This is a genomic window from Serratia sp. Ae19-1, from assembly GCF_059801225.1.
Map to the genome: position 1 here is coordinate 109,559 of NZ_JBCHWD010000001.1, position 450,921 is coordinate 560,479.

Here is a 450,921-nt window from a genome sequence, read left to right on the forward strand (position 1 = left end):
TAGAGGGGCAGCATGCGCAGATCGATGGCCAGGCGTCCGAGGACAGCGGCAATATCGGCCGTCTGGGGCGCCAGATCCTGGAGCTGAAACTGCGGGCGATCCAGCGTCGGGAAGAGTATCAGAAAGAGGTCAGCAGCCAGCTGGCCGAGGTGCGGATGAAGCTGGACGAGCTGGATAACCGCCTGGCCAAGGCGGAGGCCGATTTGGGGCATACGCAGGTGAAAGCGCCGGTGGCGGGCTCCGTGGTGGGGTTGAGCGTGTTCACCGAAGGCGGCGTGATCGGCGCCGGTCAGCAGCTGATGGAGATCGTGCCCAGCGATCGCGGGCTGCAGGTAGAAGCGCGCATCCCGGTCGAGTTGATCGATAAAGTGCAGGTGGGGTTGCCGGTCGAGCTGTTGTTCTCGGCGTTCAACCAAAGCACCACGCCGCGCGTCGAAGGCGAAGTGACGCTGGTCGGGGCCGATCGCCTGACCGACGAGAAAAGCGGCGCGCCTTATTACAGCGTGCGCGCCAAGGTCAGCGAAGAAGGATTGCGACGCTTGAGCGGGTTGGAGATCCGCCCAGGGATGCCGGTCGAAGGCTTCATCCGCACCGGTGAGCGTTCGATGATGAACTATCTGTTCAAGCCGCTGACCGATCGCCTCCATTTGGCGCTGACGGAAGAGTGAGCATGTCGGTTTCGCCGCTGCCTTTCGCCGCGCCCGGTGCCACCATGCCCTGGCGCCGTTGTCTGGTGTTGGTGCTGGCGCTGCATCTGCTGGTTGCGGCGCTGCTTTGGCCCTGGCGAGACAAGGCCGAGCCACCGTGGGTACCGCCACCGGCGGTGATGGTGCTGATGGCCGCCACACCGCAGGCCCCGGCCGAGGCGAAACAACCGCCGGGACAAAGGACGCCGCCGCCTCAGGTTGAACCGCCGGCGCCACCGGAGCCGTTACCGCTAGTGAAAGTGCCCGACGCCGCGCAGCCGAACATCGCCGTGCCGCCGAAACAGAAAAAACCGCCTAAGCCGGTGAAAAAAAACAATCTGCCCCGCACGCCGCCGCAGGAGAGAACCATCGCGCCGCCGAGGGTTCAGGATCACAACGCCGGCGCGCCGCCGCCGGGCCGCGCGGATAAAACGGCCGCGCCGCAAACTCGCCTGACGCCCTATGCTCAGGCGGGGGAGGACAACTGGCGCAGCCGCATCAGCGGCCGCCTGAATCGCTTTAAGCGTTATCCTAAAGACGCATTGCGGCTGAAGCGCCAGGGCGTCGGGCAGGTGCGTTTCACGCTGGACAGACAGGGCCACGTGCTGGCGGTGACGCTGGTCAGCAGCGCCGGGCTGCCGTCGCTGGATCGCGAAATCCAGGCGCTGGTCAAACGCGCTTCGCCGCTGCCCACGCCGCCGTCGGACGCCTACGTCAACGGCACGGTGGAATTGACGCTGCCGATCGATTTCAGTTTGCGCGGCGCGAGTTTTTGAGTCGCGACAAGATATCCCCCGAACAAAACCATTTTTCAGCAGCTTGTCCTGCTATTCATTATTTTCAAAGCGTATCGTTATTTTAATCAACGTGACGAAGCTGGCGTTCTGCGCGATATTTTAATTTAAAAAGCACGAATGCCTTTTATTTTTCTGCTGATAAAAAATAAACAGCTTGACGCTGTGGAGTTCGGGTTTTAGTTTTTAATTATAAAACAGGAACTGAGTTCCATATAGTGGAACAAGGCGGATCATGACAACGCTGGAAAATGCCGCTGCGGTATTAAAACTCTTTTCTCAACAACGCGTGATGCATGGTCAGCCGGGTATAGCATTCAGCGACGTGGTGGATCAATTGGCGCTGCCGAAAAGCACGGTGTCGCGCCTGCTGCAGACCATGGAAAATCAGGGCATGCTGGAGCGCGATCCCGATAGCCGGCGTTACCGCATCGGCGCGCTGTTGCTGGCGGTATCCAGCCACTATCTGTCGATGCCGCTGGTGGACAGCCTGGCGACCAGTATGGCGAAGTTGTGTCGCCAGACGGCGTGTACAGGCTACCTTTCGGTATTGGAGGGGCAGGAGATCATGGTGATGCGCATGTTTCCCGGCCGCCACTTTTTGCAGGTGGTCACTCCGGCGGGTTACCGTTCACCGGCGGCGGAAACCTCGGTCGGCCGAGCGATACTGGCGCGTGAAAGCGACGAGCAGATTCAGGTGCGTTACGCCGGCGGTTACCGGGCGACTTCGCCCAATGCGCCGCAAACGTTGGATGCGCTGTTGCAGAAGTTGCAGCAGGTGAGGCATCAGGGATGGTCGTTGGCACGCAATGAAACTTTGAACAGCATCAGCTCGCTGGCGACCGCGCTGGTGAACAAGCACGGCAGCGAGACGGTGGGGCTGTGTCTGTCCTTCCCTTCGCAGGGCGAGGAACAGCCGTTCGTACCGGAAGTTCTGGCCGAATTAACCGCAGTCACCCGCCAACTGGCGGAAAAATATGGCGATGATTATTGGCAGCAGATCAAATAACGCGTCAGAGCTGTAGCATTCCATCATAATTAACGAGTGCCGACACCAGGGAACTCATTGGTTATATTCCACCGTATTTTATTGGTGGGAATAGATAGGCTGAGTAAGAAAATAATAACGTTATGACGCCAGCAGTTCCAAATAATGGAACTGCTGCGGCGATCTATCGCCTGGCGTTATTTCCGTCATGCGGCAGGGAATATTCAGGGAAACCAAGCATGAAATCAAATAATCCGCTAAAAGCGGCCGGCACGCTGTTGGTCATGGCGCTACTTTCGGTGATGGGGGCGATCATCGGCGTTCAACTGATCACCACGCTGGGCGTGACGCCTAACACTTCGATCATCGGCGCGCTGATCGCCATGCTGTTGGCGCGCATCCCGCTACAGATGTTCCAACGCTATCGTTCGGTGCACACCCAGAACCTGGCGCAAACGGTGATCTCCTCCGCCACTTTCGGTGCAGCCAACTGTCTGCTGATGCCGATTGCGGTGCCTTACGTGATGGGGCAACCACAGCTTATTCTGCCGATGTTCTGCGGCGTGGCGGCGGCGATGCTGCTCGACGCCTATCTGCTTTATCGTCTGTTCGATACCAAAGTGTTCCCCGCCGCCAATGCCTGGCCGCCGGGCGTCGCCGCCGCGGAGGCGATTAAAGCCGGCGATCGCGGCGGCAAGCAGGCCTGGCTCCTGGTGGTGGGCGTAGTGGTGGGCATCGCTGGATCAATGCTCAAGATCCCTATGGCGGCTTTCGGCACCGCCTTTATCGGCAATATTTGGGCGCTGAGCATGTTCGGTGTCGGGCTATTGCTGCGGGCCTACGCCGAGCCGGTGGCCGGATTCGATATTAACGCCCATTTTATTCCGCATGGCGTGATGGTCGGCGCAGGCCTGGTGGCGCTGATCCAGGTCGCGCAGGTGATCCGCAGCCGCCGCGCCGATAGCGCCGGTTATACCCAACCCGACAGCGCCGTAAGCAAAGCGCTCGGTCTGGGCGCGGTCGGCTATATCGTCATCGCCGCTTTTTTGGCCCTGGTCGGCGGGCTGTTTAGCGAGATGTCGCTGCCGATGTTGGCGCTGTTCGTGATTTACGCGGCGTTTGCCGCTTTCGTTCATGAGTTGATCGTCGGTATCGCTGCCATGCACTCCGGCTGGTTTCCCGCGTTCGCGGTGGCGTTGATCACCCTGATAGTCGGTATCCTGATCGGTTTCCCACCGCTGGCGCTATGCATCCTGACCGGTTTTACCGCTGCCACCGGGCCGGCCTTCGCCGACATGGGCTTTGATTTGAAAGCCGGCTTCATCCTGCGCGGCTACGGCGAGGATCTGCAGCAAGAGCTGCTGGGGCGTCGCATCCAGTTGTTTGCGGCGTTGATCGCTTTCATCATCGCCATTCCGGTGGTTTACCTCTCTTACCACAGCTATTTCCTGCAGGATCTGATCCCTCCGGTCGCGCGCGTTTACGCCAAAACCATCGAGGCCGGCGCGCAGCCGGGCATCGCTTGGAGTCTGTTGATCTGGGCGATCCCCGGCGCCGTGGTGCAGCTGATCGGCGGCCCTAAGCGCCAGCTCGGCGTGCTGCTGGCAACCGGCCTGCTGATCAACAACGCCTTGGCCGGATGGGCGGTGCTGGTCGGCATCGTGCTGCGCGTGGCGATCCTGCGCCGTTGGGGGGATCGTGGCCGCACGCCGATGGAGATTATGGCGGCCGGATTTATCGCCGGCGATGCGCTCTACAACTTCTTCAGCTCGATTTTTTCCAGCAAGGGCAAATAGCTCCTGCCGATGACATTGGTGAGGTAAAACGACCATGAGTTTGCAACAAACGCTGCAGGTTTTTGAATTGATTGATAGCGCATTCGTCAGCGGCCAAGACGTCGTCGACCTGTTTGCGTCTTACCCGGCGATCAGGGCCAGCACCTTGCGCGCCGAGGGGCCGAAGGGCGGCACCGATTTCGTGCGTATCGAGATCCCCGGCAGTGCAGGAAAATTCGGCGGTGGTGCGGCGCCGACGCTGGGCATTATCGGCCGCCTGGGCGGCATTGGCGCGCGGCCGACGCGAATCGGGCTGGTGTCCGACGGCGACGGCGCGATCGCCGCCATTGCCGCCGCGCTGAAGTTGGCGGAGATGCAGCGCAAGGGCGACATGCTGCCGGGCGATGTGATCGTCACTACCCATATTTGCCCGAACGCGCCGACCCGGCCGCACGATCCGGTCGATTTTATGGATTCACCGATCGATGACGTGACGATGAACGATAACGAAGTGGTGCCGGAGGCTGACGCCATCTTGTCGATCGACACAACCAAAGGCAACCGCATCATCAATCATAAAGGCTATGCGCTGTCGCCGACGGTGAAAGAGGGGTACATCCTGCGGGTGGCGGAAGATCTGCTGCGCATCATGGAGATGACCAGCGGCCGGCCGGCGGTGACTTTCCCGATCACCACGCAGGACATCACCCCTTACGGCAACGGTGTACATCACCTCAACAGCATCCTGCAGCCCTCGACCGCTACTGCAGCGCCGGTGGTCGGCGTGGCGATCTGCAGCGAATCAGTGGTGCCGGGCTGCGGTACCGGTGCCAGCCACGAAACGGACATCGCGTTGGCGGCCAAATTCGCGGTGGAAGTCGCCAAAGAATTCGGCCGCGGTACCTGCCGGTTCTATGATGCCGCCGAATACGGCCAGCTGCTGGCGCTGTACGGCAGTCTGAGCCACCTGCAAAAAAGGAGATAGACCCATGACGGCTTCATTCGCCACGCTGACCATCGGTCAGGCGCCGCGCAGCGATATCATGCCGCTGCTGTCTGCTTATCTGCCGGCGGAACGAGTGAGGCACGTCGGTTTGCTGGACGGCCTGGATATCTGGCAGATCGCCGAGCGTTATGCACCGCAACAGGGCGACAAGCTGCTGGTGTCGCGTCTTTTGGACGGTACGCAGGTGACACTCGGCGCCGCTCGCATCGAAAGCGGGTTGCAGGAGAAGATCCGCGAACTGGAAGCGACGGGATGCGAGGTGATTCTGTTGCTATGCACCGGCGAATTCGGTCGATTGCAGGCGGAACGGGTACTGTTGCTGGAACCGGATCGCATTATCCCGCCGTTGATCTCCGCGATCGTCGGCACACACCGTGTCGGCATCGTGGTGCCGGTGGCTGAACAGGTTGGGCAGCAGGCGCGCAAATGGCGGCAGCTGGCGGCGCCGCCGAGTTATGCCGTCGCCAGCCCCTATCTGGCGGATGACGCTGCGCTGGAGCAGGCGGCTTGCACCCTGCTGCGGCAGGGGGCGGAGGTGGTGGTGCTCGATTGTATCGGTTATCACCAGCGTCACCGCGCTTTTCTGCAGGCGCGTCTGTCGGTGCCGGTGCTGCTGTCGAACGTACTGGTCGCCAAGTTGGCCGCAGAGTTAATCGACTGATTCAAATAGCCATAAATCTGCGCTCGACGCGACCACGGGCGTTTTGCGCCCGTGAGGCGCCCCGGGCTTCAGCAGCCCTGACTGTCGGCGAGAGGGCCTGTAGCGTTTTACTCTGCGCCGCGATCGCATTTCGCGCGAAAAACCAGTGACAGATCAACCGCAATCCCCCAATATGGATTTTCCATCAAGATGATTACGCGGGTGCCAGTCTATGCTGAAAGTGAATGAGTATTTTGCCGGAAAAGTGAAGTCTATCGGTTTTGACAGTAGCAGCATCGGTCTTACCAGCGTGGGTGTGATGGAAGAGGGCGAATACACCTTCTCCACCGCGCAGCCGGAAGAAATGACAGTGATCACCGGGGCGCTGAAAGTGCTGCTGCCGGGAGCGCCGGACTGGCAAGTGTTTACGCCGGGCGAGAAGTTCTTCGTGCCGGGGCACAGCGAGTTCAACCTGCAGGTGGCCGACGCCACCGCCTATCTGTGCCGCTACCTGAGCAAATAAATTTTGTTCGCTAGGGGAACGCAGGGCTCAGCGGATGCTGGGCCCTGGTCATTTCTGAGGCGAGATTAACGCTGGGCTTCGCCGCCGAGCGCTTCGATGGTGTTTTTGATCAACGCCGCCAGCTCGCTGGTCATCAGGATAAAGTCGGCGTCAAAGCGCTGGGCGAAGTCGTCGCGATCGATGTCGTCGTTCTGTTCGCGCAGCGTGTCGGCGAACTTCAGGCGCTTGAGCGAGCCGTCGTCCGACAGCATCAGCTGGATGCGCTCTTGCCAGTCCACCGCCAGCTTGGTCACCAGCTTGCCGGCTTCGATGTGCACCGCGATTTCGTCGCTGATCAGATTCTGCTTCTTGCAGCGGATTACGCCGCCTTCTTCCAGAATCGCTTTCAATTCCGCTTCATCCTGAATGGCGAAGCCAGCCGGCATCTCACCGGAACGCACCCATTCGGTCAGCGTCAGTTCGATCGGGCTTTCCATGGTCAATGGCACCACCGGCAGCGAGCCGAGGCTCTTGCGCAGCAGCGCCAGCGTGTCTTCGGCGCGTTTGGCGCTGGCGGCGTCGACCATGATCAGATCGTTGACGGTGTCTATCCACATGAAGGTCTGGTTGAAGCGGCTGAACGCGCGCGGCAGCAGGCTGTGCAGCACTTCATCCTTCAGCGCGTCCTTCTCGGTTTTCTTCAGTTTGCGGTGTTGCTCCGCTTCCAGGCGCTCAATCTTGGCCTGCAGCTCTTGCTTGATCACCGGCGACGGCAGGATTTTCTCTTCCTTGCGCGCGCAGATGACGATCTGGCCGTTGACCGCGTGCGTCAGCGCATCGCTGTGCGAGCCCATCGGGGAGACCCAGCCGGTCTTCGCCATGTCCTGGCTGCCGCACGGCGTGAAGGCGAACGCGCTGAGTTGTTTTTCCATTTCATCCGCGTTTAACGCCACTTCGCGGCTCAAACGGTAAACCATCAAATTCTTAAACCACAGCATAATGTTATCCCTGGCTGGGCGTGCGTTCGGCACGCTGATTCGTCAAAAGCAGGGCGGCATGATAACGAATTGACGCTGAAAAATCGCCCCATTCTCTCCGAATTGCGTCGCTTTGCGCATCGGGAAAGGACGGGACGGAGAATGGGAAACAGGTGATTCATTCGCGCGCTTACATTAGGCTGTGACAACGCTGCGCGGCATCGAGGAGAAAAAATACGTGCGCATTGGCATCGACTTGGGTGGAACGAAAATTGAAGTGATCGCGTTGGCGAATGACGGGCGGGAGCTGTTTCGCCATCGCATCGCCACGCCGCGCCATGACTACCGGCAAACCCTGGCGGCGATCGCCGGACTGGTGAAACTGGCGGAGGATCATACCGGCGAACGAGGATCGGTCGGGATCGGCATTCCCGGCACGCTGTCGCCGTTTACCGGGCGAGTAAAGAACGCCAACTCGGTGTGGCTCAACGGCCAGCCGCTGGATAAGGATCTGTCGGCGCTGTTGGCGCGCGAGGTGCGTATCGCCAACGACGCCAACTGCCTGGCGGTGTCGGAAGCCACCGACGGCGCCGGCGCCGGCGCGAAAACCGTGTTTGCGGTCATCATCGGCACCGGCTGTGGCGCCGGCGTGGCGCTGAACGGCCAGGCGCATTCCGGCGGCAATGGCATCGCCGGCGAATGGGGCCACAATCCGCTGCCGTGGCAGGATGACGATGAGCTGCGCTACGCCCGTGAAGTGCCGTGCTACTGCGGCAAGCCGGGCTGCATCGAAACCTTTATTTCCGGCACAGGTTTCGCCACCGACTATGCGCGCCTGAGCGGCAACGCGCTGCAAGGGCATGAGATCATGGCGCTGAGCGAGCGGGGCGATGCGCTGGCGGTGCAGGCGATCGAACGTTACGAAATGCGCTTGGCGAAATCGCTGGCGCACGTGATCAACATTCTGGATCCGGACGTGGTGGTGCTCGGCGGCGGCATGAGCAACGTGGATCGTTTGTACCGCACGGTGCCCGCGTTGGTGAAAAGTTGGGTGTTCGGCGGCGAGTGTGAAACGCCGATCCGCAAGGCGGTCCACGGCGACTCCAGCGGCGTGCGCGGCGCGGCCTGGCTGTGGCCGCAACAGCAGCGCTAAGCGTTGCAACAAAGCGCGAGCAAGCTCGCGCTTTAAACCCTTCCCTGTACAAAAACTGGACGGCGCTTTATGCTTTAGCTAACTTAGCTAAGGAGGACGCGTATGGCAATTCAGGCCAATATGCACGAAGCAAAATCCAATCTGAGCCAGCTGGCGGACAGAGCCGCGGAGGGAGAAACCGTGATTATCGCAAAAGCAGGGAAGCCGTATGTACAGCTGGTCGCCATCAAGGGAGAAGCGCGCCGCCCTGGCGCCGCCAAGGGCAAGTTCACCGTGCCGGCGGATTTCAACGCGGGGGACGCGGCCATTGCGGCGCTGTTTGAGGGCGATGAATGAAGCGCTTGCTGCTGGATACCCACGTATTGCTGTGGTGGCTGATTGATGACGCCTGCCTGGGCGCGAACGCCAAAAGGCAGATCGCCGATCCGGGCAATGCGGTGTACGTCAGCGCGGCCAGCATTTGGGAGATCTCGATCAAGCAGGCGCTGGGTAAACTGGCGCTGCCGGAAGATATCTTTGCGATCATCGAGGCCGAAGATTTTCTGTCGCTGCCGATGGACGCCTTTCACTGCCAACAGGCCGGGCAGTTGCCGCCCTATCATCAGGATCCTTTCGATCGCATGCTGATCGCACAGGCGCAGGCCGAAGGGCTGACGCTGATCTCCGCCGATGCGGTGTTTCCGCAGTACGGCGTGCGGGTGGCGGACGCCCGCCGTTAAGCCGGCTTTTCCTCACTTTCGCTGCGCACCCGTTCGATATGAATGGTCAGGAACATCATCTCTTCCGTGGTGAGCTGATGCTGATAGTGCTTTTCGATGTGGCGGTTGATCTTGCCGGCGCAGGCGAAAGACTCGCGGTATTTCTCTTTCACCACCTGATACAGCGAGTCGTCGTCGCTGTCGACATAGTTTTTCCCCAGCAGGCGCTGAGCGAAGAACTTCAAATGGGTGACGAAACGGTGGTAGCTCAGGGCTTCCTCGTTGTAATCAAAGCGGAAGTGGTATTTGACCAGGTTGAGGATCTCTTGCATCACGCGGGTGATGTGCAGCGTGTTGTGCATCTCGTCGTTAAGCTGGGCGTTGACCAAGTGCAGGGCGATAAATCCAGCTTCGTCTTCCGGCAGCGCGGTATCCAGCCGTTGGGCGATCAGGGCCAGCGCCTCCAGCCCGACGGCGAACTCGGCCGGGTAGAGCTTTTTAATCTCCCACAGCAGCGCATTTTTGATATCCAGCCCTTGCGCATGGCGCTGCAGGGCGAAGTGGATGTGATCGGTCAGCGTGATGTAGACGATGTTATGCAATTTGCCCGGCAGGCGTTCGCGGGCGAGAGTGATAATCCTGTCGGCAGTGGTAACGCAGGCCAGCGGGATCTCGGCGAGCAGCTCTTTATAGCGCTCGGCGATTTCACCGCCGTTATGGGTGAATACCTTTTCGATCAGGCTTTCGTCCAGCGTATCGCCGGGCTTCTTTTTAAAGCCGATTCCTTTTCCCATCACCACCGTCTCTTCCTGACGGTCGTCCAGCGTAATCACCACGTTATTATTGAGTATTTTAGCGATTTTCATGGTTTTTCCCGGTGTTTCAGCATCCTGAAAACGAAAAAACCTGACGCCCGGAAGCGATCCCGGGCGTCAGGTTTTGCCTGTATTTTATGTTTCTGCCCTGCGGCCCTGAGCGGCGGAGGGGATACAGTAACAATCCTATTATGTTGGCATAATAACCCGTGCCCGCTGCGGCTCAACGCTTTTCACCGCGGAGTGCCGCCGCGGTCACACTTCTGCGCCGCGCGCCGCGGGATCATTCCAGCCTGAAGTGCGCTTCCAGCCGGCTGACGCCAAGCCCGTTAACCTTCTTCACCTTGATCTGCACCGGAATACGCTCTTTCATCGCCTCGACGTGACTGATCACGCCGATGGTTTTGCCGGAGGCGTTCAGGCTGTCCAGCGCATCCAGCGCGGTATCGAGGGTTTCGGCGTCCAGCGTGCCGAAGCCTTCGTCGAGGAACAGCGAGTCGATGCTGGTTTTATGGCTGACCAGATCGGACAACGCCAGCGCCAGCGCCAGGCTGACCAGGAAGCTCTCGCCGCCGGACAGGGTGCGGGTATCGCGCAGCGCATCCGCCTGCCAGGTGTCGACCACCTGCAGTTCCAGCGCATCGCTGGTCTTGCGCTGCAGCAGATAACGTCCGTGCAGCCGGCCGAGCTGGTTGTTGGCCAGGTAAACCAGATGATCGAGCGTCAGCCCCTGAGCAAAGCGGCGGAACTTGTCGCCTTCTTTTGAGCCGATCAGCTGGTTGAGGTAGCTCCAGTCATCGTAGTCTTGCTGGCTGCGGGCGATCTGCTCGAACAGCGCCTGCTGATTGAGGCGGCGGGCGGCGTCGCTTTCCAACTGATTGCGCAGTTCGCCCTGGCGCAGCTGCAGCACCTTCAACTGCTGCGCCAGCTCGGCCAGCGATTGGGTGAGCGCATCGATATCCGCGTTGGCTTCATCCAGCCCTTCAGGGCGATTCTGCCGATGCTGCTCCAGCGTTTGCGTCGCCTGTGTCAGCAGGGCGGTGGCCTCTACCTGCCGCTGTTGCAACTGCTCTTTGCGCTGCTGCAATTCGCGGCGCAGGGCGTCGTCCAGCAGCGCGGCGGCGAAGGCGGTTTCATCGACGAATTCGCTGTCGGCCAGCGCCTGCTGCCACTGCTGCTGCGCCTGCTGCAGCCGTTCCTGCATTTGGGCGTGTTGCTGTTGTAGCCCGGCCTGTTGGCCTGCCAGGCGTTCGCGCAGTTCCTGCGCCTTTTGCCACTGCTCGGCAGCCTGAACACTGGCCTGTTCGCAGGCGGTTTGTTTGGCGCGCAGCTGTTCGCGCACCTCGGCGATCCGCTGTTCGCCGAACAGCGCCAGCCGCTGCGCACGCCGTTCGGCGAGGATTTTCTCGCCTTCTTGCCAGCGTTGTTGCAGGTCTTGTTGCTGTTGCAGGCTATCGGCGTGGTTTTTTTGCAGCAGCGTAAAGCGCTCTTCGAGCAACGCCAGCTGTTGCTGCGCCTGCTGCTGCTGCGTTTGCAACGCCGCGAGCGCGTCTTTCGCCTGCTGTACCGCCTGCGCCGATTGTTCATGCTGCTGCAGCGCCTGTTGCCCGCGCCGCTCTTCATCGTCGCAGCCACTCAACCAGGCGCTGAGCGGTTCGTCATCCACCAGCGTAAAGTCGAACGCCAGCGGCGCGCTGAGCTGCTGCCACTGCTGCTGTTGGCCGGCCAGCTGCTGTTCATCCTGCGCGATGGTTTGCTGCTGGCGCTGCTGCTGTTCCAGCAGGCTTTCGCAGCGGGTGCGCAGTTCAGTACCCTGGGTTTGCAGTTTCTCGGCCAGGGTGCGCATCTCAACCAACCGCCGCTCCGTCGCCGAAGGCTGCACCGCCTGATATTGCTCCACCGCCGGGTGGGTGGTCGAGCCACACAGCGGGCAGGGGGCGCCACTTTGCAGCAGGGCACGCTCCGCTTCCAGGCTGACGATGCGTTTTTCCAGCTCGTGGATCCGCTCTACTTCCTGCAGCTGCGTCTTGTGTTGTTTGAATTGCTGGCGTGCGCTCTCCAGCTGTTGTTGCAGCTCGGCGAGTTGCGTTTGTCGTCCGGCGTGCTCCGCTTGCTGCCGGGTCAGCCGCTCGCGGGTCTGACGGTGGAGGGTGGCGAGCGTGGACAACTGCTGACGCGTTGGACGCAGATCCGCCAGGGTACTCAGGCGCTGGCGCAACGGGGCCAGCGGCGTTTGCGCCTCCAGCGCTTGCTGCTGCTGCTGTTGAACGGCCAGCGCTTGGGTCAGCGCGTTCAATTGCTGCTGATGCTGTGCGCCCTGCGTCGTCAGTTGATTGCGTTGAACGGTGAGCTGCTCCAGCGCCGCCTGCTGTTGGGCGCACTGCTGCGCGGCAGCATCGCCGGCCTGTCGCCGTTCGGCCTGTGTCGATTGCAGTTGGGCGATCTGATGATCGAGCGGGGCGACCTGCTCATCGATCAGCTGTTGCTGTTGCCGCATGTGCTCGGCATGGGCTTGCTGCGCCAGGCGGGTCTTTTCTACCGCCTGCTGCAGCGGCGCCAGCTGCGCCGACTGCTGTTCCTGCTGCTGCGTCAGCAGGGCCGCTTGCTGCTGTATCGTCTGCAGCTCGGCGCGGCAGCGATCGCGTTCGCCGCGCAGCGGCCGCAATTTTTCGGCCGGTTCGCTGAGCGCCAGCCGCTGGAGCTGCGGGGCGGCCTCGGCCTGCTCGCGTTGGGCGTTTTCCAGCCGTTGCCGCCCCTCGTTTTGCTGTTGCCGGAATCGCTGCCATTGTTGTAACCAGCTCAGCGCCTGTTGCTGTTGCCGGGTTTGCTCGCCGAGAGCGCTTTCCTGCCCGCTCAGCGCCGTCAGCTGTTCGACCAGGGAGTGGCGCTGTTCGTCGTTCAGCAGCTCGATACCGCTGGCGCGCTGATGCAGCCCATCCAGATCGGTTTTGGCCTGTTTGTGGGATTCGAACACCTGTTCGGACAATCGCCCGTAGATTTCGGTGCCGGTCAGTTCTTCCAACAGCTCGGCGCGATCGTTGGCGTCGGCGTTGAGGAAGGCGGCGAACTGCCCCTGAGACAGCATCATCGACTTGGTGAAGCGGCCGAAGTCCAGCCCGGTGATGGCGGCGGTGATCTCCAGCTTGTCGCGCACTTTGTCCGCCAGGATCTTGCCGTCTTCGCGGCGCGCCAGTTCGACTTTCGGCGCCTGCAGGTTGCCGTCCGGCGCGTTTTTGGCGCGGCGCTGACTCCAGAAGGCGCGATAGCCGACGCCCTTGACCTCGAACTCGACTTCCGCCAACGATTCGGCGGTATGGCGGGTCATCAGTTCATTCTGGCTTGGCGTGACGTTGAGGCGCGGCGTCTGGTGGTATAGCGCCAGGCAGATGGCGTCCAGCAGGGTGGTTTTGCCCGCGCCGGTCGGGCCGGTAATGGCGAACAGACCGTTGCTGGCGAACGGCTCGGCGGTGAAGTCAATCTTCCATTCGCCCTGCAGCGAGTTGAGGTTTTTTAAGCGCAGGCTGAGGATTTTCATGGGTTGTTCTCCTCGGCGTTGTGCTGCACCGCATCGACCACCTGGCGGAACATTTGGCGCATCCGCTGTTGGCGCGTTTCGGGCAGCTCAGTCTCCTGCGCCAGGCGCCGCTCGAACACTTCATTGACGCTCAGTTCGTTGAGCGTTTCCTTATCCTGCTGTGCGATCGCCTGGCGGCGCTGTTCTTTGCTGCGCCGCAGCAGCACCACTTCCACCGGTAGCTCGTCTGCCAGCAGCTGAATGCGGCGCTGGATGTCGCTGAGGTAGTCCTGCGTCGCCACTTCGATATCCAGCCACACCGGCAGCTCACCGTCATAATCGGCAAACTGCCGCAGCTGCCGTTCGATCTCGGCCAGATCGCCTTTGATCAGCTGCATGGGCTGAAACTGCGGGATCGTTAACGCTTCCACCTGCTGCAAAGCGCCGTCGGCGAAATCGACCATAAAGACGCTTTTGGCTTTGCCCAGTTCATCGAAGCTGAGCGGGATCGGCGAGCCGCTATAGCGAATGTGCTCCGATTTGGCGACGTTCTGCGCGCGGTGGATGTGGCCCAACGCGATATAGTCGGCGGGAGGAAAGGCCTGCGCCGGAAAGGCGTCGAGGGTGCCGATATAGATGTCGCGCACCGAGTCGGAGGTGGTGACGCCGACGGTGGTCAGGTGGCCGGTGGCGACGATCGGCAGCGGCAGGCCCAATTGGTCGCGGTGCTCGCAGGCCGCCTGATACAGCGTTTGGTAATGTTCGGCGATGGCTTCCTGTAACGCCTGCTGTTTCTGCGCGCCGGATTCGCCGGCGCGGCTGGTGAGCAGATCGCGTGGCCGCAAGAACGGGATGGCGCACAGCACCGCGCCCGGCTGGCCGTCGCGCCGGTTCAGCACCAGGATCTGCTGTTCGGGGGCGCTTTGCGCGCTCGCGATCACCGTGGTGTTCAGGCAGGAGAGCAGTTCACGCGATTCGTTCAGCGTCGCCACCGAATCGTGGTTGCCGCCCAGCACCACCAGTTGGCAGCCGGTGCGCTGCAGTTCCACCACGAAGCGGTTGTACAGTTCGCGGGCGTAGCTGGGCGGCGAGCCGGTATCGAATAGATCCCCGGCGACGATCAGCGCATCCACCTGCTGCTGCTCTACCTGTTTGATCAGCCAGTTCAGAAAAGCCTGGTGCTCGGCGGCGCGGCTTTTGGTGAAAAAGTACTGGCCAAGGTGCCAGTCAGAGGTGTGGATCAGGCGCATGACACTCCCGGGTGCAAAGGTAATGGCGATGATTATAAAGGCCGCGGCGCCGGCTGTCCCGGCGCAATGGCGAGGGCAGCGGAATGATTTTTCTTTACTATGGGAAATAATCGCTATGCTTACTGCCTATAACAGCCGCTTTTTTTCATAAAAGTGTCACAAAACTGACGCATAATGGCGCCCGCAAAGTCGCTAACACATTGGCAGGATTGACGATGGCAAGACGCATACTGGTGGTGGAAGACGAAGCGCCGATCCGTGAGATGGTGTGCTTTGTGTTGGAACAGAATGGTTACCAACCGTTGGAAGCCGAGGATTATGACAGCGCCGTGACGCGCCTGTCTGAGCCGTTCCCTGATTTGGTGTTGCTCGATTGGATGCTGCCCGGCGGTTCCGGCATTCAGTTTATCAAGCATATGAAGCGCGAAGCGCTGACCCGCGATATCCCGGTGATGATGTTGACCGCGCGCGGCGAAGAGGAAGACCGGGTGCGCGGCCTGGAAGTGGGGGCGGATGATTACATCACCAAGCCGTTCTCGCCCAAGGAGCTGGTGGCACGCATCAAAGCGGTCATGCGCCGTATTTCACCGATGGCGGTGGAAGAAGTGATTGAAATGCAAGGACTGAGCCTGGATCCGTCCTCCCACCGCGTGATGGCGAACGATCAGGCGCTGGACATGGGGCCGACCGAGTTCAAGCTGCTGCACTTCTTTATGACCCACCCGGAGCGGGTTTATAGCCGCGAGCAGTTGCTTAATCACGTCTGGGGCACTAACGTTTATGTGGAAGACCGTACCGTTGACGTGCATATCCGTCGGCTCCGCAAGGCGTTAGAAACCAGTGGGCATGATAAAATGGTTCAAACCGTTCGGGGCACCGGCTACCGGTTCTCAACGCGCTACTGATCGCGCCGCGCTGGAGAATATGCCGTGTTAGAACGTCTGTCGTGGAAGAGGCTGGCTCTGGAGCTGGCTCTTTTTTGTCTGCCCGCCTTACTGCTGGGGCTGATTTTCGGTTATCTGCCCTGGTTCCTGCTGGCCTCAGCGCTGGCTGCGCTGGTGTGGAATTTCTACAACCAGCTCAAACTCTCCCATTGGCTGTGGATCGACCGCAGCATGACGCCGCCGCCCGGCCGCTGGAGCTGGGAGCCGTTGTTCTATGGCCTGTATCAGATGCAGCAGCGCAACCGCCGCCGCCGCCGCGAGCTGGCGCTGCTGATCAAGCGCTTTCGCAGCGGGGCCGAATCGCTGCCTGACGCGGTGGTGATGACCACCGTCGAAGGCAATATCTTCTGGTGCAACGGCCTGGCGCAGCATCTGCTCGGCTTCCGCTGGCCGGAAGACAACGGCCAGCACATCCTCAACCTGCTGCGTTATCCGGAGTTCAGCCACTATTTGCAACAGCAGGAGTTTTCGCGCCCGCTGACGCTGCAGTTGAACAACGAACATTACGTCGAATTCCGCGTGATGCCCTATTCCGAAGGGCAACTGCTGATGGTGGCGCGCGACGTCACCCAGATGCGCCAGCTGGAAGGGGCGCGGCGCAACTTCTTCGCCAACGTCAGCCATGAGCTGCGCACGCCGTTGACGGTGCTGCAGGGCTACCTGGAAATGATGGGCGACGAAGAGCAGGACGGCTCGCTGCGTAGCAAGGCGCTGAGCACCATGCAAGAGCAGACCCGCCGGATGGACGGGCTGGTCAAACAGCTGCTGACGCTGTCGCGCATCGAGGCGGCGCCCAATGTCGACATGAACGAACGGGTGGATATCCCGCTGATGCTGCGGGTGTTGCAGCGCGAGGCGCAATCGCTGAGCGGCGGCAATCACGAGATCGCTTTCCGGGTGAACGAACAGCTCAAAGTGTTCGGCAATGAAGACCAGTTGCGCAGCGCGGTGTCTAACCTGGTGTACAACGCGGTCAACCACACGCCGAAGGGCACCCATATCGAAGTCAGCTGGCAGCAGACGGCACATGGTGCGCAGTTCCAGGTCAGCGACAACGGGCCGGGCATCGCCGCCGAGCACCTTCCGCGCCTGACCGAGCGTTTTTATCGCGTCGACAAGGCCCGTTCGCGCCAGACCGGCGGCAGTGGGCTGGGGCTGGCGATCGTCAAACACGCGCTCAGCCATCACGACGCGCGGCTGGAGATCCTCAGCGAACCGGGGATCGGCACCCGCTTTATCTTTACCTTACCCAACCGGTTGATTGTTCCGGCCGCTTTATCAGAGAATGCGGTGAAAAATTAACGCGAGACACCGGTATGACCCGAATTACCCGAGGGCTGTTGCTTTGCCTGGCGCTGCTGGCCGGACGTGGCGCACTGGCGCAGCCCGACGGCATGCTGGCGGGCAATCTGTCCAGCGTCGGCTCCGACACCCTGGCGAACCTGATGGCGCTGTGGGCGCAGGACTTCAGCCAGCATTACCCCAACGTTAATCTGCAGATCCAGGCCGCCGGTTCGTCGACCGCGCCGACCGCGTTGGCGGCGGGCGCCGCGCAGCTGGGCCCGATGAGCCGGCCGATGAAGGCGGCCGAGGTTTCGGCGTTCGAACACCGTTACGGCTATGCGCCGCTGGCGGTGCCGGTGGCGGTGGATGCGCTGGTGGTGTTGGTGCATCAGGACAATCCGCTGCGCGGCCTCAATTTGCAGCAGCTCGATCGTATTTTCTCCGCCACCCGGCGCTGCGGTGAAAGCCAGCCGCTGACGCGCTGGGGCGAACTGGGTCTGAGCGGCGACTGGGCGACGCGCTCGCTGCAACGCTTTGGCCGCAACTCGGCTTCCGGCACCTACGGCTATTTCAAACTGCGCGCGCTGTGCGGCGGCGATTTTATGCCGCGCGTCAATGAGTTGCCCGGTTCGGCCTCGGTGGTGCAGGCGGTGGCCGGTTCGCTCAACGGCATCGGCTACGCCAGCATCGGTTTTCGCGCCAGCGGCGTGCGGCTGCTGCCGTTGGCGGAGTCGGGGGAGGATTATGTCGCGCCTACCGCCGCCAACGTGCGCAACGATCGCTACCCGCTGTCGCGCTACCTGTATATCTACATCAACAAAGCCCCCAATCAACCGCTGGAGCCGCTGACCGCGGCGTTCCTCGATCGTGTGCTGTCGACCGCAGGACAGAGCCTGGTCAACCACGACGGCTATCTGCCTCTGCCGCCGGCCGCTCTGCAGAAGACCCGCCAGGCGCTCGGGCTGCAGCCGCTTGCGCCGGCCATGATGCAATAAGCGACAAAAAGCGACGTAATTTTCGCCTTTTCTCACGCCGAAATGGAGCTTATGCCACGCGAAAACCGGGCTTTTATTGGCGTTTTCGCGCGGTAAAGTGATATATGCTTCACGTTTCGTGAATTGGCTGTTCAAAAATGATACAAATCATGTAGTGTATATTTATTGATAGCCAATATGATCGACTGGTGGCTAAAGTTTATATGGTCGATAGCTCTGCTTTTCGCCGTGCGTCTTGCCTTGAAGCGCTATAAACGTTTACCTTAGCCCTCGTTGTCGGATTAAACCTCCATTTTATAACTCCTAAAACTTTGCCCATCTTCATGAGCGGCCACTTTCGAATAGGGACATAAACGCCGGAACGATTGCGTTTAGGGTGCTTATTTGGCGCTGCGATGGTCGGGCATGCCGGCAACCGGGTGGGGCGTCACGCCACCACGCTATCGGACAATTTTTTTCATTTGAACAGGCAACACGACATCGTATGAGTCATCGTTTAACGTCAAAAGATATCCTGGCATTGGGCTTTATGACCTTTGCCTTATTCGTCGGGGCCGGGAACATCATCTTCCCGCCGATGGTCGGTTTACAGTCCGGTGAACATGTCTGGACTGCGGCGCTGGGCTTCCTGATCACCGCCGTCGGCCTACCGGTCATCACCGTCATCGCGCTGGCGCGCGTCGGCGGCGGCATCGACGCCCTCAGTTCGCCGATTGGCCGCGGCGCCGGCCTGCTGCTGGCGACCGTCTGCTACCTGGCCGTCGGCCCGCTGTTCGCGACGCCGCGCACCGCCACCGTCTCCTTTGAAGTGGGCATCGCCCCGCTGACCGGCGACGGCGCCATGCCGCTGTTCATCTACAGCCTGGTGTATTTCGCGCTGGTGATTGGCATCTCCCTGTATCCGGGCCGCCTGCTCGATACCGTCGGCCACGTGCTGGCGCCGCTGAAGATCGTCGCGTTAGCCGTACTGGGCATCGCCGCGTTGCTGTGGCCTGCCGGCGCGCCGATTCCGGCGACGGCGGCTTACCAGAGCGTGCCTTTCTCCTCCGGTTTCGTTAACGGCTATCTGACCATGGATACGCTGGGCGCGCTGGTATTCGGCATCGTTATCGTCAACGCGGCGCGCTCGCGCGGCGTGAAAGACGCCGGTCTGTTGACCCGTTACACCATTCTGGCCGGTTTGATCGCCGGCGTGGGCCTGACGCTGGTTTATCTGAGCTTGTTCAAGCTGGGTTCCGGCAGCGGCGCGCTGGTGCCGGACGCTACCAACGGCGCGGTGATCCTGCACGCTTACGTTCAGAACACCTTCGGCGGCCTGGGCAGCTTCTTCCTGGCGGCGCTGATCTTCATCGCCTGCATGGTGACTGCGGTAGGCCTGACCTGCGCCTGCGCCGAGTTCTTCGCGCAATACCTGCCGTTCTCCTACAAGACGCTGGTGTTTATTCTGGGCCTGTTCTCGATGGTGGTGTCCAACCTCGGTCTGAGCCACCTGATCCAGATCTCCATTCCGGTGCTGACCGCGATTTACCCGCCGTGCATCGTGCTGGTGGTGCTGAGCTTCACCCTGCGTTGGTGGCACAGCGCACCGCGCATCATCGCGCCGGTGATGCTTGTCAGCCTGTTGTTTGGTATCCTTGACGCAGTGAAAGCGTCCAGCTTCCAGCAGCTGCTGCCGGCCTGGACCACTCACCTGCCGCTGGCGGAGCAGGGGTTGGCATGGTTGCCGCCTTCGCTGCTGATGCTGGTGCTGGTCGCGATTTATGATCGGGTGTGCACGCGTTCTCAAGTGACCGCGCACTGATAATCCCCCGGCTTAATCTAGGGCCACGGACATGTCCGTGGCTTTTTTACGTTTAAAACTATGGGTCATCTTCATGCAACAACAGTCACCCACCACTGCCCCCGACAATAAGCTGAAACGCGGCCTCAGCACGCGTCACATCCGCTTTATGGCGCTGGGGTCGGCCATCGGCACCGGGTTGTTCTACGGCTCGGCGGACGCCATCAAAATGGCCGGCCCGAGCGTGCTGCTGGCTTACCTGATCGGCGGCATCGTGGCCTTTATCATCATGCGCGCGCTGGGGGAGATGTCGGTCAACAACCCGCAGGCCAGCTCGTTTTCCCGTTACGCGCAGGATTACCTCGGCCCGATGGCGGGCTACATCACCGGCTGGACTTACTGCTTTGAAATCCTGATTGTCGCCATCGCCGACGTGACTGCTTTCGGCATCTATATGGGCGTCTGGTTCCCGGAAGTGCCGCATTGGATCTGGGTGCTGAGCGTGGTGCTGATCATCGGCGCCATCAACCTGATGAGCGTCAAGGTGTTCGGCGAGCTGGAGTTCTGGTTCTCGTTTTTCAAGGTCGCCACCATCATCATCATGATCGCGGCCGGCATCGGCATCATCATCTGGGGTATCGGCAACGGCGGGCAACCGACAGGCATTCATAACCTGTGGTCGAACGGCGGCTTCTTCAGCAACGGTTTTATCGGCATGATCCTGTCGCTGCAGCTGGTGATGTTCGCTTACGGCGGCATTGAAATTATCGGCATCACCGCCGGCGAAGCCAAAGATCCGAAAAAATCGATTCCGAAGGCCATCAACTCGGTGCCATGGCGCATTCTGGTGTTCTACGTCGGCACGCTGTTCGTCATCATGTCGATCTACCCGTGGAACCAGGTGGGCACCAACGGCAGCCCGTTCGTGCTGACCTTCCAGCATATGGGCATCACCGTGGCGGCGGGCATCCTCAACTTCGTGGTGATCACCGCTTCGCTGTCGGCGATCAACAGCGACGTGTTCGGCGTCGGCCGCATGCTGCACGGCATGGCCGAACAGGGGCACGCGCCGAAGATGTTCAGCAAGGTATCGAAACGCGGCATTCCTTGGGTGACGGTAGTGGTGATGATGCTGGCGCTGTTGCTGGCGGTGTACCTCAACTACATCATGCCGGAGAGCGTGTTCCTGGTGATCGCTTCCCTGGCGACTTTCGCCACCGTGTGGGTGTGGATCATGATCCTGTTCTCCCAAATCGCCTTCCGCCGCAGCCTGAGCAAAGAGCAAGTGAAGCAGCTGGCGTTCCCGCTGCGCGGCGGGGTGTTCACCTCGGTGGTGGCGATCGTGTTCCTGGTGTTCATAATCGGCCTGATCGGCTACTTCCCGACCACCCGCGTCTCGCTGTACGCCGGCCTGGTCTGGGTGGTATTGCTGCTGGCGGGATACTGGTTCAAGGTCAACCATCAGAAAAAACGCGCGCCGTTGGCGACGCAGCAAGACTAAATGGAAAACACCGGCTAAGGCCGGTGTTTTTTTAGGGGCTGGCGTCAAGCGAAGTCCAGCTTGCGCAGTTTCGATACGTCGATGGATTGCCTGGCCTGCCACAGATCGTAAGCATCCTGCATGCCCATCCACACCTGTTCGGAACTGCCTATCACGATGGACAGGCGGATGGCCATTTCCGGCGAGATATCGGACTTTCCGCTGATCAGGCGTTGAACCGTGGAGGGTGCGACGTCCAGCGCTTTAGCCAGCGCGCGCGCGCTGAGATTCAGCGTTTCCATGGTTTCTTTGATCAACTCGCCAGGATGAGGGGGGTTATGCATGCGGTTCATTAGTGATAGTCCTCATAATTCACGATATAAACATCACCCTCGACCAGTTCAAACGTGATACGCCAGTTGCCGGTGACGGTGACGGACCATTGCCCGCTGCGAGCGCCCGTTAACGGGTGCAAGAAGAAGCCGGGCAGATCTACGTCATCAATCACTTTCGCCAGATCCAGCACGCTCAGCCGCAGCGCGATTTTCTTCGCCTGCTTGGCGTCGATACCCGCCGTTGAACCGGTTTCGAAAAACTTTTTGAGTCCCTTATGCTTGAAGCTTCTTATCATCCTGACGGCTCCATGGGTGTTGCGCTATACGCATCATAGCCAGGTGTTGCGTATGGCGCAACAAGGTGGGGTGTTTTTTGACCATCACGTCAGGCGTTTATCTTCCACTTCATCCTCCCCGGCGGCGCGCGCTTCGATACGCATGTCGCCGTCGTTCAGGCGTTCTTCCTCTTCCTCGCCGGCGCAGCGCGCCAGCACTTCGCGAATGTCCTGCAGGTTGCTGCTCAGAGCGCTCAACGAAGGTTGCAGGTTGCGGGGCATGCGGCTTTCATCCAGCGAAGCGCTGTGCAGGCAGCCGATAAACAGCAGGGTGGCCATCAGGGTGAACAGCCGATGACGTAACCGTTTCAGCAAGGGCTTTCCCTCTCGGTGGTGAAGGTGATGGCGCATTAATGCCGTTTTCGCTGGGGAAAAGAAGGGGATGGAGATATCTGCTGGCAATTGAAAGAACATCATTACCAGCAGACATCTTTACGTCAGCCGATGTCAGGAAGCGTTCGCGCTTTGTAGCAGCATGCCGCGCAGATCGTTACCGGTTGGCGTCTGGTGCACGCGCAGGCCGAATTCGTCGATCACCGCCAGGATATGGTCGAAAATATCCGCCTGAATGCTTTCATACTCCGCCCAGACCGTGGTGTTGGTGAAGGCGTAGATTTCCAGCGGCAGCCCTTCCGGCGTCGGCGCCAGCTGGCGCACCATCAGCGTCATGTTCTGGTGAATGCGCGGGTGAGCGCGCAGGTAGGCTTCCAGATAGGCGCGCAGCGTGCCGAGGTTGGTGAGGCGGCGGCCGTTGAGCGGCGAGGCCAGATCGATGGCGATCTCCTGGTTGTGCTGGCTCAGCTCCTGGGTTTTGTTATCCAGATAGCTGTGCAGCAGCGGGTTGCGCTGCAGACGGCGCTGCTCTTCTTCCGACAGGAAGTGCACGCTGCCGGTGTCGATATTCAGGCTGCGCTTGATGCGGCGCCCGCCGGATTCCGACATCGACCGCCAGTTTTTGAACGAGTCGGAGATCAGCGCGTAGGTGGGGATGGTGGTGACGGTGTTGTCCCAGTTACGCACTTTGACCGTGGTCAGGCCGATGTCGGTGACCGCGCCGTCGGCGCCGTATTTCGGCATTTCCAGCCAGTCGCCGATCTTGAGCATATCGTTGGCGGAAAGCTGAATGCCGGCCACCAGCCCGAGGATCGGATCCTTGAACACCAACATCAAGACCGCGGTCATGGCGCCCAGTCCGCTGAGCAGCAGCAGCGGCGATTTGCCCATCAGCAGCGAGACGATCATGATGCCGATCAGGATCGCCGCCACCAGTTTCAGGCCCTGGAAAATGCCGCGCAGCGGCAGCTGATTGGAAATCGGGCTTTGGCGCAGCAGCGCCAGCAGCGTATCCAGCAGCGAGAACAGCGACAGCAGGGTGAAGGCGAGGATCCACACCTGCGCGGCGGTGACGATCACCGCCTGGGTCTGGCTGCCGCTCTGCAGCCACAGCGTCGCCTGGATGCTGATGATCACCCCTTGCAGCAGCAGCGCCACGCGCTGGAACAGTTTGTATTGGGTGATGGCCTGTTGCCAGACGCGCTGCGATTGCTGGCCACGGCGCTGAAGGGCAGCCAACACCACCCGATGCAGCACCAGGTGGATCGCCACCGAGATCAGAACAATCAACCCCAATACCATCAACAGCGACATCACTCCGCCGAATTCCAAACCAAATTGTTCCAGCCAGCGCGTTATCTGTTGTTGCATTACCGCTCCTTAAAAAATGCGCAAAAAATATCCTGTAAACTTAAAACGCGTTAGCCTAAGGGGTAACGTGCAGGATTTGTGCCTGTTTACCTTTTTTTACATCAAGTTAGCGTTATTTTTCAGTCTCCGCCCCCCGGCTCATCCCCGGGTTTTGCGGCCAGAGAGGAGGGGGAGTTGCACTTAACGTGGCATTGTTCGCTTCTTGAAGAACGCCGTCGATTTCGTTTGGTACAGCAGGAGAACAGTATGCTTAACGCCTGGCATCAACCGGTCCCGCCTTTTGTCGTGAAACAAGGGCAACGTTTGGATATCACGCTGTGGTTACAAGGGGATGAACTGCCGGAACGGGTATTTTTGCGCGCCGAACCGGACAACGAAGAGTGGCTACTGGCGATGAAAGCGCAGCGCCACGAGGGGATGCGGCGCTACCAGGCCAGCCTGACGCTGAATGAGGGCGAGCCGACGCGGCGTTACTGTTTCAAGCTGCTGTGGGCCGATCGCCAACAGTGGTTCGGGCCGCAGGGCTGGTCGCCAACGCCGCCGGGCCAGCTGGCGCAGTTCGCCGTCGACGAGCCTGACGGCGGTCCCGAATGGGTGGCGGATCAGCTGTTCTATCAAATTTTCCCCGATCGCTTCGCCAGCAGCGGCGGCGAGCACGGCATCCAGAGCGGCAGCTACCGCCATCACGCGGCCGGCGCCGAGGTGATTCGGCGCGACTGGCAGCATCCGCTGGAGGATCGCCACGCCGCCTCGACCTTTTACGGCGGCGATCTGGACGGCATTTGCACCAAACTGCCATACCTGCAGCAGCTGGGCGTGACGGCGCTGTATCTGAACCCGATTTTTACCGCGCCGAGCGTGCACAAGTACGATACCGAGGATTACTACCAGGTCGATCCGCACTTCGGCGGCAACGCGGCGCTGCAGCGTTTGCGAGTGAGTACTAACAAGGTAGGCATGAAACTGGTGCTGGACGGGGTATTCAATCATACCGGCGACTCGCATCCGTGGTTCGACCGCCATCGTCAGGGTGAAAATGGCGCCTGCCACCATCCCGATTCGCCGTATCGCGGCTGGTTCAACTTCTACCCGGACGGCCGCGCGCTCGACTGGAAGGGCAACGCCAGCCTGCCGAAGCTCAACTTCGCCGAGCCGCAGGTGGCGGAAGCGATTTATCAGGGCGAAGGCAGCGTGGTGCGCCACTGGCTGCGCCCGCCGTACAGCATCGACGGCTGGCGGCTGGACGTGGTGCACATGCTGGGGGAGAACGGCGGCGCCGCCGGCAACCTGCGCCATCTGGCGGGCATCTATCAGGCGGTGAAACAGGAGAATCCGCAGGCCTACGTGTTGGGCGAGCACTTCGGCGACGCGCGTCGCTGGCTGCATGCCGGCGTGGAGGATGCGGCGATGAACTACATGGGATTCGCGCTGCCGGTGCGGGCATTTTTAGCGGGGCTGGACGTGGCCTATCACCCGGTGCGGCTGGACGCCGCCGGATGCGCACAGTGGATGGACGGCTACCGCGCCGGGTTGCCGCATGGCCGCCAGCTGATTCAGTTCAACCAGTTGGACAGTCACGATACCGCGCGTTTCCTCACGCTGTTGCAGGGGAACGCGGCGCGCATGCAGATGGCGGCGGTGTGGCTGCTGAGCTGGATCGGCGTGCCTTGCCTCTATTATGGCGATGAGATTGGGTTGGACGGCGGCAACGATCCGTTCTGCCGCAAGCCGTTCCCGTGGGACGTCGCCGACTGGGACCGGCCGCTGCTGGCGCTGTTCCAGCGCATGGCGGCGCTGCGTAAACAGAGCCTGGCCTTGCGCCGTGGCGGCTGCCAGGTGTTGTACGCCAGCGGCGAAACGCTGGTGTTCGTGCGCCTGTATCAGCAGGAGCAGGTGCTGGTGGCGCTGCAGCGCGACGGCAGCGGCCAGGCGCAGCTGCCGCATAACCCGCTGCTGGCGCGCGGCCCGTGGCGGCGTGTGGAAGGGCGGGGAGAGTTGAGCGAAACGGCGGGCGGGTTGCGCCTGCAGTTGGCAGAAGAGTCGGCCACCGTATGGCGCTGCGAAGGTTAAAGAAACTGCGGGGGCCAAAGGGCCCCCGCGATTAAGGTAAGTGGGCGTTTACATCAGTAACCGACCGCGGAGCCTGCCGGGCGACGCACGTCGTTGGCGCCGTACAGATAGCCTTCGCGCACTTTGCCGGAAACCGCCGAATCGTTGCCGGAGTTGGCCGGTGTGACGCCCGCCGCGCCCGGCAAGCCGACCAGAATCAGTTCGGCGGCGCCCCACGGCGTTTGCTCGACCATCTTATAGCCCATGCCGCTCAGCAGCTTCAGCGTATCGGCGGAAACGCCACGCTGTTCGTAGTACACCTCATCCGGCAACCATTGGTGATGGATGCGCGGCGCATCCACCGCTTCCTGCGGCGCCATGCCGTGGTCGATCACGTTCAACGCGGTCTGCAGGGTGATGGTGATGATGCGCGAACCGCCCGGCGAACCCAGCACCATAAAGATCTTGTTGTCCTTGGTCACCAGCGTCGGGCTCATCGACGATAGTGGGCGCTTACCGGGGGCAATGCTGTTGGCGGTGCCTTGCACCAGCCCGTACAGGTTTTTCTCACCCACTTTGACCGTAAAATCGTCCATCTCGTCGTTGAGGAAGAAGCCGGTGCCCGGTGCGATCACCACGGCGCCGAAGCGGCCGTTGACGGTATAGGTGGTGGAGACCGCGTTGCCGTCATGGTCGACAATCGAATAATGGGTGGTTTCCGGTTTCTCATGCGGCTCCATGCCGGGCTGCACGTTTTCCGACGGCGTGGCTTTGTCCGCGACGATTTTCTTGCGGATCTGCTCGGCGTAGCTCTTGCTCACCAGCCGATCGATCGGGTTCTTGATGAATGCCGGGTCGCCGAGATAGGTGTTGCGGTCCATGTAGGCATGGCGCATCGCCTCGGTCATGGTGTGAATGGCCGCCGCCGAGTTGAAGCCCATGCTTTTCAGGTCGTAGCCTTCCACCACGTTGAGGATTTCGCACAGCGTCACGCCGCCGGAGCTGGGAGGCGGCGCCGACACGAACTTGTAGCCGCGATAGCTGCAGGTGATCGGCGGGGTTTCGGTGACTTTGTAGTTGGCGAAGTCGGCCGCCGTCAGAATGCCGCCGCCCTGTTTGGCCGCCGCCTCCACCGCCTGAGGGATCTTGCCTTTGTAGAAAGCGTCGGTTCCCCCTTTGGCGATGGCTTCCAGCGTGTTGGCCAGATCGGTTTGTACCAGCTTATCCCCTGGCTGCAGCGGGCTGCCATCCGGGCGCAGGAAGATTTTGGCCGACTCGGGATCCTGTTTGAAGCGCGCGATGGTGGTGTCGAGGATATCGGTATCGGCGCGGGTCAGCACAAAGCCTTCCCGCGCCAGCTTGATCGCCGGTGCCAGCACCTGTTCGCGGCTCAGTTTGCCGTATTTCTCGCGCGCGGTTTCCATCCCCAGCACGGTGCCCGGCACGCCCGCCGCCAGATAGCCGTACAGGCTGGCGTCTTTCTTCACCTTGCCGTCGGCATCCAGATACATGTTGGCGCTGGCCGCGGCCGGCGCAGTTTCGCGGAAGTTGATGAAGGTGTCGGTGCCGTCCGCCAGGTGGACGGTCATAAAGCCGCCGCCGCCGATGTTGCCGCAGCAGGGGTTAACCACCGCCTGCGCATAGCCGACCGCCACGGCGGCGTCGATGGCGTTGCCGCCCATTTTCAGGATATCCACACCGACCTGCGAGGCCAAGTGCTGCGAGGTGACCACCATGCCGTTTTTGGCTTCCACCGCCGGGTTAGACGCCGCATACAGGCTGCCGCTGACCAGCAGCGCCGCCATGGTCAGGGGTTTGCTCCATTTCTGTAAAAACATAGTTATTCCTACCCTGTCAGTTTTTTATTGTGTTGTGTTTGCTTGCCGTTACTCGCTTGCAAAGCGCGAGCCAGCGTTATTGATAGTAGCCGCAGATGGGCGCACGCGCGGCGATCGGGGTAGGAAATGTGAGCGGAAACAGGGAAATAAAGCACAGAAGGTGGGCATGTTGCCCCAAAAAGGGGCACAAAAAAACCGGCCCGTGGGCCGGTTGATTCACTATCAGGCTGAAATTACAGCTTGGCAGCGTTTTCAGACAGGTATTTTGCTACGCCGTCTGGGGAAGCGCCCATACCTGCTTTGCCTTTTTCCCACTGAGCCGGGCACACTTCACCGTGCTCTTCGTGGAATTGCAGCGCGTCAACGGTACGGATCATTTCGTCGATGTTACGGCCGATTGGCAGGTCGTTAACAACCTGAGCACGCACGATGCCGTCTTTGTCGATCAGGAAGGAGCCGCGCAGCGCAACGCCGGCTTCCGGGTGTTCGATGCCGTAAGCTTTCTGAATTTCACGCTTGATGTCAGCAACCATTGCGTATTTCACTTCACCGATGCCGCCTTTGTCGACAGGGGTTTTACGCCATGCGTTGTGAACGAATTCTGAGTCGAAGGAAACGCCAACCACTTCAACGCCACGCTTCTGGAACTCTTCATAGCGGTGATCGAAAGCGATCAGCTCGGAAGGGCATACGAAGGTGAAGTCCATTGGCCAGAAGAACAGGACGGCTGGTTTGCCGTTCAGGTGCTTCTTCAGGTTGAAGTTTTCAACGATTTCGCCGCTACCCAGTACGGCAGCTGCAGTGAAGTCAGGGGCTTGACGAGTTACCAGGACCATAATTACTCCTGTAATAGGTGTTAAAGGGTGGATGTAAAAACAAGGGCCAGTATAGGGGCCGTGACTTGGTGAATAAAGGGTAAAAGACCAATCGATGAGATAGCTTTCACCTATCAAAGTCGTTGATATAATTTATCGAGCTTTAAAAATAACCTTTTCCCACAAAAGGGCAAGCGGCAAAACGTAAATTCTTGCAAGGCGCTGCAATTTCAAACGCTTGGGCTTGACCTCAGAGCGTTTTATCCTTCGCCTGCCGCATCATTTGCGGGTAAAACTGCCAGAACTGTGTTTCAAGCTGATGATAATGTTGCTCGACGTCGGCGAACGAGCCGGCCAGCGCCTCAAGACGCGGGCGGCGGCTGGCCATGCCCTGCAGCACTCGGGCGATGAACGGCAATTCGGCGTAGCGTTCCAGCCAGCGCTCTGGCCACAGATAGCCGTTCAGGTTCTGAAAACGCGGCGGCGTGAGCGGCAGGTAAGGTTCGATCTGGCTGCGGGCTTCCTGGGTGAACTGGTGCAGATCGCGCGAGGGCTCCAGCTGCTGCCAGTGGCGCGCCAAAAAATGGTCCCACACCACGTCGAGGGTGATCGGCGCCACGCGGCGGTAAGGGGCGCTGAAATAGTCGCGGCAGGCTTTGACCTGAGGCAGGCTGTCGGTCAACACGTCGACGCGGCGATGCATCATGATGCCGGCCACCACGTCGGGCTGGTAGTCGGCGGCGGGGTTGCCGCGCACGAAATCGGCCAGCAGGTTGCCCAGCAGCGAGCTGTCCGCCAGCATGGCCAGATGGAGATGAGCGAGAAAATTCATCCCTCAACTATACCCGAAGTCAGGCAAATCCTCCTTATTTCTTGCCGCTGACCGCCCCCGGCTTTAGACTAGGCCGCCTGTTTTTTACCAACCAGCCCTAAACTGAAGAAGTGAATACCCATGCGCGTCGCTGATTTTTCGTTTGAACTTCCCGAATCCCTGATTGCCCACTATCCCCAGGCCGAGCGCAGCGCATGCCGCCTGCTGCAGCTGGACGGGCCGAGCGGGGCGCTGACGCACGGCGTATTCACCGATCTGCTGGACAAGCTGGAGGCCGGCGATCTGCTGGTGTTCAACAATACCCGCGTGATCCCGGCGCGCATGTTCGGCCGCAAGGTCAGCGGCGGCAAGATTGAAGTGCTGGTGGAGCGCGTGCTGGACGACCATCGTGTGCTGGCGCACGTGCGCGCGTCGAAAGCGCCGAAGCCGGGCGCCGAGCTGCTGCTGGGGGATGACGAGAGTATCGCCGCCACCATGGTGGCGCGCCATGAGACGCTGTTCGAGCTGCGTTTCAACGACGAGCGCGACGTATTCACCATTCTCAACGCGGCCGGCCATATGCCGCTGCCGCCGTATATCGCTCGCCCGGATGAAGACGCCGACCGCGAGCTGTATCAGACGGTCTACAGCGAGAAGCCGGGCGCGGTCGCCGCGCCGACCGCCGGCCTGCATTTCGACGAACCGCTGCTGGCGGCGCTGCGCGCCAAGGGCGTGGAAATGGCGTTCGTGACGCTGCACGTCGGCGCCGGCACCTTCCAGCCGGTGCGCGTGGAAACCATCGAAGATCACGTGATGCACGCCGAATACGCCGAAGTGCCGCAGGAGGTGGTCGATGCGGTGCTGGCCTGCAAAGCGCGCGGCAAGCGCGTGGTGGCGGTGGGCACCACCTCGGTGCGCTCGCTGGAGAGCGCCGCGGCGGCCAGCAAAGAGGCGCTGATTGCGCCGTTCTTCGGCGACACCAGCATCTTTATCTATCCGGGTTACCACTACCAGGTGATCGACGCGCTGGTGACCAATTTCCACCTGCCTGAGTCGACCCTGATCATGCTGGTGTCGGCCTTCGCCGGCTATAAAAATACCATGAACGCCTATCAGCAGGCGGTAGCCGAGCAGTATCGCTTTTTCAGCTACGGCGATGCGATGTTCATCAGCCGTAACCCGCAGGCGGAAAACGAATCCGTCGGCGGCTAAATTCCCGGGCTGCGCGCATGGCGCGGCCCCGTTTCAACGACATCAGACTGTTTCTCTGATGCTGGAGGCTTTGTGAAGTACGAATTACAAACTACCGATGGCCGCGCGCGTCGCGGCCGCCTGATCTTCGACCGCGGCGTGGTGGAAACCCCGGCCTTTATGCCGGTCGGCACCTACGGTACGGTCAAGGGCATGACGCCGGAAGAAGTGAAAGAGACCGGCGCGCAGATCCTGCTGGGCAACACCTTCCACCTGTGGCTGCGCCCGGGTCAGGAGATCATGAAACTGCACGGCGATCTGCACGACTTCATGCAGTGGCCGGGCCCGATCCTCACCGACTCCGGCGGTTTCCAGGTGTTCAGCCTGGGGGCGATGCGCAAGATCAAAGAGGAAGGCGTGTACTTCCGCAATCCGATCAACGGCGACAAGGTGTTCCTGAGCCCGGAAAAATCGATGGAAATCCAGTATGACCTGGGTTCCGACATCGTGATGATCTTCGACGAATGCACGCCGTACCCGGCCGACTGGGACTACGCCAAGCGTTCGATGGAAATGTCGCTGCGTTGGGCACAGCGCAGCCGCCAGCGTTTCGACGAGCTGGAAAATAAAAATGCGCTGTTCGGCATCATTCAGGGCGGCGTTTACGAAGATTTACGTGATGTTTCAGTAAAAGGGCTGGTGGATATCGGCTTTGATGGGTACGCTGTGGGCGGCTTGGCTGTAGGCGAGCCGAAAGAGGATATGCATCGCATTCTTGAACACGTTTGCCCGCAAATTCCGGAAGATAAGCCACGCTATTTGATGGGCGTCGGCAAGCCGGAAGATTTGGTGGAAGGCGTGCGCCGCGGCATCGACATGTTCGACTGCGTCATGCCGACCCGCAACGCCCGCAACGGCCATCTGTTCGTGACTGACGGTGTGGTAAAAATCCGTAATGCCAAGCACAAGGATGATACTTCTCCGCTGGATAAGGACTGTGATTGCTACACGTGTCGCCATTACAGCCGTGCCTACTTGCACCATCTCGACCGTTGCAACGAAATATTGGGTGCTCGACTGAACACAATTCATAACCTGCGTCACTACCAGCGCCTGATGGCGGGTTTACGCCAGGCTATCGAAGAGGGTAAATTAGAGCAGTTTGTTGCGGATTTCTATGGTCGGATCGGCAAGCCGATTCCGCCTTTAAACGCTTGATCTAATAATTGATAACTTAATGAGGGAATTTCAATGAGCTTTTTCATTTCTGACGCCGTCGCATCCGCAGGGGCTCCGGCTCAGGGAAGCCCGTACTCTCTGATCATTATGCTGGTGGTGTTCGGCCTGATCTTCTACTTCATGATCCTGCGCCCACAGCAGAAACGCGCGAAAGATCACAAGAAGCTGATGGACTCCATCGGTAAAGGCGACGAAGTGCTGACCACCGGCGGCCTGATCGGTCGCGTGACCAAAGTGGCCGACACCGGCATCATCGCCATCGCGCTGAACGACACCACGGAAGTGATGATCAAGCGTGACTTCGTGGCGGCCGTTCTGCCGAAAGGTACCATGAAGGCCCTGTAATCTTTTTTCCCGAAGGGAATTGCCGTGCTAAACCGTTATCCTTTGTGGAAGTATCTGATGTTGATCGTCGTGATCCTCGTCGGTCTGCTTTATGCGCTTCCCAACATCTACGGTGAGGATCCGGCCGTACAAATCACTGGCGCGCGCGGCGTCGCCGCCAGTGAAACTACGCTGGACCAGGTCCGTACCGTATTAGAAAAAGACAACATCGCGAGCAAGTCGATTGCGCTGGAAAACGGCGCCATCCTGGCTCGCTTTAAAGATTCCGACGTTCAGCTGCGCGCCCGTGAAGCGCTGATGACCGAGCTGGGTGACAAATTCGTCGTGGCGCTGAACCTGGCGCCGGCCACGCCGACCTGGCTGGCCATGCTGGGCGCTGAGCCGATGAAACTCGGCCTGGACCTGCGCGGCGGCGTGCACTTCCTGATGGAAGTGGACATGGACACCGCGCTGAGCAAGCTGCAGGAACAGACCATGGATACCCTGCGCAGCGAGCTGCGTGAGAAGGGCATTCCTTACGCGTCTATCCGCAAGCTGGACAACAACGGCGTGGAAGTTCGTTTCCGCGACGATGCGGCCCGCGACCAGGCCATCAGCTACATCGGCCCGCGTCAGCGCGATCTGGTGCTGTCCGCCAACGGCGCCAACACCATGAAAGCCAGCCTGACGGACGCCCGTCTGAGCGAAGCGCGCGAATACGCCGTCCAGCAGAACATCACTATCCTGCGTAACCGCGTCAACCAGCTCGGCGTCGCCGAACCGCTGGTGCAGCGCCAGGGCTCCGACCGCATCGTGGTCGAGCTGCCGGGCATTCAGGACACCGCGCGCGCCAAAGAAATTCTGGGCGCCACCGCGACCCTGGAATTCCGTCTGGTGAACACCAATGCGGACGCCACTGCGGCGGCCAACGGCCGCGTGCCGGGCGATTCCGAGGTGAAGTACACCCGTGACGGCCAGCCGATCGTGCTGTACAAGCGCGTGATCCTGACCGGTGACCACATCACCGACTCCACCTCGAGCACCGACGAATACAACCAGCCGCAGGTTAACATCTCGCTGGACAGCGCCGGCGGCACGTCCATGTCCAACTTCACCAAGGACAACATCGGCAAGCCGATGGCGACCCTGTTCGTGGAGTATAAGGATAGCGGCAAGAAAGACGCCAACGGTCGCGCGGTGCTGGTGAAACAGGAAGAAGTGATCAACGTGGCGAACATTCAGTCGCGTCTGGGCAACAGCTTCCGTATCACCGGTATCGGCAACCCGAACGAAGCGCGTCAGCTTTCGCTGCTGCTGCGCGCGGGTGCACTGATCGCGCCGATTCAGATCGTTGAAGAGCGCACCATCGGTCCAACCCTGGGTCAGCAGAACATTACCCAAGGCCTGGAAGCCTGTCTGTGGGGCCTGGTGGCGTCCATCGTCTTCATGGTGGTCTGGTACCGTAAATTCGGCGTGATCGCCACCACGGCGCTGGTCGCCAACCTGGTGCTGATCGTCGGCGTGATGTCCCTGTTGCCGGGGGCGACGCTGACCATGCCGGGTATTGCCGGGATCGTGTTGACGCTGGCGGTGGCGGTCGACGCCAACGTACTGATTAACGAACGTATCAAGGAAGAGCTGAAGAACGGCAGGTCCGTTCAGCAGGCGATCCATGAGGGCTATAAAGGCGCGTTCTCCAGTATCGTCGACGCCAACATCACCACCCTGATCACCGCGGTCATCCTGTACGCAGTCGGCACCGGTTCGATCAAGGGCTTTGCGATCACCACCGCTATCGGTGTGGCGACGTCCATGTTCACCGCGATTGTCGGTACCCGTGCCATCGTCAACCTGCTTTACGGCGGCAAACGCATTAACAAGCTGTCTATCTGAGGAGTGCGTTGTGGCACAGGATTATACTGTTGAGCAACTCAACTACGGCCGTAAAGTCTACGACTTTATGCGCTGGGACTACGTGGCCTTCGGCATCTCGTTGGTGCTGTTGGTCGCGTCGATCGCCACCATGTCGGTGCGCGGCTTTAACTGGGGTCTGGATTTCACCGGCGGTACGGTGATTGAAATCAACCTGGAGAAGCCGGCTAACCTTGACCTGATGCGCGATACGCTGGAGAAGGCCGGGTTCCAGGATCCGATCATCCAGAACTTCGGCAGCAGCCGCGACGTGATGGTGCGCATGCCACCGGCGACCGGCACCGCAGGCCAGGAGCTGGGTAACAAGGTGATCGGCGTGATCAACGACTCGGTGGATAAGAACGCCACCGTGAAGCGCATCGAGTTCGTCGGCCCGAGCGTGGGCAGCGAACTGGCGCAAACCGGCGGCATGGCGCTGCTGGTGGCGTTGATCTGTATCCTGATCTACGTCGGTTTCCGCTTCGAATGGCGCCTGGCGCTGGGGGCGGTTATCGCGCTGGCGCACGACGTGATCATCACGCTGGGCGTGCTGTCGCTGTTCCACATCGAGATTGACCTGACCATCGTCGCTTCCCTGATGTCGGTTATCGGTTACTCGCTGAACGACAGCATCGTGGTATCTGACCGTATTCGTGAGAACTTCCGCAAGATCCGCCGCGGCACGCCTTACGAGATCATGAACGTGTCGTTGACCCAGACGCTGAGCCGTACGCTGATGACCTCCGGGACCACCCTGATGGTGGTGCTGATGCTGTACATCTTCGGCGGCGCGATGCTGCAAGGCTTCTCGCTGGCGATGCTGATCGGTGTGTCGATCGGTACCGTTTCCTCTATCTACGTCGCGTCCGCGCTGGCGTTGAAACTGGGGATGAAACGCGAACACATGCTGCAGCAAAAAGTGGAAAAAGAGGGCGCCGATCAGCCTTCGATTCTGCCTTAACCGCCGCAGTATTCAGCGAAATGAGAAGGAGCGCCGATGGGCGCTCCTTTTTTTTGCCTCGGTTTCAGCGCGGCTGCACCACCGCCGGCTGGGCGGTCGAAACCAGGCTGTGCAGACGGATGTAGCCCAATTGTTCCGGCGTCAGGCCACTGAAGCGCAGCTCGAAGTCCTGGCCGGGTTTCGGCAGCAGCGAGTCGGCGCTGGCGATCGGTTGCGACAGCGCCTCGGCGGTCAACGGCCGGCCGGTGGCTTCATCCAGTGGGCCCCATTCCACCACCGCTTTGAACGGCGGTAGCGCGGCCTGTGAGAGGATGCGCACATGCAGTTGCGCCTGCGTGCCGTTGGCTTCGCTCTTGATGTGGCTCAGTGAAACGCTCAGCTCGCCGATGCCGCTTTGCAAACGGGCGGCGCTGCGGGCCGCCGGCAGCAGGTAGACGCCGTTGTCGGAGTGCTGATTGAGCAGATTCTGTTGCTCCAGCGCGGTGGTTTGGTCGGTCAGCACGCTTACTTTCTGGTTCAGTGCGGCGACCTGATGGCGCAGCTGTGGCACGGCGGGATTGTGCGCGCAGCCCGCCAACAACATGGCGGTGGCGAGCAGGCCGATTTTGGGGTAACGGGTTGTCATGAGGGCGATGTCCTATGCTGAATCTCCTGCTATCAAGCTTAGCCCGCATGGCGGTGAAAGTCATATCGACGCCGCCTTCCAGCCGGCTGTCGCAACAAATGGCCGCCGCCCTTTGTTGTGGCTGCACTTCGGGTTAAACTGCATTTATCTATAAAAAAAGTTTATCAGGACGTGTTATGCATTGCCCTTTCTGCGCCGCCGTTGATACCAAAGTCATTGATTCCCGCCTGGTGGGGGACGGTTCGCAAGTGCGCCGCCGCCGCCAGTGTCTGGTGTGCAATGAACGCTTCACCACCTTCGAGGTGGCCGAGTTGGTGATGCCGCGAGTGATTAAAAGCGATGAGGTGCGCGAGCCGTTCAACGAAGACAAGCTGCGTCGCGGCATGCTGAAAGCGCTGGAGAAGCGCCCGGTAAGCTCGGACGACGTGGAAAACGCCCTTAACCATATCAAATCCCAACTGCGCGCCACCGGCGAACGCGAAGTGCCGACCAAATTAGTCGGCAATCTGGTGATGGACGCGTTGAAAAAGCTGGATAAGGTGGCCTACATTCGCTTTGCGTCGGTATACCGCAGCTTCGAAGACGTGCGCGAGTTCGGCGAAGAGATCGCCCGCCTGCAAGACTAAAGGATCTTTCATGCATCACGACGAATTTTACATGGCGCGCGCCTTCGAGCTGGCGCGGCTGGGGCGTTTCACCACTGCGCCCAATCCGAACGTCGGCTGCGTTATCGTGCGCGACGGCGAAATTGTCGGTGAAGGCTATCATCTGCGCGCCGGCGAGCCGCACGCGGAAGTGCATGCGCTGCGCATGGCGGGCGACAAGGCGCGCGGCGCCACCGCCTATGTCACGCTCGAACCGTGCAGCCATCACGGCCGCACGCCGCCCTGCGCCGATGCGCTGGTGGCCGCCGGCGTGACGCGGGTGGTCGCGGCGATGCAAGATCCCAATCCGCAGGTGGCGGGGCGCGGGCTGTACAAGCTGCAGCAGGCCGGCGTCGAGGTGCGTCATGGCCTGATGCTGGCCGAAGCCGAAGCGGTCAACCTGGGCTTCCTCAAACGCATGCGCACCGGTTTCCCCTATGTACAGCTGAAGCTGGGCGCGTCGCTGGATGGCCGCACGGCGATGGCCTCCGGCGAAAGCCAGTGGATCACTTCACCCGAAGCGCGTCAGGACGTGCAGCGCCTGCGCGCGCAAAGTGCCGCGATTCTCAGCACCAGCGCCACCGTGCTGGCGGACGATCCGTCGCTGACGGTGCGTTGGGATGAGCTGGACGCCGAAACCCAGCGCCTCTATCCGCGCGAAAATCTGCGTCAGCCGCTGCGCATCCTGCTGGACAGCCAAAATCGCATTACCCCGCAACACCGCGTGGTGCAGCAGCCTGGCGCCACCTGGCTGGCGCGCCTGCAGGCGGATGAACAGGCCTGGCCGCAAGACGTCGAGCAGTTCATCTGCCCGGCGCACGGTGGCGGGGTCGATCTGGTGGTGATGATGATGCTGTTGGCCAAGCGCCAGGTGAATTCAATCTGGGTGGAGGCGGGGGCGGCGCTGGCCGGTGCGCTGCTGCAGGCCGGCCTGGTGGATGAGCTCATTTTGTACATCGCGCCAAAACTGTTGGGCGATAATGGCCGCGGCCTGTGTCATTTGCCGGGCCTGGAGCATTTGGCCGACGCGCCGGAATTCGTCTTTAGCGACGTGCGGCAGGTTGGCCCCGATCTGCGTTTGCGCCTGCGGGCGAAACACTGAATCTCGCGCCCGCGCGCCGGTTTTACAAAAGCGCCGCGCAGGCGATGAAAGAATATGATAGAATCCGCCCCCCTGCGGGGTATTGAACCCATTTTTAAGGAAAGCCCATGAAAGTTATCGAAGGTGTTGTTGCTACTCCAAATGCCCGTGTGGCGATCGCAATTGCACGTTTTAACAATTTCATCAACGACAGCCTGCTGGAAGGTGCCATCGACGCGCTGAAACGCATTGGTCAGGTTGCTGACGACAACATCACCGTTGTCTGGGTCCCGGGCGCTTACGAGCTGCCGTTGACGGCGAGCGTATTGGCCAAAACCGGCAAATACGACGCGGTTATCGCGCTGGGCACCGTTATCCGTGGGGGCACCGCGCACTTCGAATATGTGGCGGGCGAAGCCAGCTCCGGCATCGGCAACGTTGCGATGAATGCCGAAATCCCGGTTGCCTTTGGCGTGCTGACCACCGAAAGCATCGAACAGGCGATCGAACGCGCCGGCACCAAAGCGGGCAACAAAGGCGCTGAAGCCGCGCTGACCGCACTTGAAATGATTAATGTTATCAAAGCTATTAAAGCCTGAATTTAGTTAAGGGGAATTCCGTGAAACCTGCTGCTCGTCGCCGCGCTCGTGAGTGCGCTGTTCAAGCGCTTTACTCTTGGCAGTTGTCTAAAAACGACCTTGCCGATGTTGAACACCAGTTCCTGACGGAGCAGGATGTCAAAGATGTTGACGTCGCCTATTTTCGCGAGTTGCTGTCCGGCGCGGCAGTGAATGCAGGTATGCTGGACGAACTGATGGCGCCATACCTGTCGCGTCAGCTCGAAGAGCTGGGCCAGGTGGAGCGCGCAGTGCTGCGCGTCGCGCTGTTTGAACTGAAAATGCGCGAGGATGTCCCTTACAAGGTGGCGATCAACGAAGCGATCGAACTGGCGAAAACCTTCGGCGCGGAAGACAGCCACAAGTTTGTGAACGGGGTGCTGGATAAAGTGGCGCCAACCCTTCGCAAGAAAAAGTAAAACATTAAGGCCGGTATCCCCGGCCTTAATTTCTTCTAGTGGAATATCGATATGGCATGCGGCGAATTTGACCTCATTGCCCGCTATTTTGACCGGTTTAAGCGCGTGCGCCGGGATGTACAGTTGGGCATTGGAGATGACTGCGCACTGCTGGCAGTGCCGGAAAAACAGCTGGTGGCCGTCAGTACCGATACGCTGGTGGCGGGCATTCACTTCCTGCCGGACATCGATCCGGCCGATCTTGGTTACAAAGCACTGGCGGTCAATCTCAGCGATCTGGCGGCGATGGGCGCCGATCCTGCGTGGCTTTCGCTGGCCCTGACGCTGCCGGAGGTGGACGAACCCTGGCTGAAGGCCTTCAGCGACAGCCTGTTCGATCAGCTCAACTATTACGGCATGCAGCTGATCGGCGGTGATACCACGCGCGGCCCGCTGAGCATGACCTTGACCATTCAGGGGCTGATCCCGGCCGGCCGGGCGCTGACCCGCAGCGGTGCGCGCATCGGCGACTGGATCTACGTGACCGGCACGCTGGGCGACAGTGCCGCCGGTTTGGCGATCCTGCAGGATCGTCTGGCGGTGACGGATACGGCGGCGCGCGATTACCTGATCGCTCGCCATCTGCGCCCGCAGCCGCGGGTGTTGCAGGGGCAGGCGCTGCGCGATCTGGCCAGCTCAGCGATCGACATCTCCGACGGCCTGATCTCCGATCTGAAACACATCCTGAAGGCCAGCGACTGTGGCGCACGCATCGTGCTGGACGAGCTGCCGATGTCGCAGGCGCTGAGCAGCCACGCGGATGCCGAGCAGGCGCTGCGTTGGGCGCTGGCGGGCGGCGAAGATTACGAGCTGTGCTTCACCGTGCCGGAAATCAACCGCGGCGCGTTGGAAGTGGCGCTGAGCCACCTCGGGGCCGACTACACCTGTATCGGCCAGATTGGCCCGCTGTCTGAAGGCATTCGCTATTATCGCAACGACGAGGCGGTGGAGCTGGACTGGGTCGGGTTCGACCATTTCAATGCGGAGCCGGGCAACCATGGATGAAGCCAAGCGTCGGCTGCGGATGAGCAATCCGTGGCACCTGCTGGCCACCGGCTTCGGCAGCGGTTTGTCGCCGATCATGCCGGGCACCATGGGATCGCTGGCGGCGATCCCGTTCTGGCTGTTGCTGATCCAACTGCCGTGGCAGCTCTACTCGCTGGCGGTGATGTTCAGCATCTGCATCGGCGTCTATATTTGCCATCGCACGGCGAAAGACATGAAGGTGCACGATCACGGCAGCATCGTCTGGGATGAGTTCGTCGGCATGTGGATCACGCTGATGGCGCTGCCGGTCAACGACTGGCGCTGGGTCGCCGCCGGTTTCGTCATCTTCCGCATTTTGGACATGTGGAAACCGTGGCCGATCCGCTGGTTCGATCGCAACGTGCATGGCGGCATGGGCATCATGGTCGACGATATCATCGCCGGCGTGTTGTCCGCCGGCATCATCTACCTGATTGGGCACCACTGGCCGATCGGGCTGTTCTGACAGACGGGCGCGGTGTTTCGCGCCCGCTACTCTTTATTCAAACCCCGTCACCCGATGCGGCACGTAAGCCGTCTCCAGTTCTGCCACCTCTTGCGGCGACAAACTCAAATCGACCGCGGCGATGGCGTCGTCCAGCTGTTCGCTGCGCGAGGCGCCGACGATCGGCGCGCTGACCGCCGGTTTGTTCAGCAGCCAGGCCAGTGCGATCTGCGCCCGCGAGACGCCGCGTTCTTCGGCGAGGCTGGCGACGCGTTCGGCGATGATGGCGTCGATGCCTTCGGTTTCCTCATACAGGCTCTTGCCGAACTGGTCGGAAACCAGCCGCGCGGTGGTTTCGCCCCAGGGGCGGGTCAGGCGGCCGCGCGCCAGCGGGCTCCACGGCAGCACGGCGATGCCTTCGGCGGCGCACAGCGGGTGCATTTCGCGCTCTTCTTCGCGCTGGATAAGGTTGTATTGATCCTGCATGCTGACGAAGCGCGTCCAGCCGTGCAGATCGGCGGTGTACAGCGCCTTGGCGAACTGCCAGGCGTACATCGAGGAGGCGCCGATGTAACGCGCCTTACCGGCTTTCACCACCTCGTGCAGCGCTTCCAGCGTCTCTTCCAGCGGCGTTTCGTAATCCCAGCGATGGATTTGCAGCAAATCGACATAGTCGGTGCCGAGACGGCGCAGGCTGTCGTCGATGGACTGCATGATGTTGGCGCGCGATAAACCGCGCTTCAGATTGCTCAGCGGGAAATAGACCTTGGTGGCGACCACCACGTCTTCGCGCCGGGCATAGTCGCGAAGCGCCCGGCCGAGGATCTCCTCGCTGCTGCCGTCGGAATAGCTGTTGGCGGTGTCGAAAAAGTTGATGCCGGCTTCCAGCGCCTGTTTCAGCAGCGGGCGGCTGCTCTCTTCCGGCAGCGTCCAGGCGTGATTGCCGCGGCTCGGTTCGCCGTAGGTCATGCAACCCAGGCAGATGCGCGAGACGTTCAGATCGGTGTTGCCCAGTTTGAGATACTTCATGCTTGCCTCCCATGCACAGCTCAGATAGTAACTGTAGCGCGGATCCCGGAGGGCGGAAATGAAAACGCCCCCGGGAGCGGAGGCGTTTTTTCAGGCGCGGGCGGCGATTACTGCGCCAGCCAGGTTTCGATTTGGCGCTGAATGCCGGCTGCGTCCAGCCCCAGATCGGCGCGCAGCTCTTCCTGGGTGCCCTGCGAGACGAAGCTGTCCGGCAGGCCGAGGTTCAGCACTGGCACCGGACGGCGTTTGGCCATCAGCAGTTCGTTGACGCCGCTGCCGGCGCCGCCCATGATGGCGTTCTCTTCCAGCGTGACCAGCGCGTCATGGCTGGCGGCCAGTTCGAGCACCAGCTCCTCGTCCAGCGGTTTGACGAAGCGCATGTCGACCAGCGTGGCGTTGAGCGCTTCCGCCGCTTGCGCGGCCTCCGGCAGCAGGGTGCCGAAGTTGAGAATGGCGATCTTTTCCCCCTGGCGGCGCACCACGCCTTTGCCGATCGGCAGCAGGCTGAGCGGCTCCAGCGCCGCGCCGGTACCGGTGCCGCGCGGATAACGCACGGCGCTCGGGCCGGCATTGTAGTGATAGCCGGTATACAGCATCTGGCGGCATTCGTTCTCGTCGCTCGGCGTCATGATCACCATGGTCGGGATGCAGCGCATGAACGACAGATCGAACGCCCCCTGGTGGGTCTGGCCGTCGGCACCGACGATGCCGCCGCGATCGATGGCGAACATCACCGGTAGGTTTTGGATCGCCACGTCGTGGATCAGCTGATCGTAGGCGCGCTGCAGGAAGGTGGAGTAGATCGCCACCACCGGCTTGTAGCCGCCGATCGCCAGCCCGGCGGCGAAGGTGACCGCGTGCTGCTCGGCGATCGCCACGTCGAAGTACTGCTGCGGATAGTCGCGGGAGAACTGCACCATGCCGGAGCCTTCGCGCATCGCCGGGGTGATCGCCATCAGCGAGCTGTCTTTGGCGGCGGTTTCACACAGCCAGTCGCCGAAGATTTTCGAATAGGTCGGCAGACCGCCGGCGCTTTTCGGCAGCGTGCCGCTGGCGGGATCGAACTTCGGCACCGCGTGGAAGCTGATTGGGTCCTTCTCCGCCGGCGCGTAACCACGGCCTTTCTTGGTCATGATGTGCAACAGCTGCGGGCCTTTCAGATCGCGCATGTTTTTCAACGTGGCGACCAGCCCCTGCACGTCGTGCCCGTCTACCGGGCCGATGTAGTTGAAGCCCAGCTCTTCGAACAGCGTGCCAGGCACCACCATGCCTTTCAGGTGCTCTTCGGTGCGTTTCACCAGCTCCTTGATCGGCGGCACGCCGGCCAGCACTTTCTTGCCGCCTTCGCGCAGGGTGGAGTAAAGTTTGCCGGACAGCAGCTGCGCCAGATGGTTGTTCAGCGCGCCGACGTTTTCCGAGATCGACATCTCGTTGTCGTTCAGCACTACCAGCATGTCCGGATTGATATCACCGGCGTGGTTCATCGCTTCGAACGCCATGCCGGCGGTGATGGCACCGTCGCCGATCACGCACACCGTGCGGCGGCCTTTGCCCTCACGCTCCGCCGCCACCGCCATGCCGAGGCCGGCGCTGATCGAGGTCGATGAATGGCCGACCGACAGCACGTCGTATTCGCTTTCGGCGCGCCACGGGAAGGGGTGCAGGCCGTTCTTTTGCCGGATAGTGGCGATGCGGTCGCGGCGACCGGTCAGAATTTTGTGCGGGTAGGCCTGGTGGCCGACGTCCCACACCAGATGATCGAACGGCGTGTTGTAGACGAAATGCAACGCCACCGTCAGTTCGACGGTACCCAGCCCGGAGGCAAAGTGGCCGCTGGAACGACTGACGCTGTTCAGCAGGTATTGCCGCAGCTCATCGCACAGCTTCGGCAAGCTCTCTTTGGGCAGCGAACGGAGTTCCTCGGGGTTTTCCGCTAGCGCCAGGGTTGGGTATTTGGCTATATCAAGACTCATTCGATACTCATATCAGAGGAGTTAACGTCACACGTTAATTGTCGCGTTCAATAATGAAGCTGGCTAACGCTCGCAATGGCGCTGTGTTATAAGATTGCGCTGCCAAAGTGTCTAATGCAGCTAATGCTTCCTGATAGAGATCCCACGCTTTTGCTTTCGCGCTGTCAAGCCCGAGTAACGCCGGGTAGGTACTCTTTCCGTGTTGTTGGTCCGCTCCCTGGCGCTTACCGATTTTCTCAGTTTCGCCGACAACGTCCAAAATGTCATCCTGCACCTGGAACGCCAGGCCGACCGCAGCGGCGTAACGATCCAACTGCGGTAGCGCCGCTCGTCCGGCTTCGCCGGCGCTCAGCGCGCCCAGTCGCACCGCCGCGCGGATCAACGCGCCGGTTTTGTGGCGGTGGATCTGCTCCAGCGCCTGCAGGTCGACGTGCTTGCCTTCGGCTTCCAGATCCAACGATTGGCCGCCGCACATGCCGGCTACGCCGCTGGCGCTCGCCAGTTCGGAGACCATCGCCAGCCGATCGCGCAGCGCCACGTCGGGCATCTCGGCATCGGCCAGGATTGAAAATGCCAGAGTTTGCAGCGCATCGCCGGCCAGGATAGCGTTGGCTTCGCCGAATTTAATGTGACAGGTCGGCTGGCCGCGGCGCAGATCGTCATCGTCCATCGCCGGCAGATCGTCGTGGATCAGCGAGTAGGCGTGAATGCATTCCACCGCCGCCGCCGGCGCGTCCAGGTTGGTCAGCGACACGCCGAACATCTGGCCGGTGGTGTACACCAGGAACGGGCGCAGGCGCTTGCCGCCCAGTAAGGCGCCGTGACGCATCGCCGCCACCATGTTGCCGTCATTGAACGGCAGCGGGGCGATGAAATCCAGCAGCGCGCGATCGGCGCGCTGGCGGAACATCTGCAATTGATCGGCAAAAGCGGCCGATGGGGCGATCTCAGACATGTCGGTTACTCGGCATCCGGTGTGAAAGGCGCCAGCGCCGCATCATCGGCGCTGTCGTTAAGGAGTATCTGCACACGCTGTTCCGCCTGCTGCAGTTTTTGCTGGCCTTGACGCGCCAGCTGCACGCCGCGTTCGAATTCGTTCAGCGCGTCTTCCAGCGGCAGTTCGCCTGACTCCAGACGCGTAACGATGCTTTCCAGCTCGCCGAGGGCGCTTTCAAAGCTGGCAGTTTGCTCTGTACTGGCTGATTGTGCTGGTTTTTTCGGCATAATTTTCTTTTTACGTCATCATGTGAACCGTGGCGCCAGAGCCTATCCTAGCGGATCTTGATTAGCAAATCATGGCGCTCATGTGTGGTTTTGTGCGCAGAGCACGGCGATATGGTGATATACTCCGCGCCGTAATTCTTATCTGACAACAAAGACCGCCATGAAGTTTATCATTAAATTGTTCCCGGAAATCACCATCAAGAGCCAATCTGTGCGCTTGCGCTTTATCAAGATTCTCTCGACCAATATTCGCAACGTCCTGAAGCAGTATGATGAAACGCTGGCGGTCGTCCGTCACTGGGATCATATAGAAGTTCGCGCCAAAGATGAAAACCAGCGGCCGATCATTGCCGACGCGCTGACGCGCATTCCCGGCATCCACCATATTCTGGAAGTGGAAGATCGCGCTTATACCGATATCCACCACATCTTCGAGCAGACGCTGGAAGCCTACCGCGCCCAGCTGGAAGGCAAAACCTTCTGCGTGCGCGTCAAGCGCCGCGGCAAGCAGGCGTTCAACTCGCAGGACGTGGAGCGCTACGTCGGCGGCGGTTTGAATCAGCATATCGAGAGCGCGCGCGTTAACCTGACCCGCCCGCAGGTCACGGTAAACCTGGAGATCGAAGACGACAAGCTGATGCTGGTCAAACGCCGTCTCGAAGGCATCGGCGGTTACCCGGTCGGCACCCAGGAAGACGTGATGTCGCTGATTTCCGGCGGTTTCGACTCGGGCGTGTCCAGCTATATGCTGATGCGTCGCGGTTGCCGCGTGCACTTCTGCTTCTTCAACCTGGGCGGCGCCGCGCACGAGATCGGCGTGAAGCAGGTGGCGCACTATCTGTGGAATCGCTTCGCCAGTTCGCACAAGGTGCGCTTCGTCGCCATCGACTTCGAGCCGGTGGTGGGTGAGATCCTGGAGAAAGTCGACGACGGTCAGATGGGCGTGGTGCTCAAGCGCATGATGGTGCGTGCCGCTTCGCAAGTGGCCGAACGCTACGGTGTGCAGGCGCTGGTGACCGGTGAGGCGCTGGGGCAGGTCTCCAGCCAGACGCTGACCAACCTGCGTCTGATCGATAACGCGTCCGACACCCTGATCCTGCGTCCGCTGATTTCGCACGATAAAGAGCACATCATCAAGCTGGCGCGCGAAATCGGCACCGAAGACTTCGCCAAAACCATGCCGGAATATTGCGGCGTGATTTCGAAGAGCCCGACGGTGAAAGCCGTCAAGGCCAAGATTGAAGAGGAAGAGAGCCACTTCGATTTCAGCATTCTCGATCGGGTGGTGAGCGAGGCCAAGAACGTCGATATTCGCTCTATCGCCGAGCAGGCGCAGGAGCAGGTGACCGAGGTGGAAACCGTCGCGGCCTTCGGTGCCGACGAGGTGATCCTGGATATCCGTTCCAACGACGAACAGGAAGAGAAGCCGCTGCAGCTGGAACAGGTTGAAGTGAAAGCGCTGCCGTTCTACAAGCTGAGCACCCAGTTCGGCGATCTGGATCAGAGCAAAACCTATCTGCTGTACTGCGAGCGCGGCGTGATGAGCCGTCTGCAGGCGCTGTACCTGCTGGAGCAGGGTTTCAGCAACGTGAAGGTTTATCGCCCGTAACGCGCGGAGCGCCATAAACGATAAGGGCTGAACCGGTGTTCAGCCCTTTTTTTATCGGCAAATCGTTCAGTCGCGGAAATCGTACATCCCGGGGATCAACACCAGCTGCGCGGCGATCTCCGCCGCCTTGGCCTTACCAAGCAGCAGATCGATCAGTTTCAGCGCAAACTCCATTGCGGTGCCCGGCCCCTGGCTGGTGAGCAGGTTAACGCGAGCGTCGTACACCACGCGGCGTTCCATCCATTTATCCGCCGGTATCTGGTCTTTCAGGCCCGGGAAGCCGGTCATGTTGCCGACCGGGAACAGATCGTGGTGCTGCAGCACCAGCGCAGGCGCTGCGCAGATGGCGGCGACGATGTTGCCCTGCAGGTGCATTTGCCGCACCTTTTCCACCAGCAGCGGGCTGTCGCGGAAGCATTCCGCCCCCTTCAGGCCGCCGGGCAGCACGATGGCGTCGAAAGGCTCATCGACGATCGCCACCAGCGGCGCATCGGCCAGCAGTTTGACGCCGCGCGAACAGACGATAGTCAACTCGCCGTCGCCGGCAACGCTGGCGGTGGTGACTTTTACGCCCGCCCGCACCAGCAGATCGATGGCGGTGACGGCTTCGGTTTCTTCACTACCAGGTGCCAGGCAGACCAGCGCCGATACGCTCATATTCATTTTCCTTTCGTTTAATCAGTTCAAACAGCCGCGCATTCTCCGGCAGCGTGAGGCCGTGGCTGCGCGCGCGGCGCAGCAGGTAGCCGGTGATGTAGTCGATCTCGGTGTGCCGCTGGCTGCGGATATCCTGCAGCATCGACGAAACGTTGTCGGCGGTGCTGTGGATCACGTCCATGACATATTGCATCAGGCCTTCGCAGGAGGTGTGGTAACCCTCCATCGCCATCACGCTGGCGACTTCACGACACAGCGTTTCGATCTGCTCCGGGTAGCGCTGCAGATCGCCGTTGCGGCAGCCGTACAGCGCCGTCAGCGGGTTGATCACGCAGTTGACCGCCAGCTTGCGCCAGTTGGCCGAGGCGATGTTGTTGTGCCAGGCGACGTCGGGCAGCGCCTGATGCAGCACTTCCGCCAGGTGGCTGAGGCGTTGGGCGGCCGGCGAGGTCGGCCCGATGTGGGTGATGCCGGTGGCGACGTGAATAATGGTGCTGCCTTCGTGGCGCGCGGCGTGGGTGGTGGTGCCCTGCAGAATGGGCTGGCCGTTCGGCGGCAGCTCCTCCTGAGTGCCCATGCCGTTGTGCAGCAGCAAGATGGCGCACTGGGGGTTAAGCTTCGGCAGCAGCGCGCTGACCGCGCTGGACACTTGCCAGGCTTTCAGCGTCACCAGCAGCAGCTCGCTTTGCGCCAGATGCTCCGGATCGTTGGTGGGCAGATTGCGATTGAACGAGACGCCTTCCGGCTCTATCACGTTCACGGCGCAAAAAGGCTGAGGCACTCTTAGCCATCCCTGTACATCGTGGCCCTGCTGATACAGCCGGGAGAGCCACAGTTGTCCGAGCGCGCCGCAACCAAGAATGGTTATTTTCATTCAGTCTCCTTGGAAACACGGGAATACCGCTCAATTACCGTGAATTAACTATAGGCTTTATGGCAGCCCGAAGCGCTATCCCTGCGTGCGTTCAGCAGATTTTGTCTGAGGCGGCAAAGCGGTTATCATGCTCGGCATCAAAATCGCCTAAGCTATTAGGCACTCATTCAGGAGGAAGAAGTATGCCATCTTTCGACATCGTTTCCGAAATTGATATGCAGGAAGTGCGTAACGCCGTTGAGAACGCCACCCGCGATCTCGGCACCCGCTGGGATTTTCGCAACGTGCCGGCCAGCTTTGAGCTAAACGAGAAAGACCAAAGCATCAAGGTTGCCACCGAGTCTGATTTCCAGGTGCAGCAGCTGCTCGACATTCTGCGCGAAAAGCTGAGCAAGCGCAGCATCGACGGCGCCGCGCTGGAGATCCCGGAAGAATTTACCCACAGCGGTAAAACCTACAGCGTGGAAGCCAAGCTGAAGCAGGGGATTGAAACCACCGTGGCGAAGAAAATCGTCAAGCTGATCAAAGACAGCAAGCTGAAGGTGCAGGCGCAGATCCAGGGCGAAGAAGTGCGGGTGACCGGCAAGTCGCGCGACGATTTGCAGAGCGTGATGGCGCTGGTGCGCGGCGGCGATCTGGGGCAGCCGTTCCAGTTCAAGAACTTCCGCGATTAATCTCTACAGGGCCGGCATTGCCGGCCCTGATTCTTTACAGCGAATTGACCAGCGCTTCCAGCTGACCGCGATTGGTCTGCTTGGTATCCACCTTGACGTAGGCGCTGCGCTCCTCCGGCACCACGATCGCCTCGGCCACGCCGGGCTGCGCCTTCAGGCGGCTTTCCAGCGCCGAATCCTTCACCGCCAGTTCCGACAGCGTAATGCGCAGGCTGCTGACATACGGCGGCTCTTTCATCGTGCTGCTGACCAGGAACCAGACTGCAGCCAATACGGCGCCGGCGATAAACACCAAGCCTGCCCCCTGCAAACCGTAAAGCCAGCCGCCAAGGCTGCCGCCGATCGCCACGCCGATAAACTGGCTGGTGGAGTAGACCCCCATCGCCGTGCCTTTGTAGCCGGCCGGTGATTCTTTGCTGATCAGCGAAGGCAGAATGGCTTCCATCACGTTGAAGGCCATAAAGAACAGCTGCACGCCGGCGATGATGCCCCACAGGTGCATGCCGGAGAGCCACAGCAGCACTTCGGCACAGAACAGCACCGCCACGCAGCCCATAAATACCTGCTTCATGCGGCGATATTTTTCGGCATAGATGATGAAAGGCACCACGGCAGCGAACGACACCAGCATGGTCACCAGGTAGACGATCCAGTGCTCGCTGGCCGCCAGCCCGGCTTTTTCCATCGCCAGCGGCAGCGCCACGAAGCTGGACATCAGCAGGATATGCAAACACATGATGCCAAAGTTGAGCTTCAGCAGGCGCGAATTGCTCAGCACTTTGCGGAAGCTGCCGCGCACGATGCTGGACTCGCGATTCAACAGATGGGTGTCGGCGGAAGGCACCACCGTCAAGGTGATGACAATGCCGGCCAGCGCCAGCACGGCGATCATCCAGAACAGCGCGTGCAGGCCGAAAGCGTGGGTGATGACAGGCCCCACGACCATGGCGATGGCGAAGGTGATGCCGAAGCTGACGCCGATAAACGCCATCGCCTTGGTACGGTTCTGCTCGCGGGTCAGATCGGAGAGCAGCGCCATCACCGCGGCGGCGATGGCGCCGGAGCCCTGCAACGCGCGGCCGAGGATCACGCCCCAGATAGAGTCGGTGACGGCGGCAATCACGCTGCCGAGGGCAAAGATCAGCAGGCCGCCGACGATCAGCGGCTTGCGGCCGATGCGATCGGACACCAGGCCGAATGGGATCTGAAACACCGCCTGCGCCAGGCCGTAGATGCCGATGGCGATGCCGATCAGCGCTTCGCTGGCGCCGTTGAGCGCCATGCCGTAGGTAGTCAGCACCGGCAATACCATAAACATGCCGAGCATGCGCAGGGAAAATACGGTGCCCAATCCCCAGGTGGCGCGGCGCTCCTGCGGGGTCATTGAATTATCGTTCACATCAAACCTCGGTAAAAACCATGCCATCAGACGTTGAGACAGCGCCTGATGGCATGATTTCTGTAAAGCTGCGTCATTTTAGTGTGCAGGGCAGGGGGGGTAAATCGAATGTTGTTTAACAGATATTACAGTTCGAGTGCTTTTCGGCGTGACAAATAAAATGGGCCGCATACGCGGCCCATTCATAGATGATTTGGCTTACCAAACGTAGGTCACCAGCGCTTCAGGCGCCGCCGTGGCGCTGAAGTCGATCGACATCATCACGCTCAGCGAGGTGATGGCGACGATGGAGAACACGAACAGTTTACGCGCCCAGACGCTGTCGTTTTCGGTTTTGTAACCGCGCAGCGCCATGCCGAGCCACCATACGCTCACCGCCGCAGCGACGATCAGGTATTTGTAGCCGGCATAACCCACCAGAGTCAGCATCAGCGTGGCGATCATAAACGCCAGGATGTAGACCGTGATGTGGTTCTTGGCGACGGAAATGCCTTTCACCACCGGCAGCACCGGAATGTTGGCCGCCTGGTAATCTTTAAAGCGGAAGATAGCGATCGCATAAGAATGCGGCATCTGCCACAGGCTAAAGATAGCCAGCAGGATCAACGCGCCGGCGTCGAACTCGTTGGTCACTGCGCAGTAGCCGATAACCGGCGGCGCAGCGCCCGACAAGCTGCCGATCAGCGTGCCGTAGACCGAGTGGCGTTTCATGTACAGGCTGTAAACGCCGACATAAACCACGAAGCCCATCACCGCCAGCCACATGGCCAGCGGGTTGGCCGCGATATACAGCAACGCGAAGCCCACAATACCCAACACGGTCGCATAAACCAGGGTGACACTCGGCGCGATCAGGCCTTTTACCAGCACCCGATTCTTCGTTCTCTCCATTTTCTTGTCGATGTCGCGGTCGATGTAGTTGTTAAACACACAGCCCGACGCGACCACCAACGAGACACCCACCAGGGTGGCGAGAAACAGGGGATAGTCGATGCTCCCTTTGGAAGCGAGCAGGAATCCCCCAACGACAGAAATTAAATTGCCGAAAATAATTCCTGGTTTAGTGACTTGCAGGTATTGCTTAATCATCACGTGCAGCTCAGCTCTTAATCGACCATCATATTGATGTTGAGGTTGTACATAATCCAGAGTGAACCTACAACAACGATACCGATGATCATAGCGGTGAACAGCAATGCCACCAGGTTCCAGCGCTCTTCCGATGAGGTGTTCATGTGCAGGAAGTAAACCAGGTGAACAATCACCTGGATAACCGCCATACCGACAACAACCGCCAGGATGGTGGAATGAGAGGCTGTGCCGTTCATTACCATCGCAAATGGAATTACCGTCAGGATGATCGACAGGATAAAGCCGACCAGGTATGACTTCACGCTGCCGTGGCTTGCGCCGCCGTGAGAGGTTTCATGGGATGAATGGCTCATTACATAACCCCCAGCAGGTAGACAACGGTAAATACGCAGATCCAGACCACGTCCAGGAAGTGCCAGAACAGGCTTAGGCACATCAGGCGGGTTTTGTTGGTCGCGGTCAGGCCGAACTTGCTCACCTGAATCATCATCACGATGATCCAAATCAGGCCGGAAGTTACGTGCAGACCGTGGGTGCCGACCAGCGCGAAGAAGCTGGACAGGAACGCGCTGCGATCCGGACCGAAGCCTTCGGCGATCAGGTGATGGAATTCATAGATTTCCATCGCCACGAAGCCCAGACCAAACAGGAAGGTCAGGAACAACCAGGTGTTTACACCGCCAACTTTACCCTTGTTCATGGCGATCATCGCCATGCCGTAGGTGATGGAGCTGAACAACAGCAGGAAAGTTTCGACCAGGACAAACTTCAGGTCGAAGATGTCTTTGCCGGAGGGACCGCCCGCGGTCCCGTTCACCAGGACTGCATAAGTCGCGAACAAGCTCGCAAACAAAATACAGTCGCTCATCAGGTAGATCCAGAATCCGAAGACCTTGGTCTCACCCGCGTCGTGGTGCCCATGCTCTGCATGGGCTGCGTTATGATTGGTCAGAGTTTCAGTTGACATGGTTCACGCCTGCTTTACGGATTTGTTCGTAGTGTTGGTTCTCAATGCGCTCGATTTCATCAACCTGCACATAGTAGTCAACATCGTGATCGAAGCTCTTGCCGATCCAGACAACGATCATACCGATGAAGCCAGCCAGAGCCATCCACCAGATTTCCCAAATCATTGCGAAACCGAATACCAGGCTGAAGAAGGCGATGATAACGCCGGCGCCGGTGTTCTTAGGCATATGAATCGGTTCGTATTTAGCCGGTTTCTTATAGGCTTCGCCTTTTTCTTTCATGTCCCAGAACTCGTCACGGTCATGAATCTGAGGCACTACGGCAAAGTTATAGAACGGCGGTGGAGACGAAGTTGACCACTCCAGAGTACGAGCACCCCATGGGTCACCGGTCAGATCGCGGTTCTGTTCGCGGTCACGGATACTGACGAAGATCTGGGTCAGCTGGCACAGGATGCCGCAGGCGATCAGCGCCGCACCGCCGGCTGCAACCAGCAGCAGAGGGTGGAACTCAGGGTTGATGTTCTGGCTGATACGACGGGTCATGCCCATAAAGCCCAATGCGTACAGCGGCATGAAGGCGGTGAAGAAGCCGATGATCCAGAACCAGAACGCGCGGATGCCCCATTTTTCGTTCAGCGTGAAGCCGAAGGATTTCGGGAACCAGTAGGTCAGGCCCGCGAAGCAACCGAACACCACGCCGCCGATGATGACGTTGTGGAAGTGAGCGATCAGGAACAGGCTGTTGTGCAGCACGAAGTTCGCGCCCGGCACCGCCAGCAGAACGCCGGTCATACCACCCACGGAGAAGGTGATGATGAAGCCAACGGTCCACAGCATCGCGGAGTTGAGCTTGATACGGCCCTGATACATGGTGAACAGCCAGTTGAAGATTTTCACCCCGGTCGGGATGGAAATGATCATGGTGGCGATACCGAAGAAGGCGTTAACGTTCGCGCCGGACCCCATGGTGAAGAAGTGGTGCAGCCAGACGATGAACGACAGAACGGTGATCGCGATGGTTGCCCATACCAGTGAGGTATAGCCGAACAGGCGTTTTCTGGAGAAGGTCGCGGTGACTTCGGAGAATACGCCGAACACCGGCAGAACCAGGATATACACCTCTGGGTGACCCCAGGCCCAAATCAGGTTGATGTACATCATCATGTTGCCGCCCATATCATTGGTGAAGAAATGGGTGCCCAGATAGCGATCCAGGGTCAGCAACGCGATGGTGACGGTCAGAATTGGGAAAGAAACGATGATCAGGACGTTAGTACACAGCGCCGCCCAGGTGAACACCGGCATCTTCATCATAGGCATGCCAGGGGCACGCATCTTCAGAATGGTGGCGAAGAAGTTCACGCCGGTCAGCAGGGTACCCAGACCGGAAATCTGCAGACTCCAGATCCAGTAATCGACCCCGACGCCAGGACTGTACTCTTTACCCGACAGCGGCGGATACGCCAGCCAACCGGTCTGAGCGAACTCACCGACCCCCAGGGAGATGTTGATCAGCACAACGCCCACCACGAAGAACCAGAAGCTCAGGGAGTTCAGGAACGGGAAGGCGACGTCGCGCGCACCGATTTGCAGCGGCACCACGACGTTCATCAGGCCGACCACGAAAGGCATCGCCATGAAGAAGATCATGATAACGCCGTGCGCGGTGAAGATCTGGTCGTAGTGGTGCGGCGGCAGGAACCCGGCTTCGCCGGCGGACGCCAACGCCTGCTGGCTACGCATCATGATGGCGTCGGCGAAGCCGCGCAGCAGCATGACCATCGCCACGATGATGTACATGATACCAATTTTTTTATGGTCGACCGAAGTCAGCCATTCGCTCCACAACCACTTCCATTTGCCGAAATACGTCAGCAGCGCCAGCACTGCCAGGCCCCCGACGATAATTGCGGCTACGGTGACCATGATGATCGGTTCGTGGTACGGAACCGCATCAAGTGTTAATTTTCCCAACATCAGTTATTCCTCGGCTCCGGCGTGAGCAGCATGTTCACCCATGTCCATACCTTGGCTCATGTCCATGCCTTCGTGCGCGCCAGCGCCCTTGTGCATATCCATGTCGCCCATGAATTTGGCAATTGTTTCTTTGAACAAATTCGGTTTGACAGCGGCAAAGTACTCAACCGGGTTGTTTTCACTCGGCTCTGCCAGTTTGTTAAAGTCGTCGGTGGTGTTCAGGTTTTTAGACGATGCCTTCACCTTGGCCACCCACTGATCGAAGTCGCCTTCGGTCGGGGTAACAATCGCGGTGAATTTCATACCGGAGAAGCCTGCGCCGCTGTAGCTGCTCGAGATGCCCTTGTAGGCACCGGCTTCGTTGCCGATCAGGTGCAGTTTGGTCTGCATGCCGGCCATCGCATAAATCTGTCCACCCAACTGCGGGATAAAGAACGAGTTCATTACCGAGTTAGAGGTGATCTTGAATTCGACTGGAACATCTTTCGGGAAAGCCAGCTCATTAACAGTCGCAATGCCTTGTTCCGGGTAGATGAACAGCCATTTCCAGTCGAGCGACACCACTTCGATCGTCATCGGCTTCTTGTCGGTGACAATCGGCTTGAACGGGTCGAGTTCGTGGGTGGTCTTCCAGGTAATGGTGCCAAGGATGGCGATGATAATGATAGGAATGGTCCAGACGACCGCTTCGATCTTGTTGGAGTGGGCCCAGTTCGGACTGTACTTGGCGTCTTTGTTGGAAGCGCGATACTTCCAGGCAAAGGCGAACGCCATGAAGATAACTGGCACCACCACGATCAACATCAACGCGATTGCAGTGATAATCAGTGTCCGTTGCTCAACACCAATTGCTCCTTTGGGATTCATCAAAACCATATCGCAGCCACTGAGCAATACAGTGCCTGCGATTAATGACAGCATCCCAATACTTTTATTGTATTTCTTAAGTCTCATCTAACGACCTCAATAACAAAGGCTCAATTGTCGTTTCATGTGTGCGGGCATTTTACGGGAAGGTTGCAGTACTGTAAACATGCTTAAGGGAGTGTCAGCGGCTTGTTGACACTTTCTGTTAAGGGGGTCACAGATGTAACCTTGCGTGACAATTTACCAATGACAACAACGCGTTGGCACGCTGAATCGTGACGAGCAGCCCGTATGTTAAGGAAAACTAAAGGTATGATGAATTTGGCGAAGAAATGCACGGCGGGGAAATACGCAGAAAAGGTTTATTTAATGTAAAATAATTGTGTCTTAAAGGTGAATTTAATTTTATTTCCGAGTGTGGCAGTCGGATAAAAAAATAATTTCCGCGCCGATTATCTTTTTTTACCAAAATAAATATACCCGCGGATCGCTTTTTTTTCGGCCGGCGCAATCGCCGGCCGGTCAGATTATGCCAAACGGGTGCGGCGCAGCGCCAGGTAATCCAACGTACTGCCCATCGCGACGCCGAGCAGGCTCAGCGCGGCGCCGGCCTGCAGCAGCCGATCGGCCAACTGTGGGGCCTGGGTCCAGTCCAGCGCATTGGCGATCAGCAGCAGCAGCCACAGGCCCAGCAGCGAACAGCCCAGCGTCAGCAGGCGCAGCGCCCAGCGGTAAGACCCTGAAAACTCGGTGCGCGGCATAAAGTCGCCATGCTGCTGGGTGTGCTCCAGCGTTTGGCGGCAGACGCCGAGCAGCAGCAAGCCGGGCAGGGCGGCGGCGATCGAGAACAGGTAGAACAGCGGCCAGCCGTGAGCTTCGACGAACCAGCCGGCGATTGGGCCGACATAAACGCGGCCCACGGCGGACAGCGCCGACAGCAGCGCGAACTGGGTGGCGGAGAACGACCGGTTGCACAGCGTCATCAGCAGCGCGACGAAGGCCGCGGTGCCCATGCCGCCGCACAGGTTTTCGAGGAAAATGGCGCTGCCCATGGTGAGCAGGCTCTTGTCGGTCACCGCCAGGATCCAATACCCGAGGTTGGACACCGCCTGCAGGATGCCGAACAGCATCAGGGCGCGGAACAGGGTAAGGCGCTGCATCAGCACGCCGCCGAACAGGGCGCCGACGATGGTGGCGAACAGGCCGAGGGTCTTGTTCACCAGCCCCACTTCACCGGCGTCGAACCCCACGCCGCGGATCAGGAAGGTGGTACTCAGGCTGCCGGCGAAGGCGTCGCCCATTTTGTACATCACGATCAGCAGCAGGATCAGCCACGCGTTGTTGCGGCCAAAGAAATCGCGCAGCGGCGCGACGACCGCCTGTTCCATGGTGCGCGGCGCCGGGATGCTTTCATCCGGCTCCGGCGCCAGCAGCGTGGCGGCTACGCCGATCAGCATCAATCCGGCCATCAGCCAGTAGGTGGTTTGCCAGCCGAAATAGCGATCCGCCAGCCACAGTGCCAAGCCGCCGGAAACCAGCATCGCCAGCCGGTAACCCAGCACCGAGATCGCCGCGCCCGCGCCGCGTTCTTCGGCTTTCAACAGATCGGTTTTATAGGCGTCGAACACGATATCCTGCGAGGCGGAGCAGAACGCCACCAGCACCGCCAACGCCGCCAGCCACCACAGATGCTGCGCGGGCTGCATAAAGCCCATCGCCACGATCGCCGCCACCAGCAGCAGCTGGCTGATCAGCAGCCAACCGCGCCTCCGCCCAAGGAACGGGGGGGTATAGCGGTCCATGAAGGGTGACCAGAGGAATTTGAAGACGTAGGCCTGGCCCACCAGCGAGAAGATGCCGATGGTTTTCAGATCGATGTTTTCGACGGTCATCCAGGCTTGCAGCGTGCCGGAGGTCAATGCCAGCGGCAGACCCGACGCGAAGCCCAGCAGCAGCAGAATGGCGGAGTTACGCTGGGTGAAGATGTTCAGATAGTGTTTCGACATGAGTTCCCTGTCTGCGCCGCCCGATCCGCCGGGCGGCGCAAGGCGCGTCGATTAACGCGCGTTTTGCTTGATAAAGTCGTTGACGCTGGTGTCCTGCGCCATGTCGGCGATCACGTCGCCCAGCACGGAGTTGACGGCGTCGGTGATCTTCTCATTGGTGGCCGTGAAGGCGCCCTGCACGTTATAGGTGGAGCGGTAATTTTTCACCTGCTTGTTGCCGTTCTTCGCCTGGGCGATGATCGAGATGTCGGCTTTGGTGGTGATGTTGTAGCGCAGGTTGCCTTCGGAGACGTCCGCGTACAGGTTATTGACGACGATCTGCAGCGCGACCGGGCCGTCGGCGCCGATCATGTAACCGCGAGCGCCCATCTGTTTCTCCAGCACTTCCTGCAGCAGGAAGCGCAGATCGCGCGATGGCGTCAGCGTGACCAGTTGGCCGTCGCGATTCACCTTGGCCAGCGCCTGATCGGTACGCTGATCCGCGCCGTTGATGCTGATGGTGATGCCCTGCAGGGTTGGATCCTGCTGCGGCAGAACGATTTTCGGCGTGACGTTCAGGGTGTTGCTGCTGGTCGCGCAGCCGGCCAGCAGCAGGGCGGCCAGCAAAGGAAGACAAAGTTTCTTTAACATGTTTTCTGTCTCATTCTCGATGGATTTAGCAATAATCAGAGCGGGATAGCCGACAACAAATTGCCGACATCATAGCATCGCCGCCGTGCGGTGGAAGTGCGGAAGGCGCCTGAGTGACAAATTTTTACCTGCCGTTGATAAAAACACGCTTTTTTGGCCCGCTCAATCGGATAATCCCCCAAGCGGCGGGGATGGCGCTCATCCTCTGACCGCAGAAAAGAGAAATTTGTCCAGGTGATGGTCTAAACGGGGGAAAACCGGCTAATATTGAACTAGATGGGCACGGTCCTCTGCCGGTGTTGTAAGGAGATCCTATGATTCGCGAGCAAATAGAAGCAAAGTTAAGGGCGGCGTTTGAGCCCGCGTATCTGGAAGTCGTTGATGAAAGCTATCGTCATAACGTTCCGGCGGGTTCAGAAAGTCATTTCAAAGTGGTATTGGTCAGCGATCGCTTCGTCGGCGAACGCTTTCTGACGCGTCACCGCTCCATCTACGGCGTACTGTCGGAAGAGCTGGCCGATGGCGTACACGCGCTGGCGCTGCACACCTATACGCTCAAAGAGTGGGAAGGATTGCAGGATACCGTGCCGGCCTCGCCGCCGTGCCGCGGCGCCGGGACGCTGGCCTGAGGGGGAAATTTTCAGGTATCAGTGGAACTTTGCCCTCGAATTAGGGTATTACTACTGACGAATTTTGAAACGGCCTGCGGGCCGTTTCTGTTTTTGACGACGACGCGGCCGATGCGCAATATGGCCAACGTTCGGTCTGTTTTGGCGGCCTTTTGGCGATTGAATCGACAAAAGTGTGAGTTTTAGCGCGCCTGCGCCGCCTAGCTTTCCTCGACTCGCCATGCATGCGCCGCTATAATGTCGCGTCTTATTTTTCCGGAATGGTTTCGGGACGCTTCTGTCATCAGGGAACTCGGTTCTTATTTGTAGCCGTCCTGGTTCTTGGAACGGAGTTGACCGAGCACTGTGATTTTTTTGAGGTAACAAGATGCAAGTTTCAGTAGAAACCACTCAAGGCCTTGGGCGCCGTCTCTCTATTACTGTACCGGCTGATACTATCAAGCAGGCGGTGAAGAAAGAGCTGATCAACGCAGCGAAAAGCGTGCGTATCGACGGCTTCCGCAAAGGCAAAGTGCCGATGAACATCGTGGAACAGCGTTACGGCGCCTCTGTTCGTCAGGACGTGCTGGGCGAAGCGATGCAGCGCAGCTTCGTTGACGCGATCATCAAAGAAAAGATTAATCCGGCCGGCGCACCAAACTACGTGCCGGGCGAGTACAAAGAAGGTGAAGACTTCACTTTCGCCGTTGAATTCGAAGTGTATCCAGAAGTTGAGCTGAAAGGCCTGGAAAACATCGAAGTTGAAAAACCAGTGGTTGAAGTGAACGACGAAGACGTCGACGCGATGCTGGACACTCTGCGCAAGCAGCAGGCGACCTGGAAAGAAACCGATCGCGCAGCGGAAGCTGAAGATCGCGTGACCGTTGACTTCACCGGTTCTATCGACGGTGAAGAGTTCGAAGGCGGCAAAGCGTCCGACTTCGTGCTGGCAATGGGCCAGGGCCGCATGATCCCAGGCTTCGAAGAAGGTCTGGTCGGCCACAAAGCGGGCGAAGAGTTCTCCATCGACGTGAACTTCCCGGAAGATTACCACGCGGAAAACCTGAAGGGCAAAGCGGCCAAATTCGCTATCGTGCTGAAGAAAGTTGAAGAGCGCGAGCTGCCGGAACTGACCGAAGAGTTCATCAAGCGTTTCGGCGTGGCGGACGGTTCCGTTGCCGGCCTGCGCACCGAAGTTCGCAAGAACATGGAGCGCGAGCTGAAAGGCGCCGTGCGTAACCGCATCAAGTCTCAGGCGATCGAAGGCCTGGTGAGCGCGAACGAAATCGACGTGCCTGCTGCACTGATCGACGGCGAAATCGACGTGCTGCGCCGTCAGGCTGCACAGCGTTTCGGCGGCAACGAGAAGCAAGCGCTGGAACTGCCACGCGAGCTGTTCGAAGAGCAAGCGAAACGCCGCGTAGTGGTTGGCCTGCTGCTGGGCGAAGTGATCAGCACCAATGAGCTGAAAGCTGACGAAGACCGCGTGAAGACGCTGATCGAAGAAATGGCTTCCGCCTACGAAGATCCGAGCGAAGTCATCGAGTTCTACAGCAAAAACAAAGAGCTGATGAACAACATGCGCAACGTGGCTCTGGAAGAGCAAGCGGTTGAAGCCCTGCTGGCCAAAGCGAAAGTGACTGAAAAAGCCACTACCTTCAGCGAGCTGATGAACCAGACCCAACAGGCGTAATGCCTGCGTGACGGGCGCGATGAACGGCGCCCCCGGTTTCGCCTGGCGAACCGGCGCGCGATGAAAAAGCCCGCAACCCCAGGTTGCGGGCTTTTCTTTTGGCCACGTTGCTGATTAATCTCAGGTTAAGCGGGGCAATATGCACTATATTTACCCTGTTGCCTGGGGAACTGGCTGGCATGATAAAGGTCAGAATAACGGCATCGTTTCCGGCGCGCGGAGAAAATCGGCCTCTGGGCTTGAAATCGCGCCGGGCTCCCCCCATCTGTAAAGAATAATTCTGGGGCTGTTTGCCAAAGTGCACGGGATGAAATAACCGTCGGGTACGTGTGGCGCGGGTCGAATGCTTGAGCATAGTCATCATGGCCGTTCTCAAGTAGAATCGGCGTATTAGGGTGACACCCTGGCCGCCAAGGCAATTTCTATTAGGAGACGGTAATGTCATACAGTGGCGAACGAGATCAATTTGCACCGAACATGGCGCTGGTGCCGATGGTGGTAGAGCAGACTTCACGCGGGGAGCGTTCTTACGACATCTATTCCCGCCTGCTGAAAGAGCGCATCATTTTCCTGACCGGCCAGGTGGAAGATCACATGGCCAACCTGATCGTGGCGCAAATGCTGTTCCTCGAGGCGGAAAGCCCGGAAAAAGACATTTTCCTCTATATCAACTCGCCGGGCGGGGTGATCACCGCGGGCATGTCGATTTACGACACCATGAAGTTCATCAAGCCGGACGTCAGCACCATCTGTATGGGCCAGGCGTGCTCGATGGGTTCCTTCCTGCTGACCGCAGGCGCCAAAGGCAAACGTTTCTGTCTGCCGAATTCGCGCGTGATGATTCACCAGCCGCTGGGCGGCTACCAGGGCCAGGCGACGGACATCGAAATCCACGCGCGCGAAATCCTCAAGGTGAAAGCGCGCATGAATGAACTGATGGCCGAGCATACCGGCCAGCCGCTGGAGCAGATCGAGCGCGACACCGAGCGCGATCGCTTTATGACCGCGGAAGAAGCCGTGGAATACGGCCTGGTTGACGGCATTCTGACACACCGCAGCTAGAACCACGCGGCGCCGATGGACTATAGTAATCAGAGTGGGCGGGGGCTCGCTCTGTTGTGGCCCCTCGGCGTTCCCGATATGAGTTTGGGCGCACTGCCGCCGTGATTTTCCTGCGGGACAAGACTAAAGAAGAGGTTTGACTGATGACAGATAAGCGCAAAGACGGTTCAGGAAAGCTGCTGTACTGCTCTTTTTGCGGCAAAAGCCAGCATGAAGTGCGTAAGCTGATTGCCGGGCCGTCAGTGTATATCTGCGATGAATGTGTCGATCTGTGTAACGACATTATTCGCGAAGAGATTAAAGAAGTTGCCCCGCATCGTGAGCGCAGTGCGCTGCCGACGCCGCACGAGATCCGCCACCACCTGGATGACTACGTCATCGGCCAGGAGCAGGCGAAGAAAGTGCTGGCGGTTGCGGTGTACAACCACTACAAACGCCTGCGCAACGGCGATACCAGCAACGGTATCGAGTTGGGCAAGAGCAACATCTTGCTGATCGGCCCGACCGGCAGCGGCAAGACCCTGCTGGCGGAAACGCTGGCGCGCTTCCTGGACGTGCCGTTCACCATGGCCGACGCCACCACGCTGACCGAAGCCGGTTACGTGGGCGAGGACGTGGAAAATATTATCCAGAAGCTGCTGCAAAAATGTGACTATGACGTGCAGAAAGCGCAGCGCGGCATCGTTTATATCGATGAAATCGATAAGATTTCCCGCAAGTCCGACAACCCGTCGATCACGCGTGACGTTTCGGGTGAAGGCGTGCAGCAGGCGCTGCTGAAGCTGATTGAAGGCACCATCGCCGCGGTTCCGCCGCAGGGTGGGCGCAAGCATCCGCAGCAGGAGTTCCTGCAGGTCGACACCTCCAAGATCCTGTTTATCTGCGGCGGCGCATTCGCCGGCCTGGATAAGGTGATCGGCCAGCGTGTCAACACCGGTTCCGGCATCGGTTTCGGCGCGACCGTCAAGGGCGAATCAGAGAAGGCCACCGAAGGCGAACTGTTGCTGCAGGCCGAGCCGGAAGACCTGATCAAGTTCGGTCTGATCCCTGAGTTCATCGGCCGTCTGCCGGTGGTGGCGACACTGAGCGAGCTGAGCGAAGACGCGCTGATTCAGATCCTGAAAGAGCCGAAGAACGCCCTGACCAAGCAGTATCAGGCGCTGTTCAACCTGGAAGGCGTGGAGCTGGAGTTCCGCGACGAAGCGCTGAACGCCATCGCCAAGAAAGCCATGGCGCGCAAAACCGGCGCCCGCGGCCTGCGTTCCATCGTGGAAGGCGCGCTGCTCGATACCATGTACGATCTGCCGTCGATGGACAGCGTAGACAAAGTGGTGATCGACGAGTCGGTCATCGCCGGCCAATCCAAGCCGCTGCTGATTTACGGCAAGCCGGAAGCGCAGGCTTCTGGCGAATAATTAGCCAGTTAAACCAGAGCGTTATCAGCAAAATGGGGGATTTCATCCCCCATTTCTTTTTCCTGCATTCTTGCCGTTGAATGTAAGAGATTCATCCCCATATACTCATTAACCAGATTTTATGAAACGTTAGATGCTTGCGTCTCATGAGATTCCCCCTCAACCTGGCGGAAATTAAACTAAGAGAGAGCTCTATGAACCCTGAGCGTTCCGAACGCATTGAAATCCCCGTCTTGCCATTGCGCGACGTGGTGGTTTATCCGCACATGGTGATCCCGTTATTTGTTGGCCGGGAAAAATCGATTCGGTGCCTCGAAGCCGCAATGGATCACGATAAGAAGATCATGCTGGTGGCACAGAAAGAGGCCTCAACGGATGAACCTGGCATTAACGACTTGTTCTCGGTTGGCACCGTAGCGTCGATCCTGCAGATGCTGAAGCTGCCGGACGGCACGGTAAAAGTGCTGGTCGAGGGGCTGCAGCGCGCACGCATTACTACGCTGTCCGACAGCGGTGAGCATTTCGCCGCGCAGGCGGAATACCTCGAGTCGCCGGCGATTGACGAGCGCGAGCAGGAAGTGCTGGTGCGCACCGCGATCAATCAGTTTGAAGGCTATATCAAACTGAACAAGAAAATCCCGCCGGAGGTGCTGACTTCACTGAACAGCATCGACGACGCCGCGCGCCTGGCGGACACCATCGCCGCCCACATGCCGCTGAAACTCAGCGACAAGCAGTCGGTGCTCGAGATGTCCGATATCACCGAGCGTCTGGAATACTTGATGGCGATGATGGAGTCGGAGATCGACCTGCTGCAGGTTGAGAAACGCATCCGCAACCGCGTCAAGAAGCAGATGGAGAAGAGCCAGCGCGAGTACTATCTGAATGAGCAGATGAAGGCGATTCAGAAAGAACTGGGCGAGATGGACGACGCGCCGGACGAGCACGAAGCGCTGAAGCGCAAGATCGATGCGGCGAAGATGCCGAAAGAGGCGCGCGAGAAAACCGAAGCGGAACTGCAAAAGCTGAAGATGATGTCGCCGATGTCGGCGGAAGCGACCGTGGTGCGCGGCTACATCGATTGGATGCTGCAGGTGCCGTGGAACGCGCGCAGCAAGGTGAAAAAAGACCTGGTCAAGGCGCAGGAAGTGCTCGATACCGATCACTACGGCCTGGAGCGGGTCAAGGATCGCATCCTCGAGTACCTCGCGGTGCAGAGCCGCGTCAGCAAAATCAAAGGGCCTATCCTGTGTCTGGTAGGGCCGCCGGGCGTGGGTAAAACCTCGCTGGGGCAGTCGATCGCCAAAGCGACCGGGCGCCAGTACGTGCGCATGGCGTTGGGCGGCGTGCGTGACGAAGCGGAAATCCGCGGCCACCGCCGTACCTACATCGGATCGATGCCGGGCAAACTGATCCAGAAAATGGCCAAGGTGGGGGTGAAGAACCCGCTGTTCCTGCTGGATGAGATCGATAAGATGTCTTCCGACATGCGCGGCGATCCGGCTTCCGCTCTGCTGGAGGTGCTGGATCCGGAACAGAACGTGGCGTTCAACGACCACTACCTGGAAGTGGATTACGATCTGTCCGACGTGATGTTCGTCGCCACCTCGAACTCGATGAACATTCCTGCGCCGCTGCTGGACCGTATGGAAGTGATCCGCCTGTCGGGTTACACCGAGGACGAGAAGCTCAATATCGCCAAGCAGCACCTGCTGCCGAAGCAGCTTGAGCGCAATGCGCTGAAAAAAGGCGAACTGACGGTCGACGACAGCGCCATTATCGGCATCATTCGCTTCTACACCCGCGAAGCCGGGGTGCGCAGCCTGGAGCGCGAAATCTCCAAACTGTGCCGTAAAGCGGTGAAAACGCTGCTGATGGACAAAAAGCGCAAGCATATCGAGATCAACGGCGACAACCTGAAGGATTACCTGGGCGTGCAGCGCGTCGATTACGGCCGTGCGGATACCGAAAACCGCGTGGGCGAAGTCACCGGGCTGGCGTGGACGGAAGTGGGCGGCGATCTGCTGACCATCGAAACCGCCTGCGTGCCGGGCAAAGGCAAGCTGACCTACACCGGTTCTCTGGGTGAAGTGATGCAGGAATCGATTCAGGCTGCGCTGACCGTGGTGCGCGCGCGCGCGGAGAAACTGGGCATCAACGCCGATTTCTACGAGAAGCGCGACATCCACGTGCACGTGCCGGAAGGGGCGACGCCGAAAGACGGCCCGAGCGCCGGTATTGCGATGTGCACCGCGCTGGTCTCCTGCCTGACCGGCAACCCGGTACGCGCCGATGTGGCGATGACCGGCGAGATCACGCTGCGCGGCCAGGTGTTGCCGATCGGCGGCCTGAAAGAGAAGCTGTTGGCGGCGCATCGCGGCGGCATTAAAACCGTGCTGATCCCTTACGAGAACAAGCGCGATCTGGAAGAGATTCCGGACAATGTTATCGCCGATCTGGAGATTCATCCGGTGCAGCGAATCGATGAAGTTTTGAACATTGCGTTGCAAAACCCGGCCTTCGGCGCACTGCCGGTAGCGGCAAAATAGTGACGAATCGCAAAAACCATTGATAAAACTTATACTGGCAAGCCATTTCGGACTTGCCAGTATTTTTTTGTACCGCTAAGTTAGATCTCTGTCGGCCCGCGTTTTGCCACCCAGTCGGTGGCTTGCCAAGGTTCGATGGGATTGATATAACAGCTGCGCTGTCGCAACCGTAGGGATTTTTCGGTGCGACGATAGAATTCTAGAGGGGATGATAGAGTGAATAAGTCACAACTGATCGACAAGATTGCCGCAGGTGCTGATATTTCCAAAGCGGCAGCTGGACGTGCTTTAGACGCAGTAATCGCTTCCGTTACCGACTCTCTGAAAGCAGGGGATGACGTGGCTCTGGTAGGTTTCGGTTCCTTCACCGTGCGTGAACGTTCGGCTCGTACCGGCCGTAACCCGCAGACCGGTAAAGAAATCAAGATCGCGGCAGCCAAAGTACCGGCCTTCCGTGCAGGGAAAGCGCTGAAAGACGCTGTAAACTGATTTGGCGTCTAACCGTTTAGCGTAACAGGGTTTTGTAATAAACAATCACCTGACGCAGCGGTGCTGGTAAGGTAAGATACAAGGCGCATCGGACTGATGCGCTTTTTTTATTTTTGTCGCAGGGAACGCGCCTGCACAAGGGTTGTTAATCCACATCACAGCGGAGTGTTGTCACACTATGATGGACAATTTACGCGCGGCTGCTAATCACGTCGTGCTCAAAATCATCCTGGCCCTGATCATCCTGTCATTCGTTCTGACCGGGGTGGGTAACTACCTGATCGGCGGCTCCGGCGATTATGCTGCGAAAGTAAATGGTCAGACGATCGAACGCGCTCAGCTGGAACAGGCTTTCCAGAGCGAACGCAGCCGCATGCAGCAGCAGTTGGGTGACCAGTTCTCCGCGCTGGCCGGCAACGAAGGCTACATGCAGCAGATGCGCCGTCAGGTGTTGTCCCAGTTGATCGACAACATGCTGCTCGACCAGTACGCCAAGAAGCTGGGCCTGGCGGTCAGCGACGATCAGATCAAGGACGCCATCCGCAAGGCGCCATACTTCCAGACCAACGGCCAGTTCGATAACGCCAAATACCTCGACCTGATCGGCCGCATGGGCTATACCGCCGACAACTTCGCGCAGTCGATGCGCCAGCAGTTGGTCAATCAGCAGCTGATCCAGGCCTTCGGCGAATCCGGCTTCGTGCTGCCGTCCGAATCGCAAGCCATGGCGGCGCTGGTGCTGCAGGAGCGCGACGTGCGCCTGGCGACCATCGATCTGAAGGCGCTGCAGGCGAAACAGAGCGCCGGCGACGACGAACTGAAGGCGTATTACGATCAGAACAAAAACAGCTTCATCGCACCGGAGCAGGTGAAGGTGAGCTATATCCCGCTGGACGCCGCGTCCATGCAGGACAAGGTGAAAGTGAGCGAAGAGGACATCAGCGCTTACTACGACCAGCACAAGAGCAGCTACGGCCAGCCGGAGCGTAAAAACTACAGCGTGATCCAGCTGAAAACCGAGGCGGAAGCCAACGCGGCGCTGGATGAACTGAAGAAGGGCGCTGATTTCGCCACCCTGGCGAAAGAAAAATCCACCGACATCATCTCACGCCGCACCGGCGGCGAGCTGGGTTGGCTGGAGCCGGAAACCACCGCAGACGAGCTGAAGCAGGCCAACCTGACCGAGAAAGGGCAGTTGTCTGGCGTAGTGAAATCCTCCGTCGGTTACCTGATCGTGCGTTTGAACGACATCGAACCTGAGAAACTGAAGCCGCTGAGCGAAGTGCACGACGCTATCGCCAAGCAGGTGCAGCAGGAGAAAGCGGTAGACGCCTATTATGCGCTGCAGCAGAAGGTGAGCGAAGCGGCGACCAGTGATAACGAATCTCTGGCCTCGGCCGAAGAAGCGGCCGGCGTGAAAGCGGCGCAAAGCGACTGGTTCACCCGCGACAACATCCCTACCGCGCTGAACTTCAAGCCGGTGGTGCAGGCGATCTTCGACGGCTCGCTGATCGGCGAGAACGGCGCGCCGGGCAGCAACTCCGACGTGATCACCGTAGACGGCGACCGCGCCTTCGTGGTGCGCGTGAGCGGCCACAAGCCGGAAGGCATTGAGCCGTTCGACCAGGTGAAAGATCGCGTAGCGGATCTGGTGAAACGCAACAAGGCGCTGCAGGCAGCGAAGCTGCAGGGCGAGAAGCTGCTGGTTGAGCTGAAGCAGGGCAAGGGCGACGAAGCGATGAAAGCCGCCGGCCTGAGCTTTGGCGCCGTGCAGAAGATGGCGCGCGCGCCGGAAGACAGCCAGCTGGTGGAGAGCGTGTTCGCGCTGCCACACCCGCAGGACGGTAAGCCGGTTTACGGCATGTCGCAGGATCGTCAGGACAACGTGGTGCTGATTGCGCTTGATGCGGTGAAGCCAGGCACGCTGCCGGAAGACGAAATGAAAACCTTCGTCGGCAAGATGGAAGAGGGCGCGACCGGCGTTTCCTTCGATTCGCTGCTGGCGAGCCTGCGTAAAGAAGCCAAGATCAAAATGGGCGCCGCTGAGCAACAGCCTCAGTAATCGCCGCATTTTTCTGCAACGCAGTGCAACAAACAAAGGCCGCTTTCGCGGCCTTTTCCATATCTGACATCCGTCGATTGCTGAATATTCGCCGCCGCGGCAAGGTAGCCGTGCTGTCACACACAAGGAGGATACAGCATGCAATATTCAGAGAAAAAAGCGTTTTTCGGTTACCGTCGTCACGTTAACGCCGCGCTGACCGCGCTGTTGTTATGCCTGGCCGGGCCGGCCGCCGCGGTGGAAAAAAACGAGGCGCCGATGCTCTCAACACCGGCGAGCCATGGCGGACAATCGGTGATGACCAAGGCAACCGAAGAGGCGGCGGTCAGCATCAATCAGGCCACTGCCGAACAACTGGCCGCCGCCTTGAGCGGCGTCGGCCTGAAGAAGGCGGAAGGCATCGTGCGCTATCGCGAACAGAACGGGCCGTTCACCCAGGTTGAGCAGTTGCAGGAGGTGCCGGGCATCGGGCCGGCGCTGTTTGAGAAGAACCGCACCCGGCTGAAAATGTGATCCCGGTCGCGGCTGCGTGGCAAAATGGCGCTGAGGCCGTGACTCCTCTGCTACATTTTACAGGTCTTACCAGTTTGGCGCGTTGACCAAACGGGCGAGGGAGCCAGCGCGGCTCCCTCTTTCTGTAATCACCAGGCAGGAGCGATCGTTCCCTATGCAAACCTTTATCAAAGTTCGCGGTTATCACCTTGATGTTTACCAGCACGTTAACAACGCCCGCTATTTGGAGTTTCTGGAAGAGGCGCGTTGGGAGTGGTTGGAGAACGAAGCCGGGTTCCGCTGGATGACGGAAAACAACATCGCTTTCATCGTGGTGAACATCAACATCAATTACCGCAGCCCGGCGGTATTGGGGGACAAGCTGCGTATCGACAGCCAGATGGTGCAGCTCAACGGCAAGAGCGGGGTACTGAGCCAAAAGGTGACGCAGGATCCGGCGGGGACGCCGGTGGCAGACGCGCTGCTGACTTTCGTGTGCGTCGATCTGAAAACGCAGCGTGCGCTGCCGATCGAAGGAGAATTGCGCGAGCACCTGGAGGCGCTCACGCTGAAGGATAATCCGCAGTAAGCTCACGGGCGGCATAGGCTGCCGCCGTCACTGCCCTCAGGCCAGGCCGGCTTTCTGTTTCAACGCCGCCATCACTTCCGCCTGGTTGGCGCGATACTGCGTCAGGCCATTGGCGCGCAGGTTGCAGGCGGCGCACTCGCCGCAGCCGTCACCCTTGATGCCGTTGTAGCAGGTCAGCGTATCCTGGCGCACGCGATCCAGCTGGTGGTAATAATCCGCCAACGCCCAGGTTTCAGCCTTGTTCAGCCACATCAGTGGCGTTTCGAAGCGGATATCGCGGGCGATGCCCAGCACTACCGCCTGGTTCAGCGCTTTGACGAACTCGTCGCGACAGTCCGGGTAGCCGGAGAAATCGGTTTCACACACGCCGGTGATCACCGCTTCCGCTTCCACCTGGTAAGCGTAGATCGCTGCCAGCGTCAGGAACAGGATGTTGCGGCCCGGCACGAAGGTGCTCGGCAGCGCGTTTTTCTGGTTGGGATCGTAGGCGGGAACCGGGATATTGTCGCGCGTCAGGCTGCTGACGGCCAGCTCATTGAGCAGCGTGACGTCCAGCACCTTATGCGCTTTGGCGCCGAGAGCCACCGACAGCTCTTGAGCCACTTCAATTTCGGCGCGATGACGCTGGCCGTAATCGAACGTGACGCAGTGAACTTCGTCATATTGTTGCAATGCCTGGATCAGGCAGGTCGTAGAGTCTTGTCCACCGCTGAAAACGACAACCGCGCGCTTCATAAAATCACCTTTTTGGGCTTTGGCCATTCCCGATACACATTCGGGCGGCAGAATAAAAATTGCGTTGCGGCGACAATAGTAGCAGAAAGGGCCGCCAGACGCAGGGCGGTTCGGTTCAGGCCGCTCCGTCGTCCACCGGCGGCGGCAGCCACGCCTGGCAAAAATCGAACCAGCCGTGGGCGGTCAGCGTCACGCCATGCATGCGCGGCGGCGCGCTGATCTGATACTGGTAGTGAAACAGCGGCGTGATGATGGCGGCGGCCATCAGCTGTTGATAATAGGCCTGCAGCCGCTCGAAGCGCGGTTGCTGCGCCTGCAACTGCTGGATCTGCCGCAACGTATCCTGTTGCTGCTGCCAGCGGCTTTCCGTCAGGATGCCGCGCCACAGCGTATCCTGCCGCAGCCAGCTCTCCAGCGTCGCCTCCGGCGCCTCGCCGATCAGGTTGTCCGCCAGCAGCAGGTCGGCCTGGGCGATCTGCGCCTCGCTTTGCCAGCGCTTGCCGGCATAGTAGCGCACCTCCAGCTCGCAGCCGTGCTGCGCCAGCAGCCGTTGCAGCGCGACCGTCACCGTTTCCAGCTCGACCGGCGGCCGATACAGCAGCGTCAGCCGCGCGGGCAGAGGGACGTCCTCCTCGATCCGTTGGCTGGGAATACGCCAGCCGGGCAGCATTTCATGGCTTGGGATGATCACGCTGTTGGGAATCGGCAAATGGCTCAGCAGGCCGGACTGCTGGATCAGCATCAGCAGTTTTTGCCCTTGGGCTTCGCTCAGCACGCCGTGGCGCAGGTTCAGCGCCAGGTAACACCAGCCCAGGCTCATGCTGCGCTGCACCGGCCGGGCCTGCGCCAAATCCTCTTGTTGGCCGATGGTGATGCGCACCGGATGCTGGCAGCTGGTGCCGGAACCGGCGGTGGGCAAATCGGGGGTGATCCAGTATTCGATGGTGTCCAGATACGGATGCTGCAGATGGTAACCGGCGTGCTGCTCCAGCCGCACCAGCTGCGGTTCATTCAATGCCAGTTTGAACGGACCGGCGCCGATGGCAGGCAGTTCCGGGTGCGTCATCAGACAAGGCAGTTCCGCCAGCCGGTGGGCCAGCCAATAGTCCGGCAGGCGAAGATCGAACTGAAGGCACAGCGGATGCGGCAAACTGATGTTGGCGACGTTGGCCAGGCTGGGTTGGCTGCGCGGGTGGTGCTGCAGTTTTTCCAGCGTTTGCAGCAGCTGTTGGCCGGTTAACGGTTCGCCGTTGTGCCAGCGCAGCTGGCTGCGCAAAAAGAAGCGCCAGCGCAGGCCGTGCTCGCCAATCTGCCAGTGGTGCGCCAGATCGGGCTGTGGTTCCGGGTTGCCGGTCATCAGGCGCGTCAGCCCGGCGTGCAGGGTCGACACCAGATGTTGTTCGGCGCGGCCGGTCAGCGTGAGTGGGTCGAGCGCTTCCAGCGTGCGGTAATAGGGAATGCGCAGCGTCGGGCTGCCGGCCTGCCATTGCCCGCCGAGGTGCGGGCTGAGCAGATCCTGCAGGTGCTGCGGATCGAGCTGCGCCATCTCCAGCGCCCCCTGATGGTTGCCCTGTTGCAGCAGCTGTTGCAGCAGCTGCGCGCGCAGTTCATCCGGGGTTTTCAGGCAGTGCAGGCTGGCGCGTTTGCCGCGGCCCGGCTGCGAATGCCAGCTCAGCCAGCCCTGATCCTGCAACTGCTGCACCAGCGTGCGGGCGTGGCGTTCGCTGCAGTAGAACATTGCCGCCAGCTCGCCGATGGTCACGGCGACCGGCGCGCTGCCGAGCTGTTGGTACAGACGTTGATATTGGCTGAGACGGTGAACCAGGCGCATGAGCAGAAATCCGGAACAGTTTTCTCAAATTGTTCACTATTACTTCCGCAAATACCATCCCATACTGCACGGATTGTAATCGCGTTCACATCCAAGAGGTCTTTATGTATCGCCTGGCAGCTTTCGACATGGACGGCACGCTGTTGATGCCGGATCACCGGGTTGGCCCGGAAACGCTGGCGGTATTGAACCAGCTGGTGGAGCGGGAGATGGTGGTGACGTTCGCCACCGGGCGCCACTACCTCGATGCGCAACCGATCATGGCGCAGCTGGGGTTGCAGGGCTATCTGATCACCGGCAACGGCACGCGGGTGTACGACAATCGAGGTCAACAGCTGCACGCCACCGATCTGCCGGCGGCGGTCGCCGAAGAGGTATTGCATCACCATTGGCGCACCAGCGCCAGTATGCACGTGTTTCGCGACGAAGGTTGGCTGACCGAATTTCCCGTGCCGGAAGAGATGCTGCGGGCGCATCACCTGAGCGGCTTTCGTTTTCAGCTGGCTGAGGTGCGCCGCCTGCCGGCGTTCGGCAACAGCAAGGTGTGCTTTGTTGCGCCGCACGAGGAATTGCTGGCGTTACAGCTGCAGCTGCGGGCGCAGCTGGGCGGCGAGGCTGACCTGTGCTTCTCCGCCTACGACTGCCTGGAAGTGTTGCCGCTCGGCTGCAACAAGGGCGCGGCGCTGGAGCGGCTGAGCCGCCATCTGGGGCTGACGATGGCCGACTGCATGGCGTTCGGCGACGCGATGAACGACAAAGAGATGCTGGGGGCGGTGGGGCATGGCGTGGTGATGGGCAACGCCCTGCCGCAGCTGAAATCCCTGTTGCCGCAGCTGCCGGTTATCGGCCATTGCCAACAGCAGGCGGTGGCCCACTATTTACAACATTGGCTGCGTTCACCTTGCCTCACCTATTCCCCCGAAGAATGAGGTTCTCCTTACAGCCGGCCGGGTATGACTACCCGGCTTTTTTTTTATCCGGAGCCTGGCGTTATAAATCCGCCAGCTGCGCCAGATAGGGTTGCAGGTCGCCGATGTTGTTGCTGACCCACTCCGGGTTGTAGTAGGTATCCAGGTAACGTTCGCCGCTGTCGCACAGCAGGGTGACGATCGCCCCTTGCTCGCCGTTTTCCCGCATCTGTTTCGCCAGCTGCAGCGCACCCCAGACGTTGGTGCCGGTGGAAGCGCCAACCTTGCGGCCGAGCACGCCTTCCAGCCAGTGAATGGTGGCGACGCTGGCGGCGTCCGGCACCCGCAGCATGTTGTCGACCACCGATGGGATGAACGACGGCTCGGCGCGCGGGCGTCCGATGCCTTCGATACGGCTGCCGCAGCTGCCGATCAGGGTGCGATCGCCGTGGTGGAAGCAGTCATAGAACACCGAGTTTTCCGGATCGACCACCGTCAATTGAGTGTCGTGCCCCTGATAGCGGATGTAGCGCCCCAGCGTGGCGGAGGTGCCGCCAGTGCCGGCGCTCATCACGATGTGCTTCGGCACCGGGAAGGGCTCGCGCGCCATCTGGCGGAAAATGCTGTCGGCGATATTGTTGTTGCCGCGCCAGTCGGTGGCGCGTTCGGCGTAGGTGAACTGATCCATATAGTGGCCGTTCAGCTCTTTCGCCAACTGTTCGGAGGCGGCGTAGATCTGGGCGGCGTGATCGACGAAGTGACAGCGGCCGCCATAGAAGGCGATCTGCTCTACCTTGCGGCGCGCGGTGCAGGACGGCATCACCGCGATGAATGGCAGGCCGATCAGCCGCGCGAAGTAGGCTTCGGACACCGCCGTACTGCCGGAAGAGGCCTCGATGATGGTGGTGTTCTCGGTGATCCAGCCGTTGCACAGGCCATAAAGGAATAGCGAGCGGGCCAGGCGGTGTTTCAGGCTGCCTGTCGGGTGAGTGCTCTCATCTTTCAGGTACAGACAGATGCCGGGAAACGCCGGCAGATTCAGGCGGATCAGGTGCGTATCGGCGGAGCGCTGAAAATCCGCTTCTATTTCGCCGATAGCATATTTTACCCAAGAGTTTGTCATGATTTGGCCTCAGAATAGGGGGCAGGTTTATGGCGTAGCATAGCCTTTCGGCAGGAAAAAAGGATTGCCATTTTTCCTGTTTAATCGCCTAATGGGAGAAAAATTTTCTCCTGGTGGCCGCTATGTTAGATAAAACAGACCGTAAGCTGCTGTGCATGCTGCAGCAAGATTGCACCCAGTCGCTGCAGGCGTTGGCCGATGCGGTCAATTTGACCTCCACGCCGTGCTGGAAGCGTCTGAAGCGCCTGGAAGACGAAGGCTATATTCGCGGCCGGGTGGCCTTGCTGGATAACGAAAAGCTCGGGCTGGGGCTGACGGCGTTCGTGCTGATCAAGACCCAGCAGCACAGCAGCGAGTGGTATCAGGCGTTTGTACAGCTGACCAGCCAGATGCCCGAGGTGCTGGCGTTCTACCGTATGGCGGGAGAGTACGATTACCTGATGCAGGTCGAAGTGGCGGACATGAAAAGCTACGACGGCTTTTATAAGCGCCTGGTGAACGGCGTACCGGGCCTCATCGATGTCACCTCGAGCTTTGCCATGGAAAAAATCAAATACACCACCGCGCTGCCGGTGCCGGAGTGAAAAGTTCACCGGACGGGCGGGGCAACGGTGGTATCCTGCTCCGCTAAAGCAGAAAAAGAGACAAATCCCATAAAACCCTGGAATCAAACTGCGTGAGATTATTTGCACAAATCGGCTGGTACTTCCGCCGGGAGTGGCGCCGCTACCTGGGCGCGGTGGTATTGCTGATCGTCATCGCCATCCTGCAACTGCTGCCGCCTAAGCTGGTCGGCATTATCGTGGACGGCGTCACCGGAAAACAGATGTCTACCGGCGTGCTGATGGCCTGGCTTGGGCTGATGATTGGCACCGCGATCGTCGTTTACCTGCTGCGCTATGTGTGGCGGGTGCTGCTGTTCGGCGCCTCCTACCAGCTGGCGGTCGAGCTGCGGGAAAACTTTTACCGTCAGCTCAGCCGGCAAAACCCGGCGTTTTACCTGCGCCACCGCACCGGCGATCTGATGGCGCGCGCCACCAACGACGTGGACCGCGTGGTGTTCGCCGCCGGTGAAGGCGTGCTGACGCTGGTGGATTCGCTGGTGATGGGATTGGTGGTGCTGGTGGTGATGAGCACCCAAATCAGCTGGCAGCTGACGCTGCTGGCATTGATCCCGATGCCGCTGATGGCGATCGCCATCAAATATTACGGCGACCAGCTGCACCAGCGTTTTAAATCGGCGCAGGCGGCGTTTTCCAGCCTGAACGATCAGGCGCAGGAAAGCATGACCAGCATCCGCATGATCAAGGCCTTCGGGCTGGAAGATCACCAATCCAACCGTTTCGCCGAGGTGGCGGCGCAGACCGGTGCCAAAAACATGCACGTGGCGCGGGTGGATGCGCGCTTCGATCCGACCATTTATATCGCCATCGGCGCCTCCAATCTGCTGGCCATCGGCGGCGGCAGCTGGATGGTGGTGAACGGTTCGCTGACGCTCGGGCAACTGACCAGCTTTGTGATGTACCTCGGCCTGATGATCTGGCCGATGTTGGCGCTGGCCTGGATGTTCAACATTGTCGAGCGCGGCAGCGCGGCCTACGGCCGTATCCGCAGCCTGCTCGACGAGGCGCCGGCGGTGCAGGACGGCCCGCAGGCGTTGCCGGCCGGGCGCGGCGTGCTGGAGGTGGATATCCGCGCGTTCCACTATTCGGAAAATCTGCACCCGGCGCTGCATGACGTGGCGCTGACGCTGAAACCGGGGCAGATGCTGGGGCTGTGCGGGCCGACCGGGGCCGGCAAGTCGACGCTGCTGTCGCTGATCCAGCGTCAGTTCGACGTCGATGAAGGGCAGATCCGCTATCACGGTCTGCCGCTGCCGCAGGTCAAACTCGACGATTGGCGTTCACGGCTGTCGGTAGTGAGCCAGACGCCGTTCCTGTTCTCCGATACCGTGGCGAACAATATCGCGCTGGGCCAGCCGGGGGCGACGCAGGCGCAGATCGAACAGGCGGCGCGGCTGGCCAGCGTCCATGAGGACATTCTGCGGTTGCCGCAGGGCTATGACACCGAAGTTGGCGAACGCGGCGTGATGCTGTCGGGCGGGCAGAAACAGCGCATCTCCATCGCGCGCGCGCTGCTGCTGGATGCGGAAATCCTGATCCTCGACGATGCGCTGTCGGCGGTGGACGGCCGTACCGAACATCAGATCCTGCACAACCTGCGCAGCTGGGGACAGGATCGCACGGTGATCATCAGTGCGCACCGGCTGTCGGCATTGACCGAAGCCAGCGAGATCCTGGTGATGCAGCACGGTGGCGTGGCGCAGCGCGGCGATCCGGCGTCGCTGGCTGCGCAGCCGGGCTGGTATCGCGATATGTACCGTTATCAGCAGTTGGAAGCGGCGCTGGACGAAGCGCCGGAAAACGGTGAGGAGGCGTTGGCCGATGAATAAAGTGCAAAAGCTGTGGCCGACGCTGAAGCGGCTGCTGGCCTATGGCTCGCCGTACCGCAAACCGCTGGGGCTGGCGGTGCTGATGCTGTGGGTGGCGGCGGCGGCGGAAGTCGCCGGGCCGATCCTGGTGAGTTATTTTATCGATAACTACGTTGCCAAAGGGCAACTGCCGATGATGATCGTCGGCGGTCTGGCGGCGGCTTATATTCTCCTGGAGCTGTTGGCGGCGGCGCTGCACTACTTTCAGGCGCTGCTGTTCAACCGGGCGGCGGTGGGCGTGGTGCAACGGCTGCGCACCGACGTGATGGACGCTGCGCTGCGCCAGCCGCTCAGCGCTTTCGACACGCAACCGGTCGGTCAATTGATCTCGCGCGTTACCAACGACACCGAAGTGATCAAGGATCTGTACGTGATGGTGGTCTCCACCGTGCTGAAAAGCGCCGCGTTGATCGGCACCATGCTGGTGGCGATGTTCAGTCTCGACTGGCGCATGGCGCTGGTGGCCATCTGCATCTTCCCTGCGGTGTTTGTGGTGATGGGCATCTATCAATACTACAGCACGCCGATCGTGCGCCGGGTACGCAGTTATCTGGCGGACATCAACGATGGCTTCAACGAAGTGATCAACGGCATGGGCGTGATTCAGCAGTTCCGCCAGCAGGTGCGCTTCGGTGAGCGCATGAGCGCCGCCAGCCAGTCGCACTACCTCGCGCGCATGCAGACTCTGCGGCTCGACGGTTTCCTGTTGCGGCCGCTGCTCAGCCTGTTTTCGGCGCTGGTGCTGTGCGGCTTGCTGATGTTGTTCGGCTTCAGCGGTGAAGGCGTGATTGGCGTCGGCGTACTCTACGCTTTCATCAACTACCTGGGGCGCTTGAACGAACCGCTGATCGAGCTGACGTCACAGCAGTCGATTCTGCAGCAAGCGGTGGTGGCCGGCGAACGTATTTTCGAACTGATGGATCGCAGCCAACAGAGTTACGGCGTCGACGATCGCCCGTTGGCCGGCGGACGCATCGACATCACCGACCTGAGCTTCGCCTACCGTGCGGACAAAAAGGTGCTGCAGCATATTTCGCTGGCGGTGCCTTCGCGCGGCTTTGTGGCGCTGGTCGGTCACACCGGCAGCGGCAAGAGCACGCTGGCCAACCTGCTGATGGGTTATTACCCGGTCAGCGAGGGGGAAGTGCGCCTCGACGGTCGCCCGCTTGCCAGCCTGTCGCATCGTACGCTGCGCCAGGGCGTGGCGATGGTGCAACAGGATCCGGTGGTGATCGCCGATTCGGTGCTGGCCAACGTGACGCTGGGGCGCAACATCGATGAAGAGGCCGTTTGGCGGGCGCTGGAAACGGTGCAGCTGGCGGATCTGGTGCGCGGCTTCCCGCAGGGGATCCATACCCGACTGGGGGAACAGGGCAATAACCTGTCGGTCGGGCAGAAACAGCTGCTGGCGATGGCGCGAGTATTGGTGCAGGCGCCGCAGATCCTGATCCTCGATGAGGCGACCGCCAATATTGACTCGGGCACTGAACAGGCGATTCAGCGGGCGCTGCGCGTGATCCGCGAGCACACTACGCTGGTGGTGATCGCCCACCGGCTGTCGACCATCGTCGACGCCGATTCCATTCTGGTGCTGCATCGCGGCCAGGCGGTGGAGCAGGGCAACCATCAGCAGCTGCTGGCGCAACAGGGACGCTACTACCAGATGTACCAACTGCAGCTGGCGGGCGAGCAGCTGGCGGAAGCGGTGCGTGAGGAGAGCCAACCCGCCTGAACATGGGCCGCGATCGCGGCCCATCTTTCTTCCTAACGCACCACCAGCAGGCAACTCGCCAGCGCCATGCCCTCTTTCTGCACTTTTTCGACGCGATGCGCACCAAATCAGTGCGCATTATTTAACCCATTCAAGGTATCGGTGCCGCGCTGCGTCGCGGCGGCACCCGCCTGCCCGCTAATCTGCTGAATCGCCATGGAAAATTAAATTTGGCACAGCCCTTGCTACATATGACGCGTACCAGGGGTGAGTTTGGGCTTAATTCGTGGAGGGGCAATATGAAGCTGGTGACCGTGGTAATCAAACCGTTCAAGTTGGAGGACGTGCGCGAGGCCCTGTCCTCCGTGGGCATTCAAGGGTTGACCGTAACCGAAGTGAAGGGCTTTGGCCGCCAGAAGGGGCATGCCGAGCTGTATCGCGGCGCCGAATATAACGTCAACTTCCTGCCCAAGGTCAAAATCGATATCGCCATCGCCGACGATCAGTTGGATGAAGTGGTTGATGTGATTAGCAAAGCCGCCTACACCGGCAAAATCGGCGACGGCAAAATTTTCGTTGCCGAGTTGCAACGCGTGATCCGCATTCGCACTGGCGAAACCGACGAATCGGCACTGTAACCGCGAACTCAGTTAAGTAATGGGGATGGATTGATAATGAAAAGACTGTTATCCATGTTGGGCCTGAGTTCGGTAACCCTGGTTCCTTCTTTGGCTCTGGCCGCCCCGGCGGTCGCCGATAAGGCCGACAACGCCTTTATGATGATCTGCACCGCTTTGGTGCTGTTCATGACGCTGCCGGGCATCGCGCTGTTTTACGGCGGCCTGCTGCGCGGCAAAAACGTGCTGTCGATGCTGACGCAGGTCACCGTTACCTTTGCGCTGGTCTGCGTGCTGTGGGTACTGTATGGCTACAGCCTGGCGTTCAGCGAGGGCAATGCGGTGTTCGGCGGGTTCGAAACCGCGATGCTGAAAGGCATCGGCATCGACAGCGTTACCGGCAGCATCAGCCAGATGATCCACGTCGCCTTCCAGGCCTCCTTCGCCTGCATTACCGTGGCGCTGGTGGTGGGGGGCTTCGCCGAGCGCATTCGCTTCTCGGCGGTGCTGATCTTCGCGATTGTGTGGTTCACCCTGTCTTATCTGCCGATCGCGCACATGGTGTGGGGCGGCGGCTACCTGGCCACCGACGGCGCATTGGACTTCGCCGGCGGCACCGTGGTGCACATTAACGCCGCCAGCGCCGGGCTGATCGGTGCCTACCTGATCGGCAAACGCGCCGGCTTCGGTAAAGAGGCGTTCAAACCGCACAACCTGCCGATGGTGTTTACCGGGGCGTCCATCCTGTATATCGGCTGGTTCGGCTTCAACGCCGGCTCCGCCAGCGCGGCTAACGGCATTGCGGCGCTGGCGTTCCTCAACACCGTCGTCGCCACCGCAGGCGCCATTCTGTCCTGGACCTTCGCCGAGTGGGTGTTGCGCGGCAAGCCTTCGCTGCTGGGCGCCTGCTCCGGCATGATCGCCGGACTGGTTGCGGTGACGCCGGCGGCGGGCACCGTGGGCGTGGGCGGGGCGTTGATCATCGGCCTGGTGGGCGGCGTCGCCGGCCTGTGGGGCGTGGTGACGCTGAAGAAATGGCTGAAGGTGGACGACACCTGCGACGTGTTCGGCGTGCACGGGGTGTGCGGAATCGTCGGCTGCCTGTTGACCGGCGTGTTCACCGCCTCTTCGCTGGGCGGCACCGGCTATGCCGAAGGGGTGACGATGGGCCATCAGGTCTGGATCCAGCTGGTGAGCGTGCTGATAACGTTGGTGTGGTCGAGCGTCGCCGCCTTTATCGCCTTCAAGATAGCGGGCGCCATGGTGGGGTTGAGAGTACCGGAAGAGCAGGAACGCGAAGGACTGGACGTCAACAGCCACGGCGAGAGCGCCTACAACCAGTAAGACTCGAAGCAGGGCGGTGCGCTAAACAGTAAAATAATGATGAAGCAAAAAGGGGCGATGGAAACATCGCCCCTTTCTTTATGTCATGCCGCGGTTCAAGCGTCGCGCTGGCGAATCACCCCTTCCTGCACGGTAGTGGCGACCAGCACGCCGTCGCGGGTGTAGATCTGGCCGCGCACGAAACCGCGTGCGCCGGAAGCGGAAGAGCTCTCCACCGCGTACAGCAGCCAGTCATCCATGCGGAACGGACGGTGGAACCACATCGAGTGATCGATGGTAGCAACCTGCATCCCCGGCTCGAGGAAGCCGACGCCGTGCGGCTGCAGCGCCGTCGGCAGGAAGTTAAAGTCCGACGCGTAGCCCAGCAGATATTGGTGGATGCATTGATCGTCCGGCATGCTGCCGTTGGCGCGGAACCACACGTAGCGATGCGGTTCCTCCACGCTGCCTTTCAACGGGTTGTGGAATTTTACCGGGCGCATTTCAAGCGGCTTCTGGCCGATAAATTTATCGCGCACTTTTTCCGGCAGCATATGCGCCAGCTTCTGGGCGATCTCTGATTCGGACAGCAGCCCTTCCGGCGGCGGCACGTCCGGCATCTGGTTCTGGTGTTCGAAACCTTCTTCCGGGCTCTGGAAGGAGGCGGTCATATAGAAGATGGGTTTGCCGTGCTGAATGGCGCTGACGCGGCGTGCGCTGAAGCTGTTGCCGTCGCGCAGGGTTTCCACATCGTAGACGATCGGCCTGCTGCTGTCGCCCGGACGCAGGAAGTAGCTGTGGAACGAATGCACGCTGCGCTCATCCGGCACCGTCTGTTTGGCGGCGTAGAGCGCCTGGCCAACCACCTGCCCGCCGAACACCTGGCGCAACCCCAGATCTTCACTCTGGCCGCGGAACAGCCCTTCTTCGATTTTCTCCAGATCCAGCAGATCGAGGAGGTTTTGCAATGCCTGGCTCATAAAATTGTTACCTTTCTAATAATCATTTTGTTCAGTGTGCGGAATATCACGGCGCGGCGTCAACATCCGGCGTTAAAGCGGTGATGAGAATGCTCTTAATAGTGAGCGTTTTCGGCGGGCTAAGTGATTAATAGGTGGGGCAAAGTGGATTTATCAGTGTTTTGTGCTAAGTTTAATGGGTGCGGTGGTTAAAGCCACCAACATGTTGATAATAAAAAAGGAGACCGATCCATGAAACTCTGGCAAATCGTAGGCGGTGCCGCGGCACTGACGATCACGCTGGCAGGATGCGCGCAAAAGAGTGCTGATGTGCCTACACAGACGGCCGGCAACCCGGCGGCTGCGCAAACGCAGATTCAGGGCCCGGCGGTGACAGGTTCGGTTAATATACGTCAGCGCATTGCGCTGCCGCCGGACGCCGTACTGACGGTCACCCTCTCTGACGCCTCGCTGGCGGATGCGCCGTCTAAAGTGATTGCACAGCGCGCGGTACGCACTGAAGGGCAACAGGCGCCGTTCAGCTTTACGCTGCCGTATAACCCGTCCGACATTCAACCGAATGCGCGCATCATTTTGAGCGCGGCGGTGACGGTCAACGGGCGACTGATGTTTATTACCGACACCATCCAGGAAGTGGTCAATCGCAACGGCACCCGTGCCGATCTGTTGCTGGTTCCGGTTCAGGGCGTGCCGATTCAGGCTGCGCCAACCGCCATGCAGTAATCTTACTGCAGTACAGCAAGATGAAATCAACAGCCTTTGCGCTTCGGCCAAAGGCTGTTTTGTTTTACCAGCGCCAGCCGTAGCGATCGAAATCGACCGTGCTGTGCGGGCCGAAAATGATGCCCTCCGCCAGCAAGGCCTGCCGCTGCCGTTGAAAATCCTCCCCCTGCTGCGAGATCTGGCCGTGCCGATTGATCACCCGGTGCCAGGGCAGGGTGCTGCCTTCCGGCAAACGGCGCAGTACGCCGCCGACCTGACGCGCGGCGCGCGGTGAACCGGCCAGCCGGGCGACTTCGCCGTAGGTGGTGACTTTGCCGTAAGGAATGGCGGCCACGACATGGAATACCCGCTGGCTGAAAGAAGCGTCTTCTGGTTGCATGTTGCTGTTCCTGCGCGAATCAAAATCCAGGCGAAGAGTGTGCCACAATGCAGGTGGGCAAGAAAACAGCGGTTGGCCCCGGTTGGCTTGCTATTTGGTGGGGCATCGCCGATAATGCCCACCGCTTCGGAGTACAGAAGCCGTCAATGGGGGCCCTGTTGGTTCTCCCGCAACACTAACTTGTGAACTCGGTCAGGTCCGGAAGGAAGCAGCCGCAGCAGGTGACGTGTGTGCCGGGATGTAGCTGGCAGGGCCCCCACCCATTTGAGCTTCTGCTCGTTGTCTGTTCCTCGTGAATCGCTTCATTTCTCCATGCCCTTTTCCGCCTGGCAGTGAGCGTGCGTTACTTTCCGCCGTTGCCTCCGGCACTTTCCAGATAATGAATGAGTGGCTATTAGGCGAGAGCATATTGGGGCACAGTGACATAACACGCCCTATTTAAAAGAAAATTGTTTCTATTCATTATTACTGGCGAGCGGGAACGTAAATGACATTTTGTTGTCAATAGGAAAAATACGTATTCAGTTTTGACATTGAGGCCGATAAAGGCATCGGCTCAACGCGTTGGGGGCTGATTATCTGACATATTTCCAAACGGAGGTGGGGATTTTGTCATACAGTTTGTTCATGGTGAGCTCTGCCAGACGGTGATCGGCGGCTGAGTAAAACAGCTCCAGTTCATCATCGGAAAGCTCGTACTTATTTTTCTCGATAACACGTTCGAGAGTATCAATCGTGGTGCATTTACGTAAACGCATCAGATAGTCGGTTTTAGTCATGATGGCCTTTTAGTTTAATAACCGTAAAATAGCTCGGGAATAATTATCCCCTAAGTTTTCATTGTCGTACAGATGTCCTCTCCTGAGAACATTCTGAATAATCTCGCCTTGGTTTTTTGCCAACGGCGCAGGTCGGAATCATTGATGCCGTAGCTGCTGAACAACGTATAGGTATCGTCGAGATATTCTTCGACTAACTCCGACAGATCGGATTCGTCCATGTATTTAATTTTATAGCTCATCACAAACGAAGCGATATGTTCAATCAACTCATTCAGCTGCAGGTTGACGGAAGATGTCGGATCGTTGACCCAGCCATGGTGACTGTCTCCCAGGGTGGCGATACCTTCATCATACAAATTTTCGCACAAGAATTTGAGCTGAGCAATATCGTGTCGCTTAGGCGAATACTCATCCATATCATCCCCTCCGTAAGTCTTAATTGCGGTGTGATAACACTATGTGAGTAAGCTGATTTACATCATGAACGGAGGCAGCTTAACGGTGGTTAAATAAACTTCCCGTAAAATTAATATAAATCATTTTTTCGCGTTTGGCCTGCAGTTATTACGTAAACTTACAATTCATCCGCAGTTGATGGCCGTGAGTTATCAATGATGTCGAAGATTAAACCCCGCTCTGTCACACTGAACCGGACGCTATCGCTGAGAGTGTCTTCGCTGTTGATATCCAGGCAGGCATTAAAAATTCCCCACTTATAGCGATAACGCATTGAATAATCGCTCTCGCTTTGTCGCACTATATCAAGTATTTCTAATGAATCTTCGGCGTAACGTGCGCTTTCGGAATAAAAATCGAGTCCGCTGGTCAGCGCAGGTACTAACTCCGCAATATTGTCATTAATCACTTTCTTTAATTCTTTAACAGAAAGTGCGTTGACGTCCAGGTTACAGGCAAGGGTAACACGCATTAATCTTGGCCAACAGCAATGTTATCCGCTTATCTTACTCCTTTTCTGCTCTCGTCGGTAAAATTTTCGATTTACTTCGGTTTTTTACCTTAAAACAACATTTGCACAGAATGGGAATATCCCTGTTTTTGATATGGATGACAGTGGCGGAGGGCGGTGTCTCGTCGGTTGTTACGTTCCGTTGCATTAATGGGCACGGTAGGACTTGAGGTGTCACGGTGATTGTGATGTTATATTATAACTATTAACTCACCTTGCTGGCCACGACATTGACCCCCACTTCGCAAGATGACGCCGCGCCGTCACTGAATTCACTGTTTACCACTTCCGCTGCTGTGCGTTGTGCGGGTGCCGCTGTTTTATTGGCTCTGTTGTGGCTCGGCATTTTTTGGGCGGTATCGCTGCCATGATCACATTACGCCAACTGGCGATAGGTTATGGCACTACGCCGCTTTTCCCGCCGCTGAACGGGCAGTTTAGCGCCGGTTCGTTAACCGCGGTGGTGGGCGTCAACGGGGCCGGGAAGTCGACGTTGCTGAAAACCCTCGCCGGTTTGTTACCGCCGTTGGCGGGCTGCCTGAGTTTTAACGACGCAAAGCCGCCGCGCAGGGCTTATTTACCGCAGCAGGCGGAACTGGATCGGCAATTCCCGATCGCGGTGAGCGATCTGGTGGCGATGGGCTGTTGGTCGCAAAGCGGCATGTTCGGCGGCATGAACAAGCGCGCCGCGAGTCTGGTTAATGAGGCGTTGGCGAACGTCGGCATGAGTGCGCTGGCGCACAGCCCGGTGGGCGAGCTGTCTGGCGGCCAGTTGCAGCGGGTGCTGTTTGCGCGTCTGCTGGTGCAGCAGGCGCCGTTGATCCTGCTGGATGAGCCTTTTACCGGCATCGACAGCGCCACCACGCAGATCCTGCTGCAGGCGATTGCGCAATTGCACCGGCAGGGGAGAACGGTAATCGCCGTTCTGCACGATATGTCGATGGTTGCCGAGCATTTTCCGCAGGTGCTGTTGCTGACCCCGCAGGCGTGCCATTGGGGCGCGGCCGAGCGCGTGCTGGAACAGGTGCCGCGCTATCAGGCCGCCGAACGGCAGCCGGGTCTGCGGGCGGTGGCGCCATGATGCTGTTGCATGGGCTTATCGATCCTTTCCTCTCTTTCGGTTTTATGCGCCGCGCGCTGATGGCGTGCCTGGCGCTGTCGCTCAGCGCAGCCCCGCTGGGGGTGTTTCTGCTGTTGCGCCGCATGAGCCTGGTGGGGGATGCGTTGTCCCACGCGGTGTTGCCTGGCGCGGCGATCGGTTATCTGATTTCCGGCATGTCGCTGGTGGCGATGGGCGTGGGCGGTTTTATCGCCGGGCTGGCGGTGGCGATGCTGTCCGGCCTGGTGAGCCGCCGCACGCCGCTGAAAGAGGACGCCAGTTTCGCCGGGTTCTATTTGGGGTCGCTGGCGCTCGGGGTCACGCTGGTCTCGCTGCGCGGTTCCAGCGTGGATCTGCTGCACGTGTTGTTTGGTTCGATCCTGGCGGTGGATGCGCAGGCGATGCTGATGGTCGGCGCGATCGCCACGGTTTCGCTGCTGGCGTTGGCGGCGCTGTACCGCGCGTTGGTGATCGAATCTTTTGACGTCACCTTTCTGCGCGTCAACGCGCCGCGCCGGTTAGCGTTGATCCACGGCCTGTTTTTGGCGCTGGTGGTGGTCAATCTGGTGGCGGGGTTCCAGATCCTCGGTACCCTGATGTCGGTCGGTCTGATGATGCTGCCCGCCGCCAGCGCGCGCTTCTGGGCGCGCAACCTGCCGCAGACGCTGGCAGCGGCGATGGGCATCGGCGCGCTTTCCAGCCTGATTGGGCTGGTGTGGTCCTATTACGCTTCGCTGCCCGCCGGCCCGGCGATCGTGCTCAGCGCCAGCGTCATCTTTTTCGTTTCGATCCTGTTTGGAACGCGCGGCGGCATTTACGCCTTCGCGCGCCGTTGAGAAGTGCCATTTGCAAGGAGAAAGTATGAAACGTTTACCTATATCGCTGGCGGTCGCTGCTCTGCTGGCCAGCCCATGGGCGATGGCGAAGACCGTTGACGCCGTCGCCAGCTTTTCCATTTTAGGGGATATCGTCAAACAGGTGGGAGGCGATCACGTCAAGGTTAGCACGCTGGTGGGGCCGGATGGCGATCCGCACAGCTTCGAGCCTTCGCCGCAGGACGGCAAAAAGCTGGCGCAGGCCGATGTGGTGTTCGTCAGCGGCCTGGGGCTGGAAGGGTGGATCGATCGTCTGGTCGGGGCATCGGGCTATAAAGGGCAGGTGATCACCGCTTCACAGGGCATCAATACCCGCCAGATGGAGGAGGACGGCAAACCGATTACCGATCCCCATGCCTGGAACAGCATGAAAAACGGCGTGCAGTACGCCACCAATGTGATGAACGCCCTGATTGCCGCCGATCCCGAGGACGCCAACTATTTCCGCCAGCGCGGCGCGGAATACATTCAGCAGTTGCAAAAGCTCGACCTGTGGGCCAAAAACCAGTTCGCCGCAGTGCCGCCGCAGAAACGCAAGGTGCTGACCAGCCATGATGCCTTTGGCTACTTTGGACAAGAGTATGGCGTCACCTTCCTCGCCCCGGTCGGATTTTCCACCGAAGCGGAAGCCAGCGCCAGCGACGTGGCGAGCCTGATTAAGCAGATTAAACAGGAGAAGGTTAACGCTTACTTTATCGAAAACCAGACCGATCCGCGGCTGGTAAAACAGATCGCTGCCGCGACCGGTGCCAAGGCGGGCGGTGAGCTGTACCCGGAAGCGCTCTCCCGCGCCGGCGGCCCGGCGGCCACCTATGAGCAGGCGTTCAAACACAATGTCGACACGCTGCTGAGCAGCATGAAGTAATCACTGCCCCCGCCCGCGGGTGGGGGACAGCTTGCAGGCACTTTCTCGTCATAAAAAAAGCCCCGTTGAGCAGCAACGGGGCTTTGCGACAGATGACACTTTGGAGTTAACGCTTTTTCTTACGTCCCTGTACCGCTTTGAATCGCGGATTGCTTTTACAGATCACATAGATGCGGCCACGACGACGCACGACTTTGCAATCCGGGTGGCGGTTTTTCGCCGAACGCAATGAACTCAATACCTGCATGGGGTTTCCTTGTTACTTATTGCCGATAAAGCGGCCAAAGCGCTGCTGGAAGCGCGCCGTGCTGCCTTCTTTTGAGTAGTCTTTCTGCTTGCCGGTGTAATACGGATGCGAAGCGGAAGAGACGTCGAGGGTGACATACGGCCAGCTTTCACCGTCCAGTTCGATGGTGCGATCGGTTTTGATGGTCGATCCCACTTTGAAGTAGGCGTTGGCGCTGACGTCGTGGAATACCACGGTGCGGTAATCGGGATGGATGCCGGGTTTCATGATGGCCCTCTCTTGTGATGTTATACTATAACAATAATTATGCGCCGACCTGACATCACGATCAAGCGTAAATTGCACTCACGAGTGAATTAATGAGAACGGTTTGCATTAAGCAACTGAAGCAAAAGAAAAAGGCCGCATGCGCGGCCTTTTCGATTATCGGGTGGAGCTCACATCACTGAGCGATCAGTGGTGCTCTACCGGATGGCTGTGTTCCAGATCTTCGCTCTTCTTGCTGAAGCGGCGGCGAACCACCACGAAGAACACCGGTACGAAGAAGATCGCCAAGACGGTAGCGGTGATCATCCCGCCCATTACGCCGGTACCCACCGCGTTCTGTGCGCCGGAGCCCGCACCGCTGCTGATAACCAGCGGCAGAACCCCGAGGATGAAGGCCAGAGACGTCATCAGGATTGGACGCAGACGCATACGCACCGCTTCCAACGTCGCTTCGATCAGGCCTTTGCCTTCTTTCTCCATCAGATCCTTGGCGAATTCCACGATCAGGATGGCGTTCTTCGCCGATAGACCTATGGTGGTCAGCAGCCCCACCTGGAAGTACACGTCGTTGTTCATGCCGCGCATCGTCGCGGCCAACAAGGCACCGATAACCCCCAGCGGCAATACCAGCATGACCGAGAACGGCACCGACCAGCTTTCATACAGCGCCGCCAGACACAGGAACACCACCAGAATCGAGATGGCGTACAGCGCCGGCGCCTGGTTGCCCGACAGACGTTCCTGATAGGACATGCCGGTCCAGTCGTAACCGATGCCGCTTGGCAGTTTGGACGCCAGCTGTTCCATCAGGTTCATCGCTTCACCGGTACTCTTGCCCGGTGCAGCTTGGCCGAGAATTTCCATCGACGGCAAGCCGTTATAGCGTTCCAGACGCGGTGAGCCGTATTCCCATTTCGCCGAAGAGAAGGCGGAGAATGGTACCATCTGGCCGCTGGTTCCGCGCACGTACCACTTGTTGATGTCTTCCGGCAGCATGCGGAACGGCGCCTCGGCCTGTACGTACACCTTCTTCACACGACCGCGGTCGATGAAGTCGTTGACGTACGAACCACCCAGCGCGGTGCTCAGCGTGCTGTTGATGGTGGTGATGCTGACGCCCAGCGCCTTGGCTTTCTCCTGATCGACGATCAGTTTGAACTGCGGCGTATCTTCCAGGCCGTTCGGGCGCACACCCACCAGCACGTCCGGATGCTGAGCAACCATGCCCAACAGCTGGTTACGCGCTTCGGTCAGTTTTTCGTGCCCCAGGCCGCCCTGGTCGATCAGTTCGAAGTCGAAGCCGGTTGCGGTACCGAGTTCGATGATCGCCGGCAGGTTGAACGGGAACACCAGGCCTTCTTTAATCTGCGAGAACGCACCCATTGCGCGACCCGCGATCGCTTCGACCTTGTTTCCGGCCCCTGGGCGCTCGCCCCAGTCTTTCAGGCTGACGAACGCCAGACCGTTGTTCTGGCCGTTACCGTTGAAGCCGAAGCCCGCGACGGTAAACACCGAGACCACGTTGTCCTTTTCCTTGTTCAGGAAGTAGTCGGAGACTTCTTCCAGCACTTTGTTGGTGCGGGATTCGGTGGCGCCGGCAGGCAGCTGCACCATGGTCAACAGGATGCCCTGGTCTTCATCCGGCAGGAACGAGGAAGGCAGGCGCAGGAACAGCAGGCCCATGCCAACCACGATCAGCAGGTAGATGATCAGGTAGCGACCGGTGCTGCGCAGGATGTTGCCCACGCTGTCGGTGTAGTGATGCGTGCTCTTCTCGAACATGCGGTTAAACCAGCCGAAGAAGCCTGTTTTAACCCCGTGATCGCCTTTCGGGATCGGTTTGAGCATGGTGGCGCACAGCGCCGGCGTCAGGATCAAGGCCACCAGCACTGACAGCGCCATCGCGGACACGATGGTGATCGAGAACTGGCGATAGATGGCGCCGGTTGAACCGCCGAAGAACGCCATCGGCACGAATACCGCCGACAGCACCATGGCGATACCCACCAACGCGCCCTGGATCTGGCCCATCGATTTACGGGTGGCTTCTTTCGGCGGCAGCCCCTCTTCGGACATCACGCGCTCGACGTTTTCCACCACCACGATGGCGTCATCCACCAGCAGGCCGATCGCCAACACCATACCGAACATCGTCAGGGTGTTTATCGAGAAGCCGAACGCCGCGAGTATCGCAAAGGTCCCCAGCAGTACTACCGGCACCGCGATGGTTGGGATCAACGTCGCGCGGAAGTTCTGCAGGAACAGATACATCACCAGGAACACCAGGATGATGGCTTCGATCAGCGTTTTCACCACTTCGTTGATGGAGATTTTAACGAACGGGGTGGTGTCGTACGGATAAACCACTTTCATCCCTTGCGGGAAGAATGGCGCCATCTTGGCCAGCTCGTCTTTCACACCTTTGGCGGTGTTCAAGGCGTTGGCACCGGTAGCCAGTTTGATACCCAGACCGGCGGCAGGCTTGCCGTTATAGCGAGCGGTAACGGCGTAGCTTTCCGCGCCGCGCTCGATGTGAGCGACGTCGCGCAGGCGCACCTGGGAACCGTCGGTATTGACCTTCAGCAGGATCTTGCCGAACTCTTCCGGCGAAGTCAGACGGGTCTGCGCGATGATCGAGGCGTTCAACTGCTGCCCCGGCACCGGCGGCAGGCCGCCCAGCTGCCCTGCGGCGATCTGGTTGTTCTGCTCGGTGATGGCGGAAGTCACGTCCGTGGTCGTCAGCTGGTAGTTGTTCAGCTTGTTCGGGTCCAGCCAGATACGCATCGCGTACTGGGCACCGAACAGCTGCACTTCACCCACGCCGGACGAACGGCTGATCGGGTCCTTGATGTTGGACGCCACGTAGTCCGCAATATCGTCCTGAGTCATGTTCGGATCGTCGGAAACGAAGCCGGCCACCATCAGGAAGCTGCTGCTGGATTTTTCTACTTTCAGGCCCTGCTGCTGAACTTCTTGCGGCAGCAGCGGGGTGGCCAACGACAGTTTGTTCTGGACCTGAACCTGCGCGATGTCAGGATCGGTGCCGGATTCAAACGTCAGGGTAATGGTGACGCTACCAGAGGAATCACTGGTGGAGGACATGTACATCAGGTTATCGATACCGTTCATGTTCTGTTCGATAATCTGCGTGACGGTATCCTGCACCGTTTTGGCATCTGCGCCCGGGTAGTTGGCGGAAATGCTCACCGCCGGCGGTGCAATAGTGGGATACTGCGCAATTGGCAGTTTCATTATTGCAAGCACCCCCGCCAACATGACGATGATGGCGATAACCCAGGCGAAAATTGGGCGATCTATAAAGAACTTAGCCATGTATTACCGGCTCCTTTTTATGACTTCTGCGCTTCAGACTGCGGCTGTTTTTGCGCCTGAGTGTCAACTTCCTGCACTTTTACCTGCGCGCCCGGATGCACTTTCATCAGGCCGGTGACGATCACGCGATCGCCGGCTTTCAGGCCATCGGTAACCAGCCATTTGTCGCCAATCGCCTGGTCTGCCTTCAGCGTGCGCAGTTCAACTTTGTCGTCTGCCCCTACCACCAGCGCCGTCGCGTCGCCGCGCGGGTTGCGGGTTACGCCTTGCTGAGGCACCAGCAGCGCATCGCTGCGCACGCCTTCGTCCAGACGAGCGCGCACGAACATGCCCGGCAGCAGCGTATCGTTCGGGTTAGGGAACAGAGCGCGAATGGTGATGGAACCGGTGGTCTCATCGACGGTGACGTCAGAGAACTCCAGCGTGCCTTCCTGCGCGTATTCGGCGCCGTTTTCCAGCATCAGTTTCACTTTAGCCTTGCCGTTTTCCTGCTTCAGCGCGCCGCTGGCCAATTCTTGCTTCAGGCGCAGGAAGTCGGTGCTCGACTGGGTGACGTCGACATACATCGGATCCAGCTGCTGCACGGTGGACAGGGCGGTCGCCTGGCCGTTGCTGACCAGCGCGCCTTCGGTCACGGCGGATTTGCCGATGCGGCCGGAGATCGGAGAGGTCACCTTGGTGTACGCCAGGTTGATGCGCGCGGTTTCCACGGCGGCCTTGGCGGCCACGACGGCGGCATCCGCCTGCTGCAGCGTGGAGACGGCGTTGTCGTAGTCCTGCTTACTGATATAGCTGGTACCCAGCAATGGTTTGTAGCGGTTTACCGTCACGCGCGCGATCGAAGCGCTGGCCTGCGCTTTGGCCAAATCGCCTTTTGCGCTGTCGTAGCTGGCCTGATAGGTGGCGGGATCGATTTGGTACAGGGACGTCCCGGCCTTGATATCGCTGCCTTCAACGAAGTTGCGCTTCAGGATGATGCCGCTGACCTGAGGGCGAACTTCGGCGATACGATACGCAGCGGTGCGGCCAGGAAGATCGGTAGTGATGTTGAGAGGCTCGGCTTTCAAGGTCACTACGCCCACTTCAGGTGCCTGTTGATGAGCGCCTTGCTGTTGGGTTTCTTTATCGTTACATCCTGTTAGCACTAAGCTGCCTGAAAGCATCAGAACGGCCGCCAGAGGCGTTAACCCTCTGTTTTTGTTCATAGAAAAACCTCAAGTGTCCGATTTCAAAATGATCAATGGATCACAAGCTTTAAAACCCATTGCTGCGTTAATTATATGTGCGTGCTATGGTACATACATTCGCGAATGTATGTAAATCACACTCCCCCTAAATAACAATGCCATGGCACGAAAAACCAAACAGCAGGCACAAGAAACCCGACAGCAAATCCTTGATGCTGCGGTGAGAGAGTTCTCTGAACGTGGCGTTGCTGCAACGTCACTGACAGATATTGCCACCGCTGCTGGGGTTACGCGTGGAGCTATTTACTGGCACTTCAAGAATAAGGTAGACCTGTTTAATGAAGTTTGGGAATCTACCGAGCCGAAAATTGACCAGCTCGAGACAGAGTATCAGGCAAAGTTTCCCGATAATCCACTGCGGGTTATCCGAGAAATTCTGATTTACATTCTGACGTCTACGGTGGAAGACTGCCGCAGGCGGGCGTTGATGGAAATTATATTCCACAAATGCGAGTTTGTCGGTGAAATGATGCCGTTGCTGGATTCGCGCAAAGTGCTGTATCTCGCCGGTTATGACCGCATCGAGGCCGTGCTGTATAACTGCATACATCACGGGCAATTGCCCAGCGATCTGCACACTCGCCGGGCGGCGATCATCCTGCGCGGTTATATCACCGGCCTGATGGAAAACTGGCTGTTTATGCCGGAAAGTTTTGATCTGCGGGCCGAAGCCGAAGCGTTGGTGGACGCGTTCCTGGACATGCTGCAGTTTTGCCCCACCCTGCGCCTCAAACCCGATGCGCCGACGCCAACAGCGCCAGACGCCGGCCGCCTTCCTTTATAAATAAGTCTTGATAAGTATAAGGAGAGACTTCATGTCATCAGTCGTTCTTATCGCCAACGGCGCCGCCTATGGCCATGAATCCTTGTTCAATGCGCTACGGTTGGCTATCGCGATGAAAGAGCAGCAGAGCAGCCTCGACCTGCGGCTGTTTCTGATGTCCGATGCGGTGGTGGCCGGGCTGGCCGGGCAGCAGCCGCACGAAGGGTACCATCTGCAGCAGATGCTGGAGATCCTTACCGCGCAGCAGGTGCCGGTCAAGCTGTGCAAGACCTGCGCCGACGCGCGCGGCGTCAGCCGCCTGCCGCTGGCGGACGGCGTGGCGATCGGCACGCTGGTCGAGCTGGCGCAGTGGACGCTGGCGGCGGAGAAAGTGCTGACTTTCTGATTTCGCGACAACGGGACATCACCGGCAACGTTTTTGTTGTTCGTTGCCCGCCGGCGATCGTGATAATCTTCAGGCTTCTTTACCGATCCGAAGCTAAATCATGCATCGCTGGTTGACTCTGCCTTCTCTGGCGCCGCTCTCGTTTGTCGGCGCATGCCGGCGGCGCATCGCCGCCGCGACACTCCTTTTCCTGATTTGCGCGTTCATCTTTCCGGCGCAGGCGGCGCTGAACGGCGATCTGCCGCAGCGTAGCGAAGTGCAAAGCCAGTTGGAAGCGCTGAACAAACAGAAAGCCCTGACGCCGGTCGAAAAGCTCTCCCAACAGGATTTGACCCGTACGCTGGAGCTGCTGGACGCCATCGAGCGCAACCGGCAGGACGCTGCGCAGCTCAAGCAGCAGGTGCAGCAGGCGCCGGCGAAGCTTAATCAGGTCACCGCCGAGCTGGATGCGCTGAAACGGCCTGAAGACAGCGCTGCGGCGCGCGCCGCCCTATTGCCGCTGTCGCTGCGCCAGTTGGAAAGCCGGCTGTATCAAACGCTTGATGAACTGCAAAGCGCGCAGGAGAGCCTCTCCACTTACAACAGCCAACTGGTGTCGCTGCAAACTCAGCCTGAACGGGTGCAGAGCACCATGTATGCCGCTTCGCAGCGTCTGCAGGAGATCCGCAGCCAACTCAGCGGCCAGACGCCGGGGCAAGATTCGCTGCGCAACAGCCAACAGGTCATGCTGGCCACCGAACAGGCGCTGCTCAACGCGCAGCTGGAGCTGCAGCGCAAAAGCCTGGAGGCCAATACCACTTTGCAGGATCTGCTGCAAAAGCAGCGCGACTACACGACGGCGCATATCGACGCGCTGGATCGCTCGGTGCAGCTGCTGCAGGAGATCGTCAACAGCAAGCGGTTGACGCTGTCTGAAAAGACCGCCAAAGAGGCGCAGAACCCGGAAGACGCCACCGATATCCAGCACGATCAGCTGGTCAGCAAGCAGCTGGACGTCAACCGTCAACTGAGCCAGCGGCTGATCGCCGCTACCGAAGAGAGCAACACGCTATTCCAGCAGAACATTCGGGTCAAAAACTGGCTCGATCGCGGGCTGCAGGCGGAGCGCAACCTGAAAGAGCAGATCCAGGTGCTGAAGGGCAGCCTGGTGTTGTCGCGCATTTTGTATCAGCAGCAGCAAAGTTTGCCGCAGGGCACGCTGTTGGCGGACATGGACACGCGCATCGCCGATCTGCGGCTGGAGCAGTTCGACATCAATCAGCAGCGCGACGATCTGTTCAAGGGCGAGGATTACATCAACCAACTGGTGACCGAGAGCAAGGAAAAGGCCGGCCCGGAGGTGATCGACGCGCTGAACGAAATTATCGATATGCGCCGCGAGCTGCTGGATCAGCTGAATAAGCAGCTCAGCAACCAGCTGTCGCTGTCGATCAATCTGCAGATCAACCAGCAGCAGCTGACCAGCGTCTACGGTTCGTTGCAGGATACGCTGACCCAGCAGATTTTCTGGGTCAACAGCAACAAACCGGTCGATCTGGCGTGGCTCAAGGCGATGCCCGAGGCGGTGCGCGATCAGCTCGCCGGGCTCGATATCAAATTTGACGGCGGCAAGCTGGTGCAGGGCGGGTTGAATGCGCTGGTGTTCCTGATCCCGCTGCTGTTGGCGATCGGCGTGTTGCGCTGGCGCTACCGGCTGATCGACAACCATTTGCAAAAGCTGGCCAACGACGTGGGGCAACTGAAGCGCGACAGCCAACTGCACACGCCGAAGGCCATCGCGCTGACCTTGTTGAAGGTACTGCCAGGCGCCGCGCTGCTGCTCGGCATCGGTTTCTGGATGTATCGCGCCGATTTCGGCATCAGCGACTTTATCTGGGCGCTGTCGCAGCAGCTGGCGCTGTCGTGGCTGGTGTTCGGCTTCAGCTATCGGATGCTGAAACCGGGCGGTATCGCCGAGCGGCATTTCAACTTCGGGGCCAATCTGTGCGCGCATTACCGCCGTCAGACGCTGCGTCTGGGGCTGGCGCTGCAGCCGTTGATCTTCTGGTCGGTATTGGGCGAGAAGGCGCCGCTGCGCCTGGTGGAAGACGTCATCGGCCAGATCGTGGTGATGCTGACGCTGGCGCTGCTCGCGGTGCTGGTGTTCCCGCTGTGTCGCGACAGCTGGCGCGAAAAGGGCTCGCACGCCGTGCGGCTGGTGGTGGTTACCGCCATCGCCGCCACGCCGCTGATCCTGCTGGGGCTGATGTTCGCCGGTTACTTCTATACCACGCTGCGATTGGCCAGCCGTTGGATAGACAGCCTGTACCTGTTCTTCCTGTGGAATATCGTGTATCTGACCGCGCTGCGCGGCCTGAGCGTGGCGGCGCGGCGCCTGGCCTACCGGCGCGCGTTGGCGCGGCGGCAAAACGTGGCGAAAGAGGGGGCTGAAGGTGGCGAACCGGTGGTGGAAGAGCCGCCGCTGGCGCTCGATCAGATCAACCAGCAATCGCTGCGCCTGACCACCCTGGTGCTGTTCGCCATCTTCGCCAGCGCCTTCTACGCCATTTGGTCGGATTTGGTGACGGTTATCGCTTACCTGGACAGCATCACGCTGTGGCATTACACCAGCACCATGGCGGGCAGCAGCGTGGCGCAGGCGGTGACGCTGGGCAATATGATGGTGGCGATCGCCGCGGTGATCGTCGCTTATGTTCTCACCCGCAACCTGCCCGGTCTGCTGGAAGTGGTGGTGCTGTCGCGGCTGCAGCTGCGGCAGGGGACTTCCTACGCCATCACCACCGTGCTCACCTACCTGATTACCGCCGTGGGGGCGGTGGTCGCTCTGGGATCGCTCGGCGTAGCCTGGGACAAACTGCAGTGGCTGGCCGCCGGTTTGACGGTCGGGTTAGGCTTTGGGCTGCAGGAGATCTTCGCCAACTTCGTCTCCGGTCTGATCATTCTGTTCGAACGCCCGATCCGTATCGGCGATACCATCACTATCGGCACTTTCTCCGGTTCGGTCAGCCGGATCCGCATTCGCGCCACCACCATTACCGACTTCGATCGCAAAGAGGTGATCATCCCGAACAAGGCGTTCGTCACCGAGCGGCTGATCAACTGGTCGCTGTCCGACACCATCACTCGCGTGCTGATCAAGGTGGGGGTGGCTTACGGCTCCGATCTCGATAAGGTGAAAAAGGTGTTGCTGCAGGCGGCGCACGACAATCCGCGGGTGATGACCGATCCCGAACCGCAGGTGTTCTTCCTCAACTTCGGTGCCAGCACGCTGGATCACGAACTGCGGCTGTATGTGCGCGAACTGCGCGATCGCAGCTATACCGTGGACGAATTGAACCGCTCAATCGATCGCTTGTGCCGGGAAAACGGCATCGACATTGCCTTCAATCAGCTGGAGGTGTATCTGCATAACCAGCAGGGCAATGAAGTGCAGGAAGTGAAGAGAACGCTGTCGCCGGATGAAGGCGGCCAGACGGCGGGCTGATGAAGAAAGAAGAGGCGAAAGGGACAGCGGCGCTGTCCCTTATTACTGTCCGACGGGCAGATAGGGGGAGGTGACGCCGGCGCGCTGCAGCTTTTCCTGATAATCCCGTTTGACGATATCCAGCGCCGCCAGTGCGGTAGCCGGATCGATTTCGTTGCATTCCAACAGGTAGATCAAGTCTACCGCCAGCTGCAGTTCGGGTGAGGCGTTTTCCAGAGACATGGCACCTGCGCTTATTGATTAATGAGATGAAAAATTCACGTATCGGCAAAGTATAGTGAACCCGGCGCGCAACCGGGAATAATCATTAAAATATTGTGATAAATCTTCAAAAACCGTTTTCTTTGCGTTCGATATTGCGCTCGATGCGCGCCAGTGCCTGACGACAGCGCATCAGCCGCCCCTCCAGCGCCGCCAGCTCGTGCTGCAGCTTTTGCTGCGCCGCCAGCGTGGTCTGGCGCCCCAGCAGGCTTTCCCGATCCTGAATCATGGCGATCAGCCGGCGTTCGTAGTCCTGATGCTCGGCCAGCTTGTGGTACAGATCGGCCTCGGGGGCTTCTTTCGACTGGTTCTTGCGCCGCAGCGCCTGGGTCGCCAGTTCGCGCTGCAGGGCGGCGATCTGGGCTACCAGCTTTTCGGCCAGAAAGGCCACCTGACTGGCGCGGCTGTCGTTGGCGGCGTGTTGCAACTGGGCGAAGTTTTTCTCCACCTCGGCCAGATAGTCGCGCAGTCGCGTGCCGCGGTTGGCGAACAGGGCGGCGTCGAAGCGCGCCTGCGGGATCGGAACATCGCCGCGCGGGGTGACCTCGGCCGCCAGCGCTGCGATCTGCTGTGCCAACACCTGTAATAGACGCTGAGTGCTCACATAAGCTCCCTCTTGATTTCAACAGGCGTAAGCTTGCCCGCGATCCTGCCGTGAAACAAGCGCCGCACGCATATTCCGCCGGCGCGGCGCCGATGCTACAGTAGGCGCCAACCGATTGAGGAGCGAAGAGCCGCATGACGCGTGGGTTATTGATCATTTTAGGCTGGCTGGCGGTGGTGCTGGCGACGTTGGGCGTGGTGCTGCCGCTGCTGCCGACCACGCCGTTCCTGCTGTTGGCCGCCTGGTGCTTCGCCCGCTCTTCGCCGCGCTTTCATCACTGGCTGCTGCACCGCTCCTGGTTCGGTCCTTACCTGCGCCACTGGCAGCAGCATCGCGCGCTGCCGCCGGGGGCGAAGTGGAAGGCGGTGCTGGTGATCGTGCTCACCTTCGCCTGTTCGCTGTGGCTGGTGAAAATCTGGTGGGTGCGCGGGCTGTTGCTGCTGATGCTGGCTATTTTGCTGACCTTTATGCTGCGCCTGCCGGTTATTGACCTGTCGCAACAAAAACAGCGCTGATTGTGCGCCGCCGGTTGCATTTGTCCGCCAGTTTGCATAGATTTGGGCGTTTTCGTGCGCGGATCGCCTGCCATTTTTTCTCCGGTGTGTTTCTCCCGGGGGCGGTGGGTGAGCGGCGCGCCGGTTTTCAGGCAGTTTTATCAGGCAACAATTATGACCGCTACTGCGCAGCAGCTTCAGTTTATTAAAGACAGTATCAAAACCATCCCGGATTATCCGAAGCCGGGCATCCTGTTCCGCGACGTGACCAGCCTGCTGGAAAACCCGTTGGCCTACGCCGCCAGCATCGAGCTGCTGGTTGAGCGCTATCGCGAAGCGGGCGTGACCAAGGTGGTGGGTACCGAAGCGCGTGGTTTCCTGTTCGGCGCGCCCGTCGCGCTGGCATTGGGCGTCGGTTTCGTGCCGGTGCGCAAACCGGGCAAACTGCCGCGCGCCACGCTCAGCGAAAGCTATGAGCTGGAATACGGCACCGACAAGCTGGAGATCCATACCGACGCCATCACCGCGGGTGACAAAGTGCTGGTGGTGGACGATCTGCTGGCGACCGGCGGCACCATCGAAGCGACCACCAAACTGATCCGCCGCCTGGGCGGTGAAGTAAAAGACGCCGCGTTCATCATTAACCTGCCGGATCTGGGCGGGGAAGCGCGTCTGAACAAGCTGGGCATCGATTGCTACTGCCTGGTGGATTTCGCCGGTCATTGATGCGGCATCGCCCCTCGGGCACAACGGCCTCGCGGATCGCCGCGGGGCTGTGTTAGCATGACCCTCCAGATTACTCGACTTCTCCGGTATTAATGAGCTATCAGGTTCTCGCCCGTAAGTGGCGCCCTCAAACGTTCGCAGACGTGGTCGGCCAGGAACATGTCCTGACCGCGCTGGCCAACGGCCTCTCGCTGGGGCGGATCCATCACGCCTATCTGTTCTCGGGCACGCGCGGCGTGGGGAAAACCACCATCGCGCGCTTGCTGGCCAAAGGCCTGAACTGTGAAACCGGCATCACCGCCACGCCGTGCGGCCAATGCGACAACTGCCGCGAGATCGAGCAGGGCCGCTTCGTCGATCTGATCGAGATCGACGCCGCTTCACGAACCAAGGTGGAAGATACCCGCGATCTGCTGGACAACGTCCAGTACGCGCCGGCGCGCGGCCGCTTCAAGGTCTATCTGATCGATGAAGTGCACATGCTCTCGCGCCACAGCTTCAACGCCTTGCTGAAGACGCTGGAGGAGCCGCCAGCACACGTCAAATTCCTGTTGGCCACCACCGATCCGCAAAAATTGCCGGTGACCATTCTTTCCCGCTGCCTGCAGTTTCACCTCAAAGCGCTGGACGTCGATCAGATCCGTCAGCAGCTGGAAACGGTGCTGACGGCGGAACAGATCACCAGCGACGCCCGCGCGCTGCAGCTGCTGGCGCGCGCCGCCGACGGCAGCATGCGCGATGCGTTGAGCCTGACCGATCAGGCGATCGCCATGGGGCAGGGGCAGGTGACCGCCGCCACCGTCAGCCAGATGCTCGGCACGCTCGATGACGAGCAGCCGCTGGCGATCCTCGAAGCGCTGGTCAGCGCCGACGGCGAAAAGGTGATGGCGCAGGTCGCGCAGGCCGCTTCGCGCGGCGTGGACTGGGAAAATCTGCTGGTGGAGACGCTGGCGCTATTGCACCGCATTGCGATGGTGCAGCTACTGCCTTCGATGCTCGACAACCACTACGCCACCGTGGAACAACGGCTGCGTGAGCTGGCGCGCACCCTGCCGCCGGCCGATGTGCAGCTCTATTACCAGACGCTGTTGGTGGGCCGCAAAGAGCTGGCCTATGCGCCGGATCGCCGCATGGGGGTTGAGATGACCCTGCTGCGTGCGCTGGCGTTTCATCCGAAAGCGGTGATCCCGGAGCCGGTGGCGTTGGTGCAGACCGCGCCGGCGCCGATGGCGCAGCCGCAGGCCGCCGCATCGCAACAGCCGCCGCAGTTTCAGGACGCACCGCCGCCGCTAGGGCAGCCGGCCGCGCCACAGCGACAATCATCGACTCCGTTACCGGATGCCACCGCCCAGCTGTTGAAAGCGCGGTCCCAGCTGCAACGGCAGCAGGGAGCATCCACACCAAAAAAGAATGAGCCGGCGGCGCCAGGAATAGCGCGGCCGGCAAACTCGGCGCTGGGGCGTTTGGCTTCCGTGACCGAGCGTAGCCAGCAGCGCCTGGCGGAGAAGAAGGTGCCGGAAAAACCGGCGAAGCCGGAAGCCTATCGCTGGCGCGCGCAGACCGAGCCGGAAGCGGCGCCGGAACCGCTGGCGACGCCGAAAGCGCTGCGCACGGCGTTGGAACACGAGAAAACGCCGGAGCTGGCCGCCAAGCTGGTGGTGGAGTCGCTGGAGCGCGATGCCTGGGCGGCGGAAATCGATAAGTTGAAGATCCCGAAACTGGTGCAGCAGCTGGCGTTAAACGCCTTCAAGCAGCAGCCGGAGCCGGGCAAAATTAGCCTCCATCTGCGGTCTTCGCAGCGCCATCTGAATTCGCCTTCGGCGCAGAAGACGCTGGCCGACGCGCTCGGGGAGCTGTATGGCAACCCGGTTGAGCTGACCGTGGTGGAGGACGATAATCCGGCGGAGCGCACTCCGCTGGAATGGCGACAAGCCATCTATGAAGAAAAACTGGCGCAGGCGCGCCAGTCCATCGATGCGGATACCAACATTCAGACGTTGCGCCGGTTCTTCGACGCGGACCTGGATGAAGAGAGTATTCGCCCCCTTTAAACGCTGCGCAACGTGCGCGGCCCTAGCGACGAGAGACGACTATGTTTGGTAAAGGCGGTCTGGGCAACCTGATGAAGCAAGCCCAGCAAATGCAAGAAAAAATGCAGCAGATGCAGGAAGAAGTCGCCAAATTGGAAGTGACCGGCGAGTCTGGCGCGGGCCTGGTGAAAGTGACCATCAACGGTGCGCACAACTGCCGCCGTGTGGAGATCGATCCAAGCCTGTTGGAAGACGACAAAGAGATGCTGGAAGATCTGATCGCCGCTGCGTTTAACGACGCCGCGCGCCGCATCGAAGAGACTCAGAAAGAGAAAATGGCCTCCGTTTCCAGCGGCATGCAGTTGCCGCCTGGCTTCAAGATGCCGTTCTGATGCAAACCAGCCCGCTCCTTGAATCCCTGATGGAGGCGCTGCGCTGCCTGCCGGGCGTCGGCCCGAAATCGGCGCAGCGCATGGCGTTCCAACTGCTGCAGCGCGATCGCAGCGGCGGCATGCGCCTGGCGCAGGCGTTGACGCGCGCGATGTCGGAGATCGGCCACTGTGCCGACTGCCGCACCTTCACCGAACAGGACGTCTGCACTATCTGCGCCAATCCGCGCCGTCAGCAAAACGGCCAGATTTGCGTGGTGGAAAGCCCGGCGGATATCCACGCCATCGAGCAGACCGGCCAGTTCGCCGGGCGCTACTTTGTGCTGATGGGGCATCTGTCGCCGCTGGACGGCATCGGGCCGGGCGATATCGGTCTGGATCGCCTGGAGCAACGGCTGGAAAAGGAAAGCATCACCGAAGTGATCCTCGCCACCAACCCGACGGTGGAAGGGGAGGCGACCGCCAACTACATCGCCGAGATGTGCGGCCAGTATGGCGTGCTCGCCAGCCGCATCGCCCACGGCGTGCCGGTGGGCGGCGAGCTGGAGATGGTCGACGGCACTACGCTGTCGCATTCCCTGGCCGGGCGCCACGCCATCAAGTTCTGATGTTTTCCCGGGTGGGGCCATTCGGCCCCGTCCTATCGCGAACAAAGGAGGAAAAACGTGGTTTTTCCTCCTTTGTTGTTATCAGCCGAAAATCAATAATTGGGCGCGGCCGTTCGGTCCCAGCGGTTTTTGCCAAAAATTTCCCACCGTCCGCTTGAAAAACAATACCCTGACCCTCATCTGATCCTCATTGTTCGATTTTGGTAGCCATTGTCTTTTGAGGTAATCAATGAGTATGAAAGGTCAAGAAACCCGCGGGTTCCAGTCTGAAGTAAAACAGCTGCTTCATTTGATGATCCATTCGCTGTACTCCAACAAAGAAATTTTTCTGCGCGAGCTGATTTCCAACGCCTCTGACGCCGCCGACAAGCTGCGCTTCCGCGCCCTGTCTGCGCCAGAGCTGTACGCCGGCGACGGCGAGCTGCGCGTACGCTTGTCCTTCGATAAAAAGCAGCGCACCCTGACCATCGCCGACAACGGCATCGGCATGCGCCGCGAAGAAGTGATCGAGAACCTCGGCACCATCGCCAAGTCAGGCACCAAAGCATTCCTGGAATCCATCGGTTCCGACCAGGCGAAAGACAGCCAGCTGATCGGCCAGTTCGGCGTCGGTTTCTACTCGGCGTTCATCGTGGCGGACAAAGTGACCGTGCGCACCCGCGCCGCCGGTGCCGCCGATGACGAAGGCGTGTTCTGGGAGTCCGCCGGCGAAGGCGACTACACCATCGCCGACATCACTAAAGAGACCCGCGGCACCGAAATCACCCTGCATCTGCGCGAAGGCGAAGATGAGTACCTCGACGCCTGGCGCCTGCGCTCGGTGATCGGCAAATATTCCGATCACATCGCTTTGCCGGTGGAGATCGAAAGCAAGAACGAAGAAGACGATACCGTCACCTGGGAGAAGATCAACAAGGCGCAGGCCCTGTGGACCCGCAGCAAGGCTGACGTGACCGACGAAGAGTACAAAGAGTTCTACAAACACATCGCTCACGACTTCACCGATCCGCTGAGCTGGAGCCACAACCGGGTGGAAGGCAAGCAGGAGTACACCAGCCTGCTGTATATTCCGGCCCAGGCGCCGTGGGACATGTGGAACCGCGATCACAAGCACGGCCTGAAGCTGTACGTGCAGCGCGTGTTCATCATGGACGACGCCGAGCAGTTCATGCCGAACTACCTGCGCTTCGTGCGCGGCCTGATCGATTCCAACGATCTGCCGCTGAACGTGTCGCGCGAGATCCTGCAAGACAGCCGCGTGACGCAAAACCTGCGCGGCGCGCTGACCAAGCGCGTGCTGCAGATGCTGGATAAACTGGCCAAAGACGACGCCGAAGGCTACCAGAAATTCTGGCAGCAATTCGGTCTGGTGCTGAAAGAGGGGCCGGCGGAAGACAACGGCAATCAGGAAGCGATCGCCAAACTGCTGCGCTTCGCCACCACTCACGGCGACAGCTCGGCGCAGACCGTGTCGCTGGAAGAGTACGTCGGCCGCATGGCGGAAGGGCAGGAGAAGATTTACTACATCACCGCCGACAGCTACGCCGCCGCCAAGAGCAGCCCGCACCTGGAGTTGTTCCGCAAGAAAGGCATCGAAGTGCTGCTGCTGTCCGATCGCATCGACGAGTGGATGATGAGCTACCTGACCGAGTTTGACGGCAAGGCGTTCCAGTCGGTCAGCAAAGCGGATGAAGCGCTGGACAAACTGGCGGATGAAACCGAAGAGCAGAAAGCCGCCGAGAAGCAGCTGGAACCGTTCGTCGAACGCGTGAAAACCCTGCTGGGCGAGCGCGTGAAGGATGTGCGCCTGACGCACCGCCTGACCGATACGCCGGCGATCGTGGTGACCGACGCCGACGAAATGAGCACCCAGATGGCCAAGCTGTTCGCCGCCGCTGGTCAACAGGCGCCGGAAGTGAAGTACATTTTCGAGCTTAATCCCGAGCATGCGTTGGTCAAACGAGCATCCGACGTGGGCGATAACGAACATTTCGCCGAATGGATCGACCTGTTATTGGATCAGGCGCTGCTGGCTGAACGCGGTACGCTGGAGGATCCGAACCTGTTCATCCGTCGCATGAATAAGTTGCTGTCCGCCTAAAGTTGAAGATATGCGCCCTTAACGGCACAGTTAGGGGCGCGTTTTCGTTTTTTCCCCGCATTTTCTCGCCTTTTGTTCGTCTGTTTTTTTGCACATTCCGCAATCGATTTCCTTCGCGCGCCTTGAGCCTGCCCCCCCTGAAATGGTATCGTTGAGCGTTTTCGCAATTTTATAAAAACTACATAGCAAGGGGATTTACGCAATGCGTATCATTCTGCTGGGCGCTCCGGGCGCTGGTAAAGGTACTCAGGCTCAATTCATCATGGAGAAATACGGCATTCCGCAAATCTCCACCGGTGATATGTTGCGCGCAGCCGTGAAGGCCGGCAGTGAACTGGGCAAGCAGGCGAAAGAGATCATGGACGCCGGCAAGCTGGTGACCGATGAGCTGGTGATCGCGCTGGTCAAAGAGCGCATCGCTCAGGAAGATTGCCGCAAGGGCTTCCTGCTGGACGGTTTCCCACGCACTATTCCGCAGGCTGACGCGATGAAAGAAGCCGGCATCAACGTGGACTTCGTGCTGGAGTTCGACGTGCCGGACGAGCTGATCGTTGACCGCATCGTTGGCCGCCGCGTGCACGCGCCGTCCGGCCGCGTATACCACGTGAAGTTCAATCCGCCGCAGGTGGAAGGCAAAGACGACGTGACCGGCGAAGAGCTGACCACGCGCAAGGACGATCAGGAAGAGACCGTGCGCAAGCGCCTGGTGGAATACCATCAGATGACCGCGCCGCTGATCTCTTACTACAGCAAAGAAGCGGCGGCGGGCAACACCCAATACCGCAAAATCGACGGCACCCGCAAGGTTGCCGAAGTGAGCGCAGAGCTGGCGACCATCCTCGGTTGATCGCAAGCGGGTTGTGCATGACGCCGGGCCAGTGGCCCGGCGTTTTTTTTGGCCGTTTTCCCGCCAAACTGTGATCGCGGCGGCTTGTTGCGGCCGTGCCCATTAATCGCCCGTGCCAAATGGCGTATAACAAGCCTGCGTTTTCACCACCAGCAGGGAGCCGGCCATGCTCAGACAAACCAATCTTCTGGCGGAAGCCACCGCGCGCCAGATCGTCCAGCGGGCGATGGGCATCATCAGCCATTCCGTCAACGTGATGGACAGCAACGGTGTGATCATCGCCTCCGGCAATCCGCAGCGTCTGTTTCAGCGCCATGAGGGCGCGGTGCTGGCGTTGGCGGAGAATCGGGTGGTGGAGATCGATCGCGCCACCGCCGAGCATCTGAAAGGGGTGCGGCCCGGCATCAACCTGCCGTTCAGCTTTCGCAATCAGCGGGTGGGAGTGATCGGCATTTCCGGTGAGCCGGCCGAGGTGCGCGCTTACGCCGAGCTGGTCAAGATGGCGGCGGAGATGATGGTGGAGCAGGCGGCGCTGCTGGATCAGCATCAGTGGGAAAAACGCTACCGGGAAGAGCTGGCGAATCAGCTGCTGCAGCCACAGCCGAACACCGCGTCGTTGGAAGCGATGGCGGCGTATCTGGGGTTGGATCTGCGCCAGGCGCGCATGGTGTGGATCGTCGAGCTGCAAGAAGCGCAGCCGCACCTGCTGCGTGAGCTGCTGGCGGAGCTGGAAGCCACCCAGCGCGATGCGTTGATCGCCATTACCGGCTTCAATGAGATGACCCTGCTGCGCCCGGCCTGTATGGCGCAGGGCGAATGGAGCCTGAAGCTGGAACGTCAACAAGCGCAGCGTTTGCAAAACCAGCTTAAACACCGTTTTCGGGTGCGGCTGATCGTCGGCGGTTTTTATGACGATCCGCAAAGCGCCTACCGCTCCAGCCTGACGGCGCGCGCCACCCAGGCGATGGCGCAGCGCCTGAAACTGCGCCATGCCACGCTGTTCTACCACGACTATCCGTTGCCGTCGCTGTTGTGCGATCTGGGGGAGGACTGGCGTGCTCAGGAGCTGGGGCGCCCCTGGCGAGCGCTGGGCGAACAGGACGAAAAAGGCGTGCTGCGCGCTACGCTGCGCCACTATTTTTCGCAGAATTGTGATCAGACGCAGACCGCCGCGCAGCTGCATATTCACGTCAATACCCTGCGTTATCGCCTGCAGCGCATCGAGGCGATAACCGGCATGAAAATCAATCAATTAACCGATGCTCTGCGGCTGTATATCGGCATGCTGATGCACGACTGAATTGTGCCAACCCACAAATTCCGCGCCGTTCCGCCGGCGATTTTTTGTTGTTTTCCCTCAGGTCTGAGCCGGGCGCGCGCGATATGTTGACCTGCACATCAACCACGGAGAAAACAACAATGACAACCGTATCCACTCTGGGGGCGCTGGTGGCGTTAGCCGTCGCCATCGTCCTGATTCTACGCAAGGTTCCGCCGGCTTACGGCATGATTGCCGGCGCGCTGGCGGGCGGGCTGTGCGGCGGCGCCGATCTGGTGCAGACCGTGACGCTGATGATTGGCGGGGCGCAGGGCATCACCAACGCCGTGATGCGCATTCTGGCGGCGGGGGTGCTGGCCGGGGTGCTGATCGAATCCGGCGCGGCGCACACCATCGCCGAAACCATCGTGCGCAAGGTGGGCGAAACCCGCGCGCTGTTGGCGCTGGCGGTGGCTACACTGATCCTGACGGCGGTGGGGGTGTTTATCGACGTGGCGGTGATCACCGTCGCGCCGATCGCGCTGTCGATCGCCCAGAAGGCCGGCATTTCACGCGCGGCGATCCTGCTGGCGATGATCGGCGGCGGCAAGGCTGGCAACGTGATGTCGCCCAACCCGAACACCATCGCGGCAGCGGACAATTTCCACGTGCCGCTCACCTCGGTGATGATGGCCGGCATCGTGCCGGGGCTGTGCGGCCTGGTGGTGGCCTATCTGCTGGCGCGCCGCCTGAGCGATAAAGGCAGCAGGGTGATGGCCGAAGAGTTGACTCAGCATGCCGAAGGGGCGCGGCCGGGCTTTGCCGCGGCGATCAGCGCGCCGCTGGTGGCGATCCTGCTGCTGTCGCTACGGCCGATCGCCGGGATCGCCGTCGATCCGCTGATCGCGTTGCCGGCCGGCGGTTTGGCGGGCGCGCTGTTGATGGGGCGCATTCGCCAGTGCAATCAGTTTATGGTCTCCGGCCTGTCGCGCATGGCGCCGGTGGCGATCATGCTGCTCGGCACCGGCACGCTGGCGGGCATCATCGCCAACTCGGCGCTGAAGGATGTCCTGATTAACGGCTTAACGCATACCGGGCTGCCGGCCTGGTTGCTGGCGCCGCTGTCCGGCGCGCTGATGTCGATGGCAACCGCGTCGACCACCGCCGGCACCGCCGTAGCGTCCGGGGTATTCAGCTCCACGCTGCTGGAACTGGGGGTGAGCGGGTTGGCCGGCGCGGCGATGATCCATGCGGGCGCAACGGTGCTGGATCACCTGCCGCACGGCAGCTTCTTCCACGCCACCGGCGGCAGCGTCAATATGGCGGTGCACGAGCGGCTGAAACTGCTGCCGTATGAGACGCTGGTGGGGTTCACCATCGCGGCAATCTCGGCGCTGATGTTTGGCGTATTTAACCTGGCGGGATAAGGAACAGTGATGAAAACGCTGAAAAAAGTGGTTATTGCCCCGGATTCTTTCAAAGAGAGCCTGAGCGCGCTCGGCGTCGCCGACGCTATCGAGCGGGGATTCCGCCAAATCTACCCGCAGGCGCACTACGTGAAGTTGCCGATGGCGGATGGCGGTGAAGGGACGGTGGAGTCGATGGTGGCGGCCACCGGCGGCGAAATCGTCCAGGTGACGGTCACCGGGCCGCTGGGCGAGTCGGTGCAGGGATTTTATGGCCTGCTGGGCGACGGTGAAACCGCGGTGATTGAAATGGCCGCCGCTTCCGGGCTGCATCTGGCGCCGCCTAATCGGCGCGATCCGCGCATCACCACCAGTTACGGCACCGGTGAACTGATGTTGGCGGCGTTGGAGCGCGGCGTGAAGGCGATCATTCTCGGCATTGGCGGGAGCGCCACCAACGACGGCGGCGCCGGGATGATGCAGGCGCTGGGCGTCAAACTGCTGGATCGGGATCGCCGGCCGTTGCCGGTGGGCGGGGCGGCCCTGGCGCAGCTGGCGCATCTCGATCTCGCCGGGCTGGATGCGCGTTGGCAACGGGTGAGCGTGACCGCCGCCTGCGACGTCGATAATCCGCTGTGCGGCGAAAAGGGCGCGTCGGCGGTGTTCGGGCCGCAGAAGGGGGCGACGCCGGAGATGGTGGCGCAGCTCGATGCGGCGTTGCATCACTATGGCGAACTGCTGGAGCGGGAAACCGGCCGCGCCGTGCTCACCCAGCCGGGCGCGGGGGCGGCGGGCGGCATGGGGGCGGCGCTGCTCGGCATGCTCGATGCGTGCTTGCGGCCGGGCATCGAGATCGTCACCGAAACCCTGCGCCTGGATGAGGCGGTGCGCGATGCCGACTTGGTGATCACCGGCGAAGGGCGGTTGGATAGCCAGTCGATCCACGGCAAAACGCCGATTGGCGTGGCGCGGGTGGCCAAGCGTCACGGCGTGCCGGTGATCGCCATCGCCGGTAGCCTGACGCCGGATTATCAGGTGGTGCATCAGCACGGCATCGATGCGGCGTTTTCGGTGCTCGATCGCATCGTGACGCTGGAAGAGGCGTTGGCGGATGCCGATCGCAATCTGCAGGTGACGGCGCGCAACGTGGCGGCGGTATGGCAGCTGGCGCAAGGGAGAGGCTCACAGGCATAGCCTGTTGCTGTTATCGGTTTCGACGCAGGACTTTTCCGTTACAATAGCCGGCATTAATGGCTGCTGACATCCCGACCCAGAACGGAATGCCGGCCGGAAAGGAAATGAGGGGAACTGAGATGAAGCAAGAGAAACACGGCGTATTGCTGGTGAACCTGGGCACGCCAGATGCGCCGACCTCGTCGGCGGTCAAACGCTATCTGAAGGAATTCCTCAGTGACGATCGCGTGGTCGACACGGCGCCGCTGATCTGGTGGCCGATCCTCAACGGCGCGATCCTGCCGATCCGTTCGCCGCGCGTGGCGAAGCTCTACCAATCGGTGTGGATGGCAGAAGGCTCACCGCTGCTGGTGTACAGCCGCCGCCAACAGCGGGCGCTGGCGGCGCGCATGCCGAATACGCCGGTGGAGCTGGGCATGAGCTACGGCTCGCCGAGCCTGGCGGAAGCCATCGACAAGCTGCTGGCGCAAGGCGTGACTAATCTGGTGGTGTTGCCGCTCTATCCGCAATATTCCTGCTCCACCAGTGCGGCGGTATGGGATGGCGTAGCGCGGGTGCTGAAAGGCTATCGCCGTTTGCCGTCGGTGGCTTTCATTCGCGATTATGCCGAACACCCGGCCTATATCGCCGCGCTGCAGCAAAGCGTGGAACGTTCATTCGCCGAACACGGCCAGCCGGATCGTTTGGTGCTGTCATTCCATGGCATCCCCAAACGCTATGCGCGTCTGGGCGACGACTACCCGCAGCGCTGCGAGGATACGCTGCGTGCGCTGAGCGCCACGCTGCCGCTGGCGCCGGAGCGAGTGATGATGACCTACCAGTCGCGCTTCGGCCGCGAGCCGTGGCTGACGCCGTACACCGATGAAACCCTGAAGGGGTTGCCGGCTCAGGGCGTGAAGCACATTCAGCTGATCTGCCCCGGTTTTTCGGCGGACTGCCTGGAGACGCTGGAAGAGATCAAAGAGCAGAACCGCGAGATCTTCCTCAAGGCCGGCGGCGAAAAGTTTGAGTACATCTCTGCGCTGAACGATGAACCGGCGCATATCGATATGATGCAGCAGTTGGTGGCGCAGCGTCTGTAACCATTCATAATCTGTATATTAGGTGCATCATGATCGGGCGGGGATGTGTTAACATTCTCCGCTTGTTAAACCGTCACCACCGCCAATCACATGAAATTTCCTGGTAAACGCAAGTCCAAACACTATTTTCCGGTGAGCGCCCGCGATCCGCTTCTGCAGCAGGCCCAGCCCGAAAGTGAAATCAGCACCTCGTATATCGTCGGCATCGACCAGACGCTGGTGGATATCGAGGCGAAAGTGGACGACGCTTTTGTCCAGCGCTACGGCCTGAGTCTGGGCCACTCTCTGGTGATCGAAGACGACGTCGCCGAGGCGCTGTATCAGGAACTGAACGAAAATAATCTGGTCACCCATCAGTTCGCCGGCGGCACCATCGGCAATACCATGCACAACTATTCGGTGCTGGCGGACGACCGTTCGGTGCTGCTCGGCGTGATGTGCAGCAACGTGAAAATCGGCAGCTACGCCTACCGTTACCTGTGCAATACCTCCAGCCGCACCGATCTTAACTATCTGCAGGGCGTAGACGGCGCCATCGGCCGCTGCTTCACGCTGATCGGTGAAAGCGGCGAGCGCACCTTCGCCATCAACCCCGGCCAGATGAATCAGCTGCGCCCGGAAAGCATTCCGGAAGAGGTGATCGCCGGCGCGTCGGCGCTGGTGTTGAGCTCTTATCTGGTGCGCTGCAAGGAGGGCGAGCCGATGAAGGCCGCCACCCTGCAGGCGATCGAATACGCCAAAAAACACGATGTGCCGGTAGTGCTGACCCTGGGCACCAAGTACGTGATCGCCGACAACCCGCAGTGGTGGCGCGACTTCCTGAAGGAAAACGTGTCGATTCTGGCGATGAACGAAGACGAAGCGCTGGAGCTGACTGGGCTGAGCGATCCGCTCACCGCCTCGGACATGGCGCTGGACTGGGTGGATCTGGTGTTGTGCACTGCCGGGCCGAGTGGCCTGTATATGGCGGGCTATACCGAAGAAGCCAACAAACGCCAGACGCAGCACCCGTTGCTGCCGGGGCATATCGCCGAGTTCAACCGCTACGAGTTCAGCCGCGCCATGCGCCGCGAGCACTGTGAAAATCCGCTGCGCGTTTATTCGCACATCGCGCCGTATATGGGCGGGCCGGAGAGGATCATGAACACCAACGGCGCCGGCGACGGCGCGCTGTCGGCGTTGCTGCACGATATCGCCGCCAACGGCTACCACCGTCACAACGTGCCGAACTCCAGCAAGCATGTGCGCAGTTACCTGACCTATTCCTCATTGGCGCAGGTGTGCAAATATGCCAACCGCGTCAGCTACCAGGTGCTGAACCAGCATTCGCCGCGCCTCACGCGCGGCCTGCCGGAGCGCGAAGACAGCCTGGAAGAGTCCTACTGGGAACGTTAACCCATTGAAAAGAAAAGGTCCGGCATGCCGGACCTTTTTTTATGCGCGCGCGGCGCTTCAGATCGGGCAGCCGCCCATTTTTTCTTCTTCGCTCAGGGTATCCAGCTGCAGGATGTTCAGCATGCTGTTGGCGATCTCGCGTTCGCCCATCACCACCTGATTGGCGCCGCGATCGGTGATGTAGGCCACCTCGTCGTCGTAGTGGGCGCGGGCGATGATCTCGATGTTCGGCCGCTTGGCGCGCGCCGAGGCGACGATCTCGCCGGCCTCATAGCCGTTTGGGATGGTCAGCAGCAGCCAGCGCGCACAGTCGAGCCGCGCCAGATCCATCACTTCCGGATTGGCGGCGTTGCCCAACACCGTCTTTATGCCCTGCTCGCGCAGCGCTTCCACCCGCGGGCGGGAGTTCTCGATCACCACCAGCGGGATGCCCGCCTCGGCCAGTTTTCCGCCCAGCAGACTGCCGACGCGGCCATAGCCGACCACCAGCGCATGGTTGCACATGTCCACTGGGATCTGCTTCTCTTCTTCCACCGCCTCTTCGAGGATTTGCTCTTCGATGGTTTCGGTCTTGGCCAGATAGCGCTCCAGCAGCGTGAACAACAGCGGGTTGAGCATGATGGACAGGATCGCGCCGGCCAGCACCAGGTTGCGGCCGTGTTCCGACATCATGCCCAGCGCGATGCCGAGGCCCGCCAGAATAAAGGCGAACTCGCCGATCTGCGCCAGGCTGGCGGAAATGGTCAGCGCGGTGCGCTTGGAGTGGCCGAACATTTTCACCAGCAGGAACGCGGCGGCGGATTTGCCGAACACGATAATCGCCAGCGTCGCCAGCACCGCCAGCGGCTCGTTAATCACGATCATCGGATCGAACAGCATGCCGACCGAGACGAAGAACAGCACTGCGAACGCGTCGCGCAGCGGCAGGGTGTCGTGCGCTGCGCGGTGGCTCAGTTCGGACTCGTTCAGCACCATGCCGGCGAAGAAGGCGCCCAGCGCGAAGGAAACGTCGAACAGCTTCACCGCGCCATAGGCGATGCCGAGCGCCAGCGCCAATACCGCCAGGGTAAACAGCTCGCGTGAGCCGGTGCTGGCGGTTTTCGACAGGATCCACGGCACCAGGCGGCGGCCGACCACGATCATCAGCGCGATGAAGGCGATGACCTTACCGATGGTCAGCGCCAGCTCCATCAGCAGCTGACCGCTGCTGGCGTTGTCGTTGCCCAGCATGTTGCCGAAGGCCGGCAGCAACACCAGCGTCAGCACCATCGCCAAATCTTCGACGATCAGCCAGCCGATGGCGATTTGCCCGCGTTGGCTGTCGATCAGTTGCCGTTCCTCCAACGCGCGCAGCAATACCACGGTACTGGCGGTAGAGAGGCAGAGGCCAAACACCAGACCGGAGATCAGATCCCAGCCGAGCAGCTTGGACAGCCCCATGCCGAGCAGCGTGGCGACGGCTATCTGCGCTACGGCGCCGGGAATGGCGATAGATTTTACTGCGAGAAGGTCTTTCAGGGAGAAGTGCAGGCCAACACCGAACATCAACAGGATAACGCCGATTTCCGCCAGTTCCGGCGCCAGTGAGGTATCGGCGACGAAACCGGGGGTGAACGGGCCGGCGAGCACCCCTGCGGCCAGATATCCCACCAGAGGGGAGATGCGCAGGCGGTTCGCCAGCATACCGAGGAGGAAGGCGAGTACTAACCCTCCGACGATGGTGGTGATGAGCGGTGTTGAATTATGCATCCATACTCCTTCTGGCTATGCATCGCGGCACGGGAGAAACGCAACAAAGTTACGAAAAGATACATTTAGTTTATTGCATTTGTTCGCGGCTTGCTTGGCTAATTTGGCCTTTTTTGTAAAAAAGCAGAGGATTTCGCTTAAGGTACGGCAATGAGGGGATTTTGTGCCAGATAAACCAAATAACATTGATTTATCCGTAGGATAAACCCGGATGAATAAATGGTTTCATCCGGGCCGTTCGCGGGGTTATTGCGTTTTATGCTCCATATTGGGCAGTAACGCGGTGATAATGCCGATCAGCGGCAGGAAAGCACAGATTTGGTAGACCAGTTCAATACTGGTCAAATCAGCAACATAACCAAGAACTGCCGCGCCTAATCCGCCCATACCGAAAGCAAAACCGAAGAATAACCCGGAAACCATACCGACTTTTCCGGGGATCAGCTCCTGCGCGTAAACCAGAATGGCGGAGAACGCCGAGGCGAGAATTACCCCGATAATTACCGTCAAAATGCCGGTCCAGTACAGTGATGCATAGGGTAAAACAAGCGTAAATGGCGCCGCGCCGAGGATGGAGCCCCAAATAACATATTTACGCCCTATCTTGTCACCGAGGGGCCCGCCGATAATGGTGCCGGCCGCCACCGCAAACAAGAAGGCGAACAGATGAATTTGCGCGTTCTGCACCGAAACGCCGAACTTATGTATCAAATAAAAGGTGTAATAGCTGCTGATACTGGCCAGATAGAAATATTTAGAGAAAATCAGCACCAGCAAAATGCCCATCGAGTAGGCGACGGTACGTTTTGGCAGCGGTTTCAGCATTGACGGGCTTTTGGGTTGCCCTTTAGCCGCCCGATGCTGATGTTGGTACCATTTGCTGACCTGCAGCAACACCACGATCGCCAGCAGGGCCGCCAGCGAAAACCAGGCGACGTTGCCTTTGCCGTAAGGTGCGATGATCAGCGCGGCCAGCAGCGGGCCAAGTGAGCTGCCGAAGTTGCCGCCGACCTGGAACAGCGACTGCGCCAGACCGTGCCGCCCGCCGGAAGCCATGCGCGCCACGCGCGAGGACTCCGGGTGGAACACCGATGAACCGGTGCCCACCAACGCCGCCGCCAGCAGCACCAGCGGGAAGGTGTTCGCCACCGACAGCAGCAGCAGGCCGGTCAGGGTAAAGCCCATGCCGATCGGCAGAGAATAAGGCTGCGGGTGTTTATCGGTGTAATACCCAATCAGCGGTTGCAGCAGGGAGGCCGTCAGCTGATAGGTCAGGGTGATCATGCCGATCTGCACGAAGCTGAGGTGGAAATCGGCTTGCAGGATCGGGTAAATCGCCAGGATCAGCGACTGGATCATATCGTTGAGCAGGTGAGACACGCTGATGGCGCCGAGGATGGAGAAAGCGGTCCCCTTTACCGTACTGCCCTTGGCGGGCGGCATCGCGCTTTGGCTACTGTCGGTCATATTATTATTAGCCTGATAAGGTGTTGAGCACAGAGATGACATCTTAGGCAGCCCGCTCGGTTTTTACCATATCTGAAATAATCAGACTCACCTCGCAAAAATTTGAAATCAACTGTCATTGATTCGCGCTACAATTTCGCCCTCATCATAAAAGCCATTTAATACACGGAGATCCGCCATGCGTTTTTCGCTGAAGACCACCGCATGCGCGTTGGCCGTTTCCCTGACCTTGCTGTCGGGGGCCGCCAGTGCCTGGGAAAAGGATAAGACCTACGCCATCACCATTCTGCATACCAACGACCATCACGGTCACTTCTGGCAGAACGATCACGGCGAATACGGCCTGGGCGCGCAGAAAACGCTGGTGGACGGTATCCGTCAGGAAGTGGCGGCGCAGGGCGGCAGCCTGCTGCTGCTGTCCGGCGGCGATATCAATACCGGCGTGCCGGAATCGGATCTGCAGGACGCCGAGCCGGACTTCCGCGGCATGAACCTGGTGGGTTACGACGCGATGGCGATCGGCAACCACGAATTCGACAACCCGCTGAGCGTGCTGCGCCAGCAGGAGAAATGGGCGACCTTCCCGCTGCTCTCCGCCAACATCTACCAGAAAAGCACCGGCCAGCGGCTGTTCAAGCCTTACGCCTTGTTCGACAAGCAGGGCATCAAGATTGCGGTCATTGGCCTGACGACCGACGACACGGCCAAAATGGGCAACCCGGAGTACTTTACCGACATTGAATTCCGCGTGCCGGCGCCGGAAGCGAAGCGGGTGGTGGAGCAATTGCGCCAGGACGAGAAGCCGGACGTGATCATCGCCGCCACCCACATGGGGCACTACGATAACGGCCAGCACGGCTCCAACGCGCCGGGCGATGTGGAGATGGCGCGCAGCCTGCCGGCCGGGTATCTCGATATGATCGTCGGCGGCCACTCGCAGGATCCGGTGTGCATGGCCAGCGACAACCGTAAACAGGTGGATTACGTGCCGGGCACGCCATGCGCGCCGGATCGCCAGAACGGCACCTGGATTGTGCAGGCGCACGAATGGGGCAAATACGTGGGTCGCGCCGATTTTGAATTCCGCAACGGTGAGCTGAAGCTGGTGCATTATCAGCTGATCCCGGTGAACCTGAAGAAAAAGGTGGAGAAGGCGGACGGCACCAGCGAGCGGGTGTACTACACCCAGCAGATCGCCGAAGATCCGACCATGATGAAATTACTGACGCCGTTCCAGGAGAAGGGCAAAGAACAGCTGAGCGTGAAAATCGGCAGCGTTAACGGCAAGCTGGAGGGCGATCGCAGCAAAGTGCGCTTCGTGCAGACCAACCTGGCGCGGGTGATGCTGGCCGCGCAGATGGAGCGCGCCGATGCCGATTTCGCCGTGATGAGCGGCGGCGGGGTGCGTGATTCCATTGAGAGCGGCGATATCACCTACAAGAACGTGCTCAAGGTCCAGCCGTTCGGCAACACCCTGGTGCATGTCGATATGAAAGGCAGCGAGATTGAGCAGTACCTGGCGGTAGTGGCCAACATGCAGCCGGATTCCGGCGCCTACGCCCAGTTCGCCAACGTCAGCCTGGTCGCGGACGGCAAGGGCGTCAGCGAGGTGAAGATCAACGGCCAGCCGCTGCAGGCGGATAAAACCTACCGCATGGCGACGCTGAACTTCAACGCGCTGGGCGGTGACGGCTATCCGAAGCTGGATGGGCTGCCGAGCTACGTCAACACCGGCTTTATCGACGCCGAGGTGCTGAAGCAGTACATCGAGAAACACTCGCCGCTGGATGCGGCAGCCTATGAGCCAAAGGGTGAGATCGTGTATCAATAACGGCGTATCGACGCGGCGCTTCCCACGGCAAACGGGAAGCGCCGTTCGCCACGCTCCGCATCAAACCTTCTCACCGATTTATTTTCTTCTCTCCATATACGCCCTCGGCGGGCAGCCCACCCTATTCTTGAAGAAAGTGGCGAAGGCGCTATCGCTGGAAAACGCCAGCCGACTGGCGACGTCGGATTGACTCAGCCCTGCGGCCAGCATCTCGATAGCCTTGATCAATCGCCATTGCTGGCGCCACTGCTGGTAACCGAGGCCGGTTTCACGGCGGAAGATCCGGCTGATGGTTTTCTCTGAAGCGCCGCTATAGCGCGCCAGCTGATGCAACGGCGGAAGCATGTCCCGATCGGCGAGGTGGCGCAGGCGCCGGTCGCAAGGCAGCGGCAGCAACGTCAACTCGCGCGGCGCGGCGGCGATTTCATCCAGACAGACCGCCAGAATATTGGCGTAGGGTCCATGTTGCCAGTCGGTGTCGAAGGCGGCGAACGCGATGCGTTCCAACACCTCGCGCAGCAGCGGTGAGGCTGTCAGTACGGCAAGCTGTGCGGGCAGGCAGGGGTAGCGACCGGCGTCGAGATAAAGCGAACGGTAACCGACCACGCCATTGACCTGAACGCGATGCGCCACCCGCGGCGGGATCCAGGCAACTCTGGCCGGCGGCAGCATGCAGATGCTTTGGTTGAGCGTGATGCGCATGCTGCCTTGCTGGCAAAACAGCAACTGCCCCTTCTCATGCCAATGTGTGCCCGAGTCGTGCTGCGCCAGTTCGGCGGCGATCCCGAGCACGCTATTGTCGAGCGCATCCGGATTAAAGCTGTCCTGCGCCTGAAGCCACGCCATAGGATGTCCGATTTTGTAAATTTATTGTCTTTTATATTGTAATCGTCGCCGGGGAGCAGATGCTACCTTGTGCAGCTTATTCTTGGCTGCGGGATCTGTTATGCAACGTAAACTGACTCTGACCTTGGCGACGTCGATGATGATGTTTCCCCTGGTGGTGGAGACCATCTACAGCCCGGCATTGACGCACATTGCTCACGGTTTCCGGGTCAGTGCGGAGATGGCGGCGCAAACGCTCTCTTGTTACTTTTTCGCCTTTGCGCTCGGCGTGGTGGTATGGGGACGGATGTGCGACGTCATCGGACGCCGTCCCGCCATTTTGGCCGGGCTGATGCTCTATCTGCTGGCTTCGATCGTCGCGCTGTTCAGCGGCAGTTTCAGCGTGCTGCTGGCGGCACGGGGGCTGGCCGCCTTTGGCGCGGCGGTCGGTTCGGTCGGGACGCAAACGGCGATTCGCGATCGCTTCGACGGTTATGAATTGGCGCGAGTGTTCTCGGTGATGGGGATCGCCATGGCGATCGGCCCAGCGGTTGGCGTGTTGAGCGGCGCCGTGCTGACTCACTATTGGGGCTATCAAGGCGTGTTTGGCGGTTTGGCGCTGCTGGCGGCGCTGTTGCTGGGCTATGCCGGTTGGCAACTGCCGGAAACGCGTCCGCAACAGGTGGTGAAGAATTCATTTTTCGGCACGCTGGGGCGGATGATCAAGGACGGGGATATTTGGCTCAGTGCGCTGTTGGTGGCGTTGTTCAATATTTGCATGTTCAGCTATTACCAGCTGGCACCATTCCACTTCTCGGCGTTGGCACTGCCGGCGCAGTGGTTCGGTTATACCGGTTTGGTGTTGGCGGCCGGGGTCGGCATCGGCGCGGCGATCAACAAGTTTTTGATCGGCAAGCACTGGCTGTTCCCCACGCTGTTGATGCTGGCCTGCGCGCTGTCGCTGACCGGCGGCTTGCTGGTACTGCTGCTGGAAGGGACCTTGTGGTTCGTTCTGCCGATGATGCTGGTGGTGATGGCGTACGGCATCGCCATTCCCAATATTCTGGCGCGCGCGTTGCGCCATTATAAAGACTGCATGGGCACCGCCGGCGCCATCCTTGGCCTGATGTATTATCTGATGCTGGGCGGTGGCCTGGTGCTGGCCGGGTTGTCGCAGCACTTGGGCGCCGTGCTGTCGCTCTGCAGCCTTGGCGCGCTGCTGTTGGCATGGCGGGTGGCGTACAGCGAGCGGCGTCTGGCGTTGCCGAGCGTATCTGAGCGATAAGCACGTCGGACATTCTCGCCACCGCCGCCTTCCAATGATAGCCTGAGCGACAATTTGGTTTTGATAACGCAAACGGGAAGATGACATGTTGAAAACCGCAGGCTGGCTGCTGCCCGCCATCGTGGCGCTGGCGGGGTGTTCGTCATCCGGCGAACGCCATGGACAAACCCTCGGCCAGGCGCTGGCGGCCATCGGCCAGGACAAGGCGTTGGTCGGGGCGTCGAGCGGCGTGATGGTGCGCGACGTCGATAGCGGCAAGGTGCTGTATCAGGCGCACGCGGATCAGCGTCTGGCGCCGGCGTCCAACATGAAGATGTTCACCTCTCTGGCGGCGTTCGGCGTGCTGGGCGCCGATTACCGCTTTGAAACCCGGCTGCTGACCAACGGCAAACAGCGCGGCGATACGTTGCACGGGGATCTCTATCTGCAGGGTAGCGGTGACCCTACGCTGCACCCGGACGATCTCGATACCTTCGCCGCCACCTTGGCGCAGCGCGGCATTCGTCATATCCAGGGGCGGCTGATCCTGGACGCCGGCGCCTTCGATCAGACACCATTCGGCCCCGGCTGGAGCTGGGACGATGAACCCTTTGCCTTCGCCGCGCCGATTTCGGCGCTGAACTACGCCTTTACACCCGGCGGCGATATCAACGTGGTACAGGTGGAGGTGCGGCCGGGCGCCCGCGCCGGTGCGCCGGGGCAGGTGAGCTTCTATCCCGCCAATGACGCGGTGACGCTGGTCAATCGCACCACCACCGGCGGTGATACCGCGCTGACGTTCGATCGCCAGCCTGGCGGCAACCGGATCGTGGTCAGCGGCACCATCGCCGCGCAGGCGGAGGCCAGCTCGCGATTGATCACCGTCGATCAACCGGCCATCGTCGTCGGCGCCTTGTTGCAAAATGCCCTGCGCGCGCACGGCATCACCCTGCGCGGCGCCGCTGAAGAGGGCGTGACGCCGGCCGAGGCACGGTTGCTGGCCGAAAAAACCTCGCCGCCGCTTTCCCGTCTGGTCGTCACCTTCCTGAAAGTGTCCAACAACGGCTACGGCGAGATATTGACCAAAGCGATGGGCCGCAAGACGCAGGGTAAAGGGGATTGGGCCGCCGGCCTGCAGGCGATAAGCCGGTTTGTGCAAAGCCAGGGCATCGAGGCCGGCGCGTACCGCCAGGTGGACGGTTCCGGGCTGTCGCGCATGAACCAGATCACGCCGCAGCAGCTGACGACGCTGTTGCTGGCGGCCAGAAAACAGCCGTGGTTCGCCGATTGGTATCACGCCTTGCCCGTCGCGGGCGAGCCGGGGTTGCTGGTGGGTGGCACGCTGCGAAGCCGCATGGTGAAAAGCCCGGCGGCGGGGCGCGCCCACGCCAAGAGCGGTTCCATGACCGGGGTATCGTCGCTCAGCGGCTATGTCGACTCGGCGACCGGGCGGCCGCTGGCGTTCGCCATCATCAGCAATAACTATCTGGTGCCCGGCGCGCAGGTGAAGGCGCTGGAGGACCGCCTGGTGGAGACGCTGGCGGCCTGTGACGCCACGGTGGTGTGCCGCTAGGAACGCGGCGTCAGTCGCGTTTGGCGATGTCGGCGAAGCTGCCGGCCAGCAGGCGGCACAGATCGGCGGCGGCCAGCTCGATGTCCAGCCCGCGTTTTCCGCCGGAAACGTAGATGGTGGCGAACGCCTGCGCCGGGCTGTCGATCACCGTCGGCAGCCGTTTTTTCTGCCCTAATGGGCTGATGCCACCCACCAGATAACCGGTAACGCGCTGCGCCAGCTGCGGATCGGCCATTTCGGCTTTTTTGGCGCCGAGGGCGCGGGCGACCTTTTTCAGATCCAGCTGGGTGGCGACCGGCGTGACCGCCACCGCCAGGTGTTTGGCGTCGCCGTTCAGCGCCACCAGCAGCGTTTTGTAAACCCGATCGGCATCCAGCCCCAGCTTTTTCACCGCTTCGTCGCCGAAGTTGGTTTCGTCGCTGTCGTGGTGGTACGGATGAAGGGTAAAGGCGACCTTTTGTTTCTCAAGCAGAACGACTGCGGGCGTCATGATATGTTGTCCAAAATGTCCCCAGCGGGGAAAGGGTGATAATCAGCTTTAAAAATACAAAAATCCAACCTGCCCGGCAACCTGAGCGGCTGTTACATAAAGCGGGTTGCCAAGATATTCACCGGGTTGCTACCCTGTTTACTGTAACCGTTAACACGGTTGCTATGCGTATAACTAGAATACAAGAAATTCCTCTTTGACTGGCCAATAGCGATATTGGCCTCTTTTTTAACCCTGAGGCTGCAGCATCGCCGGCAGGTTATCCTCGCCATACAGGTGCAACGCGCCGACCGCCACCACATAGTCACCGGCCGGCAGCGCCTCCAGCTGACGCCGCCAGTCGCGATTGCGCTGATGCATCAGCACGTCGTACAGCCCGGCGCTGAAGGTGGCGGGCAGGGTGTCCAGCGCGCCGCGCGGTTTGGCGTTCAGCCACCAGCTCACCATGGTTTGCAGCAGCCGCGCGTTGGTATGCCAGTGCTCCAGGGTATCGCGCAGCAGCGCGATGCCGCCTTCCGGCAATTGTTCCAGCATCGCCAGCTGCTGCTGCGCTCCTTCCAGTTCGATCACCGGTTTGGCCTGTGCCCGGGCGGCCTGCAGCAGCTGATAGTCCACGCCATATTCCGCGCGCAGCCCCAAACGCTGGGCCTGGCGCGCCTGCATCATCAGCGCCACCTGCCAGCCGGGTAGAGTGGTGAAGGTGTGCGGGTCGGCGCCCAGCTCATGGCACAGCGCCAACAACTGTTGATATTCTTCGGCGGACAGGCGCTGTTCCAGCTCCGGTTGCAGTTCGGCGTGGTCGAAGGGCGAGGCGGCGCCGGTGATATCGGCTTCGACGATCAGCGCGTCGGCCTGTTGCAGCCGGGCGGCCAACCGCGCCGGCAACGGCGACATATCGACGGTACCCATATGGATGCTGCCCACCAGATGCAGCCGACGATCGCCCGGCAGGGTGATGTCCAGCGCCGGATAAGCGTAACTCTGGGGCGAGATCAGGCCGAGAAAGGCGGCGAGGCGGCGTAACAATTGACCCATACGGCGTGGCTCCTGAATAACGGGTGCGCGTTTTGCGTGAAAGGCGAGGGAAATCGCCATTCATGCTAAACGCTATCCGTCGCGCAGGAAAGCCCGGAAAACAGCGGGGCGCCATGACGGCGCCCCGGCGATCACTTCCTGAGTTTAAAACGCAGCAGCCGGTTGGCGTTGCTGACCACGGTAATGGACGACAGCGCCATCGCCGCGCCCGCCACCACCGGGCTGAGCAGCGTGCCGGTCAGCGGGTAGAGCACGCCGGCGGCGATCGGAATACCCAGCGTATTGTAGATAAAGGCGCCGAACAGGTTCTGCTTCATGTTGCGCAGCGTGGCCTTCGACAGCTCCACCGCATCCGCCACGCCGTGCAGGCTGTGGCGCATCAGGGTGATGGCGGCGGTCTCGATGGCGATATCGCTGCCGCCGCCCATCGCGATGCCCACGTCGGCCTGCGCCAGCGCCGGGGCGTCGTTGATGCCGTCGCCGACCATCGCCACGCGTTGGCCCTGTGCCTGCAGCTGCTTGATCGCTGCCGCTTTGCCGTCCGGCAGCACCCCGGCAATCACCCGATCGATACCGGCCTCTTTGGCGATGGCGTTGGCGGTCACCGGGTTGTCGCCGGTCAGCATTACCAACTGATACCCCTGCTGGTGCAGGCGCTGCAGCGCCGCAACGCTGTCCTCGCGCAGCGGATCGCGAATGGCGAACAGCGCGGCCGGTTTCCCGTTAACGGCCAGCAGCACCGGCGTCACGCCGCGCTCGGCCTGGGCGCGCATCGGCGCTTCCAGTTCGGCGGTCGCAACCTGATGCTGCTCCAGCAGCGCGGCATTGCCCAGCAGCACCTGCACGCCGTCGATCTCTCCGCTGACGCCGGCGCCGCGCAGGGTGCGGAACTGCGCGACCTGCGGCAACGTTTGCCCGGCGGCGCGTTCCATGATGGCGCGCGCCAGCGGGTGGTTGGAGCCTTGTTCCAGCGCGGCGGCCCAGCCGATCGCCTGCTGTTCGCTGACCTGATTGAAGGTCAGGATCTCCACCACCTGTGGTTTCCCTTCGGTCAGGGTGCCGGTTTTGTCGAATACCAGGGTGTCCAACTGGCTGGCTTGCTGCAGGGCGTCGGCGTCGCGCACCAGCACGCCGAACTCCGCCGCGCGGCCGACGCCGGAGATGATCGACATCGGCGTCGCCAGGCCCAGGGCGCAGGGACAGGCGATGATCAGTACCGTGGTGGCGATCACCAGCGTATAGACCAGCTGCGGCTGCGGGCCAAAGAAGTACCATATCGCTGCGCTGAACAGGGCGATCGCCACTACCGCCGGCACGAACACCGCCGAGACGCGGTCAGCCAGCTGGCCAATCGCCGGTTTGCTGCTCTGCGCCTGACGCACCAGTTTGATGATGCGCGCCAGCGTGGTTTGGCTGCCGATGGCGGCGGCGCGGAACAGCACGCTACCGTCATCGACCACCGTCCCGGCATGCACCGTGTCGCCGGCGCTTTTCTGCTGCGGCACCGCTTCGCCGGTCAGCATCGCTTCATCAAGCCAGACTTCACCCTGTACGATTTCGCCGTCGACCGGCACGCGATCGCCGGTAGTCAGCCGCAGCGTCATGCCGAGCTGCACCTCCGCTAGCGGGATATCGCGTTCGCCGTCGTCAGTCACCAGCCGGGCGGTGGGCGGCGTTAGATCCAACAGGCGCTCCAGCGCCTGTGAAGAACGCTGGCGAGCGCGCTGCTCCAGCGCATGGCCGAGGTTGATCAAACCGATGATCATCGCGCTGGCCTCGTAATAGAGGTGGCGCGCTTCCATCGGGAAGAAATCGGGCCAAATGTTGACGGCGATCGAGTAGAGCCAGGCGGCGCCGGTACCGAGCGCCACCAGAGTATCCATGGTGGCGCTGCCGTTCATCAGCGCGCGCCAGGCGTTGCGGTAGAAGTGCCCGCCGGCGAATACCATCACCGCCAGGGTGATGACGCCGACCAGCAGCCAGGGGCGCTGGGTTTCCGGCGTCAGCGTCATGCTGCCGCCGAACAGCCCCCAGGCCATCAGCGGTATCCCCAGCGCCAGACCGAGCGCCGCCTGCCAGCTAAAGCGCTTCATGTTGGCGCGAGCGGTCTGCTGTTGCCGTTCGCGACGTTCGGTTTCGTCTTGGATCATCTCGGCGCCGTAGCCGGCTTTTTCCACCGCCGCCACCAGCGCCTGCGCATCGGCGGCGCCGGTCACCAGCGCGCTGCGCTCCGCCAGATTGACACGGGCGTGCTCCACGCCGGGGACGCTTTGCAGGGCCTGCTGCACTTTATTGACGCAGCTGGCGCAGGTCATGCCGCTGAGCAGCAGCTGTACGCTGTCGTCCGCGCTGTCGGTTGCCGGAAGGGAAGGTTGCGCCGCTGGCTGAACGTCCGGCAACGAAGGTGTTGCGTCAGTCAACGGCTCAGTTTTTGGGACGACGGTACCCGCCACGCTGGCGTGATAACCGGCGTGTTCTACTGCGGCGATCAGCGCCTGTGGATCGGCATCGCCGTACACTTTCGCGCTGTCGATCTCGACCTCGGCGGCGAACACGCCCGGTACCGCTTCCAGCGCCTTGCGGGTGCTGCCGACGCAGTGCATGCAGCTCAAGCCGCTCAGCTGCAGTTCGGTATCGGCGCGCGGCGCGACTTTGGCCTGATAACCGGCGGCGATCACGCTGTCGATCAGCGCGCTGTCCGGCGCTTCACCGGTCACTTTGGCGTATTGGACGTTAACCTCGGCCTGTTCGACATCGCTGCGGCTTTCCAGGGCTTTTTTCACCCGCTGCGCGCAGTTCATGCAGGACAACCCCTGTAATGCCAGCATAGTGGTGTGTGACATGATTGGACTCCTTGCTTAAGGGCGGTGTTTAAAGGTTGACCGCCTGACCTGTTTTCACTAAGAAGGGAGCTTAAACCTTCCAGCAAGGGTAAGGTCAAGGCGGTTTTTACTTGCGCGGGCGTGGCGGTCGTTTTGTGTTGTATAACAAGGTGTTTTATCGGCGGCAGCGCGGTCGGCTTGCCCGAACCGCGCTGCCGCGTTGGGGTTACAGCACGAAAGGAATGAAACATTTAACCTGACGTTTATAGTTGCGCCAAACCTCGCCGTAGCGCTTCTCGGCCATTTTCTCGCTTTTGGGAATGGCGTCGGCGAAATACTGCGCCAGGTTAGTCAGCGGTGCGATCAGGCCAAACAGGTTGCCGGCAAGCAGCCCGAAGCTGACGAAAATAAGAAAGTCGCCGAAATAATTCGGATGGCGCGCCAACCCCCAAAAGCCACTGTTCAGCAGCCGGCCTTTATTGTTCGGATCCTGTTTGAAGCGCCGTTTTTGATAATCGCTGCCGAAGTGGAACAGCGTGCCTATCAGGTAGACCCCAATGGCCAGCCATTGCAGCGCGCCCCACGGCCCCTGCAGTCGGCTGGCCCAGTAGAAGGGCAGGCAGTACAGGCCGCCGAAGATCATGACCATCATCACCGCCAGCCATGGCACCTGCTGCGTGGGCATCACGTCCTTGAGTTTGGCCGCGGCGGTGTTGCCGTACCAACGTGTCAGCACGATGTTCATGCGCAGCAGGTACAGGCCGACCATGACAAGGATCAGGGCTTTGTGGCTCAGATCGCCCTCGCCGAAATAGCAATAGACCAGGGTAACCGGCCCCATGGCGTTGAACCCCCACAGAAACATCGGGCGAGTGTCCTGAGCGCCGCGGCTGGTAATAAACGCCAGCAGGGCAAGGATCAACAAAACAGCGGCCAAAGCAATCCATACGTTCATTGTGTTCTCCTCAGCGGATTAAGGGGAATCGTTCCCCGGGGGCGCGCATTCGCCGGATGGCGGCGCGGTCAAAATGCTTTGCCAGCTGCGTCTGGGTGCTGCGCTGCCCCATTGTTGCAGGTGGCCGAAGCGGGCAAAAAATACCGGGGGAGCACTGAGCGCCAGGGTTGCTGCGAGCTCGCGACGCGCCTCGGCGTGTTGCACCAGAACGCTGATCGGATGCAATCCCCAACCCCAGTGTTGCAGTGTGAGCCACAGACGTCCAAGCCGCATGCCGGTGGCGAACAGGTGCTCGGCACTTTCGTCGTTCAGACACAGCGCCAGGTATTGCGGGCCTTCCGCGACGCGTTGCGCCAGCCCTTGCGCCATATAAGCCGGCAAGCGCAGCCCGGTCGCCAGCCGGCTTAAGCGAGGATGAAACGCCACTTGGAAGAAGCGCTTGAATGCTGGGGATACCGGGCCAAACAGGTGGTGCAGGTGAAAACCGTCGTCGGTAGGCTGCCGTTCGTTGAAGCGGATGTATTGATAGGTTTCGCGCCAGGCTTGGCGATCCGAGAAATCGAGCGCGGCGTGACGAGCGGTGAGCTGCGCGACCCGACGGCGAGCGCGTTCGTCACCTGCGATACTGAGCGAACTCGCCGTTCCGTCGAACAAGGTCTGCAGCTGCATCCGTTGCGCTTCATTGATTGGCGTAGGCTGATAGGCCGCCCGTGCGGTATGCCGCTCGCCGATCAGCTGCGCCAATTGGCGATGGGTGGCTCGATCGGGCGCGGCAGGCGCGGCGGGGGCAAAGCTCAGTAAATGCGTGGGGCCATGCTCCCAACGCCAGGCGAGAGGCGAGCCTGCACAGTAGAGCAGCGCGCTGAGGTACTCGAAGAAAATCCCGCAGCTCATCAGCATCTCGCGTTCCAGCGAAGGCAGGCTCTGCAAGGCGCGACGGCGGTCGATAGCCAATCGGCCACATCGGGCGTCGGTGTCATAGTGGAGAGACCAGGGTTGGCAGTTGTGTGAAGAGGGCGCCTGCCGCGCGATGTCCACGGCCTGTTGCAGCGCCGCGGCGAAAAGGTCTTGGGTCATGATAAGGCTCCGAAAGCGGAAGGGGCGGGCAGGGAAAATACGGTAACGTTCGCTCTGAACGACATGCTTTCCTCCGCAGGAAAGCAGAGTGCGCATGCCCAGTCCAGGCTGCGCCACAGCCAGAAGCGTCTGCTCGCCAAACTGCCGTCGGCGCTTGAGACCAACCCGGTGTGCCAGTCGATGCCGATCGTCCGCAATTCGTAGGGCAGGCCGCGGCCGTGGCTTTTTAAAAATGCTTCGCGAATGGCCCAGACGGCGCAGGCCTGTATGCGTCCCAATCGCTGCTCCGCCTCGCCAAAGGCCCAGCGCAGCGCCGCGCCGGAGAAGGGGCGATAATGCTGCAGATCGATGCCGAGCGGGATATCGCCGGTGGCGCTGGCGTACCAGGCATGCGAATGGCTGAGAGAAACGTGGCGGCGTCCCAGCAGGAGGTGTTCGCCGAACGGTTGTCCACTCGCCTCATGGCGCAGCGTAAAGCCGGTCGCGTCCCGCCGGCACCATGTCCGGTTCAGCAGCGCGACGGCCTGCGCCCGCGCGTGTTTTTTCACCGCCGACAGATGCCGCAATCCCCGAACGGCGGCGCAGCGGTGGGGGCCGCCCAACGCGATGACGATACGCGGCGCCACGCTAAGCTCGATAACCATCGGCGATGCGTTCTCCGCTGATTTCGTCAACGACTTCCGCCAACTGATTAAAGCGTTCAACCAGGCTTTGAAACAGCGGGGTTTGCATCTCGCGCTCGAACATTTTCAGCGAGTTCAGCTGAATGATTTCGATAAAGTGAAACGGCGCCTCCGCCGAAGGGCTGACTTCGATAACATCGAAGGCGCGTACCGCGTCGAGGTGGCGGCAAGCCTGGTAATCGGTCGTCTCCACCCAGTCGCGAAACGCGGCGCGGTGGGCGATGTCTTTTAGCCGAATCTTATGGACGATAATGTGCATCTGGGCGGCCTTTTTAAATGGGTTGATGGATAAGCAAATGGTAATTGATGCCACCGGTGCCAAAGCCGTTGATCGCCGCCCGACGCCCGTCTTCACCCCGTGGCCAGTCGAGCGCGATTTGCGGGATTTCGGCCGGGATCGCCACCAGCGGCAGTTCGGCATTCAATGTCGCCACCGGCGTGGGCGGGATTTGACCGTGTTCGAAAGCGCTCAGCACTTTGCACAGGCTGAGCGCGCCGGCGCCGGCGAAACAGTGGCCGAAGTTGTACTTCACCGAACCGATGTACAAAGGGGCGCGCGCGGCGCGGCGATACCCCTGATGCAATGACGCGACTTCTGCCCGATCGCCCAGTTCGGTGCCGGTGCCGTGCGCTTCGAGATACTGTATCTGGCGCGCTTCGACGGCGCTCAGGCTCTGGGTTTTTTCGATTGCCAACGCCTGGCCCTTGGGATCGGGCGCGGTCATGGAATAGCTGTCGCAAGATCCCGATATCGCTTCGATGGTGGCGATGGCCCGTGATGTCGCCTGGCCGGTCAGAATGAAGAAGCCGCCACCGTCGCCGGGAGTAAAACCGTCGGCTTGTCGGGCGAAAGGTCGCATACGCGAAGCGGAAAGCATCATTTGCGCGCTGCACAGCACCATATCGCGTTCGAGCGTCGCCGTTTCTATGCCGCCGACGAGCACCGCATCGTAGCGGCCGGCCTGTAACGCCCTGACCGCATTGTGCAAGGCGGCCAGCGAACTGGCGCAGGCCGCCTCGACCGCGTAGCAGTCCGCCTCGACGCCGAGCTGTTGCGCCAACAGCTGTGCGGTGCCGAGGCCGCAGGCGCCATGCCAGCTCCAGCGGTTGATCGCGGGTTGGGGCGGTGGCGAAAGGGGGACGCCGGCGGAAGGCAATGCCGGCCACAGCGCGCTCATGGCCTGCTGTCGATCGGCGCTCAAAGACAGGTTGCTGGCGACGATAATGGCGATGCGTTCAAAGCGTCGCAGGCTGTCGGGCCACGCCGCGCAGCCGTTGAGGGCGTGCAGTTGTGTGACGTCGAGGCGCTGCTTTTTGGCCGGCATCATAGGCCGCGTCAGCTCAAGCCGCACCGGATCGTGCGTTGGAAAGCACATGGCATGAGCGGTGTAGGCGCTGAGCTTTTGCGGCGTGGGTCGCACGAAGGCGCCGGGGTGCAACTGCTCGGGGCTGTGATCGCGCAGGGCGTCCTCACCGTTGCGCAAGGCCTGCCAGAAACGCGCTTTATCCAGCCCCTGCGCGGTGATGGGCTGATAGTCGATGATGCTGATGCGTGGCGAAGCCGTCGGTTTTAATGAGGGGGGAGACGCCGCGTCAATCCGCCAGCGATAGCCGGTGAACGAGTGGCCGGCGCACGTCTGTTGCCGTTGCAACAGCATGTCGAGGAGATGGCAGAAAACCTGATTGGCGCCGGCAAAATAGCCGGCGCTCGGCGCGGCATCCTGTCGTTCGGCGATCAGGGTCGACAATTGCGCGATCGCTGGCCATCTCTGTTCCTTAGCGACGTCCAGCGGGCAAACGACCAGGCTGATCGCCCCCTCCAGCCAACAGGCCGAAGAGGAAACGCCCTGCGCCAACAGCATGTCCGCCTGGGGTTGATGGTGGAAGCATTGTACGGCGGTCAGTACCGCCATGCGGCTGTCGGCATGGCGAAAACAGTCTTGCGCCAACTGCAGCAAGCGCAGGCCGCCCAGATCGGCGCCGTCGAGGGTTTGGCATTTACCGCGCGTGCGGGCGAAATGGGCGATGCGCGCGGGAATACTGGAGGCCATTTCCCCTACGCGATCGTGGGATGAACTGCCGAATGCCTGGGCCAGCGGCTGTTTGTAATCGTCAATCCGGCGCATGACCGCCGCCGGTGAGAGCCCCTGAGCGTCAAGCCGTTCGGCCAGCCTGCGCAGCGCGCCGATTTTGGTGGCGTTGCGATAGGCCGCATCACTGCCCAAATGGGTGGCGCAAAATTGATCGCAGCGGTCGCGTAACGCGTCGGATAACGTCAGATGCTGCATGGCGGCGGAGGCGGCCTGCAGCGCCAGGCGGGTCTCGCGGCTGACCGCCAGTCGAAACAGCGGCGGGATGGCGAATTTTTTGAAATCAAACGCGGCGTCGTCGATCTGGCGACCGCGGATCGGCGCGGCCGCATCGCTCCACGGCATGGGCGGCGGGGCGTCGAACAGCGCCGACCAGGCGGCGCCGTTGGACAGATCGATACGATCGATGCCGGGCAGTGCGCAGCCGATGCCGACCAGCGCCAGCGGCGCGGCATGAATTTCCTGGTTCATCGCGCGTTCACCTCGGACAAACGTCCTCTGTCCACCTTGCCGTTCGCGTTGGTGGGCAGGCTGTCGGCGACCACCAGTTGGCTGGGGAGCATATAGGCGGGCAGCCTGGGCTGCAGGAACTGCTTGAGCTCCAGCAGGTTGGGGCGGAGCGCGCCGGGATGGAGGGTGATCACGGCGATCAGTTTTTGCTTCAGCTCGCCTAGCTCGACATACAGTGCGGCCTGGCTGACCGAGGGATGGTGATGAAGGATCGATTCAATCTCACCCAATTCCACCCGGTAGCCGTTGATTTTCACCATGTCGTCCAGCCGGCCGCGGTAGACCAGCCCATTCGCCGTCGTCTCCACCCAGTCGCCGGTCGCGTGGCATTGGCGCGGATGCCATTCCGCTTGCCGCGATGAGGCGACGTTGCTGTAGCCGGGGGTAACGCACGGCCCGCCGATCAGCAATTCTCCGCGTCGGCCCGGCGTACCGTCAATCGGCTGCAGGCGCCCCTGTTCATCGACCAACTGCGCCGTCAAGCCGGGCAACGGATGGCCGATGGGGATCTGCTCCAGCGTCGCCAACTGCGTTCGATCCAGCGCGTAGGCGGTGCAGACATTGGTTTCCGTCGGGCCATACCAGTTGCTGATGCGGCACCGGGCCGGCAGATGCGCAACCAGACGCCTCAGCGCGGCGGCCGGATAAGGCTCCCCGGCGAATGTGACCTGGCGCAGCGTTCTCACCGTCGACGGCGCCAGCAACGCGCTCTTTTCCAGCATGGCTAAAATCGAAGGCACGCTGTACCACAGGGTGACGCCGTGCGTTTGCAATCCGCGAACGAGAGCCTGGCAATCTTTCTGTTCATCTTCGCGCACGATCCAGGTCGCGGCGCCGGCGCAAACGCCGGCGAACAGATCGAAGGTGCTCAGATCAAAGGCGAAACTGGCATGGTTGGCCAGCACGTCTCGCGCCGTCAGTTGTGTATCGCTGACGGCCCAGCCGATGAAAAACCTCAGCATGTCATGGGTGATTTGCACTCCTTTCGGGGTGCCTGTGGAGCCTGAAGTATAGAGAATGGCGGCGAGGGGAGAGCCGATCGCGGCGATCGCTTCCGGCCAGGCGCCATTGAGATCGGTGCGGCCATCGAGCGCGCTCAACCAGTCCTCATCGACGATCAGCGCGGGTGAGGCGGCGGCGATAATGCGTTCGATGCGCGCCGTCGGTTGGCTGAAATCGATAGGGACATAGTGGTTGCCGCTCAGCCAACACGCGTACATGGCGGCGACGGCGTCGGGCCCTTTCTGCAGGTTGAGCAGCACGGCCTGCTGCTTCAACCCGGCATGTCGCAGCGCCGCCGCCATCATGCAGGCGCGATCGGCCAGGCGACGATAGCTCCAGCGCCGATCGCCGCACAGCAGAGCGGTGCTTTCCGGCGCTTGGCGGGCGTGCCGGAACAGGGCTTCCAGTATCGGTGAAATGAAGGTTGCCATGATGTCAGGCCTCGGTGGCGCGCGCGCGCTCTTCCCGTCGGACATCGCCGTTGACCGGCACGCCGGTCTCCAGCGCCGCCGCCACCAAAATGGCGTAGGCTTCATCCAGATCTTCACGCGTGTGTTCACTGGTCACGCTGATGCGTAAGCGGGCGTCACCCACGCTGACGCCCGGGAAGACCACGGTCTGGCAGAATAGCCCACGCGCCCGGACGGCGCGGCCGAACAGCAGCGTTTTGGCGTCGTCGCCCACCACCACCGGAATGATGGCCGAGTCGGAATGCTCAAGGTCAAAACCGGCGTTAAGCAGCAGCGTGCGGAAGTAGTAGATGTTGTCCCACAGCTTGGCCAGTCGCTCGGGTTCACGCAGCATCACGTCGATGGAGGCGATCACGCCGGCGGCGACTGCGGCGGGGATGGTGGCGGCGAAAACATAGGAGTTGGAGTAGAAACGCAGATATTCGACCACTTCGCCATCGGCGCAAACGAAGCCGCCTAACCCCGACAGCGCCTTGCTCATGGTGCCCAGCTCGAGATCCACCTGGCCTTTCATATTGAAGTGTTCCGCCGTGCCCGAGCCGGTTTTGCCCAAGACGCCGGTCGCGTGCGCGTCGTCGACCAAGACGCGTGCGCCGTAGCGTTCGGCCAGCTTCATCAGGCGCGGCAGATCGACGATATCGCCGTGCATGCTGAAAACGCCATCGGTGACGATCAGCTTGCCGCCGGGGTGATCGGCGTATTTGGCCAGCGATTTCTCAAGGCTGGTCAAAGAGTGGTCATAAATTTTCCGCTGCGCGCCCGCCAATTTGCAGCCGTCCTGGATGCTCATGTGGTTGATGGCGTCGGTGAACACCAGGTCGTGTCGGCTGGTCAGAGCCGAGATGCATCCCAGGTTGGCCGAGTAGCCGGACGGATAGACGATGCAGTCTTCGCGCCCTTTGAGCTTGGCCAGTTTGCGCTCCAATTCCAGATGCAGCACGTTGCTGCCGGCGATGATGCGGCACCCGGTATTGGTGGCGCCGTATAGGCCAGCAGCATCCTGGATGGCGTGGATCACTTCCGGATGGTTCGACAATCCCAGATAGCTGTTGGAGCCGAACATCAGAAATTCGCGGCTTTTGCCGGTGACCTCGTCGAACATGACCGCGCGGTTTTTGCACGGCGTTTCAAGCGGCATGCCGTACCAGTAAAGCTGACGCTGTTTTTTATCGCGATAAAAAGCGCCGAATTCACGCGTTTTATGGAACAAATCCGGGTGCTCAATGCCGACGAAGTCCCGCATGGTGCGCGGATCGCCGAGCTCATCGCGCGCGTCCGGCGACGCGGGCGCCTTGGTGGGCTGCGGCGCGGCGGACGCGGCGGTGTGCTGGCCAAAGCGGCTGAACCACGCTGCGCCCTGTTCCTGAACCAGCCGCGCCGCCAGGTTGTGCTCCAGTTCAGCCAACGTGCGGCACTCCGCCAGCGCTGCGCTATCGTCCAGGCCCAGCGTTTTGAGCAGCTCGTTGCGCGCCATCACCACCGCTACGGAGTCGATGCCCAGGTCGCCTTCGATGGCGGCGTCGGGGGACAGATCACGCACTTCATATCCGCTGTGGGTGGCGAACACCTGGCGCACGAGAGCGCTCAACCAGGCCTGAGGCGTCTCGGGGGCAGGTTGCGCGGCGGCGTTCGACGTCGGCAGCGTGAAACCGCGCTGCAAAATACCGTCGAGCGCATCCTGAATGGTTTTGATCTCCTGGATCTCCAGCGGCGTATTTAATTGAAACTGACGATTCAGCACCATGGCAATTTCCGCCAGCGCGATGGAGTCGACGCCCAAATCGTTTTCCAGATGGCTGGTCAGGGCCAGTGCCGACGGTTCATACTCGGTCAGCCGGGCGAAGGTGTGCAGCACCGACTGCCGGACGGCTTCATGCGCGTTTGCGGCGCTATCGACGGCGTGAACGCTCATGCGACACCCCCTGCGGCGACTTGCGCTTGCAACCGTTGCACCAGCGCGACCATCGCCTGTACCGAGGCGAAGTTCGCCGGATGGATCTCATGCATGCCGATGGCGACATGAGACTCCTGACGCAGAAAATCCACCAGATCGAAAATGGAGGCGGAATCGACGACGTTCAGTTCAAACAGCGGGGTTTGAGCGTTCAGGCCGTCGTGATCGCCATCCAGATACTGGGTGGCGATATGCTGGATCAATTTGCTTTCTAACATTGCGAGCTCCCGTTGCTAACTGGTTATTTTTCGCCGACGATCAGGGTGCGTGGGCCGGCTATTTTCATGATGCGCGCGTTGCTGAACCCCGCCAGACGGAACCTGTCCAGGTATTCCTGCGCGCTGCTCTCTATGCCACCGTCGGTGGAGACCAGCATGTTCAGCGACAGCAGGGCGGTAAATTCCGGCCCTGATTTGTCTTCGTTCAGCGGCGTTTCGGAAGCGATGAAGCGGCTGCCGGCCGGCATCGCCCGATAGATGTTGCGCAGGATGGTCAGTTGGGTTTCCGGGGCGTAGTCGTGCAGCATCCATCCCAGGTGGATCAGGTCATAGCCGCCGATCGGCAGATCGCCGCTGATGACATCGCCCTCCACGACGTCAATGCGTTCGCCATAGCCTTGCAGCGTCAGCTTGTCGCGCAAAAACGCCGAGGCCTGCGGCAGTTCGCAGATCGCCAGTGCGATCCCCGGATAAGCGTCGGCGATCGCCATCGGCAGGCTGCCGATCCCGCTGCCGATATCCAAAAACGCACGGTGTTGCGAGAAGTCGTAATCGCGAACAAAGCCGGCGATAAAGGGCGCGGCGAATTTACCGAGAAACTCCTGGAAGTCCGCCACGTCGTCCGGATTTTGGTACAGGATGTCGAACCAACTGCGGTCATCGCCGAATACCGTGCGGCGCTGGTGGGCATCGTTTCGCACCGCCGTTTTCAGCTCGCCCCACAGCGGATACAGGAAGGTATCGATGTGGCGGCCCAGCCATCCCAGCCACTGCGGTTCGTCGCTCAACAGAAAAGCCCGGTGGGCGGCGGGCAGATGATAAAGGCCGTCTCGTTGGTCGAGATACCCCATGGCCCGCAGCGCGATGAGCAACTGCTCGGTCGAACGCGCCGGGCAGTCAAGCCGCGCGGCAATGTGCGCCGCGTCGGCGTCCCGATCGCGCAGCTGATCGAACAGCTTCAGCGCCAGCGCGGCGGTCAGCGCCTTGGCCTGGAAAAAGCCCATCATCTGATTGACGGCATCTTGCTTGGTTAAAGGCATTGCTGGCTCCCTAGTCTAAAAAGGTGGAGAGTTCCTCGCACACCGTGGCAAAGGCGCCGACGAAACGGTCGATCTCGGCTTTGCTGATGCTGAGCGGGGGTTGAATACGGATCACCGTCGAGCTGTTGGCGGTAATGAAGGTCAGGATCTTGTGGTCCTGGCACAGCTTGGTGACGAATTTCATGCAGAACATTTCGCCGAGCGCCTGTTCCATGCGATCCATCGCCGCCCGCAGATGGGCTTGCACCGGATCGGGCAAGAATTTCCAGGTGGTGTGCCAATCGCCCGGCAGCCGGGTGGCGAATTCGCGGGCGGAGGCGTTGACCGCGCCGGTGAACGCCTGGTCGAACTGGATCCCCAGCATCAGGCCGCGGCCGCGCACCTCGCTGACGAACGGATAGCGGGCGGCGATCTCGCTCAGCGCCTGCTTAAAGTAGGCGCCCATCCGTTCGGCATGGCCGACCAAATCCTGCGCCAGGATCTCGCGCAGCGCGCTGAGGGCGACAACTGAGGCGAGGTTGCCGCCGCCGTAGGTGGAGCTGTGCACCAGGAAGCGATCCGCCGTGCCATAGGCTTTTTGCCAAAGATCGGCTCGGCACAGCGTGGCGCCGATGGGGATCAGGCCGCCGGACAGGGATTTCGACAGCATCAGCACGTCCGGCTCGATACCGTCCCATTCGCAGGCGAAAAGTTTGCCGGTGCGCCCAAGCCCGGTTTGCACTTCGTCCACCATCAGCAGCACACCGGTCTCGCGGCAGAGCTGCTGCACCGCCTGCAGGTAACCGGCGGGCGGGATATGCACGCCGCCTTCGCCCTGGATCGGTTCGATCATCAGCGCGCCGACGTCTTCACGGTTCAGCGCTTCCCGCAGCGCGGCGAGATCGCCGAACGGCACTTCCACCATTGCGTCCAGCAGCGGTGTGAAATAGCGGCGGTGTTTGTCTCGTCCGGTGATGGACAACGCGCCCAGCGTTTTACCGTGGTAACTGTTGCGCAGATAGGCGATGCCCGGCTTGCCCGTCGAGGCCTTGGCGATCTTCATCGCGGCTTCGACGGCTTCGGTGCCGGAGTTGCTGAAGAACACCCGGCCCATATTGCCCGGCGCCAGACGACAGAGCACTTCGGCCAGCTTGGCGGTCTGTTCGGGAATGGAAATGTATTGAATGAAGTTGGGGCCTTGAGCGTCGAGGTAGTTTTTCAGCGCGTTGACCACTGGCTGCGGGTTGTGGCCCAGGTTTAGGCACCCGTAGCCCGCCACCATGTCCAGGAAAGCCTCGCCCGCATCGTCATACAACTGGGTGCCGGCGGCGCGGCGGAAAACGTTGTCGCAGCGCTGCAACTTAAGGAAGTCCACCATCATGGGGTTGATGTATTGATGATAGCGGTCGAGGGTGTCTTCCCTGGCGGGCGTTTGGGCGATGACCGCGTCGATAAACGCCAGGCGCGATGCGGGCAGCGCCGCATCAGCCGATTCCCCGGCATAGATGTCATGGTGGTAGTAGCGCTTGAGATTGGTCACGCTCTGCCGATCGATGCGCTCGCCGTACGAGGCCAGCGGATAGGCGAAGAACCCGTGGCGCTCGGCGATTTCACCGATCTCCAGCACTTTTTCCGGCGCCAGATAGCGGCCCAGCGAAAAGTTTTCCCGCCGGTTTTCCAGCGCCAGCACAATGGTTTCCGCCATGCAGCCGTTCAATTGTTGCTTGATGGTGACGTTGAGCGATTCTCCACCCAACTTGACCGCATCGGTGGCGGTGACGCAGCCGCCGTCGATGATCAGAATGTCATCCCGCGCCGGGCGCGTTTCCGAAGCGATATCGCGCGGCAGCGCCACGTCGATGAAGATCGAGCCGGGTTGCAGTCTGGCGGGGTCGATCACGCCGCCGGCGGAGGTCGCGGCGGCAAACAGTTTGCAGCGCGGGTAGAGATCTTCGGGATCGCTGGTCAGGGTGACGCGCGAGTGATACTCCTCGGGCAAATGGCTGAGCAGTTCGCTGCGATCATGGTTGCCGGCGCGGTGCAGCAAATGGAGAGAGAAACCGTGCGCCAGCAGCAGACGGCTTAGCGCCAGGCAGATCGATCCCGGATAGCCGACGATGGCGACGGGTTCCTCCTCCGGGCGGATTTCCAGCCAGGACTGGATCTGCATCAAGGCCTTGTAGCCGGCGTAGGTGGTCAGAGAGTTGCCGGAGGTGACCGGCACCGGCGACTTTTCCGCAGTGGCTTCGCCGCGTCGCCCAACGATAGAGGTAAAACCGCCGAGACCGACCAGTTCGGCGCCATCGCCGGCCAGCTCTTCGATGCCTTGGACCACCCTGGCGGCGATACCGCGTGCGTCGGCCAGCATTTCATCCGCCACCAGCGGCATGTATTTGATCACCCCTTCGCAAGCGGCGCCGGTCGCCGAGGTGATCCTGGCGAAGTTCATAAAGGGAACCAGGTTTTGTCGTTCCCACAGTTCACGCGTATAGCCGCTGTGCTGCTCGGTCGAGTTGCGTTGCAGCAGATCGAGCATTTTGACGTAACGTTTCAACCCCAGCGAGGTGGGATGAGCGATGAATCCGAATTTCATGAGGTGGCTTCCTGTGTAGGATCTTGGTCGAAGGCGGTGCTGGTCGATTCGGGCTGTTGGGCCGCCCAGGCTTTGCGCTCCTGCAGGGCGTCGTGGTCGCTCGGATCGCGCTGCCAGCCTTTGGCAGTGGCCAGCGAGATACCGTCGCCTTCATTGTTGTGCCCCAGCACCACGGAGAACAGATTGAGTCGGTGCGGCGTGGTCAGCGCCTGGCGAATGACGTCTTCGTCGAAATGCGTAAGCGTTTTGCTCTGGATATGGAAGTTATTGACCGTTTGTTCGACGTCCGGCTGTTCGACGTTCACCAACCGCATTTGCCGCGAGGTGCGATTGAACAGAATGCGTTCCTGATAGGTATTGATGACGGACAGCCCGCCGTTGCATAAATAGAAGACGGTGATGCTTTTATTCAGCAACTGCGGATGGGTGAGAATGTTGTCGATAAAAGCCGGCAGGATGTCCGGTACGATCCCTTTAGCACCGTCGCCGATAAACGCCATCACGTGGCTTGGGCTGGTGTAAGCCAGGTAGCCGGTGGCCAGCAGAGCGTCGCCCATCAGGGCGCGGCCATACCAGCCGGAAAAGCCGCGGCGCGTTTTAGCGACGTTGCGCGCGGCGGAGATGCCGCACCGGCCGACGTCATATACGCCGGTAAAATCGAACCCCTCCGTTTCGATCAGTTCTTCAATCACTCGGTTCAACTGGCAGAAGAAGTAGTTGGCCGACATGGGCAGACTGGGAAGCTGGCTGACCACGTCGGAAGGCGAATCGAGATAGGCGGCGATCAACGCGCGGCGTCTTTCCCGCAATGCCGGATCGACGTCGAGATGCGCTTTCACCGTGCGCAGGAACGCCAGACAGTTCATATGCAGGTGCAGATCGGCATAGGGCGACAGATGGCGCTCATCGTGCGTGACCTGCACCAGGTGAACCTTGCGTTCCAGCCTGCCGTCGGAGAAGGGGGTGGTGATCTGAGCGACGCGGCTTTTGATCATAAACAGGCTCTGCTCGCTCATGGCGTTGAGCTTGTCGTTGGTGTGCAGGAAGTTGTAGACGCGCGGGCTGTAGCCGTAAATCGCCAGGGTGCCCAGGTAGTGGGGATTGCGCCGACCCTGATAATATTTCGGCGCCGAGCCTGGATGGGCCAACGAGTCCACCAGGGCGATGCCGGCGGCGTCGGCGATGTCATGGATCAGGGCGTATTCGTCGTCGCTGACCGGGCCCAGCTGCCACACCAGCCGCTCCGGCCCGCGGTTGATCAGCGCTATCGCCTGTGCCAGGCTTTCGCTCATCGGCAGCGGATCGTCCGCCGACAGAACCGGGATCGGCGAGGGATCGCAGACGGCGCCCTCCAGCGACAGGGTCGACTCAAGCACGTTTTGCGTCGCTAGAATCACCACCGGCCCCTGGCCTTGATGATAAAGGCGGAAGGCTTCCGTCAAACCGGTGCCGATCGTTTCGACGTCATCGATATAAACGAACGGGATGCGGCGGGCGACAAGCACTTCACGCATGTCTTCCGTCGGCGTCAGCGTTCCCTGGAAGCTGTACCATTGATTGTCGCGGTTTTCCGCCGCGACGATGATGCCCTGGGCGGCGGTTTCCTTGAGGTTGGCCAGCGTACCCTTGAATTCATCCATCATCCCGGAGGTCACTACGCCGAGGAACGGCATGCGATACAGCTGCCAGTTGGCCATGGCGCCGCAGGCGATGGCGTGTTCGTTAGGTCCGCGCAGGATCAGCGCGCCGCGCGCCTCCGCATGCCGATCCAGATAGCCGATCAGATTGGAGATGATCGACCCGGTGTAATAGGACACCAGCCAGCGTTCGGCGGCGGTACGCTCGAAAAATTGAATCAGCTGCTCACCCAACGTGTTGTGCAGCGCCAGCGCGCCGATCGGCTTGACCCGGCGGTTGGTGTAGTTCATCTCGAAGAAGTCCATCCACAGGCACAACAGCTCGGTTTGGAAGATCGCCGGATCTTCGCTGCGCACGATTTCGCGGTATTGCTGCGGCAGGTAGCGGAAGGGCGATCGCAGCTGGCGAATGAACGCAACGGTGGAGAAGGTGGTGTAAAACGCGGGAATGCCGCTGCGCTGCAAGGCGCTGTAAAAGGCGTCCAGATCGCGATCGATCTGTTCGATGCTGTCATCGACGCCGGCCGGCGTGGTCTGATCGTAGAACAGCATGCCCAAATGAAATTCGGGACGCTGTTCCAGCGCATGGGTATAGATGATCTTGCCGGTGGCCTCGGCCAGGCTGGCGCATTGGATGATGCGAACGTTGATAGCCTTGTTTTGGCCTTTGAGAAAGTGCAACGCCTTTTCGCGCGCGGCCAGATAAAGCGAGTCCGCCGCCAGATCCAACAGTTTCAGCGGCATCTCGGACTGGATATGCACGCGGTTGAAAACATAATCGCGGATATCGTTCAGTACGCTGAGTCCGGTTTGGAAAAACGCCGGGTTGCGCGTCACCACCACCACGCCGACCGTCAGGGTATCGGGATCTGCGTCGGTGCGGCAGGCCTGGCGCTCCGCTTGCCACACTTGCTCGTAGGCGGTGGAGTTGGTGAGTCTTGCTTGTCCTGTCAGGGTCGTCATGATGAGTTCCTTGTGCAGCCAAAATAGAGTGACGGCTTCAGCCAGGCGGGCAAATTCGGCACGACAAAGCCCGCGACGGTCTCTGCAGGCGGCGGTTGCCGCGCGCATCACCTTCGTTGAATTGTGCTGTTTTCAGGCGGATGGTTTACCTTCGCCGGATGTGGTGCTGACTAGCCATCGGCACGTTCTCCGCGTTGAATAATGACCGTCCCGCTGTCGCCGTCGAGAATCAAGGTGTCGCCGCTGTTGATCAACTGGGTGGCGTTCTTGAGATTGACCGCCGCGGGGATGCCGAATTCGCGTGCGACGATGCAGCTGTGGGACAGCGCAGAGCCGATATCGGTGACGATGCCCGCCGCCAGCGCGAAGAGCGGGGTCCAGCTGGCGTCGGTAAAGCGCGCCACCAGGATTTCGTTGGGCTGCAGCTCGCCGGCCTGCGCCAGCAGATCGGTGATGACGCGCGCTTTCGCCACCACTTTGCCGGGGCTGGCCGCCAGGCCGGACAGCATGCCGGCGGCGTTTTCCGCCGTGGGGGCTTTCATCCTGGGCTGATACCCCCCGATGATCGCCATCGGCGGCTCTTCCGCATGCAGGTTCAGCAGATGCTGGTGGCGATTGCGCTCGATCAGATCGGCGGCGAACGCCTCCTGTGCCGACTGTTCCCCCGCCATAAACGCGCGGAAGCGCTCGAAGTCCACATAGGGCAGATCGGCCTGTTTGACCAGGCCTTGTGCCTCCAGGCGCCGCAGCACTTCCAACATGATGCGGCGGTAGAACCAGGTTTCGGTGACGAAGGTTGGCCGGGTCGCTTCGCGGCGTTCGGCCATCACGCCATACAGTTTGGTGATGAACTTCAGCTTCATCCGGCCAAACCAGGGCATCGCTTTAAGCAGCGTCGCGCTGTCTTCATGGCGCAGCCGCTCTGTTTCCCGCAGTTTCGTGTGCAGATCCACCGGATGTTGCAGATACATTTTCATCACTTGCAGCAGGTAGCTGGGATCGTCGTTCCAGCGCGGAAGACTCAATTCGAACTCCTGACGGCCACGGGCGCCGAACTCGAACAGGAAGGCGCTGAAATCGCTTTGCCAGAAGGCGCGCGATTCGGGATCGGTGGGCAGGACGGTGACCAGTTCCTGTGCGCTGTGTCGCTCGAACAGGGCCTTCAACGCCGGTTGACGATTGACCGTCTCCACCAGGCTGAGAATGCCCAGCGTGACTTCGATGGTGCGCAGGTTGTTCATCGACGCTTTGATGCGATTTTGCAATCCGTTGCCGCGGCCTTTGAGGTAACGTTCGCAGGTCAGCGCCAGCGCATCGTAGAGCGCGAACGACTGAAGGAAGAAGGGCATATAGGCGGCGCAGCTGTCGAGGAAGTAACCGTCGATGCGGCTGAGTTCCCGCTCCAGCTCCTGATGCGTCATGGTGGTCAGATCCAGCGCCAGAAAGCGGCGCGTCTCGCGCTGGCGCAGGGCGATCATGGCATCGACGGTCGCGCCGGCGCTGCGCAGGTTATGCTTCTGCTGTTTCAGCCAATGCCAGGCGCTCTTGAGATAAGCCCATCCCTGTACGCCGGGGCCATAGGGGTTTTTGTACCCGCTGAAATCGATATCGGTGGTGGCGTAGCGGGTCGTGAACTTCATTTCGTCGCGGGTGGGCGGGCATTGGCGGAGCATGTAGGCCGATCCGGAGATATTCAGATAGACGTAGCCTTGCAAATACCCCATATAAATCTGCCAATTGCCGATATCCGCCAGCCCCATGGTTTTGATCGCCGGGCCATGAATATGCTTTTGGTAGAACTGGCAAAACGACAGCCCCAGCGGCGTCATCAAGCCGGTGACGATCTCGCCGGTGTCCATTCGGGAGAAAAAGGCCCGTTCCTTGATCGTCGGATCGCTTTCCCACGGGTTGGCGTAAAGCATCTGAACCGGTTTGGCCTGCGAGGTGATCGGCCGCGCCTGCAGGAGCCACACGCGATCGTCTTTCACCGCCCATTCGATATCCAGTTCCGCGCCGTAAATCATCCGCGTTTGTCTGGCCAGCCTGGCAAGCTGTTGCAGCTGTTCCGGGGTTAGGCTGGGGGCGTCTCGCCTGGCTTCGGGCGTTTGCAGCAGCGTAACCTGTCCCTGAGGATCGCGTTGGCAATAGTGCGGTTTGTGACGAATTTGCCGCTCGCGGATCTCGCCGCTCGCCTTATCCAAAATGAAGCTGTCGGTGGTGACCTGTCCGGAGACCACGCCTTCCCCCAGCCCCCAACAGCTGTCGATGACGATGTGGTTGGCATCGCCTGTCAGCGGATCTTGGGTAAACATGACGCCGGCGGCGTCTGCATCCACCATGATTTGCAAGACGACGGCGATATCGCTCTGCGCCGCCGATGTCCGGCTATACTGGGCGGCGCGTTCCGCCCAGAGCGACGCCCAGCAGGATTGCACCTTGCGCACCACCTCGTCATCCCCGCGCACGTGCAGGTAAGTGTCGTATTGCCCGGCGAAAGAGTGGGTCAGGCCGTCTTCTTCCAGCGCCGAAGAGCGCACGGCGAGCGAGGCGCCGTCGCCCAACTGTTTGCAGGCGTGACGGATCGCCAGATCGAGCGGGGCGGGGATGGCGGCGCTCAAAATCATATCGCGCACGTTGCCCGGCGCACCCGTGTCGAGCAGCGCTCCCGGCACGGCGAACTCGATAAACTGCCGGTAAGCCTGCGCGGTGATGCAAAACGCCGGCGGTACCGGCAAGCCCGCCTGAATCAAATGATTCAACGAATGGGCTTTGCCGCCCAGGCGATGGGGTTCCAGCGTTTTATCGCCGGAAAGTTCAACCACCAGGGTAGGATTCATGACATCACCTCCGCAGGCGTAACGGGCATTGCGAGGCGTTCTCTCACCGCTTTGGCGGCGTTCAGCCCGGCTAACACCGCGCTTTCGATATTACCGATGCCCACGCTGTCCTGATTGGCGAAGTGAATATTCTCAAACGGCCTGCTGGCCTGGTGAAACACGCCCTGAGCCTGTTGTCCGGCGACCGAGGTCACCAGACCCGCGGGCCAGAACCAGATTTGAATGTCTTCAATGATGTCGGCGTCAATGCCCATGTTGCCCAGCACTTTGGCGATTTCGACATAGGTCTGTTGCTGCAGCGCCGGGAACTCGTTCTGCGCGGTGCGACCTTGCCGCTCTGGGCGAGTGGTCGGTTTGAGCAGGGTTAATACCCCGGCTTCCGCGCTGAGGTGATTGTCCATCCAATTGGCGATCAGGCAGGTGCCGGCTTTGCTCCAATAGTAAGGTGTGCGGGTGTTTGCCGGCTCGATCAGATAGCCGCCGAACGAGTGTTCGAGGATCGGTTTTTTCAACAGCACGTTCGCCAGGTAGTAATCTTCATGGCGGATCTGACGGATCGCCGCCAATTGCTCTTTGGGCAGCGTGGGCAACCAGGTGGGCAAATGCGTTTTGGGGGCAGCCCAGATCACTTGTTTGGCTCTGATTTCGCTGGCCGCGCCATTGACGCTGAACCGGATCACCGTTTCGTCGCCGCCGGGTGTGATGCTTTGAAGCTGTACGCGGCTTTGCAGCCTGACGTTGTTTTGCTCCTCAAGATAGTCGAGCAGCCCGGCGCTGATGCTGCCGTTACCGCCCGGCAGCGTGACCAGATTGCCGCGCAAATACCCCACCAGGAAGTGCAATCCGACATAGGCGGAGACTTCGCGAATATCGAGACATTCCACGCGCAGCGTGGTGCTGACGGCATTCTCTACCAGCTTGCCGAATTTTCTCGGCGGCCGCAGATCCGCCGGGATCTGATCCAGTTTGTGCGGTTCGAACAGATAAGTGTACAGTGGGATAGTGTCGAGCAGCGCCATATTCGCTTTGCTCCAGGCGCTCTGCGGCGTCCAGGGCAGGCTGGGGTACCGCTCGCCGCGCGGCGAGAAGGTATCGAGGAAGGCGTACAGATCGGCAAAGATCGGATCGCCCAGCTGTTTTGCCGCGATAACATAAGGTTTACCGATCAAGGCATGCAGGAATAGTTGTCCCGTCAGGCGCCAGACGGCGGGTTTCAGCAGGTAGACCGGCTGTTTGAAAAAACCAACGACGACTTCACCCAGGCATCGGAGCAGCAAGAAGGTGTCGAAAAACACCAGCGTGTCCTTTTCATTGGACTTGTAGGCGCCGCTCAGACCGATTTTCTTCAGCAGTTGCAACATGAACGAACCCGGCAATGGCTCCTGGAAGCAGACGCCGGCGATGGGAAACTTCAGACGATTCACCGCGCGGTAGCGCGCGTTGCCGCCAAAGGAAGCGCTTTTTTCCAGCACCAGAACCCGGCGTTCGGTCAGTTCGCTGGCCGCGGCCAAACCGGAGACGCCGCCGCCGATGATCACCACGTCATACTCGCCGTCCAGCGTGGGGGTTACCGAGCCGCCTGACGCCGGCGTGGAAAAGTCGCGCGTGGGGAACGTGCGCGGCTTGGGTTTGCGGTGGTGTTGTTGCCGCAGCATGTACAGCGCCGCCATCGCGAAAATCGCATCGAGCAATATGACCTGCGGCTGGGCGCGGTGCAGGATCGTGACAAATCCCGCCATCATCAGCAGCTGGCAGTAGATGATCAATGTCGTCCAACGCGGGTTGAACATCAAGACCGTACCGGAGACAAACAGCGCCACGCCGATCAGCGCGTTAACCGCTGTACCCTGCGCCGCCAGCCAAGCCGTCACCCCGGCGTACCAGGTGCCCTGGTTCGCCACGGCCGCCTGCTGCAGAATATCGGCGACGTTTTCCAACTGAGGGAAGGCTTTCGCCAGGCCGGCCAACATATAGAGCACGGCAAAAACGCGTTGAACGATCATCATGCGACTCCCCGCAGACCCAGCTTGCGGGCGACAATTTCTTTTTGTATCTCGTTGGTGCCGGAGAAGATCCGGCTGGGGATCACGTTCAGCAAGTGGCGCACCAGACCGAGTTCTTGATCCATGCCGGCTCCGCCGAAGATTTGAATCGCGTCCAGCGCGGACTGCACGGCATATTCGGAAATCAACAGTTTGCTCATGGCGATGTCGATCTCGGCGTCCTGGCCCCGATCGTGTTTCCAACAGGCGCGGTAGAGCATTAGCCGACACTGTTCCAGACGCAGTTTCATCTCGATGATGCGGTTGGAGACGGACTGAAATTGGCCGATCGCTTTGCCGAATTGTCGGCGTTGTTTGGCGTAGTCCAGCGCGCTGTCGAGCACGCGCTCCATTGCGCCGATAAACAGAGCCGACAGGCAGCCCTTTTCCCAGATCATTGAATCGTGGAAGATGGCGCCGCCGGCGCCCGGCATGCCGAGCCGTTGGGCCTCTGGAATGAAGACGTCGTTGAAGGTCAGTTCGCTCCACGGGCAGTTGGAGAGGCAATCTTTCGGGCTGACGGCGCCTACATTTAAGCCTGGCATCCCTTTCTCGAGCACAAATGCGGACACGCCCATAAAGCCATGTTCGGGATGGGTTTTCGCATAGACGATGAAGATGTCGGCAATCGGCGCGTTGGTGATGAAAATTTTGTTTCCGTTGAGCCGGTAGCCGCCTTCACAGGGTTGAGCGGTTGATTTCATGGCATAAATATCGGAACCGGCGTCCGGCTCCGTCGCCGCATTCGCCGCGATCAGTTTTCCGGCCGCCAACGCTTCGAGATACTGCGCTTTTAATGCTTCGGAACCGAAGCGGGAAAGCGGGATCACGCAGGCGCACAGATGAGCGCAGAGCGAAAAGGACATGCCGATGTCGCGGCTGCCTTTACCCAGCGCCTCAATCATCAGCGCAGTATCGAGCGCGCTAATGCCCAATCCGCCGAACGCGGTCGCCACGGGGGCTCGGGTAAAGCCATAGGCGGCGGCTTGTCGCCACAAATCCAGGCTTAATATCTGCCGTGAAAGCCGATCATGCGCATCCTGATCCAGCACCTCGCGGGCAAAACGCTGAGCGGATTCGCTTAGAGCCTGCTGCTCGCTTGATAAGTTAAAATCCATGACGAACTCCGCCATCGGGTTGAGAGATTAAATTAGCTAATATTTCTAGTTTGGAGGTGGCCAAAACTCAAACAGGCGAAGTAATGGTAAATGTAAATAAATGTTTATTTATGTGGTTTATTATTACAATTTTGTTAATTTGTGTTTTTATTTTGTTGTTTTAATTATGTTTTATTTTGTGTTATTTATACACAAAAATTTACATATAATAAAAATCTTAATTTGATCAAATTTCAATAGGTTAGATTATCTATTGTTTTTTGATGAATACTTTGCAAGTGAAGTATCTATCTTTTGGCTGTGGCTATCGGTTTCTCATCGCTATCGACGGTAGGGCGTTGAGGCTTGGTGAGTGGCGTAAAGCGGCTTAAGATAGGAGGTGAGCAGGAGCATTCCGGAGGAAAAAATGAATATTAGCGACGTCGCGAAAAAAACCGGTTTAACCAGCAAGACGATTCGTTTTTACGAAGAGAAAGCGCTGATTACCGCCCCGATTCGCAGCGACAACGGTTACCGCCACTATTCCGCCAGGCATGTCGAAGAGCTGACGCTGCTGCGCCAGGCGCGGCAGGTGGGCTTCAACCTGGACGAGTGCCGCGAGCTGGTGGCGTTATTCAACGATCCGGCTCGCCACAGCGCCGACGTGAAGGCGCGCACGCTGCAGAAGGTGGCGGAGATCGAAAAGCACATCAGCGAACTGGGTGAAATGCGCCAGCGTCTGCTTACGCTGGCGGAACAATGCCCGGGTGACGAGGGAGCCGAGTGCCCCATCATCAATAATCTGGCGGGGTGTTGCCGTTCGAATTAACGGTTGATGGCGCGGATCACCAGCGTGACGCCTTCCACTGCCACCACTTCCACCTCGGTGCCGGCGGGCAGATCTTCCGCCGCCTGCGCGCGCCAGCTGCTGTCGCCGATATTGATGCGCCCCATGCCGTTGTGCATCGCCTCCGTCAGCGTGGCGCGGGTGCCGATCAACTGCCGGTTGCGCTGGTTGAGCACCGGCGAACCGCCGGATGCGGCCGCCGGGCGCCGGCGCAGCCAGTACCACCACAGGTAGGCGACGACGACGGTCAGGACGGCGAAGATCACGCCCTGCCATTCCCAGGCGAGCGCCGGTAGCAGCCAGATCAGGGCGCCGACCAACAGCGCCGCCACGCCGCTCCACAGCAGGTAGCCGCCGGCGCCGAGCATTTCCGCCGCCAGCAACACGCCCCCGAGGGAGAGCCAAAACCACAGCGGATTCGCCGCGATCAGTTCGAGCATGATTATTTGCCTTTGCTTTCTTTCAGCAGTTCGGTAATGCCGCCGATCGAGCCGAGCAGGCTGCTGGCGTCCAGCGGCATCATCACCACCTTGCTGTTGTTGGAGGAACCGATCTTCTGCAGCGCGTCGGTGTATTTCTGCGCCACGAAGTAGTTCACCGCCTGAATGTTGCCGCTGGCGATGGCGTCGGACACCAGCTGGGTAGCGCGCGCCTCGGCCTCGGCGGCGCGTTCACGCGCTTCCGCCTGCAGGAATGCCGATTGGCGCTCGCCTTCGGCCTTCAGGATCTGCGATTGTTTCTCCCCTTCGGCGCGCAGAATGGCCGCCTGACGCACCCCTTCTGCCTCCAGGATGTCGGCGCGCTTGGTACGCTCAGCCTTCATCTGGGCGTTCATCGAGGCGATCAGTTCCGCCGGTGGGCGCACGTCGCGGATCTCGATGCGGGTGATTTTCACCCCCCACGGATTGGTCGCTTCATCGACGATATGCAGCAGACGGCTGTTGATGCTGTCGCGCTGCGACAGCATTTCGTCCAGTTCCATTGAGCCGAGCACGGTGCGGAAGTTGGTCATGGTCAGGTTGACGATCGCCTGTTCGAGGTTGCTGACCTCGTAGGCGGCGCGCGCCGGGTCGACCACCTGGATAAAGCACACCGCATCGATGGCCACGTTGGCGTTATCGCGGGAAATCACTTCCTGCGAAGGGATGTCCAGTACCTGCTCCATCATATTGATTTTACGGCCGATGCGGTCCATGAACGGCACTACCAGGTTCAGGCCCGGCATCAGCGTTTTGGTGTAGCGGCCGAAGCGTTCTACCGTCCATTGGAACCCCTGCGGCACAATTTTGACGCCGGCGAACACCACAATCAGTGCGACGACGATCACGATGGGAATAAAAGTAAGCATGCAAACCTCCTGTCAGACATATGTAAACAGATATTACGTCAGCGCCGGAAAAATGCCTACTGATACCGCGACTTAATCCAGGGCGCCGACCAAACCCGCGATCAGCGGATCCCGCGTCTGGAACAGGCTGATAAGGGTGCGCACCGCTTCGCCGCAGCGAGCATCGGACCAGGCCAGCGACAGGGGAGAGGGCTGGCGCGGATATCTGAGCTGCTTGGCCACCAACTCGCCGCTATCAAGATAAGTTTGGCACAGTTGGCGCGGAAGGAAACCGATCCCGAGACCGCGCAGATGGCACTCCAGCTTGGTGCGCAGATCCGGCACCTTGATCTCCTGCTGGCCCGACAGCAGCCAGGCGGTGCGCTTGGCTAAATGGCGGGCGGTATCTTCGACGTTGATTGCGGCGTAAGGGCGCAGCTGCGTTTCGCTCAGCGGATCGGCGGCAGCGGCCAGCGGATGCGTCGGCGAAATGGCGAACACCCAATCGATCTTGCCGAGCGGCAGCACCTTGATGCTGTTTTCCAGCGATTCATTGCCCGCCGCGCCGATCGCCAGATGGCAATCCTCATTCAGCAGTGCGTCCCACACGCCCATGTACACCTGGCGGGAAATGTGGAATTGGGTGAACGGGTATTTGTCGTGCAGGTGAGTCAGCAGCCTGGCCACGGCGGCGGCGTCGTACAGCAGGTTGTTGATCACGATATTCACCTGATGCTCTACGCCGTCGTTGATTTGCCGCAGTTCGCCCGGCATGGCGTCCAGCCAGGTGTGCCATTGGCGGCAGCGCTCCAGCAAATACTCCCCGGCCGGCGTCAGGTTGACGGTGCGGGTGGTGCGGATAAATAGCTGCGTGCCGATGCTCTCTTCCAGCGTTTTAATGCGGTAGCTGATGGTGGCGGTGGTTTTATGCAGCAACTCTGCCGCGCGCGAGAAGCTTTGGCACTCGGCAACTTTGATAAACGAACGAATGGTTTCGTGATCCAGCATGTGGGGTCCTTGGCTGACACCGCCTTTTCGGTTATCGGTGAGAAGAATCTACTTGATGTTACGGCGCGATAGGCAGTGGCAAAGCCCAACCCCACGATCCCGGTCACAGAATCACCGGATAGCGATGAACATACGCAGCCCTATTATTGTCGATAGTGGATCAGGTGGTTTTTTAATTCATTGATTTCAAGCAATTAATATGGTCTGCCGATCGTGAAATGTGCGGGTGATCTTGTTATGGAAAAATTTTCCAAAAAATTGCTGTCAAATTTGCCATGCGCTGTCTAGAGTGAAGGCGTTGGGTGAAATATCGCCGTTTAATCGTCGTCTGGGTCATGCGCTTTGGAGAATCACATGGATTTAGTCATCGAAGAATTAACGCCGGCGGCCTTTGCGCCTTATGGCGACGTATTGCAGATAGAGGGCTCGCGTTTCTTTCATATCAATGACGGGAAAACCGAGCGTTATCACGATCTCGCCAAGATTGAGGTGTCGGACGGCAACCGGGTGCTGGCCAGCATCAACCGGGCAGAACCCTGCGAGCTGCCGATGACCTTTTCCCTGTTGGAAAAGCATCCTCTCTCGTCGCAGGCCTTTGTGCCGATGAACGGCGAACGCTTCGTGGTGATCGTCGCCGAACCGGGCGAAACCATCCCCGTCGGCACGCTGCGCGCCTTTATCACCAACGGCAAGCAGGGGATCAACTATCATCGCAACGTCTGGCATCACCCGCTGTTCGCCTATGCGAAAGTCACCGACTTTTTCACCATCGATCGTGCAGGCGCCGACAACTGCGTGGTCAGCCGCTTGCCGGAGCCGTATCGCATAGTTTTGGCATAGCGCTGGCCGCACGCCGCGCAGGGCGTTTATCATAGCGTCAACCATGCCGTCACTGACAAAGGAAGCTTGAATGACCGAATTACGCAGGAAAGGACGACCCGCCACCGAAGCCGGCGCTACCAAAGGGGCACAGGCGTTGGATCGCGGGCTGGAGATCCTCCAGTACCTGGCCAACGCCGGGGGAAGCTCGTCGGTTTCCGTGCTGTCCGAGAAGCTGGAGTTGCCGCTGTCCACCACCTTCAGATTGTTGAAAGTGTTGGAGAAATCGGAATTCGTCTTTCAGGATCCTCAGCTGGGCTGGTGGCATATCGGCATTCAGTCGTTCACCGTCGGCTCCGCCTATATGAACGATCGCGACGTGGTATCGGTGGCTGGGCCGTTCATGCGGCGGCTGATGCTGCTGTCCGGCGAGACTGCCAACCTGGCGATCCGCAACAATTTCGATGCGGTGCTGATTCGCCAATGCGAATGCCAGGCGATGGTGCGCATGTGCGCGCCGCTGGGCAGCCGCTTGCCGCTGCACGCATCGGGCGCCGGCAAGGCGTTGCTGTACCCGCTGGCGGAAGAGGAGATGCTGGATCTGATCGTGCGTTCGGGGCTGCAATCCTACACGCCGAAGACGCTGACCAGCGTGAACCTGCTGCGCAAGGATCTGCATCAGTCGCTGGAGCAGGGCTACACCATCGACGATGAAGAGCACGCGCTGGGCCTGAACTGCCTGGCTTCGGCGATTTTTGATCGCAACAACAACGTGATCGCCGCCATTTCCATTTCCGGGCCCAGTTCGCGGGTCGGCAAGGAGCGGTTCAAAGAGCTGGGTGAACTGGTGGGGGAAGTGGCCAGAGATATCAGCGCCGCGCTGGGTGAATCGCGCAGCAAGGCGTAATCGTCACGCGCCGGGGTGAGCCGGCGCGGAACAAGACTCCCCGTTTGATGAGCAGACGGGTTTTTTTGACGGTATTTTAAAGTTGGAAAAATTTTCCAATAAATTAAGGAGAGCATCACATGGCAATTATGCGAGCGGTAGACGCGGCAATGCACGTGCTGGAAAAAGAAGGGATCACCACCGCGTTCGGCGTGCCCGGCGCGGCGATTAACCCGTTCTACGATGCGATGCGGCGACACGGCGGCATCAAACATTATCTGGCGCGGCACGTGGAAGGGGCCTCGCACATGGCGGAAGGCTATACCCGCGCCGCTGCCGGCAATATCGGCGTGTGCATCGGCACCTCCGGCCCGGCGGGCACCGACATGATCACCGGCCTTTATTCCGCCTCCGCCGATTCGATTCCGATCCTGTGTATCACCGGCCAGGCGCCGCGCGCGCGTTTGCACAAGGAAGATTTTCAGGCGGTGGACATCGAATCGATCGCCAAGCCGGTGACCAAGATGGCGGTCACCGTGCAGGAACCGGCGCTGGTGCCGCGGGTGCTGCAGCAGGCGTTTCACCTAATGCGCTCCGGCCGGCCGGGCCCGGTGCTGATCGACCTGCCTTTCGACGTGCAGATGGCGGAGATCGAGTTCGATCCGGATACCTACTCGTCGCTGCCCGCCTATAAGCCGGCGGCCACCCAGGCGCAGATCGACAAAGCGCTGGATCTGTTGTGCGCGGCGAAAAAGCCGCTGATCATCGCCGGCGGCGGCATTCACAACGCCGATGCGGCGGATCTGCTGCAACGGCTGGCGGAGATCTGCAATGTGCCGGTGATCCCGACGCTGATGGGCTGGGGCGCCATTCCGGACGATCACCCGCTGATGGCGGGCATGGCGGGCCTGCAAACCTCGCACCGCTACGGCAATGCCAACCTGCTGGACTCGGATCTGGTGTTCGGCATCGGCAACCGCTGGGCCAACCGCCACACCGGTTCGGTGGACAAGTACACCGCCGGGCGCAAGGTGGTGCATATCGATATCGAGCCGACGCAGATTGGTCGGGTGATCTGCCCGGATCTGGGCATCGTTTCCGACGCGCGCATCGCGCTGCAAATGCTGGTGGACACGGCACAGCGCCGTTTCGAACGCGGCGAGTTGCCGAATCGCGACGCCTGGTGCGCCGCCTGCCTGCAGCGCAAGCAAACGCTGCTGCGCAAGACCCACTTCGACAACGTGCCGGTCAAGCCGCAGCGGGTGTATGAAGAGATGAACCGCGCCTTCGGCCGCGACGCCTGCTATGTCACCACCATCGGGCTGTCGCAGATCGCCGCCGCGCAAATGCTGCACGTTTTCGAACCGCGTCACTGGATCAATGCCGGTCAGGCCGGCCCGCTGGGTTGGACGCTGCCTGCGGCGCTGGGCGTTTGCGCCGCCGATCCGCAGCGCAAGGTGGTCGCGCTGTCGGGCGACTATGATTTCCAGTTCATGATCGAAGAACTGGCGGTCGGCGCGCAGTTCAAGCTGCCGTATATCCATGTGCTGGTGAACAACGCCTATCTGGGGCTGATCCGTCAGGCGCAGCGCGGGTTCGATATGGATTACTGCGTGCAGCTGTCGTTTGAAAACATCAACAACGCGGAGATTGGCGAGTACGGTGTCGATCACGTCAAGGTGGCGGAAGGCCTGGGTTGCAAGGCGCTGCGAGTGTTCAAACCGGAAGAGATCGCGCCGGCGTTCCGTCAGGCCCAGGAACTGATGCAGCAGCACCGGGTGCCGGTGGTGGTGGAAATCATCCTGGAGCGCGTCACCAATATTTCCATGGGCACTGAGCTGGATAACGTCAACGAGTTCGAACCGGTGGCGGCAACGCCGGAAGACGCCCCGACCTCGGTCAACTTCTTTGATTACCGTTGAGGAACCTTACCATGCCGAAATTTTCAGCCAACCTGTCGATGCTGTTCACTGAAGTCGATTTTATGCAGCGTTTCCGCCGGGCGAAGGAGCAGGGCTTCAGCGCGGTGGAATACATGTTCCCTTACGACTATCCGATCGCGGCGCTGCGCAGCGAACTGGAGGCACACCGTCTGAGCCAGGTGCTGTTCAACCTGCCGGCCGGCGACTGGGCGGCCGGCGAACGGGGCATCGCCTGCTTGCCGGGGCGCGAAGCGGAGTTCCGCGACGGCGTCGGGCGCGCGATCGAGTATGCGCAAGCGCTGGGCTGCGATCGCATCAACTGCCTGATAGGCAATCCGGATCCTGCCGTCAGCCGCTACACCACTGACGAACGGGTGAAGGAGAACCTGAGCTACGCCGCCGATACCCTGGCGCGGCAAAATATCCGCCTGCTGATCGAACCGATCAACCGCTACGACATGCCGCAGTTCTACCTGCAAACCTCCCGGCAGGCGATCGAACTGATCGAGGCGATCGGCAGCCCCAACCTGTATCTGCAGTACGACCTCTACCACATGCAGCGCATGGAAGGAGAGCTGACGCAGACCCTCGAGCGCCTGCTGGTGAAGATCGACCACATCCAGGTCGCCGACAACCCGGGGCGGCATGAGCCGGGCACCGGCGAAATCAACTGCGAGTTTATCTTCGCGCAGCTGGATCGCATGGGGTATCGCGGCTGGATCGGCTGTGAATACAAACCGCTTACCACCACGGAAAGCGGCCTGTCATGGATTAAAAAATACCTGTCTTGAGGAGATGAAAATGAACGTGGGATTTATCGGTCTGGGCATCATGGGCGCGCCGATGGCGGAAAAGCTGCTGGCGGGCGGGCACACGCTTTACGCCCACACCCGGCACGAGGTGCCGGCAACGTTACTGCAACAGGGGGCCATCGCCTGCCGCGATCCGCAGCAGGTGGCAGATGAGACGGACGTGATCTTCATCATGGTGCCGGATACGCCGCAGGTGGAGGAGGTGCTGTTCGGTGAACGCGGCTGCGCCGCCGGCAAGCTGAACGGCAAAGTGGTGGTGGACATGAGCTCCATTTCACCGCTGGAGACCAAAGTATTCGCGCAGCGCATCAACCAGCTGGGCGCCCAGTACCTGGACGCGCCGGTTTCCGGCGGCGAAGTGGGCGCCAAACAGGGCACGCTGACCATCATGGTGGGCGGCGAGGAAGCGACCTTCGAACGGGTGAAGCCGCTGCTGGCGCTGATGGGCAAGAACATCACGCTGATCGGCGGCAACGGCGACGGGCAAACCTGTAAGGTCGCCAATCAGATCATCGTGGCGCTGACCATTGAAGCGGTCAGTGAAGCGTTGGTGTTCGCCTCGCGCGCCGGCGCCGATCCGGCCCGGGTACGTGAAGCCCTGATGGGCGGCTTCGCCTCGTCGCGTATCCTCGAGGTGCACGGCGAGCGGATGATCAAGCGGGCGTTCGCGCCGGGGTTCCGCATCTCGCTGCACCAGAAGGATCTCAACCTGGCGCTGCAGGGCGCGAAGGCGCTGGCGCTCAGCCTGCCGAACACCGCCACCTGCCAGGAGCTGTTCAACGTCTGCGCCGCCAATGGCGACGGCGAACTGGATCACTCCGCGCTGGTGCGGGCGCTGGAAATCATGGGCAACCACCGGGTAGCCGGCTAAGGCGCCCGCCGGCATTTAATTTGCCGGCTTATCATTAGAATCAGAGATGTTCGACATTAATAACGCCCTCTTTATGATAAATAAAGAGGGTCCCCGCCAATCCAATAAAAATGATTCAGCACAATAAAAAGTAAAAAGCAGGATGCCAACCCAAGGAGACACTGAATATGGCAACCGATAATGCTGTTATTGATAAAGATATTCTTACCGCCCCTGACAAAAGTCGCTTATATCGAAAAATCGCCTGGCGCATTATGCCCATTCTATTAGTGAGCTATATCGTCGGTTATCTCGATCGGGTGGGGATTTCGTTTTCGAAATTCCAAATGATGCCCGATATTCTGAACGGCAACGTCTCGATGGCCGAAGCCGTTTACGGACTGGGGGCCGGGGTATTTTTCATCGGCTACATCATCGCCGGGGTGCCCAGCAATATTCTGCTGAGCCGCTACGGCGCCAGAAAGATTATCGCGCTGCTGATGGTGGTGTGGGGGGCGATATCGATGCTGAGCATCTTCATCACCAACCCCTGGCAATTCTACCTGGCGCGTTTTCTGCTGGGGCTGGCGGAAGCCGGCTTTTACCCCGGCGTGATCCTCTACCTGACGCTGTGGTTCCCCTCCAGCCAGCGGGCCAAGATGACGGCGCTGTTCGTGTGCGGCATCCCGGTCAGCAACATCATCGGTGGCCCGCTGTGCGGCTGGATCATCGAACACATGAACGGCCTGATGAACCTCTCCGGCTGGCAGTGGCTGTTCTTTATCAGCGGCCCGCGCGCGCTGTTGATCGCCATCGTCATTTTTTGCTTCCTGGATAATACCTATCAGAGCGCCAAGTGGCTCAGCCCGCAGGAGAAGGCGCTGATCAAGGAGGATATGGCGCAGAGCGCGCCGCGTCAGGGCGCCGCCGGCGGGCAGGAGTGGACGATGAAAAGCATGCTGAGGTCGTCCGCGTTCACCAAAATGTGGCTGATTTGCTTCTGTACGGTGATGGGGCAAGGCGGGCTGGCGTTTTGGGTGCCCACCATCATTCGCGACACCGGCGTGACCTCGGTGATGGATATCGGGCTGCTGACCATGCTGCCGTACATGCTGGCGGTGGTGGCGATGCTGGTGGCCGCGCGCAGTTCGGACAAGCATCGCGAGCGGCGCTGGCACATTATCGTGCCGTTCTGCATCGCGGCGGTGTCGCTGATCTTTATCGGCTTGTTCCCGGACAACAAGCATGTGGTGATGGCGGCGCTGTGCGTGGCGGTGGCCTCGAGCCTGGTGCCGTCGCCGCTGTTCTGGAGCTTGCCGAATGCCATCTTTACCGGCACCTGCGCCGCAGCGGGCATTGCGCTCATCAATTCCATCGCCAATATCGGCGGATTTATTTCGCCTTACATCATCGGCTATTTCAAACAGCTGACCCACAGCAATTTGGCGGCGATGTGCGTTTTGTCGGCGATGATGATCGTGGGCGCATTATTAACCTACAGCGTGCCGGCGAAATGGGTCAACAAATAACACTTTCCTTCATCTTAATTAAATAGTCGGCAACAGTTTTATTTTATTTCGCCATGCGTTTCTCCTCTGATTAATTCAGCGGGGGAAGGCATGGCCGTTTTTATTTCTGTTCGAATAAAGGATGCGTCATGAAAATTGTTATTGCACCGGATTCATTTAAAGAAAGCGTCAGCGCGGAATTGGCGGCGCGGGCGATCGCGCGCGGCTTTCACGAGGTTTATCCCGATGCCGAGTGCGTTTGCCTGCCGATTGCCGATGGCGGCGAAGGCACGGTGGACGCGCTGGTGGCCGCCACCGGCGGGCGCAAGGTGAGCGTGACTGCCACGGGCCCGCTGGGGGAACGGGTGGCGGCGTTTTACGGCGTCAGCGGCGACGGCAAGACGGCGGTGATCGAGATGGCGGCGGCCAGCGGATTGATGCTGACGCCGGCGGAACGCCGTAACCCGCTGCTGGCCACCAGCTACGGCACCGGCGAACTGATCCTGCATGCGCTGGATCAGGGCATTCGCCACCTGATCCTCGGCATCGGCGGCAGCGCCACGGTGGATGGCGGCGTCGGCATGGTGCAGGCGCTGGGCGGCCGCTTTTATCGTCCGGACGGCAGGGCGCTGCCGTGGGGCGGCGGCGAGCTGGCGACGCTGAGCGGAATCGATCTCGGCGCGCTGGATGCGCGCCTGCGGCAGTGCCGGATAGAGGTCGCCTGCGACGTAGACAATCCGCTGGTGGGGCCGCGCGGCGCGGCGGCGGTGTTCGGGCCGCAGAAGGGCGCGACGGCAGCGATGGTGGCGCAGTTGGAACAGGGCCTGACGCAGTATGCCGAGGTGATCCGCCAGAGCACCGGCCGCGACGTGCGACAGGTCGCCGGCGGCGGGGCGGCGGGCGGCATGGGGATCGCCTGCCAGGTGTTTCTCGGCGCAACGCTGAAGCCGGGTATCGAGATCGTGATGGCGGCGCTGGGCCTGGAGCAGGCTCTGGAGGAGGCCGATTTGCTGATCACCGGTGAAGGACGCATCGACAGCCAAACGCTGGGCGGCAAGGCGCTGTCCGGCGTCGCTCGTCTGGCGCGGGCGCGCGGCCTGCCGGTCATCGCGTTGGCCGGCGTGGTGGAGGACGGGGCGGAAGCGTTGCACGCGCAGGGAATAGACGCGATGTTCAGCATTCTGCCGCGCCTGAGCACGCTGGCGGTCGCGCTGTCGCAAGGGGAACTCAACCTGCAGCGCAGCGCCACCAACGTCGCCCGCGCGATGCGTATCGGCCGGCAATTGAGATAAAAAAGAAGGCCACGCTGCGCGAGCAGGTGGCCTTGGTTTTGGCGGCGAAGCGCTTACGGCTCGACGTCGCGGTTGCAGTCCTTGGAGTAGATGTAGCTGAAGGTTTCCTGGCCCACCGCATAGCCTGCCTGCTGCACATAGGCGCCCATGAAGATGTAGTCGCCTTGCTTCACCGGCATCCATTCATTGTCCAGGTTGTACACGCCGGCGCCGCTGAGAATGTAGGCGCCATGCTCCTGCACGTGGGTCTCGATATAGCCGTGGCTGGCGCCGGGGGCGAAGGAGAGGATGTGCATATTCATGTCGAAGCCCAGATCTTTCGGCAGCAGATCCTGCAGGATCACCTCGCTCATGCCCTCGTAGTGGATCTGCTCCAGGTTGGCGACGTTGTTGCTGACCACGTGCGCCTCGTAGCCCTTGATGCGCTGGTAGCGGCGCTTGTAGAGGAACAGGCGGCTGGATTGGCCGCCGTTGGCGTTTTCCAGCCGCATGGTGACGCCCGCCGGGCAGTAAAGGTAGCCGCCGGCGGTCAGCGGGTAGTCGGTGGCGTCGGCGGAAGCGGTGATGGCGCCGTCGATGACGTACACGAAGGTTTCGATCTCTTCGCCGCCAAAGCCTTTGGTGTTGCGGCCGCAGTCGTGCAGCGTCACCAGATAGTCGACGAAGGTGGCGCCCAGTTTCGGCGTCGACAAGATGGTGACGTCGCAGTTTTCAAAACCGGGAATGACGTTGCGCACCAGGCCGTTCGGCGGGATCAGCGCATAGTTGCCGCGTTTGATGATGGCGCGCGTTGACAGAATGTCGGTTGGATAACCGGTTTGATTGTTGAAGTAACCCACGTTGATTCTCCTGATCGTTGAAAGGGCGCCGCGGCGGCGCCCGGTAAAAAAGCGCCGTCAGGCCTCGGTGGCCGTTCGGGTTGGCGTAGTGCGTTTCATCAAGACGTTGACGGTGAAGAAGATGGCGGTGCCCACCAGCAGGATGGCGGCGGAGATGTAAAAGCCCATCACCTTGGAGCCGGTGCTGTCGGAGATCACGCCGGTCAGGAAGGGGGCGATTACCGACGAGGACATACCAAAGAAGTTGAACACGCCGAAGCTGGTGCCATAGCCTTTCTTCGGCGCGTTGTCGGCGACGAAGGAGATCATGATCGGATCGACCGCCAGCTTACCCAGCAGCCCGTACAGGATCAGGCTTATCAGCAGCATGGTGGAGTCCGGCGAAATGACGGTGCAGACCAGCATTACCGCCGCGCACAGCTCGAGGAAAATGATCAGCTGCACTTTCTTGTTGCGGAAACGGTCGGACATGCGGCTGAAGAACAGCGCACCCGGCACCGACGCGAAGGCCACCAGGGCGGAGGAGAAGCCGATGGCCACCCCTTCAAAGCCGCGCTCTTGCTGCAGGAACGAGGGCAGCCAGGTGACTATCATGTAGTAGCCGTAGCAGGTGGCGAAGTACATCGCGTAGGCGGAGATCATGCGCAGGCTGAACAGGCCGCTGGCCTGACCGTCCTCTTCGGGCTCGAGCGCCGCCGGCGCAACGGTCTGGCTGACGGCTGCCGGCGCTTGAGGCTGCGAGCTTTTGATGACCACGGCGAACACCAGCGTCATCACTACCAGCAGGCCGGTGATGATGAACAGCATGATCTGCCAGTTCATGTTAAAGCTTTTCACCAGCAGGCTGGAGGCGATCAGGCCGATGGCCATGCCGAGCGCCGAGCCGCTGTTGATCACCGCGGTCGCCAGGCCACGGCGCTCCAGCGGGATATTCTCCGACGACAGGGAGTAAGCCGAGCCGTAATAAGAGCCGCAGCCCATGCCCGCAAGCAGGCTGCCGGCATAGACCATGGTCAGGCTGGTGGCGTTGCCGATCAGCAAGGTGGCGATGATGAACAGGCAGAAGCCCGGGATCAACACCACCTTCTTGCCGAATTTGTCCACCAGGATGCCCGCCGGGATCTGCATGCCGGTATAGGCGAAGAAGTAGAAGCTGGCGATCAGTCCCATTTCCGCATTGGAGTGCGCGCCGATGGTCTGTTGGATCTCGGGGAAGATCGGCGTCAGAACGGTGCGATAGATCCAGATCACCGCCCAGCCCAGACAGAGCACGACGACGATTTTTTTCCAGTAGCGCGGGTCGATGTCGTTGCTCATGCCTCGGCCCCCTGTTCGGTGTAGGCCAGCTGATACAGCGTCTGCGCCAGGATTTTCACCCCTTCGTTCAGATCGGCGACGGCGGTTTTTTCCGCCGGGTTATGGCTGATGCCGGCGATGCTCGGCACGAACATCATCACCGTCGGCACGCGCGGGGCGAAAATTTGCGAGTCGTGCCCGGCGCCGCTGTGCATCATGCGGTAATTCAGCCGCTGCGTTTCACACAGGCGGCTGACGCAGGCCACCAGCTGTTCGTTCATCGGGATCGGCGCTTCGTCCATCCACAGATCGATCTCGGCCTCGATGCCCATCTCGGCGCAGATGCGCTGGATATCCTGCTCGATCTCCTGCGTGAAGCGCAGCAGCGCGGCCTGATCGGTATGGCGGCAGTCGAGGGTGAAGTGGGTGAAGCCCGGCACCACGTTGACGGTGTTCGGCTTCGGCTCCACCTTGCCGAAGGTCAGCACCAGCGGATCGCCCTCGGCGCGCGCCTTGGCGATCGATTCGCAGCAGATGCGGCTGAAGGCGTGCACGGTATCCCGGCGGTAGCTCATCGGGGTGGTGCCGGCGTGGTTGGCTTCGCCCTGCAGCCGCACGTCATAGCGCCGTTGGCCGACGATGCTGGTCACTACACCGAGGGTTTTGCCTTCGGTTTCCAGCACTTTGCCCTGTTCGATATGGATCTCGACGAAGGCCGCGATATCGCTGCGCAGCGGCTGATGCGGCGGCGGGAAATCGAAACCGGCGTCGCGCATGGCGTTGACGAAGCCGACGCCCTTGGCGTCCGTAATGTGCTGCACGTCCTCCCGCCGGGCCAGGCCGACGATGTTTTTGCTGCCCCAGAACACATAGGGGAAGCGGCTGCCTTCTTCTTCCGCCAGCGCGATGACTTCCAGGCTGCGCAGCGGCGGGCCGTAGGTATCCTTGAGGTATTTGATCGCCATAAAGGCGGCTTCGATACCGAACTGGCCGTCGAGGTTGCCGCCGTTGACCACCGTGTCGATGTGCGAACCGGAGAGAATCACCTGGTCGGGGTATTTGCTGCCCTCCAGCCGCCCGAACAGGTTGCCGACCGCATCAAAATGGGTGCTCAGCCCGGCGGCGTCGAAGGCGTTTTTCAACGCGTGCTGCGCCTCGATCCATTCCGGGGTATAAAGCAGACGCGTCATGCCGCCGCTGGGGTCGGCGCCGATTTTCGATAACCAGCCGGAAATATCACGGATTTCTTGTTGGAAGTCTTTCATGTTTACCTGCCCGCATGTTGTGTCTCAGCGGCGATGCGGCCAGGGCGGATGATATTCGCCGCCGGCCGACCTATTGCGCTGAGCGCGCTGATGAAGGTTTTCTTTTTTCTCCCCGGCTCTGCAATATCAACCGCGAGCCGCGGCGGAAAAAGCCCACGATAATAAGATTGCGTTAACTGGCGAAGGGGTCTTTGTGGTCGTAAGAACGCTGGTAAATATCATTTGAAATTAAGTATTGATAAATGTCGTCGACGATTTCGATACCGTTTTTCTCGCTTTCCATTTCACGCGCATGGCTGTTCTGTCCCGGGTAAAGCACTTTACTGACACCCGGCGCCGGTTTAACGGCGTTCAACTCTTTCATGACCTGGCTGATATTTTTACGGAACGCCGACTCGTTGGTGAAATAACCTGGATTCAGCACGATATGCAATTGGCCCAATTCCCGGCCGGCGCTGAGATCGTGATACATCGAGCTGACGTGTTTGCCGAACGGCAGGCCGAGCAAAATGCCCGACAGCACGTCGACCATCATCATCAGGCCGTAGCCTTTCGGCCCGGCGATCGGCAGCAGGCCGCTGACGGCGAACGGATCGGTGGTGTGCTTGCCCTCGGCGTCCACCGCCCAGGTGTCGGGAATGACGGCGTTGCGCGAGCGGGCGTCCAGCACTTTGCCCCAGGCCTGCACGGTGGTGGCCATGTCGAAGGTAATCAGCTCGTCGCCTTCACCCGGAGCGGAGAAGGCGATAGGGTTGGTGCCGTAATAGACTTCGGCGCCGCCGTACGGCACCACCATCGGATCGGATTGGCACAGCGAGATGCCGACCATGCCGGCGCGCGCCGCCTGCTGCACGAAGTACGACAGCGCGCCGCTGTGGCCGATGCGGCGAACGCCCACCACCGCAACGCCGCTCTCTTTCGCCATCTCGATGGTGCGATCCATGCTCAGCTTGGCCGCCACGTGCCCGGCGCCGTTGTCGCCGTCGAAAATGGCACTGCAGGGGCCGGTTTTTTCAAAGGTGAAATGCGGGTGATTGTTGGTGCCGCCTTTACTGATACGTTCGGAATAGTATTCGACCCTGACCGCGCCGTGGGAGTGGATGCCGCGCGCATCGGCATGAACCAGCACGTCGGCGACGATGCCGGCGTGCTCCTGGCTCAGGCCGGCGGCGTGAATTTTTTGCTGGATAAGCTGGTGTAATTGTTGTTTAGAGACCTTCATATACAGTCCTTTTATCACTACGGTTTATTTAATTCGCCTCTGCGTTGTAATGTATAAATACCGGGGGGGAATAATGTGATCCAGATGCGTTTTATTCGATTGGATTAAAAATTCGTTGAATTAAATCGTCATTGTTAGAAGTTTTTTATAAATGAATTCCTCGCGTCTGGATTAACTAATATTCAAGGGATTAAGTTATTTTTTCTAACAATGAATAAAGTGTGACCGCACTCACCTCTGGGCGTGATTTTAATTTGTAGCTTGATAATTAACCTTTTCGCTGGATTCAATGCATCGCCGTGCTGCCGGTACGGGAAATATTGCCGATATTATTAAATGCTGTCTTAAGGATATCACCATGATCCATGCTTTTATTAAAAAGGGGAGCTTTCAGGATTCCGTCAGCCTGATGTTGATCTCCCGCAAACTCAGTGAGTCTCCCAAGGTCGAGGAAATATCCGTCATGATGGGGACACCGGCCAATAAATCCTTATTGGAGGTGACCGGTTTCTGGCACCCGCAGTTTAGCGAAGCGACGCCGAACGATATTTGCGTGGCGATCAAAGCGGAGTCCGCCGACGAGTCGATCGCCGAGGAGATCGGCGCGGCGCTGGAGGCGGCGCTCAAGGCGATTGCGCAGGGCAGCCAGGGCGGCAAAAAGCTGCTGCGGGCGCGCAGCTGGCGCACCGCCCGGCAGAAGCTGCCGGCCGCCAATCTGGCGCTGATCTCGATCGCCGGCGAATACGCGGCAGAGTTGGCGGATCGGGCGCTGGAAGACGGCTGCAACGTGATGATGTTCTCCGACAACGTCAGCCCGGCGCAGGAAGTGGCGCTGAAAACCAAGGCGCGCGAGCGTGGGCTGATCGTGATGGGGCCGGACTGCGGCACCGCCTGCATCGCCGGCGCGCCGCTGGCGTTTGCCAACGTGGCGCCCGCCGGATCCATCGGCGTGGTCGGCGCCTCCGGTACCGGCATTCAGGAGCTGATCTCGCAAATTACCCTGGCGGGACAGGGCATCTCGCACGCTATCGGCCTGGGCGGGCGGGATCTGACGGCGGAGATCGGCGGTATCAGCGCCATCAGCGCGCTGCGCATGCTGGCGGCGGACCCGCAGAGCCAGGTGCTGGCGTTCGTGTCCAAACCGCCGGCACCCGAGGTGCGTCAGCGGGTGATCGACGAAATGAAAGCGCTCGGCAAGCCGGTGGTGGCGCTGTTCCTCGGCGCGCAGTCCGCCGTGCGTCAGGATGGCAACATCACGTTCGCCGCCACGCTGGATGAAGCGGCGCGCCTGGCGGCGATGCTGGGCTGCGTGCAGCAACAGGCGGCGCAACAGCCCGCGGTGCCCGGCGGCAAAATCGCCGGACTGTACGCCGGCGGCACGCTGGCAGCCGAATGCGCGATGTTGCTGGCGGAAAAACTGCGCTTGCCGGTGGATAGCGAGCACCCGCGCGGCGCCATGCTGGTGGCCGATGGCCATCGCATCATCGACATGGGCGATGACTTTTATACCCAGGGGCGCCCGCACCCGATGATTGACCCGACCGCCCGTAATCAAGAAATCGCCCGCCTGGCGCAGCAGCCGCAGACCGGCGTGTTGCTGCTGGACGTGGTGATCGGCTTCGGCGCCCAGGACGATCCGGCGGCGTCGCTGGCGGACGAGGTGGCCAAGGTGCGCGCGGCGCGCGGCGCGGCCCAGCCGCTGGCGGCGATCGCTACCGTCACCGGCACCGAACAGGATCCGCAGCAGCGCTCGCGGCAAATCGCCACCCTGCAGGAGGCCGGCATCGCGGTGATGCCGTCGCTGCCGGCGGCGGTCGCGCTGGCGCATCAGCTGATTACCCCCGTCTTACCCGCACCTGAACGCGAACGGCCGGCCTTGCTGGACGGCGTCGCGGTGATCAACGCCGGGCTGCGCAGCTTCGCCGATGACCTGCAAACCAGCGATATTCCGGTGGTGCATTACCAGTGGGCGCCGGTGGCCGGTGGCGATCAACGATTAGCCAACATCTTGAAAAAATTAAAGTAAGGAACCGCTATGTACGCAACGATTGAGCAAGCAAACGCCGCCGTTATCGCCCGTATCCGCGAGGCGCGCCCGCACTGGCAGGATGTGGATCTGGCGCATCGGTTGATCCCGCAGCTGGCTGAAGGACGCAAGCTGTTGCACGCCGGGCCGCCGGTCACCTGGCAAGAGATGAGTGGTCCGGTACGCGGTGCCTGCATCGGCGCCTGCCTGTTCGAAGGCTGGGCGCAGGATGAGCAGCAGGCACTGGCGCTGCTGGAGCAAGGGGAAATCGAGTTTATCCCATGCCATAGCGTGAGCGCGGTGGGGCCGATGGGTGGCATTACTTCGGCCCACATGCCGATGGTGGTGGTCAGGAACACTGTCCACGGCAACTACGCCTACTGCAACATGAACGAAGGCATCGGTAAGGTGATGCGCTTCGGCGCCTATGGCGAGGATGTGCAGCAGCGCCTGCGCTGGATGCGCGACTCTTTGGCCCCGGTGCTGAAAGCGGTGCTGGCGACGCTGGAGGAGGGGATCGATCTGACCGCGCTGATGGCGCAGGCGATCAGCATGGGGGATGAGTTCCACCAGCGCAATATCGCGGCCTCGGCGCTATTGATGCGCAGGTTGGCGCCGGAGATTAGCCTGCTGCCTCGCGATAAGGCGGAGCTGGCGCAGGTGATGCAGTTCCTCAGTATCACCGATCAGTTCTTCCTCAATCTGGCGATGGCTTACTGCAAGGCGGCGATGGATGCGGGAGCTGAGATTGAGCAGGGCACCATCGTCACGGTGATGACCCGCAACGGCAAGAACTTCGGCATCAAGATCAGTGGCATGGGCGATCGTTGGTTCACCGCGCCGGTGAACACGCCGGAGGGGCTGTTCTTCTCCGGCTTCAGCCAGGCGCACGCCAACCCGGACATCGGCGACAGCGCGATCACCGAAACCTTCGGCATCGGCGGGGCGGCGATGGTGGCGGCCCCGGGCGTGACGCGATTCGTCGGGGCTTCCGGCGGCATGAGCGCCGCCACCGACATCTCCGAGGAAATGGCGGAGATCTATCTTGAGCGCAACATGATGCTGCAGATCCCGACCTGGGACTTCCAGGGCGCCTGCCTGGGGCTGGATGCACGCCGGGTAGTGGAAACCGGCATCACGCCGCTGATCAACACCGGCATAGCCCACCGCGAAGCCGGGGTCGGGCAGATCGGCGCCGGCACGGTGCGCGCGCCGCTCGGTTGTTTCGAGAAGGCGATCGAAGCGCTGGCCGATAAGCTCGGCATCACGGCGTAAGCGAACGGAGGGGCGTATGGACATTGTCGCGCTGGCCGGCAGCCGCCATGTGACGCAGGACTATGGCGCGCTGCGCTGCGTCGGCAGCTTCAACAACGCGATCAATTTCCTGACGGAAAATGCGCGGTTGCTGACGCTGCACCGCGCCGGCAGCGGCCTGAGCCCGATGGGGTGGCAGCTTGGCGCGCGGGATTTCGACCGCGTGCGTCATGCGATACCGTCCGTACGGCACTGCGCTTTCTCCACCACTGGCATCTTGCTGGATGCGCTTCTTGTCCGGCCCGCCGCGATGGCGCGGGATCTGGCGCTGGCGCAGCGGGCGGCCATTGCCGATCGGCCGCTGACGGCGGTGTTACAGCACAGCACCGCACTGTGCGGATTGCACGGCGAAATCGGTCGGCTGATGAAGCGGCCGTTAACGCCGGAGCCGGCCGGGCTGGCGCGGGATTTCTCTCGTTGGCTGCGGGGCGGCGCGGTCGACTGGCGTCATACGCTGGGCAAAGGGCCGGGGCTGACGCCGAGCAACGACGACACCTTGCTCGGTCTGTTGCTGAGCGCGCACCTCGACAGCCGCATCCAGGTCGCCAGGCTGAAGCCGTTTTTCGCCCAGACGCCACCGCTGGACGCGCTGACCACGCTGGTGAGCGCGCATTACCTGCTTTACGCCGAGCAGGGCGTGTTCGCCACGCCGCTGCATACGCTGGCGCAGGGGCTGCAGGTGCCTGAGGACGTATCGGCGGCGGTGGCGACGGTGCTGAGCCTGGGGCATTTCTCGGGGGCGGACACGCTGCTGGGCGTGTGGCTGGGGGTGACGACGATTAACGCACTGTGCGGCGCGCGGTGTGAACACGAGGGCCGGATCGCGGATTCGGCCGGGACGGTATGATTTCAACTACGGGTGCAAACCATGAAAACCTTGGTCATTGCGTTGGGCGGCAACGCCCTGTTGCAGCGCGGAGCCGTGCTCTCTGCGGAAAATCAGTATAAGAGCATCGCCCTCATCGCCGACGCCATCGGCAAGCTGGCGCAGAAGTACCGCATCGCCATCGTGCACGGCAACGGTCCGCAGGTGGGGCTGCTGGCGTTGCAAAACCTGGCGTACCGCGATGTGCCGCCCTATCCGCTGGATATTCTGGTGGCGGAAAGCCAGGGCATGATCGGCTATATGCTGACGCAACAGCTGAACGCCAGCCATCCGCAGCAGCCGGTGTCCACGCTGCTGACGCGGGTGCTGGTGGATGCGCAGGATGCGGATTACCAGGCGCCGAGCAAGTTCATCGGGCCGGTGTATGCGCCGGAACAGCGGCAGGCGCTGGAGGCCAGGTTCGGCTGGACGCTGAAGGCGGATGGTAACTACATTCGCCGGGTGGTGCCTTCGCCGGCGCCGCAGAAGATCCTCGACATCGAGGCGATCACCTTGCTGCTGTCGCAGCGGCATATCGTGATCTGCAACGGCGGCGGCGGCATCCCGATGATTGCCGGCGAGCATGGGCTGACGGGCAGCGAAGCGGTGATCGACAAAGATCTGGCGGCGGCGCTGTTGGCGGAACAGGTGGGGGCCGATCATCTGGTGATCCTCACCGACGCCGACGCGGTGTACCAGGAGTGGGGCACGCCACGTCAGCGCGCCATTCGTCGCGCCACCACGCAGGAGCTGGCGCCGATGGCGGTGGCGGACGGCGCCATGGGGCCGAAGATCATGGCGGTCAGCCGCTTCGTCGATCGCACCGGACGGACGGCGCATATCGGTGGCCTGCAGGACATCGACGCGGTGCTGGCGGGCCAGGCCGGCACCGCCATTTTGCCTTAGTTGCCGTCGGTTTATCCGCGCCCGCGTTGGCGCGGATAAGTATGCCAAAACGGCATGATTTCAATAATTTTTATTCATTTCATGATGTTGCTCACCTTGGCTAGAGTAAAAACACCCCCTGTGTTTAACGTCAAAAATTTGTCATTTTTATTTGCGACTATGCTTTTTGAAATGACATTTCGGCCAAGGATTGTTATGGATTCGCTCAGTGTTGATGAACTCGCCCAGAAGAACGACCGCTGGTATCGCATTGTAGAGGAGATGCTGGCCGAAGCCGGCGTCGCCATCAATGGCCCGCGCGCCTGGGATATTCGGGTGCACAACCCGGCGCTGTTCAAACGCATTTTGCAGGAAGGCTCGCTCGGCTTCGGCGAAGGTTATATGGACGGTTGGTGGGAGTGCGAACGGCTGGACGTGTTGTTTACCCGCATTTTGCAGGCCGGCGTCGACGAGCGGCTGCCGAAAAGCCTGAGCGACATCGCGCGCATCGCCTATGCCCGGCTGTTCAACCGCCAATCGCGCAAGCGCGCCTGGCAGGTGGGCAAAGAGCACTACGACATCGGCAACGATCTGTTCCGGGCGATGCTCGATCCTTACATGCAATACTCCTGCGGCTACTGGAAAGAGGCGCAGACGCTGGAGCAGGCGCAGCAGGCCAAGCTCAGGATGATCTGCGAAAAGCTGCAGCTGAAACCGGGCATGACGCTGCTGGATATCGGCTGCGGCTGGGGCGGGTTGGCGCAGTTTGCGGCGCAAAACTACGGCGTCTCGGTGCACGGCGTGACCATTTCTGCCGAGCAGCAGAAGCTGGCGCAGGAACGTTGCGCCGGGCTGGACGTCGAGATTTTACTGCAGGACTATCGCGATCTGGACCGCCAGTTCGACCGAATCGTGTCGGTCGGCATGTTCGAGCACGTCGGGCCGAAGAACTACGATACCTATTTCAGCGTCGCGGCGCGCAACCTGAAGCCGGACGGCCTGTTTTTGCTGCACACTATCGGTTCCAATCAAACCGACCTTAACGTCGACGCCTGGATAGACAAATACATCTTCCCCAACGGCTGCCTGCCTTCGGTGCGGCATATCGCCGAGGCCAGCGAAGGGCGTTTCGTGATGGAGGATTGGCACAACTTCGGTGCCGATTACGATCGCACGCTGATGGCCTGGCTGGAGAATTTCAAACGGGCGTGGCCGGAATTGGCGGGCGGTTATTCCGAGCGCTTCGAACGGATGTTCACTTATTACCTGAACGCCTGCGCCGGCGCGTTTCGTTCGCGCAACATTCAGCTGTGGCAGGTGTTGTTCAGCCCGGCGGGCGTAGAGGGTGGGGTGCGGGTCTATCGCTAATCCCCGTCATATTTCAAGCTGACTGCACGTTCGAGCCCTGGTCGCTTAGTTATCTAAGCTCCCAGGGCTTCACGTTTGCCACCTGGATGCAGCTTCAGGGATGACGGATATCAGTACAGCAGGGAGTACAGCTGGCGGCGATATTTAGCGGCCAGCGCGTCGCCGGTGCCGAGCGCGGCCAGAATATCCATCAGAGTCTTGCGCGCGTTGCCGTTGGCGGCGGCCAGATCTTTCTTCAGATGCCCCATCAGCAGTTCCAGCGCTTCTTCGTTACGCCCGACCTGATGCAGCTGCAGCGCCAGCTGCACCGCCAGCTCGACGTTGTCCGGCTGCTGCTGCACCTGCTGTTGCAGCTGTTGGATCTCCGGCGTGTCCGCTGCCTGCTTCAACAATTCAATCTGCGCCACCAGGCCTTGATAGCGAGTATCGCGATCCTGCAGCGGGATGGTCGCCAGCACCGCTTCGGCGTCTTCACTGCGGCTGAGCGCGATCTGGGTTTCAGCCAGCGTCAGGCCGATGTCACTTCGCTGCTGGCTGCTCTGCCAGGCGTCTTTCAGCAGCGGCAGCGCTTCGGCGGCGTTGCCGGCGGCCAGCAGTTCCTGCGCCTGCGCCAGTTTCAGATCTTCTTCCTTCGGCAGGAAACGCTGCAGCAGGTCGCGGATCGCTTCTTCCGGCTGCGGGCCCTGGAAGCCGTCGACCGGCTGGCCGTCTTTGAACAGATAAACCGTCGGGATAGAACGCAGCCCGAACTGGGAGGCGATCATCTGCTCGGCGTCGCAGTCCACCTTGGCCAGAATGAACTGACCGGCGTATTCCGCCGCCAGCTTGTCCAGCACCGGCGTGAGCTGCAGGCAGTGTTGGCTGCGCTCGGACCAGAAGTAGAACAGCACCGGAATGGACATCGACTGTTCCAGCGTCTGGTGCAGGTTAGTTTCGTTAATATCAACAACAGCTTGAGCTAGCATCTCTTTTTCTCTCTGATCGTGCGGAGCCATGGGGTGTAGATGGGGGCGCGCCGCCATTCTTCAACCCCGACGGGCGAATTAAGCGTTGCTGCGCAGCAGCCAATCCAGGCAGCGGCCCGGCAAAATGCGGCGCAGCACGCTCATCGCGTGCGCCAGCAGGGTGACCGGGTAGCGCAATTTAGCGCGCGGGCTTTCCAGCGCGTGGCGCAATTTGGGCAGAATGGCCTCCGGCGTCAGCGTCAGGCGTTTGGCGATACCGGGGTTATGCACCGGCTTGTCGCTCTGCGCCTGGTTGACGTTCTGGCTAAAGTGGGTGGATATCGGCCCCGGCTCGATCAGGCTGACCTGAATGCCGCTGCCGTGCAGCTCCATGCGCAGCGCGTCCGACCAGGCTTCCAGCGCGAACTTGCTGGCGGCATAGGCGCCGCGTCCGGCGCTGGAGACCAGGCCCATCACCGAACTGGTCTGAATGATGCGCCCTTCACCGTGCGGCAACATCGCCGGCAACAGCAGCTGGGTCAGTTGGTGGGTGCCGAACAGGTTGGTGGAGAACTGCTGCTCCAGCTGGCTGCGCGAAATGCGGCTGAGCGGGCCGTAAACGCCGAACCCGCCATTGTTGAACAAGCCGTACAGGCGGCCGCCGGTCAGCGCGATCACTTCGGCGGCGGCGCGCTCGACGCTGGCGCTGTCGTCCAGATCCAGCTCGATGCCTTCCAGCCCGAGCTGGCGCATGTTTTCCACGTCCTGCGGCTTGCGGCAGGCGGCCAGCACCCGATAGCCGCGGTTGCGCAGATCCTGCGCCGCAATCAACCCAATCCCGCTGGAACAGCCGGTTATCAATACCGCTTTTTGCATAACTTTACCTAGTGTACGACCCTAATTTAGTTAGACTCATGTTTTACTAGCGGTTCCAGACGCTCCGCCATCCAGGTGGCGATAAACGACTGGGCGTCCCCATTGGGGTGCAATCCGTCATCCTGCATCCATTCCGGCTTCACCACCACCTGTTCCATATAGAACGGCAGCAGCGGAATGTTGAACTGTTTGGCCAACGCCGGATAGACGGCGCTGAACGCCTCAGTATAGCGGCGGCCGTAGTTCGGCGGGATGCGGATCTGCATCAGCAGCGGCTGTGCGCCGGCCTGCTGCACCCGCGTGATGATTTGGCCGAGATCGCGCTGTACGTCCTGCGCCGGGAACCCGCGCAGGCCGTCGTTGGCGCCCAGCTCGATCAGCACCCAGCGCGGCCGATGTTGTTTCAGCAGCGCGGGCAGGCGTGCCAGCCCCTGCGCGGCGGTGTCACCGCTGATGCTGGCGTTGACCAGCTGTGGCGCGCCCGGCTTTTTTTGCCACTGTTCGGCCAACAGCGTCGGCCAGGCCCGCTCGATCGGCAGGCGGTAGCCGGCGCTTAAACTGTCGCCCAAAATCAACAAGGTATCGGCGGCGGCAGCGCGTAAACTGAATAATCCCAACAGCAAAAGGAAGGGAAGATGCCAGCGGAAAACGTTCTTGAAGTTCATCATCTTAGTAAACACGTTGGTCAGGGTGAGCATCAGCTCACCATCCTTACCGGAGTCGAGCTGCTTGTCAAACCCGCGCAGACGATCGCCCTGATCGGGGAATCCGGCTCGGGCAAGTCGACCTTACTGGGCATATTGGCCGGGCTGGATGACGGCAGCGAAGGCGAAGTGCGTTTGCTGGGCGAGTCGCTGACCGCGCTGGACGAAGAGGGGCGTGCCGCGTTGCGCGCCAGAAATGTCGGCTTCGTGTTTCAGTCGTTCATGCTGGTGCCGACGCTGAACGCGCTGGAGAACGTGCAGCTGCCGGCGCTGCTGCGCGGCGAGAGCGACAGGCAGAGCCGCGAGCAGGCGGTGCAGCTGCTCGAGCAGTTGGGGCTGGGCAAGCGGCTCGATCACCTGCCGGCGCAGCTGTCCGGTGGCGAGCAGCAGCGCGTGGCGCTGGCGCGCGCCTTCAGCGGCCGGCCGCGGGTGCTGTTCGCCGATGAGCCGACCGGCAACCTCGATCGTCAGACCGGCGATCGCATCGCCGATTTGCTGTTCTCTCTCAACCGCGATTTCGACACCACCCTGATCCTGGTGACCCACGACGAAACCCTGGCGGCGCGCTGCCAGCGGCGGCTGCGGCTGCGCGAAGGCAAGCTGTGGGAGGAAGCATGATCTGGCGCTGGTTCTGGCGCGAATGGCGCTCGCCGTCGCTGCTGATCGTTTGGCTGGCGTTGACGCTCTCCGTGGCCTGCGTGCTGGCGCTGGGCAGCATCAGCGATCGCATGGACAAAGGGCTCAGCCAGCAGAGCCGCGACTTTATCGCCGGCGATCGGGTGCTGCGCAGCGCGCATCCGGTGCCGGAAGGCTGGTTGCTGGACGCGCAGCAGCAGGGGCTGAAGGTGAGCCGCCAGCTGTCGTTCACCACCATGACCTATGCCGGCGATCGGCCGCAGCTGGCGGACGTGAAAGCCACCGATCTGGTCTATCCGCTGTACGGCAAGCTGGAAACGCGCCCGGCCAACATCAAGCCTGAACCGGGCAGCGTGCTGGTGGCGCCGCGCTTGCTGGCGCTGCTGAACGTGAAAGTCGGGGATTCGCTCGAGGTGGGCGACACCACGCTGCGCATCGCCGGTGAAATCATTCAGGAGCCGGACGCCGGCTTCAATCCGTTCCAGACCGCGCCGCGCATCATGATCAACCTGGCTGACGTCGATAAGACCGGCGCGGTGCAGCCGGGCAGTCGCCTGACCTACCGTTATATGTTCGCCGGCGCGGAGCCGGATATTCAGCGTTACGAAGCGCGGCTGACGCCGCAGTTGACGCCGGACCAGCGCTGGTTCGGGCTGCAGGAATCCGGCAGCGCGCTCGGCAAGTCGTTGCAGCGATCTCAACAGTTCCTGCTGCTGTCGGCCCTGTTGACGCTGCTGTTGTCGATCGCCGCCGTGGCGGTGGCGATGAGCCACTATTGCCGCAGCCGTTACGATCTGATCGCGGTGCTGAAAACCCTCGGCGCCGGGCGCGGCGCGCTGCGTAAGCTGATCGTCGGCCAGTGGCTGGCAGTGATGGCGCTGGCGGCGGTATGTGGCGGGGCGATCGGGCTGGCGTTCGAAGCGCTGCTGATCCGCCTGCTGAAGCCGGTGTTGCCGGCCGCGTTGCCCGCCGCCGGCGCCTGGCCGTGGCTGTGGGCGCTCGGCGCGCTGGTGCTGATTTCGCTGCTGGTCGGGCTGCGGCCGTATCGCCAGCTGCTGGCGACCCAGCCGCTGCGGGTGCTGCGCCGCGACGTGACGGCCAACGTCTGGCCACTGCGCTACTTCCTGCCGGTGACGGCGGCGATCGTGGTGGCGCTGTTGGTGGCGCTGATGGGGGCCAGTACGCTGCTGTGGGCGATTTTGGCCGGTATGGCGGTGCTGGCGTTGCTGTTGGGCGGCATCGGTTGGGGCAGCCTGCTGCTGCTGCGCCGCATCACGCTCAAGAGCCTGGCGCTGCGGCTGGCGGTCAATCGCCTGCTGCATCAGCCGTGGGTGACCATCAGCCAGCTGGCGGCGTTCTCGCTGTCGTTCATGCTGTTGGCGCTGTTGCTGGTGCTGCGCGGCGATCTGCTCGAACGCTGGCAGCAACAGCTGCCGCCGGACAGCCCGAACTTTTTCCTGCTCAATATGACCGAGGCGCAGGTGCCGCAGGTGAAAACCTTCCTGCAGCAGCACCAGATCAAGCCGGAAACCTATTACCCGATCGTTCGGGTGCGTCTGACCGAGATAAACCAGCAGGTGGCGACAGAACGGGTGCATGAAGACGATCCGGGCGGCGAGGCGGTGAACCGCGAACTGAACCTGACCTGGCTGGCAGCGCTGCCGGATCACAATCCGCTGGTGGCGGGCAGCTGGCCGCCGAAAACCGGCGAGGTTTCGATGGATGAAGGCATCGCCGGGCGGCTGAAGATCAAGCTGGGCGACACGCTGACCTTCAGCGGCGATACCCAGGCGTTCAGCGCCAAAGTCACCAGCCTGCGCCAGGTGGATTGGGAGAGCCTGAAGCCGAACTTTTACTTTATCTTCCCGCCGGGCGCATTGGACGGCCAGCCGCAGACCTGGCTCACCAGCTTCCGCTACGACGGCGACGGCCAGATGCTGACCCAACTCAACCGTCAGTTCCCGACGCTCAGTCTGCTGGACATCGGCGCGATCCTGAAACAGGTCGGCGGCGTGCTGCAGCAGGTCAGCCGCGCGCTGGAGGTGATGGTGGTGCTGGTGGTGCTGTGTGGCGGCCTATTGCTGCTGGCACAGGTGCAGGTCGGCATGCGTCAACGCCGCCAGGAGCTGGTGGTGTACCGTACGCTGGGGGCCGGCAAACGGCTGCTGCGCCGAACGTTGTGGTGCGAGTTCGCCCTGCTGGGGCTGGTGGCGGGCATCGCGGCGGCGGTGGGCGCCGAGGCGGCGCTGTGGCTGTTGCAGAGCCGGGTGTTCGACTTCCCGTGGACGCCGACGCCGGTGCTGTGGTGGGCGCTGCCGCTGGCCAGCGCGCTGCTGTTGTCGCTGTGCGGCGGCTGGCTGGGTGTGCGCCTGCTGCGCGGCCGGGCGCTGTTCCGCAGTTATGAGGGGTAATGTTGACTTAGCGGGATGAAAAAAAGGGGTTAGCCTAAGGCTAACCCCTTTTACTTTCGGCGGCGGTGCCTTAGGCCAGCTTCTGCTGTGCCCAGGCCAGCCCGCTTTGGTATTCGCCCGGCAGCAGCGGCGCCAGCGCCTGCAGCGCCTGGCGCAGATCGGCGGCGCTCGGGTCGTTCAGATTGAGGTGGCCGACCTTGCGGCCAGGGCGCACCTCTTTCTCATACCAGTGCAGGTGCACCAGCGGCAGCGACAGCCACTGTTCGTTGACGGCGGTGCCGATCAGGTTGACCATCACCGACGGCGTGCTCACCACTGGCTGCGGCAGCGGCAGGCCGAGGATGGCGCGCAGGTGCAGCTCGAACTGGCTGATGGACGCGCCGTTTTGCGTCCAGTGGCCGCTGTTGTGCACGCGCGGTGCCAGTTCGTTGATCAGCAGCCGATCGCCGACGATAAAGCACTCCATCGCCATTACGCCGACGTAGTTCAGTTCGTTCAGGATCGCCGCCAGCATCCGCTCGGCCTGTTGCTGCAGCGCCGGGTTGGGCTGCGGCAGCGCCACGCTGGTGCGCAGGATGCCGTCTTCATGCAGGTTGTGGGTCAGCGGGTAGAAGACCGAACGGCCGTCGTGGCCGCGCGCGCCCACCAGCGACACTTCGCCGGAGAAATTGATGCCTTGCTCGACGATGCACTCGCCATAGGCGTCGGCCGGCAGTTCGGCTTCCTGGCCCGGACGCAAGCGCCATTGGCCGCGGCCGTCATAGCCACCGACCCGGCGTTTGACGATCGCCAGCTCGCCCAGTGAAGCGAACACCTGCGGCCATTCGGCGGCGCTCGCCAGCAGCTGCCACGGCGCGGTCGCCAGGCCGAGCTGGTCGAGCAGCTGTTTTTGCGTCAGGCGATCCGCCAGACGCGGGAAGATGTCGCGGTTGACGAAGGCGCTGTGGGTCGCCAGTTCGCGCGTCAGCGCGGTTTCCGGCCAGCGTTCGATCTCGGCGGTAATGACGCTGTTCTGATACGGCACCGCCTCGGGCTCGGCATCGATGCCGACGGGGTAAACGGCGATGCCCAGCGGTTCGCCGGCCTGGCGCAGCATGCGCCCCAGCTGGCCGTTGCCCAGTATGCAAACCGGCTTCATGCGTCCTCCCGCGGATCGGGGTGGTTCAAGACGTCGTCGGTCTGCGCCTGACGCCAGTTCGCCAAACGCTGCGCCAGCGCGGCGTCGTGCAGCGCCAGGATCTGCATCGCCAGCAGCCCGGCGTTGGCGGCGCCGGCTTTGCCGATCGCCAACGTGCCGACCGGGATGCCGCGCGGCATTTGCACGATGGAGTAGAGGCTGTCCACGCCGCTCAGCGCGGCGCTTTGCACCGGCACGCCCAGCACCGGCACCAGGGTTTTCGCCGCCAGCATGCCCGGCAGGTGCGCCGCACCGCCGGCGCCGGCGATGATCACGTCAAAGCCGTTGGCGGTAGCCTGCTCGGCGAAGCTGAACAGCTTGTCCGGCGTGCGGTGAGCGGAAACGACTTCGACATGGAAGGGGACATCGAGCTGGGTCAGGACTTCTGCGGCGAACTGCATGGTGGCCCAGTCACTTTTCGATCCCATTACAATTGCGATTTTAGCCCCGGCATTGGCGGCTGAAGCGGCGTTGGCTCCCATGGGTGTAAGGCTCCTGTGGTTTGTCTGGCGTCGGCTGAGGACCGAATGAGGGCGTAGAGCATACCATGAGCGCACGGCGAGGAAAACGGTTGCGTCGCCGGTTTTCACCGGCGAAAGCGCGAATTTTCACTCGCGCGCCAGTCCGGAACTCAGAATGGGAATTGAATCAGCTCGACGGCGTCGGCGCTGACTTTGATCATCGATCCTTCGACGTGCCAGGCGCCCAGCACCGCGCGATGGGCTTCGCCGTTGCTCAACGCCAGCCGGTGCACCGCCGGGCGATGGGTATGGCCGTGGATCATCCAGTGCACGTCGTGGCGCAGCATCGTTTGCTCGACCGCCTGCGGGTTGACGTCCATGATGGCTTCCGACTTGTACTGGTTGGATTGTTGGCTGCGGGCGCGCATTTTAGCGGCGATCTTCAGTCGCCAGCGCAGCGGCAGCGCCAGGAACAGTTTTTGAATCAGCGGGTTGTGCACCTTGCGGCGGAATTGCTGATAGGCCTGATCGTCGGTGCACAGCGTGTCGCCGTGCAGGATCAGGATCCTGCGGCCGTACAGTTCCAGCACTTTTTCTTCCGGCAGCAGCTGCATGCCGCTGGCGCGGGCAAAGCGTTTGCCGAGCAGAAAATCACGGTTGCCGTGGATGAAATAGCAGGGCACGCCGGCCTGTTGCAGCGCCTTCAGCGCCGCGGCGATCTCCGCGTGCAGCGGCTCGGGATCGTCGTCGCCGATCCAGGCTTCAAACAGGTCGCCGAGGATGTACAGCGCGTCGGCGTGAATCGCTTCGCGCCGTAAAAAACGCAGAAAACCGGCAGTGATTGCCGGTTCCTGTGCGCACAAGTGCAGATCTGCGATGAACAGCGTACTCATGCAGCCGCGATTACTCGCTGACGGTCACGCTGTTGATCACAACGTCTTCTACCGGTACGTCTTGGTGCATGCCGCTGCGGCCGGTTTTCACGCCTTTGATCTTGTTGACCACGTCCATGCCTTCAACCACTTCAGCAAACACGCAGTAGCCCCAGCCCTGCACGTTTTCGCCGCGGAAGTTCAGGAAGTCGTTGTCGGCTACGTTGATGAAGAACTGTGCGGTGGCGGAGTGCGGATCGTTGGTGCGCGCCATTGCCAGGGTGCCGATGGTGTTTTTCAGACCGTTGTTGGCTTCGTTCTTGATGGTCGCGTTGGTCGCTTTCTGGTTCATGCCGGGTTCAAAGCCGCCGCCCTGGATCATAAAGCCGTTGATCACACGGTGGAAGATGGTGTTGTCGTAGAAACCGGCGCGGCAGTAGTTCAGGAAGTTTTCAACGGTAACCGGCGCTTTGTCAGCAAAGGTCTTGATAACGATATCGCCGTGATTGGTGTGGAAAGTAACCATAGTTTTAATCCTAACAAGGTGAAGTGAGACGTCACGTAAAGCGAGTGAACATTCAGACCGCCCTTATAACATATCCACCCCAGCGAGTCAGCAGCGGCTCAACCGCGCACTGTCTGTGGTAATTGCATTTGTGTTATATTATAACAATTATGCCGACCGCCGAATTTTGCGCATTTTATTCGCGTGAAGTCAGCAAAGCATGGCCTTAACCTTGCAATAGATCAGGCTTCAGGTTTCAATACGCTACCGGGCGGAAAACCTGAGGCCCGGTTATCTTTTTTGTTATCACGCACACCACGGAATCTCCCGATGCTAAAGATTTTTAATACCCTGAGTCGTCAAAAAGAGGAATTCAAACCCATTCATGCCGGGAAAGTGGGCATGTACGTGTGCGGGGTAACCATCTATGACCTGTGTCACATCGGCCACGGTCGTACCTTTGTCGCTTTCGACGTGGTGGCGCGTTACCTGCGCTATCTCGGCTATTCGCTGAACTACGTGCGCAACGTCACCGACGTGGACGACAAAATCATTCGCCGCGCGGCGGAAAATCATGAGACCTGCGACCAGCTGACCGAACGCATGCTGGCGGAAATGCACGCCGACTTTGACGCGCTGCTGATCGACCGCCCGGACAGTGAACCGCGCGCGACCCAGCATATCGCCGAGATCATCGAGATCACCCAGCGCCTGATCGATCGCGATCACGCCTACGTGGCCAGCAACGGCGACGTGATGTTCTCCATCGACAGCGATCCGCAATACGGGCTGCTGTCGCGCCAGGATCTGGATCAACTGCAGGCCGGTGCGCGTGTGGAGATCGACGACGTGAAGCGCAACCCGATGGACTTCGTGCTGTGGAAGATGTCCAAGCCGGGCGAGCCGAGCTGGCAGTCGCCGTGGGGGCCGGGCCGCCCAGGCTGGCATATCGAATGCTCCGCCATGAACTGCAAGCAGCTGGGCACCCACTTCGATATCCACGGCGGCGGTTCCGATCTGATGTTCCCGCACCACGAGAACGAGATCGCGCAGTCGAGCTGCGCCCACGATGGCCCGTACGTCAATTACTGGATGCACTCCGGCATGGTGATGATCGACAAAGAGAAGATGTCCAAATCGCTGGATAACTTCTTCACCATCCGCGACGTGCTCGGGCATTACGATGCGGAGACGGTGCGTTACTTCCTGATGTCCGGCCACTATCGCAGCCAGCTGAACTACAGCGAAGAGAACCTCAAGCAGGCGCGTACTGCGCTGGAGCGTCTCTATACCGCGCTGCGCGGCACCGACGCCAATGCCGCGCCGGCCGGCGGCGAAGCGTTGGAAGCCCGCTTCCGCGAAGCGATGGACGACGACTTCAACACCCCGGAAGCCTACTCGGCGCTGTTCGATCTGGCGCGCGAAGTGAACCGCCTGAAAGGGGAAGACATGGCGGCGGCCAACGGCATGGCGGCGGAATTGCGCAAGCTGGCGAACGTACTCGGCCTGCTGCAGCAGGAGCCAGAGCAGTTCCTGCAAGGGGGCGCTCAGGTTGACGACGGCGAAGTGGCGGAGATCGAAGCGCTGATCAAGCAGCGTAACGAAGCGCGTGCCGCCAAGGACTGGGCGCTGGCGGATGCCGCTCGCGATCGCTTGAACGAGATGAACATTGTGCTGGAAGACGGCCCGCAGGGCACCACCTGGCGTCGCAAGTAATCCGGCCGCAGGAAAAACAAAAAAGGCGCTGAATTCAGCGCCTTTTTCTATTGCGACAACCGAGGGTTATGGCTTGACCACGACCTTGCCGCCGTCGAACTCCACCACCTGATCGGCGACGATCTTGCAGCGTTTGCGGGTTTCGACCTTGCCGTCGACTTTCACCCGCCCTTCGGCGATGACTTCTTTGGCGGCGCCGCCGCTTTCACACCAGCCCTGGAACTTCAGCAGATCGCACAGTTCGACGTGGGGATGATTGTCCAGATTGAAAATTTCCATACTGCCTTACTTATTTAGGTTGAACGTCGTGATATTCCTCGCAGGCCTGCAAGGTATTTTGGATCAGTGTAGCAACGGTCATCGGGCCAACGCCACCCGGCACCGGGGTGATGTAGGCGGCGCGCTCGCTGGCGGCGTCGAAGTCGACATCGCCCACCACTTTACCGCTTTCCAGGCGGTTGATGCCGACGTCCACCACGATGGCGCCCGGCTTAATCCAGTCGCCCGGAATGAAGCCCGGCTTGCCGACCGCCACCACCAGCAGATCGGCGTTCTCGACGTGATGACGCAGATTTTTGGTGAAGCGGTGGGTGACGGTAGTGGTGCAGCCGGCCAGCAGCAGTTCCATGCTCATCGGGCGGCCGACGATGTTGGACGCGCCGACCACCACGGCATTCAGGCCGTAGGTATCGATGTTATAACGCTCCAGCAGGGTAACGATGCCGCGCGGGGTGCACGGGCGCAGCTTAGGCGCGCGCTGGCACAGGCGGCCGACGTTGTACGGATGGAAGCCGTCGACGTCTTTGTCCGGATGAATGCGTTCCAGCACCTTGACGTTATCAATGCCGGCCGGCAGCGGCAGCTGCACCAGAATGCCGTCGATTTCCTCATCGGCGTTCAGCTGGTCGATCAGCGCCAGCAGTTCGGCCTCACTGGTGGCAGCGGGCAGATCGTAGGAGCGGGAAAGGAAGCCGACTTCATCGCAGGCGCGGCGCTTGCTGGCGACGTAAATTTGCGAAGCCGGGTTCTCGCCGACCAGCACAACCGCCAGCCCTGGGGCGCGTTTGCCGGCCGCCAGACGTTGTTTCACTTGCTCAGCCACTTCGTTTCTAACCTGCTGCGCAATCGTTTTACCATCAATAATCTTTGCTGACATCAGTGTGGAAATCCATCAATTAAGAAAAGCGGGGGATGCCGCTATTCTGGCAGAAGCTGAGCGCGCTGTCAGGCGCAGAATCACCCTCGCCGCCGTTGCCGAGGCCGATTTACGCTTTTTTTATGCCGGCTTCAGGAACCTCTACGCCATTTTTACCTGCATTTGGATACGCTGAGGCCGTTTACAGGGCGAAAGAGGGCAGGATCATGAGAGCGATAACCCGGCTTTATCCGTTGCATCACCAGCCTGACCAGCAACCGGCGGAGCTTAAACACGTAGGGGAAACGGTGTTCGATTCTTCGCTGCATCCGGCGGACAGCGCGCAGCTGATTGCGCTGCATCAGCTTGGCCAACACCCGCTGGCGCCGTCGTGGCGGGCGCGCCTGAGCGCGCTGTGGCGGAAGCTGTGCACATGAACGGCAATACGTTGATGATCTGCGTCTTGCTGCTTGGCTGGGCGCCGTGGAGTCAGGCCTCTTTGAACAGCACGCCCCCCGACGCCGCGCTGGCGGCGAGACTGGCGGCGACCTGCAACACGCAGGCGGTTGAGCATGCCGACTGGAGCGATATCACGGCGGTCGTTCAGTCCGCACGCGTTTGCCTGCAGCGAGACACCGCGCGGCAGCATTCTGAACGCTCGCCGGGCGACACCGCGGTCGGCCTGGTTCAACGCAGCGTTGCCAGGGCCGCCGTGCGGGTGCTGGCGGAAAAAACGCCATAAAGCACGGCCGCCGCCGTAACGTCATGAAAAGGCATTGACTCGCTAACCTCTGACCGTATAATCCCAACCCGCAGCCGCAGGTTGCCGCATCTCAATGCGCCCTTAGCTCAGTTGGATAGAGCAACGGCCTTCTAAGCCGTAGGTCATAGGTTCGAATCCTATAGGGCGTGCCATTAATTATCCCTGATTTTCTCCCCATATTCTTTCCCGCGAAAATTCGATCGCGTAACCCATACTCTCGTTGGCTCGCCGCTGAGCGACATGTTATGTTCGTTCGCTAACTTTCCGTCAGTGGCAGAGTAAAAAATGCAAAGCTTATTCGTTTACGGCACCCTGGGGCCGGGCAGACCCAACGCGCACGTGATGGAGGCTATCGGCGGCAGCTGGGAAGAGGGCAGCGTTGGCGGATCGTTGCTTAACCAAGGCTGGGGCGCCGAGATGGGGTACCCGGGCATCGTGCTGGATAACAGCGGCAATCGGGTGAACGGTTTTCTGTTCCGCTCTGCCAACCTCGTCAATCATTGGCCTGCCCTCGACGCCTTCGAAGGTGACGGTTATGAACGGGTGGCGGTCAGCGTCACCACCGCCGGCGGTGAAACCGTCGATTCGTTTATCTACATGCTGAAAAAATGACCTTTAGCCGCTTCGCCGGCAATTGAACCTTCGTTTAGTTTGTCGCGTTACAATAGGCGAAAATTTCCCCATGGAGCCTATCGTGCGCAAATCCAGATTCTTTCTCGTGACCTTGCTGTGTCTGTGTGCCGCCGCCGTGCTGTACGTCATGGCATACCGGGCGCTGGGGCATTACCTCAGCGACGGCGAGAAGGCCTACCCGGATATCAGCGTTGAAATTCGCTGAGGGCCGGTCGGCGCGGTGGTGATCGCGCCGACTTTTTTGCACTGATTTACCCGCCATTTACCCGCCGTCGGCAATGATGACGCAGCGTCTCCACATTGTGTGGTTCTCTTGGGCGGAATGCGGTTATGTCACTGCAACAGGTTTCGAATGTCTCGTTGAGCAACAACGGCTTAAAGGGCATCGGCTATAAACATTACGCGTTGGCGATCGTGGCGTTTGCGGCGGTCGTGCGGTTTATTTCCTTAACGGACAGGTATTTTTGGTGCGATGAGGCCTCCAGCGTGCTGACCAGCCGCTATGACGTGGGCGCTTTGCTGTACCACGCTTCCTTCGATGTTCACCCGCCGCTGTATTACCTGTTGCTGCATGGCTGGATGGTGCTGTTTGGCGACAGCATCATGGCGGCCCGTTCGCTGAGCCTGGTGCTCGGCGTGGCGACAGTGGCGCTGGCGATGCGCTTTACGCGTTGGCTGGCCAACGAGCGGGCGGCGCTGATAGCGGGCTGGCTGATGGCGATCATGCCGATGGCGGTGCGTTACAGCCAGGAGGCGCGCATGTATGCGCTGATGGGGCTGCTGGCGATCGCCGCCGCCATGGCGTTGGCGAAGTGGCTGAAAACGCCGGATAACCGCCGCTATCTGGCGCTGTATGCGCTGTTGATGACGCTGAGCTTTTATACCCATTACTTCACGATTTTTACCCTGATCGCGCATTGGCTGGTGGTGTTGGCGCTGTCGTGCCGCCGCGAAGGCGAGTGTTATATCAAGCAACCGGCGTGGTGGCTGGCCAATGCGGCGATCGGGGTGGCCTACATTCCCTGGCTGCTGGTGCTGTTCAATCTGCTGGCGCATATCGCCGAGCTGCGGGTCGGCGGCGACGTCGGTTGGATCCCTCAGGTTTCCTGGAGCGATCTGCCGGCGATGTTCTGGCGTTTTCTCACGGGCCATGATGGCAGCAACTATCCCACGATCATTCTCTGGCTGTTGCCGGCGATGTTTGTCGCTTTATGTTCACTGTTGCTGTGGCGGCGCCAGATGCCGAGAAAATACGCTCTGCTGCTGCTCGGCGGCATGCTGATTCCGGTAATGTTGGTATTCGCCATTTCCTGGCGCTCGCCGCTGTTTGTCGATCGCTATCTCTATTCCGCCGCGCTCGGCATTCCGCTGGTGTTGGGTGTGCTGATCGCCGGAACGAAAAACCGGGTGCGCGGGATCTCTTTGCTGCTGTTCTTCAGCCTGCTGTTCGGCTGCGGCGTGCGCAATGATTACCCGGTCGAGAAAGATGAGTTCAAGGTGATGGTGCACTATATCAACAGCCACTATCAGCCTAACGATGCGGTGGTGGTCAGCAACATGTTTAACTACCTGAGCTATGTGTATTACAACAAACAGGGCTATCGCGCCTTGCTGTATACCCCCGCCAGGCCCAACGGCATTTCGGGCAAGCCCAACGCCTATGGCTTCGGCACCTTTTTCCACGATCGGGCGGCGCAGACCTACGTCGATAAGCTCAGCGTTTTATCGAAAACCCACCGCCGAGTCTGGCTGGTCAGCGGCGGGGATTTCAATCAGGACTTCGGCCGTTCGCCGCCGGGGTGGGTCAATACCGGCACCTTCAAGAGCGGCGGTTTCGAATCGCGCCTGTTCGTGGTGCATTGAGCGAAATGTCATATTTCCCATTCGGCGTTACATCTGGCCGAGCAAACTTACGCGGGGATGACAGTTCTATACATTGGGATTGGTACTGTAGCTCTACCCGATGATGTTGTGTGTTATCCATTCCCTGTAGTGTATTACCCCATCCCTGTTAAGTTTATCCCGCCTTGCGCGGGATTTTTTTTATCTGCGCCGGGCGAGATGCAGGCCGCCGCTCATGATGCTGCGGGTGGTCGGCAGGGCGAGAAAATCGTGCGGGAATCCGAGCTCGATGGCGCTGAGATCGTCCAACCGCCGCCAATGTTCTTGCGCCAATGTCACGTTCAATGCACCGAGGTTATCTTCCAGTTGCGCCAGAGTGCGGGCGCCGACGATCGGCGCGGTGACCGTCGGGTGGCGCAGCGTCCAGGCCAGCGCGATTTGCGCTGGGGTATATCCCGTTCCTTGAGCTATCTGGTTGACGGCGTCGGCGATATCGAGATTGCGCGTGTTCAGCATCCCCTTGGCGCGCACGGTTTCACGCCGAGTGCCCGCTTCATCGGGCGACGGCTGCAGATCCTGCCGCCGATATTTGCCGCTGAGTACGCCGCCGGCCAGCGGCGACCATGGGATCACGCCCAGCCCCAATTCTTGCGCCATCGGCATCAGTTCGCGCTCGACGGTGCGTTCCAGCAGGCTGTATTCGATTTGCAGCGCGATCAGCGGCGACCAGCCGCGCAATTCCGCCAGCATTTGCATTCTCGACGCCTGCCAGGCGGGGAGGTCCGATACCGCCACATACAGCACTTTCCCGGCGCGCACCAGGTCGTCCATGGCGCGCATGATCTCTTCCACCGGCGTGGTGAAATCCCAGGCGTGTAAATAGAGCAGGTCGATGTAATCGGTATTGAGCCGTTGCAGGCTGGCTTCAACCGATCGCAGCATGCTTTTGCGATGATTGCCGCCGGAATTGGGGTCGTCCGGCTGCATCGGCAGGGTGTACTTGGTGGCGATCACCAGCCGATCGCGGCGCCCGGCGGCGAATTCCCCGACGAAACGTTCGGCGCTGCCTTCGGTATAGCGGTTGGCGGTATCGATAAAATTGCCGCCGCGTTCGACGTAGACGTCGAACAGCCGGCGGGCTTCAGCCAGCTCGGCTCCCCAACCCCAGTCGGCGCCGAAGGTCATGGTGCCGAGCGCCAGCGGTGAAACGCGCAGGCCGGAGCGGCCCAGCAGGCGATAGTGATCCAGCGACAGTGATGTGTTCATAGGCATTCTCCCGTGTAGATGGCGTTTACGATAGCGCCCGCAGGCTGTTTAAAGAATGCACTATAATCTTCATGGATTATTAAGGAGGATGAGCATAATGAGAGGCAGTGATTTTGCCGAGTTGCGCGCCTTTGCCGCCATCGTCGAACACGGCGGTTTCGCGCGCGCCGCCGCGCATTTGGGCATGTCCGCTTCGGCGCTCAGCCAAACGCTGCGCAACCTGGAGACGCGGCTGGGCGTGCGTTTATTGAATCGCACGACGCGCAGCGTGGCGCCCACCGAAGCCGGCGCGCAGATGCTGGCGCGTTTGTTACCGGCCATGGAGGAGATCGACGCGGCGGTGGCGCAGGCGGTCGCGCGGCGACAAAATCCGTCAGGTCGGTTGCGATTAAACGTTACGCGCGTGGCGGCGCTGCATTATTTGGCGCCATTGATCGCGCCGTTTCATCGGCAATACCCGGATATCGTTCTCGATCTCAGCATTGAAGAGAGGCTGGTGGATATTGTCGCCGGCGGCTTCGATGCCGGTGTGCGGCTGCATGAGAAGCTGGCGAAAGATATGGTGGCGGTCAAGCTGGGCGGGGAGGTGCGGATGCGCGTGGTCGCCTCGCCGGCGTATTTGGCTCGCTACGGCCGACCGCTGACCCCGGAGGATCTGCGGCAGCATCGCTGCTTGAACTACCGCTGGCCGACCAACGGCAATCTGTATCGCTGGGAGTTTGAACGTGACGGTGTGAAGCGGGACATCGCCGTGGAAGGGCCGGTGATCGTCGATGAACCGGAAGTGTTGGTGCGGGCGGCGTTGGATGGCGCCGGCATCGCCTATCTGTTCGAGCAGCAGATCGCCACCGGCTTGGCCGACGGCAGGCTATTGCCGTTGCTCGATGCCTGGACGCTGCCGTTTCCCGGTTTTTATCTGTACTATCCGGCGAACCGCCAAACGCCGCGCCCGCTGCGTGCTTTTATCGATTTTGCCCGTCAATGGGCGGAACAAGGCGCGTAGCGCGATTTTTTTGAATAACACCGTCAGTTTTATTCAGTATTCAGCCGTGGCGCGCTTGATTAGATTGAACGCGAGAGGGGCGCCGCCGGCGCCTCTGAGCAATGAGTGGAGAATTTCTATGGCGAAGACAGTAGTGGTGTTTCATTCCGGCTACGGCCATACCGAGCGTTTGGCGAAAGTGGTGGCGGAAGGGGCCGGGGCGGAACTGATCGCCATCGATCAGGAAGGCGATATCAGCGATGAGGCCTGGCAGGCGCTGGATGAGGCGGACGCCATCATCTTTGGTTCGCCGACCTATATGGGCGGCCCGTCCTGGCAGTTCAAAAAATTCGCCGACGCCAGCTCCAAGGCCTGGTTCGGCCGCAAGTGGCAGGACAAAGTGTTCGGTGGCTTTACCAACAGCGCCAGCCTGAACGGCGACAAGCAGGTGACGCTGATCGCGCTGCAGACGCTGGCTTCGCAACATGGCGGCCTGTGGGTCAGCCTGGGGCTGCTGCCGGCCAACACCAAATCGGCGCAGCGCACCGACGTCAACAACCTGGGCGGTTCGGTGGGGCTGCTGGTGCAAACGCCGGCGGATGCCAGCGTGGATGAGATGCTGTCGGGCGATCTGGCGACCGCCAAGCTCTATGGCCAGCGCGTGGCGGGTTTTGCCGCCAAACTGGCGTAAGGCCTGACCTCGTTCAGAAGGGATTGGGGCGAGGCGAAATCCGCGTCGCGTTCATTTTCTCTGCACAATTGGCGCGTAAGCTGCGAAATGTTATTAGCCTGCTTGGGCTAACACTGCATTTCGTACAAATATTCCCGGTTCCTAGGCCGGGTTTTTTGTTGCTAAGGTCGGCTTAAGCTTTCACCGCTATACTGCGCGACGGCACAGGCAGGCAATGCATGGCTGTGTCGTAACTGTCGATTTGCTGTTGTTCAAGCAAGCCCGCTTCACGCGGGCTTTTTTTGGCTTGTTATTGCACGGGCGGCTCAGTTGCAGGAAAATAACCGCGCAGTTATTCCAATATTATTCAACGACCAATAACCACAGACTTATTAATGTCATTAACGCCTTCACGGGTATATTGCGGTTTTGCGCTATGCTGACAGTTGGGATGGGTATAATTTCCCGGCGGTTTACCGTGGCTGCAACCGATGCCGCATTAGGTTAAGAAAAGTCTGTTAATTAAATGTTAATGTTTTTCATTGTTGATTTGTCTGGCTTTTTTGGTTGAAATCCGGGTTGACTATCCCTCATTGGCCGGGCGAGAGCGTATGCACATTATTATTCTGGTTATTAGCAATATACGGGCGAGGCGATGAACGCCAGAATAAACGCCAGGCATGGCCTGCCGCTTACGGTTCAGCTGATCAATCTTTTCATGCTGGCCTTTTTACTTTCCCTGGTGGGTATTCTTAGCCGGCCGATTGGCTCGCTTTCTTTATTTTGGCCGGTCAACGCGATTCTGCTCGGGCTGCTGCTGCGCAAACCCGTTTACGCTACGCCGCTCGGCTGGCTCACCACTTATCTGGGCATGGTCGCCGCCGATCTCAGTACCGGTGAGGGCTGGTCCCTGGCGCTGTGGCTGAACGCCTGCAACATGTCGCTGATCGCCGTCGGTTACGGCATCATGCTGATGCTGCCGCAATCTCAACGGCGCATGGGCAAACCCCAGGCGATACTCTATATGTTCAGCGCCAGTCTGGCCGGATCGGCAGTGGCGTCGACGCTGTCGGTGCTGCGCAACGACAGCCTGTACAACAATACGGTGGTCGTCGCCTGGTTGGCCTGGTTCAGTGAGCAGTTCTCGACGACGTTGCTGCTGTTGCCGGTGCTGATGGCGGCGCCGCGGTTGAAACAGCTGTTTCGCATGCAGGTGCGTTGGCGCCTGAAAGGCTGCCTGCCGCTATTGGCGCTGCTGCTGTCGCTGGCGTTCAGCGTCTATATCGGCGGGCCGGGCGCCATCGCTTTCCCGATCCCGGCGCTGCTGTGGTGCGCCGTGCGCTATCAGTTGTTCCCCGTGACGCTGCTGACGTTGTTGACCGGCATGACCGAGATCAGCAACATTTCAGCCAACCTGGTGCTGTATGAAACGCCGAACAATCACAACGCCTTCCTCGACACCCTGATGTCCGCCCGCTTGGGCATCGCCATGCTGGTGATGGGGCCGCTGATCCTCGCCAGCTCTATCGCCGCCAATCGCAAGCTGATGCGGCGTCTGGAGCACAGCGCCAACCACGATTTCCTGACCGGGGTGCTGGCGCGCAGCGCGATGACGCGCAAAGCGGGCGAGCTGCTGGAGCACAAGCACCGTTCCAAGGAGGCGGTGTCGTTACTGCTGATCGACATCGACCATTTCAAACAGATCAACGATACGCATGGCCACAGCGCCGGCGATCAGGTGTTGGCGTCGTTCGCGCACATCGTGCGGCGCGAGCTGCGGCACGATCAGCTGTTCGGCCGTTTGGGCGGGGAAGAGTTCGCCATCATGCTGCCGCGCGCGCTGGCGGCGCAGGGCGTGGCGCTGGGGGAACATCTTCGTCGGCTGGTGGAGCAGACGGAGCTGCAGGCGGATGGCAAGCAGACCTTGAAAATCACCATCAGCGTCGGCGTCGCCAGCCTGGCGATGAACGAGGTGAAATCGCTGGAGCAGCTGATGAATATGGCGGATATCGCGCTGTATCGCGCCAAATCGCAGGGGCGGAATCGGGTGGAGTCGTTCAACGTGGTGAACGGCAACAGCGTCGAGCATATTCTGTTCCGTTAAGCTCGACGCTGGGTGAGCAGCGTTTACAGGCTTTTCAGCGCCTTGATGGTCTCATCCATATCGATCTCGTGCTCGGAGAAGGTATGGGTGGTGTTCTGGAAGGTGGTGATGGTCAACATGCGCAGCGTTTGCATGGCCTGCGCTTGATCTTCCGACTGCGGGCGAATGCGGTTCATCAACAAACCGACCGACAGCACGGTGTTCTCCTTATCCACGTCGGCTTTGACCGGTACGTCCTTGGTGAAGGTGTTGAAAGACTTGATGCTGGTGATCTTGATTCTTTCATTGGCGATGATGATGTATTTGCTGGGTGCCAACACTTTGACCGCATAAGCCGACGGACCTTTGGTGTTGTTGGTCGGCTCGAAGGTCACCGCCGCGTTTTTCTTAATCAGCTCCGGGTTTTGCACTTTAATCACGTGAAAATAACGATTTTCTCCGTTCTCGTCGGTAATAAAGCCGAAGCCTTTGTCTTCAAAAAAAGTCGTTATCTTGCCGTTCATCGCTATTCTCACAAAAGGGTTCTATACAGCGCTTATGATAGCGCGGAATGCCTGGCAGCGACAGATTGCGCGCGCGGCATTTAGTCATGCGATAACGGCATTTAGCGGCTTTCCGCCCACATGCTATGTTCATGCTGACTTCATTCACTGCGAAAAGGAATATCGATGGGTATCAAACGTCTCAATCACGCCGTACTGTATGTGAGCGACGTGCGGCAGAGCGCCGACTTTTATCATCAGGTGTTGGGCTTCAAGCTCAAGCCGTCCGACAGCCCCGATAGGGCGGTATTCACCCAGGCCGCCGATTCGGACAACGATCACGATTTGGCGCTGTTCAGCAAGAACCTGGGCCAGCAGCGCGCTGGGGTGTTTCGCGCCAACGGCGAGCCGCCGGCGGAGCATGAGCCAGCGGCCGGGCTGTACCATCTGGCCTGGGAAGTGGACAGCCTGGAAGAGCTGGAGCGTATTCGTCACCAGTTGGCCGAACGCGGTATTCTCGGGTTGGAAGAGGATCACGGCGTGCACAAAAGCATTTACGGCCACGATCCGGACGGGCTGCTGTTCGAGGTGACTTGGTTTATTCCCCCGGCGTTGCTGACCGAAGAGGACAAAAACCAGCAGGATATTCGTCCGCTGGATTTCGCCGCCGAGAAGCGACGTTTCGCCGGCCGGTAAGCGGCCATGCGGGGCGCTGCGGCGCCCCGACCATCACAATACCTTGTTGAGGAAATTGACGGTGCGCGGATGCTGCGGCTGGGCCAGCACCTGCCTGGCGTCGCCTTGCTCGACGATCTGGCCGTCGACCATAAACACCACCCGATCCGCCGCTTCGCGCGCAAAGCCGATTTCATGCGTCACCACCACCAGCGTGACCCCCAGATCGGCCAACCCCTTAATCACATCCAGCACTTCGCCGACCAATTCGGGATCGAGCGCGGAGGTCGGCTCATCGAACAGGATCACCCTCGGGTTCAGCGCCAGCGCGCGGGCGATGGCGATGCGCTGCTGTTGGCCGCCGGAGAGGTGGCGCGGGTAGGCGTCCGCCTTGTGACGCAGCCCGACGGTGTCCAAAAGCTCATAGGCCACCGCCTTCGCCCGCTCGCGGGAATGGATCTTGTGCACCACCGGCGCTTCGATGATGTTTTCCAGCACCGTCAGATGCGGGAACAGATTGAAGTTTTGGAACACATAGCCGACGTTGATGCGTTGCCGCAGAATGGCCTTTTCCTTCAGCTCGTACAGCCGGTTGCCCTTGCGGCGGTAGCCGACGTAGTCGCCGTCGATGCGGATAAAGCCCTCATCGACGCGCTCCAGGTGGTTGATTGCCCGCAACAGCGTCGATTTGCCGGAGCCGGAAGGGCCGAGGATCACGGTCACGGTGCCCGGTTGCAGCGTCAGGCTGACGTCGTCCAGCGCCTTGTGCTTGCCGAAGAACTTGCTGACGTTGCTGATTTCGATCAGGCCGCGTGCCGGCACCGGGGTGAGGTTACGTGTCGGCTGCTCGGACAAGGCGTAATAATCAATAGCTTCAGACATGCGGGGCTCCTAACGTTTTAACCAGCCGGCCAGTTTCTGCCAGGGTGTCGGCGGCAGTTCGCGCACCGCGCCGCGGGCGAAATAGCGCTCGATGTAGTATTGGATCACCGACAGCGCGGTGGTGATGAACAGATACCAGACGGTGGCGACCATCAGCAGCGGTATCACCTGCTGGGTGCGGTTATAGATCACCTGAATGGTGTAAAACAGCTCCGGCAGCGCCAGCACATAAACGATAGAAGTACCTTTCGCCAGGCTGATGATCTCGTTGAAGCCGGTCGGAATAATGGAGCGCAGCGCCTGCGGCAGAATGATGCGGAAGGTGCGGCGGTAACCCGGCAGGCCCAGCGCTGCCGCCGCTTCGTGCTGGCCGTAATCCACGCCCAAAATGCCGCCGCGGATGATCTCGGCGGTGTAGGCGGACTGCACCAGCGTCAGGCCCAGCACCGCCACGGCGAACTGGCCGAGAATGTCGATGGTGGGGAAGCTGGCGAACACCACGGAGGTGAAGGGGATGCCCAGCGAGATGGCGTCGTACAGGTAGGAAAAGTTGTACAGGATGATCAGTACCAGGATCAGCGGCAGCGAGCGAAACAGCCAGATATAGCCCCAGGCCAGCGACGCCAGCAGGTAAGAGCGCGACAGCCGCGCCAGCGCCAGCAAGGTGCCGAACAGAATGCTGAACAGGGTACCGAGCAGCGTCAGCAGCAGAGTTTGCCCCAGCCCGGCCAGCACCGCCGGCGCGAAGAACCACTCGGCGAATACGCCCCATTCCCAGCGCGCGTTGCCCGCCACCGATTGCACGATGGCGGCCAGAATGAACAGCGAAAACAGCGCGCCGATCAGCCGCAGCGGATAGCGGGCGGGCACCACTTTCAAGACTTCTTGTTTGGACATGTCATGTCTCCTGCTACAGATAAAAAAGGGTTAGGCGATTTTCCTTTCCGACGCGCAACAACACGCGTCCTCTGCAATCAGGCTCTTGCGGAACGGCAGGCGGCCGTCGTAGGGAGGGCGGCTGTAAACCTCGCTGTCGACGGCCGGATCGAACTGCGGCTGATAGCCGTTGTTCAGATACAGGCCCACCGCTTCAGGCTGGCGAAAGCCGGTGGTCAGATAGAGCCGGCGATATCCCTGCGCCAGCGCCAGCGCTTCCAATTGCTGCAACACCCGCTGCGCCAGGCCTTGACGGCGCAGATCGCTCCGCGTCCAGATCCGTTTCAGTTCGGCGGTTTGCGCGTCGTAGCGCTTGAAGGCGCCCATGGCGATCGGTGCACCGGCGCGCAGCAGCACGATAAAGGCGCCCTGCGGCGGCGCGTACAGATCCAGCGGTTCCGGTTCCTGGTCACCAAAATAATCGCCGTAACGCTGGCGATATTCACCGAACAGTCCCTCGATCACCGGGGCGATCAGCGGGTCGGTCGGCAGCGTCTGAATGAAGGTGTCTGCTGTCATCGCACGCTCCTAGTCGCCCAGGCCGGGCGGGTTGATTTCCGACTGTGCAAGGCGTTCGACGCTCTCGCCCCAGCGGTTGAGCACCCGATCGTATTGCCCGCCGCGGATCGCGCCGTTCAGCGCTTCGTTCACCGCCTGTACCAGGCCGTTGCCTTTGCGGGTGGTGACGGCGATGTGCGCCGCCTTCGGCCAGCCGCCTTCCACCGTGCCCGCCAGCCGAGTACGGCCATTCAGCGCCGCTTTATAGGCGCCGAGCACGTTCGGCCCAAAGTAGGCGTCGGCCCGGCCGGACTGGATCGCCAGCGTGGCGGCCGCATCATCGGTCACGTAGATCGGTTGGAAGGGTTTGAGCCCCTGCTGCAGGTTCTGTTTATCCCACGCCAGCAGGATCGCTTCCTGATTGGTGCCGGAGCCGACGATGATCTTTAATCCGGCGATATCGGCAGGCTGTTTGATCGTCGCGATCTTGCCGCCGGTTTTGACGTAAAAGCCGAGCGAATCGATGCGGTAGGTGGCGAAATCGAAGCGGGTTTTGCGCTCTTTAGTGACGGTAACGTTGGTGATGGCCGCGTCATACTTGCCGGAGACCACCCCCAGCGGCCAGTCTTCCCACGAGGTTTGCACCACGTTAAGCGTTAGGCCCAGGCTGTCGGCCACCAGCTGCGCGATATCCACTTCGCTGCCGATAAGCCGCCGGTTGTCGGCGGCGAACAGCGCCAGAGGCGGCGTGTTGAGCGCGGCGATCGCGACGGTGAACTGTCCCGGGTTTACGAAGTGGAAATCGGCCGGCAGTTTGGCGATCGCCTGCGGGTTTTTCGGCACGTGGATTGGGGTTTCATTGGCCTGCAAATCGATGCCGGTGCCCGCCTGCGCGGCGCCGGTCAGGCTCAACAAGGCCGCCACGAGGGCGGCGGTAACGGTTTTCTGCATAGCGGGTATCCCTGAAAGCGATCTTATTATTGGGTGAATCTGTTCAATGGGCGTTTCAGGCCCAGGTGTTCGCGCAGCGTGTCGCCGCGGTACGCTTGGCGGAACAGGCCGCGCCGCTGCAGGACGGGCACCACCCGATCGACGAAGTGACCGAAAGCGTTGGGCGTACCGCCGCTGATGATGAAGCCATCGGCGGCTTCGCTGTCGAACCAGCGCTGCAGACCGTCGGCCACCGCTTCCGGCGTGCCGCTGAACACCGGGCGCGGCGAGGCGGCTTCCAGCGCCACCTGGCGCAGCGTGAGGTTACGCTCACGGGCGTTGCGCTTGATCGCGTCGGTGGTGCTGCGGAAGCTGTTTTGCCCCAAATCGCCGATGTCCGGGAACGGGGCATCCAGCGGATGGCGAGCGAAGTCGTAATGTTCGAAGTAGCGGCCAAGATAGTTGAGGGCGTTTTCGATGCTGACCAGGCGAGCGGTCTCCTGATACTGGCGCTCGACGTCCGCGTCGTCGTCGCCGACGATCACGCTGACGCCCTGGAAGATACGCAGATCGTCCGGTTCGCGCCCTTGTTCCACCAGTTGCCGTTTCACGTCCTGATAGAAATCCTGCGCCTGTTCCAGCGTGTCGTGATGGGTGAAAATCGCATCGGCGTGCCTGGCCGCCAGGCGTTTGCCGTCTTCAGAAGCGCCGGCCTGGAACAGAATCGGGCGGCCTTGCGGCGTGCGGCCGATGTTCAGCGGCCCTTGTACCGAGAAGAACTCACCCTGGTGGTTGAGGGTGTGCAGTTTCCCGGCGCGAAAGAATTCGCCGCTGGCTTTGTTGCGCACGAAGGCGTCCTCTTCCCAGGAGTCCCACAGTCCTTTGGCGACGTCAAGAAACTCATCGGCGATGCGGTAACGCAGGCTGTGTTCCGGGTGTTCGGCGCGCGAGAAGTTTTTGGCTGAGCCTTCCAACGGCGAGGTCACCACGTTCCAGCCGGCGCGGCCGTTGCTCAGGTGATCGAGGCTGGCGAACTGACGGGCGACGGTGAACGGATCGCTGTAGGAGGTGGAGAGGGTGCCCACCAGGCCAATTTTGTCGGTGGCGGCGGACAGCGCGGCCAATAGGGTCAACGGTTCGAAGCGATTAAGAAAATGCGGAATGGATTTTTCGTTGATATATAAGCCATCGGCGACAAACACGAAATCGAATTTTCCCTGCTCGGCTTTTTTCGCCGTGGCGATATTAAATTCGAGGTTGATGCTGGCGTCGGCGGTGGCGTCCGGGTGGCGCCAGGCGGACATATTTCCCGACGCGCCATGCAGAATGGCGCCCAGCCGTAATTGTCGTTGATTATTCGCGCTGTTGCTCATCGTGATTATCCCATCATGCGCCGCAGAGGCGCGCAGTGTCTGATGGAACCACTATTGATGAGCAGCGGCGGGATGTAAAACAACAAAACAGCATATTCAAATGTTGAAAACGGCAAATATCACGGTAGGCGAAAATAATAATCCCCGGCGCGGCATCAGCAGCGTCGGGGAAATAATATTTGTTGTTATTCAGGCGTTGCTGAGGGCTTTTTCCGGCGCGGTGGTTAATTGTTGCAGCGTGCGTTCCGCCAGCAGCGTGAAATATTGCGCCGCCGGGAACAGAGCGCGTTCATCGGGATTGAAACGCGGATGATGCAAGCCGAACTCGCTGGCGGATCCGATGCTGACAAACACGCCTGGAACATGGTGCAGATAAAGCGCGAAATCTTCGCCGCCCATCTGCAGTTCCGCCTCTTCAACCCGGTAACCGGCCTCGGCGGCGACGGTTTTGCTGAATGCCGCCCAATGCGCGTCGTTGATCACCGCCGGCGGCCCCGGCTGCCAGTGCAGTTCAGCCTGGGCACCCAGCGCGGCGGCGACGCCGTCGATCACCTGACGAATCTTGTCCGGCACCTGGCGGCGCACCGCGTCGCTGTGGGTGCGCACCGTGCCTTCCAGCTCCACGGTTTGCGGCAGTACGTTCCAGGTATTGCCGCCTTCGATGCGCGTCACGCTCACCACCAGCGATTCCAGCGAGCTGAAGCTGCGGCTGGGCAGCGTCTGCAGCGCGCCGACGATCTGGCTGGCGGTGACGATGGTGTCGACGCCCTGTTCCGGTTTGGCGGCGTGGGCGCCTTTGCCGGTAATCTGGATCTGGAAACGATCGACGTTGGCGTAAAACGGCCCGGCGCGGGTGGCGAAGGTGCCGGTGGGCAGTTCCGGCGCATTGTGCAGGCCAAACACCGCCGCGACGTTATCCAGCGCGCCGGCGTCGATCAGGTGCCGGGCGCCGTTGAAGGTCTCTTCCGCCGGCTGGAAGAAGATGCGCACCGTGCCGGGTAGCTCGGCCTCGCGCGCTTTCAGCAGGTGTGCGGCGCCGAGCATCACCGAAGTGTGAAAGTCGTGGCCGCAGGCGTGCATCACGCCGCGGTTTTGCGAACTGAAGGGCACATCGGCGATCTCGTCGATCGGCAGCGCGTCAATGTCGCCGCGCAGCGCGATGATCGGCCCTTTGCCGCTGCCGATCTCCGCCACGACGCCGGTTTTCAGCGCCAACGGCAGCAGGCGAATGCCCGCCTCTTGCAGCCAGCGAGTCAGCCGGGCGGTGGTGGCGAATTCGTGATTGGAAAGCTCGGGGTTTTGGTGCAGCTCACGCCGATAGGCGATAATTTTGTCTGCCAACTGGCTGGTCATAGGCTTGGCTCACAGTGGGAAATAAACCTTAACCCTAGTGCAGCGGGCGCCGAAGCAAAAAGACCATCTGGTTATATTTCATAGCGATTGCGTCTGCACGGGGGCGTCAACGATGGCGAAATGGGCAAGTTTGGGCGTTCGCTCGTTGTTTGCCGGCGCCTGAAGAGGATTGACCTGAAACGGTAACTTATCGCAACCGGTGCAATCAATTTACACCGGGCAACACGGATTTTTTCACTCTTTATCGGATTTCTGTGATCGCGGTGGTGGACAAAATCCTGCCTGCTTGCTGTACTGTGATCGACACAGGTTTTGTGTCTTTCATTCACGTTAAAGGTAAGTTTGATGTCTAAGATTAAAGGTAGCGTTAAGTGGTTTAATGAATCCAAAGGCTTCGGTTTCATTACTCCGGAAGATGGTAGCAAGGACGTTTTCGTTCACTTCTCTGCCATCGTTAGCAACGGTTTCAAAACGCTTGCTGAAGGCCAGCGTGTAGAATTTGAAATCACGAACGGTGCCAAAGGCCCATCTGCCGCTAACGTTACTGCTATCTAAGCTGCGTAGCTGAATTTCTTAAAACCCGCTCATTGAGCGGGTTTTTTATTGGACGCATTATGCTTCGCTGCGGCGGGCCAACAGGCTGAACAGCAGGATGGCGACGGCGTAGCAGCCGACGATGGTCAGCGCCATCGACAGGCTCGAGGTGCCGCCCAGCCCGGTGAGCGGCACGGCGCAGGCGCCGAGCGCGAACATGCACACGCCGATCAAGGCTGAGGCGCTGCCCGCTTTGTCACCCTGGCTTTGCATCGCCAGCGAAGAGGCGGTCGGGCCGACGATGCCGATCACCGCCACCGAGAAGAACAGCGGCACCAGCAGCAATACCAGCGGCGCGTGCAGCGCGGCGGCCAACAGCAGCAACAGCGACGCGACGGCTGCCAGCGTCAGCCCGCTCTTCAACACCCGGCGCTCACCCCAACGAGAACTGAGGCGGCTGGCCAGCTGCGCCGCAATGATCAGCCCGACGCCGTTAATGGCGAAGCACAGGCTGAACATCTGCGGGCTGAGGCCGTAGATCTGCTGCAAGACGAAAGGCGAGGCGCCGATATAGGCGAACATGCCGGCCATCACGAAGCCCTGCGTCAGGCACAGCCCCATGAAATAGCGCTGGGTCAACAGACTGCCCAGCGACATCAGCATCGCCAGGATGCCGCCCTGGCTGCGGCGCTCGACCGGCAGGGATTCGCGTAGCTTCAGCGCCGACAGGCTGAACAGCAGCACCGCGATGGCCGCCAGCACGCCGAAGATGCCGCGCCAGTTCATCACCTGCAGCATGACGCCGCCCAGCACCGGCGCGACGATCGGCGCCAGGCCGTTGACCAGCATCAGCAAGGCGAAGAAGCGGGTCAGCTCATGCCCGGCATACAGATCGCGGGCGATGGCGCGGGAAATCACCGCCCCACCGGCGCCGGCGATGCCCTGCAGCAGACGGGCGATCAGCAACTGGTCGATGGTGGGCGCCAGCGCACACCACAGCGAAGCGCCCAGCAGCAGGATCAGCGACAGCAGCAGCGGGCGCATGCGGCCCAGTTTGTCGCTGTAAGGGCCGAAAATCAGCTGGCCGACGCCCAGACCGAGCAGCCCGGTGGTCAGACTGAGCTGCGCGGCGGCGGTGGAGGTATTCAGCTCGCCTGCCATCTCCGGCAGGGCGGGCAGGTAGAGATCGGTGCACAGCGGCCCCAGCGCGGCCAACAGGCCAAGCACGACGGCGTACACCAGACGTTGTCTGGCTAAGTGTTTGGTCATGAGAGATTAGGATTTCCTGAACAGATGAGAAATGGCCTGCTGATACAGATCGCGCAGCAGGGACGCATCGGCTTTTTGCGTGGTAAGGATCCGGTAACCGGTGCCTTCGCTCATGACGGCGATAAACTCCACCCGCGCGGCGATCTCTTCCGCGCTGAAATGGGGATACAGCCGCTGCAGGTTGTGGCACACGTGGCGAAACAGCCGCGCTTCAGCGTCGCTGAGCATTTTGGCCACCACCGGATTGCGCGTGGCCTCGGCGGTCACTTCCAGCATCAGCATGTGGTCGGTTTCGCTCTCGCCCGGTTGCTGGAACAGCGTGCGCGCCGCCAGCACGCCGGCGATCAGATTGATGTGATCGCCAAGGTTTTCCAAGCGCTGCATCTTGTTGGCGATGATGCGGTTGACGATCTCCTCGATAATCGCGTCTTTATTGGCGAAATAGCGATAGATTTGGCCGACGCTGAGCTGTGAGCCCTGGGCGATTTCCGCCATGCTGGCGGCGTGGAAACCGTGGCGGCGGAAGCTGATTTTCGCCGCTTCGACGATCTGATCGCGGCGCGCCTGCACCTTGGCCTGTTTAGTGTCGTTGGGGGAGAGCATCTGCCCGATCCTTTGCTACGCGTGAGCCGGGTTCACATTTTTGGGTGTGAACGTTCATTCTCAATTGTAGTGCAACCGACGGGAAGGGTGCAAGATGAACGCGTGCTGCGGGAAAAGGCGTTTAAGCGAACAGGTAAGATTTGATAAAGGCGGCGACGATCAGCAGGCACAGCGCAACGGCGATCGCTTCGGCGGCGGTTTTCGGCAGGCTAAACATAGCGGTTTCTCATCCAGTCAGGGGTACTGGATGAGATTATGCGCATGCAAGATTAAGGAAACATTAAGGACTTAGCGCCCGTTGACCCACATGACCAGCATGAAAGCCAGCAGCGTCATCGCCAGCGAACCGGCCAGATTGAGCAGCATATTGGCCAATGCCCAGCCGAAGCGGCCATCCTGCATCAGGTACACCACCTCCAGCGAAAAGGTAGAGAAGGTGGTCAAGCCGCCGCAAAACCCGGTGGTGATCAGCAATTTCCAGGTGGGATCAAGGTGCGTCATGCGGGTGAAAATCGCCATCGCCAGGCCGATGATAAAACCGCCGACCAGATTGACCATCAGCGTACCGAGCGGAATGTGGGCGTTCAACGGATTCATTTTCATGCTTACCGCCCAGCGCAGTACGCTGCCGACGCCGCCGCCGATAAATACGGCCAGTAAAGAGCTCAACATGGGGCAACTACCTTTCAATCAGAGAAATTCACGGGACTCGGAAAGGGACAGGCGTAACGCTACTCGCCTCTCTCCGAGAGGTTACGTAGACATCATCAGCCTGTGAAGGCGGTTAGGGAGGAATGTCATCTCCAGCGTGCCGCACGGCCTTTTTTGCCGTACCCGTTGGATGTTACACCTAAAGCCGCCTATTTTGTAGTATCGACACTCTGCGAGGTAAAACGGATGGAAATCAGAACGGCGCGTCTGAGCGACCGACATGCTATCGCCGAATTAATGACGGCGCTGGATTATCCCGGCACCGAGGCGTTTCTGACGCAGCGAATGCAGCAACTGTTGGCGCATCCGGATGAGGCGCTGCTGGTGGCGGTGGAGGAGGAGCAAGTGCTGGGCGTGTTGTCGCTGCATTTTCTGCCTCAGCTGGCGTTGGCCGGCGATATTGCCCGCATCAGCTATTTTTGCGTCGACGATCGGGCGCGCGGCACGGGCGTAGGGCGGTTGCTGTTGGCGGAGGGCGAGGCGCTGGCGCACCGTCGCGGCTGCGATCGGTTGGAAGTTCATTGCCACAGCCGCCGCGAGCGGGCCCATGCGTTTTATCGGCGCGAAGGCTTTGTCGAAGCGCCAAAGTATTTTGCCAAGCTATTAAGTCAGTAAGCTAGCCACCCGTCGGCGTCGCCGTTTCCAGCCGGTTGCGGCCGTTTTGCTTCGCCCGGTAGAGCGCGCCGTCGGCGGCTTTCAGCCAGTCCAGATAACCGCCCAACTCAGGGTGGTAGTTGGCGATGCCTGCGCTGATCTGCAGCCGTAGCTGCGGCGCCTCTTTGAAGCTGACGGCGTCCAGCCGTTGCTGAATGCGCTGCAGGACGGTTGTCGCCTGTTCGGCGTTGGTGTTCGGCAGTACCGCGCCAAATTCGTCCCCGCCGTAACGCCCGACGATATCCACGTTGCGTAAGCCGATCAGCAGCTCTTCCGCCAGCGCCGCCAGGGCTTCGTCCCCCAGCGCATGGCCGAAGGTGTCGTTGATGGTTTTGAAGCGATCGATGTCCATCAGAATCAGCGTGGCGCTGTCCTGATAGCGGCGGCAGCTGTCAAACTGGCGATGCAGCAGATGCTCCCAGTGGCGGCGATTGTACAAACCGGTCAGCCCATCGCGGGTGCTGATGCGCTGCAGCTCCTGTTTCTTTTCCGCCAGCCGCTTGGCGGTGCGGTAGGTCACCAATCCAAGCAGCGTCGGATACAGATAGATCATTGGCAGGCACAGATAGATTTGCAGCGGGGTGCTTTGCGGGTGAAACGGGAAACCGAGCAGCGCGCCGGCGATCGCCGCGGCGGCCAGCTGAATCATCAATCCTTTCACAAACAGCGTTTTGCCGGCCGAGGCGATGTTGTTCATGCTCATCATCGACAGGATGACAATCGCAGGCAGCGCATTGAACGCCATCATCGCCGCCCAGACGCCGCCGAAGGCGGAGTCGATCAACAGGTTACGAATTTCGGCTTTGAACGGATCTTTGGCGCGGCAGGCCAGGCGGTAGGCGAGATGCGGCCAGAGAAAGCCGTGAAAGGCCAGCAAGAGCCAGACTGCCGTTGGCGGAGCCAGCGGGTAGAGCGCGGCGCAGACGCAGATAAAGCCAAGTCCCAAACCGGCCACGCGGGGCAGATAGGTGCGTTTGGCGAAGCTGAGGCCGGATTTTCGGGCATCGAAAATGGGTGGGGCAATATACATCCGGCATCTCCCTGATGAGTATCACAGCAGCGTATCATGCGGGTGATAAACTAAGAATAGTCTGGTATTCACGCCGTGAAGCCGTGTGGCATTCCTGCGATGGATCTCACTCTGTTACATGTTGCGGTTGTGCGAGCCGGGGGAAAGTCGCTAAATATTCGCAGGCAAGGTCAGTTTTTCTCGCTGTTCACGCAGCGCTCTATGATAAGAAGGTGAGTATGGAAGGTATCAGCATTACCAAACTTCTGGTGATTGCGGTGTTGGTGATTTTACTGTTTGGCACCAGCAAACTGCGCACGCTCGGCGCCGATCTTGGCGCGGCGCTGAAAGGCTTTAAAAAAGCCGTGGGCGACGACAGCACGCCACCGCCGGCCGCCGGCAACAACGCCGCCGAGAGCCAATCCGCTCAGCAGAGCGTCGAAAAGAAAGACGTTTAATCCCGTCTGATGGCGCACAATAAAAAAACGGATGCCTTGCGGACATCCGTTTTTTGGCGTTTCCGCCGTCTTTAGCGTAACAAACTATTACGCGTTATTTCACTTCCATCCCTTTGGCCTGCAGATCGGCGTGGTAAGACGAACGCACGAACGGACCGCAGGCGGCGTGGGTGAAGCCCATCGCCATCGCTTCTTCTTTCATCTCGTCAAACTCGGCCGGGCTAACGTAGCGCTGCACCGGCAGGTGGTGACGGCTTGGCTGCAGGTATTGACCCAGCGTCAGCATGGTCACGCCGTGGCGACGCAGATCGCGCATCACTTCGACGATTTCCGCGTTGGTTTCCCCAAGGCCGACCATCAGGCCGGACTTGGTCGGGATATCCGGGTGCGCTTCTTTAAAGCGTTCGAGCAGCTTCAGCGACCACTCGTAGTTGGCGCCCGGGCGCACCTGGCGGTATACGCGCGGCACGTTTTCCAGGTTGTGGTTGAACACGTCCGGCGGCGTGGCGGTGAGGATTTCCAGCGCGCGGTCCATACGGCCGCGGAAGTCCGGCACCAGCGTTTCGATTTTGATGTTCGGGCTCTTGGCGCGGATGGCCGAGATGCAGTCGGCAAAGTGCTGAGCACCGCCGTCGCGCAGATCGTCGCGGTCGACCGAGGTGATCACCACGTAACGCAGCGCCATGTCGGCGATGGTTTGCGCCAACTTTTCCGGCTCGTTGGCGTCAGGCGCGATCGGGCGGCCGTGGGCCACGTCGCAGAACGGACAGCGGCGGGTACAGATGGCACCGAGGATCATAAAGGTGGCGGTGCCGTGGTTGAAGCACTCGGACAGGTTAGGGCACGAGGCTTCCTCACAGACGGAGTGCAGGCCGTTCTTGCGCATCGCGGCTTTGATGCCCTGAATGCGCGTTGAGTCGGCAGGCAGTTTGATCTTCATCCACTCGGGTTTACGCAACAGCTCCTGCCGTTCGGTGACCACCGTTTTGACCGGGATCAGCGCCATTTTGTCAGCATCGCGGTATTTGACGCCGCGTTCCATCTGAATTGGTTTACTCATAATCGTGCAGGTTCCAGTTACGAAGCTCGACCGTCTGGTAGCCGAGTAAATGAACAAATTCCTGTACCAGGATTGGGTGTATGTCTTCAATGCCAACGCCGGGCGCCAGCGCGCTGACCTGCGTCATCTGCATGCCGGCGTAACCGCAAGGGTTGATGCGTTGGAAAGGGCTGAGATCCATCGCCACATTCAGGGCCAGGCCGTGGAATGAGCTGCCTTTGCGGATCCGCAAACCCAACGAACAGATTTTCTGCTCCCCCACGTACACGCCCGGCGCATCCGGGCGGGCGCGCGATTCGAGACGGAAGTGGGCGAGGGTGTTGATAACCGTATCTTCTATCGCCGTGACCAATTGGCGTACGCCGACCTTGCTGCGTTTCAGATCGACCATCACGTACATCACTTGCTGGCCCGGCCCGTGATAGGTCACCTGGCCGCCGCGATCGCTCTGGACAACCGGGATATCGCCGGGCATCAGCACGTGCTCGGCTTTGCCGGCCTGGCCCTGGGTGAACACAGGGTGATGCTGCACCAGCCACAGTTCGTCCGGCGTGCTCTCGGTACGACCGTCGGTGAAGTTATGCATGGCTTGGGATACAGGCGCGTAGGGCTGCAACCCCAGCTGACGCAAAATGATCTTGTCTGGTTGCAAAAGAGTCATCGTCAGGTTACAGAAGTGGTAAAGCCATTATACCGGGCGCTCCGGCCTGCGACCAGCCTTTCGCTGACCAAAAATGCGCAACCCGGGAAGACGCTGCGCCATCCCGGGTTGATAAGCAGGGGTTTATGCTGGAATTACAGCACCATGCGAACAATTTCAATGTTGCCCAACTCTTCGTACAGGGTTTCGACCTGCTCGATGTGAGTGGCGTTGATGGTGATGGAGACGGAGTGGTAGTTGCCTTTGCTGCTTGGCTTAACCTGCGGGTTGTAATCGCCAGGTGCATGGCGCTGCACCACTTCAACTACCTGGTCAACCAGCTCAGGCTGCGCCAGGCCCATCACCTTGTAGGTAAACGAGCAAGGGAATTCGAGCAGTTCGTTCAGTTTAGTTTTTTGCATGTGCGTGCGCTCCAGAGTGCTAGCTAATCTATAAATTATAACTCCCGCCGGGGCGGGAGTTAATGTTATTCAGTATATGGGGGCAATTTCGCCCGTTTCAACCGTTAACCGAACCAGTGGTGGAACATCAGTTTGATGTAGTCCACGATGCGGCTGAAGAAACCGCCTTCTTTCACTTCGTTCATCACCACCAGCGGACGCTGATCGATGGTTTTGCCGTCCAGCTGGAAGTTGATGGTGCCGACCACCTGATTTTTCGCCAGCGGCGCGTGAATTTCCGGCGTGTTCAGCACATAGCTGGCTTTCAGATCTTTCATGCGGCCGCGCGGGATGGTCAGGTAGACGTCTTTGTCTACGCCCAGCTCAACGCGATCGGCGTCGCCGAACCAGACCGGCTCGGAGGCGAACTCTTTACCGACTTTCAGTGGCGCTACGGTTTCAAAGAAGCGGAAGCCCCAGGTCAGCAGTTTCTTGCTCTCGGTTTCACGGCCTTTGTAGGTGCGGCCGCCCAGCACGGCGGAGATCAGACGCATCTGGCCTTCGGTCGCCGAAGCCACCAGATTGTAACCCGCCGCGTCGGTGTGGCCGGTTTTGATGCCGTCGACGTTCAGGCTGGTGTCCCACAGCAGACCATTGCGGTTCATCTGGCGGATATTGTTGAAGGTGAACTCTTTCTCTTTATAAATCGCGTATTCGTCCGGCACGTCGCGGATCAGCGCCTGGCCGATCAACGCCATGTCGCGCGCCGAGCTGTATTGCCCTTGGGCATCCAGGCCGTGCACCGTCTGGAAGTGGGTATTCTGCAGGCCCAGCTTGTTGACGTAGGTGTTCATCAGGTTGACGAACGCGTCCTGGCTGCCGGCAACGTAGTCGGCCATCGCCACGCAGGCGTCGTTACCGGACTGCAGGTTGATGCCGCGGGTCAGTTTGGAGACCGGCACGCGATCGCCTGGCTTCAGGAACATCAGCGAGGAGCCTTTGAACACCGGGTTGCCGGTCGCCCAGGCGTCCTGGCCGACGGTCACCATGTCGTCCTGGCCGATTTTGCCGGCTTTCAGCGCCTGGCCGATGACGTAGCTGGTCATCATTTTGGTCAGGCTGGCCGGATCGCGACGTGCGTCGGCGTTCATCTCGGCCAGCACTTTGCCGGAGTTGTAATCAATCAGGATGTACGCTTCCGCATCGATCTGCGGGACACCTGGGATCATGGTTTTGAGGTTAACGTCATCGGCATGCGCGACGGAGGCTGCGCCCATTGCGATAACGGTGCCGAATGCGATGCTCTTGATTAAGCGAAAAGAAGTTACTTGTTTCATGATCGGGACTACAACATCCGTGAAAGTAAAGTTAAAAAACGAGCCACACTATAGCAGATGCGATCCCGGCAGGCATTACCCATTCATCTGCCTAATTGCGGTTAGTGCACTTTTAGCTGCAAGAAAATGTTTCAGCTAAATAACCGCTTATCGGCCGTGAATGCCCGCCGGGTTTAATGCTCAGGGTGCAGCAGTAACGAAAGACTGTTGTTGCGCTTCGCTGGCCAGGCGTTGTTGCAGCTGGGCCGCCTGCTGACGGCTGCTGAACGGGCCGAGCTGAACGCGATAAACGTTGCCGTTGGCCGCCACTTTGCCCGGGACGCCAAACTGCTGGCTCAGGCTTTGCTGCCAGCTTTGGGCGCGCTCGGCGCTGCTCAGCGCGCCGACCTGCACCACGTAACCGCCTGAGGAAGAAGCGGCAGCCATGCCGGCAGCGGCGGTGGCGCCGGCCGCAACCGGTGCGGCCACCGAAGCGGCTTCAGGCTCGGAGCCTTCCAGCACGCCGGCCGGCACTGCGCTTGGCGCGCCGAGGAAACCGCCGCGGCCGTTTGCGGCGTTGCCGCCGGCGGCTGGGGCATTGTCGTCGGTGCGCAGAGTGCTGTTATCGATCGGGCGCACCGCCGCGCCGCTGGCGACCGGCACGTCCTGCTGGATAGGGGTGCCCATGCCGCTGGAGCCGAGATCCGGGCGCGCCGGCAGGGCGTAGCTCTGTTTCGCCACGATGGTGCCGATGGTGCCAGGGCCGCTCAGCGTGCCATCCGGCGCCACGTTGATGAAATCTACCTTGACCTTGGTGTTGTTGGACAGGTTGAGGCGGTCGGCGGCGGCTTTCGACAGATCGATGATGCGGCCTTTGGTATAAGGCCCGCGATCGTTGACGCGTACCACCAGCTGACGGCCGTTGGCCAGGTTGGTGACGCGCACATAGCTAGGGATCGGCAGGGTCGGGTGCGCCGCGGTCAGGCCGTTAGGATCGAACTGCTCGCCCAGCGCCGTGGTGTTGCCGTTGGCTTCTTCGCCGTACCAGGCCGCCAGGCCGGTCTGCGAGAAGTTCTGCGGATCTTTTACGATGCGGTAAGTATCGCCATTAACCTTATAATCCTGCATGTTATTAGGGTTATAGGGTTCATATTGAGGCTCGACGCCACCGATTTCCACCACCGGGCCGTTGTACGGCTGCTGTGGCGCCTGCTGTTCCGTGGTCGGGGCGGTACAGGCGGAGAGCAACACCGCCGCGACGCCGATCCAAAGCCATTCCTTACGCATTACTCACCTCTTATAAACTTTTAGACAGCATTTTCCGATGCGTGTGGATCGACATGATGATGCCGAAACCGGCCATCAACACTATCAGCGCCGAACCCCCGTAACTGACCAGAGGCAAAGGTACGCCAACTACCGGCAAAATGCCACTGACCATACCGATGTTAACAAAGACATAAACGAACAAAATCAGCATCAAGCCGCCGACCATCACGCGGCCGAAGGTGGTTTGCGCCTTGGCGGCGATCATCAGCCCGCGAATGATCACCAGCAGGTAGAGCGCCAGCAGCACCAACACCCCGATCAACCCCAGCTCTTCGGCCAGAACGGCGAAGATAAAGTCGGTATGGCGCTCCGGCAGGAACTCCAGCTGCGACTGGGTGCCGTGCAGCCAACCCTTGCCGGACAGGCCGCCGGAGCCGATGGCGATCTTCGATTGAATAATGTGGTATCCGGCGCCGAGCGGGTCGCTCTCCGGATCGAGCAGCATCATTACGCGGTCGCGTTGATAGCCGTGCATCAGGAAGAACCACAGCACCGGGATAAAGGCCGCCAGCGCGACGGCGGCGACGGCGATCAGCTTCCAGCTCATGCCGGACAGGAACAACACGAACAGGCCGGAGGCGGCGATCAGGATAGACGTGCCCAGATCCGGCTGCGCGGCCACCAGCAGCGTCGGCAGGAAGATCAGCACCAGCGCGATGGCGGTGTTTTTCAGTGAAGGCGGGCAGACGTCGCGGTTCATAAAGCGCGCCACCATCAGCGGCACGGCAATCTTGGCGATTTCCGACGGCTGGAAGCGCACCACGCCGAGATCCAGCCAGCGCTGGGCGCCTTTACTGATCTGCCCGAAGGCGTCCACCAGGATCAGCAAAATCACGCAGAAGATATACAGATAGGGCGCCCAGCTTTCGTAGACGCGCGGCGGGATCTGCGCCATGACGGCCATCACGATCAGCCCCATGACGATCTGCCCGATCTTGCGCTCCATCATGCCGATGTCCTGGCCGCTGGCGCTCCACATCACGAAGGCGCTGTAGACCAGTAGGGCCAGGATCAGCAGCAGGAACGTCGGGTCGATGTGGATTTTGGTCCAGATCGAGCCTTTTTGTTGGCTTTCAGTCATGTTCTACCTTAGTCACCTTCTACGCCAGGCGGCAGCGGAGCCTCGCTTGGCAATTGCGTATTGTTGTCGCCCAGCATGATGTGGTCGAGGATCTGGCGGGTGATGGTGCCCACCGCCGGACCGGAGCCGCCGTTTTCCAGGATGATGGCGACCGACACCGTCGGGTTGTTGAACGGCGCGAAGGCGGTCATCAGCTTGTGATCGCGCAGGTGTTCCGCCAGTTTGTGGGCGTTGTAGGTTTCGTAACCGAAGACCTGTGCGGTGCCCGATTTCGCCGCGGCTTTATAAGGTGCGTCCGCAAAGTATTTGCGCGCCGTCCCGTTCGGACGGTTGGCCACACCGTACATGCCGTCTTTGGCGATTTCCCAGAAGCCGGAGTGAATATCGCCGATCTGCGTGTCTTCTTCCTGTTTGAACGGCACCAGCGCGCCGTTGACGCGGGTACTCTGCAGCAGGTGCGGCGTTTTGACCGTGCCATCGTTGATCAGGGTGTTCAGCGCCTTGGCCATCTGGATCGGCGTGGCGGTCCAGTAACCCTGGCCGATGCCCACCGGAATGGTGTCGCCCTGATACCACGGTTTCTTATAGCGTTTCAGCTTCCATTCGCGCGTCGGCATCAGGCCGGAGCGCTCTTCGGCCAGATCGATGCCGGTGTACTGGCCGTAACCGAATTTGGTCAGCCAGCTCGACAGCCGATCGATCCCCATGTCATAGGCGACCTGATAGAAGTAGGTATCTGCGGATTCTTCCAGCGCCTTGGTGACGTTCAGGCGGCCGTGGCCCCATTTTTTCCAGTCGCGGAAGCGTTTTTCCGAGCCGGGCAGCTGCCACCAGCCGGGATCGAACACCACGGTATTCTTGGTGATCACTCCGGCGCTCAGCGCCGACACCGCGATGTAAGGTTTCACCGTCGAGGCGGGTGGGTAGACCCCTTGCGTGGCGCGGTTGATCAGCGGGCGATTCGGATCGTTCAGCAGCCCCTGATAGTCCTTGCTGGAAATGCCGTCGACGAACAGGTTCGGATCGTAGCTCGGGTTAGACACCATCGCCAGGATGGCGCCGGTGCGCGGATCGCTCACCACCACGGCGGCGCGGCTGCCGACCAGCAGCTGTTCGATATAGCGCTGCAGGTTGAGATCGAGCGTCAGGTAAACGTCCTGACCGGCGGAAGGCGGCTGCTCGTGCAGCTGGCGGATCACCCGGCCGCGGTTGTTGACCTCGACCTCTTCATAGCCGGTTTTGCCGTGCAGCGTGTCTTCGTAGTAGCGTTCGATGCCCAGCTTGCCGATATCGTGGGTGGCGGCGTAGTTGGCCAGCTTGCCGTCTTTGTCCAGGCGCTCGACGTCACGGTCGTTGATCTTCGACACGTAGCCGGTAACGTGGGTGAGGGCGGAACCGTAAGGGTAGTAGCGGCGCTGGTAGCCTTTCACTTCCACGCCGGGAAAGCGGAATTGATTGACCGCAAAGCGGGCGACCTGTACTTCGGTCAGCGCGGTTTTCACCGGAATCGAGACGAAACGGCGCGAGCGCTTGCGCTCTTTTTCGAAATTGGTGATGTCGTCGTCGGTCAGATCGACCACCGGGCGCAGCGCCTGCAGCGTGGCTTTGAGATCGTCGACTTTTTCAGGCATCAGCTCCAGCTGGTAAATGGTGCGGTTGAGCGCCAGTGGGGTGCCGTTGCGATCGTAGATAATGCCGCGGCTGGGCGCGATGGGCACCAGCTTGATGCGGTTTTCGTTGGAGCGGGTGCGGTAATCCTCGACGCGGACCACTTGCAGATTATACAGGTTGGCGATCAGGATGCCGGACAGCACCAGGATGACCAAGAACGCCACCAGGGCGCGGCGTACAAACAGGGCGGATTCAGCCGTATAGTCGCGAAAAGGGTTACGTTCTATTTTCATCCCGCTGCTTTATTTCACTCTGTCACGGTCACCACCGGCTATTCCCGGTGGTAAGGATGATTTGTAGTAATACTCCAGGCGCGGTAGAGGCTTTCGGCCACCAGAACGCGCACCAAAGGATGCGGCAGTGTCAACGGAGAAAGTGACCAGCTCTGCTCGGCAGCGGCTTTGCAGGCGGGCGCCAGCCCTTCCGGGCCACCGATCAGCAAGCTGACGTTGCGGCCATCCTGCTTCCAGCGTTCAAGCTGCTGCGCCAGCTGCGGCGTTTCCCACGGCGTGCCCGGGATATCCAGCGTAACGATGCGGTTGCCTTTGCCCACCGCCGCCAGCATCTGTTCGCCTTCCTTGTCCAGAATGCGTTTGATGTCGGCGTTTTTGCCGCGTTTGCCCGCCGGGATCTCGGTCAGCTCAAACGGCATATCTTTGGGAAAGCGGTGCAGGTAATCCATAAAGCCGGTTTGCACCCAGTCTGGCATTTTGGTGCCGACCGCCACCAATTGCAGTTTCACCGCTTAGCTCCAGAGTTTTTCCAGCTCGTACAGGCGACGGCTCTCTTCTTGCATCACGTGCACGATCACTTCGCCCAGATCGACCACGATCCAGTCGGAGGCTTCCTGGCCTTTCATGCCGTACAGTTCCATGCCTGCGGCGCGGGATTCCTGCACCACGTGGCTGGCGATCGACATTACGTGACGCGTCGAGGTGCCGGTGCAGATGATCATGCAATCGGTGATGCTGGATTTGCCCTGTACGTCCAGAGCGATAATGTCTTGGCCTTTCAGGTCATCGATTTTATCGATGACGAAATCTTGGAGCGCTTTACCTTGCAAAGGTTCCCCCTCGGGTGTGTTCTGTTCAGTCGGCTGCGGCGGGCAAAATGCGCGCGCTGCGGCGTAACCGGATAATGGTTTCGGCAGGCTGCCGCTGAAAGCCAGCTAACTGGTGACTGCCCGGCCAGCTAAGGTTTCCGGGGTTTTCAGCGGATACCTGAAAAATAGCGGCGCAGTATATCACGCACCTTTCGCTAGCGATATAAACCCTGCAACTCGATATAGCGCTGCACCGAGCGGGGCAGCAGGTCGTCGCAGTTGAGGCCCTGATGGCGGCGCTGGCGGATCTCGGTGGCGGAAATTTCCAGCTCCGGCGTATCGGCCAGGTAGATATGGCCGTGCGGGCGGCGGCTGAGCAGCGCCGGGTCGGCGGTGCGGTGGCGTTCCAGCCACTGCTGCAGCTCCGGCGTGTCCATGCGATCGTTATAGCCTGGGCGCGCCAGCACCAGCAAATGACAGACGTCCAGCAGCGCCTGCCAGCGGTGCCATTTATGCAGCGTCAGCAGCGAGTCCTGGCCAATAATAAACGCCAGCGGCTGGGCGGCGCCACGCTCTTTACGAATCGTTTCCAACGTCTCGATGGTGTAGGAGGGGGTGGTGCGGTGCAGTTCGCGATCGTCGACCGCAAACAGCGGATTGCCGGCGATCGCCAACTCGACCATCTTCAGGCGCTGCTGCGCATTGGCCTCCGGCTGCGGGCGGTGCGGCGGCACGTGGTTAGGCAGCAGCGTGACGCGATTCAGGCCCACTTCGGCGGCCAGCGCCTCAACCGGCCGCAGATGGCCATAGTGGATCGGGTCAAAGGTGCCGCCGAACAGCGCGTGCAATACGGTGGGGTGTTCCGGATTAGTGGGCATCGGTAAAACTCGTGGCCAGGGGTTTGCCGCACAGCAGCATCGACAGGGTTTCCAGTTCCGGCCAGACCGACTGGCCATAGTCCTGCTTGAGCGTCAGCTCGATTTGCGTCAGCAGCTGTACCGCCTGCTGCAACTGGGGACCGGATAGGCGTTGCAATGCCTGGGTCACCAGCGGGCGGCGGTTCTGCCAGACCTTGTGCTGATCGAACAGCGTGCGCAGCGGCGCAGACGCCATGCGGCGCTGCAGCGTCAGCAACAGCAGCAGTTCGCGCTGCAGAGTGCGTAGCAGGATCACCGGCTCCACGTCCTCTTGCTGCAGCTGCTGCAGAATATGCCAGGCGCGCTTGCTCTTGCCGGCCAGCAGGGCGTCCAGCCAGTGGAACGGCGTGAAGTGGGCGGCGTCGTTCACCGCCTGTTCGACGCGCGGCAGCGTGAGCTTGCCGTCCGGGTGCAGCAGCGACAGCCGCTCCAACGCCTGCGACAGCGCCAGCAGGTTGCCTTCGTAGCAGTAACACAGCAGCTGATTGGCGGCGTCGTCCAACTCCAGCTTCATCGCTTTGGCGCGTGCGGCGACCCAGCGCGGCAGCTGCGCCTGTTCCGGCGTCTGGCAACTGACGAGGGCGCCGTGCGGGCTGAGCGCCTTGAACCAGGCACTGTTTTCCTGCGCTTTGGTGAGGCGCGGGCCGCGCAGGATCAACAGAATATCGTCGTGCAGCAGCGTGGCGAGTTTGCTCAACTGCTCGCCGATCGGCGCCGTTGGGCCGTTTTCCGGGAAGATCAGCAGCAGCGTCTGGCGGCTGGCAAACAGGCTCATCGCCTGGCAGATGCCGAAGATGGCGTCCCAGTCGGTATGGGCGTCGAGGGAAATGCTGTAGTGCTCGCTGAACTGCTGCTGTTGCGCGGCCTGCCGGAGTAAATCCTGGCTTTCCTGCAGCAGCAGCGGTTCATTGCCGCTCAATAAATAACAAGCGCGCAGCCCCTCTCGGAGCTGCGCGGCAAGTTGTTCCGGGTAAATGCGGATCATTGTGCGGTTTGGCTTGCCGCTCGTTCGCCGACGGCAGCGGCTTTCTGCCGGTTCTCTTCTTCCGCCGCATGCACGGTCAGCAGTTTGCGCACCAGTTGTTGCGCCGCCTGCTCACGCATTTCCTGGCGAATGATCTCCTGTTCGGAGTCCTTGGCCAGCGCGGTCAGCGGGTTGTCGAAGAACGAACGGAACACTTTCACCGACAGCGGATACAGGTCATGCCCCGGGATCAGCACCTGGGCCTGTACGGTCAGCACCAGCTGGTACTCGGCGGTTTTACCGTCCTGGAAGATCGAGGCGGTATCCTGGCTTTCCGTCGCGCCGAGGATGCGCAGGGAAGGCACGTCTTTACGCTTCGGATCGCTGACGATAGTCACGTCGTTCAGGCGCAGCTGCTCACGCACTGCACGCGTCAACGGGCCGTAAGGGTCGGCGCTGTCCAGGATCAGCGTTTTCATTTCATTAGGCACCTGCGTGGTGCCACGCAGGTGAAAACCGCAGCCGGCGGTGACCAGCACCGCCAACCCCAGCAACAGCGTCAGAATACGTTGTCGCACAACTCCTCCTTGTGTTAACCCACAACCAGGTTAAGCAGTTTGCCCGGAACGTAGATCACTTTGCGAATCGTGACGCCGTCCAGATATTTAGCCACCAGATGCTCTTCGGCAGCGCGCGCGCGCACTTGCTCTTCGGTCGCATCGGCAGATACGGTGATTTTAGCGCGAACCTTGCCGTTCACCTGCACCACCACCAGCTTGGAGTCTTCGACCATCGCCTGCTCGTCGGCAACCGGCCATGGCGCGGTGTCCACGTCGCCTTCGCCGCCCAGCGCCTGCCACAGGGTGAAGCACACGTGTGGGGTGAACGGATACAGCATGCGAACTACGGCCAGCAGCGCTTCCTGCAGCAGCGCGCGATCCTGCTCGCTCTCCTGCGGCGCGCGGGCCAGTTTGTTCATCAGCTCCATCACGGCGGCGATCGCGGTGTTGAAGGTCTGACGGCGGCCGATATCGTCGGTCACCTTGGCGATGGTTTTGTGCAGATCGCGGCGCAGCGCTTTCTGATCTTCGTTCAGCGCCGCCACGTCCAGCGGCTGTACCGCGCCTTTTTCCACGTGATCGTAGGCAAGTTTCCACACGCGTTTCAGGAAGCGGTTCGCCCCTTCCACGCCGGATTCCTGCCACTCCAGCGTCATTTCTGCCGGTGAAGCGAACATCATGAACAGACGCACGGTGTCCGCGCCGTATTTTTCCACCATCTCCTGCGGGTCGATGCCGTTGTTCTTCGACTTCGACATTTTGCTCATGCCAGCATAGACCAGTTCACGGCCTTGCGGATCGGTGGCCTTGGTGATGCGGCCCTTGTCGTCGCGCTCGACGGTGGCGTCAACCGGGGATACCCAGACGCGCTCGCCGCTGTTGCCGGTGTAGTAGAAGGCGTCGGCCAGCACCATGCCCTGACACAGCAGACGTTTGGCCGGCTCGTCCGAATCCACCAGGCCCGCATCGCGCATCAGCTTGTGGAAGAAACGGAAGTACATCAGGTGCATGATGGCGTGTTCGATACCGCCGATATATTGATCGACCGGCAGCCAGTAGTTGGCGGCGGCCGGATCCAGCATGCCCTGGTCATACTGCGGGCAGGTGTAGCGCGCGTAGTACCAGGAGGACTCCATAAAGGTGTCGAAGGTGTCGGTTTCGCGCAGCGCCGGCTGGCCGTTGACGGTGGTTTTCGCCCACTCAGGGTCGGCCTTGATCGGGCTGGTGATGCCGTCCATGACCACGTCTTCCGGCAGGATCACCGGCAGCTGGTCTTCCGGCGTCGGCATTACGGTGCCGTCTTCCAGCGTCACCATCGGGATTGGCGCACCCCAGTAACGCTGACGGGAAACGCCCCAGTCGCGCAGACGGTAGTTGACCTTACGCTGGCCCACGCCCTTGGCGACCAGTTTGTCGGCGATGGCGTTGAAGCCCGCTTCATTATCCAGGCCGTCGAACTCGCCGGAATTGAACAGCGCGCCTTTGTCGGTCATCGCTTCGGCGCTCACGTCAGGCTGGCTGCCGTCGAGGTTCAGGATCACCGGCTTGATCGGCAGATCGTATTTGGTGGCGAATTCCCAGTCGCGCTGGTCGTGCGCCGGTACCGCCATCACGGCGCCGGTGCCGTATTCCATCAGCACGAAGTTGGCGACCCACACCGGCAGCTTCTCGCCGCTCAGCGGATGGACAACGAACAGGCCGGTCGGCATGCCTTTCTTCTCCATCGTCGCCATTTCGGCTTCGGCGACTTTGGTGTTGCGGCATTCGTCGATGAACTCGGTCAGCGCCGGGTTGTTGCGCGCGCCCTGTTGCGCCAGCGGGTGGCCCGCGGCGACCGCCACGTAGGTGGCGCCCATGAAGGTGTCCGGGCGGGTGGTGTAAACCGTCAGCTTCTCTTCGCTGTCCGCCACGTCGAAGGTGATTTCCACGCCTTCGGAGCGGCCAATCCAGTTGCGCTGCATGGTTTTCACCTGCTCCGGCCAGCTTTCCAGCGTGTCCAGATCGTTCAGCAGCTGATCGGCGTAGGCGGTGATTTTGATGAACCACTGCGGGATCTCTTTACGCTCGACCTTGGTGTCGCAGCGCCAGCAGCAGCCGTCGATAACCTGTTCGTTGGCCAGCACGGTCAGATCGTGCGGGCACCAGTTCACTGCCGAGGTCTTCTTGTAGACCAGGCCTTTTTCATACAGCTTGGTGAAGAACCACTGTTCCCAGCGGTAGTATTCCGGCTGGCAGGTGGCGATTTCGCGATCCCAGTCGTAGCCGAAGCCCAGCAGTTTCAGCTGGTTCTTCATGTATTCGATGTTGTCGTAGGTCCACGGGGCCGGCGCGGTGTTGTTTTTCACCGCTGCGCCTTCCGCCGGCAGGCCGAACGCATCCCAGCCGATCGGCTGCAGTACGTTTTTGCCCAGCATGCGCTGATAGCGCGAGATCACGTCGCCGATAGTGTAGTTACGAACGTGGCCCATGTGCAGTCGGCCGGACGGGTAAGGCAGCATGGATAGGCAGTAGTACTTTTCCTTGCTGTCGTCTTCGGTAACTTTGAAAGTCTGCTTCTCTTGCCAGTGAAGCTGTACGTTCGATTCTATGTCTTCTGGACGGTATTGCTCTTGCATGGCGGCCGGTGGTCCTGTAGGTGTAAACCGTTGCCCCGGTCAGAGGCAACGCAATGAACATTTAGTATTCGTAGATCCGCATAGCATAGCTGATAAGACCTCCCGGCAACAACTCCAAGCGCCTGACTCGGCGCATTTAAAAAAAACGCCGCCATGACGCGGCTCACAACCTGCGGATCCCGCGTCTTGCCAAGTGACATCAGTCATTTACGGCTAAAATAAGAACAAGTAGCTTAGGGGTATCCCTACAGCCAAGTCCGGCGCAGCGTTTATCGAGGAGAGTCTATGAACAAGGTTGCTCAGTATTACCGCGAATTGGTGGCATCGCTGACCGAACGCCTGAAAAACGGTGAACGCGATATCGACGCCCTGGTGGCCAGCGCGGAGCGGCGGTTGAACGAGGCCGAAGATCTGACCCGCGACGAGGTGCGGCAGGTGACGCAGGCAGTGCGGCGCGATCTGGAAGAGTTCGCCCGCAGCTACCAGGAGAGCCGGGACGAATTTACCGACAGCGTATTTATGCGGGTGATCAAAGAGAGTCTGTGGCAGGAGTTGGCGGATATCACCGACAAAACCCAGCTGGAGTGGCGCGAGGTGTTCAAGGACGTCAGCCACCACGGCGTTTACCACAGCGGTGAAGTGGTGGGGCTGGGCAATCTGGTGTGCGAGCAATGCCACTATCATCTGGCCTTTTACACCCCGGAAGTGCTGCCGCTGTGCCCGAAATGCGGCCACGACCAGTTCCAGCGCCGGCCGTTTGAACCTTGATGACGTTCCCCGTCAGGGCGGGGAACGCTAAGGCCGGCGTTTAACGGAACAGTTTCTTCAGCAGGTTGCTCAGGAAACCGCCGCTGACGGTTGCCGGGGCAGCTTCCGCCTGCGCCGGCGCGCTGGCCGCTACGGCGACGCCGGCCGGGATTTTCTGCGCGACCGCGATGCGGCTGTCCTGAGCGGCTTTTTCCGCCGCTTCCGGGCCGTAGGCAAAGCCTTCTGCCAGCACGAATTCAACGTCGGTGATGCCGATAAAGCCCAGGAACAGCTTCACGTACGGCGTGATCAGATCCGTCGGCGTGTCGGCGTGGATGCCGCCGCGGCTGGAGATGACGATCGCTTTCTTGCCCGTCACCAGCCCTTCGGCGCCGGCGGAGGTATAGCGGAACGTCTGACCAGCGCGGGCGATCAGATCGAAGTAGATCTTCAGCTGCGTCGGGATATTGAAGTTGTACATCGGCGCGCTGATGATCAGCGTGTCGTGTGATTTCAGTTCGGCAATCAGCTCGTCGGACAGCGCCAGGGTGCTTTGCTGGTGCGGCGTCAGCGGTTTGTCGCCGGCGGTAAAACCGGCCATCACTTCGCCATCCAGCTCCGGCAGCGTCGGGTTGGCCAGATCGCGCACGGTAAAGGTGTCTTCAGGGTGAGTTTCACGCCATTGTTCAACAAAAAAATCGACTAATTTTCCAGACTGGGAATATTCACCCAGAATGCTTGATTTCAGGACCAGTACGCGGCTCATTGGCTTATCTCCAGGCGAAGTCTAATCGGTAACGATGTCAGTCGGTGTAAACGCATGGTAGAGGCAAGCCATGAACAGTGATAGCGCAAAAATTCGCTGAGTTAAATCAAAAAAGTTGAATGAGGGGCACGGGCGCGCCCCGATGGGATCAATAACGCGCTACGCGCTCGGCCAGCAGATCGATAAAGCCTTCGCGGTTAATGCCGGTCAGCACTTCCACGTTGGCCGCTTTGCCGGTTTGCTGGAAATAGTCCACCACCGTCATGCCGACGGTGTATTCCCCTTTGGTTTCCACCCCCACCCAGCGTTCTACGCCGGTAAACAGCTGCGGCGCCAGCAGCCAGGCGATGGTGCAGGGATCGTGCATCGCCGCGCCGGGCAGGCCGCGCGGATGGCTGAGGTACAGCGGCAGATAAAAATCGAGCATCTCCGCCACCGCCTGGGCGACCGGATTGTCTATCTGACGAATGCGCTCGATATCCTGCGGCAGCACCAGCGCCTGATGGGTGACGTTCAGCCCGGCCATGGTCAGCGGCACGCCGGATTTCAGCACCATTTCGGCGGCTTCGGGATCGACGAAGATATTGAATTCCGCCACCGGCGTGGTATTGCCGGCGTTCATGCCGCCGCCCATAAATACGATGCGTTCGATGCGGCTTTTCAGCTCGGCATGCTGGGCCAACAGCAGGGCGATGTTGGTCATCGGGCCGGTCACCACCAGGGTGATCGGCTGCGGGCTGGCGCGCAGCAGGTCGGCGATCAGTTCAACGGCGCCTCGGGGGTCGGGCTTGAGGGTCGGTGTCGGCAGGTGGGTGTTGCCCATGCCGGTTTTGCCGTGGACATAGTCGGCGATCACCAGTTCGCGCATCAGCGGGCCGTTGGCGCCGGCGGCGACCGGAATGTCTTCGCGCTGCATCAGGGTCAACAGACCCAGCGCGTTATGCAGGGTTTTCTCCGGCGTCTGGTTGCCGGCGGAGGTGGTGATGGCTTTGACGTCCAGCTCCGGCGAACGCAGCGCCATGGCCAGCGCGATGGCGTCGTCGAGGCCGGGATCGCAATCGATGATAATAGGGCGGGGCATGTTCTTTCTCCTCTGTTTGTTATCCTGCGAGCATCGGATCAAAACCGGGGAGAAACAAGCGCTTTTAGTGCCGGGAGAAAAGATGCGCCCCTGGCGGGGCGCATAGAGAGAACTTAGTGCAGGATCTTGGCCAGGAAGTCCTTGGCGCGCTCGGATTCGGGATTGTTGAAGAAATCGTCTTTGTTGCGGTCTTCGACGATTTTGCCTTCGTCCATAAAGATCACCCGGTTCGCCACTTTGCGGGCGAAGCCCATTTCGTGGGTCACCACCATCATGGTCATGCCTTCGTTCGCCAGCTCGACCATCACGTCCAGCACTTCATTGATCATTTCCGGATCGAGCGCCGAGGTCGGTTCATCGAACAGCATGGCGATCGGATCCATGCACAGCGCGCGGGCGATGGCGACGCGCTGCTGCTGGCCGCCGGACAGCTGACCGGGGAACTTGTTGGCGTGGGCGGAAAGGCCGACGCGTTCCAGCAGCTTCAGCCCCTTCTCGCGTGAGGCGGTTTTGTCGCGCTTGAGCACTTTCACCTGCGCCAGCGTCAGGTTGTCGATGATCGACAGATGCGGGAACAGCTCAAAGTGTTGGAACACCATGCCGACCTTGGCGCGCAGCTGCGCCAGATTGGTTTTCTTGTCGTTGACCGGCGTGCCGTTCACCAGGATATCGCCCTGCTGGATCGGCTCAAGGCCGTTGACGGTTTTGATCAGGGTGGACTTGCCGGAACCTGAAGGACCGCAGACGACGACCACTTCGCCTTTTTTCACTTCGGTGGTGCAATCGGTCAACACCTGAAAGTGACCGTACCACTTAGAAACATTTTTCAGGGATATCATCAAACAGTCCTTTTCTTCAAATAGCTTACCAGCGCCGAGGCGGCGAGGCTGATAACAAAATAGACAAAGCCGGCGAACAGGATCATTTCAACCTGGGTGCCGTCGCGTTCGCCGATGGTCGATGCGGTGCGGAAGAAGTCGGCCAGGCTCAGAACGTAAACCAGCGACGTATCCTGGAACAGCACGATGCCCTGAGTCAGCAGCAGCGGCACCATGGCGCGAAACGCCTGCGGCAGGATCACCAGCCGCATGGATTGCCAGTGGGTCATGCCCAGCGCCAGCGCGGCGGAGGATTGGCCGCGCGAGATGCTGATAATGCCGGCGCGGATGATTTCCGAGTAATAGGCCGCTTCAAACAGGGAAAAGGCTACCATAGCCGAGATCAGGCGAATATCGGTTTTCGGCGACAACCCTAGAACCTGTTGTAATAAGCTTGGAACCACCAGATAGAACCACAGCAGCACCATCACCAGCGGCACCGAGCGGAACAGGTTGACGTACAGGGTGGCGAACCAGCTGATCGGCTTGAACGGCGACAGACGCATCACCGCCAGCACGGTGCCCCACAGGATGCCGACCACGATGGCGGTCACGGTGATCTTCAGCGTGATCGCCATGCCCTGCAGCAGGAAAGGGAAGCTTGGGACGATCGACGCCCAGTCAAATTCGTACATTATTTACTCCCCAGGTTGCCAGGCAACTGCACTTTCTTTTCGACCAGACGCATAAACAGCATGATAACGGCGTTGATGCCGATATAAGCCAGCGTGATGGCAGTAAAGGATTCATAGGCGTGTGCGGAGTAATCCAACAGCTTGCCGGCCTGTGCGGCCATGTCCACCAGCCCGATGGTTGAGGCGATGGCAGAGTTTTTGACCAGGTTGAGCATCTCCGAGGTCATCGGCGGCACGATCACCCGATAGGCGTTCGGCAGCAGCACGTATCGGTAGGTTTGCGGCAGCGTCAGGCCCATCGCCAGCCCGGCCGCTTTCTGGCCGCGCGGCAGGGATTGAATGGCGGCGCGCACCTGCTCGCAAACGCGGGCGGCGGTAAACAGCCCCAGGCAGAGCATGGAGGAGACGAAGAACTGCACGTTGGGATCCAGCTCGCTTTTAAACCAGGTGCCGATATTGGCCGGCAACAGTTCGGGGATCACCAGATACCAGGTAAAGAATTGCACGATCAGCGGCACGTTGCGGAACAGTTCGACGTAACAGGTGCCGAGGGCGGAAAGAAAGCGGTTGGGTACGGTACGTAAGATACCGAACAGCGAACCGACGAAGAAAGCGATAATCCATGCACAGACGGAGAGGGCCACCGTGACCTGAAAGCCGGACCAGATCCAGCCGAGGTATGTGGTGTTCCCAAACGGGGCCTGCTGCAGGAAGATACCCCAGTTCCAATCTATTGACATAACAAACTCCGGTAAACGGGCGCAGAGCGCCGAAGATTGATGACTTGATGAGCGCCGATCGCCGCGCGGCCAGTCTGGCTGGCTTATTGTGTGCGGAGGTCGGTGATGCGCCTTGGGGAAAATGAGGGAGGGGAACGGCCCCCCTCATACCTGTCTGTCCCAGTCATCAACTGGGCCGGTTTGGCCTGGCGGCCGCTCCGGCTGTCATTCTATTTAGTTCAATGCCTTGTCGTTAGGTTCTTTGAACAGCTGCTTCATGTCGTCCGACAGTTCGAAGTTCATGTTGAGGTTTTTCGGTGGTATAGGCTGCTTGAACCATTTATCAAACCACTTGGCCGCTTCGCCGGAGGTTTGCGCCTGGACGATGGTGTCATCGACCAGTTTCTTGAACGCAGGATCGTCTTTACGCAGCATGCAGCCGTAAGCTTCTTTCGACTGCGGCGTGCCGATGATTTCCCACTGATCCGGCTTCTTGGCCTTGGCGCGCTCACCCGCCAGCAGGGCGTCATCCATCATAAAGGCCACCGCGCGGCCGCTTTCCAGGGTGCGGAAGGAGTCGCCGTGGTCTTTGGCGCTGATGATGCGCATGTTCATTTTGTCGCTGTCGTTCAGCTTGTTCAGCAGCACTTCGGAGGTGGTGCCGGAGGTAACGACCACCGGTTTGCCGGCCAGGTCTTTAAAGTCTTTGATGTCGGAGCCTTTCTTCACCAGCAAGCGGGTGCCGACCACGAAAATGGTGTCGGAGAAGGCGGCCTGTTTCTGGCGCTCGAGGTTATTGGTGGTGGAGCCGCACTCGAAGTCATAGGTGCCGTTTTGCAGCAGCGGAATGCGGTTCTGTGAGGTAATCGGCAGCATTTTCACCTGCAGATTCGGTGCATTAAGCTTTTTCTTAACAGCTTCAACGATTTGGTTGGAGTAGTCCTGAGAGTAGCCCACAACTTTTTGTTGGTTGTCGTAGTAGGAAAAGGGCACTGACGATTCGCGGTGGCCGACAACGATCACGCCATTGTCTTTGATTTTCTTCAGCGTACCGGTCAGGTCTTCCGCGTGCGCCACGCTACCTGCCGCACCGAGCAGCAGTAACGATAACGCCAATTTACGCATTTGCATGGTCCAACTCCTTTGCTGTTGTGGTGGCTCTGACTAAAGAGCGTCAGGTTAAATCGACTATTTATTGCTCAAATTATAAAGATAGTCTTAGAACAGATAGCCGTTAAAAAATAACCGATTGTGAATACCTTGAAACTAAAATGTTTCATTTTTTGAGACGCCGCGCGCACCAAATCAATGCAACAAAACCCTGAAGCACCCGTGCGGTGCGTCAGATGCACCCAAAATGTGCACGGGTGCGACAAAACGTCAGCAAAAGTAAACCGGCGCGCGAGGTCGCCATAGATAAAGCAAGGAGTGTGCCAGCCGCGTTGATTTAACGGCGTTTTCTAACCGGGGAGGAATATTGACGGGAACGCGGGGCGCGGCGGGCGCGCCCCGGCGAAGAGGACTATTTGCGGCGTAGGCCCAGCATCAACGCCCAACCGCCCAGCAGCAGGGTGATCACCCACAGCGGCGTGCCGCCGAAACGCGCGTAAGGCGTGACGCCGGTGGTCGGCGTGACCTTCACTTCGAGCACCTTGCGGGTGAACTGCGGGATTTCGGCGATCACCTCGCCGTTGGCGTCCACCGCGGCGGTAACGCCGTTATTGGTGCTGCGCAGCAGCGGCCGGCCGAGCTCCAGCGCGCGCATGCGCGCCATCTGGAAGTGTTGCCACGGACCGATGGAGTGGCCGAACCAGGCGTCGTTGGAGATGGTCAGCAGGAAGTTGGTGTCCGGGCGGAAGTTATCGCGCACCTGCTGGCCCAGCACGATCTCGTAGCAGATCGCCGCCGTAAGGTTGTAACCGCGCACGCTGAGCTGCGGCTGCACATAGTCGCCGCGGCTGAAACCGGACATCGGCAGATTGAAGAACGGTGCGATAGGGCGCAGCAGATCACCCAGCGGCACGAATTCGCCAAACGGCACCAGGTGGTGTTTGTTGTAGCGATCTTTGGCCGGGTAGCTGTACGGCGTCGGTTCGCCGAGCACGATGGCGCTGTTGTATTCCTGCACGCCCTGCGGGGTGGCGCGCGCATCGACAATCCCCGTGATCAGGCTGCTGTTCTTCGCCCGCATCAGGTCATCCATCATGGTCAGGAAGCCGTTCTGACGCGGCTCGAAGTCAGGGATGGCGGATTCCGGCCAGATGATGATCGGCGCTTTGCCCATATAAGGGCGCGTTTCATCCAGATAGGTTTGCAGCGTGCTGAGCAGAATGCTCGGATCCCACTTCATCGACTGGGGAATGTTGCCCTGCACCATGGCGACGTTCACCGCTTTATCCGGCTGCGGAGTAAACCAATGCAGCTGGCGCAGCGGCCACGGCAACAGCAGCAGCGCGGCGGCGATCACCGCAGCCGAGAGGCGGCGCTGATTGACGGCGTACACCAGTAGGCCGGCGATGGACATCAGCATAAAGGTGATGGCGTCGACGCCCAGCAGCGGCGCGATGCCCTTCAGCGGGCCGTTGATCTGGCTGTAGCCGAACTGCAGCCAGGGGAAGCCGGTCAGCACCCAGCCGCGCAGGAATTCGGTTACCTGCCACAGCGCCGGTGCGGCGATGGCCAGCCGCCACCAGCGGGTAGCCGGCCACAGGCGCGTCAGCAGCCCGGCGAACAGCCCGGTATACAGCGACAGGTAAGCGGCGAGCAGCACCACCAGGAAGACGTTGACGGCGAACGGCATGCCGCCGAAATCGGCGATGCTGACATACACCCAGTTGATGCCGCTGCCGAACAGCCCGAAGCCCCAGATAAAGCCGAGCAGGGCGGACTGTTTGGTGGTGCGATTGAGGGTAACGGCCAGCAGGCCGAACAGGGAGACGATGGCCGCAGGCCAGAAATCGTAGGGGGAGAACGCCAGCGTCCCGCCGGCGCCTGACAACAGCGCCAGCAGGGCGCGAACCCGCTGGCGTTCAAGCAATGAGGCTTTAGCCATGTTGGATTTAATCTTCCAGTTTCGGTGGTGGAGAATCGTCCGGAATTTTTACATGAACCTGGATGATACGTCGACTGTCGGCCATCGCAACTTTAAATAGGTAACCTTCGATTTCAATGGTTTCCCCGCGCGCCGGCAGGTGACCGAAGGCCTGCATCACCAAACCGCCGATGGTATCGACCTCGTCGTCGCTGAAATGGGTGCCGAAGGCTTCGTTGAAGTCTTCGATCGGCGCCAGCGCCCGCACGGTATACATGTGGCGGCTGAGCTGGCGGATATCCAGATCGTCTTCGTCGTCGTATTCGTCTTCGATCTCGCCGACGATCAGTTCCAGAATGTCTTCGATGGTGACCAGGCCGGACACGCCGCCGAATTCGTCAATGACAATCGCCATGTGGTAGCGCTGGGAGCGGAACTCTTTCAGCATGCGGTCGACGCGCTTGCTTTCCGGCACCACCACCGCGGTGCGCAGCACCTTGTCGATGCTGAACGGCTCGGAGTCTGCGCGCATGAACGGCAGCAGATCCTTGGCCATCAGGATGCCTTCGATGTGATCTTTGTCTTCGCTGATCACCGGGAAGCGCGAGTGGGCGGAGTCGATAATCACGTCCAGGCACTCTTCCAGCGTTTGGTTACGCTTGAGCGTCACCATCTGGGAGCGGGGGATCATGATGTCGCGCACGCGCTGCTCGGCGATATCCATCACGCCTTCCAGCATGTCGCGGGTATCGGGATCGATCAGGTCGTTTTGTTCGGAATCACGGATCAGCTCGACCAGATCGCCACGGTTTTTGGGCTCGCCGTGGAACAGCTGGTTAAGGATAAGAGTAAAGAACCCCTTCTTGGGACTGGGGCTGTCATTGCTTTGTGAATGGTCGTCGCTCATGGCGTTTTCGTTACTGTCACTCATGTCAGAGTTAAGGGGCGTCAGCGACAGCCCCGCAGGGGGCTGTGGGATACACGGCTGACGTCAGACGGGGTCTTTTTCCGCCAGGTACGGATCAGGATAGCCCAGTCCGTGCATGATTTCGGTTTCCAAAGACTCCATTTCTTCGGCTTCATCGTCTTCGATGTGGTCATACCCTAGCAGATGAAGGCTGCCGTGGACAACCATATGCGCCCAGTGGGCCTCCAGCGCTTTGCCTTGCTCAATCGCTTCCTGTTCAACCACCTGGCGGCAGATGATCAGATCGCCGAGCAGCGGCAGCTCGATGCCCGGCGGGGCCTCGAACGGGAAAGAGAGCACGTTGGTCGGCTTGTCTTTGCCGCGGTAGGTCAGGTTCAGCTCGTGGCTTTCCGCTTCGTCCACCAGACGCACGGTCACCTCGGCTTCTTCCTGAAATTGCGGCAGCACGCCTTCCAGCCAGCGCTGGAAAGTGGCTTCATCCGGCAGGCCGTCGCTGCTTTCACAGGCAATCTGCAGATCCAAAATCACCTGACTCATGGTGTCTCCTGCTCGGAGGCGGCGAGCGCCTCGCGCTTACGTTGTTCGGCAATCGCGTCTTTGCGTTTCTGTTCGGCCGCTTCCCAGGCCTCGTAGGCGATGACCACGCGGGCCACCACCGGGTGGCGCACCACGTCTTCGCTGTGGAAGAAGTTGAAGCTCAGCTCTTCCACGTCCGACAGCACTTCCACCGCGTGGCGCAGGCCGGATTTCTGGTTGCGCGGCAGGTCGATCTGGGTGACGTCGCCGGTGATGACCGCCTTCGAGTTGAAGCCGATGCGCGTCAGGAACATCTTCATCTGTTCGATGGTGGTGTTCTGGCTCTCATCCAGAATGATAAAGGCGTCGTTCAGCGTGCGGCCGCGCATGTAGGCCAGCGGCGCGACTTCGATCACGTTGCGCTCGATGAGCTTCTCCACGCGCTCGAAGCCCAGCATTTCGAACAGGGCATCGTACAGCGGGCGTAGGTAAGGATCGACCTTCTGGCTCAGATCGCCCGGTAGGAAGCCCAGCTTTTCGCCGGCTTCGACCGCAGGGCGGGTCAGCAGAATGCGGCGAATTTCCTGACGCTCCAGCGCATCCACCGCAGCGGCGACCGCCAGGTAGGTTTTGCCGGTACCCGCCGGGCCGATGCCGAAGGTGATGTCGTGATCGAGAATGTTGGCGATGTATTGCGCCTGGTTAGGCGTGCGCGGTTTCACCATGCCGCGCTTGGTTTTGATGGTGACCGCCTTGCCGTAATCCGGCACGCTGTCGGCGACCTGTTCCAGCACCCGGCTCTCTTTGATAGCCAGATGGATTTGCTCCGGATCGATATCCGGGATCACGCCGCGAATCGGCGCGGTATCCACGTACAGATGGCGCAGGATATCGGCGGCGGCGACTACGCACAGGTTCTTGCCGACCAGCTTGAAACGGTTGTCGCGGCGATTGATTTCGATGCCCAATCGGCGCTCGAGCTGCTTGATGTTGTCATCAAACGGGCCGCACAGGCTGAGCAAACGCTGGTTGTCTGCGGGCTCTAACAAAATTTCTTGTGTTGCGACGTTCAAACTATTCCTCTAGGTCACATCGGGCCTGGTTGATGTCACATAGCGCGTCCGGGACGCGCGCGTTCAGGACGAGCCTGAATACTCTCTTTCTTGAATTATTCATGGTGCGCCGCAACGGCGCAAGTTTACCGCTGATCTATCTGTGCGCCGCCGGCGGAATTCAAGGGAAGATAAGGAAAAAACGCGGCGGGGCGCAAAGCCCGCCGCGTCATCACAGAACAAGGCCGGCGGAAATCAGTTCTTTTTCACGAACTCGGATTTCAGCTTCATCGGGCCGAAGCCGTCGATTTTGCAGTCGATGTTGTGATCGCCTTCCACCAGGCGAATGTTTTTCACCTTGGTGCCGATCTTCAGCATCGAGGAGCTGCCTTTAACCTTCAGGTCCTTGATCACGGTGACCGCGTCGCCATCCGCCAGCAGGTTGCCGTTGGCGTCTTTGACGATCAGCGCGTCCTGGTCTTCCGCCGGGGCGCTGTCGCTCCACTCGTGGGCGCACTCAGGGCAGATGAACAGGGCATTGTCCTGGTAGGTGTATTCGGAGTTGCACTTCGGGCAGTGTGGGAGTTGCATGTTATGTCGCCTCTTCAACAATAAAAAAAAAAAGAAAATCACCGGGCGCGGGCGCCCGGCGGAGAAACGGTAAGGAGTAGCGCGAATGGGCGGCGATAAGGCGAGCCGCCGCGGCGTCAGGGCTGGTAAATGCCGACGCCCAGCGCGTTTTCTTTGCGGGTACGGGCGATCACCGACTGCGGGGATTCATGTACGCGCAGATCCATCTGCTGCTCGGTGCGCACCACTGCGCCACGCAGGGTGTTGGTCAGCACCTCGGTAATTTCCACGTCGACAAACTGGCCGATCATGTCGGGCGTGCCTTCGAAGTTTACCACACGGTTGCATTCGGTGCGCCCGGCCAGCTCCATCACGCTTTTGCGCGAGGTGCCTTCCACCAGAATGCGCTGCACAGTGCCGAGCATGCGGCGGCTGAACTGCAGCGCTTGTTGGTTGATGCGATCCTGCAGAATGTACAGCCGCTGTTTTTTCTCTTCTTCGCTGACGTCGTCGACCATGTCCGCCGCCGGGGTGCCCGGGCGCGACGAATAGATGAAGCTGAAGCTGACGTCGAAGTTGACGTCGGCGATCAGATTCATGGTCTGTTCGAAGTCGGCCTGGCTCTCGCCCGGGAAACCGACGATGAAATCGGAGCTGAGCTGAATGGCCGGCCGCGCCTTGCGCAGCTTGCGGATAATCGCCTTGTACTCCAGCGCGGTGTGGGCGCGTTTCATCATGGTCAGGATGCGATCCGAACCGCTCTGCACCGGCAGGTGCAGGAAGCTGACCAGCTCCGGCGTGTCTTCGTACACCGCGATGATGTCGTCGGTGAACTCGATCGGGTGGCTGGTGGTGAAGCGAATGCGATCGATGCCGTCGATGGCCGCCACCAGGCGCAGCAGTTCGGCGAACGAGCAGATCTCGCCGTCATGCGTGGCGCCGCGGTAAGCGTTGACGTTTTGGCCGAGCAGGTTGACTTCGCGTACGCCCTGCGCCGCCAGCTGGGCGATTTCGAACAGCACGTCGTCGCTCGGGCGGCTCACTTCCTCGCCGCGGGTGTAAGGCACCACGCAGAAGGTACAGTATTTGTTGCAGCCTTCCATGATAGACACGAAGGCGGTCGGGCCTTCGGCGCGCGGTTCCGGCAGACGGTCGAATTTTTCGATCTCCGGGAAGCTGATGTCGACCACCGGGCTGCGGGTGCCCTGGACGTGGTTGATCATTTCCGGCAGGCGGTGCAGGGTCTGCGGGCCGAATACCACGTCGACGCAAGGCGCGCGGCTGCGGATAAGTTCGCCTTCTTGCGAGGCCACGCAACCGCCGACGCCGATGATCACCGACGGGTTCTTCTCTTTCAGCAAGCGCCAGCGCCCCAGCATGGCGAAAACTTTCTCCTGCGCTTTTTCGCGGATCGAGCAGGTGTTCAGCAACAGCACGTCCGCTTCTTCGGCGTTTTCGGTCCACTCGAAGCCGTGCGTGCTGTTCAACAGGTCGGCCATTTTCGATGAATCGTACTCATTCATCTGGCAGCCCCAGGTTTTGATATGTAGTTTTTTCGTCATTGACTTGCCATTACTCAGTGCGGAGCGAAAGTTGCGTTACGCGACATGCAGGGCGCGTATTGTAATCATTTGCCGCCGTTGTGACCAGCGCGGGGGAAAATGGCACGCAACCTGAAGCCGAAGCGAAAATCCGGTACACTGCGCAAAACGCCATGCCGGGTGGGATGGCGAGCATTCACACAGAAAACATAGCCAATATGAAGACATCTCAAAATCGGTATGACGCGGTGGTGGTGGGCGGCGGCATGGTCGGCGCGGCGGCGGCTCTCGGGCTGGCGCAGGCGGGCTGGTCGGTGGCGTTGCTGGAACATCAGGCGCCGCAGGCGTTCGAGGCGCAAAGCCCGCCGGACCTGCGCATTTCCGCTATCGGCTGCACCTCGGTGGGGCTGCTGAAACAGCTTGGCGCCTGGCCCGCAGTGACGGCGATGCGCACGGCGCCGTATCGCCGGCTGGAGACCTGGGAATGGGAATCGTCGCGGGTGGCGTTCGATGCGCTGTCACTGGGGCTGCCGGAGCTGGGCTTCATGGTGGAAAACCGCATTCTGCAGTTGGCGCTGTGGCAGCAGTTCGCGCAGTGCGCCAATTTGACGCTGCTGTGCCCCGCCAGGCTGCAATCGTTGCAGCGGGCGGACAAGGCGTGGCAGCTGACGCTGGACAGCGGTGAAACGCTGCAGGCGCGCCTGGTTGTCGGCGCCGACGGCGCCAACTCGCAGGTGCGCAAGCTGGCGGCGATCGGCACCAACGGCTGGCAGTATCGCCAGGCGTGCATGTTGATCACCGTCGATACCGGCGCGCCGCAGCAGGATGTGACCTGGCAGCGCTTCTTCCCGTCCGGGCCGCGCGCCTTCCTGCCGCTGTACGACAGCTGGGCGTCGCTGGTGTGGTATGACAGCCCGCAGCGCATTCGCCAACTGCAGGCGATGCCGCCGGCGCAGCTGGAGCGTGAGATCGCCACCGCCTTCCCGCCGCGGCTGGGGCCGGTCAAGGTGCACGCCGCCGGATCGTTCCCGCTGACGCGCCGCCATGCGCAGCGTTACGTGCTGCCGGGGCTGGCGTTGTTGGGGGATGCGGCGCATACCATCAATCCGCTGGCGGGGCAGGGCGTCAATCTGGGGTATCGCGACGTGGATGCCTTGCTGAACGTATTGAGCGAGGCGCGGGAGCAGGGAGAGGACTGGAGCAGCGAGGCGGTACTGCTGCGCTATCAGCGCCGCCGCCGTACCGACAATCTGCTGATGCAGAGCGGCATGGATCTGTTTTATACCGCCTTCAGCAATAACCTGGCGCCGCTGAACGTGGCGCGCAATTTGGCGCTGATGGCCGCGCAGCGGGCGGGCAAGCTGAAAGAGCATGCGTTGAAATACGCCTTGGGATTGTAACCGGCAGGGCTCAGCGGCGGCTGAGCCCGTTAGGCTTGGCTGAACGCCAGACAGCAAAAAGCCCGCCGAAGCGGGCTTTTCTAAATATGGCTGGGGTGCCAGGATTCGAACCTGGGTATGCTGGTATCAGAAACCAGAGCCTTACCGCTTGGCGACACCCCAATTATGGTGGCTACGACGGGATTTGAACCTGTGACCCCATCATTATGAGTGATGTGCTCTAACCAGCTGAGCTACGTAGCCGATGTTACTTTTTACTTCTTTGATTTGCAAGCAGTTTGTTATGGCTGGGGTACCTGGATTCGAACCAGGGAATGCCGGTATCAAAAACCGGTGCCTTACCGCTTGGCGATACCCCATCAACATACTGCGCCGACGATGAAGAGAAATGGTGCGGGAGGCGAGACTTGAACTCGCACACCTTGCGGCGCCAGAACCTAAATCTGGTGCGTCTACCAATTTCGCCACTCCCGCAAATGCAAAAAAGAGATGGTGGCTACGACGGGATTCGAACCTGTGACCCCATCATTATGAGTGATGTGCTCTAACCAGCTGAGCTACGTAGCCCTCTTTTTTGCTTTGCCTTCATCGGCGTTGCGGGGCGCATTATGCGTATATGACCGATTTGCGTCAACAAGTTTTTTCCCGAAAAAGCGCCCGGAAGCGCCGTTTGTCTGGGTTGTGAACATTATGGCGATAAAATCGGCAATTCAGGCAGTTGGCGGGCGGAAAAGGCAACAAAAAGGCGGGCCAAAAGGCCCGCCCCGGGGAGAATGCCGCGCGATTATTTATAGGCGGCCTGGTGCACGCCGACGGCGCGGCCGGAAGGATCGTCCATCTTCTTGAACGATTCATCCCACTCGATGGCCTTGGCGGACGAGCAGGCGACGGATGGGCCGCCCGGCACGCATTCGGCGGCGCTCGGCAGCGGGAACAGCTCCTCGAAGATTTCGCGGTACAGGTAGCCTTCTTTCGAGGTCGGCGTGTTGTACGGGAAGCGGAAACGCGCGGTTTCGAGCTGTTGATCGCTAATTTGCTGCGCAGCGACCTCTTTTAGCGTGTCGATCCAGCTGTAGCCGACGCCGTCGGAGAACTGCTCTTTCTGGCGCCAGGCCACGCTGGCCGGCAAATAGGACTCGAAACATTCGCGGACGATGTGCTTTTCCATTTTGCCGTTGCCGCACATTTTATCTTTCGGGTTAATGCGCATCGCCACGTCGAGGAATTTCTTGTCCAGGAATGGCACGCGGGCTTCAACGCCCCAGGCGGACATCGCCTTGTTGGCACGCGCACAGTCGAACATATGCAGCGCCAGCAGTTTGCGCACGGTTTCTTCGTGGAATTCGCGGGCGTCCGGCGCCTTATGGAAGTAAAGGTAGCCGCCGAACACTTCGTCCGCGCCTTCGCCGGACAGCACCATCTTGATGCCCATCGCCTTGATTTTGCGCGACATCAGGTACATTGGCGTCGATGCGCGAATGGTGGTGACGTCGTAGGTTTCGATGTGATAAATCACGTCGCGGATGGCATCCAGGCCTTCCTGCACGGTGAAGTGGATTTCATGGTGCACGGTGCCCAGATGGTTGGCCACCTCCTGCGCGGCGCGCAGATCCGGCGAGCCCTCCAGGCCGACGGCGAAGGAGTGCAGCTGCGGCCACCAGGCCTCGCTGCGTTCCTGATCTTCCACGCGGCGCGCGGCGTACTTCTTGGTGATCGCCGAGATGACCGAGGAATCCAGCCCGCCCGACAGTAGCACGCCGTAAGGCACGTCGGACATCAGGTGGCTTTTCACCGACTCTTCCAGCGCGGTGCGCAGGGCGGCGGCGTCGGTCACATTGTCCTTGACGCTGTCGTAATCGAACCAGTCGCGGCGATAGTATTCACGAATCTCCCCGTCCTGGCTCCACAGGTAGCTGCCGGCCGGGAATTCCTTGATGGTGCGGCATACCGGCACCAGCGCTTTCATTTCCGAGGCGACGTACAGGTTGCCGTGCTCGTCGTGGCCCATGTACAGCGGGATGATGCCCAGATGATCGCGGCCGATCAGGTAGGCGTCTTTCTCGGTGTCATACAGGGCGAAGGCGAACATGCCTTGCAGATCGTCGAGGAAGTCCGGGCCCTTCTCCTGATACAGCGCCAGGATCACTTCACAGTCGGAGCCGGTCTGGAAAGCATAGCGCTCGCTCAGCTGCTGGCGCAGCACCTGATGGTTGTAAATTTCGCCGTTGACCGCCAAAACGTGGGTGTGCGCAGCGTTGTACAGCGGTTGAGCGCCGTTGTTGACGTCGACGATCGACAGGCGTTCGTGAGCCAGAATGGCTTTATCGCTGGCGTAAACGCCGGACCAATCCGGGCCGCGATGGCGCATCAGGCGCGACAGTTCCAGCGCTTTCTTGCGCAGTTCAACGGGATCGGACTTCAGATCGAGCACACCGAAAATAGAACACATACAACTCTCCTAACGGGCTTTTATGACTGTGATGTTGTTTTTTACTGTTATGGGCAGCATTGCCGATTCATCAGCGATAACGCGGTTTTGCTGCGCTGTGGTTATGAAAATGCGCCTAAAGCTGCAGGAGATGCAAGCGTTTTAGCCCTACGCTGAGAAATAGTTGTTTGTGTGGTGATGGTTTTTGACGGATTTTCAGTTATCGGCGTTAAAAATTATCGATTATGCAATTTTTAACGCGATAGCAGGATTGCCGGCCAGTGCGACCGGCAATCGATTAGCGATTAGGCGATGAGTTGCCACAGGGTGAAGGCGACGTCCGGCGTCCAGGCGACGTTTGAGGTGTGCGCCTGAATGCAGGTGTATTTCTTGCCTTTATAGCTCACCACATCGCCGGCTTTATAGCTGTGGCTGTTCTGCCACTCGGGCGCGCCCGGATCGGGCGGCGTTCCGTCGTTGGCGGTTTTGACCGCCAACGCGCTGCTGGGCAGCGAGGTATTGCCCTGGGTATCGGTGGCGGTAACGAAGTAGCTGTATTGGGTGGCCGGGGTCAGGCCGCTGTCGGCCAGCGACAGGCCGGCGGTCTGGCCGATCGGGTTGCCGTTGCGATAGACGGTGTAGCTGGCGATCGGGAAAGCGCCGGTGGCGGCGGCCCAGCTCAGTTTCAGCGAAGTGGCGCCCAGTTCGGAGACCGTCAGCGCCGTCGGCGCATTAGGCTTTCCCGGCGGCGGGGTAACGCCACCCTGAATCAGCGGCGCATAGCGGGTTTTGAACTCCCAATTGTAGGCTACGCCGGCTTTGCTCTTGCCGTTGTCCCAGTTGATTGACCAGGTCATCAGACCCTTGATCGACAGGTTTTTGGCGTCGAGACGCGAGAAGGCGTTATACACCGCCTGTTTGTTGACCACGTAGCCGGTGGCGGCAGCGTCGTTGTTGCTCGGCAGGCCGATGACGAATTTCGCCGCCGGGATCTTCGCATAGCCGCGGGTGCCGGTGACCAGGCTTTCCGTCAGATAGTAGAGGAAGTCCTCTTTCATGGCGTCGTTATTCTGCGTGATCCAGGCGTTGAGTTCATCGACCCAAATACCGTCGCCGCCCTGGTTGTAATATTGCGGCGCGATAAAGTCGTAATAGTCTTCAAGGGCGTTGATATAATCCAGATAGGTGCCGTTGGTGCGTAAATACGGGAATTCCGGCGCCATGCTGATAATAAAGTTTTTTCCCTGCGCGGCGTAATAGTCTTTTACTTTTTTCAACGCCGCAGGCAAGACGATTTTATTATTGGCGGCACCGATCGCCGCCTGTTCCAGATCGATATCCAGACCGTCGAAGCCATAGACTTCCACCAGGCGAATAATCTCGTCTTTCAGCTTGTCTTCGTCGCCGGCCTTCAGCTCGATGTGCGCGTCTGCACCGCCGAGGGAGATCAGCACCGCGCGGCCCTGGCTGTTCAACACGCCCACCTGGCGACGAAACTCGGCGTCGGACAGGTTGTAAGGCTTGAAGGTCGGGATGCCCTGGCCTTTCATAAAGGCGACGGCCACCACGTTGTACTCGGCGGGAATGTCGGTCAGGTTCATATTGGCGAACTGGCCCTGCTGATAGCCGTCACTGGCGCCGGCGGCCCAGTTGTGCCAGAAACCCATCAGGATTTTTTTATTGGCGATCGTCGGCATAGTGGCCGCGTCATCGGCGGCGAGGGCATTAATACTGTTATTTGTGCTCATGGTGGCCTCATTAATCAGGGGTAAGGGTTTTCCGCTCGCCGGCAATATCCTTTATTGGCGGGGCGTAAAGTTATAATGAGGATTTTTAACGCAGGCAGGCTGAAACCTTTTACGGGCATGCGCGAATTAAATTCACGCTGGCGATAAAGAGAGGGAAATAATGGCGGCCGGGCAGCCGCCATGGCCGTATCAGAAAAGGGTGATATCGGCGACGGAAGGGTAGACGTAGCTCGGGCGGAACGGCATGGTTTCGATGTCGCTCAGCGTGGAGACGCCGGACAACACCAGAACGGTTTCCAGGCCGGCCTGGAAGCCTGCCAGAATATCGGTGCGCAGGTTGTCGCCGACGATCACCGTCTCTTCCGAGTGCGCCTGCATTTTGTTCAATGCGGCGCGAATGATCCACGGGCTGGGCTTGCCGACGTAAAACGGTTTGCGGCCGGTGATCTTCTCGATGGGGGCGCACAGCGCGCCGCAGGCCGGCGAGAAGCCGTGGCCGTGGCTATCCGGGTTGGTGGCGATAAAGCGCGCGCCGTTGCTGACGAAGTAGGCGGCTTTGTGCATCATTTCCCAGTTGTAAGAGCGGGTTTCCCCGACGATCACGAAGTCCGGGTTGATATCGGTGATGGTGAAGCCGGCTTTGTACAGCTCATGGATCAGGGCGCCTTCGCCGACTACGTAGGCCTTTTTGCCTTCCTGACGGCGCAGGAAATCGGCGGTGGCCATCGCCGAGGTGTAGAACGCGCTCTCCGGCACTTCCAGCCCGGCGGAGGCGAAGCGGTTCGCCAGATCCTGCGCGGTTTGCGACGGATAGTTGGTCAGCACCACCAGCGGCATGCCTTGTTCCTGGATGCGCGCCAGGAACAGGTCGGCGCCGGGTACCGGCGTATTGTCATGCAGCAGCACGCCGTCGATATCGCATATAACGTTTTTGATTTTCATTTGTCGCTGTTTCTCATGATTACGGCAGGCAAGGGGTGACGATAACACACCTGCCAGAAGCGGCGGATCAGCTTTCCAGCAATCGCTGCAAGAGCACGCCGTTGAGCATCGCGCGTTTGGCCAGGGCGAAAGCGCCGATCGCCGAGCGATGATTGAGTTCGGAGGTCACGACCGGCAAGTTTTTGCGGAAGTCCTTCAGCACCTGGGTATTGATGCAGCTCTGGATGGCCGGCAGCAGCACCTTGTCCGCTTCGGTGATCTCACCGGCGATCACCACCTTCTGCGGATTGAACAGGTTGATGGCGATGGCCACCGCCTTGCCCAGATAGCGGCCGACGTGCTCGATCACTTCGCTGGCCAGCAGATCGCCGCGGTTGGCGGCCTTGCAGATGGCATTGATGCCGCAGTCTTCCAGCGTCAGTTTGCTCGGGTAGCCCTGGCTCAGCAGCTGGCGCACGCGCTGTTCGATCGCCGCGTTGGCGGCCACCGTTTCCAGGCAGCCGAAGTTGCCGCAGTGGCAGCGTTCACCCAGCGGATCGATTTGGATATGGCCGATCTCGCCGACGTTGCCGTTGTTGCCGAGAAAAATCTGCCCGTTGACGATGATGCCGGCGCCGGTGCCGCGGTGCAGGCGCACCAGAATCGAGTCTTCGCAGTCGCGGGTGGCACCGAAGTAGTGCTCCGCCAGCGCCAGGCTGCGGATGTCGTGGCCGACGAAGCTGGTGACGTTGAAGCGCTGCTGCAGATTATCCACCAGTGCCCAGTTGCTGACGCTGATGTGCGGCATGTAGCGCACCACGCCCAGCGCCGGATCCACCAGGCCAGGCAGGATCACCGCGATGGCGATCAGCTCGCGCAGGCGGCGCTGGTTAGCGTCGATGAATTGGGCGATGGCAGCGAACAGCGCATTCTCCAGCGTTTCCTGGGTGCGTTCCGGCAGCGGATAGTGTTCTTCGCTGAGCGATTTACCGCTCATGTCATACAGGGTGATGGTGGCATCGTGACGGCCGAGACGCACCGCGACGGTATGGAAATGACGGGTTTCCGACACGATGGAGATCGCGCGGCGGCCGCCGGTGGAGGCTTGCTGATCGACTTCTTTGATCAGCCCGCGCTCCAGCAGCTGGCGAGTAATTTTGGTGACGCTGGCGGGGGCAAGCTGGCTGAGTTCGGCAATTTGAATGCGCGAGATCGGGCCCTGCTGGTCGATCAGGCGGTAAACTGCCGCGCCGTTAAGTTGTTTGACTAAGTCAACGTTCCCTATTTGTGCTTGTCCGCCAGTGCTCATCAATAATGTTACTCGCTGTTCATTGAATTAAACCTCGTTACCGTTAACGAGCGTTTTGGTGATCTTGAAATCACGGGTGAAGGCGGTCAGGTTAGCCACCTTGCCGGCTTCGATGGTGCCCAGACGGTGCTCGACGCCGATGGCGCGCGCCGGGTACAGCGTCGCCATGCGCAGCGCTTCGTCCAGCGCGATGCCGATATGCTCGACGCTGTTTTGCACCGCTTCGATCATGGTCAGTGCGGAACCGCTCAGGGTACCGTTCTCATCCACGCACAGCCCGTCCCGATAGTATATTGTTTTACCGGCGAAAATAAATTGGTCAATATCTGCACCCGCCGGCGCGGTCGCGTCGGTGACCAGCACCAATTTATCACCTTTCAGGCGTTTGGCGTTACGGATACTCGCCCAAGCCACGTGATGGCCGTCGGCGATGATGCCGGTATAGACCTCCGGCGTATCGAAGATCGCGCCCATCAGCCCCGGTTCGCGGCCGGTGATATACGGCATGGCGTTGTACAGGTGGGTGGCGAAGCTGATGCCGGCGGCGAAGCCGGTGCGCGCCTGATCGTAGGTGGCGTTAGAGTGGCCGGCGGAGACCACGATGCCGGCCTCGGTCAGCTGCTTGATAAAGTGCGGCTCAACCATTTCCGGCGCCAGCGTCACCTTGGTGATCACGTCGGCGTTGGCACACAGGTAATCGATCATTTCCTGAGTTGGCTTGCGAATGAACGCCGGGTTATGGGTGCCTTTTTTCACCGGGCTGAGATACGGCCCTTCCAGGTGCAGGCCCAGCGCCTGGTTTTGGTGCTTTTTCAGATAAGCGCGCATCACGTCGACGCTGTGCTTCATGAATTCGTCGCTGCTGGTGATCAGCGTCGGCAGATAGCTGGTGCAGCCGGATTTCTCGTTGGCGCGCTGCATGATCTCCAGCGTTTCCTCCGAAATCGCTTCCAGCGAATCGTTGAACTGTACGCCGCCGCAGCCGTTCAGCTGCACGTCGATAAGCCCGGGGGCCAGGATGGCGCCACCCAGGTCGCGCGTTTCGATGCCGGCGGGCAATTCAGCCGCCGGGCAGACTCTCTCGATCAGCCCATCAGCGATAATGACTGCATGGTCATCAAGTACGTCGTGGCCGGTATAGATTCGGCCGTGGGTTAAAGCGAACATCGTAGCCCCCTGCAAAGATTAAAGACTTTTAACGCTTTCCGCTTCTAACTCGCGGAAGTATTTGACGGTTTTGACTTTCAGCTCCATGGTGGCCGGTTCGTCGCACACCACCACTGCTTTGGCGTGCAGCTGCAGGCAACTGATGGTCCACATGTGGTTGATGTTGCCTTCCACTGCGGCTTCCAGTGCCTGCGCCTTGGCGTGGCCGGTCACCAGGATCATCACTTCTTCCGCGTCCAGCAGCGTGCCCACGCCGACGGTCAGCGCATATTTCGGCACCAGGCTGACGTCGCCGCCGAAGAAGCGCGAGTTGGCGATGCGGGTGTCTTCGGTCAGCGTTTTGATGCGGGTGCGCGAAGCCAGGGACGAAGCCGGTTCGTTGAACGCGATGTGGCCGTCGATGCCCACGCCGCCCATGAACAGGTTAATTTTGCCGTAAGACTTGATCTTCTCTTCGTACTGGCGGCACTCGGCGTCGACATCCGCGGCGTTGCCGTTCAGCAGGTTGATGTTTTCACGAGGAATATCAACGTGGTCAAAGAAGTTGCGGTACATGAAGGTGTGGTAGCTTTCCGGGTGTTCCTGCGGCAGGCCAACGTACTCGTCCATGTTGAAAGTCACAACATGCTTAAAGCTTACTTCACCTGCTTTGTGCATCGCAATCAGATGTTTGTAGGCTTCCAGCGGCGTGCCGCCGGTAGGCAGGCCGAGCACAAACGGGCGCTCTGCGGTTGGCTTGAATGCGTTGATGCGTTGAACGATATGACGCGCGGCCCATTTGCCGACTTGTGCGGTATCTTTCAGTGGGATAAGTCTCATCTAACACCTCTTGGGATAAGTAAACTAAAGCTATACTGTACGGGCCTGCGGAGTCGTAAGCGTAACCCAGCTTTATGATTCTCGCGTGAATCGTCCGTCCGGTTGATTTTTTGAATGATAAAATAAGTTTTGTGTGATGGCCAGCAATCTGGGAGGTAAAGACTACTTTTTGGTGATATTTATCACAAAAAGGGAGGTTTTAATTTGCGATACAAAATAAATTTTTTACACTCGGCATGAGTGATACGTGCCATGCGTTGTTTCTAAAAAGGTAGTGAGAGCTCCAAATAAACTACTAATAGGGTCCGTCCGCGGACAACATAGGGGGAAAAGGTGAACATTCTTAGTTATTTGCAAAAGGTGGGACGGGCGCTGATGGTGCCGGTCGCCACGCTGCCCGCCGCCGCCATCTTGATGGGCGTCGGGTACTGGATTGACCCTGTTGGTTGGGGCGGCGACAACGCGCTCGCCGCTTTCTTCATTAAATCCGGCTCCGCTATCATCGACAACATGTCGGTGCTGTTCGCTATCGGCGTGGCCTACGGCATGTCCAAAGACAAGGACGGCGCCGCCGCGTTGACCGGTTTCGTCGGCTTCCTGGTGCTGACCACCCTCTGTTCGCCGGCCGCCGTGTCGATGATTCAGAAGATCCCGCTGGATCAGGTGCCTGCCGCGTTCGGCAAAATCCAGAACCAGTTCGTCGGTATTCTGGTGGGTATCATCTCCGCCGAAGTGTACAACCGCTTCAGCGGCGTCGAGCTGCCTAAGGCGCTGTCGTTCTTCAGCGGCCGCCGCCTGGTGCCGATCCTCATCTCCTTCCTGATGATCCTGGTCGCTTTCATTCTGATGTACATCTGGCCGGTGATCTTCAACGGTCTGGTGAACTTCGGTGAACACATCCAGAAAATGGGCTCGGTCGGCGCGGGCATCTATGCCTTCTTCAACCGCCTGCTGATTCCGGTTGGCCTGCACCACGCGCTGAACTCGGTGTTCTGGTTCGACGTGGCCGGCATCAACGATATCCCTAACTTCCTCGGCGGCCAGCAGTCGATCGAAGCCGGTAAAGCGGTTGTCGGCATCACCGGCCGTTATCAGGCGGGCTTCTTCCCAATCATGATGTTCGGTCTGCCGGGTGCGGCGCTGGCCATTTATCACTGCGCGCGTCCTGAGAACAAAGCCAAAGTGGCGGGCATCATGCTGGCGGCCGCTTTCGCCGCCTTCTTTACCGGTATCACCGAACCGCTGGAATTCTCCTTCATGTTCGTGGCGCCGGTGCTGTATGTAATCCACGCCGTGCTGACCGGTATCTCGGTGTTCATCGCTGCCAGCATGCACTGGATCGCCGGTTTCGGCTTCAGCGCCGGGCTGGTGGATATGGTGTTGTCGTCCCGCAACCCGCTGGCGACCCACTGGTACATGCTGATCCCGCAAGGCCTGGTGTTCTTCGTTATCTACTATGTGGTGTTCCGCTTCACCATCAATAAGTTCAACCTGATGACCCCGGGCCGCGAACTGGCGGTTGCCGGTGACGAAACCGACGGCTACGACGTCAACGTCGACAGCAACGCCGGTAAAGACGAGAACGAAACCACCACGCTGGCTCGCCGTTACGTCGGCGCGATCGGCGGTTCCGACAACCTGACCGGCATCGATGCCTGCATCACCCGTCTGCGCCTGAACGTGAAAGACTCCGCGCTGGTGAATGACGCATTGGCGAAACGCCTCGGCGCATCCGGCGTTATCCGCCTGAACAAGCAAAGCGTGCAAGTGATCGTCGGCACGCGTGCCGAACTTATCGCCAGCGCGATGCGCAACGTGATCGCGGCCGGCCCGGTAGCGGCAGCGGCGGCTCCGGCGGCTGCGCCTGCAGCGGAAGCCAAACCGCAGGCGGTGCCGAACGCGCCGAAAGCCGCGTTTGAAACGCTGGTGGCACCGGTAACCGGTGAAGTGGTGGCGCTCGATCAGGTGCCGGACGAAGCCTTCGCCAGCAAGGCGGTGGGCGACGGCCTGGCGATTCGCCCGACCGATAGCATCGTCGTGGCGCCGGCTGACGGCACCGTGGTGAAAATCTTCAACACCAACCACGCATTCTGCCTGGAAACCGACAAGGGCGCCGAGATCGTGGTGCACATGGGGATCGACACCGTCGCGCTGGAAGGCCAGGGCTTCAAACGCCTGGTGGAAGAGGGCGCGGAAGTGAAAGCCGGTCAACCGATTCTGGAACTGGATCTGGATTATCTGAACGCCAACGCACGTTCGATGATAAGCCCGGTGGTGGTCAGCAACTCTGACGACTACGCCGGCCTGGCTGCACTGGCCAGCGGCTCGGTGGTCGCCGGCCAGACCAAGCTGTACGAGATCCAGAAATAAGGCTGTTTTTACCTGAGTAGTACCTGGGGCCGGTCACGCATCATGGCGGAGTTTGCCCCGACTTGGCGGGAAGAGAGCGATCTCTTCCCGCTTTTTTTATCCCGTTTCGCCCCACTGCGGTGCGCTGCGCGTCGATGGTGCAATGCGCCGCATTTTTCGTGAAACAAACGGTTGTTTCCAGACGTGGCTTGTTGGATCATAGGCGGTTATGTGTAGCGCTTTGCATTGAGGAACAGTGAAATGAGTGAGGCTGAAGCCCGCCCAACCAATTTTATCCGTCAGATCGTCGATGAAGATCTGGCGTCGGGGAAACACACGTCGGTTCATACCCGCTTCCCGCCGGAGCCTAACGGCTACCTGCATATCGGCCACGCCAAGTCCATCTGCCTGAACTTCGGCATCGCCAAGGACTATCAGGGCCAGTGCAATCTGCGCTTCGATGACACCAACCCGGTGAAAGAAGACATCGAGTTCGTGGAGTCAATCAAGCATGACGTGGAGTGGCTGGGCTTTGAGTGGAGCGGCAACGTTCGTTACTCCTCAGACTATTTCGATCAGCTGCATCAATATGCGGTTGAGCTGATCACCAAGGGTCTGGCTTACGTCGACGAACTGTCGCCGGAGCAGATCCGTGAATATCGCGGCACCCTGACCGCGCCGGGCAAAGACAGCCCGTACCGCGGCCGCAGCGTGGAAGAGAACCTGGCGCTGTTCGAGAAGATGCGCAACGGCGAGTTCGCCGAGGGCGCCGCCTGCCTGCGCGCCAAGATCGATATGGCTTCGCCGTTTATCGTGATGCGCGATCCGGTGCTGTACCGCATCAAGTTCGCCGAACACCACCAGACCGGCAACAAATGGTGCATCTACCCGATGTACGATTTCACCCACTGCATTTCCGATGCGCTGGAAGGGATCACCCATTCGCTGTGCACCCTGGAGTTCCAGGATAACCGCCGTCTGTATGACTGGGTGCTGGATAACATCACCATTCCTTGCCACCCGCGTCAGTACGAGTTTTCGCGTCTGAACCTCGAATACGCCATCATGTCGAAGCGCAAGCTGCACCAGCTGGTGGCCGAGAAGATCGTCGAAGGCTGGGATGACCCGCGCATGCCGACCGTTTCCGGGCTGCGTCGTCGCGGTTATACCGCCGCTTCGATTCGCGAGTTCTGCCTGCGCATCGGCGTGACCAAGCAAGATAACAACGTTGAAATGATGGCGCTGGAATCCTGCATTCGCGACGATCTGAACGAAAACGCGCCGCGCGCCATGGCGGTGCTGGATCCGGTGAAAATCGTTATCGAGAACATGGGCGACGCGGTGGAAATGGTCACCATGCCAAACCATCCGAACAAGCCGGAAATGGGCAGCCGTGATGTGCCGTTCAGCCGCGAGATCTATATCGATCGCGCCGACTTCCGCGAAGAAGCCAACAAGCAGTACAAGCGTCTGGTGTTGGGCAAGGAAGTGCGTCTGCGCAATGCGTACGTGATTAAGGCCGAGCGCGTCGAGAAAGACGAAGCGGGCGAGATCACCACCATCTTCTGCAGCTACGATGCGGAAACGCTGAGCAAGGATCCTGCCGACGGCCGCAAGGTGAAGGGCGTGATCCACTGGGTGTCTGCGGCGCACGCGCTGCCGGCGGAAATTCGCCTGTACGATCGCCTGTTCAGCGTGCCTAACCCGGGCGCGGCGGAGGATTTCCTCTCCACCATCAACCCGGAATCGCTGGTGATCAAGCACGGCTTCGTCGAGCCGAGCCTGGCGGCCGCACAGCCGGAGAAGGCCTATCAGTTCGAACGTGAAGGCTACTTCTGCGCCGACAGCCGTTACTCTTCGGCCGAACATTTGGTGTTTAACCGCACTGTCGGCCTGCGTGACACCTGGGCGAAAATCGAAGGCTAATCTTAATCGCCTCGAAAATTAATGTATCAGCGCGGCTTAGGCCGCGCTTTTTTATGCCTGCGATTGAGCAAACAACCCATTCCTCTCCCATTTTCTAGCGGGCGCTAAATTAATTACGGCGCGTTAACCAATAAGCTTCTTGATATTGGCCTTAATAGTATTAAATTTTTCTTATATATTCGTGATGCGAATTAATTTCATCTAGAGAGCGCTCTCAGATTTTATCTTCTGACTGACGAATTAGCTCAGGCTGAAACCATTAATCGTCTCTGGTTGACCTTATATCTGTGTTTATTCTGATTTAATTGAATTTTTTATTCGAAACCCTCCATGATCGCTGGCGTAACAAATTATCACTGATATGTGCTCCTTGTCATACTTTGACAAATCTTCCGCACTTTTCATTTGATAATTCGTGTCGCGAAAAATAGTCTGTCTGTAGCAATTAGTGCTGTGGGAATAACATCTCGTCGGCAATATTTTTTACCCGTTCGGGTTTTTTATTGGCAGTCGTGCAGGGCAGTGGTGAACACAGGCGGCTGCAACTTTTAAGTTAAGTCAAAGAGGAATTTCAATATGGGTACGCACGGTGCTCAGCGTAAAACGCTGGCGCTCGCAGTCGCGGGCGCGCTGTTGGGAACAGGGTTTGCCATGGCGCCTGAGGCGAAAGCCGCAGGGTTTATCGATGATTCCACGCTGACCGGCGGCATCTATTACTGGCAACGTGAGCGCGACCGTAAAGATCTCAATCCGGACAGCAAGGATTACAACCAATATACCACCAATCTGTCGCACTCTACCGCCAACCTGAGCCTGGATTTCGCCTCGGGCTACGCCTGGGACATGTTCGGCCTGGATGTCGGCGCCTTCACCGCCATCGAACTGGCTGAATCCAGCGCCAGCGGCCACCCGAACGAGATCGCGTTCTCCTCGAAGAACCGTACCTACGACGAAGACTACTCCGGCGACAAAGGCGGCGTTAGCCTGTACAAAGCCGCCGCCAAGTTCAAATACGGCCCGGTCTGGGCGCGCGCCGGCTACATTCAGCCGAGCGGCCAAACCCTGCTGGCGCCGCACTGGAGCTTTATGCCGGGCACCTATCAGGGCGCCGAGGCCGGCGCCAAGTTCGACTACGGCGATGCCGGTGCGTTGAGCTTCTCCTACATGTGGACCGACAAATACAAAGCGCCGTGGCATATCGAGATGGACGATTTCCGTCAGAACGATAAGAAAACCCGCGTCTCCTACCTGCACTCGCTGGGCGCCAAGTACGATTTCAAAAACGATCTGGTGCTGGAAGCCGCTTTCGGCCAGGCCCAGGGTTACGTGAATCAGTACTTCACCAAGGCGTCTTACAAATTCGATGTGCTGGGCAACCCGCTGACTACCAGTTACCAGTTCTACGGTGCGGAAGACCGCATCAGCAACAAGAACGATCCGAACAGCATCTACGACGGCCTGGCCTGGCTGCAGGCCCTGACCTTCGGTTACACCACCGGTCAGTTCAACTGGCGTCTGGAAGGCACCATGGTCAAGGCGGAAGGCAATCAGGGCTTCTTCCTGCAGCGCATGACCCCGACCTACGCCTCGTCTAACGGTCGGCTGGACGTGTGGTGGGACAACCGCTCCGACTTTAACGCCAACGGCGAGAAAGCGGTGTACGCCGGCGTGATGTATGACCTCAGCAACTGGAACCTGCCGGGCATGGCGGTCGGCGGCTCTTATGTCTACGCCTGGGACGCCAAGCCGAGCACCAACCCGATCTACGATCAGAGCCAGCGCCTGAAAGAGAGCGCCTGGAGCCTGGACGCGATGTACACCATCCAGGAAGGGCGCGCCAAGGGCACGCTGATCAAGCTGCACTACACCCAATATGACAACCACACCAACATCCCGAGCTGGGGTGGCGGTTACGGCAACATCTTCCAGGACGAGAAAGACGTCAAGTTCATGGTCATCGCGCCATTCACCATCTTCTGATGCGTTCCCCGGCCTTGCGGCCGGGGGCAGTTAAGGGAATTCAACGATGAAAAAAATCATGCTGATGTTGGCGGCCGCCGCGGCCTTGAGCGCCTGCGCGCAACCCGCCGCGCCGCCGGAAGACGCCAAATTGAAGCAGGCTTACAGCGCCTGCATCAACACCGCCGAAGGTTCGCCGGAGCGTCTGCAGCCCTGCAAGGCGGTGCTGAACGTGTTGAAACAAGAGAAGCAGCACCAGCAGTTCGCCGCGCAGGAAACGGTGCGGGTGATGGATTATCAGAACTGCATTATGGCGGTGCACAGCGGTAACGGTCAGGCTTACGACGCCAAGTGCGGCAAGCTGTGGCAAGAAATTCGCGATAACAATAATTAAGAAGGACGAGATCATGAACGCATTCAAACTGAGCGCGCTTGCCGCCTTGACGGCAACGATGGGATTCCTGGGCGGCATGGGAAACGCCATGGCCGATCAACAGCTGGTGGATCAACTGAGCCAGCTGAAGCTGAACGTAAAAATGCTGGATAACCGCGCCGGCGAAAACGGCGTGGATTGCGCGGCGCTGGGCGCCGACTGGGCCTCTTGCAACCGGGTGTTGTTCACCCTCAGCAACGATGGCCAGGCGATCGACGGCAAGGACTGGGTCATCTATTTCCACAGCCCGCGCCAGACCCTGCGGGTGGATAACGATCAGTTCAAGATAGCCCACCTCACCGGCGATCTGTACAAGCTGGAGCCGACCGCCAAATTCAGCGGTTTCCCTGCGGGCAAGGCGGTGGAAATCCCGGTGGTCGCCGAATATTGGCAGCTGTTTAGAAATGACTTCCTGCCGCGCTGGTATGCCACGTCCGGCGACGCCAAGCCGAAAATGCTGGCGAATACCGACACCGAAAACCTGGACCAGTTCGTGGCGCCGTTCACCGGCGATCAGTGGAAGCGCACCAAAGACGACAAAAACATTTTGATGACGCCGGCTTCGCGCTTTGTCAGCAATGCCGATCTGCAGACGCTGCCCGCCGGCGTGCTGCGCGGCCAGATCGTGCCGACGCCGATGCAGGTGAAGGTCCACGCGCAGGACGCCGATCTGCGCAAAGGAGTTTCGCCGGATCTTAGCACGCTGGTCAAGCCGGCGGCAGATGTCGTCACCCAGCGCTTCGCGCTGCTGGGCGTGCCGGTTCAGGCCAACGGCTATCCGATCAAGACCGATATCCAGCCGGGCAAGTTTAAAGGCGCGATGGCGGTGCCGGGCGCCTATGAGCTGAAGATCGGCAAAAAAGAGGCGCGGGTGATCGGCTTCGATCAGGCCGGGGTGTTCTATGGGTTGCAGTCGATCCTGTCGTTAGTGCCGACCGACGGCAGCGGCAAGATTGCTACATTGGACGCCAGCGACGCGCCGCGCTTCCAGTATCGCGGCATTTTCCTCGACGTGGCGCGCAACTTCCATAAGAAGGATGCTGTGTTGCGTCTGCTGGATCAGATGGCGGCCTACAAGCTCAACAAATTCCACTTCCACCTGAGCGATGATGAAGGTTGGCGTATCGAGATCCCCGGTTTGCCAGAGTTGACGGAAGTCGGCGGCCAGCGCTGCCACGATCTGACCGAAACCACCTGCCTGCTGCCGCAGTACGGCCAGGGGCCGGACGTCTACGGCGGTTTCTTCAGCCGTCAGGACTATATCGACATCATCAAATACGCCCAGGCGCGCCAGATTGAAGTGATCCCTGAGATCGACATGCCGGCGCACGCCCGCGCCGCGGTGGTGTCGATGGAGGCGCGCTATAAAAAGCTGCATGCCGCCGGAAAAGAGCAGGAGGCTAACGAATTCCGCCTGGTGGATCCGACCGATACCTCCAATACCACCTCCGTGCAGTTCTTTAACCGCCAGAGCTACCTGAACCCGTGCCTGGATTCTTCCCAGCGCTTTGTCGACAAGGTGATCGGCGAGATCGCCCAGATGCATAAAGAAGCCGGGCAGCCGATCAAAACCTGGCACTTCGGCGGCGACGAGGCGAAAAACATCCGCCTGGGCGCCGGCTATACCGACAAGGCGAAACCGGAGCCGGGTAAAGGCGTCATCGACCAGAGCAACGAAGACAAGCCGTGGGCCAAGTCGCAGGTTTGCCAGACGATGATCAAAGAAGGCAAGGTGGCCGACATGGAGCACTTGCCGAGCTACTTCGGCCAGGAGGTCAGCAAGCTGGTGAAGGCGCACGGCATCGACAGAATGCAGGCCTGGCAGGACGGCCTGAAAGACGCCGAGAGCGCGAAGTCGTTCGCCACCTCGCGCGTGGGCGTCAACTTCTGGGATACCTTGTACTGGGGCGGTTTCGACAGCGTCAACGATTGGGCCAATAAAGGGTATGAAGTGGTGGTCTCCAACCCGGACTACGTCTACATGGACTTCCCTTACGAGGTGAACCCGGACGAGCGCGGTTACTACTGGGGTACCCGCTTCAGCGACGAGCGCAAGGTGTTCAGCTTCGCGCCGGACAACATGCCGCAGAACGCGGAAACCTCGGTCGATCGCGACGGCAACCACTTCAACGCCAAGAGCGACAAGCCGTGGCCGGGAGCCTACGGGTTGTCCGCTCAGCTGTGGAGCGAAACCCAGCGCACCGATCCGCAGATGGAATACATGATCTTCCCGCGCGCGCTGTCGGTGGCCGAACGCGCCTGGCACCGCGCCGGTTGGGAGCAGGACTATCGCGCCGGCCGCGAATACAAAGGCGGGGAGACCCACTTTGTCGACACCAAGGCGCTGGAGAAAGACTGGCTGCGCTTCGCCAATATCCTGGGCCAGCGTGAACTGGCCAAGCTGGACAAAGGCGGCGTCGCTTATCGTCTGCCGGTGCCCGGCGCACGCGTAGCGGGCGGCAAGCTGGAGGCGAATATCGCGCTGCCGGGATTGGGCATCGAGTATTCCACCGACGGCGGCAAGCAGTGGCAGCGTTATGACGCCAAGGCCAAGCCGGCGGTATCGGGTGAGGTGCAGGTGCGTTCGGTCAGTCCGGACGGTAAACGTTACAGCCGCGCCGAGAAGGTCTAAGCCCGGCGCATCGGCCTGTCGTCATGGCGGCGGGCCGCTTAACGAAGGGGGAATGCGTCCGCCTCTGCGCGTGTCGGCGTGAAGCGGACGTGAAAGTGAGAGCAGTACGTGGAGTCGCAGTGCCGCTGCAATTGTAGTATTTCATGACATGATCTTTCCCCGGCTGGTCCGGGGATTTTTTTGCTCACCGTTCAGCAAGCATAAAAAAACCGCCTCAGGGTGAGGCGGTTTTTCATAACCGGTCAGGCTTACTTCTTGTCGTGCAGCGTTTCGTCTTCGCGGCAGTCACCGGTTTCACAGTGGCCGTACAGGTACAGGCTGTGGTTGGTGAGCTTAATGCCGTGCTGCTTGGCGATATCACGCTGGCGCACTTCGATGGATTCGTCACTGAATTCGATCACTTTGCCGCAGTCCAGGCAAATCAGGTGATCGTGGTGATGCTGTTGGGTCAGTTCGAACACGGACTTGCCGCCTTCGAAATTGTGACGTGTCACAATGCCCGCATCGTCAAACTGGTTCAGTACGCGATAAACCGTTGCCAGGCCGATCTCTTCGCCCATATCAATCAGTTTTTTGTACAAATCTTCCGCACTGACGTGATGGCATTCCGGATTTTGCAGTACTTCCAGGATTTTGAGTCGCGGAAGCGTGACTTTTAAGCCGGCCTTCTTCAATGCGATGTTGTTGTCGGTCATGCGAATTCAGTCCTGTTACTATGCTAATCAAGTTGAGGCGTACTCGCCTGTGGCATCGGTCGGCACAAAGAGTTAATGCGTCTCATTATAGAACCGGTTGTACTAAATGGAAACCGCCGGTTGTTAACAAAGATATAATTGCACTATTGCATGTTTTGCATGCAACGCCTTGATGGGTGGGATAAACCGATAACTCAGTCTACCTTGACGGGGTGGGAAGTTACAAATCTGTAGCTTCTATCGCAGCAATCCCTGCTGCCGATGATGGCCCTGTGCGCACACTATGCACTTTACAGGGCCTTTGTTCAACCTTTCGCCAGTTGCGGCGTTTAGCCGACGATATCGGCCAGGCTCAGCTCTTCGACGATCTGTTTGACCCAGGCGTCGACGCGCTCGTTGGTCAGCTCCGGCTGGCGGTCTTCGTCGATCGCGAGACCAATGAAGTGGTTGTCGTCCGCCAGGCCTTTGGAGGCCTCGAAGTGGTAGCCTTTGGTCGGCCAGTGGCCCACGATGGCCGCGCCGCGCGGTTCAATGATGTCGCGGATGGTGCCCATCGCGTCACAGAAGTATTCCGCGTAGTCTTCCTGGTCGCCGCAGCCGAACAGCGCCACCAGTTTGCCGTTGAAATCGACTTCTTCCAGCGTCGGGAAGAAATCATCCCAGTCACACTGCGCTTCACCGTAGTACCAGGTCGGGATACCCAGCAGCAGGATATCGAACCCTTCCAGGTCTTCTTTGCTGCTTTTAGCGATGTCGTGTACTTCAGAGACGTCGTCGCCAAACTGTTTCTGGAGAATTTTCTGGATCATTTTGGCAATGTTTTCGGTATTGCCAGTGTCGCTGCCAAAGAAAATGCCTACAGTAGCCATATCGCGTATAACCTTTAAATTCAAGTAATTGCATTACTCGATGCCAGCACTGCCGCCGCTGACGCCGATTAAAATGATGCCATGACAAGAGCCTTTCGCAACGGGGCGAGCGCCGACAGGCGCAGTCTCTTGCCGGTAAATGCGTATCATGCCAGAAAGTGGCGCCGGGGTTTTATCGCATTTATGCGATGCCGGAGAATGAAGAAAAGCGTGGTCGATCCGGCGTTGTCCTTAACGCCGCGCCGCGCGTGCGGCCGAAGAGATCAATGTTCCGGCTGTTCTTCCGCCAGTTGCGCCAACAGCATCTGCTCGATGAGTTCGCTGCGGCTAATGTTGCGCTGTTCCGCCAGTTTGTTCAGGGCGTCCACCGCATCCGCGTTGATTTTCAGCTCTACGCGCCGCAATCCACGCACTTTATCGCGCCGTAACTGATTGCGCTTATTGATTCTAAGCTGTTCATCGCGGGAAAGCGGGTTGGTTTTCGGGCGCCCCGGACGGCGTTCATCTGCGAACAGATCCAGCGTCGTGCGATCCGTTTGTTCTTTTGCCATAGGTAGCGGTACTGCAAGGGAGTTTGCATCAAAAAGCGCTCGCACGCTTCCGGAGGCATCGGTTAACACACTTCGGGCCAATAAACCCTAACCCAAATTCACCCCCGAACCGGCGTTCGCGAACGCGCTGGCGCGGCGGCAAAATTATAGCGCGCCATATTACCCCAGCAGATGGAGCGGCGACAATGCCTAACTGCGGGCTAAACGCGCTAAGCCGTTATCTTTAGCGCGTTTTTTCGCCAGATGAGCGTATTTTTCAGGCTTCGTCGAGGAAACGGTGGATGGCGCGCAGCACCGCGTCCGGTTTTTCGGCGTGCACCCAATGGCCGGTGCCGGCGACGACATGGGCGCGGGCCTGCGGGAACTGGCGGGCGATGTCCGCACGATAGCTGTCCTGCACGTACGGCGACAGGCCGCCGCGAATGAACAGCGTCGGATGCGGCCAGGCCGGCACGTCCTGCCAGCCGGTGATGTCTTCGTAGCGTTCGATCAGCACCGGCAGGTTGAAGCGCCATTCGCCATTGTGGAAGGACTTCAGCAGGAACTGGATCACGCCTTCTTCCTGCAGATAGTCGCGCATCAGCTGGGCGGCCGCCTGGCGTTGGGTGATGCCGGCGGCGCTGACGGCCTTCAGCGCGGCGAAGATCTCATCGTGGCGGCGAGTCTGGTAATCCACCGGCGCCACGTCGATGACGATCAGCTTAGCGATGCGCTCCGGCGCGATGGCGGTCAGCGCCATCGCCGCTTTACCGCCCATCGAATGGCCGATGACGATCGCTTTATCCAGCTGCAGTTCGTCGAGCAGCGCCAGCAGATCCTGCGCCATGGCGGGGTAGTTCATGTCGTCGGCGCGCGGGGAGAGGCCGTGGTTGCGCAGATCGACTTTGATCACGCTGTGCTGCTGGTGCAGATCGCGTGCCAGCACGCCCAGGTTGTCCAGATTACCGAACAGCCCGTGGATCAGCAGCACCGGCAGCGCATCTGACTCGGCGGCCAGCAGTTGATAATGTAATTTCATGGCGAAGTTCATACTGAGAGAGATTCAGATTAGGGTATCATGATTGAATCGCACGATGAATCATGCGGAATTTTCGCGGCGCGGGCTTGGCAGTGCCGGCTATAGGTATTAGTCTGCATTTGCCGTCCGGAGGCACATTGTTGTGTTCGCTCCAGCGCTTTTAACCTTATAATCCCATGGCTTGAATGCAGGATCTGGCTTCAGGTTCTAAGTAGAAAAAACAGTATTGGATAAAGATGAAAACTATTGAAGTCGACGAAGAGCTTTACCGTTATATTGCCAGCCACACGCAACACATCGGTGAAAGCGCGTCCGATATTTTACGCCGCATGTTGAAATTCACCGCCGGTCAGCCGGTGCGCGCGTTGCCTGCCGCCAGTGCGTCGCAGTCCGTCGAGCTGGAAAAGGCGGCCCCGGCGCAGCGTCCGCGCGATCGCGTGCGCGCCATGCGCGAACTGCTGCTGTCGGATGAATACGCCGAGCAGAACAAAGCGGTCAACCGTTTCATGCTGGTGCTGTCCACGCTGTACACCCTCGATGCCGCCGGTTTCGCCGCTGCCACCGAGGCGTTGACCGGCCGTACCCGCACCTATTTCGCCGGCGATCAGCAGACCCTGCTGGCCAACGGCACGCACACCAAGCCGAAGCATGTACCGGGCACCCCTTACTGGGTGATCACCAATACCAATACCGGCCGCAAACGCAGCATGATCGAACACATCATGCAGGCCATGCAGTTCCCGGCGGAACTGATCGAGAAAGTTTGCGGTACCGTCTAATTTAGCGAACAGCCCGTCATGATGGCCGTGCGCGACATATTGCCCGGTCACCGACAGGGATGAGGGAGATATGTCGATGGCGAATAATCCACGTGCCGGGCAGCCCGCCCGCCAAAGCGATCTGATCAACGTAGCCCAGCTGACGTCGCAGTACTATGTGCTGCAACCGGAAGCCGGCAATCCCGCACATGCGGTGAAATTTGGCACCTCCGGCCACCGCGGCAGCGCGCAGCGCCACAGCTTCAACGAAGCGCACATCCTCGCCATCGCCCAGGCGATCGCTGAAGTTCGTCATCAGCAGGGCACCACCGGCCCATGCTATGTGGGCAAGGACACCCATGCGCTGTCCGAACCGGCCTTCATTTCCGTGCTGGAAGTGCTGACCGCCAACGGCGTCGATGTGATCGTGCAGGAAAACAACGGCTTCACGCCAACGCCGGCGGTATCGCACGCCATTCTGTGCCACAACCGCCGCGGCGGCGCGCAGGCCGACGGCATCGTCATTACGCCGTCCCATAACCCACCGGAAGACGGCGGCATCAAGTATAACCCGCCGAACGGCGGCCCGGCCGACACCAACCTGACGTCGGTGATCGAAAAGCGCGCCAACGACCTGCTGGCGCAGCAGTTGAAGGGCGTTCAGCGCCAGTCGCTGGACAAGGCCTGGAACAGCGGCCATCTGCACGCCAAAGATCTGGTGCAGCCTTATGTCGAAGGGCTGGTTGAGGTGGTCGACATGCCGGCCATCCAACGCGCCGGTCTGAAGCTGGGCGTGGATCCGCTCGGCGGTTCCGGCATCGCCTATTGGCAACGCGTGGCGGAGCACTACAAGCTGGATCTGACGCTGGTGAACGATTCCATCGATCAGACGTTCCGCTTTATGCACCTGGACCACGACGGCATCATCCGCATGGACTGTTCGTCCGAGTCGGCGATGGCCGGCCTGCTGGCGCTGCGCGACAAATTCGATCTGGCGTTCGCCAACGATCCGGATTACGACCGCCACGGCATCGTCACGCCGAAAGGCCTGATGAACCCGAACCACTATCTGGCGGTGGCCATCAACTACCTGTTCCAGCACCGCCCGCAGTGGGGCGCCGATGTCGCGGTAGGTAAAACGCTGGTGTCCAGCGCGATGATCGACCGCGTGGTGGCCGATCTGGGCCGCAAGCTGGTGGAAGTGCCGGTCGGCTTCAAGTGGTTCGTGGACGGCCTGTTCGACGGCAGCCTGGGCTTCGGCGGCGAAGAGAGCGCCGGGGCCTCGTTCCTGCGCTTCAACGGCCAACCTTGGTCGACCGACAAAGACGGCATTATCATGTGTCTGCTGGCGGCTGAAATCACCGCGGTAACCGGTGAAAATCCACAGCATCACTATGACGATCTGGCCAAGCGCTTCGGTGCGCCAAGCTACAACCGCATCCAGGCGCCGGCGACGGCGGCGCAAAAAGCGGCGCTGTCCAAGCTGTCGCCGGAGATGGTCAAGGCCAATACCCTGGCGGGCGACCCGATCACCGCGCGTCTGACTGCTGCGCCGGGCAACGGCGCTTCGATCGGCGGCCTGAAAGTGATGACCGACAACGGCTGGTTCGCGGCCCGTCCTTCCGGTACCGAAGAGGCATACAAGATCTACTGCGAGAGCTTCCTCGGGGCGGAACACCGCGAGAAAATCGAGCACGAAGCGGTCGAAATCGTCAGCGAAGTGCTGGCTTCCGCCAAATAATCGCTGTTCTCGTCTGATAAAAAGCGCTGTTTTTACAGCGCTTTTTTTATGCCTGTAATTTAGATATATCTTTTTCTCGGCGCAGGCTTGCGCATTTAGATATATCGATCTAGATTAGCGTTATCGACGCTGTTTAGATATATCTAAACAACCTCGTATTGATGTTCACTGTTAAAGCGAGGTATCACACCATGTTTCATCGATTAGGTTTGCACCGGCATCACCACCACCACCATGAATGCGAAGCAGGCGATGGCCGCCATCATCGCGGCGGGCGCCATCACTTCGGCGGCGACGGCGAAGAGCATGGCCGAGGCGGGCGCGGTGGCCGCGGCGGGCGTCATCGCCTGTTCGAACACGGCGATCTGCGCCTGGTACTGCTGGCGCTGGTGGCGCGCAAGCCCAGCCACGGGTACGAATTGATCAAAGCGATCGAAGAAGCCTCTTCCGGCCTGTACGTGCCGAGCCCGGGGGTGATTTACCCCACGCTGACGCTGCTGGAAGAGCAGGATTTTCTCGAACCGCTCACCACCGGCAACGGCCGCAAAAGCTACCGCATCACCACGGCGGGCGAGGGCGAGCTGCAAAAGCATCAACAGGTAGTTGAAGTCATTCTGGCGCGTCTGGCGGGCGCCGGCCGCGAGCATCATCGGCACGGCAACCTGGCGGAAGGCATTTACGACGCCATGAACCGTCTGCGCAGTCTGCTGCGCGGCAACGTGATGCGCGCCGATCTTACGCCGCAGCAGGTGGAGCGCATCAACGCCGCGCTGTTGACCGCCGTGGCGGCGATCGAAAGCGAAATGCAAATTCAACCCACGCAGCAGGAGAAGAACTGATGCCCGGCCACCGTTTTAACATTACCGTTGAAGCCCTGAGCGATCGCCAGGGCAACCCCGTCGAGAAAACACCGCTGAGTTTTGAGGTGACTAACCACGACGATATTCTCGAGATCGTCGAGCGCATCCGGGCGCGTGACGATCTGAACTTCGGCCCTGAACAGAGCGCGGCCTTCGCGGTAGGGTTGAAACTGTTCTCCGAAGTGATGATTGAAAACCGCAAACATCCGGTGTTCGCTCCGCTGCGCGAGGCGTTTAAAGAATTTATGGTTGGCTTGAAGAAGGGCCCGGCGGCGTAAAGGCGCGGCAAACCGCGCCCGTCGGGGTTAAGGCATGAAACGATAGCCGACGCCGGTTTCGGTCAGCAGATGTTTGGGCCGGGCCGGATCGGCTTCCAGCTTCTGCCGCAGATGGCCCATGTAGATGCGCAGGTAGTGGCTGTGTTCCACGTAGTTCGGCCCCCAGACATGGCTCAACAGCTGGCGTTGGGTAATCACCTTGCCGGCGTTGGCCAGCAGTTCCGCCAACAGGCGAAACTCTATCGGCGTCAGGTGCAGATCTTCGTCGTTGCGTAGCACCCGGCGGTTGACCAGATCGACGGTGATTTCCGAAAAGCTCACCAGCGGGCTTTCCTGCTGGCTGGCGGAGTGGCGGCGCAGCGCGACCCGCACCCGCGCCAACAGTTCGCCGATGCCGAACGGTTTGCTGAGATAGTCGTCGGCGCCGGCGTCCAGCGCGGCGATTTTGTCCTCTTCGGCGTTGCGCGCCGACAGCACGATCACCGGAATGGCGCTCCACTGCCGCAGATCGCGGATGTAGCTCAGCCCGTCGCCATCCGGTAAGCCCAAATCAAGGATGATCAGATCCGGTTTGCGCGTACCGGCCTCAATCAGCCCGCGTTGCAGGGTTTCACTTTCAAACACCCGCAGGCCTTCGCTCTCCAGCGCGGTGCGCACGAAGCGGCGGATCTCTTTTTCATCTTCAACAATCAGAATGTTGGTTGGCGTTATGCTCACGTTTCCCCTGCGTTGATTACAGATCGAAGGCATCGCCGTCGATCTCGGGCGGTTTTTCCAGCGGCAGCACGAAGCGGAAGCTGGCGCCGCCGTTGGCGCCGTTTTCCGCCCAGATGCGGCCATCATGTACTTCAATAATGGCACGGCAAATGGCTAACCCCAAGCCGACGCCGGGGATCGCCGACTCTTTATTGCCGCGTGAAAACTTGTCGAAAATCAGCTGCAGCTGATCGGCGGGGATGCCGGGGCCGTTATCCCAGACCTCGACTTCCAGCCACTCGGGCAGCGTGCGGGCGCGAATGCCGATGGTGGCCTCGGCGCCGGCGTATTTATTGGCGTTTTCCAACAGGTTGGTGAACACCCGTTCCAGCAGGCTGCCGTCGCAGTTGACCAGGATCTGTTCCGGCGGCAGCTCGACCACGATCGGATGCTGGCTGAGCAGCGGCTCCAGCATGTGCAGCGAGGCGCCGACGATCTCTTCCAGCGACTGCCACTCTTTACGCAGGCTGAAACCGCCGGATTGGATGCGCGCCATATCCAGCAGGTTGTTCACCAGCCGGGTGGTACTCAGCACCTGCTGGCGGATCTGACTGGCCTGGGTGGCGTGATTGGAACCTTCGGCCGCCAGGTCCAGCGTGAGAATTTCCGCCTGGCCGAACAGCACGGTCAGCGGCGTGCGCAGATCGTGCGACAGCGCCGCCAGCAGCGAGTTGCGCAGCTGTTCGCGTTCGGCGTCCAGCTTGGCTTCTTCGGCGCTGCGCGCCAGGTGCAGCCGCTCCAGCGCGCTGGCGATCAGCACCGCGAAAGTCTGCAGCAGCCGCTGCTGTTCCGGCACCATCAGCTGGCGCAGGTTGTTGGGCTCGATCGCCAGCAGGCCGAAGGTCTGCTTGGGGGTATTGAGCGGCAGCAGCTGATAAGGCACGCCGGGCAGGGTGTCGGTGCCGGCGCCGGCCGGCAACCCCTTGTCGAAGCTCCAGCGCGCGATGGCCTCGTCTACCGACAGCAGGCCGCCTTCTTCGCCGACCATTTGCTGCAGCCGGCCGTCCTCCTGCGGCAGCAGCAGTACGGTTTTCGCCTGGAAGCTGCTGGAGAGGAAGTGGCGGCTGGTATTGGCGATGTCGGCCACGGTCAGCGCGCGGCTCAGCCCGCGCGACATTTCGTACAGGTGGCGCGCCCGCTGCTCGCGGTAGCGCGCTACCCGGGCTTGATAACGCACCCCGGCGGTCAGGTTGCCGATGATGATGCCGACGGCGAGCATCACGCCGAAGGTCAATAGGTATTGCATATCGCTAACGGCGAACGACCATTCGGGCTGGACGAAGAACAGATCGAAACTGGCGACGTTGATCACCGCCGCCAGCACCGATGGCCAACGGCCGAAGAACAGCGCGACGATCGCCACGCCGAGCAAATAGACCATCACCAGGTTGGCCTGATCGAAGCCCGGCAGCAGCCACTGGGAGAGCAGGGTAATCAGCGCGCACAGCGCCACGGCGACCGCGCAACCGCGCAGCTGCATGCGCCATTTCTCGTTGAAGCCGCGGCCGTCGTGCTCTTTGCCCGGCGGCGGCTGCGCGTTGTCGCTTTCCAGCGCGACGATCACCAGATCGAGATCCGGGCCCAGCCGGCCGAGGCGATCGGCGAAGCTGCCGCGCAGCTTCCAGCGCTGCTCGCTGCGGCGGCCGATGATGATTTTGCCGAGGTTATGCTCGCGGGCGTAGCGCAGCACTGCCCGCTCTTCGGACGGATCGGCCAGGGTGGCGGTTTCAGCGCCCAGCTCCTGCGCCAACCGCAGCGCGCGCAGAATGGCGCGGCGCTGGTTTTCCGGCAGCCGGTGCAGCTTGGGGGTTTCCACATAGACTGCATGCCAGTGGCAGCCTAGCCGCGCAGCCAGCCGGGCGGCGATGCGTACCAGCTTTTCGTTGCCGCTGTTGTGGCCGACGCACAGCAGAATGCTGTCGCGGGTGTGCCACACTTTCTCGCGCCCTTGCGTATCGCGAAACTCGCGCATCTGGTCATCGACCCGATCGGCGGTGCGACGCAGTGCCAGCTCGCGCAGGGCGATCAGGTTGCCTTTACGGAAGAAATGCTCGATGGCGCGCTCGGCCTGGCCGGGAATGTACACTTTGCCTTCGTGCAGCCGCCGGCGCAGATCGTCCGGCGGCAGATCGACCAGCACCACTTCGCTGGCCTCGTCAAACACGTGGTCAGGCACCGTTTCGCGCACCCGCACGCCGGTCACGCCGCCCACCACGTCGTTAAGGCTTTCCAGATGTTGTACGTTGACGGTCGTCAGCACGTCGATGCCGGCGTCCAGCAGTTCTTCCACATCCTGCCAGCGTTTGGGGTGACGCCAGCCGTGGGCGTTGCTGTGCGCCAGTTCGTCCATCAGGACCAGCGCCGGGTGGCGCGCCAGCGCGGCGTCGAGATCGAATTCATGCACCAGTCGGCCGCGATGCTGAATGCGTTTTTGCGGCAACAGCGCCAGGCCGTCGAGCAGGGCGGCGGTCTCGCTGCGGCCGTGGGTTTCCACCACGCCGACCAGCACGTCCAGCCCCTGAGCGCGTAAGCGCTGGGCCTCCTGCAGCATGGCGTAGGTTTTACCCACGCCGGCGCAGGCGCCGAAGAATACCTTCAACCGTCCGCGCGGTTTTTCATTGGCCAGCGCCAGCAGGCTGTCGGGATCGGGACGCTGCTGTTCTTCTTCGACCATGACAATTCCTTGTGTTACCAAGCAAAAAGGGGTTCGGCACGCCGAACCCTATCACTATGCTGAATCCGACGCGTTACTTCAACGCATCCAGCGCCAGGTTCAGCTTCAGTACGTTGACCACCGATTCTCCCATGAAGTTGGGCGTGGCCCGATCGACGTTGTCGTCGATCAGTTTGGCGACCTGCTCCGGCGGCAGATGGCGCGCCGCCGCGACCCGCGCCAGCTGATACTGTGCGGCGGCGATCGAAATCTGCGGATCCAACCCGCTGCCGGAGGCGGTCAGCAGATCCACCGGGATCGGGCCGCTCATCGCCGGATTGGCCTGGCGCAGCTGCGCCGCGCGTTCGGCGATAGCCTTATCCAGCGCCGGGTTGGTGGCCGCCAGGTTGCTGCCGGCAGAGGCCAGTGGATTATAGGCCGAATCACCGGTGGCCGAAGGACGGCCCCAGAAATAGTCGGCGCGCGTGAAGTTCTGGCCGATCAGCGCGGAGCCGACCGCCTTGTCATCCCGGTACAGCAGCGAACCGTTGGCCGCGCCCGGAAACAGCAGCTGCGACAGCCCGGTGGTCAGCAGCGGATAGGCGATGCCGGTGATCAGCGTCAGCAGGATCAGCATCACCAGCGCAGGTCGTAAATAAGTCATGTTCATTTCCCTCAATGGTTAACCGGCGACGTGCAGCGCGACCAGGATCAGGTCGATCAGTTTGATGCCGATGAACGGCACCAACAGACCGCCGACCCCATACAACCACAGGTTGCGGCGCAGCAGGGCCGCGGCGCTCATCGGTTTGTAGCTCACCCCTTTCAGCGCCAGGGGGATCAGGAACACGATCACCAGAGCGTTGAAGATCACCGCCGACATGATGGCGGAGGCCGGGGAGTGCAGGTGCATCACGTTCAGCGCGTTCAGCTGCGGATAGGTGGCCGCGAACGCCGCCGGAATGATGGCGAAGTATTTGGCCACGTCGTTGGCGATGCTGAAGGTGGTCAGCGAGCCGCGCGTCATCAGCATTTGCTTGCCGATGTGTACCACTTCGATCAGCTTGGTCGGGTTGGAATCCAGATCGACCATGTTGCCCGCCTCTTTGGCGGCCTGGGTGCCGGAGTTCATCGCCACCGCCACATCGGCCTGCGCCAGCGCCGGGGCGTCGTTGGTGCCGTCGCCGGTCATCGCCACCAGGCGGCCCTCCGCCTGATACTGGCGGATCAGCGCCAGCTTGGCTTCCGGCGTGGCTTCCGACAGGAAGTCATCCACCCCGGCTTCGGCGGCGATCGCCGCTGCGGTCAGCGGGTTATCGCCGGTGATCATCACCGTTTTGATGCCCATCTTGCGCAGCTCATTGAAGCGCTCCTTGATGCCGCCCTTGACGATATCCTTCAACGCCACCACGCCCAGCACCCGTGCGCCTTCCGCCACCACCAGCGGCGTGCCGCCGGTGCGGGCCACGCTTTCCACCAGATCGTCCACCGCCCGCGGGAAGTGCCCCTGATTGGATTCGACGTGGCGGCGAATGGCGTCCACTGCGCCTTTACGGATCATACGCTCCTGCACGTTGACGCCGCTCATGCGGGTCTGGGCGGAGAAGGGCACGAAGGTGGCATTCAGCGCCTGCAGATCGCGTTCGCGCAGGTTAAAACGCTGTTTGGCCAGCACCACGATGCTGCGGCCTTCCGGCGTTTCGTCCGCCAGCGAGGCCAGTTGCGCGGCGTCCGCCAGTTCCTGTTCTTTCACGCCCGGCGCCGGCAAAAACTCCGAGGCCTGACGGTTGCCCAGCGTGATGGTGCCGGTTTTATCCAGCAGCAGCACGTCCACGTCGCCGGCGGCTTCCACCGCGCGCCCGCTGGTGGCGATCACGTTGGCGCCGAGCATGCGGCTCATCCCGGCCACGCCAATGGCGGACAGCAGGCCGCCGATGGTGGTGGGGATCAGGCAGACCAGCAGCGCGACCAGCACGGTGATGGTGACCACGCTGCCGCTGCCGGCCGCTTCGACGCTGTACTGCGAGAACGGGAACAGGGTGGCGGTGGCCAGCACGAACACGATGGTCAACGCCACCAGCAGAATGGTCAGCGCGATCTCGTTCGGCGTTTTGCGGCGCTTGGCGCCCTCCACCATGGCGATCATGCGATCGAGGAACGTTTCCCCCGGATTGACGCTGCACTGCACCACCAGCCAGTCGGACAGCACGCGGGTGCCGCCGGTGACCGAGGAGAAGTCGCCGCCGGACTCGCGGATCACCGGCGCGGATTCGCCGGTGATGGCGCTTTCATCCACCGAAGCGCCGCCTTCCAACACCTCGCCGTCGCATGGGATGGTGTCACCGGCTTCCACCAGCACGATATCGCCTTTGCGCAGGCTCTCGGCGGCCACTTTCTCCGTGGCGCCGTCGCGGCGCGGGCCGGCCAGCTTTTTCGCCCAGCTGGTTTTCTTGGTGCCCTTCAGGCTTTCCGCCTGGGCCTTGCTGCGGCCTTCGGCCAGCGCTTCGGCGAAGTTGGCGAACAGCACGGTGAACCACAGCCACAGGGAGACGCTGCCGGTAAAGGCGGCGGCGCCGTCGGTCTGGCCGGTGAGGATCGCCAGCCAGATGGCGGTGGTCAGAATGCTGCCGATATACACCACGAACATCACCGGATTGTGCCATTGAACGCGAGGGTCCAGTTTTTTCAGCGCATCGATCAGCGCGGTGCGCACCAGAGCCGGTTCAAACAGCGCGCGTTGTTTGCGAGTCATCTCTTATTCTCTCTCTGTGACGTCGGTTAGTTTGCCAACCAAAGTTGCAAATGCTCGGCCACCGGGCCCAGCGCCAGCGCCGGCACGAAGGTCAGCGCCCCCACCAGCAGCACGGTGCCGATCAGCAGACCGATGAACAGCGGCCCATAGGTCGGCAGGGTGCCGTTGCCCGCCGGCTGACGTTGCTTGGCGCTCAGTGAACCGGCGATCGCCAGCACCGGCAGGATCACCCCGAAGCGGCCGACGAACATGGCGAAGGCCAGCAGCAGGTTGTAGAACGGCGTATTGACGCTCAACCCGGCGAAGGCGCTGCCGTTGTTGTTGGCGGCGGAAGACAGGGCGTACAGCACTTCGCTGAAGCCGTGAGCGCCCGGGTTGAGGATGCCGGCGCGGCCCGCGTCGGTGCCGATGGCCAGCGCACTGCCCAGCAACACCAGCGTCGGCGTGACCAGGATCGCCAACGCGGTCATCTTCATGTCATAGACGTCGATTTTCTTGCCCAGGTATTCCGGGGTGCGGCCGATCATCAGACCGGCGATAAACACCGTCAGCATCACGAACAGCAGCATGCCGTACAGACCGGAGCCGACGCCGCCGAACACCACTTCACCGATCTGCATCAGCCACATCGGCACCATGCCGCCCAGCGCGGTGAAGGAGTCGTGCATGGCGTTGACCGCCCCGCAGGACGCGGCGGTGGTCACCACCGAGAACAGGCTGGTGGCGAGAATGCCGAAGCGCGACTCTTTGCCTTCCATATTGATGTTGCTGTCGGCGCCCAGTGCGCTCAGGTGCGGGTTGCCCGCCAGCTCGGCATACATCACCACCACCACCGCCACCACGAAGATCAGCGCCATCGCCCAGATCAGCGCATGGCCCTGGCGGTTTTCACCGGCCAGTTGGCCGAAGGAGAAGCACAGCGCGCAGGGGATCAGGAAGATGGCCAGCATCTGCACGAAGTTGGTCAACACGGTCGGGTTTTCGAACGGATGCGCCGAGTTGGCGCCGAAGAAGCCGCCGCCGTTGGTGCCGAGCATCTTGATCGCTTCCTGCGAGGCCACCGGCCCCATTGGCAGCGTCTGCTGCGCGCCTTCCAGCGTGGTGACGTGCAGGTAAGGCAGGAAGTTTTGCAGCGTGCCCTGGCTGACGAAGAACAGGGCGATCAGCAGCGCGATCGGCAGCAGCACGTACAGCGTGATGCGGAACAGATCGGCCCAGGCGTTGCCGACGGTCTTGCCGGCGCGGCGGGTAAAGGCGCGGATCAGCGCAAAGGCCACGGCGATGCCGGTGGCGGCAGAGACGAAGTTCTGCACCGCCAGCCCGGCCATTTGGCTGAAATAGCTGAGGGCGCTTTCGCCGCTGTAGGCCTGCCAGTTGGTGTTGGTGACGAAGCTGACGGCGGTGTTGAGCGCCAGATCCCAGGAGAGGCCCGGGAAGCCTTGCGGGTTGAGCGGCAGCGAGCCCTGCGTCATCAGCAAGGCGAACAGCAGCGCCAGGCCGAGCAGGTTGAACGCCAGGATCGCCAGCGCGTACTGCCACCAGTTCATCTCGGTGGCGCGAATGCCGCAGGCACGCCAGACGCCGGCTTCCACCCCGCGTAGCGCAGGCAGCGGCTCACCTTCTATCAGGCGCGCCATAAAGCCGCCCAGCGGCCGGGCCAGCAGCAGAAGCACCAGCAGGAAGCTGGCGATCAGTAAAAAGGCTGAAGCCGCCATCAGAAATCCTCCGCGTTAAACAGGGCGTAGACCAGATAGGCCAACAGCAGCAGAACCAACAGCGCACCACCAATAACGCTGAAACTCACGGGACACCTCCAGAGGTGTTGTTTTTGATAGAGGCAGTGTAGGGAGAGGGGTAGAAAGAAGATGAAAAAATCGCGCGGGCGGGTGTAAAAAAAGTATAAAAATGGCTGAAATTTCAGCGGAAATTAGGCGTTTCAGGCATCAGGCTCGCGGTGAGATTGCGCCTGATGCCTGAATGAGAACGGGCAGAGGCGGGAGATAACGAACCAGGAAATAACCACAATGTAACCCATGTTTAGTTAAAAATTAACTTGGCTGTAACAAAATTACGAATCACTGAGGTGATTAGCGATTTTTTGTGCGATTTAGTGGTCGGATGAGTAGTAAACTTTCATCAAATGCGCTAAAATTTTGTCCAGTTACCAAATTACCGATTGTTCATTTGATGCGCCGACGCCGTTTTCCCTGACAAATCAACGGCAGGCGTTTTTAAGGAGGTTCGCATGTCTACTACCTATCACGCTTATTCACTGCATCGGATTCTCCTGCGCCGCAGCGCAGTAGTCATCGCGGGCATTTTGGCCCTGCCGGTGATGCTGTTCCGCAGCGATCGCGGGCGTTTTTACAGCTACCTGCACCGCGTCTGGTCAAAAACCAGCGACAAGCCGGTCTGGCTGCAGCAGGCGGAATTGGCGTCCTGCGATTTCTACTGAGTCACTGCCGACTCACGAAAAACCCTCGCCCTGCGGCGGGGGTTTTTTTATGCCTCTGGCCGCCCCTATCAAGCGCAAGGTCGTATTCGGCAAGCCGTTCTTCTACACTTTCCTCATCGGCCAACAACACGGGAGAGCGGTATGAGCGACAAGATCCCTATCGGCATCAGCGCCTGTTTACTGGGCGAGACGGTGCGTTTCGACGGCGGCCACAAGCGGCTGGCCTTTGCGGTGGAACAGTTGGCGCCCTATGTGCGCTTTGAGCCCGTTTGCCCGGAAATGGCGATCGGCCTGCCGACGCCGCGCCCGGCGCTGCGCCTGGTGAAGCAGGCTCAGCCCTGGCCGGCGATGCGTTACAGCAATGACGCGAGCGTGGATCTGACCGAGGAGATGCGCCGCTTCTCCGCACAGCGCATGGCGGCGCTGCAGCATCTGTGCGGCTATATCGTCTGCGCCAAGTCGCCGAGCTGCGGCCTGGAGCGAGTGCGGGTCTACAGCGAAAACGGCAAGGACTCGCGTAAAAACGGCGTCGGGCTGTTTACCGCTGAACTGCTGCGTCAGATGCCGTGGCTGCCGGTGGAAGAAGACGGACGATTGCAGGATGCGGCACTGCGGGAAAACTTCATTGAACGGGTGTACGCGCTGTACGAGCTGAATATGCTGTGGCGTCAGGGGCTGACCCGCGGCGGGCTGATCGCGTTTCACAGCCGCTACAAGCTTTCACTGCTGGCGCATTCGCAGCCGGCGTATCGCGAGCTGGGGCGCTTCGTCGCCGATATTCACCGCTGGGACTCGTTGGAAGCCTTCGCTGTGGAATACCGCAGCCGCCTGATGGCGCTGTTGGCGCACAAGGCGACGCGCCGCAACCACACCAACGTGTTGATGCACGTGCAGGGCTATTTCCGCCGTCAGCTCAGCGCGGCGCAACGCCAGGAGCTGGCGCACCTGATCGACCGTTATCGGCAGGGCATGCAGCCGCTGTTGGCGCCGATCGCGCTGCTTAAACATTACATGGCGGAATACCCCGACCGCTATCTGGCGGAACAACGCTATTTCGAACCTTACCCGGAGGCGCTGCGTTTGCGTTACGGCCATTGATTGACAAGGAGTTTTATGACCACTCATCTGGTCTGGTTGCGTAACGATCTGCGTATCACCGACAACAAAGCGCTGCACGCTGCCTGCAGCGATCCCGAAGCCCGAGTGTTGGCGGTGTTTATCGCCACCCCGCAGCAGTGGCGGCAACATGAGATGGCGCCGCGGCAGGCGGCGCTGATCCATGCCAGCCTGCGGGCGGTGCAGCAGGCGCTGGCGCAAAAAGGCATTGCGTTGCATTGCCATGCCGGCACGGATTTTGCCGCTTCGATCGACTGGCTGGCGGACTATTGCCGGCGGGAGCAGGTGGATGCGCTGTTTTACAATCGCCAGTACGAACTGAATGAACGGCGACGCGATGCGCGGCTGGAGCAGCAGTTGAATGGGCGGGTAAGGTGCCACGGTTTTGATGACAGCCTGCTGTTGCCGCCGGGCAGCGTGCAAACCGGCGGCGGGGAGATGTACAAGGTCTATACGCCGTTTCGCAACGCCTTCATTCATCGCCTGACCGAGTCCGATCTCAACTGCTTGCCGGCACCGAAAACCCGTGCCGGTGGCGCGTTGCCTGCGCCTGAGGCGCCAGCGGCGTTCGATTACCCTACGGCAGACATCGGGGATGGCTATCCCGCCGGCGAGGAGGCCGCGCTGCAGCGGCTGCGCGCCTTTTGCCGCGAGCAGGTGCAGGATTACCTTCGCCAACGCGATCTGCCGGCCCTCGCCGGTACCAGCAGCCTGTCGCCCTATCTGGCGATCGGCGTGCTGTCGCCGCGCCAGTGCTTCAACCGCCTGCGTGCAGAATGCCCACAGCTGTTGGAAGATCGCGAAAGCGGCGCCTTCGCCTGGCTCAACGAGCTGATTTGGCGCGAGTTCTACCGCCATCTGCTGGTGGCCTATCCCGAGCTGTGCCGCCATCGGCCGTTTATCGCCTGGACGGACAAGGTGCGCTGGTGCGATGACGCGGCGAAGCTGCAGGCCTGGCAGCGGGGCGAGACCGGTTACCCGATCGTCGATGCCGCCATGCGCCAGCTGAACGCCACCGGCTGGATGCACAACCGGCTGCGCATGATCAGCGCCAGTTTCCTGGTGAAGGATCTGCTGATCGACTGGCGGGCCGGTGAGCGTTATTTCATGTCGCAATTGCTGGACGGCGATCTGGCGGCCAACAACGGCGGCTGGCAGTGGGCGGCTTCCACCGGCACCGACGCCGCGCCGTATTTCCGCATCTTCAACCCGACAACGCAGGGTGAACGTTTTGATCCACAAGGCACTTTTATCCGTAAATGGTTGCCGGAACTGGCGGATGTGCCCGACAATGACATCCATTATCCTCACCGTTGGGCGGAAAAGCAGCCATGCGTGCTGAATTACCCGCTGCCGATCGTCGATCATAAGCAAGCCCGTCTGGAGACGCTGGCGGCGTTCGAGGCGGCGAAACGGGGAGAGTCTTGAGGCAACTGCAAGGAGCGACGCAATGATGAAAAAGGTGTTGGCCCTGTGCCTGAGCGGCTATTCCGCGCTGGCGATCGCCGGCTTTGACGTGGTGGCGCTGGGCGTCGACGGTGGCGTCAGCGACGGCAACCTGACTTCCTACCTGATCCGCAGCGACAATCAACCGCAGTATGTGGCGCTGGACGCCGGTTCGCTGCTGCCGGGCATCGCCAAAGGGCTGGAGAAGGGCAGCTTCCCGCAGGTGACGCCCGAGCTGGCCGCGCCTTATACGCCGCAGGGCTATGTGTTCCGGCAGTTGATCGGCAGCTACTTTATCAGCCACGGCCATCTGGACCACGTGGCGGGGCTGATCGTCGGCTCGCCGGAAGACAATAAAAAAACCGTTTACGCCCAGGCGGACACCGTGCTGACCTTGCGTAATCACTACTTTAACTGGAAGGCCTGGCCGAACTTTACCGACGCCGGCAACGGTGCGCGGCTGGGCACCTACCGGCTGCAAACGGTGCGGCCGCAGCAGCGGTTTACCCTCGGCCTGACCGGGTTGACCGGCGTGATGTACCCGCTCAGCCACGATCGCTACCCGTCGTCGATGCTGCTGATTTCCAACGGCAACGAGTTCTTCGCCTATTTCGGCGATACCGGGCCGGATAAGGTGGAGCAGTCGCGCGATCTCGATACCGTCTGGCGCACGCTGGGGCCGCTTGTCGAGCAGAAAAAGCTCAAAGGCATGATTATCGAAACCTCTTATCCCAACGGGGTGGAGGACAAACATCTGTACGGCCATTTGACGCCGGCCTGGCTGCTGAAGGAGCTGAAGAACCTGACGCAGTACAGCGGCGGCGAAGGCTCGCTGACCGGTCTGCCGGTGGTCATCAGCCACATCAAGCCCAGCCTGAAGCAGGGCGAAGACGCGCGCGCCGCCATTGCGCAGCAGCTGGCGCAGGGCAACGATCTGGGGGTGAAATTCATCCTGATGGCGCAGGGCGACCGACAGACATTTTGACTATGAAGAGAGAAGAGAATGCGTAACCTCGATCTGGAACAACTGATCAATACGGAACTGAACGCTGCGGCGTTTCAGGACTACGCCCCCAACGGTTTGCAGGTAGAGGGGCGTGCGCATGTACAGCGCATCGTGACCGGCGTCACCGCCTGTCAGGCGCTGCTGGACGCCGCGGTGGCGCATCAGGCCGACGCGATTATCGTACACCACGGCTATTTCTGGAAAAACGAGGCGCCGGCGGTACGCGGCATGAAACGCAATCGCCTGAAAACGTTGCTGACCCACGACATCAACCTGTACGGCTATCATTTGCCGCTGGACGCGCATCCGGTGCTGGGCAACAACGCGCAGCTGGCGCAGGCGTTGGGCATTCGGGTGATTGGCGAAGTCGAGCCGCTGGTGCCGCACGGCGAATTTGAACAGCCGCTGACCGGCGAAGCGCTGCAGCAGCGTATCGAAAGCCGGCTGGGGCGCGCGGTGTTGCACTGCGGCGATAACGCGCCTGAGCACATTCGCCGGGTGGCCTGGTGCACCGGCGGCGGCCAGGGCTTTATCGACAGCGCGGCGCGCTTTGGCGTCGATGCTTTTATCAGCGGTGAAGTCTCTGAGCAGACCATCCACAGCGCGCGCGAAATGGGCGTTCACTTCTTCGCCGCCGGTCACCACGCCACCGAGCGCGGCGGCGTGAAAGCGTTGGGAGAGTGGCTGGCTCAGCACCACGGCTTCGATGTGACCTTTATCGATATCCCGAATCCCGCCTGATTTCTTCTTCCCCGGATCCAGCCCGGCCTGTGCGCCGGCTGAATCCTTTTACTGCGCTATTTCCTTATTTTCCCTATGGTTGCGTTCTATTGACAGCCGGGGCCGCGTCACGCATAACTGGTGTGTTTTTCATCGCGATAATAATAAGGAGAATAAGGGTGCAACAAGCACGATGTTACCTGTTGGGTGAAAGAGCGGTGGTGCTTGAACTGTCGCCGCCGGTGACGCTGCCCAGCCAGCGGCGCATTTGGGCGCTGGCGGAAAAGCTGAATCACCATCCCGACGTGCGGGAAGTGGTGCCGGGGATGAATAACCTGACGCTGTTGCTGCATACGCCGCAGGCCGACGCCGAAGCGATGCTGGCATTGCTGCAGCAGGGGTGGGAGAGCAAAGAGAGCCTGACGCCGGAATCGCGTCAGGTGGATATTCCGGTTATCTACGGCGGGGAACAGGGCCCCGACCTGGATGAGGTGGCGCGTCATACTGGCATGACGCCGCAACAGGTGGTGGAATGCCACGCGGCGGCGGCCTATGTGGTCTATTTCCTCGGCTTTCAGCCGGGCTTCTCCTATTTGGGTGGCATGCCGGAACAACTGGCGACGCCGCGCCGTGCTGAACCGCGTCTGGCGGTGGCGGCCGGCTCCGTCGGCATCGGCGGTGGCCAGACCGGCATCTATCCGCTGGTGACGCCCGGTGGCTGGCAGCTGATTGGCCGCACGCCGCTGGCGCTGTTCAATCCGCATGAAATGCCGCCGACGTTGCTGCGCCCGGGCGATAACGTACGCTTCGTGCCGCAGAAGGAGGGCGTATGCTGATTATTCTGCGCGCCGGCATCTATACCACGGTGCAGGATTTGGGCCGCGAGGGATTCCGCCGTCTGGGCATCAGCACCGGCGGAGCGCTGGATCAACCGGCGCTGAAGATAGCCAACCTGCTGGTGGGCAATGCGCCGGAGGCCGCCGGGCTGGAGATCACCCTCGGCCAGTTCAGCGCCGAGTTTACCCGCTCTGGCTGGATCGCCCTGACCGGCGCCGGCTGCGACGCGCAGCTGGACGGTAAACCGCTGTGGACCGGCTGGCGCTATCCGGTGAAAAAGGGGCAGCGGCTGGCGCTGGGCACGCCGAAACGCGGCATGCGCAGCTACCTGGCGATCTCCGGCGGCATCGCCGTGCCGGAAATGCTGGGTTCGCGCAGCACCGACATGAAAGCCGCCTTTGGCGGATGCGAGGGGCGTAATCTGAAGGACGGCGACCGGTTGCCGCTCGGCAAATCTGCCGTTCAACCGCAGCATTCCTGCGGCGTGAAGCAACTGCTGTTCACCAACCGCATCCGCGCGTTGCCGGGGCCGGAGTACGCCGAATTCAGCGAAGAGGCGCAGGAGACGTTCTGGCGCGCCGCCTGGCAGCTCAGCCCGCAGAGCAACCGCATGGGTTACCGTCTGCACGGCGGCACGCCGCTGGAGCGCACCACCGACCGCGAGATGCTGTCGCACGGCCTGTTGCCCGGCGTGGTGCAGGTGCCGCACAACGGCCAGCCGATCGTGCTGATGGCCGATGCGCAAACCACCGGCGGTTACCCGCGTATTGCCTGCGTGATCGAAGCCGATCTCTACCATTTGGCGCAGATCCGACTCGGCGAACCGATCCACTTCGTTCTCTGCTCACTGGCGGAGGCGCAGCGCGCCAAGGCCGAGCAGGATCTCTTCCTTCGACAGATTGCCTGGGGGTTACATGATCGTTGATTTGAACGCCGATCTCGGCGAAGGCTGCGCCAACGACCAGGCGTTGCTGCAATTGGTGAGCTCGGCCAACATCGCCTGCGGCTTCCACGCCGGCGATGCGCAGACCATGCGTCAGTCGGTGCGCTGGGCATTGGAGTACGGCGTGGCGATCGGCGCCCACCCGAGTTTTCCCGATCGGGAGAACTTCGGCCGCACCCGCATGCAGCTGCCGCCGGAAACGGTGTACTCGCAGGTGGTGTATCAGCTCGGGGCGCTGGCGGCTATCGCCCGCGCCGAGGGCGGAGTGATGGTGCACGTCAAGCCGCACGGCATGCTGTACAACCAGGCGGCGGTTGAGCCGGCGCTGGCGGAAGCGATCGCCCGGGCGGTGCAGGCGGTCGATCCGGCGCTGCGGTTGGTGGGGCTGGCCGGCAGCGAGCTGATCCGCGCCGGGGAAAAGCTCGGTCTGACCACCCGGCAGGAGGTGTTCGCCGATCGCGGCTACCAGGCCGATGGCACACTGGTGCCGCGCGGCTTGCCGGGGGCGCTTATCGAGGACGACGAGCAGGCGCTGGCGCAAACGCTGGAGATGGTGCGCCATCACCGGGTGCGCAGCGTGGATGGCGTCTGGACCGCGGTTCAGGCGGAAACCGTCTGCCTGCATGGGGACGGCGAGCATGCGCTGGCGTATGCGCGCAGGCTGCGGGACAGTTTTGTTCAGCAGGGGATCCGCGTCAGCGCGGAGCAGTAAAGCAAGACACAACATCACAAGCAAAAAACTATTAGAAAATATCGAGGGAAGACTATGGAACAGGCCGTGAATCTCTGGCCACTGATCGGCATCGCCGCTATCGTGGTCGGGTTTGTATTGCGTTTCAACCCGGTGCTGGTGGTCATCGCCGCCGGCATCATCACCGGTCTGGCGGCGCTGATGCCGCTGGACGTCATTCTGGAAAAGCTCGGCGAAGGCTTTCTCAACACCCGTAACCTGCCGCTGATCCTGCTGCTGCCGCTGGCGGTGATCGGCCTGCTGGAGCGCCACGGGTTGAAAGAGCGGGCGCAGGCGTGGATCGCCAAGATCAAAAGCGCTACCGCCGGCCGGCTGCTGATCGTGTACCTGTTCGTGCGCGAGATTACTGCGGCGATGGGCTTGACCAGCCTGGGCGGGCACCCGCAGATGGTGCGGCCACTGCTGGCGCCGATGGCGGAAGGGGCGACTGAAAACCGCTACGGCGAGCTGCCGGAGCGCACCCGCCACCGCCTGCGCGCCATGTCGGCCGCCACCGACAACGTCGGGCTGTTCTTCGGCGAAGATATCTTCGTGGCCTTCGGCGCGATCATCTTCATGCACAACTTTATGCTGGAGTCCGGCGGCATTCAGACCGAGCCATTGCATATCGCGCTGTGGGGCATTCCGACCGCCATTTTCGCTTTCCTGATCCACGCTTTCCGGCTGTATCGGATGGATAAACAGCTGAGCGCCGAGCTGGCGCAGCTGAATCAGGCGGCGCTGCAGGCGAAGGGGGAAGCACGATGAACTTCCAGCAACAATATCTCTACTGGCTGGCCGGCGCGGTGCTGCTGATTGTGGCGGTGATGTCCTTCCGCGATCGCGCCAACCCGCGCCGCATCACCACCGGGCTATTTTGGGGGCTGTACGGCCTGGTGTTCCTGGTCGGCGACTGGACTTACCGCCTGCTGGGCGATGTGCTCGGCGAAGGCAGCAACGAGAAACGCATGCTGCACATCATCGTTGGCGTTGTGGTGGTGGTGATGGCCCTGATCGCCGGCTTCGGCGGCGTGCGCCTCGGCAGCTATCATCAGCGAACGCCGCAGGAGCGCGAGGCGAGCGCCAAGCGCCTGGGCAACAAGCTGTTCATTCCCGCGCTGGCGATCCCGGTGGTGACGGTGATCGGCGTGCTGCTGTTCAACAACATTCCGGCGTTGCAAAGCGCAGTGTTCGGCAGCGGTAATCACGCGACGCTGATCACGCTGTTCTCGATGACCGTCGGCTGCCTGATTGGCCTGGCGATCGCGGTGAAAATGACCCATGAGAAGGCGTTGCAGCCGGTGCAGGAAGCGCGGCGCCTGCTGGATTCGATCGGCTGGGCGTTCATTCTGCCGCAGATCCTCGCCACGCTGGGCCTGCTGTTTACCGTCGCCGGCGTCGGCACCGCGATCTCGCATTTAACCCAGGAGTATCTGGCGGTGGATAACCGCTTTATCGCCGTGGCGGTCTACGCTATCGGTATGGCGGTGCTGACCATGGTGATGGGCAACGCCTTCGCCGCGTTCCCGATCGTCACCGCCGGCATCGGCATTCCGATCCTGGTGCTGCAACACGGCGGCAACCCGGCGGTGATGGCGGCGATCGGCATGTTCTCCGGCTATTGCGGCACCCTGATGACGCCGATGGCGGCGAACTTCAACATTGTGCCGGCGGCGCTGCTGGAGCTGCCGGACAAGAATGCGGTGATCAAGGCGCAGGTGCCGACCGGCGTGCTGCTGCTGTTGGTTAACGTGTTCCTGCTGTATTTCCTGATGTTCCTGTAGGAGTAAGGATGCAAAAAGTATTGATTACCGGCTTCGAGCCGTTTGGCGGTGAGCGCCTCAACCCTTCCTGGGAAGTGGTGAAGCAGCTCAACGATCTGGAACTGGTCGGTACGCGCATTGTGGCGCGCCAGCTGCCGTGCGTGTTCGGTGCGGCGCTGGAGGCGCTCAACGCGGCGATCGATGAGGTGCAGCCGCTGATGGTGTTGGCTGTCGGCCAGGCCGGCGGCCGCACCGATATCACGATTGAGCGGGTGGCGATCAACGTCGACGATGCGCGCATTCCCGACAATCAGGGGCAGCAGCCGGTGGACGAGCCGATCGTCGCCGGCGGCCCGGCGGCCTATTTCAGCACCTTGCCGATCAAGGCGATGGTCAGTTCGATGCGCGAGGCCGGCATTCCGGCCTCCGTTTCGCAGACCGCCGGCACCTACGTGTGCAACCATGTCATGTATGGCTTGTTGCACCGGCTGAGCGGCCAGCGCGAGGTGAAGGGTGGGTTTATTCATATCCCGTACCTGCCGGAACAGGCGGCGGCGCACCCCGGCGCGCCGAGCATGGCGGCCTCGACGGTGCTGTTTGCGCTGGAGCTGGCCGTTTCCATCGCTTTGCAGGTGGAGCACGATCTGAAAGTGGCGGGCGGTGCAACGCATTAAGCCTGATAATCCCCGGCGCATCGGGCTGCGCCGGGTCTATGTAAGGAGTGGTCTATGCCGGAAGGACCGGAGATTCGCCGGGCGGCGGACAAACTGGCGGCGGCGGTGATCGATCAGCCGCTGACCGCCGTCGATTTCGCTTTTCCTCAGCTGAAACATTATCGCCAGCGTTTGCTCGGCGAGCGCATCGTCGCCATCGAGCCGCGCGGCAAGGCGCTGTTGACCCACTTTTCCAACGGGCTGACGATGTACAGCCATAACCAGCTGTACGGCGTGTGGAAAGTGGCGGCGGCGGGGGAGACGCCGGAGACCAAGCGCGATCTGCGGGTGCGGCTGGAAACCGCCCACCGCGCGATATTGCTCTACAGCGCTTCCGATATTACCGTCGGGCCGCGCGAGGAAATAGAGCAACACCCGTTTTTGCAACGCATCGGCCCCGATGTGTTGGACATGTCACTGACGGTAGACGATGTGGCGGAGCGGTTGCTGACGCCGCGTTTCCGTCGCAGGCAACTGAGCGGCATGCTGCTCGATCAGGCGTTTCTTGCCGGATTGGGCAACTATCTGCGCGCCGAAATCCTGTGGCAGGCCGAACTGGCGCCGCAGCACAAACCGCAGGATCTGACGCCAGAGGCGCTGCGCCACCTGGCGGAGGCATTGCTGGCGGTGCCGCGCCTTTCCTACCAGACGCGCGGGCAGGCGGATGACAACCGTCATCACGGCGCGCTGTTTCGCTTCAAGGTGTTTCATCGCAGCGGCGAGCCGTGCGAACGCTGTGGTGAGATGATCGTGCGCACCGAGCTGTCGTCGCGGCCGTTCTATTGGTGCTCGGGCTGCCAGAAATAGCCAAAAAAAAACGCCGCCCGAGAGGGCGGCGCTGTACGTTTCAGCCGGGAAGGCGGCTTACTTGTTTTTCAGCTGGGATTTGAAATCACGCTCGGCATAGCCGGTGTACAGCTGACGCGGACGGGCAATTTTGATGCCTTCGTCGTGCATTTCGTTCCAGTGGGCGATCCAGCCGATGGTGCGCGCGATGGCGAAGATCACGGTGAACATGGAAGAAGGAATGCCCATCGCCTTCAAGATGATGCCGGAGTAGAAGTCGACGTTCGGGTACAGTTTCTTCTCGATGAAGTACGGGTCGTTCAGCGCGATGTGTTCCAGCTCCATCGCCACCTGCAGCAGGTTGTCGTCCTTCTTGTTCAGCTCTTTCAGCACTTCGTGACAGGTTTCGCGCATCACGGTGGCGCGCGGATCGTAATTCTTGTACACGCGGTGGCCGAAGCCCATCAGGCGGAAGGAGTCGTTCTTGTCCTTGGCGCGTTTGATGAACTCTGGAATGTGCTCGACGGTCTTGATCTCTTCCAGCATTTTCAGCGCCGCTTCGTTGGCGCCGCCGTGCGCCGGTCCCCACAGGGAGGCGATGCCGGCCGCGATGCAGGCGAACGGGTTGGCGCCGGAAGAGCCGGCGGTGCGCACGGTCGAGGTGGAGGCGTTCTGCTCATGGTCGGCGTGCAGGATCAGGATGCGATCCATGGCGCGCTCCAGCACCGGGTTCACCACGTACTCTTCGCACGGGGTGGCGAACATCATATGCAGGAAGTTGCCGGCATAGGACAGATCGTTGCGCGGATAAACGAACGGCTGGCCCAGGGAGTATTTGTAGCACATCGCCGCCACGGTCGGCATTTTGGACAGCAGACGGAACGCGGTGATTTCACGGTGACGCTCGTTGTTAACGTCCAGCGCATCGTGGTAGAACGCCGCCAGCGCGCCGGTCACGCCGCACAGCACCGCCATCGGGTGCGAGTCGCGACGGAAGCCACGGAACAGATGGGTGATCTGGTCGTGGATCATGGTGTGGCGGGTCACGGTGGTCTTGAAGGTTTCGAATTCTTCCGGCGTTGGGGTCTCGCCGTACAGCAGGATGTAGCACACTTCCAGGTAGGAAGATTCTTTCGCCAGCTGCTCGATAGGGAAGCCGCGGTGCAGCAGCACGCCTTTGTCGCCGTCGATGAAGGTAATCTTGGATTCGCAAGAAGCGGTGGAGGTAAAGCCGGGATCAAATGTGAAATAACCTTTGGAACCCAGAGCGCGGACATCGAGGACATCGGGGCCCAGTGTCGGTGTCAATACGCCCAGTTCGATCGGAGCTTCGCTGTCATTAATGGTTAGCGTCGCTTTCTTATCAGTCATTTACTGTCTCCTTAGCGCCTTATTTTAAAAACCACTAACAACTGAAATACCTTAAATCTCTGCAGGTTGCCCGCAAAAAAATGGTGCGGACGCTAACTCTGTGAGCGACTGCGCAACTGTGCGCGGGTAGGGTACAGAGTGCTGACCAGGCGAACGAGACGGGTGACCAGTTGTTAACGATTCATAGTAATTCGTTATAGTCTGTTAATCTTACCTATGAGCTGTTCGAAGAGATGTGAACCTATCCCAATAATCTGTTTTTATGTGCTTTATTTGCTTTTGACGCCGGCAAACTCGAGCGGGAAACAACGGCTATTGGGATAGGTTCGCCAAATACACTGTTGCATAACTCGAACCCGGGAGGAAGTGTATCTGCTGACCCATAGCGCATCATAGGACCGTTTGTGCCCCTATATGTAATGGAAATGTTGATCTCTTGTCAAATCAGATAATTAATTTTGCACTAATTGTGAAATCCGTGATCTGAATCACTGTTCGGGGGAAATGTTATCAAAGCGGTTGTATGAGAATTGTAATCAGAATGTGATCCTCCTATACTGCCGCCAGGTCTCCGGATTACCCTGAAGTAGGAGCACCCAGCGTTATAAATGCGCGCCGTTTGAGCACAGAGGATGTTGATGTTTGAGCGCGTGACGTGTAAGGGTTTTAGGCTCTTAACGCTGTCTGATCCCCGCCCAGGCCCGGAGGAAGGAAAATAATAAGAGCTGTGTGGGCAAATACGTGAAAAAACAACGACCTGTCAACTTGGATCTGCAAACGATCCGGTTCCCCGTAACTGCGATAGCGTCTATCTTACACCGAGTCTCTGGCGTAATTACCTTCGTTGCCGTGGGTATCCTCCTCTGGCTGCTGGGCCTGTCACTCTCTTCCCAAGAGGGGTTCCTGCAGGCGGCCGCCATCATGAATAGCTTCATCGTCAAATTCATATTCTGGGGCATCCTCACGGCGCTGGCCTATCACATTTGCGGTGGCATCCGTCACTTGTTAATGGATTTTGGCTATATCGAAGAGAGTTTGGCCGCCGGCACCCGTTCCGCCCAGGTGGCGATCGGTCTGACCGTCGTGCTGTCAGTTCTGGCTGGAGTCCTCGTATGGTAAACAACGTTTCTGCATTAGGGCGCAACGGCGTGCACGATTGGCTGCTGCTGCGCGCTTCCGCTATCATCATTACCCTGTACGTCCTGTATATCCTGGGCTTTTTCGTCACGGCTCCGGAACTCACTTATGACATCTGGCGCGGTTTCTTCGCCACTTCCATTACGAAAGTATTCACTCTGCTGACCTTGCTGTCGATTCTGGTGCACGCCTGGATCGGGCTGTGGCAGGTGCTGACGGACTACGTCAAGCCGCTGGCGGTTCGCCTGGTGTTGCAGCTGGCTGTCGTGGTCGCGTTGCTGGTCTATTTACTGTACGGAACAATCGTAGTGTGGGGTGCTTAAATGAAACTGCCAGTCAGAGAGTTTGATGCCGTCGTAATCGGCGCCGGCGGTGCGGGCATGCGTGCCGCGCTGCAAATTTCCCAAGCGGGCTCGACCTGTGCCCTGCTGTCCAAAGTTTTCCCGACCCGTTCCCATACCGTGTCCGCACAGGGCGGCATCACCGTCGCGCTGGGCAACAGCCACGAGGACAACTGGGAATGGCATATGTACGACACGGTGAAAGGTTCCGACTATATCGGTGACCAGGACGCCATCGAATATATGTGTAAAACCGGCCCGGAAGCGATTCTGGAACTGGAACACATGGGGCTGCCGTTCTCTCGTCTGGACGACGGTCGCATCTATCAGCGCCCGTTCGGCGGCCAGTCGCTGAACTTCGGCGGCGAGCAGGCGGCGCGTACCGCAGCCGCAGCCGACCGTACCGGCCATGCGCTGCTGCACACCCTGTACCAACAGAACCTGAAAAACCACACCACTATCTTCTCCGAGTGGTATGCGCTTGATCTGGTGAAAAACCAGGACGGCGCGGTGGTCGGCACCACGGCTATCTGCATCGAAACCGGTGAAGTGGTTTACTTCAAAGCCAAGGCCACCGTGCTGGCGACCGGCGGCGCAGGCCGTATTTACCAGTCCACCACCAACGCCCACATCAACACCGGCGACGGTGTCGGCATGGCGCTGCGCGCCGGCGTGCCGGTACAGGACATGGAAATGTGGCAGTTCCACCCGACCGGCATCGCCGGCGCGGGCGTGCTGGTGACCGAGGGTTGCCGCGGCGAAGGCGGTTACCTGCTGAACAAACACGGCGAGCGCTTCATGGAGCGTTATGCGCCGAATGCCAAAGATCTGGCGGGCCGCGACGTGGTTGCCCGTTCGATCATGATCGAAATCCGCGAAGGCCGCGGCTGCGACGGTCCTTGGGGCCCGCACGCCAAGCTGAAGCTGGATCACCTGGGTAAAGAGGTGCTGGAATCCCGTCTGCCGGGCATTCTGGAACTGTCCCGCACCTTCGCGCACGTCGATCCGGTGAAAGAGCCGATCCCGGTTATCCCAACCTGTCACTATATGATGGGCGGCATTCCGACCAAGGTGACCGGCCAGGCGCTGACCGTGAACGAGAAAGGCGAAGACGTGGTGATCCCGGGGCTGTTCGCCGTGGGCGAAATCGCCTGCGTATCGGTGCACGGCGCCAACCGTCTGGGCGGCAACTCGCTGCTCGACCTGGTGGTGTTCGGCCGTTCCGCCGGTATGCACCTGCAGGAATCGCTGGAAGAGCAGGGCGTGAGCCGTGACGCCAGCGACTCCGACGTGGAAGCCTCGCTGGACCGTCTGAACCGTTGGAACAACACCCGTTCCGGCGAAGACCCGGTTGAAATTCGCAAAGCGCTGCAGTCTTGCATGCAGCACAACTTCTCGGTATTCCGCGAAGGCGATGCGATGGCCAAGGGCCTGGAAGAACTGAAAGTGATCCGTGAACGTCTGAAGAACGCACGCCTGGACGATACCTCCAGCGAGTTCAACACCCAGCGCATCGAGTGTCTGGAGTTGGATAACCTGATGGAGACTGCGTATTCCACCGCCGTGTCGGCCAATTTCCGTACCGAGAGCCGTGGCGCACACAGCCGCTTCGACTACCCGGAACGCGATGACGCCAACTGGCTGTGCCATTCGCTGTATCTGCCGCAATCGGAAAGCATGACGCGCCGCGAAGTGAACATGCAACCGAAGCTGCGCCCGGCATTCCCGCCGAAAGTGCGTTCTTACTAATTGCGGAGATCGACAGATGAAACTCGAATTTTCCATTTATCGCTACAATCCGGATGTCGACGATGCCCCGCACATGCAGGACTACACCCTGGAAGCGGAAGAAGGCCGTGACATGATGCTGCTGGATGCGTTGATCCAGCTGAAAGAAAAAGACCCGACCCTGTCGTTCCGTCGCTCATGCCGCGAAGGCGTGTGTGGTTCCGACGGCCTGAACATGAACGGTAAAAACGGCCTGGCGTGCATCACCCCGGTTTCTTCGCTGCGTAAAGGCAACGGCAAGATCGTGATCCGTCCGCTGCCGGGCCTGCCGGTGGTGCGCGATCTGGTGGTGGATATGGGCCAGTTCTATACCCAGTATGAAAAGATCAAGCCTTACCTGCTGAACGACGGCAAGAACCCGCCGGCGCGCGAGCACCTGCAGTCGCCGGAGCAGCGCGCCAAGCTGGACGGTCTGTACGAGTGCATTCTGTGCGCCTGCTGCTCGACCTCTTGCCCATCGTTCTGGTGGAACCCGGACAAGTTCATCGGCCCGGCCGGTCTGCTGGCGGCGTATCGCTTCCTGATCGACAGCCGTGACACGGAAACGCAAGAACGTTTAGATGATCTGGACGACGCTTTTAGTGTTTTCCGCTGCCATAGCATTATGAATTGTGTCAGTGTATGTCCTAAAGGCTTGAACCCGACGCGTGCTATCGGGCATATCAAGTCCATGCTGCTGCAACGCGGCGCATAAACGGAATGAGATGCTGCGCCGGGCTCTTTTCCGGCGCACGTCCCATAGGGGAGGGAACCTCTAAAAACTGACCCGCGGCTGCGGCGCTATGCAGCCTGGTTCTTCCGCCGGTTTTTAGAGGTTCCTTGTAAGGGACCGCAAGGTCCATAACAGAACGTATCGGGCCGTCATGGCCGCAAGTACGTCGAGTGAACCGTTTTACGGCAAACCGTATTCATCACGGTAATTATGTTAACCACGGCGAAAACTAAAGCTTCAAAGCTTAAGGGATCATGATGCAGAACGGCGCAATGAAGGCCTGGCTGGATTCCTCCTATCTGGCGGGCGCGAACCAGTCTTACATAGAGCAGCTCTATGAAGACTTCTTAACCGATCCGGGTTCCGTTGAAGATAGCTGGCGTTCCATTTTTCAACAGCTACCAACCGCGGGTGTCAAACCCGATCAGCTTCACTCTCAAACGCGCGATTACTTCCGCCGCCTGGCGAAAGACTCCGCGCGTTACAACACCACCATCACCGATCCGGAAACCGACGCCAAACAGGTCAAGGTACTACAGCTGATCAACGCCTTCCGCTTCCGCGGGCATCAGCATGCCAACCTCGATCCGCTTGGCCTGTGGCAGCGCGAGCAAGTTCCTGACCTTGATCCCGCTTACCACAACCTGACCGAAGCCGATTTCCAGGAAACCTTCAACGTGGGCTCTTTCGCCATCGGCAAAGAAACCATGAAGCTGGGCGATCTGTACGCCGCGCTGAAGCAGACCTACTGCGGTTCGATCGGTGCGGAATACATGCACATCACCAACACCGAAGAGAAACGCTGGATCCAGCAGCGCATCGAATCGGTGGTGGGGCGCGCCAGCTTTACCGCCGACGAAAAACGCCGTTTCCTGAACGAGCTGACCGCGGCGGAAGGCCTGGAACGTTACCTGGGCGCCAAATTCCCGGGTGCCAAACGCTTCTCGCTGGAAGGCGGCGACGCGCTGGTGCCGATGCTCAAAGAGATGGTGCGCCACGCCGGTAAGAACGGCACGCGCGAAGTGGTGTTGGGCATGGCCCACCGCGGCCGTCTGAACGTGCTGATCAACGTGCTGGGCAAAAAGCCGGCCGATCTGTTCGACGAATTCGCCGGCAAGCATAAAGAACACCTCGGCACCGGTGACGTGAAATATCACCAGGGCTTCTCCTCCGACGTGGAAACCGAAGGCGGCATGGTTCACCTGGCGCTGGCGTTCAACCCGTCGCACCTGGAGATCGTCAGCCCGGTGGTCATGGGATCGGTACGCGCCCGTCGCGATCGTCTGGACGAAGCGCGCAGCAACATGGTGCTGCCGATCACCATCCACGGCGACGCCGCCATCACCGGCCAGGGCGTGGTTCAGGAAACCCTGAACATGTCTCAGGCTCGCGGCTACGAAGTGGGCGGCACCGTGCGCATCGTCATCAACAACCAGGTTGGTTTCACCACCTCCAACCCGCTGGATGCGCGCTCTACCGAATACTGTACCGACATCGCCAAAATGGTTCAGTCGCCGATCTTCCACGTTAACGCGGACGATCCGGAAGCCGTGGCCTTCGTCACCCGTCTGGCGTTGGATTTCCGTAACACCTTTAAGCGTGACGTGATGATCGATCTGGTCTGCTACCGTCGCCATGGGCACAACGAGGCCGACGAGCCGAGCGCCACCCAGCCGGTGATGTATCAGAAGATCAAGAAACACCCTACGCCGCGCAAAATCTACGCTGACGTTCTGACCGAGCAGAAAGTGGCCAGCCTGGAAGATGCCACGGAAATGGTCAACCTGTACCGCGACGCGCTCGACCGCGGCGATTGTGTGGTTGAAGAGTGGCGTCCGATGAACCTGCACTCCTTCACCTGGTCACCGTACCTGAACCATGAGTGGGACGAAGAGTACCCGAGCAAGGTTGAGATGAAGCGTCTGCAGGAACTGGGCCGCCGCATCAGCACCGTGCCGGAAGCGATCGAAATGCAGTCGCGCGTGGCGAAAATCTACGCTGACCGCGCCGAGATGGCCGCAGGCAACAAGCCGTTCGACTGGGGCGCCGCCGAAACGCTGGCCTACGCCACCATGGCGGATGAAGGCATTCCAATCCGCATCTCCGGCGAAGACGCCGGCCGCGGCACCTTCTTCCACCGTCATGCAGTGGTGCACAACCAGAAAAACGGTTCGGTCTACGTTCCGTTGGCGAACATCCACAGCGGCCAGGGCGAATTCAAAGTCTGGGACTCCGTGCTGTCTGAAGAAGCGGTGCTGGCGTTCGAATACGGCTACGCGACGGCAGAACCGCGCACGCTGACCATCTGGGAAGCGCAGTTCGGCGACTTCGCCAACGGCGCACAGGTCGTTATCGACCAGTTCATCAGCTCCGGCGAGCAAAAATGGGGCCGTATGTGTGGCCTGGTGATGCTGCTGCCGCACGGCTATGAAGGCCAGGGCCCTGAGCACTCTTCCGCGCGTCTGGAACGCTATCTGCAGCTGTGCGCAGAGCAGAACATGCAGGTGTGCGTCCCGTCCACGCCGGCGCAGGTTTACCATATGCTGCGTCGTCAGGCGCTGCGCGGTATGCGCCGTCCGTTGGTGGTGATGTCGCCGAAGTCGCTGCTGCGTCACCCGCTGGCGATTTCTTCGCTGGACGAGCTGGCCAACGGCACCTTCCTGCCGGCGATCGGCGAGATCGACGACTTGGATCCGAAAGCGGTCAAGCGCGTCGTGCTGTGCTCCGGCAAGGTCTACTACGACCTGCTGGAACAGCGTCGCAAGAACGAGCAGAAAGACGTGGCCATCGTGCGTATCGAGCAGCTGTATCCGTTCCCGCATCAGGCCGTTCAGGCCGTGCTGGAGCAATACTCGCACGTGCATGATTTCGTCTGGTGTCAGGAAGAGCCGCTGAACCAGGGCGCCTGGTACTGCAGCCAACACAACTTCCGTGAAGTGGTGCCGTTCGGGGCTTCTTTACGTTACGCAGGACGTCCGGCCTCCGCTTCTCCGGCGGTGGGTTATATGTCCGTACACCAGAAGCAGCAGCAGGCTCTGGTGAATGATGCGCTGAATATTGACTAATGTTCGCTCGCTTGCCGGCCGAGGGGCCGGCAAGCAGATGATAAAAAACTTAAGGGAAAGCTAAATGAGTAGCGTAGATATTCTGGTTCCTGACCTTCCTGAATCGGTTGCCGATGCGACCGTAGCCACCTGGCACAAGAAACCGGGCGACAGCGTGCAGCGTGATGAAGTCCTGGTTGAAATCGAAACCGACAAAGTGGTGTTGGAAGTGCCGGCCAGTGAAGCGGGTATTCTCGATGCTATCGTGGAAGAAGAGGGCGCGACCGTACTGTCTCGCCAACTGCTCGGCCGCATCCGCCCAGGCGACAGCTCCGGCAAGCCGACCGCCGAGAAGAGCCAGGAGAAAGAATCCACTCCTGCACAGCGCGCTACCGCGAGCCTGGAAGAAGAAAGCAATGACGCGCTCAGCCCGGCGATTCGCCGCCTGATCGCCGAACACGACCTCGATGCCGGCGCCATCAAAGGCACCGGCGTGGGTGGCCGCATCACCCGTGAAGACGTGGAAGCGCACCTGGCCAAAGGCGGCGCCGCTGCCAAACCGGCCGCCGCCGCTGAAGCCGCACCGCAGCCTGCTCTGGCCGGCCGCAGCGAAAAACGCGTGCCGATGACCCGCCTGCGCAAACGCGTCGCCGAGCGTCTGCTGGAAGCGAAGAACAGCACCGCGATGCTGACCACCTTCAACGAAATCAACATGCAGCCGATCATGGACCTGCGCAAGCAGTACGGCGAAGCCTTCGAGAAACGCCACGGCGTGCGTCTGGGCTTCATGTCCTTCTACATCAAGGCGGTGGTTGAAGCGCTGAAGCGCTTCCCGGAAGTGAACGCGTCGATCGACGGTTCCGACGTGGTTTACCACAACTACTTCGACATCAGCATCGCGGTTTCTACCCCGCGTGGCCTGGTGACGCCGGTACTGCGCGATGTGGACGCCATGAGCATGGCTGACATCGAGAAGAAAATCAAAGAGCTGGCCGTTAAGGGCCGCGACGGCAAACTGACCGTGGAAGAGCTGACCGGCGGTAACTTCACCATTACCAACGGCGGCGTATTCGGCTCGCTGATGTCCACCCCGATCATCAACCCGCCGCAGAGCGCCATCCTGGGCATGCACGCCATCAAAGATCGCCCAATGGCGGTCAATGGTCAGGTGGTGATCCAGCCGATGATGTATCTGGCGCTGTCTTATGACCACCGCCTGATCGACGGTAAAGAATCCGTCGGTTATCTGGTGACGGTCAAAGAGATGCTGGAAGATCCGGCTCGTCTGCTGCTGGACGTCTAGTAACCCTTGCCGGGCGTGGCGTGCCGCGCCCGCACTCTGTGCTATGTGGCCGGAAAACCATGCGGTTTGCCGCGGAATAATGGTCCGGCTAAAAACCTTCAGAACTGAATGGATAGAACATCATGAATTTACACGAATATCAGGCAAAACAGCTGTTTGCTCGGTATGGCATGCCGGCACCAACCGGTTACGCCTGTACCACTCCGCGTGAAGCAGAAGAAGCCGCATCCAAAATCGGCTCCGGCCCGTGGGTGGTGAAATGTCAGGTTCATGCTGGCGGCCGCGGTAAAGCGGGCGGCGTTAAAGTCGTCAACAGCAAAGAAGATATCCGTGCTTTCGCGGAAGCCTGGTTGGGCAAGCGTCTGGTGACTTACCAGACTGACGCGCTGGGCCAGCCGGTTAACCAGATCCTGGTTGAAGCGGCGACCGACATCGATAAAGAACTGTACCTGGGCGCCGTCGTAGACCGCGCGACCCGTCGCATCGTATTCATGGCGTCTACCGAAGGCGGCGTGGAAATCGAGAAAGTGGCGGAAGAAACCCCTGAACTGATCCACAAAATGACCATCGATCCGCTGGCGGGTCCACAGCCTTATCAGGGCCGTGAGCTGGCCTTCAAACTGGGCCTGACCGGTAAGCAAGTCAGCCAGTTCGCCAAGATCTTCATGGGTCTGGCGACGCTGTTCCTGGAGCGTGACCTGGCGATGGTTGAGATCAACCCGCTGGTGATCACCAAGCAGGGCGATCTGGTGTGCCTGGACGGCAAACTGGGCGCCGACGGCAACGCCCTGTTCCGTCAGCCGGAACTGCGTGAAATGCGTGACCCTTCTCAGGAAGACGAGCGTGAATCCCGTGCGGCTCAGTGGGAGCTGAACTACGTTGCCCTCGACGGCAACATCGGCTGCATGGTTAACGGCGCCGGTCTGGCGATGGGCACCATGGACATCGTTAAACTGCACGGCGGCGAACCGGCCAACTTCCTGGACGTGGGCGGCGGCGCGACCAAAGAGCGCGTGACCGAAGCGTTCAAAATCATCCTGTCCGACGACAAGGTGAAAGCGGTTCTGGTTAACATCTTCGGTGGTATCGTACGTTGCGATCTGATCGCCGACGGCATCATCGGCGCAGTGGCTGAAGTGGGCGTTAACGTCCCGGTCGTGGTGCGCCTGGAAGGGAACAATGCCGAACTGGGCGCCAAGAAACTGGCGGACAGCGGCCTGAATATCATTGCTGCGACCAGCCTGACTGATGCGGCTCAGCAAGTTGTTGCAGCAGTGGAGGGTAAATAATGTCCATTTTAATCGATAAGAACACCAAAGTAATTTGCCAGGGCTTCACCGGTAGCCAGGGGACTTTCCACTCCGAACAAGCTATCGCTTACGGCACCAAAATGGTTGGCGGCGTAACTCCGGGCAAAGGCGGCACTCAGCACCTGGGTCTGCCGGTGTTCAACACCGTGCGCGAAGCGGTTGAAGCGACCGGCGCGACCGCCTCGGTCATCTACGTTCCAGCACCGTTCTGCAAAGACTCCATCCTGGAAGCGATCGATGCCGGCATCAAACTGATCATCACCATCACCGAAGGCATCCCGACTCTGGACATGCTGACCGTGAAAGTGAAGCTGGACGAAGCCGGCGTGCGCATGATCGGGCCGAACTGCCCAGGCGTTATCACTCCGGGCGAGTGCAAAATCGGCATCATGCCAGGCCACATCCACCTGCCAGGCAAAGTGGGCATCGTTTCCCGCTCCGGCACCCTGACCTATGAAGCGGTGAAACAAACCACCGATGCCGGTCTGGGCCAGTCCACCTGCGTGGGCATCGGCGGCGACCCGATCCCGGGTTCCAACTTCATCGATATCCTGAAGATGTTCCAACAGGATCCGCAGACCGAAGCGATCGTGATGATCGGTGAGATCGGTGGCAGCGCTGAAGAAGAAGCGGCGGCTTACATCAAAGAACACGTCACCAAACCGGTTGTCGGCTACATCGCCGGCGTCACCGCGCCGAAAGGCAAGCGTATGGGCCACGCGGGCGCCATCATCGCCGGCGGCAAAGGCACGGCGGACGAGAAGTTTGCTGCGCTGGAAGCAGCGGGCGTGAAAACCGTTCGCAGCCTGGCGGACATCGGCGACGCGGTAAAAGCGGTGCTGAAGCGCTAAGAGTTTAGTACGAAATAACAATATCTCGACATGTTTGGCCACCCATTGGGTGGCCTTTTTTATGGGCGAAGATCAGAACTCGTTGAGCGCCTTGATCAGCGCAATCCGATCCTGCAGGCGGCGCTGTTGCACCGGATCCGCCGCGGTCTGCCGCTGCTGATCCAGCGAGGTGAGGGCGGCACGGCAATCGTCGGCGTTGCTGAACAGCGCCTCTTTGACGTTGATCGACGCAACGTTGGTGTAGCGGCCGTCGTCGGTGGTCGGCACCTGGATAACGCCCTCATTGAGCAGCCGTTTGACGATCGCCCGCTGCGGTTCGTATCCCTCCATGCCGATCAGTTTCCAGCGCTGCGGCGTCACGCCCTGATAGTGGCCGTGTTTCACCTCCGTCAGGTAGCGCAGTGTCAGGCGGCGAATGGTGCCTTCTTCTTCACCGTAATGCGCTTTGCTGTCGAACAGCACCGGGAAGGATTGCCCCTCCAGCGCGCCGCCTTTTTGCGTCAGATGGCCCATGCGGTAACTGTTCATGCCCAGGCGGATCGGCATGTCGTCGGTGACCGGCGTGCCGTCCGCCAGGCGCAGATCGACGATGCGTGAACCGGCGGGTTGGCGCAGATCGATGGTGTAAGTGACGCCGTCGAAGAAATCGTTGGTGGAATATTTGGACGAACGTCGCGCCGGGTTAAAGCTGTAGGTGACGTCGCCCGGCTGCAGCTGATTGAAGTAGTCTGCGGACCATTCCATGTAGCGTTTAAGCGCTTTGCCGTTGAGCTGATAAACGGTGATCTCGCCGCCGGCGTATTGGTAGTTAAAGGCGATATCTTTGGCCTTGATATCGCCGACGTCCAGCTTAGCGCGATCGTTGTCGATCTGCAGGGCGATCACCTGCGCCAGCGGCGCATAGTGCCGGGCGGCCTGCTGGAACAGCGCGCTGATGCCGGTATCCTGCACGTGCACCTGAGGAATGCCGCGGAACTCGTCGGCAGGCACCAGATCGCTGCCGCTCAGCTTTGCCACCACCCGATTGGCGTTGGCGCGCAAAATGTCGTGATACGGCTGGTAGAGCGCCTGCATGGCGCTGTCCGGCGTCAGCCCTTTGATGGGATAGGTGTAGCTGTTTTTGTCGATCAGCGTGAATTTGCCGTCGCGGCGTTCAAATTGCAGATCGATGCGCGACAGCGCGCGGCCGTATTTATCCGGTTCGGTGATGATGACACCGTTGACCACCGCTTTGTCGATCTTCACATGCATGTGGCCGGCGACGATCGCCGCCAGCTCCGGGTTGGCGTTAGCGATGTCGGCCACGCCGGTGCCCGGGCGCTGGTTCTCGTTGTCGATGCCCATGTGCGCCACTAGCACGATGGCGTCGACCTGGCCATCAATTTGCCTGATGACCTGTTTCACCGCCTGCACCGGATCGGTGAAGTTCAGCCCTTTGATGCGGTCGGTGCCTTTGGCGAATTCGGCGGTCATCGGCGTGTCCATGCCGATAATGCCGATCTTCACGCCCTGGCGTTCAACGATGGTGTAAGCGGGCAGGTAGGGTTTGCCGCTGTCCCAGACGATATTGCCTGCCAGCGCCGCCCCCTTGAACTGTTTGAGCGGCGTAGCCAGCACCGGCAGACCGAAGTCGAATTCGTGGTTGCCCATCACCCAAACATCGTAATTGAGCGCGTTGAGGCCCAGCATCATCGGGCTGACGGCTTCATGCTTGAAGGTTTCGACGAAGTTGCCCTGGATAGTGTCGCCGGCGTCCACCAGAATCAGGTTGGGCTGTTCGGCGCGTACCTTTTTGACCTGGGTGGCTATCTGGCTCAGGCTGCCCGCCAGGTTTTCCGTATCGCTGGCGTAGTCCCAGGGCACGAAGGTGCCGTGCAGATCGGAGGTGCCCAATAGGGTGATGTTTACCGTGTCGGCGGCCATGACGTTTCCCGAGAGTCCCAAGACAGAGGCAAAGATGATTTTTTTCATAACTTATTGTCGCTCAATGCAATTTTAACATAAGTGGTCATTTTGCTACAAAATCGCAACCTTTACGATCCAATAGCGAGAAATAGACTAATATAGGAGGGAGATTTGTTGTTTTGTGACTGCAATCACTGTCATGGCTTAATGGAAATAAAAGGTTAATTATGTCGCAGAATAAGCGCGTAATAATACAATGGCGGCTCTTTTAAATTACATTTATTTAACACAAAAATATCATTAAAAAACAATTAAACCATTGCGCAACATGACCCTAAGAAAATTATGCGAAATGTGCTGATGAATATGGAAATAATATGCGGATAGGCTTAAATTGTCTCAGATCAAATTAGGCCGAAGTACCTCTTTCGGCTAAGATTTGACCTGTAACCAAAAGTCCAACCCACGTCACGTAAAAACCTATTTATTGTGTGGGATTGGGCGAGTATCATCCATGTTGTGATTATGGATGGTTGATCTTGTTGCATTTGTTACCCGTTGTCGGTTTTCAGTGGCGCGCTTGTCGACGGCCCGAGAGGCTATTGGCCGAGTGTGCGGTTGAAAGCGGAGAAGCTGGATCAAATTTGTTGTGTTTAAGGGCATTCACTGCGGGGCGTTACTGGCGGCTTTGAAAGAAGCGTGCCGATAACCGCGTGTCGGAGTCTTCCTGCGAGGAGCAAGGAGTCAAGATGTTTGATATTGTCGAACTGTCGCGCTTACAGTTTGCTTTAACGGCGATGTACCATTTCTTATTTGTCCCATTAACGCTCGGTATGGCGTTCTTGCTGGCAATTATGGAAACGGTATATGTCCTGTCTGGCAAACAAATCTATAAAGACATGACCAAATTCTGGGGCAAGTTATTTGCGATTAACTTTGCTCTGGGTGTGGCCACCGGTTTGACCATGGAGTTCCAGTTCGGGACTAACTGGTCGTATTTCTCTCACTACGTCGGCGATATTTTCGGGGCCCCATTGGCTATCGAAGGTCTGATGGCGTTCTTCCTTGAATCGACGCTGGTCGGCCTGTTCTTCTTCGGCTGGGATCGTCTGAGCAAGGTGCAGCACATGGCGGTAACCTGGTTCGTGGCCCTCGGCTCCAACCTGTCCGCACTGTGGATCCTGGTCGCCAACGGCTGGATGCAGAACCCGATCGCGTCGGATTTCAACTTCGAAACCATGCGCATGGAGATGGTCAGCTTCTCCGAGCTGGTGCTTAACCCGGTTGCGCAGGTGAAATTCGTTCACACCGTGGCTGCAGGCTACACCACCGGCGCCATGTTCGTGCTGGGCATCAGCGCTTACTACCTGCTGAAGGGCCGCGACATCGCTTTCGCTAAACGCTCCTTCGCCATCGCTGCCAGCTTCGGCATGGCTGCGGTGCTGTCGGTGATCGTGCTGGGTGACGAATCCGGTTACGAAATGGGCGACGTACAGAAAACCAAACTGGCCGCCATCGAAGCGGAGTGGGATACCCAGCCGGCGCCGGCGTCCTTCACCCTGTTCGGTATTCCCGATCAGGACAAGATGGAAAACTCCTTCTCTATTCAGATCCCGTATGCGCTTGGCCTGATCGCCACCCGCTCCACCGACACTCAGGTCACCGGCCTGAAAGATCTGCTGGCGCAACATGAAGTGCGCATCCGCAACGGCATGAAAGCCTACCAGCTGCTGGAAGAGCTGCGCGGCGGCAATACCGATCCTGCGGTGCGCGCCGAATTCAACAAAACCAAGCAAGACCTGGGCTACGGCATGCTGCTGAAGCGTTATACCCCGAACGTCAGCGACGCGACGGAAGCGCAGATCCAGCAGGCGACCAAGGACTCCATTCCACGCGTGGCGCCGCTGTACTTCGCCTTCCGCATCATGGTGGCCTGTGGCGTGCTGATGCTGCTGATTATTGGTCTGTCCTTCCTGAGCGTGGTGCGCGGTCGTATCGGCCAGAAAAAATGGCTGTTGCGTGCGGCGCTGTATGGCCTGCCGCTGCCGTGGATCGCGGTGGAAGCCGGCTGGTTCGTTGCGGAATACGGCCGTCAACCGTGGGCGATTGGTGAGGTGCTGCCGACCGCAGTCGCCAACTCTTCGCTGACCGCGGGCGACATTCTGTTCTCGATGGGGCTGATTTGCGGCTTGTACACCCTGTTCCTGGTGGCTGAAATGTACCTGATGTTCAAGTTTGCGCGTCTGGGTCCAAGCAGCCTGAAAACCGGCCGCTACCACTTTGAACAACCGACTGCCGCCGTGCAGGAAGCGCGCTAAACAGGAGTCCACGTATGTTTGACTATGAAGTACTGCGATTTATCTGGTGGGTGCTGGTTGGCGTACTGCTGATCGGCTTCGCCGTCACCGACGGTTTCGACATGGGCGTCGGCATCCTGGTGCGCATCATCGGGAAAACCGATACCGAGCGCCGGGTGATGATCAACTCCATCGCCCCTCACTGGGACGGTAACCAGGTGTGGCTGATCACCGCCGGCGGCGCGCTGTTCGCCGCCTGGCCGATGGTCTACGCAGCGGCCTTCTCGGGCTTCTACGTCGCCATGATCCTGGTGCTGGCGGCGTTGTTCTTCCGCCCAGTCGGTTTTGACTACCGTTCCAAGCTGGAGAGCAGCCGCTGGCGCAACATGTGGGACTGGGGCATCTTCATCGGTTCCTTCGTGCCTGCGTTGGTGTTCGGCGTGGCGTTCGGCAACCTGCTGCAGGGCGTGCCGTTCCATGTGGACGAGTACCTGCGTCTGTTCTACACCGGCAACTTCTTCCAGCTGCTGAATCCGTTCGGTCTGTTGGCGGGCGTGGTCAGTCTGACCATGCTGGTCACTCAGGGCGCGACCTACCTGCAGATGCGTACCACCGGCGAGATCCACCTGCGGTCACGCGCCGCAGCGCAGATCGCGACGCTGATCATGGCGGTATGCTTCCTGCTGGCGGGGGTGTGGCTGGTGAAAGGCATCGACGGCTACGTGATCACTTCGGCGCTGGACACCCTGGCGGAATCCAACCCGCTGCGTAAAGAAGTGGCGCATCAGGCCGGCGCATGGCTGATCAACTTCAACAAGTATCCGCTGCTGTGGGCCTTGCCTGCACTGGGCGTAGTACTGCCGTTGTTCACCATCCTGTTCTCGCGTCTGGAGAAAGGCGCGCTGGCGTTTGTCACCTCGTCGCTGACCATCGCCTGCGTCATCCTCACCGCCGGGGTCACCATGTTCCCGTTCGTGATGCCTTCCAGCACCGTGCCGAACGTCAGCCTGACCATGTGGGACGCGACCTCGAGCCTGTTGACGCTGAAAGTGATGACCGTTGTGGCGGCGATCTTCGTGCCTATCGTTTTGGCGTACACCAGCTGGTCGTACTACAAAATGTTCGGTCGCCTCGACAAGAACTACATCGAAAACAACAAGCATTCGCTGTACTAAGGATAAGGAGCTAAACCATGTGGTATTTTGCCTGGATTCTCGGAACGCTTCTTGCCTGCGCCTTCGGCATCATCACGGCGCTGGCGCTTGAGCAGAGCGAAGCGACCAAAGCTCAGCAAGACGGTAAGTGATGAGCTCGTCCGTGATTGACAAGCTGTACGCTGTCACCGACAAGGGCCCGATCCGGGCCCTTTCCCTGGTGCTGGCGTTGATTTTGGCGGGGTGCGTGTTCTGGGATCCGACGCGTTTCGCCGCCAAAACCAGCTCGCTGGAGATTTGGGAAGGGTTGCTGCTGATTTGGGCAGTGTGCGCCGGGGTGTCCACGGTTTCGGATTCCGCCCGCAGCGCAGCGTCTGGCGCGCCTTTTTTGCGCCGCTTCCCGCAATTGTGATCTTGTGCGCAGGATTACTTTACGTTTCTTTATAATCTCCCTGATGTCCCCACGTTATGGGCCCTCACGGCCCATAATTATTTTCATTCCCATCTTGTAACCCATTCCCAACCCGATCCGTCTTGCGTATAGTAGCAGCGTTAAATTGCATTGCTGGGAAGTAGAGTGAGTAATACGTTGTTTCGATGGCCGGTTCGCGTTTACTACGAGGATACCGATGCCAGTGGTGTGGTCTATCACGCCCGCTACGTCGCCTTTTTTGAAAGAGCGCGCACAGAGATGCTGCGTCAGCACAACTTTCATCAACAGCAGCTGCTCAGTGAACAAGTCGCTTTTGTCGTCCGGCGCATGACGGTGGATTATCTGGCTCCGGCTCGTCTCGACGAGCAACTGGAGGTCCAGAGCGAAATCACCTGTCTGCGCGGGGCTTCTCTCACGTTTGCTCAACGCATTGTCAATTCTGACGGGGCCCTACTGAGCCAGGCAGATGTCCTGATTGCCTGTATTGATCCACACCAAATGAAGCCAAGAGCGCTTCCTAAGTCTATTGTCGCGGAGTTTAAGCAGTGACTGACATGAACATCCTAGATTTATTCTTGAAGGCGAGCCTGCTGGTTAAGCTTATCATGTTGATTTTGATATGCTTCTCAGTGGCCTCTTGGGCGATCATCATTCAGCGTACCCGCATCCTCAATGCGGCGACGCGCGACGCCGAAGCCTTTGAAGACAAATTCTGGTCCGGTATCGAGCTTTCCCGTCTGTACCAGGAAAGTCAGGCGCGTCGCGATAGCCTGACCGGTTCCGAGCAGATCTTCCATTCCGGGTTCAAAGAGTTCGCCCGCCTGCACCGCGCCAACAACCATGCGCCGGAGTCGGTGATCGAAGGGGCGTCGCGCGCGATGCGCATCTCGATGAACCGCGAGCTGGAAACGCTGGAAACCCATATTCCGTTCCTCGGCACCGTCGGTTCGATCAGCCCGTATATCGGCCTGTTCGGCACCGTGTGGGGGATCATGCACGCCTTTATCGCGCTGGGCGCGGTGAAGCAAGCCACGCTGCAGATGGTGGCGCCGGGTATCGCCGAAGCGCTGATCGCCACCGCGATCGGTCTGTTCGCCGCAATTCCGGCGGTTATGGCCTATAACCGTCTCAACCAGCGCGTCAACAAGCTTGAGCAGAATTACGACAACTTTATGGAAGAGTTCACCGCTATTCTGCATCGTCAGGCCTTCTCCAGCGACAGCAAATAAGTAGGAGGTAGCATGGCGAGAGTACGTGGACGTAGTCGGCGCGAGCTGAAGTCCGAAATTAACATCGTTCCGCTGCTCGACGTGTTGCTGGTGCTGCTGCTGATCTTTATGGCAACCGCGCCAATCATCACGCAGAGCGTGGAGGTTGACCTGCCGGACGCCACCGATTCCAAAACGGTGTCCAGCGATGACAATCCGCCGGTGATCCTCGAGGTTTCCGGCGTAGGTCAATACACCCTGGTGGTGGATCACAACCGTATGGAGCTGCTGCCGCCTGAGCAAGTCGCGGCCGAGGCCAAGTCGCGTTTGGCGGCTAACCCGAAAACGGTCTTTTTGATCGGCGGTGCGAAGGAAGTCCCTTACGATGAGATTATCAAGGCATTGAATATTCTCCATCAGGCGGGCGTGGCTTCCGTGGGGCTGATGACCCAGCCGATCTGACCGTAAGGCGAACGGCAACCCGGTTTCTGCGCTGCGGCCCAGGAACCCCGTATAAGCAACACCAGTTTTTGGGAATCTATTTTGGTAAAGGCAACTGAGCAAAACGATAAGCTGAACCGCGCCGTTATTGTTTCGGTCGTTCTGCACTTCATATTGATTGCCCTGCTGATTTGGGGATCGCTGCAGGAAAAGGTCGACATGGGCGCCGGCGGCGGTGGCGATGGCACCGTGGTGGGTGCGGTGATGGTCGATCCCGGCGCGGTGGTGGAGCAGTACAACCGCCAGCAGCAGCAGAGCAACGATGCGCAGCGTGCCGAAAAGCAGCGCCAGAAAAAAGCGGAGCAACAGGCCGAAGAGCTTCAGCAGAAGCAGGCGGAGCAACAGCAGCGCCTGAAAGAGCTGGAGAAAGAGCGTTTGGCGGCGCAGGAGAAAGCCGCGCAGGACGCCAAGGCGCAGGCTGAACAACAGCAGAAGGCGGCGGAGCAGCAGAAACAGGCTGCCGAGCAGCAAAAAGCGGCGGAAGCCGCCGCAGCCAAGGCCAAAGAGCAACAGAAGGTCGCCGAAGCCGCCGCCGCCAAGGCGAAAGCCGAAGCGGAAAAGATAGCGAAGGCGCAGGCGGACGCGCAGAAGAAAGCTGAAGCGGAAGCCAAGAAAGAAGCGGCCGCCGCTGCCGCCGCCAAGAAACAGGCGGAAGAGGCGAAGAAAGCCGCGGCCGCCGCCGCAGAGCAAAAAGCAGCAGAGGCCGCAGAGAAGAAAGCGGCCGCTGAAGCCGAGAAAAAAGCCGCAGCGGAAGCCGAGAAGAAGGCCGCCGCCGAGGCAGAGAAGAAAGCTGCGGCCGAGAAAGCGGCTGCTGCCAAAAAAGCCGCTGCGGATGCTAAGAAGAAGGCCGCCGCTGAGGCTGCGAAACAATCGGATGAAGTTAGCGATCTGTTTGGCGGCCTGGCGGACGGCAAGAACGCGCCGAAGGGCGGCGGTGCCAAATCGAAAGGTGATGGTAAACCGGCCGGGCAGGGCAATGCCAAGGCGGCAGGCGCCAGCGGGGCGGATATCAGCGGTTATATGGGGCAGATTCAAGGGGCGATTCAGAGCAAGTTCTATGACGCCAGTTCGTTCGCCGGCAAAACCTGCGACCTGCGTATCAAGCTGGCGCCGGACGGCCTGCTGATAAGCGTACAAGCGGCAGGGGGCGATCCTGCTCTGTGTCAAGCAGCGGTGTCTGCCGCCAAGTTGGCACACATACCGAAGCCGCCGAGCGATGCCGTTTATCAGCACTTTAAGAATTCTATACTTGAATTCAAGCCGCAATAACGGTTGATTGAGTGAGTGATATCACAGGGATGTACTAAGGTAACCAACAGGGATTATGTAGTTTTACGTGAGTTGGTTTGTTAAAATTCTGCTAATTTATCGCAGGCATCCCGCCTGGATAAGGGAGATGAGATGAAGCAGGCATTTCGAGTAGCGCTAGGTTTTTTAATTCTGTGGGCGTCCGTGCTGCACGCGGAAGTTCGCATTGAAATCACCCAAGGGGTCGACTCCGCTCGCCCGATTGGCGTGGTGCCGTTTAAATGGGCGGGCCCAGGCACGCCGCCGGAAGATATCGGCAAGATTGTCGGTGCGGATCTGCGCAACAGCGGCAAATTCAACCCGATCGACGTGGCGCGCATGCCGCAGCAACCGACCTCCGCGTCTGAAGTGACGCCGGCGGCCTGGACTGCATTGGGCATCGACGCCGTGGTTGTCGGCCAGGTTCAACCTGGCGCCGACGGCAGCTACCTGATCTCCTACCAACTGGTGGACACCTCGGGTTCGCCGGGCACCGTATTGGCGCAGAATCAGTATAAAGTGACCAAACAGTGGTTGCGTTATTCTGCTCATACCGCCAGCGATGAAGTGTTCGAGAAGCTGACCGGCATCAAGGGCGCATTCCGCACCCGTATCGCCTATGTCGTACAGACCAACGGCGGGAAATTCCCGTACGAGCTGCGCGTAGCGGATTACGACGGTTACAACCAGTTCACGGTGCACCGTTCGCCTGAGCCGCTGATGTCACCGGCCTGGTCGCCGGACGGCAGCAAACTGGCTTACGTGACCTTCGAGAGCGGCCGTTCCGCGCTGGTGGTGCAGACCCTGGCTAACGGCGCTATCCGCCAGATCGCTTCGTTCCCGCGCCACAACGGTGCGCCGGCGTTCTCGCCGGACGGCAGCAAGCTGGCCTTCGCGTTGTCCAAGAGCGGCAGCCTGAACCTGTACGTGATGAACCTCGGCTCCGGCCAGATCACGCAGTTGACCGATGGCCGCAACAACAACACCGAACCGACCTGGTTCCCGGATGGCCAGTCTCTGGCGTTTACCTCCGACCAGGGCGGGCGTCCGCAGATTTATAAAATCAGCGCCAGCGGCGGTGCCGCACAGCGTCTGACGTGGGAAGGCTCTCAGAACCAGGATTCTGAAGTCAGCTCCGATGGTAAATTCCTGGTGATGGTGAGCACCAACAGTGGTGCACAACACATCGCCAAACAAGATCTTGGATCGGGCGCCGTTCAGGTTTTGACCGGCACCTTCCTGGATGAAACGCCTAGTATTGCGCCAAACGGCACCATGGTGATCTATAGCTCCACGCAAGGTATGGGCTCCGTGTTGCAGTTGGTGTCAACTGATGGGCGTTTCAAAGCGCGTCTTCCGGCAACTGATGGACAGGTCAAATTCCCTGCCTGGTCGCCGTATCTGTGATGCATGTGTAAATATGTATGGCAAACTATAAAAGGATCAAAGAAATGCAACTGAACAAAGTGCTGAAAGGGCTTCTGCTGGCACTGCCAGTTCTGGCTGTAGCAGCTTGTAGTTCTAACAAAAGCGCAAACAACGACCAATCTGGTATGGGCGCTGGCACTGGTATGGAAAACGGCAGCAGCAACCTGTCTTCCGAAGAACAAGCTCGTCTGCAGATGCAAGAACTGCAGAAGAACAACATCGTTTACTTCGGTCTGGACAAGTATGACGTAAGCTCCGAATTCGCTCAGATGCTGGACGCGCACGCTGCATTCCTGCGTAACAACCCGTCCTACAAAGTGACCGTTGAAGGCCACGCTGACGAACGCGGCACGCCGGAATACAACATCGCTCTGGGTGAGCGCCGTGCTAACGCCGTTAAAATGTACCTGCAAGGTAAAGGCGTTTCCGCTGACCAGATCTCTATCGTTTCTTACGGTAAAGAAAAACCAGCAGTACTGGGCCACGACGAAGCGGCTTATGCTAAAAACCGTCGTGCCGTTCTGGTTTACTAAGAGAATCGCATGAACAGTAACTTCAGACGTCACCTGTTGAGTCTGTCGTTACTGGTTGGCGTAGCGGCCCCCTGGGCCGCTACTGCCCAAGCGCCAATCAGTAATGTCGGCTCCGGCTCGGTCGAAGACCGCGTCACTTCACTTGAGCGTATCAGCAATGCTCAAGGCCAGCTTTTAAACCAACTCCAGCAACAACTCTCTGATAACCAACGCGACATTGATTCTCTCCGTGGGCAAATCCAGGAAAGCCAGTATCAGTTGAATCAGGTCGTTGAACGCCAGAAGCAAATCTATCAACAGATGGATAGCCTCGGCCAGAGCGGCGCTCAGAGCGCCTCTGCGGCGGCGGGCACTGCCGGTGGGGCAGCCGCAGGCGCATCTTCCGATGCGGGCGGCAGCACGCCTGCGGCCGCTTCTGCGACGCCGAGCGGTGGTGATGAGAACAGCGACTACAACGCCGCTGTTTCTCTGGCGCTGGAAAAAAAACAGTATGACCAGGCGATTTCCGCCTTTCAGTCCTTCGTAAAACAGTACCCGAAGTCTACCTATCAGCCCAACGCCAACTATTGGCTGGGTCAGTTGTTCTACAACAAGGGTAAAAAAGACGACGCGGCCTACTATTTTGCGGTGGTGGTGAAGAATTACGCTAAATCACCGAAGGCGCCGGACGCCATGTACAAGGTGGGTATCATCATGCAGGAGAAAGGGCAGGCCGATAAAGCCAAAGCCGTGTTCCAGCAGGTGATTAAACAATACCCAACCAGTGCGGCGGCCAAACAGGCGAAAAGTCGCGTAGGCGGTTAATAGTCAGAAAAATGAGCCCAGAAGTTAGTCGATTTGACCGATTTCTGGGCTCATTCGCGTGAAGAACAAGCAGTTGAACGCATCAGTAAAAAATTTAGGTTGCGCTGCCAAGATAAATTAGTAATATATGCCGCCGTTGCCAAGACATCTTGCAAGATGTTAAAGCGGCAGGGAAATTGGGTCGTTAGCTCAGTTGGTAGAGCAGTTGACTTTTAATCAATTGGTCGCAGGTTCGAATCCTGCACGACCCACCAATTTCTGAAGTAGCAGTAACCACAACAGTGGGTGATTAGCTCAGTTGGTAGAGCATCTCCTTTACACGGAGGGGGTCGGCGGTTCGAGCCCGTCATCACCCACCACTGTTATGGGTCGTTAGCTCAGTTGGTAGAGCAGTTGACTTTTAATCAATTGGTCGCAGGTTCGAATCCTGCACGACCCACCATTCTTCGAGAATGGCTGTGATAGAGAATCGTAAAGGATGAGAACCGTAAAGGTTCGAGTCTCGCATAGCGAGACAACATCACTCCGGTGATGGCCCGCAAGGGCGAGGCCAAAGGCCGAGTTATCCTGCACGACCCACCATTCTTCGAGAATGGCAGCTTCAGAATCGGTTTGATGTGGCAAAGTAAAGGTCCGAGTCGAGTACCCGTCGAGTTGTCCTGAACATCCCCATCCTTGTTTTCCGCGAGTCGGTTGTTTGTAACCTATTCGCCATCAGCAGTAAACCACATCAGTGGGTCGTTAGCTCAGTTGGTAGAGCAGTTGACTTTTAATCAATTGGTCGCAGGTTCGAATCCTGCACGACCCACCACTCTTTAATAGAGTAAGGTGTTAAATCGTCAGGATGAGACAAAAGCGTTTACGCTTTTGAACAGCGCTTGCGCTGGCCCGAAGGGGCCGTCTATGAAATAGACGGATAGCCGTAGAGGTTCGAGTCTCGCAAAACGAGACAACATCACTCCGGTGATGGCCCGAAGGGCGAGGCCAAAGGCCGAGTTATCCTGCACGACCCACCACTCTTTAATAGAGTAAGATGTGAAAAATAGCAGTACCACAGCAGTGGGTGATTAGCTCAGTTGGTAGAGCATCTCCTTTACACGGAGGGGGTCGGCGGTTCGAGCCCGTCATCACCCACCACACTGCGGGTCGTTAGCTCAGTTGGTAGAGCAGTTGACTTTTAATCAATTGGTCGCAGGTTCGAATCCTGCACGACCCACCAATTCAGGAAAAAGCGCCTTTTGGCGCTTTTTTCGCATCTGCGCCACCTGACTCTGCCTTATCCTCTTACTGACATGGCCCGCTGAGTCGTGCGGGTGAGATCCTGCGTTCAGGTTCGAGCATCGCGTAGCGATACGACAACGCGCAGCGTTGCCCGTAGGGTGAGGCCACAGGCCGAATCAATCCTGCACGACCCACCAATTCAGAAAAAAGCGCCTTTTGGCGCTTTTTTCGCATCTGCGCCACCTGACTCTGCCTTTATCCTCTTACTGACATGGCTCACTGAGTCGTGCGGGTGAGATCCTGCGTTCAGGTTCGAGCATCGCATAGCGATACGACAACGCGCAGCGTTGCCCGTAGGGTGAGGCCACAGGCCGAATCAATCCTGCACGACCCACCAATTCAGGAAAAAGCGCCTTTTGGCGCTTTTTTCGCATCTGTAATCCCGCACCCGAATCTTCTGCTTTCTCGTTTCAACACCGCAACGTTCTGCATCTCGTCCTTCTCTGAACGCTATACGTTCTCACCGGGGCATTATCTGCAGCGATTTGCGTGGTTAACGTCTATGTTTTTTAATCTATTAAACACTGAATGCGCAAATATGAAAATATCAGCGGACTTTTCGCGCGATTTTAGGTATTTTGTTTAGTATATAAAACGAAGGGCGTTGCGGCAGGAGATATTCACGCGGCAGGCGCCTAGCCTAGCATGAGATTGCAGCGATGAGTGAAATGTTTGATGTCAACGCGGCGGTGTATCCCTTCCCGCCGAAACCGGTACCGCTGGACGTAGCGGAAAAAGCCTTTTATCGCGAGAAGATCAAAACCCTGCTCAAGCAGCGCAACGCGGTAATGGTCGCCCATTATTATACCGATCCGGAAATTCAGGCGCTGGCGGAAGAAACCGGCGGCTGCGTGGCGGACTCTCTGGAAATGGCGCGCTTCGGCAGCGCCCATCCGGCTTCCACGTTGTTGGTGGCCGGCGTGCGTTTCATGGGGGAAACCGCCAAGATCCTCAGCCCGGAAAAGCAGGTGCTGATGCCGACCCTGTTTGCCGAATGCTCGCTGGACTTGGGCTGCCCGGAAGAAGAGTTCCATGCGTTTTGCGACAGTCATCCCGATCGCACCGTGGTGGTCTATGCGAACACCTCGGCGGCGGTCAAAGCGCGCGCCGACTGGGTGGTGACCTCCAGTATCGCCGTCGAACTGATCGAGCATCTGGATAGCCTGGGCGAGAAGATCATCTGGGCGCCGGATCGCCATCTCGGCAGCTATGTGCAAAAGCAGACCGGCGCCGACGTGTTGTGCTGGCAAGGCGCTTGCATTGTCCATGACGAGTTTAAGACCCAGGCGCTGCGGCGCATGAAGGCGCTCTATCCGCAGGCGGCCATCCTGGTGCATCCCGAATCGCCTCAGGCGGTGGTCGAGCTGGCGGATGCGGTGGGATCGACCAGCCAGTTGATTCAGGCGGCGAAAACATTGCCGCATCAACAGCTGATCGTCGCCACCGATCGCGGTATCTTCTATAAGATGCAGCAGGCCTGTCCGGATAAGGAGCTATTCGAGGCACCGACCGCCGGAGAAGGCGCGACCTGCCGCAGCTGCGCACATTGCCCGTGGATGGCGATGAATGGCCTGAAGGCGATTGCCGAAGGGTTGGAGCAGGGGGGCGCACAGCATGAGATCCACGTGGCCGCCGCGCTGCGTGAAAAGGCGCTGGTGCCGCTGAACCGCATGCTGGATTTCGCCGCTCAGCTTAAGATGCAGGTTAAAGGCAACGCTTAACCGTTTAAAAGGATGACCTCATGAGCTTCTTCAGTACCAGCAATATTTTGGTGCATATTCCGCTTGGCGCAGGCGGTTACGATCTGTCGTGGATCGAAGCCATCGGCACGCTGTTCGGATTGCTGTGCATCTGGTACGCCAGCAAGGAAAAGATCATCAACTACCTGTTCGGTCTGATCAACGTCACGCTGTTCGCGGTGATTTTCTTCCAGATCCAGCTGTACGCCAGCCTGCTGCTGCAGCTGTTTTTCTTCGGCGCCAATATTTACGGTTGGTATGCCTGGAGCCGCCAAACCCAGGATAACCAGGCCGAGCTGCAGATCCGTTGGTTACCGCTGCCGAAAGCGTTGGCTTGGGCGGCGATTTGCGTCATCGGCATCGGCCTGATGACCTTCAACATTGACCGCGTGTTCGCCTGGCTGACGCAGATTGCGGTGGCGGTGATGCAAGGGCTGGGGCTGAACGTACAGATGCCTGAGCTGCAACCGGATGCGTTCCCGTTCTGGGATTCGGCAATGATGGTGCTGTCCATCGTGGCGATGATCCTGATGACGCGCAAGTATGTAGAAAACTGGCTGCTGTGGGTGGTTATCGATGTTATCAGCGTGGCGATTTTCGCCTACCAGGGCGTGTACGCGATGGCGCTCGAGTATGTCATTCTGACGCTGATCGCCCTGAACGGCTCCTGGCTGTGGATCAAGAGCGCCGGGCGCAATCATTCCAATCCGTTGTCTTCCGCTTCCTGACAACGCAGAGGGCGCCGTGATGGCGCCCTCTTGGCTTAATGGCGATGTCCCAGGTGGGAGTGCGCTTCGGCATGTGAGTGTTCACTCGGCTCCGGCGCCCGGTTGATGCCGCAGTCCGGCGTCTCGCAGTGCCGGTATTCCATCTGAATGGTCACGTGGCCAATCTTGTAGTGCTCCAACAGATAAGCCTGAATGCGTTGCAACAGCCCATCGTGGTCATGCGGCGGGATCACCTGTGCATGCAGAGTCATCAGCTTCTGTTCGCCGATCTGCCAGACGTGCACGTGATGGATGTTGCGCACTTCCGGGATGTTCAGGCACAGATCTTTTTGCAGCTTGGCGATATCGACCTCCTGCGGCGTGCCTTCCAGCAGCTCGTGGAAGCTTTCTTTCAGCAGCCGCCAGGCGCTGCGCAGCACCAGACAGGAGACCAGTACCGACAGGATCGGGTCAATCGGCGTCCAGCCGGTGGCGAGAATAACGATGGCGGCGGCGATGGCGCCCACCGAGCCGAGCAGATCGCCCAGCACATGCAGCGCGGCGGCGCGCACGTTGATGTTCTTCTCTTCGCTGCCGCGATGCAGCAGCCAGAAGGCGAACAGGTTAGCCAGCAGCCCCGCTATGGCGATGATCAGCATCGGGGTACCCATCACCGGCTGCGGTTCAAAGAAACGCTGTATCGCTTCCCACAGGATGAATACCACGATCACCAGCAGCGCCGCGGCGTTGAGGAAGGCCGCCAGCGTAGTCAGACGCAGATAACCGAAGGTGTGGCGCGCGTTGGGTTTGCGTTGGGAGAAGTGCACCGCCATCAGCGCCACCAGCAGCGCGGCGGCATCGGTCAGCATGTGGCCGGCGTCGGCCAACAGCGCCAGCGAGCCTGACCAGAGACCGCCAATCACTTCGGCCACCATAAAGACGGCGGTGACTAAAAAAGCGGTCAGTAGGCGTTTACTATTACTGTCTTTCGGCAGGTGTTGGTGTGGAGTGTCCGACATTATTCATCCTTATGCATAGCGAAAGAGGGGACGGCAGTGAGCAGGGCATCCAGCTCCGGCAATATCTGCGCCACTAACGCCTCTAATTTAGTATAAGCGGCGCCGGCAAGCTCGCCCCGGCGTGCGGTTTCCACCAGCTGCTGGCACAGCTGCGCGGCTTCCGGTAGCTGCAGCATCAGCAGGCTGCCCTTGATGCGGTGTGCCGCTTGCTCCAGGTGCTGCCAGTCGTTTGCGGCGACGGCGCCTGCGAGCCGCTGGCGGTCTTGCCGCAGCGTATCGCTGAGCGTCTGCGCCAGCCGCTGCATCATGGTGCGATCGCCACCCGCCATCTCTGCCAGCGTTTGCCGTAAGTCAGTAAGGACTGACTTTTCCTCCTGAACCTGCGGTTGCTGAGTCAGTATCTGGCCGATCGCCGCCAGTGAAATCGGCTTGGTCAGGAAGTGGTCGATCGCCACCAGCGCAGGTGGGATGCGGGTGAACTCCTGCACATCCGCCGAACAGAGCACGATGCGGCAAGGCGCGCGTTGCAGCCGCTGTTCGTCGCGCCGGATCAGCCTGGCGAGCGTCAGGCCGTCGGGGCGCGGCATGTTATAGTCGATAAACAACAGATCGAACGGCTGACGACGCTGGGCCTTCAGCAGCGCATAACCTTGCTCAAAGCGGGCGGGCTGCAGCCCGAAATGGCGCAACTGGCGCTCCATCAGCAACAGATTGGTGGGGTGATCGTCGATCAACGCGGTACGCAACGAGGAAGACGGTAGGGCGAGGGGCCGCTCCTCCGGGGCGACAACCGGCGACGCGCCGCTCAGCTCAACCGGTATCGCTACCTCGACGCGGGTGCCGATGCCAGGCTGCGATTGCAGCTCGATGCGGCCACCCATCTGCTCGACGATCTCCTTGCAGATCGATAGCCCCAGGCCCGTGCCTTGCACCGAGATGCGCTGCGCGCCGCGCGCGCGGTAAAACGGTTGGAACAGCTTGCCGAGCTCATCGGCGGCGATGCCGCAGCCGCTGTCGTTCACCGTCAGATGCAATTCCCCCCGCAGCTCATCCTGCGCGCGCCAGCCGACGCCGACCTGAATGGCACCGCGTGGCGTAAACTTTATCGCGTTGTTTATCAGGTTGTTAGCTACCTGAAGTAAACGCTCACCATCAATGACCACCGCCTCCGGCAGCGCCGGATCCGCCACCACGCTCAACGTCAGCGGCCGTTCGCCGATCAGCGGCCGGTAGAGAGCGTCAATGCGCGCGACCCAAGGGCGCAGCGCCACCGGTTTCGGCGCCAGCGTCAGCGAACCGGTTTCCAGCCGGGCGTGATCCTGCAGGTCGTTGAGCAGGTTGAGCAGCGAAGAGGCCGAACTGTAAATCACCGGCAGGCCTTCCGGCGCCGGCTGGCGTTTGAGTTCCAGCTCCAGCAGGCCGAGAATGGCGTGCATCGGCGTACGCAGTTCGTGGCTGACGGTGGCGAGGAATTTGCTCTTCATGCGGTTTTCCGCTTCGGCGCGGCGGCGCGCCTGCTCAAGCTCTTCGCGTTCGCGTTTTTCTCGGCGCTGCAGCATGAAACGGCGCAGCGTCAGCGCCAGCAGCAGCACGGTGGCGGCGGCCAGCAGCGCCAGCAGCCAGGTGGTTTGCGGCGGCATGCGGTTGTCGTTCACCGCGTCTATCAGGTTGCTGCGATCGACGATCCATTCGTCGCGCAGCGATTGCAGAGTGTCCGCCGGGATCTGCATCAGGTTCTTATCGAGGATCGCCAACAGCAGCGGCTGATCGCGGCGCACGCCGAAGGCCACCGGATAGGGAATGTTGTTGGCGGCGAAGGCCAGCTTGATGGCGCCGGAATAGCGCGACAGCGCCAAAAAGTTGGCGGAGATGACGTTATCCACCAACGCATCCAGCTGACCGTTGGCCAGCGCGTCATACATGGATTTGCTGTCGGCGAAGCTGATGGTCTGTTCCCGTTCCGGCACCAGCCCCTGAGCCAAATCGCCCTGCAGCACGCCGATGCGCTTACCGGCCAGATCGTTCCAGGTCGAGATGCCGTTGGCGTACTGGCCGACGTAAACGCCCCACAGCGAACGGTGGATGGGCATGCTGGCGCCGTAGCGCGCCTTGACGCCGCGCGCCAGCGGCAGGGCGGCGCGGAAGCTGGCCTGGCCGGACTGCACCAGCTGATCGGCTTGCTCGGCGTTGCGCGCCCACAGCGGCGCGAAACGCAGCCCGGTGTTTTGCGCGATGATGTTGAGAATATCGATGGCGTAGCCGCGCGGCTGGCCGTCGGAACCTCGATAGGCGAACGGGAAGTTGTTCTCGATGGCGGCGTAGTAAACCACGCGGTGGCTCGCCACCCAGTTTTTCTCCATCGTTGTCAGATCGGCATTGCCAGTGTCGAGGTAGCTGGGGATCTTTTTGCTCCAGCGGCTCTGCAGGGCGTTCATCAGTTCCATCGGCGCGTCGGCGATGGCGGTGTCCAACGTGTCTATCAGCCGTGGGTCGGCGGCGGCGAACACGAAGGACAGATTGCCCAGGTTCTCGTTGCTTTCAATCTGATAGAGCTGGCCGAGCTGCAGCTGGTCGATGATAAAGCTGGCGCTGGCCTCGTCGGCGATAAAGTAGTCGCTGCTGCCGTTGAGCAGCGAATAGACCGCCTGCAGGTTGTTGTCGTAGCGCTGGATCTGCGACGCCACCGCCTGCAGGGCGCCGCCGGACTGCATGTCGGTCAGCGCGCCGATCGCGACGCGGGCGTTGGCGGAATTGAGCATCACCGGCCGATCGTTGCTGCGATCGCGCAATACGCGCAGGTTGCTGACGTAATAGGGCTGGGAGATTTCCAGGCCGTGCAGCGCTTCACTTTGCGGGATGCCGTACAGCAGATCGACCTTACCGTCGTGCAGCGCCTGCTCCAGCTGCGTCAGGTCGGCGAAGCCGTAAATGGCGAAGCGGATGCCGGTCACCTGCTGGATATAGCCGAGGTAGTCGGCGTTCAGCCCGTACAGATCGTCGTCCACGATGATGTTGTACGGGCTGGTGTTCTCGCTGATGATGCCGACGCGCAGCGTACGATCGCGCCAGGGGTTCTTCTCGCCGACGATCAGCATGTTCTCGGGGGTATTCAGGTTGCTGACCAGCTGATAGCGCACCGGTTCCGCCGCCTGCGCCAGGCCGCACCACAGCAACAGCAGCAGCAGGGCGCGGCGCATCATGGCGCCAGCTCTTTAAACACCGCCGCCAGTTCCAGCAGGTTGCCGGCGCCGGTTTTGCGCTGGATATTTTTCTTGTGGGTGCTGACGGTCTTGTTGCTGATGTGCAGCCGATCGGCGATCTGCAGGTTGGACAGTCCCTGGCTCAGCAAACCCAGCACCTCGAGCTCCTTGGGCGTGAGCTGCCCGCCGTCCGCCGTCGGCGCTTCTTCGGTCAGCGCGGCGGCGGGGAAGCTGGTTTCTCCGTCCAGCACCTGCTCGATCGCCTGTACCAGGTGCGCCAGCGAGCTGCCTTTATTGACGAAACCGTTGGCGCCGGCGGCATGGGCCATGCGCGCATAGACCTCGGCTTCCTGCGCGGTGTAGATCAGGATCGGCTGCTGCGGGTAGCGGCGGCGGATTTTTTTCAACAGCTGCAGCCCGTCGACCTGCGGCAGGCCGATATCCAGGATCACCAGGCCGAAAGCGGTCTCGGCCAGCAGGGCCAGCGCCTGAACGTCGTCCTGCGCCGCCTGCAGGCGGTAGGCGCGGGCTGATTTCATTAGCGCCGCTTCCAGTGCGACATGGACCACCGGGTGGTCATCAACTAATAACAGAGAGGGCATGTTTAACTCGGGTCACTTTATATTCCGATCGCTAGCATAGCGAAAAAGGAGGCTCTGCGCTCCCCTGATGAAACAGCACAATCTGCTGTTAATTTGGCGGTTCCAGCGGCGGGGGGCAAAGGTGATTTACAGCGTCATTCTCACAGGCTAGATTGTTGGGATCTACACCGTTACGCACTGCGAAAGACCCCACGATACCGAATGGAAAAGCTATGAATTACCAAAACGACGATTTACGCATTAATGATATTAAGGAACTCCTGCCGCCGGTGGCTTTGCTGGAGAAATTCCCGGCCACTGAACGCGCGGCAAAGACGGTGTCCCAGGCCCGCAGCGCAATTCACAATATCCTACGCGGCAGCGACGATCGCCTGCTGGTGGTGATTGGCCCTTGCTCTATCCATGATACCCAAGCCGCCAAAGAGTACGCGGGGCGTCTGCTGGCGCTGCGTGAAGAGCTGAAGGGCGAGCTGGAAGTGGTGATGCGCGTGTACTTCGAAAAACCGCGCACCACCGTGGGTTGGAAAGGCTTGATCAACGATCCGCAGATGGACAACAGCTTCAACATCAACGACGGCCTGCGCCTGGCGCGCAAACTGCTGGTGGAAATCAACGACAGCGGCCTGCCGGCCGCCGGCGAATTCCTCGACATGATCACGCCGCAGTATCTGGCGGATCTGATGAGCTGGGGCGCCATCGGCGCGCGCACCACGGAGTCGCAGGTGCACCGCGAACTGGCCTCCGGCCTCTCTTGCCCGGTCGGCTTCAAGAACGGTACCGACGGCACCATCAAGGTGGCGATCGACGCCATCAACGCCGCCGGCGCGCCGCACTGCTTCCTGTCGGTAACCAAGTGGGGCCACTCGGCGATCGTTAACACCAGCGGTAACGGCGACTGCCACATTATCCTGCGTGGCGGCAAAGAGCCGAACTACAGCGCGGCGCATGTGAAAGACGTCAAAGCCGGCCTGAGCAAGGCCGGGCTGCCGGCGCAGGTGATGATCGACTTCAGCCACGCCAACAGCAGCAAACAGTTCAAAAAGCAGATGGACGTGAGCGCGGACGTTTGCGGGCAGATTGGCGGCGGTGAAAAAGCGATTATCGGCGTGATGATCGAAAGCCACCTGGTGGAAGGCAACCAGAACCTCGAAAGCGGCGAACCGCTGGTTTACGGCAAGAGCGTAACCGACGGCTGCATCGGCTGGCAGGACACCGAAACCGTGCTGCGCGATCTGGCGGCGGCGGTGAAAACGCGCCGCGGTTAATCGCCAATATGAGAAGGGCCCGGCCGCGGGCCCTTGTTTTTTCCAGCCACTGTGTTCCTCCCTGCCGCCGGCTAATTTAAGGCTTACAGTTAACAGGCCAATTAAATCATTAAGCAGCCGCCTTCGCATTATTCCTATTTAATAAAAGAGTCATTGTCACTGCTCGCGGCATTGTGCTTATATAAGACGCTTTTTTATTCCGCAAACCCCACATGACTAATAAGTGGGGAGCGGCATGACCTATTACTTTCAGGACGAAAGAATTATGACAAGCAATACCTCGCAGTCGCTGGGGCTGCACAGAATTAAATTCCATGGGAAAGGTGGCGAGTACTTCGCTATTTGGTTGGTCAACGCATTATTGACCATCGTGACCCTGGGCATCTATTCCGCCTGGGCGACGGTGCGTCGCCGTCGTTATTTCTACGGCAACACGGAATTGGACGGCGATCGTTTCGATTACCATGCGCAACCGCTGCAAATTCTGAAAGGGCGGCTGTTGGTGATCGGCGGCATCATCGTGTTTTATATCCTGCTGGCGGTGACGCCACTGCTGGGGCTGCTGGCTTTGCTGGTGCTGCTTGCCCTGCTGCCGTGGATCGTTATCCGCAGCTGGCGCTACAATGCGATTATGTCGAGCTATCGCGGCGTGCGTTTTAATTATGTCTGTCGCACCGGGCGCGCTTATTGGGCGTTACTGTTCTGTCCGCTATTGCTGATTATCGGGCTTTATGTCGGCTTAATCATTTTACTCAGCATTGGCAGCGGTTTTGACAGCATCAACGCTATCAGTCTGATGCTGGTGTTGACGCTGCTGTTGGCCGTGCCGGCATTCGCCGCCGTCAACGGTATTATTAGCGCGCTGCAGCACGATCTGTACATCAATAATCTGTTCTTCGGCCGCACGCCGTTTATTGCCGAGCTGAAAAAGTCGGCCTTTATCAAATTTGCCTTGATCGGCCTGCTCATTTTCCTGCCGTTCATGTTGGCAGCGCTGGTGTGCATGGGGTCGTTCATCCTGTCTCTGTACCAAATGGTATTGATGGGTATATTGACGAATGAAACTGCCGATTTGCTGGTGCTGGAGAATATTGGCAGCCTGCTGCTGATGATGGTGGTGCTGCTGATTGGTGCCTTGATCGCCGGCAGCTATCAGGTTGTCGCCCAACGCAACTATCTGTTTAACCAGACGGCGTTGAACGGCAACATCAAACTGCGTTCTTCCATGCAAACGCTGCCGTATATGGGGCTGCTGATCACCAATACCCTGATCACCCTGTTCTCGCTCGGTTTCGCGGTGCCGGTGGCGGAAGTGCGCCACGCCCGTTATCTGGCGGAATGCACGGCGGTTGAAGGCGATCTGGCGTTGCTGGACATCACGGCGCATCAGGAAACCGCCAACAGCGCGGTGGCCGAAGAGGCGGTGCAGGCGCTGGATCTGGGCGGCAGTTTCTGAGGCGCCGATGATCCTCGAGGGCGCCTACCAGTTGCCGGGGCGGGCCGCGCGCGAAGCGGCCCGCCTGCTGGTGAACGAAAGCGGCGAGGGCGTAATGCTGCAGCGGCAGGATGAGCAGCGCTACATTCCCTTGGCGGATATCGCCGTTTCTGACGCGCTGGGCACGATTCCCTTGATGCTGACCTTCAAGGGCGGCGGGCGGTTTGTGCCGGACGACGACGCGGCCTTCCGCCGCTGGTTTTATCAGCGCCGTTCGCCGGGTTGGGTGCATCGCCTGGAGCGCCACAAACGCGGCGTCGCGCTGGCGCTGCTGATGACGCTGCTGGCGGTCGTGGCTTACGTTTACGTGGTGCTGCCGTGGGCGAGCAGTGAGATCGCCATGCGTATCCCCACCTCGGTGGAACAGACGCTGGGCGAACACACGCAGACGTTTTTGAGCCAGAGCGGCTTCAAGCCCTCTGCACTTCCGGCCGAGCGGCAACGGGCGTTGCAGCAACTGTTCCGGCAGGTGATGCCGGTCGAAATGCGCCAGGAGCGTACGCCGCTGTCGCTGAAACTGATGGCGGCGCCCGGTGCGCCAAACGCCTTTATGTTGCCGGACGGCACGCTGGTGATCAGCGATGGGCTGGTTGCGTTGTCGAAAAACGACGATGGGCTGGCGGCGGTGATGCTGCACGAAATGGGGCATCATGCCCATCGCCACTCGATGCGCATGCTGGTGCGCTCGTCACTGGTGGCGTTGACGCTGATGTGGATGACCGGCGACGTCAGCGGCATTGGCGACACGCTGCTGCAGTCCGCGTCCTTCGTGAATGAGATGCAGTTTTCCCGCGGGATGGAGCGCGAGGCGGATGGCTTCGCCATCGCGCAAATGCAGCGGCAGGGGCGTTCGCTGGCGGAAATGGCGGCAATCTACCGCGCATTGGCGCAGGCGCCTGAACGAGAAACGAACGATGGCTGGGCGCTGCCGGCCTGGCTCAGCACTCATCCGGCGATGCAGGAGCGGCTGGAGGCGGTGAACGAGGCGATGGCGCAGCAGCAGAAATAAAAAAGCCCCCGGTGAAAACCGGGGGCTTTTTCGTTACCGGGAACGGGCGAAATTACTTCGCTTTGCCCTGGTTCGCTACGGCCGCCGCTTTTGCAGCGATCTCGTCGGCGTTGCCCAGGTAGTAACGTTTGATTGGTTTGAAGTTCTCGTCGAACTCATACACCAACGGCACGCCGGTTGGGATGTTCAGCTCGAGGATTTCGTCTTCGCTCAGGTTATCCAGGTATTTCACCAGCGCGCGCAGCGAGTTGCCGTGCGCCGCAACGATCACGCGCTCGCCGCTCTTGATGCGTGGCAGGATCTCTTCGTCCCAGTAAGGAATAACGCGATCGATGGTCAGCGCCAGGCTTTCGGTCAGCGGCAGCTCTTGCTCGGTCAGCGAAGCGTAGCGCGGATCGTGGCCAGGGTAACGTTCGTCTTCTTTGGTCAGCTCCGGCGGGGTCACCGCGAAGCCGCGACGCCATTGTTTCACCTGCTCGTCGCCGTATTTCTCAGCGGTTTCCGCTTTGTTCAGACCCTGCAGCGCCCCGTAGTGACGTTCGTTCAGCTTCCAGGATTTTTCGGTCGGCAACCAGGCCTGATCCAGCTCGTCGAGGATGTTCCACAGGGTGTGGATCGCGCGCTTCAGTACGGAGGTGTAAGCGAAGTCAAAAGTGAAGCCTTCATCTTTCAACAGCTTGCCTGCTGCTTTCGCTTCGGTACGGCCCTTGTCGGACAGATCAACATCATACCAACCGGTGAAGCGGTTTTCTTGGTTCCACTGGCTTTCGCCGTGACGCACCAGAACCAGCTTAGTTACAGCCATAGCTTAACTCCTTAATAATCTGACATTTCAATGATAACGAAAATCATTATATTGCCGCGGGCCGGGGCTCGGCAATCGATAGTGTCTAACCATAGCCAATTTCTTGCCGCAAAGTAAGGGCTGGCGAAAGGAAAAAGCTGAATCGTTCAGGCTGGCGCTGCGAGGGAGAAACGGCGCGCCGAAATCGCTTCGTGCGCGCCGTGGCGTGGGGTAAATCAGGCCGATTTTTTCAGGCAGTTGCTCATGAAGGTTTTACGCGCGTCGCCCTTCAGATTCTTGGTCTTGGCGTCGGCGTTGCAGGTTTTCATTTTCTGCTGCTGCGGCGTCAGGGTTTTGCCCGTCGCGGCGGTGCCTTCAGATTTCAGGCAGGTGCTCATAAAGGTAGAGCGATCCGCGCCTTTCAGCGACTTGGTGGATGCTTGCTGGTTGCAATCGGTCATGCGTTTCTGCTGGGCCGCCTGCGCCGGCGAAGGCGTTTTCGTCGCCGTCGTCGCGTCGGCCGCCATCAGATTGGTGCTCAACATTAAGCCCGCCAGCAATGGGAGTGCAGTAATCAGACGCATAGGTGTTCCTTCAGCTATTGATTGGCCGCCATCGGCCGAAAATTGTGACGTTGCACAAGGTGTTGTGCTTATCACGGTAGCCTGAGTGTAGTGCGCACTTTGGAATAAGGAAAGGTGGGTGCCGGCGGGGGGAGAGCGCTAAAAGGTAAGCATTTATAACAAATCGCCCCCGGCCGCACGGCGAGGGGCGTGGCGGGTCAGATAGGATAAAACTGATAATGCGTGGCGCTGCGGTAGCGGTTCCCCGGTTGCAGCCAGCAGTCCGGCTGCGGCCATTCAGGATGGTGCGGGCTGTCCGGCAAAAATTCGCTTTCCAGCGCCAGGCCGGCGTGGTTGGCGTAGCTGCCGCCGTCGCGCGCCGGCGTGCCCGCCAGATAATTACCGCTGTAGAGTTGCAGCGCGGGCGCGTCGGTAAACACGCTCATCTGCACTTGCCCGTCGGCGGACCATAAATGGGCCGCCGGGCACTCCAGCGCGCCGCAGGTACGGTGCAGCAGAAATGCGTGATCGTAACCTTTGACCCGCTGCTGGTCGCGATCGCGCAGAAAATCCTGCAGCAGCGTTTTCGGCTGGCGAAAGTCCATGCCGCTGCCGTCCACCGCCGTCAGCCCGGCGCAGGGAATGCCCTCGGCGTCGACGGACAGATAGCGATCGGCGAACAGCTGCAGCCGCTGGGCGCGGGCGTCGGCGTCGGCGCCGTCCAGGTTGAAATAGGCGTGGTTGGTCAGGTTGACCGGGCAGGGGCGATCGACCTGCGCCAGATAGCTGATTTCTAAACGATTGTCGTGAGTCAGGCGGTAGCAAACCTGCACGTCGAGGTTGCCGGGGAAGCCCTGATCGCCATCCGCTGAATGCAGCGCATAGCAGACCTGCTGCGCATCATGCTGCACCCGGCGCCAACGGCGGGCATGAAAACCGTCGGGGCCGCCGTGCAGCTGGTGGGCGCCCTGATTGGCGGCCAGCGCATGGGGTTTCCCGCCGATGGACAGACTGGCGTTGGCGATGCGGTTGGCGTAACGGCCGACGGTGGCGCCCAGATAGGCGCCCTGTCGTTGGTAGTCCGCCGGACTGCGGCAACCCAGCAACAGCTCGCGCTTTTCACCGGATTTGAGCGGCAAGACGGCGGACAACCAGGTGGCGCCCCAGTCCATCAGCGTCACCGTCATGCCGCCGGCGTTTTGCAACCGCGTCAGTTGGTAAGGCTGCCCATCGGGGGCGGCTGCCGCCGTTGCCGTCAGCATGGGCCAGCGCCTTGCGAAGCCTGGCAAACATAGAACGTTTCCCGCAGCCCGCCGGTTTGCCGCGGATACTCGTGCGCCACGGCGGCACGCACCGTCTCCACGAGATCCTGCGGCATCAGCGCGACGATGCAACCGCCAAAGCCGCCGCCGGTCATGCGTACGCCGCCGCGCGGGCCGATCGTCGCTTTGACGATCTCGACCAGCTTATCGATAGGTGGCACGGTGATTTCAAAGTCGTCGCGCATTGAGGCGTGAGACTCCGCCATCAGCCGCCCCATGCGTTGCAGATCGCCGGCCGCCAGCGCGTCGGCCGCCGCCAGCGTGCGGGCATTCTCGCTGATGACATGGCGCGCGCGTTTGGCCACCAGCGGATCCAGCTGATGTTGACGCGCTTCGAACTGTTCGGGGCTGACGTCGCGCAGCGCCTTGACGCCAAAGAAACGCGCTGCTTCTTCACACTGTTTGCGGCGGGTGTTGTACTCGCTGTCCACCAGCCCGCGTTGCACATTGGAGTTGATGATCACCACCGCGACGTTGTCCGGCATCGGCACCGCACGGGTTTCCAGCGAGCGGCAGTCGATCAGCAGGGCGCTGCCGCGCCGGCCGAGCGCGGAGATCAGCTGGTCCATGATGCCGCAGTTGCAGCCGACGAACTGGTTCTCCGCTTCCTGACCGTTCAACGCCAACGCTACGCCGTCCAACGGCAGCTGATAAAGCGCCTGCAGCGCCTGACCCACCGCGACTTCCAGCGCGGCGGAGGAGCTGAGCCCCGCGCCCTGCGGCACATTGCCGGCGATCACCAGATCCGCGCCGCCGAAGTCGGCGCTGCGGCGCTGAAGATGCTTCACCACGCCGCGCACATAGTCAGACCAGCGCTGATCGGGATGGCTGACGATCGGATCGTCGAGCGAGAATTGATCCTGCTGATTCTGGTAATCGGCGGCCAGCACCCGGATCTGGCGGTCGTCGCGCTTGGCGCAGGCGATGACGGTTTGGTAATCGATGGCGCAAGGCAGCACGAAGCCGTCGTTGTAATCGGTATGCTCGCCGATCAGGTTCACCCGCCCCGGCGCCTGGATGGTCAACGCCGGCGCGTAGCCGAAGTGTTCGGTAAACAGGGAATGGGTAAGCGGTTTCAGGCTCATGCTTGGGCTCCGGCTTCACGGTAATGAATATCGCTGACGGCGCGCAGACGCGCTGCGGCCTGTTCGGCGGTCAGGTCGCGCTGGGTTTCCGCCAGCATCTCGTAACCGACCATAAATTTGCGCACGCTGGCTGAACGCAGCAGCGGCGGGTAGAAATGGGCGTGCAGCTGCCAGTACCGGTTGTCGGCGCCGTTGAACGGCGCACCGTGCCATCCCATCGAATAGGGGAAGGAGCACTGGAACAGGTTGTCGTAACGGCTGGTCAGCTTCTTGAGCGCCAGCGCCAGATCTTGGCTTTGCGCCGCGCTGAGAGCGGTGATGCGCTGCACCGCCGCCTTCGGCAGCAGCAGCGTTTCAAACGGCCAGGCGGCCCAGTAGGGCACTACCGCCAACCAGTGTTCGGTGTTCACCACGATGCGTTCGCCTGCGGCCAGCTCGCGCTGCGCATAGTCCAACAGCAGTGGGGAAGCGTATTGCTGGAAATAGTCGTGCTGCAGGCGATCTTCGCGCTCGGCCTCGTTCGGCAGGAAACTGTTGGCCCAGACCTGCCCGTGCGGGTGCGGGTTGGAGCAGCCCATCGCCGCGCCTTTGTTTTCAAACAGCTGCACCCAGGGATAGTGTTTGCCCAGCTCAGCGGTTTGCGCCTGCCAGGCGGCGACCACCTGCTCCAGCGCCGGCAGCGTCAATTCGGGCAGGGTCTTGCTGTGATCGGGAGAGAAGCAGATCACCCGGCTGACGCCGCGCGCGCTCTGGCTGCGCATCAGCGGATCCTGGCTGTCGGGCGCTGGCGGCGTATCGCTCATCAGCGCGGCGAAATCGTTGGTGAAGACGTAGGTACCGCGGTAATCCGGATTGCGATCGCCGGTGACGCGTGCGTTGCCCGGACACAGGAAGCAGTCTGGATCGTGCGCCGGCAGCGTTTCCGCGGGGACTGCCTCCTGCTGGCCTTGCCAGGGGCGTTTGGCACGGTGCGGTGAGACCAGCACCCACTGGCCGCTCAGCGGGTTGTAGCGGCGGTGTGGATGATCGATAGGGTTGAATTCCGTCATACGGTTCCTTTCTTGGCGTCGACGAGGGTGTAATCGCTTCCAACTGCCGTCTTGATACGCCCGTTGCTGAACAGGGAGAGGACAATGCGCAAAAAGATAGCATGGCTACGGCGACAAAAAGGTGATCTAACGCGAAAAATGGAATCGTTTACACTTCGACGGAAAGCACCCGACTTGCGGACAGAGGCTGATTGTTGAGTGGCTCGAGACGTTGTGGTGCGATGTTGATGATAGCGTTTTCACCCGCTTGGCCGGCAGAAAGGAGATCTCTGCCGGCGTCGGGCGTTAAGGGTGCTGATACAGCGGGTAGGTGAAGAACAGCAGGTGAGTCAGGTTAAGCCCGAAGTGGAACAGAATCGGCACCCACAGGCGGCCGCTCCACATCCACGCCAGGCCGTAGATCAACCCGGCCAGGGTGGCGAAGATCACCATCAGCATGCCGCCGGCCAGATGCGCGGCGCCGAACACCAGGGCGGCGGCGATCAGCGCCGGCCAGGCGCCGAGCCATTGGCTGAGACGTTGCTGCAGGTAGCCGCGAAACAGCGCTTCTTCGGCCATGCAGACGAAGAACAGGTTCGCCATCACGAACGGCAGGATCCAGGCGGGCGCATGCAGTTCGATTTTTAAACCGCCTAGCGCTACGGCCAACAGCAACAGCGCCGGTACGCTGACGATCAATGCAATCCAGGAACCCGAGGCGGCGTTTTTTTCCGCTTTATCGGTTCTGAACAGCGTTGGCAAGCAGGCGAACAGCAGGAAAGGCACCATTGCCTTATCGAAGTTGTAATACATGGTGAACGGCGCGCTGAGCGGGCCGGCTTTTTCGCCGTCGATCATCAGCTGGTTGTGGATGCCCGGTACCAGATGCAAGAACAGCGCCACGCAGCCGGCGACCACCAACCCTTCCAGCGCGATTGCCAGATTGCGTTGCGCGCGAAAATGGTGACGAAACCCCGCCAGCGCCACGATCGCCAGCAGATAACTCAGGCTGAGCGGCGTCAGCACCCCATGATAAAGCCCCATGCCCGCCGAGGCGGCCAGGATCACCCAGGCTATCAGCCGGTTATACGGCAAGAAAAATAACGAAGCAGCCAGAACGCCCCACATAATATGTCCCTTTAAAATATGTACACGGCGCTCAGCGCCTTTGCGGCGTGCGATGATGGCGAAATTGAGCGCTAAAGCGGATAGTAGCACACCAGAATGACGCTAAAGGTCGGGGTAGTGATGGATTTGTGCATGTTGCCGGCCCACACGACCGGCGACAACGCGGGTTAGCCTTTCATCCAGGCCTGCGAACGGGTGATCTCGGCCAGGTTTTGCAAGGTATCGAGGCTTTGCTGGTGGATCTCCTGCGTGGGGGCCGCGCACAGGTCTTGCAGCACGGTCACCTGGAAACCGGCGTCGTGCGCCTGACGCGCAGTGCTCTCGATGGCGAGCGGCGTGCTGACGCCCGCCAGCAGCAGATGATGGCACCGATGCTGGCGCAGCCAGGCTAACAAATTGTTACCGGAGAAAGCGCTCACCGCCGTTTTTTCAAACTGCAGATCGCTCTCTTCCTGATGCAGTTCGGGCGACCAGCGGCAGCCCGGGCTGTTTAACCGCAGCGCGCCGATCTGTTTGAGATGGTTGAACAGCGGCGAGTGGGGCGGAATGTCGTGATAATCGTCGGCGAATCCCACCCGCACCCAAATCACCGGGATTTTTCGCACCCGGGCATAGGCCGCGGCGGCATTGACGTTGGCGAGCAGGTGGGTCGCCGCCACCTGTTCGCGGCAGTGGTTGGCGCGCCCTTTGGGCCCGATCAGATCCTCGATCAGGTCGATGATAATCAACGCAGCGGACATGGCGTCTCCAGAAAATGGCCTTCTTTCTTTCTATGATAAAAGGCCAAATGTGATGTGCTGCGGTGAAGTGTTGCCGGATATGTTTCCGCCACGTTCTAGATGGAGGCTGCCACCAGCCGCTGATGTTGGTAGCCGTAGCCGCCCTCGCCATCGGGCACGAAGCTGAGGCGATGAGTGATGCACTGCGGCGCGTCTTCGGCATGGTGCGAGACGAACAGCAGCTGGGTGGCGCCCTGGCCGATCAGCACATCGATGAAGCGGCGCACCAGTTGGCGATTGAGTGGATCCAAGCCTTGCAGCGGCTCGTCGAGGATCAGCAGCGCCGGATGCTTCACCAGCGCGCGGGCGATCAGCGCCAGCCGCTGTTGGCCCCAGGAAAGGCTGTGGAACGGGGCGTCACCGTGGGCGCCGTCGAGCCCGAGCAGCGCCAGCCATTGTTCGGTCAGTTGCCGCTGACGATCCGAAGCCGCCTGATAAATGCCGATCGAATCGAAGAACCCTGACAGCACCACGTTGCGCACGCTGGTGTTGACGCGATAATCCAGGTGCAGGCTGCTGCTGACATAGCCGATATGGCGTTTGATTTCCCAGATGGTTTCCCCGCTGCCGCGCCGGCGGCCGAACAGCGTCAGATCGTTGCTGTAACCCTGCGGATGATCGCCGGTGATCAAACTGAGCAGGGTGGATTTGCCGGCACCGTTCGGGCCGACGATCTGCCAGTGTTCGCCGGGATTAACCTGCCAATTGAGGTGGTTGAGGATCGGCCGATCGTCATAACTGACCACGCCGTCGCGCAGGACGATCAGCGGACGATCCGTCGGCAGGGCGATTTTCTGTGTCGGATCCTCGGTCTCCGGCAGGGCCAGCCCGCTGAGATTTTCGCTGTGCGCCAGCTGTGCCACCAGCGCATCCGCCATCACCTGCCGGCGTGGCCCGCGGCTGGTCAGGGTGCAGTCAGCCAGCACGCCTACCTGCTGGACAAAGTCCGGTATCTCGTCAAAACGGTTGAGCACCAGCACCAGGGTTTGGCCCTGGGCGGAAAGCTCGCTCAGCAGCGCGGCGAGCTGCGCGCGTGAGTGCACGTCCAGTCCGTCGAAGGGTTCGTCGAGGATCAGCAGGTCGGGCTCGGGCATCAGCGCCCGGCACAGCAGGGTCTTGCGCGTTTCGCCGGTAGACAGGTATTTGAAGCGGCGCGTCAGCAGGCCGGTGATGCCGAACTGCGCGGCCAGCCGCTCACAGCGCGCGGCGTCTTTCACCTCTTCCTGAATGATCTCCGCCGCTGTGCGGCCGGTGTCGTCTTCGTCCGCGCTGAGCAGGTCGGTGTTGTTGCGTTGCCATTCGTCGCTGACCATTTTCTGCAACTGCTCGAAGGAAAGGCGCACCGCATGTTGAAAATCGCTGCGGCGCTCGCCGCTCAGCAGAACCAGTTCGTCAGCCAGCGCGCGCGCCAGGGCGGATTTGCCGCTGCCGTTGGCGCCGACGAAGGCCCAGCTGTCGCCGGCCTGGATCGCCAGCGCGTCCAGCGTCAGGATGCGGGTATCGCTTAAGCGGAATGAACCTTGCGAAATGTGCAACGACGACATCACCTGTTCCTTTTTTTGCAATTATTTGCCTTAGAAATAGGCGCATTGCAGGGGGATGTCAATCAACAAAAACGCAACGTTACGTTGCGCTTAACACAACGTGGCGACAATCACGCGATCGGCGTTGAACAGGGCGTGTACGGCGTCGCCGACGCTCAGCCGCAGACGCTGCAGCTCCGTCGTCGTCAGCGTGGCGCACAGGGTTTCGCCGCCCGCCAGCGTCACCAGCACCTCGCTGTGTTCGGCGCCCGGCTGAATGGCGGCTACCACGCCCGCGAGGGCGTTATCCGCGTCGGCGTTATCGGCCGCATCGACGCTTAATCGCACCCAGGGCGCCTTGATCAGCGCCAGCACCTCTTTGCCGGGCGCCAGCTGCAGCCGGTCGGCGCTTTGCTGGGTTATGGCCGCCGTCAGACGGGTGCTGCCGTCGTTCAACAAAATCGCCAGATGCTGCTGCACCTGCTGATGATCGCGTTCGATCACGGTGCCGAAAAACTGATTGCGCGCGCTGGTTTGCAGCGAAAAGCGCGAGATGGCCGCCAGCAGGCTGTCGAGCGGCAGATCGTCCTGCTGCAACACGTCGAAGGCTTTTTGCTGCACCTGGCCCAGCAGGTCATACAGTTGGATCAGCCGCTGGCCATAGTGCGTCAGCTGCGCGCCGCCACCGCCTTTCCCGCCGGTGGCGCGGTCCACCACCGTTTGTTCCGCCAGCTGATTCATTTCATTGATGGCGTCCCAGGCGCTTTTGTAGCTGATGCCCGCCAGCTTGGCGCCCTGGCTGATGGAGCCGGTGTGCTGCACCTGTTTCAGCAGCGCGATGCGGCGCGGATCGGCGAACAGCTTTTGCTGGAGTTTGAGAGTCAGAAGAATTTCGGCCTGCATAGCGCATCCTGTCGGCGGCAAAAATCTTATTGTCGCCGATTTGGTGGCAAAGCGCCAAACGCAGTGCGTTGGAGAGCGAGGTAATAAAGACTGGTATTGCTTTATTGTTATAATATAACATAACAGAAAAACGATAAGGCTTTACGCCGGCTGCGGCCGGTTTTTATTTCACCACAGGGATGCTCCACATGAGTACGACACGCCGGCGTCTTAGCGCGCCCAGAAAATCTTTATGCCTTGCCGCCGCATGGGTCGGCAGCGCCTTGGCGGCGCCGTCGGCTTTCGCCGCCGACTGCGATAAAGCCCGCAATGCCACGGGATGCGAAGAACATCTCACCGTGGAGGCGGCGTCCCCCGCCGGGCGCTACGATGCGTTGAACGCCGTGAGCCGCAGCGCGTCGCAGCTTGGGCTGACCGCTCAGGAGACGCCGCGCAGCGTCGACATCATCAGCGCGCGGGCGATCCAACAGCGGGGCGACCGCTCGCTGGCCGCCGCCGTCGAGCACGCCACCGGCCTGTCCGGCGTGGCCTCGCCGACGTTATCCAATAACTTTTCCGCCCGTGGTTTCCGGCCGATCGCCTGGCTGTATAACGGCGTAGAAATGCCCGGCAGCACGCTGCAGCTGGGCGATCCGGCGCATTACGACAGCATCGAGGTGCTGCGCGGGCCGGGATCGGCGCTGAACGGCCTGAGCGCCGCGGGCGGCAGCATCAACCTGATCTCGCGGCGGCCGACCTTCAGCCGCCAGCCGTTCGAGCTCGATTATGGCCTCGGCAGCTACCGCAGCCAGCGCTTGCATCTGGGAGCCGGCGGTGCGCTGGTGGACGATGCGGTGGCGTACCGGCTGGACGTCAGCGGCAACGACAGCGGTAGCAACGTGCAGGACGAACGCGATCGGCAGAAACGGGTTTCCGGCTCGTTGCTGTTTAAGCTGACGGACGATGCGCTGTTGACGCTGAGCCTGGACCGCATGCTCAATCGTACCAACAACCCTTATTACGGCACGCCGCTGCTGGACGGGCGCATCGCCGGCGAGCTGCGCGACATCAATTACAACAACCTGACCGACAGCCGCATCCAGAGCAACGCCACCGCATTTCAGGCCGGTCTGGACTGGTTTATGACGCCCGAAGTGGAATGGCATAACCAATTCTATTACTACAGCGGCTTTCGCGAATGGCACAACGTCGAGCGTTTTCGCGTCGCGGCGGCGGCCCGGCCCGGCGACGTCAACCGCGACTCCTTCGGCGCCCTGGCGCATGACGACGATCTGATCGGCAACCGCAGTTCGCTGGTGTTCGACCGCGCCATCGCCGGTTTCGATAACCGGTTGCTGGTCGGCTTCGACCTGAGCAAGCGGCATTTCCAGTACTACTCCAACGGCTTCCCCGGCTCGGAAGATGTGCCGCTCGGCGCGCCGCCCAGAGAGCCGTTCGCTCAGGGTACTGACCGCCAACGCGCGCCGGTGCGCCACGTCACCCAGAACCAGTACGCCGCCTTTCTCGAGGATCGCTTCAGCCTGACCGAGCGTTTAGCGTTGCTGGGCCAGCTGCGCTACAACCATATGAACATGGACTGGCGCTTCCAGGGGCCGCAGGAAGAGAGCCGCGCGCATACCTACGTGTTCAGCACCTGGAGCCTGGGCCCCAGCTATGCATTGACCGATAACCTCAGGCTCTACGCCAACTACACCACCGGGCAGGAGCCAGGCAACGATCTGTTCTTCCTCAGCCCAACGCAGACCGACCTGCCGCTGACGCGTGCGCGCCAGTGGGAGGCCGGCGCCAAAGGGCAGTTTTGGGGTAACAAGGGCGAGGCGACGCTGGCGCTGTACGAACTGCGCAAGGACAACCTGTTTGTGCCCGACGCGCAGCGGCCGGATGCGTTGAACGCGGTAGGCAGGCAGACGTCGCGCGGCATCGAGCTTGGCGTGGTGCTGCGCCCCGACGAGCGCTGGGAGTTGGCCGGCAACGCCGCCTACACCCACGCTCGCTACGACGATTATCGCGGCGGTAGCCCGCTGCGCAGCTACAACGGCAATCGCCCGGCCTATATCCCGGACTGGACCGCCAATCTCAGCGTGCATTATCAGGCGACGGCGCGCCTGGGGTTGGCTTCTTCGCTGCGCTACGTCGGCAGCAGTTACAACGACGACGCCAATCAGCGCAAGATGCGCGCGTACACCACGCTCGATCTGGCGGCGGACTATCAGCTTACGCCGATCGTCGATGTCGGTTTTCGCATTCGCAATGCCACCAACCAGCTGTACGCCTATCAGCGCACCTACCCGGATCAGGCGCTGATCGCGCCGCCGCGCAGCTATGAAACCTTCGTGTCGGTCAGGTTCTGACGGCGTGAAACATTCGTTTTACTCGCTGCTGTATGCCCTGGGCTTGATGTGGGGCGTTTCGCTGCCCGCCGATGCCGTCAGCCTGCACAATTGCGGAGCAATGCGCGATTACCCGCAGGTGCCGCAGCGGGTGCTGGTTTACGCCAACCCGGCGCTGGAAAACCTGCTGGCGCTGGGGCTGGCTGGCCGGGCGATCGGCGTGGTCGGGTATGACCGCGCGCGCGATCCCGCGCCGACGGTGTCGGCCGATGCGTTGCGGGCGCCCATCAGCCCGGCGCCGCCCACGGCGGAAGCGTTGCTGCTGATGCGGCCGGATTTTGTCTATTCGGCCAGCTATTACTGGCTGCACAGCCCGGAAACGCCCGATCGGACGCGGCTGGCGGAATGGGGCATCGGCACCTATCTCTCTCCCGGCGCCTGCAGCGGCCAGCAAAGCGCGATCGCCGCCGTGTTGACGTTCGAAGACATTTTCACCGAGCTGCGGGAGCTGGCGCGCATTTTCAACGCCAGCCGCGCCGGTGAAGCGCTGATCGCGCAGCTGCGCGGGCAGCTGAGAGCGCTTGAGGCGCAGCGCGCACAGCTGCCGCATTTGCGGCTGCTGTGGTGGTATGCCGGCGCGCAGACGCCCTATGTGGCCGGCTGCTGCGGTGCGCCAGGCTTGCTGAGCCGCAGCGTCGGCAGCGAGAACCTGTTCGGCGATCTGCCCGAGCTGTGGCCGACGGTGTCCTGGGAGGTCATCGCCGCGCGCGATCCGGATGCGATCGTGCTTGGCGATCTGCCACGCGGCGGCCTCGGCGACAGCGCGGCCGACAAGATCGCGTTTCTGGAACATCACCCGCTGACCGCCAGGCTGCGCGCCGTGCGTCAGCGGCGCTACGTGATCCTTCCCGGTTACGACATGGACCCTTCCGCCCGCACCGTGGCGGCGCTGGGCCGTTTGATTCGGGGCCTGGCGGCGTTGCCGCCGCAGGCGCCGACTTTTTCCAACAAGGAACCTTGATATGACTGCCGTTTCATTCTCTTCGCTGCTGGACTCCTGGGATCGCCAGCAGGCGGCCTACATCGCCGAACGCGAAGCGCGTTTTAACGCCCAGCTGGACGTGCTGGCGCTGGCCGCCGGCCAGGATTTTCACGTGGTGGATCTGGCCTGCGGCCCGGGGTCGCTAAGCCTGCGCATTTTGCAGCGCTTTCCGCAGGCCAGGGTCACCGCCATCGATCTCGATCCGCTGCTGCTGGCGGTGGCGCGCGGCGCGTTGGCGGCGTACGGCGATCGGATCCGCATTCTGCAGGCCGATCTGGCGGATCCTGCCTGTTTTTCCGCGTTGTCCGGCCCCGCGCCGCAGGCGGCGGTGTCCAGCACGGCGCTGCACTGGCTGATGCCGGAACAGCAGCTGGCGCTGTTCCGCAACGTCGCCGGGCTGCTGGCCGACGGCGGCGTGTTCCTCAATGCCGATCATCAGCGCTATGACCATCGCCATCCGCGGCTGAAAGCGTTGGCGGAGCGGCATGATGAGCAGACCCAACAGCGCGCCTGGGACAACGGCGTCGAGGATTGGGATCGTTGGTTCGCCGGTGCGCTGCAATCGCCGGCCTTGGCCGCTTATCAGGCCGAGCGCGAAGCGCTGTTCGCCAGTCGTCCTGTGCCGCCGCCGACGCCGGTGGGCTTCCAGCTTGCGGCCCTCAGACAGGCCGGTTTCAGCGAGGTGGGGACGGTATGGCAGCTGTTGGACGACTATGTGATTGCAGGCTGGAAATAGCATGAGCCTGCGGTTACTGCCCGGTCGTGAGGCGGCGTGGCTGTTGCTGCTGGCGGCGGCGTTGCCGCTGGCCCTGCTGGGGGCCACCTTGTCGGGGCCTGCGCCGATCGCGTGGCGCGACGTATTCGGCATCAGCGGCGGCGCGGCGACCGATGCCGAAGTGTATCAGCGCATCATCTGGTCGCTGCGCATACCGCGCGCGCTGCTGGCGGCGCTGGCCGGCGCCGGGCTGGCGTTGGCGGGTACCGTGCTGCAGTCGCTGACCCGCAACCCGCTGGCCGATCCCTGGGTGCTGGGGATCTCCTCCGGCGCCGGTGTGGGGGCGGTAACGGTGTTGGTATTGGGGCTGGGGGGCGGCCTGCTGTCGGTGTCCGGCGGCGCGTTTATCGGCGCGCTGGGAGCGTTTGCGTTGGTGATGCTGCTGGCCGGGCGTTCGCTGCAGGGGGAGTCCACGCTGTTTATTCTGGCCGGAGTGGCGGTGACGCAGCTGCTCTCCGCGCTGACTTCGCTGATCACCCTCTGGCAGGCGGACGCCAACGCCACGCGCGGCGTGATGTTCTGGCTGCTGGGATCGTTCAGCGACGCGCGCTGGCCGCAGGTCGGGCTGTGCGGGCTGGCGTTGGCGGCGGTGCTGCTGCTTTGTTGGCTGCGGGCGGGTGAGCTGGACGCGCTGGCTTTCGGCGGTGTGACCGCCGCTTCGCTGGGCGTGGCGGTAGTTCCGTTGAAGCTGCTGCTGTATGTGGCGACCAGCGCGCTGACGGCGGCGATCGTCGCGTTCAGCGGCGCGGTGGGATTTATCGGGCTGACGGTGCCGCACGTCGCCCGGCGGCTGGTCGGTTCGCGGCATCGGCTGTTGTTGCCAGCCAGTGCGCTGTGCGGCGCGCTGTTCGCCGTGGCGGCGGACACGCTGGCCAGAACGTTGTTTGCTCCGCGCGAGCTGCCGGTCGGGGTGCTGACCGCACTGCTGGGGGTGCCGGTATTCCTGCTGTTGCTGTATCGGAAGGTCAATGCATGACGATTGAAAAAACGCGCTCTGGCCTGTGCGCCGAGGCGGTGAGCTGGCGAACGGGCGCCCGCACGGTGCTGGAAAATCTCAGTTTCTGCGCCTTGCCCGGTGAGGTCACCGGCGTGCTCGGCGTCAACGGCAGCGGTAAATCCACGCTGCTCAAGCTGCTGGCCGGGCTGCAGCCCGCCGCCGGGGGCCGCGTTTGGCTGGAAGGGCGCGAAATTACCGCGTTTTCCGGGCGGGAGCGCGCCAGGCGCATCGCCTTTCTCGAGCAATCCGCCCCCGGCGGCTTCGCGCTGCCGGTGAAGGAGGCGGTGCTGCTGGGGCGCCTGGCCCATACCGGCCGCTGGCGCGGTTTCGGCGCCGAGGATCGCCGCCTCGCCGAACAGGCGATGGAGCAAGTGGGCATCAGCCACCTGGCCGATCGCGATTGGCAGCGGCTGTCCGGCGGCGAACGGCAGCGGGTGCATCTGGCGCGCGCACTGGCGCAGCAAACGCCATGGCTGCTGCTGGACGAGCCCGCCAATCATCTGGATATCGCCCATCAGCAGCAGTTTATGGCCTTGCTGCGGCGGCTGAAACTCAGCGTGGTGGTGACGCTGCACGATCTTAATCTGGCGGCCTGTTATTGCGATCGGGTCGCGCTGCTGCAGCGGGGCGGGGTCTGTGCGGCGGGCGCGCCGCGGCAGGCGTTGACGCCGGAGAACATTCGCGCGGTATACGGTGTGGAAGCCAGGCTGGCGGTGCCCGCCGGCTATGCGCCGCCGTTGATCTATTACCCCGCGCCGGGATGAGGGAGGCTGAAAGGGCACGTTTGGCCGATCACAATTTCACCCCGCTGGCTAAAATAACTCCGGTTTTGTCGATTTTTTGGGTTAGAATAACCCTTATGCGGTGAAAGGCATTTGCCGCTCAATGGGCAGTTAAGCGAGGCTATCATGTTGGAATTATTGAAAAGTCTGTTGTTTGCCGTGGTGATGGTGCCGGTGGTGATGGCGCTGATTCTCGGCCTGATCTACGGTTTTGGCGAAGTGTTCAACGTCTTCTCCAAAGTGGGGCGTTCGAAAGAAAACCGCACCCAGCACTAACCGTTCCCCATCCCGATACCCGCCGGCATCCCCCGGCGGGCATTCCTCAAGTTATCTCACGCTTTGCCGATAAACCGCATGACAAGCTTTCGCGCAACGTTATATTATTTTTTATATAACGAAGAGTGATAATGCACGTTAACTTGCGGAGAAAAACAATGAAACAGCAATGGACTAAATGGGTTGGCGGGATCGTTCTGGCATCGGGTCTGATGGCTCAAGCTGCGGCGGCGGAAAAGATCACCGTGTTCGCCGCCGCGTCGCTGACCAATGCGCTGCAAGACATCGCCACCCAGTATCAAAAAGGCAAGGACGTGCAGGTGGTTTCCTCCTTCGCTTCGTCCTCGACGCTGGCGCGCCAAATTGAGCAGGGCGCCCCGGCCGATTTGTTCATCTCCGCCGACCAACAGTGGATGGATTACGCCATCGACAAGCAGCAGATGGTGAAAGACACGCGTTACACGCTGCTGGGCAACGAACTGGTGCTGATCGCCGCCAAGAGCGATAAGCAAGATAAGATCGCCATCGACAAGCAGACCGACTGGGCCAAGCTGCTCAACGGCGGCCGCCTGGCGGTGGGCGATCCGGATCATGTGCCGGCCGGCATCTACGCTAAGGAAGCGCTGGAACACCTGGGCGCCTGGAGCGCATTGGAGCCGAAACTGGCGCGCGCCAACAACGTGCGCAGCGCCATGGCGCTGGTGGAGCGCGGTGAAGCGCCGCTCGGCATCGTCTACGGCTCCGACGCGGTCGCCAGCGACAAGGTGAAAGTGGTGGGCGTCTTCCCGGAAGACAGCCACAAACCGGTTGAATATCCGATGGCGATTGTGAAAGATCGTCAAAATCCGACGGTCAGCGCTTTCTATACCTATCTGAAGAGCCCGGAAGCGGCCGCTATTTTCGAACATTATGGATTCACCCCGCGTAAATGATTTTGAGTGAGTACGAGTGGCAGGCGGTTGAGCTGAGCCTGAAAGTATCCGGTTTGGCGGTGGTCTGCAGCCTGCCGTTCGGCATTCTGATGGCCTGGATGCTGGTGCGTTGCCGCTTCCCCGGCAAGGCGCTGCTGGACGGCGTCATTCACCTGCCGCTGGTGCTGCCGCCGGTGGTGGTCGGCTATTTGCTGTTGATCGCCATGGGGCGGCGCGGCGTTATCGGCGAGTGGCTGTACGACTGGTTCGGTTTCAGCTTCAGTTTCAGCTGGCGCGGCGCCGCGCTGGCGTCGGCGGTGGTGGCGTTTCCGCTGATGGTGCGCGCCATCCGGCTGGCGCTGGAGGCGGTGGATACCCGGCTGGAGCAGGCGGCGCGCACGCTGGGCGCCAACCCGTGGCGGGTGTTTTTCACCATCACGCTGCCGCTGTCGCTGCCCGGCGTCATTGTCGGCGTGGTGCTGGCCTTCGCCCGCTCGCTGGGGGAGTTCGGCGCCACCATCACTTTCGTCTCCAACATTCCCGGGGAAACCCGCACCATTCCGCTGGCGATGTATACGCTGATCGAAACGCCGGGGGCGGAGGCCGCCGCCGCGCGCCTGTGTGCGATCGCCATCGTGCTGTCGCTGGCTTCGCTGATGGTGTCCGAATGGCTGGCCCGCTGGGGCCGCAAACGGATGGGGGTGTAAATGCTGGAGCTGGATTTCTCGCAGCAGCTGGGCGATCTCAATCTCAACGTCCGCGCCGATTTACCGGCGCAGGGCATCACCGCGATTTTCGGCCTGTCCGGCGCGGGCAAAACCTCCCTGATCAACGCCATCGGCGGCCTGACTCGCCTGCAGCAGGGGCGCATCGTGCTCAACGGCCGCACGTTGGCGGATACCGCCACCGGCCAGTGCCTGCCGCCGGAAAAGCGCCGTATCGGCTACGTGTTTCAGGATGCGCGGCTGTTTCCGCATTATCGGGTGCGCGGCAACCTGCAGTACGGCATGGCGGCCGGCATGCGCGCGCAGTTCAACACCATTGTCGAGCTGCTGGGCATCGGGCCGTTGTTGAACCGGCTGCCGCTGACGCTCTCCGGCGGTGAAAAGCAGCGGGTGGCGATCGGCCGAGCGCTGCTGACCGCGCCGGAACTGCTGCTGATGGACGAACCGCTGGCCTCGCTCGATCTGCCGCGCAAGCGCGAGCTATTGCCGTATCTGGAGCGGTTGGCGCAGGACGTCAACATCCCCATCCTTTACGTCAGCCACAGCCTGGACGAGATCCTGCGCCTGGCCGAGCAGGTGATGGTGCTGGATCGCGGCGAAGTGCGCGCATTCGGCGGGCTGGAAGAAGTCTGGGCCAGCAGTGCGCTGCGGCCGTGGCTGCAGCGTGAAGATCAGAGCAGCGTGCTGCGCGTCAGCGTGATCGAGCATCATCAACGTTATGCCATGACGGCGTTGGCGCTTGGCGATCAGCGGCTGTGGGTCAGCGGCATCGACGCCGAATTGGGCACCCAACTGCGCATCCGCATCAACGCCGCCGACGTTTCGCTGGTGCTGCAACCGCCGGTCAACAGCAGCATTCGCAATGTGTTGCCGGCCAAGGTGAGCGAGTGTCTGGACGTGGACGGGCAGGTGGAAGTGAAACTGGCGGTCGGCGAACACGTGCTGTGGGCGCGAATTACGCCGTGGGCGCGCGATGAACTGGCGATCCGCCCTGGGCAGTGGTTGTATGCGCAGGTGAAGAGCGTATCCATCAGCCGCGAGAGCCGCTAAGGCAGGCCCTCCCGACGGGAGGGCGAAAAGATTACAGCACGCGGGTGCGGATCACCTCGGCAATGCCCGGCTGCAGGTTATCGGCGATCACCAGATCGGCGCGTTCCTTGATGGCGTCATCGGCGTTGCCCATCGCCACCCCCAACCCAACCGCTTCCAGCATGCTGATGTCGTTGTAGTTGTCGCCGAACGCCACCACCTGATCCATGCTCAATCCCTGTGACTCTACCCATTGGCGCAGGCGCTTGCCTTTGCTGTTGCCGCCTTTGGCGATATCCACCTGATCGTGCCAGGACCATTCGCACGCCAACCCCAGCTCTTTCTCCACCGTGTCGGCAAACTCGCGCAGCGCGGGGATATCGGCATGCGAGGTGGCGAATTTCCAGATCGCCTGCGCGTCGTCGGCCGCCTGCGCCAGACTGCCGACCTGCAACAGCGTCGGGCGCTGTGCCGCCGGCAGTGTCTCGGCCCAGGCCAGCGATCGGGTCACGTGGCCGCTCGGTTCCTGATACAGCATGGCGTCGTCGACGTACATCAGCCCGTGAATGTCGGTCTGCTTGAGCATCTGCAGCACCTGCTTGGCCTGATCTTTCGCCAGCGGATCGGCAGCCAGCACCTTTTTCTGCTGAAAATCATACAGGTAGGTGCCGTTGCAGCAGATGGCCGGGGTATCTATCTGCAGCGCCTGGTAAAACGGATGGATGGCGACGTGGTGGCGGCCGGTGACTACCACCACCTGGACGCCGGCGGCGCGCGCCTGCGCCAGCGCTTCCAGCGACTGCGGTAAGATGCGTTTTTGGTTGTCCAACAGGGTGCCGTCAAGGTCGAGGGCGATGACGCGGTAGCTCATAGGGTTCTCGTTATCGTTAGCCATAAAATTAATCCGATGGTACACCGGATAGCCAACGGAGAAAACCGCGTGAGCTTCCGGTGCTAAGCAGGGTTGCCATGCGACGGATGTGCGGTAAGCTAGGGGCAATCGAACGGCCTGAAACCGGTTCCTCTTTTACCCTTTGCAAGGAGAACACATGAAGCAAATCGTTTATGTCGCCAGCCCGGAGAGCCAGCAGATCCACGTCTGGCAGTTGGACGACGCCGGCGCGCTGACGCTGCTGCAAACCGTTGACGTGCCGGGCCAGGTGCAGCCGATGACCCTTCATCCGGACAAGACCCACCTGTACGTCGGCGTGCGTCCGGCGTTCGGCATCGTCAGCTACCGCATCGAGGCGGACGGCACGCTGCAGCAGGCCGGCATGGCGCCGCTGCCGGGCAGCCCGACCCATATCTCCACCGATTTGCAGGGGCGTTACCTGTTCTCCGCCTCCTACAGCGGCAACTGCGCCAGCATCAGCCCGATCGGCCACGACGGCGTGGTAACGGCGCCGATCCAGCAGATCGACGGCCTGAACGCGCCACACTCGGCGAACATCGATCCGACCAACCAGCTGGTGCTGGTGCCGTGCCTGAAAGAAGACCGCATCCGCCTGTTCAATCTGAGCCTGGCCGGGCAGCTGACGCCGCACGCGCAGGACGCGGTGGATATCGCCGCCGGCGCCGGTCCGCGCCATATGGCGTTCCACCACAACGACAAGTTCGCCTACTGCGTCAATGAGCTGAATGGCACGGTAGACGTGCTGGCCATTTCGGAAAACGGCGGCAAGTACAGCGTGACGCAGACGCTGGACATCATGCCGAGCGATTTCGACGGCACCCGCTGGGCGGCGGACATTCATATCACGCCGAACGGCCGCTTCCTGTACACCAGCGATCGCACCGCCAGCATTCTGACCATCTTCAGCGTTTCCGAAGACGGCGGCACGCTGAGCCTGGTCGGCTATCATCCGACTGAAACGCAGCCGCGTGGTTTCAATATCGATCACAGTGGTCGCTTCGTGATTTCGTCCGGCCAGAAATCCGATCACATCGCGGTGCATGAGATTGACCAGAGCAGCGGCGAGCTGACCACGCTGGCGCGTTATCCGGTGGGCAAAGGCCCGATGTGGGTGAGCGTGCTGGCGAAGTAATTTGTCGGCCAGACTCGAGTGGAAAGCGCGGTGCGGTTGACCGCGCTTTTTTATTGGCGGGGGATCAGTTGAACATCACCGTCAGCGTGGCGCTGCCGAGACTGTGGAAATGGACGTTGAAGCCCACCAGCGCGCCGCTGGAACCCTCATCCACGTCAATGTGCTCCACGTCCAACGCATGCACGGTGAACTGATAGCGGTGGCTCTCGCCCGCTGGCGGCGCCGCGCCGCCGTAACCGGCCGAACCGAAGTCGGTGCGGGTCTGCAACGCGCCGGCGGGCAGCGGCGCTTTGCCTGAGCCCGCGCCCTGTGGCAGCTCGCGCACGTCGGCGGGAATGTTGGCCACCACCCAGTGCCACCAGCCGGAGCCGGTCGGGGCATCGGGATCGTAAACGGCGATCACGAAGCTCTTGGTGCCGGCCGGCACGCCGTCCCAGGCCAGGTGGGGCGACAGGTTATCGCCGTGGTAGCCCATGCCGTTGAAAACCTGCTGCTGCGGCAGCTTGCCGCCGTCCTGCAGATCGTTGCTGTACAAACGAAAAGCCATAGTGACTCCCAGTTGCGATAAAAGCAGAGCCCTTAAGCTAGATCTTTTTGGTGGAACAATACAACCCCTTGCGCCAGCGGCGGGCGGTTGATCTCGACGGTGACATGCACCAGTTCGGGATGAACGGCCAACAGTCGACGTATCCTGTCGGCGGTGAGGGCGCGATCGGCGCTGCTCAGGGCGATGACGCAATGATATTTTCCTTTGCCGATACGGCCTAAATGCAAATCGGTCAGCGTGAGCGAGTGGCCGGAGGTGGCCAGCGTTTGACGAATCTCTTGTGCAACGGGAGCGTCCATTTCGGCATCCAGCAAAATCTTCCCGCTATCGCGCATCAGGCTATAGGCCCAGGCGGCAACCATCATCGCGCCGACGATGCCCATCAGAGGATCGAGCCAAACGGCGCCCCAAAGCTTGCCGCCGAACAGTGCGACGATCGCCAGTACCGAAGTGGCCGCGTCGGCGATGACGTGGATATAAGCGGAACGCAGGTTGAGGTCATGATGATGGTCATCGTGGTCATCCCCGTGATGATGGTGGTGGCCGCCGCCGCGCAACAGCCAGGCGCAAAGCAGATTGACGGCCAGCCCGATCGTACCGATGGCGATGGCTTCGTTGTAATGAATCGGGCTGGGATTCATCAGCCTCTGCGCAGACTGGAACAGCATCAGCGCTGCCACCAGCACCAACAACACCGCGCTGGTGTAGCCGGCCAGCACTTCTATCTTCCAGGTGCCGAGGCTGAAGCGGCGATCTTTAGCCAGCCGTCGTGCGGCGCCGTAAGCCAGCACCGACAGGCCCAGAGCCAGCGCGTGCGAGCTCATGTGCCAACCGTCGGCCAGCAATGCCATCGAGTTAAACAGCCAGCCCCCGGCTATCTCGATGACCATCATACTGGCGGTGAGTATTACCGCCCATCTGGTGTTTCTTTCAGCCAATGGGTTACCATCGTCAAAAACGTGGCTGTGCTCGCGGCGCAAAGCGGGCGCGTGAGAAGTCATGGTGAAGTTCCTCAGCAAAAGGTAGTGTGCTGAAATATACTATACCCCAGTATAGTAAATAACAATCAGGCGGAAATGATGAGTCATACCATCAGAGATCAAAAGAAGCTGTTGGCGCGGGTGCGCCGCATTAAAGGGCAGGCCGAAGCGCTGGAGCGCGCGCTGGAAAGCGGCGGTGAGTGTTCTGCTATTCTGCAGCAGATTGCGGCGGTGCGCGGCGCGGTCAACGGTTTGATGGCGCAGGTGCTGGAAGGGCACGTGCGCGAACACTTGGCTGCTGCGGACGCCACGCCGCAGCAGCGTGAGCAAGACATCGAGCAATTGATGACCGTCTTACGTTCCTATATGAAATAACCATGATTTCACTGAAAAAACGCACGCCGTGGTTTGGCTGGCTGCGCCGTTGGGCCAAAAGCATCAAGCGCGATATCTATGCGCTGTGGCTGGCGGCCCGCGATCGCCGCACCCCGTGGTACGCCAAGCTGATCGCGCTGCTGGTGGCCGGCTATGCGATCTCGCCGATCGATCTGATCCCGGACTTCATTCCGGTATTGGGCTATCTGGATGATGTGATCATCGTGCCGTTGGGCATCATGCTGGCGGTGCGCCTGATCCCCAAGCCGCTGATGGCCGAGCTGCGCGAGAAGGCGCAACAGCGCGTCGATAATCCCACCGGCCGCATGGCGGCGGCGATGATCATTTTACTGTGGCTGCTGTGCCTGGGGCTGCTGGCCCGCTATCTGGACCAGCATTGGTAGGGTTCAGCGCGCGGCGGCGGCCACGGCGGCGGTCAGGCGGCTGAGCTGTTCCGCTTCGATGATGTAAGGCGGCATCAGGTAAATCAGTTTGCCGAACGGCCGGATCCACACCCCGCGCTCGACGAAACCGCGCTGCAGTTCGGCGACATCCACCGGTTCGCGCATCTCCACCACCCCAATCGCCCCCAGCACCCGCACGTCCGCCACCTTCGGCAGCGCCGCTAACGGCAGCAGTTCCTGCTTCAGCTGGGCTTCGATGGCGCTCACCTGTGCCTGCCAGCGATTTTCCGCCAGCAGCGCCATGCTGGCGTCCGCCACCGCGCAGGCCAGCGGGTTGCCCATAAAGGTCGGCCCGTGCATGAAGCAACCGGCTGCGCCGTTGCTGATGGTCTCCGCCACGTGGCGGGTGGTCAGGGTGGCGGAGAGGGTCATGTAACCGCCGGTCAGCGCCTTGCCCAGGCAGAGAATGTCCGGCACCACCTGCGCGTGTTCGCAGGCGAATAGCTTGCCGGTGCGGCCGAAGCCGGTAGCGATCTCGTCGGCGATCAGCAGCACCTGATGGCGATCGCACAGCTCGCGTACCCGCTTGAGGTAGGTTGGGTGGTAGATGCGCATGCCGCCGGCGCCTTGCACCACCGGCTCCAGGATCACCGCCGCCACCTCACCGGCGTGCTGCTCCAGCAGCGCGGCGAACGGGGCGATGTCCTCTTCACGCCATTCTTCGTCGAAGCGGCACTGCGGCGCGGTGGCGAACAGATGCGGTGCCAGATAGCCCTGATAGAGGCTATGCATCGAGTTGTCCGGATCGCAGACCGACATTGCGCCGAAGGTATCGCCGTGATAGCCGTGGCGCAGCGTCAGGATGCGCTGCCGCCGTTCGCCGCGCGCCTGCCAGTACTGCAGCGCCATCTTCAGCGACACTTCTACCGCCACCGAACCGGAATCCGCCAGGAACACGCACTGCAACGCTTCCGGCGTCATATCCACTAACCGGCGGCACAGCGAGATGGCGGCCGGATGGGTAATACCGCCGAACATCACGTGCGACATCTTTTCCAGCTGCTGGCTGGCGGCCTGATTCAGGTGCGGATGGTTGTAACCGTGGATCGCCGCCCACCAGGAGGACATGCCGTCCACCAGACGCCGGCCGTCGGCCAGCTGTAGCTCGACGCCGCTGGCCGACTCGATCGGATAACAGGGCAGCGGGCGGCTCATGGAGGTGTAGGGGTGCCAGATATGACGTTGGTCGAACGCCAGGTCGGAAGCGGTCACGGACATACTTGTAAACCAAATTGAATTAAGATTGGTTGACAGTATATCCACAATATTTAAACTGGCGACACTTTTTCGATTTGGAGACGCCATGATGGCCGACCGCATTCACTGGACAGTAGGGCAAGCCCAGGCCCTGTTTGATAAACCTCTGCTTGAACTGCTGTTCGAAGCGCAAACCGTACACCGCCAGCACTTCGACCCGCGTCAGGTGCAGGTCAGCACGCTGTTGTCGATCAAGACCGGCGCCTGCCCGGAAGACTGCAAATACTGCCCGCAGAGCTCGCGCTACAAAACCGGCCTGGAGTCGGAGCGGTTGATGCAGGTCGAGCAGGTGCTGGAATCGGCGCGCAAGGCCAAGGCGAACGGCTCGACCCGTTTTTGCATGGGCGCGGCGTGGAAGAACCCGCACGAGCGCGACATGCCTTATCTGCAGCAGATGGTGCAGGGCGTGAAAGCGATGGGCATGGAAACCTGCATGACGCTGGGTACGCTGGATGGCACCCAGGCCGAGCGGTTGGCGGAGGCCGGGCTGGATTACTACAACCATAATCTCGACACCTCGCCGGAGTTCTACGGCAGCATCATCACCACCCGCAGCTACCAGGAACGTTTGGATACGCTCGACAAGGTGCGCGACGCCGGCATCAAAGTCTGTTCCGGCGGCATCGTCGGGCTGGGAGAAACGGTGCGCGACCGCGCCGGGCTGCTGGTGCAGCTGGCCAACCTGCCTAAGCCGCCGGAGAGCGTGCCGATCAACATGCTGGTGAAGGTGAAAGGTACGCCGCTGGCGGATAACGACGATGTCGATCCATTCGATTTCATCCGTACCATCGCAGTCGCGCGCATCATGATGCCGGCCTCTTATGTCCGTCTCTCCGCCGGTCGTGAACAGATGAATGAACAGACGCAGGCGATGTGCTTCATGGCCGGCGCCAACTCGATCTTCTACGGCTGCAAGCTGCTGACCACGCCGAACCCGGAAGAAGACAAAGACCTGCAGCTGTTCCGCAAGCTGGGGTTGAACCCGCAGCAGACCGCCACCGAACACGGCGACAACCAGCAACAGCAGGTGCTGGCTAAGCAGCTGCTGAATGCCGATACCGCCGAGTTTTACAACGCGGCGCCGTGATGAGCTGGTCACAACGTATCGAGCAGGCGCTGGCGGAGCGGCGTTTGAACGCCGCCTACCGTCGCCGACAGGCCACCGAGGGCGGCAATGGCCGCCAGATCCGGCTTGGTGATCGTCTCTACCTGAATTTCTCCGGCAATGACTATCTGGGGCTGAGCCAGGATGCGCGGGTGATCGCCGCCTGGCAGCAGGGCGCGCAGCATTACGGCGTCGGCAGCGGCGGTTCGGGCCACGTTACCGGCTTTTGCGCGGCGCATCAGGCGCTGGAAGAGCAACTGGCGGAGTGGCTCGGTTATCCGCGCGCGCTGCTGTTCATTTCCGGCTATGCCGCCAATCAGGCGGTGTTGGCGGCGCTGATGCAGAAAGGCGATCGCATTTTGGCCGATCGTCTCAGCCACGCCTCGCTGCTGGAGGCGGCGGCGCAGTCGCCGGCCGAGCTGCGCCGCTTCCAGCACAATCAGCCGCAGGTATTGGCGGATCTGTTGGCCAAACCCTGCGACGGGCAGCGACTGGCGGTGACCGAAGGGGTGTTCAGCATGGACGGCGACGGCGCGCCGTTGGCGGAACTGCATCGTTTAACCCGTGCGGCGGGCGCCTGGCTGATGGTGGACGATGCCCACGGCGTCGGCGTGCGCGGCGAGCAAGGCCGCGGCAGCTGCTGGCAGCAGGGCGTGCGCCCTGAACTGTTGGTGGCGACCTTTGGCAAGGCGTTCGGCGTCAGCGGCGCGGCGGTGCTGTGCGATGAGGCGACCGCCGAGTACCTGCTGCAGTTCGCCCGCCATCTGATTTACAGCACCGCGATGCCGCCGGCGCAGGCCTGCGCGCTGCAGGCGGCGCTGGCCTGCATTCGAGAGGGCGATGAACTGCGCGCCCGACTGCAGGACAACATTCGGCGCTTCCGCCAGGGGGCGGCGCCGCTGGCGCTGACCCTGACGGACTCCGACACCGCCATCCAGCCGCTGCTGGTAGGGGACAATCAGCGCACGCTCGATTTGGCGACAAGGCTGCGCGAGCGCGGATTGTGGGTGAGCGCCATTCGTCCGCCGACGGTGCCGCCGGGCGGCGCGCGGCTGCGCATTACCCTGACGGCGGCGCATCAGCCGCAGGATATCGATCGTCTGCTGGAGGTATTGCATGACGTCAGCCAATGACAGGGTGAACAAACAGGCGGTCGCCTCGGCTTTCAGCCGCGCGGCTGGCAGCTACGACGCCGCCGCCGCGCTGCAGCGTGACGTTGGCGAGCGCTTACTGGAGATGGGCAGCGCTCATCCGGGCGAACGGCTGCTGGACGCCGGCTGCGGCACCGGCTATTTCAGCCGCCGGTGGCGCGAGCGCGGCAAGCAGGTGACGGCGCTCGATCTGGCACCAGGGATGTTGGCATTCGCCCGCCAGCAACAGGCGGCGCACCATTATCTGCTGGGCGATATCGAGCAGGTGCCGTTGCCCGACGCGGCGATGGACATCTGTTTCAGCAGCCTGGTGGTGCAGTGGTGCAGCGATCTGCCCGCGGCGTTGGCGGAGCTGTATCGCGTCACCCGGCCCGGCGGCGTGATCCTGTTCTCCACGCTGGCGGCGGGATCGCTGCAGGAGTTGGGGGACGCCTGGCAACAGGTGGATGGTGAGCGCCACGTGAACGCCTTCCTGCCGCTGGCGCAGATCCGCGCCGCCTGCGCCGACTATCGACACGAGCTGGTGACGGAGCTGCGCACCCTGAATTACCCGGACGTGATGACGCTGATGCGTTCGCTTAAGGGCATCGGGGCGACGCATCTGCACCAGGGACGCGAGGGCGGCCTGATGTCGCGCGGCCGTCTCGCCGCTTTGCAGGCGGCTTACCCGTGCCGGCAGGGGCAGTTCCCGCTCAGCTATCATCTGGCCTATGGAGTGATTTATCGTGATTAAACGTTGGTTCGTGACCGGCACCGACACCGAGGTCGGGAAAACTGTCGCCAGCAGCGCCTTGCTGCAGGCCGCCAATCTGGCGGGCTACCGCAGCGCCGGCTATAAGCCGGTGGCCTCGGGCAGCGAGATGACCGCCGAGGGGCTGCGCAACGGCGACGCGCTGGCGCTGCAGGCCAACAGCGGCGTGGCGCTGGGGTACGACGAAGTGAACCCTTACGTTTTTGCCGAACCGACTTCGCCGCATATCGTTAGCGCCGATGAAGGCCGGCCGATCGACGCGGCGCGGCTGTCCGACGGCCTGCGCCGGCTGGAACAGCGCGCCGACTGGGTATTGGTCGAGGGCGCCGGCGGGTGGTTTACTCCGTTGTCGGCGCAGTACACCTTCGCCGACTGGGTACAGCAGGAGCAACTGCCGGTGATCCTGGTGGTGGGCATCAAACTGGGCTGCATCAACCATGCGGTATTGACGGCGCAGGCGGTGCAACAGGCGGGGCTGACGCTGGCCGGTTGGATCGCCAACGACGTGGCACCGCCGGGGCGACGGCATCAGGAATACCTGGCCACGCTGCGCCGCATGCTGCCGGCGCCGCTGCTGGGCGAAATCCCGCACCTGCCGCAGGCCGAACGGGCGCCGTTGGGACAATATCTGGATATCAGCCTGTTATAAACTCTCAATGAGGGAGCCTCGCTCCCTCATCCTCCGTCCTGTCCCGCCAGACCGACGCCGATCAGCGCCTCATCCAGCTGCGCCAGCGCGCCGTGCGCCACCGTGCGCCCGCTATCCAGCAGGCAAAAGCGATCCGCCACCCGGCGCACGAACGGCAGCTGATGTTCTACCAACAAAATGGTCATGCCTAACTCATAGTTGAGCCTGCGGATCACGTTGCCGATGTCGGCGGCGATCGAAGGCGGCACGCCCGCCGTCGGTTCGTCGAGGATCAGCAGCGCCGGTTCCTGGGCCAACGCACGGCCGATGGCCAGCTGGCGTTGGGCGCCTGCGCACAGATCGCCGGCGCGGCGGGCGCGCATCTGGCGCAAGTTGGGGAACAGGCTGTAGATCAGCGGCGGAATGCGGCGAGGAGCGCCGCGCACGGCCATCTGCGCCACCTGCAGATTCTCCTCCACGCTCAGCTGCGAGAAGAGTTGCCGCCCCTGGGGCACGTGGCTGATGCCCAGCGCGGCCCGGCGCTCCATCGGCTGCAACAGCAGGTTTTGCGGCGGCTCATCCGCCGGCTGCCAGGTCATGCTGCCGCTCACCACCGGCAAGTGCCCCACGATACAGTTGACCAGCGTGGTTTTGCCCACGCCGTTGCGCCCGAGCAGCACGGTGCACTGGCCGCGCGGCAGCTCCAGATTGATGTCCCACAGGATGTGGTTCTGCCCGTAAAATTGATTGACCGATCTCAGGCTCAGCATTTGGCATTCTCCTCATCGACGCCCATTCCACCCGTTGGCGGGTTGCTGCAAAGGCCGCTTTTGCGGCTGATTTCCCGAGTGTGGCAATGCCTGGAACAAAATGCCGTCCGTCCGATGCCCGAACACGGTTAGCGGTGGACGGAATGACAGTCAATATGTCGTGAAAAGCGACGCTTATGACGACTTGGTGTCGTTCTCGCGCTTTTACGAAGGATAGTGCGACGCCGGGATGGGGCACTGGGCAGCGCATTATGCTGCCGCGTCCGGTGTGCACGCAGAAAGATAAAGCAACTCCCAGGCCAGTTTTTTCGTCGGATGAAAATGGCAGGTTGTTATCGTCTTGTTAACCGCCGGTCGGGCCTGGCGGGCGGCGCCGCGGCGGCTCGAAAATACGCGGGGAAGTTAACCCGAACGTTTTTTGCACTCTTGTGGTGCTCCCCGAGGTGGGCGTGGTGCAAGGCGTTGCGCCGCCGTCAAGAACGATCGGGGCGAAAGGGGACAATGCGATTTTGGCAATGGGGATTTTTAGTATTAATCGGCATAAACAAAGCGATATTTTTATGAAAAAATAACTAAAAAAGGCATTTTGGCGAGTGTAAAGGGCGAAAAGCTTTCTTTCTGTAACTCCCGCCACGGGCGGGGCGGTGAGAGTTATCCACTATTCCTGTGGATAACCTTGTGTATTAGATTTAGAAAAACGCTGTAAAGCGAGAGCGGACGCGGGTTCTGTTCGCTTTGTCCGCATTCTCGTCTTTTTATTAAATTAATTAAATATCAATAGGTTAATTAAAATCAAGACGCAAGGGTATTGTTCGCGCTTCTATGTATGATTTTTCGCCGCGGTGCTATCAATAAGTTAATTTGCGGCAAGTTCTGGGGATAAATCTGTTATTGACAATAAAAATGTCACCCGACTGTAACGCCACGGTGCAATGACGCGCTCGCCACGCCGGGCGCAGCGACGAATCCGCTTGAAGCTGGTTTTATATCCAGTATCATGGGCACTGGCGCAAATCGCCGACACTTTCCATAATTAGGGGCCATGCCCGGCGCAGAGCCGGCTGGCCGCCTGAGCGCGCGCATCTCCACAGGGTAGCCGAGCCATGAGTAAACTGTTCAAACTGCATTCTGAATTCAAACCGGCCGGCGATCAGCCGGAAGCCATCCGCAAGCTGGAAGAGGGGCTGGAAGACGGCCTGGCGCACCAGACGCTGCTGGGGGTCACCGGTTCGGGCAAGACCTTCACCATCGCCAACGTGATAGCCGATTTAAATCGGCCGACCATGGTGCTGGCGCCGAACAAGACGTTGGCGGCGCAGCTGTACGGCGAGATGAAAGAGTTTTTCCCGGAGAATGCGGTGGAGTACTTCGTCTCCTACTACGACTACTACCAGCCGGAAGCCTACGTGCCGAGCTCCGACACCTTCATTGAAAAAGACGCGTCGGTGAACGAGCACATCGAGCAGATGCGTCTTTCCGCCACCAAGGCGCTGCTCGAACGGCGCGACGTGGTGGTGGTGGCGTCGGTGTCGGCGATCTACGGCCTGGGGGATCCGGATCTTTACCTGAAGATGATGCTGCATCTGACCCAGGGCATGATCATCGATCAACGCTCCATTTTGCGCCGGCTGGCGGAGCTGCAGTATTCCCGCAACGATCAGGCCTTCCAGCGCGCCACCTTCCGCGTGCGCGGCGAGGTGATCGACATTTACCCGGCGGAATCGGACGAGCTGGCGCTGCGCGTCGAGCTGTTCGACGAAGAAGTGGAACGGCTGTCGCTGTTCGATCCGCTGACCGGGCAGATCGAGCAGGTGGTGCCGCGTTTTACCATTTACCCTAAGTCGCACTACGTCACGCCGCGCGAGCGGATCATGCAGGCGATGGAAGAGATCAAGGTCGATCTGGCGGACCGCCGCAAGGTGTTGCTGGCCAACAACAAGCTGCTGGAAGAGCAGCGCCTGACGCAGCGCACCCAGTTCGATCTGGAGATGATGAACGAACTGGGTTACTGCTCGGGCATCGAAAACTATTCGCGCTACCTGTCCGGCCGCGCCGAGGGTGAACCGCCGCCGACGCTGTTCGATTACCTGCCGGCGGACGGCCTGCTGGTGGTCGACGAATCCCACGTCACCATTCCGCAGATCGGCGCGATGTTCAAGGGCGACCGCGCGCGTAAGGAAACGCTGGTGGAATACGGTTTCCGCCTGCCGTCGGCGCTGGATAACCGCCCGCTGCGCTTCGAGGAGTTCGAGGCGCTGGCACCGCAGACCATCTATGTCTCCGCGACGCCGGGCAAATATGAGCTGGAGAAATCCGGCGGCGATCTGATCGATCAGGTGGTGCGTCCGACCGGGTTGCTGGATCCGATCGTCGAGGTGCGGCCGGTCGCCACCCAGGTGGACGATCTGCTCTCCGAGATCCGCAAGCGCGCGGCGATCAACGAGCGCGTGCTGGTGACCACCCTGACCAAACGCATGGCGGAAGATCTGACCGAATACCTGGAAGAGCATGGCGAGCGCGTGCGCTATCTGCACTCGGACATCGATACCGTGGAACGGGTCGAAATCATCCGCGATCTGCGTCTGGGCGAGTTTGACGTGCTGGTGGGCATCAACCTGTTGCGTGAGGGGCTCGACATGCCTGAGGTGTCGCTGGTGGCGATTCTGGACGCCGACAAGGAAGGCTTCCTGCGCTCCGAGCGTTCGCTGATCCAGACCATCGGCCGCGCGGCGCGTAACCTGAACGGCAAAGCGATCCTGTATGGCGATCGCATCACCGATTCAATGGCCAAGGCGATCGGCGAAACCGAGCGGCGCCGCGCCAAGCAGCAGGCGTACAACGAAGCCAACGGCATCGTGCCGCAGGGGCTGAACAAGAAGATCGGCGATATCCTGCAGATCGGCCAACCGGTCAACCGCGCCAAGGGCAAAGGCAAGGGCAAGGCGGCGGAAAGCGGCGCTCAGCTTCAGAACCTTACGCCGAAAGCGTTGGATCAGAAGATCCGCGATCTGGAGGCGCAGATGTACACTCACGCGCAGAACCTGGAGTTCGAACAGGCGGCGGCGTTGCGCGACGAAATCCATCAGCTGCGCGAGCAGTTCATCGCGATTTCCTGATCGTTTGGCGGCGCCTGCGCTGCGGGCGTCAAAATTCCTTGTCGGCCGCGTCAAAGCTGTTATGGTGTGCGGCCCGATCTGACCGCGAGAGTACCGAACATGAACCAACACCAGTCTAAAGATCCGCTGCACGGCATAACGCTGGAGCAACTGCTGAATAAACTGGTGGATCACTACGGTTGGTCCGAGCTGGGCGAGCGCATTCGCATCAACTGTTTCCGCAGCGATCCGAGCATCAAGTCCAGCCTGAAGTTTTTGCGCCGTACGCCCTGGGCGCGCAAAGAGGTGGAAGATTTGTATATCGATATGGTCAGGCATCCCGCCCCGGCCAGCGATAACCCCTGGCTGCGCGGGCGCGACGGCTAAATTCGGTCAGCGGCGGGCGGCCAGCTCCACCAGCGCTTGATCCAGCGCCTGACGCAGCAGCTGGCGATCGTGGCGGTAGGGGATGTCGCTCGCTTCCAGCGGCTGTTGAATCACCACCCGATCTTGCACTTCACTGGCGTCCACCGCCGGGCCGACGATCAGCGCGTCGATCATAGGGCGGCCGATCTTATCTTCCATCAGCGTCAGCTTATCCTTTAACGACAGCGCCGCGGCGGCCACGCTCAGCTCGCGGCCGAGGTTGCCGATATAGATCATGCTGGCGCTGCTGCGGCGCAGCGCCTGGGTGAGATCGTCCAGCAGCAGCAGCGGCATCAGGCTGGTGAGAAAACTGCCTGGCCCGATCAGGATCACGTCGGCCTGCGCGATGGCGTCCAGCGCTTCGCGCGTGGCGTTGACCGGCGGCGACAGCATCAGCTCCTGCGGCATATGGGTCAGCTGATCGACATTCACTTCACCGTAAACATGGTTGCCTTCGTGATCGTGCGCCATCAAATCCACCGGCTGTTCCGACATCGGGATCAGCGCGGCGTCCACCTTCAGCAGGCTGCGCACCAGGTTGATCGCCTCCAGCGGGCGCACGCTCAGGTGATCCAGCGCTTTCAACATCAGGTTGCCGAGGTTGTGGCCGGCCAGTTCGCCGTTGCCGCTGAAGCGGTATTCGAACATCGCCGAGGCGACGCTCGGTTCGGTGATCAGCTGGTTGAGACAGTTACGGGTATCGCCCCAGGCAATGCCGCCTTCCGAACGACGGATACGGCCGGTGGAGCCGCCGTTGTCGGTGGTGGTGACGATGCCGGTCAGGCGTGAGCCTAAGGACGACAGGGCCGACATGACACGGCCCAGGCCGTGTCCGCCGCCTAACGCCACCACGCGGTCGAGATCGGCCAGGGTACGATTGAGCATAAATTTCCTTACAAAGAGGCTGAACTGCCCGCATAAGGTAGCGGATCCGGCGTAAAAACGCGATAAGAGTGTCATTTGCGTGATTCCGGTCAATTCGTCCGCGCAAGCGATGTTTATCATGGTTTGCCAGAATACGCGGCGTCTAAAAACGCTGTATAGACAATTATATAGCGAATTTACGCGTTGGCTATCGTTACCGATTAGCGCTAGAATTCTGTTGAAAACCACGGTTTCGTTCCGGCTACTTAAGGTAGCGGAAAGAGAAATCAAACTCCTAGCCCCTGCGCCTACGTTGTTCATCATGAACGATATGGCGCCTGGGCCGTGGCGAAGTCAGCCACCAGGGTGCAGAGCGGAAACGCTCGCATCTCCCGACTTTGGAAAGGTGTTATGGTACCGCAACTCATTGATGCTTATGAGCGCAAGTTCTATTACCTGCGCTTGTCGATCACCGACGTGTGCAATTTTCGTTGCACCTATTGTCTGCCCGATGGCTACAAGCCGAGCGGCAGCCCGAAAAGCTTCCTGTCGCTGGATGAAATCCGCCGCGTCAGCCGCGCGTTCGCCGAACTGGGCACCGAAAAGGTGCGCCTGACCGGCGGCGAGCCTTCGCTACGCCGCGATTTTACCGAGATCATCGCCGCCGTGCGGGAAAACCCGGCCATTCGCACGCTGGCGGTCACCACCAACGGCTACCGGCTGGCGCGCGACGTCGCCGCCTGGCGTGACGCCGGTCTGACGGCGATCAACGTCAGCGTCGACAGCCTGGATCCGCGCCAGTTTCACGCCATTACCGGTCAGGATAAGTTCCGCCAGGTGATGGACGGTATCGACGCCGCCTTTAGCGCCGGTTTCAGCAAGGTCAAGGTCAACGCGGTGCTGATGCGCGACGTTAACCACCAGCAGCTCGGCGCCTTTCTCACCTGGATCAAGGATCGGCCGATTCAGCTGCGCTTTATCGAACTGATGTAAACCGGCGAGGGCGGCGAGCTGTTTCGCAAACACCACGTCTCCGGCGAAGTGATTCGCCAGCAGCTGGAGCAGCAGGGCTGGCAGCGCCAGGCGCGCGGCCGCAGCGATGGCCCGGCGCAGGTGTTCAGCCACCCGGACTATCAGGGCGAGGTGGGGCTTATCATGCCGTACGAAAAAGACTTCTGCGCCAGCTGCAACCGACTGCGCGTTTCTTCCATCGGCAATCTGCACCTGTGCCTGTTCGGCGAGCAGGGCGTGCCCCTGCGCGATCTGCTGGCGGACGACGGCCAGCTCGACGCGCTGAAGGCGCGCATCCAGCGCGGGCTGCTGAGCAAGAAGCAGACCCATTTCCTGCATCAGGGCAACAGCGGGATTACCCAGAACCTGTCGTTTATCGGCGGCTGACAGCCAATAGGAGCTTATTGAACCATGAGCCATGCGAGCAGCGAATTTATTGCGGCGCACATCGCCATACTGACCGTGTCCGACAGTCGCGGCGCGGCGGAGGATACCTCCGGCCAATACCTGCAGGAAGCGGCGCAGGAAGCCGGCCATCAGGTGGTGGATCGCGCCATCGTCAAAGATGACATTTACCAGATCCGCGCGCGGGTTTCCGCCTGGATCGCCGATGACAACGTGCAGGCGGTGCTGATCACCGGCGGCACCGGTTTTACCGCCCGCGACAACACGCCGGAAGCGCTGTTGCCGCTGTTCGACAGAGAGGTGGAGGGGTTCGGCGAACTGTTCCGCATGGTGTCGTACGAAGAGATCGGCACCGCGACGATCCAGTCGCGCGCGCTGGCCGGCCTGGCCAACCGCACGGTGATTTTCGCCATGCCGGGATCTACCCGCGCCTGCCGCACCGCCTGGGAGCGGATTATCGAAGAGCAGTTGGACGCGCGCCATCGGCCGTGCAACTTCCAGCCCCATTTGAAGAAGCCCTGAGTCATGACACAGCTAACCCACATTAACGCCGCCGGCGAAGCCCATATGGTCGACGTTTCCGCCAAGGCGGAAACGGTGCGCGAGGCGCGCGCCGAAGCCTTCGTCGAGATGCTGCCCGCCACGCTGGCGATGATCGTCGACGGTAGCCATCACAAGGGCGACGTGTTCGCCACGGCGCGCATCGCCGGTATTCAGGCGGCCAAGCGCACCTGGGAGCTGATCCCGCTGTGCCATCCACTGATGCTGAGCAAGGTCGAAGTGCAGCTGGAGGCGCAGACGCAGCACAACCGGGTGCGCATCGAAACCTGCTGCCGGCTGACCGGCAAAACCGGCGTCGAGATGGAGGCGCTGACCGCCGCCTCGGTAGCGGCATTGACCATCTATGACATGTGCAAAGCGGTGCAGAAAGACATGGTGATCGGCCCGGTGCGCCTGCTGGCGAAAAGCGGCGGCAAATCCGGCGATTTTAAGGTGAACGCATGATCGATATTCTTTTCTTCGCGCAGGTGCGCGAATTGGTGGGCACCGGCGGTCTGTCGATGCCGGCGGATTATCCCACCGTTGAGGCGTTGCGTCAGGCGCTGTGTGCGCGCGGCGATCGCTGGGCGTTGGCGCTGGAGTCCGGCAAGCTGCTGGCGGCGGTCAATCAGTCGCTGGTGGCGGCGGACCATCCGCTGCGCGCCGGCGATGAAGTGGCTTTCTTCCCGCCGGTCACCGGGGGGTAAACATGGAAAACACCCGCATTCGCGTGGGCGAAGCGCCGTTCAACGTCGGCGACGAGTATCAGTGGCTGGCGCAGTGCGACGCCGACGGCGCGGTGGTGACCTTCACTGGCAAGGTGCGCAACCATAATCTGGGTGACGACGTCAGCGCGCTGACGCTGGAACACTACCCCGGCATGACCGAGAAGGCGCTGGCGGAGATCGTGGCCGAGGCGCGCAGCCGTTGGCCGCTGCAGCGCGTGACGGTGATCCACCGCGTCGGCGCGCTGTATCCCGGCGACGAGATCGTGTTCGTCGGCGTGACCGGCGCGCACCGCAGCATGGCGTTCGCCGCCAGCGAGTTCATCATGGACTACCTGAAGACCCGCGCGCCGTTCTGGAAGCGCGAAGCCACCGGCCAGGGCGATCGTTGGGTGGACGCCCGCGACAGCGATCGTCAGGCGGCGCAGCGCTGGCAAAAAGCGGCTAAATAGCGCGTCAACAGCGGAAACAAATCAATACCTTTGCCGCTTTCGCGCGGCATATTCTGTGGTACGCTTATAGCAGGCGAAGCCCCGCTCGCGGGGCTTCGGAATCTTGTTTACAACGCAAAAGGTAACCGTCATGGACCGATATCCACGCTCTAATGGTTCAATCGTCGAACGTGCCAACAGCGGCATTCAGGCCTACATGGCGCAGGTTTACGGCTGGATGACCTGCGGTCTGCTGCTGACGGCGTTCGTTTCCTGGTATGCGGCCAACACGCCCGCGATCCTCAACTTCATCTTCTCCAGCCAGATCACCTTCTTCGGTCTGATCATTGCTCAATTAGCGCTGGTGTTTGTGATTTCCGGCATGGTCAATCGCCTGAGCGGCACGGTGGCTACTTCTCTGTTCATGCTGTACTCGGCGCTGACCGGGCTGACGCTGTCGAGCATCTTCATCGCTTACACCTACAGCTCGATCGCCAGCACCTTCGTGGTTACCGCCGGCATGTTCGGCGCCATGAGCCTGTACGGCTACACCACCAAACGCGATCTGAGCGGCTTCGGCAGCATGCTGTTCATGGCGCTGATCGGCATCGTGCTGGCCTCGCTGGTGAACATCTGGCTGAAGAGCACCGCGCTGATGTGGGCGATTACCTACATCGGGGTGGTGGTGTTTGTCGGCCTGACCGCCTACGACACGCAAAAACTCAAGGCGATGGGCGAGCAGCTGAATGCCGATGATAAAGACGGCTTCCGCAAGTACGCCATCGTTGGCGCGCTGACGCTGTATCTCGACTTCATCAACCTGTTCCTGATGTTGCTGCGTATCTTCGGCAACCGTCGCTAAATCCTTTGTTTTTCAAACTATAGGGTATCTGGCGATCAAAAAGCTCTGCATGTGACATGCAGAGCTTTTTTTTATGCGATTTTGCGACGGAACAGCGCATAGGCGGCGCTGCCGGTGGTGGCGGTGATCACCAGCAGCGGCCACAGGCTGTGCCAGATGATGTCGAAGCTGGCGTCCTTCAGGTAGATCTGCTTGGTGATGTCGGTGAAGTGGCGTATCGGGTTCACCCAAGTCAGATCCTGCAGCCATACCGGCATGTTCTCCACCGGCGAGACGTAACCCGAGAGCAGGATCGCCGGCATCATGAACACGAACACCCCGATGAATGCCTGCTGCTGAGTGGCGCACAGTGACGAAATCAGCAGGCCGAATCCCACCAGCGACAGCCCGTAGATCAACATGGTGGCGTAGAACAACAGCAGCGATCCGGCGAATGGGATCCGGTACAGGAAAATGCCGATCAGCAGCACGATTGAAGCCTGGAACATCGCGACGATCTGCGCCGGCACCGCCTTGCCGATAAAGATTTGCCAGGTGGTAAGCGGTGAGACCAGCAGCTGTTCCAGCGTGCCCTGTTCACGTTCGCGCGCCACCGATAGCGAGGTGACGATCAGCACGCCGATGGTAGTGATCATGGCGATCAGCGACGGCACCACGAACCATTTGTAGTCCAGATTCGGGTTATACCAGTTGCGTACCACCAGCTCGCTGTTGTTGGGTTTGGCGCGGCTGCCGAGCAGCTCGTTCTGATATTCCTGCACGATCTGCTGTACGTAGTTGGCGGCGATTTGCGCGCTGTTGGAGTTGCGCCCGTCGAGCAGCAGTTGCAGCGGCGCGGTGTTGCCGGCGGCGATATCGCGCGAGAACTGCGCCGGGAAGCGGATCAGCAGCAGCGCCCGTTGGTTATCAATGGTAGCTTTTATCTCCTGCGGGCTGCGCAGCAACAGCACGTGTTGAAAGGCCTTGGCCTTGGCGAAGCGTTGGGTCAACTCCACCGAGGACTGGCCGCTGTCCTCGCTGTAGACCGCGATGGTGGCGTTGGTGACTTCCAGCGTCGCGGCGAACGGGAACAGCAGCACCTGCAGGATCACCGGCATGATTAAAATGGCGCGGGTTTGCGGATCGCGCAGCAGCGCCTGCATTTCCTTGATGATGAGCGTCAACAGACGATGAAACATCGCTCTTTCTCCTCAATCCAGCCGGCGCTGGGTTTTCCAGGCCGTCAGGCCGATGAACACCACGGCGGAAGCGATCAGGAACAGCAGATTGATCGCCAGCACGGTGCCGACGTTACCCGCCAAAAACAGCGTTTGCAGCGTGCTGACGAAGTAGCGCGCCGGAATGATGTAGGTCACCGCGCGCACGATGGCCGGCATGCTGTCGATCTGGAAGATAAAGCCCGACAGCATGATCGAAGGCAGGAAGGCGGCGTTCAGCGCCACCATCGCCGCGTTGAACTGATTGCGGGTGAGGGTGGAGATCAGCAGGCCCATGCCGAGGGTGCTGGCGAGGAACAGGCTGCTTATCAGCAGCAGAATGGGCAGCGATCCGCGGTAGGGAACGCCGAGCACCCAGACTGCCACCGCCATGCACAGCGCCATGGCGAACATGCCGAGGAAATAGTAGGGAATAAGCTTCGAGAGCAGCAGTTCGCTGCGGGTCACCTGGGTGGACAGCAAGGCTTCCATGGTGCCGCGCTCCCACTCGCGGGCGATCACCAGCGAAGTGAGGATGGCGCCGATCACCGTCATGATGATGGTGATGGCACCGGGAATGATGTAGTGCCGGCTGATGGCCGCCGGGTTGAACCAGTAACGCATTTGCACGTCGATCAGCGGCTTGTCGCTGCTCCCGCTATCGGCGGCGCGCTGCTGCTGCCAGACTTGCCAAACGCCTTGGGCGTAGCCCTGCACAAAGTTGGCGGTGTTCGGTTCGCTGCCGTCGGTGATCACTTGGATCGGTGCGCTGTCATGCGGGCGCGCCATGCGCTGGTCGAAATCCACCGGGATCACCACCAGACCGCGGATCGTGCCGGCCTGCATTTGCTGAATCAGCTGCTGGCGGTTATCGCTGATGGTTGGTTCGATATAGGGCGAGCCGGCGAAGGCATGGGCCAGATCGCGCGCGTCTTCACTCTGTTGCTCCATCAAGATACCCAGATGCAGTTTGCTGGAGTCGAGATTGATGCCGTAGCCGAAGATAAACAGCAACATCAGCGGGATGACGAAGGCGATCAGGCCGCTGCTGGGATCACGCAGTATTTGCCGCGTCTCCTTCAGGCACAGCGCGCGCAGCCGGCGCCAGGAGAAGCCGCCGCCGTCGATTGGGGATCGGTTGTCGCTCACCGCGTTTCCTCCTTGTCGTAGCCCTGTACCAGCTCGATAAATGCCTGTTCCATTGAAGGATTGGGATTATCGTCGCGCGCCACTTGCAGTTTGAGGTCGTCCGGGGTGCCGGCGGCGATGATCTTGCCGCGGTACACCAGGCCGATGCGGTCGCAGTACTCCGCCTCGTCCATAAAGTGGGTGGTCACCATCACCGTGACGCCTTTGTCGACCATGCCGTTGATGTGCAACCAGAACTCGCGTCGCGTCAGCGGATCGACGCCGGAAGTCGGTTCGTCGAGGAACAGAATGTCCGGTTCGTGCATCAGCGCGCAGGCCAGCGCCAGGCGTTGCTTGAAGCCGAGCGGCAGCGCGTCCGGCGTTTGAGCGAGGATCGGCGCGAAGTTAAAGGCGCGGGACATTTCATCGATTTTATCGCGTTGCGCCTTGCCGCTCAGGCCGTAGACGCCGGAGAAGAATTTCAGGTTCTGCGCCACCGTCAGGTTGCCGTACAGCGAGAATTTCTGCGCCATGTAGCCGAGCCGTTGGCGCGCCTTGCCGGAGCTGATCTTCAGATCCATCCCCAGCACCAGCGCCTTACCTTCGGACGGCACCAGCAGACCGCACATCATTTTAAAGGTGGTGGACTTACCGGCGCCGTTCGGGCCGAGCAGGCCGAAAATTTCACCGCGCCGCACCTGAAAGTCGACGTGATCGGTGGCGGCGAAGTCGCCGAATTTTTTGGTCAGCTGCACCGCTTCGATCACGGTTTCGCCGCTTTCACCGTTGACGGTCGGCATGATCTCCGCCAGCGCCGAGCGGTGGTTGGGGCCGCCGCCGAGCAGATCGATAAACGCATCTTCGAAGCGTGGATCCGCCTCGTCGAGTTCGGCGTCCGGCAGATCCAGCGCCTGCAGCAGTTGGCGGTGATCCTCGCCCTCCTTCAGGATCAGGCGCAGAGATTTTCCCTGGATCACCCCGTCGGTGACCGACGGCAGGCAGATCGCCCGCTGCAGCAAGGCGCGATGACTGCCGGGCGGCGCGGCGATCAACACCGTGCGCCCGGCCATGCGTTGGGTCAGATCCTGCGGCGCACCGCTGAACAGCAGTTCGCCCTCGTTGAGCAGCAGCACCTCGCGACACTGCTCGGCCTCATCGAGATAGGAGGTGCTCCACAGGATCAACATGCCGTCGTTGGCCAGTTCGTGCACCATGCGCCACAGCTCGCGGCGCGAGATCGGATCGACGCCGACGCCCGGCTCGTCCAGCAACAGCACCTGAGGCTCGCCTACCAGCGTGCAGGCCAGGCCGAGCTTCTGTTTCATGCCGCCGGACAGCTTGCCCGCCAGGCGCTCGGTGAAACGCGTCAGATCGGTAAATTTCAACAGCCGTTCGAAGGTCTGGCGGCGAAGATCGCCGGTAACGCCGCGCAGATCGGCGTACAGCGTCAGGTTCTCCATCACCGTCAGATCCTCATACAGCCCGAACTTCTGCGGCATGTAGCCGAGGATCGCGTGCAGTTGGCGATCCTGGGCGATCGGATCCAGCCCGGCGACCCGCAATTTGCCGCTGCTGGGCTGCAGCAGCCCGGCCAGCATGCGCAGCAGGGTGGTTTTGCCGGCGCCGTCCGGCCCGACCAGCCCGATGACCGCGCCGCTGCGCAGGGTGGTGGTCAGGCTGGCGACCGCCGGTTTTTCAAGCGACGGGAAGCGTTTTTCCAACCCTTCCAGTTCGATGGTGTGCGCCTGTTCCATGGCCGGCCTCAGGGTTTGGCGAAGCGCAGGGTAACCGGCATGCCCTGGCGCAGCGCATCGTCGGCGTCGGTGACGATCACCCGCAGGCGGTACACCAGATCGGTGCGCAGATCCGGCGTTTCAACGCTTTTCGGCGTGAATTCCGCGGTCGGCGAGACGAAACCGATCTTGCCGTGGTAAGGCTTGTCGGGCCGGCCGTCGGTGTAAATTTCCAGCTCGGTGCCGGGCACCGCCTGGTTCAGGCTGGTCTCGTTGACGTAGGCGCGCACCCACACCGGCCGGGTCAGCGACAGGGTGAACACCGTACCGCCGGCGCCGAGCATGGTGCCCGGCTCCACCGCGCGGGTCAGCACCGTGCCGGCGGACGGGGAGACCAACGTGGCGTCTTGCAGGTTCAATTGCGCCTGCGCCAGCGCCGCTTCGCTCTGCGCCACGTCGGCCTTGGCCTGTTCAATCTCTTGCGGGCGATTGCCGCTGCGGTATTGCGACAGCTTGTCCTTCGCCGCCTGCAGGTTGGCCTGCGCCTGATTGCGGGCGGTGCGCGCATCCTCCAGCGCGTCGGCGGACGTGGCGTTTTTCGCCCACAGCCCTTGCTGGCGCTTCAGGAAGCTGTCGGCGTAGGCGAAGGCGGACTGACGTTGCGCCATTTCTGACTGTACCTGGGCGATCTCTTCAGTGCGATAGCCGGCCTGCAGCAGCGACAGTTTGGCGCGCGCGCTGCCGACGTTGGCCTCGGCCTGCTGCAGCGCGTTGCGGTAGGGGGCATCGTCCAGCTTGCCGAGCAGCTGGCCCGGCTGAACGGCATCGCCTTCATCCACCGTCAGCGACGCCAGGCGGCCGTCGACGCGAAAACCGAGGTTGACCGTGCGGATATCGACGTTGCCGTACAGCGTCAGCGGCTTATCCTGCTGCTGTTGGTAATGCCAGACCGCGTAAGCGGCGGCCGCGATCAGCAAAATTAACAACACGATCAAGGCACTGCGTTTTTTGTTCATAACACTCCCTGCCTGAATTTACGCGCCATGGCGTTGGCGCAGCCCAATAACCAAAATCTCGATATGCTCGCTCAGCACCGCCGCGATCTGCGCGGCTTCACTTTCACCAATCTCTTGCCAGCCAGCCTGACGACGGATGGTCTCTCGCGCAACGCGGAACGACAGCACCTCGCCGATCAGCGCGTGGGTATGCAGCACCAGGCGAGTGGCGTGCTCGTCAATGCCGGTCGCGGCAGACAGCAGGCGGCACAGCCGCTCGTGCATCGGCGCGATCACCTGGCTGTGGATCAGCGGGTAAGCGTCGGTCGGGGCGAGCTGTTCGCGCGACATGATTTTGCTCAGGTTCAGCGTGTGCGGTTGAGTCATCAGCGCGCTGAAGGCCAGCAGTCCGCGTTGCAGCAAGCGCAGCGCGGCGTCGGGTGTGTGGTGTTCGGGGGCTTCTTGCCCAAAGCGATCGGCTTCTTCGGCCAGCGGGGCGAACGCCTGCTGGATGAAATCGGCGAGCGACTGCGCAACGGCCAGATACAGCCCCTCTTTGGAACTGAAGTAATAGGTGATGGCGGCGATGTTCTGGCCGGCGCGCTGAGCGATATCGCGCGTGGTGGCGCCCTGCAGGCCGTATTCGCCGAACAGTTCAGTCGCCGCGGCGAGCAGCTGCCGGCGCGTTTGCTCGCCGCGCGCCCGGCCGGCGGCCTGATGAGGTACGGAAGCTGGCATGGGTCACGCTCAAAGTTAATCAATCATATGATTAACTTTATGCCAGATTGTCTAAAACGCAACCGCTAACCACAATGAGTTATGTGATCGGTCTCAGACAATGCTGAATTTACGGCAGATTGTGCTTTCTACGCGTAAAAGTGCTTTTTATTGCGCGACTTCTGTTACAATCGCCGCCTGGTGCACTGCAGTTTGTGCCAATCCCTCGTGGTCATGCTTAATGCCCCGTCTGATCATCCTCCCAGGAAACTGCACCGAACACCGTTAGGTTAGGGGGGATCTGGAGTTTTTCTCTTTATGTCATTTGAAACCCTCGGCTTAAGTGCTGAAATTGTGCGCGCTGTTGAAGAACAGGGCTATCGCGAACCGACGCCAATTCAGCGTCAGGCTATCCCTGTCGTGCTGGAAGGTCGTGACCTGATGGCCAGCGCCCAGACCGGCACCGGTAAAACCGCCGGTTTTACCCTGCCGTTGTTGCAGCTGCTGAGCAAGCATGACCATCCGGTCAAAGGCCGCCGCCCGGTGCGCGCGCTGATCCTGACGCCAACCCGTGAGCTGGCGGCGCAGATCGGCGAAAACGTCGATGCCTACAGCAAACACCTGCGCCTGCGTTCGCTGGTGGTGTTTGGCGGCGTGAGCATCAACCCGCAGATGATGAAGCTGCGCGGCGGCGTCGACATCCTGGTGGCGACACCGGGCCGTCTGCTGGATCTGGAGCATCAGAACGCGGTTGACCTGTCCAAAATTGAAATTCTGGTGCTGGACGAAGCGGATCGCATGTTGGACATGGGCTTTATCCACGACATTCGCCGCGTGCTGGCCAAGCTGCCGGCCAAGCGCCAGAACCTGCTGTTCTCCGCGACCTTCTCCGACGACATCAAGGCGCTGGCCAACAAGCTGCTGCACAACCCGGCTTCGGTGGAAGTGGCGCGCCGCAACACCGCGTCCGAGCAGATCGAGCAGAGCGTGCATTTCGTCGACAAGAAGCGTAAGCGGGAACTGCTGTCGCAGATGATCGGCGAAGGCGATTGGAAACAGGTGCTGGTGTTCACCCGCACCAAGCACGGCGCCAACCACCTGGCGGAACAGCTGAACAAAGACGGCATCACCGCCGCGGCGATCCACGGCAACAAGAGCCAGGGTGCCCGTACCCGCGCGCTCGCCGACTTCAAAGACGGCCGCATTCGCGTGCTGGTAGCGACCGACATTGCGGCGCGCGGTCTGGATATCGACCAGCTGCCGCATGTGGTGAACTACGAGCTGCCTAACGTGCCGGAAGACTACGTACACCGCATTGGCCGCACCGGCCGCGCGGAGCGTACCGGTGAAGCTATCTCGCTGGTGTGCGTGGATGAACACAAACTGCTGCGCGACATCGAACGTCTGCTGAAGCGTGAAATTCCACGTATCGCGCTGCCGGGTTACGATCCGGATCCGACCATCAAGGCCGAGCCGATCATCAACGGCCGTCAGGGTGGCGGGCGCGGTGCACCGCGCGGCAACGGCGGCGGCCAGCGTTCCGGTAACGGCGGCGGTCAGCGCAGTGGCAACGGTAACGGCGGCCAGCGTGAAAACCGTGGCAACGGCAACGGTAACGCCCGCCCGCAGGGTGATGGCCAGCGTCGTTCCGGCGCGCCATCTTCGCGCCGCCCGCGCAGCCGCAAACCGGCCGAATAAGCCTGATTGCTCAAAGAGTAAGCCGCCGATACGGGCGGCTTTTTTTTTGCCTGGCGGAACGGCATTTTCGTACTAGGCTGGACGGTGGCTAAACCTAATTCCAGGAGACGGAGATGAAATTGAAGTGCGCAATTCTCGATGATTACCAACAGGTGGCGCTCAAAATGGCGGACTGGTCGGCGCTGGCCGATCGGGTGGAGGTGTCGGCCATCAGCTCGCACTTTACCGATGAAGCGGAGCTGGCGGTGCATCTGCAGGAGTGCGACATTCTGGTCATCATGCGCGAGCGCACCCCGATGACCGCCTCGCTGTTGGCGCGGCTGCCGAAGCTGAAGCTGCTGATCACCTCCGGCATGCGCAACGCCTCTATCGATCTGGCCGCCGCCGCCGAGCGGGGCGTGGTGGTGTGCGGCACCGCCAGCGGGTCGGCCGCGCCGATGGAGCTGACCTGGGCGCTGCTGCTCGGGCTGGCGAAGCATATCGTGCCGGAAAGCGTCGGGCTGCGGAACAACGGCCCGTGGCAGCTGGGCTTAGGCGTCACGCTGCAAGGAAAAACGCTGGGGCTGCTGGGGCTGGGCAAGATCGGCGGCCAGATGGCCAAGGTAGCGCAGGCGTTTGGCATGCGGGTGCTGGCCTGGAGCCAGAACCTGACGGCGGAGCGGGCGGCGCAAGAGGGTGTCCTGCTGGCACCGTCCAAACGGGCGCTGTTCGAACAGAGCGACTTTGTCTCCATTCACCTGGTGCTGAGCGATCGCAGCCGCGGGTTGGTGGGGCGTGATGAATTGGCGGCGATGAAACCCACCGCCTACCTGATCAACACCTCGCGTGCGGGTATCGTCGATCAGGCGGCACTGGCGGACGCCCTGCAACAGCGGAAGATCGCCGGCGCCGGGCTGGACGTGTTCGAGACGGAGCCGTTGCCGGCCGACGACGTGTTTCGCCAGCTGCCCAACGTGCTGGCGACGCCGCATGTGGGTTACGTGGCGGACGACAACTACCGCGCCTACTTCACCGAGGCGGTCGAGGATATCGCGGCGTTCCTCGCCGGCCAACCGATCCGCCGGCTGGGCTGACGGCATTTTTAATGCCCGCTGAGGCTTGTCTGGCGCGGGCATTCACCCGTATCATTGCGGGTCTTTTTTTAGCTGGGATTGGTCATGCGCGTATTATTGGCTCCGATGGAGGGCGTTCTCGATTCTTTGGTGCGTGAGTTACTCACTGAAGTGAACGACTACGATCTGTGCATCACCGAATTTTTGCGCGTGGTCGATCAGCTGCTGCCGGCCAAGTCATTCTACCGGCTGTGCCCGGAGCTGCGTCATGCCAGCCGCACGCCGTCGGGCACACAGGTGCGCGTACAGCTGCTGGGGCAGTACCCGCAGTGGCTGGCGGAGAACGCCGCGCGTGCAGTGGAACTGGGCTCTTACGGCGTCGATCTCAACTGCGGCTGCCCGTCCAAGCTGGTGAACGGCAGCGGCGGCGGGGCGACGCTGCTCAAAGATCCGGAACTGATCTACCAGGGCGCCAAAGCGATGCGCGCGGCGGTGCCGGCCCATCTGCCGGTCACGGTGAAGGTGCGTCTGGGCTGGGACTCTTCCAACCGCAGTTTTGAAATCGCCGATGCGGTGCAGCAGGCGGGCGCCAGCGAGCTGACGGTGCACGGCCGTACCAAAGAGGATGGCTACAAGGCGGATCGCATCAACTGGGCGGCGATCGGCGAGATCCGTCAGCGGCTCAGCATCCCGGTTGTCGCCAACGGCGAGATCTGGGATTACCAGAGCGCGCAGGATTGCCTGCAGGCGACCGGTTGCGACGCGATCATGCTAGGGCGCGGCGCGCTCAACGTGCCGAACCTGAGCCGGGTGGTGAAGTATAACGAACCGCGCATGCCCTGGCCGCAGGTGGTCGAACTGCTGCAAAAATACGCCCATCTGGAAAAACAGGGCGACACCGGCCTCTATCACGTGGCGCGCATCAAACAGTGGCTGGGGTATTTGCGTAAAGAATATGACGAAGCCACCGAACTGTTCAGCGAAATACGTGCGCTGACGACATCCGGGGATATTGCGCGAGTCATCTGTCGCAGCTAAAAATAAACCCGCACGCGGCGGGTTTATTTATAATCGGCATTATCAGGCGGCTTTATCGAGGCGGTTTAATTCTATCTCGATATCCTGAATGGTTTTTTCCAGCCCTTCCAGGCAGGCGCCCTGTTTATTCAACAGGTCGTTGATGGCTTCGGCGAATGCCTTATTTTTGCATTCCCCCTGATCGAAGGCCAGCCAGTGTGCGGAGAGCGTTTCGGTATTCGACTGCGCATAGTGGCGCATTTCCTTCAGCTGGGAAGCGACGTTACGTAAATTATCCAGCTGCGCCTGTGCGTTTGCATTGTTGCTCATGAATTTCTCCTTGAGTTGGCCGTTAAATAATTTCGACTGCGGGATTAAGCTTACCCCATCTAAATAAAAATATCACCCTTGGTGGCCCTGGTGGTTATTTTTTAATGGACGATGTGATATTTATTTATCGGTTGAACAAGGACTTGGGTGGAATTGTAAAAATAGATAAATACGGTTTTTTTGTCGGTTATTTCCGGCCATTCCATGCGGAATGACCGTTATTCTAACGCTTAAGAGTGATGTTTATTATGCCGCATCCGCCAGCATAAACATGCCGTAGGGGTGTATTTCCAGATAATAGTGCTCGCCGACGTTGGGCTGCAGACGGGTGGCGTTAACCTGCAGCAAAATCTGCTGCCCATGCCACGCCACCGTTACTTCATACTGCGGCCCCATGTAAGCGACATGCTGGATCACGCAGCGCTGGCTTTCCTCGCCGTGCTCGCTCAGCGTGATCGCTTCCGGCCGCACACCCACCGTGCCGGCGCCCTCGGCGGCAAAGTGCGCGGGGCGCGGCAGGCGATAGCCGCTGATATCGACATGATCGGCGCCGAAGCTGGCCGGGAACAGGTTGGCGTCCCCCATAAAGCTCGCCATAAAGCGCGACGCGGGCTGCCGATAGAGATCCTGCGGCGAACCGATCTGCATGATATGCCCCTTGTTCATCACCAGCACGGTGTCTGAGACCGCAAAGGCCTCGCTCTGATCGTGGGTGACGTACAGCGACGTGATATCAAACTGCTTCTGCAACTCGCGGATCTTTTCGCGCATGCTGCGGCGCAGGTTGGCGTCGAGGTTGCTCAATGGCTCATCGAACAGCAGCACTTTCGGCTTGAGGATCAGCGCACGCGCCAGCGCCACGCGCTGTTGTTGGCCGCCGGAGATCTGATCGACGTAGCGATCGTCGAACCCCGCCAGATCCACCATCGCCAGCGCTTCCTGCACGCGCGCTTTCACTTCGGCGCGCGGAATGCCGAGCATCTTCAGCCCATAGCCGACGTTTTCCCCCAGCGACATATGCGGGAACAGGGCGTAAGACTGGAACACCATGCAGATATCGCGCTGCTGGATGGAACGATGGGTGACGTCTTCGCCATCGATGAAGATCTGCCCGTCGCTCGGTTTCTCCAGCCCGGCGACCAGGCGCAAAATGGTGGTCTTGCCGCAGCCTGAAGGGCCGAGCAGCGTCACCATTTGCCCCCGCGGGATGGTGAGCGTGATGTTATCGATAACCGTGTTGCTGCCGAACCGTTTGGAGACGTTGCGCAGTTCAACGAAATTTTTCTGACTCATAGTGCGCTCCATTACGCCTGGTTTTTGGCTTTTGAACGGGAGATGCGAGCCTCGCCGATCAGCCAGTCAAAGAGGAAAATAATCGCCAGCATCACCACGATCAGAATTGAACCGTAGGCGATCGCTACCCCGTATTCGCCGTCTTCTACGCGGTTGAGGATATAGGCGGTGGCCACGCGGGTATCGGGCGTCACCAGGAAGACGATGGCGCTGACGGTGGTGATGGCGCGCACGAAGCTGTAGATCAGCGCCGACAGGATCGCCGGGCGCAGCAGCGGCAGCAGGATGTGCGTGATGGTGCGCAGCGAGCCGGCGCGCAGGCTGAGCGAGGCTTCGTCCAGCGATTTGTCTATCTGGCCCAGTCCGGCGATCCCGGCGCGAATCCCCACCGGCACGTTGCGCATCACCATCGAGATAATCACGATGGCGGCCGTTCCGGTGAGGTACACCGGCGCGCTGTTGAAGGCGAGAATGTAAGAGACGCCCGCCACGGTGCCCGGCACCGCAAAGCACAGCATGGTGGTGAACTCGATGGTCTTTTTGCCCCTGAACTGCTGGCGCACCACGATCCAGGCGATCAGCAGGCCGAACGCGGCGGTGATCGGCGCGGCGATCCCGGCGTACAGCAGCGTATCGAGCAGCGAAGGCCACGCGCCGTCGCTCATGCCCTGACCGAACAGCTTGATGAAGTTATCCAGCGTCAGCGTGTAATCCACGCCCCAGTTGACGGTGAAACTGCCGTAGAAAATGCTGCCGTAGAGCAGGGCGTTAAAGGCTACCCACACTGCCAGCAACGCCATCACGCTCCAGACCAGCGTGACCGGCAGCGGCTGCACGTCGCCGCGATAGGATTTGCCGGACACGGTGACGTAGGAACGCTTGCCGATCCACAGGTACTGAATGCAGAACACCAGCAGCGAGAACAGCAGCAGGAAGGCGCCGAGGGTGCTGGCGGCCTGATAGTCGAGCTGCGAGCCGGTGATGTAGAAATAGATTTGCGTCGCCAGCACGTCGAAGTTGCCGCCGAGCACCAGCGGGTTGCTGAAGTCGGCCAGCGATTGCACCACCACGATCAGAAACGCGTTGGCCAGCGCCGGTTTCAGCAGCGGCACGAACACGCCGTTAAAAGTTTGCCAACGGCTGGCGCGCAGGGTGTAGGAGGCCTCTTCCAGCGAAGGATGAATGGTCTTGATCGCGCCGTCGAGGATCATGAACGCCATCGGCGTGAACGCCAGCACCTGCGCCAGCCAGATGCCGGTAAAGCCGTACAGCCAGTTGGTGTTGGTCAGGCCGAACCAGGCCACCATCCACTCGGTGACGTAGCCGGAGCGTCCCATCATCAACGTCACGCCCAGGCCGACGACGAACGGTGGCGTGACGATGGGCAAGATGGAGAAGATGCGGCCGATAATGGCGCTGCGCCTGGCGATGCGGGTGGTGTAAATCGCCAGCACCAGGCCGAAGAAGGTACAGCCGGCGCCGACCGCGATCGACAGGGCGATGGAGTTGAGGATCACCTGAACGATATGCGCCTGCGACAGCACGTTCATAAACGCCAGCGGCGCGAAGGCGCCCGTCTGGTCGGTGAACATCGGAATGAAAATCGCGATGCTCGGCCAAACGATGAAGACGCCGATCAGCGCCACGATGGTGACCAGCGCGCCGATAACGAAACGGTCGCCGCCCAGCCATTCGAGGCGGGTCAGCGCCAGCGTCATGATGGCGCCCAGCGCGATAAACTGCACCAGGGTGGCGTAGCCTAAACCGCGTCCCGCCAGCGTGGCGCTGACGACGATAAAGACCATGCACAGCAGCGCCCAGCCGGCATCGAACGCGTGCCGCCGCCGTTCACCGCCCGCCGCGGCTTGGGGACGCAGCAGCAACAGGCTCGGCAACAGGCACCAAAGCCAACTGATATTGCGATTTGACCAGCCGTAGGCCGCGAGGATCTCTTCGCCGGTGGACTCCAGCAGGCCGTAATCCAGGCTCCAGCTCGGCAGCAGGGCGAACGCCAGCCAGCCAAGCAAGACCCAAAGGGATATCGCATCTCGTTTATTCACGAGATGGAGTGCATGTGTATGTGACATAAGTTTCCCGGATGTTCAGGCCGGGTAAGGTATGAGGCTTACCCGGCAACAGGCGCAGAATGTGGGCTTATTTACCCATCTTGACTTCGCTGACCCACTTGTTGATCAGCGCCTTGCGGACCTCGGTCGAGCCGTACTTGTCCATGTCGTAGTTGATCAGCTTCAGATCGTCGAGCTTCAGCGAGTTCGGCGAGGTATCGGCGGTAGTGTTGGTCAGGATCTGATAGGACTTGCCTTTCTTCCACGCCAGCTCCTGCGCCTCTTTCGACAGCACCCAATCAACGAACAGCTTGGCGTTGTCGAGGTTGCGCGCGCCTTTGAGGATGCTGACGCCGCCGATTTCGTAGCCGGTGCCTTCACAAGGCGAGATCAGCTCAAGCGGCGCGCCCTGTTCTTTTTCGAGCGAGTAGTCATGCAGGAAACCGATGCCGATCGCCGTTTCACCGCGGGCGGCGTTGCGCGCCGGGGCAATGCCGGACTTGGTATACTGCGAGACGTTGGCGTTCAACTGCTTGAGGTAATCGAAGGCCTGGTCGTCTCCCCACAGCTGGGCAAAGGTCGCCAGCGCAGTGTAGGCGGTGCCGGAGCTCTGCGGATCGGCGATTTGAATCTCGCCTTTGTATTCCGGTTTGGTCAGGTCTTTCCAGCACTTGGGCACCGGCAGGTTTTTCTCTTTCAGGCGTTGGGTATTGACGCCGAAGCCGAGGATGCCGACGTAGACCGCCGAAGAGTAGTTGCCTTTCAGCTTCGCCGGGTCGCGGAATTGCGTCATCACCTGTTCGAGGTTCGGCGATTTGTACGGCTGCAGCAGCCCCATTTCACCGGCCTGGGATTGCGGATCGAGCGTACCGCCATACCAGACGTCCGCCTGCGGGTTTTTCTTCTCGGCGTCCACTTTCGCCAGCGTGCTGCCGGAGCCGTTGCGGATGAACGAGGTTTTCACGTCATATTTCTCGCCGAAGGCTTTGGTTTCCGCTTCGCACATTTCATTGGTGGCGCTGCAGTAGACTACCAGGCGGCCCTTGGCGTGCGCGGCGCCGCTCAACGTCGCCAGCGCGATGCCGGAAGCTATCAGGGTAGTGACCCACGTTTTTTTCATTGTTTTATCCTTCTCTCGGTAGAGGTGGTAACGCTCGCCATCAACAGCGGCATCAGCAATAAACCCATAAGAACGGCGGCGATCGACAGCAAACTGAACATGCCTGACCAGCCGTAGCCTTCGATGACCTGCGACAGTGGCCAGCCCGCCAGTGCGGCCCCCAGATAGGCGAACAGGCCGAGAAAACCGGTGATGGAGCCGGCCGCGCCTTTGTGCCCGCATTCCACGGCGGCGAGGCCAATCAGCATCTGTGGGCCGAAGACAAAAAAGCCCACCGTAAAGAAACAGCCCGCCAGCAGCGCGTAGTGGTGCACCGGCGCCAGCCACAGCGCGGCGACGGAAACCATCAGCACGAGCGTGAACAGCAAAATCATCGGCGCGCGCTGCCCGCCGAACAGCAAATCCGAGCCCCAGCCGGCGAACAGCGCGCCGAGCAGACCGCCTGCCTCGAACAGCATCACCGTCGCGTTGGCGCTGAGCAGGTTGACGCCGTGGCTTTCCGTCAGCCAGAGATTGCCCCAGTCGTTCAAGGCGATGCGGATCAGGTAGACCAGCACGTAAGAGACGCCCAGCAGCCAGATCATCGGGTTCTTCAGCATCGTGGTGCGTAACATCCGCCACAGTCCCATCGGCGGGCTTTGCTGTTCCTGACGCAGCTCCAGCGGATCGTGACGCCATTGGCCGACCGACGGCAGGCCTTCTTCCTGCGGCGTGCCTTTCAGCCGCCGCGTGAGCCAGATGCCCAACACCATGCTGACGGCCCCCGGGATCAGCATCGCCGCCTGCCAGCCCCAGCGTTGGGCGGCGAAGGCACTGATCAGCGGCACTAACGCGCCGCCGAGGTTGATCGACATATTCCAGCAGCCCCACCAGAAGCCGCGCTCGTTGCGCGAATACCAGTGGGTCAACAGCCGCGCGCAGGGCGGCCAGCCCCAGCCCTGAAAGAAGCCGTTCAGCGCCCAGACCACCAGCAGCAGCGGCAGCGATTCGCCGAAGGCGAACACCAGGTTCAGCAGGCCGGTGGCGAACAGGCCGATCCCCATAAACCTGCGCTGTCCGTGGCCGTCGTGCCACAGTCCGGCGGCGAATTTCGACAGGCCGTAGCTCAGGTAAAACAGCGAGCCGAGCAGGCCGATGTCCCCTTTATCCAGCCCCAAATCCGTTTGCAGCGCCGGCAGCACGTAATTCACGCTTTTGCGCGTCAGGTAAAAGGCGGCGTACCCGATGACCATGTACAGCAGCAGTCGCGGGCGCAGCGCGCGGTAACGGTGATCGATTTCAGATGCCGAGCGTGCCTGCATAGCCGCCTCCCTGGTGCTGACTATAAGAAGGTGAAAGGGAAAGGGGATGAGAGAAAGTCCGGAGTGGCTAAGACTTTTTCCTAGTTAGCCGGCGCTTTGTGGCAAATTTGTGGGCAGGTTAACAATTACCCGCGTGCCGCGCTGCGTTTCCAGCGTCAGTTCGCCGCCGAGTGCGCTGACCCGTTCGCGCATCCCCTGAATGCCGAAGCCGGGCATCGGGTTTGCACGGATGCCGACGCCGTTGTCCCGCACCTCGAGGTGCAAAAGCGCGCCTTGTTGATACAGGACGATGACGACCTCGCTGGCCTTGGCGTGTTTACACACGTTGTTGAGCAGCTCTTGCAGCAGCCGGTAGAGGGTGAAACGCACCGTCTCGCCGGCGGGCGTGTCGGTCAGCCGGTAGTCGAAACGGCAACGGATGCCCCGTTCGGCAAAGGCGAATTCGTTCAGCAGGTGGTGCAGCGCCTCTTTGAACGCCAGCTCGTCCAGCGCGGGCGGGCGCAGCTGGCGCAGCAGCTGGCGCGTGGAGTGATGAATGCGCCGGGCGAGATCGGCTATCTGGTTCGCGGCGGCCTGGGTTTGCACCGCATCGCGCGCCCGTTTGACCAGCTGCGACTGGATTTGAATCGCGGTGATGTTCTGGCCGATTTCATCGTGCAGCTCGCGCGCCAGATTTTTCCGCGTGTCTTCTTCGGCGTGGATCAGTTTTTCGGTCAGCGCCCGCCGCGCCGCCAGCTCCTCTTCCAGGCGGCGGCGATAGTGGTGCAGGTTTTGCGCCAGGTGCTGCTGGCGGCTGATGGCGATGCCCAGGCCGATGCCGAGCAGCGCCTGCGTTGCCAGAAAGATCTCCAGCTCGACCAGATTGCCGAACCCTCCGCCGACCTGCCGGGCGAGGGTGATCATCATGCTGCCGAGCAGGCCGGACAATACGCCGCCCTGCCAGCCGAACTTCCACGCCATCACCACATTCGGCAGAAACACCACGATCAGCAGCAGGCGTTCGATTTCCGGCGACAGCACCATCTGCGTGCCGATGCCGATAACGAAAAACAGGCTGCACCAGATGATTAAGGACGCGCGTAGCGGCGGGTTGGTGGTGTCCAGCCCCAGCAGATGGTAACGGTGCTGCTGGCGCAGAAATTCAAAGATCAGGTAGACGAACGGGGTCAGCAAGACGCCGCCGGTAAACGACGCCAGGCCGAGCAGCATCGCCGGGCTTGGCACTAATGGCGTAAGCAGGGCGGTATTGAGCAGCGAGGCGGCGGTCACCGCAGCCAGCAGCAGCGTCAGCCGCTGCCAGTAGAGCGGAAAACGGCGCCAGACTCGTTGCGCGAGCGCCGCCGGGATCAGGGTGATAAACGGCGCGGCCAGCAGACCGTAGCCGCTCAGCAGGCGTTCGCCGTGCAGCCAGAACAGCAGCAGCATCGGTGGCGCTATCAGGGCGGGCCAATAGCGACGCGCCAGCAGGATCAGCAGCGCGAGATAGACGCCGTGCGGCAAAAACAGCACTGCCTGATTGCCGTTGTGGGTCAGATAGAAACCGAGTGTCCACAGCATCAGCCAGCCGCTGCCCCAGGCCAACAGGATAAACAGCGAGATAACCCAGGGGCGGAAGCGGGGCGACATCAATGCCCCGCCAGCAGCTGATGGTCGAGGGCGAAATGCACCAGCTCGATGGTGCTGCTGCACTGCAGCTTGCCCAGGACGTTGGCGCGATGTACATGCACCGTTTTATGACTGAGCTCGAGCTTGAAAGCGATCTCCTTTACGCTGTCGCCTCTGACCAGCAGATCGAAAATTTCGCGCTCGCGCGGAGTCAAGGCTTCCAGCGCCGTGTTCGGTTGCTCGCCGCCGCGCAGCGCCCGCAGCGCGTCGGCGCACAGGTAATGGCCGCCCATATCGACGGAGCGTACCGCCTGCACCAGTTCTTCCGGCCCGCAGCGTTTGGTCAGATAGCCGCTGGCGCCGGCATCCAGCGCGCTCTGCACGAAGGTGGGAGAGTCATAGATGCTGAGGATGATCGCGCGGAACTGCGGTTTGTGCGCCCGCAGGCGCTTCAACAGGCTCAGGCCGTTTTCATCCGGCATGGCGATGTCCATCACCGCGACGCTGACGTCTTCGCGCAGCAATGCCGGCCAGGCCGCCGCCGCGCTGCTGTATTGCCCCACCACGTCGAGATCGTCCTCGAGGCTGAGCAACTGGGCAAAGCCTGAGCGCACCACCACATGGTCATCCACCAGTATCACACGGATCATTTTTCGCACTCTGCTGCCGAATCATGACCCTATGATGCCTGCCGCCGCGGGGCTGGCAATCAGCCAAGCGCGGTTATGCAATCGATGTAACAGAATCGTAATAAAAGGGCGCCGCCGGCGCCGTTAACGATCCACATCGATGGCGAAATGCTGCCACAGCGCGGCGCGGCGTTCCTCTTCAGAATGCAACGTCGTTTCGTGGCGCTGGTGATCTTCGGTCACGATCAGCTTCATGTCGCTGAGGGTGACCCGGCCGTGGTCCGTCGGCCGTGAACATACCAGGCGTTGGGTGAAGTGCGATTGCGGCGAGGTGCTGTGGAAGTGGCACATCTCGTCGAACTCATGCAATTCGCGCGGCTGAACGGTAAAGCGATACAGCGTTTTGGCATGCGAACGCTGGTCGCCGTTGCGGCGCTCCAGCAGGTAATACTCGCCTTCCCGCTCCAGGTGGAAGGTGCCGCTGGCCTGCGGTTGCGGCTCGGCGACGACGATCTTCAGCGGCGTCAGGAAGGAATCGCCGAAACCGACGTCCACCAGCCAGGCCTGGTCCGCCAGATCCACCCGCAGCGCCAGATGGTCGTAGCGCGGGCCGAAATGGCCGTCGCGCGCGCGGATCTCGCCGGAGATGAAGCTCACCTTGAAGCCGAGCTCTCGCAGCAGCAGGGCGAACAGCGTGTTCAACTCATAACAGAAACCGCCGCGGTTACGCTCGACCACCTTGCTGAACAGCGCCTCCGGCGCCAGCTGAATGCCCTGATGATAAATAATGCTCAGGTTCTCGAACGGGACGCTCAGCATGTGGCGATGGTGCAGCTGTTGCAGCGTGGGGAGGTCAGGGCGGGCGCCGCCGGTAAAGCCGATATGCTGCAGGTAGCTTTGTGTATCCACAGGGTGTCTCGCATGAGAAAAAGTAGGCATAAAATAGCGGGCTTTGCGGCTTTTGTGAGCGCATTCCGTGCTGCGCTGTCGCTGCTGCCGCAAACTGTCACTGGTCGGCGCTAGCCTGTTCCCCGGAGTTCAACATTGCAGGAGAACGGCTATGCAAGATTTCAAACATCGGGTGGCTCTGGTGACCGGCGCTTCCACCGGCATCGGCGAAGCGATCGCCGCCGAGCTGTTTCGGCGCGGAGCCACGGTGGTGATGACCAGCCGCCACGCCGCGCCTCTCGCCGCCGCCGCCGCGCGGCTCGATCCCGACGGTCGACGCGTGATGACGTTGCGGATGGACGTGCGCGATGCGCCGTCGGTGCAGCAGGGCATTGAAGAGACGGTGCGGCGCTACGGCGCGCTGCATCTGCTGGTCAACAACGCCGGGATCACCGGCCCGCACGAGGTGGGTATCGATCGGTACGCGGTCGACGATTGGCATGAGGTGATCGCCACCTGCCTGAGCGGCACGTTTTTCGGCATGAAGTACGGCCTGCCGGCGATCGTCGCCGGCGGCGGCGGGGCGGTGGTGAACCTCTCTTCCGCCAACGGGGTGGTGGGCATTGCCGGGATCGCGCCCTATACTGCCGCCAAACATGGGGTGCTGGGCTTGACGCGCTCGGCGGCGCTGGAATTCGCCACGCGCGGCGTACGCGTCAACGCCGTCGGGCCGGGCTATGTGGATACGCCGGCGATGGGGGCACTGCCAGCGTCGGCGCGGGCGCAGATGGCCGCTTCGCACCCGATGGGGAGAATGGCGACGCGGGAAGAGGTGGCGAAAACGGTGGCCTTTCTGCTTTCGGATCACAGCAGTTTCACCACCGGCGCGTTCTACAGTATCGACGGCGGTTATACTGCGTGCTGAGCCAGCGTCTGCAGCCAGGCCAGAAACGCCGCCGCGCCGGGCTTTTCCAGCGTGCGCGCCGGGTAAACCACGTAGTAGGGTTTGCTGAGCGGCAGCGCCGGTTCGGCCAACGTGACCAGCCGGCCTGCCGCCAGTTCGCGGGCGATCAGCCGCCGCTGGCCGAGCAGCACCCCGCGCCCTTGCACGGCGGCGTCGATGGCCAGTGAAGTCAGGTTATAGGTCAGCCCGCGCCGTGGCGGCGGCATGCGATCGGCGGCGGTGAACCACTCGTGCCATCCCGGCAGAAACTGGCTCTCCTTGCCCCAGTCAACGTGGAGAAGCGGCTGCTGCGTCCAGTCGCCGCGATCGCGCAGCGCCGGGCTGCACACCGGCTGTACCCGATCCTGAAACAGCCGCGCCTTTTCCAGCAGCGGGTAATCCTGATCGCCGAAGCATAGGGCGAAGTCCGCCGTCGAATGGGCGAAATCGACCGGCGCATGGGTGGCGTGCAGCCGCAGATCGCCGTCGGGGTATTGCGCCAGCCAGGCGTCCAGCGCCGGGTTCAGCCACTTGGAGGCCAACGCCGGCAGGGCGAACACCGTCAGCGCCTGCTTGCCGCGCTGGCGTTCGACGTGCTGCTGCGCCACGCGCAGCGTTTCAAACGCTTCCTGAACATATGCCAGGTAGTCCGCGCCCTGTTCGGTCAGCGTGACGCCGCTTTTGGCGCGGATGAACAGCGTGATGCCCAGATGCTGTTCGAGCTGGCGGATCTGCTGGCTGACGGCGGCGGCGGTCAATGCCAGCGCATCCGCCGCGCGGGCCAGACTGCCGGTGCGGGCGGCGGTTTCGAACGCCAGAATGGCGCTCAGTTTGGGCAGGCGCGCACGAGACGGTGAGTGCATGGGCAGGGTTATCGCTAAGAATTGGTTAACTTATCCATAACGTATTTTTGTTATGGCGGCAATGCGCCATTCGCTACAGTGAGAGGCATCCGGCTATCGCACTCGAGGGGAACGTCATGCCGCAACTTGCCGATATTATCGATCTGTCCGCCCATCCCATTGGCGACGCCGCGTTTCGCGCCCGCTGCAGGCAAACGCTGGAGAGCGCAGGCGCGCTGGTGCTGCCGGGATTTTTGCGCGACGCCGCGCTGGCGACGGTGCGGCTGGAAGGCGCCGAACAGCACCATGCGGCGTTTTACGCCACCAGCAAGCACAACGTGTATCTGCGGCCGCAGGACGACGCGCTGCCGGCCGATCACGCGCGCAACCGGCTGGTGGTGTCGTCCAAGGGCTGCATTACCGACGAGGATATTCCGCCCCAGTCGCCGCTGCGCGCGCTGTACGACGCCCCGGCGTTTCGCGAGTTCCTTTGTGCGGTGCTGGATGAGGCGCAGCTCTATCCCTACGCCGATCGGCTGTCGTCGATCAACCTGCATTACGCGCGCGCCGGCCAGGAGTTGGGTTGGCACTTCGATAACTCGTCGTTCGCCATCACGCTGCTGATCCAGAAACCGGCGGCGGGCGGGCGTTTCGAATATGTGGAGAAGCTGCGCGACGCCGACCGCGGCGAGATGAACTATGCCGGGGTTGCGCAGGTGCTGGACGGGGAACGAGCAGCCAAGCGGCTGGCGATCGAGGAGGGGGATCTGGTGCTGTTTCGCGGGCGCAATGCCCTGCACCGGGTGACGCCGACCGAAGGCGACGCTACGCGCATGCTGGTGGTGCTGGCCTACAATGCGCAGCCGGGCGTGATGCTGTCGGAAAGCGCTCGAATGACGTTTTACGGCCGGTTATAACGGATAAAAAAACCGCCCCGGAGGGCGGCTTGTCGATTTAGCGTTGGTTCTGTTCTTCGTGAGCCTGCTGTTCCAGTTTCACTTCCTGCGCCCGTTTGCGCAGGCCGAACCAGCCCAGCGTCAGCAGCACCGCCAACACCGGAATGGTGGCGATGGTCCAGGTGCCGTTCGGGTAGTCGAACGCCATCATCACCACCACGGTCAGCAGGAACGCCAGCGTCAGCCAGGAGGTGAACGGCGCGCCCGGCATTCTGAACGAGACAGGCTGAGCGCGGCCTTCGCGGATGGCTTTGCGCAGGCGCATCTGGCAAACGATGATAAACGCCCAGGAGGCGATAATGCCCAGCGAAGCGATGTTCAGCACGATCTCGAATACCCGCGACGGCACCAGATAGTTGAGCACCACGCCGATCACGTAGATGCCGCAGGTGACCAGAATGCCGGCGTAAGGCACCTGTTGGCTGCTCATCTTGGCCATCAGCTTCGGCGCGGAGCCGCCCATCGCCAGCGAGCGCAGGATGCGGCCGGTGGAGTAGAGGCCGGAGTTGAGGCTGGAGAGCGCGGCGGTCAATACCACGATGTTCATCACGGTGCCGATATAAGGCACGCCCAGCTTGCTGAAGAAGGTGACGAACGGGCTTTGGCCGGCCTGATAGGCATTCCACGGCAGCAGCAGCACCAGCAGTACCACGGAGCCGACGTAGAACAGACCGATGCGCCAGATCACGCTGTTGATCGCTTTGGGCATCATTTTGGCAGGATCCTTACACTCGCCGGCGGCAGTGCCGATCAGCTCAATGCCGGCGAAGGCGAAGATCACCCCTTGCACCAGCACCAGCGCGGGCAGCAGGCCGTGCGGGAACATGCCGCCGTTTTCGGTGATCAGATGCAGACCGGTGGTATTGCCCGCCACCGGAGTGCCGGTACCGAGGAACACCACACCCACAATCAGGAACAGCGCGATGGCGGCCACTTTGATCAGCGCGAACCAGAACTCCATTTCGGCGAACCATTTCACGCCGATCATGTTCATGGTGGCGACGATGCCGAGCGCGCCGAGGGCGAACAGCCATTGCGGCACGTCGGCGAAGGTGCCCCAGTAGTGCATGTACAGCGCCACCGCGGTGATGTCGACAATGCCGGTCATCGCCCAGTTGAGGAAGTACATCCAGCCGGCGACGTAAGAGGCTTTTTCGCCGAGAAACTCGCGGGCGTAAGAAACGAAGCTGCCGCTGGAAGGCCGATGCAGCACCAGTTCGCCCAACGCGCGCAGAATGAAGAAAGAGAAGATCCCGCAGACCAGATAGACCAGCGCCAGGGCCGGCCCGGCCAGCTCGAGACGGCCGCCGGTACCGAGGAACAACCCGGTGCCGATCGAACCGCCGATGGCGATCATTTGGATCTGCCGCTTACCCATGCTTTTGTGGTAACCGGATTCATGGGAGTCCAGCCAGCGTCTTCTGGCGGCGTGTTTGTCATCCGCCGACTTGTTTTGTGAGTGCATTATCCGTCCTGTTTACCTGTCTGTGATTAACTCCGCCCTGAGCTGCAGAGCAATCGATTGCCATCAGCAATCGTAATGAGAATGAGGTCGTGGCATCATTCCGCTGTTTATTGTGTATACAGCCGCCGTTAAATAACGGCGTGGCATGCTACCGTTTCCCGTTAAATGTGGCAAAAAAACCTGTGTGCAAATAGTGATCAAGTGTGTTTGTTTTTTAAACTGAAAACAAAAGCGCATATTATTCAGTAAGATGAGTCTCATTATCAACACGGAAATATCGAACGATAAAAGTGATTGAAATCACAGAATAATAATTACCTCGCAAATTAAAGGGATTTGGCGGTTATTTGGCTCGGAGGAGAAGGGGGGGAAAAATAAAGCGGTGGCGCCTGCGCAGCGATGAGCGTGCGCAGGCGAATAGGACGAGGGTTATTCTCAGGCGGATTCACCGGCCGGCAAAGCCGAAGCCGGCAGGCCGAATAGCTTGTCGAACGCCCAGTTAAACAGGAAGGTGTAGCAAGGAATGATGACGATGAGCGCCATATCCAGCAGCAGCGCTTGCCACAGCGTGATGCCCATCCACCAGGCGATCAGCGGGATCAGATACACCACCAGCGTCAGCTGAAACCCGACCGCGTGCAAAATGCGGCGCTTGAGGGTGCGGGCGCGCGATGCCTGGCGGCTCTCCCACCACTCGAATAAGTAGTTGTAAATGAAGTTCCAGCTGACGGCGATAGTGGTGATCACCACCGCCAGCGGTCCGGTGCTGGTCGGCGCGTGGCCCGACAGCAGCGCCAGCCCCAGCGCCGAGATCGTCATGCCGATGATTTCATAAGCGGTGACATACACCAGTTTGCGTTTGACGCCCTGCATTGTTTTCTCCCGATCTGTTTTTAGTTGCCTCTGCGGCGACGGCGGCTAAGATAACGTCAATCACATTGATAGAAAAAGTCAGGAGCTGTCAGTTTTACTGATAGATTAAACGATGAATTTTTCCAGCGACAACATCGAGCTGTTTCTGGCGGTGCTCGATCGCGGTTCGTTTTCCGCCGCCGCCCGCGCGCTGCGGCGCGTGCCTTCCGCCGTCAGCATGGGCATCGCCAACATGGAGGCGGAGCTCGGTTTTGCCTTGTTCGACCGTTCTCACCGCGAACCGACGCCGACCGCGCTGGCCCTGGCCCTGGCGCCGCATGCCCGACTGATCGCCGGGCAGCTCAAGCAGCTGCAGGTGCACGCCATCGAACTGTCCCAGGGGCTGGAAAGCACGCTTTCGATCGGCGTGGCGTCGGATATCAACGGCGCCGGCCTGCTGGCGGCGGTGAAAACGCTGTCGCAGCGTTATCCGCTGCTGAACATCGAAGTGCTCAGCGCGCCGCAGGACGACGTGTTGCACATGTTGCACCAGGGGCGCATCGGCGTTTGCCTGGCGTTCGGCGGGCTGAACGTCAACAGCGCGGAACAGTTCCACTTCGTCGGCGCGGAATCGCTGGTGGCGATGTTGTCGCCGCAGCATCCGGCGCTGGACGGCGCTGCGGGCGAGCTGTTTCTCGAGGATCTGGTCAACGTGCGGCAGATCATGGTGGCCAGCCGTGACCTGCCGATCGGCGATCTGCGTCCGCAGGTGGCGGAGGCTTACTGGCGCACCGATAGCCTGCCGATGGCGCTGAATATGGTGGAAGCGGGGCTGGGGTGGGGGAATTTCCCGCTGTCGCTGGCCGAGCCGCTGCTGGCGCAGGGCCGGCTGATGCGGCTGAAATTCAAAAATACCAAGAACGAGCTGCGCTTGCCGATGCATTTGATCTGGCAGAAGAACCGCCCGCTGGACAAGGCGGCGCGCGAGCTGGTGGCGCTGATGCGCGAGGCGCCGCAGAAAAGCTGACGCCGGGTGCGCTTGCTCACTCCGCGTGGCGTTTGCGCCACCAGAAGCGCACCAGCAGAATGGCGGCGATCGCCAGCGCGACAAACAGCAGGCTGGAGAGTTTTTTGTCGAAGCCGGTAACGAAGCTTTCGATCGCCTGGCCGCCAAAATAGCCGAGCATGACGAAGATCGTCGCCCAGAGAATGGCGCCGAGGATGTTAAGCGGCACGAAGCGCGAGGGCGGCAGGCGGCTGGCGCCGATCAGCACCGGGCCGATGATGCGGAAACCGTACATAAAGCGCACCCCGATAACGAACAGCATCGGGTGGCGGGCGATCAGCTTTCTGGCGCGCGCGATGCGCTTTTCCTGCCCTTTAAGGCGTGAGATCACCCGGCCTTCGAACCGGCGGCCGGTGAAGAACAGCAGCTGATCCCCCAGCGTGCCGCCGAGCGCCACCACCGCAATCACCCACGGCCAGTGCAGCAGCCCTTCGTGGGCGGCGATGCCGCCCAGCAGCGTGATGGTCTCCCCCTCAGCCAGGCAGCCGATAAACAACGCCCAGTAGCCGTAGTCCGTAATGTAGTGGGCCAAATCGGTCATTCCTTACTCCTTATGTGACTGACGCATAAGGGCAAGTATACGCCCGATCGCTAGCCTTGGGCGATCTGGGCCACCAATGCTCTGCGCCGCTGCAGGCTTTCCGCCATCTGCGCCTGCACTCTGGCGTAAATATGCGGCGGGGCCAGCTCCGGCGTGCCGCCCGCGAACGGTGGCGCCGGGGCGTATTCCAGGTAGAGCTGGATCATCTGGGCGGTGTCTTCGCCGTGCAGTTCGGCGATCAGCGCCAGCGCGAAGTCGATACCGGCGGTGACGCCGCCGCCGCTGATCACGTGGCCGTCGCGTTCCACGCGCGCTGCGCTCGGCACGGCACCGAACAGCTTCAGGCTGTCGCGCATCGACCAGTGGCAGGCGGCGCGTTTGCCTTGCAGCAGACCGGCGGCGGCCAGGATCAGCGAACCGGTGCATACCGAGGTCAGGTAGCGGGCATCGGCGCCCAGGCGACGGATCTGCTGCATGAACGCCTGATCCTGCAGCGCCTGCGTGCAGCCGCTGCCGCCCGGCACGCACAGCACGTCGCAGCGCGCGATCTCCGGCAGCGGGCGCAGCTGGGTGAAGTGCAAGCCTTCAGACTCGACATCCGCGCCGTCTACCGAGGCGACGATGATTTCCGCGCCCGGCATGTGGCGCAAAAACTGCAGCGGGCCGGTAAAGTCGAGCTGAGTGACGCCTTGATAGATGGGAAATACAATCACTAATGGTTCAGACATGATATTCGCCTCATTTTTATCGTTGGACCTGGGTCATAATAGCCGCCCTGTTTTTGGCTGATATGACAGATAACCCTCAAAAAGCGCCATCATGAAAACGATCGGTTTTGTGGTTTTTCCCGGTTTTAACCTGCTGGATTTTGCCGGGCCGCTGGCGGCGTTCGATAACGTCAACCAGTTCACTGACCCGCCGGCTTACCGCTGTGTGGCGATCTCGCCGCAGGGCGGCATGGTCGCCAGCTCGGCCGGGGTGGCGATCGCCACGCAGCCGTGCGGCGACGAGCGTTTTGATACGCTGGTGGTGGCCGGCGGCAGCGGCAATGTGATGGCGGCGCAGTCACCGGCGTTGGCAGCGTTCCTGACGGCCCACAGCCGGCGAGCGCGGCGCATCGCCAGCGTGTGCACCGGGGCGTTTATTCTGGCGGCCTGCGGTTTGCTGGACGGCAAACGTGCCACCACCCACTGGTATCACGCGGCGCGCTTGCAGCAGAACTACCCGCGCATTCGCGTCGACAGCAACCGCATTTTCATCCGTGACGGCGATATCTGGACTTCGGCGGGCATCAGCGCCGGCATCGATCTGGCGCTGGCGCTGATCGAGGACGATCTCGGCGCTACGATAGCGGCGGGCGTGGCGCGGCAACTGGTGGTGTACCACCGTCGCCCCGGCGGGCAGTCGCAATATTCGCTGTTGCTGGCGTTGAATCCGCCGTCGGATCGCATGCGCGCCGCGCTGTCGTACGCGCGCGAGCACTTGCATCTGCCGCTGTCGGTGGCGGATCTGGCCGACGCCGCCTGCCTGAGCGAGCGGCAGTTCGGCCGGTTGTTCCGCGCTGAAACCGGGCAGACGCCGGCCAAGGTGATCGAGCAGCTGCGGGTCGAGGCGGCCAGGGTGCGCATCGAAGAGGGTGCCGAGCCGCTGGAAGCGATCGCCCGTTCGGTGGGGTTCAGCGATCCGGAACGCATGAGGCGGGCGTTTATCCGCGTATTTGGCCTGTCGCCGCAGGCGATCCGCCGGCTCGGCCGCGCGGGATAACTTTTTTGCCACGCCTGGCGGCGGAGCACACCAGAGGAGCAACGGATGTATCAGGATTTTGACAGTGAATTGAACTGGGCGATGCGCCATATGCCGCGCACCCGGGCGGCGGTGGCGGCACTGCCGGACCTGCACGGGGTGCGGCTGGCGTGCAATATGCACCTGGATCTGAAAATGGCGCCGCTGGTGGCCGGCCTGCTGGATAAGGGCGCGGCGATCTTCCTGACTACCTGCAATCCCACCACGGTGCAGAACGACGTGGTGGCCTGGCTGGAACGGCGGGGGGCGCAGGCCTATGCCTGGCGCGACATGAACGCCAGCGAGTGGTCGGAATCTTTCGATCGCGCGCTGGACTGGCAGCCGACCCACCTGTGCGAAATGGGGGCGGATCTGACCACCCGTCTGCACCAATCGCCGAACGGCCCGCAGATCGTCGCCGGGCTGGAAGCCACCGGATCGGGCATCAGCCGGTTAAACGGCGTGGCGCCGCGTTACCCGATCTTCAACTGGGACGATCTGCCGGTGAAAGAGGGGTTGCATAACCGGCACATGGTTGGGCTGACCGCCTGGCACACCTTCTTCCAGACCACCCATTTGACGCTGCACGAAAAGCGCGTGCTGGTGATCGGCTACGGCCTGGTCGGGCAGGGAACGGCGGCGGCGGCCAGGGCTTACGGCGGCCAGGTGATGGTGGCGGAAATCGACCCGGCGCGCGCGCTGCAGGCGCGTTATGACGGCTGGCAGGTGGTGGATCTGGCGAGCGCGGTCGCTCAGGCGGACGTTATCGCCACGGCGACCGGCGCGAAGAACGTGCTCTCGGCGCAGCATCTGCAGCAGGCGCAGGACGGCGTGTTTATCCTCAACGTCGGCCACGTGGCGGAAGAGATCGACGTCGGCTTCCTCAAAGGCCTGCCGCACCACGAGCCGATGCCTTATGTGAACGCTTACCAACTCAATGAGAAGACGGTCTATTTGCTGGCCAACGGTTCGATGTTCAACCTGACCGCCGGCTACGGCGATAGCCTCAACGCCTTCGACGTGACGTTGGCGGTGATGGCGGCCGGCATCGGCCATATCGTCGGTGCAGGGGCGCGGCAAACGCCGGGGCTGTACCTGCTGCCGCAGTCGGCGTGGCAGCCGGCGCTGTAACTTTTTCTACGCGGGCGCTCATCCCAGGGCGCCCGCGGGCTGTGCCGTTTTTCGGCCGACAGAATTTGTCACAAATCCGCCCTACAATCCCAGTGCCAAGCACCGCACCCTCACATATAATTCGCAGAGTTCAAGCCCCCATTTCAGAGTAATGCCTGTGAAAATACGTGTTTTGGTTCTGACCCTGCTCGCTTTGCAGGCGGGCGCAGGCTTTGCGCCGCGCGCGCTGGCCAGCGACAACGCCGCCGCTCTGCACGCCACCCAGCCGGAGCTGGCTTCCGGCAGCGCGATGGTCGTCGATATGCAAACCCATAAAGTGATGTATGCGCGCAACCCGGATGAAGTGGTGCCGATCGCCTCGATTACCAAGCTGATGACCGCCATGGTCACGCTGGACGCACACCTGCCGCTCGACGAGATGTTGTCGGTGGATATCCACCAGACGCCGGAGATGAAAGGGGTTTATTCGCGGGTGCGGCTGAACAGCGAAATCAGCCGCAAGGATATGCTGCTGCTGGCGCTGATGTCGTCGGAAAACCGCGCCGCCGCCAGCCTGGCGCACCACTATCCGGGCGGCTACAACGCCTTTATCAAAGCGATGAACGCCAAGGCCAGGGCGCTCGGCATGACCAATACCCATTACGTCGAACCGACCGGGCTCTCTATCCACAACGTGTCGACGGCGCGCGATCTGACCAAGCTGCTGATCGCCACCAAGCAATATCCGTTGATCGGCCAGCTCAGCACCACCACCGAGCGCATGGCCAGCTTCAAGGATCCCAACTACACGCTGCCGTTCCGCAACACCAACCACCTGGTGTACAACCCGAAATGGAACATTCAGCTGACCAAGACCGGTTTCACCAATCAGGCGGGCCACTGCCTGGCGATGCGCACCGTGATCGGCAACCGTTCTGTGTCGCTGGTGGTGCTGGACGCCTTCGGCAAATATACCCACTTCGCCGACGCCAACCGGCTGCGCAGCTGGATTGAGACCGGCAAGGTGACGCCGATCCCGGCCGCCGCCCGCGACTATCGCCGCCAAAAAGACGCCAGCCTGGCGAAAAACGCCACCGAATGACCCGCCTGGCGGCCTGCCCGTTGGCGGCAGGCCGCTATCGGCCCTCGGGCCGCCTGATGACAAATCCCCGCTCGCGATCGCCGTCGAACCCGGCTTTGAGATAAAGCTGGTGCGCGCCGGTGCGTTGCTGCCCCGACAGCAGCATCACCTTGTAACAGCCCTTGCGCCAGGCCAGCTGCAGCGCGTATTCAATCATGGCGAGCGCCACGCCGTGGCCGCGATAGGGCTCCGCCGTCACCACGTGTTCGATGACGCCGAACGGCTGTGCCTGGTGCGCCAGCCCTGGGATCAGCGCCATCATGCAGGTGGCGATCGGTTGTTCTTCCTTTGCCGCCACCACCAGACGGATCGCCGGATCGTCCAGCAGGCGCTGCAGGGCACGGCGCGCATCGTCGGTGCGCAGCGGCGCGTCCTGCGGACGCAGCTCGCGATACAGGGCCAACAGGCCGTTGAGATCGTCCGGCTGCGCCAGACGATGAATGATGCTCATGGTTGCTCCTTTCCGCCGCTTCAGCGGTAATCCGCTATCCTCCATTAATACCACAACGTTTGTCGGAGGGGATGTTATGAGTCAGGTGTCGACTTTTGTCATGTTCCAGGGAGAGGCGCAACAGGCGATCGACCTCTACAGCCAGGTGTTCGAGCGTTTTCGGCTCATGCAGGTGCAGCATTACGACCCGACGCCGGACGGCCGGCGGTTGATCAAGCATGCCACCATCGATTTCGACCGGCAGAACCTGGTGTTTATCGACAGCCCGATCAGCCATGACTTCAGCTTCACCCCGGCGGTGTCGCTGTTCATCAACTTGCCTAACGAAGAGGCGCTTGAACAGGCCTTTCACCGCCTGGCGGAAGGCGGCAAGGTGCTGATGCCGCTCGATGATTACGGCTTCAGTGCCCGTTTCGGTTGGCTGAATGATCGTTTCGGCCTCTCCTGGCAGCTCAATGTGCCGGCGGGCGATCTGCCCTGACGCCAGGGGCGTGCAAAAGGCATGGTAGTGCCTGCAGTTGTTTCATATGCTTACCCCCGTGGTGGCAGGGAATTCTGCCGTGGGCAATACCGACAACATTCATGGAAAGGTGCGCTTTGATTGATTTTGACCGCTATGTTGAGCAAGCGAAGTCTTACGGCGAGTGGCCGGGCGGGCACGTGGAGATGTCGTCCGGTCGCGTTGAGGGATTGAGCTATCGCCTGTATCGGCAAACTGCCGCGAGTGAAGACGTGATGGTGGTGTATCACGGCGGCGGGGTTAACAGCGCTGCCGGGTATGACGTCCTGGCGCGCCAGTTGGCGGCCGAGCCAACGCTCGCGGTGTGCCTGGTCGATATTCGCGGACATGGCGATTCCGCCGGAGAGCGGGGAACGGTTGAGCGGCCTGAGCGTATTTGGCGCGATGTCGATGTCATCCTGGCGGAAATGCGCCTGCGTTTTCCGTTGGCGCGCAGGCACCTGCTTGGTCATTCCAGCGGCGCCGGGATGTTGCTCAACTACTTGACCCGTTATCCTTGCGAGCAGCAGGCGGATAGCCTGATCATGCTGGCGCCTGAGCTGGGGCCATTTTCCGGGATAGCCCGCGATCTGACGGCGGCGGCCCGTTTTGCTCAGGTGCGCCAATGGCCCTTTGTGGCCAATGCGCTCAGCGGTGGGCGATGGTTCGGGCAATCTCGGGCGGTCAGCCTGAATTTTCCCCCGGCCGTGCTGGCCACCTCCCTCGATTTTGTCTGCCAATACAGTGTCAATATGGCTAACGCGTTGACGCCGCGCGCCCCGGCAAAGCAATTGGCGGCGTTGCGATTACCGACTTTGCTGCTGGCGGCAGCCCAGGACGAGTTGTTCAATGCGCAATCGATGCAGCGCTTTGTCGAACAGCATGGCAGCGTGTATGTGGCATTTGGTTTGCTTGAGGGCAGTACGCATTTATCGTGCGTATTTGATGCCCATCGCCCGGTCCTTCAACATATTTCGCGTGCGTTCACGATCGCCTCCGATTGCGACGCACCTATTTAACTGCTTGTTTATTACACACTTCTTCTCCGTCATTAACTGGACGGAGGAGTAGTGATTGAGATCACGAAACTGGTTAATAAATCTTTATGATTTTGAATGCAAAATGTTAACATCCCGCCGCTTTCATTAGGCTTGCTAATGATATTCTTATTGTCAAGGAATGCTCAGGATGGATTACCAAAACGTCTTTCAATTGACGGATCAGGAACGAAACGAGTTATTTTCGGCATTAGATAGAATTGCTTACGATCCCGCCGGCGGCGATGCTTATATTCACGCCATACGCTCGACCATGATCACCCATTTGCCCCACAGATTAAGCGCCGCATTAAGCCAGCAAAAGGCGTCGATCAAACCACGGCCTTATCTTATTTTAAAAAATGTGCCGGTGGATAAAGAAGTGTTCTTTTCCCCTTGTCCGAACCAATATACGCCTTCGGCTAAATCCGGTAATATCAGCGAAAACCTGTTGGTCGGTATCTCTTCGCTCATCGGCGAACCTTATTCGATGTATTTCGAAGGGAAAGAACTGATCAATAATCTGATCCCCAAACGCGAAGCTAAAAAAGAATATACCGGCCTGGGATTCGATGTTGAACTGGACTTCCATATTGAAAATGCGGCCCTGAAACACCTGGAGCAGTTCAACGTTTCGCCGATGGGCCTGCTGTTGGCCGGCGTGCGCCGCGATCCGCACAGCCCGATGACGCGCATCTCCGACTCGCGTCTGGCGATCGCTCAACTGAGCCGCGAGGACGTCGAAACGCTGGCCAGCCCGCTGTACAGCATCAAGCTGCCGTACCGCTGGCGCCAATCCACTCAGGCCGGGCGTGAAGAAACCGCGCTGGTGCCGCTGATCTCGCAAAACCACGTGTTGCCAGATGTGAGCGCGGTCTTCTATCCCGGCATGATTGCGGCCAGCACGCCACGGGCGGAAGCCGCGCTGGAACGTTTCTATGGTCTGGTGAAAGAAAACGCCATCGGCATCGATATTTGCCCGGGCGATTTGGTTTACATCGACAATCGCTTTGCATTGCATTCGCGCGATAAGTTTACGCCTTCCTTCGATGAAAAAGATACGCCGTTGCGCTGGGTGCAACGGGTCTTCATTTCGGCAAGCTTGTGGAATCACCGCAACCTCAATCAGGTTGAAGAGCGTATTTTCTCGATTTAAGGTTATTATTCATGCTGAACGTTTTTCTTTCTATATTGCCGATTTTTTTGTTAATTGTGCTGGGCTATTTGTCAAAGCTTTATGTTAAAGATGTCGCCGTTTTTTGGGGCTTTTCTGACAAATTCGTTTATTACCTGTTTTTTCCGGCGCTGTTGATATTGGATATCAGCGAAGCGGACTTTAGCGGCGCGGACAGCTTCTATCCCGTTGTGGCGACCATTATTTCCACATTGGCCATTGCGTTGATTATTTTCGTTGGCAAGCTGTTTTTCAATACATCGGCGGATCTGTTTACCTCCATTTTTCAGGGGGGAGTCAGGTATAACTCTTATGTATTCATCGCGCTGTCGCAATCGCTGTTCGGCAGTGAGGGGGTGGCGCTGTCCGGCTTCTTCGTGGCGTACATGATCATTCTGACCAACATCATGAGCGTGTTGGTGATGAACCACTACGGCACCGGCAGTAAGAAAAGCCTGAGCGGCGCGCTGCTGGCGCTGACGAAGAACCCGCTGATCATCGGCGCGTTGTTCGGGGTGTTGATGAATCTGTGCAACCTGCATATCACCGGTGCGCTAAAACAGCTGTTCGTTTATCTCTCCAACGCCGCCACGCCGCTGAGCCTGATGTCGGTCGGTGCAGGGTTGATCGTCAGCATGCATATCCGCAAATTGGTTTCCATCTCTTATGCGACCGTGCTGAAATTGGTGGCCATGCCGCTGATTACCATCGCGCTGGTGCACTATTTTGGCGCCACCGGCGTGCCCGCCAGCATCGCCATTCTCTATTCCGCTGTGCCTTGCGCCGGCAACGCCTATATTCTGGCGCGGCAAATGGGGGGCGACCATGAAGCGATGGCTTCCATCATCACCTGGACGACGCTGCTGTCGGTCATTACCGTCACCTTCATTCTGGGCAGCGTAGCGCTGTAACGCCGGCGCCGGGCGGCAAGCGCCCGCCCGGCGTTTTCCGATATCCTCCCATATCCTTTCATCAGGCTTTACCGCTATGCTAAACGGATAGTGAATGTGAAAAGGATGAATCATTTTGGCAGGAAGTAGCTTACTTACCCTTATCGACGACATCGCTTCGTTGCTGGACGATGTCTCTTTAATGACCAAGATGGCGGCCAAAAAAACCGCCGGTGTGCTGGGGGACGATCTGGCGCTCAACGCGCAGCAGGTGACCGGCGTTAAAGCCGATCGCGAGCTGCCGGTGGTATGGAGCGTTGCCAAAGGGTCGCTGATCAACAAGGCGATCCTGGTGCCGTTGGCACTCTTGATCAGCGCCTTCGCGCCCTGGGCGATTACGCCGTTGCTGATGGTGGGCGGCGCCTACCTATGCTACGAAGGGTTCGAAAAGGTGTTCCACAGCCTGAGCCCCGGCAAGCCGGCGCAGGAAGATAAATCCGACGGGCCCGGCGCCAATGAGGACGCTGCAGCTTATGAGAAGCGCAAGGTGAAAGGGGCGATACGTACCGACTTTGTGCTCTCCGCCGAGATTATCGCCATCACGCTGGGCACCGTCGCCGGCGCCACCTTCAGCCAGCAGGTGATCGTCTTGTGCGGCATCGCCGTCGTGATGACGCTCGGCGTGTACGGCATCGTCGCCGGCATCGTCAGGCTGGACGATCTGGGGTTGTATCTGAGCCGCAAAGGCAGCGCGTTGGCGCGCTCCCTCGGCGGCGGCATCGTGCGCGCCGCGCCTTATTTGATGAAAACGCTGTCGATCGTCGGCACCGTCGCCATGTTTATGGTCGGCGGCGGCATCCTGACCCACGGTTTGCCGCCGGTACATCATCTGTTCGAAGACTGGGCCTCGTACACCACCGTGGTGCCGACGTTTGGCCATATTCTGCAGGGTGTGGTTCCGGCGCTGTTGAACGTGGCGTTCGGTCTGGTGGCCGGCGGCGTAGTGCTGGCGGTGGTGTCGGCGCTGGGCGCAGCGCGCGCGCGTTTCAAGGCATGATGAAAAGTCTCGCCCCGGGAGGGGCGAGGCGTTTTAAAAAATCAGTTTGAGAACGCCGGTAATCGTCAACAAACCCACGATAAAGATGATGGCGACAAGCCACAGAATAATTTTCATTTGATTCTCCCTTACCCGTTAAATGTGGCGCGCGGTTGGCGCTAACTCAATGAAATCATTCTTCACTATAGACGCTATCTCCCCATCGCGCGTCGCCACGCATTCAGGGATGCTGTTTATCACCCGCGCCCAGCGCGCGCTGCATGATGTGGGTGTCGCGCCACTCCCCCAGCTTGAACCCCACCGCTTTTAACGTCCCGACGCTGGTGAAGCCGAGCGACTGGTGCAGCGCCAGCGAGCCGCGGTTGGCGGCGGAGTCGCCGACGATTGCCAGCATCTGGCGCCAGGGGCCTTGCTCGCAGCGGGCGATCAGCGCGCTCAGAAGTGTTTTGCCGACGCCTTTACCCTGTTGCCCCTCGGCGATGTATACCGAGTCTTCTACGGTAAAGCGGTAAGCCGGCCGGGGGCGATAAGGCGTGGCATAGCAGTAGCCCACAATACGGCCTTCGCTTTTCGCCACCAGCCAGGGCAGGCCGGCTTCCTGCACCTTGCTCAGCCGCAGCTGCATTTCCGCCAACGTCGGCGGCTGTTCTTCAAACGAAGCCGCGCCTGTCAGCACGTGGTGGGTGTAAATACGCAGCACGGCGACCATATCGTCCGGCGTGGCGTCGAGGAGGCTGAGTGCGGGGGCTAAGAGCGTCATGGCAAGTCTGTTTACCTTGAAAATCAGCGGATAAACGGCATTATGCGCGCCGCCCGCCGTCGGGGTAAATCGGGTTTTGTTATGGTGAGATAAGACAACCCTATGGGAACGTTCGCCGCGTATCGGTCAGGGTAGAAAGGCTGAGGGGGCAAGAGCGGAAAGATAAGAAATCAGTGGGCGCTTGATAGGCAAAAGCCCAGCTTGGTGGCTGGGCTTCGCAGGACCCTGAAAGGGAGGGTATAGCATAAGGGCCTTTATCGGCTACGGCGACAATTTCACCTGATTTGTCTGTTTTGTCAACAACAGCGTACTGGTCAGAACAGCATATTGCGGGCATTGATCGACTTAATGACGGCGCGTTGGATGTCAGCAACAAGCTCGCGTGACAGACACTGGGTAAGAAAACCTCTCTCTTTACGGGCTCTGCTCAGCCGTTGACGGCTGACTTGCTGCACCAGATCGCCCTTTGCCCAACGCGTTTGCGGATGAAAGAATCTCATATCTTCGATGAGTTCTCGTGTGATCTCTATGTGCAACCCTTGTTGGATCTTATTCGAATCTCTGGTGGTCGACAGCGGTACGATAATGCAGGCATTACCGTTAATTTTGCCATTTAACACAACAACTAAACGGTTCTTCACCATTTCTGGCGGAATGTAGCCATCATAAAAGCCGGCTTCATGCGGTTGGCAGAGTGATAGTGGGTAGTTGCCATAGTTGCACTCAAGAATTTCCCCGACCTTGGGGGAAAATTTGATCGGCATCGATACACTCCTTTGTTGCGAACAATCCGTGTTATGGAGGAATGAGCATGCGGGCGTTTTGCGTTGAGAGAAAGGTGTGGCGTAAGGAAACGGCAAATGAAAGTGAAAAATTGCGGATTCGTACGCAGAATCCGCCTTGATGGTGGCCGAATTTACCAGCCTTTCACCGCGCCGCCGTTGAAGATTTTCTCGGCGGCCTTGGCCACTTCGTCCGACTCATAGGCCTTGATGAAGTTCTGCACGTTCGGCGCGTCCTTATTGTCTTCGCGGGTGACGATGATGTTGGTGTACGGCGAGTTTTTATCCTCGATGAAAATGCCGTCTTTGGTCGGCGTCAGGCCGGTTTGATTGATGTAGGTGGTGCTGATAACGGCGACGGTGACCTTCGGATCGTCCAGCACGTGCGGCAGCTGCGCGCCTTCCAGCTCCATGATCTGGTAATGATGCGGGTTGGCACTGATATCCAGGGCGGTGGGCAGCAGCCCCTTGCCTTGTTTCAGGGTAATCAGGCCGGTTTTTTCCAGCAGCAGCAGGGCGCGCCCCAGGTTGGTCGGATCGAGCGGAATAGCGATCACCGCGCCGTCCGGCAGCTCTTTGAGCGATTTTATCTTTTTGGAGTAGCCGGCCATCGGGAAGACGAAGGTGTTGCCGACCGCTACCAGCTTATAGCCGTGATCTTTGTTTTGCTGTTCGAGGAACGGGCGGTGCTGGAACACGTTGGCGTCCAGTTCGCCTTTGTCGGTGGCGTCGTTCGGCAGCAGCGAACCGCTAAAACCCACCAGCTCGACCTCCAGCCCGTATTTTTCTTTCGCCACCTGTCTGGCGACCTCCGCCACGTCCTGTTCCGCGCCGTTGATGACGCCGACTTTGATATGGTTTTGGTCGGTTTTTTGATCGCAGCCCTGAAGCGCCAATACGGCGGCGAAGGTCGCCGCCAGAGGGGTGATACGCCAGCGTAAGGTCATCGAAGTCTCCCTGAAAAGAACAATAAAATCAGTTGTTTTTTGTTCTTACAGCTAAGCCTGAACTGCCGATGAAGTCAAACGCTCGTTCAGCATAAACGGCTATAGCTTATAGCCGTTATGCGGCGGGGGGATTATCGGCTGAGCGAACGCAGCACCACGATGCCCGGCGTAGCCATCACGTAATCTATAAAGGGCGAATCGACCACCTGCATGTTGGCCTTGCGCGAGGAGGCGTTGCGCAGCACCGGGCCGTTGTCGGTCATCACGTAGATGCCGGTGTGGGTGACATCCAGCCCGTCCAGGTTGGTGTAAATGCCGATATAATCGCCGGTGCGCAGCTGGGCCAGCACCTTGTCGTCGACGTTGTCGCTGGGGATATAGGTCACGCTGCGCTGTACGTTGGGCAAACCGGGCAGGTAGCTGCTGCCGTCTGCCTTCTGGTTGAGGGTTTTCACGAGGGTGACGGCGTGCGGGCTGAGCTGCGCGGTGATGTCTTCGGCCACCTTGTGCGGCCGCTGCGCCCAGTCGGTGAAGAAGTGTTTGCGCTGCGGGAAGGCGATTTTGCCGTCGACGTAGCGGATATCTATCAGCCGCTGTACGAACTCGCCCTCGCTGCGGGCGGTGCTGAGCGCTTCCACATAATCGATGTAGGTGAAGCAATCCAGCCCGCGGAAGTCGATCACCAGCTGCTCGGGCGTGTTCTGCGAGCCGATCAGGCGATTGGCGAGATAGGGGGTGCCGAGAAACTCGCGCGAAATCAAATCGACGGTGCGGCCATGTGGCTGAGCGGCGGGCCAACCGGCGCGCAGCGCGAGGATCTCACGCAGCTTGCTGCGGGTGCTGGCGTCCATCTCCGGCTGCACGCTCGGCGGCGCAACGGTGACGTCGGGCGGCGGCGTTGCCGGGGTGGGGCGCTCGGCGCATCCGCTCATGGCGATAGCTAACATCAGTAAAACAACCTTGTTCTTGTTCATACGGCCCTCCATGGGTGTCGCTGGCTTATCATAGTAAGTGATAACAGTTCTCATCCGATGGTAGGGGTTAAAAAGTAAACATAACCTCAATGAGGCCCGATAAATCAGTAACCGATTTCGTTATTGAACGGCAAATACCAGAACAGTGCGATCTCGTGATCGGCGATCTCCGGCTCGGCGCGATACAGTAAACGATCGATGCCGCCGAGGATAAACCCGTAATGCTGGTAGCAGCGGCAGGCCGCCAGATTGTTGTTCTGCGTTTCGAGCATCATACCTGAGGTTTCCTGCAGCCGTGCCCACTGTTTGGCGCAGTCCAGCAGCGCCCCGGCGATGCCCTGACGGCGCGCGTGAGCGCTGACGGCGATCTCATCGATCAGGGTGTAACCGTTCCAGTTTTTGCTCAGCGTGATATGGCCAACGGCTTCGTTCTGGCGATACGCCAGGAAGGTGACGCTGTCGTCGTTGACGAGCGGCGCCAGCGGATACTGTTTGCGAAACGGCGCGACCGGGCGGGTTGGCCAGCTGTCGACCGGGCTGTCGAACTGCGGCAGGGCGTAGCTGGCGACGGTAAAGCTGAAATCGCCGCAGGCCAAATAATCGGCGGGCAACGCCTCAATGGCCGTGATGCGGATGGCCGGGTTCATGACGGCAGCTCCCGCAGCAGGCGCGCCGGGTTGCCGGCATAGATCCCCTTGCGGGTGATATCGCGGGTCACGACCGCCCCGGCGCCGATCACCGCGCCACTGCAGATCTCCACCGCCAAGACCGTGGCGCCGGAGCCGATGGACACCCGATCGCCGATGCGCGTGCGTCCCCAGCTGGCCGGATCGGCATTGGGCGCACCGTCTTTGAACAGATCGTTGGCGAAGGTGACGCCGTGGCCGACAAAGCACTCTTCGCCGAGCGTGACGTATTCGCAGATAAAGCTGTGCGACTGAATTTTACTGCGCGCGCCAATGCTGACGTAGCGCTGGATCTCGACGAACGGGCCGACGAAGACATCGTCGCCGAGCCGGCAGCCGTACAGATTGCAGGGCTCGACAACGGTGACGTTACGCCCGGCGTCGACGTCGACGATCCCCGCCTGGCGGATGGTGATAACGGATGGCATAACCTTCCTCTCAGTCTGGGTTTGATGGGGGGAGTATAAGACAAAGCGCCGCGGCGTTGCGCTTTCTGCACGTTTTTTCGCCGAAAGACTATAATTAGTACAGGGGAGAGAGCCCCGTGGCCGCAATCCTCGCACGGGTAGCTGTCCGTCGGAGGTGTGGAATTCGTTCGCCGATCGCGGCCTACGGCGAGATAGGAGGTGTCTCATGGTCAGTCATGTTTGGGGACTTCTGGCGCATCCCAGCGCCGAGTTCGAACAGATCAAAAGCGAGAATGAAAGCGTCTCGCACCTATACACCCATCACGTGTTGCTCTTGGCAGCAATCCCGGTGGTCTGCGCCTTTATCGGCACCACCCAGTTGGGCTGGCTCTCCGGCGAGGGACATGCCATCAGGCTCGACATGTTTACCGCGTTTTATACCGCCGTGGCGTTCTACCTGCTGATGCTGGCGGGCGTAGCGGCCATGGGGAAAGTCATTCACTGGATGGCGCGGCGTTATGAATCGCGCCCAAGTCTGCACCGCTGCATGGTGTTCGCCGGCTACGTGGCGACCCCGATGTTCCTCAGCGGGGTGGTGGCGCTTTATCCGGTTGTCTGGCTGTGTCTGTTTGTCGGCATTATCGGCCTGTGCTATTCGGGCTATCTGCTGAATCTGGGGATCCCGCACTTCCTGAATATCGACAGTAAGGAAGGGTTCATCTTCTCCAGCTCGACCTTCGCTATCGGCATCCTGCTGCTCGAGCTGCTGCTTGGGGTGACGGTGCTGCTGTGGGGGTACGGTTCCTGGTTGTTCTGAGTTAACGGTAGTTGTTGTCGCCCCCGCGCCGGTGGAACGGCGCGGGGGCTTTTGCTTTTATGCGCGGCGGAAAACCAGCATCACGCCGAGCACGATGCCCGCCATGCCCAGCAGGCTCAGCGCGGCTAACGCGTGGCCGAGCAGCAGGTAATCCAGCAGGGCGGTGACCGCCGGGATCAGATAGAACAGGCTGGTGACCTGCACCAGGTTGCCGCGCTGGATCAGGCGATACAGCAGGAAAGTCGCCAGCACCGAGATCACCACCGCCATCCACAGCAGCGGCAGCACGAACTCAGGCCGCCATTCGACCCGCAGCGGCTCAAACGGCAGCGCCAACGCACACATCAACAGACCCATAGCATACTGCAGCGGCAAGACCGCCAGCGGCGGCTGGGCCATGCCCTTTTGCAGCAGGGTGCCGGCGGTCATGCAGCCCAGAGCGATAAAGGCGAACAGCATGCCGCTCGGCGAGAAGTTGGCCACCATCAGGCTTTGGTACACCACCAGCGTCAGCCCGGCCAACGCCAGCGCCAACCCGCAGGCGCGCAGCCCGGCACAACGCCGTTCGGTGATGAACTGGGTGAGGATCGGCTGTACGCCGAGCAGCGTCGCCAGCACCCCGGGCGTAATGCCCTGTTCCAGCGCCAGCAGATAACAGATCTGATAGCCGCCGATCATCAGCACGCCGATCAGCGCGATGCGTCGACGGGTGCCGGGGGCGGGCAGGCACTGGCGCCGCCACAGGCCGATAGCCAACAGCACCGCCAGTGCGATGGCGCAGCGGAAGAACAGAAAAGCGAAGGCGGAAGCGTGTTCCAACCCCCAACGGGAGAAAATAGCGCCGCTGCTCCAAAGCAGGACGAACAGCGTAGCCAGGCCGGCATTGGCCCAGAGAGAAGGTAATCGCATATCAATTTCACCTGTCGTGAAAATTACAGGCTCCGGCGCGCGCGGCGGTCTACGCCTGAACGCAACAGATCAACATAAGCCGGAGGTAAAAAGTCGGTTTGGCTTAGCGCACGACCACAATGCGTGGCGGGTAAGCGGCAACCGCTGAAACGACAGAGGAAACGGCGGGTGGAGCGGAGGAAGCACACAGCAAAACGACGGCCGGGGCGGTCGCGTTGGTGGGATCTGTGCTGTGCGCAAAGTGAGTCATCTAGCTTCCTGAACATCGGGAATGAAATTAACCGTTTCAAACATAACCAAGTTCGCCGTGGGACGCAATCGTAAATCGCAGGTACTTTAATGATAATGAAAATCATTATCATTAATTAAAGGATATGTTATGTTGCTTTAACGGCGCAATTTTGATGCAAAAGCAAGCCGCAGCGGAGTGGATACCCTGTTCCGGCTTGCGCGTTGAGTGCGTATGGCAAGAGACGTTGCGATTCGCTTTTGCAGAGGGCGGGCAATCGTGATAGAAATAATGATATGTTATAATATAACAAATAGTGCATGATGAACCCAATTCACGACATCCTCCACGTTGATGGAGTGAGCCTGGCCGGCCACGGTGGGGCATTGATACTCGACAACATTCATTTCGCGCTCCGCTCCGGTGAGAAGCTGGCGGTGATCGGCCCCAACGGCAGCGGCAAGTCGAGCCTGTTACGCACCCTGATCGGCGAAACGCGGCCGGACAGCGGCGGCATTTACTGGCGCGGGCGCGCCTTGTCAAACTGGCCGGCGGCGGAGCGCGCCAAAAGCATCGCCTTTCTGGCGCAAAACGATCTGCCGGATCTAAGGCTGTCGCTTGAGGATTATGTCGCCTTAGGGCGTTTGCCATTTGGTGAGCAACCGGCGGCGGCGAAGCGCATCGTTGACCAGGCCATCGAAGAAACCGGGCTGGGGCCGCTCAGGCGCCACCCGCTGGGGCGGCTCTCGGGCGGCCAGCGTCAGCGCGCTGCGCTGGCCCGGGCGTTGGCGCAGTCTCCCGACCTGTTGCTGCTGGATGAACCGACCAATCACCTCGATCCGCCCGGGCGCTCGGCGCTGCTGTCGTTAGTAAAAAATAAAGATATTGCCGTGATTGCGGTGCTGCACGATCTGCCCGTGGCGGAGGCGTTTGCCGATCGGATCCTGGTGCTCAACGAAAGCCGCCAGGTGGCCTGCGGTTCGCCCGAGGCGGTGTTGCAAACGCCGGTGATTTTGCCGGTGTTCGGCATGCAAAGTTTCAATGTAGCGCATCCCGTCAGCGGGAAAACGCTGCGTATTTTTGACGTTCCCCATTGCGCTTGATAAACCAGAGAGAAACATGAACACACGCGTATTCATCCTGCTTATGCTGTTGACCGCCAGGTCGGCGGCGGCCGAAAGTTTTCCCGTCACCGTAGACAGCTGCGGTACGCCGGTCACCTTTAACCAGGCACCGCAGCGCGCCGTTATCAACGATATCAACATGGCTGAGATGGCCTTTGCGCTCCACCTGCAGGATCGGATCGTCGGGCTGACCGGCATCACCGGTTGGTACAAACTGACGCCTGGCTTCAAGGCCGCGATGGGCGCGATTCCCGAACTGGCACCGAAATATCCCGCTTTGGAAACGTTGCTGGCGGCGCAGCCGGATTTCTTCTTCGCCGGCTGGAATTACGGCATGAAGATCGGCGGCGACGTCACGCCGGAGAAGCTCGCCCCGTTCGGCATCAAAACGCTGGTGCTGAGCGAGAGCTGCGTACAGGCCGGTGGCCGGCCGCAGAAGGCCGATATGAACCTGCTGTATGACGACGAGCTGAAGCTCGGCAAGATTTTCGGCAAGCAGCGAGAGGCCGCCGCGTTGGTTGAGGGCTGGCAGCGCCGGTTAGCTGCGCTTCCCGCCAGGCCGGCGGGGCAGGCGCCGCTCAAGGTGTTCGTCTATGACTCGGGAGAGGAGAAACCTTTCACCAGCGGCAGATACGCCATGCCGACGGCGATCATCGAGGCGGCGGGGGGCCGCAACGTGATGGACGGTTTGCCGGCGAGCTGGACGACGGCGTCCTGGGAGGCGGTGGCGGCGGCAGAGCCCGACTTCATCATTCTGCTGGATTATCAGACCGGGTCAGGCGCCGATGCGCTGCGGCGTTTCCTCGAGTCTCATCCGTTGATGAAATTGACGCCCGCGGTACAGCATCATCGTTATCTGAAACTGCAGTATGCGGAGCTGACCCCGGGGCTGGCCAACATCGGCGCGGTTGAAAAGCTGGCACGGGCGCTGTACGCGCCGGCTAGCGAATGAACTCGCCGACCGGGCGGTTTATGCTGCTCGCGCCGTTGGCGTCGTTGGCATTGTGCGGGTTAATGATCTGGAGCCTGCAGCTGGGCAGCGTCGTACTGTCATGGCGGCAAACGATGGCGGCATTGGGGTTTTCATCTGCGCCCCTCTCCGGCATGTTGGACACCATCGTCGTGCAGTTGCGCGTGCCCAGGGCCCTGTTGGCGGCGCTGACCGGCGCCGGGCTGGCGATGACCGGTGCACTGCTGCAGACCACCACCCGCAACGAACTGGCCGATCCTTTTCTGTTTGGGCTCTCCTCCGGCGCCTCCGCCGGGGCGGTGCTGGTCATCACGCGCTTCGGCGATGCGCTGGGCGCGCTGACGTTGCCGCTGTCCGCTTTCGTCGGCGGCATTCTGTCCGCGATGGCGGTGATGATCCTGTTTCGCGTCAGCCGGGTCAGGCGCGCCGATCAGCTCATCGTCTGCGGCCTGGCGGTCTCGTTTTTGTTCAGCGCGCTCACCAGCTACCTGGTGTTTTCCGGCGATCAGCGAGCGGCCGGCTCGGTGTTGTTCTGGTCGCTCGGCGGATTGGGGCTGGCGCGTTGGGATAACCTGGTCATTCCGCTGGCGAGTTTCGTGCTGCTGGCCGGGTTTACGGCGCTGCGTTGGCGGGCGCTGGACTCGCTGCTGGCGGGCGAGCAAACCGCCCACTCGATGGGGGTCAACGTGGCGCGCCTGCGCACCGAGACCTTTCTGTGCTGCGCGCTGTCTACGGCGTTCCTCGTATCGCTGACGGGGGTGATCGGTTTTGTCGGGCTGATGGTGCCTTATCTGGCCCGGCGCCTGGTGGGCGTGCGCCACCGTTTGTCCGTGCCGATGTGCGGCCTGCTGGGGGCGATGCTGCTGACCGGCGGCGACATGCTCAGCCGCAGCCTGATCCCCAATCAGGAACTGCCCATCGGCATCATTACGGCGGGGCTGGGGGGCGCGTTCATCGTCTCCTTGCTGCTGCGTGCAGAGCGGTGAGCGCCACCCTGCGCAGGTAACGTTGTTTATCGAAGGCCCGCGCCGGGTGCGGCGGCAGGCCGGGGTACGCCGTTTAGCGGGGGCCTTCGGCCCAACCTTTGCGTTTGCTGGTTTTGCCGATGCCGGGGTTGAAGCTGTTGGTCGGATCGGCAGCGCGGTAGAACGCCTGCAGATCCGGTTTGGCATGGTACAGGTGGCCGACGTTATGCTCCGCCGGGTACTCGGCGCCGCGCCGGTTGAGGATCTCGAGCATCTTTTCTTTCAGTGCATGGCTGTCCACGCCTTTTTTCACCACGTAGTCCTGGTGGAAGACGTGGCACATAAAGTGGCCGTAATACAGCTTATGCACCAACTGACTGTCGATTTCCGGCGGCAGCGTTTCGAACCAGTCGGTGTCGTTGCGGCGCAGGGCGATGTCCAGCGCCAGAATATCCTCCACCTTGTCGGCGTGCACCGCGTGGTAGCGCACGGCGGCGCCGGCGGCGGCGAAGCGGTGCAGGAAAGCCTTTTTGCCCTCGTCAGGCGTGCAGGCGAAGAAGGCGCCTTCGGCCTGGGCGAAATAGTCGGTCAGGTAGCGCTGGGCCTCTTCCACGCCGGGGCCGGCCATCTTCAGCAGCAGATGGTGTTCGAAACGTTCACGGTATTCCTTCATGCGTTTCGGCAGGTGGCTCGGCGCCAGATGGCTCAGGCCCTGCATCAGCCGGTCGGTCAGGTTGTGCGGCAGCAGCGGCAGCTTGTTGAGGCTGGCGTCCATGCGGCCTTTCAGGGTGAAGAAGCGCGGCATCTGATCGGTGCCGAGCTTGTCGATCATCATAAAGGTGTCTTTGCCGTAGACCTCGGCGATGTCGAAGATATCGCGGTGCATGTATTCACCGGCTACCGGCAGGTTGTCGAACCGGCTCAGCATGTGGCGGCGCAGTTCGGTCAGCACCGCGGTGTCGTTGGTGCCGATATAGAACACCTGCTCTTTGCCTTCCTTCTCGAAGGTGTCGAGCCGCACCGCGAACACCGCCAGCTTGCCGGCGCAGCCGGAGGCCTCGTACAGACGGCGTTTATCGGCGTTGAAGCGGGAAGGGGTGTCGGCGTCGACGTCGCGCACCCGGCTGGCGTACTCGTTATCCGAGGCGCGCAGCTCGCCGAATTCGACGTCCTCCGGGCGGTAATCACCTTTTTCCAGCCGGGTGAGGATCTCTTCAGGCGTGTCGCCGAGGCGGATGCCCAGATGGTTCACCAGGCGCAGCTGGCCGTCTTCACCCAGCTGAGCGTACAGCGCCATTTCGGTATAGGCCGGGCCGCGTTTCACCAGCGAGCCGCCGGAGTTGTTGCACACGCCGCCGATCACCGACGCGCCGATACAGGAGGAGCCAATAACCGAATGCGGCTCGCGGCCGTAAGGCTTGAGCAATTTTTCGAGGTGATGCAGGGTGCTGCCGGGAAAACCAACCACCTGCTTACCGTTATCCAGCACCTGAATATGATCGAGGCGCAGGGTGCTGACGATGACGATATCGCGATCATAGTCGTTGCCGCTGGGGGTTGAACCTTCGGTCAGGCCGGTGTTGGCGGCCTGCATGATGACGATTTTGTCGGCGGCCACGCAGGCCTGCAGAATGCGCCACAGCTGCAGCAGGCTGGTGGGAAACACCACCGCCAGCGCCTGGCCTTCGCCGGAGCGGAAGCCCTTGCGATACCGTTCGGTGTTGCGATCGCCGGTCAACAGCTGCGGGCCGCCGACGAGGTCTTTAAGCTGGTTGAGAAATGCCTGATTGCCTGACTGCATGCTGCCTGTCTCCCTGTCATCTCCGCTGTTTTAGCTACGGCGCCGAAGTGGCGTATGGCAATAATATGTCAATGGCGGCGCTTCAGGGGAAGCGTTTTTACTTTTGGTCGGCGGTCAGATTGCTTATCAGCAACGTTAGTTTGGCGTAGGAGAGCGGCGATATCGTTCCTGGGTGGGATCCCCGCAGGGCGTGCGCAAAATCGGGGTTCTGCGGGGAACCTGCTGCTCAAGCCTGTAACAGATTAATGAGATCTTTGGCCAAATGTGCATTTTTGGCCGTTAACAAATTACCGCTTGTTAATATTCCTTGCTGGTTGCCATTGAGATCCATAACGGTGAAGCCGGCTTCTCTGGCACAAATAATGATGGCCGCACTGTCCCAAGGTTTCATTATCGTATCAATCGCCGCATCCGACGAACCATTGAATACGGATACATGCTGGATACAATCCCCTGAGAACTTAAACAGTTTCGCACTTTCTAGCACAGCAATGAGATTCCAGGGGGTGTCGCCGTTCTCAAGCCATGTCGAGGTGCCATGGATGCCTGATGCCGTTATTGTCGCTTGTTCTACCCGTATCGCTTCGGCCCGATCCGCATCAGTGAACAATCTCCTGACACTATTGTCACCCGTATGGATAAAGCACCCTTCATTTTTACCGGCATACACTAAGGTATTGATTGCAGGTAAACCTATGGTGCCAATCACCGGCTCTCCTTCTTTGACTAAAGCAATGAGAGAGCCATATACCGGGATGCCTAACTTATACCAGGTCGTGCCGTCTATGGGATCTATCAGCCAATATAACTGACAGTCATTGGCAATCTCACAGCCTAACTCCTCGCCATAAACGGGGATATCAGGGGTTAATGCCTGTAGTCTCTCCCTTATATACGCCTCAGTTTCAATATCGGCCTCACTGACAATGCTGAAATCCTTCTTTTCAAAAAACGTCACTTCATTTTTTTTGCCTTCAATTATTGAGAAGGAGGACAAGGCGATCTCTTTAACTTTTTGTAATAAACCGCTGAATTCCAATTTTCTCACTATTCCATTCCATATCAATTAGTTAGTGGTAACGCGGCCCGTAAAAGTGCCCTCGAAAAGGCACTTGAGAAATACCACGAAAGGCGAAAAAGGGGCCTGACGCCCCAAAATATACCGATTGGCTAAGATAACAGCATGGTTTTTTCTGCCATGCGTACCACGGCAGGATCGTCGGTGATGGATTTGACTTCACTAATGGGTATCCATTCCAATTTCGTCGATTCTTTGGAAAGCGCGGTTTCGGCGTGTTTATCTGCGATCAAACACAGGGTGATATCATAATGAAGATGGGCTGCGGTTTTAGGGTTTTCAGGTATTGAATGTATGTCGATATCAATCACAAAGGCCCCGTCAGCCGCTATGTTCTGGATACCGCTTTCTTCCTGCGCCTCTCTTAGGCAGGCGTCTAAAAATGTTTTATCGCTGCGCTCGATGTGCCCACCCAGTTGGAACCATCGATTTAACTTTGCATGCAGTGTCAGCAATACTTTAGTCTTATCATGATTTAATACCCAGGCGGATGCCGTAAAATGCCCAAATTTAGAGGTTTCAAATAATACATCATCTCGGCTTTGCAGAATACTCAACATATTCAGCTTGTGCTCTTGCTCTTTCTCATAGTCGGTTTGGTAGTTTTTCAATAAACTGTAAATTTCATTTTTCATAGCGTCAAGCTCACTTTGAATTAAAATGATGTCACCAATAAAACATTAAAATGCATCATAATAGATGTCTTAAACAGGGGGAAATAGCCGATGCTTAGCGACTAAGGCGTTAACTACATGGCGGCTAGCCAGTTTTTTGCCGCTTTATGGGCCAGTGAAAATAGCTCGTCATGATTCAGGTTACTATGAGCCAGACTGACAAAGGAGTTGTGCCCCTCCATAATCAGCAAACCATTCCGCATAAGCTCACTCTTCAAGCGGCCCCTCAACATAACGTCATTGACCAGCTCTTGACTAAACACCAGATCAAAAAGGGCGTTATTGAAAAGTGGTTTAGCGATCAATAGATTATCGGTTCCGGCTTCTTTAAAGGCGGAATTCAACGTCGTCACGATGGCTCCACCGGCTTGTGAAATCAGATTATAGCCATCGCACTCTTTCATGATTTCCGCCACGGCAAGGGCCGCATGGGGGGAAAGTATTTCTTTGGTGTGTGTTCCACCAATACGCGCTTCGCGGTAGATGGCAATGCTGTCAGGTTTCCCGATCAGAACAGCAAGAGGCAAGCCATTTCCTATCGCCTTACCTAATACCACATAATCAGGATCGAAATCTGGATGGTTCGCCAAGTAACCGCCAGGGTTGGTTCTTCCCGCTGTTTTCGTTTCATCCAACAGTATTTTTATGCCATAAGTCTTGCACATTTCTATTGCAGACTTAATCTTCTCTTCGGGGAAGAACGCCAGTTGATACACGTCCAGTGCAAATATGGCAATGTCGTTTCCATGTTCCTGAAGCAGTTTATCCAACTCAGACAGGTCGCCATTAATCCAGTTGAAAACGGCCTCTTCACCAGTGACACCGCGCATGCCTTTTACATAACGTAAATCGTTTCTTTTGGCGCTGCCCAAGGCTTCATGCCAGCTCGGCGACATATAGAGCTGGGCGTCATGCCATCCCAAGAAACCGCACCTCAGGATCTTTTTACGCTCGGTTTCCATCATTGCGCAGCGGAACGATGCCGTTACGGCCTCAGAGCTGGTTTTAAATAAGGAGATAACTTTGGAGCCGACATAGACACTTTCAAACAGGTCGGATAGCAGGCTGTGTACCTCGCCGAACCCAGGGAAAGACAATCCCAAACAGAGAGCATCACTCAATTTTTTATTAAAACCAGGATGGCTGTGTCCCAATATAACGGGGCCTATGCCTAAAACGAAATCCAGATACTCATTGCCGCGAGTATCTTCGATTCGGTATCCTTTTCCCTTTCTAAATTGAATAGGGTGCCCGTTTGCATCTAAAAGTCTGTCACTGCCCACTAATGGTGAAAACATTCTAATTAATCCTTATCAATCAAGCCAAAACAACGTGTTGTTTTTCCGGGAGGTGTTTGAGTTTTTTCCACGAATTATGTGAAAAACCATACATTCTAATCAACCAGCGATCATTTCCGTCATAATTTGCCGAACCGGAAAGGTTATCTCTCCCATGCAGGGCGATTCTGTTGTTAATGATGAGGATGTCCCCAGGCTGCAAAACAACTTTGTTGATATATTGAGGATCAGACAGGTGCTTTCTTAGTTTTTCCAATGCTTCATTAGCAGCATCGTTGATCCCGACAAGTTTAGAATTGCTGTATCTAATCACCAGTCTGCCGTTGATATCACCAATAACACTGACATTCTCTATTTTTGAGTCAACGTCAAAACTGGATTGGCTATTGGCGATATATTCAGGGCGCATTAGTTGTTCTATGGTTGCATAACTTAAATTGTTAAGAATGTCATCCAATGACCAAATTGTTGTTGCCGCTTTAATCGGGTTTCTCAAACACGCCAGTGCAAACACCTCAGGAGCAATAATTTGATTTTGGGTATCGTCAGGCAGCATTTCCGACCAGTGGCCATTGACGACCTCAGTATGTGGAGATAACGACTTTGTGGAGCGAACCCAAGACTTTTCGTTGTTTTTTGCAGGCATAACCATATGTGCCAACCGGCCTTGCATTTCATTCAGGTAAGAAGAAACGGTGTGTCCAGTAACACCTAGCATGGCCATTAACGTTGACGCGGGTTCAATCCATAAACTTGTATCAGGTGCTTCATCATTGCATGGGGTAGGGGGGAGTGCTTCGGTCGAAAAACAATTACGCATTAATAAATATCCGTATTTTTGTCTTTCAGAAAACCATGACAATTCGGAGTAAACATTGTAGTCATTGGCTAGCTGCTTGCGAATATTTTCCTCTGCGATGCTTTTTACTATATACGGACTGATTTCTTGATTGTAAATCGTGAACTTACTTTTTGTGATTATATCTTTAAGGTTAAAATTAGATAAATCAAGCGTTAGCCCTAACGATGACAATTTGACATTCCGTGATAAATGCCTCACACATTATCTCCTTTGAGGTGACTTAACAATAAAAATATTTATGCACTATTATTTAACACCATATAAATTCTGTATTATAAAAACTGTACTGCATTGAATATGCGTACTTTGAATTGCCATGCGAGATTGATAGCCGGTTATATATTCAATGACGAAAATAAAAAAAGATGGTTTGCAGTAAAAGCCATGAGGCAGATAATTCCCCTCACACAGTCAAAGCCATCATCCATCCTGGCATAACAATATCCCTATCTCGCTTAAGAGCACGGTAAATTGTAAATAAAATGATTTTTTTAATTACAAATCACGAAAAAATTATACAAATACATAACGTAATGTAAAGTTATTTTTTATATTCATACTTAACCATAGTGATGGATATAATTTACAAATCAATAATACCTGCATGTAATTAAAAAGCCCTTGATTTATCTTGTAAATAAAACCATGCTCACTACCGCGATGGATCTTGCACAAATCAAAAAAACTTCAGGTGATCATATAGCTATGATTTTTATCATAAAAATAAAAAACACACCGCTGTCAGGGGAGTGATACAACAAGGTATGCGTAGTCTTTAATTGGGCTTTTCTGGTTTAGTGACTCTTTCTTAATTAGTTTTATTTATATTTTTATGCTCTGGAACTGTCAGGAACTCTGTATGCGTAAATGTCTTACATGCTGTCTTATGTTAATTTTAATTTATCCTTTGGGTGTGGACTTATATCTTGTAGGCTTACCTGATATTGCCAGGGATCTGAATGCTTCTGCCGTCGACCTGCATACCGCATTTTCAATTTATTTGGCGGGTATGGCATCAACCATGATTATCGCGGGGATAGTCTCCGATCGGTTTGGTCGAAAACCCATTGCGTTATTGGGTGCGCTTATTTTTTCCTGTGCTTCATATGGCGCAGCCTTGACTATCACGGCCGATCAGTTTCTTTTTGCTCGGTTTTGGCAAGGCGTCGGTGCCGGTTTCTGTTATGTCGTCACTTTTGCTATTCTGAGGGATGCTCTGGACGATGATAAGCGTTCAAAAGTGCTCTCCGTGATTAACGGCATTACCTGCATTGTTCCCGTTATCGCCCCTGTGCTGGGGTATTTACTGTTAATGAATTTCAAATGGCCAAGCCTCTTCACCGGTATGGCCATTTTCGCCGGAATATCATGTTTTGTCTGTTTAGTCTGGCTTGATGAAACCTACCATAAGAATAAAGACGCACATCAAACAACAGACCTCAGTGGTGAAAGTCTGCTCTCATCATTATTTATAAGCCGTTTATTCATAACCTGCCTGTCAATCACAGCGATCTTGACCTATGTGAATACCTCGCCAATTATTTTAATAACCCAAATGGGGTTTTCTACCGCGCAATACTCTATATCGATGGCTGTGCTTGCAAGCTTTAGCATGATCACTTCATTTTTAATGCCTTACTTGCTTTCTCGGTTGGGCCAAACAACGGTTCTTTTTCTGTCTCAGATGTTGTTTTTAACCTGTGCCTGCGTATTTTTCTTTACGCAGGCGCTCTACCTGAGCACCTATTTAAATCTCGTTGGATTCGCCATGATTGGCGTGAGTTTCGCTATGGGGTTTGGGGTCTTAATGAGCCAGGCGCTTAAGCCGTTTAAACAAAATGCCGGCTTGGCGAGCTCCGTACTGGCGATTTGCCAGATCGCGTTTTCTGCAGGCTACATCTGGATTATGGGAATGCTTGGCGTGAGCGCAGTAAATATGCTGATTATACTGTTGGTGTTTTCCAGCATCGCAAACTCGATCATATTGATCGCTGTACCCAATCAACAACGCAGCCTTCAGGTGTAAAGGCCGCGTCGTTCGGCGTATCCCTTTCTTCTGGACAAACCTCGGCAGAAGAAAGGGCGTGAGTGCAGTCGGGTTCGCTATGCTGGCGTACTACGTTCATAAGCTAATGGCTTATTGACTTAGTAGCGTTCTGTATAGCCGGCCTGACGCTCTTCGTCGCGCAGCGTCAGGATCTCCACGCCGTCGGCGGTGACCGCCACGGTGTGCTCCCACTGCGCCGACAATTTTTTGTCGCGCGTCACCACCGTCCAACCGTCTTTCTTCTGCTTGATGCGGCGATCGCCCTGGTTGATCATCGGCTCGATGGTGAACACCATGCCTTCCTGCAGCACCATACCGCTGCCGGGTTGGCCGTAGTGCAACACCGCCGGCTCTTCGTGCATGTCGCGACCGATGCCGTGGCCGCAATATTCCCGTACGATGCTATAGCCGGCCTGTTCGGCGTGCCGCTGGATGGCGTGGCCGATATCCCCCAGAGTAGCGCCCGGTTTTACCGCGCGAATGCCTTGCCACATCCACTCATAGACGTTGTTCACCAGCCGTTTGGCCAGCGGCGTCACCTGGCCGATGCAGTACATCTTGCTGGAGTCGGCGATGTAGCCGCCGTTTTCCAGCGTGATGTCCACGTTGACGATCATGCCGGAACGCAGGATTTTGCTGGCCGACGGCACCCCGTGGCATACCACGTCGTCGACTGAGGTGTTGAGCACATAGGGGAAATCATACTGCCCCTTGCTGGCCGGGCGCGACTTCAATTCTTCGACGATAAACGCCTCGGCGCGGTCGTTGATCTCCATGGTGGAGATGCCTTCGACAATCACCTCATCGAGCATAGCGAACACTTTAGCCAGCAGAGCGCCGGAATGGCGCATTTTGGCAATCTCTTCCGGCGTTTTAATCACAATCTGTTTCACCCGACAATCTCCTTCAGCGTCAGCGCGTTATCTTTCATCATTTTTTTTACCAGTTGCGGGTAGGTCAGCTCCGGATGGAACTCCGCCAGCATCCCGATCTTGATCCAGTACTCGGCCTGCGCGTTGATCGAACGCGTCATGGTCAGGCTGGCGAGGCGCAGATCGTCATGCAGCGCGTCTGAAATTTTTACGATGCCCATCGGCGTCTCCCTAAGTGAACAATATATGAAGTGTATACGTTTAGGATGGTGGCGATGTGGCATTCTGTGGCGTAAGAAGATTCTGGCAACAACGATTGCCGCCGCCAGGCAATGCGTTTATTGTGATGAACGACTTTTTTGCCATGATTTTTCAGAAGGATTTAAGGCGTGACTAAACTACGTGTTGGGGTGATTTTTGGCGGTAAATCGGCGGAGCATGAGGTGTCGCTGCAGTCGGCCAAAAACATTGTGGATGCAATCGACAAAGAGAAGTTCGATGTCACGCTGCTGGGGATCGACAAACAGGGGCAGTGGCACATCAACGATGCCTCCAACTACCTGCTTAACGCCGAAAACCCGGCGCTGATCGCGCTGAACCGCTCGAACAAGAACGTGGCGCTGATCCCGGGCCAGGAAAAGCAGCAACTGATCGAAGCGGGCAGCGCCGGCGCGCTGGGCCAGCTAGACGTCATCTTCCCGATCGTGCACGGCACGCTGGGGGAGGACGGCTCGCTGCAGGGGCTGCTGCGCATGGCCAATATGCCGTTCGTCGGCGCCGGGGTGCTCGGCTCGGCGGTCAGTATGGATAAAGACGTGACCAAACGCCTGCTGCGCGACGCCGGGCTGGCGGTGGCGCCGTTCGTCACCCTGACGCGCGCCAACCGCGCCGGGTTTACGTTTGAGCAACTGAGCGAGCGCCTCGGCCTGCCGCTGTTCGTCAAGCCGGCCAACCAGGGCTCGTCGGTCGGGGTCAGTAAGGTGGAAAACCGCGCCGAGTTCAATGCGGCGGTGGCGTTGGCCTTCAGTTTCGATCACAAGGTGCTGGTGGAGTCGGCGATCGTCGGCCGCGAGATCGAGTGTGCGGTGCTGGGCAACGACGACCCGCAGGCCAGCGTGTGCGGCGAGATCGTGCTGAGCGACGCCTTCTACTCCTACGACACCAAATACATCAATGAGCAGGGTGCTCAGGTGGTGGTGCCGGCGGCAATCGCGCCGGAAGTGAGCGACCACATTCGCGAAGTGGCGCTGAAGGCGTTCCGCGCGCTGGAGTGCTTCGGGTTGGCGCGGGTGGATGTGTTCCTGACGCCGGACAACCAGGTGGTAATCAACGAAATCAACACGCTGCCGGGCTTCACTAACATCAGCATGTATCCCAAGCTGTGGGCCGCCAGCGGCGTCAGCTATCAGGCGCTGATCACGCGTCTGATCGAATTGGCGCTGGAGCGTCATCAGCAGGATCGCGCGCTGAACAGCTCAGTGTTCGATCGCTAAACGCGCTGGGGGCGGCGGTGCCGCCCCCGTCCATCACTTCACCGTCACGTCGATATCGCCGAAATACTTCTTCGACAGCGCCGCCACCGTGCCTTGCTGTTTCACTTTGGCGATGGCGGCGTCCAGTTTTTTCTTCAGCGCCTCATCCCCTTTGCGCAGGCCGAAGGCGATGCCTTCACCGAGGATCTTGTCGTCGTGCACCGCCGCGCCGACGAAGGCGAAGCCCTTGCCATCCGGCTGCGACAGGAAGCCGCTTTGCCCCGACGGTGCCATTACCAGCGTGGCATCGAGCCGACCGGCCGCCAGATCGAGATAAACCTGATTCTGATCCTGATACGACACCACGTCCACACCCGCCGGCGCCCAATGGGTTTTGGCGTAGATCTCCTGAATCGATCCTTGCAGCACGCCCACGTGTTTGCCCGCCAGCGTTTTGGCGTCCGGCAGCAGGCCGCTGCCCGCTTTGGCGATCAGGCGGTTCGGCACCTGATAGATGGCGTCGGTAAAGGCGATCGCCTGACGCCGCTGTTCGGTCACGTTCATCGCCGAGTTGATGGCGTCGAATTTGCGTGCCTGCAGCGCCGGGATCAGGCTGTCGAACGAGGTTTCCACCCAGCTGCATTGCAACTGTGCGGCGGCGCACACCGCGTCGCCCAGTTCAATGTCGAATCCTTCCAGTTTGCCGCTGGCGGATTTGGATTCGAACGGCGGATACAGTGCTTCCACGCCGAAGCGCAGGCTGTTTTCCGCCGCCGACGAAGCGCCGGCGGCCAGCAGGCATCCGGCGGCGAACAGCGTTTTCAGAGCTTTCATAGGCAGTGCCCCTTTCCCATGGTCGGACAAAAAATTACACCTGGCTCAGGCGGCGCGCGCCTTCCAACAGGGTCTCGTTATCTTTGGAAAAACTCAGCCGGATTAGGCCGGTATCGGTACCGTCGCTGTAGAACGCCGACAGCGGGATCGTCGCCACCTTCGCTTCGCGGATCAAGCGCACGGCGAAATCATTGTCGCTTTCGTGACTGAAGCCGCTAAAGCGGGCCAGCATGAAGAAGCTGCCGCGGCTGGGCAGCAGCTCAAAGCGCGAATCCTGCAGGGCGCTGGCCAGCAGATCGCGTTTTTGTTGGTAAAACGCTGCCAGCCCCAGGTAGCTCTGTGGGTTGGCGAGCGCGGCGGCAAAGGCGTGCTGCATCGGCGTATCGGCGGAGAACACCATGAACTGGTGCACCTTGCGGATCTCGTCCATCAACGCCGCCGGCGCCAGACAATAGCCGACGCGCCAGCCGGTGACGTGGTAGGTTTTACCGAACGACGACACGATCACGCTGCGTTCCGCCAGCTGCGGGTAGCGCGCCATGCTGTGGTGAATATCGCCGTCGAACACCACGTGCTCGTAGACCTCGTCGGACAGGATCACGATGTCGGTGTCGCGGGTCAGGGCGGTCAGGCGTTCGATGTCGTGCTCGTCAAACACCGCGCCGGTCGGGTTGTGCGGCGTGTTGACGATGATCATGCGCGTTTTGCCGTTGATGGCGGCGGCCACTTCGTCCCAGTCGACGCGAAAGTCCTGCAGCGACAGCTTGATCGCCACCGGCGTGGCGCCCTGCAGGCGAACGATCGGCGCATAGCTGTCGAATGCCGGTTCGAAATAGATCACCTCGTCGCCGGGGTGCACCAGCGCGCTGATCGCCGAGTACAGCCCTTCGCTGGCGCTGGCGATCACCGTGATTTCTTCGTCGGCGTCATAGCGCGCGCCGTACAATCGTTCAGCTTTTTCCGCCAGGGCAGCACGTAACGCCGCCACGCCGCTCATCGGCGCGTATTGGTTATGACCTGCGCGCATGGCTTGCGCCGTTGCCTCGATCAGTTGCGGATCACCGGCGAAGTTGGGCGCGCCCTGCGACAGATTGAGGGCCTGATGTTCGGCGCTGAGTTGGCCAATGACGGTGAAAATGGTGGTGCCGACGTCCGGCAGCTTCGAGCGGGAAGAGCAGGCGCTCTGCATGATGGGCTCCAGGCAAACAGGGAAGTGTTGAGCGATTAAGCATCAGCCGGCGTAGGCGGACAAGGGAAAGTTTGTCATACTTGCCATGCATTCAGATCATGGCTAATCGAGGCACGCTATGCCGATATCCCTGCCGTCGCTCGACGTGTTGAAAACCTTTGTGGTGGTGGCGCAACGCCTCAACTTTACCCATGCCGCCCGGCAGCTGCACCTGACGCAGGGGGCGGTCAGCCGGCAAATCCTCGGGCTGGAGCAGCGCCTGGGCTATCCGCTGTTCAGCCGCCAGGCGCGCGGTCTGGCGCTGACGCCGCAGGGCGCGCAGCTGCTGGCGCCAGTGCAGCAGGCGCTGGGGCAGTTGGATGAAGCCCTGACGCGGGCCGCCGCCGCGCCGGGGGCGCTGCGCATCAAATGCCCGACCTGCGCCATGCGCTGGGTGTTGCCGCGTATCATTCGCCTGCAGAATGAACGGCCGGACATGCACATCGAGCTGACCGCCTCGGTGTCGCACGGCCTGGATTTCAGTACCGAGCAGTTTGACGCCGCGGTGGTGTTCGGCCGGCCGCCGGGTAAAAAGCTGACCGCGCACCTGCTGTTCGATGAAATTCTCACGCCGGTCTGCACGCCGACGTTTCTGCCGCCGACGCCCCGGCTGGCGGATTTGACGGACCAAACCCTGCTGCACCCGACGCGCGATCGGCGCGACTGGCTGCGCTGGCTGAAGGCGGCGGGCGCCGATGCGCTGCCGTCCGGCAAGGCTCAGCATTTCGATACCCTCGATCTGGCGATGAGCGCCGCGCTGCAGGGGTTCGGCATCGCCATCGGCGATCTGTGCCTGCTGGAGGAGGATATTCAGGCGCAACGCATCGTCACGCCGTTCCCGCTCTGCGTCAGCAGCGGCGCGGCCTATTATTTGGTCTATCCTGAACGCACGGTGGCGCCGCCGGCGTTGACACAGCTTATCGATTTTCTGACGGTTGAGGCCGCCGGCAGCCGCGCCCGGTTACAGAATTACCTGCCGATAACCTGTAATGCTTTGTAAACATTACCGATGCGAATTCCCTTGGCGATGAAACAGAGTGTGGCAAACTGTTTCTTCACTCCGATTAAACTCCGCGGCGTTGGCGGCGGAAACACGCCTGAGATAAAACAAGATGAAATGGCTTTGTGTGGTGAGTATGTTGTCCGGTCTGGCCCTCAGCCCGGCTTTTGCGCAGGAAACGCCGATAGCGCAGGGCATTCACGCCCAGCAGCGCGACGCCTTCGTGTCCCATTTGATGAAGCAGATGACGCTGGAAGAGAAGATCGGCCAGCTGCGGCTGATCAGCGTCGGGCCGGATAACCCGAAAGAAGCGATCCGCGAGGGCATCCGCAACGGGCAGATCGGCGCCATCTTCAATACCGTCACCCGGCCGGATATCCGGGTGATGCAGGATCAGGCGATGCAGCTCAGCCGCCTGAAAATTCCGCTGTTCTTCGCCTATGACGTAGTGCACGGCCAGCGCACGGTGTTCCCGATCAGCCTGGGGCTGGCGGCCAGCTTCGATCTGGAGGCCATTGCGCTCAGTGCCCGGGTGGCGGCGCAGGAGGCCAGCGACGACGGCCTCAACATGACCTTCGCGCCGATGGTCGATATCACCCGCGATCCGCGCTGGGGCAGGGTCTCCGAAGGCTTCGGCGAAGACACCTGGCTGGTATCGAAAATCGCCAAAGTGATGGTCGACGGTTTCCAGAACGGCGATCCGGCCAAGCCCGGTTCGGTGATGGCCAGCGTCAAGCACTTTGCGTTGTACGGCGCCGTCGAAGGCGGCCGCGATTACAACACCGTCGACATGAGCCCGCTGCGCATGCATCAGGACTATCTGCCGCCTTACAAAGCGGCGGTGGATGCCGGCAGCGGCGGGGTGATGGTGTCGCTCAACTCGGTGAACGGCGTGCCGGCCACCGCTAACCCGTGGCTGCTGAAAGATCTGTTGCGCGACCAGTGGGGCTTTAAAGGCATCACCATCAGCGACCATGGCGCAATTAAAGAGCTGATTAAACACGGCGTGGCCGCCGACGCGCGTGACGCGGTGCGCCTGGCGATCACCTCCGGCGTCGATATGAGCATGAGCGACGAGTTTTACGACAAATACCTGCCGGGTCTGGTGAAAGACGGGCTGGTGCCTGAAAGCGACATCGATCGCGCCTGCCGCGACGTGCTGAACACCAAGTACGACATGGGGCTGTTCAAGGATCCGTATGTGCATCTGGGGCCGGTGGGTTCCGATCCGCAGGACACCAACGCCGAAAGCCGCCTGCACCGCGCCGAAGCGCGGGTGGTGGCGCGCAAGACGATGGTGCTGCTGAAGAACGATAAGCAGACGCTGCCGTTGAGCAAGCAGGCGACCATTGCGCTGGTCGGGCCGATGGCCGACAGCCAGCGCGACGTGATGGGCAGCTGGTCGGCTGCCGGGGTGGTCAAGCAGTCGGTCACCCTGCGCGAAGGGCTGGAGCGGGCGGTGGGCGACAAGGCGCGCATTCTTTACGCCAAGGGCGCCAACGTCACGCAGGATAAAGGCATCATCGACTATCTCAACGAGTATGAACCGGCGGTGGCGTTCGACACCCGTTCGCCGCAGCAGATGATCGACGAAGCGGTGCAGGCGGCGAACAAGGCCGACGTGGTGGTGGCGGTGGTGGGCGAATCGCAGGGCATGGCGCATGAGGCCTCCAGCCGCGCCGACATTACGATTCCGCAGAGCCAGCGCGATCTGATCGCCGCGTTGAAAGCCACCGGCAAGCCGCTGGTGCTGGTGCTGATGAACGGCCGGCCGCTGGCGCTGAGTTGGGAGAGCGAGCAGGCGGACGCCATGCTGGAAACCTGGTACAGCGGTACCGAAGGCGGCAACGCGGTGGCTGATGTGCTGTTCGGCGACTACAACCCGTCGGGCAAGCTGCCGATGACCTTCCCGCGCTCGGTCGGCCAGATCCCGATGTACTACAACCACCTGAACACCGGCCGGCCGTTCGGCAAGGAGAACCCCGGTAAGTACACCTCGCGCTACTTCGATTCGCCTAACGGCCCGCTGTATCCGTTCGGTTACGGCCTGAGCTACACCACCTTCAGCCTGTCGGATCTGAAATTGTCCAGCCCGACGATGGCGCGCAACGGCAAACTAACTGCCAGCGTCACGCTGAAGAATACCGGCAAGTACGACGGCGCCACGGTGGTGCAGCTGTACCTGCAGGACGTGACCGCCTCGGTCAGCCGGCCGGTGAAGGAGCTGCGCAACTTCAAGAAAGTGACGCTGAAGGCCGGTCAGTCGCAACAGGTTGAGCTGCCGATTAGCGAAGAAGACCTGAAGTTCTACAACGCCAGCCTGAAGTGGGAGGCGGAGCCGGGTAAATTCAACGTGTTCGTTGGCCTGGATTCCGACAACGTGCAGGCGCAAAGCTTTACGCTGAAGTAAGTCTTCCCCCTCTTTCACTGCGGTGGGAGAGGGGCACCATCCATTCCCGCCAACGTCATCGGAGCCTGTCTCATGAAACGTTATCTGGACTGCAGCGCCAGCGATCTGGCCGATATCGGCAAAGCCGATCTGCTCTATGCCATCCGCGCCAGTGAAGGACGCATTCTGGTCAGCGAAACCATTGCGGTCACTCAGCCGCTGCTCAATAACGTCACCAACGCCGAACTGGCGGCCAGCCAGGGCGCCGACCTGCTGCTGTTGAACCTGTTCGACGTCGATCAGCCACACATCGCGGGCCTGCCCGCCGACGTGCCGCCGCAGGAGGCGCTGCGCACGCTGCAGCGGCTGACCGGGCGGGTTATCGGGGTGAATCTGGAGGCCGTCGATCCGGCCTTCGCCACCGAACATAACGATTTCTGGCAGATGACGGTGGGCCGCGCCGCCACCGCCGAGAATGCGCGCAAGCTGTATCAGCTCGGCGCGCGCATGGTGGTGCTGACCGGCAACCCGAACAACGGCGTCAGCAATCAGGCGATCGCCGCCGCGCTGAAAGCGATCCGCGACGAAGTGGGCGACGAGATGGTGCTGGTGACCGGCAAGATGCACGGCGCCGGCATCGTGCGCGAAAGCGGCAGCCAGCTGATCGGCGAGCAGGATATCGCGCTGTTCGTGGAGAACGGCGCGGACATCGTGTTGTTGCCGGCGCCGGGCACCATTCCCGGCATGTCGCAGGAGAAAGTCGCGGCGTTGATCGCTTTTGCCCAGCGGCAGGGCGCGCTGGCGATGACGGCGATCGGCACCTCACAAGAGGGCGCCGACGTGCAGACCGTGCGGCAGATCGCGCTGATGAGCAAAATGGCCGGGGCGGATCTGCACCATATCGGCGATACCGGCTATCTGGGGCTGGCGCTGCCGGAAAACATCTTCGCCTACAGCGTGGCGATCCGCGGCGTGCGCCACACCTACAGCCGCATGGCGCGCTCGGTGAACCGCTAAGCCTGGGGTTTTTGCGCCGTTACGATGCTGTAGTAGCCGAGCGACGGTATCACCTGCGGCGTAGTGAAGCCGACGTCGCGCAGCAGGTCGCTGATTTCCCTGCCGGAGTATTGGCGGCCCTGCGTCGTCCAACTGAGCATCAGAAGATTGTAACCGGCGAGAGTTGGCGGGCCGCCGTCGTCGTCGAATAGCGCCTCGTGTATCACTATTCTCCCGCCGACGGGCAGCGCGTCGTAGCTTTTCTGCGCCAGAAAACGGTTTTTATCCGGCCTCCAGTCGTGGAAAACATTGGAATACACATGCAGATCGGCGGCGGGATAAGGATCTTGCCACATGTCGCCGCAGCAGCTGGTGATACGCGAGCTTAAACCGTATTGCCGGGCGTAGTCGTCCGCCAGTGGGCCTATTTCCTGCAGGTCGAACACGATACCCATCAGCTCGGGCCAATGAATTACCAGGCCGATGGCGTGTGCGCCGGAAGCGCCGCCGATATCCAACGCCACGCGATGCGCTGCCAAAGGAAGCCGCGTCGGCCAAACGCAAGCGGAACCGATGCTCAGGCTGTGCATGGCGCGCGTGAATTGGCGCGCTTTTTCCGCATCGAACTCGTGCGTGGCGAAGACTTCTGGTTCGCCATAGGCCTGTGAGGTGTTTTTCCGAATGGCGCACTCCATATTTTTTAACGAGAAGGTTTCACTGTTTTCATACAGTAAATCCCAATAGTAACCAAAGTAATGAGGGCTCTTTTTTAGCAGAAAGCTTTCGGTTTCGGGTGCGAGAGTCAATTTTCCGCCGATGGGGATAATTAATTTTAAAGATTGCAACGCCGTCATCAAGGCTTCAGCCGGTCGTCTCTCCAGATGCGCTGTGAAACAAATGTCTGTTAACGTGCGGGGATATTCAGCGATAAACTCAAATATACCCAGGCGATGCGCGATAAGCACCGCCGGATAAAGATATAAATTCATCGTGATATCGAGAATGCTCTGGTTGTCGCATTGCGGCGGTAGGATGGCCTGTTGCATGTGAGCCCTCTCTCACTGTGCCATGGGGCGTTCTAACAGGCTATGCCATGCCAGTGGTTTTCGCAAAGCGCGGCGCGGAGACGAACGCTTTCGTTGAAAATAATCTCTTCATGAAATTATTTATTATTCGTATTTTTAACGATAATGCCTGACGAGAGAGAAATAGCGCAGAGCCGGGGATTATTACCCAATCATGCGTTTTTATTTTATCAGAGGTTAACTTAATCACAGTTATTAACGCGTTAGGGTTGTGTTAATCTAGACCGTCGTTATACCGTACCGGTATTCACATTCTTTTTGTGAATAATTCAAACTTAAATACTTCATTATTAAAACGAGTTAACAATGAAAAAAACTATTCTGACCGGCGTGATTGCCGCGACCCTGGGCCTGTTCAACACCGCTAACGCCGAAGGGATGGACCCTGCCGCATTGAAAAACGTCTATGACATTACGCGTAATACCAGCGGGCTGATGTCTTACTGCGTCGATAAAGGTTTCCTGAAAGCGGACAGCATCGACAACGCCAAGAAAATGGTGGCCTACGTGGCCGCCATTCCCGGCGGTGTCGACACCCGCGATGGCGACAAGCGTGAAGCGATGGGCCGTGAAGGCAATGTGCTGAACGACGACGGCAAAGTGGTTGCGTTGGAAAAGGAAGCGCCACAGGGTCTGCAGGCGTGGTGCCAACAGGCTGACGAAGGCATTCGTCAGGGGCTGACCTCTATCGGCCAATAAGCGTTTTTCACGCATTCTTTGCGCTCTCAGGCTCCGCCGGCGTTACGGCGGAGCGCTGCTTTAGTCAATGTTCCCCCTCACTTTTCTTCCTGCACACATGGCGTGAGGCTTGATCTCGCTGATTGTTTCGCCATGCTCATCGCTATATCATTAGCTATATAACGATAGTCAACCGGTCACTGCCATGTTTAACTCTCTCCCGCGCCTGCTGTTGGTGCTTGCGTTGTTTTCCACCGCCGCCCTGGCGGATCGCCAGGTCACCGATCAGCTCAACCGCCAGGTCACGCTGCCCGATCACATCACCCGCGCCGTGGTGCTGCAACATCAGACGCTGAACCTGCTGGTGCAGCTTGATGCGATGCCGCAGGTGGTCGGCGTGCTCAGCAGTTGGAAAAAGCAGCTGGGGCCAAACTACCTGCGGCTGGCGCCGACGTTGGCAACCTTGCCGATGCCGGGCGACCTGACTTCGGTGAATATCGAAAGCCTGCTCGGCCTGCATCCGCAGGTGGTGTTCGTGGCCAACTATGCGCCGCCGGAAATGATTGCGCAGATCGAACGGGCGGGGATTCCGGTGGTGGCGATCTCGCTGCGTCGCGAAGCGGCCGATCAGGCGGGCAAAATGAATCCACAGCTGAGCGATGAGGATCGGGCCTATACGTTGGGCCTGCAGGACGGAATTCGCCTGATTGGCGAGGTGATGGAGCGGCAGCCTCAGGCTGAAGCGCTGATCAAGGACGTCATTCAACAGCGCGCGTTGGTCGCCGAACGGCTGCGCGATCTGCCGGAAGACCAGCGGGTGCGGGTGTATATGGCCAACCCCGATCTCACCACCTACGGCGCCGGTAAATATACCGGGCTGATGATGCGGCACGCCGGTGCGCTCAATGTGGCGGCGAAAGATATTCAGGGGTTTAAGCAGGTCTCTATCGAAGATGTATTGCGCTGGGATCCGGCGGTGATCTTCGTGCAGGAGCGTTACCCGGACGTGGTGAAACAGATCCTGACGGCGCCGCAGTGGCAGCCGATCGACGCGGTGAAGAATAAGCGGGTCTACCTGATGCCGGAGTACGCCAAGGCCTGGGGATATCCGATGCCGGAGGCAATGGCGCTGGGTGAATTGTGGATGGCGAAAAAGCTTTACCCGCAGCGTTTTGCCGATATCAATCTGCAGCAACGGGTCGACGCTTATTATCAACGCTATTATCGCGCCACCTGCTGCCAGAGCGGGCAATGAGGCTGGGCTGGCTGGCGCTGCTGACGCTGTGCTGCGCGCTGTTTTCGCTCGGCGTCGGCCGCTTTCAGGTGCCGATGACGCACAGCCTGATGATCCTGCTGGAGCCGTTCACTGGGCAGCATTATGCAGGCATCGACGCCATTCAGCGCCAGGTGATCCTCGGGGTGCGCGTGCCGCGGGTGCTGTTGGCGATGGGCGCCGGCGCGGCGCTGGCCCTGTGCGGCGCGACTTTGCAGGGTGTCTTTCGCAACCCGCTGGTCGATCCGCATATTATCGGCGTGTCGTCCGGCGCCGCCTTTGGCGGCACGCTGGCTATCCTGCTCAGCCTGCCGTTGGCGGCGCTGCTGTTGTCGGCTTTTGTTTTCGGCATGGCGGCGCTGCTGCTGATTTTCACTCTCACCAGCGCCATTGCGCGGCGCAATATTCTCTCTTTGGTACTGGCGGGGGTGATCCTCAGCGGCTTTTTCTCCGCCTGCGTCAGCCTGATGCAATATCTGGCGGATACCGAAGAAAAGCTGCCGAGTATCGTGTTCTGGCTGCTCGGCAGCTTTGCCACCGCCGATCGGCAAAAGCTGTTGATGCTGTTTGTGCCTTTGCTGTTGGCCGGCGGTTTGCTGCTGGCGCTGCGTTGGCGCATCAATCTGCTGTCGTTGGGCGATGAGGATGCCGGTGCATTGGGCATCAACGTTGAGCGTACCCGCTGGCTGATTTTGACGCTGTGCGCCGCCATTGTGGCCGCCCAGGTGGCGGTCAGCGGCAGCATCGGTTGGGTCGGTCTGGTGATACCGCACGTGGCGAGGCGGCTGGTGGGGCCGGATCACCGGCGTCTGCTGCCGGCTTCGCTTTGCCTGGGTGCCCTGTACATGCTGTTGATCGACGATTTGGCGCGCACGCTGAGCAGCGGTGAAATCCCGCTGGGCATTCTGACCGCGCTGATTGGCGCGCCGCTGTTCGCGCTGCTGCTGCGCCGCGCGCAAGTGAGAGGCTGGCATGACTGACACCTTATTGGCCGCCAGGGGGGTGAGCTTCGCCTGGCCGGGTGAGGCACCGCTGTTCCAACACCTGGACATTCAGCTGCGGCGCGGCGAAGTGCTGGCGGTATTGGGCCCCAATGGGTGCGGCAAGAGCACGCTGCTGCAGCTGTTGTTAGGCAGCCTGACGCCGCAATCCGGCGAGATTGAGCGCTACGGTGAGATTGGCTTTGTCCCGCAGCACTTTTCGCCGCCGTTTGCCTATCGGGTGCTGGATATCGTATTGATGGGGCGGGCGCGCCATGTCGGCCTGTTCCGTTCACCGTCAGCCAAAGATCATCGACTGGCGAGAGAAGCGTTGCAAACGTTGGGTTTACAAGAGCTGGCGGCGCGAGAATTCGGCAGCCTATCTGGCGGTCAACGTCAATTAGCGATGATCGCCCGCGCGTTGGCGATGCGCTGCGAGGTGTTGATTTTGGATGAACCGACTTCGGCGCTGGATCTGCATTACCAGGATCGGGTGTTGAGCCTGATGGCGCGCCTGGCGCGGGAGCAGCAGTTGGCGGTGGCGTTCTCCACCCATCAGCCCAACCATGCTCATGCGGTGGCCGATCGGGCTTTGCTGCTGGGCAAGGAAGGGCGTAGCCAGCTCGGTGCCTGCCGCGAGGTGTTAACGGCGCAATCCCTGTCGCCCTTGTTTGAACTGGCGATCGAACGGGTGCCGTTGACGGTGGCGGGCCGCCGTTACGCGACGCTGGTGCCGTTGTATCGCAGCCAATTGGAGCGACATGATGAGTGATATCCTGCTGTTTGCCGCCGGCAGCCTGCGGCTGGCGTTTGCGCCGCTGCTGTCGGCGTTTCAGCGCGACACCGGGCAAAAGGTCTCGGCGGAATTCGGCCCGGCGGGGCTATTGCGCCAACGGATAGAGAACGGTGAGCGGCCGCAGCTGTTCGCCTCGGCCAACGTGGCGCATCCGCAAAGGTTGGCGGATCTCGGTATCGCGGGCGCGGTGCAGATTTTTGCGCACAATCGGCTATGCGCCACGGTGCGCAACGTGCCGGCATTAACCGAGCGTCCGCTACCTGAGGTGTTGTGCGATCCGCGCTGGCGGCTTGCCACCTCGACGCCGGGAGCCGATCCCTCCGGCGATTATGCGCAGCGGCTTTTCGAACGCTGTGAACAATCCTGGCCGGGGCAAGGAGAAGCGCTGCGCCGGCGGGCGTTGCCGCTGGTTGGCGGGATAGATTCCGCACCGGTACCGGCGGGCCGACTGGCGGCGGAGTATCTGATAGCCAGCGGGCAGGCGGACATTTTTCTCGGCTACGCCAGCTATGCCCCGGCGTTGGCGGCCTACCCGACGTTGGTGGTGCGAACGTTGCCGCCGCCGCTGGACATCGAGGCGGATTACGGCCTATGCCTGCTGGATGAAGAAGCGCAGCGGTTGGCCGCATTTATCTTGAGCGAACAGGGGCAGGAAATATTGAGCCGGCACGGGTTTATGCGGCGTCAGGCATGACTCGCCGGGCCTGACGGCCCGGAGAATCTCACCAAAACAGCGGAGTGGTGTTTTCAGCTAAAAACGCCAGCAGCGTTTCGTTGACCGCCGTCGGGTTTTCTTTGTTGCTGATATGGCCGGCGTTGGGGATCAGCACATGCCGACAGCCGAGAAGATCCGCCATGCGCTGGCCTTCCGTCGGTGGACGCGGTTTATCCTGCGCGCCGGTGATGACGATACTGGCGGCGGTGATGTTTTCCAGCAGCGCCAGCTTGTCGGGGCGACCGAAGATCATCCGGCCCAGCGGCACGATGCTGTCGCGCAGCCGATCGGCGGGCAGGTTCTGCAGATGGGCCAGCAATGGCTGTGACAGCGCATCGGGCACCTCGTCGGAATAGAACTGCGCGGCGATATATTCCAGCAGAGGCGACGTGATGGCACCGGCCTGTTCCACGGCGGCCAGCATGCCCATATAGCGCTGCCGTGCCTCCGGCGTTTCGTCGCCCAGGTAGCTGTCCAGCAGCGCCAACACTTTCACCCGCTCCGGTGCCAGCGCCGCCAGTTCCGCGCCCCACATGCCGCCGACGGACAGGCCGACGATGCCGAACTCTGCGATATCCAAATGATCCATCAGCGCCAAATGATCGGCGGCGATATCCGACAGGCTGTTTCGCCCAGGCGGCAGCGCCGGGGAGTCGCCGTGGCCCCACAGATCAGGCACGATCAGGCGGTAACGTTTGGCCAGCGCCTCGAACTGCGGTGTCCACATGTTCAGATCGAACAGATAGCTGTGGCCCAGCAGCAACGGAAAGCCTGAGCCCACGTCGAGATAATGCAGGGATTTGCCCATCGTTGGCATCTTGTCGGTTCCTTATATAAAGAGAGTTCGGCTGCTTATATCACACTCATATTCAACCTACGGTATTAATTTACCTTAAATTACTTAGGTAAACCCTTATTTTTAATTTCTCTTGATAACAAGACGTCAATGAAAGGTGACGCTAAGGATAATATTCTGGTGACGATAAGCGCCTTGGTTTATGCTGGCGCTCCTTTCGGTATGGAATAGATAAACAGGACGTCGCGATGAAAAGACTTTTCAGACTATTAATTATTTTGCTTGCCATTTTGCTGCTGGCGGCAGTGCTGTGGTGGTTCTTCGGGCGCGGCAATCCGAATGCGCTGTGGCAAATCGTCAGCCAACAGTGCGTGCCTAATCAGCAGCAAAACAACGATCCGGCGCCCTGCTTAAAGGTTGATTTAACCGAGGGTTATGTGCTGTTCAAGGATAGCAAAGGCCCTTACCACGATCTGGTGATGCCGACTGAAAAGGTCAGCGGTATCGAGAGCCCGGCATTGCAGACGGAGCACGCGCCGCCTTATTTCGCTCAGGCCTGGAATAACCGTGAACATATATCCGGCGAGCTGGGTAAACCGTTAAAAGATGCGTGGATGTCTCTGGCGGTCAATTCGAAATATGGTCGCTCTCAGGATCAGCTGCATATTCACGTTGCCTGTTTGCGCCAGGATGTCTATAACGCGTTGGGTGAGCAGGCGCAGCAATTAGATCAACAGTGGCGGCCGCTGGCGGTGAAATTGGTCGGCCATCAATACCTGGCCAGAAAATTGGCGGGCACCGATTTAACCCAGGAAGATCCTTTCCGTTTGCTGAACAACTATGTGGTCGAACAGGGTGACAGCATCGGTAACTATGGCCTGGCGCTGGCGGTCAGCCCACAGGGCGAGATGCTGCTGTTGGCGAACCGTTTGAAGCTGACCGACCTGAATCTGGGCTCGGCCGGTGAAATTCAGGACTACCACTGCGCGGTGGCGGGGAACTGAGTTTTTCTTATCGCTCCCCGTTGTCGGGGAGTGAATCCGTTAAAATACGTTATATCGATCTGTATTAATTACATTTTATTTTATTCTGCGACATCTGCTTGATCCCATCAGAACGTTCGATCTACTATTTGTTTGCACAAGCAAATAAATAATCGAGAGCCATCCGATATGTCTCAACCACGTAAACTTCCTGCTGCACTGGGCATCCATCTGGATGTCACCAACCGTCTATGGCGCACGGCGATGGACCAGTCGGTGAAAATGACCAATCTGACGCGCCCGCATTGGCTGGCGCTGAGTGCGATTGCCGATCTGGGTGATGGCTGCACGTTGAAAGACGTTTCGCAGCATTTGAACGCCGAAGTCTCGACGATGTCGCGCGCGCTGCTGTTTCTGGAAAAAAACCGGCTTATCGCTCGCGATGCCCTGTCCGAAGATAAACGCGCCAAAGGGGTGAGAATGACCGAGGCCGGGCAGGAGATGCTGGCGCAGTTGGATCATTCCAGCCAACAAGCGCGCCAAAAATTGCTTAACGGCATTTCGGCCGGCGATCTGGAGGCTTTTTACCGCGTATTGTTTGGCATCAAGCATAACGCGGTCGCGATGCTCGATCAGGAAAATCTGTTGCCGGACGAGTTTGCGCTGTTGGCGGAGGAACGAGCGGATGCGATGAAACCGGAGGGTGAAGCGTGAACGGCCGCTGGCGGAGAGCACGACAGCTGTGCGTTATCGTGTTGGGGATCTTTTCCTGCCCGGTCTTCGCCAGCCACAATGACCAACAGCTCATCGCACGCGGAAAATATCTGGCTATCGCCGCAGATTGCGCGGCTTGTCACCGCGGCAGCGCCCAACAGGACGCCCCCTATGTCGGCGGTTATGCCATCGCTTCGCCGATGGGCGATATCATCGCCAGCAATATCACGCCCGCCAAGGGGACCGGCATTGGCGACTACAGTGAGCAAGAGTTTCGCCGCGCGTTGACGCAGGGTATCCGGCGGGACGGCCAACCCTTGTATCCCGCCATGCCCTATACCGCTTATCGGGGATTGAGCGATGACGATCTGCACGCGCTGTATCGCTATTTTATGGCCGGGGTTGCCCCGGTCGATCGTGCGGTGCCTGAGAGCCAACTGGCGTTCCCTTTTTCCTGGCGTTATGCGATTCACGGCTGGAACTGGCTGTTTCTGGAAAAAACGCCCATCGATGAAGAGCAGAAGAAGGCGCGTGGTCGCTATCTGGTAGATGTTTTGGGGCATTGCTCGGCGTGTCACAGCCCGCGTAACGGGCTGATGGCGGAACGCCGCGATCGCTATCTGGCTGGAGGGGAGGCCGGCGGTTGGATCGCGCCGAATATCACCTCGGATCCCGTCAGCGGCATCGGCGGCTGGAGCCAGAAAGAATTGGTGCAGTATCTGCGCACCGGGCGCAATGACAAAGCCCAGGCGGCCGGCGGCATGGCGGAAGCGGTGGAGCATAGTCTGCGTTTCCTGAGTGACGACGATCTCGACGCCATCGCCGACTGGCTTAAACAGACGCCGCCGATCGTCACCGTGCAAGGAACGAAAGCGGCCTATGACTATCAGGGAGGCGGTGAAGGCCGCGCAGCCGGGCAGGCGTTGTATGCCGCTGCCTGCGCCAGCTGCCATCGCCTGGGCGGCGAAGGCGCCTACGACGGCCATTTTCCTTCTTTGACTCACAACTCCACCGTAGGCAACGAACAGGCCAATAACCTGATCATGGTGATGCTGCATGGCGTGCAGCGTCAGGGGGAGACGCTGAAAACCTGGATGCCGGGATTCGCCGATAGCCTGGATGACCGGCAACTGGCCGAGGTGGGTAATTACGTATTGCAGCAATTCGGCAATCCGGCGGTCAGGATAACGCCGGAGCAAGTGGCTCGGCAGCGGGCGGGCGGTGAAAAACCGTGGTTGATCGCGTCATTGCCTTATTTGTTCTGGGGCGGTGTGTTGCTGGTATTGATCGGCATCGGGACGTGGGTGAAGCGTCGGATGAAGCATTGATTGGGGAGAGGATGGCATGAAGTTCAATCTGAACGGCCAGGCGGTCGAATTTAACGGCGAGCCGGATACGCCGCTGCTGTGGGTGATTCGGGAACATTTTAAGTTAACCGGCACCAAGTTCGGCTGCGGTATCGGCGCCTGTGGCGCCTGTACGGTACATGTCGACGGTAAGGCAGTGCGTTCATGTTGCTATCCGCTGCAATTGGTGCGCGATCGGCAGGTGACCACCATCGAAGGGTTGTCCACCGATCGCAGTCATCCGGTGCAGCAGGCCTGGATTGCGGAGGATGTGCCGCAGTGCGGCTACTGCCAATCGGGCATGATCATGGCGGTCAGCGCGCTGCTGGCGGAGCACCCGAAGCCGGACGACCGGCTGATAGATACGGGCCTGACCAATCTGTGCCGCTGCGCCACCTACTACCGTATCCGCGCGGCGGTGCATCGCGCCGCCGACAAGGGAGAACCCTAAGCATGGCGATCACCCGCAGAACCTTGATTAAAGGCAGCGCGTTGGCGGTGGCCGCCATGCTGTTGCCGATATCGACGCGCAGCGTGGCGGCCGTGGTTTCGCAGGACGCGGCGCCTCCGGACAACCAGTATGAATTGAACGATTGGATCTGGATCGATCGTGAAGGGCGCATCGTCATCGGCGTGTCGCAATGCGAGGTCGGGCAGGGGATCTATACCGGCTTGGCCGAGGTGGTGGCGGCGGAGATGGATGCCGATTGGGCGCAGGTGACGGTGAAATTCGTCACCGGTCGTGACGCCTACCGTCAGGTTGCCGGGGGCGAGGCTTTTGCACAGTTTGTCGCCGCCTCAACCTCAATGACCAAATTTTATCAGCGCGCCCGGTTGGCCGGCGCGCAGGCGAGAGATTTCTTTCTGCGTGCCGGCGCAAAACATTTTGCGCTCTCACCGCAGCAGTGCCGCACGGAGAAAGGCTGGGTGATTGAAGAGGGCGGGCAACGCAAGGTCGCCTATGGCGATCTGGTGCGCTATGCCGCCGAGCTGCCGTTGGATCCGCAGCCGGGATTGAAGAGCGAGGCGCAAGAGCGGGATGGCTTTATTGGTCAGCCGCTATTGCGGGTCGATACGCCGGAAAAAGTGGACGGCAGCGCGATTTACGGTATTGATATCGACCTGCCTGAGATGCTGATCGGCGTTCCCTGGATGGTGCCCGACCTCAGCGGAAAGCTGGTTGCCGTGCGTAATGAACGACAGGTTCGGGCCATGCCGGGCGTGGTGGATCTGGTGCTGACCCGGCAGTGGTCGATGAACAATATGGTCGGTTTGGATCACGATATGTCGCTCAATACGGTGATCGTGGTGGCGGCGAGCTACTGGCAGGCCAAAAAGGCGGCGGATTTGCTGGAGGTCGACTGGTTGCCGGGGGCAGGACAAGCGCTGACCGACAATGTGATTGCGGCGGAGAATCTGGCGATGCTGGACGGCGATACCTTGGTGTCGGCGGTCGATCGCGGTGAGGCGTTGGCGTTGATCCACGACGCTGAGCGGGGGGCGTGCCTGCATGAGGCTCGTTACAGCGCGCCTTATGTGGCGCATGCCACTATGGAGCCTTGCAACGCCACCAGTCATTACGGCGAGGGCCGTATCGAAACCTGGGGCCCTTTCCAGGGACAGGATATGGTGCGCAACGTTCTGGCGAAAATGTTTGGGCTGACGCCGTCGGATGTGGTGGTGAATACGACCTACCTGGGTGGCAGCTTTGGGCGCAAATATCTGCCGGATGCCGTGATGCATGCTACCGCCGCCTCACGGGCGGTAGGAAAACCGGTCAAAGTGATCTATCCGCGCGAGATCGACATGCGGCATGAATACTATCGTCCGGCCTGCATCAGCCATTATCGGGCGCTGTTGGATGAAAACGGCTACCCGCAGGCATTGTGGGCGCGCTATGCCGGGCAGTCGCTCTTCTGGCAAATGCGGCGCGAAACGGTAAACGAGGCCGGTGGATGGGATGAAAGTATGGTGGAGTGCGTTTACAGCACGCCATATCGCATCCCTCACCTGAAGGTAGAGGCCGGCATCGTCGAACAGCCGATCTCCCTGAGCTATCTGCGCGGCGTCGGCAGCGTCGCCAGCCTGTTTTTTTTGGAAAGCTTCATCAGCGAACTCAGCTATAAGGCCAACCGGGATGAGTACCAATATCGGCGGCATCTGTTGCAGGACAACCCGGAAGCGTTGCGTGTACTGGACGCTACCGCGGCGGCGGCAGGTTGGCAGCACGAACCGCCGCCGGGCGTTTATCGCGGTATGTCGTGCAATATTTGGGTCGGCCGCAATAACGCTTTCACCACCTACGTCGGTTTGGTGATTGAAATCGCCATTCAGGAAGGGCGACTGCGGGTGCTCCGTGCGATATGTGCGATTGACTGCGGCAAAGTGATAAACCCGAATCTGGTGCGCGCCAACGTAGAGGGGGGCATCGGTTTCGCGTTGACCACCTGTCTGCACAGCGAACTGCATTTCGAACGGGGCGGCGTGGTGGAAGGGAATTTCGATCGTTATCCGCTGCTTGCGCTCGCTGAAATGCCGAGGGTGGAAGTGGTCGTGCTCGACAGCGCGCGTGCGCCGCAGGGATGCGGGGAAGTGTCGACTGCGGTGGTCGCCCCGGCGATGGCCAGCGCGCTGCATAAGGCTACAGGCAAAACCTATCGTACTATGCCGTTCCCGCGCCGGTTTTCATCCGTTTAACGGCCCACCGGCGTGGTCAGCCGGCGGCTGCCGTGCGGTCAGAGCTTTTTCAGCAATGCCAGCAGTTGCGCTTCGCTTTTTTCTGCCAACCCGTCGATCGCCAGCTTGATGATGTCTGAGCGGGTGATGCGCACGATGCCGCTGCGCGCCGCCTGCACGATCACCTCATCGATAGCTTCGATGTGGTTGTCCGTCAGGCTGACGGAAATCGCTTTGTAGGTGCGTTTGCGGCCGGCCGGCTTGGTTTCCGGCGCGGGCGCCGCGACCGGCAACGTGTGCGAGGTGGCGCTGTTGATGAATTCGTCTTCCGACATGCGGTGGGTGGGGGTGCGCTTCTTCACAGGATCACCTCTTTCACCAGGCATTCGATCTCGGCCTGCGCCTTTTCGTTGTTCGCCTCATGCACGGTGATGGCTTCGCCCCAGGCGTCGCGATAAATTTTGCGGTCGCACAGGCGGTTGCCCACCAGGGTGAATTCCGGGTATTCGCTCAGTACCTGCGCCGCTTCGTTGGCTTCATTAATAAAGATATTGGTCGGGCACATGTTCAGCACGATATAACCTTTAACCTTCTCGTTATATTCCTGCGCGGTGGAGAACATCTCCGACAGATAGCCGATGGTGTCGAGATCCATCTGCGAAGGGCGCAGCGGCGAGAGGAACAGGTCGGCGGCCAGCAGGCCGGAGCGCAGTTCGGCGCTGTCGCGGCCGGCGGTGTCGACGATCACGTAGTCGTAATGGCGATCGAGCTCCAGCAGCGTTTCCTTGATTTTGCCCGATGCGGCCACCACCGGAATATGCGGCAATCCTTCGACGTTCTGACGGTCGTTGTACCAGGTCATGATCGATTTCTGGTCGTCGGCATCGACGATGATCGCCGTCTTGCCTTGCTTAAGAATCAGATACCCGGCGATATTCACCGCTTTCGTCGACTTGCCGACGCCGCCTTTTTGCGAGCCAATCAGAACAATCATGCTGCCATCTCTCAAGTTATTAAGCTGATAACTTATTAAGTTAATGCGCTTATTAGGTTGATAATCAAACAGGTTAACAAGAACAACTCGCGAACAATATGCACCAACTGCGGCGGCTTGCCAAGCCAGTATGTCGTTAACTGCGCAGCTTATTTTGCGGTGAATTGCCCGGGTGGGTAAGTAGGAATTCTCTGGGAAGTCGCGGAGCGGATAAGAGGATATTAATTTAACAGCTTAATAAGTTATTTTCTTATTAAGCTGTTTTCGGCATTACTTCTTCATCATCGCCTTCAGATTGGCGAACGGATTGTGGGTGGCGACGCCGATATCTTTCTGGGCGTCTTCACCCGCCACTACCGTGGAACCGTATTGATCGGCCTCGGTGTATTTCGAGTGTTCATGGTCGTGACAATACAGGCACAGCATCTCCCAGTTGCTGCCGTCTTCCGGGTTGTTGCTGTGATCGTGATCGATATGGTGCACCGTCAGTTCGCGCAGGTTGGAATACACGAACTCACGCGAGCAGCGCCCGCACACCCAGGGGAACAGTTTCAGCGCTTTTTCGCGGTAGCCGGTTTCCAGCTTCGCATAGTTTTTGGGGATGTAGGCCATGGTGGTTGTCCGTCGGGAATCAATATGCGGTAAATAATACCACACTGCATGCGGCTACAACGTGCGGCTCATCACCGTGACGGTTTCACCGGCGACCCGGCGCTGCTCCAGAGGGCGCCAGCCGAGCTTTTGATACAGCGCCTGCTGGTCGGGCGTGTACAGATAGAGCTCGTCGATGCCTTGGCTTCGGCCGTGCTCAATGCAGCGCGCGATCAGACTGCGGGCGATGCCTTGACCGCGGTGCTGCGGGTGGGTGAAGACTTCGCTCAGCCAGACGCCGGCTGATGGCGTCGCGGTTGCTCCACTGTGCAAAGGCGCCCCATTCCTGATGCAGTAATTCGGCCAGTTCGTCAATGCGCTGACGATGTGCGAGCAGCGGTTCGATATGCATGGTTTGCCCGTTTTTATTGTCCGTAAGAGAAGCCACTATAGCCGGGGCGATCGGTTAATGAAACGTCTCCATCGCCCAGTCGATAAACGCCCGCAGCTTGCCGCTGAGGTGGCGATTGGACGGATAGACGACATACATCTGTTCCGGCGGCGGCTGCCAGTCGTGCAGCAGGCTGACCAGCTCGCCGGCATCGAGGTGCGGCTGCGCCATAAAACGATAAGTCTGGATGATGCCCAGGCCGGCCAGGCTCGCCGCCAGCAGCGCGTTGCCTTCATTGATGCTGACCGGGTAGCGTTGTTGGATGGCGATCTCTTTGCCGCGTTCGACGTAGCGCTGTGGATGGATGCGGTCGTTGAGCGGGTGGCGATAGTGCACCATCGGAAAACCCTGTTCCAGATCGCACGGGTGGCGGGGCGTGCCGTGGCGCGCCAGGTAGTCTGGGGTGGCGCAGCTGACCCAGTCCAGATCGAACAGGCGCCGCGCGATCAGGCTGGAGTCGGCCAGCGGGCCGCTGCGGATCACGCAGTCGGCGCTGTCGCTGATAAGATCGATAACGCGATCGCCGACGCTCAGATCGATCTGTATCTGCGGGTAGCGCGCCAGAAAGTCGGGAAGGGCGGGCAGCAGCAGCCGGCGGGCGGTGCCGCCGCCGGTATCGATGCGCAGCACGCCCTGCGGAGAACTTTGCGATTCGGTCAGGCAGCCTTCCATCTGCTCCAGATCCGCCAGCCATTTCACCGTGCGCTGGTAATAGCATTCGCCCTCACGGGTGACCGACACGCTGCGGGTGGTGCGCTGGAACAGCTTGGTCTGCAGGTGATCTTCCAGGCTCTGGATCAGCTTGGTGACCGTGGCTTTCGGCATGCCCAGCGACTCGGCGGCGCGGGTAAAGCCGCCGGTTTCCACCACGCGGTTGAACACCCGTATGGCGAGTAAATGATGGTCCATAGGCTCTCAGCGTAGTGCGCCGGCTGCCGCCGGCGCGTGTTTATGCGGGTAAATAATGATTAACACTGTTTAGCGCCAATCACGCCGGCGCGCAAGCTGAGACCGAACACCAGCGCGGCGGAGAGGATCAGCGCGCCGCCGAACAGCATGGCGCTGCTGACGCCCTGCCAGTCCACCACCTCGCCGCCCAGCAATGCGCCGGAGGCCAGCGCGATTTGGACGACGCACACCAGCAGCGCCTGGCCAGCCTCCGGCGCCTGCGGCACCGCGGCGAACATCCAGTTGGTGGCGCACACCGGCACGGCGCCAAAGGCCAGTCCCCAGACCATCACCATCAGCGTGGCGCCGCCGAGGCCGCTGAGCAGCGGTGAGACGATCAGGATGCCCGCCAACATGGCGGCGATCAGGATAAAGGTGGCGCGCAGGCTGTATTCCCCCAGGCGTTCGCCGAGGAACGTGCCCAGCAGGCCGACGGCGCCATAGGCCAACAGCTGCAGCGAGATGGCCGACGGGCTGAGCACAAACACCTGCTGCAGCAGGGGGCGCAGATAGGTATAGGCGGCGAAGTGGCCGATGAACAGCAGCACGATGGCGATAAGGCCGATGCGCGCCATCGGCAGGCGCAGCGGCAGCACCAGATCGCGCGGCGTGACCGGCCGGGACGGCGGCACCGACGTCAGTAAGCGCAGTTGCGCCAACAGTACGCCGACCGCCAGCGCCGCGCCGCCGAAGAAGGCGGCGCGCCAGCCGAACAGATCGCCGACCAGTGCGCCGATCGGCACGCCGCACACCGCGCCGACCGAAACGCCGCTGAGGATCAGCGCGGTGGCTCGCCCCTGGCTGGCTTCCGGCACCAGATGGCGGCCATAGTTGGCGGCGAACGACCAGAAGCCGCCGACGCAGACGCCCAGCAGCACGCGGCCGAGCAACATCATCGGAAAGTTGACGGCCAGCGCCGCCACCAGATTGGATACCACCAGCAGCAACGACAGCCCCAGCATCAATAAACGCCGATCCAGGCGGCCGGACATCAGGCTCAATGCGGGGGCGGCCACCGCCGCCACGATGCCGGGCATGGTGACCATCAGCCCGGCGCTGCCGGTACTGACGCCGAGCGAGGGGGCGATGTTGGTCAGCAGACCGATCGGCAGAAACTCGGTGGTGACCATGACAAAACAGGCAACCGTCAGCGAGAAGATCGCCAACCACGGGGATGATGCAGGGTTATCTTTATGATTCAGCATAATGCCGCTCTTCTCAGGTGAATGCGCAGGCCGCACGAGGGGCGCAGCGTGACCGAAATCACAATTTACGGCAGGTGAGAGCGGCGGATAAATCCATTCACGGTGGTTACACTGTTTCTGAGGGGGAATAATCGTGTTCGGCTCAGGCCGTCATCGAGATGAGCGGACGGGACAACAATGGCGGATCCCGCCCGCACCGGTTTTATCGCCGGTCAGTTCACATTGCTTCCTCGATAACCGATCGACTGTCGCAAATAGCGCGCCAGCACTTCACGGGTAAATTGCGCTTCCTGAATCGCACTGCCTTGCAAAAATTTCTTCACGTTGCGTTTGTCCCACTGGTAGGTGTTTTGATACAGCTCCGCCGTCGATTGCCCCCCGGTGGCATTGTCCTTCATCAGGCTCAACAAAGGATAAAGCGGTGATTCGGGGTCAGCTTCCCAATGTTCAAACCACTCAGCCAGTGGTTGGCGTTGGAAGCTGAAGCCAAAATGCTGCTCCAGCAGGCCGAAAAACGCATCCATCGTCAGGCTGTCTTCGGGCTCGGGGGTCAGATGGAATTTATGCCCTAACGCCTGAGGATTCCGGCTGATATGGGCAATCACGCTGGTGATGTAATCGACGGTGGTCAATCCTTCGCGAAACTCGTGCAGCGTGGGGACGATGCCGCAATCCAGGCAGGTCTTAACCAGGTTTCCCCACCACTGATAGTCTGCGCTGACGCCCGTTCCGCTGTGGTTGGTCGCATAGCCCAGCCGGAAAGTCATCATCGGCAGGCCGCGGGCGGCCGCCAGATTGGCGACTTTCTCCATGACCCATTTGCTGCGCACGTAGCCAATATCGGTCAGCACCTCCGGCAGATTCAAATCGATATCGTCATCTTCATGCATGATCCACCGTTCGGAATGCGGCGGCTTCCAGCTGTAGACGGCAATGGAGGAGAGCAGCATCAGCGGTTTGGTGCGCCCCTGCGCCGCAAAGCGAATAATCTCCCGCACCCCCTGCACGTTAATATGCTTCAGGTAAGAGTAAGGCTGGATAAAGTTTACCGCACCGGCAGAGTGATAAACGATGTCGGTCTCCTGACTTAACCGTTGATATTCCGCCGTCGTGAGGCCTAACTGCGGTTGCGCAATATCGCCGCAGAGCGGCAAGGTTCGCGCGAGCTGATCCTCTGTCAGCGCAATGCGGTAGTGCGCGAGTGCCTGCAGCAGCCGCTGCCGCGCAGTATGCGCATCTGGGCCGCGGATCAAGCAATAAATCTTCGCTTCGGTGCTGCGTAGCAGGTCGGCCATAAGGTGGCTACCGACAAAACCAGTGGTACCCGTCAGCAGAATGCAACGTGGCGCGGTAATTTGGCGTTCGTCGAAACGGGGATCGATGTGAAGATCGTCCGGCAGGAAAATATCGTCTTGCAGAATGCGCAGCGGTTCGGCCGCGCTGCTCGGCGAAATAGTCTGGCTGCGCTGCTCAAGCGCTTCGGCTAATAGGCGAATGGTCGGGTGATCGTAGATATCGTGCACATAGGTGCGAACACCTGTTCTCTCTGAAATCGCGACCGCCATTTTTGCCGCCGTCAGAGAGTGGCCGCCTGAATGAACGAAGTTGTCGTTCGGCCCAGGTAAAACGCCCAGAAGTGCCTGCCAGATTTCGGCCAGAGGCGCTTCACGAGGGGTAAAGGACGATTTATGCAAGGCGGATTCGGTGCATTGTCGCTGGTGGTGGGTCAGCAGGGCATGCTTATCCACCTTATTGTTTATCGTCAGCGGCAGACGCGGCAACACGATCATCGCCGAAGGCATGAAGTAAGCCGGCAGTGCGTCGCCGAGATGTCGCCGCAGCGATTCCTGGAGCTCATAAGAATCAGCGGCGTGCGAACTGACAAACGCCAGTATGCGTTTTTCTAGATCGGGCTCGTCTTGCACCAGCGCAACGGCGCTTTTCACCTGCGGGTGTCGCAGCAGGACGCTTTCAATTTCCCCCAGCTCTATGCGGTTGCCGCGAATTTTAACCTGGTCGTCGAGTCGGCCCAGATATTGTATCCGCCCGTCCGGCAGTCGACAGGCGCGATCGCCGCTGCGGTAAAGGCGTGTACCCGGCGTAAACGGTGAAGGGATGAAGCGTTGGTTCGTCATTTCAGCATCGCCTAAATAGCCGACGGCCAAACCGGGACCGCCGATAAACAGCTCACCGGGTTCGCCATCCTTGAGCGGCTGCAGGTTGTCATCCAAAATAAACGCTTCTGCACCCGCGATCGGCATGCCGATGCTAGCCACAGGGTTGGTGCTGGCGCAGGCGACTGGGTTGCAGGTGGTGAAAATGGTCGCCTCGGTAGGGCCGTAATAATCTACCAGCGGGTAATCGATCTGCGACAGGCTGACGGGGTTCAGCTTTTCGCCGGCAGTAAACAGATAACGCAGCGAGAGTTCGGGCGGCTGCGGGGCGCTGACAATCTCCGGCACGAGTACCGTCGGAACAAAAGCATGAGTCAGGCGGCGGCGAGCAAAAAAATCGAGCAGCGCTGTGGGGCTCAGGCGTGTTTCTTCGCTATCCGGCAGTACCAGCGTGGCGCCGCAGATCAGTGGAGACCACACTTCCCACTGGGCGACATCGAATCCTATGCCGGCGATCAGCGTGCTGCGGCAGTGTTGATCCACGGCGAAATTCGCGTTGTGCCAGTTCACCAGGTTGTGCAACGCAGCGTGAGTGATCATGACGCCTTTCGGCTTGCCCGTCGTGCCGGAGGTAAAGATCACATAGGCAATGTTGCTTGGCTCAGGCAGGGAAGAGGGGGGCGGTGCGGAGATAGGCTCTTGACTTGGCTTATCAATGGCAATCACCTGCAGCCCCGTTGTTTCAGCAAGATAAGAAAATGCGCTGCTTCCTATCAGTACCGCCGGCGAATGGCTTTGCCCAACAATTTGCGCAATGCGCTTTTCCGGGTTGTGAACATCGATGGGGATATAAGCGGCTCCCGCTTTAGCTATGCCCAGCATGCCGATAATAAACTCCGGCGTGCGTTGGACAATTAAAGGAATACAATGGCCTGGCCCTATTTCCGCCTGCTTCAGTCGGCTGCATAATCGATCGCTTTCTCGGTTCAATTGCTGATAGGTCATTTGCATGTCGCCATAAGCTATCGCGATATTATTTGGAGATTTAATGGACTGATTAATAAACTGTTCTATGACATTGTTAAACGTTTTAGACATTTTGCACTCCAGTTTTTATATCATGTGAGTAATCAATGATTGGACTTAGGTCGGAAAACATCTGTAAAAAGTAAACGTTAAGAGTCCCATTGTTATTAACAGGTGGTTTGCGTTGATGGGAACATACGGATTATGTCGGAGGTTTGCTAAAAATGTATTTTATTTTTTATAAAGTGCCGTTAAAGGAAAGGTATGAAAATGATTAAACTTTAAATTATTTTGTGGTTAATGTTAATTGTGTTGAGGCTTGTCGCAAACTTGACGAGGCAAAGTTCCTTGCGTATATAAAATGTACGCAGTTCTCGACCAACCTACCTGGAGAAATGCAATATGAAGAGAAAAGAGGTTCCTAATTTCTTAAGTAAAAGAATTCATGAGCGTTTTCAACATAGATTCAATACCGAATGGGGTGGGGTTAATTTATTTAAAGTTAATCCGAAAGATGATAATGATGTGATACTTTGCTCCAATGATTATCTGGGGCTTTGTGACGAAGAAAAGCTTCACCTCAGCAACAAAAGAGACAGGACGGGGGAGAAAATCATGTCGTCCGTGTTGCTCAATGAAACCAGCTATCAGGCGGAAGTTGAACGGGCGTTCACCGAGTTTTTCGGCACGGAAGACAGCATCATGTGCCAATCCGGCTATGCCGCCAACACCGGGCTGATCCAGGCTATCGCCAACGAGGATACGCCGGTCTATATCGATATTCTGGCGCATATGTCACTGCATGACGGCGTGCGCCTGGCCGGCGCGACATCCCATCCTTTCGCTCATAACAGCGCCGAAAGCGCCAGAAAAAAAATCGCTCGCCATGGCCCCGGCATCGTTGTCGTGGATACGGTATACAGCTCCAATGGGAGCATGTGCCCCATCGCGGATTTTGTCTCATTGGCGGAGGAAACCGGCTGTGTGCTGGTCGTCGATGAATCTCACTCTGCGGGCACGCACGGCCCGCAAGGACGCGGTGTCGTTTATGAGCAAGGGTTGACGGATAAAGTCGATTTTATCACGGCCAGTCTGGCTAAAACCTTTGCCGGCCGGGGCGGATTAATCACATGCCCGACCATTTTCAAAGACTATTTCCAGCTTGAATCGCACCCGTCATTGTTCAGTTCCTCCGTCATGAACTATGATTTGAAATGGTTTATGGATGCCATTGAATATATTAAAGCGGCGGACAAGAAAAGAGAGAAGTTGCATGCCCATTCGAAATATCTTCGCTCCACATTGGACGATTTGGGATATGACGTCTCCGGCGGCAGCGAGCAAATCATTTCATTGGAGATCGGTTCAGAGAAAGAAGTGATGTCGCTGAAAAACCATCTGGAGAGCAACGGAATATTGGCGACAATCTTTTGCTATCCGGCGACAACGAAAAATAAAGGGAAAGTAAGATTGACGGCAAATGCCAATCTCAGCAATCATGCTCTCGAACGAATTGTGGATGCATTTAGAGAATACAAGAAAATGACTTGCCAATCAGCATAATACTTCCGTCAGATTAAATGGCGTGCTTTGATTTTCTATGATTCGCAACGTTGATTTTTACATTTCATTGTCAGTGCTATATAAAATCTCACCTCTTACAAATTTGTTATTGGGTTTTATTTGGAGGCATTATGTCGATGTCAATTAAAGAGAGAAGTCTTTTCTTATTAAAGCACGCTCAATTTTTCACGCTTGCCAGCCGTTCTTTAGATGGTTCTGTTTGGGCTGCGACGCTCAGCTATGTGGTAAACCGCATACCGCTGAAAATAATCTGGTGTTCGGAGCGACATGCCAGGCATTCTGAAAACCTGCGCCATGATAACAGAGTCAGCGGCGCTCTTTATCTCGCTGACTTGCCCGTAGAGTCTCCATTAGGGATCGATGGCGTGCAGTTTATTGGCGTGTCGAGGGAAGTGTCTGAAAATGAAACGGACGAGGTTTATCGTTATTTTTCATGTCAAAAATTCCCGGACGAGTCTATTCGAACGCAATGGATGCCGCCTTTGTCTGAGTTCGCCCGGCAGGGATCGCGGCGTTTTTATGAGCTGGATATTACCGAACTTTGGCTGCTGGATACCGATCGCTGGTTGGAAAGCAAAAAAGATAAAAGAATCGCCGTCGATCTGAGTAACGGCCTATGAAGCGGCCGCATAAACGCGCAGTTCCCGTCACCGTTGCACAAAACGCGCTGATCAATCGGGCACAATACGAACAATACTACCGGCGTTCAATCCAGGAGCCGGAGGCCTTCTGGAGGGAGCATGGCAAAATTCTGGATTGGATCAGGCCCTATACTCAGGTAAAAAACACCTCGTTTGAACCAGGGCGCGTCAGCATCCGTTGGTTTGAGGACGGCACGCTGAATGTGTCAGCCAACTGCCTGGATCGCCATCTGGCGAAGCGCGGCGATCGGCCCGCTCTCATCTGGGAGGGCGACGATCCGGCGCAATCCCGGACATTCACTTACCGGCAGTTGCATCACGACGTTTGCCGCTTCGCCAACGTGCTGAAAACACTCGGGGTTAACAAAGGCAACGTGGTGGCCATCTACATGCCGACGGTGCCGGAAACGGCAATTGCGATGCTGGCCTGCGCGCGCATCGGTGCCGTGCATTCGGTGATCTTCGGCGGCTTCTCGCCGGAGGCGGTAGCCGGGCGCATTATCGGTTCCAGCGCGAAACTGGTGATCACCGCCGATGAAGGGGTGCGCGCCGGTCGCCGCGTGCCGCTGAAGCAAAACGTCGATGAGGCGTTGAAAAAACCGGGGGTGAGCAGCGTGAGCAAGGTGGTGGTGCTGCAACGCATCGGCTCGTTGATCGGCTGGCAGGAAGGCCGCGACTGCTGGTGGCATGAGCTGATGCAAGACGCCGCCGCCGAGTGCGCGCCGGAAGAGATGAACGCCGAAGATCCGCTGTTTATCATGTATACCTCCGGCTCGACCGGCAAACCCAAAGGGGTGTTGCACACGACCGGCGGCTATCTGGTGTACGCCGCCCTGAGCTTTAAATATGTGTTCGACTATCATGATGGCGATGTTTTCTGGTGCACCGCCGATATGGGGTGGGCGATCACCCACAGCTATTTGCTGTATGGCCCGTTGGCCTGCGGCGCCATCACGGTGATGTTTGAGGGCGTGCCCGGCTATCCGGGCGCCAATCGCCTGGCGCAGGTGATCGATAAGCACCGGGTCAACATTTTGTACACCGCGCCGACCGCCATTCGCGCGCTGATGGCTGAAGGCGACAGGGCGACCGAGGGCACCCGCCGCGATTCGCTGCGCATCATGGGCACGGCCGGCGAGCCTATCAACCCGGAAGCCTGGGCCTGGTATCACCGCGCTATCGGCAATGGCAAATGCCCGATTGTCGATACCTGGTGGCAAACTGAAACCGGCGGCGCCATGCTGACGCCGCTACCGGGCGTGACGGAGCTGAAGGCCGGCTCCGCCACGCGGCCATTTTTCGGCGTGCGGCCGGCGCTGGTCGATGGCAGCGGCAGGCTATTGGAGGGGGAATGTGAGGGCAACCTGGTGATCCTCGACTCCTGGCCGGGCCAGGCGCGTACGTTGATTGGCGAGCATGAACGTTTCGAACAGGCCTATTTCTCGACGTTTAAAGGCATGTACTTCAGCGGCGACGGCGCTCGTCGCGATGAGGACGGCGATTACTGGATAACCGGCCGCGTCGACGATGTGCTGAACGTTTCCGGCCACCGCATGGGGACCGCCGAAATCGAGTCCGCGCTGGTGTCGCACCCGAAGATCGCCGAAGCGGCGGTGGTCGGCATTCCTCATCACATCAAGGGGCAGTCGATTTACGCCTATGTCATGTTGAACCGCGGCGAGGCGCCGACGCCTGAGCTGTATGCCGAGGTACGCAACTGGGTGCGCCAGGAGATCGGCGCTATCGCCGTGCCTGACGTGCTGCACTGGACGGATGCGTTACCCAAGACGCGTTCCGGCAAAATCATGCGTCGCATCCTGCGTAATATCGCCATTGGCGATACCGATAATCATGGCGATACCTCTACGCTGGCGGAACCGGATGTGATCGACAAGTTGCTGGAAGAAAAGCGGTCAATGAACCTGTCTTTATAAAGCGGGCATGGCGCTCTCCTTTCATTGGCATTCAATCAATGTCAATAATTTGCCGAGTAATATAAATAATTGTAATTATTACTTATTTTTTTCTGCATTTTTGACTTCTCGGCTATTCGACTCTAGGGTTAATTGCTTTTTCATTTTATCAACGATGAATGAGGTTGTTTTTAATGGAGGGAAACATGGCAGGCAGAAAGGTGTTGGTGACCGGCGGGAGCGGCGGCATCGGGTTGGGCATTGCGCTTTATTTCGCCAAAAAAGGCGCTCAGGTGGGGATTGTGGGGCGCGGTGAAGAGAGAATCGCCGCTGCGCAAGACAAGGCGCAGGGCATGGGACTGACGCTGCAAGGGTACGCCTGCGATGTCCGCGACGCCAACAAACTCAACGCGACCGTAGAGCGCTTCGCGGCACATAATGGCGGCCTGGATGTGTTGTGCTGCAATGCCGGTGTTTTTCCTTCCGTACCGCTCAATCAGATGACGGAGCAGCAATGGGACGACGTTCACGCTATTAACAGTAAAGGCACCTTCTTCAGCGTGCAGGCGGCGTATCCTTGGCTGAAACAATCCGCCTGCGGGCGGATTGTGCTGACTTCGTCGATCACCGGCCCTTTAACGGGCTATCCCGGCTGGGCGCATTATGCGTCAAGTAAAGCGGCGCAGCTGGGCTTTATGCGCTCTGCGGCGCTTGAGTTTGCCGCTGACCAGATCACCGTCAACGCCGTATTGCCGGGCAACGTCCTGACGGAAGGACTGAGTGAAATGGGGGAGGAGTATATCGCGGATATAGAAAGAACCATTCCACTGAAACGGCTGGGCTCCGTGGATGATATTGCGGCGGCGGTCTGTTTCCTGGCGTCTGAAGACGCCGGTTACATTACCGGGCAGACGATCGTCGTTGACGGCGGGTTGGTGTTGCCGGAAACGCTGGCTTAAGCCTGACTCTCGGGCAAACGGGCGCCTGGCGGCGCCCGTTTGCGTTTTAAAGCCCCGGCGCTTTCCACATGGAGGTGGTCAGGCCGTTATCCACCAGCGTCAGCTGATCGGCGTAAACCTGCCGCCAGTTTTCCTTCTGCTCCTGATACAAGGCGTGGTTGGTCATGTCCGGCTGATGTTCGCGCTCCCAGCGCACCAGGCGCTCGCCGGTTTCGGCCAGCGATTCGTACAGCCCGGCGCCGACGCCGGCGGCGATGGCGCAGCCCAGCGCGGTGGCCTCTTTCACCACCGGTACCCGTACCGTCAGCCCGGTGACGTCGCTGAGGATCTGACTCCACAGTTTGCCCTTCGCACCGCCGCCGGCGAACACCAGCGAGCGGGCCTGCACGCCGGAGAAGGCGGCGATCTGCTCCAGATTGCAGGCGGAGACGATGGCGGCGTTCTCTTCCAGCGCGCGGAACAGCGTCTGTTTGTTGCAGCGTTCCGGATCGATCGACAGGTTGATGAACGACGGCGCGGCGTGATACCAGGTTTTGAAATGCATAGCGTCGGAAAAGATTGGCATCACGCCGTAGGCGCCCGGCGGCACCCTGGCCGCCATCTCTTCCAGCAGGCTGTAGGCGTCGACGCCCAACCGCTCCGCCAGCAGCTTCTCTTCGGCGCAGAACGCGTCGCGGAACCAACGCATGGTCAGGCCGGTAAAGAAGCTGATGGATTCCGCCTGCGCCATGCCGGGAATGACGTGAGGATTGATGCGGATATTCATCTCCGGATCGATGGCCGGCTCCGGCAGGTTAACGATTTGCTGCCAGAAGGTGCCGCCGAGCACCGCCGTTTGCCCGGCACGCACGATGCCAAGCCCCAGACTGCCGAGTTGCACGTCGCCGCCGCCCATCACCACCGGGGTGCCGAGCAGCAGCCCGCTCTCCTGCGCGGCCTGTTCGGTGACGCGCCCCAGCACGCTGCCGGTCTCTTTCACCGGCGACAGCATGTCGGCGCGCAGGCCGGCCATATCGAGCAGCGCCGGCCGCCAGTCTCGGCTGGTCAGATCCAGCATGCCGGTGGTGCCGGCGTTGGAAGGATCGACCGCCAGCTCGCCGCTCAGCATGTTGGCCAACCAGTCGCTGATCATGGTCAGCGTCGCCGCCTGGCGGTAGATATCCGGCCGATGGTGCGCCAGCCACAGCAGGCGCGGCATGGCGCTCAACGCCAGCGTCTGGCCGGAATAGTGATACACCTCGCGTTCGAAACCGTGGTTGTGCAGCTCTTTCAGCTCGCTGACTTCGTGGCTGGCGCGCGCATCGACGTTGGCGCAGGCCCAGATCGGCACGCCGTTGCGATCGTACAGAACGATGCCTTCACGCATCGAGCAGCAGGCCACCGCGCGGATCGCCTGAGCGCTCAATCCCGCGCGTTGCATCGCCTGGCGGATGCACTGACAGGCCAGCTGCCAGTTGCGGCTGAGGTCGAACTCCATCGAGCCGGGCACGCCCGGCACCGCCAGATGCTGCCACTCCGCCTGGCCGTGCGCGATCTGATTGCCCGCCAAATCGAAGATCACCGCGCGAATACTGCCTGTTCCTGCGTCCAGCGCCATCAAGTAGTTATCCATAGCCTATGCTCTCAGGGGGAGGAGTGTTAACTATAGATGCCGCCGCCTTGCCCCGCCGGGGAAGGTATGGGCACCGCCGGTGCGATTTGTGAGCCAGGCGGCAAAATTGCCGTTGCGGCAGGGCAATCGACGGGAATGAACCTATGGTTGGAAAGCGCCATGTTACGGCGCGCCGTTTAAACAAGGAGCTGTCATGCACGTCACATTGGTTGAGATCAACGTTAAACAGGACAAGATCGACGAATTTGTCGAGGTTTTCCGCGCCAATCACCTGGGGGCGATCGAAGAGCCGGGCAATCTGCGCTTCGACGTGCTGCAGGATGAGCATATTCCAACGCGGTTTTACATCTACGAAGCCTATCGCGACGAGCAGGCGGTGGCGGCGCACAAGCAGACTCCGCACTATCTGCAGTGCGTGGAGAAGCTGGAAGCGCTGATGACCGGTCCGCGCAAGAAAACCACCTTTATCGGCCTGATGCCGGAATAATCGACGGATTTTGCCGGTGTCCATACGCCCGGTTTGGCTGTAACCTGCAAGCTAAAGCGAATTTTCAATGGGATAAGCGGGGCGAGGATGACATTGCGCGATCGGCTGTTGGCGCTGTTGGTGGTGGTGATCTGGGGCGTGAATTTCGTCGTGATCAAGTTCGGTTTACAGGGCATGCCGCCGTTTCTGCTGGCCGGAATGCGTTTTTTGCTGGTGGCGTTGCCGGCGATCTTCTTTATCCCGCGCCCGACCATTCCGTGGAAATGGCTGTTGCTGTACGGCATGACCATGAGCTTCGCGCAGTTCGCTTTTCTGTTCGTCGCCATCAAGGTGGGCATGCCGGCGGGATTGGCTTCGCTGGTGCTGCAGGCGCAGGTGTTCTTCACCCTGCTGCTGGGGGTCGTGCTGATGGGCGACAAGCTGCGCGTCAATCATTTCGTCGGCATCGCTATCGCCAGCGGCGGCATGCTGGTGCTGGCGCAGGCCAGCCTGCATAAGCCGGGCAGCGGCGCGGTGCCTCTGGCGGGCCTGTTGCTGACCCTGGCGGCGGCGTTTTCCTGGGCGCTGGGCAACCTGACCAACAAGAAGATCCTGGCCGGTTTCCCGCAGCGTAATATCTTATCGCTGGTGGTGTGGAGCGCGCCGATCCCGGTGGTGCCGTTCCTGGCCTGCAGCTGGCTGTTCGACGGCCCGCAGGCGGTGCTGAGCAGCCTGAGCCATGTGCAGCTCGGCACCTGGCTGGCGGTTGCCTACCTGGCGTTCGCCGCCACGCTGTTCGGTTATTCGGTGTGGGGCAGCCTGCTGGGGCGCTACGAGACCTGGCGCGTTGCACCGCTGACGCTGCTGGTGCCGCTGGTCGGGCTGTTCGCCGCCTGGTTACTGCTGGACGAAGCGCTGTCGCCGGCTCAGTTCGGCGGCGCATTGCTGGTGCTGGCCGGCATGGCGGTCAATACCTTCGGGCTACCGCGCCGCCGGGCGGCGATCGCGCGTTAAACCGAACAGGGCAATTCTGTTCAATACCGGGTCGGTGCGGCCCGGCACTCTGGTGCCTGTGAATATTTTCTCAGGTGCCTATCATGAACATTTACCTCTCTATGGCCGCGTTTGCGCTGGCGGCCTCCATCACCCCCGGCCCGGTCAACATCGTCGCATTGAGCGCCGGGGCGCAATTCGGCTTTGGCGCGACTCAGCGTCACGTGTTCGGCGCCACGCTGGGGTTTACCCTGTTGTTGGTGCTGCTGGGATTGGGCATGCACCAGCTGCTGATCCTGTGGCCGGCGTTGACCCGCTTGATCCAGTGGGCCGGTGTGGCCTTCCTGCTGTTTATGGCTTATCGCCTGGCGTTTGATGATGGCAATTTGGGCCGCGGCGCGGCACGGCCGCCTTCCTGGCGCTACGGTGCGCTGATGCAATGGCTGAACCCCAAGGCGTGGCTGGCGTCGGTGGCCAGCCTCGGCGCCTTTGTCGGCGACGGCGATTGGCTGCTGCTGTGGCAGTTCGCCGGGCTCTACTTTGTGATTTGCTATGCCTCGGTGGCCTGCTGGGCCTATGTCGGCGCGATGCTGCGCGGCCTGCTCAGGCAGGCGCGCAACGTGCAGCGTTTCAACCGTGCGATGGCGCTGCTGTTGGCGGCCAGCGCCTGCTATCTGCTGGCTGAGGGTTTTTGATACTGGCCCGGCGTGGCGGCCAACAGCTGTTTGAAGGTGCGCTGAAAGTGCGCCTGATCGGCAAAACCGCTTTCGCTGGCGGCGGCGGCGATCGGCAGGCCGCTTTTCAACAGGCGGTGGCCGTGCTGCACGCGGCGATTGACCAGATAGGCGTGCGGCGTCATGCCGTAACGCTGGCGGAAGGCGCGGATCAGGTAAGAGGGCGACAGGGCGGCGGCGCGGCAAATGTCTTCCAGCGTCAGTGCCTGTGTGCAGTGCGCGTCGATGAACGCCGCCGCCGCTTCCAGCCGGGGATGCGGCGTTGTTTCGGGATGGCGGATGTCGCCCAGCGCGCGCAGCAGGGCGCTGAAATACTCCACCATGGCGATCTGCTTTTCCAGCGCGCCGCACTGCGGAGCCGTCAGTAGCGCGTACAGCCGCTTCAGGCCGCTGAACAGCTCTGGATCGCGGCTAAGCGGTTGGCTAAAGGGGACAAAACGGTCGCCGTCGCCGCCGAGCAGTTCCTGCTGCAGCGCGCCGATCCAGGCGAGATCGAGATAGAACATGATGTACGACCAACGGCGGTCGGCTATCGGGTTGCAGGCATGCGCCTGCTGCGGGTTGATGATCACCAGATCGCCGGCGCCGACCTGCATGCGCCGCTCGCCGTTGACATAGGTGCTGATGCCGCCGGTGATGGCGCCGATGGAAAAGAATTCGTGGCTGTGCAGGCTGTAGCACACCTGGCGGCCATCCTCGATGGCGCGTGCTTCGACAAACGGCAACTGCGGATCGCGCCAGAACTGCGGCGTTTTTTCACTCATACGCTTTCCTTTTCACTGCGGCGGCATCACAGTGTTATAGCCTGAAAGCGACGAGAGGGGGAATGGCGGATGATGATTTTTAACGTGTTCGGCCGCCTGGTGGGCGTGAAGCGCATCGGGGACGAATGGCGGTTGTTCCGCGTGACGCTGCCGGAGCGCAAGTATTCCCCCAACTACGATATCGTGCTGCCGGCCGAACTGCGCGAAGAGGAGATCGCCGGCTATCTGGGGGATATCTATCACGAGGCGGCGACGCCGCAGCGGCCTGACGTGTTTCGCGTCGAATAGCGCGGCGCGTTACTCTTCCGTATTGCGCGCCATCATCCGGCGTTGGTGCTCCTCGCTGGCGGCCTGGATCTCTTCCAGCACCGAGCCGACGTCGGCGCGCTTCTGGATTTCGCTGAACCGGCCGCTGAGCACGCTGTCCGGCGTCAGGTTGCCTTCCTGATACAGCGCCCAGATCTCTTTGGCGTATTGGCTGTCGCGCAGCTCCGGTGCGAACTGGCCGTAATACTCCGCCAGATTGCCGATATCGCGTTCGAACATGCTTTTGGCGTGGTTGTTGGCGGCGGCGTCCACCACCTGCGGCAGATCGATGATCACCGGCCCGTCTTTATCCATCAGCACGTTGAATTCCGACAGGTCGCCGTGCACCAGCCCGGCGCACAGCATGCGCACCGCGTAGTTCATCATCAGGGCGTGATCGGCGCGCGCCTGTTCCGGCGTCAGGGTGACATCGCTCAGGCGCGGCGCCACCAGGCCTTCTTCGTCGGTGATCAGCTCCATCAGCAGCACGCCGTCCAGGCAGATATCCGGCTGCGGCACCCGCACTCCGGCCTTGGCCAGCAGATACAGCGCGTCCACTTCGGTGTTTTGCCAGGCTTCCTCTTGCTGCTGGCGGCCGAATTTGGAGCCTTTGCTCATGGCGCGCGCGTCGCGGCTGTTGCGCACCTTGCGCCCTTCCTGATAGTGAACGGCCTGCTTGAAGTTGCGCTTCTCGGCCTCTTTGTACACTTTGGCGCAGCGGATCTCATCGCCGCAGCGCACGATAAACACGTCGGCTTCTTTGCCGCTTTTCAACCGGCGGATGACTTCGTCGATTAACCCGTCATCAACCAGCGGCTGGAGTCGTTTTGGAATTTTCATGCAGCCTTGTACCCTATTTAGGCTCCGGTGTGAATGGCTTGCGCAGTTGATAGCGTAAGTTAGACCCGAAAGGCAAACATTAGTTTTGCCGCCGCGTCATCATTACGCGGCGGCGGGCGCTCACAGGCTGGCGGCCGGCACCCAAACGCTGACGCTGCCGGCATTGACCGGGAAATGGGCGCTGCCCTGATCGTCGGTAGTGATTTCTTCCTGGCGGTTGCCGAGGAAATCGCGCCAGGCGGTGTGCGCCAGATCGGCGCCGAGCGCGACCGTCTTGCCGCTCTCGCCGCCGTTGGTCAGCACCACCACGCAGCCGGGGGCCTCGGCGGTGCCGGCGCGGCTGAAGGCCACGCAGTGGCTGTCGTCGAAGTAGTCGGTTTGTGGGCCGTTGGCGAAGCGCTGGCGAGCGGCGATCAGTTTCTCCAGCTCCGGGATCGCCGGCATGTCTATTTGGTATTCGCCGCCGTCGCGCCCTTTGTCGCGGTAGCTGGCGCCATACAGGTCTGGGTAAAACACGCAGGGCACGCCCTGTTCGCGCAACAGGATCAGCGCGTAGGCCAGCGGTTTGAACCAGGGTTCCACCGGCGCTTCCAGCGACTGCAGTGGCTGGGTGTCATGGTTGGCGACCAGCGTCACCGCATGGGCCGGATCGGCGGCGGTCAGGGTATCGGTGAAGATCTGTGCCATGTCGAAGCCGTCGCCCTGTTTCGACGCCTGATGAAACTTCAGGTGCAGCGCCACGTCGAACAGCATCACCTTACCGTCCACCAACTCGATGTATTGTTGCAGCGCGCTGAGATCGTGCGACCAGTATTCGGCAACGATAAACAGGTCGCGTTGCGCACTGCCGCGCACGTGATCCGCCCACTCTTTGAAAAACCAGGCGGGAATGTGTTTGGCGGCGTCGAGGCGGAAGCCGTCGCACGGCAGGCTGTCCAGCAGCCAGCGCGCCCAGTATTTGAGCTCCTCCGTCACGGCGGCGTTGCGGAACTCGACGTCGGCGCCCATCAGATAGTCGTAGTTGCCTTTCTCGTCGTCGACCTGATCGTTCCAACCGTCGTCGCCATAGTCGTTGGCGATTTTGAATACCCCTTTGTCGTCCGGTTGCTCAACGTAGTCGACGCCGCCGAAGCATTTGTAATCCCAGATGAATTCGGAGTGCATGCCCTGGCGGCCGGGGAAGGTGAAGCGGGTATAGGCCAGCGCGTCGAAGCCCTGGTCGTCGATGTCATTGCGGTTGTTGGCATCCACTTTGAACACGTGCACCCGTTCTTTTTCGTCCGCGCCGAGCTTGTGGTTGAACACCACGTCGTAGATCACCCCCACGCCGTGTTCGCGCAGGGTAGTGGCGGCATGTTCGAGCGCCGCCCTGTCGCCGTATTTGGTGGCCACGCTGCCTTTCTGGTCAAATTCGCCCAGGTCGAACAGATCGTAAGTATCGTAGCCGACGGAGTAGCCGCCGGAAGCGCCCTTATAGGCGGGCGGCAGCCACAGGGTGGTGATGCCCAGTTCGGCGAGGTGCGGGGCGCGTTCGGCGGCCTCCCGCCACAGTTTGCCGCCGTCGGGGTAATACCAGTGGAAAAATTGCAGCAGGGTGGTTTTTTGCGTCATGAGCCAGCGTCCCGGTTAGCCAGAAGGAGAGGAGCAGTTAAAAGCATGGGCTACTTTTGGCAAAAGGGTAAATGACGCAGAGAGAAGAGCGGGGGCGGAAGGAAATATGTAACCGACCTTAACGAGATAGCGGTGAAGTTGTCGCTATCAATCTTTTTGATTATTCATTTTTATTATTATTTTTCAATTGGATATGTTTTGTTTTCTTTGTTGTCTCTATTCTTGTTGTTTTTGCGCCCTTTTTTATTTGATTTTTATTTCAATTTTAATTGATTATTTAATATTTAAATTCAATTTATCGTTATTTATAAGTTTAAAATTCTGTTTAATGAAATGTTTTGACATATCCGCTCACGCCGTTGGTTATTCATTCGCAATTATTTATGCGTTATCGTTATGTTCTAAATTAGGTAACACTATCAACCAATAATCTGTCGCAACGCAGAGCGAACGAGAGAGCACAGAGGAGCATAACGCCGTGAACATCAGGGATTTCAGAGCATTGGCGCGCAGTTTGGTCAGAGAATTCGGCATGTTGAACAAGCAGAGCAACGGCTCGCGCTTTTCGCCGCTGCAGATCCATCTGATGATCGAAGTCAGCGAGCAGCCGCTCGGCGTCACGGAGTTGGCGGCCCGATTGTGCATTGACAAGGCCAGCGCCAGCCGGGCGTTGCGCAGCCTGGTCGCCGCCGGCGTGATAGAGACGGTGGATCATCCGGATGACAAGCGGCACAGCCTCCATCGGTTGAGTAAACCGGGCGGCAAGACGCTGGCCGGCATCGAGAACGACGCCGACGGTTTTATGCAGGCGGCGCTGGCGCAGTTGGACGACGATGAGCTGGCGAGCACCACTGCGGCGATGAAAAAGATGACCGCGGCGCTGCGCAGCGCGCGCAAACAGCGCGACGCCAACCTGCGGGTACGGCCGATCGCCGCGCGCGACGATGCGGCGATGGCGGCGATCATTCGCGGCGTGTTTCGCGAGTACGGCATGGACAAGATGGAGGGGGTCAGCCTGCACGATCCGGATCTCGATCGGTTGACCGGCCTGTATCGCGACAACGGCGGCCGCTATTGGGTGCTGGAGCGGGACGGGCAGGTGGTGGGCGGCGTCGGCATGGCACCGCTGGCCGGCGAAGAGCCCGGCTATTGCGAACTGCAGAAACTGTTCTTCAAACCCGGCGCGCGCGGATTGGGCATGGCGCGCCATATGGTGGTGCAGGCGCTGAAGGCGGCGCGGGCGGCGGGTTATCGCTACTGTTACCTGGAAACCACCGAGCAGTTGAAAGAGGCGATCGGGTTGTACTACGCGCTCGGTTTCACGCTGCTGACGGAGCGGCGCGGCAATACCGGCCACCACGGTTGCAACGTGTGCATGCTGAAAAATCTGCAGAACGACGATATGTGAGCGGTTTCAAGGTTAGCGCCCGCGCCTTGTGTCACCCTGTTAACCGTTTGATAACAATCATAACGTTTTATCAGGGAGGAGAAGGATGTTGGGGGATCCGATGGCGCTGTCTGCGCTGGTTACGCTGGTGGTCATTGTGCTCTGGGCCAGCGCCCGTTTACCGGAGTATGTGGTCGCGCTGCTGTTCTTCGCGGCGGTGATGGTGTTGCAGCTGGCGCCCGCCGCGGTGACCTTTTCCGGTTTTGCGTCTTCCGCATTCTGGCTGGTGCTCAGTGGCTTCGTACTGGGCACCGCCATCCGCAGCACCGGGCTGGCGGATCGCCTGGCCAACCGACTCTTGCCGCATCTGTCCGGTTCCTGGCTCCGCCTGGTGGGCGGCGTAGTGGCGATAAGCTATGCGTTGGCGTTTGTCATGCCTTCCAATATGGGGCGCATCACGCTGCTGATGCCGATCGTCATGGCGTTGGCCGAGCGCGCCGGGCTGGCGGAAGGGTCACGCGGCCGTATCGGTTTGGCGCTGGCGGTGGGGTTCGGCACCTTCCAGCTCTCCGCCAGCATTCTGCCGGCCAACGTGCCCAACCTGGTGATGAGCGGCGCGGCGGAAAATGCCTACGGCAGCCACTTCGCTTATCTCACTTATCTGCTGCTGCACGCCCCGGTTCTCGGGGTAGCCAAAGGCGCGCTGCTGACGCTGTGCATTTGCGGCCTGTTTCGCGCCCGGCCGCAGCCGGTGGCGGCCATGGCGGCGCAACCTCCGCTCAGCGCCGCCGAATGGCGGCTGATCGCGCTGTTGGGCGTCACGGTGCTGCTGTGGATGACCGACAGCTGGCACGGCATCGCTCCCGCCTGGGTGGGGTTGGCGGCGGCGTGTTGCTGCCTGCTGCCGCGCATCGGTTTTCTCAACGGCGAGCAGTTCGCCGTCGGGGTCAACGTGCGCACCTGCATCTATGTCGCGGGGATCTTGGGCCTGACCGCGCTGGTCAGCCATTCGGGTCTTGGCGATCGGCTGGGCGGCGTGCTGTTGACGGCGATACCGGATCTGCACGGCAAGCCGTTCACCGCGTTCGGCGCGTTGGTGGGGATCACCGCATTGCTCAATTTCGTGGTGACCGCCAATGGCGTGCCGGCGCTGTTTACCCCGCTGGCGGAGGCGCTGTCGGCGGGCAGCGGTTTACCGCTGCTGACGGTGTTGATGACCCAGGTGATCGGTTACGCCACGCCGCTGCTGCCGTATCAGGCTGCGCCGATCGTGGTGGCGATGGGGATGGGCAAAGTGCCGGCGCGCGAGGGGCTGAAGCTGTGCCTGTTGCTGGCGCTGCTCAGCTTCGCGCTGCTGGTGCCGTTGGACTATTTGTGGTTCAGGCTGCTGGGGTGGATCCCGTAAACAACCCCGCGCCGCCGGCAAAACAATCTTCGTCCAGCGTCAGAGTGGCGATTTTATGCACCGGCCCGCGCATGCTGACCTGAAAGTCGCCGCTGAAGGCGATCTGCAGCTCGCCGCCCGGCATCCGTACGCTGACCCGATCGTCGACTCGTCCCAGCTTGCGCATCACACTGGCGGCGGCGCAGCTGCTGCTGCCGGAGGCCAGGGTGAAACCGGCGCCGCGCTCCCAGATGCCGATGCGCAGCGTCTGGCGATCGACCACTTCCACCAGTTGTACATTGGTGCGTTTCGGGAACAGCGGATGGCGTTCAATCTGCGGCCCTAGCCGGCGCACCTGTGCCAGATCCAGTTTTTCAACCGGCACCACGCAGTGCGGGTTGCCCATCGACACCAGCGACACCCTCAAGGTCTCTTCCTCCAGCGGCAACGGGTAGTTCAGCGCCTCCGGCAGATCGATCAACGCCGGCAGGGCCGCCGGGCTGAAATTGGCGCGCCCCATCTCCACGGTGATCTGATGCGGGTCTTCCGCTACCTGGCAGCGCACGTCGCCGCCGGCGGTGTGCACCAGAAACGGTTGATGCCCTATGCGGCCGATGTCGAACAAATAGCGCGCGTAGATGCGCAGACCGTTGCCGCTTTTCTCCGCTTCGGATCCGTCCGGGTTGATGATGCGCAGGGTGGGATTGACGGCGTCGCCGCTGTCGATCAGCAGGCCGTCGGAACCGACGCCGTAATGCGGATGGCACAGCAGACGAATTTGCTCCTGATTCAAGCGGTCGGCGACCGCACGGTGACACACCAGGTAGTCGTTGCCCAGCCCGTGATATTTGTGGAACAGCAGGGGAGTCATGGCGTTGCTCGGCTCAGCAAGAAAAGGTGGCTACAGCTTACAACAGAATGTTGGCGTCAAAACAAACAAAAGGCGGCCTAAGCCGCCCTTTTGCACGATTGCCGGTCTGGCAATTAATTGTAGATGATCGCGGTGCCGTGCAGCTTGTTGTCACCGGTGGTCGCGATGATCTGGAAGGATTTTGCGCCCGCCGCGTCGGCTTTGGCCGCCAGTTTGTTCTCCAGGCTGCTCAGGTCGGATGCCCCGCTGACGGTGACGACGCCGGCTTTTTGCAGATCGGCCGGTTGAGCGTTGACCAGTTCGGCGGCGAAGCTGCCGAAGGAGACGGAGGCCAGTGCGATGGCGGCGATGGTAATTTTCAGGTTTTTCATGGTCTTATTTCCTATCTGTGTTCTTTACAATGTTTGTTTGGTAAGGTCGTTAAATTAATTAACGATCGATAATTTAATGTTAGATGCCGGTTTGACGGATTGCAAGTATTTTTTAACGCTCGTTAATTAATTTTTTTCTTACGCCCTGGCGCGGTGAGCAGAAAGTCGTGCAGTCCGTGAGTGTAATGCTTTGTTATTGATAGATTTCAGCAGTGCCGTGCAGCTGGTTGTTACCACCGGCGCCGATGATGCGGAAGGATTTTGCACCGGCCTGATCGGCTTTCGCAGCCAGGCTGCTTTCCAGTGAGGTCAGATCGGATGCGCCGCTGACGGTGATGACGCCCACTTTCTGCTGGTCGGCCGGTTGGCTGCTGACTAAATCAGCGGCGAAGCTGCCGAAGGAAACGCTGGCCAGAGCGAGGGCTGCTAGAGTTAATTTTAAGTTTTTCATGATGTTAATTCCTTTCCGATAACGGTGAATAGAGAGTGTTAATCCGGTTCGCTAATTTTTCTTAACGATCGATAACTAAATGCTAATCGGTTCTCGACGCGGGCGCAATATTTTTTTATAATGATCGTTAAGTTATTTGTGCTAACCCTGCCGTGGAGCGGGATAGGAGAGGAGCGATGAGCATCAATGAAGCGGTTTGCGGCAAGAAAAGCCGTGGCAGACCGAAACAATTTGATCGCGACCGGGCGCTGGAAAGCGCGCTCGATCTGTTCTGGCGGCACGGTTATGAAGCCACTTCGCTGGCCGATCTGGTGGAAGTGACCGGCGCCAAAGCACCGACGCTGTATGCGGAGTTCGGCAACAAGGAAGGGATGTTCCGCGCGGCGGTGGAGCGCTATCTGCAAAAATATACCGCCTGCACCAACCAACTGTTGGAACAGGCGTTGCCGGTGGCCGAGATCGTCGAGGCCTACGTGCGTTCTTCCGTCGAAGTGTTTACCGACCCCGATACGCCGTCAGGCTGCTTTATGGTGTGTGCCTCCGCCGCGCTATCGTCCGCTTCCGACGACGTCGCCCAGATGCTGCGCAAGAAACATCATGCGCAGGAAGCGGCGCTGAAAGCCTGCTTCGATCGCAAGGTGCAACAAGGCGAACTGCTGGCGAAAACCGACACCGCGCTGCTGGCGAAATACGTGATTTGCACCATTGAAGGCATGTCGGTGCAGGCGCGCGAAGGGGCAAACCGGGGCGATCTGTTGCGGTTGCTCGAGGCGCTGATGCTGGTGTGGCCGCGGCTCAGCCAGATAGGCAATAAGGTGTAATAACGGGCCCGGTTTTCACCGGGCACCGTAAAGCATTACTGATTGACCGGGATCACCGCGCCCTGGTACTTCTCGCGAATAAAGTCCTGAATCGGCTTGGAGTGCAGCACCTTCACCAGCGCCACGATCTCCGGTTTGTTCACGTCGGCTTTATGCACGGTGATGATGTTGGCGTACGGGTTGTTTTCGCCGCTTTCGACCGCGATCGGGTCTTTGGTGGGATTCAACCCGGCGTCGATGGCGTAGTTGGCGTTGATCACCACCGCGTCGCCTTCGTCGTTGTTGTACATCTGCGGCAGCAGCGCGCCCTCAACGTTGGCCTGGAACTTCAGGTGTTTCGGGTTTTCCACCACGTCGGCGATGCGCGCATCCACCTTGCTCACCCCCGGTTTCAGCTTGATCACGCCTTGCTGTTCAAAGATTGACAGGATACGGCCTTCTTCCGCCACCGCGTCGCGCATGATGATTTTGCCGTTGTCCGGCAGATCTTTCAGGCTTTTGTACTTCTTCGAGTAGATGCCGATAGGCTCGATATGGATCGCGCCGGCACTGACGAAGTCGTAGCTCTTGTCATCGGCATGGTCTTTCAGCACCGAGTTCAGGTAAGGCACGTGCTGGAAGTAGTTGGCGTCGATGTCGTGGCTGGCCAGGGCGGTGTTCGGCAGAATGTAATCCTGAAAGCGCTTGATCTGCAGATCGATGCCTTCCTTCGCCAGTATCGGTTTGGCCTGTTCGAGGATTTCGGCGTGCGGCACGTTGGAGGCGCCGACCACCAGCTTGGTCGCCGCGGCGGCGCCATAGGAGGCGAGGGTGGCGACGGAGGCGAAAGCCAACATCAGTAGGTGCTTTTTCATCATCGTTTTCCTTGGTTAATTAACGTTTGTCGAGCGTTCTTGTCAGGGTGTCGCCAATGAACTGAATGACGAAAACGATCAGCAGAATCGTCAGCGTCGCCACCAGCGTCACGTCACTGTGGTTGCGTTGGAATCCTTCCAGATAGGCCAGGTTGCCCAGGCCGCCGGCACCGATCACCCCGGCCATCGCGGTGTAGCTCACCAGCGCGATCAGAGTGACGGTGATGCCGGAAACCAGCGCCGGCGAGCTCTCCGGCAGCAAGACGCGGAAAATCAGGGTGCGGTTTTTGGCACCCATCGAGCGCGCCGCCTCGATCACCCCTTTGTCGACCTCGCGCAGCGCAATCTCCACCAGCCGGGCGTAGAACGGCGCCGCACCGACGATCAGCGCCGGCAGGGCGGCGTCGGCGCCGAGAATGGTGCCGATCAGCGACTTGGTGAACGGAATCAGCAGTACGATCAGAATGATGAACGGAATGGAACGGAAGACGTTGACCAGCACGGAGATCAGCGAGTAGACCGCTCGGTTCTGCAACAGCTGCCCTTTCGAGGTTAAAAACAGCAGCACGCCGAGCACCATACCCAGCACCAGCGTGGCCAAACCGGCGAGACCGGTCATGTACAGCGTTTCCCAGGTGGCGTCCCACAGTTGATCCAGACGCAGGTGGGGGAACAGGGATTCAATCATGTTGGATAACCTCGACGGCGATGTTTCTTTCGTTCAGCAACTTGAGCATGTCGGCGACCTGTTGTTCGTTGCCTTCGGCGTGGATGTACAGTTCGCCGTACGAACCGTTGAGGGTGTGGCTGATCTTGCCGTGCAGAATGTTGACGGTCAGGGCGTAGCGTCGGATCACCTCGGAAATCACCGCCTGGTGGGTTTGCACGCCGACGAAGGTCAGCTTGAAGATCGCGCCCGGCAGGTGGGCGGTGAGCCGTGGGTTGAAGCTCTCTTCGGCGTCCGCATATTGCGACACCTGTTTGACGAACTGCCGGGTGATCGGCTGCTGCGGTCGGGTGAAGACGTCGAGCACCGGGCCTTCTTCGACGATGCGGCCGTTCTCCATCACCGCCACGCGGTGACAGATCTTGCGCACCACATGCATCTCGTGGGTGATCAGCACGATGGTCAGTTTCAGCTGGCGATTGATGTCCAGCAGCAGATCGAGAATGGCGTCGGTGGTCTGCGGATCGAGGGCCGAGGTGGCCTCGTCGCACAGCAGCACGCTCGGATTATTTGCCAGCGCGCGGGCGATGCCGACGCGCTGTTTTTGGCCGCCGCTGAGCTGCGACGGGTAGGCGTCTTCGCGCCCCTGCAGGCCGACCAGCGCGATCAACTCCGCCACGCGCGGCGCAATCCGCGCCTTGGGCACGCCGGCGATCTGCATGGAAAACGCGATGTTCTGGCTGACGGTACGCGACCACAGCAGGTTGAAGTGCTGAAACACCATGCTGATTTTCAGCCGCGCCTGGCGCAGATGGCTGCCTTTGGCGCGGGCGATGTCGAAACCGCCCACCTCAATGCGGCCGCGGGTCGGTGTTTCCAACCCGTTGAGCAGGCGGATCAGCGTGCTTTTACCGGCGCCGCTGTAGCCGATGATGCCGTAAATTTGCCCGGCGTCTACCGCCAGACTGACGTCGTCTACCGCCACGACGGGGCCCTGAGTGCTGTCAAAAGTTTTGCAAACGTTCGAAAGAACGATCATAGCGAAGCGAATCCTTATCGATACATCACAGCATTCCGTCCGGAACGCGTTGCGCCGGACAGGGATCGTTCGGCTTATCGGCGGGGCACAGCCCGGCGGGAAGTGGCGGACGGAACCGCTGTTGCGGGTGAATACCGGGCAATCCTACCGAGGGTTTATAGTGACAGGAAGAATGTAAAATCTATTACTTATTCTTGTTTGATATATATAACGGCGGGCGAAACGTGGAGGGGAAAAACCGGCCGCAGGGCGGCCGGCGATGGCGGGCTAGCGTTTGTCCAGCTTCATGTGCAGCAGCGGGAACGGGTTGCCCTGGCCGTCGAGCGGCGAGCGGCCGGTGATGACAAACCCATAGTGGCGGTAAAAGCCGCTGGCCTGCGGATTTTGCTCGTTCACGTCCAGCTGCAGCTCATCGTGCAGCGTTTCCGCGTGGGTCAACAGCGCTTTGCCCACGCCTTGGCCGCGCTGATCGGCATCGATAAACAGCATCTCCACCTTGTTGCCGTTCAGGCCGATAAAGCCGCAGGGATGCCCCGGTTGGTCTTCGGCCACCCAGACGTTGACCGCGGGCAGGTAGTCATTCAACACCAGCGGGAACAACTGCGCGATGTTGTCTTCGGTTAAAAAATGGTGGGTGGCGCGCACCGAACGCAGCCAGATATCTGCCAATTGCGCGTTGTCTTCCGCCGCGCGTGCTCTGATGGTAATCATCGAACTCTCTGCTATCTAAGTTGAAGGAAAAGAAACTAGATAGAGGTTTTGTGGGGTTAGTGCCGAATTAACGTGGGTTAACGCCCTGCAAAGCGCCTCTGCAGTGGATCGAATAAGCCCGCCTTCTTGCAAGCGGTATAACAACTGTAATTCAGCAAGTTAATGCTTTCAACCGCCCATGGCGCAATGAGGCGTTCGCCGCATGATACACTGGCCGCTGAACCAGCAAGAGGGCGGCAGGATGGAAGCGGTACGCGCAGCGATAGAAAAACAGGTGCTCAGCCTGACCGGGCTGGCGCTCGGCGGCGTCGACTTCGAGAACCCGCCGGGCGATCCGGGATTGTTCGGCCCGCAGTCGGTCATCTGGCAGGTACACCGCGATTTCACCCCGATGCTGTGTGGCGGCGTCAGCGCCTTGCTGCTGCAAATGCTGCACCCGCTGGCGCTGGCCGGGGTGTGGGATCACTCCAACTTCCGCGAAGATATGATTGGCCGCCTGCGCCGCACCAGCCAGTTCGTGTCGGTCACCACCTTTGGCCCGACCGCCGAGGCGGAGCGGCTGATCGCCAAAGTCAAAGCCATCCATCTGCGGGTGACCGGCGTCGGCAGCGACGGCACGCCTTATGCCGCCAGCGATCCGGCGCTGCTCACCTGGGTTCACGTGGCGGAGAGCAGCCGTTTTCTGGCCAGCCACCTGCGCTACCGCAATCCCCATCTTTCCCGCGATTTACAGGATCAATACTATCGCGAAGCGGCGCGGATAGCCGCTGCGTTGGGGGCGACCGCCATCCCCCAGTCCTGCGCGGAGGTCGAAGAGTACCTGCAGACGATGCGGCCGCAGTTGGTGTGCGACGAACGGACTCAAGAGGTGGCACGCATTCTGCTGAAGGCGCCGGCGCCGAGCGCATTGGCGCGCCCGCTCGGCAGGGTGGTGATGCAGGCGGGCATCGATCTGTTGCCCGATTGGGCGCAGCGGCAGTTCGGTTTTCAGCCGGGCGCGCTGCGGCGGCGGCTGGTGCGAACGGGCGCCGCAGGCCTCGGCAAGGTGCTGGGCGCGTCGATGCGCAACGGCTCCTATCAGCGCGCGGTGCGGCGCATTACTCAGCCGTCATAAGCCACAGCCGCTATAATTAGTCTTTGTTTATCTTCGTTTACGGCCGCTTTTGAGACTTTTACGGGTGATCCGGCCAGTAATGCGTTTTACACTTGGGGGCAAAGCCACATTCCATTTTTGGCGCGCAGCCGATTCTGCCGCGCCCTGACCCTATTGAGGTGATATGAACGAATCATACGTACTTGCTGAAGTCAGCAATGAGAACCAGACGCTGGTCGCGGTGGTTCAGCAAGATCACCGGGCAGCCTATTTTTACATCTATCCCGCCGAAGCCTACAGCGATCGCTATCAGGTGCGTGCCTGCTGGCTGCGCAATCTGGCCGCCGCGCCGCTGCAGGAAGATCGCGCCGCGCTGGAGCAAGGGCAGCCGCCGATGTTGGCGGCGGAGTTTTGCCGCAACCTGGAAGGGGAAGCGCCGCTGAACCCGGAAGGGTTGATGGTGGTGTGGAGCGAAAGCGACGACGGCGCAGCCCTGTGGTATTACGGCCAACTGCTGGCGGTGATCCCCGGCTGGAGCCTGTATATCGACCATTCGGTGTGCTATTCCGCCAGCTGCATCAAGGAGAGCCCGTTGGCCTATCCGCTCGGTTCGGCCTCGACCAACACGCAATATGCGCAGGCGGAGAGCACCCGCCAATTCTGGCGCAGCTGGCAGCGTGAAGAGGGCAATCCGTGGCCGAAGATGCAGCGCGATTTTCAGGCGCGCTATGAGCAGCATTTCGGCCCCTCGGTAAAATACTACGCCATCGATCAGGGCAAGTGGCCGCCGATGGCCATCACCCAGCACGAGCGCGACGGCATTTATTACTTTCTCACCATGGGGGTCAGCATCCGGCCGATGCCGTGGGTGGAGATCCTGTTCAACGACGAGGCTTCGCGCTATCGCCGCATGGAGATGGCGATCGCCATCGACAGTCAATACATGACCGAAGACAACGCGGTGCAGATGGCCAGCGCGCTGGCCGGTTTCGCGCACGCGCCGTGGGCGCGGCTAACCTGGATCGGCGAAGGGCATACGCTGGAGTCGGACGTGGCGCCGCTGGGCTACGAGGGCTATATTTTATCGTCGTCCTTCTACCCATATAACGCGCACCTGGCTTTGCCGCCGCAGTACGGCGACCCGGTGAACCTGTTCTGGGCCAGCCCGGTGTTTACCGCCGAACGCCAACTGGCGCACGCCACGCCGAACGGCGGGCACGATCTGGTGAACCGGCTGCGCGAGCAGGGCGTCGACCATATTTTCCGCCCGCGCCAGCCGGTGTGCTGATGCGATTGACTCTTCAGGAGCTGCCATGACCGCCGCGCTGTTGATTATCGATGTGCAGGAAGGGTTGTTTACGCCGCCGCCGGCGGATGCCACGGGCACCGTTGCGCGCATCAATCTGCTGAGCGAGCGCGCCCGTCGGGCCGGCGCGCCGGTTGTCGTGATTCAGCACCACACGCCGGACGACGAACTGCCGCACGGCAGCGCCGCCTGGCAAGTGCTTGCGGCGTTGACGGTGGCGCCGGGCGACCACCGGGTGGAGAAAACCACGCCGGACTCCTTCCTGCGCACCTCGCTGGGCGCATTGCTGATCGCCAACGGCGTTTCGCAGCTGGTGGTGTGCGGCTACTCCACGCCGTTTTGCATCGATACCACGGTGCGTAGCGCGGCGGCGCGCGGTTATCCGGTGACGCTGGCGGCGGATGCTCATACCTGCCACGACAAATCCTATGCCGACGGCCTGCTGATCCGCACCCACCATAACGAGACGCTGTCGAATATCGACAGCTTCGGCGTGCCGATCCGCGCCGTGCCTGCGGTGGACATCGTGTTCTGAGAACGGAAAAATGGGGGCCTCGGCCCCCGTTCGTTATTTCAGTCCTGCCCGCCGCGCCGCCACCTTGGCCAGCGCCGCCCAATCCAGATCCGCATCCCCCTGCGCCATCGCGTCGAGGAAGTTGTCTTTCAGCACCCCGGCGAACGGCATCGGCGTATGGCTGTCGGCGCCGGCGGCCAGCGCCAACCCGACGTCCTTCAGCCCCAGCGCCAGCCGGAATCCAGCCGGGGAATACTTCTCGGCGGCGATCAGCGCGCCATAGCCCTGATAGGCCGGGGCGGCGAAGACGGTGCTGCTCAGCATCTGCAGATAGTCGGTGCCGGACACGCCATAGTTGCGCACCAGCGCACTGCCTTCCGCCATCGCTTCAATGGCGCTGGCCAAGGTAAAGTTGGTGGCGATCTTGACCACGTTGGCCTGCGCAGGATCGGCGCCGAAGTGCCAGGTTTTCTGGCCGAGGGCATCGAACAGCGGCTGCGCTTTCTTCAGCAGCTCGCTCTCGCCGGCCGCCAGAATATTCAGCTTGCCGGCGGCGGCCACGTCGACCCGGCCCAGCACCGGCGCGGCGAGATAGCCGATGCCGTGTTCCGCATGCAGCGCCGTCAGGCGTTTGGCGAGTTCGACCGAGATGGTCGCCATATTGATATGCAACGCGCCCGGTTTCATTCGTTGCAGCAACCCGCTGCCCACCACCACCTGCTGCGTGGCGGCGTCGTCGGCCAGCATGGTGATCAGCACATCGGCATCGGCCAACTGTTCCGGCCGCTCGGCCTGCCGCGCGCCGGCGCTGACCAGCGGCTGCGCCGCCTGCGGCGAGCGGTTCCATACCGTTAATGCGAGGCCCGCCTGCAACAGGTTGGCCGCCATGGCGCTGCCCATCCCACCCAGTCCGGCAAATCCGATCTTCATCATGCGCTCCTTTTTCAGGTTGAAGGTTTTACCCTAGCGCGCCGGGCCAGGAACGCAAATGCCGGAGTGTAACGCCGTCTTACGCACCGGCGGCGGGCTATTGACGTGCTGCCGCTGCGGGTATACCTTGATGGCATGAATATATCGATGCCTTCCACCCACAATCAGTCATGGTGGCGCCTTTTCTGAGGCGGCACGAGTATCCACATCTCTTTTTAATGCCGCCGGTTTGGCGGCATTATTTTTTGTGGCGTTGATCCGGCGGTGTACTGACCTTCAGGAGCACTGCCATGAGTTACACCATTCTTACCGGCGATCGCGCCACCGGCCCACTGCATTTAGGCCACTTCGTCGGCTCGCTGCGCCAGCGCGTCGAACTGCAGCACCAGCATAACCAAACGGTGATGGTGGCGGATCTGCAGGGCCTGACCGACAACGGCAACAACCCGCAAAAAATCAGCGCCAACGTGCTCAACGTAGTGGCCGACTATCTGGCGGTGGGCATCGATCCGCACAAGACCACGATCTGCCTGCAGTCGGCGCTGCCGGCGTTGGCCGAGCTGACGATGTACTATCTCAACCTGGTCAGCGTGGCGCGGCTGGAACGCAACCCGACGGTGAAAAATGAAATCGCCGAGAAGGATTTCGCCCGCAGCCTGCCGGCCGGCTTTTTGATCTATCCGGTCAGCCAGGCGGCGGACATCACCGCCTTTGGCGCCACCCACGTGCCGGTCGGCGAGGATCAGCTGCCGATGCTGGAGCAAACCAACGAGATCGTGCGGCGTTTCAACCATATCGTCGGCCAACCGGTACTGACGGAGTGCCAGCCGCTGCTGAGCAACGTCGGGCGTCTGCCGGGGCTGGACGGGCAGGGCAAGATGTCGAAATCGCGCGGCAACGCCATCCAGCTTGGCGCCAGCGCCGACGAGGTGCACAAGGCGGTGATGAGCATGTTCACCGATCCCGGTCATCTCAACGTCAGCGATCCCGGCCGGGTGGAGGGCAACATGGTGTTCACCTACCTGGACGCCTTCTGCGACGACGCCGCGCTGGTGGCGGATCTGAAGGCGCATTACCGCCGCGGCGGGTTGGGGGACGTGAAAATCAAACGGCTGCTGGAGGATTGCCTGCAGAGCCTGCTCGAGCCGATCCGCACCCGCCGCGCCGAATTCATCGCCGATAAAGGCGAGCTGACGCGCATCCTGCAGCACGGCACCCGCCGCGCGCATCAGGTCAGCCAGCAGACGCTGCAGCAGGTCAAGGCGGCGCTGGGGCTGGACTTCTTTAGCCTGGAATGATGCGCACGCCGGGGCGTCACGCGTCACGCCCCGGCCATAAAACCATCATCCCACTGTCATAAACTTATTCGTTAATAGGTGCCCATAATGATTAGCCACTGAAACCAGAGAAATCATATGGCTCAGGCACTGTTAAAATTGGCACAGCACGACTTCCCAGGGCAGCACGCCGCCGCATCCCGCAAAGTGTTATCGGTAAAGGGACTCGGCAAGGCCTACAAAGCGCAGCAGCGTGTGCTGGATGACATCAACTTCGATCTGCACGCCGGCGAGTTCGTGGCGGTGATCGGCCGTTCCGGCGCGGGCAAGTCCACGCTGCTGCACACCCTGAACGGCACCATCCCTTCCAGCTGCGGCGAGATGCTGCACTTCGAAGACGATGGCGTGGCGCAGGATATCGCCCAGCTTGCCGGCCGCCAGATGCGCCAGTGGCGCGCGCGCTGCGGCATGATCTTCCAGGACTTCTGCCTGGTGCCGCGGCTGGACGTGATGACCAACGTGCTGCTGGGTCGTCTGAGCCACACGTCTACCCTGAAATCCTTCTTCAAACTGTTCGATGACGCCGACCGCGCTCGCGCCATCGAGCTGTTGCAGTGGCTCAACATGCTGCCGCATGCGCTGCAGCGCGCCGAGCACCTCTCCGGCGGCCAGATGCAGCGCGTCGCCATCTGCCGTGCGCTGATGCAAAACCCGCAAATCCTGCTGGCCGATGAGCCGGTGGCGTCGCTCGATCCGAAAAACACCCGCCGCATCATGGACGCGCTGCAGAAAATCAGCGAAGACGGCATCGCGGTGATGGTGAACCTGCACTCGGTCGAACTGGTGAAAGAGTATTGCTCGCGGGTGATCGGCATCGCCCACGGGAAGATCGTGTTTGACGGGCATCCTTCGCAACTGAACGAACGGATCCTGCACCAGCTGTATGGCGAAGAAGCCAATCAGATCCATTGAAGCACTTTTGACCTTTACCCTTTACACACAAGGCACACCTAATGAAAAAAGTATTGAGTCTGACCACCCTGATGGCCGGCGCGATGATGGTCTTTAATGCTGCCGCAGCGGATGCGCCGAAAGAGCTGAACCTGGGCATTCTCGGCGGCCAGAACGCCACCCAGCAGATCGGCGATAACCAGTGCGTGAAGCAGTTCCTGGATAAAGAGCTGAACGTCGATACCAAGCTGCGCAACTCGTCCGACTATTCCGGCGTGATCCAGGGCCTGCTGGGCGGCAAGATTGATCTGGTGCTGAGCATGTCGCCGTCCTCGTTCGCTTCGGTCTACATCAAGGATCCGAAAGCGGTGGACATCGTCGGCATTGCGGTCGACGACGTCGACCAGTCGCGCGGCTACCACTCGGTCGTGGTGGTGAAGGCCGGCAGCCCGTACCAGAAGCTGGAAGACCTGAAGGGCAAGGCCATCGGCTTCGCCGATCCGGACTCCACCTCCGGCTTCCTGATCCCGAACCAGGCGTTTAAAAAGCTGTTCGGTGGCACGGTCGACAACAAATACAACAACACCTTCTCCAGCGTCACCTTCTCCGGCGGCCACGAGCAGGACATCCTCGGCGTGCTGAACGGCCAGTTCGAAGGCGCGGTAACCTGGGCGTCGATGATCGGCGATTACAACACCGGCTACACCAGCGGCGCGTTCACCCGCATGATCCGCATGGATCACCCGGACCTGATGAAACAGATCCGCATCATCTGGCAGTCGCCGCTGATCCCGAACGGCCCGATCCTGGTGAGCAACTCGCTGCCGGCCGACTTCAAGGCCAAAGTGGTCACCGCCATCAAGAAGCTGGATAAAGACGATCACCAGTGCTTTATCAAAGCGATGGGCGGCAAGCAGCACATCGGCGACACCACCCTGGCGGAATACCAGAACATCATCGATATGAAGCGCGAGCTGACCAAAGGCGATCGTTAATTCCCGGCTGCCTCGGCCGTCCGAATGAAGGGGTTCAGCGTGCTGAACCCCTTGTTCCATAAAGATGGAAGACCTGTTTTGAATACCGATTTCGCACACTATTACCAACGGATCCGCAGCAAGCAAAAGCGCGAAGCGCTGTTGTGGTCGCTCGGGCTGGTGGTGTTGTACCTGGGCGCCGGCAACCTCGCCGAGTTCAACCTGCACACTGTCTGGGTGTCTATTCCGCACTTCTTCGACTACCTGGCCGAAACCATTCCGACGCTGCACTGGCACCTGCTGTTCGCCGACGGGCGCACCGAAGGCTCGCTGGCCTATTGGGGTTACCGCCTGAACATTCAGCTGCCGCTGATTTGGGAGACCCTGCAGCTGGCGCTGGCGGCGACCATTTTCTCGGTGCTGGTGGCGACCGTGCTGGCGTTCCTGGCGGCCGGCAACACCTATACTCCGGCCTCGGTGCGGCTGGCGATCCGCACGCTGGTGGCGTTCTTGCGCACCATGCCGGAGCTGGCGTGGGCGGTGATGTTCGTGATGGCGTTCGGCATCGGCGCCATTCCCGGCTTCCTGGCGCTGGCGCTGCACACCATCGGCAGCCTGACCAAGCTGTTCTACGAATCGATCGAAACCGCCTCCAACAAACCGGTGCGCGGGCTGGCGGCCTGCGGCGCGACGCCGCTGCAGCGCATGCGCTTCGGCCTGTGGCCGCAGGTGAAGCCGGTGTTTCTCTCCTACAGCTTCATGCGGCTGGAGATCAACTTCCGCCAGTCGACCATTTTGGGGCTGGTGGGCGCGGGCGGCATCGGCCAGGAGCTGATGACCAACATTAAACTCGACCGCTACGATCAGGTCAGCATGACGCTGCTGCTGATCATCGTGGTGGTTTCCGTGCTCGACTATGTGTCGGGCGAACTGCGCAAGCGCGTGGTGGAGGGGGCAAAATGACAGCGGGCACTCCGGCGTCGGCGGAAACGCTGCGCCAGCTAAAACAGCAGCATCCGGCGATCTTCGCGCAGCAGGGGCGCTACCTGCGCACCGTCGGCCTGATCGCGCTGGCGATCGTGCTGTACTACGTGTTCTTCTTCCTGGTCTTCGGCATTAGCTGGCCGCAGTTTATCAACGGCTGCCAGCAGCTGGGGCGCTATTTCCTGCGCATGTTCGTCTGGCACGATTTCGTCAACTGGCCGTTCATGTACTACTTCCAGCAGATTGGCATCACCATCGCCATCGTGTTCGCCGGGACGATCACCGCGTCGCTGATCGCGCTGCCGCTGTCGTTCTTCGCCGCGCGCAACGTGATGTCGACGCCGCTGCTGCGGCCAGTTTCGGTGCTGGTGCGCCGCTTGCTCGACGTGCTGCGCGGCATCGACATGGCTATCTGGGGGCTGATCTTCGTGCGCGCCGTCGGCATGGGGCCGCTGGCCGGGGTGTTGGCTATCGTGATGCAGGACGTCGGGCTGCTGGGCAAACTGTACGCGGAAGGGCACGAGGCGGTGGACAAGTCCCCGAGCCGCGGCCTGACGGCGGTGGGCGCCAACGGGTTGCAGAAGCACCGCTACGGCATTTTCACCCAATCGTTCCCCACCTTTCTGGCGCTCAGCCTGTACCAGATCGAATCCAACACTCGCTCTGCGGCGGTGCTGGGCTTCGTCGGCGCCGGCGGCATCGGCCTGGTGTATGCGGAGAACATGCGGCTGTGGAACTGGGACGTGGTGATGTTCATCACCCTGATCCTGGTGGTGGTGGTGATGATCATGGATAAGGTCTCTTCGCTGCTGCGCAACAAGTACATTATCGGCGAAGATATCCCGCTGTATCAGCAAAAAAGCCAAATCGATTGAGAAACCCCTTGCCGATCCCTATACTGCCGCACATTCAAGGTGTGTGGCAGTCATTTCGTTTCGCAATGTGCGCACGTCCCCGTTAGACAAGTAAAGGCAATGCAATCCCATGATGAACAACGACGTGCTGCGCAGCGTGCGCTATATGCTGAGCATTAACAACGCCAAAATGGTCGAGATTATCAAACTGGACGATTTCGAAGTGGCGGTGTCGGCGATGGACGCTTACGTGATCAAAGAAGGCGAGCCGGGCTACGAGAAGTGCCCGGACGAAGTGATGGCGCACTTCCTCAACGGCCTGGTGTTCTTCAAACGCGGCAAGGACGACAAGTTCCCGGCGCCGGCGGTTGAACTGCCGATCACCAATAACCTGGTGCTGAAAAAGCTGCGCGTGGCGTTCGAGCTGAAAGACACCGACATGCACCAGATCTTCACCG

421 protein-coding genes, 12 tRNA genes, 5 other RNA genes, 3 pseudogenes, 2 riboswitches and 1 other annotated feature (2 of these 444 only partly in view) are annotated in these 450,921 nt (G+C 60.2%); of the genes and pseudogenes, 230 read left to right on the plus strand and 211 right to left on the minus strand.

The features are described 5' to 3' along the window. The 7 genes from AAIE04_RS00590 to ppnP form a co-directional block, all read left to right on the plus strand. Positions 1–668, plus strand: partial view of an HlyD family type I secretion periplasmic adaptor subunit gene (locus tag AAIE04_RS00590; protein WP_498576321.1) — the 3' portion only. 664 nt of this gene lie to the left of the window's left edge; the window shows 668 of its 1,332 coding nt (coding positions 665–1,332); its start codon lies beyond the left edge, outside the window; its stop codon occupies positions 666–668. A gap of 2 nt (positions 669–670) precedes the next feature. After that, positions 671–1,462, plus strand: coding sequence for an energy transducer TonB (locus AAIE04_RS00595; protein WP_498576322.1), 792 nt, complete (start codon positions 671–673; stop codon positions 1,460–1,462). Positions 1,463–1,715: 253 nt separating this feature from the next. Then, positions 1,716–2,489: an IclR family transcriptional regulator gene (locus tag AAIE04_RS00600; protein ID WP_498056848.1), complete on the plus strand. Its 774-nt coding sequence runs from the start codon at positions 1,716–1,718 to the stop codon at positions 2,487–2,489. Positions 2,490–2,707: 218 nt separating this feature from the next. Further along, entirely contained in the window at positions 2,708–4,264 is a 1,557-nt protein-coding gene (locus AAIE04_RS00605) for an OPT/YSL family transporter (protein ID WP_498056849.1), read from the plus strand. A gap of 34 nt (positions 4,265–4,298) precedes the next feature. Continuing rightward, positions 4,299–5,228 (plus strand): DUF1177 domain-containing protein, encoded by a 930-nt coding sequence (locus tag AAIE04_RS00610; RefSeq protein ID WP_498576323.1) that lies wholly within the window; start codon positions 4,299–4,301, stop codon positions 5,226–5,228. A gap of 4 nt (positions 5,229–5,232) precedes the next feature. Next, positions 5,233–5,910 (plus strand): AroM family protein, encoded by a 678-nt coding sequence (locus AAIE04_RS00615; protein WP_498576324.1) that lies wholly within the window; start codon positions 5,233–5,235, stop codon positions 5,908–5,910. A gap of 211 nt (positions 5,911–6,121) precedes the next feature. Then, positions 6,122–6,412, plus strand: a complete 291-nt coding sequence (gene ppnP / locus AAIE04_RS00620; RefSeq protein ID WP_004940463.1) for a pyrimidine/purine nucleoside phosphorylase — start codon at positions 6,122–6,124, stop codon at positions 6,410–6,412. A gap of 65 nt (positions 6,413–6,477) precedes the next feature. Here ppnP and rdgC read toward each other — a convergent pair whose 3' ends face one another. Next, entirely contained in the window at positions 6,478–7,389 is a 912-nt protein-coding gene (rdgC, locus tag AAIE04_RS00625) for a recombination-associated protein RdgC (protein ID WP_004940461.1), read from the minus strand. Positions 7,390–7,606: 217 nt separating this feature from the next. Here rdgC and mak point away from each other — a divergent pair, with 217 nt between their 5' ends. The 3 genes from mak to AAIE04_RS00640 all read left to right on the plus strand — a co-directional run bounded on the left by mak (position 7,607) and on the right by AAIE04_RS00640 (position 9,240). Then, positions 7,607–8,521, plus strand: coding sequence for a fructokinase (gene mak, locus AAIE04_RS00630; protein ID WP_063919577.1), 915 nt, complete (start codon positions 7,607–7,609; stop codon positions 8,519–8,521). A 102-nt stretch (positions 8,522–8,623) separates the two neighbouring features. After that, on the plus strand, positions 8,624–8,857 hold the full coding sequence (locus AAIE04_RS00635; protein ID WP_019454227.1) for a type II toxin-antitoxin system Phd/YefM family antitoxin: 234 nt from the start codon (positions 8,624–8,626) through the stop codon (positions 8,855–8,857). Then, positions 8,854–9,240: a type II toxin-antitoxin system VapC family toxin gene (locus AAIE04_RS00640; RefSeq protein WP_498576325.1), complete on the plus strand. Its 387-nt coding sequence runs from the start codon at positions 8,854–8,856 to the stop codon at positions 9,238–9,240. Before AAIE04_RS00635 ends, AAIE04_RS00640 begins: the two co-directional genes overlap by 4 nt. On the opposite strand, the gene licT is transcribed toward AAIE04_RS00640, so the two are convergent. From licT to sbcD, 3 genes are all read right to left on the minus strand, one after another. Next, the gene (gene licT, locus AAIE04_RS00645) at positions 9,237–10,085 is read right to left on the minus strand and encodes a BglG family transcription antiterminator LicT (protein WP_063918827.1); all 849 of its coding nucleotides are present in this window, start codon (positions 10,083–10,085) and stop codon (positions 9,237–9,239) included. The two genes, AAIE04_RS00640 and licT, sit on opposite strands and share 4 nt — an antisense overlap. Positions 10,086–10,317: 232 nt before the next feature. Continuing rightward, positions 10,318–13,569 carry an exonuclease subunit SbcC gene (gene sbcC / locus AAIE04_RS00650; RefSeq protein ID WP_498576326.1) on the minus strand — a complete coding sequence of 1,084 codons (3,252 nt, stop codon included), beginning with the start codon at positions 13,567–13,569 and terminating at the stop codon, positions 10,318–10,320. Beyond that, positions 13,566–14,798, minus strand: a complete 1,233-nt coding sequence (gene sbcD / locus AAIE04_RS00655; RefSeq protein ID WP_498576327.1) for an exonuclease subunit SbcD — start codon at positions 14,796–14,798, stop codon at positions 13,566–13,568. The genes sbcC and sbcD overlap by 4 nt, the downstream gene beginning before the upstream one ends. A gap of 215 nt (positions 14,799–15,013) precedes the next feature. Here sbcD and phoB point away from each other — a divergent pair, with 215 nt between their 5' ends. The 5 genes from phoB to proY all read left to right on the plus strand — a co-directional run bounded on the left by phoB (position 15,014) and on the right by proY (position 21,302). After that, positions 15,014–15,703, plus strand: a complete 690-nt coding sequence (gene phoB, locus AAIE04_RS00660) for a phosphate response regulator transcription factor PhoB (protein WP_004940438.1) — start codon at positions 15,014–15,016, stop codon at positions 15,701–15,703. A gap of 24 nt (positions 15,704–15,727) precedes the next feature. Continuing rightward, positions 15,728–17,044 (plus strand): phosphate regulon sensor histidine kinase PhoR, encoded by a 1,317-nt coding sequence (gene phoR / locus AAIE04_RS00665; protein ID WP_019454221.1) that lies wholly within the window; start codon positions 15,728–15,730, stop codon positions 17,042–17,044. 14 nt (positions 17,045–17,058) lie between these two features. Further along, positions 17,059–18,021 (plus strand): PstS family phosphate ABC transporter substrate-binding protein, encoded by a 963-nt coding sequence (locus AAIE04_RS00670; protein WP_019454220.1) that lies wholly within the window; start codon positions 17,059–17,061, stop codon positions 18,019–18,021. Positions 18,022–18,505: 484 nt separating this feature from the next. After that, positions 18,506–19,822: a branched-chain amino acid transport system II carrier protein gene (gene brnQ / locus AAIE04_RS00675; protein ID WP_038873241.1), complete on the plus strand. Its 1,317-nt coding sequence runs from the start codon at positions 18,506–18,508 to the stop codon at positions 19,820–19,822. Positions 19,823–19,895: 73 nt separating this feature from the next. Further along, positions 19,896–21,302, plus strand: coding sequence for a proline-specific permease ProY (gene proY, locus AAIE04_RS00680; RefSeq protein WP_019454218.1), 1,407 nt, complete (start codon positions 19,896–19,898; stop codon positions 21,300–21,302). Positions 21,303–21,346: 44 nt separating this feature from the next. Here proY and AAIE04_RS00685 read toward each other — a convergent pair whose 3' ends face one another. The 4 genes from AAIE04_RS00685 to AAIE04_RS00700 all read right to left on the minus strand — a co-directional run bounded on the left by AAIE04_RS00685 (position 21,347) and on the right by AAIE04_RS00700 (position 23,655). Continuing rightward, entirely contained in the window at positions 21,347–21,634 is a 288-nt protein-coding gene (locus AAIE04_RS00685; protein WP_025160069.1) for a HigA family addiction module antitoxin, read from the minus strand. After that, complete coding sequence (locus tag AAIE04_RS00690) at positions 21,634–21,912, minus strand: type II toxin-antitoxin system RelE/ParE family toxin (RefSeq protein ID WP_019454217.1); 279 nt, start codon at positions 21,910–21,912, stop codon at positions 21,634–21,636. The genes AAIE04_RS00685 and AAIE04_RS00690 overlap by 1 nt, the downstream gene beginning before the upstream one ends. An 84-nt stretch (positions 21,913–21,996) precedes the next feature. After that, entirely contained in the window at positions 21,997–22,266 is a 270-nt protein-coding gene (locus tag AAIE04_RS00695) for a hypothetical protein (protein ID WP_154747570.1), read from the minus strand. Between the two features lie 132 nt (positions 22,267–22,398). Continuing rightward, positions 22,399–23,655 (minus strand): mechanosensitive ion channel family protein, encoded by a 1,257-nt coding sequence (locus AAIE04_RS00700; RefSeq protein ID WP_198636205.1) that lies wholly within the window; start codon positions 23,653–23,655, stop codon positions 22,399–22,401. 246 nt (positions 23,656–23,901) lie between these two features. Here AAIE04_RS00700 and malZ point away from each other — a divergent pair, with 246 nt between their 5' ends. Next, a complete protein-coding gene (malZ, locus tag AAIE04_RS00705; protein WP_498576328.1) occupies positions 23,902–25,725 on the plus strand; it encodes a maltodextrin glucosidase in 1,824 nt (607 codons plus the stop codon). Positions 25,726–25,778: 53 nt separating this feature from the next. On the opposite strand, the gene ggt is transcribed toward malZ, so the two are convergent. From ggt to AAIE04_RS00720, 3 genes are all read right to left on the minus strand, one after another. Beyond that, a complete protein-coding gene (gene ggt, locus AAIE04_RS00710) occupies positions 25,779–27,542 on the minus strand; it encodes a gamma-glutamyltransferase (protein WP_063918833.1) in 1,764 nt (587 codons plus the stop codon). A gap of 233 nt (positions 27,543–27,775) precedes the next feature. Next, the gene (locus AAIE04_RS00715) at positions 27,776–28,378 is read right to left on the minus strand and encodes a peroxiredoxin C (RefSeq protein ID WP_019454212.1); all 603 of its coding nucleotides are present in this window, start codon (positions 28,376–28,378) and stop codon (positions 27,776–27,778) included. Positions 28,379–28,607: 229 nt separating this feature from the next. Continuing rightward, a complete protein-coding gene (locus tag AAIE04_RS00720; protein WP_197667181.1) occupies positions 28,608–29,189 on the minus strand; it encodes an ACP phosphodiesterase in 582 nt (193 codons plus the stop codon). Between the two features lie 120 nt (positions 29,190–29,309). Between AAIE04_RS00720 and queA the strand changes: the two genes are divergently transcribed. The 5 genes from queA (at position 29,310) to secF (ending at position 34,794) form a co-directional block, all read left to right on the plus strand. Further along, positions 29,310–30,380 (plus strand): tRNA preQ1(34) S-adenosylmethionine ribosyltransferase-isomerase QueA, encoded by a 1,071-nt coding sequence (gene queA / locus AAIE04_RS00725; RefSeq protein ID WP_004940394.1) that lies wholly within the window; start codon positions 29,310–29,312, stop codon positions 30,378–30,380. A gap of 72 nt (positions 30,381–30,452) precedes the next feature. Next, positions 30,453–31,577: a tRNA guanosine(34) transglycosylase Tgt gene (tgt, locus tag AAIE04_RS00730; protein ID WP_016928877.1), complete on the plus strand. Its 1,125-nt coding sequence runs from the start codon at positions 30,453–30,455 to the stop codon at positions 31,575–31,577. Between the two features lie 33 nt (positions 31,578–31,610). After that, on the plus strand, positions 31,611–31,943 hold the full coding sequence (gene yajC, locus AAIE04_RS00735) for a preprotein translocase subunit YajC (RefSeq protein ID WP_004940391.1): 333 nt from the start codon (positions 31,611–31,613) through the stop codon (positions 31,941–31,943). A gap of 24 nt (positions 31,944–31,967) precedes the next feature. Next, positions 31,968–33,815 (plus strand): protein translocase subunit SecD, encoded by a 1,848-nt coding sequence (secD, locus tag AAIE04_RS00740; RefSeq protein ID WP_025160068.1) that lies wholly within the window; start codon positions 31,968–31,970, stop codon positions 33,813–33,815. 10 nt (positions 33,816–33,825) lie between these two features. Beyond that, positions 33,826–34,794, plus strand: coding sequence for a protein translocase subunit SecF (gene secF, locus AAIE04_RS00745; RefSeq protein WP_019454209.1), 969 nt, complete (start codon positions 33,826–33,828; stop codon positions 34,792–34,794). A gap of 64 nt (positions 34,795–34,858) precedes the next feature. Here secF and AAIE04_RS00750 read toward each other — a convergent pair whose 3' ends face one another. Further along, positions 34,859–35,419 (minus strand): SadB/YajI family lipoprotein, encoded by a 561-nt coding sequence (locus AAIE04_RS00750; protein ID WP_498576329.1) that lies wholly within the window; start codon positions 35,417–35,419, stop codon positions 34,859–34,861. A 176-nt stretch (positions 35,420–35,595) separates the two neighbouring features. Between AAIE04_RS00750 and nrdR the strand changes: the two genes are divergently transcribed. The 6 genes from nrdR to pgpA all read left to right on the plus strand — a co-directional run bounded on the left by nrdR (position 35,596) and on the right by pgpA (position 39,711). Next, on the plus strand, positions 35,596–36,045 hold the full coding sequence (gene nrdR, locus AAIE04_RS00755; RefSeq protein WP_004940387.1) for a transcriptional regulator NrdR: 450 nt from the start codon (positions 35,596–35,598) through the stop codon (positions 36,043–36,045). Between the two features lie 10 nt (positions 36,046–36,055). Continuing rightward, a complete protein-coding gene (gene ribD, locus AAIE04_RS00760; RefSeq protein ID WP_498576330.1) occupies positions 36,056–37,165 on the plus strand; it encodes a bifunctional diaminohydroxyphosphoribosylaminopyrimidine deaminase/5-amino-6-(5-phosphoribosylamino)uracil reductase RibD in 1,110 nt (369 codons plus the stop codon). 107 nt (positions 37,166–37,272) lie between these two features. Next, positions 37,273–37,743, plus strand: a complete 471-nt coding sequence (gene ribH, locus AAIE04_RS00765; protein WP_004940385.1) for a 6,7-dimethyl-8-ribityllumazine synthase — start codon at positions 37,273–37,275, stop codon at positions 37,741–37,743. A 20-nt stretch (positions 37,744–37,763) separates the two neighbouring features. Continuing rightward, positions 37,764–38,180: a transcription antitermination factor NusB gene (gene nusB / locus AAIE04_RS00770; protein ID WP_004940384.1), complete on the plus strand. Its 417-nt coding sequence runs from the start codon at positions 37,764–37,766 to the stop codon at positions 38,178–38,180. Between the two features lie 51 nt (positions 38,181–38,231). Next, positions 38,232–39,224, plus strand: coding sequence for a thiamine-phosphate kinase (gene thiL / locus AAIE04_RS00775; protein ID WP_019454206.1), 993 nt, complete (start codon positions 38,232–38,234; stop codon positions 39,222–39,224). Further along, positions 39,217–39,711 carry a phosphatidylglycerophosphatase A gene (gene pgpA / locus AAIE04_RS00780; protein ID WP_019454205.1) on the plus strand — a complete coding sequence of 165 codons (495 nt, stop codon included), beginning with the start codon at positions 39,217–39,219 and terminating at the stop codon, positions 39,709–39,711. The genes thiL and pgpA overlap by 8 nt, the downstream gene beginning before the upstream one ends. 33 nt (positions 39,712–39,744) lie before the next feature. On the opposite strand, the gene AAIE04_RS00785 is transcribed toward pgpA, so the two are convergent. From AAIE04_RS00785 to xseB, 4 genes are all read right to left on the minus strand, one after another. Then, entirely contained in the window at positions 39,745–40,719 is a 975-nt protein-coding gene (locus AAIE04_RS00785; RefSeq protein WP_498576331.1) for an aldo/keto reductase, read from the minus strand. Positions 40,720–40,826: 107 nt separating this feature from the next. Beyond that, positions 40,827–42,692, minus strand: coding sequence for a 1-deoxy-D-xylulose-5-phosphate synthase (dxs, locus tag AAIE04_RS00790; RefSeq protein WP_154747579.1), 1,866 nt, complete (start codon positions 42,690–42,692; stop codon positions 40,827–40,829). Between the two features lie 34 nt (positions 42,693–42,726). Next, complete coding sequence (gene ispA / locus AAIE04_RS00795; protein WP_019454202.1) at positions 42,727–43,647, minus strand: (2E,6E)-farnesyl diphosphate synthase; 921 nt, start codon at positions 43,645–43,647, stop codon at positions 42,727–42,729. Between the two features lie 5 nt (positions 43,648–43,652). Beyond that, positions 43,653–43,916 (minus strand): exodeoxyribonuclease VII small subunit, encoded by a 264-nt coding sequence (xseB, locus tag AAIE04_RS00800; protein WP_015376838.1) that lies wholly within the window; start codon positions 43,914–43,916, stop codon positions 43,653–43,655. A 160-nt stretch (positions 43,917–44,076) separates the two neighbouring features. Between xseB and thiI the strand changes: the two genes are divergently transcribed. Further along, on the plus strand, positions 44,077–45,525 hold the full coding sequence (gene thiI / locus AAIE04_RS00805; RefSeq protein ID WP_004940377.1) for a tRNA uracil 4-sulfurtransferase ThiI: 1,449 nt from the start codon (positions 44,077–44,079) through the stop codon (positions 45,523–45,525). A 66-nt stretch (positions 45,526–45,591) separates the two neighbouring features. On the opposite strand, the gene yajL is transcribed toward thiI, so the two are convergent. Further along, on the minus strand, positions 45,592–46,182 hold the full coding sequence (gene yajL, locus AAIE04_RS00810; protein WP_063918839.1) for a protein deglycase YajL: 591 nt from the start codon (positions 46,180–46,182) through the stop codon (positions 45,592–45,594). Continuing rightward, positions 46,145–47,056, minus strand: coding sequence for a 2-dehydropantoate 2-reductase (gene panE / locus AAIE04_RS00815; protein WP_074055229.1), 912 nt, complete (start codon positions 47,054–47,056; stop codon positions 46,145–46,147). The genes yajL and panE overlap by 38 nt, the downstream gene beginning before the upstream one ends. 182 nt (positions 47,057–47,238) lie before the next feature. Here panE and AAIE04_RS00820 point away from each other — a divergent pair, with 182 nt between their 5' ends. Continuing rightward, on the plus strand, positions 47,239–47,730 hold the full coding sequence (locus tag AAIE04_RS00820; protein ID WP_019454198.1) for a YajQ family cyclic di-GMP-binding protein: 492 nt from the start codon (positions 47,239–47,241) through the stop codon (positions 47,728–47,730). Positions 47,731–47,764: 34 nt separating this feature from the next. On the opposite strand, the gene AAIE04_RS00825 is transcribed toward AAIE04_RS00820, so the two are convergent. The 8 genes from AAIE04_RS00825 to AAIE04_RS00860 form a co-directional block, all read right to left on the minus strand. After that, the gene (locus AAIE04_RS00825) at positions 47,765–49,129 is read right to left on the minus strand and encodes an MFS transporter (protein ID WP_063918841.1); all 1,365 of its coding nucleotides are present in this window, start codon (positions 49,127–49,129) and stop codon (positions 47,765–47,767) included. Between the two features lie 198 nt (positions 49,130–49,327). After that, the gene (gene cyoE / locus AAIE04_RS00830) at positions 49,328–50,218 is read right to left on the minus strand and encodes a heme o synthase (protein WP_019454196.1); all 891 of its coding nucleotides are present in this window, start codon (positions 50,216–50,218) and stop codon (positions 49,328–49,330) included. A 17-nt stretch (positions 50,219–50,235) separates the two neighbouring features. After that, complete coding sequence (locus AAIE04_RS00835; RefSeq protein WP_019454195.1) at positions 50,236–50,574, minus strand: cytochrome o ubiquinol oxidase subunit IV; 339 nt, start codon at positions 50,572–50,574, stop codon at positions 50,236–50,238. Next, positions 50,574–51,188 (minus strand): cytochrome o ubiquinol oxidase subunit III, encoded by a 615-nt coding sequence (locus AAIE04_RS00840; protein ID WP_019454194.1) that lies wholly within the window; start codon positions 51,186–51,188, stop codon positions 50,574–50,576. The genes AAIE04_RS00835 and AAIE04_RS00840 overlap by 1 nt, the downstream gene beginning before the upstream one ends. After that, positions 51,178–53,169 carry a cytochrome o ubiquinol oxidase subunit I gene (gene cyoB, locus AAIE04_RS00845; RefSeq protein ID WP_004940366.1) on the minus strand — a complete coding sequence of 664 codons (1,992 nt, stop codon included), beginning with the start codon at positions 53,167–53,169 and terminating at the stop codon, positions 51,178–51,180. The genes AAIE04_RS00840 and cyoB overlap by 11 nt, the downstream gene beginning before the upstream one ends. Positions 53,170–53,172: 3 nt before the next feature. Beyond that, entirely contained in the window at positions 53,173–54,123 is a 951-nt protein-coding gene (cyoA, locus tag AAIE04_RS00850) for a cytochrome o ubiquinol oxidase subunit II (protein ID WP_004940365.1), read from the minus strand. 440 nt (positions 54,124–54,563) lie between these two features. Then, a complete protein-coding gene (ampG, locus tag AAIE04_RS00855) occupies positions 54,564–56,042 on the minus strand; it encodes a muropeptide MFS transporter AmpG (protein WP_197667185.1) in 1,479 nt (492 codons plus the stop codon). A 51-nt stretch (positions 56,043–56,093) separates the two neighbouring features. Beyond that, positions 56,094–56,672 (minus strand): lipoprotein, encoded by a 579-nt coding sequence (locus tag AAIE04_RS00860; protein ID WP_025160064.1) that lies wholly within the window; start codon positions 56,670–56,672, stop codon positions 56,094–56,096. Between the two features lie 314 nt (positions 56,673–56,986). Here AAIE04_RS00860 and bolA point away from each other — a divergent pair, with 314 nt between their 5' ends. From bolA to AAIE04_RS00905, 9 genes are all read left to right on the plus strand, one after another. Beyond that, a complete protein-coding gene (gene bolA, locus AAIE04_RS00865) occupies positions 56,987–57,301 on the plus strand; it encodes a transcriptional regulator BolA (protein WP_004940361.1) in 315 nt (104 codons plus the stop codon). 367 nt (positions 57,302–57,668) lie between these two features. Further along, entirely contained in the window at positions 57,669–58,973 is a 1,305-nt protein-coding gene (gene tig / locus AAIE04_RS00870) for a trigger factor (protein WP_025160063.1), read from the plus strand. Between the two features lie 438 nt (positions 58,974–59,411). After that, positions 59,412–60,035, plus strand: a complete 624-nt coding sequence (gene clpP, locus AAIE04_RS00875) for an ATP-dependent Clp endopeptidase proteolytic subunit ClpP (RefSeq protein WP_016928858.1) — start codon at positions 59,412–59,414, stop codon at positions 60,033–60,035. A gap of 143 nt (positions 60,036–60,178) precedes the next feature. After that, the gene (gene clpX, locus AAIE04_RS00880) at positions 60,179–61,450 is read left to right on the plus strand and encodes an ATP-dependent protease ATP-binding subunit ClpX (protein ID WP_004940354.1); all 1,272 of its coding nucleotides are present in this window, start codon (positions 60,179–60,181) and stop codon (positions 61,448–61,450) included. A gap of 194 nt (positions 61,451–61,644) precedes the next feature. Beyond that, positions 61,645–63,999, plus strand: coding sequence for an endopeptidase La (lon, locus tag AAIE04_RS00885; RefSeq protein WP_019454189.1), 2,355 nt, complete (start codon positions 61,645–61,647; stop codon positions 63,997–63,999). Positions 64,000–64,215: 216 nt separating this feature from the next. Beyond that, positions 64,216–64,488, plus strand: a complete 273-nt coding sequence (gene hupB / locus AAIE04_RS00890) for a nucleoid-associated protein HU-beta (RefSeq protein WP_004940351.1) — start codon at positions 64,216–64,218, stop codon at positions 64,486–64,488. A 178-nt stretch (positions 64,489–64,666) separates the two neighbouring features. Further along, positions 64,667–66,550, plus strand: coding sequence for a peptidylprolyl isomerase (gene ppiD, locus AAIE04_RS00895; protein ID WP_498576332.1), 1,884 nt, complete (start codon positions 64,667–64,669; stop codon positions 66,548–66,550). A 138-nt stretch (positions 66,551–66,688) separates the two neighbouring features. Continuing rightward, the gene (locus AAIE04_RS00900; RefSeq protein WP_004940345.1) at positions 66,689–67,063 is read left to right on the plus strand and encodes a ComEA family DNA-binding protein; all 375 of its coding nucleotides are present in this window, start codon (positions 66,689–66,691) and stop codon (positions 67,061–67,063) included. A 154-nt stretch (positions 67,064–67,217) separates the two neighbouring features. Beyond that, complete coding sequence (locus AAIE04_RS00905) at positions 67,218–67,631, plus strand: acyl-CoA thioesterase (protein ID WP_004940344.1); 414 nt, start codon at positions 67,218–67,220, stop codon at positions 67,629–67,631. Positions 67,632–67,667: 36 nt separating this feature from the next. On the opposite strand, the gene queC is transcribed toward AAIE04_RS00905, so the two are convergent. Further along, complete coding sequence (queC, locus tag AAIE04_RS00910; RefSeq protein ID WP_063919579.1) at positions 67,668–68,366, minus strand: 7-cyano-7-deazaguanine synthase QueC; 699 nt, start codon at positions 68,364–68,366, stop codon at positions 67,668–67,670. A 115-nt stretch (positions 68,367–68,481) separates the two neighbouring features. After that, positions 68,482–70,197 carry an SgrR family transcriptional regulator gene (locus AAIE04_RS00915; RefSeq protein WP_498576333.1) on the minus strand — a complete coding sequence of 572 codons (1,716 nt, stop codon included), beginning with the start codon at positions 70,195–70,197 and terminating at the stop codon, positions 68,482–68,484. Between the two features lie 104 nt (positions 70,198–70,301). Here AAIE04_RS00915 and cof point away from each other — a divergent pair, with 104 nt between their 5' ends. Then, entirely contained in the window at positions 70,302–71,126 is an 825-nt protein-coding gene (gene cof / locus AAIE04_RS00920) for an HMP-PP phosphatase (RefSeq protein WP_019454183.1), read from the plus strand. Positions 71,127–71,187: 61 nt separating this feature from the next. Here the strand turns inward: cof and AAIE04_RS00925 are convergent, their stop codons facing one another. Further along, positions 71,188–72,228 (minus strand): PLP-dependent cysteine synthase family protein, encoded by a 1,041-nt coding sequence (locus AAIE04_RS00925; RefSeq protein ID WP_004940335.1) that lies wholly within the window; start codon positions 72,226–72,228, stop codon positions 71,188–71,190. Between the two features lie 122 nt (positions 72,229–72,350). Here AAIE04_RS00925 and AAIE04_RS00930 point away from each other — a divergent pair, with 122 nt between their 5' ends. The 5 genes from AAIE04_RS00930 (at position 72,351) to amtB (ending at position 78,391) form a co-directional block, all read left to right on the plus strand. Next, complete coding sequence (locus AAIE04_RS00930) at positions 72,351–72,812, plus strand: Lrp/AsnC family transcriptional regulator (RefSeq protein ID WP_004940330.1); 462 nt, start codon at positions 72,351–72,353, stop codon at positions 72,810–72,812. 92 nt (positions 72,813–72,904) lie between these two features. Continuing rightward, the gene (gene smdA, locus AAIE04_RS00935; protein WP_498576334.1) at positions 72,905–74,680 is read left to right on the plus strand and encodes a multidrug efflux ABC transporter permease/ATP-binding subunit SmdA; all 1,776 of its coding nucleotides are present in this window, start codon (positions 72,905–72,907) and stop codon (positions 74,678–74,680) included. Next, a complete protein-coding gene (smdB, locus tag AAIE04_RS00940; protein ID WP_498576335.1) occupies positions 74,673–76,451 on the plus strand; it encodes a multidrug efflux ABC transporter permease/ATP-binding subunit SmdB in 1,779 nt (592 codons plus the stop codon). Before smdA ends, smdB begins: the two co-directional genes overlap by 8 nt. Before the next feature lie 278 nt (positions 76,452–76,729). Continuing rightward, complete coding sequence (glnK, locus tag AAIE04_RS00945) at positions 76,730–77,068, plus strand: P-II family nitrogen regulator (protein ID WP_004940327.1); 339 nt, start codon at positions 76,730–76,732, stop codon at positions 77,066–77,068. Positions 77,069–77,104: 36 nt separating this feature from the next. Continuing rightward, positions 77,105–78,391, plus strand: a complete 1,287-nt coding sequence (gene amtB / locus AAIE04_RS00950) for an ammonium transporter AmtB (protein WP_019454179.1) — start codon at positions 77,105–77,107, stop codon at positions 78,389–78,391. 95 nt (positions 78,392–78,486) lie between these two features. Here the strand turns inward: amtB and tesB are convergent, their stop codons facing one another. After that, entirely contained in the window at positions 78,487–79,350 is an 864-nt protein-coding gene (gene tesB, locus AAIE04_RS00955; protein WP_019454178.1) for an acyl-CoA thioesterase II, read from the minus strand. 231 nt (positions 79,351–79,581) lie between these two features. Between tesB and AAIE04_RS00960 the strand changes: the two genes are divergently transcribed. After that, positions 79,582–80,073 (plus strand): YbaY family lipoprotein, encoded by a 492-nt coding sequence (locus AAIE04_RS00960; protein WP_004940318.1) that lies wholly within the window; start codon positions 79,582–79,584, stop codon positions 80,071–80,073. 64 nt (positions 80,074–80,137) lie between these two features. Here AAIE04_RS00960 and AAIE04_RS00965 read toward each other — a convergent pair whose 3' ends face one another. Then, complete coding sequence (locus AAIE04_RS00965; RefSeq protein ID WP_019454177.1) at positions 80,138–80,452, minus strand: MGMT family protein; 315 nt, start codon at positions 80,450–80,452, stop codon at positions 80,138–80,140. Positions 80,453–80,608: 156 nt separating this feature from the next. Between AAIE04_RS00965 and ffs the strand changes: the two genes are divergently transcribed. Beyond that, positions 80,609–80,705, plus strand: an RNA gene (gene ffs, locus AAIE04_RS00970) — signal recognition particle sRNA small type. A 322-nt stretch (positions 80,706–81,027) separates the two neighbouring features. Here ffs and hha read toward each other — a convergent pair. The 3 genes from hha to AAIE04_RS00985 form a co-directional block, all read right to left on the minus strand. Beyond that, positions 81,028–81,231, minus strand: a complete 204-nt coding sequence (hha, locus tag AAIE04_RS00975; protein ID WP_004940313.1) for a hemolysin expression-modulating protein Hha — start codon at positions 81,229–81,231, stop codon at positions 81,028–81,030. Between the two features lie 50 nt (positions 81,232–81,281). Continuing rightward, positions 81,282–81,650 (minus strand): Hha toxicity modulator TomB, encoded by a 369-nt coding sequence (gene tomB, locus AAIE04_RS00980; protein ID WP_004940312.1) that lies wholly within the window; start codon positions 81,648–81,650, stop codon positions 81,282–81,284. A 158-nt stretch (positions 81,651–81,808) separates the two neighbouring features. Beyond that, on the minus strand, positions 81,809–82,162 hold the full coding sequence (locus AAIE04_RS00985; RefSeq protein WP_019454176.1) for a hypothetical protein: 354 nt from the start codon (positions 82,160–82,162) through the stop codon (positions 81,809–81,811). Positions 82,163–82,568: 406 nt separating this feature from the next. Between AAIE04_RS00985 and AAIE04_RS00990 the strand changes: the two genes are divergently transcribed. The 3 genes from AAIE04_RS00990 to AAIE04_RS01000 are packed head-to-tail and all read left to right on the plus strand — an operon-like array spanning position 82,569 to position 85,040. After that, positions 82,569–83,282 (plus strand): metal ABC transporter ATP-binding protein, encoded by a 714-nt coding sequence (locus AAIE04_RS00990; RefSeq protein ID WP_063918849.1) that lies wholly within the window; start codon positions 82,569–82,571, stop codon positions 83,280–83,282. After that, positions 83,279–84,136 carry a metal ABC transporter permease gene (locus AAIE04_RS00995; protein WP_019454174.1) on the plus strand — a complete coding sequence of 286 codons (858 nt, stop codon included), beginning with the start codon at positions 83,279–83,281 and terminating at the stop codon, positions 84,134–84,136. The genes AAIE04_RS00990 and AAIE04_RS00995 overlap by 4 nt, the downstream gene beginning before the upstream one ends. A gap of 25 nt (positions 84,137–84,161) precedes the next feature. Continuing rightward, positions 84,162–85,040 carry a metal ABC transporter substrate-binding protein gene (locus AAIE04_RS01000; protein ID WP_019454173.1) on the plus strand — a complete coding sequence of 293 codons (879 nt, stop codon included), beginning with the start codon at positions 84,162–84,164 and terminating at the stop codon, positions 85,038–85,040. A gap of 106 nt (positions 85,041–85,146) precedes the next feature. On the opposite strand, the gene ykgO is transcribed toward AAIE04_RS01000, so the two are convergent. The 4 genes from ykgO to sdeX all read right to left on the minus strand — a co-directional run bounded on the left by ykgO (position 85,147) and on the right by sdeX (position 90,092). Beyond that, entirely contained in the window at positions 85,147–85,287 is a 141-nt protein-coding gene (gene ykgO / locus AAIE04_RS01005; RefSeq protein ID WP_004940304.1) for a type B 50S ribosomal protein L36, read from the minus strand. 12 nt (positions 85,288–85,299) lie between these two features. Then, positions 85,300–85,554 (minus strand): type B 50S ribosomal protein L31, encoded by a 255-nt coding sequence (locus AAIE04_RS01010; RefSeq protein ID WP_004940303.1) that lies wholly within the window; start codon positions 85,552–85,554, stop codon positions 85,300–85,302. Positions 85,555–85,740: 186 nt separating this feature from the next. Further along, on the minus strand, positions 85,741–88,887 hold the full coding sequence (gene sdeY / locus AAIE04_RS01015) for a multidrug efflux RND transporter permease subunit SdeY (RefSeq protein ID WP_019454172.1): 3,147 nt from the start codon (positions 88,885–88,887) through the stop codon (positions 85,741–85,743). 17 nt (positions 88,888–88,904) lie between these two features. Continuing rightward, entirely contained in the window at positions 88,905–90,092 is a 1,188-nt protein-coding gene (sdeX, locus tag AAIE04_RS01020) for a multidrug efflux RND transporter periplasmic adaptor subunit SdeX (RefSeq protein WP_025160059.1), read from the minus strand. Positions 90,093–90,234: 142 nt separating this feature from the next. Between sdeX and acrR the strand changes: the two genes are divergently transcribed. From acrR to mscK, 3 genes are all read left to right on the plus strand, one after another. Continuing rightward, entirely contained in the window at positions 90,235–90,918 is a 684-nt protein-coding gene (acrR, locus tag AAIE04_RS01025) for a multidrug efflux transporter transcriptional repressor AcrR (RefSeq protein WP_498576336.1), read from the plus strand. A 31-nt stretch (positions 90,919–90,949) separates the two neighbouring features. Then, positions 90,950–91,303: a DsrE/DsrF/TusD sulfur relay family protein gene (locus AAIE04_RS01030; RefSeq protein ID WP_004940282.1), complete on the plus strand. Its 354-nt coding sequence runs from the start codon at positions 90,950–90,952 to the stop codon at positions 91,301–91,303. A gap of 100 nt (positions 91,304–91,403) precedes the next feature. Further along, positions 91,404–94,787 carry a mechanosensitive channel MscK gene (mscK, locus tag AAIE04_RS01035; RefSeq protein ID WP_498576337.1) on the plus strand — a complete coding sequence of 1,128 codons (3,384 nt, stop codon included), beginning with the start codon at positions 91,404–91,406 and terminating at the stop codon, positions 94,785–94,787. A gap of 42 nt (positions 94,788–94,829) precedes the next feature. Here the strand turns inward: mscK and rsmS are convergent, their stop codons facing one another. Both rsmS and priC read right to left on the minus strand, forming a co-directional pair. Further along, positions 94,830–95,009 carry a pleiotropic regulatory protein RsmS gene (rsmS, locus tag AAIE04_RS01040; protein ID WP_498576338.1) on the minus strand — a complete coding sequence of 60 codons (180 nt, stop codon included), beginning with the start codon at positions 95,007–95,009 and terminating at the stop codon, positions 94,830–94,832. A gap of 106 nt (positions 95,010–95,115) precedes the next feature. After that, a complete protein-coding gene (gene priC / locus AAIE04_RS01045) occupies positions 95,116–95,652 on the minus strand; it encodes a primosomal replication protein PriC (RefSeq protein ID WP_498576339.1) in 537 nt (178 codons plus the stop codon). Between the two features lie 134 nt (positions 95,653–95,786). On the opposite strand from priC, the gene AAIE04_RS01050 reads away from it, so the two are divergent. The 12 genes from AAIE04_RS01050 to AAIE04_RS01105 all read left to right on the plus strand — a co-directional run bounded on the left by AAIE04_RS01050 (position 95,787) and on the right by AAIE04_RS01105 (position 109,182). After that, positions 95,787–96,167, plus strand: coding sequence for a DUF454 family protein (locus AAIE04_RS01050; protein ID WP_019454167.1), 381 nt, complete (start codon positions 95,787–95,789; stop codon positions 96,165–96,167). A gap of 153 nt (positions 96,168–96,320) precedes the next feature. Beyond that, entirely contained in the window at positions 96,321–96,872 is a 552-nt protein-coding gene (gene apt, locus AAIE04_RS01055) for an adenine phosphoribosyltransferase (protein ID WP_019454166.1), read from the plus strand. Between the two features lie 92 nt (positions 96,873–96,964). After that, positions 96,965–98,923: a DNA polymerase III subunit gamma/tau gene (gene dnaX, locus AAIE04_RS01060; RefSeq protein WP_498576340.1), complete on the plus strand. Its 1,959-nt coding sequence runs from the start codon at positions 96,965–96,967 to the stop codon at positions 98,921–98,923. Beyond that, positions 98,256–98,320 (plus strand) — a sequence feature (DnaX frameshifting element). It overlaps the preceding gene by 65 nt. 41 nt (positions 98,924–98,964) lie before the next feature. Further along, positions 98,965–99,294 (plus strand): YbaB/EbfC family nucleoid-associated protein, encoded by a 330-nt coding sequence (locus AAIE04_RS01065; RefSeq protein ID WP_498576341.1) that lies wholly within the window; start codon positions 98,965–98,967, stop codon positions 99,292–99,294. Further along, positions 99,294–99,899, plus strand: coding sequence for a recombination mediator RecR (gene recR, locus AAIE04_RS01070; protein WP_004940263.1), 606 nt, complete (start codon positions 99,294–99,296; stop codon positions 99,897–99,899). Before AAIE04_RS01065 ends, recR begins: the two co-directional genes overlap by 1 nt. 235 nt (positions 99,900–100,134) lie before the next feature. Further along, on the plus strand, positions 100,135–102,000 hold the full coding sequence (gene htpG / locus AAIE04_RS01075) for a molecular chaperone HtpG (protein WP_498576342.1): 1,866 nt from the start codon (positions 100,135–100,137) through the stop codon (positions 101,998–102,000). Between the two features lie 202 nt (positions 102,001–102,202). Next, positions 102,203–102,847 (plus strand): adenylate kinase, encoded by a 645-nt coding sequence (gene adk / locus AAIE04_RS01080; RefSeq protein WP_004940261.1) that lies wholly within the window; start codon positions 102,203–102,205, stop codon positions 102,845–102,847. Between the two features lie 166 nt (positions 102,848–103,013). After that, positions 103,014–104,147 carry a sugar diacid recognition domain-containing protein gene (locus AAIE04_RS01085; protein WP_498576343.1) on the plus strand — a complete coding sequence of 378 codons (1,134 nt, stop codon included), beginning with the start codon at positions 103,014–103,016 and terminating at the stop codon, positions 104,145–104,147. Positions 104,148–104,266: 119 nt separating this feature from the next. Beyond that, complete coding sequence (locus AAIE04_RS01090) at positions 104,267–105,532, plus strand: GntP family permease (RefSeq protein WP_016928831.1); 1,266 nt, start codon at positions 104,267–104,269, stop codon at positions 105,530–105,532. A 9-nt stretch (positions 105,533–105,541) separates the two neighbouring features. After that, on the plus strand, positions 105,542–106,705 hold the full coding sequence (locus AAIE04_RS01095; RefSeq protein ID WP_498576344.1) for a glycerate kinase: 1,164 nt from the start codon (positions 105,542–105,544) through the stop codon (positions 106,703–106,705). A gap of 119 nt (positions 106,706–106,824) precedes the next feature. Continuing rightward, entirely contained in the window at positions 106,825–107,787 is a 963-nt protein-coding gene (gene hemH / locus AAIE04_RS01100) for a ferrochelatase (protein WP_019454160.1), read from the plus strand. A gap of 90 nt (positions 107,788–107,877) precedes the next feature. After that, the gene (locus AAIE04_RS01105) at positions 107,878–109,182 is read left to right on the plus strand and encodes an inosine/guanosine kinase (protein ID WP_019454159.1); all 1,305 of its coding nucleotides are present in this window, start codon (positions 107,878–107,880) and stop codon (positions 109,180–109,182) included. 57 nt (positions 109,183–109,239) lie between these two features. Here the strand turns inward: AAIE04_RS01105 and ybaL are convergent, their stop codons facing one another. Then, complete coding sequence (ybaL, locus tag AAIE04_RS01110) at positions 109,240–110,931, minus strand: YbaL family putative K(+) efflux transporter (protein WP_025160055.1); 1,692 nt, start codon at positions 110,929–110,931, stop codon at positions 109,240–109,242. A 246-nt stretch (positions 110,932–111,177) separates the two neighbouring features. Then, positions 111,178–112,398, minus strand: coding sequence for an MFS transporter (locus AAIE04_RS01115; protein WP_074055208.1), 1,221 nt, complete (start codon positions 112,396–112,398; stop codon positions 111,178–111,180). 178 nt (positions 112,399–112,576) lie between these two features. Here AAIE04_RS01115 and ushA point away from each other — a divergent pair, with 178 nt between their 5' ends. Then, entirely contained in the window at positions 112,577–114,229 is a 1,653-nt protein-coding gene (ushA, locus tag AAIE04_RS01120) for a bifunctional UDP-sugar hydrolase/5'-nucleotidase UshA (protein ID WP_154747596.1), read from the plus strand. Positions 114,230–114,307: 78 nt separating this feature from the next. Here the strand turns inward: ushA and AAIE04_RS01125 are convergent, their stop codons facing one another. Continuing rightward, a complete protein-coding gene (locus tag AAIE04_RS01125) occupies positions 114,308–115,075 on the minus strand; it encodes an AraC family transcriptional regulator (protein ID WP_309530958.1) in 768 nt (255 codons plus the stop codon). A gap of 100 nt (positions 115,076–115,175) precedes the next feature. On the opposite strand from AAIE04_RS01125, the gene AAIE04_RS01130 reads away from it, so the two are divergent. Continuing rightward, entirely contained in the window at positions 115,176–116,339 is a 1,164-nt protein-coding gene (locus tag AAIE04_RS01130; protein ID WP_498576345.1) for an MFS transporter, read from the plus strand. Between the two features lie 85 nt (positions 116,340–116,424). Further along, positions 116,425–117,891, plus strand: coding sequence for a D-alanyl-D-alanine carboxypeptidase/D-alanyl-D-alanine endopeptidase (gene dacB, locus AAIE04_RS01135; protein WP_498576346.1), 1,467 nt, complete (start codon positions 116,425–116,427; stop codon positions 117,889–117,891). Between the two features lie 10 nt (positions 117,892–117,901). Here the strand turns inward: dacB and ybaK are convergent, their stop codons facing one another. From ybaK to pigA, 17 genes are all read right to left on the minus strand, one after another. Further along, complete coding sequence (gene ybaK / locus AAIE04_RS01140) at positions 117,902–118,381, minus strand: Cys-tRNA(Pro)/Cys-tRNA(Cys) deacylase YbaK (RefSeq protein ID WP_019454152.1); 480 nt, start codon at positions 118,379–118,381, stop codon at positions 117,902–117,904. 228 nt (positions 118,382–118,609) lie between these two features. After that, positions 118,610–119,416 (minus strand): TraB/GumN family protein, encoded by an 807-nt coding sequence (locus AAIE04_RS01145; RefSeq protein ID WP_063918857.1) that lies wholly within the window; start codon positions 119,414–119,416, stop codon positions 118,610–118,612. A gap of 131 nt (positions 119,417–119,547) precedes the next feature. Then, the gene (copA, locus tag AAIE04_RS01150; protein ID WP_498576347.1) at positions 119,548–122,259 is read right to left on the minus strand and encodes a copper-exporting P-type ATPase CopA; all 2,712 of its coding nucleotides are present in this window, start codon (positions 122,257–122,259) and stop codon (positions 119,548–119,550) included. 205 nt (positions 122,260–122,464) lie between these two features. After that, positions 122,465–123,193 carry a DUF1295 domain-containing protein gene (locus tag AAIE04_RS01155; protein WP_019454149.1) on the minus strand — a complete coding sequence of 243 codons (729 nt, stop codon included), beginning with the start codon at positions 123,191–123,193 and terminating at the stop codon, positions 122,465–122,467. An 18-nt stretch (positions 123,194–123,211) separates the two neighbouring features. Continuing rightward, positions 123,212–124,270, minus strand: a complete 1,059-nt coding sequence (locus AAIE04_RS01160) for a nitroreductase family protein (RefSeq protein ID WP_498576348.1) — start codon at positions 124,268–124,270, stop codon at positions 123,212–123,214. Further along, positions 124,267–124,914, minus strand: coding sequence for a 4'-phosphopantetheinyl transferase family protein (locus tag AAIE04_RS01165; RefSeq protein ID WP_019454147.1), 648 nt, complete (start codon positions 124,912–124,914; stop codon positions 124,267–124,269). The genes AAIE04_RS01160 and AAIE04_RS01165 overlap by 4 nt, the downstream gene beginning before the upstream one ends. Then, a complete protein-coding gene (locus tag AAIE04_RS01170; RefSeq protein ID WP_004940233.1) occupies positions 124,898–125,212 on the minus strand; it encodes a RedY/HapK family protein in 315 nt (104 codons plus the stop codon). Before AAIE04_RS01170 ends, AAIE04_RS01165 begins: the two co-directional genes overlap by 17 nt. 13 nt (positions 125,213–125,225) lie before the next feature. After that, entirely contained in the window at positions 125,226–127,514 is a 2,289-nt protein-coding gene (gene pigJ, locus AAIE04_RS01175) for a prodigiosin MBC biosynthesis protein PigJ (protein ID WP_498576349.1), read from the minus strand. Beyond that, on the minus strand, positions 127,511–128,986 hold the full coding sequence (gene pigI / locus AAIE04_RS01180) for an L-proline--[L-prolyl-carrier protein] ligase PigI (protein ID WP_498576350.1): 1,476 nt from the start codon (positions 128,984–128,986) through the stop codon (positions 127,511–127,513). The genes pigJ and pigI overlap by 4 nt, the downstream gene beginning before the upstream one ends. 4 nt (positions 128,987–128,990) lie before the next feature. Beyond that, complete coding sequence (locus tag AAIE04_RS01185; protein ID WP_063918861.1) at positions 128,991–130,937, minus strand: aminotransferase class I/II-fold pyridoxal phosphate-dependent enzyme; 1,947 nt, start codon at positions 130,935–130,937, stop codon at positions 128,991–128,993. Continuing rightward, the gene (locus tag AAIE04_RS01190; RefSeq protein ID WP_004940224.1) at positions 130,934–131,197 is read right to left on the minus strand and encodes an acyl carrier protein; all 264 of its coding nucleotides are present in this window, start codon (positions 131,195–131,197) and stop codon (positions 130,934–130,936) included. Before AAIE04_RS01190 ends, AAIE04_RS01185 begins: the two co-directional genes overlap by 4 nt. Positions 131,198–131,220: 23 nt before the next feature. After that, complete coding sequence (locus tag AAIE04_RS01195; RefSeq protein WP_063918862.1) at positions 131,221–132,237, minus strand: methyltransferase; 1,017 nt, start codon at positions 132,235–132,237, stop codon at positions 131,221–131,223. A 10-nt stretch (positions 132,238–132,247) separates the two neighbouring features. Further along, on the minus strand, positions 132,248–134,809 hold the full coding sequence (gene pigE, locus AAIE04_RS01200) for a prodigiosin MAP biosynthesis aminotransferase PigE (RefSeq protein WP_498576351.1): 2,562 nt from the start codon (positions 134,807–134,809) through the stop codon (positions 132,248–132,250). Continuing rightward, positions 134,806–137,409 carry a prodigiosin MAP biosynthesis protein PigD gene (gene pigD, locus AAIE04_RS01205; protein ID WP_498576352.1) on the minus strand — a complete coding sequence of 868 codons (2,604 nt, stop codon included), beginning with the start codon at positions 137,407–137,409 and terminating at the stop codon, positions 134,806–134,808. The genes pigE and pigD overlap by 4 nt, the downstream gene beginning before the upstream one ends. Before the next feature lie 170 nt (positions 137,410–137,579). After that, complete coding sequence (gene pigC, locus AAIE04_RS01210) at positions 137,580–140,246, minus strand: prodigiosin ligase PigC (protein WP_498576353.1); 2,667 nt, start codon at positions 140,244–140,246, stop codon at positions 137,580–137,582. Continuing rightward, the gene (gene pigB, locus AAIE04_RS01215; protein WP_498576354.1) at positions 140,243–142,252 is read right to left on the minus strand and encodes a prodigiosin MAP biosynthesis oxidoreductase PigB; all 2,010 of its coding nucleotides are present in this window, start codon (positions 142,250–142,252) and stop codon (positions 140,243–140,245) included. The genes pigC and pigB overlap by 4 nt, the downstream gene beginning before the upstream one ends. Then, complete coding sequence (gene pigA, locus AAIE04_RS01220) at positions 142,249–143,406, minus strand: prodigiosin MBC biosynthesis dehydrogenase PigA (protein ID WP_498576355.1); 1,158 nt, start codon at positions 143,404–143,406, stop codon at positions 142,249–142,251. Before pigA ends, pigB begins: the two co-directional genes overlap by 4 nt. Positions 143,407–143,812: 406 nt before the next feature. Here pigA and cueR point away from each other — a divergent pair, with 406 nt between their 5' ends. Continuing rightward, positions 143,813–144,214 (plus strand): Cu(I)-responsive transcriptional regulator, encoded by a 402-nt coding sequence (gene cueR / locus AAIE04_RS01225; RefSeq protein WP_019454137.1) that lies wholly within the window; start codon positions 143,813–143,815, stop codon positions 144,212–144,214. Here cueR and AAIE04_RS01230 read toward each other — a convergent pair. The 3 genes from AAIE04_RS01230 to allS all read right to left on the minus strand — a co-directional run bounded on the left by AAIE04_RS01230 (position 144,211) and on the right by allS (position 146,567). Next, positions 144,211–144,672 (minus strand): NfeD family protein, encoded by a 462-nt coding sequence (locus AAIE04_RS01230; protein WP_074055202.1) that lies wholly within the window; start codon positions 144,670–144,672, stop codon positions 144,211–144,213. The two genes, cueR and AAIE04_RS01230, sit on opposite strands and share 4 nt — an antisense overlap. A gap of 2 nt (positions 144,673–144,674) precedes the next feature. Continuing rightward, complete coding sequence (locus AAIE04_RS01235; RefSeq protein ID WP_004940203.1) at positions 144,675–145,580, minus strand: SPFH domain-containing protein; 906 nt, start codon at positions 145,578–145,580, stop codon at positions 144,675–144,677. A 72-nt stretch (positions 145,581–145,652) separates the two neighbouring features. Then, a complete protein-coding gene (allS, locus tag AAIE04_RS01240; RefSeq protein WP_154747910.1) occupies positions 145,653–146,567 on the minus strand; it encodes an HTH-type transcriptional activator AllS in 915 nt (304 codons plus the stop codon). A gap of 354 nt (positions 146,568–146,921) precedes the next feature. Between allS and AAIE04_RS01245 the strand changes: the two genes are divergently transcribed. From AAIE04_RS01245 to AAIE04_RS01275, 7 genes are all read left to right on the plus strand, one after another. Then, the gene (locus AAIE04_RS01245) at positions 146,922–147,407 is read left to right on the plus strand and encodes an ureidoglycolate lyase (RefSeq protein WP_015376891.1); all 486 of its coding nucleotides are present in this window, start codon (positions 146,922–146,924) and stop codon (positions 147,405–147,407) included. A 70-nt stretch (positions 147,408–147,477) separates the two neighbouring features. Then, positions 147,478–148,293 (plus strand): HTH-type transcriptional repressor AllR, encoded by an 816-nt coding sequence (gene allR, locus AAIE04_RS01250; RefSeq protein WP_015376892.1) that lies wholly within the window; start codon positions 147,478–147,480, stop codon positions 148,291–148,293. 119 nt (positions 148,294–148,412) lie between these two features. Beyond that, complete coding sequence (gene gcl / locus AAIE04_RS01255; RefSeq protein WP_019454134.1) at positions 148,413–150,194, plus strand: glyoxylate carboligase; 1,782 nt, start codon at positions 148,413–148,415, stop codon at positions 150,192–150,194. A gap of 11 nt (positions 150,195–150,205) precedes the next feature. Beyond that, positions 150,206–150,985 (plus strand): hydroxypyruvate isomerase, encoded by a 780-nt coding sequence (gene hyi / locus AAIE04_RS01260; RefSeq protein WP_498576356.1) that lies wholly within the window; start codon positions 150,206–150,208, stop codon positions 150,983–150,985. 10 nt (positions 150,986–150,995) lie between these two features. Further along, positions 150,996–151,877 (plus strand): 2-hydroxy-3-oxopropionate reductase, encoded by an 882-nt coding sequence (gene glxR, locus AAIE04_RS01265; protein ID WP_498576357.1) that lies wholly within the window; start codon positions 150,996–150,998, stop codon positions 151,875–151,877. Positions 151,878–152,131: 254 nt separating this feature from the next. After that, positions 152,132–153,385 (plus strand): MFS transporter, encoded by a 1,254-nt coding sequence (locus tag AAIE04_RS01270; protein ID WP_226882941.1) that lies wholly within the window; start codon positions 152,132–152,134, stop codon positions 153,383–153,385. A 128-nt stretch (positions 153,386–153,513) separates the two neighbouring features. Further along, positions 153,514–154,656: a glycerate kinase gene (locus tag AAIE04_RS01275; protein ID WP_019454130.1), complete on the plus strand. Its 1,143-nt coding sequence runs from the start codon at positions 153,514–153,516 to the stop codon at positions 154,654–154,656. Between the two features lie 53 nt (positions 154,657–154,709). Here AAIE04_RS01275 and allE read toward each other — a convergent pair whose 3' ends face one another. The 4 genes from allE to allD all read right to left on the minus strand — a co-directional run bounded on the left by allE (position 154,710) and on the right by allD (position 159,278). Next, entirely contained in the window at positions 154,710–155,495 is a 786-nt protein-coding gene (allE, locus tag AAIE04_RS01280; RefSeq protein ID WP_019454129.1) for a (S)-ureidoglycine aminohydrolase, read from the minus strand. Positions 155,496–155,552: 57 nt separating this feature from the next. After that, positions 155,553–156,812 (minus strand): MFS transporter, encoded by a 1,260-nt coding sequence (locus tag AAIE04_RS01285; protein WP_019454128.1) that lies wholly within the window; start codon positions 156,810–156,812, stop codon positions 155,553–155,555. Continuing rightward, positions 156,809–158,056, minus strand: a complete 1,248-nt coding sequence (gene allC, locus AAIE04_RS01290) for an allantoate deiminase (protein WP_019454127.1) — start codon at positions 158,054–158,056, stop codon at positions 156,809–156,811. The genes AAIE04_RS01285 and allC overlap by 4 nt, the downstream gene beginning before the upstream one ends. Before the next feature lie 172 nt (positions 158,057–158,228). Next, the gene (allD, locus tag AAIE04_RS01295) at positions 158,229–159,278 is read right to left on the minus strand and encodes an ureidoglycolate dehydrogenase (protein ID WP_498576358.1); all 1,050 of its coding nucleotides are present in this window, start codon (positions 159,276–159,278) and stop codon (positions 158,229–158,231) included. 358 nt (positions 159,279–159,636) lie between these two features. Here allD and AAIE04_RS01300 point away from each other — a divergent pair, with 358 nt between their 5' ends. The 5 genes from AAIE04_RS01300 to cfa all read left to right on the plus strand — a co-directional run bounded on the left by AAIE04_RS01300 (position 159,637) and on the right by cfa (position 165,736). After that, positions 159,637–161,304, plus strand: coding sequence for an acyl-CoA synthetase FdrA (locus tag AAIE04_RS01300; RefSeq protein ID WP_498576359.1), 1,668 nt, complete (start codon positions 159,637–159,639; stop codon positions 161,302–161,304). Between the two features lie 9 nt (positions 161,305–161,313). Further along, the gene (locus AAIE04_RS01305; protein WP_498576360.1) at positions 161,314–162,579 is read left to right on the plus strand and encodes a YlbE family protein; all 1,266 of its coding nucleotides are present in this window, start codon (positions 161,314–161,316) and stop codon (positions 162,577–162,579) included. A 16-nt stretch (positions 162,580–162,595) separates the two neighbouring features. Continuing rightward, positions 162,596–163,465: an oxamate carbamoyltransferase subunit AllH family protein gene (locus AAIE04_RS01310; RefSeq protein ID WP_498576361.1), complete on the plus strand. Its 870-nt coding sequence runs from the start codon at positions 162,596–162,598 to the stop codon at positions 163,463–163,465. Between the two features lie 21 nt (positions 163,466–163,486). Continuing rightward, entirely contained in the window at positions 163,487–164,389 is a 903-nt protein-coding gene (locus tag AAIE04_RS01315; RefSeq protein ID WP_498576362.1) for a carbamate kinase, read from the plus strand. 195 nt (positions 164,390–164,584) lie between these two features. After that, entirely contained in the window at positions 164,585–165,736 is a 1,152-nt protein-coding gene (gene cfa / locus AAIE04_RS01320; RefSeq protein WP_019454122.1) for a cyclopropane fatty acyl phospholipid synthase, read from the plus strand. Between the two features lie 110 nt (positions 165,737–165,846). On the opposite strand, the gene AAIE04_RS01325 is transcribed toward cfa, so the two are convergent. From AAIE04_RS01325 to tesA, 3 genes are all read right to left on the minus strand, one after another. After that, positions 165,847–166,701, minus strand: coding sequence for a co-chaperone YbbN (locus tag AAIE04_RS01325; protein ID WP_025160052.1), 855 nt, complete (start codon positions 166,699–166,701; stop codon positions 165,847–165,849). Positions 166,702–166,779: 78 nt separating this feature from the next. Beyond that, positions 166,780–167,556: an SDR family oxidoreductase gene (locus tag AAIE04_RS01330; protein WP_498576363.1), complete on the minus strand. Its 777-nt coding sequence runs from the start codon at positions 167,554–167,556 to the stop codon at positions 166,780–166,782. Positions 167,557–167,582: 26 nt separating this feature from the next. After that, complete coding sequence (gene tesA / locus AAIE04_RS01335) at positions 167,583–168,221, minus strand: multifunctional acyl-CoA thioesterase I/protease I/lysophospholipase L1 (RefSeq protein ID WP_309531255.1); 639 nt, start codon at positions 168,219–168,221, stop codon at positions 167,583–167,585. On the opposite strand from tesA, the gene ybbA reads away from it, so the two are divergent. Beyond that, positions 168,192–168,878, plus strand: coding sequence for a putative ABC transporter ATP-binding protein YbbA (gene ybbA / locus AAIE04_RS01340; RefSeq protein WP_004940192.1), 687 nt, complete (start codon positions 168,192–168,194; stop codon positions 168,876–168,878). The two genes, tesA and ybbA, sit on opposite strands and share 30 nt — an antisense overlap. Continuing rightward, complete coding sequence (gene ybbP, locus AAIE04_RS01345) at positions 168,875–171,307, plus strand: putative ABC transporter permease subunit YbbP (protein ID WP_498576364.1); 2,433 nt, start codon at positions 168,875–168,877, stop codon at positions 171,305–171,307. The genes ybbA and ybbP overlap by 4 nt, the downstream gene beginning before the upstream one ends. Before the next feature lie 70 nt (positions 171,308–171,377). Here ybbP and purK read toward each other — a convergent pair whose 3' ends face one another. From purK to ppiB, 4 genes are all read right to left on the minus strand, one after another. Beyond that, a complete protein-coding gene (gene purK / locus AAIE04_RS01350; RefSeq protein ID WP_498576365.1) occupies positions 171,378–172,445 on the minus strand; it encodes a 5-(carboxyamino)imidazole ribonucleotide synthase in 1,068 nt (355 codons plus the stop codon). Continuing rightward, positions 172,442–172,966: a 5-(carboxyamino)imidazole ribonucleotide mutase gene (gene purE, locus AAIE04_RS01355; RefSeq protein WP_498056879.1), complete on the minus strand. Its 525-nt coding sequence runs from the start codon at positions 172,964–172,966 to the stop codon at positions 172,442–172,444. The genes purK and purE overlap by 4 nt, the downstream gene beginning before the upstream one ends. A gap of 149 nt (positions 172,967–173,115) precedes the next feature. Next, positions 173,116–173,838, minus strand: a complete 723-nt coding sequence (locus AAIE04_RS01360; RefSeq protein ID WP_019454116.1) for a UDP-2,3-diacylglucosamine diphosphatase — start codon at positions 173,836–173,838, stop codon at positions 173,116–173,118. A gap of 10 nt (positions 173,839–173,848) precedes the next feature. After that, positions 173,849–174,343, minus strand: coding sequence for a peptidylprolyl isomerase B (gene ppiB, locus AAIE04_RS01365; protein WP_004940183.1), 495 nt, complete (start codon positions 174,341–174,343; stop codon positions 173,849–173,851). A 309-nt stretch (positions 174,344–174,652) separates the two neighbouring features. Between ppiB and cysS the strand changes: the two genes are divergently transcribed. After that, on the plus strand, positions 174,653–176,038 hold the full coding sequence (cysS, locus tag AAIE04_RS01370) for a cysteine--tRNA ligase (protein ID WP_019454115.1): 1,386 nt from the start codon (positions 174,653–174,655) through the stop codon (positions 176,036–176,038). Positions 176,039–176,104: 66 nt separating this feature from the next. Here the strand turns inward: cysS and ybcJ are convergent, their stop codons facing one another. Then, a complete protein-coding gene (ybcJ, locus tag AAIE04_RS01375) occupies positions 176,105–176,317 on the minus strand; it encodes a ribosome-associated protein YbcJ (protein WP_019454114.1) in 213 nt (70 codons plus the stop codon). 10 nt (positions 176,318–176,327) lie between these two features. Further along, complete coding sequence (gene folD, locus AAIE04_RS01380; protein ID WP_004940177.1) at positions 176,328–177,194, minus strand: bifunctional methylenetetrahydrofolate dehydrogenase/methenyltetrahydrofolate cyclohydrolase FolD; 867 nt, start codon at positions 177,192–177,194, stop codon at positions 176,328–176,330. A 206-nt stretch (positions 177,195–177,400) separates the two neighbouring features. Here folD and AAIE04_RS01385 point away from each other — a divergent pair, with 206 nt between their 5' ends. The 6 genes from AAIE04_RS01385 (at position 177,401) to AAIE04_RS01410 (ending at position 180,432) form a co-directional block, all read left to right on the plus strand. Further along, positions 177,401–177,610 (plus strand): hypothetical protein, encoded by a 210-nt coding sequence (locus tag AAIE04_RS01385; protein ID WP_498576366.1) that lies wholly within the window; start codon positions 177,401–177,403, stop codon positions 177,608–177,610. Further along, positions 177,607–177,915: a hypothetical protein gene (locus AAIE04_RS01390; RefSeq protein ID WP_063918876.1), complete on the plus strand. Its 309-nt coding sequence runs from the start codon at positions 177,607–177,609 to the stop codon at positions 177,913–177,915. Before AAIE04_RS01385 ends, AAIE04_RS01390 begins: the two co-directional genes overlap by 4 nt. Before the next feature lie 96 nt (positions 177,916–178,011). After that, positions 178,012–178,088, plus strand: a tRNA-Arg gene (locus tag AAIE04_RS01395). 133 nt (positions 178,089–178,221) lie between these two features. Further along, entirely contained in the window at positions 178,222–178,548 is a 327-nt protein-coding gene (locus tag AAIE04_RS01400; RefSeq protein ID WP_025160048.1) for a gamma-glutamylcyclotransferase family protein, read from the plus strand. Positions 178,549–178,630: 82 nt separating this feature from the next. Continuing rightward, the gene (locus AAIE04_RS01405; protein WP_015376917.1) at positions 178,631–178,774 is read left to right on the plus strand and encodes a hypothetical protein; all 144 of its coding nucleotides are present in this window, start codon (positions 178,631–178,633) and stop codon (positions 178,772–178,774) included. Positions 178,775–178,899: 125 nt separating this feature from the next. Then, positions 178,900–180,432, plus strand: a complete 1,533-nt coding sequence (locus AAIE04_RS01410) for a glycosyltransferase family 39 protein (protein ID WP_063918877.1) — start codon at positions 178,900–178,902, stop codon at positions 180,430–180,432. A 180-nt stretch (positions 180,433–180,612) separates the two neighbouring features. On the opposite strand, the gene AAIE04_RS01415 is transcribed toward AAIE04_RS01410, so the two are convergent. Next, positions 180,613–181,677, minus strand: coding sequence for an aldo/keto reductase (locus tag AAIE04_RS01415; protein ID WP_019454107.1), 1,065 nt, complete (start codon positions 181,675–181,677; stop codon positions 180,613–180,615). 97 nt (positions 181,678–181,774) lie between these two features. On the opposite strand from AAIE04_RS01415, the gene AAIE04_RS01420 reads away from it, so the two are divergent. The 3 genes from AAIE04_RS01420 (at position 181,775) to AAIE04_RS01430 (ending at position 185,433) form a co-directional block, all read left to right on the plus strand. Then, positions 181,775–182,680 carry a LysR family transcriptional regulator gene (locus tag AAIE04_RS01420; protein ID WP_498576367.1) on the plus strand — a complete coding sequence of 302 codons (906 nt, stop codon included), beginning with the start codon at positions 181,775–181,777 and terminating at the stop codon, positions 182,678–182,680. Between the two features lie 118 nt (positions 182,681–182,798). Further along, complete coding sequence (locus AAIE04_RS01425) at positions 182,799–183,350, plus strand: flavodoxin family protein (protein ID WP_019454105.1); 552 nt, start codon at positions 182,799–182,801, stop codon at positions 183,348–183,350. 634 nt (positions 183,351–183,984) lie between these two features. Continuing rightward, positions 183,985–185,433: a GGDEF domain-containing protein gene (locus tag AAIE04_RS01430; RefSeq protein ID WP_309530973.1), complete on the plus strand. Its 1,449-nt coding sequence runs from the start codon at positions 183,985–183,987 to the stop codon at positions 185,431–185,433. A 23-nt stretch (positions 185,434–185,456) separates the two neighbouring features. On the opposite strand, the gene AAIE04_RS01435 is transcribed toward AAIE04_RS01430, so the two are convergent. Further along, the gene (locus AAIE04_RS01435) at positions 185,457–185,936 is read right to left on the minus strand and encodes a cold-shock protein (protein WP_019454102.1); all 480 of its coding nucleotides are present in this window, start codon (positions 185,934–185,936) and stop codon (positions 185,457–185,459) included. Positions 185,937–186,101: 165 nt separating this feature from the next. Here AAIE04_RS01435 and AAIE04_RS01440 point away from each other — a divergent pair, with 165 nt between their 5' ends. Further along, entirely contained in the window at positions 186,102–186,611 is a 510-nt protein-coding gene (locus AAIE04_RS01440) for a VOC family protein (protein ID WP_019454101.1), read from the plus strand. A 33-nt stretch (positions 186,612–186,644) separates the two neighbouring features. Here AAIE04_RS01440 and AAIE04_RS01445 read toward each other — a convergent pair whose 3' ends face one another. The 6 genes from AAIE04_RS01445 to AAIE04_RS01470 all read right to left on the minus strand — a co-directional run bounded on the left by AAIE04_RS01445 (position 186,645) and on the right by AAIE04_RS01470 (position 192,562). After that, entirely contained in the window at positions 186,645–187,472 is an 828-nt protein-coding gene (locus tag AAIE04_RS01445) for an amino acid ABC transporter ATP-binding protein (protein WP_498576368.1), read from the minus strand. Between the two features lie 9 nt (positions 187,473–187,481). After that, positions 187,482–188,369 (minus strand): amino acid ABC transporter permease, encoded by an 888-nt coding sequence (locus AAIE04_RS01450; RefSeq protein WP_019454099.1) that lies wholly within the window; start codon positions 188,367–188,369, stop codon positions 187,482–187,484. Positions 188,370–188,399: 30 nt separating this feature from the next. Further along, a complete protein-coding gene (locus AAIE04_RS01455; RefSeq protein WP_154747757.1) occupies positions 188,400–188,927 on the minus strand; it encodes a GNAT family N-acetyltransferase in 528 nt (175 codons plus the stop codon). Positions 188,928–188,936: 9 nt separating this feature from the next. Then, complete coding sequence (locus AAIE04_RS01460) at positions 188,937–189,857, minus strand: ABC transporter substrate-binding protein (protein WP_498576369.1); 921 nt, start codon at positions 189,855–189,857, stop codon at positions 188,937–188,939. A 26-nt stretch (positions 189,858–189,883) separates the two neighbouring features. After that, positions 189,884–191,209, minus strand: coding sequence for an LLM class flavin-dependent oxidoreductase (locus tag AAIE04_RS01465; RefSeq protein ID WP_309530974.1), 1,326 nt, complete (start codon positions 191,207–191,209; stop codon positions 189,884–189,886). A 189-nt stretch (positions 191,210–191,398) separates the two neighbouring features. Further along, complete coding sequence (locus AAIE04_RS01470; RefSeq protein WP_498576370.1) at positions 191,399–192,562, minus strand: M20 peptidase aminoacylase family protein; 1,164 nt, start codon at positions 192,560–192,562, stop codon at positions 191,399–191,401. 345 nt (positions 192,563–192,907) lie between these two features. Between AAIE04_RS01470 and cspE the strand changes: the two genes are divergently transcribed. Then, positions 192,908–193,117: a transcription antiterminator/RNA stability regulator CspE gene (cspE, locus tag AAIE04_RS01475; RefSeq protein WP_004940030.1), complete on the plus strand. Its 210-nt coding sequence runs from the start codon at positions 192,908–192,910 to the stop codon at positions 193,115–193,117. Between the two features lie 57 nt (positions 193,118–193,174). On the opposite strand, the gene AAIE04_RS01480 is transcribed toward cspE, so the two are convergent. From AAIE04_RS01480 to crcB, 3 genes are all read right to left on the minus strand, one after another. Then, the gene (locus AAIE04_RS01480; RefSeq protein WP_019454094.1) at positions 193,175–194,365 is read right to left on the minus strand and encodes a multidrug effflux MFS transporter; all 1,191 of its coding nucleotides are present in this window, start codon (positions 194,363–194,365) and stop codon (positions 193,175–193,177) included. A 6-nt stretch (positions 194,366–194,371) separates the two neighbouring features. Continuing rightward, entirely contained in the window at positions 194,372–194,968 is a 597-nt protein-coding gene (locus AAIE04_RS01485; protein WP_063918885.1) for a TetR/AcrR family transcriptional regulator, read from the minus strand. A gap of 288 nt (positions 194,969–195,256) precedes the next feature. Further along, the gene (gene crcB / locus AAIE04_RS01490; RefSeq protein WP_019454092.1) at positions 195,257–195,640 is read right to left on the minus strand and encodes a fluoride efflux transporter CrcB; all 384 of its coding nucleotides are present in this window, start codon (positions 195,638–195,640) and stop codon (positions 195,257–195,259) included. Positions 195,641–195,719: 79 nt separating this feature from the next. Continuing rightward, positions 195,720–195,782, minus strand: a riboswitch (Fluoride riboswitch). A gap of 83 nt (positions 195,783–195,865) precedes the next feature. Between crcB and AAIE04_RS01495 the strand changes: the two genes are divergently transcribed. Next, positions 195,866–196,294 (plus strand): GNAT family N-acetyltransferase, encoded by a 429-nt coding sequence (locus AAIE04_RS01495; RefSeq protein ID WP_154747754.1) that lies wholly within the window; start codon positions 195,866–195,868, stop codon positions 196,292–196,294. 1 nt (position 196,295) lies between these two features. Here the strand turns inward: AAIE04_RS01495 and AAIE04_RS01500 are convergent, their stop codons facing one another. After that, positions 196,296–197,363, minus strand: a complete 1,068-nt coding sequence (locus AAIE04_RS01500) for a diguanylate cyclase (protein ID WP_019454090.1) — start codon at positions 197,361–197,363, stop codon at positions 196,296–196,298. A gap of 218 nt (positions 197,364–197,581) precedes the next feature. Here AAIE04_RS01500 and tatA point away from each other — a divergent pair, with 218 nt between their 5' ends. Then, entirely contained in the window at positions 197,582–197,800 is a 219-nt protein-coding gene (tatA, locus tag AAIE04_RS01505) for a Sec-independent protein translocase subunit TatA (RefSeq protein ID WP_019454089.1), read from the plus strand. Between the two features lie 94 nt (positions 197,801–197,894). On the opposite strand, the gene lipA is transcribed toward tatA, so the two are convergent. From lipA to leuS, 13 genes are all read right to left on the minus strand, one after another. After that, entirely contained in the window at positions 197,895–198,860 is a 966-nt protein-coding gene (gene lipA, locus AAIE04_RS01510) for a lipoyl synthase (RefSeq protein ID WP_025301835.1), read from the minus strand. Beyond that, a complete protein-coding gene (gene lipB / locus AAIE04_RS01515; RefSeq protein ID WP_025160045.1) occupies positions 198,853–199,521 on the minus strand; it encodes a lipoyl(octanoyl) transferase LipB in 669 nt (222 codons plus the stop codon). The genes lipA and lipB overlap by 8 nt, the downstream gene beginning before the upstream one ends. Positions 199,522–199,655: 134 nt before the next feature. Beyond that, a complete protein-coding gene (gene ybeD, locus AAIE04_RS01520; protein ID WP_004940012.1) occupies positions 199,656–199,922 on the minus strand; it encodes a DUF493 family protein YbeD in 267 nt (88 codons plus the stop codon). A gap of 104 nt (positions 199,923–200,026) precedes the next feature. Next, positions 200,027–201,238 (minus strand): D-alanyl-D-alanine carboxypeptidase DacA, encoded by a 1,212-nt coding sequence (gene dacA / locus AAIE04_RS01525; protein WP_019454086.1) that lies wholly within the window; start codon positions 201,236–201,238, stop codon positions 200,027–200,029. A gap of 180 nt (positions 201,239–201,418) precedes the next feature. Beyond that, positions 201,419–202,504 carry an endolytic peptidoglycan transglycosylase RlpA gene (gene rlpA, locus AAIE04_RS01530; protein ID WP_019454085.1) on the minus strand — a complete coding sequence of 362 codons (1,086 nt, stop codon included), beginning with the start codon at positions 202,502–202,504 and terminating at the stop codon, positions 201,419–201,421. Between the two features lie 10 nt (positions 202,505–202,514). Further along, complete coding sequence (gene mrdB, locus AAIE04_RS01535) at positions 202,515–203,627, minus strand: peptidoglycan glycosyltransferase MrdB (RefSeq protein WP_004940006.1); 1,113 nt, start codon at positions 203,625–203,627, stop codon at positions 202,515–202,517. 8 nt (positions 203,628–203,635) lie between these two features. After that, positions 203,636–205,531, minus strand: a complete 1,896-nt coding sequence (mrdA, locus tag AAIE04_RS01540; protein WP_019454084.1) for a peptidoglycan DD-transpeptidase MrdA — start codon at positions 205,529–205,531, stop codon at positions 203,636–203,638. Positions 205,532–205,569: 38 nt separating this feature from the next. Next, entirely contained in the window at positions 205,570–206,040 is a 471-nt protein-coding gene (rlmH, locus tag AAIE04_RS01545) for a 23S rRNA (pseudouridine(1915)-N(3))-methyltransferase RlmH (protein ID WP_004940002.1), read from the minus strand. Between the two features lie 3 nt (positions 206,041–206,043). Then, the gene (gene rsfS / locus AAIE04_RS01550; RefSeq protein WP_016928774.1) at positions 206,044–206,361 is read right to left on the minus strand and encodes a ribosome silencing factor; all 318 of its coding nucleotides are present in this window, start codon (positions 206,359–206,361) and stop codon (positions 206,044–206,046) included. Between the two features lie 194 nt (positions 206,362–206,555). After that, complete coding sequence (gene nadD / locus AAIE04_RS01555; protein ID WP_025160044.1) at positions 206,556–207,218, minus strand: nicotinate-nucleotide adenylyltransferase; 663 nt, start codon at positions 207,216–207,218, stop codon at positions 206,556–206,558. After that, positions 207,208–208,242 carry a DNA polymerase III subunit delta gene (gene holA, locus AAIE04_RS01560; RefSeq protein WP_019454082.1) on the minus strand — a complete coding sequence of 345 codons (1,035 nt, stop codon included), beginning with the start codon at positions 208,240–208,242 and terminating at the stop codon, positions 207,208–207,210. The genes nadD and holA overlap by 11 nt, the downstream gene beginning before the upstream one ends. Continuing rightward, positions 208,239–208,799 carry an LPS assembly lipoprotein LptE gene (gene lptE, locus AAIE04_RS01565; protein ID WP_063918890.1) on the minus strand — a complete coding sequence of 187 codons (561 nt, stop codon included), beginning with the start codon at positions 208,797–208,799 and terminating at the stop codon, positions 208,239–208,241. Before lptE ends, holA begins: the two co-directional genes overlap by 4 nt. Positions 208,800–208,813: 14 nt before the next feature. Continuing rightward, the gene (gene leuS / locus AAIE04_RS01570; protein WP_025160042.1) at positions 208,814–211,396 is read right to left on the minus strand and encodes a leucine--tRNA ligase; all 2,583 of its coding nucleotides are present in this window, start codon (positions 211,394–211,396) and stop codon (positions 208,814–208,816) included. A 285-nt stretch (positions 211,397–211,681) separates the two neighbouring features. On the opposite strand from leuS, the gene AAIE04_RS01575 reads away from it, so the two are divergent. Then, a complete protein-coding gene (locus AAIE04_RS01575; protein WP_442534548.1) occupies positions 211,682–212,164 on the plus strand; it encodes a zinc ribbon-containing protein in 483 nt (160 codons plus the stop codon). Between the two features lie 40 nt (positions 212,165–212,204). Here AAIE04_RS01575 and AAIE04_RS01580 read toward each other — a convergent pair whose 3' ends face one another. The 12 genes from AAIE04_RS01580 to miaB form a co-directional block, all read right to left on the minus strand. After that, positions 212,205–212,909, minus strand: coding sequence for an FMN-dependent NADH-azoreductase (locus AAIE04_RS01580; RefSeq protein ID WP_198636122.1), 705 nt, complete (start codon positions 212,907–212,909; stop codon positions 212,205–212,207). A gap of 148 nt (positions 212,910–213,057) precedes the next feature. Continuing rightward, positions 213,058–213,990: a pyrimidine-specific ribonucleoside hydrolase RihA gene (rihA, locus tag AAIE04_RS01585; RefSeq protein ID WP_498576371.1), complete on the minus strand. Its 933-nt coding sequence runs from the start codon at positions 213,988–213,990 to the stop codon at positions 213,058–213,060. 113 nt (positions 213,991–214,103) lie between these two features. Further along, positions 214,104–214,829 carry an amino acid ABC transporter ATP-binding protein gene (locus tag AAIE04_RS01590; protein WP_019454076.1) on the minus strand — a complete coding sequence of 242 codons (726 nt, stop codon included), beginning with the start codon at positions 214,827–214,829 and terminating at the stop codon, positions 214,104–214,106. Beyond that, positions 214,829–215,503: a glutamate/aspartate ABC transporter permease GltK gene (gene gltK / locus AAIE04_RS01595; protein ID WP_019454075.1), complete on the minus strand. Its 675-nt coding sequence runs from the start codon at positions 215,501–215,503 to the stop codon at positions 214,829–214,831. The genes AAIE04_RS01590 and gltK overlap by 1 nt, the downstream gene beginning before the upstream one ends. Further along, on the minus strand, positions 215,503–216,243 hold the full coding sequence (locus AAIE04_RS01600; RefSeq protein ID WP_019454074.1) for an amino acid ABC transporter permease: 741 nt from the start codon (positions 216,241–216,243) through the stop codon (positions 215,503–215,505). The genes gltK and AAIE04_RS01600 overlap by 1 nt, the downstream gene beginning before the upstream one ends. 213 nt (positions 216,244–216,456) lie before the next feature. Beyond that, positions 216,457–217,353, minus strand: a complete 897-nt coding sequence (locus AAIE04_RS01605) for an amino acid ABC transporter substrate-binding protein (protein WP_019454073.1) — start codon at positions 217,351–217,353, stop codon at positions 216,457–216,459. 391 nt (positions 217,354–217,744) lie between these two features. Beyond that, positions 217,745–219,274 (minus strand): apolipoprotein N-acyltransferase, encoded by a 1,530-nt coding sequence (lnt, locus tag AAIE04_RS01610; protein ID WP_498576372.1) that lies wholly within the window; start codon positions 219,272–219,274, stop codon positions 217,745–217,747. A gap of 7 nt (positions 219,275–219,281) precedes the next feature. Continuing rightward, positions 219,282–220,160 carry a CNNM family magnesium/cobalt transport protein CorC gene (gene corC / locus AAIE04_RS01615; RefSeq protein WP_004939973.1) on the minus strand — a complete coding sequence of 293 codons (879 nt, stop codon included), beginning with the start codon at positions 220,158–220,160 and terminating at the stop codon, positions 219,282–219,284. A gap of 84 nt (positions 220,161–220,244) precedes the next feature. After that, entirely contained in the window at positions 220,245–220,718 is a 474-nt protein-coding gene (gene ybeY, locus AAIE04_RS01620; protein WP_004939970.1) for an rRNA maturation RNase YbeY, read from the minus strand. Continuing rightward, positions 220,715–221,770 (minus strand): PhoH family protein, encoded by a 1,056-nt coding sequence (locus AAIE04_RS01625; RefSeq protein WP_004939969.1) that lies wholly within the window; start codon positions 221,768–221,770, stop codon positions 220,715–220,717. The genes ybeY and AAIE04_RS01625 overlap by 4 nt, the downstream gene beginning before the upstream one ends. A 234-nt stretch (positions 221,771–222,004) precedes the next feature. Further along, positions 222,005–222,340 (minus strand): zinc ribbon domain-containing protein YjdM, encoded by a 336-nt coding sequence (locus tag AAIE04_RS01630; RefSeq protein WP_004939967.1) that lies wholly within the window; start codon positions 222,338–222,340, stop codon positions 222,005–222,007. 116 nt (positions 222,341–222,456) lie between these two features. Beyond that, positions 222,457–223,881 carry a tRNA (N6-isopentenyl adenosine(37)-C2)-methylthiotransferase MiaB gene (gene miaB, locus AAIE04_RS01635; protein WP_038877474.1) on the minus strand — a complete coding sequence of 475 codons (1,425 nt, stop codon included), beginning with the start codon at positions 223,879–223,881 and terminating at the stop codon, positions 222,457–222,459. 197 nt (positions 223,882–224,078) lie between these two features. Between miaB and ubiF the strand changes: the two genes are divergently transcribed. Continuing rightward, positions 224,079–225,260, plus strand: a complete 1,182-nt coding sequence (ubiF, locus tag AAIE04_RS01640; RefSeq protein WP_197667246.1) for a 3-demethoxyubiquinol 3-hydroxylase — start codon at positions 224,079–224,081, stop codon at positions 225,258–225,260. A gap of 87 nt (positions 225,261–225,347) precedes the next feature. Here ubiF and AAIE04_RS01645 read toward each other — a convergent pair. From AAIE04_RS01645 to nagB, 11 genes are all read right to left on the minus strand, one after another. Then, positions 225,348–225,422, minus strand: a tRNA-Gln gene (locus AAIE04_RS01645). 4 nt (positions 225,423–225,426) lie between these two features. After that, positions 225,427–225,503, minus strand: a tRNA-Met gene (locus AAIE04_RS01650). Positions 225,504–225,544: 41 nt separating this feature from the next. Next, positions 225,545–225,619 (minus strand) — tRNA-Gln (locus AAIE04_RS01655). A gap of 30 nt (positions 225,620–225,649) precedes the next feature. After that, a tRNA-Leu gene (locus tag AAIE04_RS01660) sits at positions 225,650–225,734 on the minus strand. Positions 225,735–225,750: 16 nt separating this feature from the next. Continuing rightward, positions 225,751–225,827: transfer RNA gene (locus AAIE04_RS01665), tRNA-Met, on the minus strand. A 217-nt stretch (positions 225,828–226,044) separates the two neighbouring features. Continuing rightward, entirely contained in the window at positions 226,045–227,709 is a 1,665-nt protein-coding gene (gene asnB / locus AAIE04_RS01670) for an asparagine synthase B (RefSeq protein ID WP_498576373.1), read from the minus strand. Between the two features lie 284 nt (positions 227,710–227,993). Continuing rightward, positions 227,994–229,436 carry a chitinase ChiC gene (gene chiC, locus AAIE04_RS01675; RefSeq protein WP_498576374.1) on the minus strand — a complete coding sequence of 481 codons (1,443 nt, stop codon included), beginning with the start codon at positions 229,434–229,436 and terminating at the stop codon, positions 227,994–227,996. A 189-nt stretch (positions 229,437–229,625) separates the two neighbouring features. After that, complete coding sequence (locus tag AAIE04_RS01680; protein ID WP_019454065.1) at positions 229,626–230,378, minus strand: HAD-IIA family hydrolase; 753 nt, start codon at positions 230,376–230,378, stop codon at positions 229,626–229,628. A 67-nt stretch (positions 230,379–230,445) separates the two neighbouring features. Next, a complete protein-coding gene (gene nagC / locus AAIE04_RS01685; RefSeq protein WP_019454064.1) occupies positions 230,446–231,666 on the minus strand; it encodes a DNA-binding transcriptional regulator NagC in 1,221 nt (406 codons plus the stop codon). A 27-nt stretch (positions 231,667–231,693) separates the two neighbouring features. Further along, entirely contained in the window at positions 231,694–232,833 is a 1,140-nt protein-coding gene (nagA, locus tag AAIE04_RS01690; protein ID WP_025160041.1) for an N-acetylglucosamine-6-phosphate deacetylase, read from the minus strand. Between the two features lie 18 nt (positions 232,834–232,851). Continuing rightward, positions 232,852–233,652 (minus strand): glucosamine-6-phosphate deaminase, encoded by an 801-nt coding sequence (nagB, locus tag AAIE04_RS01695; RefSeq protein ID WP_004939952.1) that lies wholly within the window; start codon positions 233,650–233,652, stop codon positions 232,852–232,854. Between the two features lie 333 nt (positions 233,653–233,985). Between nagB and nagE the strand changes: the two genes are divergently transcribed. The 5 genes from nagE (at position 233,986) to AAIE04_RS01720 (ending at position 242,951) form a co-directional block, all read left to right on the plus strand. Then, entirely contained in the window at positions 233,986–236,022 is a 2,037-nt protein-coding gene (gene nagE / locus AAIE04_RS01700; RefSeq protein ID WP_025160040.1) for an N-acetylglucosamine-specific PTS transporter subunit IIBC, read from the plus strand. A gap of 240 nt (positions 236,023–236,262) precedes the next feature. Next, positions 236,263–237,927, plus strand: a complete 1,665-nt coding sequence (glnS, locus tag AAIE04_RS01705) for a glutamine--tRNA ligase (RefSeq protein ID WP_019454061.1) — start codon at positions 236,263–236,265, stop codon at positions 237,925–237,927. A gap of 576 nt (positions 237,928–238,503) precedes the next feature. After that, positions 238,504–239,907 carry a chitoporin ChiP gene (gene chiP / locus AAIE04_RS01710; RefSeq protein ID WP_019454060.1) on the plus strand — a complete coding sequence of 468 codons (1,404 nt, stop codon included), beginning with the start codon at positions 238,504–238,506 and terminating at the stop codon, positions 239,905–239,907. 46 nt (positions 239,908–239,953) lie between these two features. Continuing rightward, positions 239,954–240,280 (plus strand): ChiQ/YbfN family lipoprotein, encoded by a 327-nt coding sequence (chiQ, locus tag AAIE04_RS01715; protein WP_004939944.1) that lies wholly within the window; start codon positions 239,954–239,956, stop codon positions 240,278–240,280. A gap of 13 nt (positions 240,281–240,293) precedes the next feature. Continuing rightward, positions 240,294–242,951 carry a beta-N-acetylhexosaminidase gene (locus tag AAIE04_RS01720; protein WP_498576375.1) on the plus strand — a complete coding sequence of 886 codons (2,658 nt, stop codon included), beginning with the start codon at positions 240,294–240,296 and terminating at the stop codon, positions 242,949–242,951. A gap of 248 nt (positions 242,952–243,199) precedes the next feature. Here AAIE04_RS01720 and fur read toward each other — a convergent pair whose 3' ends face one another. From fur to ybfF, 4 genes are all read right to left on the minus strand, one after another. Then, entirely contained in the window at positions 243,200–243,646 is a 447-nt protein-coding gene (gene fur, locus AAIE04_RS01725) for a ferric iron uptake transcriptional regulator (protein ID WP_019454058.1), read from the minus strand. A gap of 329 nt (positions 243,647–243,975) precedes the next feature. Then, complete coding sequence (gene fldA, locus AAIE04_RS01730; protein WP_004939938.1) at positions 243,976–244,515, minus strand: flavodoxin FldA; 540 nt, start codon at positions 244,513–244,515, stop codon at positions 243,976–243,978. 263 nt (positions 244,516–244,778) lie between these two features. Beyond that, the gene (gene ybfE / locus AAIE04_RS01735) at positions 244,779–245,066 is read right to left on the minus strand and encodes a LexA regulated protein (RefSeq protein WP_004939936.1); all 288 of its coding nucleotides are present in this window, start codon (positions 245,064–245,066) and stop codon (positions 244,779–244,781) included. A 256-nt stretch (positions 245,067–245,322) separates the two neighbouring features. Next, the gene (gene ybfF, locus AAIE04_RS01740) at positions 245,323–246,096 is read right to left on the minus strand and encodes an esterase (protein ID WP_019454057.1); all 774 of its coding nucleotides are present in this window, start codon (positions 246,094–246,096) and stop codon (positions 245,323–245,325) included. A gap of 224 nt (positions 246,097–246,320) precedes the next feature. Between ybfF and seqA the strand changes: the two genes are divergently transcribed. The 4 genes from seqA to AAIE04_RS01760 all read left to right on the plus strand — a co-directional run bounded on the left by seqA (position 246,321) and on the right by AAIE04_RS01760 (position 249,721). Next, positions 246,321–246,863 (plus strand): replication initiation negative regulator SeqA, encoded by a 543-nt coding sequence (gene seqA, locus AAIE04_RS01745; RefSeq protein WP_019454056.1) that lies wholly within the window; start codon positions 246,321–246,323, stop codon positions 246,861–246,863. A 76-nt stretch (positions 246,864–246,939) separates the two neighbouring features. After that, positions 246,940–248,583, plus strand: a complete 1,644-nt coding sequence (gene pgm / locus AAIE04_RS01750) for a phosphoglucomutase (alpha-D-glucose-1,6-bisphosphate-dependent) (protein ID WP_063919580.1) — start codon at positions 246,940–246,942, stop codon at positions 248,581–248,583. 191 nt (positions 248,584–248,774) lie between these two features. Beyond that, complete coding sequence (locus tag AAIE04_RS01755) at positions 248,775–249,422, plus strand: PadR family transcriptional regulator (RefSeq protein ID WP_063918898.1); 648 nt, start codon at positions 248,775–248,777, stop codon at positions 249,420–249,422. Continuing rightward, positions 249,422–249,721, plus strand: a complete 300-nt coding sequence (locus tag AAIE04_RS01760) for a DUF3861 domain-containing protein (protein ID WP_019454052.1) — start codon at positions 249,422–249,424, stop codon at positions 249,719–249,721. The genes AAIE04_RS01755 and AAIE04_RS01760 overlap by 1 nt, the downstream gene beginning before the upstream one ends. Before the next feature lie 27 nt (positions 249,722–249,748). Here the strand turns inward: AAIE04_RS01760 and kdpE are convergent, their stop codons facing one another. From kdpE to AAIE04_RS01790, 6 genes are all read right to left on the minus strand, one after another. Then, a complete protein-coding gene (kdpE, locus tag AAIE04_RS01765) occupies positions 249,749–250,438 on the minus strand; it encodes a two-component system response regulator KdpE (RefSeq protein ID WP_019454051.1) in 690 nt (229 codons plus the stop codon). A gap of 16 nt (positions 250,439–250,454) precedes the next feature. Beyond that, positions 250,455–253,151 carry a two-component system sensor histidine kinase KdpD gene (gene kdpD, locus AAIE04_RS01770; protein WP_498576376.1) on the minus strand — a complete coding sequence of 899 codons (2,697 nt, stop codon included), beginning with the start codon at positions 253,149–253,151 and terminating at the stop codon, positions 250,455–250,457. 73 nt (positions 253,152–253,224) lie between these two features. Next, positions 253,225–253,794: a potassium-transporting ATPase subunit KdpC gene (gene kdpC, locus AAIE04_RS01775; RefSeq protein WP_197667250.1), complete on the minus strand. Its 570-nt coding sequence runs from the start codon at positions 253,792–253,794 to the stop codon at positions 253,225–253,227. Between the two features lie 18 nt (positions 253,795–253,812). Beyond that, a complete protein-coding gene (gene kdpB, locus AAIE04_RS01780; protein WP_498576377.1) occupies positions 253,813–255,882 on the minus strand; it encodes a potassium-transporting ATPase subunit KdpB in 2,070 nt (689 codons plus the stop codon). A 26-nt stretch (positions 255,883–255,908) separates the two neighbouring features. Further along, positions 255,909–257,597, minus strand: a complete 1,689-nt coding sequence (gene kdpA, locus AAIE04_RS01785) for a potassium-transporting ATPase subunit KdpA (RefSeq protein ID WP_019454047.1) — start codon at positions 257,595–257,597, stop codon at positions 255,909–255,911. Continuing rightward, positions 257,597–257,686, minus strand: a complete 90-nt coding sequence (locus AAIE04_RS01790; RefSeq protein ID WP_016928742.1) for a K(+)-transporting ATPase subunit F — start codon at positions 257,684–257,686, stop codon at positions 257,597–257,599. Before AAIE04_RS01790 ends, kdpA begins: the two co-directional genes overlap by 1 nt. 441 nt (positions 257,687–258,127) lie before the next feature. On the opposite strand from AAIE04_RS01790, the gene AAIE04_RS01795 reads away from it, so the two are divergent. The 12 genes from AAIE04_RS01795 (at position 258,128) to nei (ending at position 268,418) form a co-directional block, all read left to right on the plus strand. After that, positions 258,128–258,337 carry a YbfA family protein gene (locus AAIE04_RS01795; RefSeq protein ID WP_004939916.1) on the plus strand — a complete coding sequence of 70 codons (210 nt, stop codon included), beginning with the start codon at positions 258,128–258,130 and terminating at the stop codon, positions 258,335–258,337. Positions 258,338–258,478: 141 nt separating this feature from the next. Beyond that, the gene (locus tag AAIE04_RS01800; protein WP_498576378.1) at positions 258,479–259,435 is read left to right on the plus strand and encodes a YbgA family protein; all 957 of its coding nucleotides are present in this window, start codon (positions 258,479–258,481) and stop codon (positions 259,433–259,435) included. 15 nt (positions 259,436–259,450) lie between these two features. Beyond that, positions 259,451–260,881, plus strand: coding sequence for a deoxyribodipyrimidine photo-lyase (gene phrB / locus AAIE04_RS01805; RefSeq protein WP_498576379.1), 1,431 nt, complete (start codon positions 259,451–259,453; stop codon positions 260,879–260,881). A 22-nt stretch (positions 260,882–260,903) separates the two neighbouring features. After that, a complete protein-coding gene (locus AAIE04_RS01810; RefSeq protein WP_435981045.1) occupies positions 260,904–261,884 on the plus strand; it encodes an MBL fold metallo-hydrolase in 981 nt (326 codons plus the stop codon). Positions 261,885–261,902: 18 nt separating this feature from the next. Further along, positions 261,903–262,646 (plus strand): type 2 GTP cyclohydrolase I, encoded by a 744-nt coding sequence (locus tag AAIE04_RS01815; protein ID WP_019454043.1) that lies wholly within the window; start codon positions 261,903–261,905, stop codon positions 262,644–262,646. A gap of 158 nt (positions 262,647–262,804) precedes the next feature. Further along, positions 262,805–263,461: a 5-oxoprolinase subunit PxpB gene (pxpB, locus tag AAIE04_RS01820; RefSeq protein ID WP_025160036.1), complete on the plus strand. Its 657-nt coding sequence runs from the start codon at positions 262,805–262,807 to the stop codon at positions 263,459–263,461. Continuing rightward, positions 263,455–264,387, plus strand: coding sequence for a 5-oxoprolinase subunit PxpC (gene pxpC, locus AAIE04_RS01825; protein WP_440529028.1), 933 nt, complete (start codon positions 263,455–263,457; stop codon positions 264,385–264,387). The genes pxpB and pxpC overlap by 7 nt, the downstream gene beginning before the upstream one ends. After that, positions 264,377–265,117: a 5-oxoprolinase subunit PxpA gene (pxpA, locus tag AAIE04_RS01830; protein ID WP_063918907.1), complete on the plus strand. Its 741-nt coding sequence runs from the start codon at positions 264,377–264,379 to the stop codon at positions 265,115–265,117. Before pxpC ends, pxpA begins: the two co-directional genes overlap by 11 nt. A 54-nt stretch (positions 265,118–265,171) precedes the next feature. Further along, a complete protein-coding gene (locus AAIE04_RS01835) occupies positions 265,172–265,903 on the plus strand; it encodes a DUF969 domain-containing protein (RefSeq protein ID WP_016928734.1) in 732 nt (243 codons plus the stop codon). Further along, positions 265,900–266,919, plus strand: coding sequence for a DUF979 domain-containing protein (locus tag AAIE04_RS01840; RefSeq protein WP_004939900.1), 1,020 nt, complete (start codon positions 265,900–265,902; stop codon positions 266,917–266,919). The genes AAIE04_RS01835 and AAIE04_RS01840 overlap by 4 nt, the downstream gene beginning before the upstream one ends. An 8-nt stretch (positions 266,920–266,927) precedes the next feature. After that, on the plus strand, positions 266,928–267,572 hold the full coding sequence (gene pcp / locus AAIE04_RS01845; protein WP_019454038.1) for a pyroglutamyl-peptidase I: 645 nt from the start codon (positions 266,928–266,930) through the stop codon (positions 267,570–267,572). Between the two features lie 54 nt (positions 267,573–267,626). Then, positions 267,627–268,418 carry an endonuclease VIII gene (gene nei / locus AAIE04_RS01850; RefSeq protein ID WP_498576380.1) on the plus strand — a complete coding sequence of 264 codons (792 nt, stop codon included), beginning with the start codon at positions 267,627–267,629 and terminating at the stop codon, positions 268,416–268,418. Between the two features lie 57 nt (positions 268,419–268,475). Here the strand turns inward: nei and AAIE04_RS01855 are convergent, their stop codons facing one another. Then, positions 268,476–269,768 carry a citrate synthase gene (locus AAIE04_RS01855; protein WP_016928730.1) on the minus strand — a complete coding sequence of 431 codons (1,293 nt, stop codon included), beginning with the start codon at positions 269,766–269,768 and terminating at the stop codon, positions 268,476–268,478. Between the two features lie 729 nt (positions 269,769–270,497). On the opposite strand from AAIE04_RS01855, the gene sdhC reads away from it, so the two are divergent. The 8 genes from sdhC (at position 270,498) to sucD (ending at position 280,254) form a co-directional block, all read left to right on the plus strand. Beyond that, a complete protein-coding gene (sdhC, locus tag AAIE04_RS01860) occupies positions 270,498–270,887 on the plus strand; it encodes a succinate dehydrogenase cytochrome b556 subunit (RefSeq protein ID WP_004939893.1) in 390 nt (129 codons plus the stop codon). Then, positions 270,881–271,228, plus strand: a complete 348-nt coding sequence (sdhD, locus tag AAIE04_RS01865) for a succinate dehydrogenase membrane anchor subunit (protein ID WP_004939891.1) — start codon at positions 270,881–270,883, stop codon at positions 271,226–271,228. Before sdhC ends, sdhD begins: the two co-directional genes overlap by 7 nt. Beyond that, the gene (sdhA, locus tag AAIE04_RS01870; RefSeq protein WP_015376974.1) at positions 271,229–272,995 is read left to right on the plus strand and encodes a succinate dehydrogenase flavoprotein subunit; all 1,767 of its coding nucleotides are present in this window, start codon (positions 271,229–271,231) and stop codon (positions 272,993–272,995) included. Positions 272,996–273,011: 16 nt separating this feature from the next. Further along, entirely contained in the window at positions 273,012–273,728 is a 717-nt protein-coding gene (locus AAIE04_RS01875; RefSeq protein ID WP_015376975.1) for a succinate dehydrogenase iron-sulfur subunit, read from the plus strand. A gap of 275 nt (positions 273,729–274,003) precedes the next feature. Further along, the gene (gene sucA / locus AAIE04_RS01880; protein ID WP_004939884.1) at positions 274,004–276,811 is read left to right on the plus strand and encodes a 2-oxoglutarate dehydrogenase E1 component; all 2,808 of its coding nucleotides are present in this window, start codon (positions 274,004–274,006) and stop codon (positions 276,809–276,811) included. Between the two features lie 64 nt (positions 276,812–276,875). Next, positions 276,876–278,093 (plus strand): 2-oxoglutarate dehydrogenase complex dihydrolipoyllysine-residue succinyltransferase, encoded by a 1,218-nt coding sequence (gene odhB, locus AAIE04_RS01885; protein WP_015376977.1) that lies wholly within the window; start codon positions 276,876–276,878, stop codon positions 278,091–278,093. A 122-nt stretch (positions 278,094–278,215) separates the two neighbouring features. After that, complete coding sequence (gene sucC / locus AAIE04_RS01890) at positions 278,216–279,382, plus strand: ADP-forming succinate--CoA ligase subunit beta (protein WP_015376978.1); 1,167 nt, start codon at positions 278,216–278,218, stop codon at positions 279,380–279,382. Further along, positions 279,382–280,254 carry a succinate--CoA ligase subunit alpha gene (gene sucD / locus AAIE04_RS01895; protein ID WP_004939878.1) on the plus strand — a complete coding sequence of 291 codons (873 nt, stop codon included), beginning with the start codon at positions 279,382–279,384 and terminating at the stop codon, positions 280,252–280,254. The genes sucC and sucD overlap by 1 nt, the downstream gene beginning before the upstream one ends. 72 nt (positions 280,255–280,326) lie before the next feature. Here sucD and AAIE04_RS01900 read toward each other — a convergent pair whose 3' ends face one another. Next, entirely contained in the window at positions 280,327–282,225 is a 1,899-nt protein-coding gene (locus AAIE04_RS01900; protein WP_498576381.1) for a bifunctional metallophosphatase/5'-nucleotidase, read from the minus strand. Positions 282,226–282,908: 683 nt separating this feature from the next. Here AAIE04_RS01900 and cydA point away from each other — a divergent pair. The 23 genes and pseudogenes from cydA to pnuC all read left to right on the plus strand — a co-directional run bounded on the left by cydA (position 282,909) and on the right by pnuC (position 295,552). Continuing rightward, positions 282,909–284,477: a cytochrome ubiquinol oxidase subunit I gene (gene cydA, locus AAIE04_RS01905; protein WP_004939873.1), complete on the plus strand. Its 1,569-nt coding sequence runs from the start codon at positions 282,909–282,911 to the stop codon at positions 284,475–284,477. 14 nt (positions 284,478–284,491) lie between these two features. Continuing rightward, the gene (cydB, locus tag AAIE04_RS01910) at positions 284,492–285,631 is read left to right on the plus strand and encodes a cytochrome d ubiquinol oxidase subunit II (protein WP_498576382.1); all 1,140 of its coding nucleotides are present in this window, start codon (positions 284,492–284,494) and stop codon (positions 285,629–285,631) included. Between the two features lie 17 nt (positions 285,632–285,648). Next, positions 285,649–285,762: a cytochrome bd-I oxidase subunit CydX gene (gene cydX / locus AAIE04_RS01915; protein WP_004939868.1), complete on the plus strand. Its 114-nt coding sequence runs from the start codon at positions 285,649–285,651 to the stop codon at positions 285,760–285,762. After that, a pseudogene (gene ybgE / locus AAIE04_RS01920) lies at positions 285,762–286,057 on the plus strand (cyd operon protein YbgE). The gene cydX and the pseudogene ybgE overlap by 1 nt, the downstream one beginning before the upstream one ends. A 130-nt stretch (positions 286,058–286,187) precedes the next feature. Continuing rightward, complete coding sequence (gene ybgC, locus AAIE04_RS01925) at positions 286,188–286,592, plus strand: tol-pal system-associated acyl-CoA thioesterase (RefSeq protein ID WP_025160034.1); 405 nt, start codon at positions 286,188–286,190, stop codon at positions 286,590–286,592. Further along, positions 286,589–287,272, plus strand: a complete 684-nt coding sequence (gene tolQ / locus AAIE04_RS01930; protein WP_004939862.1) for a Tol-Pal system protein TolQ — start codon at positions 286,589–286,591, stop codon at positions 287,270–287,272. Before ybgC ends, tolQ begins: the two co-directional genes overlap by 4 nt. A gap of 12 nt (positions 287,273–287,284) precedes the next feature. After that, positions 287,285–287,713, plus strand: coding sequence for a colicin uptake protein TolR (gene tolR, locus AAIE04_RS01935; RefSeq protein ID WP_004939859.1), 429 nt, complete (start codon positions 287,285–287,287; stop codon positions 287,711–287,713). Between the two features lie 81 nt (positions 287,714–287,794). Continuing rightward, a complete protein-coding gene (gene tolA / locus AAIE04_RS01940) occupies positions 287,795–289,021 on the plus strand; it encodes a cell envelope integrity protein TolA (RefSeq protein ID WP_440529388.1) in 1,227 nt (408 codons plus the stop codon). Between the two features lie 132 nt (positions 289,022–289,153). Continuing rightward, positions 289,154–290,446: a Tol-Pal system beta propeller repeat protein TolB gene (gene tolB / locus AAIE04_RS01945; protein ID WP_004939856.1), complete on the plus strand. Its 1,293-nt coding sequence runs from the start codon at positions 289,154–289,156 to the stop codon at positions 290,444–290,446. 44 nt (positions 290,447–290,490) lie between these two features. Continuing rightward, positions 290,491–291,000, plus strand: coding sequence for a peptidoglycan-associated lipoprotein Pal (gene pal, locus AAIE04_RS01950; protein ID WP_025160033.1), 510 nt, complete (start codon positions 290,491–290,493; stop codon positions 290,998–291,000). Positions 291,001–291,009: 9 nt separating this feature from the next. Further along, the gene (gene cpoB, locus AAIE04_RS01955; protein ID WP_498576383.1) at positions 291,010–291,804 is read left to right on the plus strand and encodes a cell division protein CpoB; all 795 of its coding nucleotides are present in this window, start codon (positions 291,010–291,012) and stop codon (positions 291,802–291,804) included. Between the two features lie 178 nt (positions 291,805–291,982). Then, a tRNA-Lys gene (locus AAIE04_RS01960) sits at positions 291,983–292,058 on the plus strand. A 29-nt stretch (positions 292,059–292,087) separates the two neighbouring features. Continuing rightward, a tRNA-Val gene (locus AAIE04_RS01965) sits at positions 292,088–292,163 on the plus strand. 7 nt (positions 292,164–292,170) lie between these two features. Then, positions 292,171–292,246 (plus strand) — tRNA-Lys (locus AAIE04_RS01970). Positions 292,247–292,261: 15 nt separating this feature from the next. Next, positions 292,262–292,386: non-coding RNA, RtT sRNA (locus tag AAIE04_RS01975), on the plus strand. Between the two features lie 153 nt (positions 292,387–292,539). Beyond that, positions 292,540–292,615: transfer RNA gene (locus tag AAIE04_RS01980), tRNA-Lys, on the plus strand. A gap of 69 nt (positions 292,616–292,684) precedes the next feature. Next, positions 292,685–292,820: non-coding RNA, RtT sRNA (locus tag AAIE04_RS01985), on the plus strand. A gap of 45 nt (positions 292,821–292,865) precedes the next feature. After that, positions 292,866–292,941, plus strand: a tRNA-Val gene (locus tag AAIE04_RS01990). Positions 292,942–292,947: 6 nt separating this feature from the next. Then, positions 292,948–293,023 (plus strand) — tRNA-Lys (locus tag AAIE04_RS01995). Positions 293,024–293,097: 74 nt separating this feature from the next. Further along, a non-coding RNA gene (locus AAIE04_RS02000) (RtT sRNA) lies at positions 293,098–293,222 on the plus strand. A gap of 75 nt (positions 293,223–293,297) precedes the next feature. Continuing rightward, positions 293,298–293,422: non-coding RNA, RtT sRNA (locus AAIE04_RS02005), on the plus strand. 322 nt (positions 293,423–293,744) lie between these two features. Next, positions 293,745–294,806, plus strand: coding sequence for a quinolinate synthase NadA (gene nadA / locus AAIE04_RS02010; protein ID WP_019454028.1), 1,062 nt, complete (start codon positions 293,745–293,747; stop codon positions 294,804–294,806). Positions 294,807–294,826: 20 nt separating this feature from the next. Then, positions 294,827–295,552, plus strand: coding sequence for a nicotinamide riboside transporter PnuC (gene pnuC / locus AAIE04_RS02015; protein ID WP_498576384.1), 726 nt, complete (start codon positions 294,827–294,829; stop codon positions 295,550–295,552). Positions 295,553–295,587: 35 nt separating this feature from the next. On the opposite strand, the gene zitB is transcribed toward pnuC, so the two are convergent. Genes zitB through AAIE04_RS02030 form a run of 3 tightly spaced genes read right to left on the minus strand, consistent with a single transcriptional unit; the run spans position 295,588 to position 300,352 of the window. Next, a complete protein-coding gene (gene zitB, locus AAIE04_RS02020) occupies positions 295,588–296,550 on the minus strand; it encodes a CDF family zinc transporter ZitB (protein WP_025160031.1) in 963 nt (320 codons plus the stop codon). Beyond that, positions 296,550–299,750 (minus strand): ATP-binding protein, encoded by a 3,201-nt coding sequence (locus tag AAIE04_RS02025; protein ID WP_498576385.1) that lies wholly within the window; start codon positions 299,748–299,750, stop codon positions 296,550–296,552. Before AAIE04_RS02025 ends, zitB begins: the two co-directional genes overlap by 1 nt. Next, positions 299,747–300,352 (minus strand): response regulator, encoded by a 606-nt coding sequence (locus AAIE04_RS02030; protein WP_498576386.1) that lies wholly within the window; start codon positions 300,350–300,352, stop codon positions 299,747–299,749. Before AAIE04_RS02030 ends, AAIE04_RS02025 begins: the two co-directional genes overlap by 4 nt. Before the next feature lie 212 nt (positions 300,353–300,564). Between AAIE04_RS02030 and aroG the strand changes: the two genes are divergently transcribed. The 3 genes from aroG (at position 300,565) to AAIE04_RS02045 (ending at position 304,121) form a co-directional block, all read left to right on the plus strand. Next, on the plus strand, positions 300,565–301,617 hold the full coding sequence (gene aroG, locus AAIE04_RS02035; protein ID WP_019454023.1) for a 3-deoxy-7-phosphoheptulonate synthase AroG: 1,053 nt from the start codon (positions 300,565–300,567) through the stop codon (positions 301,615–301,617). A 265-nt stretch (positions 301,618–301,882) separates the two neighbouring features. Beyond that, positions 301,883–303,073, plus strand: a complete 1,191-nt coding sequence (locus tag AAIE04_RS02040; RefSeq protein WP_498576387.1) for a YjgN family protein — start codon at positions 301,883–301,885, stop codon at positions 303,071–303,073. Between the two features lie 7 nt (positions 303,074–303,080). Further along, the gene (locus AAIE04_RS02045) at positions 303,081–304,121 is read left to right on the plus strand and encodes a M48 family metallopeptidase (RefSeq protein ID WP_498576388.1); all 1,041 of its coding nucleotides are present in this window, start codon (positions 303,081–303,083) and stop codon (positions 304,119–304,121) included. 52 nt (positions 304,122–304,173) lie between these two features. Here AAIE04_RS02045 and gpmA read toward each other — a convergent pair whose 3' ends face one another. The 9 genes from gpmA to modE form a co-directional block, all read right to left on the minus strand. Then, a complete protein-coding gene (gpmA, locus tag AAIE04_RS02050) occupies positions 304,174–304,926 on the minus strand; it encodes a 2,3-diphosphoglycerate-dependent phosphoglycerate mutase (RefSeq protein WP_019454020.1) in 753 nt (250 codons plus the stop codon). A gap of 215 nt (positions 304,927–305,141) precedes the next feature. After that, positions 305,142–305,489, minus strand: coding sequence for a PsiF family protein (locus AAIE04_RS02055; RefSeq protein ID WP_025160028.1), 348 nt, complete (start codon positions 305,487–305,489; stop codon positions 305,142–305,144). A 197-nt stretch (positions 305,490–305,686) separates the two neighbouring features. Continuing rightward, positions 305,687–306,730: a galactose-1-epimerase gene (gene galM, locus AAIE04_RS02060; protein ID WP_498576389.1), complete on the minus strand. Its 1,044-nt coding sequence runs from the start codon at positions 306,728–306,730 to the stop codon at positions 305,687–305,689. After that, entirely contained in the window at positions 306,724–307,875 is a 1,152-nt protein-coding gene (galK, locus tag AAIE04_RS02065; RefSeq protein ID WP_019454017.1) for a galactokinase, read from the minus strand. The genes galM and galK overlap by 7 nt, the downstream gene beginning before the upstream one ends. After that, on the minus strand, positions 307,872–308,924 hold the full coding sequence (gene galT, locus AAIE04_RS02070; RefSeq protein ID WP_498576390.1) for a galactose-1-phosphate uridylyltransferase: 1,053 nt from the start codon (positions 308,922–308,924) through the stop codon (positions 307,872–307,874). The genes galK and galT overlap by 4 nt, the downstream gene beginning before the upstream one ends. Positions 308,925–309,209: 285 nt before the next feature. Beyond that, complete coding sequence (locus tag AAIE04_RS02075; RefSeq protein ID WP_498576391.1) at positions 309,210–310,031, minus strand: CPBP family intramembrane glutamic endopeptidase; 822 nt, start codon at positions 310,029–310,031, stop codon at positions 309,210–309,212. Between the two features lie 167 nt (positions 310,032–310,198). Then, positions 310,199–310,771: a cysteine hydrolase family protein gene (locus AAIE04_RS02080; RefSeq protein WP_019454014.1), complete on the minus strand. Its 573-nt coding sequence runs from the start codon at positions 310,769–310,771 to the stop codon at positions 310,199–310,201. Between the two features lie 95 nt (positions 310,772–310,866). After that, entirely contained in the window at positions 310,867–312,354 is a 1,488-nt protein-coding gene (gene modF / locus AAIE04_RS02085) for a molybdate ABC transporter ATP-binding protein ModF (RefSeq protein ID WP_498576392.1), read from the minus strand. Between the two features lie 90 nt (positions 312,355–312,444). Then, positions 312,445–313,236 carry a molybdenum-dependent transcriptional regulator gene (gene modE / locus AAIE04_RS02090; RefSeq protein ID WP_197667265.1) on the minus strand — a complete coding sequence of 264 codons (792 nt, stop codon included), beginning with the start codon at positions 313,234–313,236 and terminating at the stop codon, positions 312,445–312,447. A gap of 188 nt (positions 313,237–313,424) precedes the next feature. Between modE and AAIE04_RS02095 the strand changes: the two genes are divergently transcribed. From AAIE04_RS02095 to modC, 9 genes are all read left to right on the plus strand, one after another. Next, positions 313,425–315,587: a TonB-dependent receptor gene (locus AAIE04_RS02095; RefSeq protein WP_498576393.1), complete on the plus strand. Its 2,163-nt coding sequence runs from the start codon at positions 313,425–313,427 to the stop codon at positions 315,585–315,587. Positions 315,588–315,591: 4 nt separating this feature from the next. Further along, the gene (locus AAIE04_RS02100) at positions 315,592–316,587 is read left to right on the plus strand and encodes an ABC transporter substrate-binding protein (protein ID WP_498576394.1); all 996 of its coding nucleotides are present in this window, start codon (positions 315,592–315,594) and stop codon (positions 316,585–316,587) included. A 1-nt stretch (position 316,588) separates the two neighbouring features. Continuing rightward, complete coding sequence (locus tag AAIE04_RS02105; RefSeq protein ID WP_498576395.1) at positions 316,589–317,344, plus strand: class I SAM-dependent methyltransferase; 756 nt, start codon at positions 316,589–316,591, stop codon at positions 317,342–317,344. A 1-nt stretch (position 317,345) separates the two neighbouring features. Next, a complete protein-coding gene (locus AAIE04_RS02110) occupies positions 317,346–318,359 on the plus strand; it encodes a FecCD family ABC transporter permease (RefSeq protein WP_498576396.1) in 1,014 nt (337 codons plus the stop codon). Then, positions 318,356–319,144 carry an ABC transporter ATP-binding protein gene (locus AAIE04_RS02115; RefSeq protein ID WP_498576397.1) on the plus strand — a complete coding sequence of 263 codons (789 nt, stop codon included), beginning with the start codon at positions 318,356–318,358 and terminating at the stop codon, positions 319,142–319,144. Before AAIE04_RS02110 ends, AAIE04_RS02115 begins: the two co-directional genes overlap by 4 nt. A gap of 144 nt (positions 319,145–319,288) precedes the next feature. Continuing rightward, positions 319,289–319,438 carry an AcrZ family multidrug efflux pump-associated protein gene (locus tag AAIE04_RS02120; protein WP_004939813.1) on the plus strand — a complete coding sequence of 50 codons (150 nt, stop codon included), beginning with the start codon at positions 319,289–319,291 and terminating at the stop codon, positions 319,436–319,438. Positions 319,439–319,596: 158 nt separating this feature from the next. Beyond that, complete coding sequence (gene modA / locus AAIE04_RS02125; RefSeq protein ID WP_498056579.1) at positions 319,597–320,370, plus strand: molybdate ABC transporter substrate-binding protein; 774 nt, start codon at positions 319,597–319,599, stop codon at positions 320,368–320,370. Then, positions 320,367–321,056: a molybdate ABC transporter permease subunit gene (gene modB, locus AAIE04_RS02130; RefSeq protein ID WP_498576398.1), complete on the plus strand. Its 690-nt coding sequence runs from the start codon at positions 320,367–320,369 to the stop codon at positions 321,054–321,056. The genes modA and modB overlap by 4 nt, the downstream gene beginning before the upstream one ends. Beyond that, positions 321,057–322,124, plus strand: a complete 1,068-nt coding sequence (gene modC / locus AAIE04_RS02135; RefSeq protein WP_063918925.1) for a molybdenum ABC transporter ATP-binding protein ModC — start codon at positions 321,057–321,059, stop codon at positions 322,122–322,124. A gap of 31 nt (positions 322,125–322,155) precedes the next feature. On the opposite strand, the gene AAIE04_RS02140 is transcribed toward modC, so the two are convergent. Further along, positions 322,156–322,974 carry a pyridoxal phosphatase gene (locus AAIE04_RS02140; protein WP_025160025.1) on the minus strand — a complete coding sequence of 273 codons (819 nt, stop codon included), beginning with the start codon at positions 322,972–322,974 and terminating at the stop codon, positions 322,156–322,158. Positions 322,975–323,152: 178 nt separating this feature from the next. Here AAIE04_RS02140 and pgl point away from each other — a divergent pair, with 178 nt between their 5' ends. Continuing rightward, positions 323,153–324,148 (plus strand): 6-phosphogluconolactonase, encoded by a 996-nt coding sequence (gene pgl, locus AAIE04_RS02145; protein ID WP_154746701.1) that lies wholly within the window; start codon positions 323,153–323,155, stop codon positions 324,146–324,148. A gap of 64 nt (positions 324,149–324,212) precedes the next feature. Here pgl and AAIE04_RS02150 read toward each other — a convergent pair whose 3' ends face one another. Both AAIE04_RS02150 and dmeF read right to left on the minus strand, forming a co-directional pair. Then, positions 324,213–324,695 (minus strand): kinase inhibitor, encoded by a 483-nt coding sequence (locus tag AAIE04_RS02150; protein ID WP_019454001.1) that lies wholly within the window; start codon positions 324,693–324,695, stop codon positions 324,213–324,215. 32 nt (positions 324,696–324,727) lie between these two features. Beyond that, complete coding sequence (gene dmeF / locus AAIE04_RS02155; RefSeq protein ID WP_498576399.1) at positions 324,728–325,696, minus strand: CDF family Co(II)/Ni(II) efflux transporter DmeF; 969 nt, start codon at positions 325,694–325,696, stop codon at positions 324,728–324,730. A gap of 78 nt (positions 325,697–325,774) precedes the next feature. Here dmeF and AAIE04_RS02160 point away from each other — a divergent pair, with 78 nt between their 5' ends. Both AAIE04_RS02160 and AAIE04_RS02165 read left to right on the plus strand, forming a co-directional pair. Continuing rightward, positions 325,775–326,050 carry a metal/formaldehyde-sensitive transcriptional repressor gene (locus AAIE04_RS02160; protein WP_019453999.1) on the plus strand — a complete coding sequence of 92 codons (276 nt, stop codon included), beginning with the start codon at positions 325,775–325,777 and terminating at the stop codon, positions 326,048–326,050. Between the two features lie 2 nt (positions 326,051–326,052). Continuing rightward, positions 326,053–326,454 (plus strand): YkvA family protein, encoded by a 402-nt coding sequence (locus tag AAIE04_RS02165; protein WP_019453998.1) that lies wholly within the window; start codon positions 326,053–326,055, stop codon positions 326,452–326,454. Between the two features lie 3 nt (positions 326,455–326,457). Here the strand turns inward: AAIE04_RS02165 and bioA are convergent, their stop codons facing one another. Further along, complete coding sequence (gene bioA, locus AAIE04_RS02170) at positions 326,458–327,732, minus strand: adenosylmethionine--8-amino-7-oxononanoate transaminase (protein ID WP_019453997.1); 1,275 nt, start codon at positions 327,730–327,732, stop codon at positions 326,458–326,460. Positions 327,733–327,820: 88 nt separating this feature from the next. On the opposite strand from bioA, the gene bioB reads away from it, so the two are divergent. The 4 genes from bioB to bioD are packed head-to-tail and all read left to right on the plus strand — an operon-like array spanning position 327,821 to position 331,427. Continuing rightward, positions 327,821–328,858 carry a biotin synthase BioB gene (gene bioB, locus AAIE04_RS02175; RefSeq protein WP_025160023.1) on the plus strand — a complete coding sequence of 346 codons (1,038 nt, stop codon included), beginning with the start codon at positions 327,821–327,823 and terminating at the stop codon, positions 328,856–328,858. After that, complete coding sequence (gene bioF, locus AAIE04_RS02180; protein ID WP_498576400.1) at positions 328,858–330,009, plus strand: 8-amino-7-oxononanoate synthase; 1,152 nt, start codon at positions 328,858–328,860, stop codon at positions 330,007–330,009. The genes bioB and bioF overlap by 1 nt, the downstream gene beginning before the upstream one ends. Beyond that, positions 329,993–330,760: a malonyl-ACP O-methyltransferase BioC gene (bioC, locus tag AAIE04_RS02185; RefSeq protein ID WP_198636083.1), complete on the plus strand. Its 768-nt coding sequence runs from the start codon at positions 329,993–329,995 to the stop codon at positions 330,758–330,760. The genes bioF and bioC overlap by 17 nt, the downstream gene beginning before the upstream one ends. After that, on the plus strand, positions 330,753–331,427 hold the full coding sequence (gene bioD, locus AAIE04_RS02190; RefSeq protein ID WP_021504003.1) for a dethiobiotin synthase: 675 nt from the start codon (positions 330,753–330,755) through the stop codon (positions 331,425–331,427). Before bioC ends, bioD begins: the two co-directional genes overlap by 8 nt. A gap of 26 nt (positions 331,428–331,453) precedes the next feature. On the opposite strand, the gene AAIE04_RS02195 is transcribed toward bioD, so the two are convergent. After that, the gene (locus AAIE04_RS02195) at positions 331,454–332,176 is read right to left on the minus strand and encodes an ATP-binding cassette domain-containing protein (protein WP_019453992.1); all 723 of its coding nucleotides are present in this window, start codon (positions 332,174–332,176) and stop codon (positions 331,454–331,456) included. Between the two features lie 1,103 nt (positions 332,177–333,279). Between AAIE04_RS02195 and uvrB the strand changes: the two genes are divergently transcribed. Continuing rightward, positions 333,280–335,292 (plus strand): excinuclease ABC subunit UvrB, encoded by a 2,013-nt coding sequence (uvrB, locus tag AAIE04_RS02200; protein ID WP_498576401.1) that lies wholly within the window; start codon positions 333,280–333,282, stop codon positions 335,290–335,292. Between the two features lie 99 nt (positions 335,293–335,391). Next, on the plus strand, positions 335,392–335,658 hold the full coding sequence (locus AAIE04_RS02205; RefSeq protein ID WP_498576402.1) for a VF530 family protein: 267 nt from the start codon (positions 335,392–335,394) through the stop codon (positions 335,656–335,658). Positions 335,659–335,664: 6 nt separating this feature from the next. Here AAIE04_RS02205 and yvcK read toward each other — a convergent pair whose 3' ends face one another. After that, positions 335,665–336,582, minus strand: coding sequence for a uridine diphosphate-N-acetylglucosamine-binding protein YvcK (yvcK, locus tag AAIE04_RS02210; RefSeq protein ID WP_063918936.1), 918 nt, complete (start codon positions 336,580–336,582; stop codon positions 335,665–335,667). Positions 336,583–336,841: 259 nt separating this feature from the next. Then, positions 336,842–336,986, plus strand: a riboswitch (molybdenum cofactor riboswitch). Here yvcK and moaA point away from each other — a divergent pair. From moaA to AAIE04_RS02240, 6 genes and pseudogenes are all read left to right on the plus strand, one after another. Continuing rightward, positions 336,973–337,959, plus strand: a pseudogene (moaA, locus tag AAIE04_RS02215) (GTP 3',8-cyclase MoaA). Its footprint overlaps the riboswitch before it by 14 nt. 24 nt (positions 337,960–337,983) lie before the next feature. Further along, positions 337,984–338,499 (plus strand): molybdenum cofactor biosynthesis protein B, encoded by a 516-nt coding sequence (gene moaB, locus AAIE04_RS02220; RefSeq protein WP_019453987.1) that lies wholly within the window; start codon positions 337,984–337,986, stop codon positions 338,497–338,499. 3 nt (positions 338,500–338,502) lie between these two features. Further along, positions 338,503–338,982, plus strand: coding sequence for a cyclic pyranopterin monophosphate synthase MoaC (moaC, locus tag AAIE04_RS02225; RefSeq protein ID WP_019453986.1), 480 nt, complete (start codon positions 338,503–338,505; stop codon positions 338,980–338,982). Then, positions 338,979–339,224 carry a molybdopterin synthase sulfur carrier subunit gene (gene moaD, locus AAIE04_RS02230; protein ID WP_019453985.1) on the plus strand — a complete coding sequence of 82 codons (246 nt, stop codon included), beginning with the start codon at positions 338,979–338,981 and terminating at the stop codon, positions 339,222–339,224. The genes moaC and moaD overlap by 4 nt, the downstream gene beginning before the upstream one ends. Positions 339,225–339,226: 2 nt before the next feature. Continuing rightward, positions 339,227–339,694: a molybdopterin synthase catalytic subunit MoaE gene (moaE, locus tag AAIE04_RS02235; protein ID WP_019453984.1), complete on the plus strand. Its 468-nt coding sequence runs from the start codon at positions 339,227–339,229 to the stop codon at positions 339,692–339,694. 130 nt (positions 339,695–339,824) lie between these two features. Then, complete coding sequence (locus tag AAIE04_RS02240) at positions 339,825–340,535, plus strand: Bax inhibitor-1/YccA family protein (RefSeq protein ID WP_198636080.1); 711 nt, start codon at positions 339,825–339,827, stop codon at positions 340,533–340,535. A gap of 71 nt (positions 340,536–340,606) precedes the next feature. On the opposite strand, the gene AAIE04_RS02245 is transcribed toward AAIE04_RS02240, so the two are convergent. Genes AAIE04_RS02245 through AAIE04_RS02265 form a run of 5 tightly spaced genes read right to left on the minus strand, consistent with a single transcriptional unit; the run spans position 340,607 to position 346,325 of the window. Continuing rightward, positions 340,607–341,713 carry an ABC transporter permease gene (locus tag AAIE04_RS02245; protein ID WP_154746708.1) on the minus strand — a complete coding sequence of 369 codons (1,107 nt, stop codon included), beginning with the start codon at positions 341,711–341,713 and terminating at the stop codon, positions 340,607–340,609. A gap of 12 nt (positions 341,714–341,725) precedes the next feature. Beyond that, a complete protein-coding gene (locus AAIE04_RS02250) occupies positions 341,726–342,880 on the minus strand; it encodes an ABC transporter permease (RefSeq protein ID WP_498576403.1) in 1,155 nt (384 codons plus the stop codon). Beyond that, complete coding sequence (locus AAIE04_RS02255) at positions 342,877–344,613, minus strand: ATP-binding cassette domain-containing protein (protein ID WP_498576404.1); 1,737 nt, start codon at positions 344,611–344,613, stop codon at positions 342,877–342,879. Before AAIE04_RS02255 ends, AAIE04_RS02250 begins: the two co-directional genes overlap by 4 nt. Positions 344,614–344,621: 8 nt before the next feature. Beyond that, complete coding sequence (hlyD, locus tag AAIE04_RS02260) at positions 344,622–345,608, minus strand: secretion protein HlyD (protein WP_099981677.1); 987 nt, start codon at positions 345,606–345,608, stop codon at positions 344,622–344,624. A gap of 18 nt (positions 345,609–345,626) precedes the next feature. After that, entirely contained in the window at positions 345,627–346,325 is a 699-nt protein-coding gene (locus tag AAIE04_RS02265) for a CerR family C-terminal domain-containing protein (RefSeq protein ID WP_019453978.1), read from the minus strand. A gap of 297 nt (positions 346,326–346,622) precedes the next feature. Here AAIE04_RS02265 and rhlE point away from each other — a divergent pair, with 297 nt between their 5' ends. From rhlE to dusC, 3 genes are all read left to right on the plus strand, one after another. Further along, positions 346,623–348,002: an ATP-dependent RNA helicase RhlE gene (gene rhlE / locus AAIE04_RS02270; protein ID WP_154746712.1), complete on the plus strand. Its 1,380-nt coding sequence runs from the start codon at positions 346,623–346,625 to the stop codon at positions 348,000–348,002. A 113-nt stretch (positions 348,003–348,115) separates the two neighbouring features. Next, on the plus strand, positions 348,116–349,075 hold the full coding sequence (locus AAIE04_RS02275; protein WP_154746713.1) for a D-2-hydroxyacid dehydrogenase family protein: 960 nt from the start codon (positions 348,116–348,118) through the stop codon (positions 349,073–349,075). An 84-nt stretch (positions 349,076–349,159) separates the two neighbouring features. Beyond that, positions 349,160–350,092, plus strand: coding sequence for a tRNA dihydrouridine(16) synthase DusC (gene dusC, locus AAIE04_RS02280; protein WP_498576405.1), 933 nt, complete (start codon positions 349,160–349,162; stop codon positions 350,090–350,092). A 42-nt stretch (positions 350,093–350,134) separates the two neighbouring features. On the opposite strand, the gene AAIE04_RS02285 is transcribed toward dusC, so the two are convergent. The 8 genes from AAIE04_RS02285 to AAIE04_RS02320 all read right to left on the minus strand — a co-directional run bounded on the left by AAIE04_RS02285 (position 350,135) and on the right by AAIE04_RS02320 (position 359,324). Continuing rightward, positions 350,135–350,401, minus strand: coding sequence for a hypothetical protein (locus tag AAIE04_RS02285; protein ID WP_049201133.1), 267 nt, complete (start codon positions 350,399–350,401; stop codon positions 350,135–350,137). Between the two features lie 246 nt (positions 350,402–350,647). Further along, positions 350,648–351,694, minus strand: a complete 1,047-nt coding sequence (fbpC, locus tag AAIE04_RS02290) for a ferric ABC transporter ATP-binding protein (protein ID WP_197667300.1) — start codon at positions 351,692–351,694, stop codon at positions 350,648–350,650. A gap of 11 nt (positions 351,695–351,705) precedes the next feature. Continuing rightward, the gene (locus AAIE04_RS02295) at positions 351,706–353,781 is read right to left on the minus strand and encodes an ABC transporter permease (RefSeq protein WP_498576406.1); all 2,076 of its coding nucleotides are present in this window, start codon (positions 353,779–353,781) and stop codon (positions 351,706–351,708) included. A gap of 67 nt (positions 353,782–353,848) precedes the next feature. Beyond that, positions 353,849–354,880 carry an ABC transporter substrate-binding protein gene (locus tag AAIE04_RS02300; protein WP_016928667.1) on the minus strand — a complete coding sequence of 344 codons (1,032 nt, stop codon included), beginning with the start codon at positions 354,878–354,880 and terminating at the stop codon, positions 353,849–353,851. Beyond that, entirely contained in the window at positions 354,877–356,205 is a 1,329-nt protein-coding gene (gene uhpC, locus AAIE04_RS02305; protein WP_498576629.1) for an MFS transporter family glucose-6-phosphate receptor UhpC, read from the minus strand. Before uhpC ends, AAIE04_RS02300 begins: the two co-directional genes overlap by 4 nt. A gap of 60 nt (positions 356,206–356,265) precedes the next feature. Further along, the gene (locus tag AAIE04_RS02310; protein WP_154746717.1) at positions 356,266–357,807 is read right to left on the minus strand and encodes an MASE1 domain-containing sensor histidine kinase; all 1,542 of its coding nucleotides are present in this window, start codon (positions 357,805–357,807) and stop codon (positions 356,266–356,268) included. Next, a complete protein-coding gene (locus AAIE04_RS02315; protein WP_498576407.1) occupies positions 357,807–358,436 on the minus strand; it encodes a response regulator in 630 nt (209 codons plus the stop codon). Before AAIE04_RS02315 ends, AAIE04_RS02310 begins: the two co-directional genes overlap by 1 nt. A 123-nt stretch (positions 358,437–358,559) precedes the next feature. Then, the gene (locus tag AAIE04_RS02320) at positions 358,560–359,324 is read right to left on the minus strand and encodes an arylamine N-acetyltransferase family protein (protein WP_498576408.1); all 765 of its coding nucleotides are present in this window, start codon (positions 359,322–359,324) and stop codon (positions 358,560–358,562) included. 151 nt (positions 359,325–359,475) lie between these two features. Here AAIE04_RS02320 and AAIE04_RS02325 point away from each other — a divergent pair, with 151 nt between their 5' ends. Beyond that, a complete protein-coding gene (locus tag AAIE04_RS02325; protein ID WP_498576409.1) occupies positions 359,476–360,228 on the plus strand; it encodes an SDR family NAD(P)-dependent oxidoreductase in 753 nt (250 codons plus the stop codon). On the opposite strand, the gene AAIE04_RS02330 is transcribed toward AAIE04_RS02325, so the two are convergent. After that, entirely contained in the window at positions 360,213–361,109 is an 897-nt protein-coding gene (locus tag AAIE04_RS02330; protein WP_498576410.1) for a LysR substrate-binding domain-containing protein, read from the minus strand. The two genes, AAIE04_RS02325 and AAIE04_RS02330, sit on opposite strands and share 16 nt — an antisense overlap. 116 nt (positions 361,110–361,225) lie before the next feature. Between AAIE04_RS02330 and AAIE04_RS02335 the strand changes: the two genes are divergently transcribed. Continuing rightward, positions 361,226–362,005, plus strand: coding sequence for a HalD/BesD family halogenase (locus tag AAIE04_RS02335; RefSeq protein ID WP_019453965.1), 780 nt, complete (start codon positions 361,226–361,228; stop codon positions 362,003–362,005). A 37-nt stretch (positions 362,006–362,042) separates the two neighbouring features. Here the strand turns inward: AAIE04_RS02335 and ansP are convergent, their stop codons facing one another. Both ansP and AAIE04_RS02345 read right to left on the minus strand, forming a co-directional pair. Continuing rightward, the gene (ansP, locus tag AAIE04_RS02340; protein WP_498576411.1) at positions 362,043–363,509 is read right to left on the minus strand and encodes an L-asparagine permease; all 1,467 of its coding nucleotides are present in this window, start codon (positions 363,507–363,509) and stop codon (positions 362,043–362,045) included. 435 nt (positions 363,510–363,944) lie between these two features. Continuing rightward, positions 363,945–364,382, minus strand: coding sequence for a PACE efflux transporter (locus AAIE04_RS02345; RefSeq protein ID WP_019453963.1), 438 nt, complete (start codon positions 364,380–364,382; stop codon positions 363,945–363,947). Between the two features lie 112 nt (positions 364,383–364,494). Between AAIE04_RS02345 and AAIE04_RS02350 the strand changes: the two genes are divergently transcribed. Then, complete coding sequence (locus AAIE04_RS02350) at positions 364,495–365,388, plus strand: LysR family transcriptional regulator (RefSeq protein ID WP_498576412.1); 894 nt, start codon at positions 364,495–364,497, stop codon at positions 365,386–365,388. 16 nt (positions 365,389–365,404) lie between these two features. On the opposite strand, the gene AAIE04_RS02355 is transcribed toward AAIE04_RS02350, so the two are convergent. Together AAIE04_RS02355 and AAIE04_RS02360 are read right to left on the minus strand one after the other, a co-directional pair. Further along, entirely contained in the window at positions 365,405–365,968 is a 564-nt protein-coding gene (locus AAIE04_RS02355) for a DedA family protein (protein WP_063918947.1), read from the minus strand. A 50-nt stretch (positions 365,969–366,018) separates the two neighbouring features. Further along, positions 366,019–366,696, minus strand: a complete 678-nt coding sequence (locus AAIE04_RS02360) for a DJ-1/PfpI family protein (protein WP_019453960.1) — start codon at positions 366,694–366,696, stop codon at positions 366,019–366,021. Positions 366,697–366,787: 91 nt separating this feature from the next. On the opposite strand from AAIE04_RS02360, the gene AAIE04_RS02365 reads away from it, so the two are divergent. The 3 genes from AAIE04_RS02365 (at position 366,788) to pbpG (ending at position 369,962) form a co-directional block, all read left to right on the plus strand. Continuing rightward, complete coding sequence (locus AAIE04_RS02365) at positions 366,788–367,732, plus strand: GlxA family transcriptional regulator (protein ID WP_198635664.1); 945 nt, start codon at positions 366,788–366,790, stop codon at positions 367,730–367,732. A 45-nt stretch (positions 367,733–367,777) separates the two neighbouring features. Beyond that, the gene (locus AAIE04_RS02370) at positions 367,778–368,881 is read left to right on the plus strand and encodes an adenosylhomocysteinase (protein WP_498576413.1); all 1,104 of its coding nucleotides are present in this window, start codon (positions 367,778–367,780) and stop codon (positions 368,879–368,881) included. Positions 368,882–369,032: 151 nt separating this feature from the next. After that, on the plus strand, positions 369,033–369,962 hold the full coding sequence (gene pbpG, locus AAIE04_RS02375; protein ID WP_025160019.1) for a D-alanyl-D-alanine endopeptidase: 930 nt from the start codon (positions 369,033–369,035) through the stop codon (positions 369,960–369,962). Between the two features lie 34 nt (positions 369,963–369,996). On the opposite strand, the gene AAIE04_RS02380 is transcribed toward pbpG, so the two are convergent. Beyond that, positions 369,997–370,452, minus strand: coding sequence for a GNAT family N-acetyltransferase (locus AAIE04_RS02380; RefSeq protein WP_019453956.1), 456 nt, complete (start codon positions 370,450–370,452; stop codon positions 369,997–369,999). A gap of 76 nt (positions 370,453–370,528) precedes the next feature. On the opposite strand from AAIE04_RS02380, the gene AAIE04_RS02385 reads away from it, so the two are divergent. From AAIE04_RS02385 to AAIE04_RS02405, 5 genes are all read left to right on the plus strand, one after another. Continuing rightward, positions 370,529–370,933 (plus strand): VOC family protein, encoded by a 405-nt coding sequence (locus tag AAIE04_RS02385; protein ID WP_019453955.1) that lies wholly within the window; start codon positions 370,529–370,531, stop codon positions 370,931–370,933. A gap of 116 nt (positions 370,934–371,049) precedes the next feature. Next, positions 371,050–371,970, plus strand: a complete 921-nt coding sequence (locus AAIE04_RS02390) for an alpha/beta fold hydrolase (protein WP_498576414.1) — start codon at positions 371,050–371,052, stop codon at positions 371,968–371,970. Between the two features lie 388 nt (positions 371,971–372,358). Beyond that, positions 372,359–373,144: a TauD/TfdA family dioxygenase gene (locus tag AAIE04_RS02395; protein ID WP_235049932.1), complete on the plus strand. Its 786-nt coding sequence runs from the start codon at positions 372,359–372,361 to the stop codon at positions 373,142–373,144. An 11-nt stretch (positions 373,145–373,155) separates the two neighbouring features. After that, complete coding sequence (locus tag AAIE04_RS02400) at positions 373,156–374,073, plus strand: AEC family transporter (RefSeq protein ID WP_019453952.1); 918 nt, start codon at positions 373,156–373,158, stop codon at positions 374,071–374,073. Positions 374,074–374,188: 115 nt separating this feature from the next. After that, positions 374,189–375,109, plus strand: coding sequence for a DUF808 domain-containing protein (locus tag AAIE04_RS02405; protein WP_025160017.1), 921 nt, complete (start codon positions 374,189–374,191; stop codon positions 375,107–375,109). Positions 375,110–375,142: 33 nt separating this feature from the next. Here the strand turns inward: AAIE04_RS02405 and AAIE04_RS02410 are convergent, their stop codons facing one another. The 7 genes from AAIE04_RS02410 to AAIE04_RS02440 all read right to left on the minus strand — a co-directional run bounded on the left by AAIE04_RS02410 (position 375,143) and on the right by AAIE04_RS02440 (position 379,686). Further along, the gene (locus tag AAIE04_RS02410) at positions 375,143–375,226 is read right to left on the minus strand and encodes a small membrane protein YohP (RefSeq protein WP_498576630.1); all 84 of its coding nucleotides are present in this window, start codon (positions 375,224–375,226) and stop codon (positions 375,143–375,145) included. A 103-nt stretch (positions 375,227–375,329) separates the two neighbouring features. Next, entirely contained in the window at positions 375,330–375,869 is a 540-nt protein-coding gene (locus tag AAIE04_RS02415) for a GNAT family N-acetyltransferase (RefSeq protein WP_025160016.1), read from the minus strand. 314 nt (positions 375,870–376,183) lie between these two features. Then, positions 376,184–376,633 (minus strand): type II toxin-antitoxin system PemK/MazF family toxin, encoded by a 450-nt coding sequence (locus AAIE04_RS02420; RefSeq protein WP_498576415.1) that lies wholly within the window; start codon positions 376,631–376,633, stop codon positions 376,184–376,186. Between the two features lie 152 nt (positions 376,634–376,785). Further along, positions 376,786–377,598 carry a MetQ/NlpA family lipoprotein gene (locus AAIE04_RS02425; RefSeq protein WP_498576416.1) on the minus strand — a complete coding sequence of 271 codons (813 nt, stop codon included), beginning with the start codon at positions 377,596–377,598 and terminating at the stop codon, positions 376,786–376,788. A gap of 131 nt (positions 377,599–377,729) precedes the next feature. After that, positions 377,730–378,572, minus strand: a complete 843-nt coding sequence (locus AAIE04_RS02430; protein ID WP_498576417.1) for a DUF1460 domain-containing protein — start codon at positions 378,570–378,572, stop codon at positions 377,730–377,732. Between the two features lie 104 nt (positions 378,573–378,676). After that, a complete protein-coding gene (locus AAIE04_RS02435; protein ID WP_498576418.1) occupies positions 378,677–379,219 on the minus strand; it encodes a GNAT family N-acetyltransferase in 543 nt (180 codons plus the stop codon). Beyond that, positions 379,216–379,686, minus strand: a complete 471-nt coding sequence (locus AAIE04_RS02440; protein WP_498576419.1) for an acyltransferase — start codon at positions 379,684–379,686, stop codon at positions 379,216–379,218. Before AAIE04_RS02440 ends, AAIE04_RS02435 begins: the two co-directional genes overlap by 4 nt. Positions 379,687–379,891: 205 nt before the next feature. Between AAIE04_RS02440 and AAIE04_RS02445 the strand changes: the two genes are divergently transcribed. Continuing rightward, entirely contained in the window at positions 379,892–380,482 is a 591-nt protein-coding gene (locus AAIE04_RS02445) for a Yip1 family protein (RefSeq protein WP_019453944.1), read from the plus strand. A gap of 57 nt (positions 380,483–380,539) precedes the next feature. Here AAIE04_RS02445 and AAIE04_RS02450 read toward each other — a convergent pair whose 3' ends face one another. Then, the gene (locus AAIE04_RS02450; protein WP_498576420.1) at positions 380,540–381,391 is read right to left on the minus strand and encodes a DMT family transporter; all 852 of its coding nucleotides are present in this window, start codon (positions 381,389–381,391) and stop codon (positions 380,540–380,542) included. Positions 381,392–382,006: 615 nt separating this feature from the next. On the opposite strand from AAIE04_RS02450, the gene AAIE04_RS02455 reads away from it, so the two are divergent. Genes AAIE04_RS02455 through AAIE04_RS02465 form a run of 3 tightly spaced genes read left to right on the plus strand, consistent with a single transcriptional unit; the run spans position 382,007 to position 384,700 of the window. Next, on the plus strand, positions 382,007–382,723 hold the full coding sequence (locus tag AAIE04_RS02455) for an ABC transporter ATP-binding protein (RefSeq protein ID WP_498576631.1): 717 nt from the start codon (positions 382,007–382,009) through the stop codon (positions 382,721–382,723). 16 nt (positions 382,724–382,739) lie between these two features. After that, positions 382,740–383,696 carry an ABC transporter substrate-binding protein gene (locus tag AAIE04_RS02460; protein WP_498576421.1) on the plus strand — a complete coding sequence of 319 codons (957 nt, stop codon included), beginning with the start codon at positions 382,740–382,742 and terminating at the stop codon, positions 383,694–383,696. Next, positions 383,693–384,700, plus strand: coding sequence for a FecCD family ABC transporter permease (locus AAIE04_RS02465; protein ID WP_498576422.1), 1,008 nt, complete (start codon positions 383,693–383,695; stop codon positions 384,698–384,700). Before AAIE04_RS02460 ends, AAIE04_RS02465 begins: the two co-directional genes overlap by 4 nt. 73 nt (positions 384,701–384,773) lie before the next feature. Here the strand turns inward: AAIE04_RS02465 and dld are convergent, their stop codons facing one another. From dld to AAIE04_RS02490, 5 genes are all read right to left on the minus strand, one after another. Continuing rightward, a complete protein-coding gene (dld, locus tag AAIE04_RS02470; RefSeq protein ID WP_498576423.1) occupies positions 384,774–386,480 on the minus strand; it encodes a D-lactate dehydrogenase in 1,707 nt (568 codons plus the stop codon). Between the two features lie 226 nt (positions 386,481–386,706). Beyond that, on the minus strand, positions 386,707–387,528 hold the full coding sequence (locus AAIE04_RS02475) for an inositol monophosphatase family protein (protein ID WP_498576424.1): 822 nt from the start codon (positions 387,526–387,528) through the stop codon (positions 386,707–386,709). Positions 387,529–387,650: 122 nt separating this feature from the next. Next, positions 387,651–388,193, minus strand: coding sequence for an NUDIX hydrolase (locus tag AAIE04_RS02480; protein WP_498576425.1), 543 nt, complete (start codon positions 388,191–388,193; stop codon positions 387,651–387,653). 113 nt (positions 388,194–388,306) lie between these two features. Continuing rightward, positions 388,307–389,530, minus strand: coding sequence for an aminotransferase class III-fold pyridoxal phosphate-dependent enzyme (locus tag AAIE04_RS02485; protein WP_154746734.1), 1,224 nt, complete (start codon positions 389,528–389,530; stop codon positions 388,307–388,309). A gap of 19 nt (positions 389,531–389,549) precedes the next feature. Beyond that, on the minus strand, positions 389,550–390,590 hold the full coding sequence (locus AAIE04_RS02490; RefSeq protein WP_498576426.1) for a TauD/TfdA family dioxygenase: 1,041 nt from the start codon (positions 390,588–390,590) through the stop codon (positions 389,550–389,552). 661 nt (positions 390,591–391,251) lie between these two features. Between AAIE04_RS02490 and AAIE04_RS02495 the strand changes: the two genes are divergently transcribed. Further along, on the plus strand, positions 391,252–392,418 hold the full coding sequence (locus AAIE04_RS02495; protein WP_154746736.1) for an MdtL family multidrug efflux MFS transporter: 1,167 nt from the start codon (positions 391,252–391,254) through the stop codon (positions 392,416–392,418). Positions 392,419–392,537: 119 nt separating this feature from the next. On the opposite strand, the gene map is transcribed toward AAIE04_RS02495, so the two are convergent. Beyond that, positions 392,538–393,332 (minus strand): type I methionyl aminopeptidase, encoded by a 795-nt coding sequence (gene map, locus AAIE04_RS02500; RefSeq protein WP_498576427.1) that lies wholly within the window; start codon positions 393,330–393,332, stop codon positions 392,538–392,540. Beyond that, positions 393,329–393,532, minus strand: coding sequence for a ParD-like family protein (locus AAIE04_RS02505; protein WP_006324220.1), 204 nt, complete (start codon positions 393,530–393,532; stop codon positions 393,329–393,331). Before AAIE04_RS02505 ends, map begins: the two co-directional genes overlap by 4 nt. A gap of 168 nt (positions 393,533–393,700) precedes the next feature. On the opposite strand from AAIE04_RS02505, the gene ddlA reads away from it, so the two are divergent. Beyond that, positions 393,701–394,804, plus strand: a complete 1,104-nt coding sequence (ddlA, locus tag AAIE04_RS02510; RefSeq protein ID WP_498576428.1) for a D-alanine--D-alanine ligase — start codon at positions 393,701–393,703, stop codon at positions 394,802–394,804. A 33-nt stretch (positions 394,805–394,837) separates the two neighbouring features. On the opposite strand, the gene AAIE04_RS02515 is transcribed toward ddlA, so the two are convergent. Together AAIE04_RS02515 and AAIE04_RS02520 are read right to left on the minus strand one after the other, a co-directional pair. After that, positions 394,838–395,617 (minus strand): ABC transporter substrate-binding protein, encoded by a 780-nt coding sequence (locus AAIE04_RS02515; protein ID WP_019453935.1) that lies wholly within the window; start codon positions 395,615–395,617, stop codon positions 394,838–394,840. Between the two features lie 34 nt (positions 395,618–395,651). Beyond that, positions 395,652–396,806, minus strand: coding sequence for a pyridoxal phosphate-dependent aminotransferase (locus AAIE04_RS02520; protein WP_063918962.1), 1,155 nt, complete (start codon positions 396,804–396,806; stop codon positions 395,652–395,654). A 118-nt stretch (positions 396,807–396,924) separates the two neighbouring features. Between AAIE04_RS02520 and AAIE04_RS02525 the strand changes: the two genes are divergently transcribed. The 3 genes from AAIE04_RS02525 (at position 396,925) to AAIE04_RS02535 (ending at position 401,251) form a co-directional block, all read left to right on the plus strand. Further along, positions 396,925–397,845 carry a LysR substrate-binding domain-containing protein gene (locus tag AAIE04_RS02525; protein ID WP_498576429.1) on the plus strand — a complete coding sequence of 307 codons (921 nt, stop codon included), beginning with the start codon at positions 396,925–396,927 and terminating at the stop codon, positions 397,843–397,845. A 112-nt stretch (positions 397,846–397,957) separates the two neighbouring features. Further along, positions 397,958–400,255 (plus strand): beta-glucosidase BglX, encoded by a 2,298-nt coding sequence (gene bglX, locus AAIE04_RS02530; RefSeq protein ID WP_154746737.1) that lies wholly within the window; start codon positions 397,958–397,960, stop codon positions 400,253–400,255. 72 nt (positions 400,256–400,327) lie between these two features. Next, positions 400,328–401,251, plus strand: coding sequence for a DUF7916 family protein (locus tag AAIE04_RS02535; RefSeq protein WP_498576430.1), 924 nt, complete (start codon positions 400,328–400,330; stop codon positions 401,249–401,251). On the opposite strand, the gene AAIE04_RS02540 is transcribed toward AAIE04_RS02535, so the two are convergent. Beyond that, positions 401,248–402,276 (minus strand): methyltransferase, encoded by a 1,029-nt coding sequence (locus AAIE04_RS02540; RefSeq protein ID WP_498576431.1) that lies wholly within the window; start codon positions 402,274–402,276, stop codon positions 401,248–401,250. The genes AAIE04_RS02535 and AAIE04_RS02540 overlap by 4 nt on opposite strands. A gap of 345 nt (positions 402,277–402,621) precedes the next feature. Between AAIE04_RS02540 and AAIE04_RS02545 the strand changes: the two genes are divergently transcribed. The 5 genes from AAIE04_RS02545 (at position 402,622) to AAIE04_RS02565 (ending at position 406,736) form a co-directional block, all read left to right on the plus strand. After that, positions 402,622–403,014 (plus strand): hypothetical protein, encoded by a 393-nt coding sequence (locus AAIE04_RS02545; RefSeq protein WP_019453929.1) that lies wholly within the window; start codon positions 402,622–402,624, stop codon positions 403,012–403,014. 184 nt (positions 403,015–403,198) lie between these two features. Next, the gene (locus tag AAIE04_RS02550) at positions 403,199–404,248 is read left to right on the plus strand and encodes an ABC transporter substrate-binding protein (RefSeq protein WP_498576432.1); all 1,050 of its coding nucleotides are present in this window, start codon (positions 403,199–403,201) and stop codon (positions 404,246–404,248) included. Beyond that, entirely contained in the window at positions 404,245–405,246 is a 1,002-nt protein-coding gene (locus tag AAIE04_RS02555) for a FecCD family ABC transporter permease (RefSeq protein ID WP_164095282.1), read from the plus strand. Before AAIE04_RS02550 ends, AAIE04_RS02555 begins: the two co-directional genes overlap by 4 nt. Next, positions 405,239–406,018: an ABC transporter ATP-binding protein gene (locus AAIE04_RS02560; RefSeq protein ID WP_498056517.1), complete on the plus strand. Its 780-nt coding sequence runs from the start codon at positions 405,239–405,241 to the stop codon at positions 406,016–406,018. Before AAIE04_RS02555 ends, AAIE04_RS02560 begins: the two co-directional genes overlap by 8 nt. Then, on the plus strand, positions 406,011–406,736 hold the full coding sequence (locus tag AAIE04_RS02565) for a substrate-binding domain-containing protein (RefSeq protein WP_080356215.1): 726 nt from the start codon (positions 406,011–406,013) through the stop codon (positions 406,734–406,736). The genes AAIE04_RS02560 and AAIE04_RS02565 overlap by 8 nt, the downstream gene beginning before the upstream one ends. A 28-nt stretch (positions 406,737–406,764) precedes the next feature. Here the strand turns inward: AAIE04_RS02565 and AAIE04_RS02570 are convergent, their stop codons facing one another. Further along, positions 406,765–407,565, minus strand: a complete 801-nt coding sequence (locus AAIE04_RS02570; RefSeq protein ID WP_498576632.1) for an alpha/beta fold hydrolase — start codon at positions 407,563–407,565, stop codon at positions 406,765–406,767. A gap of 236 nt (positions 407,566–407,801) precedes the next feature. Here AAIE04_RS02570 and AAIE04_RS02575 point away from each other — a divergent pair, with 236 nt between their 5' ends. The 5 genes from AAIE04_RS02575 to AAIE04_RS02595 all read left to right on the plus strand — a co-directional run bounded on the left by AAIE04_RS02575 (position 407,802) and on the right by AAIE04_RS02595 (position 413,293). Then, positions 407,802–408,557, plus strand: coding sequence for a CDP-diacylglycerol diphosphatase (locus AAIE04_RS02575; RefSeq protein WP_025160012.1), 756 nt, complete (start codon positions 407,802–407,804; stop codon positions 408,555–408,557). A 168-nt stretch (positions 408,558–408,725) separates the two neighbouring features. Continuing rightward, entirely contained in the window at positions 408,726–409,250 is a 525-nt protein-coding gene (locus tag AAIE04_RS02580; protein ID WP_498576433.1) for a MarR family winged helix-turn-helix transcriptional regulator, read from the plus strand. Continuing rightward, positions 409,247–410,578: a c-type cytochrome gene (locus AAIE04_RS02585; protein WP_498576434.1), complete on the plus strand. Its 1,332-nt coding sequence runs from the start codon at positions 409,247–409,249 to the stop codon at positions 410,576–410,578. The genes AAIE04_RS02580 and AAIE04_RS02585 overlap by 4 nt, the downstream gene beginning before the upstream one ends. A 16-nt stretch (positions 410,579–410,594) precedes the next feature. Further along, complete coding sequence (locus AAIE04_RS02590; RefSeq protein ID WP_498576435.1) at positions 410,595–411,047, plus strand: (2Fe-2S)-binding protein; 453 nt, start codon at positions 410,595–410,597, stop codon at positions 411,045–411,047. Between the two features lie 2 nt (positions 411,048–411,049). Then, positions 411,050–413,293, plus strand: a complete 2,244-nt coding sequence (locus tag AAIE04_RS02595) for a xanthine dehydrogenase family protein molybdopterin-binding subunit (protein ID WP_049239932.1) — start codon at positions 411,050–411,052, stop codon at positions 413,291–413,293. Between the two features lie 38 nt (positions 413,294–413,331). Here AAIE04_RS02595 and AAIE04_RS02600 read toward each other — a convergent pair whose 3' ends face one another. The 7 genes and pseudogenes from AAIE04_RS02600 to AAIE04_RS02630 all read right to left on the minus strand — a co-directional run bounded on the left by AAIE04_RS02600 (position 413,332) and on the right by AAIE04_RS02630 (position 420,673). Further along, positions 413,332–413,634 (minus strand): hypothetical protein, encoded by a 303-nt coding sequence (locus tag AAIE04_RS02600; protein WP_063918969.1) that lies wholly within the window; start codon positions 413,632–413,634, stop codon positions 413,332–413,334. Further along, positions 413,631–414,266 carry a division plane positioning ATPase MipZ gene (locus tag AAIE04_RS02605; protein ID WP_019453916.1) on the minus strand — a complete coding sequence of 212 codons (636 nt, stop codon included), beginning with the start codon at positions 414,264–414,266 and terminating at the stop codon, positions 413,631–413,633. Before AAIE04_RS02605 ends, AAIE04_RS02600 begins: the two co-directional genes overlap by 4 nt. 270 nt (positions 414,267–414,536) lie before the next feature. Beyond that, positions 414,537–414,878, minus strand: a complete 342-nt coding sequence (gene yajD, locus AAIE04_RS02610; protein WP_004939576.1) for an HNH nuclease YajD — start codon at positions 414,876–414,878, stop codon at positions 414,537–414,539. A 54-nt stretch (positions 414,879–414,932) separates the two neighbouring features. Next, positions 414,933–415,269: pseudogene (locus tag AAIE04_RS02615) on the minus strand (GNAT family N-acetyltransferase). A gap of 54 nt (positions 415,270–415,323) precedes the next feature. Then, the gene (locus AAIE04_RS02620) at positions 415,324–416,217 is read right to left on the minus strand and encodes a LysR family transcriptional regulator (protein ID WP_063918970.1); all 894 of its coding nucleotides are present in this window, start codon (positions 416,215–416,217) and stop codon (positions 415,324–415,326) included. Positions 416,218–416,276: 59 nt separating this feature from the next. Continuing rightward, on the minus strand, positions 416,277–417,461 hold the full coding sequence (locus AAIE04_RS02625) for an MFS transporter (RefSeq protein WP_063918971.1): 1,185 nt from the start codon (positions 417,459–417,461) through the stop codon (positions 416,277–416,279). A gap of 212 nt (positions 417,462–417,673) precedes the next feature. Continuing rightward, the gene (locus AAIE04_RS02630; RefSeq protein WP_498576436.1) at positions 417,674–420,673 is read right to left on the minus strand and encodes an amino acid adenylation domain-containing protein; all 3,000 of its coding nucleotides are present in this window, start codon (positions 420,671–420,673) and stop codon (positions 417,674–417,676) included. A gap of 330 nt (positions 420,674–421,003) precedes the next feature. Between AAIE04_RS02630 and cqsA the strand changes: the two genes are divergently transcribed. The 4 genes from cqsA (at position 421,004) to fabG (ending at position 425,698) form a co-directional block, all read left to right on the plus strand. After that, complete coding sequence (gene cqsA / locus AAIE04_RS02635) at positions 421,004–422,164, plus strand: alpha-hydroxyketone-type quorum-sensing autoinducer synthase (protein WP_498576437.1); 1,161 nt, start codon at positions 421,004–421,006, stop codon at positions 422,162–422,164. A 131-nt stretch (positions 422,165–422,295) separates the two neighbouring features. Further along, the gene (locus tag AAIE04_RS02640) at positions 422,296–422,805 is read left to right on the plus strand and encodes a pyridoxamine 5'-phosphate oxidase family protein (protein ID WP_498576438.1); all 510 of its coding nucleotides are present in this window, start codon (positions 422,296–422,298) and stop codon (positions 422,803–422,805) included. Further along, positions 422,802–424,760 carry an acetate--CoA ligase gene (gene acs, locus AAIE04_RS02645; protein WP_498576439.1) on the plus strand — a complete coding sequence of 653 codons (1,959 nt, stop codon included), beginning with the start codon at positions 422,802–422,804 and terminating at the stop codon, positions 424,758–424,760. The genes AAIE04_RS02640 and acs overlap by 4 nt, the downstream gene beginning before the upstream one ends. A gap of 185 nt (positions 424,761–424,945) precedes the next feature. Then, the gene (fabG, locus tag AAIE04_RS02650; protein ID WP_019453908.1) at positions 424,946–425,698 is read left to right on the plus strand and encodes a 3-oxoacyl-ACP reductase FabG; all 753 of its coding nucleotides are present in this window, start codon (positions 424,946–424,948) and stop codon (positions 425,696–425,698) included. Between the two features lie 46 nt (positions 425,699–425,744). Here fabG and lsrK read toward each other — a convergent pair whose 3' ends face one another. Continuing rightward, a complete protein-coding gene (lsrK, locus tag AAIE04_RS02655; protein ID WP_498576440.1) occupies positions 425,745–427,310 on the minus strand; it encodes an autoinducer-2 kinase in 1,566 nt (521 codons plus the stop codon). Between the two features lie 193 nt (positions 427,311–427,503). Between lsrK and lsrG the strand changes: the two genes are divergently transcribed. The 3 genes from lsrG (at position 427,504) to AAIE04_RS02670 (ending at position 429,464) form a co-directional block, all read left to right on the plus strand. Next, the gene (lsrG, locus tag AAIE04_RS02660; RefSeq protein WP_063918973.1) at positions 427,504–427,797 is read left to right on the plus strand and encodes a (4S)-4-hydroxy-5-phosphonooxypentane-2,3-dione isomerase; all 294 of its coding nucleotides are present in this window, start codon (positions 427,504–427,506) and stop codon (positions 427,795–427,797) included. Positions 427,798–427,884: 87 nt separating this feature from the next. Then, positions 427,885–428,790: an EamA family transporter gene (locus AAIE04_RS02665; RefSeq protein WP_025160008.1), complete on the plus strand. Its 906-nt coding sequence runs from the start codon at positions 427,885–427,887 to the stop codon at positions 428,788–428,790. An 83-nt stretch (positions 428,791–428,873) separates the two neighbouring features. Next, positions 428,874–429,464, plus strand: a complete 591-nt coding sequence (locus AAIE04_RS02670) for a LysE family translocator (protein WP_197667334.1) — start codon at positions 428,874–428,876, stop codon at positions 429,462–429,464. Here the strand turns inward: AAIE04_RS02670 and AAIE04_RS02675 are convergent. Next, a complete protein-coding gene (locus AAIE04_RS02675; protein ID WP_154746749.1) occupies positions 429,440–430,267 on the minus strand; it encodes an AraC family transcriptional regulator in 828 nt (275 codons plus the stop codon). The genes AAIE04_RS02670 and AAIE04_RS02675 overlap by 25 nt on opposite strands. A gap of 69 nt (positions 430,268–430,336) precedes the next feature. Between AAIE04_RS02675 and AAIE04_RS02680 the strand changes: the two genes are divergently transcribed. Next, positions 430,337–430,555, plus strand: coding sequence for a DUF7661 family protein (locus AAIE04_RS02680; protein ID WP_019453902.1), 219 nt, complete (start codon positions 430,337–430,339; stop codon positions 430,553–430,555). 9 nt (positions 430,556–430,564) lie between these two features. Here the strand turns inward: AAIE04_RS02680 and AAIE04_RS02685 are convergent, their stop codons facing one another. Then, positions 430,565–431,413, minus strand: a complete 849-nt coding sequence (locus AAIE04_RS02685) for a PA4780 family RIO1-like protein kinase (protein WP_019453901.1) — start codon at positions 431,411–431,413, stop codon at positions 430,565–430,567. Positions 431,414–431,533: 120 nt separating this feature from the next. Next, on the minus strand, positions 431,534–433,024 hold the full coding sequence (amyA, locus tag AAIE04_RS02690; protein ID WP_498576441.1) for an alpha-amylase: 1,491 nt from the start codon (positions 433,022–433,024) through the stop codon (positions 431,534–431,536). Between the two features lie 502 nt (positions 433,025–433,526). Here amyA and AAIE04_RS02695 point away from each other — a divergent pair. Both AAIE04_RS02695 and AAIE04_RS02700 read left to right on the plus strand, forming a co-directional pair. Continuing rightward, positions 433,527–434,432, plus strand: a complete 906-nt coding sequence (locus AAIE04_RS02695) for a bifunctional helix-turn-helix transcriptional regulator/GNAT family N-acetyltransferase (protein WP_084799111.1) — start codon at positions 433,527–433,529, stop codon at positions 434,430–434,432. An 85-nt stretch (positions 434,433–434,517) separates the two neighbouring features. Then, a complete protein-coding gene (locus AAIE04_RS02700) occupies positions 434,518–435,816 on the plus strand; it encodes an SLC13 family permease (RefSeq protein ID WP_063918979.1) in 1,299 nt (432 codons plus the stop codon). Here AAIE04_RS02700 and dapF read toward each other — a convergent pair. The 3 genes from dapF to bhsA (AAIE04_RS02715) all read right to left on the minus strand — a co-directional run bounded on the left by dapF (position 435,791) and on the right by bhsA (AAIE04_RS02715) (position 437,488). After that, positions 435,791–436,666 (minus strand): diaminopimelate epimerase, encoded by an 876-nt coding sequence (dapF, locus tag AAIE04_RS02705; RefSeq protein WP_498056508.1) that lies wholly within the window; start codon positions 436,664–436,666, stop codon positions 435,791–435,793. The genes AAIE04_RS02700 and dapF overlap by 26 nt on opposite strands. Positions 436,667–436,779: 113 nt before the next feature. Beyond that, positions 436,780–437,037, minus strand: coding sequence for a multiple stress resistance protein BhsA (gene bhsA, locus AAIE04_RS02710; protein WP_443013097.1), 258 nt, complete (start codon positions 437,035–437,037; stop codon positions 436,780–436,782). Positions 437,038–437,230: 193 nt separating this feature from the next. Further along, positions 437,231–437,488 (minus strand): multiple stress resistance protein BhsA, encoded by a 258-nt coding sequence (gene bhsA, locus AAIE04_RS02715; protein ID WP_019454708.1) that lies wholly within the window; start codon positions 437,486–437,488, stop codon positions 437,231–437,233. 176 nt (positions 437,489–437,664) lie between these two features. Here bhsA (AAIE04_RS02715) and AAIE04_RS02720 point away from each other — a divergent pair, with 176 nt between their 5' ends. Continuing rightward, complete coding sequence (locus AAIE04_RS02720) at positions 437,665–438,309, plus strand: TetR/AcrR family transcriptional regulator (protein WP_498056507.1); 645 nt, start codon at positions 437,665–437,667, stop codon at positions 438,307–438,309. A gap of 35 nt (positions 438,310–438,344) precedes the next feature. Here AAIE04_RS02720 and AAIE04_RS02725 read toward each other — a convergent pair whose 3' ends face one another. The 4 genes from AAIE04_RS02725 to AAIE04_RS02740 all read right to left on the minus strand — a co-directional run bounded on the left by AAIE04_RS02725 (position 438,345) and on the right by AAIE04_RS02740 (position 441,580). Then, a complete protein-coding gene (locus AAIE04_RS02725; RefSeq protein ID WP_019454706.1) occupies positions 438,345–439,163 on the minus strand; it encodes a MetQ/NlpA family ABC transporter substrate-binding protein in 819 nt (272 codons plus the stop codon). A 19-nt stretch (positions 439,164–439,182) separates the two neighbouring features. Continuing rightward, complete coding sequence (locus AAIE04_RS02730; protein ID WP_019454705.1) at positions 439,183–439,851, minus strand: methionine ABC transporter permease; 669 nt, start codon at positions 439,849–439,851, stop codon at positions 439,183–439,185. Further along, positions 439,844–440,869, minus strand: a complete 1,026-nt coding sequence (locus AAIE04_RS02735) for a methionine ABC transporter ATP-binding protein (protein WP_019454704.1) — start codon at positions 440,867–440,869, stop codon at positions 439,844–439,846. Before AAIE04_RS02735 ends, AAIE04_RS02730 begins: the two co-directional genes overlap by 8 nt. 267 nt (positions 440,870–441,136) lie before the next feature. Continuing rightward, positions 441,137–441,580: an acetyltransferase gene (locus AAIE04_RS02740; protein ID WP_019454703.1), complete on the minus strand. Its 444-nt coding sequence runs from the start codon at positions 441,578–441,580 to the stop codon at positions 441,137–441,139. A 241-nt stretch (positions 441,581–441,821) separates the two neighbouring features. On the opposite strand from AAIE04_RS02740, the gene AAIE04_RS02745 reads away from it, so the two are divergent. From AAIE04_RS02745 to AAIE04_RS02755, 3 genes are all read left to right on the plus strand, one after another. After that, positions 441,822–442,694 (plus strand): oxygenase MpaB family protein, encoded by an 873-nt coding sequence (locus AAIE04_RS02745; protein WP_025160004.1) that lies wholly within the window; start codon positions 441,822–441,824, stop codon positions 442,692–442,694. Positions 442,695–442,857: 163 nt separating this feature from the next. Next, positions 442,858–443,961, plus strand: coding sequence for a suppressor of fused domain protein (locus tag AAIE04_RS02750; RefSeq protein WP_498576442.1), 1,104 nt, complete (start codon positions 442,858–442,860; stop codon positions 443,959–443,961). Between the two features lie 25 nt (positions 443,962–443,986). Continuing rightward, a complete protein-coding gene (locus AAIE04_RS02755; RefSeq protein WP_019454700.1) occupies positions 443,987–444,514 on the plus strand; it encodes a cysteine hydrolase family protein in 528 nt (175 codons plus the stop codon). Positions 444,515–444,547: 33 nt separating this feature from the next. Here the strand turns inward: AAIE04_RS02755 and AAIE04_RS02760 are convergent, their stop codons facing one another. Beyond that, a complete protein-coding gene (locus AAIE04_RS02760; protein ID WP_498576633.1) occupies positions 444,548–445,423 on the minus strand; it encodes an NAD(P)-dependent oxidoreductase in 876 nt (291 codons plus the stop codon). 290 nt (positions 445,424–445,713) lie between these two features. Between AAIE04_RS02760 and trpS the strand changes: the two genes are divergently transcribed. From trpS to AAIE04_RS02790, 6 genes are all read left to right on the plus strand, one after another. Continuing rightward, the gene (gene trpS / locus AAIE04_RS02765) at positions 445,714–446,721 is read left to right on the plus strand and encodes a tryptophan--tRNA ligase (RefSeq protein ID WP_019454698.1); all 1,008 of its coding nucleotides are present in this window, start codon (positions 445,714–445,716) and stop codon (positions 446,719–446,721) included. A 117-nt stretch (positions 446,722–446,838) separates the two neighbouring features. Beyond that, complete coding sequence (gene phnC, locus AAIE04_RS02770; RefSeq protein ID WP_019454697.1) at positions 446,839–447,672, plus strand: phosphonate ABC transporter ATP-binding protein; 834 nt, start codon at positions 446,839–446,841, stop codon at positions 447,670–447,672. A 41-nt stretch (positions 447,673–447,713) separates the two neighbouring features. Further along, positions 447,714–448,646 carry a phosphonate ABC transporter substrate-binding protein gene (gene phnD / locus AAIE04_RS02775; RefSeq protein WP_019454696.1) on the plus strand — a complete coding sequence of 311 codons (933 nt, stop codon included), beginning with the start codon at positions 447,714–447,716 and terminating at the stop codon, positions 448,644–448,646. Between the two features lie 78 nt (positions 448,647–448,724). Further along, entirely contained in the window at positions 448,725–449,588 is an 864-nt protein-coding gene (gene phnE, locus AAIE04_RS02780) for a phosphonate ABC transporter, permease protein PhnE (RefSeq protein WP_019454695.1), read from the plus strand. Next, positions 449,585–450,484 carry a phosphonate ABC transporter, permease protein PhnE gene (gene phnE / locus AAIE04_RS02785; RefSeq protein WP_498576443.1) on the plus strand — a complete coding sequence of 300 codons (900 nt, stop codon included), beginning with the start codon at positions 449,585–449,587 and terminating at the stop codon, positions 450,482–450,484. Before phnE (AAIE04_RS02780) ends, phnE (AAIE04_RS02785) begins: the two co-directional genes overlap by 4 nt. A gap of 109 nt (positions 450,485–450,593) precedes the next feature. Then, positions 450,594–450,921, plus strand: partial view of a YehS family protein gene (locus AAIE04_RS02790; RefSeq protein ID WP_004939471.1) — the 5' portion only. Its footprint extends 137 nt past the window's final position; only the first 328 of its 465 coding nucleotides appear in the window; it begins with the start codon at positions 450,594–450,596; the stop codon falls past the right edge of the window.

What these genes read in the sequence shown, in the direction of transcription:
- dxs (WP_154747579.1), bottom strand. Translation starts at nt 42,692, where the DNA reads ATGAGTCTTGATATAGCCAAATACCCAACCCTGGCGCTAGCGGAAAAC.
- AAIE04_RS02730 (WP_019454705.1), bottom strand. Translation starts at nt 439,851, where the DNA reads ATGATTGAATCCCTGTTCCCCCACCTGCGTCTGGATCAACTGTGGGAC.
- AAIE04_RS02720 (WP_498056507.1), top strand. Translation starts at nt 437,665, where the DNA reads ATGAGCATCAATGAAGCGGTTTGCGGCAAGAAAAGCCGTGGCAGACCG.
- AAIE04_RS02275 (WP_154746713.1), top strand. Translation starts at nt 348,116, where the DNA reads ATGAAATTGAAGTGCGCAATTCTCGATGATTACCAACAGGTGGCGCTC.
- kdpA (WP_019454047.1), bottom strand. Translation starts at nt 257,597, where the DNA reads ATGGCGGCTTCAGCCTTTTTACTGATCGCCAGCTTCCTGCTGGTGCTT.
- AAIE04_RS01160 (WP_498576348.1), bottom strand. Translation starts at nt 124,270, where the DNA reads ATGACCCAAGACCTTTTCGCCGCGGCGCTGCAACAGGCCGTGGACATC.
- sdeY (WP_019454172.1), bottom strand. Translation starts at nt 88,887, where the DNA reads ATGGCTAAGTTCTTTATAGATCGCCCAATTTTCGCCTGGGTTATCGCC.
- nei (WP_498576380.1), top strand. Translation starts at nt 267,627, where the DNA reads ATGCCGGAAGGACCGGAGATTCGCCGGGCGGCGGACAAACTGGCGGCG.
- AAIE04_RS01095 (WP_498576344.1), top strand. Translation starts at nt 105,542, where the DNA reads ATGAAAACGCTGAAAAAAGTGGTTATTGCCCCGGATTCTTTCAAAGAG.
- AAIE04_RS01485 (WP_063918885.1), bottom strand. Translation starts at nt 194,968, where the DNA reads ATGCTCTCCCCCAACGACACTAAACAGGCCAAGGTGCAGGCGCGCCGC.
- recR (WP_004940263.1), top strand. Translation starts at nt 99,294, where the DNA reads ATGCAAACCAGCCCGCTCCTTGAATCCCTGATGGAGGCGCTGCGCTGC.
- rhlE (WP_154746712.1), top strand. Translation starts at nt 346,623, where the DNA reads ATGTCATTTGAAACCCTCGGCTTAAGTGCTGAAATTGTGCGCGCTGTT.
- AAIE04_RS01440 (WP_019454101.1), top strand. Translation starts at nt 186,102, where the DNA reads ATGGGTATCAAACGTCTCAATCACGCCGTACTGTATGTGAGCGACGTG.
- tolR (WP_004939859.1), top strand. Translation starts at nt 287,285, where the DNA reads ATGGCGAGAGTACGTGGACGTAGTCGGCGCGAGCTGAAGTCCGAAATT.
- ppnP (WP_004940463.1), top strand. Translation starts at nt 6,122, where the DNA reads ATGCTGAAAGTGAATGAGTATTTTGCCGGAAAAGTGAAGTCTATCGGT.
- hyi (WP_498576356.1), top strand. Translation starts at nt 150,206, where the DNA reads ATGCCGAAATTTTCAGCCAACCTGTCGATGCTGTTCACTGAAGTCGAT.
- modC (WP_063918925.1), top strand. Translation starts at nt 321,057, where the DNA reads ATGCTGGAGCTGGATTTCTCGCAGCAGCTGGGCGATCTCAATCTCAAC.
- AAIE04_RS02160 (WP_019453999.1), top strand. Translation starts at nt 325,775, where the DNA reads ATGAGTCATACCATCAGAGATCAAAAGAAGCTGTTGGCGCGGGTGCGC.
- malZ (WP_498576328.1), top strand. Translation starts at nt 23,902, where the DNA reads ATGCTTAACGCCTGGCATCAACCGGTCCCGCCTTTTGTCGTGAAACAA.
- yajC (WP_004940391.1), top strand. Translation starts at nt 31,611, where the DNA reads ATGAGCTTTTTCATTTCTGACGCCGTCGCATCCGCAGGGGCTCCGGCT.
- trpS (WP_019454698.1), top strand. Translation starts at nt 445,714, where the DNA reads ATGAGTTACACCATTCTTACCGGCGATCGCGCCACCGGCCCACTGCAT.
- brnQ (WP_038873241.1), top strand. Translation starts at nt 18,506, where the DNA reads ATGAGTCATCGTTTAACGTCAAAAGATATCCTGGCATTGGGCTTTATG.
- modB (WP_498576398.1), top strand. Translation starts at nt 320,367, where the DNA reads ATGATTTTGAGTGAGTACGAGTGGCAGGCGGTTGAGCTGAGCCTGAAA.
- nadA (WP_019454028.1), top strand. Translation starts at nt 293,745, where the DNA reads ATGAGTGAAATGTTTGATGTCAACGCGGCGGTGTATCCCTTCCCGCCG.
- AAIE04_RS02465 (WP_498576422.1), top strand. Translation starts at nt 383,693, where the DNA reads ATGAACTCGCCGACCGGGCGGTTTATGCTGCTCGCGCCGTTGGCGTCG.
- thiL (WP_019454206.1), top strand. Translation starts at nt 38,232, where the DNA reads ATGGCATGCGGCGAATTTGACCTCATTGCCCGCTATTTTGACCGGTTT.
- AAIE04_RS02755 (WP_019454700.1), top strand. Translation starts at nt 443,987, where the DNA reads ATGACCGCCGCGCTGTTGATTATCGATGTGCAGGAAGGGTTGTTTACG.
- purE (WP_498056879.1), bottom strand. Translation starts at nt 172,966, where the DNA reads ATGGGAGCCAACGCCGCTTCAGCCGCCAATGCCGGGGCTAAAATCGCA.
- AAIE04_RS02400 (WP_019453952.1), top strand. Translation starts at nt 373,156, where the DNA reads ATGCTGAACGTTTTTCTTTCTATATTGCCGATTTTTTTGTTAATTGTG.
- AAIE04_RS01590 (WP_019454076.1), bottom strand. Translation starts at nt 214,829, where the DNA reads ATGATATCCCTGAAAAATGTTTCTAAGTGGTACGGTCACTTTCAGGTG.
- kdpD (WP_498576376.1), bottom strand. Translation starts at nt 253,151, where the DNA reads ATGGTCGAAGAAGAACAGCAGCGTCCCGATCCCGACAGCCTGCTGGCG.
- yajD (WP_004939576.1), bottom strand. Translation starts at nt 414,878, where the DNA reads ATGGCCTACATCCCCAAAAACTATGCGAAGCTGGAAACCGGCTACCGC.
- AAIE04_RS02595 (WP_049239932.1), top strand. Translation starts at nt 411,050, where the DNA reads ATGGCGATCACCCGCAGAACCTTGATTAAAGGCAGCGCGTTGGCGGTG.
- AAIE04_RS01065 (WP_498576341.1), top strand. Translation starts at nt 98,965, where the DNA reads ATGTTTGGTAAAGGCGGTCTGGGCAACCTGATGAAGCAAGCCCAGCAA.
- AAIE04_RS00990 (WP_063918849.1), top strand. Translation starts at nt 82,569, where the DNA reads ATGATCACATTACGCCAACTGGCGATAGGTTATGGCACTACGCCGCTT.
- AAIE04_RS02110 (WP_498576396.1), top strand. Translation starts at nt 317,346, where the DNA reads ATGAGCCTGCGGTTACTGCCCGGTCGTGAGGCGGCGTGGCTGTTGCTG.
- allD (WP_498576358.1), bottom strand. Translation starts at nt 159,278, where the DNA reads ATGAAGGTCTCTAAACAACAATTACACCAGCTTATCCAGCAAAAAATT.
- AAIE04_RS02080 (WP_019454014.1), bottom strand. Translation starts at nt 310,771, where the DNA reads ATGTCCGCTGCGTTGATTATCATCGACCTGATCGAGGATCTGATCGGG.
- tatA (WP_019454089.1), top strand. Translation starts at nt 197,582, where the DNA reads ATGGAAGGTATCAGCATTACCAAACTTCTGGTGATTGCGGTGTTGGTG.
- AAIE04_RS02505 (WP_006324220.1), bottom strand. Translation starts at nt 393,532, where the DNA reads ATGGGCATCGTAAAAATTTCAGACGCGCTGCATGACGATCTGCGCCTC.
- AAIE04_RS02495 (WP_154746736.1), top strand. Translation starts at nt 391,252, where the DNA reads ATGCGTAAATGTCTTACATGCTGTCTTATGTTAATTTTAATTTATCCT.
- pigC (WP_498576353.1), bottom strand. Translation starts at nt 140,246, where the DNA reads ATGAATCCTACCCTGGTGGTTGAACTTTCCGGCGATAAAACGCTGGAA.
- bioC (WP_198636083.1), top strand. Translation starts at nt 329,993, where the DNA reads ATGACGTCAGCCAATGACAGGGTGAACAAACAGGCGGTCGCCTCGGCT.
- AAIE04_RS02555 (WP_164095282.1), top strand. Translation starts at nt 404,245, where the DNA reads ATGAGGCTGGGCTGGCTGGCGCTGCTGACGCTGTGCTGCGCGCTGTTT.
- AAIE04_RS02255 (WP_498576404.1), bottom strand. Translation starts at nt 344,613, where the DNA reads ATGGAACAGGCGCACACCATCGAACTGGAAGGGTTGGAAAAACGCTTC.
- AAIE04_RS02745 (WP_025160004.1), top strand. Translation starts at nt 441,822, where the DNA reads ATGGAAGCGGTACGCGCAGCGATAGAAAAACAGGTGCTCAGCCTGACC.
- ribH (WP_004940385.1), top strand. Translation starts at nt 37,273, where the DNA reads ATGAAAGTTATCGAAGGTGTTGTTGCTACTCCAAATGCCCGTGTGGCG.
- nagA (WP_025160041.1), bottom strand. Translation starts at nt 232,833, where the DNA reads ATGTTCGCTTTAACCCACGGCCGAATCTATACCGGCCACGACGTACTT.
- AAIE04_RS01460 (WP_498576369.1), bottom strand. Translation starts at nt 189,857, where the DNA reads ATGCAGAAAACCGTTACCGCCGCCCTCGTGGCGGCCTTGTTGAGCCTG.
- AAIE04_RS00930 (WP_004940330.1), top strand. Translation starts at nt 72,351, where the DNA reads ATGTTAGATAAAACAGACCGTAAGCTGCTGTGCATGCTGCAGCAAGAT.
- tomB (WP_004940312.1), bottom strand. Translation starts at nt 81,650, where the DNA reads ATGGATGAGTATTCGCCTAAGCGACACGATATTGCTCAGCTCAAATTC.
- AAIE04_RS01480 (WP_019454094.1), bottom strand. Translation starts at nt 194,365, where the DNA reads ATGACCAAACACTTAGCCAGACAACGTCTGGTGTACGCCGTCGTGCTT.
- AAIE04_RS01105 (WP_019454159.1), top strand. Translation starts at nt 107,878, where the DNA reads ATGAAATTTCCTGGTAAACGCAAGTCCAAACACTATTTTCCGGTGAGC.
- AAIE04_RS02570 (WP_498576632.1), bottom strand. Translation starts at nt 407,565, where the DNA reads ATGGGCAAATCCCTGCATTATCTCGACGTGGGCTCAGGCTTTCCGTTG.
- AAIE04_RS00915 (WP_498576333.1), bottom strand. Translation starts at nt 70,197, where the DNA reads ATGCGCCTGGTTCACCGTCTCAGCCAATATCAACGTCTGTACCAACAG.
- AAIE04_RS02425 (WP_498576416.1), bottom strand. Translation starts at nt 377,598, where the DNA reads ATGACCTTACGCTGGCGTATCACCCCTCTGGCGGCGACCTTCGCCGCC.
- AAIE04_RS01305 (WP_498576360.1), top strand. Translation starts at nt 161,314, where the DNA reads ATGTACGCAACGATTGAGCAAGCAAACGCCGCCGTTATCGCCCGTATC.
- AAIE04_RS02295 (WP_498576406.1), bottom strand. Translation starts at nt 353,781, where the DNA reads ATGTCACATACACATGCACTCCATCTCGTGAATAAACGAGATGCGATA.
- holA (WP_019454082.1), bottom strand. Translation starts at nt 208,242, where the DNA reads ATGATCCGCATTTACCCGGAACAACTTGCCGCGCAGCTCCGAGAGGGG.
- lipA (WP_025301835.1), bottom strand. Translation starts at nt 198,860, where the DNA reads ATGAGTAAACCAATTCAGATGGAACGCGGCGTCAAATACCGCGATGCT.
- AAIE04_RS01755 (WP_063918898.1), top strand. Translation starts at nt 248,775, where the DNA reads ATGTTTCATCGATTAGGTTTGCACCGGCATCACCACCACCACCATGAA.
- ybcJ (WP_019454114.1), bottom strand. Translation starts at nt 176,317, where the DNA reads ATGGAAATTTTCAATCTGGACAATCATCCCCACGTCGAACTGTGCGAT.
- AAIE04_RS01010 (WP_004940303.1), bottom strand. Translation starts at nt 85,554, where the DNA reads ATGAAACCCGGCATCCATCCCGATTACCGCACCGTGGTATTCCACGAC.
- ggt (WP_063918833.1), bottom strand. Translation starts at nt 27,542, where the DNA reads ATGTTTTTACAGAAATGGAGCAAACCCCTGACCATGGCGGCGCTGCTG.
- AAIE04_RS02330 (WP_498576410.1), bottom strand. Translation starts at nt 361,109, where the DNA reads ATGCACTCACCGTCTCGTGCGCGCCTGCCCAAACTGAGCGCCATTCTG.
- ybbP (WP_498576364.1), top strand. Translation starts at nt 168,875, where the DNA reads ATGATCTGGCGCTGGTTCTGGCGCGAATGGCGCTCGCCGTCGCTGCTG.
- tig (WP_025160063.1), top strand. Translation starts at nt 57,669, where the DNA reads ATGCAAGTTTCAGTAGAAACCACTCAAGGCCTTGGGCGCCGTCTCTCT.
- AAIE04_RS01815 (WP_019454043.1), top strand. Translation starts at nt 261,903, where the DNA reads ATGCGTAACCTCGATCTGGAACAACTGATCAATACGGAACTGAACGCT.
- sbcD (WP_498576327.1), bottom strand. Translation starts at nt 14,798, where the DNA reads ATGCGCCTGATCCACACCTCTGACTGGCACCTTGGCCAGTACTTTTTC.
- AAIE04_RS01145 (WP_063918857.1), bottom strand. Translation starts at nt 119,416, where the DNA reads ATGGGTCAATTGTTACGCCGCCTCGCCGCCTTTCTCGGCCTGATCTCG.
- ushA (WP_154747596.1), top strand. Translation starts at nt 112,577, where the DNA reads ATGCGTTTTTCGCTGAAGACCACCGCATGCGCGTTGGCCGTTTCCCTG.
- modF (WP_498576392.1), bottom strand. Translation starts at nt 312,354, where the DNA reads ATGTCGTCGTTGCACATTTCGCAAGGTTCATTCCGCTTAAGCGATACC.
- rdgC (WP_004940461.1), bottom strand. Translation starts at nt 7,389, where the DNA reads ATGCTGTGGTTTAAGAATTTGATGGTTTACCGTTTGAGCCGCGAAGTG.
- AAIE04_RS02760 (WP_498576633.1), bottom strand. Translation starts at nt 445,423, where the DNA reads ATGAAGATCGGATTTGCCGGACTGGGTGGGATGGGCAGCGCCATGGCG.
- AAIE04_RS01300 (WP_498576359.1), top strand. Translation starts at nt 159,637, where the DNA reads ATGATCCATGCTTTTATTAAAAAGGGGAGCTTTCAGGATTCCGTCAGC.
- AAIE04_RS00690 (WP_019454217.1), bottom strand. Translation starts at nt 21,912, where the DNA reads ATGATAAGAAGCTTCAAGCATAAGGGACTCAAAAAGTTTTTCGAAACC.
- AAIE04_RS02365 (WP_198635664.1), top strand. Translation starts at nt 366,788, where the DNA reads ATGAAAACGATCGGTTTTGTGGTTTTTCCCGGTTTTAACCTGCTGGAT.
- AAIE04_RS00720 (WP_197667181.1), bottom strand. Translation starts at nt 29,189, where the DNA reads ATGAATTTTCTCGCTCATCTCCATCTGGCCATGCTGGCGGACAGCTCG.
- AAIE04_RS00925 (WP_004940335.1), bottom strand. Translation starts at nt 72,228, where the DNA reads ATGACAAACTCTTGGGTAAAATATGCTATCGGCGAAATAGAAGCGGAT.
- ybaK (WP_019454152.1), bottom strand. Translation starts at nt 118,381, where the DNA reads ATGACGCCCGCAGTCGTTCTGCTTGAGAAACAAAAGGTCGCCTTTACC.
- allR (WP_015376892.1), top strand. Translation starts at nt 147,478, where the DNA reads ATGACCGAATTACGCAGGAAAGGACGACCCGCCACCGAAGCCGGCGCT.
- AAIE04_RS01360 (WP_019454116.1), bottom strand. Translation starts at nt 173,838, where the DNA reads ATGAGTACGCTGTTCATCGCAGATCTGCACTTGTGCGCACAGGAACCG.
- leuS (WP_025160042.1), bottom strand. Translation starts at nt 211,396, where the DNA reads ATGCAAGAGCAATACCGTCCAGAAGACATAGAATCGAACGTACAGCTT.
- AAIE04_RS02310 (WP_154746717.1), bottom strand. Translation starts at nt 357,807, where the DNA reads ATGTCGCCCCGCTTCCGCCCCTGGGTTATCTCGCTGTTTATCCTGTTG.
- AAIE04_RS01500 (WP_019454090.1), bottom strand. Translation starts at nt 197,363, where the DNA reads ATGTATATTGCCCCACCCATTTTCGATGCCCGAAAATCCGGCCTCAGC.
- tolB (WP_004939856.1), top strand. Translation starts at nt 289,154, where the DNA reads ATGAAGCAGGCATTTCGAGTAGCGCTAGGTTTTTTAATTCTGTGGGCG.
- AAIE04_RS01125 (WP_309530958.1), bottom strand. Translation starts at nt 115,075, where the DNA reads ATGGCGTGGCTTCAGGCGCAGGACAGCTTTAATCCGGATGCGCTCGAC.
- AAIE04_RS02325 (WP_498576409.1), top strand. Translation starts at nt 359,476, where the DNA reads ATGCAAGATTTCAAACATCGGGTGGCTCTGGTGACCGGCGCTTCCACC.
- AAIE04_RS02620 (WP_063918970.1), bottom strand. Translation starts at nt 416,217, where the DNA reads ATGGACCATCATTTACTCGCCATACGGGTGTTCAACCGCGTGGTGGAA.
- AAIE04_RS01185 (WP_063918861.1), bottom strand. Translation starts at nt 130,937, where the DNA reads ATGAGCGTTCACGCCGTCGATAGCGCCGCAAACGCGCATGAAGCCGTC.
- AAIE04_RS01450 (WP_019454099.1), bottom strand. Translation starts at nt 188,369, where the DNA reads ATGTCCAAACAAGAAGTCTTGAAAGTGGTGCCCGCCCGCTATCCGCTG.
- AAIE04_RS02245 (WP_154746708.1), bottom strand. Translation starts at nt 341,713, where the DNA reads ATGTTTCATCGTCTGTTGACGCTCATCATCAAGGAAATGCAGGCGCTG.
- AAIE04_RS02605 (WP_019453916.1), bottom strand. Translation starts at nt 414,266, where the DNA reads ATGATTGTTCTGATTGGCTCGCAAAAAGGCGGCGTCGGCAAGTCGACG.
- AAIE04_RS02355 (WP_063918947.1), bottom strand. Translation starts at nt 365,968, where the DNA reads ATGACCGATTTGGCCCACTACATTACGGACTACGGCTACTGGGCGTTG.
- ybeY (WP_004939970.1), bottom strand. Translation starts at nt 220,718, where the DNA reads ATGAGTCAGGTGATTTTGGATCTGCAGATTGCCTGTGAAAGCAGCGAC.
- AAIE04_RS01285 (WP_019454128.1), bottom strand. Translation starts at nt 156,812, where the DNA reads ATGAGCAACGACATCGACCCGCGCTACTGGAAAAAAATCGTCGTCGTG.
- AAIE04_RS02430 (WP_498576417.1), bottom strand. Translation starts at nt 378,572, where the DNA reads ATGAACAAGAACAAGGTTGTTTTACTGATGTTAGCTATCGCCATGAGC.
- acs (WP_498576439.1), top strand. Translation starts at nt 422,802, where the DNA reads ATGAAGCGGCCGCATAAACGCGCAGTTCCCGTCACCGTTGCACAAAAC.
- AAIE04_RS02685 (WP_019453901.1), bottom strand. Translation starts at nt 431,413, where the DNA reads ATGAAAATTCCAAAACGACTCCAGCCGCTGGTTGATGACGGGTTAATC.
- bhsA (WP_443013097.1), bottom strand. Translation starts at nt 437,037, where the DNA reads ATGAAAAACCTGAAAATTACCATCGCCGCCATCGCACTGGCCTCCGTC.
- fur (WP_019454058.1), bottom strand. Translation starts at nt 243,646, where the DNA reads ATGACCGACAACAACATCGCATTGAAGAAGGCCGGCTTAAAAGTCACG.
- cqsA (WP_498576437.1), top strand. Translation starts at nt 421,004, where the DNA reads ATGAAGAGAAAAGAGGTTCCTAATTTCTTAAGTAAAAGAATTCATGAG.
- ampG (WP_197667185.1), bottom strand. Translation starts at nt 56,042, where the DNA reads ATGTCGAAACACTATCTGAACATCTTCACCCAGCGTAACTCCGCCATT.
- fldA (WP_004939938.1), bottom strand. Translation starts at nt 244,515, where the DNA reads ATGGCTACTGTAGGCATTTTCTTTGGCAGCGACACTGGCAATACCGAA.
- bioB (WP_025160023.1), top strand. Translation starts at nt 327,821, where the DNA reads ATGGCCGACCGCATTCACTGGACAGTAGGGCAAGCCCAGGCCCTGTTT.
- AAIE04_RS02625 (WP_063918971.1), bottom strand. Translation starts at nt 417,461, where the DNA reads ATGCTGAATCATAAAGATAACCCTGCATCATCCCCGTGGTTGGCGATC.
- AAIE04_RS00965 (WP_019454177.1), bottom strand. Translation starts at nt 80,452, where the DNA reads ATGCAACCAGAAGACGCTTCTTTCAGCCAGCGGGTATTCCATGTCGTG.
- apt (WP_019454166.1), top strand. Translation starts at nt 96,321, where the DNA reads ATGACCGCTACTGCGCAGCAGCTTCAGTTTATTAAAGACAGTATCAAA.
- AAIE04_RS02095 (WP_498576393.1), top strand. Translation starts at nt 313,425, where the DNA reads ATGAGTACGACACGCCGGCGTCTTAGCGCGCCCAGAAAATCTTTATGC.
- pgl (WP_154746701.1), top strand. Translation starts at nt 323,153, where the DNA reads ATGAAGCAAATCGTTTATGTCGCCAGCCCGGAGAGCCAGCAGATCCAC.
- aroG (WP_019454023.1), top strand. Translation starts at nt 300,565, where the DNA reads ATGAATTACCAAAACGACGATTTACGCATTAATGATATTAAGGAACTC.
- hha (WP_004940313.1), bottom strand. Translation starts at nt 81,231, where the DNA reads ATGACTAAAACCGACTATCTGATGCGTTTACGTAAATGCACCACGATT.
- bglX (WP_154746737.1), top strand. Translation starts at nt 397,958, where the DNA reads ATGAAATGGCTTTGTGTGGTGAGTATGTTGTCCGGTCTGGCCCTCAGC.
- AAIE04_RS00900 (WP_004940345.1), top strand. Translation starts at nt 66,689, where the DNA reads ATGCAATATTCAGAGAAAAAAGCGTTTTTCGGTTACCGTCGTCACGTT.
- cyoE (WP_019454196.1), bottom strand. Translation starts at nt 50,218, where the DNA reads ATGATTAAGCAATACCTGCAAGTCACTAAACCAGGAATTATTTTCGGC.
- sucA (WP_004939884.1), top strand. Translation starts at nt 274,004, where the DNA reads ATGCAGAACGGCGCAATGAAGGCCTGGCTGGATTCCTCCTATCTGGCG.
- proY (WP_019454218.1), top strand. Translation starts at nt 19,896, where the DNA reads ATGCAACAACAGTCACCCACCACTGCCCCCGACAATAAGCTGAAACGC.
- AAIE04_RS01115 (WP_074055208.1), bottom strand. Translation starts at nt 112,398, where the DNA reads ATGACCGACAGTAGCCAAAGCGCGATGCCGCCCGCCAAGGGCAGTACG.
- cpoB (WP_498576383.1), top strand. Translation starts at nt 291,010, where the DNA reads ATGAACAGTAACTTCAGACGTCACCTGTTGAGTCTGTCGTTACTGGTT.
- AAIE04_RS01410 (WP_063918877.1), top strand. Translation starts at nt 178,900, where the DNA reads ATGTCACTGCAACAGGTTTCGAATGTCTCGTTGAGCAACAACGGCTTA.
- clpP (WP_016928858.1), top strand. Translation starts at nt 59,412, where the DNA reads ATGTCATACAGTGGCGAACGAGATCAATTTGCACCGAACATGGCGCTG.
- AAIE04_RS02565 (WP_080356215.1), top strand. Translation starts at nt 406,011, where the DNA reads ATGAGTGATATCCTGCTGTTTGCCGCCGGCAGCCTGCGGCTGGCGTTT.
- dnaX (WP_498576340.1), top strand. Translation starts at nt 96,965, where the DNA reads ATGAGCTATCAGGTTCTCGCCCGTAAGTGGCGCCCTCAAACGTTCGCA.
- ppiB (WP_004940183.1), bottom strand. Translation starts at nt 174,343, where the DNA reads ATGGTTACTTTCCACACCAATCACGGCGATATCGTTATCAAGACCTTT.
- AAIE04_RS01170 (WP_004940233.1), bottom strand. Translation starts at nt 125,212, where the DNA reads ATGCACATTATCGTCCATAAGATTCGGCTAAAAGACATCGCCCACCGC.
- glnK (WP_004940327.1), top strand. Translation starts at nt 76,730, where the DNA reads ATGAAGCTGGTGACCGTGGTAATCAAACCGTTCAAGTTGGAGGACGTG.
- AAIE04_RS01310 (WP_498576361.1), top strand. Translation starts at nt 162,596, where the DNA reads ATGGACATTGTCGCGCTGGCCGGCAGCCGCCATGTGACGCAGGACTAT.
- xseB (WP_015376838.1), bottom strand. Translation starts at nt 43,916, where the DNA reads ATGCCGAAAAAACCAGCACAATCAGCCAGTACAGAGCAAACTGCCAGC.
- AAIE04_RS01795 (WP_004939916.1), top strand. Translation starts at nt 258,128, where the DNA reads ATGTCTACTACCTATCACGCTTATTCACTGCATCGGATTCTCCTGCGC.
- AAIE04_RS01425 (WP_019454105.1), top strand. Translation starts at nt 182,799, where the DNA reads ATGGCGAAGACAGTAGTGGTGTTTCATTCCGGCTACGGCCATACCGAG.
- AAIE04_RS01315 (WP_498576362.1), top strand. Translation starts at nt 163,487, where the DNA reads ATGAAAACCTTGGTCATTGCGTTGGGCGGCAACGCCCTGTTGCAGCGC.
- amtB (WP_019454179.1), top strand. Translation starts at nt 77,105, where the DNA reads ATGAAAAGACTGTTATCCATGTTGGGCCTGAGTTCGGTAACCCTGGTT.
- AAIE04_RS02030 (WP_498576386.1), bottom strand. Translation starts at nt 300,352, where the DNA reads ATGCCCTCTCTGTTATTAGTTGATGACCACCCGGTGGTCCATGTCGCA.
- zitB (WP_025160031.1), bottom strand. Translation starts at nt 296,550, where the DNA reads ATGTCGGACACTCCACACCAACACCTGCCGAAAGACAGTAATAGTAAA.
- AAIE04_RS02675 (WP_154746749.1), bottom strand. Translation starts at nt 430,267, where the DNA reads ATGAGTGAAAAAACGCCGCAGTTCTGGCGCGATCCGCAGTTGCCGTTT.
- AAIE04_RS01325 (WP_025160052.1), bottom strand. Translation starts at nt 166,701, where the DNA reads ATGCTAGCTCAAGCTGTTGTTGATATTAACGAAACTAACCTGCACCAG.
- AAIE04_RS02075 (WP_498576391.1), bottom strand. Translation starts at nt 310,031, where the DNA reads ATGTGGGGCGTTCTGGCTGCTTCGTTATTTTTCTTGCCGTATAACCGG.
- AAIE04_RS01810 (WP_435981045.1), top strand. Translation starts at nt 260,904, where the DNA reads ATGATGAAAAAGGTGTTGGCCCTGTGCCTGAGCGGCTATTCCGCGCTG.
- kdpC (WP_197667250.1), bottom strand. Translation starts at nt 253,794, where the DNA reads ATGACTTATTTACGACCTGCGCTGGTGATGCTGATCCTGCTGACGCTG.
- bioF (WP_498576400.1), top strand. Translation starts at nt 328,858, where the DNA reads ATGAGCTGGTCACAACGTATCGAGCAGGCGCTGGCGGAGCGGCGTTTG.
- AAIE04_RS02740 (WP_019454703.1), bottom strand. Translation starts at nt 441,580, where the DNA reads ATGATTACCATCAGAGCACGCGCGGCGGAAGACAACGCGCAATTGGCA.
- folD (WP_004940177.1), bottom strand. Translation starts at nt 177,194, where the DNA reads ATGTCAGCAAAGATTATTGATGGTAAAACGATTGCGCAGCAGGTTAGA.
- rsmS (WP_498576338.1), bottom strand. Translation starts at nt 95,009, where the DNA reads ATGTCTCTGGAAAACGCCTCACCCGAACTGCAGCTGGCGGTAGACTTG.
- AAIE04_RS02410 (WP_498576630.1), bottom strand. Translation starts at nt 375,226, where the DNA reads ATGAAAATTATTCTGTGGCTTGTCGCCATCATCTTTATCGTGGGTTTG.
- licT (WP_063918827.1), bottom strand. Translation starts at nt 10,085, where the DNA reads ATGAAAATCGCTAAAATACTCAATAATAACGTGGTGATTACGCTGGAC.
- AAIE04_RS02420 (WP_498576415.1), bottom strand. Translation starts at nt 376,633, where the DNA reads ATGCCGATCAAATTTTCCCCCAAGGTCGGGGAAATTCTTGAGTGCAAC.
- AAIE04_RS01155 (WP_019454149.1), bottom strand. Translation starts at nt 123,193, where the DNA reads ATGAACGTATGGATTGCTTTGGCCGCTGTTTTGTTGATCCTTGCCCTG.
- AAIE04_RS02350 (WP_498576412.1), top strand. Translation starts at nt 364,495, where the DNA reads ATGAATTTTTCCAGCGACAACATCGAGCTGTTTCTGGCGGTGCTCGAT.
- moaB (WP_019453987.1), top strand. Translation starts at nt 337,984, where the DNA reads ATGAGCCATGCGAGCAGCGAATTTATTGCGGCGCACATCGCCATACTG.
- AAIE04_RS00685 (WP_025160069.1), bottom strand. Translation starts at nt 21,634, where the DNA reads ATGAACCGCATGCATAACCCCCCTCATCCTGGCGAGTTGATCAAAGAA.
- cyoA (WP_004940365.1), bottom strand. Translation starts at nt 54,123, where the DNA reads ATGAGACTTAAGAAATACAATAAAAGTATTGGGATGCTGTCATTAATC.
- miaB (WP_038877474.1), bottom strand. Translation starts at nt 223,881, where the DNA reads ATGACGAAAAAACTACATATCAAAACCTGGGGCTGCCAGATGAATGAG.
- pbpG (WP_025160019.1), top strand. Translation starts at nt 369,033, where the DNA reads ATGCCTGTGAAAATACGTGTTTTGGTTCTGACCCTGCTCGCTTTGCAG.
- AAIE04_RS02045 (WP_498576388.1), top strand. Translation starts at nt 303,081, where the DNA reads ATGATCCTCGAGGGCGCCTACCAGTTGCCGGGGCGGGCCGCGCGCGAA.
- hlyD (WP_099981677.1), bottom strand. Translation starts at nt 345,608, where the DNA reads ATGAACAAAAAACGCAGTGCCTTGATCGTGTTGTTAATTTTGCTGATC.
- AAIE04_RS02120 (WP_004939813.1), top strand. Translation starts at nt 319,289, where the DNA reads ATGTTGGAATTATTGAAAAGTCTGTTGTTTGCCGTGGTGATGGTGCCG.
- AAIE04_RS02485 (WP_154746734.1), bottom strand. Translation starts at nt 389,530, where the DNA reads ATGTTTTCACCATTAGTGGGCAGTGACAGACTTTTAGATGCAAACGGG.
- thiI (WP_004940377.1), top strand. Translation starts at nt 44,077, where the DNA reads ATGAAGTTTATCATTAAATTGTTCCCGGAAATCACCATCAAGAGCCAA.
- phoB (WP_004940438.1), top strand. Translation starts at nt 15,014, where the DNA reads ATGGCAAGACGCATACTGGTGGTGGAAGACGAAGCGCCGATCCGTGAG.
- lsrK (WP_498576440.1), bottom strand. Translation starts at nt 427,310, where the DNA reads ATGGATAACTACTTGATGGCGCTGGACGCAGGAACAGGCAGTATTCGC.
- AAIE04_RS01330 (WP_498576363.1), bottom strand. Translation starts at nt 167,556, where the DNA reads ATGCAAAAAGCGGTATTGATAACCGGCTGTTCCAGCGGGATTGGGTTG.
- AAIE04_RS01835 (WP_016928734.1), top strand. Translation starts at nt 265,172, where the DNA reads ATGGAACAGGCCGTGAATCTCTGGCCACTGATCGGCATCGCCGCTATC.
- dacA (WP_019454086.1), bottom strand. Translation starts at nt 201,238, where the DNA reads ATGAAACAAGTAACTTCTTTTCGCTTAATCAAGAGCATCGCATTCGGC.
- ubiF (WP_197667246.1), top strand. Translation starts at nt 224,079, where the DNA reads ATGAAGACATCTCAAAATCGGTATGACGCGGTGGTGGTGGGCGGCGGC.
- AAIE04_RS01085 (WP_498576343.1), top strand. Translation starts at nt 103,014, where the DNA reads ATGCTCAGACAAACCAATCTTCTGGCGGAAGCCACCGCGCGCCAGATC.
- pigI (WP_498576350.1), bottom strand. Translation starts at nt 128,986, where the DNA reads ATGGCAACCTTCATTTCACCGATACTGGAAGCCCTGTTCCGGCACGCC.
- amyA (WP_498576441.1), bottom strand. Translation starts at nt 433,024, where the DNA reads ATGACGCAAAAAACCACCCTGCTGCAATTTTTCCACTGGTATTACCCC.
- AAIE04_RS02415 (WP_025160016.1), bottom strand. Translation starts at nt 375,869, where the DNA reads ATGACGCTCTTAGCCCCCGCACTCAGCCTCCTCGACGCCACGCCGGAC.
- lon (WP_019454189.1), top strand. Translation starts at nt 61,645, where the DNA reads ATGAACCCTGAGCGTTCCGAACGCATTGAAATCCCCGTCTTGCCATTG.
- AAIE04_RS01235 (WP_004940203.1), bottom strand. Translation starts at nt 145,580, where the DNA reads ATGCTTACTTTTATTCCCATCGTGATCGTCGTCGCACTGATTGTGGTG.
- AAIE04_RS02265 (WP_019453978.1), bottom strand. Translation starts at nt 346,325, where the DNA reads ATGCCAGCTTCCGTACCTCATCAGGCCGCCGGCCGGGCGCGCGGCGAG.
- cydB (WP_498576382.1), top strand. Translation starts at nt 284,492, where the DNA reads ATGTTTGACTATGAAGTACTGCGATTTATCTGGTGGGTGCTGGTTGGC.
- AAIE04_RS01420 (WP_498576367.1), top strand. Translation starts at nt 181,775, where the DNA reads ATGAGAGGCAGTGATTTTGCCGAGTTGCGCGCCTTTGCCGCCATCGTC.
- AAIE04_RS01230 (WP_074055202.1), bottom strand. Translation starts at nt 144,672, where the DNA reads ATGCTCGAACTGATCGCGGCGAATCCGCTGTGGTTTTGGCTCTCCCTC.
- uvrB (WP_498576401.1), top strand. Translation starts at nt 333,280, where the DNA reads ATGAGTAAACTGTTCAAACTGCATTCTGAATTCAAACCGGCCGGCGAT.
- pigJ (WP_498576349.1), bottom strand. Translation starts at nt 127,514, where the DNA reads ATGAACCAGGAAATTCATGCCGCGCCGCTGGCGCTGGTCGGCATCGGC.
- AAIE04_RS02575 (WP_025160012.1), top strand. Translation starts at nt 407,802, where the DNA reads ATGAAAAGACTTTTCAGACTATTAATTATTTTGCTTGCCATTTTGCTG.
- AAIE04_RS01630 (WP_004939967.1), bottom strand. Translation starts at nt 222,340, where the DNA reads ATGCAACTCCCACACTGCCCGAAGTGCAACTCCGAATACACCTACCAG.
- allS (WP_154747910.1), bottom strand. Translation starts at nt 146,567, where the DNA reads ATGCTGGATCACGAAACCATTCGTTCGTTTATCAAAGTTGCCGAGTGC.
- AAIE04_RS02515 (WP_019453935.1), bottom strand. Translation starts at nt 395,617, where the DNA reads ATGAAAGCTCTGAAAACGCTGTTCGCCGCCGGATGCCTGCTGGCCGCC.
- bolA (WP_004940361.1), top strand. Translation starts at nt 56,987, where the DNA reads ATGATTCGCGAGCAAATAGAAGCAAAGTTAAGGGCGGCGTTTGAGCCC.
- mrdA (WP_019454084.1), bottom strand. Translation starts at nt 205,531, where the DNA reads ATGAAAATAGAACGTAACCCTTTTCGCGACTATACGGCTGAATCCGCC.
- sbcC (WP_498576326.1), bottom strand. Translation starts at nt 13,569, where the DNA reads ATGAAAATCCTCAGCCTGCGCTTAAAAAACCTCAACTCGCTGCAGGGC.
- AAIE04_RS01000 (WP_019454173.1), top strand. Translation starts at nt 84,162, where the DNA reads ATGAAACGTTTACCTATATCGCTGGCGGTCGCTGCTCTGCTGGCCAGC.
- smdB (WP_498576335.1), top strand. Translation starts at nt 74,673, where the DNA reads ATGAATAAAGTGCAAAAGCTGTGGCCGACGCTGAAGCGGCTGCTGGCC.
- gcl (WP_019454134.1), top strand. Translation starts at nt 148,413, where the DNA reads ATGGCAATTATGCGAGCGGTAGACGCGGCAATGCACGTGCTGGAAAAA.
- cyoB (WP_004940366.1), bottom strand. Translation starts at nt 53,169, where the DNA reads ATGTTGGGAAAATTAACACTTGATGCGGTTCCGTACCACGAACCGATC.
- AAIE04_RS00635 (WP_019454227.1), top strand. Translation starts at nt 8,624, where the DNA reads ATGGCAATTCAGGCCAATATGCACGAAGCAAAATCCAATCTGAGCCAG.
- AAIE04_RS02025 (WP_498576385.1), bottom strand. Translation starts at nt 299,750, where the DNA reads ATGATGCGCCGCGCCCTGCTGCTGCTGTTGCTGTGGTGCGGCCTGGCG.
- allC (WP_019454127.1), bottom strand. Translation starts at nt 158,056, where the DNA reads ATGAAAGACTTCCAACAAGAAATCCGTGATATTTCCGGCTGGTTATCG.
- AAIE04_RS01445 (WP_498576368.1), bottom strand. Translation starts at nt 187,472, where the DNA reads ATGTCTGAAGCTATTGATTATTACGCCTTGTCCGAGCAGCCGACACGT.
- cspE (WP_004940030.1), top strand. Translation starts at nt 192,908, where the DNA reads ATGTCTAAGATTAAAGGTAGCGTTAAGTGGTTTAATGAATCCAAAGGC.
- glxR (WP_498576357.1), top strand. Translation starts at nt 150,996, where the DNA reads ATGAACGTGGGATTTATCGGTCTGGGCATCATGGGCGCGCCGATGGCG.
- sdeX (WP_025160059.1), bottom strand. Translation starts at nt 90,092, where the DNA reads ATGAACAAAAACAGAGGGTTAACGCCTCTGGCGGCCGTTCTGATGCTT.
- pigA (WP_498576355.1), bottom strand. Translation starts at nt 143,406, where the DNA reads ATGGATTTTAACTTATCAAGCGAGCAGCAGGCTCTAAGCGAATCCGCT.
- cfa (WP_019454122.1), top strand. Translation starts at nt 164,585, where the DNA reads ATGGATTCGCTCAGTGTTGATGAACTCGCCCAGAAGAACGACCGCTGG.
- AAIE04_RS02055 (WP_025160028.1), bottom strand. Translation starts at nt 305,489, where the DNA reads ATGCGTCTGATTACTGCACTCCCATTGCTGGCGGGCTTAATGTTGAGC.
- yajL (WP_063918839.1), bottom strand. Translation starts at nt 46,182, where the DNA reads ATGAGCGTATCGGCGCTGGTCTGCCTGGCACCTGGTAGTGAAGAAACC.
- AAIE04_RS01465 (WP_309530974.1), bottom strand. Translation starts at nt 191,209, where the DNA reads ATGAGCAACAGCGCGAATAATCAACGACAATTACGGCTGGGCGCCATT.
- AAIE04_RS01415 (WP_019454107.1), bottom strand. Translation starts at nt 181,677, where the DNA reads ATGAACACATCACTGTCGCTGGATCACTATCGCCTGCTGGGCCGCTCC.
- AAIE04_RS00595 (WP_498576322.1), top strand. Translation starts at nt 671, where the DNA reads ATGTCGGTTTCGCCGCTGCCTTTCGCCGCGCCCGGTGCCACCATGCCC.
- queA (WP_004940394.1), top strand. Translation starts at nt 29,310, where the DNA reads ATGCGCGTCGCTGATTTTTCGTTTGAACTTCCCGAATCCCTGATTGCC.
- AAIE04_RS02195 (WP_019453992.1), bottom strand. Translation starts at nt 332,176, where the DNA reads ATGCTGAGCCTGAGATCGGTCAATCAATTTTACGGGCAGAACCACATC.
- ybfE (WP_004939936.1), bottom strand. Translation starts at nt 245,066, where the DNA reads ATGGCAAAAGAACAAACGGATCGCACGACGCTGGATCTGTTCGCAGAT.
- AAIE04_RS01840 (WP_004939900.1), top strand. Translation starts at nt 265,900, where the DNA reads ATGAACTTCCAGCAACAATATCTCTACTGGCTGGCCGGCGCGGTGCTG.
- AAIE04_RS01680 (WP_019454065.1), bottom strand. Translation starts at nt 230,378, where the DNA reads ATGAAAATCAAAAACGTTATATGCGATATCGACGGCGTGCTGCTGCAT.
- AAIE04_RS01600 (WP_019454074.1), bottom strand. Translation starts at nt 216,243, where the DNA reads ATGTCAATAGATTGGAACTGGGGTATCTTCCTGCAGCAGGCCCCGTTT.
- nadD (WP_025160044.1), bottom strand. Translation starts at nt 207,218, where the DNA reads ATGCCCACTAATCCGGAACACCCCACCGTATTGCACGCGCTGTTCGGC.
- AAIE04_RS00610 (WP_498576323.1), top strand. Translation starts at nt 4,299, where the DNA reads ATGAGTTTGCAACAAACGCTGCAGGTTTTTGAATTGATTGATAGCGCA.
- pgm (WP_063919580.1), top strand. Translation starts at nt 246,940, where the DNA reads ATGGCGAATAATCCACGTGCCGGGCAGCCCGCCCGCCAAAGCGATCTG.
- AAIE04_RS02450 (WP_498576420.1), bottom strand. Translation starts at nt 381,391, where the DNA reads ATGCGATTACCTTCTCTCTGGGCCAATGCCGGCCTGGCTACGCTGTTC.
- AAIE04_RS00605 (WP_498056849.1), top strand. Translation starts at nt 2,708, where the DNA reads ATGAAATCAAATAATCCGCTAAAAGCGGCCGGCACGCTGTTGGTCATG.
- AAIE04_RS02460 (WP_498576421.1), top strand. Translation starts at nt 382,740, where the DNA reads ATGAACACACGCGTATTCATCCTGCTTATGCTGTTGACCGCCAGGTCG.
- AAIE04_RS02550 (WP_498576432.1), top strand. Translation starts at nt 403,199, where the DNA reads ATGTTTAACTCTCTCCCGCGCCTGCTGTTGGTGCTTGCGTTGTTTTCC.
- chiC (WP_498576374.1), bottom strand. Translation starts at nt 229,436, where the DNA reads ATGAGCACAAATAACAGTATTAATGCCCTCGCCGCCGATGACGCGGCC.
- pgpA (WP_019454205.1), top strand. Translation starts at nt 39,217, where the DNA reads ATGGATGAAGCCAAGCGTCGGCTGCGGATGAGCAATCCGTGGCACCTG.
- AAIE04_RS00750 (WP_498576329.1), bottom strand. Translation starts at nt 35,419, where the DNA reads ATGACAACCCGTTACCCCAAAATCGGCCTGCTCGCCACCGCCATGTTG.
- AAIE04_RS02665 (WP_025160008.1), top strand. Translation starts at nt 427,885, where the DNA reads ATGACATTGCGCGATCGGCTGTTGGCGCTGTTGGTGGTGGTGATCTGG.
- dmeF (WP_498576399.1), bottom strand. Translation starts at nt 325,696, where the DNA reads ATGACTTCTCACGCGCCCGCTTTGCGCCGCGAGCACAGCCACGTTTTT.
- pxpC (WP_440529028.1), top strand. Translation starts at nt 263,455, where the DNA reads ATGCTGATTATTCTGCGCGCCGGCATCTATACCACGGTGCAGGATTTG.
- cysS (WP_019454115.1), top strand. Translation starts at nt 174,653, where the DNA reads ATGCTAAAGATTTTTAATACCCTGAGTCGTCAAAAAGAGGAATTCAAA.
- bhsA (WP_019454708.1), bottom strand. Translation starts at nt 437,488, where the DNA reads ATGAAAAACTTAAAATTAACTCTAGCAGCCCTCGCTCTGGCCAGCGTT.
- AAIE04_RS02480 (WP_498576425.1), bottom strand. Translation starts at nt 388,193, where the DNA reads ATGAAAAATGAAATTTACAGTTTATTGAAAAACTACCAAACCGACTAT.
- fabG (WP_019453908.1), top strand. Translation starts at nt 424,946, where the DNA reads ATGGCAGGCAGAAAGGTGTTGGTGACCGGCGGGAGCGGCGGCATCGGG.
- bioA (WP_019453997.1), bottom strand. Translation starts at nt 327,732, where the DNA reads ATGTCCGTGACCGCTTCCGACCTGGCGTTCGACCAACGTCATATCTGG.
- acrR (WP_498576336.1), top strand. Translation starts at nt 90,235, where the DNA reads ATGGCACGAAAAACCAAACAGCAGGCACAAGAAACCCGACAGCAAATC.
- AAIE04_RS01720 (WP_498576375.1), top strand. Translation starts at nt 240,294, where the DNA reads ATGAACGCATTCAAACTGAGCGCGCTTGCCGCCTTGACGGCAACGATG.
- AAIE04_RS02105 (WP_498576395.1), top strand. Translation starts at nt 316,589, where the DNA reads ATGACTGCCGTTTCATTCTCTTCGCTGCTGGACTCCTGGGATCGCCAG.
- AAIE04_RS01245 (WP_015376891.1), top strand. Translation starts at nt 146,922, where the DNA reads ATGGATTTAGTCATCGAAGAATTAACGCCGGCGGCCTTTGCGCCTTAT.
- AAIE04_RS02640 (WP_498576438.1), top strand. Translation starts at nt 422,296, where the DNA reads ATGTCGATGTCAATTAAAGAGAGAAGTCTTTTCTTATTAAAGCACGCT.
- moaE (WP_019453984.1), top strand. Translation starts at nt 339,227, where the DNA reads ATGGAAAACACCCGCATTCGCGTGGGCGAAGCGCCGTTCAACGTCGGC.
- rihA (WP_498576371.1), bottom strand. Translation starts at nt 213,990, where the DNA reads ATGCCCCGCCCTATTATCATCGATTGCGATCCCGGCCTCGACGACGCC.
- AAIE04_RS00670 (WP_019454220.1), top strand. Translation starts at nt 17,059, where the DNA reads ATGACCCGAATTACCCGAGGGCTGTTGCTTTGCCTGGCGCTGCTGGCC.
- phnD (WP_019454696.1), top strand. Translation starts at nt 447,714, where the DNA reads ATGAAAAAAGTATTGAGTCTGACCACCCTGATGGCCGGCGCGATGATG.
- AAIE04_RS00905 (WP_004940344.1), top strand. Translation starts at nt 67,218, where the DNA reads ATGCAAACCTTTATCAAAGTTCGCGGTTATCACCTTGATGTTTACCAG.
- AAIE04_RS01270 (WP_226882941.1), top strand. Translation starts at nt 152,132, where the DNA reads ATGCCCATTCTATTAGTGAGCTATATCGTCGGTTATCTCGATCGGGTG.
- AAIE04_RS01760 (WP_019454052.1), top strand. Translation starts at nt 249,422, where the DNA reads ATGCCCGGCCACCGTTTTAACATTACCGTTGAAGCCCTGAGCGATCGC.
- corC (WP_004939973.1), bottom strand. Translation starts at nt 220,160, where the DNA reads ATGAGCGACGACCATTCACAAAGCAATGACAGCCCCAGTCCCAAGAAG.
- galK (WP_019454017.1), bottom strand. Translation starts at nt 307,875, where the DNA reads ATGAGCCTGAAACCGCTTACCCATTCCCTGTTTACCGAACACTTCGGC.
- AAIE04_RS02545 (WP_019453929.1), top strand. Translation starts at nt 402,622, where the DNA reads ATGAAAAAAACTATTCTGACCGGCGTGATTGCCGCGACCCTGGGCCTG.
- AAIE04_RS00700 (WP_198636205.1), bottom strand. Translation starts at nt 23,655, where the DNA reads ATGCAACAACAGATAACGCGCTGGCTGGAACAATTTGGTTTGGAATTC.
- phnE (WP_498576443.1), top strand. Translation starts at nt 449,585, where the DNA reads ATGACAGCGGGCACTCCGGCGTCGGCGGAAACGCTGCGCCAGCTAAAA.
- tesA (WP_309531255.1), bottom strand. Translation starts at nt 168,221, where the DNA reads ATGAACTTCAAGAACGTTTTCCGCTGGCATCTTCCCTTCCTTTTGCTG.
- mscK (WP_498576337.1), top strand. Translation starts at nt 91,404, where the DNA reads ATGCATCGCTGGTTGACTCTGCCTTCTCTGGCGCCGCTCTCGTTTGTC.
- AAIE04_RS02370 (WP_498576413.1), top strand. Translation starts at nt 367,778, where the DNA reads ATGTATCAGGATTTTGACAGTGAATTGAACTGGGCGATGCGCCATATG.
- lsrG (WP_063918973.1), top strand. Translation starts at nt 427,504, where the DNA reads ATGCACGTCACATTGGTTGAGATCAACGTTAAACAGGACAAGATCGAC.
- AAIE04_RS00835 (WP_019454195.1), bottom strand. Translation starts at nt 50,574, where the DNA reads ATGAGCCATTCATCCCATGAAACCTCTCACGGCGGCGCAAGCCACGGC.
- ybeD (WP_004940012.1), bottom strand. Translation starts at nt 199,922, where the DNA reads ATGCAAAAAACTAAACTGAACGAACTGCTCGAATTCCCTTGCTCGTTT.
- AAIE04_RS02700 (WP_063918979.1), top strand. Translation starts at nt 434,518, where the DNA reads ATGTTGGGGGATCCGATGGCGCTGTCTGCGCTGGTTACGCTGGTGGTC.
- adk (WP_004940261.1), top strand. Translation starts at nt 102,203, where the DNA reads ATGCGTATCATTCTGCTGGGCGCTCCGGGCGCTGGTAAAGGTACTCAG.
- nagB (WP_004939952.1), bottom strand. Translation starts at nt 233,652, where the DNA reads ATGAGACTTATCCCACTGAAAGATACCGCACAAGTCGGCAAATGGGCC.
- AAIE04_RS02360 (WP_019453960.1), bottom strand. Translation starts at nt 366,696, where the DNA reads ATGTCTGAACCATTAGTGATTGTATTTCCCATCTATCAAGGCGTCACT.
- AAIE04_RS02240 (WP_198636080.1), top strand. Translation starts at nt 339,825, where the DNA reads ATGGACCGATATCCACGCTCTAATGGTTCAATCGTCGAACGTGCCAAC.
- AAIE04_RS02535 (WP_498576430.1), top strand. Translation starts at nt 400,328, where the DNA reads ATGAAACGTTATCTGGACTGCAGCGCCAGCGATCTGGCCGATATCGGC.
- copA (WP_498576347.1), bottom strand. Translation starts at nt 122,259, where the DNA reads ATGTCACACACCACTATGCTGGCATTACAGGGGTTGTCCTGCATGAAC.
- AAIE04_RS02385 (WP_019453955.1), top strand. Translation starts at nt 370,529, where the DNA reads ATGAGTCAGGTGTCGACTTTTGTCATGTTCCAGGGAGAGGCGCAACAG.
- AAIE04_RS02150 (WP_019454001.1), bottom strand. Translation starts at nt 324,695, where the DNA reads ATGGCTTTTCGTTTGTACAGCAACGATCTGCAGGACGGCGGCAAGCTG.
- crcB (WP_019454092.1), bottom strand. Translation starts at nt 195,640, where the DNA reads ATGTTGAGCTCTTTACTGGCCGTATTTATCGGCGGCGGCGTCGGCAGC.
- gpmA (WP_019454020.1), bottom strand. Translation starts at nt 304,926, where the DNA reads ATGGCTGTAACTAAGCTGGTTCTGGTGCGTCACGGCGAAAGCCAGTGG.
- chiP (WP_019454060.1), top strand. Translation starts at nt 238,504, where the DNA reads ATGGGTACGCACGGTGCTCAGCGTAAAACGCTGGCGCTCGCAGTCGCG.
- AAIE04_RS00840 (WP_019454194.1), bottom strand. Translation starts at nt 51,188, where the DNA reads ATGTCAACTGAAACTCTGACCAATCATAACGCAGCCCATGCAGAGCAT.
- pnuC (WP_498576384.1), top strand. Translation starts at nt 294,827, where the DNA reads ATGAGCTTCTTCAGTACCAGCAATATTTTGGTGCATATTCCGCTTGGC.
- AAIE04_RS00860 (WP_025160064.1), bottom strand. Translation starts at nt 56,672, where the DNA reads ATGTTAAAGAAACTTTGTCTTCCTTTGCTGGCCGCCCTGCTGCTGGCC.
- AAIE04_RS02725 (WP_019454706.1), bottom strand. Translation starts at nt 439,163, where the DNA reads ATGAAAAAGCACCTACTGATGTTGGCTTTCGCCTCCGTCGCCACCCTC.
- lnt (WP_498576372.1), bottom strand. Translation starts at nt 219,274, where the DNA reads ATGGCTAAAGCCTCATTGCTTGAACGCCAGCGGGTTCGCGCCCTGCTG.
- ykgO (WP_004940304.1), bottom strand. Translation starts at nt 85,287, where the DNA reads ATGCAGGTATTGAGTTCATTGCGTTCGGCGAAAAACCGCCACCCGGAT.
- clpX (WP_004940354.1), top strand. Translation starts at nt 60,179, where the DNA reads ATGACAGATAAGCGCAAAGACGGTTCAGGAAAGCTGCTGTACTGCTCT.
- AAIE04_RS02165 (WP_019453998.1), top strand. Translation starts at nt 326,053, where the DNA reads ATGATTTCACTGAAAAAACGCACGCCGTGGTTTGGCTGGCTGCGCCGT.
- AAIE04_RS00600 (WP_498056848.1), top strand. Translation starts at nt 1,716, where the DNA reads ATGACAACGCTGGAAAATGCCGCTGCGGTATTAAAACTCTTTTCTCAA.
- AAIE04_RS02590 (WP_498576435.1), top strand. Translation starts at nt 410,595, where the DNA reads ATGAAGTTCAATCTGAACGGCCAGGCGGTCGAATTTAACGGCGAGCCG.
- modE (WP_197667265.1), bottom strand. Translation starts at nt 313,236, where the DNA reads ATGCAGGCCGAAATTCTTCTGACTCTCAAACTCCAGCAAAAGCTGTTC.
- AAIE04_RS00615 (WP_498576324.1), top strand. Translation starts at nt 5,233, where the DNA reads ATGACGGCTTCATTCGCCACGCTGACCATCGGTCAGGCGCCGCGCAGC.
- AAIE04_RS02440 (WP_498576419.1), bottom strand. Translation starts at nt 379,686, where the DNA reads ATGCCATCCGTTATCACCATCCGCCAGGCGGGGATCGTCGACGTCGAC.
- AAIE04_RS02285 (WP_049201133.1), bottom strand. Translation starts at nt 350,401, where the DNA reads ATGAGCAACAATGCAAACGCACAGGCGCAGCTGGATAATTTACGTAAC.
- pigE (WP_498576351.1), bottom strand. Translation starts at nt 134,809, where the DNA reads ATGAAATTCGGATTCATCGCTCATCCCACCTCGCTGGGGTTGAAACGT.
- AAIE04_RS02115 (WP_498576397.1), top strand. Translation starts at nt 318,356, where the DNA reads ATGACGATTGAAAAAACGCGCTCTGGCCTGTGCGCCGAGGCGGTGAGC.
- sdhA (WP_015376974.1), top strand. Translation starts at nt 271,229, where the DNA reads ATGAAACTGCCAGTCAGAGAGTTTGATGCCGTCGTAATCGGCGCCGGC.
- AAIE04_RS02300 (WP_016928667.1), bottom strand. Translation starts at nt 354,880, where the DNA reads ATGAAAAAAACGTGGGTCACTACCCTGATAGCTTCCGGCATCGCGCTG.
- AAIE04_RS01855 (WP_016928730.1), bottom strand. Translation starts at nt 269,768, where the DNA reads ATGACTGATAAGAAAGCGACGCTAACCATTAATGACAGCGAAGCTCCG.
- nagC (WP_019454064.1), bottom strand. Translation starts at nt 231,666, where the DNA reads ATGAGCACTGGCGGACAAGCACAAATAGGGAACGTTGACTTAGTCAAA.
- dld (WP_498576423.1), bottom strand. Translation starts at nt 386,480, where the DNA reads ATGCAGTCAGGCAATCAGGCATTTCTCAACCAGCTTAAAGACCTCGTC.
- AAIE04_RS02580 (WP_498576433.1), top strand. Translation starts at nt 408,726, where the DNA reads ATGTCTCAACCACGTAAACTTCCTGCTGCACTGGGCATCCATCTGGAT.
- AAIE04_RS02525 (WP_498576429.1), top strand. Translation starts at nt 396,925, where the DNA reads ATGCCGATATCCCTGCCGTCGCTCGACGTGTTGAAAACCTTTGTGGTG.
- AAIE04_RS02205 (WP_498576402.1), top strand. Translation starts at nt 335,392, where the DNA reads ATGAACCAACACCAGTCTAAAGATCCGCTGCACGGCATAACGCTGGAG.
- AAIE04_RS02140 (WP_025160025.1), bottom strand. Translation starts at nt 322,974, where the DNA reads ATGAGCTACCGCGTCATCGCCCTCGACCTTGACGGCACCCTGTTGGAC.
- fbpC (WP_197667300.1), bottom strand. Translation starts at nt 351,694, where the DNA reads ATGAGTCAGAAAAATTTCGTTGAACTGCGCAACGTCTCCAAACGGTTC.
- AAIE04_RS01390 (WP_063918876.1), top strand. Translation starts at nt 177,607, where the DNA reads ATGAACGGCAATACGTTGATGATCTGCGTCTTGCTGCTTGGCTGGGCG.
- AAIE04_RS02670 (WP_197667334.1), top strand. Translation starts at nt 428,874, where the DNA reads ATGAACATTTACCTCTCTATGGCCGCGTTTGCGCTGGCGGCCTCCATC.
- AAIE04_RS02540 (WP_498576431.1), bottom strand. Translation starts at nt 402,276, where the DNA reads ATGCAACAGGCCATCCTACCGCCGCAATGCGACAACCAGAGCATTCTC.
- dapF (WP_498056508.1), bottom strand. Translation starts at nt 436,666, where the DNA reads ATGACTCCCCTGCTGTTCCACAAATATCACGGGCTGGGCAACGACTAC.
- AAIE04_RS02435 (WP_498576418.1), bottom strand. Translation starts at nt 379,219, where the DNA reads ATGAACCCGGCCATCCGCATCACGGCCATTGAGGCGTTGCCCGCCGAT.
- AAIE04_RS02315 (WP_498576407.1), bottom strand. Translation starts at nt 358,436, where the DNA reads ATGATCCGTGTGATACTGGTGGATGACCATGTGGTGGTGCGCTCAGGC.
- cof (WP_019454183.1), top strand. Translation starts at nt 70,302, where the DNA reads ATGTATCGCCTGGCAGCTTTCGACATGGACGGCACGCTGTTGATGCCG.
- htpG (WP_498576342.1), top strand. Translation starts at nt 100,135, where the DNA reads ATGAAAGGTCAAGAAACCCGCGGGTTCCAGTCTGAAGTAAAACAGCTG.
- purK (WP_498576365.1), bottom strand. Translation starts at nt 172,445, where the DNA reads ATGAAGCCGGTTTGCATACTGGGCAACGGCCAGCTGGGGCGCATGCTG.
- galM (WP_498576389.1), bottom strand. Translation starts at nt 306,730, where the DNA reads ATGCTGACGGCAACGGCGGCAGCCGCCCCCGATGGGCAGCCTTACCAA.
- AAIE04_RS01800 (WP_498576378.1), top strand. Translation starts at nt 258,479, where the DNA reads ATGAGCGACAAGATCCCTATCGGCATCAGCGCCTGTTTACTGGGCGAG.
- AAIE04_RS02735 (WP_019454704.1), bottom strand. Translation starts at nt 440,869, where the DNA reads ATGATCGTTCTTTCGAACGTTTGCAAAACTTTTGACAGCACTCAGGGC.
- AAIE04_RS01030 (WP_004940282.1), top strand. Translation starts at nt 90,950, where the DNA reads ATGTCATCAGTCGTTCTTATCGCCAACGGCGCCGCCTATGGCCATGAA.
- rlpA (WP_019454085.1), bottom strand. Translation starts at nt 202,504, where the DNA reads ATGCGTAAGGAATGGCTTTGGATCGGCGTCGCGGCGGTGTTGCTCTCC.
- AAIE04_RS01900 (WP_498576381.1), bottom strand. Translation starts at nt 282,225, where the DNA reads ATGAAAAAAATCATCTTTGCCTCTGTCTTGGGACTCTCGGGAAACGTC.
- mrdB (WP_004940006.1), bottom strand. Translation starts at nt 203,627, where the DNA reads ATGACTGAAAGCCAACAAAAAGGCTCGATCTGGACCAAAATCCACATC.
- cueR (WP_019454137.1), top strand. Translation starts at nt 143,813, where the DNA reads ATGAATATTAGCGACGTCGCGAAAAAAACCGGTTTAACCAGCAAGACG.
- AAIE04_RS02345 (WP_019453963.1), bottom strand. Translation starts at nt 364,382, where the DNA reads ATGCAGGGCGTCAAACGCAAACTGGTGTATGTCACCGCTTATGAAATC.
- galT (WP_498576390.1), bottom strand. Translation starts at nt 308,924, where the DNA reads ATGACGGAATTCAACCCTATCGATCATCCACACCGCCGCTACAACCCG.
- lipB (WP_025160045.1), bottom strand. Translation starts at nt 199,521, where the DNA reads ATGACTCTTTTGCAACCAGACAAGATCATTTTGCGTCAGCTGGGGTTG.
- AAIE04_RS00995 (WP_019454174.1), top strand. Translation starts at nt 83,279, where the DNA reads ATGATGCTGTTGCATGGGCTTATCGATCCTTTCCTCTCTTTCGGTTTT.
- AAIE04_RS02380 (WP_019453956.1), bottom strand. Translation starts at nt 370,452, where the DNA reads ATGAGCATCATTCATCGTCTGGCGCAGCCGGACGATCTCAACGGCCTG.
- queC (WP_063919579.1), bottom strand. Translation starts at nt 68,366, where the DNA reads ATGAAGCGCGCGGTTGTCGTTTTCAGCGGTGGACAAGACTCTACGACC.
- dusC (WP_498576405.1), top strand. Translation starts at nt 349,160, where the DNA reads ATGCGCGTATTATTGGCTCCGATGGAGGGCGTTCTCGATTCTTTGGTG.
- AAIE04_RS01275 (WP_019454130.1), top strand. Translation starts at nt 153,514, where the DNA reads ATGAAAATTGTTATTGCACCGGATTCATTTAAAGAAAGCGTCAGCGCG.
- AAIE04_RS02750 (WP_498576442.1), top strand. Translation starts at nt 442,858, where the DNA reads ATGAACGAATCATACGTACTTGCTGAAGTCAGCAATGAGAACCAGACG.
- AAIE04_RS00985 (WP_019454176.1), bottom strand. Translation starts at nt 82,162, where the DNA reads ATGCGTGTTACCCTTGCCTGTAACCTGGACGTCAACGCACTTTCTGTT.
- cydX (WP_004939868.1), top strand. Translation starts at nt 285,649, where the DNA reads ATGTGGTATTTTGCCTGGATTCTCGGAACGCTTCTTGCCTGCGCCTTC.
- AAIE04_RS01605 (WP_019454073.1), bottom strand. Translation starts at nt 217,353, where the DNA reads ATGCAAATGCGTAAATTGGCGTTATCGTTACTGCTGCTCGGTGCGGCA.
- hemH (WP_019454160.1), top strand. Translation starts at nt 106,825, where the DNA reads ATGAAGCAAGAGAAACACGGCGTATTGCTGGTGAACCTGGGCACGCCA.
- AAIE04_RS01385 (WP_498576366.1), top strand. Translation starts at nt 177,401, where the DNA reads ATGAGAGCGATAACCCGGCTTTATCCGTTGCATCACCAGCCTGACCAG.
- ansP (WP_498576411.1), bottom strand. Translation starts at nt 363,509, where the DNA reads ATGCACTCACAAAACAAGTCGGCGGATGACAAACACGCCGCCAGAAGA.
- AAIE04_RS02335 (WP_019453965.1), top strand. Translation starts at nt 361,226, where the DNA reads ATGCCGCAACTTGCCGATATTATCGATCTGTCCGCCCATCCCATTGGC.
- AAIE04_RS02520 (WP_063918962.1), bottom strand. Translation starts at nt 396,806, where the DNA reads ATGCAGAGCGCCTGCTCTTCCCGCTCGAAGCTGCCGGACGTCGGCACC.
- AAIE04_RS01435 (WP_019454102.1), bottom strand. Translation starts at nt 185,936, where the DNA reads ATGAACGGCAAGATAACGACTTTTTTTGAAGACAAAGGCTTCGGCTTT.
- AAIE04_RS02445 (WP_019453944.1), top strand. Translation starts at nt 379,892, where the DNA reads ATGGTCAGTCATGTTTGGGGACTTCTGGCGCATCCCAGCGCCGAGTTC.
- AAIE04_RS01090 (WP_016928831.1), top strand. Translation starts at nt 104,267, where the DNA reads ATGACAACCGTATCCACTCTGGGGGCGCTGGTGGCGTTAGCCGTCGCC.
- yvcK (WP_063918936.1), bottom strand. Translation starts at nt 336,582, where the DNA reads ATGCTCAATCGTACCCTGGCCGATCTCGACCGCGTGGTGGCGTTAGGC.
- gltK (WP_019454075.1), bottom strand. Translation starts at nt 215,503, where the DNA reads ATGTACGAATTTGACTGGGCGTCGATCGTCCCAAGCTTCCCTTTCCTG.
- AAIE04_RS02680 (WP_019453902.1), top strand. Translation starts at nt 430,337, where the DNA reads ATGATGATTTTTAACGTGTTCGGCCGCCTGGTGGGCGTGAAGCGCATC.
- AAIE04_RS02560 (WP_498056517.1), top strand. Translation starts at nt 405,239, where the DNA reads ATGACTGACACCTTATTGGCCGCCAGGGGGGTGAGCTTCGCCTGGCCG.
- AAIE04_RS02040 (WP_498576387.1), top strand. Translation starts at nt 301,883, where the DNA reads ATGACAAGCAATACCTCGCAGTCGCTGGGGCTGCACAGAATTAAATTC.
- sdhD (WP_004939891.1), top strand. Translation starts at nt 270,881, where the DNA reads ATGGTAAACAACGTTTCTGCATTAGGGCGCAACGGCGTGCACGATTGG.
- ybfF (WP_019454057.1), bottom strand. Translation starts at nt 246,096, where the DNA reads ATGAACTTCGCCATGAAATTACATTATCAACTGCTGGCCGCCGAGTCA.
- nrdR (WP_004940387.1), top strand. Translation starts at nt 35,596, where the DNA reads ATGCATTGCCCTTTCTGCGCCGCCGTTGATACCAAAGTCATTGATTCC.
- AAIE04_RS00715 (WP_019454212.1), bottom strand. Translation starts at nt 28,378, where the DNA reads ATGGTCCTGGTAACTCGTCAAGCCCCTGACTTCACTGCAGCTGCCGTA.
- AAIE04_RS01400 (WP_025160048.1), top strand. Translation starts at nt 178,222, where the DNA reads ATGCAAAGCTTATTCGTTTACGGCACCCTGGGGCCGGGCAGACCCAAC.
- AAIE04_RS01130 (WP_498576345.1), top strand. Translation starts at nt 115,176, where the DNA reads ATGCAACGTAAACTGACTCTGACCTTGGCGACGTCGATGATGATGTTT.
- AAIE04_RS01190 (WP_004940224.1), bottom strand. Translation starts at nt 131,197, where the DNA reads ATGTTAGAAAGCAAATTGATCCAGCATATCGCCACCCAGTATCTGGAT.
- ribD (WP_498576330.1), top strand. Translation starts at nt 36,056, where the DNA reads ATGCATCACGACGAATTTTACATGGCGCGCGCCTTCGAGCTGGCGCGG.
- pal (WP_025160033.1), top strand. Translation starts at nt 290,491, where the DNA reads ATGCAACTGAACAAAGTGCTGAAAGGGCTTCTGCTGGCACTGCCAGTT.
- modA (WP_498056579.1), top strand. Translation starts at nt 319,597, where the DNA reads ATGAAACAGCAATGGACTAAATGGGTTGGCGGGATCGTTCTGGCATCG.
- sucD (WP_004939878.1), top strand. Translation starts at nt 279,382, where the DNA reads ATGTCCATTTTAATCGATAAGAACACCAAAGTAATTTGCCAGGGCTTC.
- AAIE04_RS01580 (WP_198636122.1), bottom strand. Translation starts at nt 212,909, where the DNA reads ATGAGCCGCGTACTGGTCCTGAAATCAAGCATTCTGGGTGAATATTCC.
- tesB (WP_019454178.1), bottom strand. Translation starts at nt 79,350, where the DNA reads ATGAGCCAGGCATTGCAAAACCTCCTCGATCTGCTGGATCTGGAGAAA.
- seqA (WP_019454056.1), top strand. Translation starts at nt 246,321, where the DNA reads ATGAAAACTATTGAAGTCGACGAAGAGCTTTACCGTTATATTGCCAGC.
- glnS (WP_019454061.1), top strand. Translation starts at nt 236,263, where the DNA reads ATGAGTGAGGCTGAAGCCCGCCCAACCAATTTTATCCGTCAGATCGTC.
- chiQ (WP_004939944.1), top strand. Translation starts at nt 239,954, where the DNA reads ATGAAAAAAATCATGCTGATGTTGGCGGCCGCCGCGGCCTTGAGCGCC.
- asnB (WP_498576373.1), bottom strand. Translation starts at nt 227,709, where the DNA reads ATGTGTTCTATTTTCGGTGTGCTCGATCTGAAGTCCGATCCCGTTGAA.
- ybaL (WP_025160055.1), bottom strand. Translation starts at nt 110,931, where the DNA reads ATGCATAATTCAACACCGCTCATCACCACCATCGTCGGAGGGTTAGTA.
- dacB (WP_498576346.1), top strand. Translation starts at nt 116,425, where the DNA reads ATGTTGAAAACCGCAGGCTGGCTGCTGCCCGCCATCGTGGCGCTGGCG.
- AAIE04_RS01455 (WP_154747757.1), bottom strand. Translation starts at nt 188,927, where the DNA reads ATGACAGCAGACACCTTCATTCAGACGCTGCCGACCGACCCGCTGATC.
- pxpA (WP_063918907.1), top strand. Translation starts at nt 264,377, where the DNA reads ATGATCGTTGATTTGAACGCCGATCTCGGCGAAGGCTGCGCCAACGAC.
- cydA (WP_004939873.1), top strand. Translation starts at nt 282,909, where the DNA reads ATGTTTGATATTGTCGAACTGTCGCGCTTACAGTTTGCTTTAACGGCG.
- panE (WP_074055229.1), bottom strand. Translation starts at nt 47,056, where the DNA reads ATGAAAATAACCATTCTTGGTTGCGGCGCGCTCGGACAACTGTGGCTC.
- kdpB (WP_498576377.1), bottom strand. Translation starts at nt 255,882, where the DNA reads ATGACTCGCAAACAACGCGCGCTGTTTGAACCGGCTCTGGTGCGCACC.
- moaC (WP_019453986.1), top strand. Translation starts at nt 338,503, where the DNA reads ATGACACAGCTAACCCACATTAACGCCGCCGGCGAAGCCCATATGGTC.
- AAIE04_RS01575 (WP_442534548.1), top strand. Translation starts at nt 211,682, where the DNA reads ATGAACAAGGTTGCTCAGTATTACCGCGAATTGGTGGCATCGCTGACC.
- AAIE04_RS01875 (WP_015376975.1), top strand. Translation starts at nt 273,012, where the DNA reads ATGAAACTCGAATTTTCCATTTATCGCTACAATCCGGATGTCGACGAT.
- AAIE04_RS01430 (WP_309530973.1), top strand. Translation starts at nt 183,985, where the DNA reads ATGAACGCCAGAATAAACGCCAGGCATGGCCTGCCGCTTACGGTTCAG.
- odhB (WP_015376977.1), top strand. Translation starts at nt 276,876, where the DNA reads ATGAGTAGCGTAGATATTCTGGTTCCTGACCTTCCTGAATCGGTTGCC.
- ispA (WP_019454202.1), bottom strand. Translation starts at nt 43,647, where the DNA reads ATGTCTGAGATCGCCCCATCGGCCGCTTTTGCCGATCAATTGCAGATG.
- AAIE04_RS00960 (WP_004940318.1), top strand. Translation starts at nt 79,582, where the DNA reads ATGAAACTCTGGCAAATCGTAGGCGGTGCCGCGGCACTGACGATCACG.
- sucC (WP_015376978.1), top strand. Translation starts at nt 278,216, where the DNA reads ATGAATTTACACGAATATCAGGCAAAACAGCTGTTTGCTCGGTATGGC.
- AAIE04_RS01495 (WP_154747754.1), top strand. Translation starts at nt 195,866, where the DNA reads ATGGAAATCAGAACGGCGCGTCTGAGCGACCGACATGCTATCGCCGAA.
- moaD (WP_019453985.1), top strand. Translation starts at nt 338,979, where the DNA reads ATGATCGATATTCTTTTCTTCGCGCAGGTGCGCGAATTGGTGGGCACC.
- AAIE04_RS01165 (WP_019454147.1), bottom strand. Translation starts at nt 124,914, where the DNA reads ATGGTTATCGAGCTTAGCGTGGCGCCGCGTATCGTCATCGCGTTGGGC.
- pigD (WP_498576352.1), bottom strand. Translation starts at nt 137,409, where the DNA reads ATGACGACCCTGACAGGACAAGCAAGACTCACCAACTCCACCGCCTAC.
- AAIE04_RS01195 (WP_063918862.1), bottom strand. Translation starts at nt 132,237, where the DNA reads ATGCCTTTAACCAAGCAAGATGCCGTCAATCAGATGATGGGCTTTTTC.
- AAIE04_RS00640 (WP_498576325.1), top strand. Translation starts at nt 8,854, where the DNA reads ATGAAGCGCTTGCTGCTGGATACCCACGTATTGCTGTGGTGGCTGATT.
- phnC (WP_019454697.1), top strand. Translation starts at nt 446,839, where the DNA reads ATGGCTCAGGCACTGTTAAAATTGGCACAGCACGACTTCCCAGGGCAG.
- AAIE04_RS02630 (WP_498576436.1), bottom strand. Translation starts at nt 420,673, where the DNA reads ATGTCTAAAACGTTTAACAATGTCATAGAACAGTTTATTAATCAGTCC.
- AAIE04_RS01470 (WP_498576370.1), bottom strand. Translation starts at nt 192,562, where the DNA reads ATGACCAGCCAGTTGGCAGACAAAATTATCGCCTATCGGCGTGAGCTG.
- phrB (WP_498576379.1), top strand. Translation starts at nt 259,451, where the DNA reads ATGACCACTCATCTGGTCTGGTTGCGTAACGATCTGCGTATCACCGAC.
- ppiD (WP_498576332.1), top strand. Translation starts at nt 64,667, where the DNA reads ATGATGGACAATTTACGCGCGGCTGCTAATCACGTCGTGCTCAAAATC.
- AAIE04_RS00785 (WP_498576331.1), bottom strand. Translation starts at nt 40,719, where the DNA reads ATGAAGTATCTCAAACTGGGCAACACCGATCTGAACGTCTCGCGCATC.
- ybbA (WP_004940192.1), top strand. Translation starts at nt 168,192, where the DNA reads ATGCCAGCGGAAAACGTTCTTGAAGTTCATCATCTTAGTAAACACGTT.
- pigB (WP_498576354.1), bottom strand. Translation starts at nt 142,252, where the DNA reads ATGATGATCGTTCAACGCGTTTTTGCCGTGCTCTATATGTTGGCCGGC.
- AAIE04_RS01050 (WP_019454167.1), top strand. Translation starts at nt 95,787, where the DNA reads ATGACGCGTGGGTTATTGATCATTTTAGGCTGGCTGGCGGTGGTGCTG.
- AAIE04_RS00820 (WP_019454198.1), top strand. Translation starts at nt 47,239, where the DNA reads ATGCCATCTTTCGACATCGTTTCCGAAATTGATATGCAGGAAGTGCGT.
- pcp (WP_019454038.1), top strand. Translation starts at nt 266,928, where the DNA reads ATGCAAAAAGTATTGATTACCGGCTTCGAGCCGTTTGGCGGTGAGCGC.